Origin of the sequence: Pseudomonas alkylphenolica, from assembly GCF_004025535.1 — a bacterium.
Lineage (GTDB): Bacteria > Pseudomonadota > Gammaproteobacteria > Pseudomonadales > Pseudomonadaceae > Aquipseudomonas > Aquipseudomonas alkylphenolica_A.
This window is the reverse complement of the sequence record NZ_QJRG01000044.1, coordinates 55,320-471,813: the sequence shown is the minus strand read 5'-3', so window position 1 is coordinate 471,813 and position 416,494 is coordinate 55,320. Positions and strand designations below refer to the sequence as shown.

The window sequence follows — 416,494 nt, the reverse complement described above, 5'->3', positions numbered from 1 at the left end:
CTTTCGCTTCAACCGAGGCGCGCATTCTACGCTTTCCTCAGTGTCTGTCAAGCGTTTATTTTGAAGTTTTTCAGAATTTCTCTTTCAACTTCAACCGCTTAACTCGCTGCGATCTCTCGTCAGCGGGAGGCGAATTCTACAGCGTTTCAATCCGCTGTCAACCACCTTTTTCACCGCTACCGATCTTTCGATCGAAGCCCCTCCGGTACTACCTGGAACATCTAACTCATTGAAGCTTAAGGAGTTTTCCGTTCCGACTGCGCCGGAAGTGGGGCGAATTATAGAGAGATCTGCAGGGGCGTCAAGCACTTATTTCAACTTTGTACCTTCCCCCCATATAAACGGTGCAACAGGCAACTAATCGGCCTCGGCACGGCTCTGTAGTAAAGGCACCCCCTGTGAGCCATAACCATGAGCGAATCACAAAGCAGCAAAACCCCAGGCCTGTCAGCGGACGAAGAGCAGGAAGTCAGTCAGAACCAGCCGCCCCGCGCCGCAGTGCTGCACGAGATCATTCGTGCCCAGGGCGACCAGGAGCTGGAGCGCACGCTGGCGGCGCTCTGGTGGTCGGCATTGGCCGCCGGGCTGAGCATGGGTCTGTCGATGATGGCGATGGGGTTGTTCTATGCGCGACTGGAGGGTGACAGCGCTCAGGTGATCGCGAGCCTGGGCTACTCCGCCGGCTTTCTCGCGGTGATCCTCGCTCGCCAGCAACTGTTTACCGAAAACACCCTCACTGCTGTGCTGCCAGTGATGACCGAACCCACGCTGCGCAACCTGGGTCGACTGCTGCGCTTGTGGTCAGTGGTTTTGCTCGGCAATCTGGCCGGTACCGTGCTGGTTTCTTATGTAATGCTCAACCTGCCAATTTTCGACAGCAAGACCGACGAAGCCTTTCTCGATGTTGGCCGCAAGGTCATGGAGAACGACCTGAGCCAGATGTTCGCCAAAGGCATCATCTCGGGCTGGATGATCGCAACCATGGTCTGGATGATTCCCTCCATGGAGCACGCCAAGATCTGGATCATCCTGATGATCACGTACCTGATGGCCTTGGGCGACTTTACCCATATCGTCGTCGGTTCCGTGGAGGTGTCCTACCTGGTATGGGCAGGCGAGGTCAGCTGGCCGGTGTTCTGGATGGACTTCGCCGCGCCTACCCTGATTGGCAACATCATTGGCGGCAGCTTTATCTTTGCCCTGATCAGCCATGCTCAAATTCGAAGTGACAGCGGCAAGCCCCCTGCCCCAGCGCCTGAACAGCACAAGGAGCCACCGCATAACGGCACTTCTTAATAGAAGACGTCGTCACAGGTCTTTCATAGCCATCACCCGCTCGCCCGCGCTATGCAGCTGGCGTGACGGTTTCGGCAGCCACCAGGCCGGGCCGTTGTGGGGCTGCTCAAGGCTGACCCGCTCGCCCATCTGCGGCGTACTCAGCGGCACCTGGGCAGCATTGGCCAAGACCAGAATCCGATCAAAGGGTTCATGCCAGCTATGCACTGAAAGGTCGAACGTACCGTTATGAATGGGTAACAGCCAACGACCGCGCAGATCCTTGTGGGCCTGCAGGCTTTGCTCGGGCTGCATATGGACATTGGGCCACTCAAGGTTGTAGGCACCGGTTTCGATCAGCGTCACATCAAACGGGCCGTACTGCTCGCCAATTTGCTTGAAGCCGTCGAAGTACCCCGTGTCGCCACTGAAGAACAGCCGCAGGTTTTCATCCAGGATCGCCCAGGACGCCCACAGCCTGCTGTTGCTGTCGAACAAGCCACGGCCGGAGAAATGCTGCGCGGGTGTGGCGACAAAGCGTATACCGGCAACCTCGGTCTCTTGCCACCAATCGAGCTGGCGTACCTTGCCCGACGGCACGCCCCACTCGATCAACAGGTCACCCACGCCCTTGGGCGCAAGAAAGTGCTCGGCCTTGTTAACCAGTTGGCGTATTGCCTGTTCATCGAGGTGATCATAATGATCGTGAGAAAGGATCACTGCGGTCAGCGGCGGCAGCTCTTCAAGGTCCAGCGGTGGCTGGTGAAAGCGCTGGGGCCCTGCCCATTGCACCGGCGAGGCGCGTTCGGCGAACACCGGGTCGGTGATGAAAAAGCGCTCGCGCAACTTCAGCAGAACCGTAGAGTGCCCAAGCCGCCACAGGCTACGATCCGGCGCCTCGAGCAACTGCACGCGACTCAGGCGTTGCACCGGGATCTCAACCTCAGGCCGGGTGCCAGGCGGCTTGCCAAGGAACAGGAACTTGAATCCGATGCGCAGCTTCTTCCACACGCTGTCTTGCGGCATCGGGTATTGGTTGTGAAAACGCCCATCCTGAAGCGGAGCCGGTTCGCCGGCCTCTGGGGTTATAGGGGCCATCACTAGAAGCACTCCAAGGATAAGGGCAAGTTTCATGCTACCCCGATGTTTGCATCAACCGTGAAATGGCTTGTAAGGCCATTTTTCAACAGCCTGCGATTGTTCAACAATATTCACACGCTTTATGCGATAAACGGCGACCCGGAACAGACCAGTACGCATGATGGATAACAGCAGCGGCAAGGGACTTTCATTTGTCAGGAGGATATACCCGCCGCGCATTGTCGGCCTGGGTATCGGCATGCTCAGCGTTATGGCCGGCATTTCGACGCTGGACATGGCGCCGTGGGTGTGGGGGCTTTTGTTGTTCAACGGGTTGGTCTGGCCACACATGGCCTTTCTATTGGCCCGTCACGCCAAAACGCCCTATCACGCCGAATACCGCAACCTGCTACTCGATTCGCTGATGGGTGGTTTCTGGACCGCCACGGTACAGTTTAACCCCCTGCCCAGCGTCACCATCCTGGCCATGATGGCGATGAACAACTTTGCCGCCGGTGGTCAGCGCCTGTTTCTGAAGGGGCTGCTGGCACAAGTTGTAGGCGCCGGCCTGTCGATTGCAGTATTCGGTGCCCACCTGCAGTTGCAGGCCACGCCTCTGCAGGTCTACGCCTGTCTGCCGATGCTGACCCTCTACCCTATGGCCTTGGGCTGGGTTTGCTACCGGCTGGCGATGAAACTGTCCGAACACAAACGCCGCCTCAGCGCCCTTAGCCGTACCGACAGCCTGACCGGACTGTTGAATCACGGCTCGTGGAAGGACCTGTTGCAGCTCAAGTTCCAGATCTGTCAGCAACAGCAGTGCCAGGCGGTGATCGCGATTATCGACATCGATCACTTCAAGACCATCAATGACACCTTTGGTCACGTGGTCGGCGACTGTGTATTGAGCCAACTTAGCAGCGAGCTCAAGCATAGCCTGCGTGAAGATGACCTCGCCGGTCGTTACGGTGGCGACGAGTTCTGCCTGATCCTGCCCAATACCAGCCTGGAGCAAGCCCATCTGGTCATGGAACGCCTGCGCGAACGTGTCGGCAGCTACCGAAATCCACAATTGCCGGAACTGCGGGTCAGCCTGAGCATTGGCCTGGCCAGTTGCCGCCAGGACCTGGCTGACGCCGAATCCTGGCTCAAGGAAGCCGACAAAGCACTGTATGGCGCAAAAAACAGTGGGCGCAATCAGGTCAGCTTCGCGCAGATGGATATGCCAGCACTCAACCTGGCCTGAAGCCGCTGCACCACAAGCCTGCGCTTACACCCGCAAGCTCCGCTGCGCAGCTATTTCCGGCAAATCACGCCGACGCAGGTAAACCCGCAATGGCTCGGTGATATTCAGCCGTTCATCAACGTTCTGTAACAGCAGGATGTCGATGAGCCCGCGGCTCAAGGTCATGACGTCGCCCTCCCCCGCTTGCCAGACAAACTCGCTACTGGGGGTGATGCTGTCATCGGCCACGTCCATACCGAAGGAATCTTCGCTAAAACGTACGATATGCTTGCCAAGTTTGCGGTGAAAACCAACGAAGCCCTTGAGCTGGTCGGCGGCGGCACAGATATCCTGTGATGTGATGTGCATGTCAAACCTCACTGAAACATCCAAGGGATGCAGGACGAAAGGGATTGGCACGCTGGGCAAGAGGGTCACTCTCTGGCGGAATGACTCAAGGCTCAGACTAATGGAAAAACATCGCCGCAGGGTACGGATTTGTCACCTGATTGAGGCTGGCTCGCTAGACTTAACCGACACGCCCTTCATACCACCAGCCACCGTGGATGATTCATGATCAAGGCTATTACCTCAGACATCGCCATCATCGGCCGAATCAACGCCGTGCCGGCCATTTTGCAGGTGATCTGTGAATCCACCGGCATGCGCTTTGCCGCCGTGGCGCGGGTCACCGATAACAGCTGGACCACCTGCGCCGTTCTGGACACCCTGGGTTTTGGCCTGGCAGTCGGTGATGAACTGGACTTGAACACGACCCTGTGTCACGAAATTCGCGGCACTCACCAGACCATCGTGATCGACAAAGCCAGCGAAGACGCGCTGTATTGCAACCACCACACTCCGCGCATCTACAAATTTGAAAGCTACATTTCGGTGCCTGTATTTCGCACCGATGGCAGCTTTTTCGGCACCATCTGTGCCCTTGACCCACTGCCTGCCGCCCTCAAGGGCAGCGCCATTCAGCCGATGATGGAGTCGTTCGCACGTTTGCTGTCGATTCAGATCGAGAGTGAGGAAACGGCCCAGGAAACCGAGCAGGCCCTGCAAAAGGAACGGGCCATGGCCGAGTTGCGTGAGCAATTCATTGCCGTGCTGGGTCATGACCTGCGCAATCCGCTGTTTGCAATTACCGCCGGCGCCGAGCTGCTTGCCCAACGCCTGCAGGAGGAAAAAAGCCGCACCATTGCCTTGCATATCCTCACCTGCGGCCGGCGCGCTACCAACCTGGTACGCGATATCCTGGATTTTGCCCGCGGGCGCCTGGGCAATGGCATGACCGTCAACATCCAGCCCTGCCCGGATCTGGGCGATGCCCTCAGGCATGTTGCTTCGGAACTGCAGCGCGTTTACCCGCAACGGCAGATCAACCTGCATATCGGCGACCTTAGCCGGGTACATTGCGACCGCGAGCGGGTCACCCAGTTGCTGTCCAATCTGATTGCCAATGCCCTGACCCACGGTGCCCAGGACCAACCAGTGGATGTCAGCGCCCAGATCCGTGACCAGGCTTTCGTGCTCGGGGTGCATAATTTCGGCGAACCGATTGCACCCCAGGTGCTGGCGCAGCTGTTTCAACCCTTCGCCCACCCCCTCAATGATGCCGTGCGGTCCGGCCTGGGGCTGGGCCTGTACATCGCCAACCAGATTGCCCAGGCCCACGGCGGGCGCATGGAGGTGATTTCCAGCCAGGAGGCCGGGACACTGTTCAGTTTCCGCTTGCCGCTGGATCCAGACGAGGCTCAAGCAAACCCGCCAACCACTCCATGAACGCGCGCAGTCGCGGCGGGATGTGTTGTTGCCTGGCATACAGCAATGACACCGGCAGTGGCGCAGGAACAAACTCGTCCAGCAGGGGCACCAGCTCGCCCCGTTGCAGGTAACCTTGCAACCCTGCCGCTGGCGCCTGAATCAAACCCAGGCCGGCAACGCAGGCACTCTCGTAGGCTTCGGTACTGTTGACGGTAACGGCACCGGCCATCGGTTGAAGCTGCAGCGTCCCCTCCAGCAGGTACTCGAATCCCGGGCTGCGGCTCCCCAGGGTTTTCACATAGTGAATCAATTGGTGCTGATGCAGGTCTGCCAGCGTCTTTGGCACACCATACCGCGCCAGGTAGCGCGGGCTGGCGCAATTGATCTGGCTCAGCGCCCCCAGTGGACGGGCAATCAAGTCCAGGTCGCTGAGGGTGCCGATACGCAGCACGCAGTCAAATCCCTCGCGCAACAGGTCGACCTGACGGTCTGTACAGCTGATTTCCAGCTCGACCTCGGGGTGACGGTCCATGAACTGTGGCAGGTTGGGCAGAATGACGCGCCGCGCCATCAAGGTCGGCAGATCGATGCGCAAGCGCCCCTTGAGCGTAGCTTTCTCGCTGTGGAACAGGCCTTCGATCTCATCCATGCGCGACAACAGGTCTTTGCTACGCTCGTACAAGTGCAAGCCGTCCTGAGTCGCTTGGACCCGCCGCGTAGTGCGATTGAGCAAGCGTGTACCGAGCAAGGTCTCCAAGGCCCGAACCTGTTCGGACACCGTCGAACGCGGCAGCCCCAGGTGCTCCCCGGCCAGGGTAAAACTCGACAGTTCGCTGACCCGGACAAAAGTCCGCAGCAACTCCAGCTTGTTCATGGCAGGCAGGCTCTATTGTTCGTTTACACAGACCAGTATTTCCGATATCCGTGGATTTATCAGCAAACAGCCGACCAATAGACTTTCCTCGACTCTTCTCCCGAGGTACAGCGCATGAACCGGAAAATTGCATTGATCACAGGCGCCAGCCGCGGCCTGGGTAAGAACACCGCCCTGCACCTGGCAGCGCAGGGCGTCGACATCATCGGAACGTTCAACAGCAAGGCCCAGGAAGCTCAGACACTGGTGCAGGAGCTGGAGAAAAGAGGCGTGCGCGCCGCGATGCTGCAACTAGACGTCAGTAACAGTACCCGCTTCGAAGACTTCGCCACGCAGCTACGCCACACCCTGAAGTCGGTGTTTGGCCGTGAGCAACTGAATTTTCTGGTGAACAACGCCGGCATTGGTATTAACGCGCCGTTCAGTGAAACCAGCGAAGTGCAGTTCGATCAACTGTGCAATATCCAGCTCAAGGGCCCGTTCTTTCTGACCCAGCGCTTGCTGCCACTGATTGCCGACCACGGCCGGATCGTCAACATCTCCACCGGCCTGACCCGCTTCGCCCTGCCCGGCTACGCTGCGTATGCCGCCATGAAAGGGGCCATGGAAGTATTGACCCGTTATCAGGCCAAGGAGTTGGGCGCGCGTGGTATTCGCGTCAACATTCTCGCCCCGGGTGCCATCGAAACCGATTTTGGCGGTGGTGTAGTGCGTGACAATGCCGATGTGAACGACTTTATCGCCAGCAACACCGCGCTGGGGCGCGTAGGGCTGCCGGACGACATCGGTGCAGCCGTTGCTTTGCTGCTGAGCGATGGTGGTGACTGGATCACCGGCCAGCGTGTGGAAGTGTCCGGCGGTATGTTCCTTTAATCGGACTGCGCACCGCCGAGGGCATGATGCAATTGTTTGAGGACCGGCAACCCCAGCGCCTGGGCGGCAAAGCACAGGCCCACCCGTCGAGTCAGCATGGAGTCTTGCCAAGGCCGCCAATGGATGCCGGGATGGCGCTCGACCAGCGATTGCGGCAACAACGCGGCGCCCAATCCGGCCGCCACCATCGGTACGGCCTGCTGCAAGGAGCCGGCATGGCCGACTTGCTCGGCGTTGCCGTAAAAGCCGAGCAGGCGCTGATGAGAAAAATGCTGTGGGCAGGTGACCCACTGCTCGACCTGTTGGCTGCCACTGGCCATGGCCAGCACAAAAGGCTCCTCCCACAAGGCCAGAAACAGTTCATCCTCGCAACACAGCGCCTCGACACCCAGCCGGGCATCGCCCACGCAGCCATCGAGCAACGTCAGCTGAATGACAGGAACGGCCTGACGGGCCAGGCGCACAAACGCCTCGACCTGGGCGCAAGCAATATCCGCCTCAACCCCCAGTTGCAGCGGCAACCGGTCCTGCCCCTCGCGAAAGCGCCGGCTCAGGGCCTGTGCCTCTGCCACCATGCGCTGCGCTTGCGGGTACAGCTGCCGGGCCTGCTCGCTGACCTCGACGCCACGCGCCTGGCGCAGAAACAACGCCACGCCCAGTTCGTCTTCAAGCTGGCGGATGGTCACCGACAACGTCGGTTGTGCGACGCACAGGCGTTGCGCTGCCAAGGTGATGTTGCGTTCCTCGAACACGGCGAGAAACGCTTTCAGGTGACGGATATCCATAGGTATTTCCGATGCCATCCAGAGAAATAAGCCGTTTTTCAACGAAAACCCGAGCCAATACACTCAAGCCATTCAAATCGATTATGCCTTGGAGATTAACATGCGCAAACCACTGATCATTATCACCGGTGCCAGTTCAGGGATTGGCGAAGCCACGGCACGTCTGTTCTCGCAAGCAGGCCACCCGTTGTTGCTGCTGGCCCGGCGCCTGGAGCGGATGCAGGCACTGGCGCTGCCCGACTGCATGACACGTGCGGTGGATGTCAGCGACCGCGAAGGTTTCGTTGCGGCGGTGAAAGAAGCCGAAGCGCTCTACGGCCCGGCAGATGCTTTGGTCAACAACGCTGGAGTGATGCTGTTGGGGCAAATGCACGAACAGGACCCCGCCCAGTGGGAGCAGATGCTCGACGTCAACGTCAAAGGACTGCTTAACGGTATTCATGCATTGGTGGGCGGGATGATTGAGCGCCGCCATGGCACGATCATCAACATAAGCTCTGTGGCCGGGCGCAAGACATTCCCCAGCCATGTCGCCTACGTCGGTACCAAATTCGCCGTGCACGGGATTTCCGAAAACCTGCGCGAAGAAGTCGCGCCGCACAATGTGCGGGTGGTGACGATCGCCCCGGGCGCCGTGGAAACCGAATTGTTAGGGCATACCACCGACGCCAGCATCAAAGAAGGCTACCAGGCCTGGAAAGCCGACATGGGTGGCCAGGTGCTCAGCGCCGACGATGTGGCAGCGGCCATTGCCTACGCGTATCAGCAGCCGCAACACGTGTGCATTCGCGAAATCGTTCTGGCCGCGACTCGCCAACAGCAATGATCAGCGTTGCAGGGTGTCTTCGTGCACCTGCACACTGGCGGTCATGCCCGCGCTCAGGGTCATGCCGTCGGGCAACTGGTCCAACTTGATCCGCACCGGAATGCGTTGGGCCAGGCGCACCCAGTTGAAGGTCGGTTCGACTTCGGCAAGCAACTGGCTGTCGGGGTTGGTATTGCTGTCGGTGATGCCGCGGCTGATGCTCTCGACATGGCCCTGCATGGGCTCGCCAGCGCTCATCAACCAGACCTTGACCGAGTCACCGACACGAATGCGTGGCAGCTTGGTTTCTTCGAAATAGGCCTGCACATAAAAGGTCGCGTCATCGATCAGGGCCATGACCGGCTGCCCGGCATTGACATAGTTGCCCTCGGCCAACCGCAGGTTGGTGATGTGACCGTCGCGCGGCGCCTTGACCTGGCTACGGGCCAGGTTAATCGCCGCCACCTTGACCTGCGCCTGGGCCTCGCGCAGTTCACCCCGGGCGACTGCCGCATTGATCTGGGCATTTTCGCGCAGTTCGGCACTGATCGCCTGCGGCCCCAGTGCGGCCCGCCGGGAGGCTTCATGCTCACGCAGGCGCAATTGATGCTGACGGGTTTCAGCCACTGCGCTGGCTTGCTCGAGTGCGGCTTCAAAACGATCCCGATCGATCGACATCAACAGCTCGCCGGCCTTGACCTGCTGATTGTCACGCACCTTGAGTTCTCGCACCCAGCCGGACACGTCTGGAGCAATGATCACCACATCGGCGCGGATTTTCGCATCGCGGGTCCAGGGCGTGAGCATGTAGTACTGCCACAGCTTCCAGCCGGCAAAAATGGCCACTACCACCAGACACAGGGTAACGGCGATACGTACCAGTGCACGCATGATTCAACTCCTTACAAAGGCCCCAGCCAAAGCGTTACCAGGGTCAGTACACAAATGAACAGTGCACAATCGAACAAGGCTTTGTGCCAGATCCATCGACCCAAGGGGGTCAGGTGCAACAACAGGTGCACGGCAGCGGTCAGTCCCAGCGCCAGCACCACATAAACCAGAAACGGGCTGAGCAATACACCGCCCAGCGCCCACTCACGCAAGCCCATGGATTTCCTCCTGCCGACGGCACCACTTACCCCAGCTGCGCTGCAATTGCAGCACCGCCCCGATGGCCAGGCGCAGCGGGTCGCTGGCCGGTTGACGCTGTATAGCCTCGATAAATTGTTCGCTGGCAGCATCCAGGCGATCGCTCCTGCCAGGCGCCGGACCCCGCGCCAATACACTTTCCAGTTGCTGCAGGTAGGCGCGTTCGGCGCTGTCCAGCGGCGCTCGCGCTATTGCCAGGCAGTGACGCAGGTGCAACAGCTCATCGCCGATATCCAGACCATGTACACCGTCGTCCCAGCGCGTGCGCTCCTGCTCGGACAGCGCCGCGTAGTGGCGCGCCAGTTGCAGCAGGCGGTCGGCCATACGACCACCAAACCAGGTGTCGGCACCGCGCAGGTCTCGTCGCGTCAAGCGCACCAGATCACTTTGGGTGGCTGCACGCAGGCGCCGCCCATGCCAGGCGGGGTTACGCAGCACCAACAACTTGAACGCCAGCACCGCCGCGCCCACCCCGATCAGCATGGCCTGAGCGCTATTGAGGAAGGTCGCGACCTGAAAGTGCATGGCGTTCAGCGGTGCCACCAACACAATAAAATGCAGGCAATAGGAAGTCGCCGTAGCGCCGATCCTCGGATTGGCCATGCCCAGTGCCCCGAAGAAAAGCGGTACACCCAAGGCCATGCACAGCATGGGGAAACCGCTCCACTCCGGCAGCAGAATCTGCCCGACAACAAAGGCCACTGGCAGGGCCAGTAAAATGCCGCGCAAAAAACTCAAGCCGATTTGCGCGCCGTTTTCACGACTGGCAAACAGGCTGCAGACCACGCAGGTCAGCACCAGCCCACCGGGGGCCGAAATCCAGCCGGTAGCCAACCAGAAACCGGCCATGGCCAGAAAGGCCAGCGCGCTACGCGAGCCGAACAACAGGGCCAACGGTACGTCTCGGTGCACCGCCAGGCTGTCGGGTACATCGGCCAGTGCAGTGCCCTCCTCCACTGCACGCAAAGCCAGGGTCGCGGCCATGGCGTTATCCAGTAACAAAGTCAGGCGGGCCAGACAGTAGTGTTCGGCCGTACTGATGTGTTCATCGTGCGCCGCATCCCACACCCGCTGGCGCAATAGCAACAGGCTCGCCTGGTCAGGCGTGGCCAGGGCTGCCTGGACCTCATCGAGCCAGGGTTGCAGATGGCGGGTCTGCGCCTCGTCCAGTTGTTGCCACTGACGCCGGACCGAGCGGGCGATACGCAACAGGATCAGCAGCTTCTGGCTCAAACCGCGAATGGCACGAGCCCGCTGGCGACCAAGGCTGCCTTCGAACCAGGCATGTTCGCGTTGTGCGTCTACCGCCACTATGCGCCCAAGGATCTCCAGCAAGCCTTTGCGTGCCTGCTGCTCACCGGTCAGTGTCGCACTGGCGGCCTGCAGGCCACTGCTCCAGGCCTGACGCGCCTGCCCGCCCAACTGTTGCTCGACCCGCATGGGCCAGAGCAAGGCACTGGTTGCCGTGGCGCAGACAATCCCCAGGCAGATCTCGGTACAGCGCGCTACCGCCTGGTCAAACACCAGCAAGGGGTGATCGACGGCCGGCAATGCGATGATTGCAACGGTGTAACCGGCCAGCACGAACGAGTACGCCCAAGCGCTGCGCAACAGTGTCGAGCAGGCGGTACACAACGCCAGCCACAGCGCCAGGGCCAGCAGGAACAGCCAGGGCGTCTGGGCAAACATGCCCATGAACACTACCGACATGACCGTGCCCACCAGGGTCCCGAGCAAACGCGCCAGGCCCTTTTGCAGGACCATGCCGGAAAGCGGTTGAGCCACGATGAATGCCGTCATCAGAGCCCAGGCCGGTTGCTCAAGCCCCCACCGCAATGCCAGCCACAGAGCCAGACCACCGCCCAGCAGGGTCTTGATGGCAAATTGCACGGCGAGCTTGTTCGGCGCAAACAGCGCCTGCAACGTAATGGGCACGGGTCGAACCTTGACGGGCTGTGTTGTAAAGATAGACAGGGCTGTGTGAAAGGATTGGAAACAGATTATTAGCTAGCTAACTAATAAAAGTCCAGTAAGACGAAGGTTTTCTTGCGGACAAAAAAATGGGCGACCGAAGTCGCCCTAAATGCCTTGCGTGCTCATGTACCGGAAGAATCAGCGCTGTTTGCGCTTGTTCGAGTCCTTCCAGATAAAAATTCCGAATCCGACGAAAAACAGCAGCATCAGGCTGACTGTGATGACTCCAGCGATAACCACATTATCGAAGAACATGCCGACCTCCTTTCGCCTGACCCCGTCTGATGTGCTCAAGGTAGCGAAAGGCCGGAGGATAAAAATTGACCGAGATCAATGGCGCCCTGGTCCGGGCGCGCGAGGCGGGTGCAGGGTTGACCTGCATCAAGTTTTCAACGCTTCTTGGGTTTGCCCTTGGGCTTTTTCTTGGCCTTGCCCAGTGGCATGGCTTGCTCGAACGCCTGGCGTACTTCGTTCAGGCGTTTCTCTTTGATGTCATGAATGCGTCGTGCGCGCTCGGCGTCGAAGTCGATCAGGTTGTCATCTTGGCTCATTGTCTGGCTCGGGAAGCGGGCTGCGATCCTGCAATAATGAAGGCAGTTGCGGTCGCTGACCAGTCAGTGGCCCAATGTTCAGACTTCGATGTCCACCAACAGCCCCTGGCGTGGCTGTTCACCCATCAAGGGAGCCACCGGCACGGTGTTGTCAGCGTTGACTTCATCCCCCGGCATGGGCTGGTAGAGGTCGTCACCTTTGTGCGACCGGTTGCGCTGCTGGCGACGCTGTTCTTCGCGCAGCAACAGTGCCGGTTGTTCCGGATCACGGTGTTTCAGGTCGATGGCCCCTTCACTGGACGCCGGCTGCGTCGGCACCACCGGTTTGATGTCGGGTGTCGGCTTGACCGGGTCCAGTTGCGATGTCACGGGGGCAGCACTGAGCGGAATGAGGGGCGGCAGCATGGGGTCGGTCTCCTGTCGCCAGTGTGTCGGCTAGCCAGCGCCAGCCTTTAGCCTGAAACGAATAATAGGTGGGCACCTGGAGTGTAGCCTTCCCTAGGGTTCGTCGCTGTCATCCGGTGCCGGCGCGATCTCGCTCCAAGGCCGGGTGAGGATGCTGTTCCACACCGCGTTGAGGTGATCGCGCAATACCGCGGGCGCCGATGCCAGTGAAGGGTTGTCTTCACGCTCACCACCATAGGGCGACTCTCCCGGCGGGGTAATCAGGGATTGACCGACGATGGCATAGCTGGCCTGCCCCTCACGCACTTCCACACGCAACGCGTGCGGATCGATTCCGCCCCCACAAAAAGCGTGACTGGCGACGGTCAGCTCCGCCACGCCATCGTTGTTCAGATCGCTGGCACCGCTGACATCGGTATAAAAACCAACGTCCAGGTCCAGGCCGGCGCAGTCGGTTTCATCCTCGAATGTCCAGCGCACTTTGAGCGCGTCACTCTCGGCGCTTCGTCCATACAGCGTGGCCGTGAGGATCACCCGGTCGAGGTCCTGACCGGCGTCCTCGTCACGCACCTGATCATCGCCACGGCTGAGCACCAGCAAACCTTCGCCCTCGCGGTCACGAAAGTGCACGGTCTGTACCGCAGTAGCGATTCCCAGGGCATCAAGTTGTGCGGCGGGCAGTGGCGCCAGCAGTTCAAAACCAGGCTTGTCGCACGCCCCCAGCAGCAACACGCTGCCCACGAGCAGCCATCGGGGTAACCACAATGCTTGTAGACGCATGAATGTTCAGGCCCCTCACTGGCGACAGCGGTTTTCTTCGCTGAAATTGCTAGACTCTTTGGTCTGCACAGTCCTATCCGTTAAGATAGTCGGCTTTTCAAGGCGGGAGTCAGGCAGTATGGCGCAGCAGTATCAACCGGGGCAACGCTGGATCAGCGACAGCGAGGCCGAGCTGGGTCTAGGGACCGTTCTGGCACAGGACGGCCGCTTGTTGACCGTGCTCTACCCGGCCACTGGCGACACTCGCCAGTACTCCCTGCGCAATGCGCCCCTGACCCGCGTGCGTTTCTCGCCCGGCGACCAGATCACCCATTTCGAAGGCTGGAAACTGACCGTACGCGAAGTAGACGACGTTGACGGCCTTCTGGTCTATCACGGCCTCGACGGGCAGAACCAGGCCCGTACCCTGCCGGAAACCCAGCTGTCGAACTTTATCCAGTTCCGCCTGGCCAGCGACCGTCTGTTCGCCGGGCAAATCGACCCGCTGCCGTGGTTCTCGCTGCGCTACAACACCCTCGAGCACACCAGCCGCCAGTTGCAGTCCTCGCTGTGGGGCTTGGGCGGCACCCGTGCCCAGCCGATCGCTCACCAGTTGCATATTGCCCGTGAAGTCGCCGACCGTATTGCCCCGCGAGTATTGCTGGCCGACGAAGTGGGCCTGGGCAAGACCATCGAGGCCGGCCTGGTGATTCATCGCCAATTGCTCTCGGGGCGCGCCAGCCGTGTGCTGATCCTGGTGCCGGAAAACCTCCAGCACCAGTGGCTGGTAGAGATGCGCCGGCGCTTCAACCTGCAGGTCGCCCTGTTCGACGCCGAGCGCTTCATTGAAAGCGACGCCAGCAACCCGTTCGAAGATGCCCAGCTGGCGCTGGTCGCCCTGGAATGGCTGACCGAAGACGAGAAAGCCCAGGACGCGCTGTTCGCTGCGGGCTGGGACCTGCTGGTCGTCGACGAAGCCCATCACCTGGTCTGGCACGAAGAGCAGGTCAGCCCCGAGTATGGCCTGGTCGAACAACTGTCTCAGGTGATTCCGGGCGTGCTCTTGCTGACGGCGACGCCTGAGCAACTGGGCCAGGACAGCCACTTCGCGCGCCTGCGCCTGCTCGACCCGAACCGTTTCCATGACCTGGCAGCCTTCCGTGCCGAGAGCGAGCACTATCGCCCTGTGGCCGAAGCGGTCCAGGAGCTGCTTGACGAAGGTCGTCTGTCGGACAAGGCACATGCCACCATCCAGGGTTTCCTCGGTGCCGAAGGCGAGGCACTGCTGGGTGCGATCAACGACGGCGACACCCAGGCAAGCGCACGCTTGATTCGCGAGCTGCTCGACCGTCACGGCACCGGCCGTGTCCTGTTCCGTAATACCCGTGCTGCCGTCCAGGGTTTCCCTGAGCGCAACTTGCACCCCTACCCGCTGCCAAGCCCCGATCAGTACATGGAGCTGCCGCTTGGCGAACACGCCGAGCTGTACCCGGAAGTTGCCTTCCAGTCCCAGGGCGACACCGCCGAAGAGGAACGCTGGTGGCGCTTCGACCCTCGGGTCGACTGGCTGATCGACACCCTGAAGATGCTCAAGCGCGTCAAGGTCCTGGTAATCTGCGCCCACGCCGAAACCGCCATGGACCTCGAGGACGCCCTGCGCGTGCGCTCCGGTATTCCGGCCACGGTGTTCCATGAAGGCATGAGCATCCTGGAGCGCGACCGCGCCGCCGCTTACTTCGCCGACGAAGAATTCGGCGCTCAGGTGCTGATCTGCTCGGAAATCGGTAGCGAAGGCCGCAACTTCCAGTTTGCCCACCACCTGGTGCTGTTCGACCTGCCCGCCCACCCGGACCTGCTCGAGCAACGTATCGGCCGTCTCGACCGGATCGGTCAGAAACACACCATCGAACTGCATGTGCCGTACCTGCAGAACAGCCCGCAAGAGCGTCTGTTCCAGTGGTACAACCAGGCTCTGAACGCCTTCCTGGCTACCTGCCCGACCGGTAACGCCCTGCAGCACCAGTTCGGCCCGCGCCTGCTGCCGATGCTCGAAAGCGGTGACGACGGTGAGTGGCAAGCCCTGGTCGACGAGGCGCGCGCCGAGCGCGAGCGCCTGGAAAGCGAATTGCACACCGGTCGCGACCGTTTGCTGGAGCTCAACTCCGGCGGCGCTGGCGAAGGTGAGGCGCTGGTCGAAGCGATCCTTGAGCAAGATGATCAGTTCACCTTGCCGATCTACATGGAAACCTTGTTCGATGCGTTCGGTATCGACAGCGAAGACCATTCGGAAAACGCACTGATCCTCAAGCCGAGCGAAAAAATGCTCGACGCGAGCTTCCCGCTGGGCGACGACGAAGGCGTGACCATCACTTACGACCGCAACCAGGCACTGTCGCGCGAAGACATGCAGTTCATTACCTGGGAGCACCCGATGGTCCAGGGCGGCATGGACCTGGTGCTGTCCGGTTCGATGGGCAACACCGCGGTGGCGCTGATCAAGAACAAGGCGCTGAAACCTGGCACCGTGCTGCTTGAACTGCTGTATGTCAGCGAAGTGGTCGCACCGCGCGCCCTGCAACTGGGCCGCTACCTGCCGCCGGCGGCCCTGCGCTGCCTGCTCGACACCAACGGCAACGACCTGGCTTCACGCGTCTCGTTCGAAACCCTGAACGACCAACTTGAAAGCGTACCGAAGGCGAGCGCCAACAAGTTCATCCAGGCTCAGCGTGATGTACTGACACCCCGGATCAACAGCGGTGAAGCCAAGATCATGCCGCGTCATGCCGAGCGCGTCGCCGAGGCCCAGCGTCGCCTGGCCGCCGAGACCGACGAAGAGCTGGCGCGCCTGACGGCCTTGCAAGCCGTCAACCCGAGCGTACGCGACAGCGAAATCGAAGCGCTGCGCAAGCAACGCGAGCAAGGCCTGGCGATGCTGGATAAAGCCGCACTGCGCCTGGAGGCCATTCGGGTACTGGTCGCTGGCTGATAACCACTTTCCATCGACGCCATAAAAACGGCCCTGCAGCTTCGCGTTGCAGGGCCGCTTTTTTTTGCGCTTCCAAGATTGCAAGGGTTTTAGAACCCAACGCTATTACCTCAATGTCCAAATCGTAGAAGTCAATGTGCCATTAATCAGGATGGGTTAATGCTCTCTTCCTATACTCCAGCAGAACGGTCTCCAGGCAGGCGTTTGGGGGACGAGTGCGAACTCGATAAAGAGGAATGCTATGGAGTGGCTGGGGCTTCAAATGCTCTCCGAACTTCCGTCTACCGGACAGATCATTCTCGAGTGCAATTACAACCCTTACCTGGTGGTGCTTGCCTTGCTGGTTGCGGGCGCGGGCAGCTTCGCAACCCTGAGCATGGCCGAGCGCCTGAACCATGTGGAAGAACCCGTAGCCCAGCGGCAGTGGCGGCTGCTGGGGGCCTGTTGCCTGGCCGGTAGCGTCTGGGCCCTGCATTTCATCAGCATGCTGGCGTTTCAGGCACCCATTGAAGTCCACTACGACTTTGCCCTGACGGGCCTGTCTCTGGTGATCATGCTGTTCGCCGGCTGGCTGGCGATGAACACCCTCGGGCGTCGTGACCTACGCCCCCGTCACTTTGTTCAGGCCGCCACCTGCATCGGCCTGGGCATTGCTGCCATGCACTACATCGGCATGGCAGCAATGCGCTCCAACGCCCAACAGTTCTATCGCCCGGACATGTTTGTCGCCTCGATTGCCATTGCCATCAGCGCCAGCCTGCTGGCGTTGATACTGGCACGCTACTTTCGCTATGGCAGCGGCACGCTCCATCAGTTGCTCAAGTACGCGGCCAGCCTGTTGATGGCCGGTGGCATCTTTGCTACCCATTTCACCGGCATGTGGGCGATGACCCTGATCATCCCGCCCGAGGCCACCATGGCCTTGCCGGCTGCAGACAACAGCCTGCAACTGAGCCTGACCATCGCTTTGATAACCCTGCTGATCAGCGCCAGTAGCATCAGTGCGGCGATGTCCGACCAGAAGCTGCAAAGCAAGGAACACGACCTGCGCCGGGTCAATGTGTTGCTCAGCCAGCTGGACCAGGCGCGAGTGTCGCTGCAACAGGCGGCGCATTACGACGCCCTGACCAACCTGATCAATCGGCGTGGCTTCAACCAGGTGTTTGCCGAACGCCTGGCCGAACAGGCCACCAGCGAGGGCATGCTGGCGGTGATGTTCCTGGATATCGATCACTTCAAGCGCATCAACGACAGCCTTGGTCATGATGCCGGCGACGAGCTGCTCAAAGTCATTGCCGGCTACATCAAAGCCGCTACCCGCAGCCAGGATGTGGTGTCACGCTTCGGCGGAGATGAATTCTGCATATTGATTGCCCTGAATACGCGGGATGAAGCCCGGCATCTGGCGCAACGCATCATGCAGAAGATGAAAGAGCCCATCGACCTCGCCGGGCGGCGCATGGTCATGACCACCAGCATTGGTATCAGCATCTTTCCCGATGACGGTCGCACCTGCGAAGAACTGCTGAAAAATGCGGACCTAGCGCTGTACCAGTCCAAGGACAGCGGGCGCAACAGCCTGAACTTCTTCAACAGTGGCCTCAAGACCCGCGCCACGCTGGAGTTGCAGCTCGAGGAAGAACTGCGCGTGGCCCTGCTTGAAGAGCGCGGCCTGCGTATCCACTACCAACCCATTTTTGACCTGCATACCGGTCAGGTAGCCAAACTTGAAGCCCTGGTGCGCTGGCAACATCCCCAGCACGGTTTGCTCAGCCCCGATCGCTTTATCGGCATTGCCGAAGCCAATGGCCTGATCACCGACCTTGACCTCTGGGTGCTGCGCCACGCCTGCCAGGACCTGGCTCAACTCAATCGCCACGGTTACGGCGGCCTGAAGGTCACGGTCAATTGCTCGGCGTTGACGCTGGGCTGCGAAGAACTGGCCCGGGATGTTGCCGATGCCCTGCAACAGGCGGGCCTTGCCGCCCACCAGCTTGAACTGGAAGTCACCGAAAACGCACTGATGGGCAACATCCACAGCACCATCAGCCTGCTCAAGGACATTCGCGCCCTGGGCGTGTCGTTGTCGATCGATGACTTTGGCACCGGCTACTCATCGCTGGCCTACCTCAAGCGCCTGCCGTTGGACACCTTGAAGATCGATCGCTCGTTCATTCAGGATGTTCCACGCAGCCGCCAGGACATGGAGATTGTCCAGGCGATCATCATCATGGCCCACACCCTGCACTTGCAGGTGATTACCGAGGGTGTGGAAACCATGGAGCAGTACCAGTTCCTCGCCCAACAGGGGTGCGACTTCGTCCAGGGCTACCTGCTCAGCCGCCCGGTACCACTGGGCGAATTGCGTCCGATCCTCTCCCGACTCGACCAGCGTGACGAGTCGTTTTTGGCCTGCTTCACGCCTTATGTCGATACAAATCAATCAGTGTCGCCGGATCTTTTTGCAAATAACCCTGACTACCATGCAGGCGCATCAGCTGTGCGGCCAGGCCGCTGAGCGGCGTGGCCGAACCCTGCTCGCGAGAGAACTTGACTGCTGTATCGAGGTCCTTGAGCAGGGTGCGCACGTGCCACTTGACCGGTTCGAAGCGGCTTTCGGCCATTTGCGGCGCGAGAATCTGCAGCGGTTTGGAGTCGGCAAAGCCACCGGCCAAGGCCTCGGCAATCAAGCTGGCATCGACGCCTGACTGTTCCGCGAGCGCCACCACCTCGGCAATCACCAGGGCATTGCAGGCCACGATCATCTGATTGCAAGCCTTGGTCACCTGCCCCGCACCTACTGGCCCCATGTGGGTGACACGTTGCCCCAGGTTCAACAGCACCGGGCGCACACGCTCAAGGTCCGCGGCATCACCGCCGACCATGATCGCCAGCGTACCGGCTTCGGCGCCCGGTGTTCCGCCTGAAACAGGCGCATCCAGCCAGCCCATGCCACTGAGGGCAGCAAGCTCAGCAGCCATCTCCCGGGTCGCCGTCGGCTCCAGGCTGGAGAAGTCCACCAGCAACTGCCCGGGCTTGGCACCCTTGGCCACGCCCTCGGCACCGAACACCACCTCACGCACCACGGCGGTATCGGCCAGGCACAACAACACCACATCAGCTTCCGCGCACAGCTCGGCCGGGGTCTGTGCCAGCCGGGCGCCAGCCTTCACCAGCGCGTCGCATTTTTCCGGCGATCGGTTCCAGACGGTCAGCGCATACCCCGCCGCCAGCAAGCGCCGACACATCGGCAATCCCATCAGACCGATTCCGGCAAACCCCAGTGAAGGACGTGCAGTGCTCATGAACAGCTCCAGACAGATTAAAGAAGTTGAAACATTGGACGATTCAGTTTGCAGGCGTGGCAAGGAAAACTCCTACAGCACTAGGGCAATCCCCTATCGCTCACGCCAAATGCGCACTGATACAGTCGCGAAACTTATCCAGTGATGGCTCTATGATATCCACTAGAACAGCCACCCACCTCCAGGCAAATGGCGCAAAATGACCTCCAAGACTACTTCTGCCAACGCGGTTTCCGAGTTGCCGACACCCACTCCCGCGTACAGCGCTGCAGGGCCCAAGGATTTCTATAGCCCGCGAGCGCTCAACCCGCAGCAGTACCTGTATTTCACCGAGCCGGATATCCAGCGCATCCTCGACAACCTCGACGGCCTGCGCGACCTGGTGTTTCCACCCAGTGTGCATGTCGAAGATGAAAGCCAGCTGCGCCTCGATCAACAGTTCCCATCGGTGTGCCTGATCGGCCTCGGCCGTTGCGGCTCGAACATCGCACTGGATGTTGCCGAACTTGTATACAACGCCAGGACCTTCTACCTCAACGAATTCAACAATGAGGACCGTGTCGGCAGCGAGCCCACCTACAGCCCGGCACGCTGGATCCGCAACAACCTGCGCCTGGTCCAGAACAAAGGCAGCAAGCCAGTATTCCTGGTCGAACCGCTGGTGATGCTGGGTGACCTGGACAAGGACATTGCCGGCCGCATCCGCTTCTCGCGCAAAGGAGAAAAGAGCGGTTTCATCCGCGACTACAGCAAAATGAAAATCATGGACCTCTCGGAAGTCCATGCCGGCGGCGCCGGTAACGCGCCGATCCTCGGCCAGTACCTGGCCAAGATCATCCTCAACAAAGAGACGCATCGGTTTTCCAGCGCCGACTGGAAGCTGATTCACTCTTACCTGATTGATTCGTGCGGGATCAAAGCCAACCAGTCGCGGCTGTACTTCTACATTTTCAGTGCCGGCGGCGGTACCGGTTCGGGCATGGCCTCGGAGTTCGGCCTGGCCCAGCAGTACTCGTACATGAACAAGACCTTCGACACCAAGCCTGCCGACGAAAATGACGGCAAGAGCGGGCACTCGTTTGTGTTCGAGCCCATCTTCACCAGTGGCATCTGTGTGCTGCCTAACATTTCCGATCACCGCAGCGAAATGTCCGAAGCATTGCACATCAACGCCGGGCGCCTGCTGTGCAAATACCTGTCGGAAGAGTGGGACTTCTCCTACAACTTCGATAATGAAGACAGCAGCGAAGCCAGCGTCATGGGCCGTATCCGCCCCTGGAATGCAATGATGCTGATCTCCAACGACATCATGCGTTACGCCGAAGAGAATGATGACGGCAACATCCAGAACATTGACGTCAATGCCATGGAGAAGCACGCCAACCAATACATCTCTCAGCAGATCTTCAACATTCTGACTGCCCAGGCGGTGACCACCGACTACGACCAGAACTATTTCCGCCGGGCCGGTATCGACATCGGCGAAACCATCCGCCTGGATGCCAACGACCTGTTCATGAGCCTGGCCGGCCCTGTCGCCATTGCCTATGCGGAATCGGTGGTACCGGAACAGCCGTCACCGAGCTCGGACAAATTCAAAGTGTTCGAGAAAGACCAGCCACGCCTGAACATAGACGACCTGTTCTTCCGCTCCATCGACCTGCCGCACTTCAACAAAGTGACCCAGGCCATCGAAGGGATCAGCCTGCTGCCGATCGAGTCCAAGCGCTACCGCGCAGCGTTGGAGCAATACAAAGCGTCGGGCTATGACGCCGCAGCCCTGCACGACCTGCACTTCTTCAAGAATTGTTCGTCGGTGGTGTCGATCGTCTCGTTGCCAAAGGACTACAAACTCTCGTACATGGACCTGAACCGGCTCAAGACCCACCTCAACAGCCTGTTCCCCAACACCACGCTCAAACGCTATGCCCTGGTAATCGGCGCGTCGGCCAACCTGTCGCTCACCACCCTGATCGCCAAAAGCCCGTGCCTGTCGGATGACTTCCTGACCCTGATCGTGGCGTTCATCAAACGCTGCTTCGCGCGCAACGCCTACCGTTTCGATGACACCCTGGACAACGCCATCCTTGAATTCATCACCAGCGATACCTTCGATGAAGAGCGTATCGATGACTTGCTCAATGAATTCGAAAACCCGGCGAAGATCCTCGACACCAACTGGTATGCGATCAAGCCGATGTACGAGAAGAAGTACCGTGAGCTGATCAACGACAAGAGCAAGTTTGTCTCGATCAACGACATTCGTCTGTCACGGGAATGCGTGAAGAAAGCGGTGAAATACCTGCGCGAAATCTTCCGCCACCGTATCGGTAAAACTCGCGTGATCTCGCTGAACAGTCACACCGGGAAAGTGGACTACTGATCTGCGATGGCTTTCCACCCTGTGGGAGCGAAGAAAACGCTCCCACAGGACTGTTACCGTTAACGTAAAGCACACTCGACTGTTACCAACAGTCACCCTCGCTGAACAATCCCACGCACCAAATCTTCTCGCTGCTTGTTTTTGCGCACCAATCTGGGGCGCACTCAGGCCTTTTTCTTTTCCTGAATCACGATGAACGGCGAAACCACGACCGCCCAGATCTCTGGATCGCGCCTCTGAAGGTCTAGTGCCTGCTCTGCGGACACGGCACCGACAGTGCCAGCATTGCGCCATGCAGCGAAGGTTTCGCTACGGTTCTCGGCCATCGCCTGTGCAACTTCAATCAGGTCCAGGCTCGGGTCGACCCAAATCAGGTCACCCTTGGCCCAAAAACGCTCCAGGGCTTTCCACTCGATTACTGCGGTCTCGCCGAGCAGTTTGGCATAGAGGGTGCTTGGTTGATCAGTCATGGGTTCCTGCCAGAAATAATTCGACTACTGTAAGAAGTCGGTATTTTTGCAGAAAAACCCGGTTTCAAATAAGTAATTGATCGAAAAGGACTTGGAAGCAAAGGATGACCGGGTGAATCCGGGCCAGACCAGGCCGCTTTCTTGTAAGTTTCTGTCAATTAAGCGACACGCGCCGAGTTTGTCCCAGCGGGGCTGCTTTTCAAGCGACAAAGCAGCGCTCTACACTGTACCGGTACAGTTGCCAGGGCAAATTCGGAGCAATCCGGGTCCATGGCGAGGCGTGGCCTCCCACGGAACCTGATCCGGTCCTCAGCTCTGGCCGCAGGACTATAAAAATTACAACAGAATGAGTGGAGCACTATGAGTAAGGCTACTAAGCAGATTTCCAAGCTGTTTGCCGCAATGGTTCTGGCCGGGGTTGCCAGCCATTCGTTTGCAGCCGATACCATCAAGATCGGCATCGCCGGCCCGAAAACCGGCCCGGTAACTCAGTACGGTGACATGCAGTTCATCGGTGCAAAACAGGCCATCAAAGACATCAACGCCAAGGGCGGCGTCGATGGCAAGATGCTTGAAGCCAAGGAATACGACGACGCGTGCGACCCTAAACAGGCCGTAGCCGTAGCCAACAAAGTGGTCAACGATGGCGTTAAATACGTGATCGGCCACCTCTGCTCCAGCTCCACCCAGCCCGCTTCGGACATCTACGAAGACGAAGGCGTGATCATGATCACCCCGGCTGCCACCAGCCCGGAAATCACCGCCCGTGGCTACAAGCTGATCTTCCGCACCATTGGTCTGGACAGCGCCCAGGGCCCAGCGGCCGGCAACTACATCGCCGACCACGTTAAACCGAAAGTGGTTGCTGTTCTGCACGACAAACAGCAATACGGTGAAGGCATCGCCACGGCGGTCAAGCAGACCCTGGAAGGCAAGAACGTCAAGGTTGCCGTCTTCGAAGGCCTGAACGCCGGCGACAAGGACTTCTCCTCGATCATCCAGAAGCTCAAGCAAGCCAACGTCGACTTCGTCTACTACGGCGGCTACCACCCAGAGCTGGGCCTGATCCTGCGCCAAGCCCAGGAAAAAGGCCTGAACGCCAAGTTCATGGGTCCAGAAGGTGTCGGCAACGACTCCATCTCGCAAATCGCCCAGAAAGCCTCCGAAGGCCTGCTGGTCACCCTGCCGAAGTCGTTCGATGCCGAGCCTGCGAACAAGGCCATCGTTGATGCCATCAAAGCCGACGGCAAAGACCCAAGCGGCCCGTTCGTGTTCCCGGCCTACTCCGCTGTCGAGCTGATCGCCGAAGGCATCAAGGCCGCCAAATCCGAAGACACCGACAAAGTGGCTGCCGCCATCCACGCCGGCACCTTCAAGACCCCGACCGGCGACCTGTCGTTCGACGACAAGGGCGACCTGAAGGACTTCAAATTCGTGGTCTACGAATGGCATTTCGGCAAACCTAAAACCGAAGTTTCCCCTCAGTAATCCCGTCTGACTACATGACTACAAGCCCACTGTGCGAGCAGTGGGCTTTGTTTTACGAGGTTCATGGGCCTGATTCCCGCGATCCGGGAGCAGGTTCACCTGAAAATCTTAAAACCGTCACCAGCGGTTCGCTGCCTGTACCTGCGTCGAAGTGGCCCAAGACTACAAGACCGGCACACCAGTGAAATGCATATCGGGTTTTTAGGAGCGCTGTAATGCCTGAGATCTACCACTTCTTCCAACAGCTGGTTAATGGCCTGACCATTGGCAGCACCTATGCCTTGATAGCCATTGGCTACACAATGGTTTACGGCATCATTGGAATGATCAACTTCGCCCATGGCGAGGTTTACATGATTGGTTCCTACGTGGCGTTCATTGCCCTTGCCGGGCTGGCCATGATGGGTATCCATTCTCTGCCGATATTGATGACCGTCGCCTTTGTCGCCACGATCTTCGTAACCAGTGCCTATGGCTACAGTATCGAACGGGTCGCCTACCGCCCCTTGCGTAACAGCAACCGGTTGATCCCGCTGATTTCTGCCATCGGCATGTCGATTTTCCTGCAAAACACCGTATTGCTATCCCAGGACTCCAAGGACAAGTCCATCCCCAACCTGATCCCCGGGAGCATCTCCTTCGGACCAGGCGGCGCAGAGGAAGTGCTGATCTCCTACATGCAGATCCTGGTATTCGTCGTCACGCTCGTGGCCATGACCGGTTTGACCCTGTTCATCTCCCGCTCTCGCCTGGGCCGCGCCTGCCGCGCCTGCGCCGAAGACATCAAGATGGCCAACCTGTTGGGCATCAATACCAACAACATCATCGCCCTGACCTTCGTCATCGGTGCCGCCCTGGCGGCCGTGGCGGCGGTACTGCTGAGCATGCAGTACGGCGTGATCAACCCCAACGCCGGCTTCCTGGTGGGCTTGAAAGCCTTTACCGCGGCGGTGCTGGGCGGCATCGGCAGTATTCCGGGCGCGATGCTCGGCGGGCTGGTGCTGGGGGTGGCTGAAGCCTTTGGCGCCGACATCTTCGGCGACCAGTACAAGGACGTGGTGGCTTTCGGTCTTTTGGTTCTGGTGCTGTTGTTCCGTCCGACCGGCATTCTCGGCCGTCCGGAGGTTGAAAAAGTATGAACAAACATCTCAAACAGGCGTTTTTCGCCGCCTTGCTGGTCTGGGCCGTGGCCTTCCCGGTATTGGGCCTGAAGCTCAGCATCGACGGCATCAACCTGATCGTGCACAGCCAGGGGCCGTTCACCCTTACCGTCATCGCCCTGTGCTCGGTGCTGATGTTCCTGCGGGTACTGTTCGACAAGCAGTGGAGCGCGATGATGAAATCGGCGCCCAAGGGTTCGCTGGTTTCACCCAAGGTCAGCAACTTCCTGACCCTGCCGCGCACCCAGCGCTACATCATCCTCGGCCTGATTGTCGCCGCACTGATCTGGCCGTTCTTCGGCTCGCGCGGCGCAGTCGACATCGCCACCCTGATCCTGATCTACGTACTGCTCGGCCTTGGCCTGAACATCGTGGTCGGTCTGGCGGGCCTGCTCGACCTCGGTTATGTCGGCTTCTATGCCGTCGGCGCCTACAGCTATGCCCTGCTCTCGCACTACTTCGGCCTGAGCTTCTGGATCTGCCTGCCGATTGCCGGGATGATGGCGGCCACTTTCGGCTTCCTGCTCGGCTTCCCGGTATTGCGCCTGCGTGGTGACTACCTGGCGATCGTGACGTTGGGCTTCGGTGAGATCATTCGCCTGTTCCTGCGTAACCTCACCGGCCTCACAGGTGGTCCTAACGGCATCAGCAACATCGAGAAACCGACCTTCTTCGGCCTGACGTTTGAACGCAAGGCCGCCGAAGGCATGCAGACGTTCCACGAGTTCTTCGGTCTGCAATACAACTCGATCAACAAGGTGATCTTCCTCTACCTGGTTGCCTTGCTGCTGGCGCTGCTCGCGCTGTTCGTGATCAACCGCCTGCTGCGCATGCCGATCGGTCGCGCCTGGGAAGCGCTGCGTGAAGACGAGATCGCCTGCCGTGCCCTGGGCCTGAACCCGACGGTCATCAAGCTGTCGGCCTTCACCCTGGGCGCCTGCTTCGCCGGTTTCGCCGGTAGCTTCTTCGCCGCGCGCCAAGGCCTGGTGACGCCGGAGTCGTTCACCTTCATCGAGTCGGCCATCATCCTCGCCATCGTGGTACTGGGCGGCATGGGTTCACAACTGGGCGTGATTCTGGCGGCCATCGTGATGATCCTGCTGCCCGAACTGATGCGAGAGTTCAGCGAATACCGCATGTTGATGTTCGGTGCGCTGATGGTGTTGATGATGATCTGGCGTCCGCAAGGCTTGCTGCCTATGCAACGTCCTCATATGGAGCTGCGTCGATGAGCCGCGAAATTCTGCAAGTCAGCGGCCTGAGCATGCGCTTCGGCGGCTTGTTGGCGGTCAACGGCGTGGCCCTGACCGTCAAGGAAAAACAGGTGGTGGCGTTGATCGGCCCCAACGGTGCCGGTAAAACCACCGTCTTCAACTGCCTGACCGGCTTCTACAAGCCCAGCGGCGGCACCATCCTCCTCGATGGCCAGCCGATCCAGGGCCTGGCCGGTCATGAAATCGCCCGCAAGGGCGTGGTGCGGACGTTCCAGAACGTACGTCTGTTCAAGGAAATGACTGCACTGGAAAACCTGCTGATTGCCCAGCACCGGCACCTGAACACCAACTTCTTTGCCGGCCTGTTCAAGACCCCGGGTTTTCGTCGAAGCGAGCGCGAGGCCATGGAGTACGCGCAGTACTGGCTGGAGAAGGTCAACCTGACCGAGTTCGCCAACCGCACCGCCGGCACCCTGGCCTATGGTCAGCAACGCCGCCTGGAAATCGCCCGCTGCATGATGACCCGTCCACGGATCATCATGCTCGACGAACCGGCAGCGGGTCTCAACCCGAAGGAAACCGAAGACCTCAAGGCACTGATCGGCTACCTGCGCGAAGAACACAGCGTTACCGTGCTGTTGATCGAGCACGACATGAAACTGGTCATGAGCATCTCCGACCATATCGTGGTGATCAACCAGGGCACGCCCCTGGCCGACGGGACGCCAGAACAGATTCGCGACAACCCTGATGTGATCAAAGCTTACCTGGGGGAAGCGTAAATGCTGCAGTTCGAGAACGTTTCCACCTTCTACGGCAAGATCCAGGCACTGCACAGCGTCAACGTCGAGATCCGCCAGGGCGAGATCGTCACCCTGATCGGTGCCAACGGCGCCGGCAAGTCGACCCTGCTGATGACGCTCTGCGGTTCGCCACAGGCCCACAGTGGCAGCATCAAGTACCTGGGCGAAGAACTGGTCGGCCAACCTTCTTCGCACATCATGCGCAAGAGTATTGCCGTGGTGCCGGAAGGCCGCCGGGTGTTCGCGCGCCTTACCGTTGAAGAGAACCTGGCCATGGGCGGGTTTTTCACCAACAAGGGCGACTACCAGGAGCAAATGGACAAGGTCCTGCACCTGTTTCCGCGCCTGAAAGAGCGTTTCACCCAACGCGGCGGCACCATGTCTGGCGGTGAGCAGCAAATGCTCGCCATCGGCCGTGCGCTGATGAGCAAACCCAAGCTGCTGTTGCTCGACGAGCCGTCCCTGGGCCTGGCACCGATCATCATCCAGCAGATCTTCGACATCATCGAGCAACTGCGACGTGATGGCGTAACGGTGTTCCTGGTCGAGCAAAACGCCAACCAGGCCCTGAAGGTCGCCGACCGTGCCTATGTACTGGAAAACGGCCGGGTGGTGATGCAGGGTACCGGTGAAGCGCTGCTGACCGATCCAAAGGTCCGCGACGCCTACCTCGGTGGCTGATCAACCTGCGCAAATGAAAAAAGGCCTTCGGGCCTTTTTTCTTGCCTGCAATTCAAAGGCGCTGCAGCGCCTGACTGCTGCGCTTGAACCAGTCCATCAGGTAATCGGCAAGCACCTGTACCCGTTTGGGCATCTGGCTCTGATACGGGTGAACCAGAAACAACGGCACGCTGCGGGTCTGATATTCACGTAGCAGCCAGTGCAGGCGGCCATCGGCCAGTTCGGCATGCAGCATGTAGGACGGCAAGCGGGCAATCCCCGCACCGAGCAACGCCGCCTTCTTCAGCAAGCTGTAATGGTTGCTGGCAAAACTGCCCGCCACCTGTACCCGCAACAGGTCGTGTTGCTGGTGGTACAACCACTCTTCACGCCCACTGTAATGGCTGTTGAGCAAGCAGCGGTGGCCACTCAGTTGCATCGGCGTCTGCGGCTCGCCGTGACGCGCCAGGTAGAGAGGACTGGCGCAGGTCAGCTCCTGCATGGCCAATACCGGGCGTGCGACCAGGCGCGCATCGTCTTCAACGTCCGTACGAATCGCCAGGTCGAATCCATCGCCGAGCAGATCACGGTAGCCATTGCTCAACTCCAGCTCCACCTGCAAGTCCGGGTAGCGACCGCTGAACTCCAGCAGCAAGCCTTCAAAAAACGTCTCCCCTAACGACACCGGCACGGTGATACGTACCGGCCCGGCCAGTTCGTCCTTGAGCATGGCCAGGGTCTGACGCGCGCCATTCATTTGCCGCACCAGTGCCTGGGCCTGGGGCAACAGCATCGCACCGGCGGCCGTCAGGCTCAGCCGCCGGGTGGTGCGGTGCAACAGCTTTATCGAGTGGCTGGCTTCCAGCGCACTGATGCGCTTGGACAGCTGGCCCTTGCTCCAGCCCAACTGTTGCGCAGCCTGGGTAAAACTGCCGGCATCCATCAATACGGCAAAGGCCGCCAGATCATCCAGGTCGCTCATCGATTGTTTCCATATGAAAACCAAAGGTTGCCTATTAGCACGCTTATCTGCAGAAATTTCCACCCTAGACTGAACTCGTCTCCCAACAAACCAAGAGGACAGGTTCAATGAAAATTCTGCTCATCGGCGCTAACGGCACCATTGGTTCGGCTGTCGCCAAAGAACTGGAACAACGTCATGAAGTGGTGAGGATCGGCCGCAGCTCCGGTGAGCATCAGGTCGATATCAGCGACAGTGCTTCGATTCGTCGTTTGTTCGAACAGACAGGCCGTTTCGATGCGTTGGTTTGCGCTGCCGGTAACGTAACCTTTGCGCCTCTGGACGAGATGACTGGAGAACACTTCGCCTTGGGCCTGAACGACAAGCTCATGGGCCAGGTCAACCTGCTACTGATCGGCCGCGAGTTCATCAACGACGGCGGCTCGTTCACCTTCACCACGGGTATCACCAGCCATGACCCGATTCGCACCGGGGCTTCGGCCAGCCTGGTCAATGGCGCCATCGACGCCTTCGTCAAGGCCGCCGCGATCGAACTGCCGCGCGGCCTGCGGGTCAATTCGATCAGCCCCAATGTACTGGTCGAAGCCATGCCGGCCTATGCCCCTTACTTTCGCGGATTCAAGCCGGTACCCGCTGCCGATGTGGCGCTGGCCTACGCGAAAAGCGTGGAAGGTTTGCAGACCGGCCAGACCTATCATGTCGGTTAAGGCCTTGTGATCGGCATTCAGCCTGCGTAACGTGGCGGCACCTTTCAGTAAAGCCCTGGAGTTTGCTTGATGCGTGCCGCCCCATCGTTGTTGCTTGCCGCCCTGTTGCCGCTGTTTGCCGGCTGCCAGCTGCTGGAGGAAAAACCGCAGAACCCTCAGGCCGGGATGACACGCATGCAGGGTGAACTGAGCGCCAAGGGGGGCCAGTTGCTGTTCAAACCATGCAACGAAAGCCGTCACTTTGCCGTCTTCGACGCCGGCAGCACCGGCCTGTTGCAAGAAGCCGCCGCCCTGGCCAGCCAACCGGGCGCGCTGTTCGCGGACATCAGCGGCAACCTCTCCACCAGTCAACAGGCGGGCAACGACGGCCAGCTGAACGTGCAGCGCCTGTACCGGGTCGAACACTCCAACAATGATTGCAGCGATCCGAACTTCAAGCGCCTGACCGTGCGCGCCCACGGCAACGAACCGGACTGGGACCTCAAAGCCGGCGGCAAGGGCATGGTGCTGACCCGCCCGGGGGTACCGGAGCTGGCAGTACCGTTTCTGGAAGAACAACTGCCTGACGGGCGTTTCAACCTCAGTACCGAAGCCAATGGCCAGCGCGTGGACCTCTGGGTCGCCCCGCAACGCTGCGTCGACAGCATGACCGGTGCCGTCAGCCACCTGAGCGCCGAGCTGCGGGTAAACGGCCAGACCATGCGCGGCTGTGCCTACTATGGTGGCTCGCGTAACGACTGAACGTCGGTAGGCGGCGTTTAAGCTGCCTGCAACGCGCCTGAACAGCTTATACTTGGCGGTTTGAGTAAAGCCGCCGGCCGTTCATGGCCGGGATACTGGACCCTGCCATGTTACGAATCACCGAACTGAAGCTGCCGCTGGATCATCCTGATGAAGCCCTGCGCGAGGCCATTGTGCAACGTCTGGGGATCAGCGACGAACAGTTGCTGGACTTCACCCTGTTCAAGCGCAGCTACGATGCCCGCAAGAAGAACAGCGAAATGCTGTTCATCTACACCATCGACCTGACCGTCAGCAATGAAGCCGAACTGCTGCAGCGCTTCGCCGATGACCACAACGTCAACGCCGCGCCGGATGTCAGCTACAAGGTGGTCGGCCAGGCTCCTGCCAATCTGCAGGAGCGTCCGATCGTCGTTGGTTTCGGCCCGTGCGGCATCTTCGCCGGCCTGCTGCTGGCACAGATGGGCTTCAAGCCGATCATCCTCGAGCGCGGTAAGGAAGTTCGCCAACGTACCAAAGACACCTGGGGCCTGTGGCGTAAAAGCGTGCTCAACCCGGAGTCCAACGTCCAGTTCGGTGAAGGCGGTGCCGGTACATTCTCCGACGGCAAGCTCTACAGCCAGATCAAGGACCCGCAGCACCACGGTCGCAAGGTGCTCCACGAGTTCGTCAAGGCCGGCGCGCCGGAAGAAATCCTCTACGTCAGCAAGCCTCACATCGGTACCTTCCGCCTGACCGGCATGGTCGAAAACATGCGCCACGAGATTCACGCCCTGGGTGGTGAAGTGCGCTTCGAGGAGAAGGTCACCGACCTGCTGATGGACGACGGCCAGCTCAATGGCGTGGTACTGGCCAGCGGCGAGCAATTGCACTCCCGGCATGTGGTTCTGGCTCTGGGCCACAGCGCCCGTGACACGTTCCGCATGCTGCATGCCCGCGGTGTGTTCATGGAAGCCAAACCGTTCTCCATCGGTTTCCGTATCGAGCACCCGCAGTCGCTGATCGACCAGGCACGCCTGGGCAAATACGCCGGGCACCCGAAACTGGGGGCGGCTGACTACAAACTGGTACACCACGCCAAGAACGGCCGTTCGGTCTACAGCTTCTGCATGTGCCCGGGCGGCACCGTGGTTGCGGCCACCAGCGAGCCAGGGCGAGTAGTCACCAATGGCATGAGCCAATACTCGCGCAACGAGCGCAATGCCAACTCCGGCATCGTCGTCGGCATCACCCCCGAGCAGGATTACCCGGGCGGCCCGCTGGCCGGTATCGAGCTGCAGGAAAAACTTGAAGCCCACGCCTATGTGCTTGGCGGTAGCAACTACCAGGCACCGGCACAACTGGTGGGCGACTTTGTCGCCGGCCGGCCATCCACTGCGTTGGGAAGTGTCGAGCCGTCTTACAAGCCCGGCGTCAACCTGGGCGACCTGGCCCCGAGCCTGCCGGACTTTGCCATCGAAGCCATTCGTGAGGCGTTGCCGGCCTTTGATCGCCAGATCAAAGGCTACAACCTGCACGACGCGGTGTTGACCGGTATCGAAACGCGCACCTCTTCGCCCCTGCGCATTACCCGTGACGCGAGCATGCAGAGCCTGAATCTCAAGGGCCTGTTCCCGGCGGGTGAAGGTGCAGGTTATGCCGGCGGGATCCTCTCGGCAGGTGTGGATGGCATCCGCATTGCCGAGGCGGTTGCACGCAGCATGCTGGGCATCAACAGCTGATGATGTGATCGCGGAGCAAGCTGTAGAAGTACAGTTTGCTCCGCAGTTCGCCTCAAATCCCGGCGCGCTCTAGCGTCTCGGGCAACGCCTCGCCCCGCTCGACACAGGCCTTTACGGCCTCGATCACCGGTTGCAGTTGATACCCCTGCCCGTTCAGCCAGTCCTGATCGTAGTAGGTGGTCGCATAACGATCGCCGCCGTCACAGAGAATCGCCACGATCGATCCCGCTTCCCCGGCCGCCTGCATCTGCCGCGCCGCCATCAACGCACCAATCAAGTTGGTACCACTCGAACCGCCCACCCGACGCCCCAGACGCTCGGCCAGGTAATGCATGGCCGCCAGCGACAAGGCGTCCGGCACCTTGATCATCGCATCGATCACCTGTGGCAGAAACGACGCTTCAACGCGTGGCCGGCCGATGCCTTCGATCCGCGATCCACAGTCGAGCAACAACGAACGGTCACCGCTGGTATAGCTGTCGAAGAATACCGAGCGCTCGGCATCGGCACACAGCACACGGGTGACGTGCTGGCGATAGCGCACATAGCGCCCGAGGGTGGCGGTGGTGCCCCCGGTGCCCGGGCTCGAGATCAGCCAGGCCGGTTCCGGATGCCGCTCAAAACGCATCTGGGTAAAGATCGACTCGGCGATGTTGTTGTTGGCCCGCCAGTCGGTGGCGCGCTCGGCATAGGTGAACTGGTCCATGAAGTGGCCACCGGTTTCCCGCGCCAGGCGCTCGGACTCCGCGTACAACTGGGTGGGGTCGCTGACCAGGTGACTCTGGCCCCCATAGAAAGCAATCTGGGCGATTTTCTCTTGCGAAGTGGTTGCCGGTACCACGGCAATGAACGGCAGCCCGAGCAGGCGTGCAAAGTACGCCTCGGAGATCGCCGTGGAACCACTGGATGCCTCGATTACCGGAGCACCCGGCCGCAACCAGCCATTGCACAAGGCATAGAGAAACAGTGAGCGGGCCAGACGATGTTTGAGGCTGCCTGTAGGATGGCTGGACTCATCCTTGAAATACAGCTCGACCTCCGGGAAACCCGGCAACGGCAGCGGAATCAGGTGAGTGTCGGCGCTGCGCTGAAAATCAGCCTCGATGATGCGGATGGCTTCACGTGCCCACCGGCGGTGATCGTTCATGGTCACGTCCCGAAAAGATCGTTGTACAAACGATCATGTTAAGAAAGTCCCTACAGCTACAACAGGTACAGCCAGGCAAAATAATCCCCTGCAACTGCTAGGCTCCTGTAGCCGGGCCGGTCACAGCTTATAACAAAAAAGAATATAATTTTTGTTCTAATGCATATCATCACAAGGTAGGGTGTCCTCCCTATCGGAACCCTCAGGATGGAGAGCGCCCTTGCTGCGTAGCACCTTCACACGTTTCTTTCAGTTGGAAGCTGCCAGCGGTCTACTATTGATTGCTGCAGCCGCCATGGCCCTGATCATCAACAACTCGCCGTTGTCGTACCTGTACAACGGCTTGCTGGATGTTCCCGTGGTCGTCCAGATCGGCGCCCTGAAAATCGCCAAGCCCCTGCTGCTGTGGATCAATGACGGCCTGATGGCCCTGTTCTTCCTGTTGATCGGCCTCGAGGTCAAGCGCGAGGTCATCGACGGTCACCTGTCCAAGCCTTCGCAAATCGTCCTGCCGGGTGCTGCAGCCGTTGGCGGCATGGTGGTGCCTGCGCTGATCTACTGGTTCCTGAACAAGGACAACCCCGCTGCCGTGGCTGGCTGGGCGATCCCCACCGCCACTGACATCGCCTTCGCGCTGGGCGTGCTGGCATTGCTGGGCAAACGTGTACCGGTGTCGCTCAAGCTGTTCCTGATGACCCTGGCAATCATCGATGACCTGGGCGCCATTATCGTCATTGCCCTGTTCTATTCGGGTGAACTGTCGAGCCTGTCGTTGATGCTGGCCGGCGCCTGCCTGGTGGGCCTGATTGCCATGAACCGGCTGGGCGTCGTCAAGCTTGGACCCTACATGGTGGTCGGCCTGATTCTCTGGGTCTGCGTACTCAAGAGCGGCGTGCATGCAACGCTCGCCGGCGTTACCTTGGCCCTGTGTATTCCCTTGCGCACCCGCAACGCCGAAACCTCCCCGGCGCAGAGCCTGGAGCATGCCCTGCATCCCTGGGTAGCGTACGGCATCCTGCCGCTGTTTGCGTTTGCCAACGCCGGGGTATCGCTGGCCGGGGTAACCCTGGAAAGCTTCACCCACTATGTGCCGATGGGCATTGCCATCGGCCTGCTGCTGGGCAAGACCGTCGGCGTATTCGGCCTGACCTGGATTGCCGTCAAACTGGGCGTCGCAGCTCTGCCGGCCGGGGCCAACTGGGGCCAGGTACTGGGTGTGGCGATCCTCTGCGGTATCGGCTTCACCATGAGCCTGTTCGTTGGCTCGCTGGCATTTGTGCCGGGTAGCAGCGAATACGCGGGCATGGACCGTATGGGCATCCTCACCGGCTCCATCCTCGCCGCCGTGATCGGCTACACCATCACCGCACTGGCCAGCCGCAAGGCGTCCCCGGCCTGACCCAGCCAGGGCATTAAAAAACCCCGAGCCGGCACTGCCGGGTCGGGGTTTGTTTTTTCAGTGGGGTATCAGTGAGAAACCCGGCTGGTACCGTCAACCGTCATGATACGAACACGTTCGCCGACGCGAAAAACTTCGTTTTCCTGGACCGCCTGTACATAGGCACGCATGCTGCCGTCATCTTCACGCACGGTAATTTCCACACCCTGGGTGCGCGTCAGGCCTTCTTCAGCGGCAGAACCTGCCAGGCCACCGGCTACGGCACCAATGACGGCAGCAACAATACTGCCACGGCCACCGCCGATCGCACTGCCCGCTACGCCACCGACGACTGCGCCAGCGCCGCCACCGATAGGCGTTTTAGTGCCTTCAATTTTCACCGGGCGCAACGATTCGATGGTGCCCATACGAACAGTCTGTACACGGCGGGCCTCGTCACGCGAATAAGAATCGCCGGTCAGGCTCGAGGCACAACCACCGAGCAGCAAAGACATCGTGGTGAAGCTGGCAACCAGCAAAACAGATTTACGCATTGGATGTTCTCCGTAAGACAGGTGTTCATTAGACTCCGCTCATTGACGACTGTCACGACGCAGGCAGAGTAAAATTGATTCCATTGACCTTATGCACAGGCTGCCGTATCGATGCAGCGTGTCGATTTCTAGCGCAAGGATAGTCATGGATTACTTCATCGTCGTCGTTACGACAGTGGCTGGGCTGTATTTTCACTGGTGGTTGTACGTGCGCATCCGCCGCTGGATGGACCGTGACCTGGCCCTTTCACTCGCCGGGGCGGATGAACGCAAGAAAGCCTACATGCTGGCTTGTCTGGACAAAGCCCGTGCGCAACGGGTCAAACGCGCCGAGCTGGCAGCCTGGCTGGAACGCCAGGCTGCTGCATACCCGCAGGGTTAAGGGGCCAGGCGCTCGCGCAACCAGGCACCTTGCTCCAGACGATAGTTGAGGCGGTCATGCAGACGGCTGGCGCGCCCCTGCCAGAATTCGATACGTTCAGGCAGCAGACGGTACCCCCCCCAATGCTCCGGGCAGTGCGGCTGGGTGTCGCTGAAACGCTGTTCGGTGGCCTTGACCAGCCCTTCCAGCTCGGCACGGTCGGCAATTACCCGGCTCTGCGGTGATGCCCAGGCGCCCAGGCGACTGCCCAGCGGGCGCACCTGGTAATACTCGTCCGATTCTGCCGGCGTAACCTTGACCACTTTGCCTTCGATCCGCACTTGGCGTTCCAGGGCAGGCCAGAAGAAGGTCATGGCAGCCCACGGATTGGCCTGCAACTGCTGGCCCTTGGCACTCTCGTAGTTGGTGAAGAAGGTAAAACCTTGTTCATCCAGCCCCTTGAGCAACAGGATCCGGCAATGCGGACGGCCATCGGCATCCACCGTAGCCACCGTCATGGCGTTGGCTTCCACCGGCGGCTGCTCGGTTTTCACCGCGTCATCGAACCAACGGCGAAACAACGCAAAGGGCTCACCCGGCGCCTGGCCTTCAGCCAGTCCATCACGGGTGTAGTCGCGGCGCATATCAGCCAGGGTTTGGGTCATTGCTGCGTTCCTTGACGATCAGTTGGTCTTCGCAGGGCTTGTGCTGGCAGCCACTTTTTTCGCAGCCGGGGCTGCTTTTTTTGCGGCAGGCTTGGCTGCCGGGGCTTTTTTCTTGGCGGCGACGGTTTTGCTCGCGCTCGCCTTCTTGACGGTGCTGGCTTTTTTCGTGGCAGCCGCTGACGGCTTGACTGCCGCCTTGACCGGTGCCTTGGCATCTTGCACCGCTACCAATTCGGCCGGGCTCGGCGTTGGCTGCTTGTACTTGGCCAGCATGGCAACCATGGTGTTCTGTGGCGTCAGCACCAGTTCAACCCGACGGTTCAGCGAACGTCCCTGCAGGCTGTCGTTGGCGGCGCGCGGCATTACCGAGCCCATGCCACGCAGCATCAGACGGTTACGCTCCAGCCCGCTGAGGCGGAAGATCGCCGCCACCGACTGGGCACGTTCCTGGCTGAGTTTCTGGTTGGCCGCAGCCGCGCCGCTGGAATCGGCATGACCCAGCACCAGAACAGCGGCGTCTTTGTCAGCTTCAACGGCTTTGGCTACGCGGGTGATCGGACCCAGGGTGACCGGCAGCAGCATCGCCGGACGATCCGGGTTGTAGGAGCTGTCGACCGGCACGGTCACGATCAGCACGTCGTCACGGCGTTCCACTTCGAACTTGCTGTCCTTGATGGCTTCACGCAGTTTCGGCTCGTAGTTGTCCAGCCAGGCCTGCGTAGCCTTCTGGTCAATTTTCGGTACCGCAGCAGCCTTGGCCTTGTCGCTGTCGCCAAACGGCCACCACCAGCGGCTGTTGGTTTCGGACTTGGCTTCAGCTTTGGCCACTTTCTCGACCACAACGTCCTTCACTTCCTGGTCGGCAACTTGCTCCGAACCGAACGGCCACCAGTTGATTGCACTGTCGGCTTGGCCTTTCTGGGCGTGCTGGGCACAACCGGTCATGGCCAGGCACAGGGCAAGAGCTAAGGTTTTATGTGAAGACATCAGCGATACACCATGAAAATGAAAGAAATTCAGCCCACTGGCAGTGGGTATTGGAATTCAGAATAGACAAAGGGTTCAGGCCCTACCGGGGTTAACCGATCAAAGGCATTCGGCCAGGACGCGTACCAGCTTTTGCGCCCGAGGGTCCATCAATACATAAGGGCCCAGGGTGTTGGTGACAAAACCAAAGGCGACATCGTACTCCGGATCGGCAAAACCGACAGACCCGCCGGCACCTGGATGACCAAATGCACGACTGCCCAGACCAAAGGTAGCGTTGGCCACGGTCGGCTGATCAAGCATGCAGCCCAGACCGAAACGGGTACGGGTCAACAGCGTCTTGTCCTCGCCCAGGCTGTGTTCACGGGTCAACTCATCGAGCAGCTCGGACTCCAGCAGACTACCGTCGAGCAAACCGGCGTAGAACCCTGCCAGGCTGCGGGCATTGCCGTGGCCGTTGGCCGCCGGCTGCTGCATGCGCCGCCACTCAGGCTTGTTGGTGCTGGTAAGCATGCCGGGCGGGTTGGTAAAAGCACGAGTCGACAACGCCTCGGGCTCGCGCAGGGTGACCTGGAGCAGGCGCTGGGCAGCTTCGTCGCCCATGTTGCCCTTGCCTCTGGCGAGGTGGGCGACGCGGTGAAATTCGTCGTCGGCCAGACCGATATGAAAGTCCAGCCCCAAAGGGCGTGCGGTGCGGGCCACAATCGACTCACCCGGCCCGCGACCATCGGCGCGGCTGATCAGCTCGCCGATCAGCCAGCCGAAGGTGATCGCCGCATAGCCGTGGGCGGTGCCCGGTGTCCACCAGGGAGCTTCAGCGGCCAGGGTGTCGACCATGGTCTGCCAGTCGTAGAACGCCTCAGCCGACATCAGCTGGCGAATGGCCGGCAAACCAGCGCGATGGCTGAGCAACTGACGCAAGGTGATCGCCTGCTTGTCGGCCTGGGCAAACTCGGGCCAATAGCGCGCAACAGGTACGTCCAGGGCCAGTTTGCCCTCCCCCACCAATTGCAAGGCAGTCACGGCAGTGAACATCTTGGTACAGGAGAACAGATTGACGATCGTGTCGCTGTGCCATGCCTCGGCACCGTCCTTGTCGGCGGTACCCGACCAGAGGTCGACGACAGTCTCTCCCCCGACCTGAATACACAGCGCTGCACCACGCTCCTGGGGATCGTCGAACAACGCGGCAAAGGCTTCGCGAACGGCTTCGAATTTAAGCTCGTAATGACCCTGAATCTGCACTCAGCCGTTCTCCCGCACACCAATATCAGAAATGGCGTGCATTGTTTCAGCCTGCGGTGATTTTGGGAACAGACAGAGGCCAGGCGGTTGCACAAAACAGCCCCTTCAAGGGCCTGGTGCGCACAGCGCGCATCAGGCCGCCAAGCCATCGTTAAGGGGCCTTAGCCGCTTTTTCGGCAGCCTGGGAATGAACGAGCTGTTGCTGCGCTTGCAGGTTGCTTTTACGTACCGCGTCGACAAAACCCTGAAACGGGACATCCGTCAGACCGACGAGGCCGAAGTGACCGTTCTCGCCATCAAGCAGACGGCCACTGGCAGGTTGATCCAGGTACTGGAACCAGTGCACGCCAACAATCGATGGCTCTGCCAGCGCGGCCTTGAGAAAGGCGGCATAGGCCGGCCCTCGCCCTTCTTCCTTGGCCACTTCCATCGGGCCCGGCCAGAACGGGCCGCGGTCACGCGAACCAAACTGGAATTCAGAGACCAGCACGGGCTTGTCCAGGGCATTGAGCTGGGCGAAGTCGTAGCCATCCTGAGGTTTTGGCGTATAGAAGTTGAAGCTCAGGACATCGCAAAATTCGGCACAGGCCGCCACCGCTTCCGGCGTGCTGACGGCGAAACGCCCACCCAGCAGCAGATGATTGGGTGCATGCCATTTGAGCGAGTCGGCGATGGTCTTGAAGTATGTTTCGGCGAAGACCTTCTGGAAGTACTGGAAGTCCGCTTCGATCTCGGGGTGTTCCGGGCTCGGTAACGGCGGTTCGAAGCCAGGGTCTTCCATCAATTCCCAAGCAGGCAGGTTGATACCCCAGGCCTTGGAAAGGCCTTCCTGGTTCCGGTACTTGTCACGCAGCTGCTTGAGAAATGCACGCTTGGCCGGCACGTCCGTGGTCAGTCGCAAGGTGCCATAGGCCAATGCGTAACGCGCCTTGGGGTCTTTACCTGGCGCTGCCCAGGCCAGCTCGTTGTCGGCAAAATAACCAATCAGCCAGGGGTCGTCGCGGTGGTCGCGGGCAGCGATGGCCACCGCACGCTCAGTGGCCATGGCAAAGCGCGGGTCAAACGGGTCAGGCATGCTGCCCCACCAGTCCATGCCCGTGCTGATGCTGGTGTAGTCACCAACAATCGACAGCGGCAGGGTGTACGGCAGACGATTGGCGTGGCCCAGGCCAGCATCGCTCCAGTTGCCCAGCGTGTTGAAACCCCAGGCCTGCAGGCGATCGAGACTGTGCCCCTGCCAACGCTGAATATCCAGCACCGGCGCCGGGCATTCCACGGCTGCAGTGGTGGCAGTAGCCGTTACCGGGGTACATGGCTTGCCATAGCTGCGCTCAAGGTTGGCGGCATAGAAGTCGAACCAGCGGCCCTGATTGAACTGGCGACCGCTCGACGAGCCGTTGCCGTCCTTGTTGTTGCCCTCGCCATAAAACTGCGCCAACGGCTCGCCGGCCTGGGGCAAGGCGGTGAACATCGATTCGCGCCCGGCAACGTAGGTGCGGCCACCGTCGGCAGCGACGGTGTTGACGCCCAGCGAGTAGAACGGATGACCTTCAGGGGTGATCAGGTACCAGCGCCCGTCCCGCTTCTCGGTCCTGAAGAAGCCCTTGCCGTCGAAGGCCGGCCCGCCGGTCACACCGCCAAACTGATCGCGCGGCAGTTGGCTGCGCTCGGCCAGCCAGCCCTTGAGCTGCTGTTGCTCACGGTTTGCCGCAACCTTCAATTGATCATCGCTGACGATCTTCTCTGGCCAACGACCCCGGGTTGATTGGCCATAGCCATCAATCAGCTCGCTGTACACGGCCTTTTGCACCTGGTCGTCATCCTGGATGCCGACACGCTCGATCATCAGGCTCTGGGCGACATTCGGCTGGCTCATCGACAGGGTTACCGACACCACTTGCTTGAGGTCCAGCGCCCCGCTGCTGCTGGTCAGCAACCAGCGCTGACCAGCGTGAACCCAGGGCATCGGCGGCCCGGCGCGCATGCCCTGGCTCAGCGGCGAGCTGGCCACCAGCGGCACCAGCACCGTTTGCGCCGGGCCCGCAGGCAGGTCGATGCGACTGGTGAGGGTCTTGCCATCACTGCTCAACACCGTGACATCAACCGTCAGCGGCCAGTCCATGCCGCTTTGCAGGCGCAACGTCATGGCCGTGGCAGCCGACCAGTCCCACGCACCAGCTTGCGGGCTCAGGCGCAGGCTTGGGCGCTGCACCGGATTGAACACGACCCGCCGCAACACCTCGCCCTCGGCCGTCTGCTCTGCGTTGTATTGCGGCAAGCTGGCGTCTTCAGTGGCCACGTTGACCACAGCGGCCGGACGCACGAAGCTGAACAGCGTCTGTTGCCCGGCCAGCAGCGGGGTGCTGAACATCAGGGCGAAGACAGCAGGCAAGGTACGGCGAATCATAGGGCTGGAGCTCTCCTTGAGGGCCCATGCGGGCCTTGAACTGAGTCATAGACAACACCCCGGAGCATAGATCCCCGGGGGTCAGGAAATTTCCCGTCGAAACGGCGGCAGCGCGTTGAGAATAGCCTTGCCATAACGCTGGGTGACCACGCGACGATCGAGCAGCGTGATCGTGCCGCGGTCTTCTTCGGTACGCAGCAAGCGACCACAGGCCTGGATCAGGCGCAGGGACGCGTCCGGCACGGCGATCTCCATGAACGGGTTACCACCACGCGCCTCGATCCACTCGGCCAACGCCGCCTCGACCGGGTCGTCCGGCACGGCGAAGGGGATCTTGGCGATTACCACGTGTTCGCAATAGGCACCTGGCAAGTCGACGCCTTCGGCAAAGCTCGCCAGGCCAAACAGCACACTGGAGTCGCCACCATCCACGCGCGCCTTGTGCTTGTTCAGGGTTTCCTGTTTGGACAGGTTGCCCTGGATGAACACCTGTTTACGCCAATCACGGTCCAGCCCGTCGAATACGTCCTGCATCTGCTTGCGCGAGGAGAACAGCACCAGCGAGCCACGCGATCCCTCGACCAGCTCCGGCAGGTCGCGGATGATTGCCGCCGTATGCGCGGCAGCATCGCGGGGGTCGGCACGCAGGTCCGGTACACGCAGAACACCGGCATCGGTGTGATGGAACGGGCTGGGCACCACGCTGGTGACTGCGTCCTTGGGCAAGCCGGCACGCATTCTGAAACGATCGAACTTACCCAGCGCCGTCAGCGTTGCCGAAGTGACGAGTGCGCCATGAGCCACGTTCCACAGGTTGCGCCGCAGCATCTCGGCAGCCAGGATCGGGCTGGCGTTGACCTCGATGTCGAACAGCGCCCCACTCTCGGCAAGGGTCAGCCAGCGCGCCATGGGCGGGCTGTCTTCCGGGTCTTCGGCGGTAAAGGCCGTCCACAGTTCCCAGTTGCCCTGGGCGCGCATCAACAGGCTGCCGAACAGCGGGTACCACTCTTCAGCCTGATGGCTGGCGATACCGATGTTGACCTCGGCATCCATCCCCTCTTTGAGCAACTCGGTCAAGCGGGTGAACAGGTCGGTCAGGCGCGAGAAGCCCTTCTTCAGTTCAATGCCCATTTCGCGCATGTGCTCGGGCACCACGCCGCCTTCAAAGCGGTGTCGGGGCCGCTCACGGCCTTCCATGTCTTCGCCGGGGCGGAAATCGGCCACCTGCTCGCAAGCGCTGAATATGAACTGCTGCTGCGCCTTGATCTCCCGCGCCAGCTCCGGCACCTGCTCGATCAATTTGCCCAGGTCACCTGGCAAAGGGTGTTGCGCCAGCAGTTTGGTCAGGTTCTTGGCGGTCTGCTCAAGCCAGTCGGCGGTGGAGCGCAGGCGGGTGTAATGGGCGAAATGGCCGATGGCCTTGTCTGGCAGGTGATGGCCTTCGTCAAACACGTAGATGGTGTCACGCGGGTCGGGCAGCACAGCGCCGCCGCCCAGGGCCAGGTCGGCCAGGACCATGTCATGGTTGGTGACAATGACGTCGACCTTGCCCATGCCTTCACGGGCCTTGTAGAACGTGCATTGCCCGAAGTTCGGGCAATGGCGGCCGGTGCACTGGCTATGGTCGGTGGTCAGGCGCGCCCAGTCCTGGTCTTCAAGGGCCTGGGGCCAGCTGTCGCGGTCACCGTCCCAACGGTTGCCAGCGAGCTTTTCGATCATGCTGGTAAACAGCTTCTGGCTGGCCTCATCGACCTCGATCTTGAAGCCTTCCTCCTCGAACAACGAGGCCGTGGCCGATTGCGCATGGCCTTCCTGCAGCAGCAGGTCGAGCTTGGACAGGCACAGATAGCGCCCCCGCCCCTTGGCCAGGGCAAACGTGAAGTTCAGGCCGCTGTTGCGCATGAGGTCGGGCAGGTCTTTAAAGACGATCTGCTCCTGCAGCGCCACCGTCGCCGTGGCGATCACCAGGCGCTTGCCGGCAGCTTTCGCCGCCGGGATCGAGGCCAGGCTGTAGGCAACGGTCTTGCCGGTACCGGTACCGGCTTCGACGGCCACCACGGCGGGGTCGCCCGAGCGTCGACCTTCGTCGTCGCAGGCAATATCGCCAAGCACCTTGGCCACTTCGGCAATCATCAGCCGCTGACCGTAGCGCGGCTTGAGGCTCTTGGCTTCGAGAAAACGCGAATAGGCGCCCTGAATGGTAGTTTTGAGTTCGTTGCTGATCATGGTGTCGGGGCGCCCGGAGGGCTGGATAAATTTTCAGTGTTTCGATCGGGTCGCTATCATACCCCGCTATTGCCCTTTGCGCCGAATGGAGATCCCGATGACCGCCTTTGCCCTTCCTTATAGCCTGCACGTTCTGGCCGCTGTTATCTGGGTCGGGGGAATGTTCTTCGCCTGGCTGATCCTGCGTCCCGCCATGGTTGCAGCCCTTGAAGGCCCCGATCGTCTGCGGCTGTGGGCAGAAGTGTTTCCGCGTTTTTTTCTATGGGTATGGATTGCGATTGCCGTGCTGGCGATCAGTGGTGTGGGCTTGCTGCACGTGCGCTTTGCCGGTTTTGACGGGGCGCCACGCTACGTGCAGGTGATGATGGGCGGCGGCATTGCGATGATTGCGCTGTTCATTCGTGTGCATTCGTTGCTGCTGCCGCAATTGCGCACGGCGGTGCAAGCACAAGACTGGCCGACAGGCGCTGCGGTCCTGGGAAAAATTCGCCGACTGGTCGGGATCAACCTGCTCTTGGGCATGGCGGTGATCGTGGTGGCGAGCACGCGCCTGTTGACTTGAGCGCAACCCGGGTTGATCAGGTCCGCAACGGGACCCTGATCAACCCTGCCCCGCTTTACAGGCGCTGAAGAATCAGTTCGCCCGTGGCACCTGCCAGCCCTGGCTGGCCGGCAACCCCGGGTTTGCCCGGTGCACCCGCTGCGGTGCGATACACCAGGCAGCCTTTACTCGCCCCGCCCGCGCCAGCCTTGCCAGCTGCCCCGGCCATACCGGGCGCCCCTCCATCCAGTTTTACCTGGATGCGCTCGACAGGAAACTCTGCAGGCAGCGTCAGGTGCACCCGACCACCGGCCGCGCCATCATGACCATCGCCACCATTGTCGCCATTGGCACCGCGGCTGGCTTGCCCCCACGTGCATCCGCCGGCCTTGCCGTTGGCGCCGTCAAGCCCGACATACCCCGGCGCACCAGCCCCACCACGGGCATCGATGGCCAGTACCGGCGCCTGCAATGTACGCACATTCAAGTCAAGGTTACGCCCGGCCATCGCTGCACGCTCATAGGTGCCCGGCGCACCACGCGCGGCAATCTGACTACCCTCGCCCAGTTGCGCCCGTGTCACCTCCAGGTGCAGCGTGCTCTCAGACGGGGCAATGGCGATGCGCGCTTCCTGGCCCAGGTGCAGTTCGTCCACCTTCAACTCGACCAGGCTGGCCGGCAACAGCAAAGTGGCGGCATCGGCAACCTCCAGACGCTGCAAATGCACGACACTGGATTTGTTCGGCAAACGCAGCACCGAATGCGGCGCGACACTGATCGACTCCGCCATCGCCAACGGGCTGAACAGTGCGGCTAACAGGACCAACTTACGCATGGGACTTCTCCTGACGGGGGGCCGGGATCGAAAGGACGTGAAAGATACCGACCAGCAGGATTTGCAAGCGGTCAAACCAGCGATGGCTGCGGCCACGCAGCCTGCCATTGAAGAACAGCACTTCCAGCGCGTGCAGACCCAGCAGCGCGAGGCCGGCAATACTGATCAGACGATCGAAAGGAAATACCTGGGGAATCAGCAGATTCACCAGCACCACCCACCAGAACACCACCGTCAAGGCTTTGCCCAGCCCCAGTAAGCCCTTCATTCCCGCCCCCTGCTCTTGTTCTTTTAATAGGCGATGCCAAGGACTTGGCATCGCTTGTAACAGTAACGGCTGGCATCGTCCGCTACCAGTAGCCTGGTTAATTAATGTGCAGCTCCACCCTGCGGTTCTGCGCGCGTCCGGCATCGGTGTCGTTGCCGGCAATGGGTTCGCTCTCGCCACGCCCCTGGCTGGTGACTTTGGCCGGCGCCAGGCCCTGGCTGATCAAGTACTCGGCAACACTGCTGGCGCGCCGCTCGGAAAGTGCCTGGTTGTAGGCATCCTCGCCCTGGCTATCGGTATGACCAATCACTTTGACACTGCGCACGCTGTCGGCATTTAGCTTGCTCATCAGCCCCTGCAACTGGCTTTTGGCATCAGCCGTCAATTCGGCGGAATCGAAGGCAAACATCACCGCGCCTTGATCGTTAAGGGTGATGACCTCGGAGGTGGTGGCTTGCGTCGCAGCTTGCGGATACTGCGGCAGTGGACAACCGTTATGGCTGACCGGGGTGTTGGCCGGAGTATCCGGACAACGGTCGCGCCGGTCGAAGACGCCATCCTCGTCTTCGTCGCCATCCTGGGCGTAACAGATCAAACCGCCGGCGATGGCGCCGGCCACACCGCCACCCGCGGCCCAGGCAGAACTTTCAATTGCCCCCAATCCACCGCCGACCAAACCACCGAGCAGGCTGCAGACTGGCCAAGTCCTTTGATTGAGTGGTGCGCTGCCATCACTGTGGGTGGCGCAACCGGAGAGCAGGCTTGCGGCAACCACAACGGGAATCGCAGCCTTGGAGAAAACACTCATGGGAATTGCTCCTGTGTCACCGGCGTTTGCCGGTCACACAGGAGTAAAGACCTGCCCGCAGTACTTCTCAAGCTGCAGGCCGGTGGTGCATCAACGGTCGATGCGGATTTCCACACGGCGGTTCATGGCCCGGCCTTCCGCAGTCGCGTTGTCAGCTTCCGGACGAGTTTCACCAGCCCCCTGCACCGAGACGAAGCTCGCGCGCGGCACACCATTACTGATCAGGTAGTCGGTCACAGAATGGGCACGTTGCTCCGACAGTTTCTGGTTGTAGGCATCACGACCAACGCTGTCGGTATGACCGGTCACGCTCAATTTCGCGGTTGGCGCTTCGTTTTTCAGACGGGTAGCGATGGTGTTCAAACGCTCTTTGTCGGCAGGCGTCAGCCTGGCAGAGTCAAACTCGAAGGTGACATCGCGAATGACAATGACCTCTTCTTTGACCACGGCAACTTCTTCGACCACGGCAGGTGGTGGGCAACCATCGGCATCGACCTGGACGCCACGCGGCGTACCCGGGCACTTGTCACGGCTGTCCGGCACGCCATCCCCGTCTTCATCGCCATCGCCATGTGCCCAGCAATAGCCAGCCGCCAGGCCGCCACCGAGCAACGCGCCCCAGCCTGCCCAACTCGAACTTTCTATGGCGCCCAGGGCCGCGCCACCTACACCCCCGACGGCTGCACACTTTGGCCAGTCGGTTTTTTGCAAACCTGCGCAACCAGTCAACACGCTGGTTAGCAGAACCAGAGGTAATGCGGTGCGTACTATGCTCATTTGTTGCAATCTCCTAGGGGGAATCAGTTCTTAACCGACGCTCTGGGAGTAAAGACCGCGCACACCATCTCCGCCAGCAATAAGCCATGATGCGGCCGTCAGCCACTATGCCTGGCGGTCCGCGACCGTTAGTCTTGACGCATCTGACCGAGGATTCCCGATGATTGACGGATTTTCCCAGCGCACGCCGCAACAAGCCCTGGCCGCGCTGCTTGAGCGCTACACCCCGCAACGACTATTGCTAGTGGGTACGCGTTTCCCTGCTCTTGAAGCCTTCGCCCAGGCCCATCCACAGGTCGAGATTGCTCAGGCCCAACCAGGGCCTTTGCCGGCTGCACTGGCAGCGCAACGGTTCGACCTGGCATTGCTGGTCGACTGCCTGGAGCACCTGCCCAAACGTGACGGCCTGCATTTACTGGGGGGTATCCGCAACCTCAATGCCAGCCGCGTGGCAGTGTTGGCCGACCTCAATGCCTGCGGCTGGCAAGACACCGACTTCTTTGCCTTGGCCCTGCAGGCCAACGAAAAGTTTCAGCGCGATGAGCAGGTACTGAGTCTGTTCACCTATGATCTACGTGAATACAAACAGGTCCCGGACTGGCTCAATGCCAAGTTCTGGGCCAACCCGCAAAATTTTGGCAAGTACTGGTGGTGAAACAATGAGTGTCTCGGTATGTCCCTGCGGCAGCGGTAATCTGCTCGACGCCTGTTGCGGGCACTATCACGCCGGGCATCCGGCCCCCGATGCCCAGGCACTGATGCGCTCGCGCTACAGCGCCTATGTGCTGGGGTTGCTCGACTATCTGGTGGAAACGACCCTGCCTGCGCAGCAGGCCGGCCTTGATCGAACCGCCATTGCCGCCTGGAGCTCGCAGAGCACCTGGCTGGGCCTTGAGGTGGAAAGTGCCGAGGTCTTCGGCGGCCAGCCCGAGCATGCCTTCGTCACGTTCACCGCCCGCTGGCACGACAGCGCCGGAGAACATAGCCACCGTGAACGTTCGGCGTTTGTACAGAACGCCGGGCGCTGGTACTTCATTGATCCCACCGTGGACCTGAAGGCCGGACGCAATGATGCCTGCCCCTGCGCCAGCGGGCAGAAATTCAAAAAATGTTGCGCCAGTTACCTGAGGAACTGATGCCTATGGCCCGCCTGTTGCTTTTCAGCCTTCTGATTCTGCAACTGACGGGCTGCGCCAGTTGGGGGGAAGACGACTACCGCAATCCCGAGGTCAGCCTGGTTCAGGTCGAAACCGTCAAGGCTCGCCTGATGCAGCAGGAGTTCATCCTCCACGTGCGGGTAAAGAATCTCAACGATGAACGCCTGTTCATTCGCTACCTCAATTATTCCGTGCGTCTGAACGACATGCTCCTGGCCGAGGGCGAAGAAAGCCTGTGGCGCAGCGTTGGTGCCAATACCCAGCGTACGTTCAAGATTCCGGTGCGCACCAACCTCTGGCAAAAGGTCAAACCCCTGGCCAAGATGCTCAAGGACAGCCAGGGCTCTTTGCACTATCGCCTCGATGGCGAACTCATCAGTGGATTAATCTTCGGTCGCAACCTGCACTTGTCGCGCAGTGGTGAGATAATTCCCGGCGATCTTTTACCGGAGTAACCTGCAATGACCCAGCAACCCCATGTTCATGGCCCTGACTGCAACCACGATCATGATCACCACGACCATGACCACGGCCATGTTCACGGTCCGCACTGCAACCACGGCCATCAAGAGCCGGTACGCAACGCCCTGAAGGACGTTGGCCGTAACGACCCGTGCCCATGCGGCAGCAACAAGAAGTTCAAGAAGTGCCACGGGGCCTGATACAGCCCCTGTAACAGCGGTCGTCGCCTGTGGTATCCATAGGCGCGACTGCTGCGCTGTGGCGCAGCTGCCAGTCATTCGACGGAGCGTGCCATGATCGACCTGTATTACTGGACTACCCCCAACGGCCACAAGATCACCCTGTTTCTGGAAGAGTCCGGGCTGCCCTACACCCTGCACCCGATCAACATCGGTAAAGGTGAGCAATTCGCCGCCGACTTCCTGCGCATCGCCCCGAACAACCGCATCCCCGCCATCGTCGACAACCAGCCGCTCGACGGCCAGCCGCCACTGTCATTGTTCGAGTCCGGAGCCATTTTGCTGTACCTGGCCGAGAAAACCGGACAGTTCATTCCCCAGGACCTGCGCGGTCGCCAGCAAGTGCTGCAATGGCTGTTCTGGCAAATGGGCGGGTTGGGCCCGATGGCCGGGCAGAATCACCACTTCAATCGCTTCGCCCCGGACAAGATCCCCTACGCGATCCAACGCTACGTGGACGAAACCGCACGCTTGTATGGCGTACTCGACAAACGCCTGGCTGACCGACCGTTCGTCGCCGGCGACGCGTACAGCATCGCCGACATGGCGATCTACCCATGGATCGTTCCGCACACCTGGCAGCAGCAGAATCTCGACGATTTCCCGGCCCTCAAGGGCTGGTTTGAGCGCATTCAGGCACGTCCGGCCACCCAGCGCGCTTATGCCCTGATCGAACAGGTCAACCCACCGCCACAGTAAGCCGCGCCGACACGCTGCAGAGCACTGAAAATAAAGGCTGTGCTCCGCTTGCATGGCGCGGTCGGGCTCACTAACGTAGCGCCTTTTAGACGCCACGCCCTGCAGGAGCCCGACCATGGCCGCGCCAGCCTTCCCCCCTTTTCTCCCCCGGTTCGGCGTAGCCGCAGCGATGTTCGGCTTGCTTGCCCTGGGGGGCTGCCAGGTCGGCGGCTACCGCGACAGCGTGCCGCCAAGCACCGGCGTGCAACCGCTAAAAGGCCTGGCGCAGAGCGTGTCGGTGCGGCGCAATGCCCTGGGCATGCCGCTGATTGAAAGCAGCAACTTCCACGACGCCCTGTTTGCGCTGGGTTACGTGCATGCCGGTGATCGTATCGGGCAAATGGTCAGCATGCGCTTGCTGGCACAGGGGCGGCTGGCCGAACTGGCCGGGCCCGACGTACTGGAAGTCGACCGTCTGATGCGTGCGGCCCACCTCAAACAGACCGCCAACCAGCTCTATGCGGATGCCTCGCCACGCCTCAAGCGCTTCTTCGAAGTCTACGCCCGGGGCGTCAACGCCTACCTGTTCCGTTACCGCGACCGGTTGCCGGCGCCGTTGGCGCAAAGTGGCTACCGCCCGGAGTACTGGAAGCCCGAAGACTCGGCGCTGATCTTCACTTTGTTCAACTTCAGCCAGTCGGTGAACGTGCAAGAGGAACTGGCAGCACTGACCCTGGCGCAGAAAGTCGGCAGCGACAAGCTGCCGTGGCTGTTGCCCAGCTACCCGGATGAGCCGCTGCCAATGTCCGAGGCCGACAAGCTCAAGGGCCTGAACCTGGGTAGTCAGTTGCCTGGCCTGGCCGCACTGACTGCTGCCAGCGAACAGCTGGCTGCCCTCAATCTGCTGGGCAGTGCCGGCTCCAGCAACTGGGCGATCGCGCCACAGCGAAGCCGCAGCGGCAAGAGCCTGTTGGCCGGCGACACCCTCGGTGCCTGGGCAATGACGCCGGTGCAGCTCAGAACCCCGAAATACCAGGGCGCCGGAGTCAGCATCGCCGGTCTGCCGCTGCTGCTGTCAGGGTACAACGGCAAGCTGGCCTGGAGCGCCAGCGCGGTCATGGCCGACAACCAGGACCTGTACCTAGAACGGCTCAAGCGCGAAGGCAATCGACTGCTGTATCAGGCTGATGGCAAATGGCTGCCTGCCCAGGCCCGCAACGAGACCTTCTTTATCAAGGGCCAGCGTCCGCAACGTGAAACCCTTTACGACACCCGTCACGGCACCCTGCTCGGACAGACGCAAAATGCCGGCCTCGGCCTGGCCCTGCAACTGCCGCAGCTCAGGGGCGACAAGAGCCTGGACGCGTTCTTTGACCTGTCGCGCGCGCAAAACGTCGAACGCGCCTTCGACAACACCCGGGAAATCGGCGCTTCGGCGCTGAATTTCGTCTTTGCCGACGCCAGCAACATCGGCTGGCAAGTCAGCGGGCGCTTCCCCAACCGCCGCGAAGGCCAGGGCCTGCTGCCTTCTCCGGGCTGGGAAGGGCGTTACGACTGGGATGGCTATGCCGACCCGATGCTCCACCCCTACGACCAGGACCCGCCGCAGGGCTGGCTCGGCAATGCCAACCAGCGTAGCGTCCCCAAGGGCTATGGCATGCAGCTTTCCAACAGCTGGTATTACCCTGAGCGTGCCGAACGCCTGGGCCAGCTGGCCGGTAACGGCAAGCACGACAGCCGCAGCCTGATCACCATGCAGAACGACCAGACCACGCTATTTGCCGCCAAGCTCAAGCAAATGTTCGAAGCGCCCGGCATGGCCCAGCCGCTCAAGCAAGCCATCGAGGCCTTGCCTGGCGATCAACGCCCGAAAGCGCGGGAAGCCTACACACGGTTGATGGCCTTCGATGGACGCCTGAGCACCACCTCGGCAGACGCCGCACTGTATGAGCTGTTCCTGCAGGAAAGCGCAAAGCTCACCTTCCTTGACGAGCTGGGCCCGGAATCGTCAGCAACCTGGAAGGCCTTTGTCGGCAACGCCCGCCTTTCTTACTCGGCCCAGGCCGACCACTTGCTGGGCCGCGAAGACAGCCCGTTCTGGGATGACCGGCGCACTGCACAAATCGAGGACAAACCTGCCATCCTCGCCCGCAGCCTGGCGGCCGCAGTCAATGCTGCAGAATCGCAGCTGGGCAACGACCGCAAGGCCTGGCAATGGGGCAAGCTGCACCAGTACCGCTGGCCGGCCGCAACTTTCCATGGCCTGGGTGATGCCGTCAGCCGCAAGCCGCAGGCCACCGGTGGCGACCATAGCACCCTGAACCTGGCGCCTTATGCCTGGGGTGCGGACTTCAATGCAGAGCTGGCTCCATCCCTGCGCATGGTGGTGGATTTCGGCCAGGTTGAACCCCTGCAATTGCTCAGCAGCAGCGGTCAGTCCGGCAACCCGGCCAGCCCGCACTTTGCCGACGGCCTGGACGCCTGGTTCAACGGCCGCTACATGAGCCTGCCGCTGCAACCGCAGAACTTTGATCGTGCCTACGGCAACAAGCGCCTGAGCCTGGTGCCGGGCAAGTAACCCTTCCCTCGCAGCCGGCGCAATGCCGGCTGCGCTGATCCAAATCAACAGCCCCCGCGTACAAATCCTCTACAACCAGCCTGGGACGTACTCACGCCCCAGCGTTGCCTGATGAATCATAAAAACGATTGCACGCCCGCATGAAGGGACCTCCCGGGCCGGGCGAATAAAGGAATATGCAATGGCTTCCGTCCGTTCGCGTCTGGCCCTGTGCGCCATGACCCTGCTACTGATCCCTGTTCTTCATGCCCGTGAGCCGATAGCGGCAACGGATTCTGAGCCGGTCGACACGGCGCTGATCGATCGCGGCAAATATGTTGCCCAACTGGGTGACTGCATCGCTTGTCATACGGCACCGCAGGGCGCGTTGATGGCGGGCGGCCTGCAATTGCAGACGCCGATGGGCACGATCTACTCGAGCAACATCACGCCGGACCCTGACACCGGTATCGGCCGCTACAGCTTCGAGCAGTTCGACCGGGCCATGCGCGAAGGGGTAAATGCCGAGGGCACCCACCTCTACCCCGCCATGCCCTACCCGTCCTACGCGAAGATGACCGAAGCGGACATGCGCGCGCTGTATACCTACCTGATGGAAGACGTCGCGCCGGTCAATCAGGCCGATCTGCCGGCGCAGATGAGCTGGCCGTTCAGCATGCGTTGGGGGCTGGCACTGTGGAACTGGGTGTTCCTCGACGACCAGCCGTTTGAGCCAGACCCCAAACGTCCTGCGTTGATCAACCGTGGCGCCTATCTGGTGCAAGGCCTGGGTCATTGTGGTGCCTGCCATACCCCTCGTGGCATCGCTTTTCAGGAAAAGGCCATGAGCGATGCCGGCAGCAGCGGCAAGCACTTCCTTGCCGGCGAGACTGTAGAGCACTGGCGCGCGCTAAGCTTGCGCAACCTGTGGACGGTGCCGGATACCGTGCAACTGCTGAAAACCGGGCAGAACCGTTTTGCAACGGTCTCCGGCAACATGGTCGATGTGATTCATCACAGCACCCAGCACTTCAGCGACGCCGACCTGACGGCCATAGCCAGTTACCTGAAGTCGCTGCCACCGGGTGAAAACGACCGACCCATGCCGGCGCTGCCTCTTACCCGGGCCTCGGCGCCAGACGACCTGTTCAGCAGCCGTGGCGGGCTGGGTTACACCCAGTTCTGCAGTGATTGCCACCGCGCCGATGGGGCCGGTGTACCAGGCATGTTCCCGCCACTGGCCGGTAACCCGAGCGTTGCCTCACGCGATCCGACGTCACTGCTGCACATCACCCTGACCGGCTGGAAGTCGGCGCAAACCACCACCCATTCGCGGGTTTTCAGCATGCCCGGCTTCGATCGCCTTGCCGATCAGGAGATTGCCGAAATCCTCAGTTTCGTGCGCAGTCGCTGGGGTAACAACAGCACGGCGGTCACTCCGGCCCAGGTGAAAAAACTGCGCGATTCACTCAACCCACAACCTTCAGATTCCACCGCCTTCGACACCCCGCGCCTGGCCAACCTGCTGATGGCCACGAACGCCGATCAAGTGATCCGTGGCATGCGCCTGCACCTGCAAACCAAGGCGCTACTGCCCGACAACGTCGGCAATGCCCTGAATTGCACCAGCTGTCACCTGAACGCCGGCACGGTGGCCGATGGCTCCCCCTTTGTCGGCGTGTCCGCCTTTTTCCCCGGTTATGCACCCCGTGCGGGCAAGGTGATCACTCTGGAAGAACGCATCAATGGGTGTTTCCGCCGCTCAATGAACGGTAAACCGATTCCGGCGCAATCACCGGACATGCAGGCTATGGTGGCTTATTTCGACTGGATGAAGAACAACACCCAACCCGGCGACAAAGTCGCCGGGCGCGGTGTCGGCAAGATCGATCCTGCGATCAAGCCCGACCTTGGCAACGGCCAACAGGTGTACGCCACGCAGTGTGCAGTGTGCCATGGTGTCAGCGGCGAAGGGCTGGCCCACGAGGACGGCAACCTGATATTCCCACCGCTGTGGGGTGATCAATCCTTCAATATCGGTGCAGGAATGGCGCGTACCTATACCGCCGCAGCGTTCGTCAAACGCAACATGCCGATCGGCTTTCACGGGCGCTTTCCGTTGGGTCAGGGTGGTCTGAGCGATCAGGAGGCGGTGGATGTCGCCGCCTGGTTCTCGCAGCAGCCGCGTCCGGACTTCCCGGACAAGGTCAACGACTGGCCCAACGGCGGCAAACCGGTGGATGCCCGTTACTGAAGTGATCGCTCAACGCGCATCAGGGCTGTGGAGAGAAATTTGCTGTCATGGTGAAGTCAGGCATCGAGCGGTAACGCTCGGTGCCATCCCGATGAAGCTCTATGCTTACATCATCATGCCGTCGGCGCTGCGCCGCCCGGTGTCTTTTTCGCCTCGCCGAACGGCGCTGGCCGGAATTCCCAGGACCGACTCACTAGGACTGATATGCATCATTCGACCCACGACATTCTGGCCCCGGTTCCAGGTATCGCCCGCCAGATCCATAGCTTTCATTTCGGCCCCCGTGGCGCCGGCAAGATCTACATCCAGGCGTCACTGCATGCTGACGAACTGCCCGGCATGCTGGTCGCCTGGCACCTCAAGCAGCGCCTGGGCGAACTCGAGGCACAGGGAGCGCTGCGTCGGGAGATCGTGCTGGTGCCGATTGCCAACCCGGTAGGCCTCGAACAGGTATTGATGGATGTGCCGCTTGGCCGCTACGAACTGCAGAGTGGCGAGAACTTCAACCGCAACTTCGTCGACCTCAGCGACAGCATCGGCGACCAGATCGAAGCCCATCTGAACCAGGACCCTGCGCACAACCTCACCCTCATCCGCGAGTGCCTGCGCCGCGCGCTGGATGCCCAGCCCGCCCATACGCCGCTGCAGTCGCAGCGCCTGGCCTTGCAGCGCCTGGCCTGTGATGCCGAGATGGTGCTGGATCTGCACTGCGATTTCGAAGCCGTCGCCCACCTGTACACCACCCCTGAGGCCTGGCCTCAGGTCGAGCCGCTGGCGCGCTACCTTGGCGCCCAGGCCAACCTGCTTGCCACCGACTCAGGCGGACAATCCTTCGACGAATGCTTCACCCTGGTCTGGTGGCAACTGCAGCAGCGCTTCGCCAAGCACTTCCCGATCCCCCAGGGCAGTTTCTCGGTCACTATCGAATTGCGCGGCCAAGGCGACGTCAGCCATCCGCTGGCCGAAAAAGATTGCGCGGCGATCCTGGCCTACCTGACGCAGTACGGTGCCATTGAAGGCAACACCAGCGCACCGCCACCGCTGATGTACCCGGCCACACCGCTGGCCGGCGTAGAACCTGTGGTAACGCCCCTGGGGGGATTGCTGGTGTTTCACGCTGCGCCCGGGCAGTACCTGGAAGCAGATCAATTGATCGCCGAGGTCATCGATCCGCTCAACGATCGCGTTACTCCCGTGCGCAATCTGCAGCCCGGGCTGCTTTACGCCCGCTCGTTGCGACGCATGGCCACCGCTGGCATGGTCATCGCACACGTGGCAGGCCGCCAGGCCTACCGCAGTGGCTACCTGCTGTCGCCTTGAGCCGCCACTCTCAACGCTACACGCATGAGCTTCAGGCCACAGGCGCCGGAGGTGGCTCGTCTGGCAAGGTGGGTTCGCCCGGTTCCATCGGCTGCCCTTCGCCCGGAGGTGGCTGATCAGGGGTATCGGGGTCAGGCTGACCGGGTACACCGCCAGCGTGGATGCTGTGGGGATGCGGATGAGCCAGTAGCGACCAGGCCAGCACCCCGACATGATTGGGCTGCAACACGGCCAGTTTGGCGCTGATGCTCGGGTCGAGTTTCATGGACGACTCCTGGGTGAGGTTCGCCAGGCCTGTTGCCTGGCGAAACGGTTCACTGCATTGGAGTCTACAAGCGGCGAGGAATTCCCGCGTTTTGTCGGCTCACGTGCGAGGCAGGGTGACGCCGCGCTGCCCCTGGTATTTACCACCACGATCCTTGTAGGACACCTCACACTCTTCATCGGATTCGAGGAAGAGCATCTGTGCCACGCCTTCGTTGGCGTAGATTTTCGCCGGCAAGGTGGTGGTGTTGGAGAACTCCAGGGTAACGTGGCCTTCCCACTCTGGCTCAAGCGGGGTCACGTTGACGATGATGCCGCAGCGGGCGTAGGTGCTTTTGCCCAGGCAGATGGTCAGGACGTTGCGCGGAATGCGGAAGTACTCGACGGTGCGGGCCAGGGCGAAGGAGTTGGGCGGAATGATGCAGACGTCGCTTTTGACATCGACAAAGCTGCCCGCGTCGAAGTTTTTCGGATCGACGGTCGCCGAGTTGATATTGGTGAACACCTTGAACTCGTCGGCGCAGCGCACGTCGTAGCCGTAGCTTGATACACCGAAGGAAATCAGCCGGTTATCGCTCTCGCCACGCACCTGGCGTTCGACGAACGGCTCGATCATGCCGTGTTCCTGCGCCATGCGGCGAATCCACTTGTCCGATTTGATGCTCATGGCGGGTGTCCTGAAAGTAGCGAGGTGAAAAATATCTGTGGCGCATCTTACCGGGCCTGGCGCCTGGTTCAAAGTTCCATCCGCCGTCACGCGTCGAATCCACGTATCACGGGGCTTTGCGGCCGACCGGTAGCACCGTCAGTCATGATTTGCGCGAAAGCTCAACAAGACCATTGGCACGTTCTGGAAAAACGGTTATGGTGACGCCACTGTGCTGCACGTGTCACTGAGAATATCTACCTGATGCAAGATTTCGATCAACCCATCTTCATGAATTTTCTGCCTCTTTGCACTCAGTCTCGGCCAGGGCGTTTCCTGAGTCGTAGTTAACTTTGTCCAAGGAGACAGACCATGTCCAATCGCCAAACCGGTACCGTTAAGTGGTTCAACGATGAAAAAGGCTTCGGCTTCATCACCCCACAATCCGGTGACGACCTGTTCGTACACTTCAAAGCCATCAAAGCTGACGGCTTCAAAAGCCTGAAAGAAGGCCAACAGGTTTCTTTCATCGCTACTCGCGGTCAGAAAGGCATGCAGGCTGAGGAAGTAGAAGTTATCTAACTTCTGCTTTACAGCTTGAAGAAAGCCCCGCCCTTAACAGGCGGGGCTTTTTTTTGCCCTGGGAAAACTTCGCGGGTAAACCCGCTCCTACAGGGATGTTGTAGGAGCGGGTTTACCCGCGAATGAGCCCTATCAGTCTTCGCTGATGGTGATATTAGGCATCGCCGGCGTAGCGGCCTCTTGCAACACGATCCGCGCACCCACCTGGCGGGCCAGCTCCTGATAGACCATGGCAATCTGGCTTTCCGGCTCGGCGATGGCTGTCGGCTTACCGCTGTCGGCCTGCTCGCGAATCAGCATCGACAACGGTAGCGAGGCCAGCAGTTCCACCCCGTACTGGGAGGCCAGCTTTTCACCGCCGCCCTCACCAAACAGGTGTTCGGCATGGCCGCAGTTCGAACAGATGTGCACAGCCATGTTCTCGACTACACCCAGTACTGGGATGTTGACCTTGCGGAACATCTCCACGCCTTTCTTGGCGTCAATCAGTGCCAGGTCCTGAGGAGTGGTGACGATCACTGAGCCGGCCACCGGGACTTTTTGCGCCAGGGTCAGCTGGATATCACCCGTTCCCGGCGGCATATCGATCACCAGATAGTCGAGGTTGTCCCAGGCGGTCTGTGTCACCAGCTGCAGCAGGGCACCGGAGACCATCGGCCCACGCCAGACCATCGGCGTGTTGTCATCGGTCAGGAACGCCATGGACATGACTTCCACACCATGCGCCTTGAGCGGCACGAACCATTTCTGATCACGTACCTGTGGTCGGGTGCGCTCGGGGATACCAAACATCACCCCCTGGCTCGGGCCATAGATGTCGGCATCGAGAATGCCCACCCGAGCCCCTTCGCGGGCCAGCGCCAGGGCCAGGTTGGCAGCGGTCGTGGACTTGCCCACGCCGCCCTTGCCTGAGGCCACGGCAATGATGTTCTTGACGTTGGCCATACCCGGGATCTGCGCCTGGGACTTGTGCGCAGCGATCACGCAATCGATCTCGACCCGCGCCGCGTCCACGCCGTCGATACCTTCGATGGCCGTTTGCAGCACCTGGGCCCAGCCATTCTTGAACAGGCCGGCGGCATAACCCAGCTGCAGCTGGACATTGACCCGTGCCCCCTGGATATCAATGGCCTGCACACAGCCGGCACTGACCGGATCCTGGTTCAGGTAAGGATCGGTGTATTGGCGAAGAACGGCTTCGACGGCGGCGCGAGTGACGGCACTCATGGAGACTCCCGTGATAAAGACTGAGCAAAACAGACCACTATGCTAACCCGCAAGACAACCGGAGTTACGTCCATGGGGTGAAATAAATTTCCCGGCGTTTTATAGTGGCCGATCACCGTTTCATCTCTAGTAGCCGAAAAAAGTAGCCGAGCCCCCATGTCCGAGCCACGTCAGATTCTCGTCACCAGCGCCCTGCCCTATGCCAATGGTTCCATTCACCTTGGCCATATGCTCGAGTACGTCCAGACAGACATGTGGGTGCGCTTCCAGAAACTACGCGGCAACCAGTGCGTGTATGTCTGTGCCGACGACGCCCACGGCTCGGCCATCATGCTGCGCGCCGAAAAGGAAGGCATTACCCCCGAGCAGCTGATTGCCGCCGTTCAGGCTGAGCATAGCGGCGACTTCGCCGACTTCCTGGTCGAGTTCGACAACTTCCACTCGACCCACGCCGAAGAAAACCGAGAGTTGTCGAACCAGATCTACCTCAAGCTGCGCGACGCCGGGCACATTGCCACCCGCTCGATCACCCAGTATTTCGACCCGGACAAGAAAATGTTCCTGGCCGACCGCTTCATCAAGGGCACCTGCCCCAAGTGTGCGGCAGAGGATCAATACGGCGACAACTGTGAAAAATGCGGCGCCACCTATGCCCCGACCGAGCTGAAGAACCCCAAGTCGGCGATTTCCGGCGCCACCCCGGTGCTCAAGGATTCCCAACACTTCTTCTTCAAGCTGCCCGACTTCCAGGCCATGCTCCAGCAGTGGACCCGCAGCGGCACCCTGCAGGACGCCGTGGCCAACAAGATCGCCGAGTGGCTGGATGCCGGCCTGCAGGAATGGGACATTTCCCGTGATGCGCCATACTTCGGTTTCGAGATCCCTGATGAGCCGGGCAAGTATTTCTATGTGTGGCTCGATGCGCCAATCGGCTACATGGCCAGCTTCAAGAACCTCTGCGCCCGTCGTCCCGAGCTGGACTTCGACGCGTTCTGGAACAAGGACTCCAAGGCCGAGCTGTACCACTTCATCGGCAAGGACATCGTCAACTTCCACGCCCTGTTCTGGCCTGCCATGCTCGAAGGCGCCGGCTTCCGCAAGCCGACCGGCATCAACGTGCACGGCTACCTGACGGTCAACGGTTCGAAAATGTCCAAGTCACGCGGCACTTTCATCAAGGCCCGCACCTACCTGGACCACCTGGCACCGGAATACCTGCGTTACTACTACGCCTCCAAGCTCGGCCGTGGCGTCGACGACCTCGACCTGAACCTCGAAGACTTCGTGCAGAAGGTCAACTCCGACCTGGTCGGTAAAGTGGTCAACATTGCCAGCCGCTGCGCCGGCTTCATCCACAAAGGCAACGACGGCGTGATGGTTGACGGCGATGCCGCGCCAGAACTGACCGAAGCCTTCCTCGCTGCTGCACCGGGCATCGCTGAAGCCTACGAAGGCCGCGACTTTGCCCGTGCCATGCGTGAAATCATGGGCCTGGCCGACCGCGCCAACGCCTGGATCGCCGACAAGGCGCCGTGGTCGCTGGCCAAGCAGGAAGGCAAGCAGGACGAAGTCCAGGCGATCTGCGCCCAGGGCATCAACCTGTTCCGCCAACTGGTGATTTTCCTCAAGCCGGTACTGCCATTGCTGGCCGCCGACGCCGAGGCATTCCTCAACGTCGCCCCGCTGACCTGGAACGACCACCAGACACGCCTGACCAACCACAAGTTGAACCCGTTCAAGGCGCTGATGAACCGTATCGAGCCTGCCAAGGTCGAGGCCATGGTCGCCGCCAGCAAGGAAGACCTGGCTGCCAGCCAGACTTCCGTGGCCACCGGCAATGGCGAACTGACCAAGGACCCGCTGTCGGCCGAAATCGACTTCGACACCTTTGCCGCCGTCGACCTGCGTGTAGCCCTGATCCTCAAAGCCGAAGCGGTTGAAGGTGCTGACAAGCTGCTGCGCCTGACCCTGGATATCGGTGACGAACAGCGCAACGTGTTCTCCGGCATCAAGTCGGCCTACCCGGACCCGGCCAAGCTCGAAGGTCGCCTGACCATGATGATCGCCAACCTCAAGCCGCGCAAAATGCGCTTTGGCGTATCCGAAGGCATGGTCATGGCCGCCGGCCCTGGCGGTGAAGAAATCTACCTGCTCAGCCCTGACAGCGGCGCCAAGCCAGGTCAGCGCATCAAGTAAGCCTCTCGCCCCGGACAATTGCGTCCGGGGCGTTCTCATCCTCGCGTCATTGCCGGATAATGGCGAACAGCCCTGGCAATGTGCACCTCCATGAGCGAATTCATCCTGGCCCTGATCAGCGCCGCGCTGATCAACAACCTGGTCCTGCACCAGGGACTGGCCATCGACCCGGTCCTGAACGTTTCCAAGGACTGCGACCGCCGTCGACTTCATGCGCTGGGCCTGGCAACGCTCACATTACTGGTGGTGACCTGTAACCTGGGCCGATTGATTTACCTGTACGCCTTGCACCCCTTGCAACTTGAATACCTTCGCCTGTTCGTTTTTCTGCCCTTGTGTGTCGTGCTGATCGAGCCACTGCTTGGCCTGCTCTCGCGCGCAGTTCCCACCCTGCCCTTTAACGGTTTGATGCCCTTGTTGCTGAGTAATGTGGCAGTGCTCGGGCTGACTTTGCAGGTCACTGAAGGCGGTTACGGTGCGCTGCAAACCCTGGCCTGGAGCCTGGGTGCAGGCCTGGGTTTCTGGCTGGCGCTGGGGCTGTTCGCCGACCTGCTTGAACGCAGCGATAATGAAGCTATTGCCGAGAGTTTTCGTGGCTGGCCGATCGCATTGATCGGGGCCGGCGTAATGGCCTTGGCGTTTCTCGGCTTCAACGGATTATTTACATCATGAGTCTGATTCAACGCATCGACGCCCTGCTACCGCAGACCCAGTGCGGCAAGTGTGGCCACCCGGGCTGCAAACCCTATGCTGAGGGTTTGGCCAAGGGCGAGGCGATCAATAAATGTCCTCCCGGTGGCAGCGAGACCATCGCCGCCCTGGCTGCGCTACTGCATGTGCCAATCATCACCTTGGACCCCGAACGCGGCAGCGCACCCCCTCAGGTTGCCTACATCCGCGAAGCCGAATGCATCGGATGTACAAAATGCATTCAGGCCTGCCCGGTGGATGCAATTGTCGGCGCAGCCAAATTGATGCACACGGTGATCCGCGCCGAATGCACAGGCTGCGACCTGTGCGTAGCGCCCTGCCCGGTGGACTGCATCGACCTGCTACCGCTAGGAGCCAATAGCAACATCGTGCCAATTGTCGGTGGCATGGCCACAGACGCAGAGGCCCTGGCGGCACGCAGCCACAAACGCAATCATGCACGGCGCCGCTTCGAGTCACGCAACAACCGCCTGCAGCGCGATGAAACACGTAAACAGGCCGAGCGTGCAATTCGTACCCAACGAACCCCGACCGCCAGCAGCCAGACAACGGTCAGCGATGACCCAATCAAAGCCGCCATCGAGCGGGTCAAGGCCCAGAAAGCAGCCGCCGCAGACGCCGCCTTGAAAAAAGCCAAGATTGCGGCGGCCATGAGTCGAGCACAGCTCAGCAAAGCTAGAAGCGCCTTCGGCGAGACACCCACCGATGCCCAGCGAGTACAACTGGTGGAACTTGAGCAGGAGGCGCAAATCGCCCAGGCGCACCTGCAAGCCTTGCAACCGGTCAGTGCCGATGCCAGCCACTGACCCCCAGGATCGCCTGCGCAGCAGCATGATGCTGGTGCTGCTGGCCTGCCTGCCGGGCGTACTGACACTGCTTTGGCAACATGGCTGGGGGCTGCTGTTCTCGTTGCTGCTCTGTGTGACCACCGCCCTGGCAAGTGAAGCCCTGCTGCTCAAACTTCAGCGCCAGCCGGTTCTCGCCTCGCTCAATGATGGCAGCGCACTGGTCAGCGCCACCCTGCTGGCTGCCGCGCTCCCCGCCTATGCCCCCTGGTGGGTCCCGGTAATCGCTACGGCAAGCGCCATCGCCGTAGGCAAACATCTCTACGGCGGCGTGGGTAAAAACCTGTTCAACCCGGCCATGCTGGGCTATGCCGCAGTCCTGCTGACTTTCCCGCAGCACATGACCCAATGGCCCGGCGCGCAATTGCTCGATCTCGCCACCAGCCTGCAGCACGTCTTTGGCCTGAGCAGCGAGCAACCGGACGCCTGGGCCCAGGCGACCATCCTTGACGGCTTGCGCAACAATCGCAGCCTGACCCTGGACGAACTGTTCGCCAGTCATCCAGGCTTTGGCCACTACGGCGGCAAAGGCGGCGAATGGGTCAACCTGGCTTTTCTATTGGGCGGTCTACTGCTGCTGCAGCGCAAGATCATCAGCTGGCACGCGCCGGTCGGCTTGCTTGCAAGCCTGTTTGTGATCAGCCTTGTATGCTGGAACGGCTCGGGCTCCGACTCCAACGGCTCACCGTTGCTGCACCTGCTCAGCGGCTCAACCATGCTGGCGGCATTTTTTATTGCCACTGAGCCGATCTCCGGACCCAGATTGCCGCAGGCCAAGCTAGTGTTCGGCATTGGCATGGGCTTGCTGATCTACCTGATCCGCACCTGGGGGAACTACCCTGACGGTACCGCCTTCGCGGTACTCCTGATGAACCTCTGTGTACCGGCACTGGAGCGCTGGGCCGGACGTCGGCAAGCGGTGTTCCCATGAACCGCACAACGGTTCGCAGTGGCGCGCTAGTGTTGCTGATCACTCTGTTGACGGTGGGTATCGCTGTAGCCTGGCAGCACGTGTTTGCGCCCACGATCACCCTGGCACAACAAACGCTCAAAGCGCGCACCTGGCTTGGCGTTCTGCCGCCTGTATCCTATGACAACCAGCCCCTGGAGGCGCCCTTGGTGCTGAACGACTCCGCTCTGGCACACAGCCAACTCATAGCGGGTTATCGCGCCACATTGAACGGGCAGGCCACGGCCGTGGTACTCCACAGCAAAGCACAAGGCTACGGAGGACCTCTCGAACTGCTGATTGCCATCGACAACCAGGGACGTGTCATCGGCACCACCGTACTGCGTCAACAGGAAACACCCGGCCTGGGCGCCAGACTGGTGGAAACCGGTAACCATTGGCTGGAGCATTTCAATGGCGCGAGCCGTCAAACCACCCCCGATGCTGGCTGGGCCCTGAAGCGCGACAGCGGCCAGTTCGACCAATTGGCAGGTGCGACTGTTACTTCACGTGCAGCCATTAATGCTGTACACGATGCGTTGCGCTACTTCGACGATCACCGCCAGCGCTTGCTTGGGGAGGCTCACAGTGAATAGACACTGGCTGGCTGCAGTGAGCCTCGCGCTCATGCTGGGGGCAACCCAGACGCTGCTCGGTGCGTGCGCCATTGCCATTTTTGGCGTGTCACTGATTACCCTTCATCATCTGCTCCTGAACCCATTGCAGCGCTGGCTGGAGCCCCGCGCCAGGATGGTGGCCAGCGTGTTGTTGGCCGCCATGCTAGCCACCTGCCTGGACTTGGGGCTGCGTGCCTGGGCCTTGCCGTTGTATCAGTCGCTAAGTCCCTATCCGGCGTTGATCGCCGTACAATGCGTGGTTTTCCAATACGCACAAGGCGAACAACGCCGCTGGCAAAGCGTCGCTCAATGGCTGGGCGCATTCGCCGGCCTGTGCGTCGCACTGGGGGCGTGCCGCGAAGTGTTGGCAGGCTGGGCGAGTATTCGTCTGGTTGCACTGCTCCCCGGTGCGCTGCTTCTGTTGGGCCTGTTGCTGGCCCTGTACAACCGGGTTTGCCTGCGGCACGCCCTCACTCGCCGTCAAGGAAAGCGTTGACCCCATGAATGCTGCCAAACGCCTGGAAATATTTCGCAGGCTGCACGAAGACAACCCTGAGCCGAAGACAGAACTGGCCTATACCTCCCCCTTCGAGCTGCTGATTTCGGTCATTCTTTCGGCCCAGGCTACCGACGTCAGCGTGAACAAGGCGACGGCCAAGCTGTATCCGGTCGCCAACACCCCGGAAGCCATCTACGCACTGGGCGTAGAAGGACTCTCGCAATACATAAAGACCATCGGCTTGTACAACAGCAAGGCCCGCAACGTCATCGAGACCTGCCGGCTACTGATCGAACAACACGGCAGCCAGGTGCCCGAAACCCGCGAGGCACTCGAAGCTCTGCCAGGCGTAGGGCGCAAGACCGCCAACGTGGTGCTCAACACCGCCTTCCGGCAACTGGCAATGGCGGTAGACACGCATATCTTCCGGGTCAGCAATCGCACCGGTATTGCCCCGGGCAAGACAGTGCTGGAAGTGGAAAAGGCGCTATTGAAGTTTGTGCCAAAGGCCTACCTGCTCGACGCTCATCACTGGCTGATCCTCCACGGACGCTACGTGTGCCTCGCGCGCAAACCACGTTGTGGCAGTTGCCGAATCGAAGATTTGTGCGAATACAAGCAGAAAACCTCGGACGATTGAGAAGATAGTTAAAATTGTGCCCGGTCGATTGAAAAAATCTTTTTTACCCGCTCACGGATTCTCGCTATAAGGTGCGCCAATGGCCCTCTCGGCTTGGAGTGACTTATGAGCACCGATAAAGAAGACCTGGATGTAGATGACGAAGTGGTTGCGGAGGATCCGGTTGACGAACCGGTTGAAACAGCGAAGACCAACCTGAGTAAACGCCGCACCATTGACAACCTTCTGGAAGAGCGCCGCTTGAAGAAGCAACTGGCCGACTACGATTTCGATCTCTGAGCGCTCCCTCTCACGCCCATCAGCTACATCTTTCACAAGAAAGCCTCCTTGAAGGAGGCTTTCTTGTTTATTGGCTCGTCACACCAGGCCGTTGCGCTGTGCCAGTTCAATCAGGTCTACCAATGAACGCGCGTTGAGCTTGAGTAACAGCCGCGTCTTGTAGGTACTGACAGTTTTGTTGCTTAGAAACATGCCATCGGCAATTTCCTTGTTGGTCTTACCCCGGGCCAGTTGTTGCAGGACCATCATCTCCCGCCCCGACAAGCGCTCAACCATGTCAGCCTCGCTGATGCCTCCCAGGTTGGAACGCACCGAATGCAGCGCCTGGTTCGGGAAGTAACTGTAGCCGGACAGTACGGCCTTGATTGCACTGAGCAGTTCGGTGAGATCCTGCTGCTTGCAGACATAACCCGCAGCACCCGCCTGCATGCAGCGCATGGAAAAGTGCCCTGGCGCCTGGGAGGTCAATACCAGCACCTTGGCCCCAGGAACTGTACAGGTGAGGCGAGCGATGACTTCAAGGCCATCGAGCTTGGGAATACCGATGTCCAGAATGACAATGTTCGGATCATGTTCACGCGCCAGTTGCAAAGCGTCTACACCATTGTCCGTCTCCGCGATGACTTCATAACCATGCCGTTCCATCAGCATGCGTACCGCCAGGCGAATGACCGGATGATCATCCACGATCAGCACTTTATTCATGGGCAGATCCAATTGTTCGCTGTTCGATTTTTTGAGCCCGCACAATAGCCTAGTCACACGGCTTATTGTATTGCGGCGCCCGCGAGCAAATGCACACAAGGATAAAACCTACACTCACAAAGGATTAGTCCTACAAAAATTGAAATTATTGATGCAGACAGTCGCACCAAATCCACCGCGAAGTGCAGGCCAATCTTCATAATCCAAAGTAACACTAAACCGCAAAAATAACCCAGCTAACAACACCATAAAACACGCAGGAAAAGTCCTATATCACTGTTTGATATTTACCGCTTACTATAAGACCGACGCACTTAAGAGGGTAATTAGTTCCCTAAACAGAAATCTCGCCCACTGCCCATCCAGTCTCTTTTCCCGAATAGTTGCGTGAAGGCTAACTCGACGCGGAGGTTACGGCCATGAGCAATGCAGAGCCGAAAAGCCCTTTGACCATCATTGCGATATTCGCCGGCATTATCGAAGCTTCCGCACTGGCATCGCTTCCTTTTTTAAGCGAGGACAGTCAGAACATCTACACCTGGTTTTTGGTTGGTTTTCCATTTTTTCTGACTGTGCTGTTCTTCCTGACACTTAACTTCAATAACAAGACGCTATTTACACCGCCAACCGCTGACCTGAACAATGCCGTTCTTCCCGCTGCACTCAACACTCTGGAAAAACCGACAGACACTGCCACACATGAAGAGAGGCAACTAACGAATAATAATGAAGCCAACGACACCCCACCCGATAAAAACGCTCTATCGACCCTCGCCCCGAAATCTTTACTGAACAGTACCCAGGTAACTGTGACGATTACGGTGAGTGGCGCTAAAACCGATCAGTTGCTAAAGCACCTTATCAACCTTGCACTGAACCAGACTGAATCACACTGTACTCACTGGATCGTTCACAACCTTGAGACCGGTACGCGCACGACACTGAACATTCAGCCGATGGGCAGGTAAAAAAAAGCCCCGGACCAGGCCGGGGCTTTTCTCAAGAGGTGGTTCAGATCAGCGAACGACCCTTGTTTGCCGCAATACGCATACGCAGCGCATTGAGCTTGATGAAGCCGGCAGCATCGGCCTGGTTGTAAGCACCGCCGTCTTCTTCGAAAGTTGCGATGTTGGCATCGAACAGCGAGTCATCAGACTTGCGGCCGGTGACGATGACGTTGCCTTTGTACAGCTTCAGGCGCACAACGCCGTTCACGTTGACCTGGGAAGCATCGATCATCTGTTGCAGCATCAAGCGCTCAGGGCTCCACCAGTAGCCGGTGTAGATCAGACTGGCGTACTTGGGCATCAGCTCGTCTTTGAGGTGAGCGACTTCGCGGTCCAGGGTAATCGACTCGATGGCGCGGTGAGCGCGCAGCATGATGGTGCCGCCCGGGGTCTCGTAGCAACCACGGGACTTCATGCCGACATAGCGGTTCTCGACGATGTCGAGACGACCGATACCGTTTTCGCCGCCGATGCGGTTCAGGGTGGCCAGTACGGTGGCCGGGGTCATTTCAACGCCGTCCAGGGCAACGATGTCACCGTTGCGGTAGGTCAGTTCCAGGTAGGTAGGAACGTCCGGCGCGGCTTCTGGCGACTTGGTCCATTTCCACATGTCTTCTTCGTGTTCGGTCCAGGTATCCTCCAGTACACCACCCTCGTAGGAGATGTGCAGCAGGTTGGCGTCCATCGAATACGGAGATTTCTTTTTTCCGTGACGCTCGATCGGGATCGCATGCTTCTCGGCATAGTCCATCAGTTTTTCGCGGGACAGCAGGTCCCACTCACGCCATGGCGCGATAACCTTGACGCCTGGCTTGAGCGCATAGGCGCCCAGTTCGAAACGCACCTGGTCGTTGCCTTTACCGGTCGCACCATGGGAAATGGCGTCGGCGCCGGTTTCATTGGCGATTTCGATCAGGCGTTTGGCAATCAACGGACGAGCGATGGAAGTACCCAGCAGGTACTCGCCTTCGTAAACGGTGTTGGCGCGGAACATCGGGAAGACGAAGTCGCGCACGAACTCTTCGCGCAGGTCATCGATATAGATTTCCTTCACGCCCATGGCCTGAGCCTTGGCGCGGGCCGGTTCGACCTCCTCGCCCTGCCCCAGGTCGGCGGTGAAAGTCACCACTTCACAGTTGTAGGTATCCTGCAGCCACTTGAGAATCACCGAAGTATCAAGGCCGCCGGAATACGCCAGTACGACCTTTTTTACGTCCGCCATGCCATCACTCCACGGGGTTTTACGGAAAGCCGTCGATTCTACCGGCCTTGCCGCAAAAATTACAGTGGGGCGACAGCTTGTGACGACAAAGCGACAGGATCTGTCGACGGCGCGACGGACGGTCGCACCTCAGGACTTAGCAGACGACGTGCTGACGTCGTTCTGTACCGCGGGTGTCGAGACCGGGACTGGCGGTTTCTGCGCGGCCTGCTCCACTGGGTTCTCAACCGGCATGACGCGATCAAGCTCTATGTTCACACGCCGATTACGCGCACGATTACTCGCGGAATTGTTGGCCGCCAACGGATAGCGCTCACCATGAAAACGCACGGTGATCTGGTCTTCCGGGATGCCGTTGGCTTTCAGGTACTCCATGACCGCCAGGGCCCGGCGCCGGGACAGGTCACGGTTGGTCAGGCGATTGCCACTGTTGTCAGAGTGGCCATTGAGTTCGACGTGGTTGACCGTAGGATCGGCCTTGAGGAAGGCCAATATGACATCAAGCCGCGCTTTGGCATCGGCGTCCAGGTCTATGCCACCGCCCGGAAAGCCCACCCGGGTCTGGCGTACCTGGTCGTAGTTCATCGGCAACAGTTTGGCGGCGCACAGCTGATAATCGGCGTAGGCCTTGCTGAACTTCACCGGCAGCAAGCGCACTTCCATCGACCGCCCGGCTTCGCCCGCAAAGTTGCGCACCACGGTACTACGGCCGTCGAGCAAGCCGTTGATCAGGCGGCTGGCCTGACCCTGGCTGCTGTTGAACAGCACCCCGTTGCGCGCCATACGCACCGAGCCGAGATTGATGTCCCCGCGACCCGGCTGCCACGGTGCAGCGGCGGCGAGCAAGGTCGCTGACCCCGTACCCAGTACATTGGTGCTCGAGCGCAACTGGAAGGTAGCCTGTTCACCGGCACGCCGAACAAACTCACCGCTGCCGAAATCGGCAACCGGCTGGACCAATCGACACTCGAACTGATCGCCTTCGACCTTCCACTCGATATTCTCCAGACGGGTCTGGAACGTGAGTGCTGTCGCGGGCAGGCAGGCAAACACACTGAGCAGGGCAAGATAACGCTGGCGCACGGGCGGCTCCACAAAATTTCACGGTCTACCCGCAGGCTATCGGTCAGGCCCGGCAAAACTTGATAGCGAGTGCTCGAACCCGGCTTTTCCGGTAGCATTCACCTTGAGTTCGACCCGCCTGGAATCCCCAATGTCCGACCGCCTGACCCTCTTGCGTCCCGATGACTGGCACATCCATCTTCGCGATGGCGCCGTCCTGCCCCACACCGTCGGCGACGTTGCGCGCACCTTTGCACGCGCAATCATCATGCCCAACCTGGTACCGCCCGTGCGCAATGCCGCAGAAGCCGAAGGCTATCGCGAGCGCATCCTGGCCGCGCGCCCGGCTGGCAGCCGCTTTGAACCGCTGATGGTGCTGTACCTCACCGACCGCACCCAGCCCGAGGAAGTCCGCGCGGCCAAGGCTACCGGTTTCGTGCATGCCGCCAAGCTCTACCCTGCCGGCGCCACGACCAACTCCGATTCCGGCGTTACCAGCATCGACAACATTTTCCCGGTGCTCGAGGCCATGGCCGAAGTCGGCATGCCTTTGCTGGTGCACGGTGAAGTGACGCGCAGCGAGATCGACGTGTTCGACCGCGAGAAACTGTTCATCGACGAACACCTGCGTCGCGTCGTCGAGCGCTTCCCGACCCTCAAGGTCGTGTTCGAGCACATCACCACGAGCGAAGCCGTACAGTTCGTCAACGAGGCCCCGGCCAACGTCGGCGCGACCATTACCGCCCAGCACCTGCTGTACAACCGCAACCACATGCTGGTTGGCGGCATTCGCCCGCACTTCTACTGCCTGCCGATCCTCAAGCGCAACACCCACCAAGTGGCGTTGCTGGATGCGGCCACCAGCGGCAGCAGCAAGTTTTTCCTCGGTACCGACTCCGCGCCCCACGCCCGTCATGCCAAGGAAGCGGCCTGTGGCTGCGCCGGCTGCTACACCGCGTATGCAGCCATCGAGCTGTATGCCGAAGCATTCGAACAACGCAACGCCCTCGACAAGCTCGAAGGTTTTGCCAGCAAGCACGGCCCGGACTTCTACGGCCTGCCGCGCAACACCGACACCATTACCCTGGTTCGCGAAAGCTGGACCGCCCCAAGCAGCTTGCCGTTCGGCGAGCAGACTGTCATCCCGCTGCGCGCCGGTGAGCAACTGCGCTGGCGCCTGCTGGAGGAAACTGCGTGAGTGAAGATCTGTACGACGACCAGGACGGTCCGAGTGGTGGCCCCCGCCACCCGATGGCTGAACGCTTTCGTGGTTACCTGCCGGTTGTAGTGGATGTCGAGACCGGTGGTTTCAACAGCGCCACCGACGCCCTGCTGGAAATTGCTGCCGTGACCATCGGCATGGATGAAAAGGGTTTTCTGTTTCCAGAGCACACCTACTTCTTCCGTGTTGAACCGTTCGAGGGTGCCAACATCGAACAGGCGGCGCTGGAGTTCACCGGGATCAAGCTGGATCACCCGCTGCGCATGGCTGTGAGTGAAGAGTCGGCGCTGACCGATATCTTCCGTGGCGTACGCAAGGCGCTGAAGGCCAATGGTTGCAAACGGGCGATTCTGGTCGGGCACAACAGCAGTTTCGACCTAGGCTTTCTCAACGCTGCCGTGGCGCGTAACGACATGAAACGCAATCCGTTTCATCCGTTCTCCAGCTTCGATACCGCCACCCTGGCCGGTCTCGCCTACGGTCAGACCGTATTGGCCCGAGCCTGCCAGAGCGCCGACATCGACTTCGACGGTCGTGAAGCCCACTCGGCGCGCTACGACACCGAGAAGACTGCCGAGCTGTTCTGCGGCATCGTCAACCGCTGGAAAGAAATGGGCGGCTGGCAAGACTTCAACGACTGAGGTTTTGCTGCGCGCATAAAAAAACCGGCCATCAGGCCGGTTTTTTTGTCACTCGCAATTACAGCTTACCGCTGTTCTCGCTCAGGTAAGCAGCTACGCCTTCTGGCGAAGCGGTCATGCCTTTGTCGCCTTTTTTCCAGTTGGCAGGGCAGACTTCGCCGTGCTCTTCGTGGAACTGCAGGGCATCGACCAGACGCAGCAGTTCGTCCATGTTACGGCCCAGCGGCAGGTCGTTGACGATCTGCGAACGGACCACGCCTTTGTCGTCGATCAGGAACGCGCCACGGAAGGCCACGCCGCCTTCGGACTCAACGTCGTAGGCCTTGGCGATTTCGTGCTTCATGTCAGCCGCCATGACGTACTGAACGTGACCAATGCCACCGGCATTGATCGGCGTGTTGCGCCAGGCGTTGTGGGTGAAGTGCGAGTCGATCGACACCGCGATCACTTCAACATTGCGATCACGGAACTCGGACATGCGGTGGTCCAGGGCGATCAGCTCGGACGGGCAGACGAAGGTGAAGTCCAGCGGGTAGAAGAACACCAGGCCGTACTTGCCCTTGATAGCCGAAGCCAGGTTGAAGCTGTCGACGATTTCGCCATTGCCCAGTACGGCTGGGACGGTGAAATCCGGGGCATTTTTGCCAACGAGTACGCTCATTCGATATCTCCTGATGGTTTGAAACACGCTGTGCATGCGGGCAGACGCCCACAGACAGTGCAAAGGGCGGCCATGATACACCGCTGGGCGCTCCTCGCCGAATTTCAGCTTACGTTGCCGGACAGATGCCGTTGGTCGCCCTGACTTGCACCGGGCATGATTGTGCTTTGACAAGCATTCTCATTAACATTAAGCTTCTTCGCATTGAGCCTTAACCCGCGATGGTCTGCCTTATGTATGTGTGTCTTTGTGTTGGTGTAACCGACGGACAGATCCGCGATGCGATCTACGAAGGATGCTGCAGTTACAAGGAAGTCAGAACGGCCACCAACGTGGCCAGCCAGTGCGGCAAATGTGCCTGCCTGGCCAAGCAGGTGGTGCGTGAAACCTTGACCGAACTGCAGGTCAGCCAGGCCGCCCTGCCCTACCCTGTGGAATTTTCCGTAGCGTAAAAACAGCCCATTCCAAGAACCGGACCTCGTGTCCGGTTTTTTTATGCCTGTAATTCAATAAGTTAGGCTTAAAACGCGGAACACAAACATTCTTATTCCGATTAATTTTCACTTATTATTCAATAACTTAGGTTTGACAGTAGTAGTTGCGGGGCTCAGACTTGCGGTTATAGGCACACCTACAGGGCAGGACCCCATCATGAAAGGCGACGTTAGCGTCATCCAGCATCTCAACAAGATCCTCGGAAACGAGCTGGTCGCAATCAACCAATACTTCCTGCATGCACGCATGTACGAAGACTGGGGTCTGGAAAAGCTGGGCAAGCATGAGTACAAAGAATCCATCGACGAGATGAAACACGCTGACAAACTGATCAAGCGTATTCTGTTTCTCGAAGGCATTCCCAACGTCCAGGACCTGGGCAAGCTGCTGATTGGTGAGCACACCAAAGAAATGCTCGAATGCGACCTGAAGATCGAGCAAAAAGGCCTGGTCGACCTCAAGGCCGCCATCGCGCACTGCGAAACCGTTGGCGACTTTGGCAGCCGCGAGATGCTTGAAGACATCCTCGAGTCCGAAGAAGAGCACATCGACTGGCTGGAAACCCAGTTGAGCCTGATCGACAAAGTCGGTCTGGAAAACTACCTGCAGTCGCAGATGGGCGAATAACCTCGTCGATCAGCCAATAAAAAGCCCCGCAATGCGGGGCTTTTTATTGGCAAACCTGTAATCAGGCCTTGGCCGCCTCAGCCTTGGCTGCAGCTTCCTTGATCAGGGTCTGCAGTTCGCCGTTGGCAAACATTTCAGCCATGATGTCGGAACCGCCGACCAGCTCACCTGCCACCCACAGTTGTGGGAAGGTTGGCCAGTTGGCGTATTTTGGCAGGTTGGCGCGGATTTCCGGATTTTGCAGGATGTCCACGTAAGCGAATTTCTCGCCACAACCCATCACGGCTTGCGCCGCCTTGGCCGAAAAACCGCACTGCGGGGCATTCGGCGAGCCTTTCATGTAAAGCAGAATGGTGTTGTTGGCAATCTGCTCTTTGATTGTTTCGATAATATCCATGAAGCACCTCGCGGCTGAACTTTCCGACCTGGTTGTCGGCACGGTGACGCATTGTATCGGAAAGCCGAGCGTGGCGCTCGGCCTTGCCGATATCAGGCGGCAACCACCTGCACTGCCACGCCGTTGAGCGCGGCATTGCCCGATACGGCATCCAGCTGACACTCATCGGTCAGGTCATTGACGCTGGCGCCCGCCTGGCTGCTGGCGATATCCATGCGCACGCCGGCACGCGCATGGCCGAAGCCATGAGGCAGGCTGATCACCCCTGGCATCATGTCCGTACACGCCTGCACCTCGACCTCGATGCTGCCCACCCGTGAGCTGACCTTCACCCGCTGCCCGTCCTGCAACTGCCTTGCCGCCAGGTCATCCGGGTGCATGAGCAACTGATGACGCGGCTTGCCTTTCACCAACCGGTGATAGTTGTGCATCCAGGAGTTGTTGCTGCGCACGTGCCGCCGCCCGATCAGCAGCAATTGATCGCGATCGGCAGGCAACTGCTCGGCGAGTCGTTGCAGGTCATCGAGTATTTGCGAGGGCGCGGCCTGGATACGCTGGCTGGCGGTCTTCAAACGCGTCGCAAGGTTCGGCCGTAACGGCCCAAGGTCAACACCGTGAGGGTGTTGCGCCAGTGTTTCCACGGACAGGTTGAACGCCGAGCCTTCACCATAAGGACCTTGGCGCAAACCGATGTCGATCATCTGGGCCGGTGCCATGGTCGGTTTGAGCGGCTTGTCGCTTAGCGCGGCAAACGCTTTGGCCAGGCCCACGAAGATTTCCCAGTCATGCAGCGCGCCTTGCGGCTTGGGCAGGATCGCCCGGTTGAAGCGGCTGACGTTGCGCACCGCCAACAAATTGAAAGTGGTGTCGTAGTGATCGTTTTCCAGCGCGCTGGTAGACGGCAGGATCAGGTCGGCGTAACGCGTGGTCTCATTGATATACAGGTCGATGCTGAGCATGAACTCCAGACTGCTCAACGCCCGCTCCACCTGCTGCCCGTTTGGCGTGGACAGCACCGGGTTGCCGGCAACGGTGACCAGCGCATGCACCTGCCCTTCGCCTGCAACCAGCATCTCCTGGGCCAAGGCCGCCACCGGTAGCTCGCCGCCATATTCAGGCAACCCGGACACCCGGCTCTGCCAGGCGTTGAAGTGTCCGCCGGCCGTGGTCGCCACCAGATCCACGGCTGGCTGCGTGCACAGCGCGCCGCCGACGCGGTCGAGGTTGCCGCTGACCAGGTTGATCAGCTGGATCAGCCAATGGCAGAGGGTACCGAAGCGTTGCGTCGAAACTCCCATGCGGCCATAGCACACCGCCTTGTCGGCGGCCGCGAAGTCACGTGCCAACTGGCGAATCACCCGCGCATCGATGCCGCACAGCGGTGCCATGGCCTCGGCGGTGAACGGCGCGATGGCCTCACGCACTTGATCCAGCCCATCGACCGGCAGTGACCCTGGACGCTCGAGGCCTTCGCTAAACAGGGTATTGAGCAGAGCACTGAGCAGTGCCGCATCGCCTCCCGGTCGAATGAACACATGCTGGTCGGCAATGGCTGCAGTTTCACTGCGCCGAGGATCGACCACCACCACTTTGCCACTTCGTCCCTGAATAGCCTTCAGGCGTTTTTCCACATCCGGCACGGTCATGATGCTGCCGTTGGACGCCAGGGGATTGCCCCCCAGGATCAGCATGAAATCGGTGTGGTCAATGTCCGGAATCGGCAGCAGCAGCCCGTGGCCATACATCAGGTAGCTGGTGAGGTGCTGGGGCAACTGGTCGACAGAGGTGGCCGAGAACCGGTTGCGGGTTTTGAGCAGGCCGAGAAAGTAATTGCTGTGGGTCATCAAGCCATAATTGTGCACGCTGGGGTTGCCTTGATAGACCGCCACCGCGTTCTGCCCATGGGCCTGCTGGATCGCCCAGAGCTTCTGGGCGGCAAATTCGAAAGCCTCTTCCCAACTGATCGCCTGCCAGTCATCGCCCACCCGTTTATGCGGCACCCGCAGCCGGTCGGGGTCGTTCTGAATGTCTTGCAGGGCCACCGCCTTGGGGCAGATGTGGCCGCGACTGAAGCTGTCCTGAGGATCGCCTTTGATCGAACTGATGCGCAACCCGGCAGCAGGCTCATCGGTAGTTTCGATGGTCAAGCCGCAAATGGCTTCGCACAGGTGACAGGCACGGTAATGCAGGGTCTTGTTCATGGCCACCTCTATCGGGTGTCTGGAAATGCACCTGACTATGGGCCGGAGCTTGCCTGGCGGCCAGCGAGTTTCGCCGTGTGAATCTACCGGCATCAGGCACAGCGATTAGCCGCAGGGTTTGCCAAGGCGCCAGCGGTCAGTGTAAAACCCGGGGGGTGGCAAACAAAAAAGCAGCCGGCCAATGGCTTACGAGGCTGCCCGCACGACAGACCGTGCACACCCCACTTGGTATGACGCGACATTTAATTATAGTATTGCGTCTCCCCTTATTTCGTCGCCCCGTGCGGCTTTCGCCGCAGGTCACTTCCGTTGTTTCTGAAAACCGGCATTGTTGATCTGCGGTCTGTTGCAAAAAGGTAGTCAAACATGAGCGCTAGGCACTTTCTCTCCCTGATGGACTTCACACCCGACGAACTGCTCAGTGTGATCCGTCGAGGCATCGAGCTGAAGGACCTGCGTAACCGCGGCGTACTGTTCGAACCCCTGAAGAACCGTGTACTGGGCATGATCTTCGAGAAATCCTCGACCCGTACCCGACTGTCGTTCGAAGCCGGCATGATCCAGCTTGGCGGCCAGGCGATCTTCCTGTCCCCACGCGACACCCAACTGGGCCGTGGCGAACCGATCGGCGACTGCGCCATCGTCATGTCGCGGATGCTCGATGCGGTGATGATCCGTACCTTTGCCCACAGCACCCTGACCGAGTTCGCGGCCAATTCCCGCGTACCGGTAATCAATGGTCTGTCGGATGACCTGCACCCGTGCCAGCTGCTGGCCGACATGCAAACCTTCCTCGAACATCGCGGTTCGATCCAGGGCAAGACCGTGGCCTGGATCGGTGACGGCAACAACATGTGCAACAGCTATATAGAAGCGGCGATCCAGTTCGACTTCCAGCTGCGCATTGCCTGCCCGGCCGAATTCGAGCCCAACCCGCAGTTCCTGGCCAATGCCGGCGATCGCGTGAAAATCTTCCGCGAGCCCAAGGAGGCGGTGCAAGGCGCACACCTGGTGAGTACCGATGTCTGGACTTCCATGGGTCAAGAAGAGGAAACTGCACGGCGTCTGGCCTTGTTCGCGCCTTATCAGGTAACCCGCGAACTGCTCGACCTGGCAGCACCCGATGCCCTGTTCATGCACTGCCTACCCGCCCACCGTGGCGAGGAAATCAGCCTGGACCTGCTCGACGACCCTCGTTCGGTCGCCTGGGACCAAGCTGAAAACCGTCTGCATGCCCAGAAGGCGCTTCTCGAATACCTTGTTGAACCGGCCTACCACCACGCATGAGTCAACCTTTACTGCTTAACCTGCGCAACCTCGCCTGCGGCTATGGCGAGCAACGCATCGTCCAGAACCTCAACCTGCACCTCAACGCAGGCGACATCGGTTGCCTGCTTGGGTCTTCGGGTTGCGGCAAGACCACCACCCTGCGCGCAATTGCCGGCTTCGAACCGGTGCATGAAGGTGAGATCCAGCTGGCCGGAGAGGTGATCTCCAAGGCCGGTTTCACCCTCGCACCGGAGAAGCGCAAGATCGGCATGGTGTTCCAGGACTATGCGCTGTTCCCGCACCTGACCGTGGCGCAGAACATTGCCTTCGGCATTGGCAAGCACCCCCAGCAACAACAGGTGGTGGCGCAGATGCTCGAGCTGGTCAAGCTCGACGGGCTCGGCAAACGCTACCCCCACGAACTCTCCGGCGGCCAGCAGCAACGTGTGGCGCTGGCCCGTGCCCTGGCACCCGAGCCGCAACTGCTGTTGCTCGACGAGCCGTTTTCCAACCTCGACGTGGAACTGCGCCGACGCCTCAGCCATGAGGTTCGCGACATTCTCAAGAGCCGTGGTACCAGCGCCATCCTGGTCACCCACGATCAGGAAGAAGCCTTTGCCGTGAGTGATCATGTCGGGGTATTCAAAGAAGGTCGCCTGGAGCAGTGGGACACGCCGTACAACCTGTATCACGAGCCGTTGACGCCCTTTGTCGCCAGCTTCATTGGCCAGGGCTACTTCATCCGTGGCCAGCTGACCAGCCCGGAGTCGGTGCAAACCGAACTGGGCGAGCTGCGCGGTAACCGGGCCTACACTTTTACCCCGGGCAGCGCGGTCGACGTATTGTTGCGACCCGACGACATCATCCATGCCCCGCACAGTGCGCTCAAGGCATTGATCGTCGGCAAGAGCTTCCTCGGTGCATCGACTCTGTATCGCCTGCAACTACCAACCGGCAGCCAGCTCGAAGCGATTTTCCCCAGCCATATCGACCATCTGGTCGGCGCTGAAGTCGGGGTCGAGGTCGCTGCTGATCACCTTGTGCTGTTCTCCGTGCCTGGCAGCGTTGCTGCGCAGTTGCCAGTACCGGAAAACGGCGTTCGCCGGTACAGCTCTGCCGTCTGATCGAGGACGGCTTCAGCACCTTTCGCGGGGCGCCGGTAGCGCTCCCGCGATACGGTTACAGCATCAACGTGCCGCTCGCCACTCGCCGGGCATACCCCCCGATCTTCACCCGATCGCCTTCCAGCCGACAGTAAAGCTCTCCACCACGACTAGACCGCTGGAACGCGCGCAGCTCGGTTTTGCCCAGTTGCTGTGCCCAGTAAGGAATCAGACAACAGTGGGTGGAACCGGTCACCGGGTCTTCGGGTATGCCAATGCCCGGGGCAAAATAGCGTGATACGAAATCATGCGCGTCACCCCGCGCGGTGACGATCACCCCCAGGCCGGGCAGTTGTGCAATGGCGGCCATGTCCGGCACACAATCGCGCACAGCCTGCTCCGACTCCAGCACCACCAGCAACTCCTTGGTCTGCAGTACCTCTACGACCGGGCAACCCAGCGCCTCGGCCACCGGCAGGCGTTGTTGCAACGGTTGCGGGTCGATGCGCGGGAAATCCAGCAACAGCCGCCCTTGCTCACGCGTTACGCTCAATGGCCCCGACTGGCTGTGAAACTCCAGGCGCTCGCTGGGCACGTTGTAAACCTCCAGCAGCACGTGGGCGCTGGCCAGGGTGGCGTGGCCGCACAGCGGCACTTCGGTAGTGGGGGTGAACCAGCGTATCTGCCACTGCGATCGGTCTTGCACCACAAACGCGGTTTCAGCCAGGTTGTGCTCCGCAGCAATCTGCTGCATCAACCCGTCGCTGAGCCACTCCTGCAAGCGGTAGACCATGGCCGGGTTCCCGGCGAAGGGACGCTCACTGAAGGCGTCGACCTGATGAAATTCCAAGTGCATGCGGCAACTCTCTCTTGTTCAGAGCCCAGAGCATGCACGTTGGAAGGTGTCGGCCAACAGAGACAGAGTCAGCGGATTTTCAGCATACAGATGTCAGTCGCGAGCAATCTGGGCGAACGTTGCCTGGGTGTGCTCGGCCAACACTGCGGCCGACAACTCGACTTCGAGTCCGCGGCGGCCGGCACTGACAAATATGGTTTCAAAAGACTGCGCCGAGAAGTCTATAAAGGTGCGCAGGCGCTTTTTCTGCCCCAGCGGGCTGATGCCGCCCAGCAGGTAACCCGTTGAGCGTTGGGCTGCAGCCGGGTCCGCCATCTCACACTTCTTTACCTTCGCAGCGTGGGCAAGCCCCTTCAGATCAAGGCTGCCGATCACCGGAACCACCGCAACCAGCAACTCACCCTTTTCGCTGCTGGCAAGCAATGTCTTGAACACGCGAACTGGCTCAAGATCGAGCTTTTCAGCCGCTTCAAGGCCATAAGAGGCTGCCTTGGGATCGTGTTCGTAACTGTGGATACGATGTTCGGCGCGAACCTTTTTCAACAAATCCAGAGCGGGGGTCATGCAGGACTCCATACAAGGGTATCGGTACTCTTTCGCTCGCTACTGTAGGTCAATTACCACCCTGCAACCACTGGTGAGCAGAACACACCTGAACGCAATCGTTTGCGTAAACCCGATACACTTCCCCCCACCAATAGTCAGTTTGTGAACCACCGTTCACTTTCGACCTTTGACATAATCGTTTCTTGTCTATATTTTTTCGATTTTGAATATAGCAGTGCCCTGATAAGGTGCACTTTTTGCACCCTCACCCGACTGAAATGGGGATTTCTGTCGGGTGCTTGTCGAGCGCCCACGCGCCTCACAACAACAAGAACCGAGGTTACGAATGACGACTGCTCTACAACAACCAACGCTCTCGAGCCAATGTATGGCCGAGTTTCTTGGCACTGCGCTACTGATCTTTTTCGGCACCGGTTGCGTCGCTGCGCTCAAGGTCGCCGGTGCCAGCTTCGGTCTATGGGAAATCAGCATCATCTGGGGCGTCGGCGTGAGCATGGCGATCTACCTGACGGCCGGTGTTTCCGGTGCACACCTGAATCCTGCCGTGAGCATCGCCCTGACCCTGTTTGCAGGGTTCGAAAAACACAAACTGCCGTTCTACATCGTTGCCCAGATCGCCGGCGCGTTCTGTGGTGCAGCGCTTGTGTACACGTTGTACAGCAACCTGTTCTTCGATTACGAACAGGCCCATGAAATGATTCGCGGCAGCCAGGCCAGCCTGGAACTGGCCTCGGTGTTTTCCACCTACCCGCATCCGGCGCTGTCCACCGGCCAGGCCTTTCTCGTTGAGGTGATCATCACCGCAATTCTGATGGCCGTGATCATGGCGCTGACTGACGACAACAACGGTTTGCCTCGTGGCGCCATGGCGCCCCTGCTGATCGGCCTGCTGATTGCGGTGATCGGCAGTGCCATGGGGCCACTGACCGGCTTTGCCATGAACCCCGCCCGCGACCTGGGCCCGAAGCTGATGACCTTCCTCGCCGGTTGGGGCGAAGTCGCCTTTACTGGCGGACGTGACATTCCCTATTTCCTGATTCCAGTTTTTGCGCCGATCATAGGAGCGAGCCTTGGTGCCGCCCTGTACCGCGGCGTGATCGCCCGCAACCTGCCTGTTGCCCAGAGCGAGAACGCGCAGACCGACGCCAACCCTCAGGGCAAGACCCAGGCATCCTGATGCCGGAGCGGCGAGCCAGGCTCGCCCTGCCCTGATTCCACCTTATTAAGTGCAAGGCCAACGACATGACAGACACCCAGAACAAGAACTACATCATTGCCCTGGACCAGGGCACGACCAGTTCGCGGGCCATCATTTTCGACCGTGACGCCAACGTGGTGGGCACGTCCCAGCGCGAATTCGCACAGCACTACCCTCAAGCCGGCTGGGTCGAGCACGACCCCATGGAAATTTTCGCCACCCAGAGCGCGACCATGGTCGAGGCGCTGGCGCAGGCCGGCCTGAGCCACGACCAGGTCGCCGCCATCGGCATCACCAACCAGCGTGAAACCACGGTAGTCTGGGATAAGGAAACCGGTCGCCCGGTGTACAACGCGATTGTCTGGCAGTGCCGGCGCAGTACCGAAATCTGCGAACAGCTCAAGCGTGAAGGCCTTCAGGACTACATTCGCGAAACCACGGGTCTGGTCACCGACCCGTACTTTTCCGGGACCAAGCTCAAGTGGATTCTCGACAACGTCGAAGGCGCCCGTGAGCGCGCCGAACGTGGCGAACTGCTGTTCGGTACCGTCGACAGCTGGCTGATCTGGAAATTCTCCGGCGGCAAGGTCCACGTCACCGACTACACCAACGCCTCGCGCACCATGCTCTTCAACATCCACACCCTGCAGTGGGACGAGAAGATGCTGGAGGTACTGAACATTCCCCGGCAGATGCTCCCCGAGGTGCGCAGCTCCTCGGAAGTCTATGGCCATACCAAGAGCGGTATCGCCATTGCCGGTATCGCCGGCGACCAGCAGGCGGCGCTGTTCGGCCAGATGTGCGTGGAGCCGGGCCAGGCCAAGAACACCTACGGCACGGGCTGCTTCCTGCTGATGAACACCGGCAACAAGGCGGTCAAGTCGTCCCACGGCCTGCTCACTACCATCGCCTGCGGCCCACGCGGCGAAGTGGCCTACGCGCTGGAAGGTGCGGTGTTCAATGGCGGTTCGACCGTGCAGTGGCTGCGCGATGAACTGAAAATCGTCAATGACGCGCACGACACCGAGTACTTTGCCAGTAAGGTCAAGGACAGCAATGGTGTCTACCTGGTGCCGGCCTTCACCGGCCTCGGCGCACCCTACTGGGACCCCTATGCCCGCGGCGCGCTGTTCGGCCTGACCCGTGGCGTCAAGGTCGATCACATCATCCGTGCGGCCCTTGAGTCGATCGCCTACCAGACGCGTGATGTTCTGGACGCCATGCAGCAGGACTGCGGCGAGCGCCTTAGCGAACTGCGCGTGGACGGTGGCGCGGTGGCCAACAATTTCCTCATGCAGTTCCAGGCCGACATTCTCGGCACCTGCGTCGAGCGTCCACAAATGCGCGAAACCACGGCCCTTGGCGCCGCCTACCTGGCGGGCCTGGCGTGCGGTTTCTGGAGCGGCCTGGACGAGTTGCGCGGCAAGGCAATCATCGAGCGCGAGTTCACCCCGCAGCTGGATGAAGCGCGCAAGGAGAAACTCTATGCAGGCTGGTTGAAAGCGGTAGACCGTACTCGGGACTGGGAACCGCACGAGGAGTAAGCTGTAGCACAAAGCTGTAAGCCACAAGCGGCAAGCGTGTAGGCGCGAACCATCTTGTAGCTTGCAGCTTGTGGCCTGAGCTGCTTTCATGGCGCAATTTGCCCGGCAGCCCCAAGGACCGCCCATGAATCTGCCCCCCCGCCAACAACAAATCCTCGAACTGGTCCGTGAACGCGGCTATGTCAGTATCGAAGAAATGGCGCAGTTGTTCGTCGTCACCCCGCAAACCATCCGCCGCGATATCAACCAACTGGCGGAAGTCAATCTGCTACGCCGCTACCACGGTGGTGCAGCCTACGACTCGAGCATCGAGAACACCGCCTACGCCATGCGCGCCGATCAGATGCGCGACGAGAAACAGCGCATTGCCGAAGCCATCGCTGCGCAGATTCCCGACCATGCCTCGCTGTTCATCAACATCGGTACCACAACAGAGTCCATTGCCCGCGCCCTGCTCAATCACAACCACCTGAAAATCATCACCAACAACCTGCATGTGGCTTCGATCCTCAGCGCCAAGGACGACTTCGAAGTACTGCTGGCGGGCGGCAATGTGCGCCGTGACGGCGGCGTGGTTGGCCAGGCCAGCGTTGACTTCATCAACCAGTTCAAAGTCGACTTTGCCCTGGTCGGTATCAGTGGCATCGACGAAGACGGCAGCCTGCTGGATTTTGACTATCAGGAAGTGCGCGTTTCCCAGGCCATCATCGCCAATGCCCGGCAGGTCATTCTGGCGGCAGACTCCAGCAAGTTCGGGCGTAATGCCATGGTTCGCCTGGGCTCGATCAGCCTGATCGATTGCCTGGTGACCGACCAGGCCCCGGTGCCTGCCCTTACCCAGTTGCTCAACCAGTACAAGATCCGTCTCGAAGTGGTCTGAGCCAGCAACAGCTGCCACCGCAAGGGTGGCAGCGTAAATGTTCGTTATTTTTCACTTTCTTCTCGTTCGATCAGCACTTTCTATCAGGTGTGACTGGTGGACAGCATCTTCTTGCGCTAATATTTTCGTAAATGAACATTGATGTTCAATTTCGATATTACAAAGATCTTGAGGAAGCCGCCCGTGCAGCAGTCCAGCCAACCGTCGCCCGCCCCCGCCGACATCTATGACCTCGCCGTAATTGGCGGTGGCATCAACGGTGTAGGGATTGCCGCTGATGCAGCCGGACGCGGCCTGTCGGTGTTCCTCTGTGAAAAAGACGACCTTGCCAGCCATACCTCGTCGGCCAGCAGCAAGCTGATCCACGGTGGCCTGCGCTACCTCGAGCACTATGAATTCCGTCTGGTCCGCGAAGCCTTGGCCGAGCGTGAAGTGCTGCTGGCCAAAGCCCCGCATATCGTCAAGCCGATGCGATTCGTACTGCCGCACCGTCCGCACCTGCGCCCGGCCTGGATGATTCGCGCAGGTCTGTTCCTTTACGACAACCTGGGCAAGCGCAAAAAGCTCGGCGCCTCGCGCAGCCTGCGCTTCGGCCCTGGCAATCCCCTCAAACCTGCGATCACCCGCGGTTTCGAATATGCCGACTGTGCGGTAGACGATGCCCGCCTGGTGGTTCTCAACGCGATGGCCGCCCGGGAAAACGGGGCAACAATCCGAACCCGCACTCGCTGCATCAGTGCCGCGCGGGTTGACGGTGTGTGGAAGGTACAACTGCAAAATGCCGACGGCAGCCTGCAAACCATCCAGGCTCGCGCCCTGGTCAACGCTGCCGGCCCGTGGGTTGCCAAGTTCATCCAGGACGACCTCAACCTTGAGGCGCCGTATGGCATTCGCCTGATCCAAGGCAGCCACCTGATCGTCCCCAAGCTGTATGACGGCGAACACGCCTACATTCTGCAGAACGAAGATCAGCGCATCGTGTTCGCCATCCCGTACCTGGAGCGCTTCACCCTCATCGGCACCACCGACCGCGAGTACACCGGTGACCCGGCCAAGGTCGCGATCACCGAAGGCGAGACCGACTACTTGCTCAAGGTGGTCAACGAACACTTCAACCACCAACTGAGCCGCGCCGACATCCTGCACACATACGCCGGGGTGCGCCCACTGTGCAACGACGAATCCGACAATCCATCGGCGGTGACCCGCGACTACACCCTGGCCCTGTCGGCGAGCGCCGGCGAAGCGCCATTGCTGTCTGTATTTGGTGGCAAGCTGACAACCTACCGCAAGCTTGCCGAGTCGGCGATGGCCGAGCTGGCACCGTTTTTCACCCAGATGCGTGGCAGCTGGACTGCGGCTGCACCCCTACCGGGCGGCGAAGACATGACCACCCCGCAAGCGCTGGCCGAGGCAATTCTGGCCCGTTGCAACTGGCTTCCGGCCGAGATCGCCAAGCGTTGGGCGCTGACCTATGGCAGCCGCGTCTGGCGTCTGCTCGAAGGTGTGCAAGGCCCTGCAGACCTGGGCGATGCGATTGGAGGCGGTCTGTTCACCCGCGAGGTGGATTACCTGTGTGGCGAAGAGTGGGCCGTCAGCAGCGACGACATTCTCTGGCGTCGCAGCAAGCTGGGGTTGTTCACCACTTCCGCCGAACAACAGGCACTGCAGGACTACCTGCAGCGACTGGAAGTGAACCGGGCACGCGTTCAGGCAGCCTGACGCCGGGTCATCCCTATCGCCGGCTAAGCCGGCTCCGACAATCAATGGCCGCTCGTCTCTTTGCATTCGGAATCCCGAACAGGCAGACGAGCGGCATTCGGCCGGCCGGACGAATCATCCCGCCACCGAACCTTCAAAAAAGATTAATACCCCGATTTCTCAAGGCCTTGTGATCAAAGTCAGGGCTTGGCACGACTCATGCTCTACACTCAGTACCCGAATGCGCAACGCTTCATTGCAGTGTTCGCTGAACGAAAGAGCCGGCCAACGGCTCCATAAGAAAAACAACGTCGAGGAAATTTTGATGCGTATCGTCCCCCACCTGTTGGGCGCAGCCGTCACGGCTGCTTTGATCAGCATGCCCGTCAGCGCTGCAGAACTGACCGGCACCCTGAAGAAAATCAACGACTCGGGCACCATTACCCTGGGGCACCGCGACGCTTCTATCCCGTTCTCCTACATCGCCGACGCTTCGGGTAAACCCGTCGGTTACTCCCATGACATCCAGCTGGCAATCGTCGAGGCCCTGAAAAAGGACCTGAACAAGCCAGACCTGCAAGTCAAATACAACCTCGTCACCTCCCAGACCCGAATTCCGCTGGTACAGAACGGCACCGTTGATGTCGAGTGCGGCTCGACCACCAACAACGTCGAGCGCCAACAGCAAGTGGCCTTCTCGGTCGGTATCTTCGAAGTGGGTACCCGTCTGCTGACCAAAGCAGAAGACGGCAAGCCGGAAAACGCCAAGTACAAGGACTTCCCTGACCTGGCTGGCAAGAACGTGGTCACCACTGCGGGTACCACCTCCGAACGCATCCTCAAGGCCATGAACGCCGACAAGCAGATGAAGATGAACGTCATCTCTGCCAAGGACCACGGCGAATCCTTCCAGATGCTCGAGTCGGGCCGCGCCGTAGCTTTCATGATGGATGACGCCCTGCTCGCCGGCGAAATGGCCAAGGCCAAGAACCCGAAAGGCTGGGCCATCGTAGGCACGCCGCAGTCGTATGAAATCTACGGCTGCATGGTCCGCAAGGACGACCCGGCATTCAAGAAAGCCGTCGACGATGCCATCGTCGGCCTCTACAAGTCGGGCGAGATCAACAAGATCTACGACAAGTGGTTCAACCAGCCAGTCCCGCCTAAAGGCCTGAACCTGAACTTCCCGATGAGCGACGAGCTCAAGGCGCTGATCGCCACGCCTACCGACAAAGCTGCAGACGACAAGAAGTCCTGATCCCCAGCTAGTTTGTGTCTAACCTTTCATCCGAGGGTGCCTTGCACCCCCGGATGCTCGAAGGTGCCCGTGAAACAACTGATCTGAGGGGAAATCCCGATGAATTACAACTGGGACTGGGGCGTGTTCTTCAAGTCCACTGGCGTTGGCAGCGAAACCTATCTGGACTGGTATATCACCGGCCTGGGCTGGACCATCGCCATTGCCGTCGCCGCCTGGATCATCGCGCTGCTGCTGGGCTCCGTGCTCGGTGTCATGCGTACCGTCCCGAACCGCGTGGTATCGGGTATCGCCACGTGCTACGTGGAACTGTTTCGTAACGTGCCGCTGCTGGTGCAGCTGTTCATCTGGTACTTCCTGGTGCCCGACCTGTTGCCTGAAGGCCTGCAGGAATGGTTCAAGCAAGACCTCAACCCGACCACCTCGGCACTGATCAGCGTGGTCATCTGCCTGGGCCTGTTCACTGCCGCACGTGTCTGCGAACAGGTGCGCACCGGTATCCAGGCGCTGCCGCGCGGCCAGGAAGCCGCTGCCCGTGCCATGGGTTTCAGCCTGCCGCAGATCTACTGGAATGTGCTGCTGCCGCAAGCCTACCGGATCATCATTCCGCCGCTGACTTCGGAGTTCCTCAACGTCTTCAAGAACTCCTCGGTAGCCTCGCTGATCGGCCTGATGGAGTTGCTGGCACAAACCAAACAGACCGCCGAGTTTTCGGCCAACCTGTTCGAAGCCTTCACCCTGGCAACCCTGATCTACTTCACCCTGAACATGGGCCTGATGCTGCTCATGCGCATGGTCGAGAAGAAAGTCGCGGTACCCGGCCTGATTTCCGTGGGGGGTAAATAATGGACTTCAGTGGAATCATTCCTGCCCTGCCGGGCCTGTGGAACGGCATGGTGATGACCCTGCAACTGATGGTCATGGGGGTTGTCGGCGGTATCGTGCTGGGCACCATCCTGGCCTTGATGCGGCTGTCGTCGAGCAAGCTGCTGGCCAATCTCGCCGGCGCCTACGTCAACTACTTCCGTTCCATCCCGCTGCTGCTGGTGATCACCTGGTTCTACCTGGCGGTGCCGTTCGTGCTGCGCTGGATCACCGGCGAAGACACGCCGATCGGTGCCTTCACCTCCTGCGTCGTGGCGTTCATGATGTTCGAGGCGGCGTACTTCTGTGAAATCGTCCGGGCTGGCGTGCAGTCGATATCCAAGGGCCAGATGGGTGCCGCCCAGGCACTGGGCATGACCTACGGCCAGACCATGCGCCTGATCATCCTGCCCCAGGCGTTTCGCAAGATGACCCCGCTGCTGCTGCAGCAGAGCATCATCCTGTTCCAGGACACCTCGCTGGTCTACACCGTCGGCCTGGTCGACTTCCTCAACTCGGCACGTGCCAGTGGCGACATCATCGGACGCTCCAACGAGTTCCTGGTATTCGCCGGTGCTGTGTACTTCGTCATCAGCTTCTCCGCTTCCTGGCTGGTCAAGCGTCTGCAGAAAAGGATAACCGTATGATTTCCATCAAGAACGTCAACAAGTGGTACGGCGACTTCCAGGTTCTGACCGACTGCAACACCGAGGTCAAGAAAGGCGAAGTGGTGGTCGTTTGCGGCCCGTCCGGTTCGGGCAAGTCGACCCTGATCAAGTGCGTAAACGCCCTGGAGCCTTTCCAGAAAGGCGACATCGTTGTCGACGGCACCTCGATCGCCGACCCGAAAACCAACCTGCCCAAACTGCGGTCGCGGGTCGGCATGGTGTTCCAGCACTTCGAACTGTTCCCGCACCTGACCATTACCGAGAACCTGACCATTGCTCAGCGCAAGGTACTGGGCCGCAGTGAAGCGGAAGCGACCAAGAAGGGCCTGGCCCTGCTCGAACGCGTAGGCCTCAGCGCCCACGCCAAGAAGCACCCGGGGCAACTCTCCGGTGGTCAGCAACAGCGTGTGGCCATCGCCCGCGCCCTGTCGATGGACCCGATCGTCATGCTGTTCGACGAACCGACCTCGGCACTGGACCCGGAAATGGTCAACGAAGTACTCGACGTCATGGTCGAGCTGGCACACGAAGGCATGACCATGATGTGTGTGACCCATGAAATGGGCTTTGCCCGCAAGGTCGCCAACCGGGTCATCTTCATGGACCAGGGCAAAATCATCGAGGATTGCCAGAAGGAAGCCTTCTTCGGCGACCCGAGCGCGCGTCATGAGCGCACCCAGCACTTCCTCAGCAAAATCCTGCAACACTGAGGTGACGATCAGCCTCCTCTGTCTGCGCCTGGCCAGACAGAGGAGGCTGGCCGTACCAAGGTCACTGTGATGAAATGCGATCCCACGCTCTTTCGCCCAGCCAAGCCTGCCCTTGCCGTGAAACCCCGTTTGATCCGCCAACTGTTGATACCGCCTCTGATCATTCTGCTGATGGTCGGGCTGGGTGTGGCCGGCTTCATGATCAGCGAACACAACGGCATCCGCACCTTGAGCGAGTCCGGCGAGCGCCAGCTTGAGCTGCACGCGCGCGGCGTCGAGAGTGAAATCAGCAAGTACACCTACCTGCCCAGCCTGCTGGAACTGGAAAACAGCGTTTCCAGCTTGCTGACCGACCCCGACGGCGAGCATCGCCAGACGGTCAACGAATACCTCGAGGGCTTGAATCGCCGCAGCCGTAGCCGCGCGATCTTCGTCCTCGACACCACCGGCCGGGTCCAGGCCACCAGCAACTGGCGCGATGTCGACAGTTTCCTCGGTGAAGACCTGTCGTTCCGCGCCTACTTCCAGCACGCCGTACGCGGTCAGCCGGGCCGTTTCTATGGCATCGGCAGCACCACCGGCGAGCCAGGCTACTACCTGGCCCACGGCCTGGAAGAACACGGCAAGATCATCGGTGTAGCGGTGATCAAGGTGCGCCTGGAGAACATGGAAGAGCGTTGGCAGCGCGCACGCCTGGAAGCCTTTGTCAGCGACGAGAATGGCATCATCATCCTCTCCAGCGACCCGGCGCGCCGGCTCAAGTCCGTGCGCGCACTGACCCCTGAAATAAAGGAGCGCCTGGCGCGCAGCCTGCAATATTACTGGTGGCCGCTCAACGAGCTGCAACCCTTGTCGCGCGAGACGCTGGCTGACGGCATCGAAAAGCTCAGCTTCCCGGCCAATGCCGAGTTGGGCGACGGTCGCAGTGAAGTCGCCTACCTCGCACAGACTCGCCGCCTGGCCGACACCCCGTGGCATTTCACCCTGCTCACCCCGCTGCAGGACCTGCGCCGCGAGTCGATCATCCAGGGTGTACTGGTCGCCGTCGCCTTTGCCCTGCTGACCATCGTGCTGATCGCCTGGAACGAACGGCGCAAGGTCATCGCCACACGGCTGGCCGCCCGCGAAGCGCTGGAAGAAGCCAACAGCCAGCTGGAACGCAAAATTGCCGAGCGTACCGCCGACCTGCGCGCCAGCAACGACCGCCTCAAGGCGCAGATTCGTGAGCGCCGCCACGCCGAGCAAACCTTGCGCCATGCCCAGGACGAACTGGTCCAGGCCGGCAAGCTCGCCGCGATTGGCCAGATGTCCACCAGCATTGCCCATGAATTGAACCAGCCGCTGGCGGCGCTGCGCACCCTGTCGGGCAACACCGTGCGTTTTCTCGAGCGCGGCGCACTGGAAACCGCCAGCACCAACCTGCGCACCATGAACGACCTGATCGACCGTATGGGGCGGATCACCGCCAGCCTGCGTTCCTTTGCCAGGCGCGGTGAGGACAGTGGCCAGGCATCGCTGGCCAAGGCCGTGGAGGCCAGCCTTCAGGTGCTGGGTACGCGGATTGCCGGGTGCCATCTGAAACTCAACCAGCAGTTCGACGATCAACAGTTGGCAATCGACCAGACACGCCTGGAACAGATTCTGGTCAACCTGATCGGCAACGCCCTCGACGCCATGGCCGCGCAACCCTTGCCCGAGCTCTGGCTGGAAGGCGAGCTGCAAGGTGACAAATATCGCCTGCGAGTACGCGATAATGGTCACGGGATTGACGATGAAACGCGCAAGCACCTGTTCGAACCCTTTTTCACCACCAAACCCGGTGAGCATGGCCTGGGCCTGGGCCTGACCTTGTCTGCCAGCCTGGCTGCTGCCGCCAAGGGCAGCCTGAGTGTCGAGCACCCCATCGATGGCGGTACCGCCTTCGTCATTACCCTGCCCCTGGCCAATGCCCCAACAGAAGTTGCCGAGCCCCTATGAACCAAGCGCCCCTTACCGTCCTGATCGTTGAAGACGACCCGCATGTCCTGCTTGGCTGCCAGCAGGCCCTGGCGCTGGAAGACATCGCCAGTGAGGGCGTCGGCAGCGCCGAAGAAGCCTTGCAACGCATCGGTGACGACTTTGCCGGTATCGTGGTCAGCGACATCCGCCTGCCGGGCATCGATGGCCTGGAGCTGCTGAGCCGCCTCAAGGCCCGTGACGGCAGCCTGCCAGTGGTACTGATTACCGGTCACGGCGACATCGACATGGCGGTAGGTGCCATGCGCAACGGTGCCTACGACTTCATGGAAAAACCCTTCGCTCCGGAGCGCCTGGTCGAAGTGGTGCGCCGTGCCCTGGAACAACGCGGACTGTCGCGGGAAGTCTTCGCCTTGCGCCGGCAACTGGCCGAGCAAAGCACCCTTGAAGGCCGGATTATCGGCCGCTCGCCCGCAATGCAGAACCTGCGTGAACTGATCGCCAACGTTGCCGACACGTCGGCCAACGTCCTTATTGAAGGTGAGACCGGTACCGGTAAAGAACTGGTCGCTCGTTGCCTGCATGACTTCAGCCGCCGCCAGAGCCAGCCCTTTGTTGCCCTGAACTGTGGCGGCCTGCCGGAAAACCTGTTTGAAAGTGAAATCTTCGGCCATGAGGCGAATGCCTTTACCGGTGCCGGCAAACGCCGTATTGGCAAGATCGAGCACGCCAACGGCGGCACGCTGTTCCTCGACGAGGTCGAGAGCATGCCGATCAACCTGCAGATCAAACTGCTGCGGGTGTTGCAGGAGCGTACCCTGGAGCGACTGGGTTCGAACCAGAGCATCGCCGTCGACTGCCGGGTAATCGCCGCCACCAAGTCCGACCTCGACGCCCTTGGCCAGAGCGGACAGTTTCGCAGCGACCTTTATTACCGCCTCAACGTCGTTACCCTGGAGCTACCGCCGCTGCGTGAGCGTCGCGAAGACATCCTCCAGCTTTTCGAGCACTTCCTGCAGCTGGCCGCGCTTCGCTTCGATCGCGAAACACCGCAACTGGACAGCCAGACCCTGTCACGCTTGATGGCCCACGACTGGCCAGGCAACGTGCGCGAACTGCGCAACGTTGCCGAACGCTATGCGCTGGGGCTGCCGGCGTTCAAAAAGTCCGGTACCAGCGCCGCTCAGGGGTTGGGGTTTTCCGAAGCGGTCGAAGCCTTCGAACGCAACCTGCTCAGCGATGCCCTGCAGCGTACGGGGGGCAACCTCAGCCAGGCCAGTCAGGAACTGGGCATGGCCAAGACGACCCTGTTCGACAAAGTGAAAAAATACGGCTTGGGTTGACCGACTCATCAATCGAGAACGCACGTGGACCTGATACTCAAAGCCTGCCTGGGCGCCGCCGTGGTGGTGATCCTTGCCGCCCTGGCGAAAACCCGCAACTACTACATCGCCGGGCTGGTCCCGCTGTTTCCGACGTTCGCCCTGATTGCCCACTACATTGTCGGCAAAGAGCGCTCACTGGAAGACCTGAAGACCACCATCCTGTTCGGCATGTGGTCAATCATCCCCTACGTGGTCTACCTGATAGCCTTGTACCTGCTGGTCGATCGCCTGCGCCTGGAAGCGTCGCTCGCCCTGGCGACGCTGGCCTGGCTGGTAGCCGCCGGTGTACTGGTGAGCCTCTGGCTGCGCCTGCACTAGAGCTGCGCCCAATGGCTGAGGTCCTGACGATGGGCCTTCAGATATGGCAGTACGGCCGCCAGTAGCGGCGCCTTGAATTGCTCCTGAAAGCGATGGGCCAACCCTGGGATCAAGCGTAACTGGCTGCCCTGAATATGCGCAGCCAGGTGCACGCCATGCATCACCGGCAGCAACGGATCGGCCGTGCCATGCACCACCAGGGTGGGCACCCGCAGGCGATCCAGCAAGGCCACGCGGCTGGGTTCGGCAAGTATGGCCATGATCTGGCGTTCGACCCCCTCAGGATTGAAGGCACGGTCATAGGACTGCGCCGCCTGGCGCAACAGCTCCTGACGATCATCCTCGACCTGTGGGCTGCCCAATGCCGCCAGCAGGTCGGCCTGCTGCTCGATGGACACTTCGCGGTTCGGCGCTTCGCGGCGTGCCAGCAACTGCACCAGCGCCGGGCTTGGCGTTGGCAGGCCCTGGGCGCCAGAGCTGGACATGATCAAGGTGAGGCTCTCGACCCGCTCGGGAGCCAGCGCCGCCAGGTGCTGGGCGATCATGCCGCCCATGCTCACCCCCAGCACATGAAAGCGTTCAATACGCAGGGCATCCATCAGCCCCAGGCTGTCCTCGGCCATGTCGGTGAGGGTGTAGGGTGCAGTCACCGAGAGCCCCAGTTTGTAACGCAACAACTGATAGGTGAGGCTGGCACTGGCCGGGGCCTGGCTCCAGGAGCTCAGTCCGACATCGCGATTGTCGTAGCGGATCACCCGAAAACCTTGCTGACACAGGGCAACCACGACCTCATCGGGCCAGTGGATCAGCTGGCCGCCCAGGCCCATGATCAATAGCAGCGCCGGGTCCGAGTCGCGGCCGATGCTTTGGTACACCACGCTCAGTTGTGCCAACTCAACCCGTTCATTGGGCACATTGACGTCACAGCGCGAGGCTGCAAACGAAGAAGTAGCACCGATCAGTGCCAGAAAAAACAGAAAAGCCCGCATGACAGAAACACCAGAATGCAAATCCCCAGTAGAGCGCGAGTCTGATGAAACGCGTTCAAGCGCGCTGCCACAGTTGCGTGACAATTTGATGAATGGCGCCCAGCGGTCAGTCCGACTGCCAACCTGTCGCCGATACCAGACGTCGCTCAACTGCTAAATGTCAGTCGACAGCCCGCGCTAACATGAGAGAAACTCAACATATAAAGCTTTTTATCCAGTTTTGCTCATGGAGCCCGTCGTGCTTGAGATCCGCCACCTGAAAACCCTGCATGCCTTGCGCGAGGCCGACAGCCTGGTCGAGGCGGCCGAACGCCTGCACCTGACCCAGTCGGCCCTGTCTCACCAGTTCAAAGAGTTGGAAGAGCGCCTGGGGATGCAGCTGTTCATGCGCAAGACCAAGCCGATCCGCTTCACCAGCGCCGGCCTGCGCCTGCTGCAGCTAGCGGATGCCACCCTGCCGTTATTGCGCGGTGCCGAACGCGACATCGCCCGCCTGGCAGGCGGCACCGCCGGGCGCCTGCATATGGCCATCGAGTGTCACAGCTGCTTTCAGTGGCTGATGCCCACCATCGACCAGTTTCGCGACGCCTGGCCAGAAGTCGAACTGGACCTGGCCTCAGGCTTTGCCTTTGCGCCGCTGCCCGCGCTGGCTCGCGGCGACCTCGACCTGGTGGTGACCTCCGACCCGCTCGAGCTGGCCGGCCTGACGTATGTGCCGTTGTTCACCTATGAAGCCATGCTCGCCGTCGCCAACCAGCACCCCCTGGCCAGCAAGCCGTACATCGTGCCGGATGACCTGATCAGTGAAACGCTGATCACCTACCCGGTGGAACGCGACCGCCTGGATATTTTCACCCGCTTCCTCGAGCCCGCCGACGTTGAGCCTGCACAGGTGCGCACCGCAGAACTGACGGTAATGATGATGCAGCTGGTCGCCAGCGGGCGAGGCGTCTGCGGCATGCCGCACTGGGCTTTGCACGAATACAGCTCACGTGGCTACGTGAAGGGCAAACGCCTGGGCGAGAAAGGTCTGTTTGCCACCCTGTATGCAGCCGTACGCACCGACATGCTCGATGCACCCTACATGCGCGACTTTTTGCTGACCGCCAAAGACACCTCGTTCTCCACCCTCGACGGGGTCAGCGCCGTGCGTTGACGGTCACGCCAGCTTGCGCTGCTCCTGCACCAGTCGCAGCGCCAGGCCGGCAAGGACAAAGCCCATGACATAACGCTGCAGCCTCAGCCACAGCGGATAACGCACGAACCAGGCCGAAAGGCTGGCGGCGAACACGGCGATCAACAGATTCACCGAAAAACTCACGCTGATCTGGGTCAGCCCGAGAATCAGGCTCTGGGCCAGGACCGAGCCGTGCTCGGGGGTAATGAATTGCGGCAGGATCGACAGGTAAAAGATCGCCACCTTGGGATTCAGCACGCTGGTGAGAAAGCCCATCATCACCAGTTTTGCCGGTGCGTCGGGGGCCAGTTCACGGGCCTCGAAGGGGGAGCGTGCCCCCGGCTTGAGCGCTTGCCAGGCCATCCACAGCAAGTAGGCGGCGCCCGCCCAGCGGAGCAGGTCATACCCCAGCGGAACCGCCATGAACAAGGCCGTCAGGCCCACGGCTGCGGCCGTCATGTGCACCAGAAAACCGGCAACCACGCCCACCAGCGAGGTAACGCCAGCCATCCGACCCTGACAGATCGAGCGCGAAATCAGGTAGATCATGTTGGGGCCGGGCGTCAGTACCATCAACAACGCCGCGCCGGAAAACAGCAGCCATTCATGCAGGGGGATCATAAGCAGTCCTTTGCCAATGGAAGGTCAGCCAGCTTACCGCGCCAGCGTGCGGTACAGCGGAAGGATCAGGTCGCGGGTCAGCGGCGCCAGCTCGAGCGACAGCGGCTTGCGTGCCGAGACCCAGACCACCTCTTCGATTTCTGCACCGGGCTCGACGGGCATCGCCGTGTGGACCTGAAACAGCTCGGCCTGAACTTCAAACCCCGGTTCGTTGGCTGCTGGCGCACTGAACTGGCCAAGGTAGTCCGCGTCCTGCGGATCGATCTGCAACCCCAGCTCTTCGAACAGCTCTCGAGCCAGGGCCGACACCGGCTGTTCATCGGCCTCGATCTTGCCGCCGGGCTGCATGAAAGCCTGGGTCCCACGCTTGCGTACCAACAGGGTACGGCCCTGCGGGTCGAGCAGCAGGGCTGCGGCGATGCGGATGGTTTTGCTCATGGGAAACTCGTCGCCAGGAAAGCGCGCTAGGATCACATGTTGCCGGTGACAGCACAATCGCAGCGCCGTCGCTGCATCACCACGCGCTGACGAACGCCCCTTGCAACGTACTAAGCTTGGCCGCATAAACAGTCCATGAACCTGCCCGCGATGAACCACCCGGAACTGGCGGCTTTCCACCCGGCCGTACGTGCCTGGTTCCAGCGTCGCTTCCCGACCGTGACCGCCGCCCAGGCCCGAGCCTGGCCGCTGATTCGTCGCGGCCAGTCATTGCTGGTGGCGGCCCCCACCGGCTCAGGCAAGACGCTCACCGCGTTCCTGGCGATTCTCAACGAGCTGTTCGAGCAAGGCCTGGCCAACGGCGCGTTGCCCGAACAGACCCAGGTGATCTATGTCTCGCCGCTCAAGGCGCTGTCCAACGACATCCAGATCAACCTGCAAACTCCACTGTCCGGCATTAACCAGGCGCTGATCGAACAAGGCGCGGAGCCGCTGGCGATTCGCACCGCCGTGCGCAGCGGCGATACCCCGCAAAAGGATCGCAACGCGATGCGCCGCCAGGCGCCGCATATTCTGGTCACCACCCCCGAGTCACTGTATGTGCTGCTGGGCTCCGAATCCGGGCGCCAAGGCCTCGCCAGCGTGCACACGGTAATCGTCGACGAGATTCATGCCCTGGCGGGCAACAAGCGCGGCAGTCACCTGGCCTTGAGCCTGGAGCGCCTGCAAGCAATGTGCGCGCAGCCCCTGCGGCGCATCGGGCTGTCGGCCACCCAGCGTCCGATTGAACGCGTTGCCGAGTTCCTGACCGGCCAGGGTCGCACTTGCGCAATTGTCGATATCGGCCACGCCCGCGCCCGTGACCTGGCCCTGGAAGTCCCGCCCGTGCCGCTGGATGCGGTGATGGCCACCGATGTCTGGGGTTTGCTGTACGACCGCCTGGCAGCCCTGGCGCGCGAACACCGCACGACCTTGGTGTTCGTCAACACCCGGCGCCTGGCCGAACGCTTGACCCGCCACCTGAGCGAGCGCCTTGGCCCGGAGGCGGTCGCCGCGCATCACGGCAGCCTCGCCAAAGAACACCGTCTGGCGGCCGAGCAGCGCCTCAAGCGTGGCGAGCTGCAGGTGCTGGTGGCCACCGCGTCACTGGAACTGGGGATCGATATCGGTGAGGTCGAACTGGTGTGCCAGATCGGCTCGCCAGGCTCCATCTCGGCCTTTGTGCAACGGGTCGGGCGCTCCGGCCACCAGGTTGAGGGCACCCCCAAAGGGCGGCTGTTTCCACTCTCCCGCGATGACCTGATCGAATGCGCGGCCCTGCTCGACTGCGTGCGCCGTGGCGAACTGGACAGGCTGCACATTCCCGAGGCGCCACTGGATGTGCTGGCCCAGCAGATCGTTGCCGAGGTCAGCTGCCAGCCCTGGCAGGAGCAAGCGCTGTTCGACTGCCTACGCCAGGCCAAGCCCTACGCCAGGCTCGACCAGGGCCACTATCAAGCCCTGCTGACGATGCTCGCCGAGGGCTTCAATGGCCGCCAGGGCGTACGCAGCGCCTACCTGCACCGCGATGCCGTGACGGCCAGCCTGCGCGGACGACGCGGCAGCCGCCTGACTGCCCTGACCAGCGGCGGCACTATCCCCGACAACGCTGACTACGCGGTACTGCTGGAGCCTCAAGGGCTGAACATCGGCAGCGTCAATGAAGACTTTGCAGTGGAAAGCATCGCCGGCGACATCTTTCAGCTGGGCAATATCTCATACCGCATCCTGCGGGTGGAAAGCGGCAAGGTGCGGGTCGAGGATGCCAAGGGCCTGCCGCCGAGCATCCCGTTCTGGCTGGGTGAGGCACCGGGGCGCAGCGATGAGCTGTCATTCGCCGTTGCACGCCTGCAAGGCGAGATCGACCGGCGCCTGGCCACGCCCTCCGACCCGCAGCAAACGGCGCTCGACTACCTGCAGAGCGAGGTTGGCCTGGCGCCGGACAGCGCCGAACAACTGCTCGACTACCTGGCCCTGACGCGCCGGGTGCTGGGCGCGCTGCCGTCGCAAGACACCCTGATCATGGAACGCTTCTTCGACGAATCCGGTGGCACCCAACTGATCATCCACTCGCCCTTCGGCAGCCGGATCAACCGTGCCTGGGGCCTGGCCCTGCGCAAGCGCTTCTGCCGCACGTTCAATTTTGAATTGCAGGCGGCGGCCAGCGAAGACGCCATTGTGCTGTCGCTGTCGACCAGCCACAGTTTTGCTCTGGAGGAGGTGTGGCAGTACCTGTCGAGCAACACCGCCGAATCCATTCTGGTTCAGGCGCTGCTCGATGCACCGCTGTTTGGCGTACGCTGGCGCTGGAACGCCGGCGTTGCCCTGGCCTTGCCGCGCTTTGTCGGTGGCCGCAAGGTGGCCCCGCAGATCCAGCGCATGAAAAGCGAAGACCTGATCGCCGCCGTGTTCCCCGACCAGATTGCCTGCCTGGAGAACATCGTCGGCGAACGGCAGATCCCCGACCATCCGCTTGTCGAGCAAACGCTCTATGACTGCCTGCATGAGGCCATGGACTGCGCAGGCTGGCTGGCCTTGCTCAAACGCATCGAGCACGGCCAGATCACTCTGGTGTGTCGGGACCTGCCCGCGCCCTCGCCGCTTGCGGCAGCCATTCTCAATGCGCGGCCCTACACCTTTCTGGATGATGCGCCGCTTGAAGAGCGACGGACTCAGGCAGTGCAACGTCGGCGCTTCACGGATGTACAAAGCAACGACGACCTCGGCGCCCTCGACCCCGAGGCCATCTGCGCGGTGCAAGCCGAAGCCTGGCCAACACCTGACCGCAGCGATGAAATGCACGAGGCGCTAATGAGCCTTGGGTGCATCAGCCTGGAGGAGGTAACGGCCAACCCCGAATGGCACGCGTGGCTTGAAGCACTCGCCAGCGCCGGCCGGGCCTGCTACCTGCAAGTGGACGCAGGTCATGGTTTGTGGCTGCCCCGTGAGCGCCTGATGCTGCTGCGCAGTCTCTATCCAGATGCGACCTTGACCCCAGCCCTCGCGCCACTGCCCGGGTTTGACCGGCCCATCGAACCCGAAGCGGCGCTGGTGGAAGTGTTGCGTGCACGCCTGAGCGGTTTCGGGCCCCTCACCCTGGAACAGATCGCTGCACCGCTGCAACTGTCCAGCAACGTGCTGGAACAGGCGCTGGCCGTGCTCGAGGCGCAAGGCTATGTCATGCGCGGCTACTTCTGCCCCGAGCAAGTGGCGCTGCAATGGTGTGAACGCCACTTGCTCGCGCGCATTCATCGTTACACGGTCAAACGCCTGCGGCGAGAGATCGAGCCGGTCAGCCTGCAGGATTTCATGCGCTTTCTGTTCGACTGGCAGCACCTGTCAGCCATCACCCGCTTGCAAGGGCCGGCAGCGCTGACCGAGGTGCTCGCGCAAATGGAGGGCTATTCGGCCGCCGCCGGAGCCTGGGAAAGCGACCTGCTACCCAGCCGGATCAAAGACTACAGCCCGCGCTGGCTGGATGAGAGCTGCCGTGCCGGCAAGCATGTCTGGGCACGCCTGGCGCCCGGTGCGGCAAGCAACACCCTGCGCAGCACGCCTCTGGTGTTGTTACCCCGCCCGCAACTGAACCTCTGGCGTGCACTCGTCCCCGGCGCAGACAATAACCAATTGAGCCCACGTGCACAGCGGGTTCACACCGTGTTGAACGAGCACGGTGCGCTGTTTTTCGACGAACTGGTGCATGACGCGCACCTGCTACCCAGTGAACTGGAAACTGTTTTGCAGGAGCTGGTCGCCGCCGGCCTGGTCAGCGCCGACAGCTTTGCCGGCCTGCGCGCGCTCATTACCCCCGCCAACAAGCGTCAGGGCCGAAGCCACCGGCGTGGCCGCGGCCCGCTGTTCGGTGGTATGGAAGACGCCGGGCGCTGGTCCCTGCTGCGCAAAGCCACCGCCCCGGACAATCGCGAAGCTGGCCTGGAACACATTGCCCGTACCTTGTTGCGTCGTTACGGCGTGATCTGCTGGCGCCTGCTGGAGCGCGAGGCCGACTGGTTACCCAGCTGGCGCGAACTGCTGCGTTGCTACCATCGCCTCGAAGCCCGTGGCGAGATTCGTGGCGGGCGCTTTATCAGCGGCCTGGCAGGCGAACAGTTCGCCTTGCCCGAAGCCGTGGCACTGCTACGCGAAGTGCGCAGGCGTCCCGTGGACGACAGCCTGATTGCCATCAGTGCCAGCGACCCATTGAATCTGCTCGGCACGCTGCTGCCGGGCAACAAGGTGCCTGCGCTGAGCGGCAACCGCGTGCTCTACCGTGATGGCCTGCCGGTCGCCACCCTGGTTGCCGGAAGCCTTCATTACCTGGTTGAAATCGAACCGAACCAGCAGGGCCTGTTGCGCGACCGCTTGATCCGCGAGGGCAGTCTTGCGACGTAACCGGCAGTGCGCGAATGATTTTTACTCAATCGGTGCGCCTGCAAACCTTCATCTACCCAGGCTGGCGCTATCGCGCCCAACCGGGCTATGGTCGAGGATTGTCCAGGCCCTGAGCCTGACCGTGCCATCGCAAGGAACCCGTATGAGCCTGTCACTTCTCAGCCGCTACGCCTTTTTCGCCGCCTGTGTCCTGTTCACCCTGGCGAGCCTGCCGTTTCTGCACCATGAATGGCTGTGGCCCTTCACCCTGGGCACCGCAGTGCTCAGCCTGATCGGTATCGTCGACCTGCTGCAGAGCCGCCATGCGGTGCGGCGCAACTACCCGATACTGGGCAATATCCGTTACCTGGTAGAAGGCATTCGCCCGGAAATCCGCCAATACCTCCTGGAGGCCGACAGTGATGCCCTGCCCTTCTCCCGAGCGCAACGCTCACTGGTGTATGCGCGGGCGAAAAACGAAGCCTCCGACAAACCCTTCGGCACCTTGATCGATGTCTATCAGGCCGGGTTCGAGTTCATCGGCCATTCCATGCGCCCGGCCCCCTTGAGCGATCCGTCGAGTTTTCGCGTGATCGTCGGCGGGCCGCAGTGCACCCAGCCTTATTCGGCGTCGGTGTTCAACATCTCGGCCATGAGCTTCGGCTCGCTCAGCGCCAATGCCATCCGGGCGCTCAACCAGGGTGCCAAGCTGGGTAATTTCGCCCATGACACCGGCGAAGGCAGTATCAGCCCCTATCACCGCGAACACGGCGGTGACCTGACCTGGGAACTGGGCAGCGGCTATTTCGGCTGCCGCACCTCGGACGGCCGTTTCGATCCCGAGCGCTTTGCCGAGCAAGCGCGCAGCCCGCAAGTGCGCATGATCGAAATCAAGATGAGCCAAGGCGCCAAGCCCGGCCATGGCGGCATCCTGCCCAAGCACAAGGTCACCCGGGAAATTGCCGACACCCGTGGGGTGATGATGGGCGAAGACTGCATTTCCCCGTCGCGCCATAGCGCCTTCTCGACACCGATCGAGATGATGCAGTTCATTGCCCAGCTGCGTGAGCTGTCGGGCGGCAAGCCGGTCGGCTTCAAGTTCTGCCTGGGCCATCCGTGGGAATTCATGGGCATTGCCAAAGCCATGTTGCACACCGGCATCCTCCCGGACTTCATCGTCGTTGACGGCAAAGAAGGCGGCACCGGCGCCGCACCGGTGGAGTTCACCGACCATATCGGCGTACCCCTGCGTGAGGGCCTGTTGTTCGTGCACAACACCCTGGTCGGCCTGAATTTGCGCGACAAGATCAAACTCGGCGCCAGCGGCAAGATTGTCAGTGCCTTCGACATCGCCAGCGTGCTGGCCATCGGTGCCGACTGGGCCAACTCGGCGCGTGGCTTCATGTTCGCCATTGGCTGTATCCAGTCGCAAAGTTGCCACACCAACAAATGCCCCACCGGCGTCGCTACCCAGGATGCCTTGCGCCAGCGTGCCCTGGTGGTGCCGGACAAAGCCCAGCGAGTGTTCAACTTTCACCACAGCACGCTCAAAGCCCTGGCCGAAATGCTCGCCGCCGCCGGCCTGGATCACCCGTCACAGTTGGAGGCCAAACACCTGGTACGCCGTGTCTCGGCCACCGAGATCAAACTGTTCTCGCAGATGCATGTGTTCCTCAAGCCGGGCGAATTGCTCAGCGGCGAAATCAGCGGCGAGTTCTACTCACGGATGTGGCAGATGGCCCAGGCTGAGAGCTTCGAACCACGCACTATCGCGGCGGCATAAACCGGTAGCCCGTCGATCACGAAGTGAGACTGAGACATCCGGTAATACCCTCTCTTTGCAATCGTCGACAAAACTTGCAACCCTCCCGCCGCCGATCGGCCTGTCCCTGCAGCACGGAACCACTGCTGCAGGGCACCTATCCTTTACTGAAACACCCTCGCCAAGGCTTTCATCATGAACAACGGTCGCGACCATCGCATCGACTTCTATCGCGGACTGGCGCTGATCTTCATCTTCTGGGATCACATTCCCGGCAACCCGCTGGCCAACCTTACGGTGCGTAACGTTGGTTTCAGCGATGCCGCCGAAATATTCGTCTTCCTGGCCGGCTACGCGGCGGCGCTGGCCTACGGCAAGATTGCCCTGCGCGATGGCTGGCTGATCGCCAGCGTGCGTATTCTGCGCCGTGCCTGGGTGCTGTATGTGGTGCACATCTTCCTGTTGGTGCTGTTGATGGGAATCGTCTTCGTCGCCAACAACCATGTCGAAACCCGTGACATGATCCAGGAAATGGGCCTCTACTATTTCCTCAGCAACCCGCAACAAGCGCTGGTGGACGAACTGCTGCTGCGCTTCAAGCCCAACCTGATGGACCCGTTGCCGCTGTACATCCTGCTGCTGCTCGGCCTGCCGCTGGTGCTGCCGGCGATGCTACGCAAGGTCGAGTATGTAGTGGGTTTATCGGTCGCCCTGTACCTGCTGGCGCCGATGTTCCAGTGGAACCTCGCGGCCCAGGAAGGTGGCGTGTGGTTCTTTAATCCACTGGCCTGGCAACTGCTGTTTATCCTCGGCGGCGCCGTGGCGATACATGCCCAGCGTGAAAAGCCGCCGCAAACCCGAGCCCCCTGGCGTCAACCGCTGTTCGTGATGGCCACGATTTACCTGCTGGTGTGCGCCGTCATAGCCCTGTCCTGGCGCTGGCCTGCCGTGCATGACGCCTGGATGCCCAAGCTGCTCGCCGAATGGCTGTACCCGATCAGCAAGACCAACCTGTCGCCCGCGCGCTTGCTGCACTTCCTCGCCCTGGCCTATGTCACCGCCAAGCTGTTGCCGAGCGGGCGCTGGGTTGAAGGCTGGCTGGTGCAGCAAAGCTGCCGCATGGGGCGCTATTCGCTTGAGGTGTTCTGTTTTGGTGTACTGCTGGCACCGTTGGCCGACATGGCCAATGCGCTGGGTGGCGATACCTGGCCGGTGCAGGTAGTGACCGCGCTGGTCGGGGTGGGCTTGATGGTGTTGCTGGCGCTCTGGCTTGACCTGAACAAGCGCCTGGGGCGGCCGGTGCAAGTGCCGGCTTGAGCCTTTCTATAGAGTGGGCGCCGACCTGTCGGCGCCCACTTATTTGCGGTGTGCGTTCAGATCAGGACGCCGCGCGTGCCAGCTGAACGTCGTCAGCCTTGGGCGACAGCTTGAACACGAAGTACAGCGCCGTCAGCATGACCAGGAACGCCGGGCCGACGTACAGCGCCACACGGGTTTCCTCGAAGTAGGCCATCAAGCCGACCACCAGGATCAGGAACGCCAGTGCCAGGTAGGAGCTCAGCGGCCACAACCACATGCGGTACTTGAGCGCATCACGCTCGGCATTGGAGAGACCAGCGCGGAACTTGAGCTGGGCCAGCAGGATCATCACCCAGGTCCAGATCGCACCGAACGTGGCAATGGCCGTTACCCAGACGAAGACTTTCCCCGGTACCAGGTAGTTGGCCAGCACGCCCAGCAGCAGCGCCGCGATCGACAACAACAGGGCATTACGCGGCACACCACCTTTCGAGGTGCGGGCGAAAACCGCAGGTGCCTGGCCGTTCTGCGCCAGGCTGTAGAGCATGCGCCCGGTGCTGAAGATGCCGCCGTTGCACGACGACAGCGCCGCAGTGATCACCACGAAGTTGATGATGCCGGCGGCGGTCTTGATACCCAGGCGCTCGAAGGTCATCACGAACGGGCTGCCCTGGCTGCCGATTTCATTCCATGGGTAGATCGACAGGATCACGAACAGGGCACCCACATAGAACAGCAGGATGCGCCAGAACACCGAGCCGATGGCCTGGGGAATGGTCTTTTGCGGGTTGCGGGCTTCACCGGCAGTGAGGCCGATCATTTCTACGCCCAGGTAGGCGAACATCACCATCTGCAACGACATCAGCACACCGGTGACGCCGTTGGGCATGAAACCACCGTTGCTCCAGAGGTTGGAAATGCCCATCGCCACGCCGTCGTTACCGAAGCCAAAGGCAATGATGCCGATGCCGCCCAATACCATGGCAATGATGGTGACGACCTTGATCAGGGCAAACCAGAACTCGAACTCACCAAAGGCCTTGACCGCGATAAGGTTGATCGCACCCATGCTGCCCAGGGCAGCCAGGGCCCAGATCCAGCGGGGTACCTCGGGGAACCAGATGCCCATGTAGATGGCCACTGCAGTAATTTCCGCGACGCAGGTTACCAGCCACAGGAACCAATAGTTCCAGCCGGTGAGAAAGCCCGCCAATGGGCCGAGGTAGTCTTGGGCATAGCGGCTGAAGGAGCCTGCGACCGGGTTGTGCACGGCCATTTCGCCGAGTGCGCGCATGATCACCAGGATTGCCAGGCCACCGATGATGTAAGACAGCATGATTGCCGGACCGGCCATTTCAATGGCCTTGGCCGAGCCCAGGAACAGGCCGACACCGATACAGGCGCCCAGCGCCATCAGGCGAATATGTCGCTCGCCGAGTTCTCGTTTGAGTGGACCGCCCTGGGCGTTCTCACCAGGAGAAGGATGGTTGCCGACTGGCATAGAAATACAACCTCATTTTGTTATTGGATATAGACCGTTCGTGCAGGCCTGGTACCGCCGATAGGCGGGATACGCTGCCTTGCCGGGAGCCACCTCGTGAGCGGTCCCGTCTGCCGGCACGCAACATGCCGGCAAAGCGAAAGGGGCGAGCAGTATAGGAAGCCCTCTGCAGGGTATTTCACTATAAAGAGCAGGATATTTGGCGAGAAGTCTCGGCAAAAACCCTATTCACGGAGGGGCATTCCCCGTGATTTCTCCATTCCTACTTTCAGGGCGGCTAACATAGCACCAAAACAGGGCATTACAACCTCAACCAAAGGCGGACAAACCTCTAGGCTTTTAGGAAGTGCCTTACAACGCCTACAAATTTTTCACCAAATCCGCTCACCGTCTAAGCTTCAGACAAGCAAGACGAAAATACGAAGCCGGGCTGATAAATATGGGCGCATTGTGGCAATCGGAACCAACGAGTAAGGAAGCTCCCCCTGAATCCCTTGAAGAATCACCCTTGCCGAAAAGCCCCCGCCAGCGTCATCTGTGGTGGCGGCTGGTCTGGCTGGTGCTGCTGCTCGCCCTGATCGCACTGGGAATTGCCATCGCCAACGAAATGCACACCTCGCGCCTGCAATCGCGTGAGCTGAGCCAATACGCCTCGACACTCACCTACTCGCTGCAGCCAGGGCCCAGCGACGCCATCATTTATCCGGGTGAAGGCCCCTTCGACAAACGCCTGGGCTACAGCGCCCTGGGCGAGTTTTTGCCACGCCTGCTCAAACGCGATTACGTGGTCAGCGAACAGGTGCATTTCTCCCCGGCGCTGATGACCTACACCGAGCGTGGCTTCTTTGTGCCGTACAAAGAGAAGATCCAGGCAGGACTGTCGATCACCGACTGCAAGGGCGATGTGCTCTACCAGTACCACTACCCGCAGTTTCTCTACCCGGATTTCGATTCGATCCCCCCGGTCATCGTCAACAGCCTGCTGTTCATCGAGAACCGCGACCTGCTCGACCCCAACGACCCGAGTGCCAACCCGGCTGTGGACTGGCCTCGGTTTGCCAAGGCGGCCTACAGCCAGGTGGCGAAATACCTGGCCCTGCCCGGCCAGTCCGCTGGCGGCAGTACCTTGGCTACCCAGCTGGAAAAGTACCGCCACTCGCCGGATGGCCTGACGGTTTCCGGCGGCGAGAAAATCCGCCAGATGATTTCCGCCAGCGTAAGGGCCTACCAAGGTGGACCGCAGACGTTGGAAGCGCGCCAACGCATCGTGCGTGACTACCTCAACAGCGTGCCGCTGTCGGCAGTGCCTGGGCACGGCGAGGTGCACGGCATGGCCGAAGGCTTGCGGGTCTGGTACGGCGCCGACTTTGCGCAAGTCAACCAGGCCCTGGCGTCGACTGCCACCGACCCGCAAAGCATGGCGGCTCGCGGGTTAGCGTTGCGTCAGGTGCTGTCGTTGATGATCGCCCAGCGCCGCCCTTCGCATTTTCTGTCCAAAGGACGCAACGAACTGGCCGACCTGACCGACAGCCACATCCGCGTCCTCGCCGCCAGCAACATCGTCGACCAGCCACTGGCCGATGCAGCCCTGGCCAGCAAAGCGACCTTCCGCGACTGGGTGGCCCAGCCGACGATCCAGCCGATCGTCACCAACAAGGGCATCAGCGTTGCCCGCAGCCGCTTGTCCCTGGCACTGGCACGACCACTTTACGACCTCGACCGCCTGGACCTGTCGGCCACCAGCACCTTGCAGTCCGACCTGCAGGGCCAGGTCAGCCAGTACCTCAAAGACCTCGCCGACCCGGCGATTGCGGAAAAGCTCGGCTTGTTCGGTGAACGCCTGCTGACGCCGACCAGCACCACCCAGGTGCGCTACAGCTTCACCTTGCTGGAACGCACCGCCAACGGTTCACGGGTACGGGTACAGACCGACAGCACCGACCAGCCATTCGACATCAACGAAGGCAGCAAGCTGGAACTGGGATCCACCGCCAAATTGCGGGTGCTGACCAGTTACCTGGAGATCATTGCCGAGCTGCATGACAAGTATGCCGAGACTCCGGCCGCCGACCTCAAGAAGGTCCCGGTTGCCGAGCTCGACTTCATCACCCGCTGGTCTATCGACTACCTGATCCAGAACAAGGATCGCAACATCACCGCGATGCTCGATGCAGCGCTCAATCGCAAATATTCGGCCAGCCCCGGCGAAGCGTTCTTCACTGGCGGCGGCATGCATGTGTTCAACAACTTCCGCAAAGAAGACAACAACCGCATCCCGACACTCAAGGACGCCCTGCGCGAGTCGATCAACCTGCCCTTCATCCGCCTGATGCGCGACCTGGTGCGCTACAGCACCTATCAGGCGCCGGGTAACAGCGCCAGCCTGCTCAAAGACGATGCCGAGCCCCGTCGGCAGGAATACCTGGCACGCTTTGCCGACAAGGAAGGGACCGACTACCTGCGCAGGTTCTGGAAAAAGTACCAGCGCAAATCATCGCAACAACGCCTGGATACCTTCCTTGACGGCTTGCGGGTCACCCCGATGCGTCTGGCGGCCGTGCACCGTTACCTGTTTCCCGAAGCCGACCAGGCCACCTTCAATGCTTTCGTTCGCGCCCACATGAAAAAGGAGCTGCAGGAAACCAAGCGTGCCCCGACCAAACAGGACGCGGTGACCGACAAGCGCCTGGATGACATGTACTTTGCCTATGGTCCGGGCAACTACGACTTGCCCGATCAGGGTTATATCGCCAAGGTCCACCCGCTGGACTTGTGGCTACTGGGTTATCTGCTGAAAAATCCCACGGCCAGTTTCCAGGATGCGACCCAGGCCAGCGAGTTCGAACGCCAGGAAGTCTACAGCTGGCTGTTCAAGAGCCGGCACAAAGGCGCCCGCGACAGTCGCATCCGTACCCTGGTGGAAATCGAAGCCTTCCTGGATATTCACCGGCGCTGGAAGCGCGTCGGCTACCCGTTCGATCACCTGGTGCCTTCACTGGCCACCGCCATCGGCAGCTCGGGCGATCGCCCGGCAGCCCTGGCCGAGCTGATCGGCATCATTCAGAACGATGGTATTCGCCTGCCCGTATTGCGTATCGACACTCTGCACTTTGCCGCCGACACACCGTATGAAACGCGCCTGGCGGGTGACCCCGACCTGGGCCAACGGGTATTGTCGGTGGAAGTTGCGCGGGCGCTGCGTGGTGCACTTTCGCAGGTAGTCGATGCCGGGACGGCGCGGCGCGTGTCCGGCAGTTTCAAACTCAACGACGGCACCCCGATGGTCATGGGCGGCAAAACCGGTACCGGTGACAACCGCATTGAAAGCTTCGGCGCCGGTGGCCGGCTGATCGGCTCGCGGGCGCTCAACCGTACCGCGACGTTCGTGTTCTTCCTGGGCGACAACCACTTCGGCACCCTCACCGCCTTCGTACCGGGACGCGCCGCCGAAGCCTTCAAGTTCACCTCGGCGTTGCCGGTGCAAGTGCTCAAAGGCATGGCACCGATCCTCACACCGTACTTGCAACCAGGCACCCATACCCTGTGCAAGGCACCGCAAGTGGCGCAAAAGTAGCCATTTCAGCAGGCAGGTTCAGGCGGATAAGCAACGCCTGAACCTGCGTATTTGCTACTACCACTCATCACCTGCCTGTGATTAATGAGAATAATTCTCACGACCACGCTTGCTTTAAGATATATCTTGAGTACTATCTGAAGATACATCTAACGCAACGGGAGACTTCCATGCGTGAACATCACCCCCACCACCCTCATCGTGACCCTGGCGAACGCCACGACGGTTTCGAACGCCGCCACAGCCGCGAACGTGGCGACCGCGGCCCACGGGTCTTTGCCCCCGGCGACCTGAAACTGCTGCTGCTGTCGATGCTGGCCGAGCAGCCGTGTCATGGCTACGACCTTATCCGCCAGATCGAAGGCCTGTTTGGCGGCCACTACAGCCCAAGCCCTGGCGTGATTTATCCGACGTTGACCTTCTTAGAAGAGAGCGACTTGATCGTCAGCCAGCCGCACGGCAGCAAGAAACTCTACAGCGTCACCCCGGCCGGCCTTGAGTCACTGGCCGAGCAAGCCGTCGCCCTGGATGGCGTGCGCATGCGCATTGAAGTGAGCAAGCGCTCGCTGGTCGGCCACGATCGCCCGCAAGAAATCCACGAAGCGATCCACAACCTGCGCCATGCCTTGCAAATGCACAGCGGTCGCTGGAACCCGCAAGAGATCGAACGCGTCCGTACCCTGATCAACAACACCGCCAAAGCCATCGTTGCCGGCCCCACTGCAACCCCCTCGGAGCATGCCGAATGAGTGTCAACGACAACGCCACGATTCACCGCGTCAACCACGAGATCAAACGCCGCCGCCTGCAAGTGCTGCGCGTCACCGACCTGACCCCACGCATGCGCCGCATCACCCTCGGCGGTGAGCAACTCGAGGGGTTCATCAGCCTCGGCAGCGATGACCACATCAAACTGCTGTTCGCCTGCTCGCCTGAAGAACAGGCCGCACTGGATGGTTTTGACATGGGCAACGAGGGCGTGCGCCCGACCATGCGCGAATACACCCCACGCCGTATTGACCTGGCGGCCGGTGAACTGGACATCGACTTTGTCTTGCACGGCGATGGCCCTGCTTCGACCTGGGCCGCTCAGGCGCAAGCCGGACAGCTCCTCAACATCGCCGGCCCGCGTAGCTCGATGGTGGTACCGGATATTTTCGACAGCTACCTGCTGATCGGCGATGAAACGGCGATCCCGGCCATCGCCCGGCGCCTGGAAGAACTGCCGGCCACCCGCAAGGTGCTGGCGGTGATCGAAATTGAAGATGCCCAAGAGCAACAGCCACTGCTGACTCAGGCGCAACTGGAAGTGATCTGGGTACAGCGTCATCAGCAAGATCTGCTGGAGGTGGTGAAGAACCTGACCCTGCCTGAAGGTCAGCTGTACACCTGGGTCGCCCTGGAAAAAGCCCTGACGCGTAAAACCAAACGTCTGTTGATCGACGACAAAGGCGTCAACGAAGACCTGATCAAGGCCGCCGCCTACTGGCACCTCGACCCGCACGATGACGAGTGAACCGGCACTTCAGGGTTGCGTCCTGGCCTTGGCCAGGCGCCCGCCCTGCCAATGGTCCAGCGCCAGTATCACTCCACCGATGGCAATGAAGCCGAACAGGATCGACAAGGCGTTAAAGACCACCTGCGCATACCCCAGTTTGCTCACGTCTATGAACGGATAGGGATAGACCCCGATCGAATGCCCGCGCAGCAGCGCAAAGGCAAAATACCCCAGCGGATACAGCAACCACAGCGCCAGATGCTTCAGGCGCAGGCTGCCTTTATCCACGCAGCACCACCAATAGGCGACGAACAATAGCGGCATCACATCATGCAGCAACTCATCGGCCAGCCACTGCCAACCTTGCGGATGCCACAAGTGACGTAACAAAAGGCTGTAGGCCAGGCCAACCAGAATGATGCTGGCAGCGATCCCCGAACTGACGGCCGGGGCGAGGAAAAAGCGCCGCGCTGCAGACGCCTTGCCGAAAGCTGCCTGGCTGAGCACTACCGCCACCAGGGTATTAGTCAACACCGTGAAGTAGCTGAAGAAATTGATCAGGCCACCAATCAGGCTCGCCTGCTCCTGCCAACGCGCGAAAAATACCAGATACATCTGGATGGCCAGCGCACTCCAGCCCAGACAGGCCGCCAGGCCGATCACGACCTCGCGCCGGGCCATGGGCTTAACGACCGCGCTGTAGCTTCAGGTACAAACGCTCGACCTTCTCCCGTGCCCAGGGCGTGCGGCGCAAAAAGGTCAGGCTGGACTTGATACTGGGGTCAGCTTTGAAACAGCGGATGTCGATACGCTCGGCCAGCCCTTCCCATTGGTAGTGCGCTACCAGGGCGGTGAGGATCTGCTCCAGGGTCACGCCATGCAGCGGATTGGGGTTGGCGGTGGTCATGCCTGTGCTCCAGCGAATCAAAGGTGCGCACCTTAGCCCAGGGTCGGGTTGCAAGTCTTCAGACATTTCAACTTTCAAGGCGCTTTCAGCTGACAGTCTAGTGCGCGCAAAGGCTCTGGTCAGCGCAAGGGCGTTTAAATCGAATTAGCAATGTTATATTGTATCAATACTATGACACTGCCAAGGACCCTCGTTGCCCATGCGTCACTTCCCCCTTCGACTTTCGCCGCTCGCCGCCGCACTGTATTTCACTTCACCGCTAGGCCAGGCGGTGGAGCTTGAACCTCAGGTCATCACCGCCAACCCGCTCGGCAACAGCCAACTGGCCGCACCGACGACCGTACTTGCAGGCGATACCCTTGCCCTGCAACAAAAAGGCAGCCTCGGGCAAACCCTGAACAACCAGCCAGGCGTTGCCTCAACCTGGTTCGGTCCCGGCGCCAGCCGCCCGGTGATCCGGGGCCTGGATGGCGATCGCATCCGCATTCTGCGCAATGGCGTCGGCGCCCTGGATGCCTCGTCCCTGTCTTACGACCACGCAGTGCCTTTGGACCCGGCGACCGTGGAGCGCATCGAGATCGTCCGCGGCCCGGCCGCCCTGCTCTACGGTGGTAATGCCGTCGGCGGCGTGGTCAACAGCTTTGACAACCGCATCCCGACTGCCCCCATCGACGGTATCCACGGCGCTGGCGAACTGCGTTACGGAGGCGCCGACACCACCCGCAGCAGTGCGGGCAAACTCGAGGCGGGTGATGGTCGCTTTGCCTTGCACCTGGATGCCAACAGCCGCCAGTTCAACGACCTGCGCATTCCCGGTTACGCCCGCAGTGGCAACGTGCGTAACGCTGACGAACCGGGCTCGCGCCACCGCCTGGAGAACAGCGACGGCCGCCAGGACGGTGGCGCACTGGGCGGTGCCTATCACTGGGACCACGGCTACGCGGGGCTGTCCTATAGCCGTTACGACGCCAACTACGGTTCGGTCGCAGAGCCCGGTGTGCGCCTGGACATGCAACAGGATCACTATGGCTTCGCCTCGGAACTGCGCGATCTGGACGGCCCGTTCAGTGCGCTGAAATTCGACGTCGGCTACACCGATTACCAGCACCGTGAGCTCGAGGGCGGCGAGGTACACACCACGTTCAAGAACAAGGGCTACGAGGCACGGGTAGAAGCCCGGCATCAACCTTTCGGGCCCGTCGAGGGTATGGTTGGCGCGCAAGTAACCCGCAGCGAGTTCTCGGCATTAGGCGAAGAGGCATTCGTCCCGCAGACCGATACCGACAGCCTGGCGCTGTTCATGCTCGAACAGTGGCAAGCCACTGAACGCCTGAACCTGAGCCTGGGCGGACGCCTGGAACATACCCGGGTCGACCCCGACAGCCTGGGCAGTGAGCGCTTTGCCCACGCTGACAGCACCAGCAGCTTCACCGCTGCCAGCCTGTCGTCCGGCGCGGTGTACGAGCTGACGCCAGTCTGGTCGCTGGCGGCAACCTTGGGTTACACCGAGCGAGCCCCGACCTTCTACGAGTTGTATGCCAATGGTGCCCACGTCGCCACCGGCACTTATGAAGTCGGCGATCCGGACCTGGGTAAGGAAAAAGCCATTTCCAGCGACCTGGCACTGCGCTTCGACAACGGCGTGCACAAAGGCAGTGTCGGCGTGTTCTACAGCCATTTCCGCAACTACATCGGCCTGCTGGCCAGTGGCGAAATGCGTGAAGGGCACGAGCATGATCACGGTGACGAGGACCACGACCATGACCACGGCGGTGACATGCCCGAGTACCTGTACAAGGGGGTGCGTGCGCGCTTCTACGGTATTGAAGCCCAGGACCGCTGGCAGTTGACGCAAAACCGGCTGGGGAGTTTCGCCCTGGAGTTGTCGGGCGACTACACGCGGGCCAAAAATCTGGACAGCGGTGAGGACTTGCCCCGTATCGCGCCCCTGCGATTGAACAGTGGCCTGCTGTGGGAACTGGAACGTTGGCAGGCGCGTGTCGATGTTCAGCATGCCAGCGCCCAGCATCGCAAACCGGACAATGAAACCAGCACCGATGGCTACACCACCCTCGGTGCCAGCGTCGGTTACCGGTTCGATATCGGTCAGAGTGAGTGGTTGGCGTTTGTGCGCGGTGAGAACCTCACGGACCAGACGGTGCGCTATGCCAGCTCCATTTTGCGTGACATCGCACCGGCGCCGGGGCGCAGTATCGAGGTAGGTCTGCGTACATCCTTCTAAGCCAACTGTCTGTGTGGGAGCACGCTCCCACCTGGACTGTTACCAATCCGGCAACGATCCCTCTTGTTGAATTGACTTTTTTTCTTACAAATTCAGCTATATCCTCTCCGCCGCAAGCTGAACCGCTTCAGTCAAATCCCCTGACCGCCTTATCGCCGAAGATCCTCAGGACCCGGCGCCCTTGCCGTTTACTCAACAATCAAAAGATAGCGCTATCTCATGCCTCAGATTCATCGTTTCCGCCTTTCTCCCGCCACCCGGACACTGCTTTCGGGTCTGGCCATCGCCAGCCTTGCCCCCTGTACCCAGGCTGATGCGATGTTCGCCAGCGACTCGCCATGGATGCTCGGCGATTGGGGCGGCACCCGCACGGAGCTGGCTGAACGCGGCTACGACTTCACTCTCGGCTACACCGGCGAAATGGGCGCCAACCTGCACGGCGGCTACGACGACAACCAAACCGCGCGCTACAGTGGCCAGTTCGCCCTCGGTACACACCTGGACCTGCAGAAAATCCTCGGTTGGCATGACACCGAGTTCCAGTTGACCGTCACCCAGCGCCATGGCGACAACATCAGCAACGACCGTATCAACGACCCGCGCGTGGGTGGGTTCACTTCGGCCCAGGAAGTCTGGGGGCGCGGCCAGACCTGGCGCCTGACCCAAATGTGGATCAAGCAGAAATACTTCGATGGTGCACTGGATGTGAAGTTTGGCCGCTTCGGCCAGGGCGAAGACTTCAACAGCTTCCCCTGCGACTTCCAGAACCTCGCCTTCTGCGGCTCGCAGGTCGGCAACTGGGCCGGTGACATCTGGTACAACTGGCCGGTCAGCCAGTGGGCGCTGCGGGTCAAATACAACCTCTCTCCCGAGCTCTACGCGCAGATCGGTGCCTACGAGCAAAACCCCTCGAACCTCGACCGAGGCAACGGCTTCAAGCTCAGCGGCAGTGGCACCCAGGGTGCAGTAATGCCGATCGAACTGGTGTGGACGCCGACACTTGATGGCCTGAAAGGGGAATATCGCGCCGGTTACTACTACAGTAATGCCAAGGCAACTGATGTCTATAAAGACAGCAACGACCAACCGGCAGCGCTGAGTGGCCAGGCATATCGCAGCAGTTCGAGCAAACACGGCTTCTGGCTCGGCGCCCAGCAGCAGGTGACGTCGATAGCTTCCGACCACTCCCGTGGCCTGAGCGTATTCGCCAACGCCACCCTGCACGACAAGAAGACCAATGCCATCGACAACTATGTTCAGGCAGGTGTGGTGTACAAGGGGCCTTTCGACGCCCGCGCCAAGGACGATATCGGCTTCGCCCTGGCCCGCGTGCACGTCAACCCTGCCTACCGCAAGAACGCCAAGGCACTCAATGAAGCCAACGGCGTCAGCGACTACAACGATCCCCTGTTCCGTCCGATCCAGGACACCGAGTACAGCGCCGAGCTGTATTACGGCATACACCTGGCCGACTGGCTGACGGTGCGCCCGAACCTGCAGTACATCCGCCACCCCGGTGGGGTGCACCAGGTCGACGACGCATTGATCGGCGGGCTCAAGATTCAAAGCAGTTTTTAATCAACCTTTTGACCTAACGGAGAACACACGATGAGCACTGATGGTGCCTTGAGTAGAACCCGCTGGCTGCCACGCCTGCTGGGCGTGCTGCTGCTACTGATGGGCCTGGCCCTGTTCGCGGGCGGCATCAAGCTGAGCCAGCTTGGCGGGTCGCTGTACTACCTGATCGCCGGTATTGGCTTTGCCCTGTCGGGCATTCTCTTGCTGGCACTGCAGCGCACTGCCCTGGGCCTGTACGGCCTGGTCCTGCTGGGCAGCACCCTGTGGGCTCTATGGGAAGTCGGCCTGGACTGGTGGCAACTGGTGCCACGCCTGGCCCTGTGGTTCGCCTTGGGCGTGGTGTTGCTGCTGCCATGGGCGCGTCGTCCGCTTAAGGGTAACCCCACCAAGATCAACCCGGCTCTACTCAGCCTGGCCGTAGTGCTCTCCGGTGCCACCGCCGTTGCCAGCCAGTTCACCCATCCCGGTGAAATCAAGGGCAAGCTCGGTCGCGACAGCACCGGCCTGACCAGCACCGCCCCGCAAATGCCCGATGGCGAATGGCAGGCGTATGGCCGCACCGAGTTTGGTGACCGCTATTCGCCGCTGCGCCAGATCACCCCGGACAACGTGCACAAGCTACAAGAAGCCTGGCGTATTCGCACCGGTGACCTGCCGACCGAAAACGACCCGGTGGAGCTGACCAACCAGAACACCCCGCTCAAGGTCAACGGCATGCTCTATGCCTGCACCGCCCACAGCAAAGTGCTGGCCCTGGATCCGGACACCGGCGCTGAAATCTGGCGTTTCGACCCGCAGATCAAGAGCCCGGTCGGCTTCAAAGGCTTTGCCCACATGACCTGCCGCGGTGTCTCGTATTACGACGAGAACAGCTACGTCAACGTTGATGGCAGCCCGGCGCCGAAGATCTCCGACGCAGGCAAAGCCGTAGCCCTGTCTTGCCCGCGCCGCCTGTACCTGCCCACCGCCGATGCACGCCTGATCGCCCTGAACGCCGACACCGGCAAGGTCTGCGAAGGCTTCGGCAACCAGGGTGTGATCGACCTGACCACCGGTATTGGCCCGTTCACCGCAGGTGGCTACTACTCCACCTCGCCGGCAGCCATCACCCGTGAACTGGTGATCATTGGCGGCCATGTCACCGACAACGAATCGACCAACGAGCCGTCGGGCGTCATCCGCGCCTACGATGTGCATGATGGCCGACTGGTGTGGAACTGGGACAGCAACAACCCGGACGACACCGCACCGCTGGCACCCGGCAAGACCTACAGCCGTAACTCGGCGAACATGTGGTCGCTGGCCAGTGTCGACGAAAAACTCGGCATGGTGTTCCTGCCGCTCGGTAATCAGACCCCTGACCAATGGGGCGCCGACCGTACCCCGGGCGCGGAAAAGTTCAGCGCCGGCATCGTCGCGCTGGACCTGGCCAACGGTAAAGTCCGCTGGAACTACCAGTTCACCCACCACGACCTGTGGGACATGGACGTCGGCAGCCAACCTACCCTGCTTGACCTGAAGACCGCCGACGGCGTCAAACCTGCACTGATCGCCCCGACCAAACAGGGCAGCCTGTATGTTCTGGACCGTCGTGACGGCACGCCAATCGTACCGATTCGCGAAATTCCGGCGCCGCAAGGCGCTGTAGAAGGCGATCACACTGCGCCGACCCAGGCCCGTTCGGACCTCAACCTGCTTGGCCCGGACCTGACCGAACAAGCCATGTGGGGTGCCAGCCCGTTCGACCAGATGCTTTGCCGCATCCAGTTCCGCGAGCTGCGCTACGAAGGCCAGTACACCCCGCCGTCGACGCAGGGCAGCCTGGTCTACCCCGGCAACGTTGGCGTGTTCAACTGGGGCAGCGTCTCGGTCGACCCGGTGCGTCAACTGCTGTTCACCTCGCCAAACTACATGGCTTTCGTCTCGAAGATGGTACCGCGTGAGCAAGTGGCTGCCGGCAGCAAGCGCGAGAGCGAGACCAGCGGCGTACAGCCGAATACCGGCGCACCGTATGCAGTCATCATGCACCCGTTCATGTCGCCGCTTGGCGTACCGTGCCAGGCGCCAGCCTGGGGCTATGTCGCCGGTATCGACCTGACCACCAACCAGGTGGTGTGGAAGCACAAGAACGGTACCAGCCGTGACAGCTCACCGATCCCGATCGGCCTGCCGATTGGCGTACCGAGCATGGGCGGCTCCATCGTCACCGCTGGCGGCCTGGGCTTCCTCAGCGGCACCCTGGATCAGTACCTGCGGGCCTACAACACCAACACCGGCAAGGAGCTGTGGAAAGCGCGCCTGCCGGCCGGTGGCCAGGCCACGCCGATGACCTACACGGGCAAGGACGGCAAGCAGTACGTGCTGGTGACTGCCGGCGGTCACGGATCGCTGGGCACCAAGATGGGTGACTATGTCATCGCTTATAAGCTGGCGGAATAGGCCTTAGCGCCACGTTACAGGCTACAGGCTGCAAGCCCCGCAATCCCCACTTGCGGCTTGTAGCTTGAAGCCTGAAGCTTAAGTCCCCATCTAAGCACCATAGCCATTTACGCAGGTGCCCCATGAGCGATCAGCAGGATCTACCCGAACATCCCGAGGACCACGCCGAAGTCGAGCACCCTGAAGCCTCCCGACACACCGGCCATCACCTCGCCCTGCCCGGCCAGCAACTGCCGGACAAAGTCTATGTAATCCCGATTCACAACCGCCCGTTCTTCCCGGCGCAAGTCCTGCCGGTGATCGTCAACGAAGAACCCTGGGCGGAAACCCTCGATCTGGTCGCCAAGACCCCGCACCACGCCCTGGCCCTGTTCTTCATGGACACCCCGCCAGAAGACCACCGCCATTTCGACACCTCGGCCCTGCCGCTTTACGGCACCCTGGTCAAGGTTCACCATGCCAGCCGCGAAAACGGCAAACTGCAATTCGTCGCCCAGGGGCTGACCCGGGTGCGCATCCGTACCTGGCTCAAACACCATCGTCCGCCCTACCTGGTCGAGGTTGAATACCCCCACCAGCCGAGCGAACCCACCGACGAGGTCAAGGCTTACGGCATGGCCCTGATCAATGCGATCAAAGAGTTGCTGCCGCTCAATCCGCTGTACAGCGAAGAACTGAAAAACTACCTCAACCGCTTCAGCCCCAACGACCCTTCGCCACTGACCGACTTTGCCGCTGCGCTGACCTCCGCCACCGGCAATCAGCTGCAGGAAGTTCTCGACTGCGTGCCCATGCTCAAGCGCATGGAGAAAGTCCTGCCGATGCTGCGCAAGGAAGTCGAGGTCGCGCACCTGCAAAACGAGATTTCCGCCGAAGTGAACCGGCAGATCGGCGAACACCAGCGCGAGTTTTTCCTCAAGGAACAGCTCAAGGTCATCCAGCAGGAACTGGGCCTCACCAAAGACGACCGCAGCGCCGACCTGGAACAGTTCGAACAGCGCCTGCAGGGCAAGACCCTGCCTGCCCCTGCGCAAAAGCGCATCGATGACGAAATGGGCAAGCTGGCGATCCTTGAAACCGGCTCGCCCGAATACGCCGTCACCCGCAATTACCTGGACTGGGCCACCGCACTGCCGTGGGGTGTCTACGGCAAGGACAAACTCAACCTCAAGCACGCCCGCAAGGTCCTCGACCAACACCATGCCGGGCTCGACGACATCAAGGACCGGATCCTCGAATTTCTCGCCATCGGTGCCTGGAAAGGTGAAATCAGTGGTTCCATCGTTCTGTTGGTCGGGCCGCCTGGTGTCGGCAAAACCAGCATCGGCAAATCCATCGCCGAATCCCTGGGCCGGCCGTTCTATCGCTTCAGCGTCGGCGGCATGCGCGACGAGGCAGAAATCAAAGGCCACCGCCGCACCTACATCGGCGCCCAGCCCGGCAAACTGGTGCAGGCGCTCAAGGATGTGGAGGTGATGAACCCGGTGATCATGCTCGATGAGATCGACAAGATGGGCCAGAGCTACCAGGGCGACCCGGCCTCGGCATTACTCGAGACCCTCGACCCCGAGCAGAACATCGACTTCCTCGATCATTACCTGGACCTGCGCCTGGACCTGTCCAAGGTGCTGTTCGTGTGTACCGCCAACACCCTGGACTCGATCCCCGGACCGTTGCTCGACCGCATGGAAGTGATTCGCCTGTCGGGCTACATCACCGAAGAGAAGCTGGCCATTGCCAAGCGTCACCTTTGGCCCAAGCAACTGGAAAAGGCCGGCGTGGCCAAGACCAGCCTGAGCATCACCGATGGCGCGCTGCGAACCGTGATCGAGGGCTATGCCCGCGAGGCCGGTGTGCGTCAGCTGGAAAAACAGCTGGGCAAACTGGTGCGCAAGGCGGTGATGCAACTGCTGGAAAACCCGGACGCGACGATCAAGATCACCCCCAAAGACCTCGAATCGTCGCTGGGCATGCCGGTGTTCCGTAGCGAACAGGTGCTGTCGGGCAAAGGCGTCATCACCGGCCTTGCCTGGACCAGTATGGGCGGCGCCACCCTGCCCATCGAAGCAACCCGTATCCATACCCTTAACCGCGGCTTCAAGCTTACCGGCCAGTTGGGTGAGGTGATGAAAGAGTCGGCCGAAATTGCTTACAGCTATGTCAGCGCCAACCTCAAAAAGTACGGCGGCGAACCGGCCTATTTCAACGAAGCCTTCATCCACCTGCACGTGCCCGAAGGCGCCACCCCCAAAGACGGGCCTAGCGCCGGTGTCACCATGGCCAGCGCCCTGTTGTCCCTGGCCCGCGACCAGGCGCCGAAAAAGGGTGTGGCCATGACCGGTGAACTGACCTTGACTGGGCAGGTGCTGCCCATTGGCGGGGTACGAGAAAAAGTGATTGCTGCGCGGCGCCAGAAAATCTTCGAGTTGATCCTGCCAGAGGCCAACCGTGGCGACTTCGCAGAGCTGCCCGATTACCTCAAGGAAGGCTTGACCGTGCACTTTGCCAAACGCTTCAGTGACGTTGCCAAGGTGCTGTTCAACTGAGGGTTAACCCAGATGCGGGCCAGATAGGCCCGCATTACTGACAGGCGCTCAGCGAGCTACTCCACTGTGCTCACCCTTGAAACTGCGTCAGTTTGTGCTTCATCTCACGGGCACTTTGCTCAATGGCGCCCCACAGCCCGAGGAACTGACCAAAGTAGATTGCGAATCTGGCCAATTGCTGGCCCGTGGTGATTTGCTGCAGCTTTTCATTCGACATATCAATGTAGCTGGATAAGCTTTGCCAGGCTGAATGAAAATGTGAAGAAGCGGTCAGTGTTTCTCGCAACAGCCTCTCCAGCGTCTGAAGATGATCTAACTGGGACGTGGTGCGCTGATGCAGTGTTGAGAGTACCGGCATGTCCAGCCTCGCGATTTTTGTGGATGGCCGCAGGTGCCTCGCAAGCTCCTTCAATTTACTCAGGGTTACAGGAATGAGCTGCGTTCGGGCTTCATCACAAAAGCGGGAGGCATCGGCACGCACACGTTCAACCTGCAGAGAATACGTCGTGATGTATTGTTTGATTGAGTTCACATGCGCGGGCAAAGAAGAAATGATTTCTCTATCCGCAGGGCTGAGCAGGGCTAATTCTCCACCTTGCAGCGAGTCCCAGGCGTCTCGTCGTTTACCCAACGCGTCGGTGCGTGCACAGGCTTCAAGTATGTCTGATCCGGTACGCGCGATTTGGGAGGCCGCTGCTATTAAATCGCTGGTCAGCCGCAAATTTGTAGCGAACAACACCTCCCAGCTGTCAGCGTGCTCTTTGAACTGACGATAGAATATAAGCAAGCTGCTTGGGTCAAGCCCGGGAGCCCCGGTCAAAGCGCTGTAAACAGATGCTTTATCAGCAAGCATCCCCGATACACTGAGGCAGCGTATCAAATCGTTCGGCGAACTCGGCAAGCTTCTGACATACCGCACATATTGCTGAACAGTAAGTACATGCGCTTGTGACAATGTCAGAGCACCGGTATCCATCTCCGAATTCATTATTTTCAATAAATTTTCCGGCAACCACTTCGCCTGTCGCTGCCACTCCAGATCCTTATCCGTATCCATCTGTTTCTCACCGCCAAAGATGTGACTACCTGTCCTCTCACCCTAATATCAAGGGTGTCAGGCGGAAACCTGACCCCCTCATCAACTAAAATGATTTTTTGAACTCAGCTACAATGTGGCGCACATAGATAAGCAGTTCTGCCAACAGCTTGTTCACACCTTCAACACTCTCAGCACCTTTCAAGTCATTATTGCGTAACTGATTACGAACAGTCGTGAGATGCGCACGAATCTGATTTTTCTCAGCCAGCCACTCCAGGCGCTTTTCAACCAGCGGGCTGTATTCCGAAAGCGCATTCAAATAAGACTCAATTTGCGCTCCCCGTTTTTCCTGCTCACGTTGCTCAGCAACCAATTCATTCACTTCAGTTTGCAAGGCACGACGGCGCCCTTGAAGCTGCGAGTACTGCTTCACTTCCTGAACGCCACTCAACAGTTTGTTCAACGCCTCCACGGCCTGCTCGACCGCTAATGCTGCGCCGGCCGGAGTAGCGCCAGAGGCAGCCAGCGCCTGGACCTGCTCCACCGTTGGCAGCTTGCCCTCAAACGCCTTTTCTACGCCATTGGCCTCAAAGACTCCAATTACCCTCTCCAGCTCTGCAAGCTCTGCGCGCTTGTCAGTCAGTGCAGTGGAGATCGCCTGCAAGCGGTCAGCCAATTGCGTCCGAGTAGCCTGGTAATTCGTATGATCGCGGCTGGCGTCGTAAACTGGCAGGCTGGATATTGACTTGGTGGCAGTCTCCACCCCTGACAGCAGCACATCGAGTTTATTGCCAATATTAGCCAGCGAGCGCTGAATCTCCTCCAGCAGAAACTCTTCTTCCTCGGCATCACCAGCACTCGCCTTAAGGTCATTAAGCAAGAGCTCGATATTTTCTGATTTTATACTTACCGCAAGAACTTCAGAGTTCTTGGCAAAATATTCTACACACCTCAAAATGCCCTTGTAGTGCCGCTCCACCGATGCATGCAACAACGGTAGAAAATCGAAAGTACGCTTCTCCCAGTAACCTGAATACGCAGAGGCAACGCTCAATATCTTAGTCATTTCCGGCGTGCGCAGACGGGTGTGAAGACTGACAACATTATCTTTCATAACAGGGCGTCCTTATTTGGCAGCTGCGGCGTCATCAAACACACGATTCATATGTTTTGCAGAGTCTTCGATACCTTTCCATTGACCAATAAAGCGCTTGAAAAACATCGCAAATCTGTAAAGTGCCTGATTGGATTCGATTCGTTCCAGTTGCGCAATCGACTCATCGATGTAAGTAGCAATGAGCTGCCAGGCCGAATGCAGGTGTTTAGAGGCGGTCTGAACATCATCAAGCCGAGTCCTCATCTGGCCCATGTGAGTACCCAGTTCCTCCACAAGCCCTTCCAGCCGGATGGCAGACTTGAGCTTCCGGCTCACTTCACCACGTAGGGCCTGACGCTTGTTGCGCTCCTTACGTACTTTTTCCGCCTTACTGCCATATATAGAGCCGGTAATGACGGCGCCTAAAGGCCCTGCGGCCAAACCTGAAAGCGCCGCTTTGACATACTGGTCATACTCAGCTCCGAGGCGCGTGATCTCTTTATCGAGCTCGACCAGTTCCTTACGCAGCTGTTCCACTACTCCACTGGTTTTCTGGCGCTTGATTGCTACGGACTTCTCCTCAACCAAGGGAATCAGCTTTACTACCGCCTCATCTCGAAACTGCTTGGCTTCCTCTCCTACTGCCGTCACGCGTCGAGCAAACAGATTCACGTCTTCACGCAGGACTTCCATGTAGTCCACCAGATCCAGAACCCGGCGTTTGTCATCGCTGTCAAGGCTGACCGGCGTATCGAAGCGAAGGCTGTCCCATGCATCCCTGCGCTTGCCCAGGGCATCGGTTCTTTCGAGTATCACCAACACTTCGTCACCCGTTGTGTTGATGCCATTGGCACTGGCAGCCAGTTCGAAGCCGAGTTTTTTGCTGTTGTCTGCAAGGGTCGTCCAACTACGCCCATGCTTCTGCAACTGCTTGTGCATCTCGCCCATCCTGGCGGGCATCAGCGCGGGTTCGGCGATGGTGGTGTAGCCCAGCCAGCGAACCACAGCGTCATTGGCGGTCGGCAGGCTGAAAACATGGTTGGCGTACTGATTGAGGGTAACAATGTGTTCACGTGTCAGGGTCAGTCCGCCTTCCTCGGGACCGTCTCGCTCCGCCATCGCCTGAATAAGGTTACCGGGCAGGAGTTCAGCCTCTTTCTGCAATGTGTCAAAATCTGTTTGTATGCTGCTCATATCCATGTCCCTTTTCATAGGCCGCTCCGGCCTGGGACCCTCAAACTATTACGGCTGAGTGCTGCCCGGCAGAGGGCAGGCTTTCCTGAAAGCCACCGGCCTGAATGAATGGATTGTCAATGAAGACCCACTGCAAATTGCTAGTCCTTGGCCTTCCCCTGCTTCTGGCGGCTTGCGCTCATACGCCGGGCGAACACAGCAACGTGGAGCTGGAAAAGGTCAGCCAGTGCCCCGTTCACCTGGAGATAAAGCAAACGCTGACGTTGACGCTGCCCAGCAACCCCAGCACGGGCTATCGTTGGTTGGTGCAAAACCCCGCCAGCGGGATCCTGCGCAGCCTGGGGCCTGAGGTGTACAGCCATCCGGAAGATGCCGGCGTTGTAGGCAGCGCCGGCCAATCGGTATGGCGCTTCCAGGCCCAGGCCGCCGGAGAGGGCCATCTGCTATTGGTTTATCAGCAGCCCTGGGCCCCGGAAGTACGCCCGGTGCAGACCTTCGACTGTGTCATTACGGTGAAGTGACCGCGCTGGTCAGTCAGGCCATGCATCTGGCGGCCAGTTTGGCTAAAATGCCCGCCTTTTACCGCCCAATGCCTGGATTGCCCCCGTGAGCAAAGAACCTGACCGCCTATTCGCCCAGCCTCTTGGCCAGGTGCCCGACTTTGCCTTCAACGAAGACGTGGTGCGGGTGTTCCCGGACATGATCAAGCGTTCGGTGCCGGGGTACCCGACCATTGTCGAGAACCTCGGCGTGCTGGCGGCGCAATTTGCACAACCGAACACCGCCCTGTACGACCTGGGCAGCTCGCTGGGCGCCGTAACCCAGGCGCTGCGCCGCCACGTGCGCAGCGAAGGTTGCCGGGTCATCGCGGTCGACAACTCCGCGGCCATGGTCGAGCGTTGCCGGCAATACCTCAATGCCCAGGACTCGATGTTCCAGGAATTGCTACCGGTCGAAGTGATCGAAGGGGATATTCTCGCCCTGGACTTCACGCCCGCCTCTGTGGTGGCGATGAACTTCACCTTGCAATTCATCGCCCCGGAGCAACGCCTGGAACTGCTTGCCAGAATCCGTGCATCGCTGTTGCCGGGCGGTGCGCTGATCCTCTCGGAAAAGCTGCGTTTCAATGACCCGCAAGAACACGCCCTGCTCACCGACCTGCATGTCGCCTTCAAACGCGCCAATGGCTACAGCGAGCTGGAAATTGCCCAGAAGCGCAGTGCCATCGAGAACGTGATGAAACCCGACAGCCTTGAAGAGCACCGCGAACGCTTGCTGGCGGCCGGTTTTTCCAGCGTCGTGCCCTGGTTCCAATGCCTTAACTTTGCCTCGTTGATTGCCCTGCCATGATTGATCTTTCCCCTCTGGTCCGCCGCTTGGCGGGCACTCCCCTGGCGCAATGGTCGCAAGGCCTGCAAGCGCAACTCGACGCCAAGATGGAGAAAGGTCACGGCGACCTGGAACGTTGGCAAAACGCGCTGGACGCCTTGCCGGCGCTGGTCCCCAGCCAGGTTGAGCTGGTCAACGGCCTGAACCTGGACTGCGACTGCGACGCCGATACCCGTGAACGCATGCGCCAGGCCCTGATGGGGCTGTCGCCATGGCGCAAGGGCCCGTTCGATTTGTTCGGCGTGCACGTCGATACCGAATGGCGATCGGACTGGAAATGGTCGCGGGTCGCCCCGCACCTGGACCTCAAGGGCAAACGCGTGCTGGATGTCGGCTGCGGTAATGGCTACTACCAATGGCGCATGCTCGGCGCCGGTGCCGACAGCGTGATCGGTGTCGACCCCAACTGGTTGTTCTTCTGTCAGTTCCAGGCGGTTCAGCGCTACCTGCCGGAACTGCCGGCCTGGCACCTGCCGTTCGCCCTGGAAGACTTGCCAGCCAACCTCGAAGGCTTCGACACGGTGTTTTCCATGGGCGTGTTCTACCACCGTCGCTCGCCCATCGAGCACTTGCTGGCGCTCAAGGACTGCCTGGTAAAAGGCGGTGAACTGGTACTGGAAACCCTGGTGGTCGAAGGCGACGAACATCAGGTACTGGTCCCGGAAGATCGCTACGCGCAAATGCGCAACGTCTGGTTCCTGCCTTCGGTACCGGCCCTTGAGCGTTGGCTGCGCCGTGCCGGGTTCACCGACGTGCGTTGCGTCGACGTCAGTGTCACCAGTATCGAAGAACAGCGCAGCACGGAGTGGATGCGCTACCAGTCACTCAGCGACTTCCTCGACCCCGCCGACCACAGCCGTACCGTCGAAGGCTTGCCTGCGCCACGTCGTGCGGTGCTGGTAGCACGCAAGTAAGGGCAGAACACCCTTTTGCCGGCATAAAAAAAGGCGCCTGTTAGGGGCGCCTGAAAATTCACCTTTACCAAAGGAGCAGGGGAGCTTCCAAGGTGAATGGAGCTACTCTTTGGCGACCTGCTGCCGGGCGTTGTCGCGCTTGGGCTTGTCGGCGGCGACCAACGCCTGATCCTTCTTGCCATGGAGCTGCTCCTGGCTCAGACGGAATTTCTCCCAGAACTGTTTTGAACGTTCCGCGCCGCCTTCGGCCAACGCGGAACCGCTACCCAGGGCCAGTGCGCCCATCAGCACATATTTGATCAGGCTCATGTTGCTCACCTCGTGATTGAATGTCGGTACGCTTCAATCTTAAGGAGGGCAAGCTAACGGCAAGGTGAGCCGGACATTACAGTGTTGCAAGAAAGGCCCTGCAACACCCCCGGGATTCGTCATTCAACGCCTTGCGTTTCATCCTTGCGGTGCGCCCAGTAGTACAACGCCGGCAGCACCAACAAGGTCAATGCGGTAGACGACAGAATGCCGCCGATTACCACAGTTGCCAGCGGCCGCTGCACCTCGGCACCAGTGCCTGTCGCCAGCGCCATCGGGATGAAGCCCAGCGACGCTACCAGGGCAGTCATCAGCACCGGACGCAAGCGGGTCAACGCGCCTTCATCGATGGCGATACGCAACGGCCGTCCCTGTTCGCGCAAGCCGCGGATAAAGGCGATCATCACCAGACCGTTGAGCACTGCCACGCCGGACAAGGCAATGAAGCCCACCCCGGCCGATATCGACAACGGAATATCGCGCAGCCACAGCGCCACCACCCCACCGGTCAAGGCGAAGGGAATACCGGTAAACACCAGCAACCCGTCCTTGAGGTTGTTGAACATCATGAAGAGCAGGCCAAACACCAGCAGCAAGGCCACCGGCACCACCACCTGCAGGCGTTGTGCGGCCGACTGCAACTGCTCGAACTGCCCGCCCCAGCGTATCCAGTAGCCCGCCGGAATACTGACCTGACCGGTGATGCGCGCGCCCGCCTCGTCAACAAAAGAGCCGATATCACGGCCGCGCACGTTGGCACTGACCACGACCAGGCGTTTGCCGTCTTCGCGGCTGATCTGGTTAGGGCCCTGGACCAGTTGCAGGCGGGCGACATCGGCGAGGGTGATAAAGCCGATCTGGCCATTGCCAGCACTGCCCGCCGGCACCGGAATCAACAGCTGCGCGAGGCCATCGATGTCGGTACGCAGGTTATCGGAAAGACGCACCACCATGTCGAATCGACGGTCGCCCTGGTACAGGGCGCCGGCCTGGCGGCCGCCAACAGCCACGGCGATGGTGTCCTGCACATCGCCGACATTGAGCCCGTAGCGAGCGGCCTTGTCGCGGTCGACTTCAATGGTCAGAACCGGCAGTCCCGACGTCTGTTCGACCTTGACCTCCGAGGCGCCCGGTACCGCCTGCAACGTTGCGGCAATCTGCGCGGCAGTGCGATTGAGCTGGTCCATGTCATCGCCGAAGACCTTGACCGCGACATCGCTGCGCACCCCGGAAATCAGCTCGTTGAAACGCAACTGAATCGGTTGCGACAGCTCATAGTTGCTGCCCGGCACGCGGGCACTGGCGCGCTGAATGTCGGCGATCAACTGCTCGCGCGACTTGCCCGGATCGGGCCATTGCTCCCGTGGTTTGAGCATCACATAGCTGTCGGAAATGTTCGGTGGCATCGGGTCCGAGGCGATCTCGGCAGTCCCGGTCCGTGCAAACACCCGCTCGACCTCAGGCACCTGGCTCAACACACTCTGTTCCAGTTGCTGCTGCATCGCCACCGACTGGCTCAGGCTGGTGCCGGGAACGCGCAACGCCTGCAGGGCAAAATCACCTTCGCTCAGGCTCGGCACAAATTCGCTGCCCATGCGACTGGCGAGCACCCCCGACAGCAGCACCATCACTGCGGCCAGGCTGAAGGCGAAGCGCCGCTGCCCCATGACCCACTGCAGCAGCGGTGCATAGCCTCGCTTGGCACTGCGCATCAGCAGGTTCTCGTCTTCCTTGACCTTGCCCGTGACAAACAGGGCAATGGCCGCCGGCACGAAAGTCACCGACAGCAGCATGGCGCCGAGCAGGGCAATCACCACGGTGAACGCCATCGGATGGAACATCTTGCCCTCGACCCCACTCAGGGCAAAGATCGGCAGGTACACCACCATGATGATCAGCTGACCATAAATCAGTGGCCGACGTGCTTCGCGGGCGGCGTTGAAGACTTCATGAAAGCGCTCGGAGCGGGTCAGCAAGCGACCATGGTGCTGCTGAGCGTGAGCCAGTCGACGGATCGCGTTTTCGACGATCACCACTGCCCCATCGACGATGATGCCGAAATCCAGCGCCCCCAGGCTCATCAGGTTGGCGCTGACCTTGTTGCTGAACATGCCGGTGAAGGTAAACAGCATCGACAGCGGAATGATCATCGCGGTGATCAGCGCGGCGCGAATGTTGCCAAGGAACAGGAACAGAATCACGATGACCAGGATCGCGCCTTCGATCAGGTTTTTCTTCACCGTGGCGATGGCCTTGTCGACCAGGTTGGTACGGTCATAGACCGTCACGGCACTGACCCCGACCGGCAACGAGCGGTTGATCTCCACCAGCTTTTGCGCCACTGCCTGGGAGACTGTGCGGCTGTTCTCACCGATCAGCATGAACACGGTGCCCAGCACCACTTCCCGACCATTCTCAGTCGCTGCACCACTGCGCAGTTCTTTACCGATGCCCACCTCTGCGACATTGCGCACACGGATGGGCGTGCCGTCGATGTTGGCCAGGACGATATTGGCAATATCGTCGATCCCCGCCAGTTGCCCCGGCGCGCGGATGAGCAATTGCTCGCCACGACGCTCGATGTAGCCGGCACCGACGTTGGCATTGTTGCGTTCCAGCGCAGTAAGCAGATCACCCAGGGTCAGCTTGTAGGACGCCAGGCGCTTGGGATCAGGGGCAATCTGATACTCCTTGGCAAAACCGCCAATGGTGTTGATTTCTGCAACACCGCGAACGTTGCGCAATTGCGGCTTGATGATCCAGTCCTGGATTTCTCGCAGGTCTGTCGGGGTGTACGGCGTACCGTCTTCTTTGCGTGCATCCTCGGCGGCTTCCACCGTCCACAGGAATATCTCGCCAAGACCGGTGGAGATCGGTCCCATGGCCGTTTCCACGCCGTCCGGCAATTGTCCTCGAGCCTGTTGCAGCCGCTCGTTGACCAGTTGCCGGGCAAAGAACAGGTCGGTGCCCTCTTCAAAAATAACTGTCACCTGCGATAGCCCGGAGCGCGATAGCGAACGGGTCTGTTCAAGGCCGGGCAAACCGGCCATGGCGGTCTCGATGGCAAAGGTAATGCGCTGCTCGGTTTCCAGCGGCGAAAAGCCCGCCGCCTGGGTGTTGATCTGCACCTGGACGTTGGTAATGTCCGGGACCGCATCGATCGGCAACTTCTGATAGCTGGCCACCCCCAGCCCGGCCATCAGCAGCACGGCCAGCAGCACCATCAGGCGCTGCTCGATGGCAAATTGAATCAAGCGTTCGAACATGACGGGTACTCGCGCGGGTCAGTGGACGTGCTCGGCGCTGGCCTTGCCCAGCTCCGACTTGAGGACGAAGCTGCCCAGCGCGGCCACTTGCTGGCCGGCTTGCAGGCCCTTGCGAATTTCGATGTAACCATTGGCACTGGCGCCCAGTTCGACCGGCTGGGCACTGAAGCCCTCGGCGGTTCGCACGAACACGGTGGGCTTTTCTTCGAGGGTCTGGATGGCCTGGTCGGGTACCGCCAATACGGCGGCAACGGCGTCGCTCGGTACCTGCACCGCTACGAACAGCCCTGGGCGCCACGCGCCACGCGGGTTATCGAGAGTGACACGGACGCTGGCGGTTCGCGTTTGCTCACCCAGCAGGCTGCCGACATGGCTGATTCGCCCTTCAACCTGCTCGCCCAGTTCGGTGGCGACAATGGTCACCGCCATCCCCGCGCGGACCTTGCCCAGATCACGTGGCGCCACGCCAAAGGTTGCCCACACGCGAGACAGATCGGACAGGGTGAAAGCGGCACTGGTTTCGTTGACCACTTCGCCCGGCACCAGGTGCTTCTCGACGATCTGCCCGGCAAACGGCGCCCGCAGTTCATAACGGTTACCGCCCGCCAATACCGTGGTGCCGCTCAGGGCGCTGATTTTCTGCCGGGCATTGGCCTGGGCAATTTCTGCCTCCTGCAGGGCCTGACGGGCTTGCAAGTAGTCCTGCTCGGCGGAGATGCCCTCCTGCCACAGGTCCTTTTCCCGCTGATAGGTGCTGCGTGCCAGTTCCAGCCGACGCTGACTGGCTGCCAGTTCACTGCGCTGTTCGGAAATCTGCGGGCTGGCGATCACCGCCAGCACATCACCGGCCTTGACCTGCTGGCCAAGCACTACCGCCACCGACTCCACCACCCCGGCAGCGCGCGGCACCATATGTGCGGTGCGGTCTTCATCGAAGCGGATCTCGCCCGGTAACGACAGATTATTCTGCAGTTGCCGTGGTGCGGCCGATGCCAGCTCGATGCCAGCCAGATCAATCTGCTCCTGGCTAAGCACAATGGCGCCCTCATCTTCTTCATGCCCCGATTCAGCGTCGGCATGCCCATGCTCGCCGTGCCCCTCCTCTTCGTGATCAGCTTCTTCAGCATGATCATGTGCGGCGGCTGCCATCGGCGCTTGAGGAGCGGCCTGACGTGCCATTAGCACGCCGAGTCCCACGCCCAGCAACAAGGCTGCGATCAGCAGGGTTATGGACTTCTTGTTCATGCAGTCTCCTTGGCACGCGCCGCGGTGTGCGGCGTCGATCAAAGCGGGGGAATGTCGATCAGGCTCAACGACTGGCCAGGCTCAGATCGCCGAAAATTCGCTCCAGACGCACCCGTGCTTCACTGCGCTGGGCCTGGGCCTGGAGGTACTGCAGACGAGCCGCAACCAGGGTTCGCTGAGCGTCGAGCACATCGAGAAAGGCGAATTTGCCGCGCTCGAAACCACGGGTAGCAGCATCCACAGCCTGTTGCGCGGACGGCAGGATCGAGCGGTCGAAGTCCTCGACCTCCTGGGCGGCGGTGCGCCACTGGGCCAGGGCCTGTATGACTTCACTGCGCAGTCGCAACTCGGCACCGTTGCGCTGGTCACGCGCCTGATCGGCACGGCGTGCAGCAGCCAGGACGTTGCCCTGGTTGCGGTCAAACAACGGAATGGGCAACGACACGCCAACGACATTGACGCGCTCACGCTCGGTCTCGCTGTACTGGCTGCCAACACTCACGGTCAGGTCGGGAATCCGCTGCGTACGGGCCAGGTCCAGGGCGGCATCGCGTTGATCGATCTGCACGCGGGCCAGGCGCATGTCCGGTGTCTGCTCCAGGCGCTGCATCAGTTGGGTGCGGCTCGGCAGGTCCGGGTCTTCACTGCCGACACCGTCGACCCGGCTGAACGTTGCTGTCGGCGCACCGGTTGCTGCGGCCAACTGCTGATAGGTCACGGTCAGTGCCTGTTCGGCCCGCCCCAGCTCCAGGCGCACCTCAGACAGCTGCACTTGCGCCCGGGTCGCTTCCACGGGCGACGCACTGCCGGCTTTTACCCGCCCTTGCACCACGCGCAAGGCGCGCTCGCTCAGGTCCAGTGACTGTCGAGCCAGTTGCAGACCGTCCTGGGCCTGTACCGCGGCCTGATAGGCGCCAATCACTTCGGCCCGCAATGCATAGCGCTGGCGCTCAAGTTCAAGCCCGGCCAATTGCGCATCCTGCCCCGCCACGCTGAGGCGCGCCCCGCGCTTGCCGCCCAGCTCGAACATCTGGCTCACGCTGACCGTGGTGGTCTGCGAGCCATTGCGGGTGTCTTCCACCTCCCAGCTCAACTCGGGATTGGGCAGCACGCCGGCCTGGCGCCGGTCGCCTTCGGCAATATCAATACCCCACCGCGCAGCCGCCAGCTCGGGGTTATTGGCCTGGGCGCTTTGCAAAGCGTTGTCGAGGGTCAGTACGGGGCCTTGGGCCAACGCCAGCGAAGGTGCGGCGAGCATCAGCAGCGTCAGCAGAACGCGGCCGGTGCCAGGCCTGTCCAGGGTGCGAAACATGGCGGACTCCTGCGCCTGTTGGGAGCCCGCACTGTAGTAACCGGGGTTTATCCTCAAGATGACTCGAGGATTACAAATCTGTAATCCAGCCGCAGCGGCAGCAAAGATGCCTTAGTATCCGCCGCTCGATGCCCTGCCGCCCTTGACCCTGCAGTTACTTCAGGGTCGAGAATCACCGCTTTTTACACCACCGAGTCATTGCATGCGCTTACTGATTATCGAGGACGAGCTCCGCACCGCCGACTACCTGCACCAGGGCTTGAGCGAAAACGGCTACATAGTCGATTGTGCCCACAGCGGAGCCGACGGCTTGCACCTCGCCCGCCAGCAGCCTTACGACCTGATCATTCTCGACGTCAACCTGCCCGAGCTTGACGGCTGGACGGTACTGCAACGCCTGCGTGACGAGTCCAGCACACGCATCATGATGCTCACCGCTCACGGACGCCTCTCGGACCGGGTCAAGGGCCTGGACCTGGGCGCCGACGACTACTTGCTCAAACCTTTCGAATTCCCGGAACTGCTCGCACGTATTCGCAGCCTGCTGCGCCGCAACGACCAGAACCTGCAGCCGAGCACCTTGAAAGTCGCCGATCTGGAGCTGGACCCGGGTCGCCACCGTGCCTACCGCGGTGGCCAGCGCATCGACCTGACGGCCAAGGAGTTTGCCCTGCTGCACCTGCTGATGCGACAGAGCGGCGAGGTGCTGTCGCGCACACAGATCATTTCGCTGGTCTGGGACATGAACTTCGATTGCGACACCAATGTGGTTGAAGTCTCCATCCGTCGCTTGCGGGCCAAAATCGATGATCCCTTCGACGACAAGCTGATCCACACCCTGCGCGGCGTTGGCTACGTGCTCGAGCGCCGCGAATGAAACCGGGCAGGCTTTCCCTGCGCCTGGGCCTGAGCGTCACCTTGATGGGCGCCACGCTGGTGTTGCTGTTGGCGTGCCTGGCAGTGCTGGCCCTGGACCATGAACTGGACAGTCGCGCCCGCAAGAGCCTGGGCGCGAAGATGACGCAGATTGAACACGGGCTGCGCATCGACCTCAAATCGGCTGACCTGCAAACCTCCGCCCACCCGTTGCTGGACGTGGTGATGGGGCATGACAACATGAGCCTGAGCGTCATCGCCCTGACCGGCCGCCATTCGGCCCTGCTGACCCTTGGACCGGGGCTGGATGCGCAGGCGTTGATGCAGATCCCCGGGACCGCGCAGCTGGCATTCAGCTCGTGGCGCGACAGCGATGGCAACCATCTGCTGACCGCCTCGCGGCTGATGCGCTTGCAGGACGGCAGCGAAGTGCGTGTGCTGCTCACGGTCAACCGCGCCGATGACCACAGCTTGCTCCAGGCCTACCTGCGTTCGACCCTGGTGGCCCTGCCGCTGTTGCTACTGCTGATAGGTGTCGGTGCCTGGAAGCTGGTGCAACGCGGCCTGAAGCCGCTGCGCCGGTTTCGCCAGATTGCCGAGCAAGTGAGCGCCCAGCAACTGGCGCTGCGCCTTCCCGTGGATGGCCTGCCCCTGGAACTCAGTGACCTGGCCAAGGCCATCAACATCATGCTCGACCGCCTGGACAGCGGCGTGCAGCAACTCTCGCAGTTTTCCGACGACCTCGCCCATGAGCTGCGCACGCCCATTGGCAACCTGATGGGCAAGGCGCAAGTGACCCTGTCCCGGGAACGCCCGGTGGAGCAATACCGCGACGTACTGGAGGCCAGCATCGAAGAGCTGACCCGGCTCAACCGGATCATCAATGACATGCTGTTTCTGGCCCAGGTCAGTCAGCCGCAGACTCAGGTGCCGCTCAAATCAGTGGCACTCGCCGATGAGGTAGCGCGCGTCAGCGAACTGTTCGAGTTCAGTGCCGAACAGAAAGACATAACCCTGCGCCAGCAAGGCTGGGGTATGGTCCAGGCGGATCGCTTGATGGTGCAGCGGGCGTTGTCCAACATGCTCAGCAATGCCATTCGCCACAGCCCTGAGGGGCAACCGATCGATATTGTCATCGAGCGCCGGGGCGACGAACTGTGCCTGTGGGTCGAGAACCACGGGCCAGGTATCGAGCCGGAACATCTACCTTACCTGTTCGACCGTTTCTATCGGGCAGGCTCGGGGCGTTCTCGACTGGAAGGCGGTACAGGATTGGGGTTGGCGATCGTGAAATCGATCATGGACGTGCATGGCGGGCGGGTTGAGGTGAGCAGCCAATTGAATGGTCTGACCCGATTCAGCCTGGTATTTGCAAAGATTTGATGCCTGCAGGAGCGGATATTTCCGCTCCTGCAACAGCCCGATCAATGACGGCTGGCGGCCATGATCAGTGCCTTCATTTCCGCCACAGCCGACTTGAAGCCGACGAACAGCGCATGGGCCACCAAGGCGTGGCCGATGTTCAGCTCGTTGATACCCTTGATCGCGGCAACGGCTTCAACGTTGTGGTAGTGCAGGCCATGACCAGCGTTGACGATCAGCCCCTGGGCCAGGCCAAACGCCACACCATCGGCGACCCGCTTGAGCTCCTCAGCTACCTCTGTAGGGGTTTCGGCATCCGCATAACGGCCGGTGTGCAGCTCGATGGCCGGCGCACCGACGCGGCGCGACGCTTCGATCTGGCGCTCGTCGGCATCGATGAACAGCGAGACTTCCGAGCCCATACGCGACAAGCGTTCAACAGCCGCCTTGATCCGCTCTTCCTGGCCGGCGACGTCCAGGCCACCCTCGGTGGTCAGTTCCTGACGGGTTTCCGGCACCAGGCAGATGTGCGCCGGACGAATACGCTCGGCGAACGCCATCATTTCTTCGGTGACGCCCATTTCGAAGTTCATGCGCGTTTGCAGCACGTCCTTGAGTACCAGCACGTCGCGCTCCTGGATGTGCCTGCGGTCTTCACGCAAGTGCACGGTAATGCCGTCGGCGCCCGCCTCTTCGGCGTCCAGTGCGGCCTTGACCGGATCGGGGTAACGCGTGCCGCGCGCCTGGCGCAAGGTCGCTACGTGGTCGATGTTCACGCCAAGCAGCATGCGGTTGCTTTGAGTCACGAAAAGGCTCTCCAGAAGATTTAGCCTGACAGCATACGACGAGCTCAGCGCTTGCGAAACAGTTCCCGACTGACCAGTGGCCGTCCACCGAGGTGAACGGCCAGGGCTTGACGCATCAGGCGCTTGGCCGCACTCAGGGCGCCCGGCACGCTCCAGTCGGCCTCCGCCATGGCAATCAGCTCGGCGCCCCGGAACAAACCGGGTTGCAGCAAGAACACCTGTTCGAGTCCGGCATCCACCTGCAAACGATACAGGCCATCGACGAGCAACGGCTCGCCATTGATGTCCTGGTCCAGAGCAAAGGCATACCCCAGCTCGTCCAGCAAACGCCACTCGAACGCTCGTAGCAACGGTTCCAGCGCGCGCCCGGCGGCCAGCGCCTGCAAGGTGGCAGCGTAATGCTCGAACAGCACCGGTTGCGGATCTTCGGCCGGCAGCAAACGGATCAACAGTTCATTGAGGTACAGACCGCTGAACAGGGCATCACCATGCAACCAGGCCGCTACCCCGACGCTGTCCAGACGGCCAACCGTTTTCAGCTCGCCGCGACCACGGAATTCCACTTCAAGCGGAACAAACGGCCGCGCCTGGCTGCCACCTTTGCCCCGCGCACGGCGTAACACGGCGCGCAGGCGCCCTTGCGGGGTGAGGAAGTCAACCAGCGCACTGGTTTCACGGTAGGCCCGGCTATGCAGCACGTAGGCCGGCAGGCCTTCTGGGATGTCCATGAGCGCGCGTCAGCAAAGAGTTGACCCGACAGCGGACGCTGTCGGGTCTGAGACGATCAGAGGTCGCCGTAGCCCAGCGAACGCAGGGCGCGTTCGTCGTCGGACCAGCCACCCTTGACCTTGACCCACAGGTTGAGCATGACCTTGGCGTCGAAGAGTACTTCCATGTCCTTGCGCGCTTCAGAGCCGATACGCTTGATGCGCTCACCCTTGTCGCCAATGATGATCTTCTTCTGACCGTCACGTTCGACGAGGATCAACGCATGAATATGCAGGATTTTCCCCTGCTGCTTGAACTCTTCGATTTCCACGGTGATCTGGTACGGCAGCTCTGCACCGAGCTGGCGCATGATCTTTTCACGTACCAGTTCGGCGGCAAGGAAACGGCTGCTGCGGTCGGTGATCTGGTCTTCCGGGAAGAAGTGATCGTTTTCCGGCAGGTGCTTGGCGATCAGGCTTTCCAGCGCTTCGAGGTTGTGCCCCTGCTGTGCGGAGATCGGCACGATCTCGGCGTTCGGCAGTTGCTCCTGCAGCCATTGCAGGTGCGGGATCAGGTCGGCTTTCTCTTCAATCCGGTCGGTCTTGTTGATCGCCAGGATCACCGGCCCCTGCACGTACTGCACACGCTCCAGAACCAGCTGGTCTTCGTCGGTCCATTTGGTGCGGTCGACCACGAAGATCACCACATCGACGTCCTTGAGGGCGGCCGAGGCGGTTTTGTTCATGTAGCGGTTGAGCGCCTTTTCGTTGCTCTTGTGCATACCGGGCGTGTCAACGTAGATCGCCTGTACATCACCCTCGGTCTTGATCCCGAGCATGTTGTGGCGGGTGGTCTGCGGCTTGCGCGAGGTGATCGCCAGCTTCTGGCCGAGGATGTGGTTGAGCAAGGTCGACTTGCCAACGTTTGGACGGCCGACAATGGCGACGTAGCCGCAGCGGGTGGTATTCGTATCAGTCATTGCCATTCTCCACGCCCAGGGCGATCAGTGCTGCGGCGGCTGCGACTTGCTCGGCGATACGCCGGCTGACGCCTTGCCCTCGGCTTTTTTCAGTCAAAAGGGTCACTTCACATTCGACGAAAAACGTCCGGCAATGGGGTTCACCTTGAATATCCACCACTTCGTAGCGCGGCAGATCGCAGGCCCGCGACTGTAGGAATTCCTGCAGACGGGTTTTCGGGTCCTTGTTGGTATCGACCAGCGTCAGGCTCTCGAACTCACCGGTCAGCCAGGCCAGCACGCGCTCGCGGGCGGTCTGCATGTCCGAGTCCAGGTAGATCGCGCCGATCAGCGCCTCGAGGGCGTCAGCCAGGATCGACTCGCGGCGAAAGCCACCGCTTTTCAGCTCACCGGAACCCAAACGCAGGTACTCGCCCAGGTCGAAACCACGCGCCAGTACGGCCAGGGTCTCGCCCTTGACCAGACGCGCGCGCAAGCGTGACAGCTGGCCTTCGCGGGCCTGGGGGAAGCGCTCGAACAGCGCTTCGCCGGCGACGAAGTTGAGGATCGCATCGCCGAGAAACTCGAGGCGTTCGTTATTGCGCCCGGCAAAACTGCGGTGCGTCAGGGCCAGCAGCATCAGCTCCTGGTTCTTGAAGGTGTAACCGAGCTGGCGCTCGAGGCGGTTCAAGGAAACGCTCACAGTGTACCCACGCGCAGTTCGTGGCCGGTATTCAACACTTTGTTCAAATCAACATCCTGAAAGACTATTTGGCTCATGCTCACCGGTGTCGGCGGTCCAGGCGGATCATCGATCCCCTGCACACAGCCTATGCCAGAAATGCATTCGGCGCTGTCCCAGGACAGCGCCGTTGTGGTGTTACTTGATCAGGCCAACCCGCGAAAGGTTCGGGAAGTGGCTGAGTTTTGGCTCTGGCCAGCTCATCCAGACCGCGAAGGCCTTGCCGACTATGTTCTGGTCCGGAACCATGCCATGCAGCGCCTTGGGAATATTGGGATCATCCCAGAAACGGCTGTCATTGGAGTTGTCACGGTTGTCACCCATCATGAAGTAATGGCCGGCCGGCACTGTCCATTGCTGGTCAGGCGGCATGCGGTAACGGCTCATTTCCTTGCGGATCAGGTGTTCGGCTTCGCCCAGCTTTTCTTTGTACAGCTGCGCACTACCCAAGGTACCCGGCTCGCTGCCCACCAGTTGCTCGGCAATCGGCTGACCGTTGACGAACAGCTTCTTGTCGTTGGTGTAGCGAATCTGGTCGCCCGGCAAGCCGACTACACGTTTGATGTAGTTGACGTTCGGGTCGCTCGGATAGCGGAACACCATGACATCGCCACGCTGTGGGTCACCGACTTCGATGACTTTCTTGTCGATCACTGGCAGGCGGATGCCATAGGAGAACTTGTTCACCAGGATGAAATCGCCCACTTCCAGGGTCGGCTTCATCGATCCCGAGGGGATCTGGAAAGGCTCGATCAGGAACGAACGCAATACCAGCACGATGAACAGCACCGGAAAGAACGACTTGCCGTACTCAACCAGCAACGGCTCCTTGTTCAACCGCTCGACCACAGCCATTTCTGGCTGGCTGACGCTGCCCTGATAGTTGGCGATTGCCGTACGCCGGCGCGGTGCCAGGAACAGCAGATCGACCAGGGCCAACAGACCGCAGACGGCTACGGCGATGACTAGCAACAGCGGGAAATTTAGCGACATAGGATCTAATTATTCCAACCTGAGCACGGCGAGGAAGGCTTCTTGTGGGATTTCCACGTTGCCGACCTGTTTCATGCGTTTCTTACCGGCCTTCTGCTTCTCCAACAGCTTGCGCTTACGGCTCACGTCACCACCGTAGCATTTGGCCAGTACGTTCTTTCTGAGCGCCTTGACAGTCGTACGCGCAACAATCTGCCCGCCGATGGCGGCCTGGATTGCAACGTCGAACATCTGCCGAGGAATCAGTTCCTTCATCTTCTCGGTCAATGCGCGGCCCTTGTAGTGCGCATTGTCGCGGTGCACGATCAGCGCCAGGGCGTCGACCTTGTCACCGTTGATCAGTACATCGAGCTTGACCAGGTTGGCCGACTGGTAGCGGTCGAAATGGTAGTCGAGCGACGCGTAGCCACGGCTGGTGGACTTGAGGCGGTCGAAGAAGTCGAGTACCACTTCGTTCATCGGCAGGTCGTAGCGCACTTGCACCTGCGAGCCGAGGAACTGCATGTCGCGCTGGACGCCACGCTTCTCGATGCACAGGGTAATGACGTTACCCAGGTGCTCCTGAGGCACAAGGATGGTCGCGGCGACGATCGGTTCGCGGAAGTCTTCAACCGAGGACACATCCGGCAGCTTCGACGGGTTGTCGACGTAGATGGTCTCGCCGGTCTTGAGTTTGACCTCGAAGATTACGCTTGGCGCGGTGGTGATCAGGTCCAGGTCGTATTCGCGCTCCAGGCGCTCCTGGATGATCTCCATGTGCAGCATGCCGAGGAAACCGCAACGGAAGCCGAAGCCCAGTGCGTCGGAGCTCTCGGGCAGGTACTGCAGCGACGAATCGTTCAGGGTCAGTTTCTGCAACGCATCACGAAAATCTTCGAAATCGTCGGAACTGACAGGGAACAGACCGGCATAAACTTGTGGCTGAATGCGTTTGAAACCAGGCAGCACGTCAACTTCAGGGGTGCTGCTCAGGGTCAGGGTGTCACCGACCGGTGCACCGTGAATGTCCTTGATGCTGGCAATGATAAAGCCTACTTCACCGGCTTTCAGATCAGCGGTTTGCGTGTGTTTCGGGGTGAACACACCAACGCTGTCGACCAGGTGGACTTTACCGGTGGACTTGACCAGGATCTTGTCGCCCTTCTTCACGCGGCCATGACGCACGCGCACCAGGGAGACAACGCCCAGGTAGTTGTCGAACCAGGAGTCAATGATCAACGCCTGCAGTGGCGCCTCGATGTCGCCGGTTGGCGCAGGAATGGTGTGCACCAGGCGCTCGAGCACCTCGTCCACGCCCATGCCGCTCTTGGCGCTACAGGCCACGGCGTCGGTCGCATCGATACCGATGATCTTCTCGATCTCGTCTTTGACCTTGTCCGGATCGGCTTGAGGCAGGTCCATCTTGTTAAGGACCGGCATAACCTCCAGGCCCTGCTCGATGGCGGTGTAGCAGTTGGCAACCGACTGGGCTTCAACGCCCTGGCCGGCGTCTACCACCAGCAGCGCGCCTTCACACGCCGCCAGCGAACGGCTGACTTCGTAGGTGAAGTCAACATGGCCCGGGGTGTCAATGAAGTTCAGCTGATAGGTGACGCCATCGTTTGCCTTGTAATGCAAGGTGACACTGTGGGCCTTGATGGTGATACCGCGCTCACGCTCCAGGTCCATGGAGTCGAGTACCTGGGCCTCCATCTCGCGGGCAGACAGGCCGCCACACATCTGGATGAAACGGTCCGCCAGGGTCGACTTGCCATGGTCAATGTGGGCGATGATGGAGAAATTGCGGATATGACTCAAATCACTCACGGGTCAACACTCAAAAAGGCTGCGGGCCGGACGCCCACCGAAAAATAGCCGGGAATTGTACCTGAAGCCTGACCTTGGCGTCACGTGAACTGTGGTGACAAGGAATGCCAGCGTCCAACCCCGGGTGACCGTTCAGGCACAAAAAAGGGCAGCTTGCGCTGCCCTCCCCTGTACCGCGCTGCTTACTCAGCCAGCTTGAAGGTAATGAAGCTTGCGCGCCCCTGACGCAGCACGCGCATCGACACCGAACGGTTTTTCGGCAGTTCCTTGGCGATTTCGGTGAACTCTTTCGCCGAGGCAATCGCCTGGTTGTTCAGGTGGCTGATGACATCGCCCGGACGCAGGCCAATAAGCGCCGCAGGACCGTCCTGGACTTCCTTGATGACCACGCCGCCCTTGAGCTCCAGGGTTTTCTTCTGCTCGGCGGTCAGGTCGGACACCGACACCCCCAGACGGTTGCTGCTGCGCTCGACGCCACCGCTGGCGGCATCGGCGAGTTCGGCATTGTCATCCGGCAAGGCGCCGACCGTAACATCAAGGTTCTGGCGCTTGCCGTTGCGGATGATCTCCAGCTTGGCCTTGGCGCCGTCTTTCAGGCTGCCAACCAGGTGCGGCAGGTCGGCAGACATGACAATCGGCTGACCGTTCATGCTCAGAATCACGTCACCCACTTGCAGGCCGCCCTTCGCCGCCGGGCCGTCTTCCAGGACCTGGGCCACCAGGGCGCCAGCCGGCTTGTCGAGACCGAAGGATTCAGCCAGGTCCTTGTTGACCTCCTGAATCACCACACCCAGCCAGCCGCGGCTGACCTTGCCGTCTTTCTTCAGCTGGTTGGAAACATCCAGGGCGACGTCGATCGGGATGGCGAACGACAGCCCCATGAAGCCGCCGGAGCGGGTAAAGATCTGCGAGTTGATCCCCACCACTTCACCGTTCATGTTGAACAGCGGGCCGCCCGAGTTACCCGGGTTGATGGCCACGTCGGTCTGGATGAACGGCACATAGGTGTCGTTCGGCAAGGTACGACCCTTGGCGCTGACGATACCTTTGGTCACCGAATGGTCGAAACCGAACGGCGAACCAATGGCCAGCACCCACTCTCCGACCTTGAGCTTCTCGGAGTCGCCCAGCTTGACGGTCGGCAGGTTCTTGCCGTCAACCTTGAGCAACGCAACGTCAGTGCGAGGATCAGTGCCGACCAGCTTGGCCTGCAGTTCGCTGCGATCGGACAGACGGACGATGATTTCGTCGGCATCGGCGACCACGTGGTTATTGGTCAGCACATAGCCGTCACTGGAGATGATGAAGCCCGATCCCAGCGACTGCGCTTCACGCTGGCGGTCACCGCGCGGCGAACGCGGCGCTTGCGGCATATTGCGTTCGAAGAATTCGCGAAACATCGGCGGCAGGCCTTCCAGATCAGGCATCTGACCGGCGGCGTACTTGCGGTCCGGCAGCTTCTGCTTGGTACTGATGTTCACCACGGCAGGCGAGGCCTGCTCGACCAGGGTGGTGAAGTCCGGCAGGGCTTCAGCCTGGGCGGTGACCACCTGACCGAGCATGAGCACGGCGGCGAACAACGATAGGTAGGTTTTCAAGCGTGGTATTGACATACGGCTCCCGTCACATCGAGCGTGGTTAGCAGTAGGGCCCTGCAAACGCAGGAAAGGCCAGTCCCCGAAAGGACTGACCTATAGAAAAAATCTGAAGTTTTTGCAAACTGCAAAGCTTGCCAATCATGTCAGCCAAGGCACCCTCGACCGATAAACAGGATAGTTACCCGTCATTTTTGTGCCTGGGCATCCTGGGATCGCATGGACAAGGCAATCCGCTCCGCGGTGCCGATCGGAATTTCGCCGACTACGGTGACCATCACTTCACCTTTGGGTGTGGTCAAGCGCCGGGAGACCGCTACGGTCGGCCCCAGCTGCGTGCGAATATCGACCGCCGAGCCACCGTCCAGGGCTTCGACAAATACCGAGAACCGTGCCAGGCCATCGTCAAACATCAAACTGCTGACAACGTTCTTGCCTTGAGGGTCCTTGCGCACCGAGCTGTCGACCAGTTCAAAACCTGCAGGCAACCACTCTGAGCGCCAGGCTGTCACCGGCTGCTTGGCCTGGGACGCGACCAGGGTGACCGGCTTGCACAGTTCACTTGCCTTGAGCTCGTCATCGGTCGGCGCTTGCGCGGTGTTCAGCCGGGTGAACTGAAAGCGCTCCAGCAACCGCCCCTTGTCGTCGAGCATCAATGACTTCAGCGGCAGCCCGGTCTTGCGGTCCAGGTGCAACTCGAAGGCATAGCGGTGCTGGTCACGGGGACTGAGGGTGACGATAACCGCTTCACGGTCCGCCACCCGCGACCTGCCGGCAATGCCGAGGTCGTACCAACTCATCAGCTTGAGGGGATCAAGCACTCGCGCCGTGGACTCTGGTGGATTGGTCACACCAGACACCAAGGCTCCGCTTACGCACTGGGTATGCCCGTCGACACGCACGACTTCCTGGGCCGAGCCATCGAGCTGCAAAAGCCGCTCGCTGACCTTGCCATCCTGGACGCGATGCCAGATATCGTGGGTGGAGAAGCTGCCGTTACGCTCGTAAACGAAAGTACCCTGATAGCTCTGCTGTTGCTCGGCCTGCGCCAGCTTCTTCAGCCAGTCGCCCGCCTCCGGTGAGGAGTTGGCCGCATGGGCCGGCAGTATCAGCCAGCCTCCCAGCAACAGCGGTATAAGAGGTAGCGCGCGCATGATCCTCCTTACTTAACGGTTTTCCAGGCTGGCCGCGCGGGCATAAGGCAGAGCGCTCTCGGTACCCTTGAGTGCTGCTTCCTGAGCATGCTGGCGCAGATAGCCGGGCAGACGCTGGTCGTGCCAGCCGGATTGCCCTTGCAGCACGCCATTGGCCATTGGCCCTGGCTGCTCTGCACTCTCACTATAGCCTGCCAACACAGCGGGGCCTTGAACCTGTGGCACACTCAGTCCCTGCTGGGCAGGTTGCTGGGCAGCCAACTGCACGCCGCTGATTTCGTCCTGGTTGTACAGGCGCACACCCGCCAGCACCGCAACGGTTACCGAAGCCGCCACGGCCAGACGACCCAGGCTACGCCACGGACCACGGTTGACCTTGACCGGCGCTGCTTCATCAGCCAGCGCGGCAGACACCGCAGAGGCGATATCCAGTTTTGGCAGCACCAGTTCCTTGTGCATGGCCGCACGGGCAATCTGGTAACGAGACCAGGTAGCACGGGTTTCGGCATCATCGACGGCGTTCAACACCCGACGTAATTCCAGTTCGTCCGCTTCGTTATCCATCACCGCGGACAGCGATTCCTGCAAAGCTTCACGACTCATGGCGGTTCCTCTCTTGGCTGTCGCCGCTGTCTCAGGTTTCCTGCAACAACGGCTGCAGGGCTTTGTCTATGGCCTCCCGAGCGCGGAAAATTCGAGAGCGCACGGTACCCACCGGACACTGCATGACGCTCGCAATGTCCTCGTAACTCAGACCGTCAAATTCACGTAAAGTTAACGCCGTACGTAAATCTTCTGGCAGTTGCTGAATGGTCCGATGGACGGTGCCTTCGATCTCATCTCGCAACAACGCACGCTCGGGGGACTCCAGATCCTTGAGGCCATGATCGCCGTCGTAAAATTCCGCATCCTCGGAACTTACATCGCTGTCCGGTGGCCGCCGTCCGCGGGACACCAGATAGTTCTTTGCCGTGTTGATGGCAATGCGGTACAGCCAGGTATAGAAGGCACTGTCTCCGCGAAAATTACCCAGCGCACGATAAGCTTTGATGAAAGCTTCCTGCGCAACATCCTGGGCTTCATGGGTGTCGTGTACGAAACGCACGATCAACCCGAGAATCTTGTGCTGATACTTCAGCACCAACAGATCAAACGCTCGCCTGTCGCCACGCTGCACGCGCTCGACAAGCTGCTGATCCTCTTCCTGGGTTAGCATGAACACTCCTCAGTGAACTCGAAGGAGCCGTACGAGAAGCATCGTTCAGGCTTGCAACCATAGACTCGGGCTTTTCGCAAAAGTTCTCCCCTTCAAGCAAGTTTCCTGCGGCCCTTGGTCGGCTCGCACGAAAAACGCAGCGCGGTCACGGCCGGCTGCGTCGATAATCGGGTCTCGAATACGCCGGCAAGGCCCTGTTACGGGTCACTGCCCTGCGTCGCCGCGGTATTGTGGCGGGCGGTCAGCCTACTATGGATATCCACACAGCATGGAAAGTTCCCACAGCAGCGCCTGCCCCGCATAAGCGCCATTGGAAATCAGGGCCTTGAGACTGCTATAAAGGCAGCCGGTCCAGATTCACGATAGTTTCACAATGCCATCTGCGCCTGACTATTGTGCCGATCCCCCCCTTCAGATACTAGTGTCCTGACATGAGCCAACAACTCCAACATGATGTCCTCGTGATCGGCAGCGGTGCCGCCGGTCTGAGCCTGGCGCTGAACCTTCCGAGTCACCTGCGCATTGCCGTGCTCAGCAAGGGCGATCTTGCCAACGGTTCGACTTACTGGGCCCAGGGCGGCGTCGCTGCGGTGCTCGACGACACCGACACGGTGCAATCCCACGTCGACGACACCCTCAACGCCGGTGGCGGCCTGTGCCACGAAGACGCCGTGCGCTTCACCGTAGAACACAGCCGCGAAGCGATCCAGTGGCTGATTGACCAGGGCGTACCCTTCACCCGCGATGAACACGCCCGTGTCGACGACGGTGGCTTCGAATTCCATCTGACCCGCGAAGGCGGCCACAGCCATCGGCGCATCATTCATGCTGCCGACGCCACGGGGGCGGCGATCTTCACTACGCTGCTGGCCCAGGCACGCCAACGTCCGAACATCGAACTGCTGGAACAGCGCGTCGCCGTTGACCTGATCACCGAGCGGCGCCTGGGCCAGGACGGCGACCGCTGCCTGGGCGCCTACGTGTTGAATCGCAATACCGGCGAAGTCGATACCTATGGCGCACGCTTCACCGTGCTCGCCACCGGCGGGGCCGCCAAGGTCTACCTGTATACCAGCAACCCCGACGGCGCCTGCGGCGACGGCATTGCCATGGCCTGGCGGGCCGGCTGCCGGGTGGCCAACCTGGAATTCAACCAGTTTCATCCCACCTGCCTGTACCACCCGCAAGCCAAGAGTTTTCTGATTACCGAAGCACTGCGCGGTGAAGGGGCCTTGTTGCGCCTGCCCAACGGCGAGCGCTTCATGCCGCGCTTTGACCCGCGCGAAGAACTGGCGCCGCGCGATATCGTCGCCCGGGCCATCGACCACGAGATGAAACGACTCGGCGTGGACTGCGTCTACCTGGACATCAGCCACAAGTCTGACGATTTCATCAAGACTCACTTCCCGACCGTCTATGAACGCTGCCTGGCTTACGGCATCGACATCACGCGCCAGCCGATCCCGGTAGTGCCAGCGGCGCACTACACCTGCGGCGGGGTGATGGTGGACGACAGCGGTCACACCGACGTGCCTGGGCTCTATGCCATTGGTGAAACCAGTTTCACCGGCCTGCACGGCGCCAACCGCATGGCCAGCAACTCGCTGCTGGAGTGCTTCGTCTACGGCCGTGCTGCTGCTGCCGACATCGAGGCGCACCTTGACCAGATCAGCATGCCACGCGCCCTGCCCTGCTGGGATGCCAGCCAGGTCACCGACTCGGACGAAGACGTGATCATTGCGCACAACTGGGACGAACTGCGGCGCTTCATGTGGGACTATGTCGGGATCGTGCGCACCAGCAAACGCCTGCAACGCGCCGAACACCGCGTGCGTCTGCTGCTGGATGAAATCGATGAGTTCTACAGTAACTACAAGGTCAGCCGTGACCTGATCGAACTGCGCAACCTGGCCCAGGTTGCCGAATTGATGATTCGCTCAGCCATGCAGCGCAAGGAAAGCCGCGGCCTGCACTACACCCTGGACTACCCGGGGATGCTCGCCGAGGCACGCGACACTATCCTGCAGCCGCCCACCTACGCCGACTGAACTTCAGGCGCACGCGCAGGCGCCGGTGCTGCACCGGCTCCAGCGCGTCAGCGGCAACGCACAACCCTTGCGTCCAATAGCTGCCCTTGCGGCGGTAACGCAGCACGATCAGGCCCGGCAAAGCCAGGCTGTCGGGGCGCAGCTGCACCGCTTGCCAGCCCTTGGCAGGGCTGAACAGGTGCCAGCCGTCAGGGGCACGTCGCAAGCCACTGATAGCCTGGGGATGGCTGAGCAGAATGCGCCGGGGAATCATCCAGCCAGCGTGCACCAGACACATGAGAATGCCTGCTACCTGCAGCCACCCGGCAAGCGGCAGCACGCACAGCCCCAGCATCGCCAGCAACTGGCACGCCAGGTAGGCCGCCAGCAGGCTTGAAGAGCCATGCCAGCGGCACTCGAAGCGATCACTTGGGCTGGACACGATCCAGAATGATGCGAACCATGCGTTGCAGCTCGGGGTCTGGCGACTCGCTGCGCTCCATGAACCAGCCAAACATGTCCTGGTCTTCGCAACTGAGCAAGCGCCAGTAGAGCTCGCGGTCTTCCGGGCTCAGGGTTGGGTAGACATCCTGGCTGAAAGGGACCAGCAACACGTCCAGCTCCAGCATGCCGCGGCGGCTATGCCAAAAGAGCCGGTTGAGTTCAATTTGTTCGACCATGGAGCCCTCCTAAAATAGGCCGACAGTATACAGAGCCCGCGCCCGGGGAACACGCGACGTTGGTCCGTAGTTCGGCGCAAAAAATGACAGAGGGGCCAGCTCAACTACCTATTTTTACGACAGCGCTCTATCATGGTCCCCAGTCTTATCTACCCTGCGATGTCCCATGGCCGAATCCGCTTTTTTCTGCACCCTTTCCCACGAAGGCGTCCTCGCCGTCCGCGGCTCGGACGCTGGCAAGTTCCTGCAAGGCCAACTGACCTGCAACATCAGCTACCTGGGCGACAGCACCAGCAGCCTTGGCGCGCGCTGCATGGTCAAGGGCCGCATGCAGTCGAGCTTTCGCATCCTGCCGGAAGGCGACGGCTACTTGCTGGCGATGGCCCGCGAACTGCTGGAACCGCAACTGGCGGACCTGAAGAAATATGCAGTGTTCTCCAAAGCCAAGCTGACCGACGAGAGCAACGCCTGGGTGCGCTTTGGCGTGCACGGCGGTGAAGCCGCGCTGCAGACCCTGGGCCTTGAGGTGCCGGCACAAACCGACGCGATGACGCGCCATGCCGGGTTGATCGCAATTGCCGTGTCGCCTGGGCGGATCGAACTCTGGGTGGCTGCCGATCAGGCAGAACAGATAAAGGCACAACTGGCTGAACAGTTGCCACAGGCTGACCTCAACGACTGGTTGCTCGGGCAGATCCGCGCCGGCATTGGCCAGGTCATGGCGCAAACCCGCGAGCTGTTCATCCCGCAGATGATCAACCTGCAGGCAGTGGGCGGTGTCAGTTTCAAGAAAGGCTGCTACACCGGTCAGGAAATTGTCGCGCGCATGCAGTACCTGGGCAAACTCAAACGTCGTCAGTACCGCGCAGCCCTGGCAGGACAAGAGCTGCCCGCACCGGGCACCGAAATTTTCTCGCCAACCCACAACTCCTCGGTAGGTGAAGTGGTGCTGTCGGCACGCAACGCCGAGGGCAGCGAACTACTGGCCGTATTGACCGCCGATGCCGTTGCAGATAACAACCTGCACGTGGGCAGCCCCGATGGCCCGCGCCTGGAGCTGCTGTCGTTGCCTTACGAACTGGATCGCGACCGCGAGATCCAGCGCTGAGCCAGCCCTGCCCCGGTGCCTGGAAGGCCGGGGCTCTCAATGAATAACGCTAGAGAATCACGATGAACAATCTGGCCGAGATGGTCCAGACCCAGTTGCTGGCTGCCATCAACAACGATGACCTGGTGCTGCCGACCTTGCCCGAGGTGGCACTGAGCATCCGCGAGGCCGCCGAGAACAGCGAAATCAGCGTCAGCGCCCTGAGTAAAGTCATCGGCCGCGACGCTGCCCTGTCGGCTCGCCTGATCAAAGTGGTGAACAGCCCGTTGCTGCGCGCCACAGTCGAAGTCACCGACCTGCAGACCGCCATTACCCGCCTGGGCATCAACTACAGCTGCAACCTGGCCATTGGCCTGGTGATCGAGCAGATCTTCCATGCCCGCTCCGACGTCGTTGAGAAGAAAATGCGCGAAGTCTGGGCTTCCAGCCTGGAAGTCGCGGGTATCAGCTATGAACTGTGCCGGCGCTACACCCAGCTCAAACCCGATCAGGGCGCCCTTGCCGGCCTGGTTCACCAGATCGGCGTGCTGCCGATCCTGATCTACGCCGAAGAGCACAACGAACTGCTCTCCGATCCGGTTTGCCTGAACTATGTGATCGACCAGATTCACCCGGTGTTGGGCGACAAGATCCTCAGCACCTGGGAATTCCCCGAACAACTGGTCAAACTGCCCGGACAGGTCCTTGACCTTCACCGCGGCAGCAACCAGGTCGACTATGTCGACGTCGTCCAGATCGCCCGGGCCCTGAGCCATGCCACTGGCAAGCTGCAACCACTGGCGACCCTTCCCGCCTACCAGCACCTGGGCTTGCCGGCCGGTACCGAGCTCGAGGCGTGCGACCTGCTCAACGCCCGCGCCTTGTTCCGCTAATTAACGTTCCGCTCGTCCACCGAAAAGCTTACCCGTACTTTGAGGCCGCCGCGCTCACCATCGTGCAGGCTGATCTGTGCCAGATGGGCGCGGCAGATTTCGCCGACAATCGCCAGCCCCAGGCCTGTGCCCTGCGCACTGCGCCGATAAAAGCGCTCGAACACCCGCTCGCGTTCCGCTTCGGGAATACCCGGGCCATCATCTTCGACCTCCAGCACGCAAGGTGCGTAGACCCGTAAAATCACGTTGCCGCCTTTGGGTGTATGCGCCAGGGCGTTATCCACCAGGTTGCTGAGCAACTCGTTGAGCAAGGTCGGTTCGCCGCGCACATGCACCGGCGCTTCGGCTTCCAGTGCCAGCGCCACGCCTCGGGCGTAGGCCAACGGCGCCATCGCCATGCCCAGTTCACGGGCCAGCTGGCTCAGGTCGAGCGACTGCGCCCCACCCTCGGCAATCGCCCGTGCACCGTTCTCCACCCGCGCCAGTGACAACAGCTGGTTGGCCAGGTGGGTCAGGCGGTCGGTGCCCTGCGCAGCAGACTCCAGAGTGTCACGCCAGACCTGCGGTTCGCTGGAACGCAAGCCCAGCTCGACCCGGGCCTTGAGCGCAGCCAGAGGCGTGCGCAACTCATGCGCGGCCTCGGCGATGAATTGCGCCTGGCGCTCGAACTGCACACGCAGGCGTTCAGTGAAGTGGTTCAAGGCTCGCACCAGCGGGCTCAGTTCGCGCTGCACCTCGATCAGCGGCAAGGCCCGCAAATCGTCAAGCTGGCGCTCCTCCACCGCGCTACGCAAGCGCTCCAGCGGGCGCAAGGCGGCGCTGACGGCAAACCACACCAGCATCAGTGCACCGAGCGCCAGCATGCCCAGGCGCAACAGGGTATCGGCCATCAGGCCACGCGCCATGCGCACCCGCGCCTCTTCGGTTTCGGCTACGCGGATTTCGGCCATGCCGTTCATGTTCGGTTCGGTGACCGCTTTGAGCAGGCTCACCACGCGTACGTCCTGCCCCAGGTAACGGGCGTTGTAAAAGCGCGCCAGCGCCGGATAATCATCAGTGCGCGGGGTGCCAGGCGGCGGTGCGGGGAGGTTTTCGTAGCCCGAGATCAGGCGCTGATGAATGTCATTGACCTGGTAATAGATGCGCCCGGCACTGTCATAGGCAAAGGTATCCAGCGCGACATAAGGCACATCGGCGCTGAGGCTGCCGTCACGCTGGGACAAACCCGCGGCAATGGTACGCGCCGATGCCAGCAAGGTACGATCATAGGCAGTGTCAGCCGCTTCACGACCGTTCCAGTAGGCACTCAAGCCACTGGCCAGCATCAACACCACCAGCAGCAACGCCAGGTTCCACAGCAGCCGCCCGCGCAGGCTGCCGCTGTCACGCATCGCGGTGCTCAAGCAGGTACCCGAGCCCCCTGAAGGTAACAATGGCCACGGCATGCCCATCCAGTTTCTTGCGCAGACGATGGACGTATATCTCGATGGCGTCGGCGCTGGCTTCTTCATCCAGGCCAAAGACCTGGGCGGCCAGTTGCTCTTTGCTCATCACCCGCCCGGGCCGCGCTACCAGGGCTTCGAGCACCGCCTGTTCGCGGGAGGTCAGGGTCAGCAGTTCGTCACCGAGGGTAAAGCGCCGGGTGTCGAGGTCGTACACCAGCGGCCCGCAGCGCTGCTGGCGTTCACCGCCCAGTACGGTACGACGCAACAGGGCTTTGACCCGTGCCTCGAGTTCGGTGAGTTCAAAGGGTTTGGCCAGGTAATCATCAGCGCCCAGATTCAGGCCATGGACCCGGTCCTTGACGTCGCTGCGCGCGGTCAGCATCAGCACCGGCAGGGTCTTGCCCCGGGCGCGCAGGCGCGCCAGCACCTCGAAGCCATCCATGCGCGGCAGGCCCACATCGAGCACCGCCACGGCATATTCCTCGGTGGACAAGGCCAGATCGGCAGCCACGCCATCGTGCAGTACATCCACGGTCAGGCCGGTGCTTTTCAGGGCCTGGGCCACGCTTTCAGCCAGCTGCAGATGGTCTTCGACGAGCAGCACACGCATCGATTTCTCCCGGTCACGTCGCAGTCAATGGCGCGGAGTGTACAGCTGACAGATCAGCTGTGAAGCCCTGGTAACAATGAAAAGCTGCTGAAAGGTTAGCGAAAGGTTCAGCCCCTAGCATCGCCTGACGGCTCACTCTGCTTGCCGTACAACCGAACCTCGACGTTCGAACTAATAAGAACAATAACGGAGTTTCAACACGATGCTGTCCATGCAGCCACAGGCCTGTGTGCCTACCCGCCGTTTACCTTCCCGCCAGACCGCAGTTGCCAGTGCCCTTGCGCTTGCCGGCGTCGCCCCGCTTAGCCAGGCCGCCTTCTTCGATGACAGCAAGGCCGGCTTCGAAACCCGTAACATGTACTTCAACCGCGACTTTCGCGACGGTACCAGCGCACAGCAATCCAAGCGTGACGAATGGGCTCAGGGCTTCATGCTCAATTTCGAGTCGGGTTATACCGACGGCCCGGTCGGCTTTGGCCTCGATGCCCTGGGAATGCTCGGCATCAAGCTCGACTCCAGCCCCGACCGCACCGGGACCGGCCTGCTGCCCACCCACGACGATGGCCGCGCCGCCGACGAGTACTCCAAGCTCGGCCTGACCGGCAAGGTGAAGATCTCCGCCACTGAACTGAAAGTCGGCACCCTGATTCCCGAATTGCCCACCCTGCAGCCCAACGACGGCCGCATCCTGCCGCAGACCTTCGAAGGCGGCCTGCTGACTTCCGGCGAAATCAAGAACCTGACCTTTACCGGCGGGCGCCTGGAAAAAGCCAAGGACCGCGACGACACCAACAAGGAAGACATTGCCCTTAACAACAAGAACGGCCGTTTTCTCGGCACCGTTGCCGGCAATCACTTCGACCTCGCAGGCCTGGACTACAAGTTCACCGACAAAATCACCGGCAGCTACCACTGGGCACAACTGGACGATGTCTATCGCCAGCACTTTGTCGGCATGATCGCCAGCCAGCCCTGGGGCCCGGGCACCTTCGGCGCCGACCTGCGCATGGCGTTCAGCGACGACCAGGGCCAGGCACGCGGCGGCAAGATCGATAACACCGCGCTCAACGGCATGCTCAGCTACGGCCTCAAGGGCCACAAGCTCAGCGCCGGTTACCAGCACATGTCGGGCGACAGCGCTTTCCCTTACGTCGACGGCTCCGACCCGTACCTGGTCAACTTCGTGCAGATCAACGACTTCGCCGGTAAAGACGAACGTTCCTGGCAAACCCGCTACGACTTTGACTTCGTCACGCTGGGCATTCCCGGCCTGACCTTCATGACCCGCTACATCAGCGGCGATAATGTCAGCCTGGCCAATGGTGGTGAAGGCAAAGAGTGGGAACGCAACACCGAGTTCAAATATGTGGTGCAAAGTGGCGCCCTGAAAAACGTCGCCGTGCGCCTGCGCAACGCCACTTTCCGCTCCAACTTCACCCGCGATGCGGACGAAGTGCGGCTGCTGGTGAGTTACAGCCTTGCGCTGTGGTAATCCCCGATAACAATAATGCTCACGGAGATAGACGATGACCTTTTCACTGCGCCGCATTGCCCTTGCCACCAGTTGCCTGCTGCTTGCCGGCAACGTCCTGGCGAGCGAACCCAAACGCCCTGAGTGCATTGCCCCGGCCTCCCCCGGTGGCGGCTTCGACCTGACCTGCAAACTGGTGCAAAGCGCCCTGGTCAACGAGAAGATCCTCAGCAAGCCCATGCGCGTGACCTACATGCCTGGTGGTGTTGGCGCCGTCGCCTACAACGCCGTGGTGGCTCAGCGCCCGGCCGATGCCGGGACCCTGGTGGCCTGGTCCAGCGGCTCGTTGCTCAACCTCGCCCAAGGCAAGTTCGGTCGCTTCGACGAAAACGCCGTACGCTGGCTGGCGGCAGTCGGCACCAGCTATGGCGCCATCGCAGTGAAAAACGATTCGCCCTACAAAACCCTCGATGATCTGGTTGCCGCGCTGAAAAAGGACCCGAGCAAAGTGGTGATCGGCTCCGGCGGTACCGTCGGCAGCCAGGACTGGATGCAAACCGCTCTGATCGCCAAAGCCGCCGGTATCAATCCGCGCGACCTGCGGTATGTCGCCCTCGAAGGTGGTGGTGAAATTGCCACGGCGTTGCTGGGTGGCCATATCCAGGTGGGCAGTACCGACATCTCCGACTCCATGCCGCACATCCAGAGCGGTGACATGCGCTTGCTGGCGGTGTTCGCCGAAAACCGTCTGGACGAGCCGGAAATGAAGAACATTCCGACCGCAAAGGAACAGGGTTACGACATTGTCTGGCCGGTGGTACGCGGCTTCTATCTGGGGCCGAAGGTCACCGATGAGGAGTACGACTGGTGGAAAGCCTCGTTCGACAAACTGCTGGCCTCGGAAGAGTTCGCCAAGCTGCGTGACCAGCGCGAGCTGTTCCCGTTTGCCATGACCGGCGTCGAGCTGGATACCTATGTGAAGAAACAGGTGGCCGACTACAAGGCCCTGGCCAAGGAATTCGGGCTGATTCAGTAAGCCCTGCGTTTCTCCCAGCGATCCCGTAGAAGCGGACTCTCCGGCACCCCGGTGAATTCGCGCCTACAAGGTCGGCGACCAATGTTTGTGAACCTCACAGAGGACACGCGCGATGATCCTGCAACGCGTCTTTGCCCTGTTTTTGCTGGCGCTCTGCGCCGCCCTGGCCGTCATGGCCTGGCCTTACCAGGCTGCATTTTCCTACGAACCGGTTGGCCCTCGCGCCTACCCCTTGCTGATGCTCGGCCTGATGGGCCTTGGCCTGCTTTACCTGGCATTTCGTCCTACGCCCATCGTGCACAAAGAGGACGAGCCGGAACTGGACCGCGAAACCCTGAACAAGATTGCCATGTGCATCGGCTTGCTGCTGGTATTCGCCGCCACCTTCGAGACCCTCGGGTTCATTGTCAGCAGCATCTTGATCGGCGTGCCCATGGCACGGCTCTACGGCGGGCGCTGGCTGCCCAGTGTGATGATCATCGGGTTGATGAGCATTGCCCTGTACTGGCTGTTCGACCGCGTCATGGATGTCCCCCTGCCCCTCGGCCTGCTCGACGTTCTGGAGAATTGACATGGATACCCTCAGCTACCTGGGCCAGGGCTTCGGCGTCGCCCTCAGTCCTTACAACCTGGTCACGGCCCTGGCCGGCACCCTGATCGGTACCGTGGTCGGCCTGCTACCCGGCCTCGGCCCGATCAACGGCGTGGCCCTGCTGATTCCGATTGCCTTTGCCCTCGGCCTGCCACCGGAGTCGGCGCTGATCCTGCTGGCAGCGGTGTACCTGGGCTGCGAGTACGGTGGCCGGATCAGTTCGATTCTGCTCAACATCCCCGGCGAAGCGTCCACCGTCATGACCACCCTCGACGGCTACCCCATGGCCCGCCAGGGCCTGGCTGGCGTCGCGCTGTCGCTGTCGGCCTGGAGCTCGTTCATCGGTGCCTTCATCGCCACCTGCGGCATGGTGTTGTTCGCGCCTTTGCTGGCGAAATGGGCGATCGCCTTCGGGCCGGCGGAATACTTCGTGCTGATGGTGTTCGCCATCGTCTGCCTGGGCGGCATGGCAGGCGACCGGCCGCTGAAAACCTTTATTGCCGCTTTGATCGGTCTGTTTCTGTCCAGCGTCGGTATCGACGCCAACAGTGGTGTGTACCGCTTTACCGGTGACAGCGTGCACCTGGCCGACGGCATCCAGTTCGTAGTGCTGGTGCTGGGCCTGTTCTCCATCAGCGAGATTCTGTTGCTGCTGGAAAAGACCCACCACGGCCACGAAGCGGTAAAAGCCACCGGCCGCATGCTGTTCAACTTCAAGGAGGCCGCCTCGGTTTTCGTGGTGAACATCCGCTGCGGTCTGCTCGGTTTCATCATGGGCGTGCTGCCTGGTGCCGGAGCAACCCTGGCCAGTGCCGTGGCCTACATGACCGAGAAGCGCATCGCCGGCGCCAAGGGCACCTTCGGCAAGGGTGACAAACGTGGTCTGGCCGCGCCTGAAACCGCCATCGGTGCCTCCTGCTGTGGCGCCCTGGTGCCGATGCTGACCCTCGGCGTCCCGGGCTCGGGTACCACTGCGGTGATGATCGGTGCACTGACCCTGTACAACATCACCCCGGGGCCGATGCTGTTCGAACAGCAACCGGACATTGTCTGGGGCCTGATCGCCTCGCTGTTCATCGCCAACATCATGCTGGTGATCCTCAACATCCCGATGATCCGTATCTTCACCCGCATTCTGGCCGTGCCGAACTGGGCCCTGGTGCCGGTGATCGCGATCATTACCGCGATCGGCGTGTATGCCGTGCATGCGACGACCTTCGACCTGTTCCTGATGATTGGCATCGGCATCTTCGGCTACATCCTGCGCAAGCTGGATTTCCCGCTGTCACCGATTCTTCTCGGGTTCATTCTCGGCGGGTTGATGGAACAGAACCTGCGCCGTGCGCTATCGATCTCCAATGGTGCCCTGGATATCCTCTGGTCCAGCCCGATCACCCTGAGCGTGTGGGGCCTGACCATCGCCATGATGCTGTTGCCGTTGCTGCGGATCTGGCGTAAACGCAGTGTTCAGCGGCGCGCACTGGCCGATGTCTGACCGGTTGCTGAAGTTGTATTGGGCCACGGGGCTGGTCGGTCTGGCAGGCGGGTATCTCGCCAGCCAGGTCGGCTGGCCTTTGCCGTGGATGGTCGGCTCGTTGCTGGCGATCATCCTCGTGCGCTGCCTGACGCCCTGGCAACTGAGCGAAATACCCGGCGGGCGAAAGTGCGGGCAGTGGATTATCGGCATCGGTATTGGCCTGCACTTCACCCCTGCGGTGGTCGAGCAGGTGGCGAGCAATTTCGGCCTGATTTTCTGCGGTGCGTTGATCACCAGTGTGTCCAGCGTGGTCGGCATCTGGTTATTGCGCCGCACCGGCGAAGACCGCGCCACGGCATTCTTTTCCAGCATGCCGGGGGGATCGGGAGAGATGGTCAACCTCGGTGCGCGCAATGGTGCCAACCTCAGCCAGGTTGCCGCCGCGCAGAGCCTGCGGGTACTGGCCGTGGTGCTGTGTGTGCCGGCGCTGTTCAAGTATCTGCTGGGCGATGGCGTGCCGATCACCCATGCCGGGAGTGTCAGCTGGGCCTGGCTGGCGCTGATCTGTCCGCTGGGGCTGGTCATGGCCTTGCTGTGGCAGCGCTTGAAACAACCCAACCCCTGGCTGTTCGGCCCGTTGCTGATCGCCGCCATTGCCAGTGTCGGTGCCGACCTGCAGATCGCCCTGCCCGACGGCGCCAGCCAGGTGGGCCAGTGGTTGATCGGCAGCGGCCTGGGCTGTCATTTCAACCGCGCCTTCTTTCGCCGGGCGCCGTCGTTCCTCGGCCGCACTCTGATTGCCACGGCCCTGAGCATGCTCATCGCCGCTGCCGCGGCCTGGACCTTGAGCCACCTGACTCAACTGGACCTGCGTTCCCTGACCCTGGGCATGATGCCGGGCGGCATCGCCGAAATGAGCCTGACCGCCGAAACCCTGCAACTGTCGGTACCGCTGGTGACGGCTCTGCAGGTGATGCGTCTGCTGTTTGTGCTGTTTCTCGCCGAACCGCTGTTCCGCCACTGGATCAGCGAACGCGCAACACCCGGGTCAGACAGCAACAACGGCAATTGAGGGGCGACGTCAATGGGGCTGCCCTGCAGCCCCGTCTCCTAGAGCGGCGGTAATGCCCACTGCACAGGCGTCAGGCCATGCTGCTCGAGGAACTTGTTGGTGCGGCTGAAATGCCCGCAACCCAAAAATCCGCGGTAGGCGGACAACGGCGACGGGTGCACGGACTTGAGCACCAGGTGCTTGGTGCTGTCGATCAGCTTCTGCTTGCTCTGCGCATGTGCGCCCCACAGCAGGAACACCGTATTGGGCTGATGCTCGCTGACCAGCTGGATGATGCGGTCGGTAAAGAACTCCCAGCCCTTCTTGGCGTGGGAGGCAGCATTGGCGCGCTCTACGGTCATGGTGGTGTTGAGCAGCAACACGCCCTGGTCCGCCCAGTGCTGCAGGCAACCGTGCGCAGGAATCTCGATATTGAGGTCGCGGTGCAGTTCCTTGTAGATGTTGACCAGCGACGGCGGCGTCGGGATGCCCGGTTGTACCGAAAAGCACAAACCATGGGCCTGACCCGGACCGTGGTACGGGTCCTGGCCGAGGATCACCACTTTGACCTGATCCAGCGGCGTGGAGTTGAGTGCATTGAAGATCAGCGGGCCCGGCGGGTAGATCTCTTTGCCCGCGGCGTGTTCCTGGCGCAGGAATTCACGCAGCTGCTGCATGTAAGGTTGCTCGAACTCAGCGCGCAGCGCTTCTTTCCAGCTTGCTTCGAGTTTGATGCGATCGTCGTCAGTCATGGGGTCATCCGTAAACAATGGCGCGACACTAGGAAAGCTGCCCGGACTTGTCAATCGATCCGACCGGCGACCGGCGTATTCGTCAGCAGCGACCATACTTGTGCGGATAAACGTGAAGAGGTCGCCCATGGTTGCCGTACTGCATGAGGAACTCACGGGTGTCGATGGCGCCCGCATTGGCGTCATTACCCTGAACGCCCCGCAGGCGCTCAACGCGCTGTCGCTGCCGATGATTGAGGTCATCGATGAACAGCTCAAGGCTTGGGCCGAAGACAGCGACATCGTCTGTGTGTTGCTACGCGGCAATGGCAGCAAGGCCTTTTGCGCCGGTGGCGAGGTACGCAGCCTGGCCCAGGCGTGCCGTGACCACCCTGGCGAAGTGCCGCACCTGGCGACGCTGTTCTTCGCCAGCGAATACCGCCTCGACTACCGCCTGCACACCTACCCCAAGCCGCTGATCTGCTGGGCACACGGCCATGTACTGGGCGGTGGCATGGGGCTGATGCAAGGCTCGGCCATTCGCATTGTCACCCCGGGCAGCCGCCTCGCCATGCCGGAGATCAGCATCGGGCTGTACCCGGATGTCGGTGCCAGTTGGTTCCTTTCGCGCCTGCCCGGCAAGCTCGGGCTGTTTCTCGGCATGACCGGTGCGCCGATCAACGCCTGCGATGCGCTGGACCTGGGGCTGGCCGATCGCCTGCTGGGTGAGAACCAGCAGGAAGCGCTACTCGATGACCTGCTGCAACTGAACTGGCAAGAGCAAACCGCCCTGCAACTCAACAGCCTGCTCAAGGCCCATCAGCATCAGGCAGCTACTGACCGGCCTGCTGCCCAGTGGCTGCCACGGCGCATACAGATCGATAGCTTGCTCGATGTGGCGGATCCGGTCTGCGCCTGGCGGGCGATCGCGGCGCTGCGCAACAGTGACGACCTGCTGCTGGCCAAGGCCGCCCAGACCATGCTCGAAGGCAGCCCGCTGACCGCCCACCTGGTCTGGGAACAGATCCAGCGCGCCAGGTACCTGTCATTGGCTCAGGTGTTCCAGATGGAATACGCCATGAGCCTCAACTGTTGCCGGCATCCGGAGTTCAGCGAAGGGGTGCGTGCGCGCCTGATCGACAAGGATCAGAAGCCGCACTGGCACTGGGCGAACATTGCCCAGGTGCCGAAAGCGGTGATCGACGCGCACTTTGCCAAAGTCTGGGAAGGCCGCCATCCCCTGGCCGACCTTGCCTGAGACGATCAGCGGTGCCAGTTGCGGTCCGGCCAGCCATTGCGGTCGCGGTTCTGCCCCGAGGGCTGCGCCCGGTAACGGTCGTTACCCCGGCCGGGATGCGGTTGGTAATAGTGGCCCGGGGCCGGGCGGTAATACTGCGGTGATGACCGGTAGTACTGGGGAGAAGGACGGTAATAGTGCGGTGCCGGTCGGTAGTGGTTGGGCGGCGGCGCGTAATAGCGAGGCGGTGGCACCACATAATAGCCACGGCTGTAGGGGTAGGCAGGCCGGTAATAACCTGGATAACCATAGCGGTCGGCGGTGTAGACCTCGGTGCGATAGTAACCGTTACCTCCGTAAGGGACACAAGCGGTTGTCAGCAAACCCAGCACTGCAACAAGCAAAAGTCGGCGATACATGGCGGCCTCCCGGACCGCGGAACTGCCCATCCCAGCGACGCTGGTCGGCGCCGACAGACAAGCGCCCGTCGACATTAACTAAGACCACGAAATGCCCCGCCGGTGCCGATCTTGCAATAATTTGAAACAACGCCAATACCCATTATATTTGTCCAGTTATTTATCGGCTCAGCCACTAGAATGAACGGCATTGGCCTATACCAAGGGAATGACCAATTGCCTCGATCCGCGGTGTTTTCGCAGCGCTCACTCATCCTGACCTTGCTGCTGTTGTTGGGCTGCGGATTCCTCGCAACGTCCCTGATCAGTTACTTTGCCTCGCGCAGCGCGATTCGCGACAGCATCATCAACACCGAACTGCCGCTGACCTCCGACACGGTCTATTCGGAAATCCAGAAGGACCTGGTGCGGCCGATCCTGATTTCCTCGATGATGGCCCACGACACCTTCCTGCGCGACTGGGTGCTGGGCGGTGAGCGCGACACGGCGCAGATCTCCCGTTACCTCAACGAGGTCATGGGCCAGTACCGCGCCTACACCGCCTTTTTCGTCTCCAGCGCCAGCAACAACTATTACCAGGCGCAAAAAGGCGTGCTCAAACAGGTCAACCCGCAGGAGCCGCGCGACACCTGGTATTACCGGGTGCGAGACATGACCGCCCCCTACGAGATCAACGTCGACCTGGACATGGCCAACCAGGACAAGCTCACCGTCTTCATCAACTACCGGGTATTCGACTACAACGGCAATTTCATCGGCGTCACCGGCATCGGCCTGACCGTTGAAGCCGTGGTCCATCTGATCGATGACTACCAGAAACGCTACCAGCGCCAGGTATTCTTCGTAGACCCGAAAGGCGACGTGGTACTGACCGGTTCCAATGGCGGAGCCGACGCGATCCGCGTCGGCCAGTCGCTGCACGAGCTGGGTGGACTGCAGGATGTGCTCAAGCAGATGCCCGGCTCGGTCACCGGCAGCCATGAATACCGTGGCACGGACGGCCATAGCCATTTTCTCAACGTACGCCTGGTACCGGAGTTGAACTGGTACCTGTTCGTCGACAAACGCGAAGGGGCGGCGCTGGACAAGATCCGCCAGTCGCTTTACCTGAACCTGGCGATCTGCGCCATGATCGGCCTGGTGGTGCTGTCGTTGCTCAATGCCATGGTCAAGCGCCACCAGGACAATATCGAGACCCTGGCCACCCGCGACAGCCTCACCGGCCTGCCCAACCGCCGTGGCTTCGACCTGCTGGCTGCCCAGGCGCTGCTCGAAGCCCAGCGCGAACCCAAGCCGCTGGTCGCGCTATTGATCGACCTCGATCACTTCAAGGTGCTTAATGATACCCATGGCCACCTGGCCGGCGACGAGGTCTTGCGCCAGTTCGCCCAGGTCCTGGAAAACTGCCTGCGCCTGTCGGACATCATCTGCCGCTGGGGTGGCGAAGAGTTCATCGTGCTGCTCAAGGACACCGACGGTGCACAAGCGCGAGAAGTCGCCGAGAAAATCCGCCTGCGTACCGAACAACTGAAGTTCACCTTCGCCGACCGCCCGATTACCCTGACCACCAGCATCGGCTTGAGCTGCCTGCAGCCTGAAGATACCCTGCACAGCCTGATCGCCCGTGCCGATCATGCGCTCTACCGTGCCAAACAAAGCGGACGCAACCGCGTTTGCGTAGAAATGCTCAGGTCCGACTATGCATGACCCTCAACACTGCCCTGCCTGCGGCGCCAGCAACCGCTGCAGCCTTGCCGACCCGCGCACGGCAACCAAGGCCTGCTGGTGCTACAGCGTCAGCATTGCCCCCGAGGTCATTGCGGCGCTGCCCGCCGAGCAGCGCAACAAGGCATGCCTGTGCCCCGCCTGCGCCCAGGTACTTGAGCAACTTGAGGCGGTAAAATCGCTGCCCGGCAGTTAAACTGCAACGCCCTGCCCCGAACCTGTATGCGCCTCGATCGATTCCTCAGCAACCTGCCCTGCTTTAACCGTCAGCAAGTACGCCTGCTGCTGGCCGAGCGACGGGTCCGTGTCGACGGCCAGTGCGTCAGCGACCCGCACCTGGAGGTGCGCGAGTTCAGCCGCATCGAGGTCGACGAGCAACTACTGCAAGCCGGGCATCCTGCGCGCTACCTGATGCTGCACAAGCCCCAGGGCTGCGTCAGCGCTACCCACGACCCCGAGCACCGCACCGTGCTCGACCTGATTGATGAAACCGACAAACACGAGTTGCACCTTGCCGGGCGCCTGGACTTCAACACCACCGGCCTGATGCTGCTGACCAATGACGGCCAGTGGTCACGGCGCCTGACCCAGCCACAAACCAAACTGGCGAAAATCTACTACGTCGAAACCGAACAGGTCATCGAGCCGCACTACATCGAAAAATTTCGCCAGGGCTTCTACTTCGCCTTCGAAGACCTCACCACCCTGCCCGCCGAGCTGACCCTGCTCGGCCCGCACTCGGCCCGCCTGAGCATCGTCGAGGGCCGCTATCACCAGGTCAAACGCATGTTCGGCCACTTCGACAACAAGGTACTGCGCCTGCACCGCGAACGAATGGGGCCGCTGCAGCTGGACCCGGGCCTGCGCCCCGGCGAGTACCGCGCCCTTTACCCCGAAGAAATCCTGGCAATCTGAGGCGAAGACCGCCTGGCGGAAAATTTTCCTCAATCGTCCCAAAGGCACTTGCGGGTTACCCGCCTGCCTGCTTGAATCCAATCGTCGGTCTGCATGTGACTCACCAGTCACAGTCGTAGTCCAAGACACCTTTTTGCTGGCTACCTGTGCCTCGAAGCACCGGAGTCCGGCAGATTGCCCACCTAGAACAATACCGGTCGACCGCAGTCTCCAGGATCGACAAGGGCCCTCAGCTTCTCTTCAAGGCGTATGCCTACCTGTCATAAAGAACGCACATTCTTACATGTGCGAACACCCTTTCTTGCGCCAGGAGTCGACGACATGAGGCCAGAAATTGCTGTGCTTGATATACAAGGTCAGTATCGGGTTTACACGGAGTTCTATCGCGCAGACGCCGCTGAGAAGACGATCATCCTGATCAATGGTTCACTGGCCACGACGGCATCATTTGCCCAGACTGTGCGTAACCTGCACCCGCAATTCAACGTGGTGCTTTACGATCAGCCCTATGCCGGCAAATCCAAGCCGCACAATCGCAACGAGCACTTGCTGACCAAGGAAGCCGAAGGGCAGATCCTGCTGGAACTGATCGACCACTTTGCCGCTGACCATGTGATGTCGTTTTCCTGGGGTGGCGCCTGCACATTGCTGGCCCTGGCGCACAAGCCACGGCGCGTGGAAAAGGCGGTGATCAGTTCATTCTCGCCGGTGATCAACGAGCCGATGCGCGACTACCTCGAACGCGGCTGCCAGTTCCTCAGCACCTGCGACCGCTATCAGGTCGGAAACCTGGTCAACGACACCATCGGCAAGCACCTGCCGTCGCTGTTCAAGCGCTTCAACTACCGGCACGTCAGCAGCCTCGATAACCACGAGTACGCGCAGATGCACTTCCACATCAACCAGGTGCTCGACCACGACCTCGACAATGCCCTGCGTTCGGCCCGGGTCATCGACATTCCGGTGCTGTTCATGAATGGCGAGTGGGACGAATACACCACCATCGATGATGCCCGGCAGTTCAGCCATCACGTGCGCAACAGTCACTTCAGCGAAATCCGTGCGACGGGGCATTTCCTCGACATGGAACACAAGGCGGCTTGCAACGCTACACGTGACGCCCTGCTGGGCTTCCTCAAACCCGCCGCCCGGGAGTCCCGCGTACGCAACGCGTACGTCCAGGAGCATCATGCACTGGCGATCTGAGCACCCTGGTTGGCGGTAGCGCAGCCTCCTGCATCAGCGGCCCGAAAGGGCAGAAGGAAGATGCATGACCTTGCGCTACCGGCCACCGCCCCAGGCTTTTTTGTACGTCAAGGCTTCAAATCGCAGAGCGCTTCTGGTACAACGTCAGCCCTGCAAGCGGGTGTCGTATAATGGCATTACTCCAGCTTCCCAAGCTGATAACGAGGGTTCGATTCCCTTCACCCGCTCCAGTTCTTCCAAGGTACGCAAGCTAAGCGCTTCTACCTGCTGCCTGTCAGCTTCCCCTCAAAGCTTTGCCTCAACGCTTCCTTGCGCTGCTTTTCACGCGCACCTTACGTATCGCCAACTTACGTCCCGCTCAACACACGCGTCCACAAGCGGGTGCTCAAGCGCATGCCTGCCGGTGACAAGGTCTTGATCGGGAACAATGTGTCGAGCACAGCTGCCGGTGGATAGATCGCCGGGTTGTCGCGCAGCTCCGGGGTGATGAATTCCAGTGCCGCAGCGTTGCCGTTGGGGTACTTCACCGCGTTGCTGATGTTGGCGATCACCTGCGGCTCAAGCAGGTAATCGAGATAGGCATAGGCATTTTCCAGGTGCGGCGCGCCTTTGGGAATCACCACCATGTCGACCGCTACGGTGGAGCCTTCGCGCGGGATGCTGTAGCCGATGTTCACCCCGTTGCCCGCCTGCTGCGCGCTGGTCATGGCCTGTTGTACATCGCCGCTGAAGCCGATGGCGACACATATGTTGCCGTTGGCCAGATCGCTGACGTATTTCGACTGGTGGAAGTAGCTGATGTAGGGACGGATTGTCAGCAATGCCGCTTCGGCCTTCTTCAGGTCGGCCGGGTCCTGGCTGTGCGGGTCCAGGCCCAAGGTCTTGAGGGTGATGGAGATGATCTGGGTCGGGTTGTCGAGAAACGCCACGCCGCATTGACTGAGTTTCTTGATGTTCTCCGGCTTGAACAGCATGTCCCAGGACTGGGTCACCTCGGTGCTTCCGAAGATGGCCTTGACCTTATCAGCGTTGTAACCGATGCCGGTTGTCACCCACATGTAGGGAATCGCGTAGCGGTTGCCCGGATCGCTGGCTTCAAGGATTTTCATCAACTTGGGATCAAGGTTGCTCCAGTTGGGCAACTTGCTACGATCCAGCTCCTGAATCGCACCGGCCTTGATCAGTCGCGGCAAAAAATGGTTGGACGGGCTGGCCAGGTCATAGCCACTGTTGCCGGTCATCAACTTGGCTTCGGTGGTTTCGTTGCTGTCGATCAGGTCGTAAGTGGTCTTGATGCCGCTGCGACGGGTGAACTCGCTCAGGGTGTCATCGGCGATGTAGCCGCTCCAGTTGGCAATGTTGATGGCGTCGGCGGCATGGGCCGTAGCGGTCAGCAATGTCATCGACAACAGGGTCATGCAGGTGCGCTTGAACATGGGGTGCCTCTCTTGTTTTTGTTGCGGCGTGTTCGCCGAAAATTTCAACGTTCGTTGCGGGCGCGCCAGACTTCCCAGGCCATGCGGGCCTTGGCGCCCACATCAAAAAACGGCTTGGGTGGCAGGTAACCCGGCCTGGCCTGACTGAGCACATCACTGAGCAAGGACGAATCGGCGCCGGTCGCCATCTCGACCAGCAAACGTCCCCACAAGGTGCCGCGAGCGACACCTGAACCATTACAACCAGCGACCGTGTGCAGGCCGTCGTCGAGCCTGGTGAAGAACGGCTCGCCCGAACGGGTTCCGCTCAGATGACCGGTCCAGGTGTACTCAAGGTCCTGCGCGGTGATGCCCGGGAAGCGTTTTTGCAACCCCAGCAGGTGCTCGCGTTGGCGTACCGCAAGGCCTTGGGCGTCAATATCGCGCTGGCGGTACTCGACCGTGTTGCGGATCAACAGGCGCCGCCCCGGTAGCAGGCGCAGCGTGCAACCGCCTGGCAACGTCGACAGCACGCCCCAGCCCTGTTCGTCGAACAGGTGTTGCCAGCGGCCATCGGTCAGCGGCCGGGTGATGCTGGCACTGAGTTCCAACGGGAACGTACCGCTACGCTGCACCCCTACCCTTGGCAGGAAGGCGCCAACGCAGATCAGCACCCGTTTTGCGTGCACCTCGCCAGCGTCAGTCCGGACTGCCCAGCCCTTGCCCGGCGCCCGCTGCAAATCGGTCACCGCACTGTTTTCATAGACATCCACCTGCGCTGGCAAGCTGTCGGCCAAGCCTTTGACATAGCGCGCCGGCTGCAACAGCCCATTGCCACCGCCGCAGTGAATGGCTCGGCTGTAGAAGGCTGTACCCAGACGCCGTTCAAGGTCGCCTGCCTGAAAAAAGCGCGCCTGCGCGCCAACGGCCTTCAGCGTTTCCAGCGTCTGTTCAACGGCATCAAGGTGAGCGGGCTCATGCACGGCAAAGTGGTAGCCGTCATCGCTCAGTTCGCAGTCGATATCCAGTTCAGCGATGCGCTGGCGAACCTCAAGGCCCGCAGCAACACCAATGCGGGAGGCGAGCTGATAGCCCGAAAACCCTGGGGTGCCGAGCAATTCACCGGCGCCCGGAAGCTCGTGGCTGACCACGAAGCCCGAGTTGCGCGCAGAAGCGCCTTGCGCCACACGCTGGCGGTCAAGCAATGCAATGCGCTGAGAAGGAAAGCGGCTGGCCAGTGTGTGCGCAGCCGACAAGCCGGTGATGCCACCGCCGATGATCAGCCAATCGACATTCTGTTTGCCTACAAGCCGCGGTCGCACCGCAGATTCGCCCGCCAGGGCGATCCAGCCACAGTGGTTGTTCATTGTCTGTCACTCCTCCACAATCAATGCGCAGGAGTTATTGGCAATAACCCGCTGATGCGCCCTCTTGATCTCTAATTTAAGGGCTCACGGGCATTGACTCTAACGTTAAAAAATCATCCATCCATTCGGAATTTGCATGGATAAAAACTTCCGTGTGCCGTCCTTGCAGGCGCTGCAAACCCTGGTCCGGGTGGCCGACACCAGTAACTTCACCGAGGCCGCCCGGCAGTTGCACCTGACTCAAAGTGCGATCAGCCGACAGGTGCAGCAACTCGAAGAGCACTACCAGACGGTGCTGTTCGAGCGCACCAGCCGCAAGGTGGCGCTGACCGCTCAAGGGCGTGAGGTGTACGAGGTTGCTCGCGAAATGTTGGCGTCGCTACGGACACTGGAACAGCGCCTGGCACCTGCAGCGCTGGACCGGCCTTTTCGTATCCGCGTCTTCGTCTCCCTGGCGGTGCGCTGGCTATTGCCCAGGTTGAGCGCGTTCTATGCCATCAACCCCGGCCTATGCTTGTCCATCGAGACCGTCAGCGGCGAAATGGTGGATACCAGCGGCGACTGCGACGCCTATGTGCTGTACCTGCCCGACGGGCTCGACGAGCGGCCGATGACGTTGTTGTTCGAAGAGTACCTGGTGCCGGTATGCGCGCCAGGGTTCAACGATGGGCGCATGCCGCCGCGCGCACTCGATCAACTCGAGCAACACGCGCTGATACACGGTTCGACCCGTCAGCATGAATGGACAGTATGGCTACAGGCCCAACATGATCAGACCGAACGCAGCTTCAAACATCTGATGTTCAACCTCGACGACCTGGCGCTGGATGCCGCCAGCCGCGGTCTGGGCGTCGCCATGACAGACAGGACGCTGGCCCACGACGCTTTGGTGCGCGGCGACCTGGTCATCCCCTTCGGCGAGCCGCTCAAGACCGGAGCTGTGTATGCCCTGTGGTTGCGTGACAGCGGTGCAGCGCACCCTGCCTGCCGTGCGGTTCTCAGCTGGTTTGAAACGCAGATCGAACAAACGGTCGTCGGTTGATCTGCCACCCGGCTCAGGCCGGGTAAGCCGCACTGCTTACAATCGAGCTTGATAACAATTCTCAGTTGCATATAATTCGCCGATTGATATCCCGGTATTCGTCGTCGTGTCCAGCCCCAGCGACCAGCTCGATTTCTACATGTCCCATCGCACTGCGCTGGTGGACTACTCGACACCTATCGTTGGCTGCCGTGCGCAGGCCGAGGACGTGGTGCAGGAAGCCTGGCTCCGCTTCAGCCGCACGCTGGAAGAAGAAAAAGCCATCGCCCAGCCGGCCGGTTACCTCTACCGCATCGTGCGCAACCTGTCGCTGGATGTCAGCCGCCGCAGCACCCTGGAAAACCGTGTACCGGACGCCGCCGAGTACCTTGACGAGCTTGCCTCGCCGCAGCCGTCCCCTGAGCACGAAGCGCTCTACGTCGATGAACTGCGTGTTCTGCAGGAGGCCCTCGCACGTCTGCCGGCGCGTACGCGTGAGGCTTTTCGCCTGCATCGCCTGGAGGGGCAGACCTTTCAGCAGATCGCCGTACAGCTGGGCATTTCCGTCAGCCTCGCCCATCAACTGGTGCGTGACGCGCTGACTTACTGTGCGGAGCAGCTCGACGATGACTGACGCCCGCATTCCGAACCTTCCGCCCGCTACCCGACTGAGGAATAATGGGGTGCCTCACGCCATGGAGGCACCCCAGTTGCCAGACGAACGCGCCACCGAAACTCCGCGCCCCTCCTTGCGTGACGACCCGATCTGGGCAGAGGCCCTGGACTGGCTGTTGAAAACCCGCGCAGCGCCCACCGATGAAGCGCTGCAGCAGGCACTGGCGAATTGGCTGGGCAGCTCACCTGAGCATGCGCGCGCCTATCGCAAGGCAGAACGCGTCTGGCTGCTCAGTGGCGATCTCTCATTTGCGCGACCTGCTCAGTGTCCGGAACCGCCCCCCATAGCCCCGCCCAGACGCATTAACCGCTGGCGCCGGGCATTGGTCGCCGGTGCCCTGGCGGCCAGCATCACGTTACTGGCTTTGCCAACCTGGCAGGGGCTGAGTTCCGACGAAGCCACGGCGGTCGGCGAGCACCGCAGCCTTGTGCTCGAAGACGGCAGCCGCGTCGAACTGGACAGCGACAGTGCCATCGACGTGCATTTCAGCAACGGCGGGCGTCAGGTCACGCTGCGTCGCGGGCAGGCATTCTTCCAGGTCACGCCCGACAGCCAGCGCCCGTTCCAGGTACGAGCGGGCGAGGTTGAGGTGACGGTTACCGGTACCGCCTTCGACGTCAGCCTGGCACTGCACCAGGTTGCCGTGGCGGTCGATCATGGCAGCGTGCAGGTCAGCAACGGCGCTGCCGGCGTACCGCTGGCACGACTCGCGGCCGGTGACCGCCTGCGCCTTCCCGAGCACGGTGCTCCGCTGCTCGACCGAGTCCCCCGCGATCAGATCGCGGCCTGGCGCAATTGGCGCCTGCTGGTCAATGACCGACCACTGAGTGAAGTCGTCGATGAACTGCGTCGCTATCAACCGGGGTTGATCCTGCTCCAGGACAACGCCCTGGCCGAACGACGCATTACCGCTGCCCTTGATCTGCGCTCCCCCAAGTTGGCGTTGCAGGCCGCACTGGCGCCGCTGGGCGGGCAGGTCAGCAGTTGGTCACCCTTGCTGCTGGTGATCGACCGCCACTGATTTTCACGCTTTAGCATTATTTTCTGGAAATTCACTTCGCCCGTTCGTCTTTCCCCCGCCAATAGGATCGATATCGATTCTCATTACTTGCGCCGTTGCGCTCTTGGGGGAACATCCGGATGTCCACAACCGCTCTCGCACCTCGCTACCTGCTGGGTGCTACCGGGCTGATGCTCGCGCTCATTGCCCTGCCGTCCGGCGCTGAGCCGGCAACCGCCGAGCCCAGCCCCGACACCCGCGAGAGCCGACGCCATTTCGATATCCCGCGACAGCCGCTGGCCAGCGCCCTGCTCAGCTTCGGCAGCCAGTCCGGATTACAGGTCAGCGTCGACAGCCGCTTGCTGGATGAGCGCCTGAGCGCCGGTATCCAGGGCACCATGAGCAGCGAAGAAGCGCTGCAGCGCCTGCTCGATGGCAGCGGCCTCGGCTGGCGCTACAGCGGGCCATCGGCGCTGGTGTTGACGCCCCTGACGCAGAGCGCACTGAACCTGGCCAACACCGTCGTCAGCACCCGCACATCGCCGCACCAGGGCGAAACCACCCTCGACCGCAAGACCATCGACGCCCTGCCCGGCGGCAACGGCGACATCACCAGCCTGCTCAAGATCCACCCCAACGTGCAGTTCGACAACAACCAGTTGAGCAGCAAAAGCCCGGGGGAAATCGCCCCGGCCAACATCAGCATCAACGGCGCCAAGTACTACCAGAACGCCTTTCTGGTAGACGGCATGAGCATGAACAACGACATCAACCCCGGCGACAGCCAGCACAACCTGGTGAATTCGGTCCCCGGACGTAGCCAGGGGCTGGCGCTGGACACCGAACTGCTCGAAGACATCAAGGTTTACGACAGCAACATCAGCGCCAGGTACGGCGGCTTCAACGGTGGCGTGGTGGCTGCCGAAACGCGCCAGCCGACCAAGGACCTGCACGGTAAGGTTTCCTATCAGACCACCCGTTCATCCTGGACCCGCTACCACGTTGACGAAGACGAGCAAGCCAAGTTCGACGCGGCAAGCTCGGGCAGCAGCTATGCCTACCAGCCCGATTTCGTGAAGCACTTCGTACGCGCCACACTCGAAGGCCACCTGACCGAAAACCTCGGCCTGCTTGCCAACATCACACAGAAAACCTCGACCATCCCGGTCAATGTGTTCAGCAGCAACAACGACGGCAAGGCCGGCTATACCGCCCAGCAGGAAGACCAGGAACGCAAATCCCAGAGTGTGTTCCTCAAGGCAGTGTACAAGGCAAGCGAGCGCCTCGACCTGGAAAGCAGCTTCACCTCTACGCCCGAAGAGGCCACCTACTTTCGCGACAACGCGCTGGACACCGGCTACACCATCAAGTCGGGCGGCACCCTGCTCAGCTTCAAAGCCGACTATCAGGCCGACAACGCCAAGATCACCCAGCAGTTTGCCTGGAGCCGGATGGAAAACTCGCGCGACAGTGACGCCGACGACTGGAACAACTGGGTGAAGAATGACGTGAAAAACTGGGGGGTTTCCACCCCGCAAGAAGGTGGCTACGGTGACATCGACCAGACCCAGGACAGCTATGAGTACAAGCTTGAAGCGGCCTGGGACGCCATGGACTTCTACGGTAGCCGCCACAGCCTGACCACCGGCATGGAGCTCAAGCATCAGGCGTTCAGCTATGAACGCCTGACCGCCAGTGACGTCAACGTGTATGGCGCACTCACTGGCACCGCCAGCTGCGCCAGCGCCAGCAGCCTTGGTGGTGACCGTTACTGCGACAGCGACGCCCGTCAGTATGTTCGCCAGCTCACCCGCTACGCCGCCGGCGACTTCGACTTCAACGTCAACAGCACCGCCCTGTACGTCCAGGACGAGATCGAGATCGGCCGTGTCACGCTGCGCCCGGGCGTGCGCATCGACTCCGACGACTACATGCAGCAGACCACCGTCGCGCCCCGCCTGGCGCTGGAGTGGGATGTATTCGGCGACCAGAGCACGCGTTTCAGTGCCGGGCGCAACCGCTACTACGGCCGCAACTCCGCGTACTGGGCACTGCGTGAAGGCGTCAACAGCCTGCAGACCCGCTACGCCCGCACCGCCGCTGGCGGTGCCTGGACCAAGACTTCGTTCGCCAACGATGCCCAGTTCAACAAGCTAGACATTCCCTACGACGACGAGTGGACCCTGGGTATCACCCAACAGGTGCGCGACCTGGAGGTTGCGCTGAAGTGGGTACGTCGCGAGGGCCGCGACCAGGTCATGCAGAAAGTCGTCGACAACAGCGGTGACCCGAGCCTGACCAGCAGCTATGACGTGTACACCAACGACGGCAAATCCAACACCGAAGTGGTGACGCTCACCCTCACACCGCTGCTCAGCTACGACGTCTGGGGTACCCGCAACTCCGGCCAGCTGGCCGCCGACTGGACCCACTTCAACACCACCCACACCGACTACAGCGAAGCGTTCGAAGACGACGACTACGTGCGCTACAACGGCCAGATCATGCACATCAGTGAGCTGCCGCCGAGCAACTACAACCACGACTGGACCTATCGACTCACCACCACTACCGAGATTCCTGCCTGGAACCTGGGCTGGACCAACTTCTTCCGTTACCGCGCCGGTATCGACACGCTCAAGACCCGGGTCGGCAAGGTGGACGGCTACACCGAGTACTTCGACAAGAGCTACGGCAACGCACTCACCTGGGACATGCGCCTGGCCTGGGAAATCCCCACCGGCCGCGAGCAGGCCGCGTTCGTCAACATCGATGTGTACAACGTCACCGACCGCGTGATTGCCAGTGGCGATACCTCGGCCACCGCCGCCATCAATTCGGCCATCTACGAGACCGGGCGCCAGTTCTGGCTGGAAGTTGGCTACCGCTTTTGAGCCGACCTGACCCGATGCCGACCAGAAGAATAACCATGAAAAGCCTGATAACCGCCTTCATCGCCAGCCTGCTCTGGCTGAGCGCTGCCCACGCCGACGACTGCCTGCAACAGCTGGCCGCCGGCACGTTCAGCGACGCCGACGCCGCCTGCCTGCGAAAACTCTATAGCGGCCCCAGCCAGCAATGGCCGAAACCGGCGGTGGATGCCGATATCGCCTGGCAGGAACTGGCGCCGCTGCCGCAGCGGGCCCCCTCGCCCGCAAGTAACCCGTTCAGCAGCGAGAAAGCCCGACTCGGCGAAAAGCTGTTCTTTGACCCGCGTTTGTCGCGGTCCGGGCAGATTGCCTGTGCCTCCTGTCACGAGCCGGACCTGGCATTCGCCGATGGCCGCAAGGTGTCCTTCGGCCACAACCGCGCGGCGGGACGGCGCAATGCGCCGAGCATCGTCACCAGCGGCCTGGTTACACCGCTGTTCTGGGACGGGCGCGCGGCGACGCTGGAAGATCAGGCCCTGATGCCGGTGGTCGACCCGCTGGAAATGGCCTTTACCCGCGAGGAACTGGTCACCCGCCTGCGTGGCCTGGCGGAATACCCGCCGCTGTTCACCAGTGCGTTTGCGCAGGGGCCGCTTGACGCCGGGCAAATCGCCGCAGCGCTCGGCACTTACCAGCGCACCCTGGTACAGAAAGCCCGAAACACTCCGTTCGAGCGCTTTCTACGGGGGCGGCACGATCAGCTCAATGACCAGCAACTGCATGGCCTGCACCTGTACCGCACCAAGGCGCGCTGTCTCAATTGCCACTTCGGCCCAGCAATGAGCGATGGCCAGTTCCACAACGCCGGCATGACCTATTACGGCCGCAAGTACCAGGACCTCGGCCGTTATGAGCAAACCGGCCTGAGCGAGGATTCGGGACGCTTTCGCACACCGTCACTGCGCCTGGTTGGCCGCACCGGGCCGTGGATTCACAACGGCCTGATTCCAGACCTGATGGGCGTACTGAATTTCTACAACGTCGGCATGCCACGGCCCAAGCCGCAACCCGGTCAGGAAAACGACCCACTGTTCCCCCGCACCTCGGAACGCCTCAAGCCGCTGGCTTTGAACCGTTCGGAGTTACTGGCGCTACGGGCGTTCCTCGACACTTTGTAGCACCCGGACGGAGTTTGCCCATCCGGCCGTTGACTTGAGTCGGTGAAAACATCGCACGGCCTGCCTATGCTGATGCCCTATGGGCGTACGCTTGCCGGTCTGTGCTTTGGCCGCAACACTGAGCGAGCAGCCTTGCTCAAACAACTGCGTCCGCCCTGAACTACGCGAAAGGATCGATTCATGCTGCTCGCTCGCTGGCTACCCGGCCTGTCCAATCTGCTGCATTACCGCCGCGAATGGTTTCATGCCGACCTGCAGGCCGGGTTGTCGGTGGCCGCCATCCAGATTCCGATTGCCATTGCCTATGCCCAGATTGTCGGCCTGCCGCCGCAGTACGGGCTGTACGCATGTATTTTGCCGATGATGGTCTACGCCCTGATCGGCAGTTCACGGCAACTGATGGTCGGCCCGGACGCCGCCACCTGCGCCATGGTGGCCGGGGCCATTGCACCGCTGGCAATGGGCGATCCGGCACGGCTGGCGCAACTGTCGGTGATCATCACCATCCTGGTCGGCCTGATGCTGATCGGGGCCGGGGTGGCGCGCGCCGGTTTCATTGCCAGCTTTTTCTCCCGGCCCATTCTCATCGGCTACCTCAACGGCATCGGCCTGAGTTTGCTGGCCGGGCAACTGGGCAAAGTGATCGGCTTCAAGATCGAAGGCAACGGTTTCATTCTCAGCCTGATCAACCTGATGCAGCGCCTGAATGAAATCCACTGGCTGACCCTGACCATCGGCCTTGCCGGCCTGGCCCTGCTCATCTGGCTGCCGCGCCGTTACCCGCGCCTGCCGGCGGCACTGGTCACGGTGATCATCGCCACGGCCGTGGTCGGCGTCTTTGGCCTGGACCGCTTCGGCGTGGCAGTCCTCGGCCCGGTACCTTCGGGCATACCGGAGCTGGCCTGGCCGAAAACCAACCTTGAAGAAATGAAGAGCCTGATGCGAGACGCCCTGGGTATTGCCACGGTGAGCTTCTGCAGTGCCATGCTCACCGCCCGCAGTTTTGCCGCCCGACACGGTTATGCCATCAACGCCAACCACGAGTTTCTCGCCCTGGGGGTTACCAACATTGCCGCCGGTGTATCCCAGGGCTTTGCCATCAGCGGCGCCGATTCACGCACCGCCGTCAACGACATGGTCGGCGGCAAAAGCCAGCTGGTCGGGATCATCGCCGCCCTGGTGATCGCCCTGATCCTGTTGTTCTTCACCGCACCCATGGCCTGGATTCCCCAGGCAGCGTTGGGCGCTGTGCTGCTGATGGCCGGCTGGGGCCTGATCGATGTGAAATCGCTGGGCAAGATCTACAAGCTCAGCCGTTTCGAGTTCTGGCTGTGCGTGCTCACCACCGTGGGTGTGCTGGGTGTTGGCGTGTTGCCGGGCATCATCATCGCCGTGACCCTGGCGATCCTGCGCTTGCTCTACAGCATCTACCAGCCCACCGACGCGGTGCTGGGCTGGGTACCCGGGATTGAAGGCCAGGTCGATATCGAGGGGCACAAGGATGCGCGCACGGTCAAAGGCCTGGTGGTGTACCGCTTCGACGACGCGATCCTGTTCTTCAATGCCGACTACTTCAAGATGCGCCTGCTAGAAGCGGTGCAACGCGAGCCTGAACCACGGGCGGTGCTGTTCGACGCAGAAGCCGTGACGTCCATTGATGTCAGCGGCATTGCGGCGCTACGCGAAGTGTGTGAAACCCTCAACGCGCGTGGCATCCACTTCGGTATTGCCCGGGCCCGCGGACGCTTTTTGCGCATGCTGGTGCGATCGGGGATCGCCCGGGAGATGGAGAACGGCATGCTCTTCGGTTCGGTACGCTCGGGCATCCGCGCGTACCGCTTGTGGCGTAACCGCATGCGCAAGGAGACGGCAGCAGCACCAACTGCTCCGCCGCAACTGCCGTAACGCGATCGGTCGGCTCAGGAACGCGGCATCAACCCCGGCAAGGCATGCATCAGGGCGTTGACGGCGAAGCCGATGAACATCACCCCGCAGGCACGGGTGATCCACAGCTCGTAGCGGGTATACAGGGTGCGCACCTGACGCGCGCCCACTACCCCGATCAGAATCACGTAGGCCAGCAGCCCACCGAGAAAGCTCAGCGCAATCAGCGCAGGCAGCATCGACCAGTCCAGCGCCTCAGCGCGGCTGGAGAGCAACGCGGTGAAGGTGGCCACGGCCACGGGGTATGCCTTGGGGTTGGTCAGGCCGAAGACGATGCCGTGCCAGAACGGCTTGCGCACCGGGCCGCCGTCGCCGTTTCCATTGCCAGGTTTGCTGCGTAGAGCCCGCCAGCCCAGCCAGAACAGGTACAGGCCACTCAGCAGGCCGAGGATGTCGAACACGGAACTGCCGATCTGGCGGGCACCGACAATGGCGACCAGCGCCGTGCTGCACCAGAGCACATCACCCAGCAGATGGCCACAGAGAAACCCCGCCCCCGCCCGACGCCCGCGCGTCGCGCCGATGCCCAGCACCGCCAGCACGCCGGGCCCCGGGGTAATGCCATAGATAAATCCGGAAGCCATCACGGCAAACAATAGCGAAAGGGTCATTGGGGCCTGGCTCCTCGGTGCATCGGAAAAGAGGCGAAGTCTACGGTAGCCACCGGCTTGCGGCCAACACCTCAGTAGTCGTAGGCCTCAAGCAGCTGTGCCTCGCTGCGCTGCGGTGGACGCCCCAGGTAGCGCAACAACTGGCCGCTGCGGTTGGTGAAGATGCCATCGACACCGGCGTCCAGGACCTGGGCAAAGTCCACGGGTTCATCGACGGTGTACACATGCACCAGCAAGCCCTTGTCATGGGTCATGCGGTTCATCCGCGGCTGCACCAGGTCGGCATAGCTTTGCGCCCCACCGGCGCTCAGGGCAGCCGACGGCCCGGTGCCGATGGCTCCGGCCGCTTTGGCGTAATCGAGCCAACGCTCGAATTCGGCGTGACTCCTGGGTTGCTGGCGCGCATAAAACGCCGCCTTGTCGGTCTCGCCCGATTCGGCAAAGCTCTGCGCCGCCGCAGGCTCGATGCTGCCCTTGCCGACCCACAGCAACAGTACCTTGGGCACCTCGGGCATGGCCTTGTGCAGCAGGGCCAGGCTGCCGCGATCAAAGCTCTGCAGCACCACCTGTCCCGGATGATCGAGCCAGCCGCGCGCTTGCAGGCGTGCTTTGAGGTCAGCCTCGATACCGGGGAACAGCTTCGGTACCTTGGTCTCTATGTACAAGCCGGGGCGTTTGCCCTTTTGGCCTTCGGCAATGTCCATGACCTCGTCGAGGGTCAGGATCTGCAGGCCCTTGAAGCGCTCCCGCGCCCGCTCGGGATAGGCCGTGTTGAACCAGCTGCCGGCATCCAGTGACTTGAGCTCGGCCAGGGTAAAGGCACTGACCGGGCTGTCCTTGCGCTCGGGAAAGCGCTGGCCCACATCACTGGTGCGCAACAGGTTGTCATCATGCACTGCCACCAACACCCCGTCGCTGGAGCGCTGCAAATCCAGTTCCAGGTAGTCGGCGCCCAGCTCCCGGGCCAGCAGGTAAGCGGGCGCTGTTGATTCCGGGGCGTCAAACGACGCTCCCCGATGGGCAATGACCGCCGGGTACGGGATCCCCTGCCTGGCTGCCAGTTCCTTGCCGGTATCAGCCGTCGCCCACCCGGTCAGGGGCAACAGCAGCAGGCAGCCGAGCCAGCGAAATCCTGATACGCGCATGCGCCATCCTCCTGATTGATTGCGACCCCAGCATAGTCGCCGGCACTGATGACAGCCCGATGGCATGCTAAAGTCGCGCCGATCGAACGACCTTGCCAAGAGAACACCATGTCCCATGCCGACCTCGACGCCAGCCTTCACAGCTGGCCGCAACTGAATGCCGACCACCCCTGCAGCGGTTTGCTGCTGGGCAATGGCGCCAGTCGTGCGGTGTGGCGGCCGTTCACTTATTTCTCATTGTTCGAAGAAGCGCAGCGGGTACGTCACAAACCCCTGAGCCTGACCGACCAGGCTTTGTTCAAGTCGCTGGGCAGCGAACTGTTCGAGCCGGTCCTCAGCGCCCTGAACACCACGGTGCGCATCAACGCCGCGCTGGCAATCAGCTCATCGGCGCCGCTGAACCGCTATTACGCGATCAAGGAAGCCCTGATCCATGCGGTGCGCAGCGTACACATCCCGTGGCGCCTGCTGCCAGGCAGCACCTTGCAGCGCATCAACAGCGCGCTGTGCAGCTACCAGAGCGTTTACTCCAGCAACTACGACCTGCTCTGCCACTGGGCGGTCAGCCACGCCCCGGACCGTTTTCAGGCCTTGTTCGATGAGGAAGGCGCCTTCGATATCCGACGCACCCACAGCAGCGGTACCCGTCTGCTGTACATGCATGGTGGCCTGCACCTGCTCAAGCAACAGGACGGCAGCACCCGTCAGCGCAGTGCCAGCGGCAGTCAGTTGCTCGATGGTTTTGCGGTGAACACACCTGGCGATGTACCGCTGTTCGTCAACGAAAGCAGCAGCGACGATAAGCTCAAAGCGATACGCAGCTCCGACTACCTGAGCTGGTGCCTGGGTGAGTTGGCCACCCATCAAGACGGCCTGTGCCTGTTTGGCCAACATCTGGACAGCAGCGACGGTCACCTGTTGCAGGCCATCAAGCAGGCCCGCCCGGTGCACCTGGCCATTGCCATCCGGCCCTTGAGCGAAGCCTCGATCATCAGCCAGAAGCAGCATTTCGCCCAGCGATTTGCCGACACCCCGGACATCCCCCTGTATTTTTTCGACGCTAGCAGTCATCCCCTCGGCGCTGTCGAACTGGAAGTCCCGGTGCCCGCCGTGGTGCGCAAGCGGCGCTGAGGCAATACAATTTCGCATTGGCAAATAACAATTATTATCGATAACATCCGCGACTTTCTACGCAGGCCCCCTGGAAAGTTTGCATGCAACGCCCCAAACCCGATCCACTGCCCCCTGACACATGCCGCGGGTTTTATGCCGACATCCTGCATTTCCTGCGCAAGCGCCTGGACAATGCCAGTGATGCGGCCGACATCACCCAGGACGTGTTTGCTCAGTGGCTGGGGTACCGGGACCGCGCGCGGGTCGAGCAACCCCGGGCCTTTCTGTTTCAGGTCGCACGTAATCTGCTCAGTGATCACTGGCGCCGCCAACGGGTGCGGCACGCCGTGCTCGACGAGCAGGTCAACAGCGGCGAAGACACCCCGCTCGACACCCAGGCCGACCCGCTGAACCATGCCCAACAACAGCAACGCCTGGAACAATTGAAGCGTGTGCTCGCCGAGCTCTCGCCGCGCCGACGCGAAGCCCTTATGCTGCACCGCTTCGAAGGTTTGACGCAGGCACAGATCGGCGAGCGAATGGGCATTTCCGTGAGCATGGTGGAAAAGCACATTGCTGCCGCGCTGCTGCATTGCAAGCAGCGCCTGGACAGTGACAATGGCACGGAGCAAGGACAATGACCCCGATTCCCGAAATCGATAAGCGCGCCATCGATGCCCAGGCAGCCAGCTGGTTCAGCCAGAACCGCAACGCCCCCTCGCGTGAAGCGCGCAAAGCTTTTGCCGTGTGGCTGCAGACACCCGAGCACGCCCGCGCATACAGCCAGTTCGAACAGCTCTGGGATGACCTCGCAGCCCTCAAGCGCCTCAATCAGCCCGTGGCCTTGCCGGCGCGCAAAGCCCGCAACTGGCGCCCGGCACTGGCCGTCGCCGCCACGCTGGTATGTGCCCTGCTGGCGCGTAACGTCGGACTGCCCGGCACACATTACGCCGACGCGTTTGCAGTTGATGACCAACACCCGCGCACCTTTGAGCTACCCGATGGCAGCCAGCTGACCGTCAATGCCCACACGCGTCTGCGGGTGGACTTCGATGCCGAGCGCCGCCTGATTCACCTGGATCAGGGCCAGCTTTTCATTAACGTCGCTGCCAACAAGGAACGCCCTCTGTTTATCGATGCCGGCGCTGCCCGGGTTCGGGTGGTCGGCACGGCCTTCGACCTGCGCCGCGGCCAGCAGGAGCTGGTGGTGAGCGTGGCCCACGGCCAGGTGGCCCTGGAAACACCGGGCGAAGATCGCCAGCCGGCGTTGCTCGGCGCTCGCCAGCGCGCCAGCTATGACCTTGCAGGGGGCAGCTTGCGTTGGCAAACCCTGAGCGATCAGGAAGTAGGCGACTGGCGTAGCGGTCATGTGACCTTTCGCGACCGCGAGCTGAGCAGCCTGGTCGACGAGATTTCACTCTACCGCCAGGCGCCGGTGGTACTCGCCGACCCGGTGCTGGGGCGCTACAGGGTTTCCGGCAACCTCGATGTCGACGACCCTGACGCTTTGCTCAAGGCCCTGCCAGCCCTGCTGCCGGTCAGCACCGTGACGCTTGCCGATGGCCGCCTGCGAATCGAGCCGAAATAAAAATCTGAGAATATTTTTCATTCGCATATGAGGGTTTCCCGCTGCAACGCGTCTTCCTCCCGTCTGCGTCGTCATTGCAGGCCTTCTGGCCATTGTTGCCGTATTGGGGGATTTCATGTTGCGTGCGTTTCGTCCTTTTACACCTTTGTCTGCCCGTCCATCGCTGCTGGCGGCCTGTCTGACCTTGAGCCTGATGGCCGAGGCCGCACCGGTAGAGCTGAACTTGCCGGCGCAATCACTGGCGCTGTCGCTGAGCCAGCTGGCCCAGCAGACCAAGGTGCAATTACTGTTCGACGAAGCCTTGCTGCGTGGCGTGCAGGCCCCGGCCCTGCAAGGTCCCTACGAAGCCGAGCAGGCGATCCGGCAGTTGCTGTTCAATAGCCGCTTCGCCCTGGTCAAGGTCGGCAGTACCTACGTGGTGCGCCTGCGCGAAGATGACCCGACCGCCGATAACGGCATCCAGCTCAGCGCCGTGAGCATCGTCGGTGACGGCCAGCAGGTAGACCCCAGTACCGTCGGCCGCTCGACCCTGACCCAGGACGACATCGACCGTTATCAACCAAGCAACATCCCCAGCGTGTTGTCGACCCTGCCCGGGGTGAACATGGGCGGTTCGGTAAAACCCGGTGGCCAGACCATCAACATCTGGGGCCTGAGCGATGCCGAAGACGTGCCGATGACCGTCGATGGCGCGACCAAGAGCGGCTTTGAGCGGTACCAGCAGGGCACTATTTTCATCGAGCCCGAGCTGATCAAGAACATCGAAGTCGAAAAAGGCCCGCACTCGGTCTACACCGGCAACGGCGGCTTTGGCGGCAGCGTCAACATGACCACCAAAGACGCCCCGGACCTGCTGCAAGACGGCCGCAACAGTGGCGCCATGCTCAAGTACGGCTACGCCAGCAATGACCACCAGCAGGTTTACAGCTCGGCCCTGTTCGGCCGCACCGACGATGGCCGCATGGATGCTCTGGTGTACCTGACCAAGCGTGACGGCGACGACATGAAACTGGCCGGCACCCTGCCCGACCCGGACAACGACTACCCGATCAACCCCCAGCGCCTGCCCAACAGCGCCCTTGACCTGGACGGGGCATTGTTCAAATTCAACCTGCAACTGACCGAAGAGCAGCGCCTGGGCTTCTCTTGGTCGCGCTCGCAAAGTGAGCGCTGGGCACCGTTTTCCTCCACCGCCTACCCGACTCCGCCGACCCAGGCCGATATCAACAAGTACGGCTACGACAACGCGCTCAAGCGCTTCCTGGCCAACCGCACCACCACCGACACCACCTGGTCGGGGACGTACAACTACCAGCCGATCAACAACCCGTGGGTGGACCTGCAGGTGAAGTTCTCGGTCTCCGATACCGACCAGACCGACGAGCGCGATGCCACCGCGTTCTTCCAGCCGGCCACGGGCGGGCGCAAGATGGACACCGAGTACACCGACCAGATGCTCGACGTGCGTAACACCAGCCTGTTTGCCACCGGCCCGCTGGAGCACGCGATGACCGCTGGTTTCCAGGTTCGCCGCCACGAACGCGACACGCAGATGTGGATGCCCGGCAGCAAATATGAAACGCCGCTGTACAACAACGGCAATTACCAGCCGAACTTCATGCCCAGCGGTAGCGTCGACAGCCAGGGCTACTTCCTCCAGGACGCCATCACCCTGGGTGAAGTGACCCTGACCCCGTCACTGCGCTATGACCATGTTGCCAACAACGGCAAAGAAAACGATGCGCCGTTCTACAACGACCCGGCGCTGGGGCATGACTACAGCGAGAAAACCTACAGTGGATGGTCGCCGCGCCTGTCGGTGTTCTGGAAGACCAATGAGCACACGGCGTTCTTTGCCGATTACAGCAAGACCTGGCGCGCGCCGGTGCTCGACGAGCAGTATGAGGTCCAGGGCCTTGGCTCTCGCACTGCCAGCAGCCGCAACCTCGACCCGGAGCGCATTACGGCATTGCGCGCCGGTAACATCACCACCCTGTCGGATGTCTTCACCGACCACGACAACGTACTGATCCGCACCACCCTATTCCGCAACGAGATCGAAGATGAAATCTTCAAGGCCACCGGCATCGGCTGTCCGGAGCAACTGGTCAGCGGCCAGAGTATTGCCAAGGCGTGTGGCAAGGGCCTGATGTCCAACTACCGCAACATCGACAGCGTCACCATCAAGGGCTTTGAGGTCGAGAGCTTCTACGACTCCACCTACCTGTTCGGCGCCGTTTCGTACTCATGGATCACCGGCCGCCATGAAGGCGCCTATACCAATCCCTGGGGCCCGGACGTCTGGGCCAAGGACATCCCGGCACCGAAGTGGATCACCACCCTGGGTGTGAAGATCCCCAGTTGGGACGCCAGGGTGGGTTGGCAGGCGCAGTTCGTGCGCAAGACCGACCGCCTACCGAGCGACAACTACCGCGAAGGCCCGGCCAGTTCGCTGGGTGACCGCTACTACGACCACTACGCCAACGACGACTACCAGGTCCACGGCCTGTTCGCCAACTGGAAGCCGCAGCAGCCGTACCTCAAGGGCACCGAAGTCAACCTGACCATCGATAACCTGTTCAACAACGACTACCGCTCCGAACTCAGCGGCGCCTATGCCTACAGCCAGGGCCGCAACGCCAAGGTCAGCATCACGCGCTTCTTCTGAAGCGCCGGCAAACTGTACGGATGAACTTGTGAGCAACTGTAACAAGATCATCCGTGGCTGCTGTGGCTCAATGGTCAGACTTATCTGCCACAGGCGTTCGTTATGTCCAGCCGCGAAAACACCGGGATGGCCCTTGGCTTGCTCGGTGTCGTGATTTTCAGCCTGACCCTGCCCATGACGCGTATCGTCGTACAGGAACTGCACCCGCTGCTCAATGGCCTGGGGCGCGCCTTGCTGGCAGCCATCCCGGCGGCGGCCTTGCTGCTGTGGCGCCGCGAAAAGTGGCCGACCTGGCAGCAGATCAAAGGCCTGAGCCTGGTCGCACTAGGGGTGATTCTCGGCTTTCCGGTGTTTTCGGCCTGGGCCATGCAGACGGTGCCGGCGTCCCACGGGGCCCTGGTCAATGGCCTGCAACCCTTGTGCGTCGCCTTCTATGCCGCCTGGTTGTCGCATGAGCGTCCGTCAAAGGCCTTCTGGGCCTGCGCTGCCCTGGGCAGTGCGCTGGTGCTGGTGTACGCGATGATCATGGGCGCCGGGCAGATTCAGGCCGGTGACCTGTTGATGCTGGCTGCGATTGCCGTCGGTGGCCTGGGGTATGCCGAGGGTGGGCGACTGGCGCGGGAAATGGGCGGCTGGCAAGTGATCTGCTGGGCGCTGGTGCTCGCCAGCCCGTTGTTGATCGGCCCGGTGGTGTACCTGGCGCTGCAGCACCAGGGACCGGTCAGCGCCCAGGCGTGGTGGGCCTTCGGGTATGTGGCGCTGTTCTCGCAGTTCATCGGCTTTTTTGCCTGGTATGCCGGGCTTGCGCTGGGCGGCATCGCCCGGGTCAGTCAGATCCAGTTGCTGCAGATCTTCTTCACCATCGCCTTCTCAGCGCTTTTCTTTGGTGAGCAGGTCGAGCCGATTACCTGGGTGTTTGCCGCAGGCGTGATCGGTACCGTGGTGCTGGGGCGCAAGACCCGTGTGCACCCGGCGCCCGCCAGGGCCTAAAGGGTGTGCTTTTGTAGGAGCGGATTCATTCGCGAGCCTTTCGCGGATAAATCCGCTCCTGCAGGTTTTGCTTCAAGCGGCGATCAGTCCATCCGCGCGCAACAGGGTCTCCAGGCAATGTTCCTTGACCCCATAAAAGTCCTTCAGCTGCTGGATTTTCTCCAGCAGCGCCGTTGAATCTCCCGGCGCCTGTCGCTTCACCGCCAGGATCATCTTGTTCTTGTTGGTGTGCTCAAGCGAAATGAACTCGAACACCTTGGTCTCGTAGCCACAGGCTTCCAGGTACAACGCGCGCAAGCTGTCGGTGAGCATCTCGGCCTGCTGGCCCAGGTGCAATCCATACTGCAGCATCGGCTTGAGCAGGCCCGGGCTGTGCAATTGCGGGCGAATCTGTTTGTGACAGCACGGCGAGCACATGATGATCGCCGCACCGCAACGGATACCGGTATGAATGGCATAGTCGGTGGCGATGTCGCAGGCATGCAGGGCAATCATCACGTCAATGGCGCTGGGCACCACGCTGCGCACATCACCACACTCGAACACCAGCCCCGGATGCTCCAGGCGCGCGGCAGCGGCATTGCACAGCTCGACCATGTCCGGACGCAACTCGACACCGGTCACCTGCGCGTCGCGCTGCAAGGTGTTGCGCAGGTAGTCATGGATGGCAAAAGTCAGGTAACCCTTGCCCGAACCAAAGTCCGCCACGCGCAAGGCTTGATCAGCCGCCAGCGGCGCGGAACTCAAGGCATGGGAAAACACTTCGATGAACTTGTTGATCTGCTTCCACTTGCGCGACATCGCCGGGATCAGCGCATGTTGCTTGTCGGTCACACCCAGGTCATGCAAGAACGGCCGGCTCAGCTCCAGGTAACGCTTTTTCTCCCGGTCATGCTCGCCGTCCGCTGCCTTGCGTGCCTGCTGCACGGCACTACTGTGCAACATCGGTTTGCCCTTTTTGCTGAACTCCAGCTGCGCCTCATTATTGAGGCTCAACAGGTGAGCGTTGCGAAACGAGCCCGGCAGCAATTCGGCCACCAGCGCCAGCGCCTGGTCATTGGGCAGGTTACGGGTGATGTCACGGGTCTGGTAGCGATACACCAGCGACAGGCAGGCCTGGCCCTTGACGGTCAACGGTTTGGCGATGATCCGCTGCAAGGCTTCTTCAGTACCGACATGGCGCGCCAGCACCAGCTTGATCAGGGCGTTCTGTTCAAGGCTGGTGGCGAGCAGGCTCAGAAACTGCGCACGCGCATCCGGCGCGGTCTGGGCGGAGGGGGAATCGGACATCGGGAGTGGGTGCCTCGGGTTACGAAGGGGGCGACTGGGCGCAATGCCGGGCATTTTACGTGGATGACCGGCCTGCGCACAGTTTTTGTCGATCAGCGTTTGCCGCTTACCCCAGTACCACCAGGCGGTTGGGCAGTTCGTTGCGCGCCTGGGTCACCGGCACGTGCTGGCGCAAGACCTCGCCACAGGCCTCGACGCAGGAGACGAACCCCTGCAGCGTCTGGCCTTTGCCTACCTGGTCGGTGAAACGCTGGACGATGCCGTCCCAGACTTTGTTGTCGAGGTGCCGGGAGATGCCTTCATCCACCAGGATCTCGACATAGCGCTCGGCTTCGCTGACGAAAATCAGCACACCGGTACTGCCCATGGTGTGGTGAAGGTTCTGCTCCAGAAACTGCCGCCGGGCCAGGTTCGACGCACGCCAATGGCGTACCGAGCGCGGTATCAGCCGGGTTGTCAGGCGCGGGATGCGAAACACCAGGCTGCAGACGATGAAGGTCAGCCACTGGCTGATCAACAGCGTGCTGACGCTTGACCAGCCGCTGAGGTAATGCACGATGCCCGGCACCAGCAAGGCCAGCAAACTGGCCCAGAGCAAGGGAATGTAGGCGTAATCGTCGGCGCGCCGGGCCAGTACCGTGACCAGCTCCGCATCGGTGTGCTGTTCAACCCGGGCGATGGCCTCGGCGACCTGGCGCTGTTCATGTTCACTGAGCAATGTCATGCACTGGAAATCCCGTTGAGTGTTGTTTACCAGCCACCAGAGGAACCGCCGCCGCCGAAGCCGCCACCGCCGCCACTGAATCCGCCGCCTCCGCCACCGCCAAAACCACCGCCGTAGCCGCCACCGAAACCACCGCCCATGCCGCCGCGGCCACCACGGCCGCCGCCACCCAGGCCCATGCCCTGCAAGGCAAAGACGACGATGACCAGCAGAATGAACAGTCCGATAGACCAGCCCGGTGCCTGCGCTTGCCCACCGCCACCTTGGGCGCGCGATGGCTCGGCCAGCGGATTGCCACCCAGCACCTGGAGGATGGCTGCGGTGCCCTGGACGATGCCCTGGCTGAACTCGCCACGGCGAAACGCCGGAGTAATGATGCTGTTGATGATCACCGACGACTGCGCATCGGTCAGGCGCTCTTCAAGGCCATAGCCCACTTCGATGCGCAACCGGCGTTGCTTGGGGGCGATGATCAACAGCGCGCCGTTGTCCTTGCCCTTCTGGCCGATCCCCCACTGTCGACCGAGCTGGTAGCCGAAATCCTCGATTTCCAGCCCTTGCAGGTCATTCAGGGTGACCACCACAACCTGCTCGCCGGTGGCCTGTTCATGTGCCGTGAGCATGCGTTCGAGCTGGCCGCGGCTATTGCTGTCGAGCAACCCGGCATCATCCACTACCCGGCCGGTCAGGGCCGGGAAGGTAACCTCTGCGCGTAGCGGTGCGACCATCAGCAACGCCAGCATCAGCCCCCATACCAGCCGGCGCATCAGAATTTCACTTCAGGGGCTTTGTCGGCATCGGTGGCGGTGGCCTCGAAGTTCTCCCGAATCGGCAGGTTGCTGTACATCACCATGTGCCAGAGGCGGCCGGGGAACGTACGAATCTCGGTGTTGTAGCGCTGAACGGCGGCAATGAAATCCTTGCGAGCCACGGCAATACGGTTTTCCGTGCCCTCAAGCTGGGACTGCAACGCCAGGAAGTTCTGGTTCGATTTCAGGTCCGGGTAGCGCTCCGATACCACCATCAGGCGGCTGAGCGCACCGGTGAGTTGCGCTTGCGCTTGCTGGAACTGCTGGAGTTTCTGCGGATCGTCCAGGGTGCTGGCATCGACCTGGATCGACGTTGCCTTGGCACGCGCTTCGATGACTGCGGTCAAGGTTTCCTGTTCTTGCTTGGCATAGCCTTTGACCGTTTCGACCAGGTTGGGAATCAGGTCGGCACGGCGCTGGTACTGGTTCTGCACCTGGGCCCAGGCTGCTTTTACCTGTTCATCGTAGTTGGGAATGTTGTTGATCCCGCAACCGGCCAGCAGGCTGCCGAGCATCAATATCAGCCACAGCTTTGCGCCCTTGTAGTGGATTACCTGCATAGTTGCTCTTCTCCTAGATCTGCGTTAACCGCTGCACTTGAGGCATAATCCGACACCGCCGCTGGATCGTGACGGCCCAATCGGCTAGAAGATGCCCCAGCAAACTACAACAATAGCCGCTTCCCCAACTTCGGCTGGGCAGTATCACCGTGAATACTGCCGTAAGCCTTGAGAACTCACTTAATGAACAAGCTGTGTTTGCTGGGCCTCCTCGTTAGCCTGGCCAGTCAATCGGCCTTTGCCGACACCTCATCCGCACCGCTGCAGAACAAGCAGGCCTTTATCGCCGACCTCATGGGGCAGATGACCCTGGATGAGAAGATCGGCCAGTTGCGCCTGATCAGTATCGGCCCGGAAATGCCCCGCGAGATGATCCGCAAGGAAATCGCCGCAGGGCGCATCGGTGGCACGTTCAACTCGATCACCCGCGCCGAGAACCGGCCGATGCAGGACGCTGCGGGCCGCAGTCGCCTGAAGATTCCGATGTTCTTCGCCTACGACGTGATCCACGGTCACCGCACCATTTTCCCGATCAGCCTGGCCCTGGCCTCAAGCTGGGACATGGACGCAATCGCCAAGGTCGGCCGGGTTTCGGCACTTGAAGCCTCTGCCGACGGCATCGACATGACCTTCGCACCGATGGTCGACATCGCCCGTGATCCACGCTGGGGCCGTACCAGCGAAGGTTTTGGCGAAGACACTTACCTGGTGTCGCGCATCTCCAGGGTCATGGTCGAGTCGTTCCAAGGCAAGAGCCCGGCAGAAGCCACCAGCCTCATGGCCGCGGTCAAGCACTTCGCCCTGTATGGCGCAGTGGAAGGCGGGCGCGACTACAACACCGTCGACATGAGCCCGAGCAAGATGTTCAACGACTACCTGCCGCCCTACCGCGCCGCTATTGATGCAGGCGCCGGTGGCGTGATGGTCGCGTTGAATTCGATCAATGGCGTGCCGGCCACCTCCAACACCTGGCTGATGCAAGACCTGCTGCGCAAGGACTGGGGCTTCAAGGGCGTGACCGTCAGCGACCACGGTGCGATCACCGAGCTGGTTCGCCACGGCGTCGCCCGCGATGGCCGCGAAGCGGCAAAACTGGCGATCAAGGCCGGCATCGACCTGAGCATGAACGACTCGCTGTACGGCGAAGAACTGGCCAGCTTGCTCAAGGCAGGTGAAATCAACCAGGCCGACATCGACAACGCCGTGCGTGAAGTGCTCGGCGCCAAATACGACATGGGCCTGTTCGCCGACCCGTACCGGCGCATCGGCAAGGCCAGCGAAGACCCTGCCGACACCTACGCCGACAACCGCCTGCACCGTGCCGAAGCCCGCGACGTGGCACGCCGCAGCATGGTGCTGCTGGAGAACCGCGAGCAGACCCTGCCGCTGAAAAAAGCCGGCACGATTGCCCTGGTCGGGCCGTTGGCCGATGCCCCGATCGACATGATGGGCAGCTGGGCCGCCGCTGGCCGTCCGCATCAATCAATCACCGTGCGCGAAGGCATGCGCCAGGTGCTCGGTGACAAGGCCAAGGTGATCTACGCCAAAGGCTCCAACGTCACCCACGACAAGGCCATTCTCGATTACCTGAACTTCCTCAACTTCGATGCCCCGGAAATCATCGACGATCCGCGTCCGGCCGCGGTATTGATCGACGAAGCGGTCAAGGCCGCCAGGCAGTCGGATGTCGTGGTTGCGGTGGTGGGTGAATCGCGTGGCATGTCCCACGAATCGTCGAGCCGCACCACCCTGGAAATCCCTGCCGCCCAGCGCGAGCTGATCAAGGCCCTGAAGGCCACCGGCAAGCCGCTGGTGCTGGTACTGATGAACGGCCGGCCGCTGTCGCTGGCCTGGGAGCGGGAACAGGCCGATGCCATCCTCGAAACCTGGTTCAGCGGTACTGAAGGGGGCAACGCGATTGCCGATGTGCTGTTCGGCGATTACAACCCGTCGGGCAAGCTGGCCATCACCTTCCCGCGCTCGGTCGGGCAGATTCCGATGTACTACAACCACCTGAGCATCGGTCGGCCGTTTACCCCGGGCAAGCCTGGCAACTACACCTCGCAGTACTTCGAGGAGCCAAACGGCCCGCTGTACCCCTTCGGTTATGGCCTGAGCTACAGCGACTTCAGCCTCTCGGCGCTGACCCTGTCGAGCAAGACCCTGAAAAAAGGCCAGACGCTGGAAGCCAGCATCCACGTGAAAAACACCGGATCGCGTGACGGTGAAACCGTGGTGCAGCTGTATGTGCAGGATGTTGCCGCGTCGATGAGCCGCCCGGTGAAAGAGCTGAAGAACTTCCAGAAAGTCATGCTCAAGGCCGGTGAGGAGCGCACCCTGACCTTCACCCTCAGTGAAGACGACCTCAAGTTCTACAATAACCAGCTGCAATGGGCGGCGGAACCGGGTGAGTTCAATGTCCAGGTCGGGCTGGACTCCCAGGCCGTGCAGCAACAGCGCTTCGAACTGCTGTAAACCTCGCCAAGCACCCAGGGAAGGCCAGGAGGCCTTCCCGATCTGCCGGGATCTGCACCATGCCGCTTTCCTTCCGAGCCCTGCGTCTGGGACTGTTTGTTTTCTTCATACTGGCCGGCATGTTGTTCACTGCCGGCTGGGCCATGCACCACGCCAAACGTCAGGCGATGATTGAAGACGCCGGCCGCGCCAGCCAGCAGCTGGGCCTGTACGCCAATTCGCTGCATACCCTGATCGACCGCTACCGCGCCCTGCCAGCCGTGCTGGCTCTGGACCCGGAACTGATCAAGGCCCTGAGCAGCCCGGTCGACAAGCCGGTGCAGGACGCCCTGAATCACAAGCTCGAACGCATCAACAGCACCGCCAACTCCTCGACCCTGGAGCTGCTGGACAGCACCGGCCTCGCCGTGGCGGCCAGCAACTGGCGCCTGCCCAGCACCTATGTGGGCTCCAACTACGCCTTTCGCCCCTACTTCAAGCAGACCCAGAGCCAGGGCACCGGGCGCTTTTATGCCGTGGGCGTGACCAGCGGTGTGCCCGGTTACTTTCTCTCCAGCGCGGTACAGGGTGAGAACCAGCGCTTTCTCGGGGCCATGGTGGTCAAGCTGGAGTTCCCGGAACTTGAGCGCGAATGGCGTCAGGGCAGCGATATCCTGCTGGTCAGCGATGCCCGCGGGATCATCTTCATCGCCAACCAGGACGGCTGGCGTTACCGCGAGCTCAAGCCCCTGAGCCGCGAAGACCGGGCCGAACTGGCAGTCACCCGCCAGTACGACAAGCAACCGCTGGTGCCACTGCAGCACCAGGTCCTCAACCGCTTCGGTGACAACAGCCACCTGACCCGTGTACAGGGCCCGGAAGGCAGCACCGAGTACCTGTGGGAAAGCTTGCCACTGGAAGCCGAAGGCTGGACCCTGCACCTGCTGCGAAAACCGCAGGTCAGCAACGCCGGGCGCAATGCAGCCCTCGCCGCTGCGGCGGTATGGCTGAGCCTGGTGTTTGCCCTGTTGTTCATCAGCCAGCGCCTGCGCCTGGCCCGCTTGCGCCAGCGCAGCCGTGAAGAGCTCAAGCAGCTGGTCGAAGAGCGCACCCGCGACCTGCGCACCGCGCAGGAAGGTCTGGTGCAATCGGCCAAGCTGGCAGCCCTGGGGCAGATGTCTGCCGCCCTCGCTCATGAAATCAATCAGCCGTTGACGACCCAGCGCATGCAACTGGCAACCTTGCGCCTGCTGCTCGACAACCAGCGCTATGACGAAGCGCGTCAGGCACTGGAACCGCTGGAGCAGATGCTGACACGCATGGCGGCCCTCACCGGCCACCTGAAAACCTTTGCCCGCAACAGCCCCAGCGGCCTGCGCGAACGCCTGGACCTGGCCACGGTGGTTGACCAGGCCTTGCAACTGCTCGATACACGCATCCGCGCCGAGCAGGTAGAAGTTGCCCTGTACCTGGCCCGCCCGGCTTGGGTGCGCGGTGATGCCATCCGCCTCGAACAGGTACTCATCAACCTGCTGCGCAATGCCCTCGATGCGATGGCCGGCAAAAGCTACAAGCGCCTGGAAATTCGTATAGAACTGGCAGCGGATCACTGGCGCCTCAGTGTGTTCGACAGCGGTGGTGGCATCCCTGTCGAGCACCTGGGCAATGTCTTCGACCCCTTCTTCACCACCAAGCCCGTCGGCGAAGGCCTGGGGCTTGGACTGGCAATTTCCTATGGCATCATTCATGAAGCCGGTGGGCGCCTGACCGTCGAGAACCAACCCGGAGGCGCCTGCTTCGCCTTCACCCTGCCCAGAGACCCGGAGCCCTAATGTTGAACTCGGTAATGGTCGTCGACGACGAAGCCAGCATCCGCACGGCGGTGGAACAATGGCTGAGCCTGTCCGGCTTCAACGTGCAACTGTTCAGCCGCGCCAGCGACTGCCTGGAGCAATTGCCCGAGCACTTCCCCGGGGTAATCCTCAGCGATGTGCGCATGCCGGGCATGGACGGCCTGCAGTTACTCGAGCAGCTGCAGGCCCGCGATGCCGACCTGCCGGTGATTCTGCTGACCGGGCACGGCGATGTACCCATGGCCGTCGATGCCATGCGCAACGGCGCCTATGATTTTCTCGAGAAACCCTTCAGCCCGGAGAGCCTGCTGGGCAGCCTGCGCCGTGCGCTGGAGAAACGCCGACTGGTGCTGGAGAACCGGCGCCTGCATGAGCAGGCCGACCTCAAGGCGCGCCTGGACCAGACCCTGCTGGGCATGTCGCAAGGCATGCAGCAACTGCGCAAGCAGGTACTGGACCTGGCCGACCTGCCGGTCAATGTCCTGATCCGTGGCGAAACCGGCAGCGGCAAGGAGCAGGTCGCCCGCTGCCTGCACGACTTCGGTCCACGGGCCGACAAACCCTTCGTTGCGCTCAATTGCGCGGCGATACCCGAAGCCTTGTTCGAGGCCGAGCTGTTTGGCCATGAAAGCGGGGCCTTTACCGGCGCCCAGGGCAAACGCATCGGCAAACTGGAATACGCCAACGGCGGCACAGTGTTTCTCGATGAGATCGAGAGCATGCCCCTGGCCCAGCAGGCCAAGCTGCTGCGGGTGTTGCAGGAGCAGAAGCTGGAGCGCCTGGGAGCCAACCAGAGTATCCGCGTCGATTTGCGCATCATCGCTGCGACCAAGCCCGACCTGCTGGAAGAAGCCCGCGCCGGACGCTTTCGTGAAGACCTCGCCTACCGCCTGAACGTCGCCGAACTGCGCCTGTCGCCATTGCGCGAACGGCGTGAAGACATCCCCTTGCTGTTTGCCCATTTTGCCCGCCAGGCCGCCGAGCGCGTGGGGCGTACTGCACCGCAACTCAGTGGCGCACAGCTGGGTCACCTGCTCAGCCACGACTGGCCGGGCAACGTCCGCGAACTGGCCAACGCGGCCGAACGCCATGCCTTGGGCCTCGGCGAACCGGCCGTTGCCTCGGTCGAGTCCGGACAGTCGCTGGCCGCCCAGCAGGAAGCCTTTGAAGCTCACTGCCTGCGTGCAGCTCTGAGCCGTCACAAAGGCGAAATCAAGGCGGTGATGGAAGAACTGCAACTGCCGCGCCGCACCCTCAACGAGAAGATGCAGCGCCACGGATTGCTGCGCGAAGACTTCCTGCAATAAGCGGAATCTTGCCGATCACTCACCGCAGCATGAGCGGGTTTCCGCTCATCAACCGGACGAACCCCTTGTAATCCGGGCCCTCAGCACCTGGCACAGCTCCTGCTATAGCCCTCGCAGGCTGCGTTTCGGCGCGCTCCACAAAAACAACTATGAAGGTCCCTTCGATGGATAACTCCAGCACCCTGCCCGCCGGGGCGGCCATTGCGCCCGCCGCGGACAAAACCACCCGAAGCCGGCTCAAGTCGATTTTCAGCGGTTCGATCGGCAACATGGTCGAATGGTACGACTGGTACGTTTACGCCGCATTCTCCCTGTACTTCGCCAAAGCATTCTTCCCTGCCGGCGACACTACCGCACAACTGCTGAACACCGCCGCAATCTTCGCAGTGGGCTTTCTGATGCGCCCGATCGGTGGCTGGCTGATGGGCCTGTATGCCGACCGCAAAGGCCGCAAGGCCGCATTGATGGCGTCGGTTCTACTGATGTGCGCAGGCTCGCTGGTCATCGCCCTGACGCCAGGCTACGAGACCATCGGTGTTGCCGCCCCCATCCTGCTGGTGATCGCCCGTTTGATGCAGGGCCTGTCCGTCGGTGGCGAATACGGCACCTCGGCCACCTACCTCAGCGAAATGGCCACCAAGGAACGTCGCGGCTTCTTCTCCAGCTTCCAGTACGTGACCCTGATCTCTGGCCAGCTCATCGCCCTGGCGGTGCTGATCATCCTTCAGCAAACCCTGACTACCGAGCAGCTGTACGCGTGGGGCTGGCGTGTACCGTTCGTGATCGGCGCCCTGTGTGCGGTCGTGGCCCTGTACCTGCGCCGTGGCATGGAAGAAACCGCGTCGTTCACCAAAAAGGAAAAGTCCAAGGAAAGCCTGATGCGCACCCTGATGCGCCATCCCAAGGAACTGGCAACCGTGGTCGGCCTGACCATGGGCGGCACCCTGGCCTTCTACACCTACACCACCTACATGCAGAAGTACCTGGTGAACACGGTCGGCATGAGCATCAGCGACTCGACGACCATTTCGGCGGCGACGCTGTTCCTGTTCATGTGCCTGCAACCGGTGATCGGCAGCCTTTCCGACAAAATCGGCCGGCGCCCGATCCTGATCGCCTTCGGTGTACTGGGCACCATCTGCACCGTGCCGATCCTGACCACCCTGCACACCATCCAGACCTGGTGGGGCGCGTTCTTCCTGATCATGGCGGCGCTGATCATCGTCAGCGGCTACACCTCGATCAACGCCGTGGTCAAAGCCGAACTGTTCCCCACCGAAATCCGTGCTCTGGGCGTCGGCCTGCCGTATGCACTGACCGTGTCGATCTTCGGCGGTACTGCTGAATACGTGGCCCTGTGGTTCAAGAGCATCGGCATGGAAACCGGCTACTACTGGTACGTGACCGCCTGTATTGCCTGCTCGTTGCTGGTGTATGTGTTCATGAAAGACACCCGCAAGCATTCGCGCATTACCACCGACTGATCGACTCTGCGGGGTTGATAAAAAAGGGGCCTCCAGCACTGGAGGCCCCTTTTTTCATGCCGGAGAATCAGGACAGTTCAGAGACCGTCTGGCGCTGATTGCGGTTGTTGTAGTAGTAGGCCATGCCGATCAGCACCAGCAGCACGGCGCCGAGCACTGCGGACGAGCCCACGGTGCCAAAGTCCAGGCCACCCTTCTCATGCGGTTTGGTCAGGAAGTCGCCCAGGGTCGCGCCAAAGGGCCGGGTCAGCACGAACGCAATCCAGAACAGTACAACGGTCGATATCCGCGTCCAGTAGCGCGCCACCACCACCAGCGCGATGGCCGATCCGATCAACAGCGCACCGCCGGCAAAGCCCAGCCCGGAGTCATCCGCCAGGTAGTCGCCCAATGCCGTGCCCAGGGTGTTGGAGAACAGGATGGCGACCCAGTAGAACAACTCCCCCTTGCGCGAGGTGATGCGATTCACGTCCAGCGGGTTGCCGCTCAGGCGCCACAAGGCAAATGTCAACATCAGGATGCCAATCAGAATCGCCGAGCCGGTGGCGTAACCCAGGCCGAGGGTACGGTCCATGAAATCGGACATGGTGGTGCCCGCCGTACTGGTCGAAAGGATCACCAGCCAATAGAGCACCGGGTGATAGGTCCTCGACAACAACTGGGTCACCAGAGTGACCAGAAACACGCTGATCAGCATCACCGAACTCAGGGCATAGCCCACGTTCAATGTCATCGAGAGCAGGTCGCCCGCCGTCTCGCCCAGGGTGGTTGCACAGATTTTCATGACCCAGAAGGCCAGTGTGATCTGGGGAAGTTTGTTCATGCAGTGCAGCTCCATAGTCAGGTGCGGCACAGACTGCTGAGCGGCCGATGAAAAAACGGTAGTGGACTAATGAAAAAAGCGTTGGCCTTGAGAATTATTCGCTTAACACCTCATTAATCCTCGCGGCTTAGTCTTTGGCTACTGACAAACCACTTACCTGAATCAACGGTGTGTTCCGTGAAGCAGTAATTCTCGCCGCCAAACACATCTAATTAATCGATTTATATACGCTATTTTTTGCGCTTTTTAATCAAATTAATCGGCGTAGCATTAAACCCATAGAAAGAAACAACCCCACACCACCTCGGAGCAACGACCATGAAAACCAAACTGATCCTGACCCTCGCCTTCTCGGTACTGGCTGCCAACGCTTTTGCTGAAGACGGCTTCGATCGCACCAACGCCCACAGCTTCAGCGCCATCCAGACTCAGTCGGCAACTTTTGCAGAAGACGGTTTTGATCGCACCGGTGGCGCCAAATTCGCCGAAGACGGCTTCGATCGCACTGGTGGCGCCAAATTCGCCGAAGACGGCTTCGATCGTACTGGCGGCGCCAAATTCGCCGAAGACGGCTTCGATCGTACTGGCGGCGCCAAATTCGCCGAAGACGGCTTCGATCGTACTGGCGGCGCCAAATTCGCCGAAGACGGCTTCGATCGCACCCAGGCCCACCGCATCAGCTAAGCGCTGATGCGACGCACACAGCCCGGCCTCGGCCGGGCTTAATCGTTTTCAGCCGGGCAAAGCCTTGGCACACTAGGCACTTACTCATCGGTAAGGCTTCAAGGCAGATGTACTACTACGAACCCAGCAAAGGCCACGGCCTGCCCCACGATCCCTTCAACGCAATCGTCGGCCCACGCCCCATTGGCTGGATTTCCTCCCAGGATGACGAAGGTCGTTTGAACCTCGCGCCTTACAGTTTCTTCAACGCCTTCAATTACATTCCACCGATCATCGGTTTCTCCAGCGTCGGGCGTAAAGACAGCCTGAACAATATCGAGAAAACCGGCGAATTCGCCTGGAACCTGGCCACCCTGCCCCTGGCCAACGTCATGAACCAGAGCTGCGCAGCCGTGCCGGCAGACGTCGACGAGTTCGCGCTGAGCGGCCTGACGCCGGTAGCGTCCAGGGTCATCGCAGTGCCTCGGGTGCAGGAAAGCCCGGTGTCGTTCGAATGCAAGGTGACCCAGATTATCCAGCTGCAGCGCGCCGACCAGGTGCTGGTACCGAGCTGGTTGATTCTGGGTGAAGTGGTGGCGGTGCACATCGCCGAGCACCTGCTCAAAGACGGCATCTATGACACCGCAGCCGCGCAACCGATTCTGCGCGGAGGTGGCCCTGCGGACTACTTCGAGCTGGGCAATCTGTTCAAAATGGCCCGCCCGCAGGTCAACGGCTGAGTTACCAGACCAGCTCGGCGTCGTCACTGACGCCCTGCAAGCGTTCCAGTTCAGCGCAGGCCGCTTCGTCGGCGGCCAGGGCAGTCTTGAAGGTCTGCCCTTCAAGTACTTTGTGAAAACGCGGCGCGCCGGTGGCACCCAGGCCTTTCACCGCGATTGCCGCGTTGTAGCCCTCTTCACCGCGTACCGCTGCCGATACCGCTTCAAACTGCGAAAACTCTTTACGTGCCATGTGCTGTAAATCCACATCGGTTGTCGAAAACCGTCATTCTAACTCGCCGTGGGCTCGCCGAACGTATGCAGATCGAGACTGGCGACCACCTGGGCCTGAACCAGCTCGCCGAACAGGTCCAGCGTGGGTGAGGCAAAGTAACCGCTCATCGCCTGCTGATCGCACCAGAAACCACTGAGCAACCACAGGTCCGCGTCAGCCTGGGACTGCTGCAAGTTGAACTGCAGGCAGCCCGGCGCTTGCCGCGACGGTTCGAGCAACTGGCGCAAGCGTTGGCCCAGTTCCACGGAGCGACCGCTACTGGCCCGGATAAAAGCAAGGTGAGTGACCGAGTGGGACGAGGTCATGCGCATTTCTCCTAGAGCAGCCAGATCGTAGTACCAGGCTGCCAAGGTTAGGCGACACCCCGCGCGTGCCGTTAGGCCATTCCTGTCACACGCTTGCCTGATCCTGCGTGCGGCAGGATCAGGCAAGCGCTCGACAGCATTTGGCTAGCGCCGTAGCTTGCACAAACCTATGCTGCTTCAGTCCCTTTCTGGAAGTAATCGTGATGTCTACGCTCGACCCTGAACGCCAGGTTCTCGACCCGACCCTGGAACAGCAACGTCAGGAGCTGGCCGACCTGGTGCGTCGCCATGCACCGGGAACCACGACGGCAGAATCGGCCATCGCGAACCTGTACCTGGTGCGTTACGAAGAAAGCGTGCGGTCGGTGCCTACCCTGGCACAACCAGCGTTGTGCATCATGGCCCATGGCAGCAAGGAAATCAGTCTGGGCGATGAACGCTACGCCTACGACCCGTTGCACTACATGGTGTTGTCGGTGGCGCTGCCGCTCAGTGGCGTGCTGCTCGAAGCCAGCCCGGAGAACCCGAGCCTCGGCGTGCGCCTCAACATCGACCCGGCGCAGATCAACAGCCTGCTTGCCGAAGCCGGTCCGATGGGAGTTCCTGCGCTGCCATCGGGGCGTGGACTGTATGTCGAACGTACCGATCCATTGCTGCTCGACGCCTTGTTGCGCTTGATCCGCTTGCTGGATACGCCCAAGGACATCGCCGTCCTGGCGCCGTTGATCCGCAGGGAAATCATGTACCGCTTGCTACGCGGGCCGCAGGGCTACCGCCTGTATGAAATTGCCATGTCGAGCAGCCAGACCCATCGCGTCTGCCAGGCGATCACCTGGCTCAATCAGCACTTTCATCGCCCGCTGCGCATCGAGGATCTGGCCCGCGAAGTGAACCTGAGCAGCTCCACCCTGCACCATCGCTTCAAGGCAGTGACCTCGATGAGCCCGCTGCAGTACCAGAAGCAATTGCGCCTGCAGGAAGCGCGGCGGCTGATGCTCAACGATGGCCTGGAGGCAGCCGTGGCCGGCTACCGGGTGGGTTACGAAAGCCCTTCGCAATTCAGCCGTGAATACAGCCGGCTTTACGGTGCGCCGCCCGCACGGGATCTGGCCCGGTTGCGCAGCGCACTGTAAAGCAGTGCGCAAGGCCGCTTAGGCCGGTACTGCCTGCTGCCACTGGTTCTGGTCGATCTCGATCAGGCTCGGCCCCTTGCGATCGCAGGCCTGACGCAGTGCCTGGCGCAACCCGTCGACATCGCAGACTGCCTGGGCAGCACAGCCCAGCGCCTTGGCCACGCCGATGAAGTCCGGGGTGTGGATGTCGACGCCCACCGGCTCGATGGCGCGGTTGACCATGTATTTCTTGATTTCCTCGTAGCCTTGGTTGTTCCACAACATAACAATCAACGGCACCTGGGCTTCGGTCGCGCTGGCCAGTTCCGGCAAGGTGAACTGCAGGCCGCCGTCGCCGATCAAGCAGATCACCGGTGCCCGCTCTTCAATGGCCTCGGCACTGCCGAGCCAGGCGCCCATGGCCGCCGGCAAGGCGTAACCGAGGGTGCCGTAACCGGTGGAGGCGTTGAACCAGCGGCGCGGCTGATCCATGTCCAGGGTCAGGTTGCCGGTATACACCGGTTGAGTCGAGTCACCCACCAGAATGGCATTCGGCAACGTGTCGAGCAGGGTCTTGAGCATGCGCGTCTGGCTGTGCATCGGCAGGTCCCAATCGGCCAGCAGCGTTTCGCGCAGGCGTGCCGCACGACTGGCGCCCCACTCAGTGCCGCGTACCGGTGCAGGTTGCTCGGCCAGCGCCACCAACAGCGCCTGCGTCGCGACCGTCGCGTCGGCCACCAGAGCGATTTCCGGTGGGTAGTTGCGTACGGTCTGGTCCGGGTCGATGTCGATGCGCAGCAGGCGGCCAGGGATTTCGAAGCCACCCTTGAAGGTCACGTCGTAGTCGGTTTCGGCAAGCTCGGTTCCGATGGCCAGCACCACGTCCGCTTCGGCCACCAGGGCGCGAGTCGCCACCAGCGACTGGGTGGAGCCGATCTGCAAGGGATGACTCGATGGCAGCACGCCTTTGGCATTGATGGTCAGTGCCACCGGCGCCTGCAGGTATTCAGCCAGGCGCGTCAGCGCTGCACTGGCGTCGATGGCACCGCCACCGGCAAGAATCAGCGGTCGACGGGCGCTGGCCAGCAGGGCTGCCATCTGCGCCACCGGGGCCGGCGCCGCGCCGGCGCGGGCAATGCGCACCGGCGTGCTATTGAGCAAGTGATCGGCGTCTTCGACCAGCACATCCAGGGGAATCTCGATGTGCACCGGACGTGGACGGGCACCATCGAACACGGCAAAGGCGCGGGCCAGCACCATCGGCAGGTCGTCGGCACTCATCAGGGTGTGGGAAAACGCCGCCACACCGGCGACCAGGTTGCCCTGTGCCGGCAGCTCATGCAGCTTGCCGCGACCGCCGCCCAACTGGTTGCGCGACTGAACGCTGGAGATCACCAGCATCGGGATGGAATCGGCATAGGCCTGCCCCATCGCGGTGGTGATGTTGGTCATCCCGGGGCCGGTGATGATGAAGCAGACGCCGGGTTTGCCACGGGTACGCGAGTAGCCGTCAGCCATGAAGCCTGCGCCTTGCTCATGACGCGGGGTAATGTGCCGGATAGATGATTGTGCCAACCCGCGGTAAAGCTCGACGGTGTGCACGCCGGGAATTCCGAAGACATGGTCAACGCCATAGCCTTCAAGGAGTTTGACCAGTACTTCGCCGCAAGTTGCCATGTTCGCCTGCCTGTTGTTGTGCTGAAAACAGGCTCTATTGGACTGCCGCCACGCTAACGGCACAATGCAAAAAAGCGCATACTAGCCATGTCTACAGATCATGGCTTGACGATGATGAAACGCCTGCCCCCCTTGCCCGCCCTGCATACATTTCTGGTCACGGCCCAGTGCTGCAACTTCACCCGGGCTGCACAACAGTTGCACATCACCCAGGGTGCGGTCAGCCGGCAGATTGCCGGGCTCGAGGAGCACCTGGGGTACGCCCTGTTCCTGCGCCAGGCCCGAGGCCTGAGCCTGACCCGTGAAGGCCAGGACTGGCTCCCGCGGGTACAGCAGGTGTTCGCCTTGATCGAGGAAGGTGTGCAACATGTCGGCGCGCGCAGTACCACGCTGCAGCTCAAGGCGCCGACCTGTGTGATGCGCTGGCTGCTACCACGCTTGATGGAGTGGCAGGCACTGCGCCCGGACGTACCGGTCGAGCTGACCACTACAGTGCAACACGGTGTGGACTTTCGCCGCGAGGTGTTCGATGCCGCGGTGGTATATGGTGCGGCGCCGAATCACGGATTACACACCCTCAAACTGTTCGATGAACAACTGACGCCGGTGTGTGCTCCGCACCTGTTGTCCGGTGAGCTGCCCATCACGCAACTGGCCGACCTCGACCAGCACATGCTGCTGCATCCTACCCGCGATCACCATGACTGGAACGTCTGGCTCAACGCTGCAGGCGCCAACCTGCCACGTCACAGCAAAGGCCAGCATTTCGAAACCCTGGACATGGCGATGTCGATGGCCTCTCAGGGAACCGGCGTCGCCATTGGCGATTGGTCGCTGATCGGCGACGACCTCAAGAGCGGGCGTCTTGTGACGCCCTTTCCTTTGAAGGTCAGGACGGGTCAGGCCTATTACCTGGTCCGCCCTCAGGGGTCGAACGCCCCGACCCTGCTCGAACTGTTCGACTGGTTGGGCGTGCAGGCGCAGGGCCGGCGCGATCAGTAACCGACAGTGAAGCGCTGACGCGAGTGCGCAGGCTTTTCCACTTCATCGAGCATGGCGATGGCGTAGTCGGCAAAGGTGATCCAGCTTTTGCCGTCGGCACCGATCAGCAGGTGATCCTTGCCCGTCTGATAGTGGCCGGTGCGCGCCCCTTCGACAAACTCCGCCGAGGGAGACAGAAAGGTCCAGTCCAGTTCCTTTTCCTGACGCAAGGTGTCGAGGTAGTGCCCACCGGCAGTGGCCTCGGCCTTGTAGGCCTCAGGAAAATCAGGGCTGTCGATGACCTTGTGCCCCGACGGCAGCAACAGGCTACCCGCCCCTCCGACAACCAGCAGGCGTTTCACCCCGGCTTTCTTCACCGGCTCGATAATCGCCTGCGGCTTGATGCCGGAAAAATGCGCGGCGCTGAGCACCACGTCGTGCCCCACCAGGGCCTGCTCCAGTGCAGCCGCGTCAGTGACATCCAGCGCCACCGTCGTCACGCCTTCACGCCCCTGCAGTTTGGCCGGGTTGCGGGCAATGGCCGTAACGCGGTGACCACGGCGCAGCGCTTCTTCCAGTAACTGGCTGCCGGCACGTCCGGTAGCTCCGATGATTGCGATCTTGCTCATGGATACGCTCCTGTCAGGATTAACGAGTTCTTACCACTTCATTTCGCCCGTAGCGACCTTGGCACTGAGTTCCAGGGAGCTCTGTTCGCCCAGGTCCGGGAAACGTTTTTTCATCGCTGCAACCAACGCATCGGCATTGCTGGCCCGGGCGGTTTCGACATCGAAGGCTTTGATGTAACTGGCGGTAAAACGCACAGCCTCAAGGCCTTCGCCCGGCTGGCTCAGGTAATGACCGGGTACCACTGTTTGCGGCTTGAGCTGTTCGATACGCTCGAGGGTCGCTAGCCAGTCACGATGCGATCGCGCGGTTTGCGTGTCGGCCATCCACACATGCAGGTGGTTCGCCACCACCACGCCGCCGACCACGGCCTTGATTGAAGGAATCCACACAAAGCTGCGCTCCGGCTGCGAGCCATCCAGGCCGATCACCTCAAGGTGCTGGCCTTCCAGGGTCAGCCGGTTGCCCGGCAATACCTGCGGAACGACCAGTCTGGCCGGTTTGTCTGCGCCCATCTGTGGCCCCCAGTACGCCAGTTTGGCATCCATGGACTGTTTGATATGAGCAACCGTAGCCGCCGAGGCGACAACCTTGGCCTCGGGGTAAGCCTCGGTCAGGGTCTGCAGGCCGAAGTAATAATCCGGATCCCCGTGACTGATATAGATGGTGGTCAAGTGTTTGCCGCTGGCGCGCAGATTCGCCAGCACCTGCTCGGCCTGCGCCTTGCCGAACTGGGCATCAACCAGAATGGCATCGTGCCTGCCGCTGACAATCACTGAGCTCACCGGGAACAACGCCTCGCTCCCCGGGTTATAGACAGTCAAGTGCAACGGCTGCTCAGCCGCTTGAACCTGGGCCAGCGCCCCCAGAGTAACCAATGCCAGCAACAAACCGCGCAAGGAGAACGAACGACGCATCAAGGAAATTCCTGAAAGTGGAAGCATGGGCACCAGCTTAGTTGCGCGATCCGTCGCAAAAAATGCGATTATCAGGACTAGTTTGTTTCTGAAATCGGGCAAATCATGGACCGTCTGACTGCAATGCGGGTGTTCGTCTCTGTGGTCGACCTGGGCAGCCAATCTGCTGCCGCCGACCATCTGGACCTTTCTCGCCCGGTGGTTTCGCGTTACCTGGCCGAGCTCGAAGACTGGGTCGGCGCGCGCTTGATGCAGCGCACCACGCGGCGCCTGAGCCTGACCGCCGCCGGCCAGGAAACCCTGTCACGCTGTCGGCAAATGCTGGAACTGGCTGGCGACCTGCAAGCCGCTGTGCGCGCCCCCGACGAGGCGCCTCGTGGCGAACTGCGCATCAGCGTCAGCACCTCGTTTGGCCAGGCGCAGCTGGTGGATGCTGTCGCCGCGTACGTCAAACGCTATCCGGGGGTGACCATCGACCTGCAAATGCTCGATCGCACCGTGAACCTGGTGGATGAGCGCATTGACCTGGCCATCCGCACCAGCAACGAACTGGACCCCAACCTGATTGCCCGCCGCCTGAGTGTCTGCCGCTCGGTAGTCTGTGCCGCCCCCGCCTACCTGCGCGAGCATTCCACCCCCTTGCAGGTGGAGGACCTGGCCCGGCACAACTGTCTGACCCACTCCTACTTTGGCCGCCACCTGTGGCACTTCGAGGTGAACGGCGAAAGCGTTTCGGTGCCGGTGCAAGGCAACATCAGCGCCAATGAAGCCATGACCTTGCAACGTGCAGCACTGGCCGGCAGTGGTATCGCCATGCTGCCGACCTACCAGGCAGCGGCCGCCTTGCGCAGCGGTGAACTGATCCGCTTGTTGCCGCAGGCCAAGCCCCGGGAGCTCAACCTCAACGCCGTCTACACCTCGCGCAAACACATGCCGGCCACGCTGCGCAGCATGCTCGACTTTCTCGCCGAACGTTTCACCGCCGAGCCGCAATGGGACCGTGACCTGCAATAACCGCGGCACTCGGGGCAATGCTGACCTATGCTTTAAGTAGCACGTATGTGCTGGTTGAAAGAGGTGAGCATCATGGGCCTCAAATCCAGAAGATGCGCGGTGGTCTGCGCCATTGCCGCAGTGCTCGGGCTTTATGGCACTGCTGCTTACCGGGTCGAACAGGCTCGCCATCAGCCGTATTCGGCAGCCAGTTGCAGCCTGGCCCATTGCGTACCGCACACGGCAACCCTCAGCGCCCTCAAATAGGCCAATGTCAGCGTTCGATGAACACGCCGTGTTGATCGCAGCAGACGCTTAGCAAGCTATCTAGTACACTGGTCGGCACCTGCTCGTGCAGCGCATCGCTGCGCGACAAACCTGCCTTTTCGAGCTGGCCTGTGACCCAACTCAACACACCTCAACCGGTGCTGCGTAGCGTGCTGATGGCGCTGATGCTGGCTATTTTCCTGGGTGCCCTCGACCAGACGATCGTCGCCGTGTCGATGCCGGCGATTTCCGCGCAGTTCAATGACGTCGGCCTGCTGGCCTGGGTGATCTCCGGCTACATGGTGGCCATGACCGTGGCCGTGCCGATCTACGGCAAACTGGGCGACCTGTATGGCCGCCGGCGGATGATCCTCACCGGCACCGCGCTGTTCACCCTCGCCTCGCTGTTCTGCGCCGTGGCACAGAACATGGAGCAATTGATCCTCGCCCGGGTGCTGCAGGGTATCGGCGCCGGCGGCATGGTGTCGGTCAGTCAGGCGATCATCGGCGACTTCGTGCCACCGCGCGAACGCGGTCGCTACCAGGGCTACTTCAGCAGCATGTACGCCCTGGCCAGTGTGCTCGGCCCGGTGTTGGGCGGCTACCTCACCGAGTACCTGTCCTGGCGCTGGGTGTTCTGGCTGAACCTGCCCCTGGGTTTGACAGCCTGGTGGGTAACCCGCCGCGCACTGCACACCCTGGTGGTCCCACAACGCCAGGCTCAGGTGGATTACCTGGGCGCGGCGCTGCTGATCTTCGGCCTGGGCAGCCTGATGCTGAGCATTACCCTGGTCGGCCAGGGCCATGCCTGGCATGCACCAGAGGTCGGTGCGCTGGTGCTGTGCGCGCTGGTCGGGCTATGGGTGTTTGTGCGCCATGAGCGTCAGGTCGCCGAACCCTTGCTGCCTCTCAAGCTGTTCTCCAACCGGGTTGCCACGCTGTGCTGGTGCACGCTGTTCTTTACCAGCTTCCAGGCCATCTCCCTGACCATGCTGATGCCCCTGCGCTACCAGAGCATTACCGGCGCGGGTGCCGACAGCGCCGCCTTGCATATTTTGCCGCTGGCCATCGGTTTGCCGATCGGCGCCTATTGCGGCGGTCGCCTGACCAGCTTCACCGGACGTTTCAAGCCACAGATTCTTGGCGGCGCGCTATTAATGCCGTTTGCCATCGCCGGCATGGCCTTCACCGCGCCGCAAGCGGCCTGGCTCAGTGGCCTGTTCATGGTGTTGACCGGGATTGCCTCGGGCCTGCAGTTCCCGACGTCGCTGGTGGCGGCCCAGAGTGCGGTACAGGCACGGGATATCGGCGTGGCCACCAGCACCAGCAACCTGTTCCGTTCGCTGGGCGGTGCCATGGGCGTGGCCTGCATGTCAGCGTTGCTGCTGGCGATGCTGCAGAGCACGGGCCTGAGCCTGGCCGGCGATGCCTTGCTCGGCAGCCTCAAGGCGGGCATGCCTGATGAGCAGATGCAGCTGCAGTTGCTGACAACCTTCCGCCATTTATTACTGGGCAGTGCTATGGTGTCCCTGTTCGGACTGACGGCCGCGCTGGCGTTGCCTGACACGCAATTGCGCGGCCACGGGTAGGACGGCGGACAAATTCCATCACAAACCTTCACAAAGTCCTATTTGCGCAAAGCGGGACTCAAGCGCAGCATATCCAGCCCGGTATCGACCCATTGCTCTGCATCGCCGAGCAGGTCGAAGCTTTCCGGCAAGAGCAGCCAGCGTCGGATCAGACCGTCGATGTAGGCATACATCGCCAGCGCTGCACGTTCCGGATTCACATCAGCGGGCAATTGCCCGCGCTTGATTGCATTGCCCAGCGACAACGCGATATGGGCATGACATTCATCAGTGGAGGTTTGCCGTTGCTGGCGAATTTCGCACATATCATCGGTGAACTCGCACTTGTGATGCAGAATTTCATTGATACGGCGGGTTTTCGGGTCAAGCACCAACTGGTGCATCAACTGGACCAGCAGCTTGCGCATGCAGCCGAGCGGATCCAGCTCGTCTTCGCTTTCGCTGGCCCGGGCCAGCGCGTCCAGCGGCTCATGCAGGCTGTCGAGCATCGCCTCGACCAGCTCGGCCTTGTCGTTGAAATGCCAATAGATAGCGCCACGGGTAACCCCGGCCAGTTTGGCGATATCGGCGAGCGTGGTTCGCGCCACCCCGCGCTTGTAGAAGGCCTTTTCTGCTGCCTCAAGAATCTGGGCGCGGGTTTCCTGGGCTTCCTCTTTGGTTCTACGGACCATGGCAGTACAACCTCATCAAGGCCCAGACGTGCCTGTGGCCATCCGGGAGCTGGGCCGGGCCAACCTTTTGAAGATTGTGGCCGGCATATGAAATTCAAGGCTTGCAGCGGCCTGAGGCATCGTCAGCAAGGTATTTACAAACAACCATGAATGTAAGTATATTCCTTAGCAAGCTATTTATCCACTCGACAGAATTTTTTCTTAAACACCCTTTCCACTATTCTTGAGCGTCTTCAGCTCTTGCGACCCGAGGATCTTCATGCAATTCAAGCCAGCTGTTACCGCTCTGGTATCCGCCGTCGCCCTGGCAACACTGCTCAGTGGCTGTAAAAAGGAAGAGGCTGCGCCCGTTGCGCAAGCGCCTCAGGTCGGCGTCGTAACCCTGAAAACTCAAGCCTATACCCTCACCTCCGACCTGCCGGGGCGGACCACGGCCTACCGCATTGCTGAAGTTCGCCCACAGGTCAACGGCATCATTCTCAAGCGTCTGTTCAAGGAAGGTACCGAGGTCAAGGAAGGCCAGCAGCTGTACCAGATCGACCCGTCGGTGTACGAGGCGACCCTGGCCAGCGCCCAGGCCAACCTGCAATCGACCCGTTCGCTATCCGAACGCTACAAGCAGCTGGTTGCCGAACAGGCTGTAAGCCGTCAGGAATACGACGACGCGCAAGCCAAACGTTTGCAGGCTGAAGCCGCGCTGCGCAGCGCCCAGATCGACCTGCGCTACACCAAGGTGCTGGCCCCGCTGAGCGGCCGTATCGGTCGTTCCGCGGTCACCGAAGGCGCCCTGGTCAACAATGGCCAGGCCGACGCCATGGCCGTCATCCAGCAACTGGACCCGATCTACGTCGACGTCACCCAGTCTTCGGCCGAGCTGCTCAAGCTGCGCCGTGAACTGGAAAGCGGCCAGCTGCAGAAGGTCGGTGACAACGCCGCCAAGGTCACCCTGACCCTGGAAGACGGCAGCACCTACCGCCAGGAAGGTCGCCTGGAATTCTCCGAAGTGTCGGTTGACCCGACCACAGGTTCGGTGACCCTGCGCGCTGTGTTCCCCAACCCCGAACACAACCTGCTGCCGGGCATGTTCGTCCACGCGCGCCTGAAGGCCGGCGTCAACGACCAGGCCATCCTGGTGCCGCAGCAAGGCGTGACCCGCGACCTCAAGGGTCAGCCGACTGCACTGATCGTCAACCAGGAAAACAAGGTCGAGCTGCGCCAGCTCAAGGCCAGCCGGACCGTTGGCAGCGAGTGGCTGATCCAGGAAGGCCTCAACGCCGGTGACCGCGTGATCACCGAAGGCCTGCAGTACGTCAAACCGGGTGTCGAGGTGAAGGTCAGCGAAGCCACCAACGTCAAGCCTGCCCAGACCACCCAGGCCAATGCAACGAATGCAGGGGCCAAAGGGGAGTAAACCATGTCGAGATTTTTTATCGATCGCCCGATTTTTGCCTGGGTGATCGCCTTGGTGATCATGTTGGTCGGCGCGTTGTCGATCCTCAAGTTGCCAATCAACCAGTACCCGAGCATTGCGCCACCGGCCATCGCCATCGCCGTAACCTATCCGGGCGCCTCGGCGCAGACCGTACAGGACACTGTGGTTCAGGTGATCGAGCAACAGCTCAACGGTATCGATAACCTGCGTTATGTCTCGTCGGAAAGTAACTCCGACGGCACCATGACCATTACCGCGACCTTCGAGCAGGGCACCAACCCCGATACCGCACAGGTCCAGGTCCAGAACAAGCTGAACCTGGCGACCCCGTTGCTGCCGCAAGAAGTACAGCAACAGGGTATTCGCGTTACCAAGGCGGTGAAGAACTTCCTGCTGGTAATCGGCCTGGTGTCTGAAGACGGCAGCATGACCAAGGACGACCTGGCCAACTACATCGTCTCCAACATGCAGGACCCGATCTCGCGGACAGCCGGTGTCGGTGACTTCCAGGTGTTCGGTGCCCAGTATGCGATGCGTATCTGGCTCGACCCGGCCAAGCTCAACAAGTACCAGCTGACCCCCGTCGACGTGCGCACTGCCGTGGCCGCACAGAACGTGCAGATTTCCTCTGGCCAGCTCGGCGGCCTGCCGGCCCTGCCTGGCACGCAGCTGAACGCCACGATCATCGGCAAGACCCGCCTGCAGACCGCCGAGCAGTTCGAGAAGATCCTGCTCAAGGTCAACCGCGATGGCTCGCAGGTACGCCTGAGCGATGTCGCCAAGGTCAGCCTGGGCGGTGAAAACTATGCCGTCAGCGCGCAGTTCAACGGCAAGCCGGCTTCGGGTCTGGCGGTCAAGCTGGCGACCGGTGCCAACGCCCTGGACACTGCCAAGGCACTGCGCAAGACCATCAGCGACCTCGAGCCGTTCTTCCCGGAAGGCATGAAGGCGGTGTTCCCGTATGACACCACGCCAGTGGTGACCGAATCGATCAGCGGGGTAATCCACACCCTGATCGAAGCGATCGTGCTGGTGTTCCTGGTGATGTACCTGTTCCTGCAAAACTTCCGCGCAACCATCATCACCACGATGACGGTACCGGTGGTATTGCTCGGTACCTTCGGCATCCTCGCCGCCGCCGGCTTCAGCATCAACACCCTGACCATGTTCGGCATGGTACTGGCCATCGGTCTATTGGTGGACGATGCCATCGTCGTGGTGGAGAACGTCGAGCGGGTAATGGCCGAAGAAGGCCTGTCACCCAAGGAAGCCACCAAGAAGTCCATGGGCCAGATCCAGGGCGCACTGGTGGGTATCGCCATGGTGCTCTCGGCAGTACTGCTGCCAATGGCATTCTTCAGCGGCTCGACCGGGGTGATCTACAAGCAGTTCTCGATCACCATCGTTTCGGCCATGGCACTGTCGGTACTGGTCGCGCTGATCTTCACCCCGGCCCTGTGCGCAACCATGCTCAAGGCAATTCCAAAGGGTGAACATCACGTTCCCAAACGCGGTTTCTTCGGCTGGTTCAACCGTAACTTCGATCGCAGCGTACAGAGCTACGAGCGCGGTGTGGGCAACATGTTGCGGCACAAGGCGCCGTACCTGCTGGCCTACCTGTTGATCGTGGTCGGCATGATCTGGCTGTTCACCCGCATCCCTACCGCGTTCCTCCCGGAAGAAGACCAGGGCGTACTGTTTGCCCAGGTACAGACACCGGCCGGCTCCAGTGCCGAGCGGACCCAGGTGGTGATCGACGAGATGCGCAGCTACCTGCTGGACAAGGAAGCCGACACCGTCGCTTCGGTGTTCACCGTTAACGGCTTCAACTTCGCCGGTCGCGGCCAGAGCTCGGGTATGGCCTTCATCATGCTCAAGCCATGGGAAGAGCGTTCTGCCGAGAACAACGTGTTCAACCTGGCCGCCCGCGCCCAGCAGCACTTCTTCACCTTCCGTGACGCGATGGTGTTCGCCTTCGCCCCGCCTGCGGTACTGGAGCTGGGTAACGCCACCGGTTTCGACGTGTTCCTGCAAGACCGTTCCGGTGTCGGTCACGACAAGCTGATGGAAGCGCGCAACCAGTTCCTTGGTATGGCCGCGCAGAGCAAGATCCTCTCGGCGGTGCGTCCGAACGGCCTGAACGATGAACCGCAATACCAGCTGACCGTCGACGACGAGCGCGCCAGTGCCTTGGGCGTGACCATTGCCGACATCAACAACACCCTGTCGATTGCCCTGGGTGCCAGCTACGTCAACGACTTCATCGACCGCGGTCGGGTGAAGAAGGTCTACATCCAGGGTGAGTCCGCTTCGCGCATGAGCCCTGAAGACCTGCAGAAGTGGTACGTGCGCAACGCCGCTGGCGAGATGGTGCCGTTCTCCTCCTTCGCCAAAGGCGAGTGGATCTACGGTGCACCGAAGCTTGCGCGTTACAACGGTGTGGAAGCCATGGAGATCCTCGGTGCGCCAGCCCCTGGCTACAGTACCGGTGAGGCCATGCTCGAGGTTGAACGTATCGCGGCGCAACTGCCCAAGGGTATCGGTTACTCCTGGACCGGTCTGTCGTACGAGGAGCGCCTGTCGGGCTCCCAGGCCCCTGCCCTGTACGCGCTGTCGCTATTGATGGTGTTCCTGTGCCTGGCGGCGCTGTATGAAAGCTGGTCGATTCCGATCGCGGTCATGCTCGTGGTGCCGCTCGGGATCATCGGTGCGCTGTTGGCCACCAGCCTGCGCGGCCTGTCCAACGACGTGTACTTCCAGGTCGGTCTGTTGACCACCATCGGCTTGGCGGCGAAGAACGCGATCCTGATCGTTGAATTCGCCAAGGAACTGCACGAGCAGGGCCGCAGCCTGGTCGATGCGGCCATCGAAGCCTGCCGGATGCGCTTGCGGCCGATCATCATGACCTCGCTGGCGTTCATCCTCGGCGTGGTACCGTTGGCTACCTCTACCGGTGCAGGCTCGGGCAGCCAGCACGCCATCGGTACCGGGGTAATCGGCGGGATGTTGACTGCCACCGTACTGGCGATTTTCTGGGTACCCCTGTTCTTCGTTACCGTGTCGTCGATGTTCACCGGCAAAAAAGCCGAAGAAGAAGACGCCACCCCTGCCACTCCACGCAATGAGGCTGGGCAATGAGTAAGTCCCTGTTGTCCCTGGCGATCACCGCTTTCATGTTGGGCGGTTGCTCGCTGATCCCTGACTACCAGACCCCGGAATCGCCGGTGGCCGCGCAGTGGCCGCAAGGCCCTGCCTACTCGCCGACCGAGTCGGCGCAAGTGGCCGCTGCCGAACAAGGCTGGCGTCAGTTTTTCCATGACCCGGCGCTGCAGCAACTGATCCAGACCTCGCTGGTCAACAACCGCGACCTGAAGGTCGCGGCGCTGAACATCGATGCCTACCGGGCGCAGTACCGCATCCAGCGGGCCGATCTGTTCCCGGCGGTCAGCGCCACCGGTAGCGGCAATCGTCAGCGTTTGCCGGCGGACATGTCGCAGTCCGGTGAAGCGGGTATCACCAGCACCTACTCGGCCACCCTTGGCGTGAGTGCCTACGAACTCGACCTGTTCGGTCGTGTGCGCAGCCTCACCGAGCAGCAACTGGAAATCTACCTGTCCAGTGAAGAAGCGCGGCGCTCGACCCAGATCGCCCTGGTGGCCAGCGTGGCCAACGCCTACTTCACCTGGCAGGCCGATCAGGACCTGCTCAAGCTCACCGAAGACACCCTCAAGACCTACGAGCAGAGCTACGCATTGACCTTGCGCAGCAATGAAGTGGGAGTGGCTTCGGCCCTGGACCTGAGCCAGGCGCGCACATCGGTAGAAGGTGCGCGGGTCAAGTTGGCCCAGTACCAGCGCCTGGTTGCCCAGGACCAGAACAGCCTGGCTGTGCTGCTCGGCACCGGCATTCCGGCCAACCTGCCGGCGGCCAAGGACCTCGACAGCGACCTGCTCGCCGAGGTACCGGCAGGCCTGCCGTCCGACGTGCTGCATCGCCGTCCGGACATCCAGGAAGCCGAGCACCTGCTCAAAGCTGCCAACGCCAACATCGGCGCCGCCCGGGCTGCGTTCTTCCCGAGCATCAGCCTGACCGCCAACGCCGGCACCATCAGCCCGGACATGAGCGGGCTGTTCAACGGCGGTTCCGGTACCTGGTTGTTCCAGCCGCAGATCAACCTGCCGATCTTCAACGCCGGAGCGCTGCGCGCCAGCCTCGACTACTCGAAGATCCAGAAGGACATCAACGTCGCCAAGTACGAGAAAACCATCCAGACCGCCTTCCAGGAAGTCTCCGATGGCCTCGCGGCGCGCAAGACCTTCAACGAGCAGTTGCAAGCCCAGCGTGATCTGGTGTCTGCCAACCAGGACTACTACCGCCTGGCCGAGCGTCGCTACCGCATCGGTGTCGACAGCAACCTGACGTTCCTGGATGCCCAGCGTCAGCTGTTCAACAGCCAGCAGTCGCTGATCACCGACCGGCTGTCGCAGCTGGTGAGTGAGGTCAACCTGTACAAAGCCCTCGGTGGCGGCTGGTACGAACAGACTGGTCAGGCCCAGCAGCAGGCGGCGGTTGAGTCGCCAAAAAGCTGAGTAGCCGTTGAGTGACCAGAGCCCACCCTTGCGGTGGGCTTTTTATTCGCCATGCACACACGCTGTAGGAGCGGATTTATCCGCGATGGACTTCACCGCAGTTCATCGCGGATAAATCCGCTCCTACAAAATCAAAAGTAACTAACCAGTTAGTGTTCGGTTATCGCCCAGTACCGCTTGTAACGAATTGATTCCCCCTCCCCGCCACCGCACCATCCTTTCGCAGCTTCTTCATGCCGCACCCAAAGATCGCTACCCGGCCTGTGACCTCAACACGTCACAGCGGACGGTTTCGGCTTACATAAAAACAAGAGACATAGCGAAGATGACCACACCTCCCACCGCACGACACCTGCTTCCCGGCCTGCTGGCCATGGCTTGCGCCTTGCCCGCCGTAGCAACTGAAGGCGGCTTTATCGAAGACGCCAAAGCCAGCCTCAACCTGCGCAACTTCTACATCAACCGTAACTTCGTCGACCCGGCCTACCCGCAAAGCAAAGGCGAAGAATGGACCCAAAGCTTCATTCTCGATGCACGCTCGGGGTTCACTCAGGGCGTTGTCGGTTTCGGCGTCGATGTACTGGGGCTGTATTCGGTCAAGCTGGATGGCGGCAAAGGCACCGCCGGCACCCACCTGTTGCCGGTGCATGACGATGGCCGCCCTGCCGATGACTTTGGTCGCCTGGGTGTGGCCCTCAAGGCCAAGGTCTCCAACACCGAACTGAAAATGGGCGAGTGGATGCCGGTACTGCCGATCCTGCGCTCGGACGATGGCCGCTCGTTGCCGCAAACGTTCCGCGGCGGGCAGATCACTTCCCAGGAAATCGCCGGCCTGACCCTGTACGCCGGCCAGTTCCGTGGCAACAGCCCGCGCAACGACGCGAGCATGGAAGACATGTCGATGAACGGCAAGGCGGCCTTTACCTCCGACCGTTTCAATTTTGTCGGTGGCGAGTACAGCTTCAACGACAAACGTACGCTGATCGGCCTGTGGAATGCCGAGCTCAAAGACATCTACAGCCAGCAGTACATCAACCTGGTACACAGCCAGCCTCTGGGCGACTGGACCCTGGGCGCCAACCTCGGCTACTTTTTCGGCAAGGAAGATGGCGCCGAACGGGCCGGTGAGCTGGACAACCGCACCGCGTCTGCCCTGCTGTCGGCCAAGTACGGGAGCAACACCTTCTACGTCGGCCTGCAGAAAGTCAGTGGTGACGATGCCTGGATGCGGGTCAACGGCACCAGTGGCGGCTCGCTGGCCAACGACAGCTACAACTCCAGCTTCGACAATGCCAAGGAACGCTCCTGGCAAGTGCGCCACGACTTCAACTTTGCCGGTGTCGGTATCCCCGGCCTGACCCTGATGAACCGCTACATCAGCGGTGACAATGTGCACACCGCAACGGTCAGCGATGGCGAAGAATGGGCACGTGAATCGGAGCTGGCCTACGTGATCCAGTCCGGCACGCTGAAGAACCTGTCGGTGAAATGGCGCAACTCGACCATGCGCCGCGACTACAGTACCAACGCCTTCGATGAGAACCGTCTGATCATCAGTTACCCGATCAGCATTCTCTGAGCCCGGGCGGCGACCCAGGGTCGCCGCCCTGCCGTTTATGCCCCGCGGGTGGTGCGGCTGCGCTGGCCGTTGATGCCGACCGGCACATCGCCCTGCAAGGTTACCCGACGCACAACCCGGTTCTGCGTGCCGTAATCATCGACGGCATAGTGCTGGGTGCCACGGTTGTCCCAGATCGCCACGTCACCCGCCTGCCAGCGCCAGCGCACGGTATTTTCCAGGCGCGTGACATGGCTCTGCAGCAGGTTGAACAGGTGGCTGGAGTCAAACTGCGAATAGCCCTTGAGGCGTTTGACGAAGTGGCCGAGCAACAGGTGCTTTTCGCCGCTGACCGGGTGTACGCGCACCACCGGATGCTCGGTTTCATACACTGTCGAGGTGAAGATACGACGGTAGCTTTCCTGCTGCTCGGCGGTGACATTCGGCTTGGCGGCCGCATAGTCGTATTCGTTGCTGTGGACTGCCCAGAGCTTGTCGGCCAGGGCCTGCAGTTCGGCCGGGAGGTCCTGGTAGGCCGTCGCCGTGTTGGCCCAGACCGTGTCGCCACCCGACGCCGGCGCGACCACCGAGCGCAGGATCGATGCCTTCGGGTAAGCCTCGACGAAGGTCACATCGGTATGCCAGGAGTTGGCCCGACGCTCGCCATCCAGTTCCAGCAGAAAGCGCGTGCCTTCGCGAACCGGCACTGTGGGGTGGGCAATCGGCTCACCCAGCAGGTGCGCAAATGCTTCCTGGCCCTGGTCGTCGAGGTGATGCTGGGCGCGGAAGAAGATCACCTTGTGCTCCACCAGCGCGGCCTGGATGGCCTCGATCACGGCAGGCTCAAGGTCGGCACTCAACTGGACCCCGCGAATCTCGGCACCGATGCGTCCGGCCACCGGATGGATGTCCAGCACGTGGTTGCTCGGTGCTACGGCGTGTGCGGCATTGCTCATGTGACGACCCTCATCTGGCTGCTCTGGGAAAATGCCGATAAAACACTGGCGCTATCTATATGCAAATAAGCTCTAACAGATATTCAAGTGCTTCATTGACGGAATAAGAGCTTGCATTTAAAACCTGAGGCTTCGTGGCGGCAAATACCTTCGCCGTATTTTTGGAATGCCGGGAAAGCATATGGATCTTCGCCAACTGCGTTACTTCATCGCCCTTACTGAACACCGCAGTTTTGTCCGCGCGGCAGACGCCATGGGCATTACCCAACCGGCTTTCAGCCGGAGTATCCAGGGCCTGGAACAGGAGTTCGGGTGCGTGCTGGTCGACCGTGGCAACAAGGAGTTGCGCCCCACCCCGGAAGGCCAGGTGGTGCTACAGCACGCCTTGCGCCTAGTGCAAGGCGCCGCGCAGTTGAGTAGCGAAGTGCTGCAGATGACCAAGCTCGATGCCGGCGAGCTGCATTTCGGCTGCGGGCCGGCGCCGGCAGTGCAGTTGGTGCCGCGGGCGCTGGCGCAATTCCTTCAGGCTTACCCCAAGGTACACACCCGCCTCGAAGTGGATAACTGGGAGAAACTCAGTCGGGCCTTGAACCGCGAAGAGATCGAGTTCTTCATCGCCGACATCCGTCAGTTCGAAGCAGACCCGAACTTTCACACTGTGCCCCTGAACCAGCGTCGCGGTCTGTTTTTCTGCCGTCCGGGGCATCCGTTGCTGGCCAAGGAAAGCCTGTCGACAAACGACATGTTCGACTACCCGCTGGCGACCACACTGATTCCACCGGGCGTACGCAAACTGCTGGCCAACCTCAGCGGCAAAACCGACTTCACCCCGCAGTTGCTCACTGAGCACCTGCCGACGCTGCTGCACCGAGTGCTGGCCAGCGATGCCATTGGCATCGGCACCGAAGAAGCCTTTGCCGAGGATATTCGCCAAGGGCGCCTGGTACGGCTGCACTGGCGCAACCTGCCGGCTAACCTCGACAGCCTCAATGCCCGCTGCGGCATCGTCAGCCGCAGCGGGTTTCGCCTGTCACCGGCGGCGCGGGCGATGATCGATACCCTGATCAGCCTCGATCAGCAGCCAGCGCTGCAGGTGCTGGCCGGGTAGCCTGAGGCGCCAGCCACTGGCTGACCTTGAACGGCTTGCGGATCAGCCGTTGCTCGGCAGCCAGGTCCACCGAGGCCTGGAGCTGATCGAGGAACGGCTGGTCGAGGCTTGAGCGAAACGTCTGCCCCAGTACCTCGTCCTGCAAGTCACGCTGGAGGATCACCGGTGGGTAGCTGGCCAGTTCCGAGACCAGTTCGATATAGGCCGTTTTGTTGTTTTCATCGCTCAACCACTGCACCGCCTGCTGCTGCGTCTCGAGCAGACGTTGCACCAGCTCGGGGTGAGCATCGACAAACGCACCCGCGCCCACCAGCACCGCCTGAATACTGCCCACGCCGCCCAGGTCACGGGTGTTCAGCGGCAACTCGGCCAAACCGCGTTCCTGCAGCGCATTCAGGCCCGACAGGCCCCAGGTGGCATCGATCTGCCGGGCGGCCAGCGCGGCCACGGCGGCACTGAAGTCGAGGTTGATCACTTTCAGGTCTTTCTCGCTCAGCCCCTGGCTGGCCAGGGCTGCGTCAAACGACAACTGGCTGGCGGTGCCGCGAAAGATCGCCACGCGTTTGCCTTTCAGGTCTTGCAAGGTCTTGATGCCGCTACCAGGGACCACACCGAGGTAATGCTTGATGCCGCGCCCCGTGGCCGCCAGCAAGCGCGTGTCCACGCCATTGGCCTTGCCGATGATGGCAGCCAGATCACCCAGGTACGCGAAGTCGACCTGGCCGTTGGCAAAAGCTTCGTTGATCACCGGGCCTGCGCCCTTGAAGTAGTTCCACTGGATCTTGATGCCGTCGGCCGCAAAGGCTTTTTCCAGTAGCTGCTGGTTACGCAGTACATCGCTGACGCCGCCACCGGAGTTCTTCGTGCCCGCGCTCAGGTCGGGCACGGCGATACGAATCTCACGGACCTCGACCGCCTGGGCCAGCGGCGGCAGCCAGCCCACCACAGCGGCCAGGGCGGGGGCGGCAAACAGGCTGAAAACACGATTGATCGACAGGTTCATGGCGCGACTCCTTGTAATGGTGCCGCCACGCTAACCACATCGCTTACCAGCAAATAAATACTATTAAATTACATTTTAATAATCAAAAGGAATAAACGAGGCAGTACGGGCCTTTGCGAAGCTCATGCAGACGACACAAGAAAAATATGCTTCGAATGCATTGGATACACGGCCCCATGCCTGTTTTAAATGCGCTCTCTTATGAGCTATTCGAATTTATTTTCAGTTAAATAGACTCAAAAGGAATATATAAATACCCATTCACGGAGCTTCGCCATGGCCCGAGCCTCACTTTCCAGCCCGTCCCTGGCCCCGCCCGGTCAACGCCTGCGCCCCTTCATCAGCGCCTATCGAGGGCACCTGAGTGCCTGGTACCTGCCCTTCGGCCTGGCGCTGTTGTGGTGGCTGGCCAGTCGCAACCTGTGGATGAGCGAACAGATCCTGCCGGCGCCCGTCGTGGTCTGGCAAAGCGCACAGGAGCTGGCCGGGGGCGAACTGTGGTCACACCTGGCGATCAGCCTGCAACGCTTGCTGATCGGCCTGCTGGTCGGTGTTGGCAGCGGCGCCGTGCTGGGTGCCTGGCTGGGCGTCAGCCGGCGCGCCGAACGCCTGGTGCTACCCACCTTCAATGCGCTGGCGCAAATCCCGACGCTGGCCTGGGTGCCGTTGTTCATGGTGCTGTTCGGTATCGGCGAAGTGCTCAAGCTGGTGGTATTGGTCAAAGCCATCATTGTTCCGGTCACCCTGCACACCCTGGTCGGCGTGCGGGATGCGCAACCGCGCCTGCGTGAAGCGGCGGCAGTGCTCAAGCTGCCGCGACACCTGTTGATCACCCGGCTGATCCTGCCCGCTGCCCTGCCCGCCTTCATGGCCGGTGTGCGCCTGGCGCTGGCCACGGGATGGTCTTCACTGCTGGCGGTCGAGTTGCTCGCCTCCAGTGAGGGCATTGGCTACCTGATGGTCTGGGCCCGCCAGCTGTTCATGCTCGATATCGTGTTTGTCTGCATCGCCGTCATCGGCCTGCTCGGTTTTGCCATGGACCGCGGCCTGGGCTGGCTGGAGCGGCGCCTGGTGCACTGGCCGCATCCAGCCGGCGCCGAATTGCGGGTTCAGCGCCTGCAGGGTGTCGAGTACCTGCAGGCCTTGCTGTTGCCGCTGGCCCTGGTGATCGTCTGGCAACTGGCGAACCAGTTGCAGTGGGTCGACGCAACCATCCTCGTGGCCCCCAGGCAGGTGCTGGTCACCGCCTGGGATGGCCTGCTCGACGGCTCACTGACCTCGGCGCTGGCCGTCAGTGTCGGTCGGGCGCTGGGCGGCCTGTTGCTGGGCGGCGGCCTGGGCTTTGCGCTGGGGTTGTGGCTAGGCCTGTCGCGCCCGGCCGAACGTCTACTTGGACCGACTCTTGCCGGCCTGCGCCAGATCGCCATCTTCGCCTGGGTACCGCTGCTTACGGCCTGGTTCGGCCTGGGCGAGTTGACCAAATGGGTATTTGTCGGGCTGGCCGCGTTCTTCCCGCTGTTCATTGCCACGCAGCGCAGCGTCGCCAACCGCTCCGCACAACTGGAAGAAGCCGCTCGGGTCCTGCACCTGAATCTGCTCCAGCGTCTGCTGCGCCTGGTGCTTCCCGGCGCAGCACCGGGGATATTCGCCGGGCTGCGCATCGGCCTCATCTATGCCTGGCTCGGCACCATCGGCGCCGAGTACTTCATGCCCTCCGGTGGTGGCATCGGCAGCTTGATGATCGGCGCCCAGCAACTGCTGCGCATGGACCTGATCATGGCCGCGATGCTCCTGGTCGGCCTCACCGGCGCACTGCTGGGCGCCCTCGGACAATACATCGAAGCGCGTGCCACGCGCTGGAGACGAGCATGAACGCAATCGCCCATCCTTTGGTCAGCTTCAACCAGATCAGCAAGCACTTTGCGGTGGCCGGCGGTGAGCTGGAAGCCATTCGCGACTTCAACCTGCAAATCGCCGATGGCGAGTTCGTTGCCATTGTCGGCGCCAGTGGATGTGGTAAATCCACCCTGCTGCGCCTGCTGATCGGCCTCGACAACGATTACCAGGGACAGATCCTGATCGACGGCAAGCCGCTGACCGGCATCGGCAGTGAGCGCGGCATCGTGTTTCAGGAACACCGCCTGTTCCCCTGGCTGACGGTTCACGACAACATCGCCCTGGGCCTGGTCAACGAGCCCTTGTCGGCGCAGCAACGCGAACAGCGCATCGCCGACTACATCGCCCTGGTCGGCTTGCAGGACTTCAGCCAGGCCTACCCGCATCAGCTTTCCGGTGGCATGGCGCAGCGCGTGGCGATTGCCCGCGGCCTGGTGTCGAGCCCGCGCATCCTGTTGCTCGACGAGCCGTTCGGCGCCCTCGACGCCCTGACCCGCCAGCAGATGCAGGACGAACTGCTGGCGATCCGCGCGCGTGCACGCATCACCACCTTGCTGGTGACCCACGACGTCGAAGAGGCGCTGTTTCTTGCTGACCGCGTGGTGGTCCTGGAGCCACGCCCCGGGCGTATCAAACGCATCCAGCGCATCGACCTGGCGCACCCGCGCCAGCGTGCCAGCCACAGTTTCCACCGCTTGCGCGAGGCCTTGCTGCACGAGCTGACCGCCGACGACCGTTACCTGCCGGCGGCCCCCGAACAGATCCATAACCTGCCCTTGTCCTACCTTGCCTATTGAGAGCTGACCATGAGCCAACGCCCCAACTTTCTGGTCATCGTTGCCGATGACCTGGGATTCTCTGACCTCGGCGCCTTCGGCGGCGAAATCAGCACGCCAAACCTGGATGCCCTGGCCACTGCCGGCCTGCGCCTGACCGACTTTCACACCGCACCCACCTGCTCGCCGACGCGTTCGATGCTGCTGACCGGCACCGACCACCACATTGCCGGTATCGGCACCATGGCCGAAGCGCTGACTCCAGACCTCATCGGCAAACCCGGTTACGAGGGCTACCTCAACGACCGCGTGGTAGCGCTGCCGGAACTGCTGCGCGAGGCGGGTTACCAAACGCTGATGAGCGGCAAATGGCACCTGGGCCTGAAAGCCGAACTGGCACCCCATGCCCGCGGTTTCGAGCGCTCGTTCGCCCTGTTGCCCGGCGCGGCCAACCATTACGGTTTCGAGCCGACCTATGACGAGCAGACCCCGCGCCTGCTCAAGTCGACGCCGGCGCTGTACATCGAAGACCAGACCTTTGTCGAGGAACTGCCTGAGGGCTTCTACTCCTCCGACGCCTTTGGCGACAAGTTGCTGCAGTACCTCAAAGAACGCGACCAGAGCCGCCCGTTCTTCGCCTACCTGCCCTTCTCTGCCCCGCACTGGCCGTTGCAGGCGCCGGCCGAAGTGGTCGCACGTTACAAGGGCCGTTACGACGCAGGCCCGGAAGTGTTGCGTCAGGAGCGCCTGGAAAAACTGCGCGCACTTGGCCTGATCGCCGCCGACACCCGTGCCCACCCGGTCGACAACCACTGGGCCAGCCTCAGCGACGAGCAGCGCCAGCGCTCGGCACGGTCCATGGAGGTTTACGCCGCTATGGTCGAGCGCATGGACTGGAACATCGGGCGCGTGCTGGACTACCTGCGCAACCAGGGGCAACTGGACAACACCCTGGTGCTGTTCATGTCCGACAACGGCGCCGAAGGTGCACTACTCGAAGCCTTCCCCAAGTTCGGCCCACACCTGGCCAGTTACCTGGACCAGCACTACGACAACAGCTTGGACAACATCGGCCGAGCCAACTCCTACGTCTGGTATGGCCCGCAGTGGGCCCAGGCGGCCACCGCACCGTCGCGCCTGTTCAAGGCCTTTACCAGCGAAGGCGGCATTCGCGTGCCGGCACTGGTGCACTACCCGGCGCTCAGCCGCCAGGGGCAGATCAGCCATCAGTTCAGCACGGTGATGGACATCACCCCGACCCTGCTCGACCTTGCCGGTGTGCGCCATCCCGGCACCCGCTGGCGCGGGCGCGACGTCGCCGCCCTGCGTGGCAAGTCGTGGCTGGGTTACCTGTCGGGCGAAACCGAGCAGGTGCACGATGAAAACACCGTGACCGGCTGGGAGCTGTTCGGCCGCCGGGCAATTCGCCAGGGGCAATGGAAAGCCGTGTACATCCCCGGCCCGGTGGGCCCGGCAACCTGGCAGCTGTACGACCTGGCCAACGATCCCGGCGAGATCGACGACCTGGCCCTGGCACAACCGGCCAAGCTCACTGCATTGCTTGGTGAATGGCAGAAGTACGTTGAGGAAACCGGGGTGATCCTCAGCGAGTCACCGTTTCAGCCGGACTAGTCAACGCCTGCAGTCGGGCGGGATCGAGAATCTCGATCTCGCCATAGCCCAGGCGCAGCGCCCCTTCCTGCTGCAGCGACTTGAGGATCTGGTTGGTGGTCTGCCGAGACAGCGACAGCATCAGCGCCAGTTGCTCCTGCGACAGCTGCAACACCCACCGGCTGCCGTCCACTTCGCCGTAGCCGGCGGCGATCTGCAGCAGCCGGTGGGCGACCCGCGGGGCCGCTGCCAACAGGCTTTGCTGTTCCAGTTCGATGAACACCCAGCGCAGTTTCTGACTCATCAGCAAAGCAAAGTCTCGCCAATGCTCAGGGTGTTGCCTCAGCAATGCCAACAGCGCTGCCTGGGGCACCCAGATCAAACTGACGGAACCTTCTGCCTGGGCATCGTGGGTGCGTGGCTGGCCGTCGAACAGGCTGATCTCGCCAAACCATTGCGGCGCCTGCACCAATGTCAGCAGCGCCTCTTTGCCGTCCCGGCTGACCGCACCGACGCGCATGGCTCCGCTCACTACCGCATACAGACCGCACGGCGCATCGCCGCGCTGGAACAGGTACTGCCCGGATGCCAGCTCACGCAGCCGGGCAACGTCCAGCAGACTATCCTGAAGCGATAACGGTAACTGCTTGAACCAGTGGCCCTGGAGCAACGTCTCGCGCCAGATGGGATCACGCTTCATAACGCCTCTGAGGTCAACTCTGTCGCCTAGCCGACAGACAGCCAAAATGTCTGCAGGGCATGCTCAGGCCACCCTACAGGAGGAACAATAATGAAAAACCTGGTCGAACACCTGAGTCAATACGCAGCCTACCACCGTGACCCGCGCAACATTGCCACCCACTTCGTCGGCATCCCGATGATCGTGGTCGCGGTCACCGTGTTGCTGTCCCGCCCGGGGCTGGAACTGGCCGGAGTGTGGTTGTCACCGGCATTGCTGGCGGCGTTGGTATCGGCCTGGTTCTACCTGCGCCTGGATCTGCGCTTCGGCTTGATCATGGGGCTGCTACTGGGCATGTGCCTGTGGCTCGGCCAGGTGCTGGCGCTGCAGAGCACGATGGTCTGGTTGAGTGCCGGTCTGGGCTTGTTCGTGGTCGGCTGGGTGATCCAGTTTGTCGGTCACCACTATGAAGGGCGCAAACCGGCGTTTGTCGACGATATCAGCGGTTTGATCATCGGACCGCTGTTTGTGGTGGCGGAACTGGCGTTCCTGTTGGGCCTGTGCCCGGAATTGAAACTGGCCATCGAGCGCAATGCCGGACCCGTAGCGATCCGGCAGAAGAATGCGGCTATCTGAGTGGCTCGCGCCTACGCCCGCGATTCGACGCCCAGCTCGTCCCAGACCGACTCGGCCAGATGGAACGTCGCATTGGCCGCCGGAATACCGCAGTAGATCGCACTCTGCATCAGCACTTCCTTGATCTCCTCGCGCGTCACGCCATTGTTGGCGGCGGCGCGCAAGTGCAGCTTGAGTTCTTCATTGCGGTTCATGCCGATCAGCATGGCGATGGTGATCAGGCTGCGGGTGTGCCGCGGCAGGCCCGGACGGGTCCAGATATCACCCCAGGCGTGACGGGTGATCATTTCCTGAAACTCGCTGTTGAACGCGGTCAGGTTGCTCAGGCTGCGGTCGACATGGGTATCGCCGAGCACCGCCCGGCGCACCTTCATGCCCTCTTCGTAACGTTGCTTTTCGTCCACGACAGGTTCCTCAGCGAGCCAGCAGAAAATCGATGACGCGGCGGCTGAACGGCTCGCCGACTTCAACGTTGGACAAATGCGCCGCATGGAACTCGGCGTATTCGGCACCGACCACATGCTCCTGGATGAACAGGCTGCCCGAAGGTGGCGTCACGGCATCTTCGGTGCCGGCAATGGCCAGCAGCGGTACACGGATTTCACCCAGCTGATCACGGAAGTCGGCATCGCGCACGGCGCCGCAGTTAGCGGCATAGCCTTCAGGCGAGGTGGCGGCGAGCATGTCGGTGATGCGCTTGGCCTGCTCCGGATGCGCTGCGGCGTAAGCCGGGGTGAACCAGCGGGCGATGGACGCATCGCGCAGGCCGGTCATGGCTTGCTGGCGATCACGCAGGACCATTTCGATACGCGGGTTCCACACCTCGGGGTTGCCGATCTTGGCTGCGGTGTTGCAGACGATCAGGCGGTTCAGGCGCTCACCGGCATTGATGCCCAGCCACTGGCCGATCAGGCCACCCATGGACAGACCGCAAAAATGTGCGCGTTCGATGTTCAGGGCATCCAGCAGCGCCAGCACGTCCTGGCCCAGTTGCTCGATGCTGTATGGGCCTTCGGTTACCAGCGAACCGCCATGACCACGGGTGTCGTAGCGCAATACCCGAAAGTGCGCGGCAAAGGCCGGTACCTGGGTATCCCACATGTGCAGGTCGGTACCCAGGGAGTTGGACAGCACCAGCACTGGCGCATGCTCAGGCCCGTCGAGTTGATAGTTCAGTGCGCCATCGGCGAGTTGTACCTGTGCCACAGCAGCCTCCTCAGGCATTGAATTGGTGGTGTTCTGCCAGCGCACGCTCGACCCAGACACGTGCCTGGCCGAGGTAATGCGCGGGATCAAGCAGACGATCGAGTTCGTCTGCCGAAAGTTCGGCGCTCACTTGCGGGTCATCGCCGAGTACGGCGCGCAAGTGGCGTTGTTCAGCCACTGCCCGTTTGCAGCAGGTTTCCAGCAAATGATGGGCGGTGTCGCGGCCCAGGCGCTGCGCAAGGACGATGCTCACCGCCTCGGCCAGCACCAGGCCCTGGGTCAGGTCGAGGTTGTAGCGCATGCGCGCTGCGTCTATCTGCAGGCCATCGGCGATGATCCGCGCCTGGTGCAAGGCACCCGAGACCAGGCAGCAGATCTCCGGCAGGGTTTCCCACTCGGCGTGCCACAGCCCGAGGCTGCGTTCATGCTCCTGCGGCATGGCGGCAAACAGTGTCGATACCAGCCCCGGCACCCGCGTTGCCGCACCGATCAATACCGCCGCCCCCACCGGGTTACGCTTGTGCGGCATGGTCGACGAACCACCCTTGCCCGGCGCTGCGGGCTCGAACACTTCGCCCGCCTCGGTCTGCATCAGCAGGCTGATATCACGCCCCATCTTGCCGAGGCTGCCGGCGATCAGGCCAAGCACCGCGGCAAACTCCACCAGGCGATCGCGCTGGGTGTGCCAGGGTTGCTCCGGCAGTTGCAGGTCCAGTTGCCGGGCCAGCGCTTCGGCGACCGGCAAAGCCTTGTCGCCGAGTGCGGCCAGGGTGCCGGAAGCACCGCCAAATTGCAGGGTCAGCAAGCGTGGCTTGAGTTCTTGCAGGCGCTGGCGATGGCGGGTCAAAGCACCGAGCCAACCCGCGATCTTCATGCCCAGGGTGACCGGCGTTGCATGCTGCAGCCAGGTGCGCCCGGCCAGCGGCGTGTCGGCATGGGCACGGGCCTGAACGGCCAGGGATTCGGCCAGTTGCTGCAGATCGGCTTCGATCAGGTTCAAGGCCGCGCGCAGTTGCAGGACCAGGCCGGTGTCCATCGCATCCTGGCTGGTAGCCCCCAGGTGCACGTAACGCTCGGCCTCGGGTACGCCGCTGGCGATCACCTTGCCCAGCGCCTTGACCAGTGGAATCGCCGAATTGCCGGCAATGCCGATGGCCTCGGCCAATGCCGCAAAGTCGTAGCGCTCGGCCTGGCAAGCCAGCTCGATAGGTGCCACGGCGACCTGAGGAATCACCCCAACAGCCGCCTCGGCACGGGCCAGGGCCGCTTCGAAATCAAGCATGCCCTGGATCCGGCCACGGTCGGAAAACACTTCACGCATGGCTTGCGCGGTGAAGTAGGCATCGAACAACTGATTGCCCGGTCGCGGGTTCATCTACACGTCCTTCAACAGGTCAATGATCGTGGTGCAGGTAAGCGGCCTGCTTGGGCAGGCGCAAGCTGAACAGGAAGGCAATCGCCATCATGGCGGTAACGTACCAGTAAAAGGTGCTTTCCATGCCCATGGATTTCAGCCCCAGCGCCACGTACTCGGCCGAACCGCCAAAGATCGCGTTGGCCACGGCGTAGGCCAGGCCCACACCCAGCGCACGCACCTGCGGCGGGAACATCTCGGCTTTGACCAGGCCGCTGATCGAGGTATAGAAACTGACGATGCACAAGGCCAGGGTAATCAGCACGAAGGCCAAGAACGGGCTGGTGACCGTTTTCAGTGCCATCAGGATCGGCACGGTGAATACGGTACCCAGGGCGCCGAACAACAGCATCGAATTACGCCGGCCAATGCGGTCGGAGAGCATGCCGAACAGCGGCTGCATGCACATGTACAGGAACAGCGCGCCGGTCATGATGAAGCTCGCCGTCTTGGCACTCATGCCTGCCGTGTTGACCAGGTACTTCTGCATGTAGGTGGTGAAGGTGTAGAAAATCAGCGAGCCGCCGGCGGTGTACCCCAGCACGGTGATAAAAGCTGCCGTATGGTGGCGGAACAAACCGGCGATGCTGCCAGCCTCTTTGTCGTTACGGGTTTCGGCACTGCTGGTTTCCTCCAGCGAACGACGCAGGAACAGCGAAATCAACGCTGCAATCGCACCCACCACAAAAGGAATACGCCAGCCCCAGGCGCGCAGTTCATCTTCTGTCAGGATCTGCTGCAGAATCACCACCACCAGCACGGCCAGCAACTGGCCGCCGATCAGGGTCACGTACTGGAAAGAGGCGAAGAAGCCGCGTTGACCACGCAGCGCCACTTCACTCATGTAGGTCGCGGTGGTGCCGTATTCGCCACCCACCGACAGGCCCTGGAACAGGCGCGCCAGCAACAGCAGTGCCGGGGCCCAGGCGCCAATCGTGGCGTAGGTGGGCAGGCAGGCGATCACCAGCGATCCGGCGCACATCATCAGCACCGAGATCATCATTGAATTCTTGCGGCCATGACGGTCGGCAACCCGGCCAAACAGCCAGCCACCGATCGGACGCATCAAAAAGCCAGCCGCGAACACCCCGGCAGTGTTGAGCAATTGCACCGTGGGGTCGTCGGAGGGGAAAAACGCCGGAGCAAAGTAGATGGCGCAGAAGGCATAGACGTAAAAGTCGAACCATTCGACCAGGTTGCCCGAGGAGGCGCCGACGATGGCGAAAATGCGCTTACTGCGCTCCTCACCGGTGTAATAGGCTGATGTCATGACAGTTCACTCTTGGAGGGTAGTTGAAGTCTAGACACATCTAGTAACACCCTCGTTCCACACAACAATCACCCCGGTGTACGACCCTGCGTGGGAGCCGTACAGCCGGGGTCATTGGTTTTACACGCGCTCGATGGCCAGGGCCAGGCCCTGCCCGACGCCGACACACATGGTCGCCAGGCCTTTGCGGCCGCCGGATTTCTCCAGCTGATGGAGCGCCGTGAGGATCAGGCGTGCTCCACTCATGCCCAGCGGGTGCCCCAGGGCAATGGCGCCACCGTTGGGATTGACCTGCGCGGCATCGTCGGCCAGGCCCAGTTCACGCAGCACTGCCAGGCCTTGGCTGGCGAAGGCTTCATTGAGCTCGATGACATCGAAATCGCTGACAGCCACACCCAGACGCTCGGCCAGCTTGCGCACTGCCGGCACCGGGCCGATACCCATGACCCGTGGTGCAACACCGGCACTGGCCATACCCAGGACGCGGGCACGTGGGGTCAGGCCGTGTTTTTTCACCGCCTCGGCCGAAGCCAGGATCAGTGCCGCGGCGCCGTCGTTGACGCCCGAGGCATTGCCAGCGGTGACGGTTTTGTCAGGACCGTTGACCGGCTTCAGTCGTGTCAGGGCTTCCAGCGTGGTGTCGGCCCGCGGGTGCTCGTCCTGATCGACGATGATCTCGCCTTTCTTGTGAGCGATGCGCACCGGCACGATTTCTTCCGCGAAGAAACCGGCAGCCTGCGCGGCGGCGGCACGTTGCTGGCTACGCAGGGCAAAGGCGTCCTGATCGGCACGCGAGATCTGGTAATCGTCAGCGACGTTGTCAGCCGTCTGCGGCATGGCATCGACGCCGTACTGGGCTTTCATCAACGGGTTGATGAAGCGCCAGCCAATCGTGGTGTCTTCCAGCTTCATGTTGCGCGAGTAGGCACTGTCGGCCTTGCCCATCACAAACGGCGCACGCGACATCGACTCGACGCCGCCGGCAATCGCCAGCTCCATCTCGCCGCTGGCAATGGCACGAAAGGCGGTACCCACGGCGTCCATGCCCGAGGCACAGAGGCGGTTCAGGGTTACGCCTGGAACGCTGTCTGGCAGACCGGCCAGCAACAGTGCCATACGGGCGACGTTACGGTTGTCTTCACCGGCCTGGTTGGCGCAGCCAAGGAACACTTCGTCCAGCTGATCCCAGTGCACCTGCGGATTACGCTCGATCAGCGCCTTGATCGGCACGGCGGCCAGGTCATCGGCACGCACCCCGGCCAGCGCGCCGCCAAAGCGGCCGATGGGCGTACGGATGGCATCGCAGATAAATACGTCACGCATCAGGCTTCTCCTGGCGCTTGGCCGTGAGCGGCAGCGGTGCGCGCTTCGAGGTCACGCAGGGCGGTCAGCTCGACCTCATTGGGCTCAGCCGTGGTCGCGACGTTGTCGGCGAAACGAATGGCCCAACCGGTAGCGTCGATGATCTGCTCGCGGGTCACGCCCGGGTGGATCGACGTCACGACAAACTCGTTGGTGCCGGCTTCCGGCTCCATGATGCACAGGTCGGTGATGATGCCCACCGGCCCTTCACCTGGCAGGCCCAGGCGTTTACGCGAATCGCCGCCTTCGCCATGCCCCACCGAGGTAATGAAGTCGAGCTTGTCGACAAAGGCGCGGTTCGACTGTTTGAGGATGATCAGCACCTGCTTGGCGGAACCGGCAATCTCCGGCGCGCCACCGGCGCCAGGCAGGCGCACTTTCGGCTGATGGTAATCACCGACCACGGTGGTGTTGATGTTGCCGAAGCGGTCAACCTGGGCGGCACCGAGGAAACCCACGTCAATACGGCCGCCCTGCAGCCAGTAGCGGAAAATCTCGCCGGTCGGCACTACGGTGTCGGCCGTTTCGGCCAGTTCGCCGTCGCCGATGGACAGCGGCAGCACGCTTGGCTTGGCACCGATCGGGCCGGATTCGTAGATCAGCACCACGTCAGGCGACGAGGTCAGGCGCGCCAGGTTGGCGGCCTTGGACGGCAGGCCGATGCCGACGAAGCAGACTGCACCATTGCGCAGACGACGGGCTGCGGCGACGGTCATCATTTCATTGGTGGAGTAGCTCATTGTGCAGCCTCCGAAGCGCGGGCCAGTTTTGCCTTGAAATCGTTGAAGTCAGTGGTGCCGCGAATGTATTCGTCAATCCAGGCTGTGAAGGCTTCGCGATTGCGCGCAATCGGGTCCCAAGCCTGGTAGAAACGGTTGTCGCGCTCGTAGTAACCATGTGCGTAAGACGGGTGCGCGCCGCCTGGCACCAGGCACACCGCCGACAGTGCCCAGGTAGGCAACACGCAGGCGTTCATCGGGGCGTTGAGGTCATCAACGATTTCTTCGACGGTGACGATGCAACGCTTGGCTGCCAGGGCGGCTTCTTTCTGGACGCCAAGAATGCCCCAGAGCAACACGTTGCCCTTGCGGTCGGCTTTCTGTGCGTGGATTACGGTGACATCCGGACGTACCGATGGCACGGCGGCCAGTACTTCACCGGTGAACGGGCAGGTAACGCTCTTGATCAGCGGGTTGACCTTGGGCAGATCGGAGCCGGCGTAGGCGCGCAGTACTGCGAACGGCAGGCCCGAAGCCCCGGCAACATAGGCGTTGGCCAGGTCCGCGTGGCTGTGCTCTTCGATCTCCATCGGCTGTGGCCATTGTTTTTCAACGGCATCGCGCAGACGGTGCAGAGAACCCACGCCAGGGTTGCCACCCCAGGAGAAAATCAGTTTGCGGGCACAACCGGCGCCGATCAGCTGATCGTAGATCAGGTCAGGCGTCATGCGTACCAGGGTCAGCTCTTTCTTGCCCTGACGAATGATTTCATGCCCGGCGGCGGTCGGAATCAAGTGCGTGAAGCCTTCGAGGGCGACGCTGTCACCGTCGTGGACAAACTGCTTCACGGCGTCGTGGAGCGAGAGGATTTCAGCCATTGCAGACTCCTGGATATGCTGAGTCGAGGTCGGTGTGCATGGCGCCGTGGACGGCGCCGGTATGGGGTCAGATTAAGACGGGGCATTTCCCCATTCAATCCGATAATCGACTATCTGTTCGATTATCGAACATATTGTTACCTAGCTAAGCATGGCCTTCAGGTAGCATCGGCATGGCTGACCACGCCTTTGACGATCACCGCCACCGTGGCCAATCCGGCCGGGATCACCAGCGCCGTCAGCACCTGCTCGAAGTTCCAGCCCAGACCCAGCAAGGTGGCCCCCATCCAGGCACCGAGAATGGCGCCAAAGCGACCGATACCGAGCATCCACGAAACGCCGGTGGCACGACCCTGGGTCGGGTAGAAGCGTGCCGCCAGGGACGGCATGGCCGACTGCGCGCCGTTGACGCACATACCGGCAATCAGCACCAGGGTAGCCAGCAAGGTGATGTTGCCCAGGCTCTGCCCTACGGCGTAGGCAAATACCCCGGCAAGCAGATAGAACGTGCCGATGACTTTGTGTGGGTTGTAACGGTCCATAGCCCAACCGACGACCACCGCACTCAATACCCCACCGAACTGGAACAAGGCACCAATAAAGGCGGCCTGCTCCATGCTTGCGCCACTGTCGCGCATCAGGGTCGGCAACCAGCTGGTCAGCAGATAGACGATCACCAGGCCCATGAAGTAAGTCAGCCACAGCAACAGCGTGCCGACGCTGTAGGTACCGGAAAAGATCACCGCGAAGACGTTGCGGGCCTTGACGGTCTTCTGTTCCGGCACACTGAAGCTCGCTGCCTGGGCAACGATGGACGGCTCGATCGGCGCCAGGGTCTTGCGCACTTTGTCGGCACCGCGGTTACGCACCACCAGGTAGCGCGCCGATTCCGGCAGCCAGACCAGCAGCACGACCGCCAGCAGCAGCGGCAGCACGCCGCCGATCAGCAGCAAGCTGTGCCAGCCGAACATCGGGATCAGCTTGGCCGAAATGAAACCGCCACCCGCCATGCCCAGGTTGAAGCCGCAGAACATGCTGGTCACCAACAGCGACTTGTGCCGCTCGGGGGTGTACTCGGACAGCAAGGTCGTGGCGTTAGGCATGCCGGCACCCAGGCCCAGGCCCGTCAGAAAGCGCAGTACCAGCAACTGGTCAACGTTGGTGCTGTAGGCGGACGCCAGGCTGAAGGCACCGAACAGCACCACCGCCCCGACCAGCACTACTTTACGCCCGAAGCGGTCAGCCAGCGGCCCCGAACCCAGCGCACCGAACACCATGCCGATCAGTGCGGCGCTCATCACCGGGCCCAGGCTGGCACGGTCGATCCCCCAGTCCTGAGACAACGCCGGGGCGATAAAGCCCATCGCCGCAGTGTCCAGGCCATCAAGGAAAACAATCAGGAAACACAGGATGACCACGCGCCACTGATAACGTGACAACGGCTGGTTATTAATGAAGGACTGCACATCAAGGCATTTGCCAACAGCAGCTTGGGGACTGTTCATTGTTTTTATCCAGATAAAGCGCGCGGGTGTGCGGGTGCGCGCGAAAACGGCACAGACGGTAAGCGTCAGGAGATATCGAAACGTCAGCTAGCGCGTCGTCTCAGCGTCGACAGGCAGGTACGGGGCTTTGAAGGGAAGTGGGTCATGGGGCATGCGCCTCTCGCTCATTATTATGTTCGGTCAGGGGCAGTTGACCGTTGCGAGGGACATTAATAAGACGCTGAAACCTGCGCAATTCGATAAACGCAACTCTGTGCGTTTATCGAACAGGAATGCGCTATATCAGATAAACAACTGGGCACTCAGGTCGCGGCTGGCGGCGAGCATGATCGGCAAAAAGCGTTGTTCCAGTTCGGTGCGGCTGACCCGGCCGGCATGGGTACTGACGTTCAAGGCAGCCAGCACCTGCCCGGACGCGTCGTAGACCGGCACGGCAATTGAACGCAGGCCCTGCTCCAGTTCCTGGTCGACCACACACCAGCCTTGCTGACGCACTTGCTGCAGGCATTCGAGCAGCGCCACCGGGTCGTGGATGGTGCGGCTGGTCTTGGCCTGCAGGTCGGCATGCTCGAGGTATTCGTGCAAGGTCGCATCGTCCAGCGCGGCCAGCAGAATCCGGCCCATGGACGTGCAGTAGGCCGGCAGCCGGCCGCCTACCGAGAGGTCCACGGAGATCAGGCGCTGGACGGTAGCCGAGCGGGCTATATAAAGGATGTCGTCGCCCTCGAGGGTGGCCATGTTGCAGGCTTCGTGCAACTGATCGCTCATACGGTCCAGGTAGGGCTGGGCCGACACCGCCAGAGGGGTCGACGACAGGTAGGCATGGCCCAGGGTCAGGACCTTGGGCAGCAGCGAATAGGTGCGCCCGTCAGTGGTGGCATACCCCAGCTTGATCAAGGTATGCAGGCAACGACGAACGGCCGCACGGGGAATTTCCGTGCGGTGGCTGATCTGGGCAATGGTCAGATGCCGCTTGCGCTCCTGAAAGGCCTGGACCACTGCCAGGCCACGGGCCAGCGAGGTCATGAAATCGGGATCACCGGTAAACGCCTGGATACGCCTGGCCGGTGATGCGACGATGGGCGGCGCCAGCGACGCAAACGACGTGCGCACCTGATCGTTCAATCCGGGCCCTTTGGGCGTTGTATCTTCTGTCATGGCTTACCTCGGCACACAGTCTCTGGGGCGATTATCGAACCAACGACCGATAATCGCAATTGACCGCTACCCTCAATTGCTTATACCTTTCCACCGCCACTATGTGGCTTCTTGGAGAGACTGGTCAGGTACCCACCGTAGAAGTCCCAGGCACGGCCTTGCCCCCGAAGCGAGGCCGTTTTTTCCTCCTCCGGCTTTATTGCCTGGCGCCTGACAACGCTGCATGGCCGACACATGCGCCACGCACCTGTTCACCAGCATTAACAGTCGTGTAACAAAAGCCAACCTTTGTTGTCATTTAGCAAACAATATTGATTGGCACAGTGATTAAACTTGCTTGCTATAATAAAGTTCAGTACCCAATGCCTTGCAGGCCGTTGTAGGATCCAACCTGCACTTGCCTGAAGTGTTTTCGGGAACTGACCCACTGCAAGTCTGGTCACATAGAGTGCTCAGTCACTCGTAATGACTTGCCTATTAAGAACCTACTGTTGCTGCGACAGTCATGCCGCTCTGGCAGCGTAGCCACGTGTAACTTGTGCCGGTGCACAGCGTCCTCACGTGTTAACGCCGGAGTTTATTCACAACCAACAGGTAGCACTGTGACGAAAGACGAACTGCGCGCGGAACTTGAGCGCCAGGAACAACGTTACAAGGAAGTTTACGGCGGGGAAGTCACCACCTACGCCGCCCAACCGGACCCGGAGCGTAAGCCTTGGCGCAAGCGCGCCACTATTCATGACCAGGCGTTCGCCCAGGAACTGCAAAAGATCGAGAAAGAACTCAAAGCCGACGAGTCCTGACCGTCGTCCGCACCGCCTGCCTCTGGCAGGCGGATGGCTGGTACTTGAAAAAAGTCCTGCCGGATGATCGTTACAGTGCTTACAGCAGATCGTAACGGATTCTCACAAATTTCATACGATCGTTTGAATCTTTAATCTGCGACCATTTCTGTCGTATAGCTTTGTATTTTCTCGATTTTTCCAGATTTTAGCCGACATTTCCCTAATCATTCCCGACACTCCGCTGTGCCAAAAAGCGCCGAACGGACGCTAACCAGTCAGCGGCAGATGCATCGATTAGCAGGGATTTCTGGCATAATCGCGCCCCCTTATGACCGGGTCAGAAAACCTTCATGATCGATTTATTCAGCGGACTTGATGCCTGGGTACTGGTGAGCCTGCTGCTCGCTTTGACCTTCGTACTCGCCTTCGAGTTCATCAATGGCTTTCATGACACCGCAAACGCGGTAGCTACAGTCATTTATACCAAAGCCATGCCTCCGCACCTGGCGGTGTTCTTCTCCGGGGTGTTCAACTTCCTCGGCGTGCTGCTCGGCGGTGTCGGGGTGGCCTACGCCATCGTGCATCTATTGCCAGTAGAACTGCTGATCAATGTGAACACCGGTCATGGATTGGCCATGGTCTTCTCCTTGCTGGCCGCAGCCATCGCCTGGAACCTGGGGACCTGGTACTTCGGTATCCCGGCGTCCAGCTCCCACACCCTGATCGGTTCGATCCTCGGTGTAGGCCTGGCCAACGCCCTGATCAGCGACATTCCATTGGGTGACGGAGTCAACTGGCAGAAGGCAATCGACATCGGCGTTTCCCTGCTGCTTTCGCCAATGGCCGGTTTCGCCGTAGCAGCCCTGGTATTGCTGGGCCTCAAATGGTGGCGCCCGTTGTCGAAGATGCACAAGACCCCCGAACAGCGCCGCAAGCTCGACGACAAGAAGCACCCGCCGTTCTGGAACCGCCTGGTACTGGTGATTTCGGCCATGGGCGTGAGCTTCGTGCACGGCTCCAACGATGGTCAAAAAGGCATCGGCCTGATCATGCTGGTATTGATCGGTATCGTTCCGGCGCAGTTCGTTCTCGACCTGAACAGCACCACCTACCAGATCGAGCGTACCCGTGACGCCACTTTGCACCTGAGCCAGTTCTATCAGCGTAACGAAGCCACGCTGGGCGAATTCCTGGCGCTGGGCAAAGCCAAGACTGGCGACCTGCCAGAGCAGTTCAGCTGCAACCCGCAACAAACCGAACCGACCATCGATGCCCTGCTCAACTCGCTCAAAGGCGTGACTGAGTACCGTTCGCTGAGCCCGGAAAAACGCGTTGAAGTACGTCGTTACCTGCTCTGCCTGGACGATACCGCGAAGAAAGTCGGCAAGCTGCCAGGCCTGCAGGCCCGTGAGAAAGCGGACCTCGACAAGCTGCGCAAAGACCTGACCGCCACCACCGAGTACGCACCGTTCTGGGTCATCCTCGCAGTTGCCCTGGCCCTGGGCCTGGGTACCATGGTCGGCTGGAAACGTGTCGTACTGACCATCGGTGAGAAAATCGGCAAGCAGGGCATGACCTATGCCCAGGGCATGTCGGCGCAGATCACCGCAGCGTGCGCAATCGGCATGGCCAACATCTTCAGCCTGCCGGTATCGACCACCCACGTTTTGTCTTCGGGTGTAGCCGGTACCATGGTCGCGAACAAAAGCGGCCTGCAAGGTGGCACCGTCAAGACCATCCTGCTGGCCTGGGTCCTGACCCTGCCGGCAACCGTGGGCCTGTCGGCGGCGTTGTTCTGGTTTGCAACCAAGTTCATCGTTTGAACTGAACTGCATTGAAAAAGGCGCCTTCGGGCGCCTTTTTCGTGCCTGCGGGCTGACTGCTACCGGCGCTTGCTGCCGCCAAGCAGCGAACCCATCAAGCCGCGCACCAACTGACGCCCGAACTGGTTGGCCGCCTGGCGCACCGCCGATTTGATCGCCTGCCCGGCCGCGCTCTGCAGAAACTCCCCCGCCTGGTCGGCGAAGCTCTCTTGCGCGGGTGCTGCCTTCGGCGCTTGCTCAGGCGCCGCCTCGCCACCTTTGCGCGCGGTGAGCATTTCGTAGGCAGACTCACGGTCCACCGGCTTGTCGTAACGACCGGCCAGGGGCGAAGCGGCAATCAAGGCTGCCCGTTCGGCTTCAGTCAAAGGCCCGATACGCGACTGCGGTGGCGCGATCAACACCCTCTGGACCATGCCAGGCGTGCCTTTTTCCTGCAGGATACCGACCAGCGCTTCACCAATGCCCAGCTCCGTCAGCACGCTCAAAGTGTCAAAATCGGGGTTCGGACGAAAGCCGTCAGCTACCGCCTTCAAGGACTTTTGTTCCTTGGCGGTGAAGGCACGCAGCCCATGCTGGATTCGCAGCCCCAGTTGCGCCAGCACGTCATCCGGCAGATCGCTGGGTGACTGGGTCACGAAGTACACACCGACGCCTTTGGAACGGATCAGCCGGACCACTTGCTCCAGACGGTCCTGTAACGCCTTTGGCGTGCCGTTGAACAACAGGTGGGCCTCATCGAAGAACAAGGCCAGCAGCGGTTTGTCGGCATCACCGCGCTCAGGCAGTTGTTCAAACAACTCCGCAAGCAGCCACAGCAGGAAGGTGGCATAAACCTTTGGTGCTTCATGCACCAGGCGGCTGGCGTCGAGCAGATGAATACGCCCACGGCCATCAGCATCCGGGCGCAACAGGTCCTCCAGTTGTAAGGCAGGCTCCCCGAACAAGGCTTCGGCGCCCTGCTGCTCCAGCGTTGCCAAACGCCGCAACAACGCCTGGCTGGAGCCGGTCGTCATCAGGGCACTGTCGTCGCCGAGCAATTGCGGGTTGTCCTTGAGGTGCGCCAACAGCGCCTTGAGGTCTTTGATGTCCAGCAGCAGCAAGCCTTCGCGGTCAGCTACCTTGAACGCCGCATACAACGCCGCTTGCTGGCTATCCGTCAGCTCCAGCAAATTACCCAGCAACAGCGGGCCCATTTCGCTGAGGGTGGTGCGCAACGGGTGACCGGACTGTCCGTGGATATCCCACAAACTCACCGGGTACGCCTGTGGCCGGTGCCCGAGCCAGGGCATGCCGGCAATCCGCTCGGCAACCTTGCCCTGTGGAGTGCCGACGGCCCCCAGCCCGCACAGATCACCTTTGACATCGGCGGCAAATACCGCCACCCCAGCATCACTGAACGCCTCGGCCATATGCTGCAGCGTGACGGTCTTGCCGGTACCGGTAGCACCGGCCACCAGGCCATGTCGGTTGGCCAGGCGCATGGCCTGCGCCACGGGTTGTCCGGCTGGATCGGCGCCAAGAATAAACTGCGAAGTGTCAGGCATGTTTTTTCACCCTCTGTTTAAGCTTTGGCTCGAATCGGCCGATATCTGAATAAGCGATAGACCACCAGAAAGACAGGAAAAGCCCGACAAGGAAAGGGGACCTGCACTGCTTTCAAACTGTTCTTTGTGCGAACGACCCGGATAACAAAACCTTAGCGGACCGACACGTTATGAACAAAAGCCTCCGATTCAGCCACAAGATCCTTCTGGCCGCTTCCTTGATCGTCATGATCGCCTTCACACTCTTTACGTTATACAACGACTTCCTGCAGCGTAATGCCATTCGCGAAGATCTGGAAAGTTATCTCGCCGAGATGGGCGATAGCACCTCCACCAATATCAAAAACCTGTTTGATGGCCGCATCCAACTGGTGCAAAACGTGGCGCAGAATATTGCCGCGTTCCCGGGTGCCGATAACCCTGGCACATTGCTTGGCCAACAAGCACTGGTATCAAGTTTCCTGACGGTTTACCTGGGTGATGTCAACGGCGGCTTTACCATTCGCCCGCAGATGAAGATGCCTGATGGCTATGACCCGCGCGTGCGCCCCTGGTACAAAGACGGCATGGCCGCCAACGGCCCGATCCTGACCGAACCCTATATTGATGTCAGCACCGGCAAGATGGTGATTTCGGTAGTGGCCACTGCCGCACGCAACGTCGGTGTGGTGGGCGGTGACCTGGCTCTGGACGGTTTGAGCGAGATCATCAACTCGCTGAACTTCGGCGGCATGGGCTATGCGTTCCTGGTCAATGACCAGGGCAAAATCCTCGTTCACCCGGACAAGAACCTGGTGATGAAGTCGCTCTCGGACCTGTTCCCACAGAACACCCCGCGCCTGAGCAAACAACTCAGCGAAATAGAACTCAACGGCGTAACCCGGCTGCTGACCTTCGCCCCGGTCAAAGGCCTGCCTTCGGCCAACTGGTACATCGGTCTGTCCATCGACAAGGACAAAGCCTACTCGATGCTCAGCAAGTTCCGTACCTCGGCAGTGATTGCAACCCTGGTAGCCGTGGTGATCATCATCGCCCTGCTTGGCCTGTTGATCCGCGTGTTGCTGCAACCGCTGCACACCATGACCCGCGCCATGGAAGACATTGCCGAAGGTGAAGGCGATCTGACCAAACGCCTGAGCATCCATAGCCAGGACGAGTTCGGCACCCTGGGCAAGGCCTTCAACCGTTTCGTGGAACGCATCCATACCTCGATCCGCGAAGTATCGTCGGCCACCGAGCAGGTCAACGAAGTGGCCCTGCGAGTGGTCAGCGCCTCCAACTCATCGATGGTCAACTCCGACGAGCAGTCCAACCGCACCAACAGTGTTGCCGCTGCAATCAACCAGCTTGGCGCAGCGGCCCAGGAAATCGCCCATAACGCCGCCCAGGCTTCGCAACAGGCCAGCTCGGCACGCCACCTGGCAGAAGAAGGCCAGCAAGTGGTCGACCGCAGCATTGCCGCCATGAACCGCCTGTCTGACCTGATCTGCACCTCCAGCTCGCACATCGAAACGCTCAACAGCAAGACGGTGAACATCGGCCAGATCCTTGAAGTGATCACCAGCATTTCCCAGCAAACCAACCTGCTGGCGCTGAACGCCGCCATCGAAGCCGCCCGTGCTGGCGAAGCCGGTCGTGGCTTTGCGGTAGTCGCCGATGAAGTGCGCAACCTGGCTCACCGCACCCAGGAGTCGGCGCAGCAGGTACAGAACATGATCGAAGAACTGCAAGTCGGTGCCCGCGAGTCGGTCGACACCATGGGCCAGAGCCAGCGCCACAGCCAGGACAGCGTGGAAATCGCCAACCAGGCCGGTGAACGCCTGGGCAGCGTGACCCTGCGCATCGGCGAGATCGACGGCATGAACCAGTCGGTTGCCACCGCCACCGAAGAGCAGACCGCCGTGGTCGACTCGATCAACATGGACATCAACGAAATCAATATGCTCAACCAGGAAGGCGTCGAGAACCTGCAATCGACCCTGCGTGCCTGCGCAGACCTCGAGCAGCAAGCCAGCCGCCTGAAACAGCTGGTCGGCAGCTTCCGTATCTGAGCCCTTCGGGCAGCGGCGCCCGCCGCTGCCCTCCCTCGCACCGCGATCGAACAAACTATCCTTTATAGAGGTCAACCCAAGGGCGCCTCATCCGCTTCTATTGAATGCCTGATGAGACACCCTGAAGACGATCTCGGAGGGATGCTGATCGTGCACATTGCTGACATCACCATGTTCTACGCCCCCGCCAGCGGTGGCGTACGCACCTATCTTGATGCCAAACATCGTCGCCTTGGACGCCTCCCCGATGTCCGCCACAGCCTGCTGATCCCGGGCGCCAGCGCCCATCACGCCAACGGCCTGTACCACGTGCCAGCCCCTGCCCTGCCGTTTGGCAACGGCTACCGCTTCCCCTTGCGCCTGGCGCCCTGGTGCGCCGTGCTGCAAGACCTTCAACCGGACCTGATCGAAGTCGCCGATCCTTACCTGACGGCCTGGGCAGCCCTGGATGCCAGCCGCCAGCTCGATGTACCGGTGATCGGTTTCTACCATTCCGACCTGCCGTTGCTGGTCAGCAACCGCATGGGCAACTGGTTCACTCCCAATGTCGAAGCCTATGTCAGCAAGCTTTATGGCAATTTTGACCGGGTGCTGGCCCCCAGCCTGGTCATGGCCAACAAGCTGCGTGCGCTGGGTATCGACAATGTGCATGTACAACGCCTGGGCGTGGACCTTGCCGCCTTCCACCCACAGCACTATGACAGCGATCTGCGCAGGCAACTGCACCTGGCAGACAGCACACATCTGCTGGTGTTTGCCGGCCGCGGCTCACGCGAGAAAAAGCTGCCGGTACTGCTCGACTGCATGCAGCGCCTGGGCAAGCACTACCACCTGGTACTGGTCGGCTCGCACATGCCCAGCAACGTGCCGGCCAATGTCACGGTCATCGACCACTTCTGCCCGGTCAGCGAAGTCGCGCGCCTGCTGGCCAGTGCAGATATGCTGCTGCATGCGGGTGATCAGGAAACCTTCGGCTTGGTAGTGCTGGAGGCCATGGCCAGCGCCACCCCCGTGGTAGCGGTGGCCGCAGGCGCATTCTGCGAGCTCGTCGACGAGCGCTTCGGGCGCCTGTGCCAGCCCAATGACGGTCATGCCATGGCCCGGGCCGTGCACGAAGTACTGGAAGAAGGCGCAGCACGCCTTGGCCATCAGGCGCGGTTACACGTCGAGCAACACTATGCCTGGGACGGCGTGATCAAGGATCTGCTGGCGCATTACCGCGCCGTGCTGGGCCATGAACTGGCGGCGCGCGCGCATGCCTGATCCTCTCATCTGCGGCGGCCAGAGCGTGCTGCTGGTCCTGCATGACGTTGCCCCGCCCACCTGGCCGGACTATCAACGGTTCGTCGACGCCGTTGACGCCCTGGGCAACATCCCCATCACCTGGCTGGTGGTACCCAACTTCCACAAGCAGGCACCGCTGGCCCGGGCAGATCAGTTCCGGCGCCTGCTGGACCGACGCCTGGCCCGTGGTGACGAGCTGGTGCTGCATGGTTACTACCATGCCGATGATGGCCCACCACCACGCTCGCCCCGCGATTACTTCATGCGTCGACTCTACACCACCGAGGGCGAGTTCTATGACCTCGACCATGCCACTGCCCAGCAGCGTCTGGGAGCCGGAATCGCGGCGTTTCAACAGTTTGACTGGCCGCTGACCGGCTTTGTCGCACCGGCCTGGTTGATGAGCGAAGGTACGCGCCAGGCATTGAGCAACCTGCCGCTGCACTACACCAGCGATTCGAAGCACCTGTACCGGTTACCCGATTTTGTTCCCGTCGCTGCTCCAGGCCTGGTATGGAGTGCCCGCAGCGCCTGGCGGCGGGGGCTGTCGAACATCGCCTGCCAGTTGTACGCCGCACACCTGAAGCAGGCATCGGTGATACGGCTTGGCCTCCACCCGGTGGATATGCGCCATGCCGTCGCACGCCGCTACTGGTTAGACACCTTGCAGCAGTTGTTGGAGCAAGGACGCACGCCACTGACCAAGGCGGCCTGGCTGGCGCAGCAGCAGCAGCAGCAGCAGCAGCAGCAGCAGCAGCAGGTTTGAGTCAATCAGGCTCAACAGGTGGGTGCAACTGCTCCCAGAGCTCGGCGGCACCGGGAAACTCGGTGCCATCCTCGCTGTCCAGCGCCTCTGGGTCGTAACGGCTCAGGCAGCCTTCGCCAAGGGTTGGCGGGGCTTTGGAGGTTGCCTTGTCGAGGGGATCGGCCACGGTTCAACCTCCTTGTGCGCGTTAGTTGAAGACCACCGTCTTGTTGCCATGAACCAGCACGCGGTCTTCCAGGTGATAGCGCAAGCCACGCGCCAGTACCATCTTCTCGACGTCACGGCCGAAACGGACCATGTCTTCAATGCTGTCGCTGTGGCTGACACGCACCACGTCCTGCTCGATGATCGGCCCGGCGTCGAGCTCTTCGGTGACATAGTGGCAGGTTGCACCAATCAGCTTCACACCGCGCAACGACGCCTGGTGGTAAGGCTTGGCGCCGACAAACGATGGCAGGAAGCTGTGGTGAATGTTGATCACCTGCTGAGCGTACTCCTGACAGAGTTGCGGTGGCAGGATCTGCATGTAGCGCGCCAGCACCACGACGTCGGCACCGTGTTCCTTGACCAGGCGCGACACTTCGGCAAACGCTGGCTGCTTGTCCTGCGGGTGGACCGGGACGTGGAAGAACGGAATGCCATGCCACTCGACCATGCTGCGCAGGTCATTGTGGTTGGAGATCACGCAAGGAATGTCGCAATCGAGCTCCTTGGCGTGCCAGCGGTGCAGCAAGTCAGCCAGGCAGTGGGACTCACGGCTGGCCATCAGCACCACTCGTTTTTTCTGGTCGGTGTCGGTGATGCGCCAGACCATGGAGAACTCTTCGGCAATCGGCGCGAAGGCTTCACGGAAGGCCTCGATACCAAATGGCAGCGTGTTCGCGCGAATTTCGTGACGCATGAAGAACCAACCGCTCTGCTCATCGGAATGATGGTTCGCTTCGTTGATCCAGCCGTTATAGGACGCCAGGAAATTACTGACTTTGGCGACGATGCCAACGCGGTCGGGGCAAGCAATCACCAGCCGGTAGGTGCGCATGAATGAGACTCCAGATACTTCGCAAAGGCGCTCATTCTAACGAGTGCCCGGGAAAACTGCAGTAGGGAATGCACGCGTTCATCGCTGGCAACGCCGCTGTCTGAATGCAGTCCGAGGCCACAGCACATAACGCATTGCGGAAAATTAACAGTTATGCGCAAGTCTTAGTTTGTAAATTTTTCTTAATCAAATCGATCAAAGCGATTTAAGCCATTACCGGTTAATTGCCCAGTTTAATGTTTACTTGACTGGAAGCTCTGACTATTATTGCCCCACTGTCTCCCTGATTCCCCCCATTCCCAAGGATCACTCAATGTCCCTGATCAACGAATATCGCGCTACCGAAGAAGCTATCAAAGAACTGCAGGCCCGCCTGGCCAACCTGTCGAACGACGACAAGCTGAAGAAAGAACTGGAATTCGAAGGCAAATTGCGCAATCTGATGGGCGAATATCAGAAGTCGCTGCGCGATATCATTGCCCTGCTGGATCCGGAATCGAAATCGGGCAAAGCGTCACGTGGCGCGGTTAAAACCACCGGCACCAAGCGCGCACGCAAGGTCAAGCAATACAAAAACCCGCACAACGGTGAAGTCATCGAAACCAAAGGCGGCAACCACAAAACCCTGAAAGAGTGGAAAGCCAAGTGGGGTGGCGATGTGGTTGAAGGTTGGGCAACCCTGCTGGGTTAATCACCGACCATTGCAACCCGATGTTGCACTGATGAAAAACGCCAGCTTGCTGGCGTTTTTTGTTTGCGGCGCTTGCTTAAATAGTGCTTAAAGGCCCAGTTGCAACTTCAACGCCTGAGCATGCACTTGCCACTGCCCGAGTATCTCCCGCTGCGCCGCGCTGGCTTGCGCCCAGCACCCCTGCAGGGCCTGCTCGAAATCCCCGAGGGTGTTAGGCGCGCCCATCTGCGGATTGCTCAGGCGCTGCTGGCAAAACTGGCGCCAGCGCTGCAGCTCTTGCGCGTTCAAGGTTTCAATAAAATTTCGCGCGCGGTAGCGAAAGAGTAATTCAGGTAAACGCTCGTCATCGAACATCCAGTGCCCCTGGCCTAATTGCTCAGGTTCAACAGTGCGCACTTGCTCGCACAAACGTCGATCTCGATCACCGATAAATCCGTCATACAACTGCTGCTCGGGATCCTCGCAAGGGGCAAACTCTTCCTCTGCGTAGAGATTTTCCAACTTGGGCTGCCAAAGCGCCTGATCTTGTGTAAGGCGTGATGCCCGCGCTTGATATAAGGACATATCCAGACCCAAGCGTTGCTGATCCTGCGCACGCACTACAGTCAGCGGTGCAACAACCGGGCAGCGATTGATGTGCAGCAACTTCAACGGCACCGGTAATTGCCCTTCAGGCATGTCTTCACGTCGCGTGTACAAACGCTGGCGTAACGACTCGCCGTCTTCGTGTAATAAAGGTTCAGGGTCCATGCCCAAGTCACAGACAATCAGGGCGTTACGGTTACGCGGGTGCCAGGCAAGCGGCAGGACCACCCCCAGATAATTACGTGCCGCAGCGAAGCGCCCGGAAATATGCACCAGTGGTTTTAACAGGCGAATTTGATCCAGCACTTTCTGTTTGCTGCGTAATTGAAACAACCAGTCATAAAGCTTCGGCTGTTTCTCTCGAATCAGTCGCGCCAGGGCAATCGTCGCCCGCACATCACTGAGCGCCTCGTGGGCCTGGCCGTGGCTGATGCCATTGGCCGCCGTGAGCAACTCCAGGCGCAAACTGACGCGCCCGTCCTGCTCGGGCCAGACCATACCTTCCGGGCGCAAGGCATAGGCTGCGCGCACCACATCGATCAGGTCCCAGCGGCTGTTGCCGCCCTGCCACTCGCGCGCATAGGGGTCGAAGAAGTTGCGGTAGAGGCTGTAGCGCGTGACTTCATCGTCAAACCGCACGCTGTTGTAGCCGGCACCGCAAGTACCCGGGCGGGCCAGTTCTGCGTGCACGCGGGTCATGAACTCGGCTTCGCGCAGGCCGTCGCGAACCAATTGATCCGGGGTGATACCGGTGACCAGACACGCGGCCGGGTGCGGCAGGATGTCGTCGCTGGGCTGGCAGTACAGGTTGATCGGCGCCTCGATCTCATTGAGGTCGAGGTCGGTGCGCACACCGGCGACCTGCAAAGGCCGGTCGCTGCGCGGATTGATGCCGGTGGTTTCGTAGTCGTGCCAGAAAATGCTGGTGCTCACGGGGTCGTCCTGAACGTAAGATCGACCAGAGTCTAGGGCTACTCGCCGGCCACGGCCAGCTTCAGACCGAAGCACCCAGCGGGTAGAAGCTGAAATAGTTGCGCAGGGCCCTGACCAGCTGACTGTATTCGCGCGGCGCCTGCAGCAGCATGAACCCGGCGTCATAGTGACCGGGCGTCGCATCTTCGTGGCACCACAGGCAACTGGCGGTCAGGTTGATCAGGTGCACCCCGCCGCCACGGCCGATCACTTTCAGTTGCAACTCGTAATCCGGGCCGACCAGCATGGGCAACTGGCTGATCAGCATCAGGCCGTCTTCAGAAACGTTACCCAGGTAGCCAATGGGCTGATCGGTATAGCGGTTGAAGACTTTGAGGAAGTAAGGGAGCTGATGACGCTCGATGTGACGCTCGTTAAGCATGATCGGGATCGCTGTCGGAGACCCTTTAGCAGGGCCGCGCTAGTGCTGCATTGTCGCCTGTGTTACAGCAATAAGATTAGCCCAACCTGACCCCGGCGTCACAATCGCACGCGAACACTTTAGTATTAACGCCAAGGCGTGGTGCTGCTGGGCCGGGCCAGGGCCGCTTCGCCGCGCAGGTGTCCGAGCTGTTCGAGGGTCTGCAGGCGGGCACGGGCACGGTAGGCGTACTCGTTCTGCGGGTATTGTGCGATGAGGTACTGGTAGGTCTGCGCGGCATCGACGTAGAGCTTCTGACGCTCCAGGCACTGCCCCCGCAGCATCGACACTTCAGGATGCACAAACGGCCGGGCACGGCTGGTGCGGTCGACCTGCGACAGCTCGAGCATGACCTTCTCGCAGTCACCGCGATCGTAGGCGCGGTAGGCATTGTTCAAATGGTGGTCCATCGACCAGCGGGTGCAGCCGACGACACTGGTCGCCAGGGCTAGAACGATCAAGGCTCGCATGGGGGTATCTCCTGTATTGAGCAGTTTATCGGCATTGCCCGGGAAATCTGTAGACGGCACCTCGCCCCGTTCAAACGCCACCCGCCCGACGGGCAAGGTAGTGCAAAGGAACAATGACTACAGCGAATTTCCAGAGTAGCCTTTCGCTGCGCTTCACTATAGGAGTCTGTGCATGACCATCCGCCGTACCAAAATCGTCGCCACCCTTGGCCCAGCCAGCAACTCGCCGGAAGTTATCGAACAACTGATTCTTGCCGGCCTGGATGTCGCTCGCCTGAACTTCTCCCACGGCACGCCCGATGAGCACAAGGCCCGCGCTCGCCTGATCCGCGACATCGCTGCACGCCTGGGTCGCCACGTAGCCCTGCTCGGCGACCTGCAAGGCCCGAAGATTCGTATCGCCAAATTCACCAACAAGCGCATCGAACTGAAAGTCGGTGATCGCTTCACGTTCTCCACCGCTCACCCGCTGACCGATGGCAACCAGGATATCGTCGGCATCGACTATCCGGACCTGGTCAAGGACTGCGGCGTCGGTGACGAGCTGCTGCTCGACGACGGCCGTGTGGTCATGCGCGTGGAAACCGCCACCAGCGATGCCCTGCACTGCTCGGTACTGATCGGCGGCCCGCTGTCCGACCACAAAGGCATCAACCGCAAAGGTGGCGGCCTGACCGCTCCGGCCCTGACCGAAAAAGACAAGGCCGACATCAAGCTGGCTGCCGAGATGGACCTGGACTACCTGGCCGTATCCTTCCCGCGTGACGCCAGCGACATGGAATACGCCCGTCGCCTGCGCGACGAAGCCGGCGGCAGCGCCTGGCTGGTGGCCAAGATCGAGCGCGCCGAAGCTGTTGCCGACGACGAAACCCTCGATGGCCTGATCGCTGCCAGTGACGCGGTGATGGTTGCGCGTGGTGACCTGGGCGTGGAAATCGGTGATGCCGAGCTGATCGCGATCCAGAAAAAGATCATCCAGCACGCCCGTCGCAACAACAAGGCCGTGATCGTCGCCACGCAGATGATGGAGTCGATGATCCAGAATCCGATGCCGACCCGCGCTGAAGTGTCCGACGTGGCCAACGCCGTGCTCGACAACACCGACGCGGTCATGCTGTCGGCCGAGAGCGCTGCGGGTGCCTACCCGATCGAAGCGGTCCAGGCCATGGCGCGCATCTGCCAGGGCGCTGAAAAGCACCCGACCAGCCAGAAGTCCAGCCATCGCCTGCACACCACCTTCGAGCGCTGCGACGAAAGCATCGCCCTGGCGGCCATGTACACCGCCAACCACTTCCCGGGCGTCAAGGCGATCATCGCCCTCACCGAAAGTGGCTACACCCCGCTGATCATGTCGCGCCTGCGTTCCTCGGTACCGATCTTCGCCCTGTCTCCGCACCGCGCCACCCAGGCTCGCGCCTCGATGTTCCGCGGCGTCTACCCGATTGCCTTTGACCCGGCTGCCTTGCCGGCGGAAAAAGTCAGCCAGGCGGCGGTCGACGAGTTGCTCAAGCGCGGCCTGGTCGAACCCGGTGACTGGGTGATCCTGACCAAGGGCGACAGCTACCACAACGTGGGTGGCACCAACGGCATGAAGATCCTGCATGTCGGTGATTCGCTGGTCTGATTACACCCCGTAATGAAAAAACCGCAGCCTGTGCTGCGGTTTTTTTATGCGTGGCCGACGAAAGTATCGGCAAACAGCTGATTGCGCGGTAAACCAGCGAGGAACATGCGCCGGGAAAACTGCTCGACACTGGCGGGTGATCCACAGGCCAGGGTAATCGTCTGGCGGGCCTGCAAGCGCAATGCAGCAAGGCTTTGTGGCAGCGTCTGCGGCGTCAACAGCTCAACCTGCAATTGCGGGTGGCCCTCAGCCAGTGTCATCAGCGCCTTCGCCAGGTAGTGCTCGGTGTCGTCATGGGCCAGGTGCAGCAGACGAATCGGACCGTGGTGCTCCTGGCGCAACGCCTCACGCAAAATGCCCCACAAGGGCGCCAGCCCGGTGCCTGCCGCCAGCAACCAGAGCGGACGTTCCTGCCAGTCGGCATCGTAGTGCAGGGCGCCCCCGCGCAGCTCACCCAAACGCAGCATGTCACCGACTCGCAACTGGCGCGCAGCCTCGCAAAAGGCCCCTGGCTGGCGGCAATCGAGGTGAAACTCCAGGCAGCGATCCTCACCGGGGACGCTCGCCAGCGAATAAGGCCGGGCTACACCGTTCACACTCCACAGCACCAGATGCTGACCCGCCTGGTACCGCAGCAACCGCTCAGGCTCCAGACGCAGGCGAAGCACCGTCTGGCTCAGCCAGTCAACACCAACCACGCTTGCCCCCGCGCCATCCTGCATCGGGTCGAACAGCGCTACCTGCACATCGCTTTCAACCCGACACTGGCAGGACAAGCGCCAGCCCTGCTGGCGTCTGGCAGATTCCAGCGCCTCTGGCCGGGCGTCCTGCAACTGGCCGTCCAGGCACCGGACCATGCAGGCATGGCAACTCCCCGCCCGGCAACTGTAAGGTACGGTCAGGCCAGCCTCGTTCAAGGCATCCAGCAAATTGCTGCCGGCCGCTACCGACCAGCAGCGCTCGCCCACCCGGATATCAGGCATCGATGGTCTCCCAGGCGCCCAGGCAACGGTTGCGACCGCTGCGCTTGGCGCAATACAGCGCCTGATCGGCGCGGTGCAAGGCGTCATCCAGGTCGTCGCCAGCGCCGAGCAGGGTCATGCCGACCGACAGGCTCAACGCGTCCACACGCAGGCCCACCGCTGGCGGCTGGCTCAGTGAGAAGGCATGGCGCACGCGCTCGCAACACGCTGCGAGTTGCGCCTCGGTGCAGTCGGGCATGAGCAAGACGAACTCCTCCCCGCCATAACGCGCCAGTACGTCGGTGTTGCGCAGGCAACTGCTGGCCACACGGGCGAATGTCTGCAGCACCTGGTCGCCCGCGGCATGACCGTAGACATCATTGATGCGCTTGAAATGGTCCAGGTCGATCAGCGCCAGGCCATGGCGGGAACCGCTGTGCATCACATCTACCGCCTGCCCCGCGAGGTTGAGAAAGTGGCGTCGATTGAACAGTCCGGTCAGTTCATCGGTTGCCACCAGTTCTTCCAGTTGGCTCATCATCGCCCGCAAGGTGTCCTGGTGGGTCTGCAAGGCATAGCGCTGTTTGCGCATGCGCTGGCGCGAGCCCTGCACGTAGCGGGCATACAGGCACAACCAGCAGAGCACGACCAGCAAGGTTGTCGCTTGCAGGGCGACCAACGGCCCATCCAGCCACTCGCCCTTGTACGCCTCCCAGACGCACAGCCCGACAAAGCTGGCGAAGATCAGCACCGCGCAGCGCAGGAACACCGGCCCGCTGAGGTGGAACAGGCCGAACATGAGGATAAGGGGATACACCACCAGAAAGGTGCCCCGAGCCTGGTCCAGGTGACTGAGCAACCAGGTCTGCCAGGCCAGGGCAAGCAACACCTGAAACTCGCTCAGGCTGGGGTCGGCGAAGCGCAGGTTGCGCCCACTGACAAACACCCAGCCCAGCAGCAGTTGGCAGAGCAGCGCCAGGCCAGCGCCCGTGAGCAGCACACCGGCCGGAGCCTGGAAGTGTCCGCTGATAAACGCCGTCCACCCCAGGCCCAGCACCAGCAGGTAGGTACCGGCGGCCAGAAGAAAACGTTTGAGGAGTAGCTGCTGCAGCGCTGTTTCAGTCACAGGGGAATCACCGTGCTGCGGGCCCGTGCAGAGAAGAAAGGGCATGGCAAACCGCCACTTTATGGCGTGTGAAGAATAATTGCCACTTTGCAGCCTGTATCGAGCACCTTGCCACGCAAAAGCAATGCCTGACCAGGGCAGACCTTCGTCAGACCACTGATACGTGTACCAAAGTGCGATGCACGCTATACTGCCGCGCCTTTTTGCGCCGCAGGCCCAGCCGCCGGTGCGCCGTGAAAGGTCGTTTCGACACCTCGGCCTGTCCGCGTCGGAATACCTTATTGAATGTTCCCGTCTTTAAGAGGAGCGCGCTGCATGACCGTGATCAAGCAAGACGACCTGATTCAGAGCGTTGCCGACGCCCTGCAGTTCATTTCGTACTACCACCCCGTTGACTTCATCCAGGCCATGCATGAGGCCTATCTGCGTGAAGAGTCGCCCGCTGCACGGGACTCCATCGCCCAGATCCTGATCAACTCGCGCATGTGCGCCACCGGCCATCGCCCGATCTGCCAGGACACCGGTATCGTCACCGTGTTCGTGCGCGTCGGTATGGATGTGCGCTGGGATGGCGCCACCATGAGCCTGGACGACATGATCAACGAAGGCGTGCGTCGCGCCTACAACCTGCCGGAAAACGTCCTGCGTGCCTCGATCCTGGCCGACCCGGCTGGTGCTCGCAAAAACACCAAGGACAACACCCCGGCGGTCATCCACTACTCCATCGTTCCGGGTAACACCGTGGAAGTGGATGTGGCGGCCAAAGGCGGCGGTTCCGAGAACAAGTCGAAAATGGCCATGCTCAACCCGTCCGACTCGATCGTTGACTGGGTGCTGAAAACCGTTCCGACCATGGGCGCTGGCTGGTGCCCGCCTGGCATGCTCGGCATCGGTATCGGCGGCACCGCTGAAAAAGCCGCGGTCATGGCCAAAGAAGTGTTGATGGAATCGATCGACATTCACGAGCTCAAGGCCCGCGGACCGCAGAACCGTATCGAAGAGATCCGCCTGGAGCTGTTCGAGAAGGTCAACCAGCTGGGCATCGGTGCCCAGGGCCTGGGCGGTCTGACCACCGTGCTCGACGTCAAGATCATGGACTACCCGACCCACGCAGCGTCCCTGCCGGTCTGCATGATCCCCAACTGCGCCGCTACCCGTCACGCCCACTTCGTGCTCGACGGTTCCGGCCCTGCCGACCTCGAAGCGCCGTCGCTGGACGCCTACCCGGAAATCGTCTGGGAAGCCGGTCCATCGGCCCGCCGTGTCGACCTCGACACCCTGACCCCGGAAGACGTGCAAAGCTGGAAGCCGGGCGAAACCATCCTGCTCAACGGCAAGATGCTCACCGGTCGCGACGCTGCGCACAAGCGCATGGTCGAAATGCTCAACCGTGGCGAAGAGCTGCCGGTCGACCTCAAGGGCCGCTTCATCTACTACGTCGGCCCGGTTGATCCGGTGCGCGAAGAAGTGGTTGGCCCGGCCGGCCCGACCACCGCAACGCGGATGGACAAGTTCACCCGTCAGATCCTTGAGCAAACCGGCCTGTTGGGCATGATCGGCAAGTCCGAGCGTGGCCCGACCGCGATCGAAGCGATCAAGGACAACAAGGCCGTGTACCTGATGGCTGTGGGTGGCGCTGCCTACCTGGTGGCCCAGGCGATCAAGAAGTCCAAGGTCCTGGCCTTTGCCGAACTGGGCATGGAAGCGATCTACGAGTTCGAGGTCAAGGACATGCCGGTCACTGTCGCCGTCGACAGCAACGGTGAGTCGGTGCACATCACCGGTCCCGCCCTGTGGCAGAGCAAGATCGCTGAAAGCCTGGCGGTCGAAGTGAAGTAAACCTCAGGGTTTGCTGATAAAAAAGCGGCAAGGGATCATTCCCCTGCCGCTTTTTTTTGCCTGCTACAGCGTCACAGGGTAATGCGCGTGCCCAGCAACTGCAGGAACCCCGCCAACCACGCCGGGTGCGCTGGCCAGGCCGGAGCGGTGGCCAGGTTGCCCTGTACATGGGCCTTGTCCACGGCGATATCGACGAACTGCCCGCCCGCCAGGCGTACTTCTGGCGCACACGCCGGATACGCACTGCATTCACGGCCTTCCAGCACGCCGGCGGCCGCCAGCAACTGGGCACCATGGCACACTGCGGCAATGGGTTTACCGGCCTGATCCATAGCCTTGACCAATGCCAGCACCTGCTCGTTCAGACGCAAGTACTCCGGCGACCGCCCACCTGGTATCACCAGCGCGTCATAGTCGTCAGCCTTGACCTGGGCAAAGTCGAAGTTCAGGGCAAAGTTGTGCCCGGGCTTTTCGCTATAGGTCTGGTCACCCTCGAAGTCATGGATCGCCGTGCGCACCGATTGCCCGGCGCCTTTGCCCGGGCACACGGCGTGTACCTGATGGCCAACCATCTGCAGGGCCTGGAACGGCACCATTACCTCGTAGTCTTCAACGTAGTCGCCCACCACCATCAGAATCTTCTTCGCAGCCATCTCAGCAACTCCCTCATGTGCGTCAGAAAGGTACAAGACACCATAGACCGTCCTGTCGCCAGGGCTAGCCGCGACGGTCAAGCAGGTTGACCACCAGCCGGTCGAGCCAGCCCCATACGCGTTGCTGCACACGCTTCCACAGTGGCCGCGCATGCCAGTGGGCAAGGTCGATGCACAGGCTCTGGGCAAAATCGCGCTCGAAGCTGGCGGCCACGGCAGCGGTCAGTGGCGGGTCGAAGGCTTCGACATTGGCCTCGAGATTGAAGCGCAGGTTCCAATGGTCGAAGTTGCACGAACCAATGCTCACCCAGTCGTCCACCAGCACCATTTTCAGGTGCAGGAAGCACGGCTGGTATTCAAATATTTTCACCCCAGCGCGCAGCAAGCGCGGGTAGTAGCGATGCCCGGCATAGCGCACTGACGGGTGATCGGTTCGCGGGCCAGTCAACAGCAGACGCACGTCGATACCGTGCGCAGCGGCGCGCCGTAGCGAGCGGCGAACTTTCCAGGTCGGCAAAAAATAGGGTGTGGCCAGCCAGATGCGGCGCTGGCCGCTGTTCAAGGCACGCACCAGCGATTGCAGGATGTCCCGGTGCTGGCGGGCATCGGCATAGGCCACCCGGCCCATGCCCCGGCCGCTGTCCGGCACATGTGGCAGGTGCGTCAAACCAAAGTGTGTAGGCGGCCGCCAGGCGGTACGCCGCAGGTTGGCGCGCCATTGGCGGTCGAAGAGCATCTGCCAGTCGGCCACCAAAGGCCCCTGCATCTGCACCATCACCTCGTGCCACTCACTGACGGCTTCACCTGGCATCCAGAACTGGTCCGTCACGCCCGTGCCACCTACTACCGCCCAGCTTTGATCAACCACGAGCAATTTGCGGTGATCGCGGTACAGGTTACGAAAGCCCCGGCGCCAGCGCAGGCGGTTATACCAGCGCAGCTCGACACCCGCCGACAGCAAACGTTGACGCAGGCTCAAGGTGAACGCCAGGGCGCCATAGTCATCGAACAGGCAACGCACCTGCAGGCCGCGTTCGGCAGCCAGTACCAGCGCCTGCACCATGGCTTCGGCGCAGGCGCCAGCCTCCACCAGGTACAGTTCCAGATCCACCTGCTGCTGCGCCCCTTCGATAGCGGCGAGCATGCGCGGGAAAAAAACAGGACCGTCGATCAATAACTCGAACCGGTTGTTCTCTCGCCAGGGGAAAACCGGTCCGGCCATATCAGCGCGCTGTGAAGATCAGTACCGCGGCCACTGGCACCGACGGACTGATGGATTTAAGCCCGGCCAGTTTGCGCAACGTCTCCAGGCCCGGAGCCAGGTCAAAGTCTTCAGCGCGCAGCATCAACGGCTCCAGGGTCACGACTTGAAAGCGCCGCTCATCCAGGCGCGTGGCCAGCAGCAGGGCGTTGTAGCTGTGCTCCTTGCCATGCAGTTCAACGGTCAGCGGCAAGCGCAGCTCGACCTGGGCACCGTTGGCCAGGTCGTTGATCGGCCGCAGGTCTATCTGGGCACTGACTTTAGCCTCCGGGAAGCGGGCAAACTCGAACAACGACTGGCGCATGCGTTCATCACGCAGTGGTACGCCGCTGCTGTTGGAGTCCATCTCGATCTGCAGCTGGGCCGCGCCTTTGCGGTCGACCTTGCCGTGCAGCACGAGGAAACGATGGACTTCGGCGGTATCGCCATTTTTGCTGGTGACAAACGACAGGCGCGACGATTCGCCATCGAGGTGCCAGTTGGCGTGGGCCGAGAAGCTCAGCAGGGCGAGCAGGGCCAGTAAAAGACGGGACACAGAGAACATGAGAAATCCTGAAACACAGAGGCCGTCAACCTTACCCGGCTGCCTTCACGGCAGCAAGCCGCAGCCCGCATGCTCGCTGTGCCAGCGGGCGTGGCGCTCGACACCCAATCCCCTAGCCGTGACCTCTCGGGTTTGCGTGTGTTCTTCAAGTCCACTCAGCGGCAGGTATTGACGCACATAGGCCTGGCAGTAAGCGGCATCGAAGCCCATCACGAAACGGCAGGAACAGTATTCCTTGGCCGAGTAAGCACTGAGGATAGCGGTAAAGTCCGCCAGCGCCTGACGCTCGTACCACACCCAGCCCCCCGCCAGTAGCAACAGCAGCAGTAACACACGCTTCATGGCTGCCTCCCGGCCTGTGCGGCCAGCACGCGCCTGAGCAGTTCGTCATGCTCAAAGCGCCTATCGCGATCGTCGGCAAAGCGCACGATCACCACATTCTCACTGGGCAGTACATAGAGTGCCTGGCCCCAATGGCCCAAGGCAGCAAAGGTTTCGGCCGGCGCGCTTGGCCAGGGCCGCCCTGCCCCAGGCAATGGCTGATTGAGCCACCACTGACCGCCGGGATTAGCTTCCCCCGGTTGCGCAACCGCCTTGGCAAAGAGGGTGCGGTTGAACGCAACCCAATCTTTTGCCAGCACCTGCTGCGATTGCCAGCGCCCCTCGCGCAGCATCAACAAGCCGATTCGCGCCAGATCGCGGGCACTCATGTACAGGTAGGAGGAGCCAACTAACGTGCCGCTGGCATCGCGCTCCCACACCGCCGAGGTAATGCCAAGTGGGGTGAATAACGCATCCCAGGGGTACTGCCCATAGCGCTCGGCTCCCACCATGCTGCGCAAGGCCGCCGCCAGCAGATTGCTGTCGCCACTGGAATAGAGAAAACGCTGCCCCGGTGCGACCGCTGCAGGCCGCGCAGCGGTATAAGCGGCCATATCCGCGTGTCCCCGGGTGTAGAGCATGGCGACCACCGAGGAATGCAGCGGTGCGTATTCGTAATCCTCCTGCCACTCTAGACCGCTGGCCCAATGCAGCAAATCCTCGATACGCACTTCGGGATGGGCCTGCATGGGCGGGTAAAAACGCGCGACCGGATCATCCAGCGCAAAGCGGCCTTCTCTGCACGCCACCCCCAGCAATGTAGCCAGCACACTCTTGCTGATCGACCAGGTCAGGTGGGGAGTATGCCGGGTGGTAGGTGCGGCGTAGTGTTCATAGACAATCCGCCCGTCCTTGATAACCAGCAGCGCATCGGTCCGCACTCCGTCACGCTGATGTTCATCGCGCCTGGCGAAGGCATAGGCCTGAACATCGCGCCAGTCAGCGCTGTTGGCCGCTGGCGCTACTGACCACTCCGGCACTGGCCAGGTCTCCTGGCCAAGGGCGCAGGCACTGCTGAGCACTAGGCTGAGCACCAGCCCCGACAACGTTTTGACCATGCCGCAGCACCCAAGACCGACGTGAGACCAGCCTAGCGGTGCTTCATGACAATCCTGCGCTGGCCCAGGCTTTGGCCAGGCGCTTGGCCCGTGCTGCGCTGGCAATTTCCAGCAAACCCTGGTCGCGTTGCCACAGCATCGCCCATTCGCCCGGAGTGTTTTGCAGTGCCTGGCTGATCTCTTCCTTGAGCGCAGCGAACTGCGCGAAAAGGCCGCCCAGCAGCAGGTGGCAAGCCATGGAATCGGCGCATAGCCGAGTACCTTCGGCGCAGCCTCCGAGCAGGCCGATCAACCGCAATTGCATGCCTTGCGGCCAGCCGTTGTCTTGGCCGACCCCATACAACCACGCGCACAGCGCGCTCAGCACATACAGGTCTTCAAGCGTGCGGAACGGCTTGACGTAAGCATCCCAGCCGTCCCCCGCCAGGCGCTCGCACTGGGCCTGGTCCAGGTGGAGCCTGGCGTGGCCAACCTCCGGCATCAGCGGCAAGGCCGGCAATGGCTCAAGGCTCACGCCGGGCTCGCCGGGATAGACCACTGCCAGGCTCACTTGCGGCGAATCACCCGGCGCCTCGCTGCGCGCCGCCACCAGCAGCCAGTCGGCATCCAGCCCCGCAGTGACGAAGTCTTTACTGCCGCTCAGGCGCAGATCATTCAGGCGCACCTGCATATCGGCCGGCCGCACGCTGCGCCGTTCACTGGCGCACAACGCACCAAGGCTGGCCGGGGCACTGGGCCACAGCACCCGCAATGCCGCCTGGTAACCCATCAGAAAGGCCAGCCCGGGCGTCGGCATCGCCCGGGCGCCAAGCACCGCCAACTCGAATGCGCTGACCGCGCCCAAGCGGGTCAGCAGGCTGCTGTAGGTGTCGGCAAGGTCGGCCGACAGCGTGTGTCGCTCGGGATCGTTGAGTCGTTGCAACCAGACCATTTCATCACTCCTTGGGGGCTGTCATCCAAGCATCACCAAAGGTTCACAGGGGTGACACCGCGTCTACCTAGGCTGAGCTTGCACAACAAAGTTGACCGGCCGCAACCCCATGGCTGGCTTACGGAGACTCGCAATGACTCGGATCGCTCGCTCTGGCGACAACAGCACTGAACGCCGTCTGCAAGCCGAACGCCTGGTCGGCCCCGCCGCCCTGCAGGAAGCGCAAGCCCTGCGCTTCAGCGTATTCAGCGGTGAGTTCAAGGCCAAACTCAAAGGCGCCGAGCTGGGCCTGGATATGGACGACTACGACATTCATTGCCGGCATATCGGCGTACGTGATCTGAACAGCGGCCGCCTGGTCGCTACCACCCGCTTGCTCGACCACCAGGCCGCCAACAGCCTGGGCCGTTTCTACAGCGAAGAAGAATTCAGCCTGCACGGCCTCGGTCACCTGCAAGGACCGATCCTGGAATTGGGTCGTACCTGCGTTGACCCGGCCTACCGCAACGGCGGCACCATTTCCGTGCTCTGGGGCGAACTGGCCGAGGTGCTCAACGAAGGCCGTTACAGTTACTTGATGGGCTGCGCGAGCATTCCCATGCAGGATGGCGGTGTGCAGGCCCATGCGATCATGCAGCGCCTGCGCGAACGCTACCTGTGCACCGAACACCTGCGCGCCGAACCGAAAAAGCCACTACCGAACCTGGCACTGCCGGGCAACGTCATCGCTGAAATGCCGCCGCTGCTCAAGGCCTACATGCGCCTGGGGGCGAAAATCTGCGGCGAGCCGTGCTGGGACGAAGACTTCCAGGTCGCGGACGTCTTCATCCTGCTCAAGCGCGACGAGCTCTGCCCTCGCTACGCCCGCCACTTCAAGGCGGCCGTCTGATGCTGCGCCTGCGCGTCATGGCACGCGTCCTGCGGGTGCTGCTGGTGGTTCTGTTCGGGTTGGCCATGGCGACGCTATTCACGCTCTATGAGCGCTTGCAGGTTCCGGCCTCGGCCGACCGCCGCCAACGCTGGTCGCAACTGTTCATGCGCAAACTCAGCAGCGCCCTGCCCTTCAAGGTCCGGGTCATCGGTCAGCTGCCGCAACAGCCGATGCTCTGGGTCAGCAACCATGTGTCCTGGACCGACATCCCCCTGCTGGGCATGCTTGCGCCATTGTCGTTTCTGTCCAAAGCTGAAGTGCGGAGCTGGCCGGTGGCGGGCTGGCTGGCCCTCAAGGCCGGTACCCTGTTCATTCGTCGCGGTGGCAGTGACAGCCAGCTGCTGCGTCAACAGATCAGCCAGCACCTGCAGCAGGCCTGCGCGTTATTGATCTTCCCCGAAGGCACCACCACCGATGGTCGCAGCCTGCGCACCTTTCACGGGCGCCTGCTGGCCAGTGCCATCGACTGCCAGGTGCCTCTGCAGCCGGTCGCCCTTCGCTACCTGCGCGACGGCAAAGCCGATCTGATCGCGCCGTTCATCGGCGATGACGACCTGCTCTCACACCTGATGCGCTTGTTTGCCCATGACTGTGGCGAGGTGGAAATCCAGCTGCTGACGCCCATTGCGAGCGCCGGCGAAGAGCGCGCGGCCCTGGCCTACAAGGCTCAACAAGCGGTGCAAGTGGCGTTGTTCGGTGTTCAAGCATCGGCTACCGCGCCGCAACGCCGGGCCAGAGCCGCTTAACCCTGAGCCAAGGCCTTCCCGGCGAAGGCCTGTAGCTCAGGATAGAAGGCGCGGAAATCTTCGCTCAAGGGCGTGTACAACGCCTCGACTTCTTCCAGCGCGCCCTCCATGCCCTCGGGGCGCGACAGGCGTCGGGCGATGCCGCGAAACACCTGACCCAACACCGCAAACTCGCGGTAAGAGCCCAGCCAGTCATCGGCGGCCATGTGCGGCGCGATCTGCGCCAGTCGCCCGGGCAGATCGGGTTGCGTGGTCAGCACCTGATAGAACCTGCCGGTGAACTGCTCCAGGGGTTGCTCGTTGTAGTCCTGCCAGTGCACGGCCAGGCAGTGATCGAAGAACACATCGAGGATGATCCCGGCATAACGCCGACGCGATGCGGGAAACCGGCCCAGCGCCTCATGGACCAGCGGATGGCTGTCGGTGAACACATCGATCTGCCGATGCAGGCGGATCGCGGCTTCCAACGGCAAGGGAAAGCGGCCCTGTAGCGGCCCTTTGACGAAGTCGCCATAGAGACTGCCGAGCAATTGCTCGGGTTGCTGGCCGCCCAGGTGAAGGTGTGCGAGGTAGTTCATGCGCCCAGTCTAGCACTAGCGCGGTCTATATCGTTATAACCCGATATAGCGATTTACGCTGAGCTCAGAACCTCTTCATATTTGTATATCGCGAAATACCGATTTATATTTCGCCTCATCGCGATATAACGCTACACAACCATGAGCCCAACCATGCCTCTCGATCTCGACGAAATAATAAAAGCCCTGGCCCACCCAGTACGGCGAGAAATCCTCAACTGGCTGAAAGACCCGGACGTGCAATTCCCTGACCAGCACCACAGCACCGAACACGGTGTCTGCGCCGGCCAGATCGATCAACGCTGCGGCCTGTCGCAGTCTACGGTCTCGGCCCACCTGGCCACCTTGCAACGTGCGGGTCTGATCAGTAGCCAGAAGATCGGGCAATGGCACTTTTTCAAACGCAATGAGGAAACCATCCAGGCCTTCCTCATGCAGATGAGCCACGAGCTCTGACAAGGACCTTGCAATGCCCCTTTCCCTGTTGATCCTGGCGCTCAGCGCCTTCGCCATCGGCACGACCGAGTTCGTGATCATGGGCCTGCTGCCTGATGTAGCGGCAGACCTCGGCGTGTCGATTCCCGGCGCCGGCTGGCTGGTCACCGGCTACGCCCTGGGCGTCGCCATCGGTGCGCCGTTCATGGCCCTGGCCACCTCACGGCTGCCACGCAAGGCGGCACTGATCGCGCTGATGGGCGTGTTCATCGTCGGCAACCTGTTGTGTGCAGTGGCCAGCGATTACAACCTGCTGATGTTCGCCCGCGTGGTGACCGCCCTGTGTCACGGCGCCTTCTTCGGTATCGGCTCGGTAGTGGCTGCCAGCCTGGTGCCGGCTAACCGCCGCGCCTCGGCGGTCGCCCTGATGTTCACCGGCCTGACCCTGGCCAACGTACTCGGCGTGCCACTGGGCACGGCCCTGGGCCAGGTTTATGGCTGGCGCTCGACCTTCTGGGCAGTCACGGTGATCGGCGTGATTGCCTTGATCGGCCTGATCCGCTTCCTGCCGTTTCGCCATGACGAGGAAAAACTCGACATGCGCGCCGAACTGGCTGCCCTCAAGGGCGCGGGCATCTGGCTGTCGCTGTCGATGACCGTGCTGTTCTCGGCATCGATGTTCGCACTGTTCACTTACGTGGCGCCCTTGCTCGGCGATGTCACCGGTGTTTCACCCACCGGCGTCACCTGGACCCTGTTGCTGATCGGCCTGGGCCTGACGTTAGGCAACATTGTCGGCGGCAAGCTGGCAGATCGCCGCCTGAGCGCCACCCTCATCGGTGTGTTCATCAGCATGGCCGTGGTCTCCACTGCGCTGAGCTGGACCAGCGTTGCCCTGATCCCGGCAGAAATCACCCTGTTCCTCTGGGCCACGGCTGCCTTTGCCGCCGTACCGGCCTTGCAGGTCAACGTGGTGACCTTCGGCAAGGCTGCCCCGAACCTGGTTTCGACCCTGAACATTGGCGCATTCAACCTGGGCAATGCCCTGGGCGCCTGGGTCGGTGGCACGGTAATCGCTCAAGGACTGGGCCTGACCCGCGTGCCGCTGGCCGCCGCCGCCCTGGCGGTGCTGGCCCTGATCGTCACCCTGATCACCTTCAACCAGCGCGGCGACAAGGCCGAACTGGCTCCTGCGACTCACTGATAAGCCTGAGGTATTTATGACGACTATTTTCGATCCCATCACCCTCGGCGATCTGCAACTGCCGAACCGCATCATCATGGCCCCGCTGACCCGCTGCCGCGCCGACGAAGGCCGGGTTCCCAATGCGCTGATGGCCGAGTACTACGTACAACGCGCCAGCGCCGGGCTGATCCTCAGCGAGGCCACCTCGGTGACGCCGATGGGCGTCGGTTACCCGGACACCCCAGGCATCTGGTCCAACGACCAGGTGCGCGGCTGGACCAGCGTGACCAAATCCGTGCACGCCGCGGGCGGACGGATTTTCCTCCAGCTGTGGCATGTCGGGCGGATTTCGCACCCGATCTACCTGAATGGCGAAACCCCGGTGGCGCCTAGCGCAATCCAGCCCAAAGGCCACGTCAGCCTGGTGCGTCCGCTGGCGGACTACCCGACGCCACGCGCGCTGGAGACCGCAGAAATCGCCGACATCGTCGAGGCTTACCGTACCGGTGCCGAGAACGCCAAGGCAGCCGGGTTTGACGGCGTCGAAGTGCATGCCGCGAACGGCTACCTGCTTGACCAGTTTCTGCAAAGCAGCACCAACCAGCGCTCCGATCAGTACGGTGGCTCGCTGGAAAACCGTGCACGCCTGCTGCTGGAAGTGACCGATGCGGTCATCGACGTGTGGGGCGCGCAACGCGTCGGCGTGCACCTGGCACCACGCGCCGACTCGCACGATATGGGCGATGCCAATCGCGCCGAAACCTTCACCTATGTGGCTCGTGAGCTGGGCAAGCGCGGGATTGCCTTCATCTGCTCGCGCGAGAAAGAAGGCGACGACAGCATCGGCACCTTGATCAAGGACGCCTTTGGCGGCCCCTACATCGTCAACGAGCGCTTCACCAAGGACACCGCCAACGCCTCACTGGCCAGCGGTCGCGCCGATGCCGTGGCCTTCGGTGTGCCGTTCATTGCCAACCCGGACCTGCCGGCCCGGCTGGCAGCCGATGCACCGCTGAACCAGGCCCATCCGGAAACCTTCTACGCCAAGGGCCCGGTTGGTTACATCGATTATCCACGGATGTAAATTTGGCCGGTCAGGTGCAAATCTCAACCGTTGCACCTGACCTGTGGGAGCGGGCTCACCCGCGAAGAGCCCCACGCACATCAATCAGGGCCGGGCGTTGATCTGCTGTTGCAGGTTCTGCACCTGGCTTTGCAGGGTGTTGATGTTGCGCGTCATCTGCGCGCGAAAGGCATCGAACTCGGCAACCGAGGCGCCTGAGGCTGCTGGCGTCGCCGGACGGTTCTCCTGCTCGCTCTTGAGCACAATCAGGTCCTGCTCCAGACGCTGAATGGCTGCACTGGGGTTGCCTTGCTTCTTCAGCGCAGCCACATCGCCGGTAAGGCTGCTGATCTGTGCATCCAGTTTGCCGCCGTCCACCTGGGCAGCTTTCAACGCCGCCAACTCACCGTTCACAGCCTTGAGTTGCGCCTGCAACTCGGTTTGCAGTCTGGCCGTCGTCGCCTGTTGCTCGTTGGCCTGGGCCAACACCTGCTCCAGTCGTTTACCCAGATCACCCGCCTGCCCGGCCACCCCTTGCTGCTGCTTGCCCTGCTCGGCAAGACTTGCCTGCAGCTGTTTGATTTGCAACTTGAGCGCTTCACTGCCGGTATTGACGTTGCTTTCGCTGGCATCGACTTTACCGCTGATGGCCTGCAGGCGCCCCGCCGCGTCCTCACTGATGCGGGCAAAGCTTTCCTGGGTAGCGACCAGTTGCTGCTCCATCAGCGACACCTGCTGAAAACTCCACCAACCCAGCCCCGCCAGCGCGATGAAGGACGCGCCCAGCAGTGCCCACAAAGGCCCGGTACTGGTGGCACGTGGTGCCTTGCGCGCACCAGCCTTTACCGGGCCATGCCCGGCAGGCAACGGATCAAAGTCATCGTCGTCGCGGGTAACCGCCCGCAGGGTCGGGACATTGTCGAAATCGTCTTGAGCATCGTTACGCATGGGAGCCTTCAACCGCCGTAATAGCAAATGGACACTAGTATAAACCGCTTACACGGCGCACTCATCGACCGCAAAGCATTCCCCGGGTTCACTTCGCCGGGTGCTGGGCGCCCCACCAGCCGCAGAACTCGTCCAGCGCCGTCCACAGGCTGACGGTGGGCCGGTAGTTCAACAGTTGCCGGGCGCGGCTGATGTCCAGGGTGAAATCTTTGCTCATCACCTGCATGCCCAAACGCGACAGGGTGGGCTGCGGGCGCCCCGGCCAGAGCATGCAGGCGCCTTCGTTCAGTGCCGCCGCCGTGTAGGCCAGGCCATAGGAGCGGTAGCGGTTCACCTGCGGCAAGTGCATCTGGCGCATCACATAGTTGACCACATCCCACAACGGCAGTGGATGACCGTTGCTGATGTTGAAGGCCTGGCCCAAGGCATCCTCATCGGCGAACAGGGCACTGAGCAGCGCTTCGTTGAGGTTCTGCACGCTGGTGAAATCGACCTTGTTCAAGCCATTGCCGATAATGGCCAGGCGACGCTTGCGCTGCATCTGCAACAGCCGCGGGAAAATGCTGACGTCCCCAGCCCCGGTGACAAACCGCGGACGCAACGCCAGTACCTCGAGACCAAACTCCTGGGCACCGAAGACTTTCTGCTCGGCGAGGTACTTGGTGGCCCCGTAGTGGTCATGAAAGCGCCGGGGCACCTGTTCTTCGCGGATATTCAGCTGCGAGCGACCATTGAAGTAGATCGACGGCGAAGACAGGTGCACCAAACGCCGCACATGTTCCTTGAGGCACGCCTCGACCACGTTCTCGGTCACCACCACGTTACCTTGGTAGAAATCCTGGTAGCGTCCCCAGTTACCCACCGCCCCGGCGCAATGCACCACGGCATCCACCCCCTGGCACAGGCGGCGCGCCAGTTCCGGGTCGCTCAAGTCACCGGGGATGAATTGCGCCCCGCGCCGCACCAGATGCTCGACGCCTTCGGCACGCCGGCCGTTGACCCGGACGTCCAGGCCCTGCTCAAGGGCAAAACGCGCAAAGCGCCCGCCAATGAAGCCGCTTGCGCCGGTGACCAGAATTCGCATGTACCACTCCGCCTAACCAATATTCAGAAGCTGCTGACGCTGCCGGGCCTTACAAGGGCACCAGCCAATGCCGGGCCGTCTGTCGTAAATGCTCGGTCAATTGACTGAGCAATTGCCCGCCATTGCGCCAATGATGCCAGTACAACGGCACATCGATGGGTTTATCCACCGAAATTTCTACCAGACGCCCGTCCGCCAGCTGTTCGCGCACCTGCAGTTCCGGCACAAGGCCCCAGCCCAGCCCCGCTTCGGTCATGCGCAAAAAACCTTCGGAGGAAGGACACAGGTGATGCAGGAAACCGTCCTGTATGCCCAGTGTGGCGAGGTAGCGGTGCTGAAGGAAATCATCCGGGCCGTACACCAGTGCCGGGGTACGTGGTAACCGCGCCGCATCAAAGCCGCCCGGAAAGTAGCGCGCCATGAAGGCCGGACTGGCCAGGGCACGGTAACGCATGGCACCCAGCAACAGGCTGCGCGCACCGGCCACCGGGCGCTCGCTGCCGCACAGGCAGGCTGCCACCTCGCCGGCCCGCATGCGCTTGAGGCCTACCTCCTGATCTTCGACCACCAGATCCAGCAGCACTTGCTGGTCGGCACAGAATGCCCCCACCGCACCGGCCCACCAGGTGGCCAGGCTGTCGGCATTGAGGGCGATGCGCAAACGCTCGGGCAGCCCCTCTTCATCCAGCGCCGGCACCTGGCTTTGCAGGTCGCGCTCAAGCAAGCGTACCTGCTGCACATGGTTGAGCAGGCGTCGCCCGACATCGGTAGGGCTCGGTGGATTGGCCCGAATCAACACCGGCTGGCCGACCCGTGCCTCAAGCAATTTGATGCGCTGAGAGATCGCCGACTGCGACAACCCCAGCACCTGCGCCGCACGCTCGAAACCGGCCTGTTCAATGACAGCGGCCAGTGCCGAAAGCAGTTTGTAATCGAACATTATTTTCCCTAATGCCAGATCAGCTTTATTTGTTTTTCTTATACAAGGCTTGCCCCCAGAATAGCCAGCATCCTGTTTGATTTTCTGCGCCGGTACCCTGCCGGTGTTTGTGGAGTGTTCCCTATGTGGCAAAGCTATCTGAACGGCCTGCTGGTCGCCTTCGGCCTGATCATGGCGATCGGCACCCAGAACGCATTCGTCCTGGCCCAGAGCCTGCGCCGCGAACATCACCTGCCGGTGGCGGCGCTGTGCGTGTTCTGTGATGCCCTGCTGGTGGCCGCCGGGGTGTTCGGCCTGGCAACGGTGCTGGCACAAAACCCGACCCTGCTCGCCGTCGCCCGTTGGGGCGGTGCGGTATTCCTGATCTGGTACGGCAGCAAAGCCCTGATGCGCGCCTGCTCACAACAAAGCCTGCAACAAAGCGAAGGCCAGGGCATCCGTTCACGCCGGGCCGTGCTGCTCAGCGCCCTGGCCGTCACCCTGCTCAACCCCCATGTGTACCTGGATACCGTGTTGCTGATCGGCTCGCTCGGTGCCCAGCAAACAGTGCCCGGCGCTTACGTGGCCGGCGCCGCCAGCGCCTCGCTGCTGTGGTTCTTCACCCTCGCCCTGGGCGCCGCCTGGCTGGCACCCTGGCTGGCACGCCCGGGCACTTGGCGCCTGCTGGACTTGATGGTGGCGGTCATGATGTTCGCCGTGGCTGCTCAGCTGATCTTCACCTGAGTCCACTGGTCTGCGGCCTGCAAAGGCTCTGGAACCTCTTTCCCGTACAGTTGTTGCGTGGTTAAGCACAGGGCCCGGTGCTATGATCCAGCCCTTGCGTCGCAAAGAGTACAAACTCCCCGACGCACATTCGGCCGCCCGTGATCGGCCTTGCGCTCACCGCAACAGACCTGATTAGGAGAATCACCATGGCTTTTGAATTGCCGCCGCTGCCTTACGCCCACGACGCCCTGCAGCCGCACATTTCCAAGGAAACCCTGGAATACCACCACGACAAGCACCACAACACCTATGTCGTGAACCTGAACAACCTGGTGCCAGGCACCGAGTTTGAAGGCAAGACCCTGGAAGAGATCGTCAAGTCCTCCTCCGGTGGCATCTTCAACAACGCCGCTCAGGTCTGGAACCACACCTTCTACTGGAACTGCCTGGCACCAAACGCCGGCGGCCAGCCTACCGGCGCCCTGGCTGATGCCATCAACGCTGCGTTCGGCTCGTTCGACAAGTTCAAGGAAGAGTTCACCAAGACTTCCGTCGGCACCTTCGGCTCCGGCTGGGGCTGGCTGGTGAAGAAAGCTGACGGTTCCCTGGCCCTGGCCAGCACCATCGGCGCCGGCTGCCCGCTGACCAGCGGCGACACCCCGCTGCTGACCTGCGACGTCTGGGAACACGCTTACTACATCGACTACCGCAACCTGCGTCCAAAATACGTCGAGGCGTTCTGGAACCTGGTTAACTGGAAGTTCGTCGCCGAGCAGTTCGAAGGCAAGACCTTCACTGCCTAAGCGAATGCTGTGAGAAAAAAACCCGGCTTGTCCGGGTTTTTTTTCATCTGCGTACTGGCCTCTGGCTCTTGCTCCGGGCTGATACCACGCTAACATCAAACGTTGGGAAGATTGCTTTCGCAATTAAAGTCGCAAGGCCGGGCAACCGATACAGTGACAGCAGGCGCACGCACAACTATGGGTGGTGGTGTCCTGCCAACGGCCGATAGTGGATTGCCAAATTTGATGGCAAAATGATGTCATGCGCATGGATTAAGGAAACCCCATTGAAGCTGGAACTCAAGAACAGCTTATCGGTCAAGTTGCTCAGGGTCGTACTGCTCTCGGCACTGGCAGTCGGTGTCGTTCTCAGTTGCGCGCAAATCGTCTTCGATGCCTACAAGACCCGTCAGGCAGTGGCCAATGACGCCCAGCGAATCCTCGACATGTTCCGTGACCCCTCTACCCAGGCGGTCTACAGCCTGGACAAGGAAATGGGCATGCAGGTCATGGAAGGCCTGTTCCAGGACGAGTCCGTGCGCATGGCCTCGATCGGCCACCCCAACGAAACCATGCTGGCAGAAAAAGCCCGGCCGTTGCAGGAGACGCCAACGCGCTGGCTTACCGACCTGATTCTTGGCCAGGAACGCACATTTTCCACGCAACTGGTCGGCCGCGGCCCCTACAGCGAATACTACGGCGACCTGAACATCACCCTCGACACGGCGGCCTATGGTGCGGGGTTTCTGGTCAGCTCGGTGATCATTTTCATCTCCGGTGTACTGCGCGCCCTGGCCATGGGCCTGGTGTTGTATCTGGTCTACCACTGGATGCTGACCAAGCCGCTGTCGAAGATCATCGAACACCTCACCCAGATCAATCCCGACCGCCCCAGCCAGCACCAGCTGCCGCTGCTCAAAGGCCACGAGCGCAATGAACTGGGTGTGTGGGTCAACACCGCCAACCAGCTGCTCGCCTCTATCGAGCGCAACACTCATTTGCGCCACGAGGCCGAGAACAGCCTGCTGCGCATGGCCCAGTACGACTTCCTCACCGGACTGCCCAATCGCCAGCAACTGCAACAGCAACTGGACAAGATCCTGGTCGACGCCGGTCGCCTGCAGCGTCGGGTTGCCGTGCTGTGTGTAGGCCTCGACGACTTCAAAGGCATCAACGAGCAGTTCAGCTACCAGACCGGCGACCAGCTGCTGCTGGCGCTAGCAGATCGCCTGCGTGCCCACAGTGGCCGCCTCGGTGCCCTGGCACGCCTGGGTGGCGACCAGTTCGCCCTGGTCCAGGCCGATATCGAACAGCCCTATGAGGCAGCCGAACTGGCACAAAGCATTCTGGATGACCTGGAAGCGCCCTTCGCCCTCGACCACCAGGAAATTCGCCTGCGCGCCACCATCGGCATCACCCTGTTCCCGGAAGATGGCGACAGCACGGAAAAGCTGCTGCAAAAAGCCGAGCAGACCATGACCCTGGCCAAGACCCGCTCGCGCAACCGCTACCAGTTCTACATCGCCAGCGTCGACAGCGAAATGCGCCGCCGCCGCGAGCTGGAAAAAGACCTGCGCGAAGCCCTGCCGCGCAATCAGCTGTTTCTGGTCTACCAGCCGCAAATCAGCTACCGCGATCACCGCGTGGTCGGGGTCGAGGCCCTGCTGCGCTGGCAGCACCCGGAGCTGGGCATGGTCCCGCCTGACCAGTTCATTCCCCTGGCCGAACAGAACGGCAACATCATCACCATCGGTGAATGGGTGCTCGACCAGGCTTGCAGGCAACTGCGCGAATGGCACGACCAGGGCTTCAGCGAATTGCGCATGGCGGTCAACCTGTCCACCGTGCAATTGCACCACAACGAACTGCCGCGAGTGGTCAACAACCTGCTGCAGATTTACCGCCTGCCGCCGCGCAGCCTGGAGCTTGAGGTCACTGAAACCGGCCTGATGGAAGACATCAGCACGGCAGCCCAGCACTTGCTCAGCCTGCGCCGCTCCGGGGCGATGATCGCCATCGACGACTTCGGTACAGGCTACTCTTCGCTCAGTTACCTCAAGTCACTGCCGCTGGACAAGATCAAGATCGACAAGAGTTTCGTTCAGGACCTGCTCGATGATGACGACGATGCCACCATCGTTCGCGCCATTATCCAGCTGGGCAAGAGCCTGGGCATGCAAGTGATCGCCGAAGGCGTGGAAACCGCGGACCAGGAAGCCTACATCATTGCCCAGGGCTGCCATGAAGGTCAGGGTTATCACTACAGCAAGCCCCTGCCGGCCCGCGAGCTCACGGTGTTTCTGAAACAGGCGCAACGCAACCAGGTTTCGATTCTGTAACCCCCGTCAGCATTGAACTTCAGGGCGCAAACACGCAATTGAATATTTACGTGCTTCCCCCTTTACACAAAATGCAAATCTTTCGCATTATGTTGCAGTTTTGCGTACCCCCGTACGCCTGTCCAACCTCTCGACGCAGGAATTCGCCATGAATCGTATGCCTCTGGCCACCGCCAGTTTGTTGGCCATTGCCATCTCCCTCGCCGGTTGCGGCGACAGCAAGGACAAGGCCGCAGCACCGCAAGCCCAGGCCCCGGCAGCCACCGCGGCGGCCCCTGCTGCGGCAGGCGCGGTCGACGAAGCTGCCGCCAAGGCAGTGGTCAAGCATTACGCCGACATGGTCCACGCCGTCTACAGCGACTCGCTGAGCACCGCGAAAACCCTGCAAACCGCCATCGACGCCTTCCTCGCGACGCCGAACGACGACACCCTGAAGGCTGCCAAGGCCGCCTGGTTCGCCGCACGCGTGCCGTACCTGCAGAGTGAAGTGTTCCGCTTCGGCAACACCATCATCGACGACTGGGAAGGTCAGGTGAATGCCTGGCCGCTTGACGAAGGCCTGATCGACTACGTCGATGCCAGCTACGAACACGCTCTGGGTAACCCGGGTGCAGCAGCCAACATCATCGCCAACACCGAGATCCAGGTGGGTGAAGACAAGGTCGACGTCAAAGACATCACGCCGGAAAAACTGGCCAGCCTCAACGAGCTGGGCGGCTCCGAAGCCAACGTCGCCACTGGCTACCACGCGATTGAATTCCTGCTCTGGGGCCAGGACCTCAACGGCACCGGCCCAGGTGCGGGAGCCCGTCCAGCCTCCGACTACCTCGAAGGCAAAGGCGCCACCGGCGGCCACAACGAGCGTCGCCGCGCTTACCTGAAGGCTGTGACCCAACTGCTGGTCAGCGACCTGGAAGAAATGGTCGGCAACTGGAAGCCGAACGTGGCCGACAACTACCGCGCCACGCTGGAAGCCGAACCTGTCACCGACGGCCTGCGCAAAATGCTGTTCGGCATGGGCAGCCTGTCGCTGGGCGAACTGGCGGGCGAGCGCATGAAGGTTTCCCTGGAAGCCAACTCTCCTGAAGACGAGCAGGATTGCTTCAGCGACAACACCCACAACTCGCACTTCTACGATGCCAAGGGTATCCGCAACGTCTACCTGGGCGAGTACACCCGTGCCGACGGTACCAAGCTGACCGGCCCAAGCCTGTCGTCGCTGGTTGCCAAGGTAGATCCTGCGACCGACACCACGCTCAAGGCTGACCTGGAAGCCACCGAGGCGAAGATCCAGGTCATGGTTGACCACGCTGCCAAAGGCGAACACTACGACCAACTGATCGCTGCCGACAATGCTGCCGGCAACCAGATCGTGCGTGACGCCATCGCAGCGCTGGTCAAGCAGACCGGCGCTATCGAGCAAGCCGCAGGCAAGCTGGGTATCGCCAACCTGAACCCGGACACCGCCGATCACGAGTTCTGATCGATCGCGCAGAGAAAGGCGGCCTTCGAGTCGCCTTTTTTTTGCCCGATGGCCGCCGCTGATGAACGATTTCATCTGGCAAACGCAAATCCCTCTTATTCGAGGTTCCTGAGCCTGCTAAGCTTGCACGCCGGTTTTTTGCTCAAGTTCAGGATCCTGGATGTCTTCGTTGCTGCTCCGTATCAGCCCCCTGCTTCTGGCCACGACCCTGGTCGCCTGTGATGACGCCCCGCGTTTCACGCAGGCCGAACCGGGCGAAGCCCTGGGCGGCGGCAAGGCAACCGTGAACAAGCGCGACCAGAACGCCTACTCCATGCCATCGGCCAACCTCGCGCCGAGCCGGCGCCTGGACTTCAGCGTCGGCAACAGTTTTTTCCGCAACCCCTGGGTGATCGCTCCCTCGACCACCACGGCACGCGACGGCCTGGGGCCGCTGTTCAACACCAACGCCTGCCAGAACTGCCATATCAAGGACGGCCGCGGTCATCCACCCGGCCCCAGTGCCAGCAACGCCGTGTCGATGCTGGTGCGCCTGTCTGTCCCTGACCAGCCGCAGTACGCCAAGGTCATCGAACAGCTGGGCATCGTTCCCGAGCCGGTGTATGGCGGCCAGTTGCAGGACATGGCCGTGCCCGGTGTTGCCCCTGAGGGCAAGGTACGCGTCGACTACACCCCGGTGCCTGTCACCTTCAAGGACGGCACGCAGGTCGAGTTGCGCCAGCCACAACTGCAAATCACTCAACTGGGTTACGGCCCGATGCATGCCGACACGCGGTTTTCCGCCCGCATCGCCCCGCCGATGATCGGCCTGGGCCTGCTCGAAGCCATTCCCGAGGCCACCCTGCTGGCCAATGCCGACCCCGACGACCGTAACGGCGATGGCATTCGCGGCCGTGCCAACCAGGTCTGGGACGACGCCCAGGGCAAGACCGTCATGGGCCGTTTCGGCTGGAAAGCCGGGCAACCGAACCTCAACCAGCAGAATGTGCACGCCTTCTCCGGCGACATGGGCCTGACGACCAGCCTGCGGCCGATGGACGACTGCACCCCGTCACAGGTCGATTGCCTGAACGCGCCCAACGGCAACGGCGCCAATGGCGAACAGGAAGTCAGCGACAACCTGCTGCGCCTGGTGCTGTTCTACACCCGCAACCTGGCAGTACCGATCCGCCAGGATGTCGACTCGCCCCACGTGCTGGCCGGTAAAAACCTGTTCCACCAAGCCGGCTGCCAAGGCTGCCACACCCCAAGTTTTACCACCGCTGCCGATGCCGCCGAACCGGAACTCGCCAACCAGCTCATTCGCCCCTACAGCGACCTGTTGCTGCATGACATGGGCCCGGGCCTGGCAGACAACCGCAGCGAATTCGCCGCCTCGGGCCAGGACTGGCGCACCCCGCCACTGTGGGGCATCGGCCTGAACGAGACGGTCAGCGGCCACACCCAGTTTCTTCACGATGGCCGCGCCCGCAATCTGCTCGAAGCTGTGCTGTGGCACGGCGGTGAAGCGGAGGCGGCCAAGCAGCACGTATTGACCTTCAATGCCGAGCAGCGCGCCGCGTTGCTGGCGTTCCTGAATTCACTTTAAGCAAGGAGCCGGGCATGTTCCGACCCAAACTGTTGTTCACCAGCCTCGCCGCCCTCGCCCTCGGCGCCTGTTCGCCTCAGGACCCGCAGGCCGTGACCTCTGCGGCGATCGCCAAGCAGGTGATCCTGCCGACCTACAGCCGCTGGGTTGAAGCCGACCGCCAATTGGCTGTCAGCGCTCTGGCGTTCTGCGAAGGCAAGGCCGACCTGGCCACCGCTCGCGCCGATTTCCTGCATGCACAAAAAGCCTGGGCCGAACTGCAGCCGCTGTTGATCGGCCCGCTGGCCGAAGGCAACCGCGCCTGGCAGGTGCAGTTCTGGCCCGACAAGAAAAACCTGGTCGGCCGTCAGGTCGAACAACTGGTCAATGGCGACAAACCGATCGATGCCGCCAGCCTGAGCAAGTCCAGTGTGGTGGTACGGGGCCTTTCCGCCTACGAGTACATCCTCTTCGACAGCAAGCCGGACGCCGCCAACGCCGAACAGAAAGCCCGCTACTGCCCGCTGCTGGTGGCCATCGGCGAGCATCAGAAAGCACTGGCCGAAGAAATCCTCAAAGACTGGAACAACACCGACGGCATGCTGTCGCAGATGACCAAGTTCCCCAACCAGCGCTATGCCGACTCCCACGAGGCCATCGCTGATGTGCTGCGTGCCCAGGTCACCGCGCTGGACACCCTGAAGAAAAAACTCGGCGCGCCCATGGGTCGCCTGAGCAAGGGCATCCCTCAGCCGCTGCAAGCCGAAGCCTGGCGCAGCCACGCCTCGCTGAAAAGCCTGGAAGCCAGCCTGAGCGCCGCGCAAACCGTCTGGGTCGGTGTCGACAACCAGGGCCTGCGCGGGCTGCTGAGCAAAGACCAGAAAGCCCTGGCCGACAAGATCGACGCGGCTTACGCTGACGCCCTGAAGTTGCTCTCGAGCAATCAGAAGTCGCTGACCGAACTGCTCGACGACGACGCCGGCCGCCAGCAGCTCAATGCCATCTACGACAGCCTCAACGCCGTCCACCGCCTGCACGAAGGCGAGCTGGCCAAGGCGCTCGGCATTCAACTGGGCTTCAACGCCAACGACGGTGACTGATCATGCTGCGACGCCAGGCTCTGAAACTCGGTAGCGTTCTGCTCAGCGCCCTCACACTGGGCGGCTGGACCCTGTTCCGCGGCAAGAGCGGCAGCCCGCTGCTGCTCTCGGCGCGCGACGACATCGACGGCAAGCACTACGCCGTCGGCTACCGCCTGGACGGCACCCAGGTGTTTGCCACCGAGGTGGCCCAGCGTTGCCATGACATCATCAATCACCCCGAACAGCCGATTGCGCTGTTCGTCGCCCGCCGTCCAGGTACCGAAAGCTACCTGGTGGACCTGCGCGATGGCCGTCTGCTGCAGACCATTCGTTCCCAGCCGAACCGACACTTCTATGGCCATGCAGTGATCCATAAAAGCGGCGAATGGCTGTATGCCACCGAAAACGACACCACCGACCCCGGCCGTGGTGTACTCGGTGTCTACCGTTTCGATGGCGAGCGCCTGCAGCACAGCGGCGAGATCTCTACCCACGGCATCGGCCCGCACCAGGTGTCGTGGATGCCCGATGGCGAGACGCTGGTGGTGGCCAATGGCGGTATCCGCACCGAGGCCGAAAGCCGCGTGGAGATGAACCTCAACGCCATGGAGCCGAGCCTGGTGCTGATGCAACGTGACGGCACCCTGCTGAGCAAGGAACTGCTGCCACAGCAAATGAACAGCGTGCGCCACCTGGCAATTGCTGCTGACGGCACGATTGTCGCCGGCCAGCAGTACATGGGCGCCAGCGACGACACCGCCGAGCTGATTGCCATCAAGCGTCCCGGGCTGCCCTTTGCGGCTTTCCCGGTGGCCGAGCAGCAACTGCAGGCAATGGCTCACTACACCGCGAGCGTGGCGATTCACAGTGAGCTGCGCCTGGTCGCCCTCACTGCGCCGCGGGCCAACCGTCTGTTTATCTGGGACCTGGACACCGCCCAGGTTCGCCTCGAAGCGCCCATGCCCGACTGCGCCGGCGTCGGCGCGGTAGCGGACGGCTTCGTCGTAACCTCGGGCCAGGGCCGTTGCCGGCTCTACGACTGTCGCAAAAGCGAACTGATCGGCCAGCCCCTGCAACTGCCCTCCGGGCTGTGGGACAACCACCTGCACCTGACCTGAGCTTAAATAGCCGGGAACACAGGCTTCTCAGGCCCGGTCAAACGAGTAATATTCGGCTACAGCGCACGTGGGCAGGATCGCCCGTAGTCGTGCCAAACGAACAATAATTCGTATCCAAGGAACTGGACTATGCTCCGCCGCCGCATGCTGATCATGTTAGGTGTTGTTGTGCTGCTCGTGCTGATCCTGGGGGGCTACAAGGCGTTCTCCATCTATCAGCAGGTCCAGATGTTCTCGGCACCCAAGCCGCCCATCAGCGTGGCGGGCACCGCGTCCAGCGAGCGCGCCTGGCAAAACCGCCTGCCCGCAGTCGGTAGCCTCACCGCCCTGCAAGGGGTCGACCTGAGCCTGGAAATTGCCGGCACGGTGAAGGCGTTGCAGTTCGAGTCCGGGCAGCAGGTCCGCAAGGGCCAGCCCCTGCTGCAACTGGACAGCGATGTTGAGACCGCCTTGCTGGGTACCGCCCTGGCTGACCTCGGGCTCGCCCAGGTGGACTTCAATCGCGGCAGCCAGCTGGTGGGCAGCGAGGCCATTTCCCGTGGCGAGTACGATCGCCTCAACGCGCAGTACAAACGCAACAAGGCCGTCGTCGATCAGCTCAAGGCCTCCCTGGCGAAAAAAAGCATCAACGCGCCCTTCAGCGGCACCATCGGTATCCGCCAGGTCGATGTCGGCGAATACCTCGCCAGCGGTACAGTCATCGCCACCCTGCAGGATTTGAGCAGCCTGTATGTCGACTTCTTCGTGGCCGAACAGGCCATTCCCCAGTTGAGCATCGGCCAGCAGGTGCTGGTGAGTGTCGCAGCCTACCCGCAGCAGACCTTCCCCGGCAGCATCAGCGCCATCAACCCGAAAGTCGAAGACAGCACTCGCAACGTGCAGGTACGCGCCACCCTGGCCAACCCGGACGGCAAGCTCCTGCCCGGCATGTTCAGCAGCCTGCAGGTGTTGCTGCCGGATCCCAAGCCCGCAGTAGTCGTTCCGGAAAGCGCAGTGACCTACACCCTGTACGGCAACTCGGTGTACGTGGCGGTGGCGAAAAAAGCCGATGACGGCCAGGTAGAGAAAGACGCCGACGGCCAACCGCAACTGATTGCCGAGCGGCGTTTTGTCGATACCGGCGAGCGCCGCGACGGCCTGGTGGTCATCAGCAAAGGGTTGCAGGCCGGCGAACAGGTGGTGACGGCAGGCCAGCTGAAACTGACCCAGGGCGCGGCCATCCGCATCACCCCGGACAAAACCCTGCAAGCTCAGCCCAAACCCGCCGACTGATCGAGGATGCGTCATGGCTTTTACCGATCCGTTCATTCGTCGTCCGGTGCTGGCCTGTGTGGTCAGCCTGCTGATCGTGCTGCTGGGGTTTCACGCCTGGGGCACGATGTCGATCCGTCAGTATCCGCAGATGGAAAACGCCCTGATCACCGTCACCACCGCTTACCCCGGGGCCAACGCTGAAACCATCCAGGGTTACATTACCCAGCCCATGCAGCAAAGCCTCGCGAGTGCCGAAGGCATTGATTACATGACCTCGGTGAGCCGGCAGAACTTCTCGGTGATTTCGATTTATGCGCGGATCGGCGCCGATACCGACCGCCTTTTCACCGAATTGCTGGCCAAAGCCAACGAGGTCAAGAACAAGCTGCCGCAAGATGCTGAAGACCCGGTGCTGAACAAGGAAGCGGCCGATGCCTCGGCGCTGATGTACATCAGTTTCTACAGCAGCGAACTGAGCAACCCGCAGATCACCGACTATCTGTCGCGGGTGATCCAGCCCAAGCTGGCCACCCTGCCAGGCATGGCCGAAGCGGAGATTCTCGGCAACCAGCTGTTCGCCATGCGTATCTGGATCGATCCGGTGAAACTGGCCGGTTATGGCTTGAGCGCAAACGAAGTCACCGATGCCGTCAGGCGCTACAACTTTCTCTCTGCCGCCGGCGAAGTGAAAGGCGAGTACATCGTCACCAGCATCAACGCCACCACCGACCTGAAATCCGCCGAAGCCTTCGCCAGGATCCCGCTCAAAGTCAGTGGTGACAGCCGAGTGCTGCTCGGTGATGTCGCACGGGTCGAGATGGGGGCGGAAAACTACGACACCGTCAGCTCCTTCGATGGCACGCCATCGGTGTACATCGGCATCAAGGCGGCCCCCAGCGCCAACCCGCTGGAGGTGATCAAGGAGGTGCGCAAGCTGGTTCCGGAACTGGAAAGCCAGTTGCCGCCCAACCTCAAGGCGTCCATCGCCTATGACGCCACCCTGTTCATCCAGGCCTCCATCGACGAAGTGATCAAGACCCTGTTCGAAGCGGTGCTGATCGTCATTGTCGTGGTGTTTCTGTTCCTCGGCGCCCTGCGCTCGGTGCTGATCCCGGTGATCACCATTCCGCTGTCGATGATCGGGGTTCTGTTTTTCATGCAACTGATGGGCTATTCGCTCAACTTGCTGACCCTGCTGGCCATGGTGCTGGCCATCGGCCTGGTCGTCGACGATGCCATCGTCGTCGTGGAAAACATCCACCGCCACATCGAAGAAGGTAAAACACCGTACGAGGCGGCCCTTGAAGGCGCCAGGGAGATCGCCATGCCGGTGGTCTCGATGACCATCACCCTGGCAGCCGTCTACGCCCCCATCGGCTTTCTGCAGGGGCTTACCGGCGCCCTGTTCAAGGAGTTCGCCCTGACGTTGGCCGGTGCAGTGGTCATTTCCGGCATCGTGGCCCTGACCCTGTCGCCGATGATGTGTTCGGTACTGCTGCGCCACGACCAGAACCCCAGCGGCCTGGCGCATCGCCTCGACGTGCTGTTCGAAGGCCTCAAGGTGCGCTACCAGAAGCTCCTGCATGCGACCCTCAATACCCGGCCGGTGGTCCTGGTGTTTGCCGTCATCGTCCTGTGCCTGATCCCGGTGTTCATGATGTTCAGCAAGAATGAACTGGCACCCGATGAAGACCAGGGCATCATTTTCATGATGGCCACCGCCCCGCAGCCTACCAACCTCGATTACCTGAACACCTACACCGACGAATTCATCAGCATCTTCAAGGCCTTCCCAGAGTACTACTCCTCGTTCCAGATCAACGGCTTCAACGGCGTGCAATCCGGTATCGGCGGCTTTCTGCTCAAGCCGTGGAACGAGCGCGACCGGACGCAAATGGAACTGCTGCCGCTGGTACAAAGCAAACTCGAAGGCATCAGCGGCCTGCAGATATTCGGCTTCAACCTGCCGTCGTTACCCGGTACGGGTGAAGGTCTGCCTTTCCAGTTCGTGATCAACACACCCAATGACTACGAACTGTTGCTGGGGATCGCCGAGCGGGTCAAGGAACGCGCCCTGGCGTCGGGCAAGTTCGCCTTTCTCGACATCGACCTGGCCTTCGACAAACCAGAAGTGGTGGTCGACATCGACCGGGCCAAAGCAGCGCAGATGGGCGTCTCCATGGATGCTTTGGGGGGCACCTTGGCGACCTTGCTCGGTGAGGCGGAAATCAACCGGTTCACCATTGATGGCCGCAGTTACAAAGTCATCGCCCAGGTTGAACGCCCCTACCGGGACAACCCGGCCTGGCTGAGCAACTACTACGTGAAAAACCAGCAGGGCGAGATGCTGCCGCTGTCGACCCTGATCACCGTCAGCGACCGGGCCAGGCCGCGTCAGCTCAATCAGTTCCAGCAGTTGAACTCGGCCCTGATTCAGGGGGTGCCAATGGTCAGCATGGGCGAGGCACTGGATACCATCCGCGCCATTGCCCGTGAAGAAGCACCGCAAGGCTATGCCTTCGACTATGCCGGTGCTGCACGCCAGTACGTTCAGGAGGGCAGTTCGTTATGGGTGACCTTTGGCCTGGCCCTGGCGATCATCTTTCTGGTGCTGGCCGCTCAGTTCGAAAGCTTCCGCGACCCGCTGGTGATCCTGGTGACCGTGCCGCTGTCGATTTGCGGCGCACTGATTCCGTTGTTCCTGGGTATTTCCAGCATGAACATCTACACCCAGGTGGGCCTGGTGACGCTGATCGGGCTGATCAGTAAACATGGCATCCTCATCGTCGAGTTCGCCAACCAGCTGCGCGAGCACAAAGGTTTGAGTGCCCGTGAGGCCGTGGAAGAAGCCGCGTCGATTCGCCTGCGTCCGGTGCTGATGACCACCGCGGCCATGGTCTTCGGCATGGTGCCGCTGATTCTGGCGACCGGCGCCGGCGCGGTCAGCCGGTTCGACATCGGAACGGTAATCGCCACCGGCATGTCGGTCGGCACCCTGTTCACCCTGTTCGTCCTGCCCTGCGTGTATACCTTGCTGGCACAATCTCATGTGCCGCAGGCGCAGACACAACCGAGCTGAGCCGGCACACGCAAAAAGGCCTCGTCACTGACGAGGCCTTGGCTGGGACATCATGTCGCGTCAACTCTGCCCGCGTGTACCCTGGCTGAGGCCAAACAGCAGCAACAACAGGTCATGGTCAGGCTTGGCATCGACCTGGGGTTTCACCAGCCTGGGCAACGGGCATTGCAATGCCTGGTCGGCGTGGCTGAACACCACCGGTCCTGGTTCTTCCCACGCGGCGACGGCAACGGTAGCCACCGCTAACGCCGTCACCAGAAACAAACCTCGAGCTATTTCTAGTTTCATTACCCTAAACCTTTGACAGCGCTGCCAAACGCCATCTGGTAAAAGTAGAGCAGCTTGCGCCATTCCGCGTCGTTGAATGACGAATGGCGCTTCAGTTGCTTCAGGTCGCGCGCGGCTGCACGTTGCCGGCTGATGCGCCGACGGCACTTTTCCAGGTCCAGCAGCGCCACTTCGGCGCGGGCTTCCTCGCCCTCACCAATCACCTTGATGAAGATGTGCTTGCCGTACAGGCAGCCATGCTGCCAGTGACCACGGTGCATACGCGCCAGGTTCTGGGCCAGGTCCTGCAGCATGCGCTCATGCAGGGCTTCGCTGTAACGTTCACGCGCGCCATTGGCGTACCAGTTGTCGGCGTCTACGAAACCGTCGAGCGCCTCACTGACCAGCAGCGCCCGCCATTGGCGGTCGGCATCGCGCTCGACCCCGCAATAGACGATGTGCGGGACGCGCACGCCGAGCGCTTCAAAGCTGTTGATTGCCTCATACTCGCGCAACACCGTCGGACGGCCGAAGGGGTGCAAAAAACTGCGGTAGATATGGCCAATCTGACGCTTGGAATACAGCACCTGACCGTTTTCATCGTTCAGACGCTGAACGCCACTTTCCCCACCCCGACGCTGGTTGGGCTCTTCCACCCACTCCCCTTGCTGTTGCCAGAAATGGTCAAAACGGCTGTTTCCCGTCGTTGTTGCCAAGCGCTCTACCGCCATCCACTACTACCCCTTACGCAATACGTACACTCGCCACATGGCATAGAACGGCAAAAAGTCCAAACGTTCCTGAATCCGGAAACCGGCTTCCTGAAATTCCTTCTCAACCGTGGCAACCGGTAACACAAAACGGTTCTGATAACTGACTTCACCGGTTTTGGCAAAGCGACGTTCTTCGAGTTTCTTCCGACGCCAGGCTTTGAAATTGCCGTCGACCCACAGCGACAAAATTACACTGTCACGGCTAACTCGCTGAAACTCCGAGAGAATTGTCTTCCGATGCGCTGCCTCACCGATGTGGTGCATCAGCCGCATGCAGAAAATGCTGTCGACCGAATTGTCTGGCAAATCGATCGCGAACGCTGAGGTCTGCAAAGTCCGTACCCGCTCGACGATATGCGCCGGTTGGGATTTGCTGGCAGTTTCCAGCATGGCTTCGGAATTATCCGCACCAATGATCACGCGATTGGGCTTTTCTGCCAATAGTGGCCAGAAACGACCGGCACCGCACGGCAGGTCGAGTACAAGCCCCGGCTCGCCAACCAGCGCCAGGGCACGCCGGGCCAATTGTTCGTCACGCTGATGCGACAGGCGCCGAGCCAGGCCATCCTGATGCTTGAGAAAGTATTCCTGAGCGTGCTGCTGGTCGTACTTTTCGGAAAACTCGAGTTTGATGGGGCTACGCATGGTGCATCTCCTGACTCCAATTCGCCCAATTTAGGGGGGCAAGCGTTGTCGTCAGGTCATGCGAATGTGAAAAATTCGTTAGGAAACGGGAGATAAGTTACAGGAAGTAACCAGAAAAGCGGTACCCGTGGTCACTCCGTTTCCAACAGGCTTTTCGCGCCATAGCGCAAGTCCACATGAAAACGGCAACCATTGGGTGTCATCGACGACAGGCTGACCGCCCACCCCTGATCGTCACAGATACGCTGCACCAGCGACAATCCCAGGCCAAGGCCTTCACCACGACGCTCATCACCACGAACGAATGGCCTGAACATGGCTTCCTGCTGTTCTTCCGGGATGCCCACGCCACTGTCTTCTACGCGAAAACCCAAAGGCTCGAGGGTCAGGCGGATGAACCCATAATCAGTGTAGTGCGCCGCGTTACGCAGCAGATTGCCCATTACCGCCTGCAGGAAGGTGGCGTTATACAGCGTCGGCGAAGTAATCGAGGCATCGTATTCCAGCACCAGGCCTTTCTGCTCGATTGCGTCACGCCATACGCCGACCAGGTCGTCAGCCACCTCTTTGATCGTCGCCCGGGACGCCACCGCGCCTTCATCACGCTGGGCCCGGGCGAGCATCAGGAAGGTCTTGACCAATTCCTGCATCTCTTCGGTAGCCCTGGCGATACGTTCAATCTGCGAGCGCACACGCGGCTCGATGTTCGGATTGACCAGCAACAACTCACAGGAACTGGCGAGCACCATCAGCGGCGTACGCAATTCATGGCTCACATCGCTGGTGAACAGCCGCTCGCGACTCAAGGCATCACGCAAACGTCCCAACGTGTCGTCAAAGGCCACCGCCAGCTGACCAACCTCGTCGGCGGCATAATCCGGGGCCAGTGGCGGCGCCAGGCCCAGCAACTGGTCACGATGGCGCACCTGACGCGCCAGGCGGATCACCGGTGCCATCACCCTGCGCGCCAACACCCAGCCGAGAAACACCGCCAGTGCCAGGCTGAGCACGAAGCCCACCACGACAATGGCGAACAGCACCCGTTCACGTTCCTCGAAATCGCTTTGGTCTTGCAGCAACACATAGCGCCGCCCGTCGACCACCTCGACCATGGCGTGATAGGACAACTGCTCGCGGAAAACTTCATGAAAACCCGGTGACAAATGACGCAAGTCCTTGGGCAACTCGAACTCGTCACGCCCGCCACTGTAATAGAACAGCTGATCAGGACGGGGCCTGTGGCTCCAGTCGTTGACACTGTCCATGCGCAGCAGGCGCTGCAGGTCGCCACCCAACACAGCGGAGATCAGACGTTCTTCCACCAGGTGCACGGTGGCAACGATACCGAATGCGAACGCACCGGCCACCAGTGCACTCATCAGGGCAAAGGCAATAATGATGCGCTGGGCAAGGCTCTGCTTAAACTCCATCACGGCCCTCGGCCAGGCGATAGCCGACGCCGTGGACGGTATGCAGCAAGGGCTTTTCAAACGGCTTGTCGATCACCTGCCGCAGCTGGTGGACATGGCTGCGCAAGCTGTCGCTGTCCGGGCAGTCATCGCCCCAGAGCGCTTCTTCAAGCACTTCGCGGCGCAATACATGAGGGCTTTTCTGCATCAGCACCGCCAACAGCTTCAGGCCCACCGGGTTGAGCTTGAGCAGTTTGCCGCTACGCGTGACCTCAAGAGTGTCGAGGTCATAGGTCAGGTCGCTGACCTGCAAGGTGCGTCGTCCACCGCCTTGGGCCCGGCGCAATACCGCCTCGATGCGGGCTGCCAGTTCCGAGAGGGCAAATGGCTTGAGCAGGTAGTCGTCGGCGCCCGAACGAAACCCCTGAAGGCGGTCATCAAGCTGGTCGCGGGCCGTCAGCATGATCACCGGGGTATCCCTGCGCGCATCTTCGCGAAGACGTTTGCACAGTGTGTAGCCATCGATACCCGGCAGCATGATATCGAGCACAATCAGGTCATAGTGTTCAGTGGCTGCCAGGTGCAGACCCGACAGTCCATCCTGGGCGCAGTCGACGGTGTAACCTTTAAGGCCCAGGTAGTCGGCCAGGTTGGCAAGGATATCGCGGTTGTCTTCAACCAGTAGAATTCGCATGGAGTCTCCCGTCCAGGGCTTTTGCCTGCTTGGCAGGCGCAGCTTACGACCATCGGCAGTGCGAGGCTAGGCCGCACAAACTTTATTGCCTGTTAACGTTTTTTTCACCGAGCCTTCACGGACAAGCAATGGCGGCTGACGCAGAATCGCCGGTCGTTGCCTCTCGCCGCTACCCGGTACGGCTTGCCGGTCGGGTCCGTCCTTTCGACCCACCTGGATATGCCATGCCCAGACCTGAGTTTTCGCGCCCGCTCAATCCCTGGATTACCCTGGGAATTCCTCTGGCGACTGCCCTGACCCTGATCCTGCTGGAGCTCACCTCCCTGGACATGGACCTGGCCAAACTGGCCTTCGACCCCGCTGCCGGCGAGTTTATTGGCCGGCACAGCTATTTCCTCGAAGACATCCTCCACGATCGCGCCAAACAGGCAGTGATCGTCCTCAGCCTGGGAGCGATTGTAGCGTTCATTTCCAGCTTCTTCTGGCACCGGCTCAAAGGCTGGCGCCGCGAACTGGGCTACCTGGTGCTGGCCATGGCGTTGTCGACCAGCTTTGTTACGCCGGTCAAGGCCGTGACTGCGGTGCAGTGCCCGTGGAGCCTGAAGGAGTTCGGTGGCAAGGAAACCTACAGTGAACTGCTGAGCGCTCGCCCTGATACGGATAAACCAGGCCGTTGCTGGCCCGGCGGTCACGCGGCCACGGGGTTTACCCTGTTTGCGCTGTTCTTTGCGTTGCGTGACCGGCGCCCTCGCCTGGCGCGGGCCGCGTTGCTGTTTGCCTTTACCCTGGGGGCCGTGTTCTCTATTGGGCGCATGTTGCAGGGTGCGCACTTCTTTTCGCACAACGTGTGGACAGCGGTGTTCTGCTGGTTGATCAGCCTGGGTTGTTACCACTGGGTGCTGTATCGCAAGCCTGTGCCGGTTTCGGCCGAGTCGGCGCAAACGCTGCAGCAGGTTTCGTGATCCGGTCCTGGGTCGCTGGTTCTTGAGTTGGGTGATTGACTCTATGCCCTCCCCAAACCCAAACGTTAAGCCAAAAAAAAGCCCCGCATCAGCGGGGCTTTTTCTCAAGCGGTGAGGCTGGCTTACATCATGCCGCCCATGCCGCCCATACCACCCATGCCGCCCATGTCTGGCATGCCGCCACCAGCAGAAGCTTCTACTGGCGCGTCAGCAATCATGGCCTCGGTGGTGATCATCAGACCACCGATCGAAGCTGCAGCCTGCAGCGCGGAACGGGTAACTTTGGCTGGATCCAGGATACCCATTTCGATCATGTCGCCGTACTCACCGGTAGCAGCGTTGTAACCGAAGTTGCCCGAACCTTGCTTGACCTTGTCGGCCACAACGCTTGGCTCGTCGCCAGCGTTGGAAACGATCTGGCGCAGCGGCGCTTCAACAGCGCGACGCAGCAGGGCGATACCGACGTTCTGCTCTTCGTTGTCGCCTTTCAGATCCTTGATGGCTTGCAGGGCGCGAACCAGTGCAACACCACCGCCAGGCACCACGCCTTCTTCAACGGCTGCACGGGTAGCGTGCAGGGCGTCTTCAACGCGGGCTTTCTTCTCTTTCATTTCAACTTCGGTGCCAGCACCGACCTTGATCACGGCAACACCGCCAGCCAGTTTGGCCAGACGCTCTTGCAGTTTTTCACGGTCGTAGTCCGACGAAGTCTCTTCGATCTGGGCACGAATCTGCTTGACGCGTGCTTCGATGTCGGCTTCAACACCAGCACCGTCGATGATGGTGGTGTTTTCCTTGGACAGGGTGACGCGCTTGGCGTTACCCAGGTGCTCCAGGGTAGCGGACTCCAGGCTCAGACCGATTTCCTCGGAGATCACGGTACCGCCGGTCAGGACGGCGATGTCCTGCAGCATGGCCTTGCGGCGGTCGCCGAAGCCAGGTGCCTTGACCGCTGCAACCTTGACGATGCCGCGCATGTTGTTGACTACCAGGGTAGCCAGCGCTTCGCCTTCAACGTCTTCAGCCACGATCAGCAGTGGACGGCCGGCTTTGGCAACGGCTTCCAGAACTGGCAGCAGTTCGCGGATGTTGGAGATCTTCTTGTCAACCAGCAACAGCAGTGGGCCATCCAGCTCGGCAACCATGGTGTCTGGCTTGTTGACGAAGTAAGGGGACAGGTAGCCACGGTCGAACTGCATGCCTTCTACAACCGACAGTTCGTTTTCCAGGCCCGAGCCTTCTTCAACGGTGATCACGCCTTCTTTACCGACTTTTTCCATGGCTTCGGCAATGATGTCGCCGATGGAGTTGTCGGAGTTGGCAGAGATGGTACCTACCTGGGCAATGGCCTTGGAGTCGGCGCATGGCTTGGACAGGGACTTCAGTTCGGCAACGATGGCAGCAGTGGCCTTGTCGATACCGCGCTTGAGGTCCATCGGGTTCATGCCGGCAGCAACGGATTTCAGACCTTCGCTAACGATGGCCTGAGCCAGAACGGTAGCAGTGGTGGTGCCGTCACCGGCAGCATCGTTGGCCTTGGAAGCAACTTCCTTGACCAGCTGGGCCCCCATGTTTTCGAACGCGTCTTTGAGTTCGATTTCTTTGGCAACCGATACACCGTCTTTGGTGATGGTCGGAGCGCCGAAGCTCTTGGCGATCACTACGTTACGGCCTTTCGGGCCCAGGGTCGCTTTTACCGCGTCAGCCAGAACGTTGACACCAACGAGCATTTTTTTGCGGGCGGAATCGCCGAATTTTACGTCTTTAGCAGCCATGATCGTTTAATCCTTGAATACTTTGGAGTAACGGGAAACCAGCAGAATCAGCCTTCGATAACAGCGAGAATCTCGTTCTCAGCCATTACCAGCAGGTCTTCGCCGTCAACTTTCACAGTGTTGCTGCCCGAGTAAGGGCCGAAAACCACCTTGTCACCCACTTTCACGGCCAGCGCACGCACTTCACCGTTGTCCAGAACGCGGCCGGTACCTACAGCGACGACTTCGCCACGGTTAGGTTTTTCAGCGGCCGAACCTGGCAGAACGATACCGCCAGCGGTTTTCGATTCTTCTTCGCTGCGACGGATGACGACGCGGTCATGCAGAGGACGAAGCTTCATTGTCGATCTCTCCTAATTGTGGTTTTCATCGGCCGGTATCGACACCGGCGGGTTGATGCTTGCGGCGTAGCCGCTCGTAGCTCGCTGTGCGAACTACCCATGTAATGTCCAGGGCAAACCCCTGGAAACCTTGCGGTAACCCCTACATGAGGTCGCCAAGTTCAATTACAAGGCTTGCCGGTTAAATTTTTTAGCGATGGTTCATACAAAACACAACGGCCCCGTCAGGGGCCGTTGGCAAAAAGCGCTGGATCAGATGTCGTGGGGGTTGCGCGGCACGCGCGGGTCCGGCCCGTCGCGGTGTTCGTACTCGCCTTCGATGACGTTTGGCTGGCGTGGCTGACCACCCGGGTTACCCGGGCGGGCCATGAACGGGTCATCGCCAAAGGCACGCTGGCGCATGGCCTGGGCCTCGGCACGTTCGCGCATCTTGCGCCCCAGCAGGCGGCGGGTGAACGGCAACAGGCAGATCAGGCCGATCACGTCGCTGATAAAGCCAGGAAGCAGCAACAGGCCACCACCCAGCGCCAGCATCAAGCCCTGGAACATGTCTTCGGCAGGCAGTTCGCCGCGTTGCAGGCTCTCACGGGCGCGCAGTGCAGTGGCCAGGCCGGCAATCCGTACCACCAGCACACCGAGGGCGGAGCCGGCGATAATCAGCAGCAGCGCCGGAAAGAAGCCGATCGCGGTGCTGACCTTGAAAAACACATACAGCTCCAGCACCGGGAAAATCAGAAACAGCAATAGAAAAGCACGCATCAAGGGTTCCTCTGCGCAAGAATGACTTGCAGTAGACCTTTAATGGATGCGATCCACCGCTATTTCAAGCCTGGGCGTTTTCACGATCCGGCCACTGATCGGCGCGAGCCAGAAAAACCAGGGCTTCGCGCACTTGTATCGGCGTATTGCAAGGTACTGCAAACGGCAACCAGTGTACGCCCTGGCCGATACGCAGGTGCATGCCTTCACTGTCGATACCGACCATCTGCGCCGGCGCACTTTGCGGCAGGCCGCTGAGCTGGACGTAGTGTTCGATGGCCGAGGCATGGTCGCTGTTCATGTGCTCGATCATGCTCAATTCGGCCTTGCCGGCAAAGGGGTTGGCCAGGCTCAGATGATCGACCCAGTGGATGGCGCCGAAACCGCCGATGTAACGGTGACGAACCGGCTTGAGCACCCAGAAATCGAAGTCATGCGCCTTGTGGTAGCTGCTCGACTCGGGGAAGTACCGGTAGTAACGCTCGGCAGCCGCTTCAATGGCAGCCGGATCATCGAGCTTGTGCGCCTCGGCCAGCACGGTAAGCCGACCGACGGCCTGCACATCTTCGGCTTCACGCTCGCCGACCAGCAACGAGCATTTGGGGTCTTTTTGCAGGTTGTGGGTGTGCTGGGCAATGCGACTGATCAGGATCAGCGGGTTACCCTCAGCATCCAGGCAATACGGCACCACCGAACCGAACGGAAAGCCAGGCATCGACTTGGAATGCGTCGACAAGACTCCACGGTACTCCTTGAGCAACAGCTCACGGGCCTGTTGTGCGACTTTTGCGCTCACGGTGTAACTCCCGACTCGATAATGTTGCGAAGGTCGGCCGGACGTGAAGTCCGGCACGTGCTAAACCGTCAAAATAATCATTATCGCCGGCGCTTGCCAGAAGACTTACCAGGTTACGCCGAAGCCTGCGGTGTAACGGGTCTTGTCCAGGTCGCTGTCACGGGTGCCGCTGATCACGTCCTTCTCGGCCTTGAGGTTGAGCGAGGCCCATTCGGTGACCTTGTAACGCAGGCCGACTTCGGCATCCAGCGCATAGTTGGCAACACCGTCCAGCGGCTTGCCGAGCTCACCGTTGGTGAAGAATTCGACACGTTTGCCAATCAGGTAGCGGTTGTAATCCCACTTCATGGCCAGGGCGTAGAAGTTGTCCTTGCCGCCGTCGGCGTATTCATAGTCGGTGCGGTTGATGAGCGAGCCCAGTGAGAACGCGCCCAGTTCATCATCCCAGAACTGGTAACCCGGGCCGGTACCCACGGTGCGCTGGCGGGCCAGGTCTTCGATATGGTCACGCTTGTACTCAAGGCGCCCCTGCCAGAACCACTTCTCGGTAAGGAAGCGGTCCAGGGCATACTCGGCGCTCCAGTTGTTGGTGGTGGTGACGTCGTCCTTGGATTCGCGGTTGTACTCCCCCTCAGCCTGATGACGCCAGCGGCCATGGCGGGCGGTGGTCTTGAAGTCGACATCGTAATCGTCGCTGTCAGTGTCCGCGCGCTTGTAGTCCATCGCCACATCGACGTTACCTTTCCACGAAAGGTCTTCGATCACCGGCTTGGGTTTCATGATCTGCTGGATACTGGCCAGTTCAACCGTCTTGGGCGCATCGCCGTTGGCCAGAGTGACTTTGCCATCATCTGCCGCGTGCAGGGACTTGGCTTTCTCGCCAGTGTAAGCATCCTGTTTGACCAGCAACTCCTGGTCGCTCTCCAGGGTCTTGACCTGTTTCCAGTCGAGGGCGATGGAGCCACCGTACTCGGTCTTGATCAGCAGCTTGCCACCGTCAAAGACAGTGATCTTGCCACTGAGCCGGTCACCGTTCTTCATCCAGACGGTATCTGCCATCGCCGCAGAACACAGGCCAAGGAGGGTGAGGCACAGCAAGACTCTAGAAAACATAAGCAGGTACGGACTCGGGTTCACAAAAAAAGTCGGGCATTATCCAGATACCAGCCCGCAGAGCAAGGACTGACCCACCCCATGCCGATGAGTTCCATGCCTGTTACGGCAAACGACTCCTGCTTTTACCCGCCCACGCCCGCGAGGCCGCGATGAAACCGACACCTGGCGATCCAACTGAAAATGCAGAAGCCCGACGAATGGCGCTCTACCTGGTACTCGGCCAAGTGCCCCCCGGCAAGGTCGTCAGCTATGGACAACTGGCCGAACTGGCCGGTTTGGGCCGCGCAGCACGCTGGGTTGGCCGCACCCTCAGTCAGCTGCCCGTCGACACCCAGTTGCCCTGGCATCGGGTGCTGGGGGCAGGTGGGCGCCTGAGCCTGGCCCTGGGTACGCCATCAGGCGACGAGCAGCGTGCACGATTACGAGCGGAAGGCATCACCCTGCACAATAATCGTGTGGATATGTTGTGCCATGGCTGGCGCCCGATAGAGCACAGCGGTTAGAGTGCGCGCTTTGTTTTCGTAATATTGAGGCAGATGTTGGCCCATGCCCCGTAAAACCTGGCGCGCTGCGCTTGCTGCCTATGCCAGCCCGTCGACCCTGGTGCTGCTGCTGCTCGGCTTTGCCGCCGGCCTGCCCTATATGCTGGTGTTTTCGACCTTGTCGGTATGGTTGCGCGAAGCCGGTGTAGCGCGCGAAACCATCGGCTATGCGAGCCTGATCGGCCTGGCCTACGCCTTCAAATGGGTCTGGTCGCCGCTGCTCGACCAATGGCGCCTGCCCTTGCTTGGTAAACTCGGTCGACGCCGGTCCTGGCTGGTGTTGTCCCAGGTGCTGGTGGTGATCGGGCTGGTCGGCATGGGCTTCTGTGACCCGCAAAAACATCTGTCCTGGCTGATTGCCCTGGCCGTGCTGGTGGCCTTCGCCTCCGCCACCCAGGATATCGCCGTTGATGCCTACCGCCTGGAAATCGCCGACGATCAGCGCCAGGCTGCGCTGGCTGCCAGCTACATGGCGGGCTACCGGGTGGCTGCACTGCTGGCCACCGCAGGCGCACTGTTTTTCGCCGAAGGCTTCGGCTCTACCGGCTTCAGTTACCTGCACAAGGCCTGGACCGGCACCTACGTGCTGTTTGGCGTGCTGATGCTGCCTGCGGTCATCACCACCCTGCTGATGCGAGAGCCGCCGGTCCCCCTGCGTACGCAGTTGTCGGCCGCCCGCTACGGCCTGGTGCACCAGCTGGTTTCCGTGTTCGTCCTGATCGTTCTGCTGGTCTCGGTACCGGCCACCTTCACCCAGCTGTACAACACCGATTTCGCCAGTGTGCTGTTCGACGGCGTAAGCCTGCTTGACCTGCTGCTGCAAGACCGTGCGTTCCTGCGCGCCATCCTCTACATCACCCTGACCGCCCTGTGCCTGTCGTCCATGGGTCGACGCGGCCTGGCGCCAGTGCTCACCCCGGTCAATGACTTCATCCTGCGCTATCGCTGGCAGGCGCTGTTGCTGCTCGGGCTGATTGCCACCTACCGGATGTCCGACACGGTGATGGGCGTGATGGCCAACGTGTTCTATATCGACCAGGGCTTCACCAAAGACCAGATCGCCAGTGTCAGCAAGATTTTCGGCCTGATCATGACCCTGGTCGGCGCCGGCATGGGCGGTTTGCTGATCGTACGCTTCGGCATCCTGCCGATCCTGTTCATCGGCGGTGCGGCTTCGGCCGCCACCAACATCCTGTTCCTGATGCTGGCCGACATGGGCCCGAACCTGCAAATGCTGGTGGTGACCATTTCCCTCGACAACTTCAGCTCGGGCCTGGCGACCTCGGCATTCGTGGCTTACCTGTCGAGCCTGACCAACCTGAAGTTCTCGGCGACCCAATATGCGCTGCTGAGCTCGATCATGCTGCTGCTGCCGCGCCTGATCGGCGGCTACTCCGGTGTCATGGTGGAGAAGTTCGGTTACCACGACTTCTTCCTGATCACCGCTCTACTGGGTGTGCCGACCCTGATCCTGATCGCCCTGCAGTGGCGTCAGGAACAGAATCGCGCCAAACAGCTACCCACCGACAACCCGGTTGCCGAGCAGCGCCCCTGAGCCCGAATGAGGCGCTTACGGGTTTTATTCCGGTAGCGCCTGCACCTCTACGCTGGAAGCCCTCAGAACGACCCTCAGCGGCCACAGCGCAAGGATGCCGGCGACACCGGCAGCCAGAGCAAAGCTCAGCAGGCTGGCACCCGCGCCCAACATGGCCAGCAAAGCACCTCCCAGGCCCAGCAGGGCAATGGTGATCATCCCCAGCATTGCCGACACCAGCCCTTTGCTCTGCTCACTGGCGAACAGGGTCATGCGGTACAGCACGGCGTTGGCGATCCCCAGCCCCAGGGCGTAGACCGACAGGCCGGCCACCAGACTAGGTACGGTCGGGTGCAGCCAGGTCGCCAGCATCATGCCCAGCAGCCCGGCCAGATACGGCCACAGCGCGCGACGTACCAGGCTGGTCAGCGGGTAACGGTCGGCAATACGGTTGATGATCAGGTTGCCGAGGATCAGGCCGCCAAACACCGGCAACTGCCACAGCGCATAGTCAAAAGTGCTCAGGCCTTCATCGTGAATCAGCAGCACCGGCGACAAGCCGATCCAGCCGATCAACGGCAAGCCCACCAGGCCCAGTGCGGCACTGCCGGCCACAAAGCGGCGATTGGCAAGCAACTGGCCGTAGCCAGCCAGCAGCGGCAGCAGGTGAATGGGCTGAAACGCCAGCCGTGAGCCGTCTCGGCGCTCAACACCAAGGGTTTCCGGCATGAAGCGATACAGGGCCAGCCACGACAGCACGGCACAGGCGCCGAAGATCACGAACAGCCAGCGCCACGACACCCATTCAAGCAGCAGCGTGCCCACCAACGGCCCGAGCAGCGGCGACAGCAGCGCAATGTTGGCCAGCAAGGCCATCATGCGCACCGCATCCGCTTCACTGAAGGCTTCGTTCAAGGCCGGGTAGCTGACCGTCACCACAAAGCCCAGGCCGATGCCCTGCAGCAGACGCAGCAGGTTGAACAGTTCAATGCCCTTGACCCAGAACGTCGCCAGACAGGCCGCGCAGAAGAACGCACAGCCCACCAGCAGTAACGGCCGGCGCCCATAGCGGTCGGCCAGCGGACCGATCAGCCACTGCAGCAGCACACCGCCGAGCAGGTACAGGTTGAGGGCATGCGGTATGAATTCGGGGCTGGCATTGAGATCGCCGACCACCACAGGCATGGCGGGCATGACCACATCGCTGGCGAGGTAGGTCAGCAACTCGAAAAGCGCCAGGGTCATGGCAAAGCAGAACGCGCGAAAGGGCGTGATGTTGATCAGCGGAGTCAGCATGGTAAGGCCGGGCAAACAAAGGTAAGCCAGCCTATATGCCAGAAACACCAGGGCGCAGGTAGCGCGAAGACGTGAACAAGTGTAATGCAGTCTGTAGGAGCGGATGAATCCGCTCCTACACCGAGGGTTATTGCACCGCCGTCTCCTGCACCACACGGATTACCCGCTGTGGAAACGGAATGTCGATGCCCTCTTGCTTCAGACGATCACGGGCGTGTTCGTTGAGCATGAACATCACGTCCCAGTAATCGGCGGTGTTCACCCACACCCGCAACGACAGGGTGATCGAGCTGTCGCCCAGCAGCGAAACCACAGCCTGTGGCGCCGGGCTCTGGTGGATACGCGGGTCATCGGCCAGCTCCAGCAGCACCTGCCGCGCCTTTTGCAGGTCGGCTTCGTAATCAACCCCCACATCAAACACAACCTTGCGGGTCGGCTGACGGTTGGTGTTGGTGATGATGCCGTTGGACAGGCTGCCGTTGGGCAGGATCACGGTCTTGTTGTCACCCGTGCGCAATACGGTGTGAAAGATCTGGATACTGTCCACGGTGCCGGAAACGCCTTGTGCTTCGATCCAGTCGCCCAGACGGAACGGACGGAACAGCAGGATCAGCACGCCGCCCGCGAAGTTGGCCAGGCTGCCCTGCAAGGCCAGACCGATGGCCAGGCCCGCAGCACCGATGGCGGCGACGAACGAGGTGGTCTCGATACCGATCATCGAGGCAACGCTGACCACCAGCAGAATCTTCAGGATGATGTTGGCCAGGCTGCTGATAAAGCCCTGCAAGGCCAGGTCGACTTTACGCAGGGCAAGCAGCTTGCCCAGGCGGTCGGCCACTTTGTTGATCAGCCACCAGCCGATGGCCAGGGTCAGCAGCGCCAGCAACAGGCGGCTGCCGTACTCCATGATCATCGGGACCCAGGTTTGCGACGTTTTAACCAGCTGATCGACTTCAGCACTTAAATCCATAATCCATTCCTCATGCCGAAGGGCAAAAGCTGTGAAAACACGCCGCAATGGTTTCAGCGGCAGCACAAACCTCGGACGCCAATTCGGCGCCAAGGTTCCAAAGCGCCATGATCAGTCGCGGAAGTTGTTGAACTGCAGCGGCATGCCGAATTCCTTGGCGCGCAGGGCCGCAATGGCTTCCTGCAGGTCATCGCGTTTTTTACCGGTGACACGTACCTGCTCACCCTGGATGGCAGCCTGTACCTTGAGTTTGGCGTCTTTGATATGGGCGACGATCTTCTTCGCCAGCTCCTTGTCGATGCCTTCCTTGAGGGTGGCATCCTGCTTCATCACTTTGCCCGACGCGTAGGCGTCCTTCACTTCCAGGCACTGCACATCGATCTTGCGCTTGACCAGGGCCAGCTTGAGGATTTCGATCATCGCCTCGAGCTGGAATTCGGCTTCGGCCGTCAGGGTGACAGTCAGATCCTTTTCCTTGAACTCGAAGCTGCCCTTGCCCTTGAGGTCATAGCGACGGTCCAGGTCCTTGACCGCGTTTTCCACGGCGTTGGTGACTTCGTGCTTGTCCAGTTCCGATACCACGTCGAACGACGGCATACCTTCTCTCCAAAAAATAAACGCACGCTCGCCGCTCTGATGAAAGAGCGCGATGGAGCCTGCTGGGTTTGACGGTTAAAATACCGGCTCATTATAACGGTTGCGAAACGCTGATGAGCAGCACCTGGCATATTCTCGGCGCCGGCAGTCTGGGCAGCCTCTGGGCCTGCCGACTGGCACGCGCAGGCAAAGCGGTTCGGCTGATCCTGCGCGATGAGGCACGCGTGCAGGCCTACGAGGCCAGCGGCGGCCTGACCCTGATCGAGCATGGCGAAGCGCAATTGCACGCCATTCCGGCGCAAACCGCGCACGACACCACGCCCATTCATCGCCTGCTGGTGGCCTGCAAGGCCTATGACGCCGAACACGCCGTCGCGCAACTGGCACCGCGCCTGAGCCACGGCGCCGAGCTCATCCTGTTGCAGAACGGTCTGGGCAGCCAGGATGCCGTTGCGGCACTGGTCCCCCATGCCCGGTGCATCTTCGCCTCCAGCACCGAAGGCGCATTTCGCCAGGCCGATTGGCAGGTCAACTTCGCCGGGCACGGCTTCAACTGGCTGGGAGATCCGGCCAACCCCACACCGGCAGAGTGGCTGGATGATCTGGTTGACGCCGGCATCCCCCACCAATGGACGCCCGACATCCTCACCCGCCTGTGGCGCAAACTGGCGCTCAACTGCGCCATCAATCCCCTGACAGTGTTGTACGACTGCCGTAACGGCGGCCTGCAGGAGCACCACTGCGAAGTGGCCACCCTGTGCGCCGAACTTGCCGAACTGCTGCAGTGCTGTGGCCAACCGGAAGCCGCCGAAGGCCTGGACGAGGAAGTGGAGCGGGTGATCAAGGCCACCGCCGCCAACTACTCTTCCATGTATCAGGATGTTCGTCAGGGCCGGCGCACCGAGATCCATTACCTGCTTGGTCATGCCTGCCGGGTAGCAAGTCGCCATGGTCGTGAACTGCCGCACCTGGAACGCCTGTACCGGCGCCTGATCGAACACCTGAACGCACGCCGATTGCCCAGCGACTAAGCGCAGCGGTACCCTGCCCTTTCACCTACCGACCAGGATCTGGCTTTCACATGACGCTGCGCGAACGCCTGGAGAACCTGCCGGTCGGCCAGAAACTGCTGGCCGCCCTGCTGGTGTTGTTGATCACCATTTTGCTGGTGGCCAACGTCACCTTTATCAGCGCCGCCTACTGGATCTCCCAGGAAAGCATGGCCCCGCAGGCCTTGCAGACCATTGGCCGGCTGGTAGCCAACCCGCAACTGTCGGCCCAGGCCGCCGATTCGCCCGAAGCGGCGAATGAGCTGCTCAAGGAACTCGACAGCTATACGCCGCTGCGTGCGGCCGCGGTGTACGGCGGCGACGGCAAACTGCTTGCGCAATTGCAGCACGGCGAACAACTGCCCCTTCCCAAGCGATACCGCAACATCGAGAACTGGCGCCTGACCGAGTTTCGCAGTACGCAGCTGACGACGATTCCGCGACCAGGTGGGCCTCCCGGTCACCTGCTGATGGTCGCCAGCAGTGAACTGCCGATGGCGTTCTATACCGGCATCCTCACCGCGAGCCTGGGCATCCTGGTGTTCAGTATTTTGCTGTGGATGGTCATTGCCCGGCAGATCAAACGCCTGATCACTCAACCGATCGATCAACTCGAACAGCTGTCGCGCCAGGTGACCCGCGAGGAGAACTACGCGCTGCGCGCTCGCCGCGGCAACGACGACGAAATCGGCAGCCTGGCCGAAGCGTTCAACACCATGCTCTCGCGCATCGAGGCCCGCGAGCAACAGCTCAAGCGCACCCGTGACGAGTTCCAGCAAGCCTACGACCAGGCCCAAGGCCTGGCCGAGGAAACCCGTCACACCAATCGCAAGCTGGAGCTGGAAGTTCAGGTACGCAGCAAGATCGAGAAAAAGCTCACCGGCTTTCAGAACTACCTCAACAGCATCATCGACTCCATGCCCTCGGCATTGATCGCCCTCGACGAGCAACTCTACGTCACCCAGTGGAATCAGGAAGCCAGCGCGCTGTCCGGCACACCACTGGACGAAGCGCTGAACCAGCCGATTTTCCTCGCCTTCGAACCACTCAAGCCGTTCCTGCCGCAGCTCAAGGAAAGCGTCGAGAAGCACCGGGTGGCGAAGATCGAACGGGTGACCTGGACCAAGGGTGACGATAGCCGCTACTACGCCCTGACCTTCTATCCGTTGATGGGGGGCGGCGGCCGCGGTGTGGTGATCCGGATCGACGACATCACCCAACGCCTGTCGCTGGAAGAAATGATGGTGCAGTCGGAAAAAATGCTGTCGGTGGGCGGCCTGGCTGCCGGCATGGCTCATGAAATCAACAATCCACTGGGAGCAATCCTGCACAACGTACAGAACGTACGCCGACGCCTGTCGCCGGACCTGGTGAAAAACCAGGAGCAGGCTGGCGAACTGGGCATCGACCTGGCTACCGTCAACCGCTACCTGGAAAGCCGTGAGGTCCCGCAACTGCTCGATGGCATCGCCCAGGCCGGCGCGCGCGCAGCCAAGATCGTCACCCACATGCTCAGTTTCAGTCGGCGCAGCAATCGCCAACTGGCGCCTTGCGATTTGCCGGCGTTGATTGATCAAGCTGTGGAAATTGCCGGCAACGACTTCGACCTCACCATCGGCTTCGACTTCAAGGGCCAGGCCATCATCCGCCAGTTCGACCCGAACCTGGGCCCGGTGCCCTGCACGGCCAACGAACTGGAGCAAGTGCTGCTGAACCTGTTGAAGAACGCCGCCCAGGCCATTCACCTGCGCGAAGACGACAGCGAGCCTGGGCGCATCATCCTGCGTACCCGACTCAATCCGCCCTGGGCCGAAATCCAGGTGGAAGACAACGGCGTCGGCATGCCCGAGGCCGTGCGCAAGCGCACGTTCGAGCCTTTCTTCACCACCAAGGAAATAGGCCAGGGCACAGGTCTGGGCCTGTCCGTCTCGTACTTCATCATCACCAACAACCACAAGGGCCAGATGGAGGTGCAATCGGCACCGGGGCAAGGCACCTGCTTTACCTTGCGCCTGCCACTGGCCAGCAGCTCACCCAGCGTGGTCGAGCCCCACTCAATGGAGTCATGAACATGGGTTTTCGGTTGTCGAAGATCTACACCCGCACCGGCGACAAAGGCGAAACCGGCCTGGGGGACGGCCGTCGGGTACCCAAGGATCATCCACGCATCGAGGCCATCGGCGAGGTCGACAGCCTCAACAGCCAGCTCGGGCTGCTGCTGGCGGGGCTGGCCGAACACCAGCTGGATGAACTGACCGAGGTGCTGGCGCCTTGCCAACACCGTCTGTTCGATCTGGGCGGTGAGCTGGCGATGCCCAGTTACCAGGCACTGAGCGCCGCCGAAGTGGAGCGCCTGGAAGCGGCCATCGACCGCTGGAACGAGGAACTGGGGCCGCTAGAAAACTTCATTCTGCCCAGTGGTTCGGCGCTGATTGCCCAGGCCCATGTGTGCCGAAGCCTGGCGCGCAGTGCCGAACGGCGCTGTCAGCAACTGAACAGTGTCGAGCCATTGGCTGGGGTGGGGTTGGCGTACATCAACCGGTTGTCGGATCTGCTGTTTGTAGCAGCGCGGTTGATCGGGCGGCGTCAGGGGGTGGCAGAGGTGCTTTGGCAGGCAGCGGCGAAACCTCTTCGCGGGTGAACCCGCTCCCACAGGACCAGCTCAACCTGTGGGGGCGGGCTCGCTAAAGACTCAGCTCTCAGGCCAGAACGCGCGGATTCCCGCCACCCCCTGAGCGCCGTGCTGCCAGGCCTTTTCGCGTTCGCCAGCACCGACACCACCCAGCAGATACACCGGCTTGCTGAAGCCCTCGATCAGCTGGCGAGCCCGCTCCCAACCCAACGGCTGGGCATCCGGGTGTGTCTGGGTCGCTTGCACCGGCGACAGGGTGACAAAATCCACGTCCATCTGCTCGGCCAGGCTCAGCTCTTCGGCACTGTGGCACGACGCCGCCAACCAGCGCTCTTTCGGGAACGGCCGACCCTTGCTGGCGTACTTGCGCAACTGCTCGGAGGTCAGGTGCCAACCGGCCGCAGGAAAATCACCCAGCCACTCCAGCGGCCCCTTCAGCATCAATTGCGCCTTGCCGGCACACAGGCCCACCGCATCGACGGCAACGTCGCGATACTTGGGGTCATACATGTTCGGTGCACGCAGCTGAACCAGTTTGATCCCGCCGGCGATAGCCTTTTGAATGCCACGCAGCATCTGCGGAACTTCCAGGCCTTCCGGGGTAATCATGTACTCGCCCGGCAGGCGCGCTGCCGCCACGATCGGCTGGTTGGCTTCAGGGAAGTCGTACTGTGGCAACTCACGGGCGGTTACCCAGGCCAGTGGCTGGCCTTCGGCGCCATGCGGCTCGCCGGTGAATGCACTGACCTCCCAGACATCCAGCAGCACCTGTTTGTCCGGGTAGTCGTGGTGAACCTTGATCAACGGCCGCGCGGCCGTGACGACAATGCCCAGCTCTTCATTCAGTTCACGGGCCAGGGCGACTTCCACCGCTTCGCCGTCTTCGACTTTGCCACCAGGGAACTCCCACAGACCACCCTGGTGCTGGGTATCGGCGCGCCGGGCAATCAGGATTCGGCCGTCAGCACCGCGAATGACGGCGGCGGCTACATGTATGCGTTTCACCCTTCACGCTCCGCCAGCCCAGCCTTTTGCCATGCCTGGAAGGCCGGCCACTGGTAGATGGTCTCGATGTAGGCAGCTGCTTCAGCAGGCACTTCCACCCGGTAGGTGCGCAGGCGTACTGCCACCGGAGCGAAGAATGCATCCGCCAGGCTTGGTGTACCGAACAGGAACGGGCCGGCTTCTTTGGCCGCCAGACGGCATTCAGACCAAAGCGCGACGATGCGGTCGACATCGACCTGCACTTCCAGTGGCATGTTCTCCAAGGCTTCGTCGCGGGACAGGTCGAACGGCATGGTGCCACGCAGGGCGAAGAAGCCGCTGTGCATTTGCGCGCAGGCCGAACGGGCCTGGGCACGCGCGGCGACGTCGGTTGGCCACAGGTTGGCCTCGGGATGACGCTCGGCAAGGTATTCGGCGATGGCCAGGGAATCGGCAATGATCCCGTGCTCGCACTTGAGCAGCGGCACCTTGGCGGTAGGCGAGAACTCCAGCAGGCGCGCACGGGTGTCGGCCTGGTTGAGTTTGATCAGGGTTTCCTCATAGTCGGCGCCGGCCAGCTCAAGGGCCAGGGCGCCACGCAGCGACCAGGAGGAGTAAAGCTTGTCGCCGATGATCAGGTGGTAACTCATGGTTCGGCTCCATCAGGGGAACTATCGCGGGGCCAGTCGAAGCGACTGACCCCGCGATGTGATCAGGTACGGTACTCAGCGTTGATTTTTACGTACTCGTGGGACAGGTCGGTGGTCCAGATGGTTTCGCTGCACTGGCCACGGCCCAACTCGATACGGATGGTGATTTCCTCTTCGGCCATCACCGCCGAGCCCTGAGCTTCAGTGTAGGTGGCACTGCGGCCGCCTTTGCTGGCAATGCAGACATCACCCAGGTACACGTCGATCAGGCTGACATCCAGATCAGGCACGCCAGCGCGGCCTACGGCTGCCAGGATGCGGCCCCAGTTCGGGTCGGAGGCAAACAGCGCGGTCTTGATCAGCGGCGAGTGGGCCACCGCGTAACCGACATCCAGGCATTCCTGATGGTTGCCGCCGCCGTTGACTTCAACGGTGACAAACTTGGTCGCGCCCTCACCGTCACGGACAATGGCCTGGGCCACTTCCATGCACACCTCGAACACGGCTTTTTTCAACGCGTCGAACAGCACGCCCTTGGCTTCCGTGACTTCGGCGACGTTCGCCTTGCCGGTGGCAATCAGCATGCAGCAATCGTTGGTCGAGGTATCGCCATCGATGGTGATGCGGTTGAACGACTTGTTGGCGCCGTCGAGCATCAGGTCCTTGAGCACCGCCGGTGCAACCTTGGCGTCGGTGGCGATATAGCCAAGCATGGTGGCCATGTTCGGACGGATCATCCCGGCGCCCTTGCTGATACCGGTAACGGTGATCGTCACGCCTTCGTGCTGGAACTGACGGCTGGCGCCCTTTGGCAGGGTGTCGGTGGTCATGATGCCGGTAGCGGCAGCCGCCCAGTTGTTTTCCGACAGGTCATCCAGTGCGGCCTGCAGCGCGCCTTCGATTTTCTCGACCGGCAGCGGCTCACCGATCACACCGGTTGAGAATGGCAGAACCGCGCTGGCGTCGACGCCAGTCAGCTCGGCCAGCTTGGCGCAGGTGCGCTCGGCAGCGGCCAGGCCTGGCGCGCCGGTGCCGGCATTGGCGTTACCGGTGTTGGTCAGCAGGTAGCGCACGGTGCCCTGTACGCGCTGCTTGGCGAGGATTACCGGCGCTGCACAAAAGGCATTGAGGGTGAACACGCCGGCCACGCTGGAACCTTCGGCACAGCGCATGACGACGACGTCCTTGCGCCCCGGGCGCTTGATACCCGCAGAGGCGATGCCGAGTTCAAAACCTGGAACCGGGTGCAACGTTGGCAAAGGACCAAGACCAACAGCCATGAAAGCGCTCCTAGAAAAAATACACCGGCTCGAATATACCGGTGCTTGAGATGGAACAACGCCGCGAGGGTACGGGACCGGTCGCGGCGTGGTGTTCGTGAATCAGCAGATTGCCGGGTCGATTACTTTAGTTGATCTGACCGTGGCAGTGCTTGAACTTCTTGCCCGAACCACACCAGCACAGTTCGTTGCGGCCCAGCTTCTGGTCGTTGCGCACAGGGGCGGCGGCGACGGCGACTTCAGCGCCCTCCTCCTGCTCCTGAACCTGCTCAAGACCTGGAGCAGCGGCGTGCTGGAACTGCATGCGAGCGGCCAGTTCCTCGGCTTCGCGGCGCAGGCGTGCTTCTTCTTCGGCAGGGTCTTCGCGGCGAACCTGAACGTGCGAGAGCACACGGATGGTGTCGCGTTTGATCGAGTCGAGCAGTTCCTGGAACAGGTTGAACGACTCGCGCTTGTACTCCTGCTTCGGGTTCTTCTGGGCATAGCCGCGCAGATGGATACCGTGACGCAGGTGGTCCATGGTCGACAGGTGGTCTTTCCACAGGTCGTCCAGTACGCGCAGCAGAATCTGCTTCTCGAAGGTGCGCAGGGCTTCGGCGCTGGCCTGCTCTTCCTTCTCGTTGTAGGCCGCCATCAGCTCGGCCATGAGTTTCTCGCGCAGGGTCTCTTCGTACAGGTGATCGTCTTCGTCGAGCCACTGCTGAACCGGCAGCTTGACGCCGAAATCGCTCGCCAGGGCAGCCTCGAGGCCGGCCACATCCCACTGCTCGGGCAGCGACTGCGGCGGAATGTGCTGGGCAACAGTGGCGTCGAGCACTTCCTGACGGAAATCGGCAATGGTGTCGCCAATGTTGTCAGCTGCCAGCAGGCTGTTACGCATGTGGTAGATGACTTTACGCTGTTCGTTGGCAACGTCGTCGAATTCGAGCAGTTGCTTACGAATGTCGAAGTTGCGCCCTTCAACCTTGCGCTGGGCCTTTTCGATCGCGTTGGTCACCATGCGGTGCTCGATCGCTTCACCGGACTGCATGCCCAGTGCCTTCATGAAGTTCTTCACCCGGTCAGAGGCAAAGATACGCATCAGGCTGTCTTCCAGCGACAGGTAAAAACGGCTGGAACCCGGATCCCCCTGACGACCGGCACGGCCGCGCAGCTGGTTGTCGATACGACGGGACTCGTGGCGCTCGGAAGCGATTACATGCAGGCCACCGGACTCGATCACTTGCTGGTGACGCTTCTGCCAGTCTGCCTTGATCTGGGCGATCTGCTCAGGCGTCGGGCTCTCCATCGCCGCGACTTCCACTTCCCAGTTACCGCCCAGGAGAATGTCGGTACCACGACCGGCCATGTTGGTCGCGATGGTCAGCGCCCCCGGACGACCGGCCTGGGCAATGATCTCGGCTTCCTTTTCGTGGTACTTGGCGTTCAGTACCTTGTGATCGATGCCTTCCTGCTGGAGCAGGTTGGACATGTGCTCGGAGGTCTCGATGGTGGCTGTACCCACCAGCACCGGACGGCCCTGGGCCATGCTTTCCTTAATATCGGCAATGATCGCCGCGTACTTCTCTTCGGCGGTCAGGTAGACCAGGTCGTTGAAGTCTTTACGGGCCAGCGGCTTGTTCGGCGGGATGACCATAACGTTGAGGTTATAGATCTGGGCAAACTCGAAGGCTTCGGTGTCAGCGGTACCGGTCATGCCGGACAGCTTGTTGTACAGACGGAAGTAGTTCTGGAACGTGGTCGATGCCAGGGTCTGGCTTTCGGCCTGGATGTTCAGGTTTTCCTTCGCTTCGATCGCCTGGTGCAGGCCTTCGGACAAGCGACGGCCCGGCATGGTACGGCCGGTGTGCTCGTCGATCAGCAGGATCTGACCGTCCTGGACGATGTACTCGACATTGCGATGGAACAGCTTGTGCGCACGCAGACCGGCATAGACGTGGGTCAGCAGGCCCAGGTTGTGCGCCGAGTAGAGGCTCTCGCCCTCGGCCAGCAGGCCGACCTGGGCAAGCATCTCTTCGATGAACTGGTGACCGGCCTCGTTGAGCTCGACCTGACGGGTCTTCTCGTCGATCTTGTAGTGGCCTTCCTGGGTAACTTCGCCTTCGACTTCCTCGATGTGCTGCTTGAGGCGCGGGATCAGCTTGTTGATCTCGATGTACAGCTTGGAGCTGTCTTCGGCCTGGCCGGAGATGATCAGCGGGGTCCGCGCTTCGTCGATCAGGATGGAGTCGACTTCGTCGATCACGGCGAAATTCAGCTCGCGCTGGAATTTCTCGTCCATGCTGAACGCCATGTTGTCGCGCAGGTAGTCGAAACCGAATTCGTTGTTGGTGCCGTAGGTGATGTCAGCGGCATAAGCAATGCGCTTCTCTTCCGGCGGCTGGAACGGCGTAACGACGCCAACGCTCAGGCCGAGGAATTCATACAGTGGACGCATCCAGTTGGCGTCACGGCGGGCCAGGTAGTCGTTGACCGTAACCACGTGCACACCCTTGCCCGACAAGGCATTGAGGTATACCGCCAAGGTTGCGACCAAAGTCTTGCCTTCACCGGTACGCATTTCTGCGATAGTGCCTTCGTGCAAGGCCATGCCACCGATCAGCTGGACATCGAAGTGGCGCATGCCCATGACCCGCTTGCCAGCCTCGCGGGCAACGGCGAAGGCCTCCGGCAGCAATTGGTCGAGGGTCTCGCCTTTGGCCAGGCGCTCTTTGAACTCTGCGGTTTTGGCGCGCAGCTGTTCGTCCGAGAGGGCCACCATCTTCTCTTCGAAGGCATTAACGGACTGCACCGCCTTGAGCAGGCGTTTCACCTCACGCTCGTTCTTGCTTCCAAAAAGTTTTTTTAACAAAGGCGCAAACATATCGGCAGGATCTTCCACACATAGGGATGGAGGGCGGCCCCGTGAGTCGCCCGTGCAGCCCTTATGGCCGCATGCGAACGAGCATTCTACCCGGAAACGACGGTGAGGAAAGTGGCGGATTTCCACGATGCTGGCACAGCGCTTTGACGGGGCTTTTTTACAATAAGGGCTTTTTTCACAACTTCAACCCACCGGCAACATGAAGTTTTTCCACAGGCACCCGCGCAAGGCGTGCGCCGGGGGATCTGATAAGATGCCGGTACTGTAACTTCAGGTGTCCCTTCATGGCTTTTCGCCCCTTGCCGGCCCGCGCGCCCGCCGTACTCCTGCGCGAAGCCCGACCACTCAAAGCCCTGTTCAGTCAGGCCCAGCGTCTGGCGCAGCTGCAAAAGCTGCTCGACAGCCAGCTGCAGCCGGCCGCCCGCGAACATTGTCATATTGCCTCCTGGCGCGAAGGTACCCTGCTGCTGATCGTCACCGACGGCCACTGGGCTACCCGCCTGCGCTACCAGCAAAAGCGCCTGCAACGCCAGCTGCAGACCCTGGAGGTGTTCGCCAGCCTGACCCGCATCCTGTTCAAGGTGCAACCCACCGCCGGGACGCCGCCTGTCGCCGGCCACCCCATGGATATTTCCACCGAGTCGGCGCAGAACATCCAGTCGACCGCCGAAGGCATCAGCGATCCCAACCTGCGTGCTGCCCTTGAGCGCCTGGCCAGCCACGGCAAAAAGTGACCGCGCATAAAAAAGGCCACCCGAAGGTGGCCTTAATCACTAGAGAGAGTGTTCGAACTTACACTGCCGCAACGGGACGCATGTAAGAGATCGGTGCCGTACTGGCATCTTCGAAGGTCACCACTTCCCAGGCATCTTTCTCCTCGATCAGCTTGCGCAGCAGCTGGTTGTTCAGCGCGTGTCCGGACTTGTAGCCCTTGAACTCGCCGATCAGGCTGTTGCCCAGCAGGTAGAGGTCGCCGATGGCGTCGAGGATCTTGTGCTTGACGAATTCGTCTTCGTAACGAAGGCCGTCTTCATTGAGCACGCCGTCCTTGTCGACCACGATGGCGTTTTCCACACTGCCGCCGAGCGCGAGGTTATGCTTGCGCAGGTACTCGATATCGCTCATGAACCCGAAGGTCCGGGCGCGACTGACTTCCTTCACGAACGAGGTGCTGGAAAAGTCCACGCTGGCACTTTGGGTCCGGTTGCGGAACACCGGGTGATCGAAATCGATCTCGAAGCTCACCTTGAACCCGTCGAATGGCAGGAAAGTGGCGCGCTTGTCGCCGTCTTCCACTGTTACTTCGCGCAGGATGCGGATGAACTTCTTGGCTGCGTCCTGTTCTTCCAGGCCAGCCGATTGAATCAGGAATACAAAGGGCCCTGCGCTACCGTCCATGATCGGCACTTCGGACGCGGAGAGCTCGACGTAGGCGTTATCGATGCCCAGGCCAGCCATGGCCGAAAGCAGGTGCTCTACCGTGTCTACCTTGGTATCGCCGTTGATTAATGTCGTCGACATGGTGGTCTCGCCGACATTCGCCGCGCGAGCAGGAATTTCCACCACGGGGTCGAGGTCGGCTCGGCGAAATACAATGCCGGTATCCACAGGTGCAGGTTTGAGGGTCAGGTAAACCTTTTCCCCGGAGTGCAGGCCGACACCTGTGGCACGGATAATATTCTTCAGGGTGCGTTGTTTAATCATGGCATTGGCCGCTTCAGCGCAAATTGCGAACTGGTATCAACAAAGGTTGAGGATAATACCAGACCCGACCTTTGCTGAATACCAATCACCCTTATACCCCTGATAAATTTCATTAATCGGCCTGACGACGCAGGAAAGCTGGGATGTCCAGATAATCCAGATCGTCTTGCGGATTAAGTTTGGCTGCGGCGGCTGCACCGGCGTGAGCCTGGTTACGCATCACGGTAGGACGCTCCAGATCACGGTAGTTCACCGACGATTGCTCCTGACGAACCGGGGCAGGCGCAGGGGTCTGCATGGCAGCGGTCTGCATGGTGTTGTCGATGATCTTCACCGGTTTCTCGATCTTCGCACCCAGACCGGTGGCGACGACAGTCACGTGCAGCTCGTCGCGCATGTCCGGATCGATAACGGTACCGACCTTGACCATGGCGTGATCGGAAGCGAAGGCCTCGATGATGCTACCCACGTCCGAGTACTCGCCCAGCGACAGGTCCGGACCGGCGGTGATGTTGACCAGGATACCGCGGGCACCCTGCAGGTTGACGTCTTCGAGCAGCGGGTTACGGATGGCCGCTTCAGTCGCTTCACGCGCACGGTTAGGGCCGCTGGCGCAGCCAGTACCCATCATGGCCATGCCCATTTCGCTCATCACGGTACGCACGTCGGCAAAGTCGACGTTGATCATGCCCGGGCGCTTGATGATGTCGGAGATACCGCGAACGGCACCGGCCAGTACGTCGTCGGCCTTGGCGAAGGCGGACAGCAGGCTCGCATCCTTGCCCAGGATGGTCAGCAGCTTCTCGTTCGGGATGGTGATCAGCGAGTCGACGCTGTCTGCCAGTGCACGGATGCCTTCATCGGCGATCTGCATGCGCTTGCGGCCTTCGAACGGGAACGGACGGGTCACCACCGCAACGGTGAGGATGCCCAGCTCCTTGGCGACTTCGGCGATGATCGGTGCAGCACCGGTACCGGTACCACCACCCATGCCGGTGGTGATGAACACCATGTTGGTGCCCTGCAGTACCTCGGCAATGCGCTCACGGTCTTCCAGCGCGGCCTGACGGCCGACTTCCGGATTGGCACCGGCGCCCAGGCCCTTGGTCACACCGGTACCCAGTTGCAGAATGGTACGTGCACCGATGTTTTTCAGCGCTTGAGCATCCGTGTTGGCGCAGATGAACTCAACGCCTTCGATGTTGCTCTTGACCATGTGATTGACGGCGTTGCCACCGCCGCCACCGACGCCGATCACTTTGATGACCGGGCTTTGCGGGACGTTGTCTACGAGCTCGAACATTTTCCCTCTCCTTACAGTTCTCTAGTTTTTTGCGCCTACTACTACTGCTTTGAAACTTTAAAAGTTGCCCTGGACCCAGCGTTTGAAACGCTCGAACGCTGGAGCCTTCGGTTCATCGCCATAGCTGTTGCTGCTGTTACCGGTCAGGGACACGCCGTCGGACTGCTTCTGCAAGCCGTAGGTCAGCAGGCCCACACCGGTGGAATAAATCGGGTTGCGCACGACGTCACTCAGACCCCGAACGCTATGCGGCACGCCCAGGCGCACCGGCATGTGGAAAATCTCTTCGGCGAGCTCGACCGCACCTTCCATCTTCGCGGTACCGCCGGTGAGGACGATGCCTGCCGGCACCAGGTCCTCGTAACCGCTGCGACGCAGCTCGGCCTGGATCAGGGTGAACAGCTCGTCGTAACGCGGCTCGACCACCTCGGCCAATGCCTGGCGCGACAGTTCGCGCGGTGGACGGTCGCCGACGCTTGGCACTTTGATGGTTTCGCCGGCACCGGCCAGCTTGGCCAGGGCGCAGGCGTAACGGATCTTGATCTCTTCGGCGTACTGGGTCGGCGTGCGCAGGGCCATGGCGATATCGTTGGTCACCTGGTCGCCGGCAATCGGGATCACCGCGGTGTGACGGATCGCGCCTTCAGTGAAGATGGCGATATCGGTGGTGCCGCCACCGATGTCCACCAGGCACACGCCCAGCTCTTTCTCGTCGTCGGTCAGCACCGAGTAGGCCGAGGCCAGTTGCTCGAGGATGATGTCGTCGATTTCCAGACCGCAGCGGCGCACGCACTTTTCAATGTTCTGTGCGGCGTTAACGGCGCAGGTGACCACGTGAACCTTGGCCTCCAGACGCACGCCGGACATGCCCAGCGGCTCGCGCACGCCTTCCTGGTTATCGATCACGTAGTCCTGAGGCAGGGTATGCAGGACCCGCTGATCGGCCGGAATGGCAACAGCCTGGGCGGCGTCGAGCACGCGCTCAAGGTCGGCCGAGCTGACTTCACGGTCGCGAATTGCAACGATGCCGTGCGAGTTCAGGCTGCGGATGTGATTGCCGGCCACACCGACAAACGCCGAGTGGATACGGCAGCCGGCCATCAGCTGGGCTTCTTCCACCGCCCGCTGGATCGACTGCACGGTCGACTCGATATTGACCACGACGCCCTTCTTCAACCCGCGCGAAGGGTGCGTGCCAATACCGACGATTTCCAGGGTACCGTCTGCCGCGACTTCGCCTACCAGCGCCACCACCTTGGAGGTACCGATATCCAGCCCGACGATCATTTTGCCGCTATGCGCATTTGCCATGGTCCTGCCTCTCTCTAATTCTTCGCAACGGCGGGTTGGGCCGTCGTCGGTGCAATCGGTTCCCGCCAGCCAACAGCCAGGCCGTTGGCGTAACGCAGATCGATGCGGGCGATGTTCGTGATCTGTTCTTTGAGTGTCTTGTCGTAAATGGCAATGAAACGGCGCATTTTTTCCACCAGATGGTCGCGCCCAAGCAGCAGTTCGATACCCGCCCCCGCACTCCCGGCGCCGGTGGTCAGGAACCAGCTGCCGCGTTCGCGCAATTCCAGCCGGGCAATCGAAAAGCCCATCGGCCGCAACATCTGGCTCAGTACCTGATATTGCTGCATCACTTGTTGCTGCGCCCGCTGCGGCCCGAACAGCTGCGGCAGGTGCTCGTAGTTAGCCAGTTCGCGTGGCGTGAAGGCCTGGCCCTGGTTATTGAGCAAGGCTTCTTCTCCCCAACGCGCCACCGGCAATTGTTCTTCCAGGCGGATCACCACCTCGTCCGGCCACACCCGACGCACTTCGGCATGGGCGATCCAGGGCATCTTTTCCAGTTCCGCGCGCATGCTGGCGAGGTCAACGGTGAAGAAGCTGGCGGCTACGTACGGGGCGATCCGCTGCTGCACGGCTTGCTGGCTGATGTAGCTGAGGTCGCCCTGCACCGCGATCTTGGTGATCGGGCGGTCGGCATACGGCATCAGCCGCTGCGCGCCCTCGTACGCACCAAACGCTGCGGCGACCAGCAACACCGGCCAGAGCAGGCGTTTGAAGATGCTGAAGTTAGCCTTGGGCAGGCGCGCCGACAGTGGCTCCTTGGCCACCATCCGGCTGGCACCACGCGGCACCGGCTTGCTACGGCCGGTGGCGGGTTGCTGATGACGTAACATCGCGCCTTGCATGGGCTTAACCTCGCGCCTCGACGCTGGCCGCCAGGATCGCCAGCACCAACTGCTGGAAGTCCAGACCGGCCGCGCGTGCCGCCATAGGGACCAGGCTATGATCCGTCATGCCTGGTGCGGTGTTGACTTCGAGCAGCCAGAAACGGCCCTGCTCGTCCTGCATGACGTCCAGACGACCCCAGCCAGCGATGCCAATGGCGTCGCAGGCACGGGCGGTCAGGTCGATCAGTTCCTGTTCTTTCTCCGGGCTCAAGCCACACGGAATCCGGTACTGGGTATCGGAGGCCAGGTACTTGGCGTCGTAGTCGTAGAACGAATGGGGGGTGCCCAGCGCAATCGGTGGCAATACCTGGCCACGCAGGGTCGCGATAGTGAACTCCGGACCTTGAATCCATTGTTCGACCAACACTTGCGAATCGTAGGTGGCGGCGTCTTTCCAGGCAGCGATCAATGCGTCAACGCTGCTCACTTTCGCCATACCGATACTGGAACCTTCATGGGCCGGTTTGACGATCAAAGGGAAGCCCAGTTCCGTGCCCGCAGAAATACAGTCAGCTTCGCTGCTCAGCACGGCATGACGCGGGGTCGGAATACCCAGGCTCTGCCACACTTGCTTGGTGCGCAGCTTGTCCATCGCCAGGGCCGAAGCCAGGATGCCGCTACCGGTGTAAGGGATGCCCAGGCACTCGAGCAGGCCCTGCATGCTGCCGTCTTCACCGCCACGGCCGTGGAGGATGATGAAGGCACGATCAATTTTTTCGCTCTGCAGGCGCGCCAGCAGGTCGTCGCCGACATCGATGCCGACAACGTCGACACCAGCACTGGTCAGCGCGTCGATTACTGCCGCGCCAGATTTCAACGACACGGCACGTTCAGCACTCTTGCCACCGTAAAGCACGGCAACGCGGCCGAAGGCTTTCGGGTCGAGGGTCGAGTGCAACGAGGCAAATGCGTTAACAGTCATTTCGACTTCTCCTGACTGGCAACGGCACCAGCGAACAACGGACTCTTCAACAGTTGTGGGGCCAGGCCACCAATGTCACCGGCGCCCTGACAGAGCAGGATGTCGCCGGCACGCAGCAATGGCTTGACCAGCGGCGCCAGCTCAACGCCACGCTCGATGTAGATCGGATCGAGCTGGCCGCGCTGACGAATGCTGTGGCACAGCTGACGGCTGTCGGCGCCGGGAATCGGCTCTTCGCCGGCCGGGTAGACCTCCATCAACAGCAGCACGTTGGCGTCAGCCAGGACCTGGACGAAGTCGTCGTACAGGTCACGGGTACGGCTATACCGGTGCGGCTGATACACCATCACCAGGCGGCGCTCAGGCCAGCCCCCGCGCACGGCCTTGATCACAGCAGCCACTTCGGTCGGATGGTGACCGTAGTCGTCGACCAGCATCACGCTGCCACCGTCGACCGGCAGCTCGCCATAGACCTGGAAGCGGCGACCGACGCCCTGGAACCCGGACAGGCCCTGCACGATGGCTTCATCGCTGATGCCCTCGTCGGTGGCAATGGCGATGGTCGCCAAGGCATTCAGGACGTTGTGGTTACCCGGCATGTTGACCGACACATCGAGCGGCTCGCGGTCACGGCGCAGCACGGTGAAGTGGGTCTGCATGCCCGACTGGCGAACGTTGATCGCACGCACGTCGGCTTCTTCGCTGAAACCGTAGGTGACGGCAGGACGCTTGACCAACGGCAGGATCTCACGCACCACCGGGTCGTCCAGGCACATCACCGCCAAGCCGTAGAACGGCAGGTTGTGGAGGAACTCGACGAAGGTCTTCTTCAGTTTGTTGAAGTCACCTTCGTAGGTCGCCATGTGGTCGGCGTCGATGTTGGTGACCACGGCCACCAGCGGCTGCAGGTGCAGGAAACTGGCGTCGCTCTCATCGGCTTCGGCGATCAGGTAGCGGCTGGTGCCAAGCTGGGCATTGGTACCCGCTGCATTCAGACGGCCACCGATAACGAAGGTCGGATCCAGGCCGCCAGCGGCGAACACCGAGGCCAGCAGGCTGGTCGTGGTGGTCTTGCCGTGGGTACCGGCGACGGCAATGCCATGGCGGTAGCGCATCAGTTCGGCGAGCATTTCCGCACGCGGCACCACCGGAATGCGTCGCTCAAGGGCGGTGGCAACTTCCGGGTTGGCAGGGTTGATGGCACTGGACACCACCAGCACGTCGGCGCTGGCAGCGTTCTCGGCGCGGTGACCGATGAAGATTTCAGCACCGAACGAGGTCAGACGCTCGGTGACCGGCGAGGTCTTGAGGTCGGAACCCGAGACCTGGTAACCCAGGTTCAGCAGTACTTCGGCAATACCGCACATGCCCACGCCGCCGATACCGACGAAGTGGATACGGCGGATACGGCGCATTTCCGGTTGCGGGATGGCTTTCTGATTTTCAACCATGCGCCACCTCCAGGCAGATATCGACCACGGTGCTTGTGGCAGCGGGTTTGGCCAGGCGCCGGGCAGTGGCGGCCATGGTGTTGAGTTTTTCCGGTTGCATCAGCACCTCGTTCAGGCGTTCAGCGAGCTGCGCTGCGCCAGTTGTCGCTTGTGGCATCAGGAAGGCAGCGCCTTCGCGGGCCAGATAATGGGCGTTGTGGGTCTGGTGATCGTCGATGGCGTGGGGCAATGGCACCAGCATCGATGGCAGGCCGGCCGCAGCCAGCTCACTGACAGTGAGTGCGCCGGCGCGGCAGACCACCAGATCGGCCCAGGCATAGGCCTTGGCCATGTCTTTGATAAAGGGCTCTACCTGAGCCTCGACTCCGGCCTCGCGATAACGCTCGGCGGTAATCTGGTCATGCTTTTTACCTGCCTGGTGGAACACCTCGGGACGCACGTCCGCAGGCACCTGGGCCAGGGCTTGGGGCAGTAATTTGTTCAACGGTTCGGCGCCCAGGCTTCCGCCCAGCACCAGCAAGCGCGGCCGTCGTGCGCCCAGTGGCTCACGCGGCGTCTGGATGAACAACTCGCTACGCACCGGGTTGCCGGTGGTGCGCAGCTTTTCCGACACACTGAACGTGCCAGGGAAAGCTTCGCAGACTCGGCCAGCCAACGGCACCAGCAGCCGATTGGCGGTACCGGCACGGGCATTCTGTTCGTGAACCACGACGGGCACGCCGCACAATCTGGCAGCCACACCGCCTGGCCCGGTCACATAACCACCAAAGCCGACCACACAGACCGGCTTGAGCTGACGAATGATGCGCCGCGCCTGGAACACCGCCTTGACCAACGTAAACGGCGCCTTGAGCAGCGAAAGCTTGCCTTTGCCGCGCAGGCCGCTGACCTGGATCAGGTGCAACGGCAAGCCCGCTTGCGGTACCAGTTCATTCTCGATACCACGCGGGGTGCCCAACCAGTGCACGCTGTAGCCACGCGCCTGGAACTCCCGGGCACAGGCCAGTGCCGGGAACACATGGCCCCCGGTGCCGCCTGCCATGATCAGTACGTTCTTGCCGTCAGCGGCCATGATTCGGCTCCTCGGCAAAATCGCTTTCATCGAATTCATGTTCTTCGCTGCCCAGGTGGGTACGACTCTCCCACTCGATCCGCAGCAACAACCCGACACAGGCGCAGCAGATCACCAGCGAGCTACCACCGTAGCTGAGGAACGGCAGAGTCAGGCCCTTGGTTGGCAGCAGGCCGACGTTCACACCGATGTTGATCAGGAACTGACCAATCCACAGGAAAGCCAGGCCGAAGGCCATGTAGGCCGCAAAGAACTGCTTGGCTTTCTCGGCCCACAGACCGATGTACAGCGCGCGCACGGTGACGAACACGAACAGCGCCACGGTAACCAGCGAGCCGACCACACCCAGCTCTTCGGCCAGTACCGAAAACACGAAGTCGGTATGCGCTTCCGGCAGGTAGAACTGCTTTTGCACGCTGTTACCCAGGCCGACGCCGAGCCACTCGCCGCGGCCGAAGGCGATCAGTGCCTGGGTCAGCTGATAACCGGAACCGAACTGGTCGGACCAAGGGTCGGTAAAGGTGATCAGACGCGCCATCCGGTAGGGCTGGGCCTGTACCAGCACGAACACCGCTCCTACCGCCAGCACCACCATCAAGCTGAAGCGGAACAGCCCCACCCCGCCGAGGAACAGCATGGCCGCAGCCGCGCCCATCATTACTACCGTGGCACCGAAGTCCGGTTCCATCAGCAGCAGACCCGCCATCGGCAGCAGCACAATGAACGGCTTGAAGAAGCCCATCCAGCTTTCACGCACTTCGGTCTGCCGACGAACCAGGTAGCCCGCCAGGTAGATGACGACGAAAACCTTGGCGATTTCCGAGGGCTGCACGTTGAAGAAGCTGAAACCGATCCAGCGCATCGAGCCGTTTACTTCCCGGCCAATGCCTGGCACCAGTACCAATACCAGTAAGCCGAAGGCACCGACGAGCATGGTGAAGCCCATCTTCTGCCAGGTCGCGATCGGCACCATCATGGTGACGATGCAGGCGAAAATGCCGATGGCCACGTACACCAGGTGGCGGAACATGTGGTACAGCGGGTTACCCGACTGCGCGGCGGCCACTTCCGAGGACGCCGACGTGATCATTACCAGGCCAAGGCCAAGCAACGCCAGGCAGCCGGCGAGCATCGCAAAGTCGAGATCGATACCACGACCGCTGATCAGCGGCGACGGAAAGGGCTTGATGATGCCGAAGATCATGCCAGCCCTCCTACGGCCTGGGCGAACAGACGCCCACGCTCTTCAAAGTTCTTGAACATGTCGAGGCTGGCGCACGCCGGCGACAGCAGCACCGCATCGCCTGGTTGCGCCTGCTCGGCACATTGCGCGACAGCCTCGTCGAGGGTCTTGACCCGGATCAGCGGCACACGGTCGCCCAGTGCTTCAGCCAGGCGTTCGGCATCACGGCCGAGCAGCACCACCGCACGGCAATGGGCCGCTACCGGCTCACGCAACGCGCTGAAGTCGGCCCCTTTGCCATCGCCTCCGGCGATCAGCACCAGCTTGCCGTCGATGTCGGCGCCCAGGCCTTCAATCGCCGCCAGGGCTGCGCCGACATTGGTCGCCTTGGAATCGTCGTACCAGTTCACGCCGTTGCGCTCGCGCACCCATTGGCAACGGTGCGCCAGGCCCGCGAAGGTACGCAGGCTGGAAAGCATGGCGTCCATCGGCAAACCGACGGCATGGCCCAGCGCCAATGCCGCCAGGGCGTTGGACTGGTTGTGCGAACCGCGAATCTTCAACTCACGCACCGGCATCAGGTTCTGGAACTCGAACGCCAGGTATTTTTCGCCGTTCTCTTCACGCAGACCAAAGGCCTTGAAGTCAGGCGCATTCAAACCAAAGGTCCAGACCGGCTGGCCTTCAGCCAGGAGCGGTCGGCTCAGGGCATCCTGGCGGTTGACCACCACTTGCCGAGCACCGCGGAAGATCCGGTGCTTGGCCAGGTGATAGGCCGGCAGGCCGCTGTAACGGTCCATATGGTCTTCGCTGACGTTGAGCACGGTGGCCACTTCAGCATTGAGCTGGTCGGTGGTTTCCAGCTGGAAGCTGGACAGCTCCATCACGTACAGCTCGACATCGTCACTGAGCAGATCCAGCGCCGGCGTGCCAAGGTTGCCGCCCACTGCCACACGTTTGCCTGCCGCCGCGGCCATCTCGCCGACCAGGGTGGTCACGGTGCTTTTCGCATTGGAGCCGCTGATCGCAATGATCGGCGCCTTGGCATTGCGCGCAAACAGTTCGATATCACCGGACAGCTTCACGCCGCGGGCTGCCGCCTGCTGCAAAGCCGGCGTCGCCAGGGCCAGGCCAGGGCTGACATAGAGTTCGTCGGCACGGCACAGAAATTCAACGTCGAGGTCACCACAACGCACTTCTACCTGCGGGTAATCGCGGCGCAGGGTTTCCAGTTCCGGGGGGTTCTCACGGGTGTCGGCGACCGCAAAGGCAACGCCCCGGTTCGCCAGAAAGCGAACCAGGGACATGCCGCTCTTGCCGAGGCCGACAACGATGCGGAAGTGGTCAGAAGCGATCAGTGACACGCGTTTCTACCTCAGTTTCAGGGTGGCAAGACCGATCAGCACCAGAATCACGGTGATAATCCAGAAACGGACAATCACCCGCGGCTCGGGCCAACCCTTGAGTTCAAAGTGGTGATGAATCGGCGCCATGCGGAACACGCGCTTGCCGGTCAACTTGAAGGAAGCGACCTGGATCACCACCGACAAGGTCTCCATGACGAACACGCCGCCCATGATGAACAGGACGATTTCCTGGCGAACGATGACCGCGATGGTGCCCAGTGCAGCGCCCAGCGCCAGGGCACCGACATCACCCATGAAGACCTGGGCCGGATAAGTGTTGAACCACAGGAAGCCCAGGCCGGCACCGATCAGCGCGCCGCAGAATACGATCAGCTCACCGGCACCCGGTACGTATGGAATCAGCAGGTATTCGGCAAACTTCACGTTGCCCGACAGGTAGCAGAAGATGCCCAGGGCACCGCCGACCATTACGGTAGGCATGATGGCCAGGCCATCGAGGCCGTCGGTCAGGTTGACGGCGTTGCTCGAGCCTACGATCACAAAATACGTCAGCACGACAAAACCGATACCCAGCGGGATGGTGACATCCTTGAGCATCGGTATCAGCAAGGTGGTTTCGACGCTGCTCGGTGCGGTCATGTAGAGGAAGATTGCCGCGCCCAGGCCGAACACCGACTGCCAGAAATACTTCCAGCGACTTGGCAGGCCACGGGAGTTTTTCTCGATCACCTTGCGGTAGTCGTCCACCCAGCCGATGGCACCGAACAGCAAGGTAACGATCAGCACGACCCACACGTAACGGTTGGCCAGGTCGGCCCAGAGCAAAGTGCTGACACCGATTGCCGAAAGAATCAGGGCACCACCCATGGTCGGGGTCCCGGACTTGGACAGGTGCGATTGCGGGCCGTCGTTACGAACCGCTTGACCGATCTGGCGGATCTGCAGGGTACGAATCATCCATGGCCCCAACCACAGGGCCAGCGACAACGCGGTCAGTACACCGAGAATCCCGCGCAGGGACAGGTACTGGAAGACCGCGAAGCCTTTGTAGAACTGTTGCAGATACTCAGCCAACAGCAGCAGCATTAATGTTTCTCCCCGCTGGAACCGCACAAGGCCGCCACGACGTTTTCCATCGCAGCGCTGCGCGAACCCTTGATCAAAATAGTGGTATTGGTGGCCTGCTCGCCGCGAACCGCGTCGATCAGATCAGCTTGAGTAGCGAAATGACGGGCATTGGCGCCAAACGCTGCCACGGCGTGAGCCATGTTCGGGCCCACCGCATACAGCGCCGAAACCTTGTCTTTGGCGTAATCGCCTACCTGCCGATGACCTTCCTCAGCCCACTGGCCCAATTCGCCGATGTCCCCGAGCACCAGAACGGTGCGCCCGGAAAAGCCGGCGAGTATATCAACGGCAGCGCACATGGAGGTGGGGTTTGCGTTGTAGGTGTCATCGATTACCCGCACACCGTTGGCGGCCATCTGCACCACAGTGCGGCCCTTGACCGGCTGCACATTATTCAAGCCCTCGGCGATGCCGTTCAGCGGCAGACCAAAGGCATGAGCCGCAGCAGCCGCGGCGAGGGCGTTGGCAACGTTGTGCGTACCCAGCAGGTTGAGCTGAACCCGCGCTACACCCTGCGGGGCGCGCAGGTCGAAGGCCGGGCAACCGCGCTCATCATGGGCAATGTTGCCGGCGTGGAAGTCCGCGTCGGCATTGTTCAGGGCGAAGGTCAGCACCTGGCGCTTGCCAGCGCGCTGTTTCCAGATGCCGAACGCCTTGTCATCAAGATTCAATACAGCGACGCCATCCTGATTCAACCCCTCGAGGATTTCGCCCTTGGCTTCGACAATCTTCTCCGGCCCGCCGAATTCGCCGACATGCGCCGTACCGGCGTTATTGATCAACGCCACGTGAGGCTTGGTCAAACCTACGGTGTAGGCAATCTCGCCAATGCGCGAAGCGCCCAGCTCGATGACCGCCGCAGTATGTTCCGGAGCAATCTCAAGCAGGGTCAGCGGCGCGCCCAAGTCGTTGTTCAGGTTGCCACGGGTGGCCAGGACCGGGCCTTGCCTACGCAAAATGCTGGCGAGCATTTCCTTGACCGTGGTTTTGCCACTGGAGCCGGTGATGGCTGCAACCGGCTTGTTGAACGCTGCACGGTTGAGGGCGCCGAGCTGCCCCAGGGCCACACGGCTATCGGCAACTACAAGCTGTGGCAGATCGGTACCCGGCACTTCACGCTCGACCAACGCGGCAACTGCACCCTTGGCCTGAACCTCGTTCAGGTAGTCATGGCCGTCGAAACGCGGCCCGGCCAGCGCCACGAACAGCTGCCCGGCAACGATTGCGCGACTGTCGATGCTGACACCGGTAAAGATCGCATCGGCACCTGACAGCTGCGCTTGCAGTGGCGCGGCCAACTGGGAAAGGGTCATCGGCTTAAGCATGGGGAGCCTCCCAGACTGCGAGGGCTTTTTCAGCCTCGACCAAATCGGAAAAATCGTGACGCTGGCCGTTGATTTCCTGGTAGTCCTCGTGGCCCTTGCCGGCCAGGACGATGACATCGTCACCGCCAGCGCTGGCAATCAGCTGGGCAATCGCAGGACCACGACCGGCCACGAACTCAACCGCATCGGCCCGGGCGAAACCCGGGCGAATGTCTGCAAAAATCTGCTGCGGGTCTTCGCTGCGTGGGTTGTCGTCAGTCACCACGACCCGGTCAGCCAGGCGCTCGGCCACTTCGGCCATCAACGGGCGCTTGCCGCGATCACGATCGCCGCCGCAACCGAACAGGCACACCAGTTGCCCCTTGGCGTGCGGACGCAGGGCTTGCAGCACCTGCTCCAGCGCATCAGGGGTATGGGCGTAATCGACCACCACCAACGGTTTGCTGCCGCCACCCAGACGCTGCATACGGCCGATCGGCCCTTCCAGCTTGGGGGTAACCTGCAGAATTTCATCCAGCGCGTAGTCGAGCGCCAGCAAGGTACCGACTGCCGCCAGCATGTTGCTCAGGTTGAAGCGGCCCAGCAGGCGACTGCGCAGCGTGCGCTCGCCCTGGGCGGTAACGATCACGGCGCGCACGCCGTCATCGTCGAAGTGTGCTTCGCGGCAATACAGCGACGCAGAACTGTCCTTGAGGCTGTAGCTGATCAGGCGCGACTCGGCATGCTCGGCGGCCAACCGACGGCCGAAGTCGTCATCCAGATTGACCACCCGGCAACGCAGGTTCGGCCAGGCGAACAAGCGCGCCTTGGCGTCTTCGTAGGCCTGCATGCTGCCGTGGTAATCGAGGTGATCACGGGACAGGTTGGTCATCACCGCGATATCGAATTCCAGGGCGGCAACCCGCCCCTGATCCAGGGCATGGGAGGAAACCTCCATCGCCACGGCCTTGGCGCCGCCTTTCTTCAGGTCATTGAGGGTGGCCTGCACCGCGATCGGGTCCGGCGTGGTCAGGCGACCGCTTTGCAGCTCCCCATAGAACCCGGTACCCAGGGTGCCGATCAGGCCACAGCGCTGACCGAGCTTGTCCAGGGCCTGAGCCACCAGCTGCGTCACACTGGTCTTGCCGTTGGTACCGGTGACACCCACGAGGTCCAACTGACGGCTCGGCTCACCATAGAAGCGCCCGGCAATATCCGACAGCTGGGCGATCAGCCCCCGCACCGGAATCAGCGGTACTTCGGTAATTGGCAGCACGGTGGCGCCTGCAGCCTCATAGGCCACGGCAGCAGCGCCACGCCTGAGCGCATCGGCAATATGATCACGGCCGTCGACCTTCGCCCCGGGCACCGCCAGGAACAGGTCACCGGGACGGATGTTACGGCTGTCGAGCGTCAGCTCGCGAATCAACGGATCACGGCTGGCCTGGGCGAACAGTTTGCTCAGTGGCATCGTCATCAACCGCGCCCTCCTTTGGCGGGCGCAGCATTGACCTGCTGCTGTGGAGTCGCCGGCGGCAGGTTATCCGGCGGAATGTTCATCAGGCGTAACGTGCCCGACATGACTTTGCTGAATACCGGTGCCGAGACCAGGCCACCGAAGTAGCCGCCTTTGCTCGGTTCGTCGATGACCACCACCACCGCATAGCGCGGATCGCTCATCGGGCCGAAGCCGGCGAACAGCGAGCGGTAGGAATTCTCGGTGTAGCCTTTGGAACCAATCGTGGCTTTACGCGCCGTACCACTCTTGCCACCCACGTGATAGAACGGCACCTGGGCACGGAACACACCGCGCGGCGCTTCAATTACCTGCTGCACCATGCCCTGGATGGTCTTGGCGACTTCCACCGGAACCACCTGGGTGGATTCCGGCGCCTTGTCGACCTTGAGAATGCTCAACGGCACCATCTTGCCGTCGTTGGCCAGCGCGGCGTAGGCATGCACCAACTGCAAGGCGGTTACCGACAAGCCGTAGCCATACGACAGGGTGGCGGTTTCGGCCTTGCGCCACTCACGGTGGTTCGGCAGGTTACCGACGCGCTCACCCGGGAAGCCCAGGCCGGTGTACTGACCCAGACCGAGCTGGGACATCACGCGATAGATCGACTCACCCCCGATATCGAAGGCAATCTTGCTCATGCCGACGTTACTGGAGTTGATGAGGATGCCGGTCAGGTCAAGGATCGGGCCTTCGCTCTTGGACACGTCACGAATGGTGTAGCGCCCAAGCTGCAGGGTGCCCGGGTAGACTTCGACCTTGTCGGTCGGCTTCCAGCGCCCGCTCTGCAGCGCAGCACTCATGGACAGCGGCTTGACCGTGGAACCGGGCTCGAACACGTCGATGATCGCGCGGTTACGCATGGCCGCCGGGAACATGCTGCGGCGGTTGTTCGGGTTATAGGTGGGCTGGTTGACCATGGCCAGCACTTCACCGGTCTTCACGTCGAGAATCACCAGGCTGCCGGCCTTGGCTTCCTGCTCGGCAATGGCGTTACGCAGTTCACGGGTCGCCAGGTATTGCAGACGCAGGTCGATGGACAACGCCAAGGTCTTACCGGCCTTGGCGTTTTTGGTTACCTGGATGTCTTTGATCAGCCGCCCGCGCCGATCCTTGATCACCTGTCGCTTGCCGGGCACCCCGGCAAGCCATTCGTCATACGCCAGCTCTACACCTTCGCGACCATGGTCATCGAGGTCGGTAAAACCGACCATGTGTGCGGCGACATCACCTGCCGGGTAGAAACGACGAAATTCCTCGATGCCATAGACACCAGGAACCTTAAGATCGAGCACCACCTGTCCCTGTTCCGGGGTCAGGCCGCGAACCAGGTAGATGAACTCCTTGCTGGCCTGCTGCTCGAGACGCTGGGTCAGCTGTTGCGGATTCTGCTTGAGAGCGGCAGCCAGTGCCGGCCAGCGATCCTTGTAGGCCTGCATTTCCTTGGGGTTGGCCCACAGGGTGGTGACCGGGGTACTGACCGCCAGCGGTTCACCGTTACGGTCGGTGATCAGGCCACGGTGCGCAGGAATCGGGATATGACGCAGGCTGCGGGCATCGCCCTGGCCCTTGAGGAAGTCACGGTCTACCACTTGCAGGTCGATAATGCGCCAGGCAATGGCACCCACCATCACCGCCAGCAAGGCAATGACCACGCGGAACCGCCAGGGGTAGAGTGCGCCTTCAAGTTTCATCATGGCGCCACCATCCGTACTTCGTCGGCGGCAGGGATACGCATCTGCAATTGTTCGCTGGCCAGGTTTTCGATACGGCTGTGCGCAGTCCAGGTGCTCTGCTCAAGAATCAGCCGGCCCCACTCGGCCTGCGCCTTGTCACGTTCGCTGAGTTCGCCATAGAGCGTGTTGAGCAACTGACGGTTCCAGTGCGCGCTGTACGACACCGCCACCGAAGAAACGAGCACGGCAACAAACAGCAGAAGCATCAGGAAGCTTCCGCCTGGCAAAGGCTTGGCGAACAGGCGGCTCACCGCAGCTTCTCGGCAACGCGCATAACCGCGCTGCGTGAACGTGGGTTGGCCTTGAGTTCGGCTTCGGAGGCGAATTGCGCCTTGCCGATCAGCTTGATCTTCGGCTCGAAATGCTTGTGCTGCACCGGCAGGTTGCGCGGCAGGTTGTCGCCCTCGCCCTTGACCAGCTTGCGCATGAACAGCTTGACGATGCGGTCTTCCAGGGAGTGGAAGCTGATCACCACCAGACGCCCACCGACCTCCAGTGCGTCAAGGGCCGCCTCGAGGCCGACCTCCAGATCGCCCAGTTCGTTGTTAACGTGAATACGCAGGCCCTGGAACGCGCGAGTCGCGGGGTTCTTGCCCTTTTCCCAGGCCGGATTGGCAACCTTGAGTACTTCGGCCAGATCGGCGGTGCGTTCGAACGGCTGGGTTTCGCGGCGCGCAACCACAGCGTTGGCCATGCGCTTGGCAAAACGCTCTTCACCATACTCCTTGAATACGCGTGCGATTTCTTCGGCAGACGCCGTGGCAATAAACTGCGCAGCGCTGACGCCACGGCTCGGGTCCATGCGCATGTCCAGCGGACCATCGTTCATGAAGCTGAAGCCGCGCTCAGGATCGTCCAGCTGTGGCGAAGAAACGCCCAGATCGAGGAGGATGCCGTTGACTTTGCCATTGATGCCGCGTTCAAGCGCTTCGGCACCCAGTTCGGCAAAACTGCGCTGCACAATGACAAAGCGGCCGTCTTCGGCCGCCAGCGCTTGCCCGGTAGCAATCGCTTGAGGATCTTTGTCAAAGCCCAGCAGCCGCCCTTGCGGCCCGAGCTTGCTGAGGATCAAGCGGCTGTGCCCGCCGCGTCCGAAGGTGCCATCCAGATAGCGACCATCGGCGCGTACGGCGAGAGCCTCGACGGCTTCGTCAAGCAGTACGGTGATGTGGTTAAAGCCGCTATCTATAGTCACAGGATCAAATCACGCAGTTCATCAGGCATGGCGCCCGGTTGTTGAATAGCTGCAAGGTCGGCTGCCGAAACTGCGTTCCAGGCATCCTCGTCCCACAGCTGAAATTTGTTCAGTTGCCCCACCAGCATCGCCTTCTTGTCGAGCTTGGCGTATTCGCGCAAACGCGGAGGCACCAGGAAACGTCCACTGCCATCAAGCTCCAGATCCACCGCATTGCCGATCAGCAAACGCTGAAGGCGACGGTTCTCCTCACGCAATGACGGCAACGCGCGTAACTTGGCTTCAATCAGTTCCCACTCGTCGAGCGGGTACACACACAAGCAAGGGTCGACAGCGTCGATGGTCACGATCAACTGCCCGGAACTACGCGATTCGAGCTCGTCACGGTACCGGCTCGGCATTGCGAGACGGCCCTTTGCGTCGAGGTTGATGGCGTTTGCTCCGCGGAACACGGCTGCGATTCCCCACTTGTTAGCTTTTTTGTGATCAGAAAACCCACTTCATGCCACTTTCTGCCACTGGCGCACACTATAGGAATCCGCCCACCACACCGTCAAGGCGCGCTTATAAGGAAATCCCTTACAGATCGGAGATTTAGCGTATGGAGGGAAGATATTCGGAGAATTCGAAGAGGCTTTTGACGGAAAAAACCAAACTCATTCAGACAAATAGAGTCCGAAGTTAAAGTAATTTATTAAGAGTAAGATTTTTTTGGTATTACCGGGACACATCTGCTATCGAATCAAGCAGGGGAGGAAGAGGTGGAGAGTCGATCTGTAAGCCGGGTTCTGTCGAGGACAGTCATTCCTCTACGACGGCCATCACTGGACGCCTTTAGCAACCTACCCGGTTCCAACGCGGGCCGCGCCATATGGAACCCTATTTGGTCTTGCTCCGAGTGGGGTTTACCTAGCCACGAACTGTTGCCAGTCGTGCGGTGCGCTCTTACCGCACCTTTTCACCCTTACCGGCACCGAAGTGCTTAGGCGGTTATTTTCTGTGGCACTTTCCGTAGGCTCACGCCCCCCAGGTGTTACCTGGCACTCTGCCCTATGGAGCCCGGACTTTCCTCCCCCCTCTTTTGCGGAACAAAAGAAGGCAGCGACTGTCCGATCGACTCTCCGCCGCAAAGGTTAACGGCAGAGACGCCCAAGAACAAGCAATAAAACAGATTGTAGCAACGCGTTAGCCGTTGTCTTTCTGTTTTTCCAGCGCTGCCTGGTACAGCACATTCTTGCGCACACCGGTAATTTCTGCGGCCAGGGCCGCGGCCCGCTTGAGCGGCATCTCCGCCAGCAGCAGGTCGAGCACCCGCATTGCCTCACTGCTGACGGCCTGATCATCCTCAGGTGCGGTCCAGCCTGCCACCAGCACAACACACTCGCCGCGCTGCTGATTGCTGTCTGCCTCGACAAACGCGCGCAGCTCACCGAGCGGCAGGCCCTTGAGGGTTTCGAAGGTTTTGGTCAGTTCGCGCGCCAGCAAGGCAGGACGCTCCGCGCCAAACACCGCTTCCATGTCCTGCAGGCATTCAAGGATACGGTGCGGCGCTTCGTAGAAGATCAAGGTCCGTGGCTCTTCCTTGACCTGACTCAGGCGCGCACGCCGCCCAACTGCCTTGGCCGGCAGAAATCCCTCGAAAATAAAGCGGTCCGACGGCAGGCCCGCCGCCGACAGTGCGGCAATCAGCGCACACGCACCCGGCACCGGCACCACTTTGACACCGGCCGCACGTGCCTGGCGCACCAGGTGGTAGCCAGGATCGGAAATCAGCGGCGTACCGGCATCGGAAATCAGCGCCACATTGTCACCCGCCAGCAGGCGCGTCAAAAAGCGGCTGCCTTCATCGCGCTCGTTGTGTTCGTGGCAGGCCGCCAACGGTGTGTTGATTCCAAAATGCTGCAACAAACGAATGGAATGGCGCGTGTCTTCAGCGGCGATCAACGCCACGTCGCCAAGCACCTTAAGGGCCCGTGCACTCATGTCGTCGAGGTTGCCAATGGGCGTGGCCACCACGTAGAGCGTGCCGATCGTGGAATGGGAAGCCCCTGGAACATCTGTCACAGCACACACCTTTGAAAGTGAACAAAGCGCCATTGTAGCCCGACTGACGGCAACAATGCGTAACGCGCACAGCCTGCAGGGCGCGCCCCAGCACCTATATTGAAGGATTAACGCCAGCAACATCGCGCCCCGGCCAGTGCTTGGGTACAATTGCCAGTTAATTTGATCGAGTAACAGGACCTTTACATGATCGCTTGCCTGCGGCTGTTCACAGCCCTTTGCTTCGCCGCCCTGCTGGCAGCCTGCGCCAGCTCGCCCTCGTCGAGCCTCGGCGAGCTGCCGCGCACTCCGGACGCCAGCATCGAGCAACTGCTTGAACAAGCCAACACCAGCAAGACACCGGAACAAGCCGCCCTGCTGCGCCTGAGCGCCGCCGACCTGGCGCATCAGCAAAAAGACAACGTGCGCGCCGCACGCATCCTCGAACAGGTGCCGATGGAGCAGCTCAAACCTGCCCAGCAGATCTTCGCCAGCACCCTGAGTGCCGAGCTGGCCATGAGCCGCAACCAACCCAAGGCCGCCCTGAGCACCCTGAACCACCCAAGCCTGGCACGCCTGAACGAATTGCCGGATGAGCAACAGCGCCGCACCCGCAGCGTGCAGGCCAGCGCCCTGGAAGCCGATGGCCAGACCCTGGCCGCGGCGAAAACCCGCGTAGACCTCGCTCCGCTGCTCACCGGCAATGCCGCCAGCGCCAACCAGGATGCCATCTGGAACCTGGTTGCCGCCCTGCCCGCCGACCAACTGCAAGCAGCCAGCGCCGGCGACGACACCTTTGCCGGCTGGGCCAGCCTGGCCCTGGCGGTGAAAAGCGCCGGCACCCTGGAGCAACAACAGGCCGCCATCGACACCTGGAAAAGCCAGCACCCCAAGCACCCGGCCGCTCTGCAACTGCCGCTGCCACTGGTGAAACTCAAGGAACTGGCCAGCCAGCCGCTGACCAAGATTGCCTTGCTGCTGCCTCAGGAAGGCCAGCTGGCCGGTGTTGCCCGCGCCCTGCGTGATGGCTTCATGGCCGCACACTTCCAGGCGCAACAAGCCGGACAGAAGCCACCTGCCGTCGAAGTTTTCGACAGCTCGCGCATGACCTCCCTGGATGACTTCTATCGCCAGGCCCAGGCAGCCGGCGTCCAGCTGGTCGTAGGGCCACTGGAAAAACCCCTGGTCAAACAGCTCGCCTCGCGCCCGCAACTGCCTATCACCACCTTGGCGTTGAACTACAGCGACGTCGGTCAGAACGGCCCGGCACAACTGTTCCAGTTCGGCCTTGCTGCCGAAGACGAAGCCCGTGAAGTGTCGCGCCGCGCCCACGCCGACGGCATGGTGCGCGCCGTTGCCCTGGTGCCACGTGGCGACTGGGGCGACCGCGTGCTCAAGGCCTTCCGCCAGGACTGGGAAGCCAAGGGCGGCACCCTGCTCGCCGCCGAACACATCGACCAACCTGTTGCCCTGGCCCAGCAAATCGCCGATCTGTTCCAGCTGCGCCAAAGCGAAGGCCGCGCCAAGAGCCTGCAAGACACTGTAGGTGGCAGCGTTTCGGCACAGCCATCGCGCCGCCAGGACATCGATTTCATCTTCCTCGCTGCCACCCCGCAGCAAGGCCAGCAGATCAAGCCGACCCTGAACTTCCAGTACGCGGGCGATGTTCCGGTCTACGCCACCTCACACCTGTACAGCGCCAGCGGTGACGTAAACCAGTACAACGACATGAACGGCATTCGCTTCTGTGAAACCCCATGGCTGCTCGACACCAACAACAGCCTGCGCCAGCAAGTCGTCAGCCAGTGGCCACAAGCCGCCGGCAGCCTCGGTCGCCTGTATGCCATGGGTATCGACGCCTACAGCCTGGCGCCACGCCTGACGCAGCTCAAGGCCTTGCCAGACAACCGCATCGAAGGCTTCTCCGGCAGCCTGAGCATGAACCCGAAGCAGCGCATCGAGCGTCAACTGCCCTGGGCAGAGTTCTCCGGCGGCCAGATCAAGCGCCTGCCTGACACCCCGCGCTGATGCCACAAGGTTCGCGACAGCAGGCCGGCCAGGCCGCCGAACGGCACGCCCTTGAGCACCTTCAGGGGCATGGCCTGCAACTGCTGGCGCAGAACTGGCGATGCAAAGGTGGCGAGCTTGATCTGGTCATGCTCGACAGCGATACAGTAGTATTCGTCGAAGTTCGCTATCGGTTGCATGCGGACTTTGGCGGTGCGCTCGGCAGTATCGACGGGCGCAAGCAGGACAAACTGGTGCTAGCCGCCGAGTCTTTTCTGCACAAGGAAACACGCTGGGCCAATTACCCCTGCCGTTTCGATGTGATCGCCGTGCAAGGCAGAGGCCACCAGGGCCAAGCGCTTCAATGGCTGAAAAACGCCTTCGAATGCTGAGCCCGCCCTGACCCTGCACCTATACCCCATTAACTTTTTTGCTCTTTGCTTCGCGGGCTGCACAGTCATGTGCCGGGACCTTTTCTGTACACTCCCGACACGCCCGGCCAGCCGCCCTACTTAAGGTCTCACTGATGGACATGCAATCCCGAATTCGCCAGCTTTTTCAGGCCAGCATCAACACCAAGCAACAGGCGATGGAAGTCCTTGCACCCCACATCGAGCAAGCCAGTCAGGTCATGGTCAATGCACTGCTCAACGAGGGCAAGATGCTCGCCTGCGGCAATGGCGGCTCGGCCGGCGATGCCCAGCACTTTTCCTCCGAGCTGCTCAACCGCTTCGAACGTGAACGCCCAAGCCTGCCGGCCATCGCCCTGACCACCGACAGCTCGACCATCACCTCGATCGCCAACGACTACAGCTACAACGAAATCTTCTCCAAGCAGATCCGCGCCCTGGGCCAACCAGGCGATGTGTTGCTGGCGATTTCGACCAGCGGTAACTCGGCAAACATAATTCAGGCGATCCAGGCCGCACATGATCGCGAAATGATTGTCGTAGCTCTGACCGGACGCGATGGTGGCGGCATGGCCTCGCTGCTGCTGCCCGAAGACGTCGAGATTCGCGTACCGGCCAACGTCACCGCACGTATCCAGGAAGTCCACCTGCTGGCGATCCACTGCCTTTGCGATCTGATCGACAGCCAATTGTTCGGGAGTGAAGAATGACCCCTAACCGCCTCGGCCTGATGGCCCTGACCCTGTGCCTGAGCCTGACCGGCTGCAGCTCGGTGCTCACCGCCACACGTGACACGCCGATCGAAGACGATCGCGGCACCCGCACCTTCGGCAGCAAGATCGATGACTCGCTGATCGAAACCAAGGTGTCGGTCAACGTCGCCAAGGCCAGCCCAGACCTGGACAAGAACTCGCACATCGTTGTCAGCAGCTTCAACGGCATCGTTCTACTGGCCGGCCAGACCCCGCGCGCCGACCTCAAGACCCTCGCCGAGCAGGCTGCAGGCCAGGTGCAGCGCGTTAAAAAGGTCCATAACGAGCTACAGGTACTGCCGCCTTCGTCGATCCTGGCGCGTAACAACGACGCCTGGCTGACCACCAAGATCAAAGCCCAGATGCTGACCGACAACAACATTCCCGGCTCACGCATCAAAGTGATCACCGAGAACGGTATCGTCTACATGCTCGGCCTGTTGACCCAGCAGGAAGCCACCCGCGCCACCAACCTGGTGCAGGGCGTGTCGGGCGTACAGAAGATCGTCAAGCTGTTCGAATACATCGACTGAACACCCCTTCACTACATTTAGCCTAGGAAGTCCCCATGAAAAACGGCCTGCTGTCCACCTTGCTGATCGGCGCTTTCGCCACCCTGGCCGGCTGCTCCACCCCAAGCCTGATCACCCTCAACGACGGCCGCGAATTCCAGGCCGTCGATGCCCCGCACTTCGAACGCAGCACCGGCTTCTACGAGTTCGAGCAACTGGACGGCAAAGTGACCCGCGTCAACAAGGATCAGGTCCGCACCATCAGCGACCTGTAATTCTTTCGCGCAAAGAAAAAGGCGATCCAACCGGATCGCCTTTTTTATTACTTCACAACCTTCAGGCTCGGGCGCCCGCTTGGCCGTGGTGGCTGACCACCCGCCGGCGGACCGTCGTCATCCGGCTCGACACCTTCATCTTCGTATTCTTCATCTTCTTCGAATACCGGCGGCTCGAGCTCAAAGACCATGCCCTGACCGTTCTCACGGGCATAGATACCGAGAATCGCACCGGCAGGCACGAACAAGGTATGGGCAACACCGCCAAAGCGCCCCTCAAAGCTCACTGCGTCGTTATCCATGTGCAGATGACGTACGGCATTGGGCGAGATGTTCAGGACGATCTGGCCGTCGCTGGCAAAGCCCTGGGGCACCTGTACCTTGGGGTACTCGGCATTCACCAGCATGTGGGGGGTGCAGTCGTTATCCACGATCCACTCATAGAGTGCACGTACCAAATAGGGGCGACTGGAGTTCATCGACAGCTCCTTAAAACCTAGCGCATTTCACGTTCAGCAGCGGACAGGCTTGCCTGGAAAGCTTCGCGGGCAAACTGTCGCTCCATGTAATCGAGCAACGGCTTGGCCGGCCGCGGCAGTTCAATTCCCAACACTGGCAAACGCCAGAGTATGGGCAGTAGACAACAATCAACCAGACTTTGCTCCTCACTGAGGAAACAGGGCTTGTCGGCAAACAACGGCGACACGCCGGTCAGGCTCTCGCGCAGCTCCTTGCGGGCTTGGACGCGGACGGAATCCTTGGTACGCGGATCAAGAATCTGATCGACCAGGGCACACCAGTCACGCTGGATGCGATGGATCAGCAGCCGGCTGTTGGCCCGCGCCACCGGGTACACAGGCAGCAAGGGAGGATGCGGGTAACGCTCATCGAGGTATTCCATCACCACGGTCGACTCGTACAGTGCCAAGTCGCGATCGACCAGGGTCGGCACGCTGCCATAGGGGTTCACTTCGACCAGCTTGGGCGGCAGGCGTCCGGGATCGACATTGATGATCTCGACGCTGACACCTTTCTCGGCGAGAACGATGCGCACCCGATGAGAATAATGGTCAGCGGGGTCGGAGTAGCAGGCCAACCGGTTGGTCACGCCCATAGTGGTCCTCCTCGCAGATGAAATTATAGAAGCTACAAATGCAAACGCGCCCTGCAGGCACCTCCGTCATCCGGAGGCACCTCAGGGCGCGTTCAACTACCAGAAACTACTGCGTGATCAGTGCACGTCCTTCCAGTATTCGCGCTTGAGCAGGTAAGCGAATATGAAGAAGAAGGCCAGGTACAGCAGCACGTAAGTGCCGATGCGCTGACTTTCCAGTTTGACCGGGTTGGCCGAGTAGGCCAGGAAGGTCACCAGATTCTTGACCTTCTCGTCGAACTGCTCTTCGTTCAGGGTACCGGATTTCGGCTCCACGGTCAGCTGGTCACATGCTTCATGGGTCAATGGCGAGCCGGTCAGCGGGTCAAACTGCTTCTTGCCGTCGACCACGGTCTGCACCTGTTTGCAGCCGATGACCTGATTGCCCTGCAGGCCAACCAGCACGTTAGGCATGCCAACGTTCGGGAAAACCTTGTTGTTCACGCCGTACGGACGCGAACTGTCTGCATAGAAACTGCGCAGGTAAGTGTACAACCAGTCGGTACCACGCACCCGGGCAACCAGGGTCAGGTCCGGCGGCGCAGCACCGAACCAGGTCTTGGCGTCTTCAGGCTTCATGCCGATCTTCATGTGGTCGCCAATTTTGGCGCCGGTGAATACCAGCTTCTCGAGCATCAGCTCGTGAGGAATGCCCAGGTCGTCGGCAACGCGCTCGTACCGCTGGAACTTGGCGCTGTGGCAACCCATGCAATAGTTGGCAAAGGTACGCGCACCGTCCTGCATGGCCGCCTTGTCGCTCAGATCGATATCGACCTTGTCCAGCTCCAGACCGTGTTCGGCCGCGAAGGTCAACGAGGGCATCACTGCCAGAATCAATACTGCAAATAGCTTTTTCATCAGCCAGTCACCCTTTCCGGAACCGGTTTGGTCTTCTCGAGCCGGGTGTAGAACGGCATCAGAAGGAAGTAGGCGAAATACAGGAAGGTGCATACCTGCGACAGCAACGTACGGCCCGGGGTAGGCGCCAGCACGCCGAGTACGCCGAGGATCACGAACGAGATGCAGAACACCACCAGCCAGATCTTGCTCATCCAGCCCTTGTAGCGCATGGACTTGACCGGGCTACGGTCGAGCCACGGCAGCACGAACAGCACGGCAATCGCGGCGCCCATGGCGATCACGCCAAGGAGCTTGTCCGGCACCGCCCGCAAGATTGCGTAGAACGGTGTGAAGTACCAGACCGGGGCAATGTGCTCTGGGGTCTTGAAGGCGTTCGCCTGCTCAAAGTTCGGTTTTTCCAGGAAGTAGCCACCCATTTCCGGGAAGAAGAACACAATGGCGCAGAACACGAAGAGGAACACGACGACACCGACAATGTCCTTCACGGTGTAGTACGGGTGGAACGCGATACCGTCCAGCGGCACACCGTTTTCGTCTTTGTGCTTCTTGATATCGACGCCATCCGGGTTGTTCGAACCCACTTCGTGCAGGGCCAGGATGTGCAGCACCACCAGGCCAAGGATCACAATGGGCAACGCAACGACGTGCAAGGCGAAGAAGCGGTTCAGGGTAATGCCGGAGATCAGGTAGTCACCACGAATCCACTGGGTCAGGTCATCGCCGATCACCGGAATCGCACCGAACAGCGAGATGATCACCTGGGCGCCCCAGTAAGACATCTGACCCCATGGCAGCAGATAGCCCATGAAGGCCTCGGCCATCAGCGCCAGGTAGATCAGCATGCCGAACACCCAGACCAGTTCGCGAGGCTTCTGGTACGAGCCGTACAGCAGGCCGCGGAACATGTGCAGGTAGACGACGATGAAGAACGCCGAGGCGCCGGTGGAGTGCAGGTAACGCAGGATCCAGCCGTATTCGACATCACGCATGATGTATTCGACCGAGGCAAACGCCTCTTCGGCCGAAGGGGTAAAGCTCATGGTCAGCCAGACACCGGTAACGATCTGGTTAACCAGCACCAACAGCGCCAGGGAGCCGAAAAAGTAGAAGAAGTTGAAGTTCTTTGGTGCGTAGTACTTGCTGAGGTGGTCTTCCCACATCTTGGTGGCGGGGAAGCGGGCGTCAACCCAGTCCATGAACTTACTCATCACGCGTTCTCCTGATCGACGCCGACGACAATGATGTCGTCCGACTCATAAGAGTGCGGCGGCACTGGCAGATTGAGCGGCGCCGGCTGGGATTTGTAAACGCGGCCTGCCAGATCGTAGTGAGAACCGTGGCATGGGCAGAAGTAACCACCGACCCACTTCGGACCGAGGTCGACCGGAGCCACTTCAGGACGGAAGGTTGGCGAGCAGCCCAGGTGGGTGCACAGGCCGACCAGCACCAGGATTTCCGGCTTGATCGCACGGTTTTCCGGGTTGACGTAAGTGGGCTGGACCGATGCTTTGGATTCAGGATCGGAGAGGTCACCGGTGATCTTCTTGAGGTTGCCAAGGATCTCTTCGGTACGGCGGACGATGAAGACTGGCTGGCCACGCCATTCAGCAATCATTTGCTGACCCGGCTCAATCTTGGCGATGTTGACCTTCACCGGTGCACCTGCGGCTTTCGCCTTGGCACTGGGGAACCATGACCCCACGAACGGGACCGCAGCCCCCACCGCTCCTGCAGCACCCACCACGGACGTGGCTGCTACGAGGAAGCGACGCCGGCCTGCATTGACGCCGTCATTGCTCATTCAGTCCTCTCCCATCAGCTTTATGGCCTGTTACAACAGGCATCTACTTAAGTAATTTCTGAACTGCTTAAAATTTGCCGCATGGTAATGAAAAGACCCTGCTATTACAAGGTGATTACCCATGGCAAAAGGCTGCATCCCTTATAGCACTTGACTTGCGTCTATGCGGCAAGTTGTCACGGCACAGGCTAAGTAAAGGCCAATATGTTTATTCAAGACATAAAAAAAGCCCGGTTCCACTGGAACCGGGCTTTTTTTGAACGCCGAAGCGAAAATTAACGCTTGGAGTACTGAGGACGCTTACGTGCTTTACGCAGACCCACTTTCTTACGCTCGACTTCACGAGCGTCGCGGGTGACGAAGCCAGCACGACGCAGAGCGCCACGCAGAGTCTCGTCGTAGTCCATCAGTGCACGGGTGATACCGTGACGGATCGCACCAGCCTGGCCGCTGACACCACCACCGATAACGGTGACGTAGATGTCAAACTTCTCGGTGGTTTCAGTGAGTTCCAGCGGCTGGCGAACTACCATGCGCGCGGTTTCACGACCGAAGAAGGTGTCCAGTGGACGGTTGTTGATGGAGATGTTACCGGTACCTGGACGCAGGAAAACGCGAGCGGTTGCGGTCTTGCGACGGCCAGTGCCGTAATTTTGAGTCGCCGACATAATGAACTATTCCGTTAAATCTTCAGTTCTTGGGGCTGCTGAGCAGTATGAGGGTGAGCAGCGCCCGCATAGACTTTCAGCTTACGGTACATGTCGCGACCCAGTGGGTTTTTAGGCAGCATGCCTTTAACCGCGGTCTCGATCACGCGCTCTGGGGCCTTGGCGATCAACTTCTCGAAGTTGATTTCCTTGATACCGCCCGGGAAGCCGGAGTGGGAGTAGTACATTTTGTCCGAAGCTTTGGCACCAGTAACACGTACCTGCTCGGCGTTGATTACGACGATGTAGTCGCCGGTGTCAACGTGAGGGGTGTATTCTGGCTTGTGCTTGCCACGCAGACGGGTAGCGATTTCGGTAGCCAGACGACCCAGGGTCTGACCAGCGGCGTCAACTACGAACCAGTCGCGCTTTACTGTTTCCGGTTTAGCAGTAAAAGTTTTCATTCTTTATAGCCTCAGGGGCCGCCCAGCGAAAATAAGACGGCGGATCTTACTGGATAGTGCGCACCTTGACAAGTCAAGGACACAGCCGCACACGGACGCTATCGGGGGCTCGGGTCAGCGCGTCCAATATTCGGCAGGGTTCTTCTATGAAGCGGGGCATCACTCCCACAACACGGAGAGGGGCTGAATTATCCAGATTGCGAAAAAAAATTCAACCTGCTTTTATGCTTCTTTTACCAGGGAGACGCCAATGGACTATCGCCAACTGGGCCGTACCGACCTCAACGTCAGCGCCCTGTGCCTGGGCACCATGACCTGGGGCGAGCAGAACGAGCAGGATCAGGCCTTCAGCCAGATCGAACGCGCCAAGGCCGCCGGAATCAATTTCATCGACACCGCCGAGATGTACCCGGTGCCGCCCCGCCCTGAAACCTATGCCAGCACCGAGCGTATTATCGGCAACTGGTTCAAGGCCCGCGGCGACCGTGCCGACTGGATTCTCGCCAGCAAGGTAGCCGGACCGGGCAACGGCATCAGCCATATCCGAGATGGCCAGCTCAAGCACAACCGCCAGCACATCGTTGCGGCGCTGGACGACAGCCTCAAGCGCCTGCAGACCGACTGGATCGACCTGTACCAGCTGCACTGGCCGGAACGCAGCACCAACTTCTTCGGCAAGCTGGGCTACCAGCACCTGCCCGAGGATCATTTCACCCCGCTGGAAGAAACTCTGGAAGTGCTCGACGAGCAGGTCAAGGCCGGCAAGATCCGTCACATCGGCCTGTCCAACGAAACACCGTGGGGCACCATGAAGTTCCTTCAGTTGGCCGAGACTCGTGGCTGGAGCCGTGCCGTGTCGATCCAGAACCCCTACAACCTGCTCAACCGCAGCTTCGAGGTGGGCCTGGCGGAAATCGCGATCCGCGAACAGTGCGGCCTGCTCGCCTACTCGCCGCTGGCCTTTGGCATGCTCTCGGGGAAATACGAAAACGGCGCGCGCCCCGCTCAAGGTCGCCTGACCCTGTTCAGCCGTTTCTCACGCTACTCCAGCCCGCAAACGGTAGCGGCCTGCAGTCGCTACGTGAAGCTGGCCCGCGACCACGGCCTGGACCCGGCGCAGATGGCCCTGGCCTTCGTCACCCAGCAGCAGTTCGTGACCAGCAACATCATCGGTGCCACCAGCCTGGAGCAACTGGACAGCAACCTCGCCAGCATTGATCTCACGCTCTCTCAGGAGCTGTTGGCAGGTATCGAAGCCATTCATCAGGACCAGCCCAACCCGGCCCCCTGAAGCGCGATAGCAGATCCCGCGCACGGCGCGGGATTCGAGGGTAGACACAACGGCCAAAAAATAAGACGATCCAGCCGGTGATTGACCACTCTCCCCTATAAGAATAAAGAAAATGATGTTTACCCAACCGAGCGCGTCCTTGCGGCGCGTCAGTATCCTGGCCATCGATAACGTCTTTGCGTCGACCCTGATGCAGGCCAAGGATTTCTTCTACCTGGCCAGCCTGCGCTACGGCAAGCAACTGGGGCTGGGCCTGAAGCCGATGTTCGAGACTCGCCTGGTGAGCCCCGACGGGCAGCCGGTGCGCAGCTTCAGCGAAGTCATGCTCCCCGTGGACAGCGGGCTGGAACAGGCCGACGTGATCATCCTGCCGGCCTTCTGGGACGACTTCGACGCGCTCTGCCAGCGCTACCCGCAGGTGTTGCCGTGGCTGCGTGAGCAGCATGCACGCGGCGCCGTGCTGTGTGGCGAAGCCAGTGGCGTGTTCTGGCTGGCCGAGGCCGGCCTGCTCGACGGCAAGGAGGCGACCACCTACTGGCGCTTCTTCAACCAGTTTGCCGAGCGCTTCCCCAACGTCAGCCTGAATCAGGACAAGCACCTGACCGACGCCGACAATCTCTATTGCGCCGGCGGCACCACCTCGGCCTGCGACCTGTACATCTACCTGATCGAACGCTTCTGCGGCGCCAACGTCGCCCAGGCGGTAGCCCGCGACACGCTCTACGAGGTGCAGCGCAACTACACCCCGGGTCGCATGGGCTTTGGCGGGCAGAAGCTGCACCAGGACCTGACCATCCTGCAGATCCAGCAGTGGCTTGAAGAGCACTTTGCCGACAAGTTCCGCTTCGAAGATGTGGCACGCAACCATGGCATGAGCATCCGCAACTTCATGCGTCGCTTCCAGGGTGCCACCGGTGACAAGCCGTTGCACTACCTGCAGCGACTGCGGATTGAAACGGCCAAGGGCCTGCTCTCCGGCACACGCAAGAGCATCAAGACCATCAGCTATGAAGTGGGCTATGACGATGCCAGCTTCTTTGCACGCCTGTTCCGGCAGCACACGGAGTTGTCGCCGAACCAGTATCGCCAGCAGTTTGTGCAGGAAGCGTGAGAAGAATGAGGTAGGCGCCCGATTTCCCGGCCGCCTACCCGTAACGCGTTAAGGCTTGTGTGCCCGCGAGAGGAACTCGTGGGACTGCATTTCCAGCAAACGGCTCAGGGTGCGCTGGAACTCGAAGGTCAGGCGACCACCGGTGTACAGGTCCTTGAGCTCAACTTCGGCCGAGATGATCAGTTTGACGTTGCGGTCATAGAACTCGTCGACCATGTTGATGAACCGGCGAGCGATGTCATCGGTGGCCACGCTCATCTGTTCAACGCCGCTGAGCAGCACGGCGTGGAAGATCTTGCCCAGCTCGATGTAGTCGTTCTGGCTACGCGGCCCATCACACAGCTCGCGGAAGTCGAACCAGGCCACATCGTCACAGGTACGCAGCGCGCGGATCTCGCGGTTTTCGATGATCAGTACGTCGTTTTCCACCGCCAGAGTGCACTCAGGCGTCAACGCCCGGAAGCTTTTGCGCAGGCTTTCGTGGGCGGCTTCGTCCAGCGGGAAGTGGAACAGTTCGGCCTGCTCCAGATGACGCAAGCGATAGTCGACGCCACTGTCGACGTTGACGATGTCGGTGTTCTGCTTGATCAGGGCGATGGCCGGCAGGAAGCGCGCACGCTGCAAGCCGTCCTTGTACAGGCCGTCCGGGACGATGTTGGACGTCGCCACCAGGGTCACGCCGTTCTTGAACAGCTCTTCCATCAGCGTGCCAAGAATCATCGCATCGGTAATGTCCGAAACAAAGAACTCGTCAAAGCAGATCACCCGCGCTTCTTCGGAGAAACGCTTGGCAATGATGGTCAGCGGGTTCTTCTCGCCCTTGAGGGTTTTCATTTCCTCGTGCACACGCTTCATGAAGCGGTGGAAGTGCGTACGCACCTTCTGCTTGAACGGCAGCGCCTCGAAGAAGGTATCGACCAGGTAGGTCTTGCCGCGCCCTACCCCACCCCAGAAGTACAAGCCCTTGACCGGTGCCTGCTCCTTCTTGCCGAACAACTTGCCGAACACGCCGGGCTTGTTGTTCTGCGCCGCGATCAGATCGTCGTACAGGCGCTGCAAATGACGCACCGCAGTTTCCTGCGCCGCATCATGAAAGAATTCGGGACGTTTCAGATCTGCTTGATATCGTTCTAGGGGCGTCATAATTCGTTAGCAAGGTAACAAAAACGGGCCGTCACTGTAGCGACGGCCCCGGATAATGGCAATCAGACTTGCGTCTGGCCGTTCAGTCCTGCTGTGGCTGCAAGGCGACGCGCAGGCTCTCGATAGCGGCATCACGCGCGGCTTCGTCAGCCAGCTGCGGGCCGTCGGCAACGCATTCGCCTTCCAGCCACAGGCTGAAGCCCAGGCCTTCGGTACGCACGTCCAGCTCACCGCCTTGTTGCAGTTGCTTGCTCACCGCACCAGCTGTTTTACCATCGGCAAAGTTGCGCGACAGCAGCAGTTGCTCGCCATCGGCCGCCAGCAGACGGAAGCGGAAGCTGCCGTCGTCTTCCCGGAAGCTGACAAAGCGCGCGGCCTTGGCGGCTTTCTTTTTGACCTGGGCAGTACCCTGTTCAATGCTGCGGAACGAACGCAGACCCACCGCTTCGCGCAGTTGCTCGAGGAACGGCGTGGCAACCTTGCGTGCTTTCTGCGCACCGGCCAGGAGGATGTCTTCCAGGTCGGCCGGACGGCTGATCAGTTGGTGATAGCGCTCACGCGGCTCACTCAGCTGCCCATCGAGCAGCTGGAACAGGCGCTGCTTGGCTTCGCCCCAGCCCAGCCCTTGTAGCAGTTCGCTGCGGAATTCCTCGGCCTGAGCCGACGTGGCGAAGGCCTGGAACAGGGTGAACAGGTGCGAATTGTCCGGGTCTTTCGCTTCGCCCGGGGCACGCGAGTCGGTGACGATGCGCGAGATCGCGTCCTTCATGTCCTTGGCGCTGGTGAACAACGGAATGGTGTTGTCGTAGCTCTTGGACATCTTGCGGCCGTCCAGACCCGGCAAGGTCGCCACGCTTTCTTCGATCAGCGCTTCGGGCATGGCAAAGAATTCCTTGCCCTGGCCGAACAGGTGGTTGAAACGCTGGCCGATATCTCGGGCCATTTCCACGTGCTGGATCTGGTCGCGACCGACCGGCACCTTGTTGGCGTTGAACATCAGGATGTCGGCCGCCATCAGTACCGGGTAGCTGTACAGGCCCATGCTGATACCCGCATCCGGGTCTTCACCGTTTTCCAGGTTCTTGTCCACCGAGGCCTTGTAGGCGTGAGCCCGGTTGAGCAGGCCCTTGGCCGCCACACAGGTCAGCAGCCAGGTCAGTTCGGGAATCTCGGGGATATCGGACTGGCGGTAGAAGGTCACTCGCTCCGGGTCCAGGCCACCGGCCAGCCAGGTCGCGGCGATTTCCAGACGCGAGCGCTGGATGCGCTGCGGGTCATCGCATTTGATCAGGGCGTGGTAGTCGGCCAGGAAGTAGAACGAGTCGACACCCGGCTCACGGCTGGCGAGGATCGCCGGGCGAATGGCACCGGCGTAGTTGCCCAGGTGAGGCGTGCCCGTGGTGGTGATACCGGTAAGGATGCGCGTAGTCATGGGTAATCGCTTATCAGGCTTGTATCAGTTCGAAAGGCGTGGCAGCACCAGATCCTTGAGGTCGGTGAGCTTGCCGTGAAAAAAGTGTCCGCATTCTGCCACTTTCAGCAGCTCATGGGGGCGCGAGAGTGCTTCGGACCAGTCGTAGACGAGCTGTGGATCGATCACTTCGTCGGTTTCCGGCTGGATCACGCTCAGCGCGCACGCTTGCGGCACGGCATCGTTGCCGCCCAGGCGCATCACCGCCGGGGCGACCATGAACAGATGCTTGATGGCCACCTGCTCAGCCTCCAGGCGTCCGCCCAGGCTGGCAGCGACAAAACCACCGAAGGAAAAGCCCATCAAGGTCAGCGGCAATTGCGGGTGTTTTTCGCGCAACCAGGCAGCAGCGGCCTGGGCATCGTCAACTTCGCCGCTGCCCATGTCATGGCTACCGGCACTGGCGCCGACGCCACGGTAATTGAATCGCAGGGTGATGTAGCCCGCGTCACGTGCGGTACGCTGCAGCATCGACACCACCTTGTTGGTCATGGTGCCACCTTGTACCGGGTTGGGGTGACACAGCAGTACCACGCCACGGGCGTCGGCCACATCAAGATACAAGGCTTCCAGTTGGCCGACCGGGCCATCAATGAATACGGGGGTTTCGCGGATAAGCAAGGATAAACTCCGTGACCTCGGAAAGGGTCGACACGTCTAGCTGAATGATTCTGTCTGAGATATTTGCGATCGTTCGCGGTATACAGCGCAGGTCCGAGCCGTTAACGTAAAGCAAAGCCGTTTATAGAGGAAGGACTCGTGGAACTCTCGCTCTTAGTTTGGTTGTTGCCGACCCTGGCCCTCGTCGTGGGTGTGGTCGTTGGTTTCCTGGTTGCCCGCCTGCTGCCCAATGCCGCACCGAGCAGCACCCAGCGGCAGCTGGACGATATCCAGGAACGCTTCGACAGCTACCAGAATGAGGTGGTTACTCACTTCAACAGTACGGCTGCGCTGGTCAAGAAACTGACCCAAAGTTACCAGGAAGTGCAGGACCATCTGGCTGATGGCGCCAACCGCCTGGCCCTGGACGACCTGACCCGCCAGCGTCTGCTGGCCGCCCTGCATTCGGAGGCCGCACAGGCGCCGCGTGATCGCCTGACCCCGCCAAAGGACGCCGAAGTGCCACGCGACTATGCACCCAAAGCGCCCAATGCACCGGGCATGCTCGATGAGCACTACGGGCTCAAGCGTAACTGACAAAAAAGCCCCGCCATCCGGCGGGGCTTTTTATTGACCCGGCGGCGCAGCCGCCTCATCCATACCAGGGCGCCTGCCCTGTGTTGTGACCATAGCGCTCCAGCGCCTGATCCAGCACCCGCCGCTCCATGCCGCCCTGAACCACCAGGCTGTGCAAACTGGCCAGCACGATACTGAAGCGGTCCACTTCGAAGAAGCGCCGCAGTTGCTGGCGGGTATCGCTGCGACCGAATCCGTCGGTGCCCAACGTGACGTAAGGCGCCTGCACGTACTCAGCGATCAGCTGCGGCCAGGCACGCACGTAATCCGTGGCGGCAATGACCGGTTCGTTACCGGTCAGACAACGCTGTACATGGCTGAGCGTGCCATTGTCCATGCCCAGACGAGCGGCCCGCTGACCGTCCCGCGCCTCACGCGCAAGCTCGCTGAAACTGGTGACGCTGAACACTTCGCTATCGATCTGCCAATCAGTTGCCAGCAGTTCGCTGGCAGCAATGACTTCACGCAAGATCGCCCCCGAACCCAACAGGCGCACCCGCCCTCGTGCGTCGACCACCTGCTGTTGCACATAGCAGTACATACCGCGTAACACCTCTTCATGGACCTGCGCAGGCAGGGACGGCTGTGGATAGTTTTCGTTCATCAGCACCACGTAGTGGAACTCGTCATGCTGTTCGGTAAGCATGCGCCGGGCTGCATGCTCGAGAATCACCGCCAGCTCGCCGGCAAAGCACGGCTCCCAGGCGCGGCAGTTGGGAACCATGGCAGCCATCACCAGGCTCGAACCATCCTGGTGCTGCAACCCTTCGCCACCCAGGGTGGTACGCCCGGCGGTGGCACCCAGCAACAAACCGCGGGCACGCTGGTCGGCGGCGGCCCAGATCAGGTCGCCGACGCGCTGAAAACCAAACATCGAGTAATAGATGTACACCGGCAGCATTGGCTCGCCGTGTACGGCGTAAGATGTCGCTGCGGCGACCCAGGAAGAAATCGCCCCCGCTTCGGTTATGCCCTCTTCGAGCAATTGCCCGTCTTGCGCTTCCTTGTACGACAGTAGCGAACCGGCATCTTCCGGCTCATAGCACTGCCCCTGAGGTGAATAGATGCCAATCTGACGGAACAGGCTGGCCATGCCGAAAGTGCGCGCCTCGTCCGCCACAATCGGCACCACACGCGGGCCCAACTGCGGCGCTTTGAGCCAGGCACTGAGCATGCGCACCGCCGCCATGGTGGTGGACATTTCCTTGCCCTCGGCCTGCAAGGCAAAACGCCCCATGTCGTCCAGGCCCGGTACCGGGATCGGGCGCACGTCGACACGCCGCGCCGGCAACGGCCCACCCAGCGCAGCGCGACGCTCGCGCAAATAGCGCAGTTCGGGACTGTCCTCCGCCGGCCGATAGAACTGCAGCTGTTCGACCTGAGTGTCGCTCAGTGGCAGATGAAAGCGATCACGAAATGCCAGCAATGCCTGGACATCAAGTTTCTTCGCCTGGTGCGCGGTCATTCGCGATTCGCCGGCGGCGCTCATGCCGTAGCCTTTTTTGGTCTTGGCCAATATCACCGTCGGCCGCCCGCTACAGGCCTTGGCCGCCGCAAAGGCAGCGTAGAGCTTGCGAAAGTCGTGGCCGCCACGCTTGAGCGCGTTGATCTCCGTCGAGCTCATGTGCTCCACAAGCTTCTGCAACGCGGGGTGCTGGTTGAAGAAGTGTTCCAGGTTGTAGGTGCCATCCTTGGCGCCGAGGTTCTGAAACTGCCCATCCGGTGTGGCCGCCAGCTGGCGCAACAGCACGTGCTCGGTGTCGCGGGCGAACAACGCATCCCATTCCGAGCCCCACAGCACCTTGATCACGTTCCAGCCGGCGCCGCTGAACAGGGCCTCGAGTTCCTGAATGATCTGACCGTTGCCACGCACTGGCCCGTCCAGCCGCTGCAGGTTGCAGTTGACGACAAAGGTGAGGTTATCCAGTTGCTCGCGAGCGGCCAGGGTCAACCCGGCGATCGACTCCGGCTCATCCATCTCGCCGTCGCCAAACACGCCCCACACATGCCGCGCGCCAGTGTCAAGCAACTGCCGGTGGTGCAGGTAACGCATGAACCGCGCCTGGTAAATCGCGTTGAGCGGGCCGATCCCCATGGAACCGGTCGGGAACTGCCAGAAATCAGGCATCAGCCAAGGGTGTGGATACGAGCTCAGGCCGTTGCCCGACACCTCCTGACGGTAATTGGCGAGCTGCTCTTCACTCAGCCGGCCTTCAAGAAAAGCCCGCGCATAAACCCCTGGCGCCGAGTGCGGCTGGAAGAACACCAGGTCGGCCGTTCGCTGTTCGCCCCCGGACTCGCCACGAAAGAAATGCTGGAAACCGACCTCGAAGATTTCTGCTGCCGAGGCGTAGCTGGCAATGTGTCCGCCCAGGTCGCCGTAGGCATGATTAGCCCGTACCACCATGGCCAAGGCATTCCATCGCAACAGGCTGGTGATCCGCTCTTCCAGCTCCAGATCGCCCGGATAGGCGCCCTGCTGTTCCACCGACAAGGTGTTGCGGTATGCCGAAAAAGGCTGCGCACCGCGCTCCACGCCCAACTCCCGGGCGTGTGCCTCAAGCTGTTCGAGGAGAAACCGCGCGCGCTGTGGGCCACAGTGCTGCAGGGTCGACTCCAGCGCCTCCAGCCACTCGGCGGTCTCCCCCGGGTCGCTATCGACCTCGGGTGCATCTCCCGGGCGTCGTGGTACGCCCTCTCCCGACACAAGGCTCATCGTTGCCACCATTGCGTTGACCTCTTCCGTGAGCAGTTCAGGCGCAGGCGTTCAGGGCCTGCTCGATATCGGCCAGCAGGTCGTCGATATCCTCCAGCCCCACCGACAGCCTCACCAACCCTTCAGAAATGCCGTACTGGGCGCGCTCCTGCGGGGAATAGCTGGAGTGGGTCATGCTCGCCGGGTGCTGGGCCAGGGATTCGGCATCGCCTAGGCTCACTGCCCGGCTGAACAGTTGCAGGGCATTCATGAAGCGCCGTCCGGCACCGATACCGCCCTTGAGCTCGAAAGCGATCATGCCGCCGGGCAAGCGCATCTGCCGCCGGGCCAGTTCGAACTGGGCGAAGCCAGGCAGGCCGGGATAGTTGATCAATTCCACGGCCGGGTGCTGCTGCAGATACTCGGCAATCGCCTGGGCGTTGCTGCAATGGCGGTCCATGCGCAGGTTCAGGGTTTTCATCCCGCGCATCAGCAGCGCAGCATCCTGCGGTGACATCACCGCGCCGGTCATGTCCTTGAGCCCTTCAAGCCTCACCCGATCCACCAGCGCCTGGCGCCCCACCACCAGCCCGGCAGTGATATCGCCGTGTCCGCTCAGGTACTTGGTTGCCGAATGCACCACCAGGTCGGCGCCAAGCTCCAGCGGGCGTTGCAGGTAAGGCGTGCAGTAGGTGTTGTCGACCACCACAGTAATATCGCGCTGATGGGCAATCTTCGCCACTGCGGCGATGTCGGCCATCTGCATGTTGGGGTTGGCCGGGGTTTCGAAGTAGATCACCTTGGTCTGCGCGCTGATTGCAGCTTCCAGGGCCTGCAGGTCGCTCATGTCGACATGCCGGACCTTGACCCCGAACTCGCCGATGCCGTGATGCAGAAAAGCGAAGGTACAGCCGTACAGCGTTCGGCCGACCAGCACTTCGTCGCCCGGCCGCAGCAGCGTCCACAAGGTAGCCGTAATCGCCCCCATCCCGGAGGCCAGTGCCAATCCCGCTTCAGCACCCTCAAGTGACGCTATGCGGGTTTCCAGCAACGCCAGCGTGGGGTTGGAAATGCGCGTATAGAAATGCCCTCCTGCTTCACCGGCAAAGCAGGCGGCACCGTATTCAACCGTAGGAAACGCGAAGGTGGCGGTTTGATAGACCGGTGGAACCAGCGAGCCCTGATGGCTCAACGGGTCGTAGCCGTAGTGGATGGCACGGGTAGCAAAACCTGAATCCTTGGTGGAGCCGCTCATGACAACAGCCTCTTGTGGTTTGTTATAAGCTTATGCCACTGAGGTACTGATTTTTTTCCAAATGTAACCACTGCCTTTAATGGTTATTGACATAAAAACAATTAATTCAAGCCACGGAGGGCAAACTATGCCTGCCGCCATCGACCGCACCGACCGCGCCCTGCTGGGTGCCCTGCAGAACAACGCCCGACTGACCGTTTCCGAGCTGGCCGACAGCGTCGCCCTGACCACCTCGCCGTGTTGGCGGCGGGTCAAGTTGCTCGAAGAGAACGGCTATATCACCGGCTACCAGGCCATCCTTTCGCCCAAGGCCTTGGGCTTTGGTGTGACCGCCTTCGTCAGCATCATGATGGACTCCCACTCCAAGGACATGGCCCGCGCTTTCGAACAGCGGCTGATGGAAATCCCCGAGATTGTTGCTTGCCACAACATCTCCGGACGTTACGACTTCCTGCTGGAGGTACTGGCGAGGGATCTGGAGTCGTTTGGCGAATTCGCCCGCGAGGTGTTGCAGACGTTGCCGGGGGTGAAGGAAATCTATTCGAGTTTTTCGTTCAAGGCGGTGAAGGAGAAGCGGGTGATTCCGGTGTCGGAGAAGCATAACTAGGGATCGTCTTTCCCTTACATAGGCCCAGTCCTACCTTTTAACCAGCGCCAGGCGGCATACCCGCACGGCCCATCCCATCACCCTTGCCATGTAGCGACCAGGAGGAGACCTACATGGCACAGAACACGTTCTATTTGACCGAAGCGCTTTACATAAGCGACGCCCCCATTGACCGGCCACTGCTACAGCCACTGCCTTCAGGCGGTGGTGGTTTCGGGTCCGGCGGTTGGGGGTTGAGCGAGGGGCGCGCTCGCGGCACTGGCGGGCCGGGCCGTTTCAGCTCTCACGAGCCGGCGGTCAGGCGCGTGCTGGACGACGAACGTCGTGGTACCGACGACTATGCGCTGCAGACCTACCAGCCGCTCATTGCTCAACTACCGGCCGTGCAGCAAGCCGAGCGCGATGCACTCAGACAACGCGCAGCGTCGAGCGGCGGCACTCCCTTAGCACAACTGACAACGGAGCAAGCTGCTCTTACCGCGTTAATCGATGACAAGCGGCAGAGCTACCTTGCTCTGCTGCCAACCGCCCACAGCTTCTATGGGGCGATGCCCTTCTATAAGCGTACGGACTCACTGGTCACTCGGATCTACGATCCTGGCGCCTTCAACGATGCCACTACGCTATTCGACATTCTGTTCGCATCTGTCGATGCGGCTTACCGCGCGCATCTGGAAAGCGAGTCGATCCGTCTGTTCAGTAACGACCTGGCGGCCCTCGCCGCCCAGCTCGACGAGGCCGAACTGCAGACTGTACCGGTGGACCTGCAGCAAGCAGCAGCACGGCGTGAAGCACAGATTCGTGAAGAAAAACGCATCTGCTTCGAATGTTTACCAGCCTTTCTCCAGCATGAACTTATCGAGCTAACCCCCAACCAGGACAACGTCACCCTGGCGCAAGCACTGCGCGCCTACCGGGAAAGCGCCAATCAGCTGGCCAACCTCAAGCGCCAGCAAGTGCCGGGGTACAGCGCCAGCAACCCGGAGATCAACGGCCCGCTGTCCAAACCCCAACTCGAAGCCTTGCACCATCTCGTCGACGAGCAGACCAAGCGGCGAGCCGGGCCGTTATGGGCGGAGTATCACCATGCGCTGGCTCTGAACGAATCCATTCGTTACCTGGACCTGTTTGCGGTTGCCATGACGGGCTTGCAGGAACGTGCCGAGCAGGTTGATACCTTGTTGGCGCGCCATATGGCCGAACAGGCAGCTGCCCGCCTGGCCATCGAAGCAGAGCGCAGGGCCAGGGAAACTGAACGCCTGCGTATCAGCTATGCAGGCCTGGGCAGCGCCGCCACGGCGGCACCTCTAATCATCCCCTTGGGCGGCGCCGCTTTCGATCTGACAGCGGGCACTTATACAGCCTTGCAACATGCAATCCGCATCGCGGTCGTAGCGATGGCCGCGCGCGTTGCTCCTCTTGCGCCACTTGTTGTCGGCATAGTGGCAATGTCCTGGTCCCCTAGCCTTGGCGATGGAGAACGACAATTTGCCGCCAGCGTGCCACTGGCAGACCTTTCACCTCCCAACAACCTTGACCTCACCACCATTGCTGCAGCCGGCGGCACACTCACGCTGCCATACGCTCTTGCCAGCCGCGAAGAAGATGACCGTCTGCATCTGCTGGTGAGCCAGGACAGCGGTCCGATACCCGTGCGCGCGGCGGTGTTCGACAACGAGCGTCAGGTCTACAGCCTGGCTCTCGACACCCCGTCACGAATCCTCACCTGGACTCCGCTCAACGCTCCCGGCACCGAACTGGGCAGCTCTACCAGCCTGCCGGTTGCGCCGACAGGCGCAACAATTTACACCGGCAGTGAGCTCATCCCGCAGACAGGCCTGGTCGAAAGCTACCCGGCTCTAGACCCGCTTGAACTGGACCGCATCATCGTCACCTTCCCGGCTGATTCCGGGCTGGCGCCGATTCTGGTTATGTTCAGGGATCGGCGGTTGGAACCTGGGGCCGCCACAGGATCAGGGCAAGACATTACGGGGGTTTGGCTTGGCGATTCAACACGTAATTCAGGTGCACCGATACCCAGTCAAATTGCTGGGATGCTGGCCGGTCAGGAATTCAAAAGCTTCAATAAGCTCAGGCAGGCTATGTGGACACTTGTTGCCCGAGACGCCATCCTCGCGCAGCAGTTTTCGCCGCAGAACATCGCACGAATGACACGAGGGCTAGCACCTAAAGTAACAAAATCCGAGCGTCATCAATCACTGGATACTTTTATAATTCACCATGTCATTCCGATTGCCGCTGGCGGTGCAGTTTACGATATTGAAAATTTGAGAATTGTTACACCTCTAGCACACCAACACATCCATTACGGAAGAAAGCCATGAACCTCAAGCCATCAATATCAGACTATACAGAAACGGAGTTCATGGATTTCATCAAGCACATTTACTTCGTCAATGGAAGTTTTGATGACGACGTACTAAATCCACTACTTCATCATTTCGAAGCAATCATCGAACACCCTGCAGGCACTGATTTGATCTATTGGCCTGAGGTTAAAGGTCTTGACGCCCCGGAACAAGTTGTTCGAATTATCAAGGAATGGCGAGAAGCCAATGGAAAGCCCGGATTCAAGGCTGAATAATAGTAGCTAAAATCCAAACCGACGCTTCGAATACTAACCCGCTTCTACACTACAGCAGCGTAGCCTGTAAGAAGCGGGCCTCTTGCTTCTCAGAGCATTCCCACAACTGTAGCTCTTCAGCAGGACAGACGCGCGACCGCCAAATCAGCATGATGAAAGCAAGATTTCCTAGTGACTCCATCACCAAGCATTCATACGTATTCACCAATGAGGCATCTCAGAATATGGCTGATCCATTTTCAAGCGCGAACCTTGCCCGGATGAGTAAAGGCTTCGCTCCCAGGGCGCCGTTCGCGGAAACTGTTACTGGCCGGCGATCTTATGAAGCACGCCACCTGGTTCCGACTGCCGAGGGCGGAGAGCTCTATGACATGAACAACATAAGAATAATGACACCCAAACAATGCATTAGTCCTTATGGAGATCAATAGCATTGAAACTAAAAGCATCTATCAGCGACTACACACCCACCGAATTCAAACTGGTTATCAGAGAAATAATCAATGCAACGGGGTCTGAGTCGTATCAGGACGAACTGCTGGAACACTTCATAGATATCACGGAGCATCCAGATGGCTCCGACCTTATTTTTTACCCAGCCAATGGCAAAGCCGGGACTCCAGAGCAAATTCTTGAACATATAGTCCAATGGCGAGCAGCTAACGATAAACTCGGCTTCAAATAACTCGGGAAGTGCCCAGGATACCGAAATTAAGGCAACAAAAAACCCCACCGAGGTGGGGCTTTTTGTTCATCGCCAACGCTTAGATCGCGCCACGCTTGCGCAGCAGATCCAGCACCTGCTTGACGCCATCTTCCAGGCTGACGTTCTGGGTATCCACCACCAGATCGGCATCCAGCGGGACGTCATACGGGAAGCTTTCGCCCGGGATGTTGTCGCCACCGGCAGCGTACAGGCCCTGTGGATCACGCTCGCGGCAGGCCATTGGCGAAGCCTGGACGTAAACGGTGAGCAAGCGCTCCTTGCCGATCAGCGCCTTGGCCTGTTCACGGCCTTCGGCATCCGGGGCAACAAACGCGGCCAGGGTCAGCAGGCCGGCTTCGTTGAACTGACGGGCAACGTGCGCGGCACGACGCCAGTTCTCGGTGCGACCGGCACGGTCCTGTGGCAGACCTTTGTTCAGGTCGTGACGCAGGTTCTGGCCATCCAGCACATAGACCGCACGGCCCATGTCGAACAGCTTGCGCTCCACGGCATAGGCCAGGGTGCTCTTGCCGGCGCCCGACAGGCCGCTGAACAGCACTGTGGCTGGTTGCTGGCCGAAGCGCAGGGCGCGCTCTTCGGTGGCCACGTGGGCCAGTTTGCCGTGCTGGCCGACGGTGCCGTGCGGCACCACCGGTGGCGCGATGATCATGCCGGCGCCTACGGTGCCGTTGGTCAGGCGGTCGATGACGATGAACGCACCGGTGGTGCGGTTGCTGTCATAGCCGTCCAGCGCGATCGGGGCGTCGAGGCTGACCTTGACCTTGCCGATTTCGTTCAGTTGCAGGGCACTGGCAGCGCCTTGCTCCAGGGTGTTCACATCGACCTTGTGGGCGATGCTGGCAATCGAACCCGGCACGTAGCTGGTCGCGCGCTTGATGTCGTACTTCTTGCCCGGCAGCATCGGCTCTTCAGCCATCCACACCAGCATGGCATCAAACTGGTCGGTCACCGGCGGAACGTTGTCGGCATGCACCAGCAGGTCGCCACGGGAGATGTCGATCTCGTCTTCCATGGTCAGGGTCACTGCCTGGCCAGGGCCGGCGTTCTCCAGCTCACCTTCGAAGGTGACGATGGACTTGACCCGGCTGCTCTTGCCCGACGGCAGCACAACGATTTCGTCACCCTTGTGCACCACGCCGCTGGCCAGGGTGCCGGCGAAACCGCGGAAGTTCAGGTTCGGACGGTTGACGTACTGCACCGGGAAGCGCAGGTCGGTGAAGTTGCGGTCGGCCGCCACTTCCACGGTCTCGAGGATTTCCATCAGCGCAGGGCCGGTGTACCACGGCGAACGCTCGCTGCGGTTGACCACGTTGTCGCCCTTGAGGGCCGACATCGGCACGAAGTGCAGGCTGCTCGGCGCCATGTTGATGGCTTCGGCAAACTTCAGGTAGTCGGCCTTGATGCTCTCGAACACGCCTTCGTCAAACCCTTTGAGGTCCATCTTGTTGACGGCGACGACGATGTGCTTGATGCCCAGCAGCGAAGCGATGTAGCTGTGGCGACGGGTCTGGGTCTGCACGCCATAACGGGCGTCGACAAGGATGATCGCCAGGTCGCAGGTCGACGCACCGGTCGCCATGTTGCGGGTGTACTGCTCATGGCCCGGGGTGTCGGCGATGATGAACTTGCGCTTGGCGGTGGAAAAATAGCGGTACGCGACATCGATGGTGATGCCCTGCTCGCGCTCGGCCTGCAGGCCGTCTACCAGCAACGCCAGGTCGATGTCGTCACCGGTGGTGCCGACTTTCTTCGAATCGCGGGTGATGGCTTCCAGATGGTCTTCATAGATCATCTTCGAGTCATGCAGCAGGCGCCCGATCAGGGTGCTCTTGCCGTCATCGACGTTACCGCAGGTCAGGAAGCGCAGCAGTTCCTTGCGCTCGTGCTGGGCCAGGTAAGCGAGGATGTCCTCGCTGATCAGATCAGATTGGTGCGACATGGAGTAACCCTGAAATTAGAAGTAGCCTTGGCGTTTCTTGTCTTCCATGGAACCGGCGCCATCGTGGTCGATGACTCGGCCCTGGCGTTCGGACGTCCGGGTCAGGAGCATTTCCTGAATGATGTCCGTGAGGCTCTCGGCCTCTGATTCCACCGCACCCGTCAACGGGTAGCAGCCAAGGGTACGGAAGCGCACTTTCTTTTTGACGATGCGGGCTTTTTCTTCATCCGAGAGGTGCTCGAGGATGCGCTCGTCGTCAATCATGATCAGGGTGCCGTTCTTCTCGATCACTTCCCGCTCGGCGGCGAAGTACAGCGGCACGATCGGGATGCCTTCGAGGTAGATGTACTGCCAGATGTCCAGCTCGGTCCAGTTCGACAGCGGGAACACGCGAATCGATTCGCCCTTGTTGACCTTGCCGTTATAGACGTTCCACAGCTCTGGACGCTGGTTCTTCGGGTCCCAGCGGTGTTTGCTGTCACGGAACGAATAGACGCGTTCCTTGGCCCGCGACTTTTCTTCATCGCGACGCGCACCACCAAAGGCGGCATCGAAGCCGTACTTGTCGAGCGCCTGCTTGAGGCCCTCGGTCTTCATGATGTCGGTGTGCTTGGCACTGCCGTGGGTGAACGGGTTGATGCCCTGGGCGACGCCGTCCGGGTTCACGTGAGTGATCAGCTCCAGGCCCATTTCCTCGACCATCTTGTCGCGGAAGCTGTACATCTCCTGGAATTTCCACTGGGTGTCGACGTGCATCACCGGGAACGGCAGCTTGCCCGGGAAGAAGGCCTTGCGCGCCAGGTGCAGCATCACGGCCGAATCCTTGCCGATCGAGTACAGCATCACCGGGTTATCGAACTCGGCGGCCACCTCACGAATGATGTGGATGCTCTCCGCCTCCAACTGTTTCAAATGCGTCAGTTTGTCGACCATGGCTACTCACGGAAATACGATCTTATGGACGGCCAGCGGGCCGTGTTCGAGCGGGCCACTTTATCACAGCACTCGATTCTATTTAGGCGGCCAACTAGAACGAAACAGTATAAGAATATGCCCTGTCGTTTTAGCTCAGATCGGGTTCGGGCAATCGATGAACAGGTGCTCCAGGGCAAAGCGCCGGGCCAGGTAGTCGCCCAGGGCCTGGACGCCGTAACGTTCAGTGGCGTGGTGACCGGCGGCAATGAAACTGATGCCGTTTTCCCGGGCGCTGTGGAACGTCTGCTCGGAGGCCTCGCCACTGAGGAACAGGTCAACCCCGGCGGCAATGGCCTGGTCGATGTAACCCTGGCCGCCGCCTGTGCACCAGCCGACACGGCGAATGATCTGCTCGCCTTCGATCAGCAACGGCTCGCGGCCCATGGTTTCCTGTACCTTGCGGGCGAAGTCGCGTGCCGACATCGGCTCGGCCAGCGACCCGACCAGGCCGACCACCCGCAGGTTGTCCGGGTCCAGCGGGCCTTCGACGGTAATATCGAGCTGGCGCGCCAGCTGCACGTTGTTGCCGACCTCCGGGTGCAGGTCCAGCGGCAGGTGGAAGGCCAGCAGGCTCATGTCGTTTTTCAGCAGCGTCTTCAGCCGGCGCTGCTTCATGCCGGTGATGCAGGGGTTTTCACCTTTCCAGAAATAACCGTGGTGGACCAGCACCAGATCGGCGTTTGCCTCTACCGCCGCATCCAGCAGCGCCTGGCTGGCGGTCACGCCGCTAACGATCCGGGTGACCTGCGGGCGGCCCTCGACCTGCAGGCCGTTGGGGCAGTAATCCTGGATTTTTGCGCTGCCGAGGTAGCGTTCGGCTTCCTCGACCAGGGTGCTCAGGGCAACAGCCATGAAAAGACTCCTCAAAACAGCAGTTCAGTGCGGCGCAAGGCCCCGTATAATGACCGCCATTATGGGCCGTCGCCGGGTTTGGGGAAACCGACGGCAGTTGCCTGGGGGCTGGGTCGCTATTTGTTTAGCCTGCGTAACGATTTAACTGTTTGTGCACATCCAGTGCCGCAGTATGATCGCGCGCGCTCTACTGCTCCCACGCACCCGACGGCCCTCTGCCCACTCCCAGGACTCGTTCAATGTTCAAGGCTTTGCGTTACTTTGGCTGGCCGCTGCTGGTCGGCGTGCTGATCGCCCTGTTGATCATCCAGCGCTTTCCACAATGGGTCGGCCTGCCCAGCCAGGACGTCAACCTGCAGCAAGCACCGCAAACCACGCGGATCATGCAGGGCCCGGTGTCGTACGCCGACGCCGTGACCATCGCCGCCCCGGCAGTGGCCAACCTGTACACCACCAAAGTGGTCAACAAAGCCGCGCATCCGTTGTTTGAAGACCCGCAGTTCCGCCGATTCTTTGGCGACAACCTGCCCAAGCAGCGGCGCTGGGAGTCGAGCCTGGGCTCGGCGGTGATCATGAGCCCGGAAGGCTACCTGCTGACCAACAACCACGTGACCTCTGGTGCCGACCAGATCGTGGTGGCGCTCAAGGACGGTCGTGAAACCCTCGCGCGGGTCATCGGCAGCGACCCGGAAACCGACCTCGCGGTACTCAAGATCGATCTGAAGAACCTGCCATCGATCACCATTGGCCGCTCCGACAACATTCATATCGGTGACGTTGCGCTGGCCATCGGCAACCCCTTCGGTGTCGGTCAGACCGTGACCATGGGCATCATCAGCGCCACCGGCCGCAACCAGCTGGGCCTGAACAACTACGAAGACTTCATTCAGACCGACGCGGCGATCAACCCGGGCAACTCCGGCGGCGCACTGGTCGACGCGAACGGCAACCTGACCGGCATCAACACCGCGATCTTCTCCAAGTCCGGCGGCTCGCAGGGCATCGGTTTCGCCATTCCGACCAAGCTGGCCCTGGAGGTGATGAAGTCGATCATCGAACACGGCCAGGTGATTCGTGGCTGGCTGGGGATCGAAGTGCAGGCACTGGGCCAGGAACTGGCCGACTCGTTCGGCATGCAGGGTCGCCCTGGGATCGTCGTTTCGGGCGTGTTCCGTGACGGCCCGGCGCAAAAGGCCGGCCTGCAGCTGGGCGACATCATCCTCAGCATCAATGGCGAGCTGGCCGGCGATGCCCGCCGCTCGATGAACCAGGTGGCGCGGATCAAGCCCAACGACAAGGTGGCGATTCAGGTAATGCGCAATGGCAAGGAGTTGAAGCTGATGGCCGAAGTCGGATTGCGTCCGCCACCTGCGCCAGCCCCCAAAGAAGAAGAATGACCCCTGCCCCAACACACCGCGGCTTACGGACAGCGTGAGTCGCGGTGTGCTTAGTCTTCGTCGACCTCTCCCACAGTAAATCACCAGATCCAACAGCACTCTCCGAGAGTTGCGTGGGATATCTCTCCATCTCCATGGCTGACGTTTTTTCCTGAAAAGGCCGTGCTAGGTTCCGGGCTCCACTTGCTCAGGAAATCAGTGCATGGTCTTTCGCATCAACATCAATGGTCGCGGCGTCGGCCAGCATGGCGACTCGACCACCAGCGGCGCTGTGTGCCTCAGCAGTCAGACCTTCATCGACGGAACGATGTCCCCAGCCTGCGCCTGGGGGACACCACCACGCCTTGTCCTGAGTGCGGCGAGGAAGGGCGCGGCGGTCAGCGCGATGCAGCCGGTCAGCAGGTTTTCCGAATCGGCCCAGCACGCGGCCGCTTCACCCTCGACGTCATCCACTTCCGCCTTTACCGAGTTTGCCGTTTTCGATCGCTCGATGCCCGCCATGTCTGCCATAGCCGGGACTCGCGAACCCGGCTTCTACGTGGTACCGCGCAGCATGTCCGTTCAGCAGGTGCTGGCCGAGCTGGGGCTTGATACCCGCTACCTGTCGACCCCGCTGCAGCGGCTCAACCCGACCTTCGCCCAAGGCTTCAAAGCGGGCGAGATCTTCGTGATCGACGATCCGGACAACGGCACAACCTGCACCCGCGAGGAGGCCCAGTTGACGCTGCCGCCACGCAGGTGCGTGAGGCGCTGGATCAGCTCGACGAGGACGAGACCAACTTCATGGAGTGCTTCCAGGGCGAGATCACCGAGGTGCTCGGTGGTGCCAGCCAAGCGATGGGAGTGGGCAAGGACAGGCTGAGCCAAGGGCTGAAGCAGGTTGAAGGCAGCTTGCGCGCGCTTGAACAGCTGTACCAACGGAAGTACGGCGGATACCTCAGGATTGCTCTTGGCGGCGGGGCTTCGGTGCCTAAGGTGCAGGAAGTGTGTCGTGCTGGAGAGACTGGGAGTTTCTCAGGTGGGTAAGTGGTGGTTTGGCTGGCGCTTATTTGGGGTAGAGCGGCTGCGCCCGTATGTGGTTACGCCAGCGTGACAGGTGGAGTAGGCATAACACACCAAGGGGTTTTTCGCAAAAACGAGTAAAGCAGGACTTTAATTTCAAACTAAAATCCGAGACAAGCCAGTTATTTTTTGTGCAGGCCAATTTCTGGATATGGTTCCGAAAATCATTGCAACAACCTCGCACGAACTACGATAAATACATCGTGATAATGTTAAAGAAAAAGAAAACGTTAAATTTTCTTTGCATATAAAACTCGTTTCACACGAGACAGCTTTTCGTTTCTGGGCTGGGACAAATATCAACCTAAAAACGCAACTCAAACGCAGAATCACTTTGGCTAACCTTGAGAAAATTGCGCTGAAGCCGGATGGCTGCAGCCTCTCTTATCCATACCTATAGCATATACAAGGTGCTCAATGGCGCAAGCCCTGAATAGAAATACAAACTATCATAGAAAACCACTAAAACATCAAAACCCCTACACCTTTTGGAGATTAAATTGAACGCATTGACAATACTGTGTCAGGAATTCAGCCAGCTGACCGGGGTAAAGCTTGATCTAAGTATCGGGCCTGTGCGCCTGGACATTGGACAATTCGGTCCATGGTGGCTGGAGGCCGACAGCAGCCAGCGAGTATTGACCTTTTACCATACGGTCGGCCAAGCCAAACCGAGTGAATTTGCCCACTGGCTAGATATTAATTGCCAATTTTCTCTCTTGGGAGGTGCTTGGCTTGCCTACCATCAGCCAACCGAGACCATCAGATTATGCCTGCTGCAAGAAGTAGTTCGGCTGGATGGAAATGTGTTGGCTAACTTACTCGATAACTTGCAACAGGTTCGTACCGATCTACCTATGCCCCTCTATGCGCATCAATAGCTCGACCTCTAACTGCCCTGTTTATAGATAAGAGATTACGTTCCCCATGGTTATCTCCACTTCAGCATTATTCAATCCACTTGCTACAACACTGCAAGAATCCAAGAGCACATCTGACATTGAACCTTCTCACTCGACCTCCATCACACCACTAACTAATTCCGCGCCGCAAAAAATCGAGTGGCAGAATAATAGCATTGCAGATAATAAGCAGATAGAAGCCAACCTCGCTCGCTTGGCCAGTGAAAATCCGGCAGCCCTAAAAACTGCCGACGCACTACTGGCCACATTGGCCAAACTCTTTATCCTGATTGAGGAAAATGAACTTAAAGCCACTACCAAAATGCTGGCGAGTTATGCATCGGACACCCCCAACTTCGGTGTTGTCGGACAGCTTGGCGCCGGTGGATTTAGTCGTGTCATGGATGAGGCTCGTCACGGAAGCGCACGCGCCCTTTGTGATGGACAGGAACCACTAACCCTTAGAGAGAAAGCGACCGCCTTTTTCAATTTGACCAATTCGACCTATTTTCGCGAAACCATGGAGAAGATCCACAGCTCTCCCGAGCTGAAAAAAATGGCTGCTGATATTGTTGACATCAGCTATCTGGAGTCCAAGCAATTTGCGCCAGCTCGCGGGAACAGCAAGGAACGGCCATCAGGTGATCAGCTAGCGCTCTACACGTTTAAAAACGAAAACAAGAATGATGCCTCGGAAAATGTACACCTCTATGAACAGCTAAAAGAGGTCGCGGGTCAAAAAACCAGCAGCAATCCGGCTAAAGCGGGCAGCAGCCTGACCAAGGTGCAAAATGACTTTCGTCAAAAGCCTGAGCATGCCGAAATGGTCTGGGCATCGGCTGCCGACCTTGCAGCAGATCAACGACTAACGGGGCGCGAACTTGTATTTGCTCACTACAATCCTCGTAATCGAGTGGATCGTGACGAAAGTCAGTTTGGCAATCAAGGTCCAATCAAGGCATTCGCGTCACTCTCGCTCGAGCAGACTGTAGTTGTTCGAGGAAATGGTTTTGCCGTCTGGCAAGTCAAAGAAGGGACCGGCTTTTTCCAAGATGCTCAGTTACAACATAAGCCAACTGTTGCTGGTCCGTCTGGTACGACGGATCGCTTTATGACCGCTGCTCGGCTATTGGGAAATGGCCTGATGAACGAACTTGGCCTTAACCAACCTAAGGGCGCTGAAACTCAGGAGCAAAATAATGTGAGGGCTGAAAGAGAAATGAAAGAATTGGTTCGCTGGATGGCAACCGGCTACCTGGTCGATGACAATCACCACTCCATGATTGAAGTCAACCTTGGGGCAGCAAACCACGGCCTTCCTGCACAATGGGGGACCGCCCTATACAGTGAGCCCTTCAGTGCCCCGATAAAAACTGAGCACTTCACTGTTTCCAGTGAGGAAGTGATGAGAGTGGCAGAGCAACAGTCTACGGTGAAGACACACTACGAAAACTTTCGGTACGATCTTCAAGGAGGGAGGCGAGCCAAGTTCACACCTGATGGACGTATAGCCTGACGTACGGCCGCCGACGCCCTCCGGGGCTGCGAAGCGCCTCGTAGAAGGTACAGCGCCACAACCCAAACGTCACTTAGGTTCTGTCTGAAAGGCGACCTCGCAAGCGCTGCCGCTGGCTTTTGGCCGACAAGGGCTACGACGCTGACGCACGCTTTGACAAGCTCGCAAAAAGCTATGGTGCGATGGTCTCACTGGCTTGTGTCATTCGGTGTCTGAGACACCTTTTTTCAGACAGAGCCTAGTTGGAGGTGGGTCGCTTGCAGAAGCTGTCGGCGTTGGTTCGATAGGTGAGTGGTTTGGAGATTACCTCTACGGAGTGACTAGTGATTGATATAACTAGCTGGCCTCCAATTATTGTGATCCCCTTCGTTCTGCTCCCCTTTGTGATCACCTTTTCAGGCATTTTCATGGAGGTCTGGATGGCCCGCAGCCGCGACTTTGACCTCATCATTGCAAGCCAGCCAAACAGTGGCTGGTTCCAGCAGCAGGTATTGTTCTGGGGGACGACGCGCTTGAAATCACGTTGTATCGTGCTCAGTACCTTTAGCGGGGCGGTGCTCTATCCAAAGTTATGTGTTCGGTTAGGGATGGTGGATGCAGAAGATATGCTTAACTTTCCGCCGCACCTGCGACGTCGACTATTGTTATCTTCCTGGCTAATAATCATTGGCTGTGCCTGGTTTGCGATAGTCCTCGCGTTAATCAAACTCTCTCCAACCCGATGACTTCCCACCAATAAAAAAGGCGAGCCCCCTGGGCTCGCCTTTTTTTACGTCCACATTCCAACCCGCATCGAGTGCACGTAATCAGTGCAAAATCTGACTCAAGAACAGCTTGGTCCGCTCATTCTGCGGCCGGTCGAAGAAGTCGTCCGGCGCTGCCTGCTCAACGATCTCCCCTTTGTCCATGAATATCACCCGGTTCGCCACGGTACGGGCGAAGCCCATTTCGTGGGTCACGCAGAGCATGGTCATGCCGTCTTCTGCCAGGCTGACCATGGTGTCGAGCACTTCCTTGACCATTTCCGGATCGAGCGCCGAGGTCGGTTCGTCGAACAGCATGATCTTCGGCTTCATGCACAGCGCTCGGGCAATCGCCACGCGCTGCTGCTGACCACCGGACAGTTGCCCCGGGTACTTGTGTGCCTGCTCCGGAATCCGCACCCGCTCCAGGTAGTGCATGGCGATTTCCTCGGCCTTGCGCTTGGGCAGCTTGCGCACCCACATCGGCGCCAGGGTGCAGTTCTGCAGAATGGTCAGGTGCGGGAACAGGTTGAAGTGCTGGAACACCATGCCGACTTCACGACGGATCGCTTCGATCTGCTTGAGGTCGTTGGTCAACTCCACACCATCGACCACGATGCGGCCCTGCTGGTGCTCTTCCAGACGGTTGAGGCAGCGGATGGTGGTGGACTTGCCCGAGCCCGAGGGCCCGCACAGGACGATACGCTCGCCCTGGCGCACATTGAGGTTGATGTCCTTGAGCACGTGGAACTGGCCGTACCACTTGTTCACGCCCTGCATCTGAATAATGCCTTCAGGGCTCACAGGCTGTTTGATCGCTTCACTCATGAAATTGCTCCTAACGCTTGTGGCCTGTGTCCAGCTTGCGCTCCAGATGCATGGAGTAGCGGGACATACCGAAACAGAAAATCCAGAAAACCAGGGCGGCGAACACATAGCCCTCGGTCGCCATACCCAGCCAGGTGGGGTCGGCCGCGGCTTGCTTGACGCTGTTGAGCAGGTCGAACAGGCCGATGATGATCACCAGGCTGGTGTCCTTGAACAGGGCGATGAAGGTGTTGACGATGCCCGGGATCACCAGCTTCAGGGCCTGCGGCAGAATCACCAGGCCCATCGAGCGCCAGTAACCCAGCCCCATCGCCGAAGCCGCTTCGTACTGGCCTTTGGGAATGGCCTGCAAACCGCCGCGCACCACTTCGGCGATGTACGCCGACTGGAACAGGATCACCCCGATCATCGCCCGCAACAGTTTGTCGAAGCTCATGCCTTCGGGCAGGAACAACGGCAGCATCACCGACGACATGAACAACACCGTGATCAACGGCACGCCGCGCCAGAACTCGATGAACGTAACGCAGACGACCTTCACCGCCGGCATCTTCGAGCGCCGTCCCAGCGCCAGCAGAATGCCCAGCGGCAAGGCCCCGACAATGCCGACGGTGGCAATCACCAGGGTCAGCATCAAGCCGCCCCACTTGTTGGTCGGCACCGTGGTCAGGCCCAGGTAACCGCCGTGCAGCAAGATGAAGGCAATGATCGGGTACAGCACCAGGAAGCACAGGCCGTAAGTTGCCTTGCGCGGAAAGCGCGCGATGAACAGTGGCGCGGCACCAATCACCGCCAACCATACCGTCAAGTCCACGCGCCAGCGCAGTTCGCTGGGGTAGTAGCCGTACATGAACTGCCCGAAGCGTTGCTGGATAAACACCCAGCAAGCGCCTTCCTTGGTGCAATCGGCGCGGGTGGTGCCGACCCAGTTGGCGTCGAAGATCGACCACTGCAACAGCGGCGGCACGATCAGCCACACCAGGTACAGGGCAAACAGCGTGAGTAAGGTGTTAAGCCAGCTGGAGAACAGGTTGGCGCGCATCCAGGCCAGCACGCCGACGGTTTTCACCGGTGGCGGCATATCAGGTTTGAAAACATGGGTAGTCATGCGCGTGTCCTCACCGCTCGATCAGCGCAATGCGCTTGTTGTACCAGTTCATCAACAGGGAAATGCTGATGCTGATAGCCAGATAGACACTCATGGTGATGGCGATCACCTCGATAGCCTGGCCGGTCTGGTTGAGTACGGTTCCCGCGAACAACGACACCATCTCCGGATAGCCGATACCGGCGGCCAGCGAAGAGTTCTTCGCCAGGTTCAGGTACTGGCTGGTCAACGGCGGAATGATCACCCGCAGCGCCTGGGGAATGATCACCTTGCGCAAGGTCGGGCCTTCACGCAGCCCCAGGGAGCGGGCCGCCTCGGTCTGGCCGTAGCTCACCGAACGAATGCCCGAACGCACGATCTCGGCGATGAACGCCGCGGTGTAGATGGTCAGCGCCAGGGTCAGCGCGAGCAGTTCCGGGATCAATACCCAGCCGCCGACGAAGTTGAAACCCTTGAGCTGTGGCATCTCCCAGTGCAGCGGGCTACCCGCCAGCAGCACGCTGAGGGCGGGAATGCCGAGGAACAGGAACAAACCGACCCAGAACTTGTGAAACGGCTCGCCAGTGGCTTCGAAACGGCGGTTGGCCAGGCGCACCATCACCACAATGGCGACAATGGCCAGCACCAGGCTGACGACAAATGGCCAGAATCCTTCGGCCACGGAAGCACCAGGCATGTTCAAGCCCCGGTTGCTGATAAAGAAGGCGTCGTTGATGTTGATACTGCCCCGCGGTCCCGGCAGGGTCAGGAACACCGCGAAGTACCAGAACAGGATCTGCAGCAGCGGTGGAATGTTACGGAAAGTCTCGACATACACCGTGGCCAGCTTGTTGATCATCCAGTTCGGTGACAACCGCGCCACACCGATGATGAACCCCAGCAGGGTCGCCAGGACGATACCGATAAAGGTCACCAGCAGCGTATTGAGCAGGCCGATGACGAATACCCGGGCATAACTGTCTTGTTCGGTGTAGGGAATCAGGTGTTGAGCGATACCGAAACCGGCACTGCGCTCGAGAAAATCGAAGCCCGAGGTGATGCCCCGGTGTTGCAGGTTGGTCTGGGTGTTGTGGAACAGGTACCAGCCCAGAGCGACCACCGCGACCACGGTGATGATCTGGAACAGCCACGCACGCACACGTGGATCGTTAAGGGATGGCCCCTTGGGTGCGCCGATTTGATTTTGCATGTAATGCCCCGAAAGGAAGGGAAGCGAACAGCCTGCGACGGCCAGGGGCCGCCGCAGGCCGCAACCGTCAGCGCACCGGTGGCGCGTACTGGATGCCGCCGTTGTTCCACAGGGCGTTCAGGCCGCGGTCGATCTGCAGCGGGGTGCTCTTGCCCAGGTTCTTCTCGAAGACTTCACCGTAGTTGCCGACCTGTTTGACGATCTGCACGACCCAGTCCTTCGGCAGTTTCAGGTCCTTGCCGTACTCACCGTCGGCACCGAGCATGCGCGCCACGTCCGGGTTCTTGGTGGACTTGGCTTCAGCTTCGACGTTTTTGGAGGTAATGCCCATTTCTTCGGCATTGAGCATGGCGAACAGGGTCCACTTGACGATGCTGAACCACTCCTCATCGCCTTTGCGTACCACCGGGCCCAGTGGCTCTTTGGAAATGGTTTCCGGCAGAACGACGTAGTCGGTTGGCGCAGCCAGCTTGGAGCGCTGTGCGTACAGTTGCGACTTGTCGGACGTCAGTACGTCGCAACGGCCGGACTCCAGCGACTTGGCGCTTTCATCGGAGGTGTCGAAGGTGATCGGGGTGTACTTCAGGCCGTTGGCGCGGAAGTAGTCGGAGACGTTGAGTTCGGTGGTGGTACCGGCCTGGATGCAGATGGTTGCGCCGTCCAGCTCTTTGGCGCTGGAAACGCCCAGTTTTTTGTTCACCAAAAAGCCGATGCCGTCGTAATAGGTAACACCCGCGAACACCAGGCCCATGCCGGCGTCACGGGAACTGGTCCAGGTGGTGTTACGCGACAGCACGTCGACTTCGCCGGACTGCAGCGCGGTGAAGCGCTCCTTGGCATTGAGCTGGCTGAACTTGACCTTGGTGGCATCGCCGAATACAGCCGCGGCTACTGCGCGGCAGACGTCTGCGTCGATACCGACGATATTGCCCTTGGCATCCGGAACCGAGAAACCCGGCAAGCCGTCACTGACGCCACACTGAACGAAACCCTTCTTCTGCACGGCGTCCAGGGTCGCACCTGCCTGTGCGATACCACTGATACCGAGTACGGTAGCAGCGGTAACCACTGCCAGGGTGGATTTCAACATCTTCATTCAAACCTCCAGTTTTGCTCTTATTGTGTTGAGCCGGGATTGCACCGCACCCTTATGAGGCGCATCCGACCCGTGTTGGCTTGTTTTTGGGTCAATTGGCGCAATGCGCTGTTCTGTGACAGCCTTGGGGACCGCTAACGGGTGTTACCGTCCAAAACGTGTAACCTCGCATCTGGATTTTCATAGCAAAGCGCGTACCAAACTGAATGGCTAAAGCGTTTCAGTTAACGTCAACAGGAAAACTTGCACCGTTGCGACAGGTTCTTCCCGGTTTCACACCACGCGCCTTCATTTCATGCACGCAAACAAGCGCGCGCGCACATTTTCGGAGCAGTCATGAGCCACCCGCTGATTCTTGAGCCACAAAAAAAAGCAGACGCCTGTGTGATCTGGTTGCACGGCCTGGGGGCCGATCGTTACGACTTCATGCCGGTGGCCGAAGCCCTGCAGGAAGTGCTGCTGTCCACCCGCTTCGTCATGCCCCAGGCGCCGACCCGGCCAGTGACCATCAATGGCGGCTACGAGATGCCCAGCTGGTACGACATCAAGGCCATGACCCCGGCGCGCGCCATCGACGAGGATCAGTTGCAGGCGTCCGCCGAGCAGGTGATCGAACTGATCAAGGCCGAGCAGGCCAAAGGCATCGACCTGGCCCGTATCGTCCTCGCAGGTTTCTCCCAGGGCGGCGCGGTGGTGCTGCACACTGCTTATATAAAGTGGCAAGAAGCCCTGGGTGGCGTCCTGGCCCTTTCGACCTACGCACCGACGTTCAACGACAAGGTCGAGTTGACCGCCTGCCAGCAGCGCACCCCGGCCCTGTGCCTGCATGGTGTGTACGATCCGGTGGTTCTGCCGGCCATGGGTCGCGCGGCCTTTGAACACCTGAAAAACTGGGGTGTCAGCACGCAATGGGCTGAATACCCGATGGAACACGAAGTTGTGCAGGAAGAAATCAGCGATATCGCCGCCTGGCTGGGCGCACGCCTGCGTTAAAACCGGCCTTCCCTGTAGTTGTCAGTGCAATCCACTACGCCGCGCCCGATTCTTGCATTACACTGGCCGGCGTACATTCCTTAACCAATTGATGAGATGACCGTGCTCAAAGCACTCAAGAAGATGTTCGGCAAGAGCGAGGTTGAGCAACTCGCCACCGAAAGCGCTGCGCCTGTGAAGCAGCCACCCGCAGCCCCCAAGGCCCCTGCCCCGGCTGCCCCGCTCAACACCGAGACCAAGGCTGAAGCCGCCAAACCGGCACGCGCCGAAAAGCCGGCCGAAGCCAAACCGCGCCGTGAGCGCAAGCCAAAACCTGCAGCCTCCACCTGGAAGCTGGAAGATTTTGTGGTTGAGCCGCAAGAAGGCAAAACCCGTTTTCATGACTTCAAGCTCTCGCCCGAGCTGATGCATGCCATCCATGACCTGGGCTTCCCGTATTGCACGCCGATCCAGGCGCAAGTGCTGGGCCACACCCTGCGCGGCAAAGACGCGATTGGCCGCGCCCAGACCGGCACCGGCAAGACTGCAGCCTTCCTGATCTCGATCATCTCCCAGCTGCAGCAGACCCCGCCGCCCAAAGAGCGTTACATGGGCGAGCCACGGGCGCTGATCATCGCCCCGACCCGCGAACTGGTGGTACAGATCGCCAAGGACGCTGCCGCGCTGACCAAGTACACCGGCCTGAACGTGATGACCTTCGTCGGCGGCATGGACTTCGACAAGCAACTCAAGGCCCTCGAAGCGCGCCATTGCGACATCCTCGTCGCTACCCCGGGCCGTCTGCTCGACTTCAACCAGCGCGGCGAAGCCCACCTGGACATGGTCGAGGTGCTGGTACTGGACGAAGCCGACCGCATGCTCGACATGGGCTTTATCCCGCAGGTCCGTCAGATCATTCGCCAGACCCCGCCCAAGAGCGAGCGCCAGACCCTGCTGTTTTCCGCGACCTTCACCGAAGACGTGATGAACCTGGCCAAGCAGTGGACTACCGAGCCGTCCATCGTCGAGATCGAGCCGGAGAACGTTGCCAGCGAAACCGTCGAGCAGCATGTCTACGCCGTTGCCGGCAGCGACAAGTACAAGCTGCTGTACAACCTGGTGACCGAGAACAAGTGGGAACGGGTAATGGTCTTTGCCAACCGCAAGGACGAGGTGCGCCGCATCGAAGAGCGCCTGGTGCGCGATGGCGTCAACGCCGCCCAGTTGTCGGGTGACGTGCCTCAGCACAAACGCATCAAGACCCTGGAAAATTTCCGCGAAGGCCGCATCACCGTGCTGGTTGCGACCGATGTCGCTGGTCGCGGCATCCACATCGACGGCATCAGCCATGTGATCAACTTCACCCTGCCCGAAGATCCGGACGACTACGTGCACCGTATCGGCCGTACCGGTCGGGCGGGCACCAGCGGTGTGTCGATCAGCTTCGCCGGTGAGGACGACTCCTACCAGCTACCGGCTATCGAAGAACTGCTGGGCCGCAAGATCAGCTGCGAAATGCCGCCGACCGAACTGCTCAAGCCGGTGCCGCGCAAACATCACTGATTGTTGCGACGTTGCCAGAAAACGCAGCCCTCCTCGGCTGCGTTTTTTTATGCCGCTGATATTGTCCAAATAAACAAAGAGTCCATAATAGACAAAATAGTTTAATTGGAGCCTCGTATGTCCGCGCCTCTCGTCATCGATAAACCGCTCGCTCGCCAGCTGCTGGCACAGGTGGATGTGCCACAGATCCTGCGCAACCTGTTTCGTGACCTGGCGGCCGGGCAAGCGGTGCAGCCGCCTCAGCAACTGGTCGAGTTTCCGCACGGCCAAGGCGACTTCATCAATTACGGCGGCGTGCTGGCCGGGGAGCGTGTGTATGGCGTCAAGACCTCGCCCTATATCGTCCGCGAGCAAGGCCCGCTGGTTACCGCCTGGACCCTGCTGATGTCGATGGACAGCGGACAGCCATTGCTGCTGTGCGATGCCGGCGAGCTGACCACGGCGCGCACGGCGGCCACTACCGCCGTTGCTGTCGATGCCCTGGCCCCGGCGACCACCAAGCGCCTGACTTTGATTGGCAGCGGCCCGATTGCCCGCGCGCACCTGCACTATGTGCGCGGCTTGCGTGACTGGCAGGACATCCGCCTGTACTCCCCGAGCCTGGCCCGGCAAAGCGCCGAACAACGCCAGACCCTGAGCGACCTCGACCCGCGTCTGACCCTGAGCGACAGCCTCGATCAGGCGCTGACTGATGCCGATGTGATCCTGCTGTGCACATCCTCGGCCACACCGGTCATCGACCCGGCCACCTTGAGCAAGCCAGCGCTGATCACCTCGATCAGCACCAACGCCGTACGCGCTCACGAAGTTCCGCCTGCGAGCCTGGGCGACATGGACGTGTACTGTGATTACCGGGTAACCACCCCGGGCAGCGCTGGTGAGATGCGCATCGCCGCCGAGCAACACGGCTGGAGCCCCGAGGCCATCGTCGGTGACCTGGCGCAATTGATGAGCCAGCAGGCGCCCGCGCCGAGCTACCAGCGCCATGCCTTCTTCCGCTCCATCGGCCTGGGCCTGGAAGACATCGCCCTGGCCAATGCCCTGTACCACCTGCAGCGCGCCGTCTGAGGACTTCTTCATGCAACAGGCAGACTTCATCATCATCGGTGCCGGCATTGCCGGTGCCTCGACCGGCTACTGGCTCGCCGGCCATGGCCGGGTGCTGCTGCTGGAACGCGAGCCGCAGCCGGGTTATCACTCGACAGGCCGCTCCGCAGCGCTGTACACCGCCGCCTACGGCACCCCGCAGGTGCGTGCCCTGACCCTGGCCAGCCGTGCGTTCTTCGACCAGCCGCCGGCAGGCTTTGCCGAGCACCCGCTGCTCAGCCCGCGCGGCGAGATGACCGTCGACCTGACCGGCGACCCCGCAGAGCTGCAACGCCAGTACCTGAGCGCCAAGGCCTGCGTGCCGGAGGTCGAGTTGCTCGATGCCGAGCAAGCTTGCGCCCGCGTGCCGGTGCTGCGCCGCGACAAGGTACATGGCGCCCTGTATGACCCGAGCGCCAGCGATATCGACACCGATGCCCTGCACCAGGGCTACCTGCGCGGTATCCGCCGCCAGCAGGGCGAAGTGCACAGCGACTGCGAAGTCTTGCAATTGAGCCGCGATGCCGACGGCCTCTGGCAGGTACAGACCAGCCGCGGCACCTTCAGTGCACCGGTGCTGATCAATGCTGCCGGCGCCTGGGCCGACCAGATCGGCACGCTGGCCGGTGCCCAGCCACTTGGCCTGCAACCCAAGCGCCGCGCCGCCTTCATCTTTGCCGCGCCCGAAGGTATCGACAGCCACGCCTGGCCGATGCTGGTCAGCCTGGACGAGTCGTTCTACATGAAGCCTGACGCCGGCATGCTGCTCGGCTCCCCGGCCAACGCCGACCCGGTCGAGCCGCATGATGTGCAGCCCGAAGAACTGGATATCGCCTTGGGCATCTATCAGATCGAGGAAGCCACTACCTTGAGCATCCGCCGGCCAACCCGCACCTGGGCCGGTTTGCGCAGCTTCGTCGCGGACGGCGATCTGGTCGCCGGCTTCGACCCCGAGGTACCCGGACTGTTCTGGGTTGCCGCCCAAGGCGGCTACGGCATTCAGACCTCGCCGGCCATGGGCCAGGCCAGCGCTGCCCTGGTACGCGGCGAAGACCTGCCGCAGTCGCTCAAGGCCTTCGGCCTGAACGAGGCCATGCTCTCCCCGCGCCGCCTGCAGGGATGACGCGCCGCCGCGATTGCGGCACACTCGCAGCGCCCTTGCCCCAAGGGCGCTGACACCGCCTGGAGCCTGCCTGAATGTCGACCCCCAGCCGCGATCCTGTCCTGGACAATTACCGGGCCATCGCCGATGCCATCGCCACCCTGTTCTTCCCGCATGCCGAGGTGGTGCTGCACGACCTGCGCAGCCAGAAAATCGACTACATCGCCAACAACCTGTCCAAACGCGAGATTGGCGACGATGCGGCACTGGAAGACATGCTCGAGGCAGGTACCGACGAGACCAACATCGGCCCCTACGAGAAACTCAACTGGGACGGACAGAAAATCCGCTCGCTGAGCACCGTGCTGCGCACCGAGTCAGGCACGCCGCTGGCGGTGCTGTGCATCAACCTGAACATCTCGTTGTTCGAAAACGCCAAGGCGGCGCTGGACCTGTTCCTCTCGCCCAGCCGGTTGATTCCGCAACCGGATGCGTTGTTTCGCGACGACTGGCAGGAACGTATCAACACCTTCCTCAACAACTGGCTGCGCCAGCGTCAGTTGAGCCTCAACCTGCTGACCCGCGACCACAAGCGCGAACTGGTGCTGGCCCTGCACGCCGAAGGCGCGTTCAAGGGCAAGAGTGCGGCCAACTATGTGGCCAATGTACTGGGGATGGGGCGCGCGACGGTGTACAAACACCTGAAGGAACTCAAGGCCTGAAGGGCTTCAGGCCTTGAGGCGGGCCATCAGTCGCCGTAGATATCGGACTTGAAGTACTTGGCTTGAATCTTCTGGTACTCGCCGTTGGCGCGAATCGCGTCAATGGCATTGTTGAACTGGGAGACCAGCTCACTGTTGCCCTTGCGAATGGCGATCCCGGCGCCCTCACCGACGTATTTCGGGTCTTTGAGCTCAGGGCCGGTAAAAGCGTAGTCAGCACCACGTGGCATCGACAGGAAGTCATCCAGAGGAATGGTGTCGGCGAAAATCGCATCTACGCGCCCGGATGCCAGGTCCATGTAGATTTCTTCGTTGTTGCTGTAGCGCTTGATCGTGATGCCCTTGGGCTCCAGCACTTCAGTGGCGTAGCGATCCGTGGTGGTGGCGCGCTGCACACCCACGGTCTTGCCCTTGAGGCTTTCATACTGGTCGTCAACCGTCGCGCCCTTCTTCATCACCAGGCGGGACGAGGTGAAGTAGTACTTGTGGGTGAAATCCACGGATTTCTTACGTTCATCGGTGATGGTCATCGACGACAGGGCCGCATCGATCTTCTTCACCTTCAGCGAAGGGATCAGCCCGTCGAATTCCACCTCATTCCACTCACACTTGACCTTCATCTGCGCGCACAAGGCGTTGCCGATGTCGTAGTCGAAACCGACGATTTCGCCTTTGTCGTTCTTCGAGGCAAAGGGTGGATAAGCGGCCTCGATGCCGATGCGCAAGGTGTTCTCGGCGGCGAACAGGCTGCTGGCCAACAGGCTCAGGGCCAGACCGCTGATCAGGGTGAAGGTCTTCATGATGGGTCTCTCTCGCTCGTTGTTGGAGGTGTGTTGCAAGACAGAGGAAAGGGAGCAGGCGTACGTCGGCCTGGAATTATTTTGTACTTATAATTCCATACTGGACTTTATTGTATAAAAACTCAACAGACGCCCTACACGTTTTTTGTAGGAGCGCGCCTTGGGCAGTCAGAGAACCGACCTATAGGAGCTGGCGAAGCCTGCGATCGGCCGCGAAGCGGTCGCAGATTCGCACAGCCACCCTCGCCAGTACTACCAGCGCCCGGCCGCGTCTTCGTCGCTCTGCTTGCCCTCAACCCAACGCGGGCCATTACCGGTCTGCTCTTTCTTCCAGAACGGTGCACGGGTCTTGAGGTAGTCCATGATGAAGTTGCAGGCATCGAACGCTGCCTGGCGGTGGGCGCTGGCCACGCCGACAAAAACGATCGGCTCACCCGGATCAAGCGCGCCGATACGATGCAGTACCTCGACCTTGAGCAGTGGCCAGCGCTGCTGCGCCTCGACGACAATCTTCGCCAGGGCTTTTTCGGTCATGCCCGGATAGTGCTCCAGAAACATGCCCGCGACTTCCTGACCGTCATTGAAGTCGCGCACATAACCGACAAACGCAACCACCGCCCCGACGCCGACGTTGGCCGCGTGCATGGCATTGGTTTCAGCCCCCGGATCAAAGACCTCGGCCTGAACGCGTATGCTCATCTCAGCCTCCGGTTACAGGAGGAAAGAAGGCCACTTCGTCACCCTCGACAAGCGGCTCGTCAAGCTTGCACAGGTCCTGGTTGCGCGCGCACATCAGGTTCTGTTCGGCCAGCACCTCATACTTGCCGCCTCGGGCGAGCAGCGCCTGGCGCACCTGTTCCAGCGTGGCAAACGCACCTTCCAGTGCCTCGCCATCCCTACCCAGGGCTTCGCGGTAACGGGCGAAGTACACCACGTTGATGCTCATTTTGTTTCATCCGCCTGATAATGACCGCTCTTGCCACCGGTTTTTTCCAGCACCCGCACGCTATCAATGATCATGCCGCGATCAACTGCCTTGCACATGTCATAGAGGGTCAGCGCAGCGACGCTGGCCGCTGTCAGTGCCTCCATCTCCACGCCGGTCTGCCCGGCCAGCTTGCAACGGGCGACGATATGCACCGTGTCGTTGCCTTCGGCGCTGAGTTCGACCTTGACGCTGGTCAGCATCAGCGGGTGGCACAGCGGGATCAGGTCACTGGTTTTCTTTGCCGCCTGGATACCGGCAATGCGCGCCACGGCGAACACATCCCCTTTGGGGTGTTCGCCATCAACGATCATCTGCAGGGTTTGCGGGAGCATGCGCACCCGCGCTTCGGCCACCGCCTCACGCGAGGTCACGGCTTTGTCGGTGACGTCGACCATATTGGCCCGACCTTGGGAATCGAGATGAGTCAGCACTGCCTTCCTCCTGTTCAGGAGCAACGAGTGTAAACCCAGGAGTCAGGAATTCGCAGCGAAAAAAACCGGGCGGTCAGACCGCCCGGCACGGAGGGGATTACAGGTGCGATTCGGCGTATTCGGCCAGGATCGAACGCGGCACACCCTGCAGGGTGATGTGCACGCCGTTGGGGAAGTCCTTGAAGCGCTCGGTCAGGTAGGTGAGGCCCGAGCTGGTGGCGGACAGGTAAGGGGTATCGATTTGCGCCAGGTTGCCCAGGCAGATCACCTTGGAACCGGCCCCGGCACGGGTGATGATGGTTTTCATCTGGTGCGGCGTGAGGTTCTGGCACTCATCGATGAGGATCAGGCTCTGCTGGAAACTGCGACCGCGAATGTAGTTCAGCGATTTGAACTGCAGCGGCACCCGCTCAAGGATGTAATCGACGCTGCCATGGGTGTTCTCGTCATCCATGTGCAGAGCTTCGAGGTTGTCGGTGATCGCCCCGAGCCAAGGTTCCATTTTTTCCGCCTCGGTACCTGGCAGAAAGCCGATCTCCTGGTCCAGCCCCTGCACGCTGCGGGTGGCGATGATGCGCCGGTAGCGCTTGCTGACCATGGTCTGCTCAATCGCGGCAGCCAGGGCCAGGATGGTTTTACCGGAACCGGCGGCACCGGTCAGGTTGACCAGATGGATGTCCGGATCAAGCAGGGCGAACAGCGCCAGGCTCTGGTGGATGTCGCGGGGTTTCAGGCCCCAGGCTTCCTGGTGCAGCAACGGTTCCTGATGGAGATCGAGCAGGAGCAGCTCGTCGTCCTTGATGCCTTTGATCCAGCCGACAAAACCCTGCTCATCGATGATGAACTCATTGATATGCACGGCCGGCAGGTTGTCGACCATTTGCACCCGGTGCCAGGTGCGACCACGCTCCTGGCGCGTTTCGACCTTGCTCACGCGGTCCCAGAACGAGCCGGTGACGCTGTGATAGCCCTTGGAAAGCAGGGAAACGTCGTCAACCAGCTGGTCGGTGCTGTAGTCCTCGGCCGCGATACCGCAGGCGCGGGCCTTCAGGCGCATGTTGATGTCTTTGGTCACCAGCACCACGTCCAGGTCTTTGCGCCGACTGCGCAGCTCCAGCAACTGGTTGATGATGATGTTGTCGTTGAGGTTTTCCGGTAGCAGGCGGTTAGGCTCGTTGCGTGGGCTCATCAGGATCGACAGCAAGCCCTTGGGCCCGCTCTTGCCACGCTGGATCGGCACGCCCTGTTCCACATCAGCTGGCGAGGCATCGCCCAGGGTCTGGTCAATCAGGCGGATGGCCTGGCGGCATTCGGCGGCGATGGTGTGTTTGCCAGTCTTGAGCTTGTCGAGCTCCTCCAGCACCGTCATCGGTATGGCGACGTGGTGCTCCTCGAAGTTGAGCAATGCGTTTGGATCGTGGATCAGTACATTGGTATCGAGCACATAAAGGATTGGCTGGGTGGAGGAAGTGCTGCGTCCTTGATCATCCATACTCGGTCACCTTTGTGGGAGCCAGACGACGCAATACCTGGTCGGTGCTGCGCCGAGAAGTGGCCGCCGGTTCTCCCCTGATCCGCGTCGTTACGGTCGGGAAACTACAAACAGCTGAGGTGCCCAGTGACGCCACCTGTGCTGCAGGGTTCGGCGGTCTGTCTTCTTGATACCGCAAAACCCATGACTGGAAAAAGCACTTTTACGTATTTTTGAAGTTTATTTTTCTACGGGGCATTTTGCCCTTGGCGTGGTGTCAAAGCACCGCTACAGTCATAAATCCAGGTCAGTTAAAAACACATCGAAAATCTTGCCTGCCTCGCCCTTCCCCGCCGGTTTTCAGCTTTTCCCGGCAAAATGCCGACAATCTTCCCAACCGATCCCGCTCTGCGCCGTCTGTTCCAGCAGCCAGGCCACCGCTTCCTGCGCCTTGGGCTGGGTGTCGTGAAACTGGATGAGTCCGCGGCGCCAGAGCAGCATCAGGGTCAGCACCCGTTGCGCTGACTGCTCGCTGCTCAATGCCCCCTGATCCTGGGCATCGATGTTCCACAACGCCACCTGCAGGCCCTGGCTGGCAAAGAACGCCTGGCTGTCAGCACGGCGCTGACCATAGGGCGGCCTGAACAACGCCACGTACTGATCCGGCAGGTCAGCCTGGACCCGCGCCTGGCTGCGCAGCACCGAGCGCTGCCAGTCCTGCCACTGCCCATGGGAGCGATATTCCCAACCCTGAATCCCCACGCACTGGCCTTTGTAAAGCGCCCGCAGGTCCGCCAGCGAGGTTTTGTCACGGCGCATCTGCACGCTGTTGCCGAGCACGAAGAAGGTTGCCCCGAGCTTTTGCCGGCGCAGAAAGTCGGTCAATGCGTCGGTGCTGCCGCCGACAGCACCCGGCCCTGAATCGAAGGTGAGCATGAACAGGCGATCGTTGAGCTCATCGCCGGTACGCTCAAGGTCCGCGTAGCGCTCGACTTCGCTGGCGGTTTGCGGAAACAGCGCCGCCTTGCGCAGCAGTTCGTCGAGGTAGCGCTGATGAAACTCGCGACTGGGAGCCGCCCAGCTGGCGTAGAACGAATCGCTGGCCACTTCGAACCGGGCCGCCTGCTTGCGCAGTTCAGCCTGGCTGTCGATGACATAACAGAACGAGGCATCCTGTTCGCAGCTTTGCTGGGCCAGGTCGTAGTTGCGCCACAGCTGTTGCCACAGCCGCGCACGCACCTGGTTGATAGACACCAGGTTGATCTGCTTGAGCCCCAGACGAGTCGCAAGGCTTGGCTCGTCAAGCGCCTCACTGGCCTCCAGAACCTGGGCGAACGCGAGGATTTCGGCGCGCGAGGCGACATCGAACAGTGCCGGGCTGTTCAATTGCTCCGGCCAGTGGCTGCGCTCGAATGTCGCCACCGGCAACGGCGCCGCCTGCGCCGCCACACTCAACAACCCACCCAGCAATAGAAAAGCAATGCGCACGATCAACTCTCCGATTTCCTCGCCGCGCACTATAGCGTCAAGCGTCGGGATGGTCTGTGGCTATTGGCGTCATAGCTGGAGATCAGCGCCCCCGCCCCGTAGAATCGGCGCCACGATTCAAGGAGCCCGACCCATGCTGACGGTGATTTCCCCCGCCAAGACCCTCGATTACGACACCCCGCCGGTAACCCAGCGCTACACCCAGCCGCAGTACCTGGATGATTCCCAGGTACTGATCGAGCAACTGCGCGAGCTGTCGCCGGCGCAGATCAGCGAGCTGATGCACCTCTCCGACAAACTCGCCGGCCTCAACGCCGCCCGTTTCGGCAGCTGGACCCCGGCGTTCACACCGGACAACGCCAAGCAGGCCCTGCTGGCATTCAAGGGTGACGTGTACACCGGGCTGGACGCCGAAAGCCTGAGCGAGGACGACTTCAGCTACGCCCAGGACCACCTGCGCATGCTCTCCGGCCTGTACGGCCTGCTGCGCCCCCTCGACCTGATGCAACCTTACCGCCTGGAAATGGGCACCAAGCTGGCCAACGCCCGCGGCAAGGACCTGTATGCCTTCTGGGGCACCCGTATCAGCGAGTGGTTGAACCAGGCCCTGGCGGATCAGGGCGACGACGTGCTGTTGAACCTGGCCAGCAACGAATACTTCAGCGCAGTCAAACGCAGTGCCTTGAACGCGCGGATCATCAATACCGAGTTCCGTGACTTCAAGAACGGCCAGTACAAAATCATCAGCTTTTACGCCAAGAAAGCCCGCGGGATGATGAGCCGCTTCGTGATTGAGGAACGCATCAACGATCCCGAGCAGCTCAAGCAGTTCGATGTACAGGGTTACTACTACAGTGCCGAACAGTCCAAGCCGGACAACCTGGTGTTCCTGCGCGACCATCCGGACGCATAAGTCGAACCGATTGCAGGAGCGGATTCACCGGGACCTCGGACCGGTAAATCCGCACCTGCTGTTTTGCCTCACAATCGACGTAAATCTGACGTCAACAAAACATCACCCCCTCTTTTATCGCCAATCGTCATAAGCCCGTTCGTAATTTTTTGACGAATTTCGTAAAAATTTTTTCGATACTGGCACAAAAACATCCCTCCCCGAGTTCGTCCTTTATATACAGGGGTGAAACTACCCAGTGCCATCAAAGTGGAAGTAATGGCACTTGAAAAAATATTTAAAAATCTTTCACGTTGCATGAACCGCCCTCGGAACTTATCCCCTCAGCCATCGCTCATACCACCCGTAACGATTCTCGAGCCCCGTGTGAGAGATGACCTACAACACAGTTGGCAATGCACAAGCTGTGTGCAGAACAACCCATACAACGAGAGCGCCATATATTGACGCCCCGTTAAACTCAGGAGATCCGCGCCCTAATAAATCGTCCTAGTGGTTGATTTCAAAGGATTTTTATCCAGTTGAAAGAGCAAGCACTGCAGTATCGGCGAACCGTTCTGCAATAAAGACGGCTGCATTTAAGGGCACGTCCATAATTTTTGGCCATTGGCTGCCAACTTTGAGTGCAGATTATTTTGCACTCCATATTTATATGCCTGCGCACGGTGAAGTGACATCTTTTTGCCACAACTCCGTTCGCCCGAAAATTGCTGGTTAATCAATCCGGTCTGGCTCTGCTAGTTGAGCCGGCATGATAAACACATGAGGTGATAGCGATGCGTATCAGCATCTTTGGTTTGGGTTATGTGGGTGCAGTCTGTGCTGGCTGCCTGTCCGCACGGGGTCATGAAGTGATTGGCGTGGATGTTTCCAAGACCAAGATCGACCTGATCAACCAGGGCAAATCGCCAATTGTCGAACCCGGGCTTGAAGCACTCTTGCAACAGGGCATCGACAACGGCCGCCTGCGTGGCACCACCGACTTTGCCGCCGCCATTCGCGACAGCGACCTGTCGATGATCTGCGTCGGTACGCCGAGCAAGAAGAACGGCGACCTGGGCCTGGAATACATCGAATCGGTGTGCCGCGAAATCGGTTTTGTCCTGCGCGAAAAAGCCAGCCGCCACACCATCGTGGTACGCAGTACCGTACTGCCAGGTACCGTCAAGAACGTGGTGATCCCGATCCTGGAAGACTGCTCGGGGAAAAAAGCCGGCGTCGACTTCGGCGTTGCAGTCAACCCGGAATTCCTGCGTGAAAGTACCGCGATCAAGGACTACGACCAGCCACCCATGACGGTGATTGGCGAACTGGATTCGGCCAGTGGCGATGTCCTGCAGTCGCTGTACGAAGAACTCGATGCGCCGATCATCCGCAAGGACATCGAAGTCGCCGAGATGATCAAGTACACCTGCAACGTCTGGCACGCGGCCAAGGTCACCTTCGCTAACGAGATCGGCAACATCGCCAAGGCCGTCGGCGTCGATGGCCGCGAAGTGATGGACGTGGTCTGCCAGGACAAGACCCTGAACCTGTCGCAGTACTACATGCGCCCGGGCTTTGCCTTCGGCGGCTCGTGCCTGCCCAAGGACGTGCGTGCCCTTACCTACCGCGCCAGCAGCCTCGATGTGAAGGCCCCGCTGCTCAACTCGCTGATGACCAGTAACGAGTCCCAGGTTCAGAACGCCTTTGACATCATCGAGAGCCACGACAAACGCAAGGTCGCCCTGCTCGGTCTGAGTTTCAAGGCCGGTACCGACGACCTGCGTGAAAGCCCGCTGGTCGAACTGGCCGAACGCCTGATCGGCAAAGGCTACGACCTGAACATCTACGACAGCAACGTCGAGTACGCCCGTGTCCACGGTGCGAACAAAGACTACATCGAGTCGAAGATCCCTCACGTGTCGTCGCTGCTCAACGCCGACTTCGAGCAGGTCATCAACCAGGCCGACGTGATCGTACTGGGTAACCGTGACGAGAAGTTCCGCGCCCTGGCGCAACAGGCGCCAGAAGGCAAACAGGTCATCGACCTGGTCGGCTTCATGAGCAAATCCACCTCCCCCACCAGCCGCACCGAAGGCATCTGCTGGTAATCCCGGCAGGCTGCCCGGGGCCCCAGGGCCCCGGGCAACACCCTTCTTCCCTCACTGGATACGGATGCAGAACATGCAAAGGCTCAAGCACGGCCTGCTACAGGTCGCCGGTTGGCTGTTCTACGTGAGCCTGCTCATGTTGATCGCCCTGGCCTTGCCCAACTCCATTTTCGACCCCGAATCGAAGGACTTCATCTTCCTCGTCGGTGCCGTCGGTATCTGGCGCTATTCCATGGGTGCCACGCACTTTGTGCGCGGCATGCTGTTTCTCTACGTGGTCTACCCGATGCTGCGGCGCAAAGTGCGCAAGCTGGGCAGCGCCGCAGATCCCTCGCACGTCTACCTGATGGTGACCAGCTTTCGCATCGATGCCCTGACCACAGCCCAGGTCTACAGCTCGGTGATCCGCGAGGCGATTGCCTGCGGCTACCCGACCACTGTGGTCTGCTCGCTGGTGGAAATGTCCGACGAGCTGCTGGTGAAAAGCCTTTGGGAAAAATTCAATCCGCCTGATCGCGTCACCCTGGATTTCGTGCGGATCGCCGGTACCGGCAAACGTGATGGCTTGGCGTATGGTTTCCGCGCCATCTCCCGCCACCTGCCGGATGAAAACGCGGTGGTGGCCGTGATCGACGGCGACACCGTGCTCGGCGACGGTGTGGTACGCAAGACCGTGCCCTGGTTCAAGCTGTTCGGCAATGTCGGCGGCCTGACCACCAACGAGTTCTGCGAAGTGCGCGGCGGCTACATCATGAGCGAGTGGCACAAGCTGCGTTTCGCCCAGCGCCACATCAACATGTGCTCCATGGCCCTGTCCAAACGCGTGCTGACCATGACCGGGCGTATGTCGGTGTTTCGCGCCGCAGTAGTGACCAACCCCGAGTTCATCGCCGACGTCGAGAACGACTCGCTGCAACACTGGCGCCTGGGGCGCTTCAAGTTCCTCACCGGTGATGACAAGTCCAGCTGGTTCAGCCTCATGCGCCTGGGCTATGACACGTTCTACGTGCCGGATGCGGCGATCAACACGGTCGAACACCCGCCGGAAAAAAGCTTTATCAAGGCCAGTCGCAAGTTGATGTACCGCTGGTACGGCAACAACCTGCGCCAGAACTCCCGCGCACTGGGCCTGGGTATCCGTCGCCTGGGGCTGTTCACCAGCGTGGTGCTGTTCGACCAGCGCGTGTCGATGTGGACCAGCCTGCTGGGCCTGACTGTTGCCGTCATCGCCAGCCTCAAGTTCGGCCCGGCGTTCCTGCTGGTGTACCTGCTGTGGATCGGCATCACCCGCCTGATCCTGACCATCATGCTGCTGTGTTCGGGCCACGCCATCGGCCCGGCCTACCCGCTGATTCTTTATTACAACCAGATCGTCGGCGCAATCATGAAGATCTACGTGTTCTTCCGCCTCGACAAGCAGTCCTGGACCCGCCAGCCCACTGCACTCAAACGCGACCTCGCCAGCTTTCAACAATGGTTCAACACCTGGTCCTCCCGGACCATGACCTTCTCGGCAGCCAGCATCTTCATTGCTGTGCTGTTCATGGTCGTGTGAGCCGGAACCCGATCGGATTAAACAGGAACAAATCGCCATGAATACCGCCGTGAACGTCAATGTCGTGCATGAGTCCGAAGCCCAGCGCCAGCACGCCCGGGTGCGCATCCCGGCCAAGCTGCGCTACCTGGGTGGCAATCGGGAAACCCTGGAAGTAAAGGTCGACGACCTGTCTGCCGGCGGCCTGAGTTTCCATGCCAAGCACCCGCTCAAAGTCGGCGAGGTGCTGCGCGGACGCCTGCAGTTCAACGTCGACAAACTCGGCCTGGCCATGGACATCGAGTTCCAGGTGCGTTCCTTCGACCCGTCCAGTGGCCGTACCGGCGTGCAGTTCCAGAACCTTGAACCGCGTGACATCGCCACCCTGCGTCACATCATCACCTCGCACCTGTCAGGCGAGCTGATTACCGTGGGCGACGTGCTCAGCACTCTGCAACGCGACAACTTCACCAAGGCGCGCAAGCAGAAAGACACAAACGGCGGCATGAGCGCCTTTGGCCGCCTGCGTGCGGTGACCTTCAGCCTTGGCGTGTTCGTCGTCGGCGTCGCCGCTTTCGGCTTTATCGCCAAATCGGTGTACGGCCTGTATTTCGTCAGCCATGCCCAGGCCGGCGTGGTCAGTGTGCCCACCACCAACGTCACCATGCCGCGCGACGGCACCGTGCAGAGCCTGGTCGAAAGCGGCGGGCAAATCGTCAAAGGCGCGCCGCTGGCCTCGTTCAGCACCAGCATGCTGGACATGCTCAAAGGCCATCTGGATGACCAGCAACTGGAACCGGCCAAAGTCGAAGAGCTGTTCGGCAAACAACTGAGCGGCACCCTGACCAGCCCTTGCGATTGCGTGGTTGCCCGCCAGTTGGTGGATGACGGCCAATACGCGAGCAAAGGCCAGGTGATTTTCCAGCTGATTCCGCGCACCACCAGCCCGACCATCGAAGCCCGCTTCAGCTATCGCCAGTTCGACGACGTCCAGCCCGGCGCCCGCGTGCACTTCACCGTGGCCGGCGAAGACCAGGCGCGCAGCGGCCAGATCGTCAACAGCGCCAGCCTGAACAGCGACGACCTGTCCTCGGACATCCGCGTGCAGATCAAACCCGACGAGTCGCTGCCAAGCGAACTGGCCGGTCGCCCCGTCGCGGTCGACAGCAACCGTGGCCCGTCGCTGGACTGGCTGATCGACAAAGCCGTGGCCCGTGGGCTCTAAGGGAGAGATGCCGGTGAACGTCCAAATCCCCAATCGACAGTTCCCAGGCCTGACACTGTGCGGCCTGGCCCTGGCAATCGGCTTGGCCGGTTGTGCCGGCCTGCCTGACCAGCGCCTGGCCAACGAAGCGCTCAAACGCGGCGACACCGCCTTGGCCGAACAGAACTACCGTCAGCTCGCCGACCTCGGTTACAGCGAAGCCCAGGTCGGGCTGGCCGATATCCAGGTGGAAACCCGCGACCCGGCCAAACTCAAGGAGGCGGAAGCCACCTACCGCGCCGCCGCCGATATTTCGCCCCGGGCCCAAGCCCGCCTGGGTCGCCTGCTGGCGGCAAAACCGGACGCCAGCGAAGCCGAACGTCAGGAAGCCGAGACCCTGCTCAAGAAAGCCTTCGCCAATGGCGAGGGCAATACCCTGATTCCACTGGCGATGCTCTACCTGCAATACCCGCAGAGCTTCCCGAACACCAACGCCCAGCAGCAGATTGACCAGTGGCGCGCCGCCGGCTACCCGGAAGCAGGCCTGGCCCAGGTGCTGCTGTACCGCACCCAGAACACCTACGACCAGCACCTGGCCGAGGTCGAGCGCATCTGCAAGGCGGCGCTCAATACCACCGACATCTGCTACGTCGAACTGGCCACCGTCTACCAGAAGCGCGGTCAGGCCGAACAGCAGGCGGCGTTGATCGAGCAAGTGAAAAACGCCTATCAACGCGGCGCGATTCCGGCTACCCGCGTCGACAGCGTGGCGCGCGTACTGGCCGACCGTACCCTGGGCCAGACTGACGAAAAAACCGCACAGGTCCTGCTTGAGCAGGTCGCACCGGTGAACCCGGGGTCCTGGGTGAGCCTGGCGCAACTGCTCTACGACTTCCCCGAGCTGGGCGATACCGACACCTTGATGGCCTATATCGACAAGGGCCGCGCCGCCGAACAGCCGCGCGCCGAATTGTTGCTCGGCCGCCTGTACTACGAAGGCAAGACCGTACCGGCTGATGCCCAGCAAGCCGAAACCCATTTGCTCAGCGCCGCCAATGCTGGCGAGATCAGCGCCCACTATTACCTTGGGCAACTGTACCGCCGCGGTTACCTGGGCAAGGTCGACCCGCAAAAAGCTGTCGACCACCTGCTCACTGCCGCTCGCGGTGGCCAGCTCAGCGCCGACTACGCCCTCGCCCAGCTGTTCAGCGAAGGCCATGGCATCCGCCAGGACCCGGTCAACGCCTGGGTCTTCAGCCAGCTGGCACAAGCCAACCCGAGCGATCAATCGCAGGCCCTGGCGACCCAGCTCGATCAGCAACTCACCCCCGCACAACGGCCACAGGCCCAGCGTCTGCTGCAACAGGAGCGCCAGGCCCGTGGCGCCATCGGCCAGGGTGTTGGCGCCCTGGCCCTGCAGGCCGTGCAAGAACCCGTAGAAGGCGAGGATTCCCTATGACTCTTAACCCGTGGATGAAAGCAGGCATAGGCCTGGGCTTCGCCCTGCTCTGGTCGTGCCCGACCCTGGCGGCCATGACCGCAGAGAAGAACTTTGGCCTGGACGTGAAGATCACCGGCCAGTCCGAAGACGACCGCGACCTCGGTACCCGCTCCGGCGGCGACGTCAACGGCGTGGGTCTGGACCTGCGCCCCTGGGTCTACGGTGAGCGTGGCAACTGGAGCGCCTTTGCCATGGGCCAGGCGGTAGCCGCCACCGACATCATCGAAACCGATACCCTGCGCCAGTCCGGCGATGAAGCCGAAGCCGAGAACCGCAGCGACGATGGCCGCGAAGCCGATAAAAGCTACCTGGCCCTGCGCGAATTCTGGGTCGGCTACAGCGGCCTGACCGCCTACCCGGGCGAGCAGCTGCGTTTCGGCCGTCAGCGCCTGCGCAACGACGACGGCATGTGGCGCGACACCAACATCGAAGCGCTGAACTGGACCTTCGACACCACCCTGCTGCGCGCCAACCTCGGTGTGGCCGAGCGTTTCAGCGAATACCGCACCGACCTCACCGAACTGGCACCGGAAGACAAAGACCGCCTGCACATCTACGGTGATGTCGCCACACAATGGACGCCGGGCCACTGGGTTGGCCTGCGCGCCCACCACACCCATGACGACGGAAACCTGAAAAGCCCCGGCGAAACCGTCGACGCACTGGACAAGACCCGCACCGGCGATCTCACCTGGCTGGGCATCGAAGCCAACAGCGACGCCTACAACTGGCGCAACCAGAACCGCGTCAACTACTGGGGCAGCGTGACCTGGCTCACCGGTGACCGCGACAGCCTCAACACCACCACGGTCAACGGCGAACAGGTTGCCACCGGCAAGCAGAGTGGCGACGTCAACGCCTGGGCCACCGACCTTGGCATTCGCCTGCGCCTTGACCCCAACTGGCAGGTCGGTGCTGCGTATGCCCGTGGCAGTGGCGGCGGTGGCAGCGACGGTTCAAGCAACTACGAGCAGACCGGTCTTGAGAGCAACCGCTCCAACTTCACCGGCACCCGCTCGCGGGTACACCGCTTTGGCGAAGCCTTCCGTGGCGAACTGGGCAACGTCCAGGCCGCCACTCTGTTCACCTCCTGGCAACTGCGCGACGACTACGACGCCAGCCTGATCTACCACAAGTTCTGGCGTGTAGACGGTGACCAGAACATCGGCAGCAGCGGCATCAACGCCGTCGTCGAGGACAACGGCATCAACCGGCCGCTGATCCAGGGTGAAAAAGACCTTGGCCAGGAAATGGATCTGGTGGTCACCAAGTACTTCAAGCAGGGCCTGCTGCCTGCCGCGTTAAGCCAGTCGATCGACGAACCTTCGGCGCTGGTGCGCTTTCGCGGTGGCGTGTTCAAGCCCGGCGATGCCTATGGCAAGGAAGCGGACTCGTACATGCACCGCGCCTTTGTCGACGTGATCTGGCGCTTCTGATGCCTGGAGTGCACTGATATGAGCCTTCAATCCAACACCCTGCAGCACCTGCTGGCCGGCACCCTGCTGCTGGCCAGCAGCATCGCCCTGGCCAACGGCCAGGCGCCGGTGCCTGTCGCCAAGGGGCTGCAACAGGCCAAGACCTATACGGTCAGCAGCGCACCGATCGAACCGCTGCAGATTCCGGCGCCGACCTTACCGGACCTGACCGGCTACACCGCAGACGCGGTGCAGAAGAAGATCGAGCGCCAGCACAAGGGCAAAGTCTCGGTACGGCGCATGCTGCAGGAAGATGCACTCAAGGAGTTCATCGGCGGCGACAACAAAATGGCCGAGTGGGTGGCACGTCAGCACGGCATCCCGCAAGCGATCTTCATCGATGACGGTCATGTCGACTTCACCGAACTGAGCAAGCACGTGCCCAAGCAGTACCTGAGCGAAACCGCACCGGGCGTGTTCCTCGCGCGGCTGCCAATCGTGGTCGGGAAAAAAGGCGTGCTGGAGATCGACGCCAAGGTCAAGCAACTGCGCCTGTCCCAAGAGGGCGGCGCGTTCATCGTCAACGACGGCAAGCTATTCGTCACCGACACCCAGGTGACCGGCTGGCGCGAAAAAGACAACGGCCCGGCGACCTTCCGCTCGCCCAAGGAATTTCGTCCGTTCCTGCTGTCCTGGGGCGGCACCGAGACCTACATCGTCAACAGCAAGATGGCCAGCTTCGGCTATGCCAAGAGTAAGTCCTATGGCGTGAGCATTTCCCAGTACACGCCGAACATGGCCAAGCAGATGGGCCGCGCCGAACCTACCGGCTGGATCATCGGCTCCGAGTTCAGCGACATGTGGTACGGCTTCTACTGCTACGAAACCAGCGACTTCGTGGTCAAGGACAGCGTCTACCGCGACAACATCGTCTACGGCATCGACCCCCACGACCGTTCGCACCGCCTGATCATTGCCGGCAACACCGTGTACGGCACAAAAAAGAAGCACGGCATCATCGTTTCCCGTGAGGTCAACGACAGCTGGATCATCAACAACAAGAGCTACGACAACAAGCTCTCGGGGGTAGTGATCGACCGTAACAGCGTCAACAACCTGATTGCCTACAACGAGATCTACCGCAACCACACCGACGGCATCACCCTGTACGAGAGCGGCGACAATCTGATCTGGGGCAACAAGCTGATCAACAACCGTCGCCATGGCATTCGCGTGCGCAACAGCGTCAACATCCGCCTGTACGAGAACGTCGCCATGGCCAACGGCCTGGTGGGCGTCTACGGGCACATCAAAGATCTCTCCGACACCGACCGCGACATCGCCCTCGACCCGTTCGACACCAAGGTCTCGTTGATCGTGGTCGGCGGCGAACTGGCGGCCAATGGCAGCGGCCCGTTGTCGATTGACTCGCCCCTGAGCGTGGAGCTGTACCGCGTCTCGATGCTGGCACCGAGCAAGGCCAACGGCATCAGCTTTTCCGGTGTGCTGGGCGACCGTCAGGACGAAATCCTCGACCTGATGGTACGCCAGGGCAAAGCGGTGCTGATCGACCCGGTCGAACGCCAGACCGAAATGCTGGACTGAGGAAGCCAATCCCATGCAACCACAACTGACCAAGCTGCTGTCCCTTTCCGGCCTTGCCGCTGCCCTGCTGGCGATCAGCACCGGTGCCTCGGCCGATACCGTGCAGGCGCCCAGCTTCAGTGCCGAGCCGTGCTGCCAGCTGTGCCCCGAAGCGCACGATGCCAGCCGCTACACCACGCGCTACCAGCAGAACTTCACCACCCTGGTGCAAGCCCAGGGCGACTGGCTGTTCCGTACCCGCGAAGACCTGCGCACCGAGTTCGATACCACCCCGAGCGGCTACCGCCGCCTGCAGCAGATTCACGACGCCTTCAAGGCCCGTGGCGTCGAGCTGGTGGTGGTCTACCAGCCGACCCGTGGCCTGGTGAACCGCAACATGCTCAACCCGGCGGACAAGGCCGCATTCAATTACGAGAAGGCCCTGCACAATTATAAGGCGATGCTCCAGCGCTTCGGCAAGATGGGCTACAACGTGCCCGACCTGTCGCCGCTGACCAACGAACAACTGGCCGCCGCCGACCAGGGCAAGGATTTCTATTTCCGCGGTGACCAGCACTGGACGCCTTACGGCGCCGAGCGTGCGGCGAAAATCGTCGCCGACACCGTGCACAACATGCCAGCTTTCGCCGACGTCCCCAAGCGCGAATTCGAAAGCCACAAGTCCGGGCGCATGGGCAAGACCGGCACCCTGCACAACGTCGCCGGCCAGCTCTGCGGCACCAGCTACGCCGTGCAGTACATGGACCAGTTCACCACCGAGCCCAAGGGTGAAAGTGGCAGCGACGACCTGTTCGGCGACTCCGGCAACCCGCAGATCACCCTGGTCGGCACCAGCCACAGCGGCAAGAACTACAACTTCTCCGGCTTCCTGGAGCAGTACATCGGTGCCGACGTGTTGAACGTTGCCTTCCCCGGCGGCGGCCTCGAAGGCTCGATGATCCAGTACCTGGGCAGCGAAGACTTCCAGCAGCACCCGCCGAAGATCCTTATCTGGGAATTCTCGCCGCTGTACCGCCTGGACCAGGAAACCATCTGGCGGCAGATGCTGGCCCTGCTCGACAACGGTTGCGAAGGCAAGCCGGCGCTGATGAAAGCCAATGCCACGCTGAAACCCGGCAAAAACGAACTGATGGTCAACGGCAAGGGCGGCGTGATCAAAGACATCGTCAACGGCCGTCATCAGCTGGACATCAAGTTCGAAGACACCTCGGTCAAGGTTTTGCAGGCCACCTTGTGGTACCTCAATGGCCGTCACGAAGACGTGAAGATCGAGAAACCGGAAACCTCCGACACCGACGGCCGTTTTGCCTTCCAGCTGCGCGAAGACGAGGACTGGGCTAGCCAAACCCTGCTCGCACTGGAGGTTCAGGGACCGCAAAGCGGTACCCAGAGGGTCGAGGCCACGCTCTGCAAACGCAACAACTTCGCCACTGCGCAACGTACCGCGCAAGTCGGCCAGTGAGGCGCTTATGAACAGTTTCTGCAAGATCGCCGCTCCCGGCCTGCTCGCCCTGGCCCTGTTCGGCCCGGCCGCGCAGGCCGCGGGGCTGGTCCCGCCGCAGGGGTATTACGCCGGGATCGAAAAGCTCAAGAGCGGCCCGGGCGACTTCAAGTGCGAAGCCGTGCCGACGCCGTACACCGGCTCGTTGCAGTTTCGCAGCAAATACGAAGGTTCGGACAAGGCCCGGGCAACACTGAACAAGGCCTCGGAAAAAGCCTTTCGCGATTCCACCGCCGACATCACCAGCCTTGAGCGCGGCGTGAGCAAGCAGGTGATGCAGTACATGCGTGACGGCCGCCCGCAACAGCTCGATTGCACCCTGAAGTTGCTGGGCACCTGGGCCCAGGCCGATGCACTGATGTCCAAGGACTTCAACCACACCGGCAAATCGATGCGCAAATGGGCGCTGGGCAGCATGAGTTCGGCGTACCTGCGCCTGAAGTTCTCCAACTCGCAGCCGCTGGCCGCGCACCAGGCCCAGGCCGAGCAGATCGAGAAATGGTTCGGGCGCCTCGCCGACCAGGTGGTCAGCGACTGGAGCGACCTGCCGCTGGCAAAGATCAACAACCACTCGTACTGGGCGGCCTGGTCGGTGATGGCCACTGCCGTGGCGACGGACCGGCGTGACCTGTTCGACTGGGCGGTGAAGGAATACAAGGTCGGCGCCAACCAGGTGGATGCGCAGGGCTTCCTGCCCAACGAACTGCACCGCAAGCAGCGCGCACTGGCTTATCACAACTACGCCCTGCCGCCCCTGGCGATGATCGCCAGCTTCGCTCAGGCCAATGGCGTCGACGTGCGGGCCGAGAACAACAACGCGCTCAAGCGCCTGGGTGACCGGGTGCTGTCAGGGGCCGATGACCCCAGTGCGTTCAAGGCGAAGAACGGCGACAAGCAGGACATGACCGACCTGAAGATCGACAGCAAGTACGCCTGGCTGGAACCGTGGTGCAGCCTCTATTCGTGCAGCGCGAGCGCACTGAAGAAAAAGCACGACATGCAGCCGTTCAAAAGTTTCCGCCTCGGCGGTGATGTGACACGGGTGTACGAGAAGCAATAACGCAGTACCTGTGGGAGCGGGTAAACCCGCTCCCACAGTGTTTCGGTCCCCCTCATTTTTTGTGGGGGGTTTGGGGGGCTGCTGCCCCGATTGTGAATAACGACAAGGAGAGATCGGGATGGTGTTCTCGTCCAATGTGTTCCTATTCCTGTTCCTGCCGATCTTTCTCGGCTTGTACTACTTGAGCGGGCAACGCTATCGCAACGCACTGTTGCTGCTGGCCAGCTACATCTTCTACGCCTGGTGGCGGGTGGACTTCCTCGCGCTGTTCGCCGGGGTCACCCTGTGGAACTACTGGATCGGCCTGAAAGTCGGCACCGCCGGCGTGCGCAGCAAACCGGCCCAGCGCTGGCTGCTGCTCGGCGTGGCCGTCGACCTGGGCATCCTCGGCTACTTCAAGTACGCCAACTTCGGTGTCGACAGCATCAATGCGATCATGACCTCGTTCGGGCTTGAACCGTTCATCCTCACCCACGTGCTGCTGCCGATCGGTATCTCGTTCTATATCTTCGAGTCGATCAGCTACATCATCGACGTGTACCGCGGCGACACCCCGGCCACACGCAACCTGATCGACTTTGCCGCGTTCGTGGCGATCTTCCCGCACCTGATCGCCGGCCCCGTGCTGCGCTTCAAGGACCTCGCCGACCAGTTCAACCACCGCACCCACACCCTGGATAAATTCTCCGAGGGCTGCACGCGGTTCATGCAGGGCTTCATCAAGAAAGTCTTCATCGCCGACACCCTGGCGGTGGTCGCCGACCATTGCTTTGCCCTGCAGAACCCGACCACCGGCGATGCCTGGCTGGGTGCGCTGGCCTATACCGCGCAGCTGTACTTCGACTTCTCCGGCTACAGCGACATGGCCATCGGCCTGGGCCTGATGATGGGCTTTCGCTTCATGGAGAACTTCAAGCAGCCCTACATCAGCCAGTCGATCACCGAGTTCTGGCGGCGCTGGCACATCAGCCTGTCGACCTGGCTGCGCGACTACCTGTACATCACCCTGGGCGGCAACCGCGGCGGCACCGTCGCCACCTACCGCAACCTGTTCCTGACCATGCTGCTGGGCGGCCTGTGGCACGGCGCCAACTTCACTTACATCATCTGGGGTGCCTGGCACGGCATGTGGCTGGCCATCGAGCGGGCCCTGGGCCTGGACACCAACCCGCAGCGTTTCAACCCGATCAAGTGGGCGTTCACCTTTCTGCTGGTGGTGGTCGGCTGGGTGATCTTCCGCGCCGAAAACCTCGACGTCGCCGCCCGCATGTACGGCGCCATGTTCAGCTTCGCCGACTGGCAGCTGTCGGAACTCAACCGCGCCAACCTCACCAGCCTGCAAGTGGCAACCCTGGCGGTGGCCTACGTCACGCTGGCGTTCTTTGGCCTGCGCGACTTCTACCGCAACGCCAAGCCCAGCGCCAAAGCCAGCCCGGTGGCCGTGCATGCCGACGGTAGCCTGAGCCTGGACTGGGGCCTGTATGTCACCCGCGCGCTGGTGCTGCTGCTGTTTGTCGCCTCGATCCTCAAACTTTCGGCGCAAAGCTACTCGCCGTTTCTCTACTTCCAGTTCTGAGTGAGCCGACCATGACCCGATCATTACGCAAACTCTACTCCGTGTTGTTCCTCGCCCTGCTGCTGGGCCTGGGGGTGTGGTCGCTGGGGGGCTTGAACGGCTTCCAGCGCACCGCGCAAATGAGCGTGCTCGACGGCAAGCTGGCCAAGGCCGCCGAGACCCACTACGACGAACAGTTCCCGCTCAAGCGCATCGGTACCAACCTCTGGGCCGCGCTGGACTTCAAGGTCTTCAACGAAGGCCGTCCGGGCGTAGTGCTAGGCCGCGAGCAGTGGCTGTTCAGCGACGAAGAGTTCAAGCCGGTCGCCAACAGCGACCAGTACGAACAGGAAAACCTCGCGCTGATCCGCGGCGTACGCGACACCCTGCAGCAACATGGCGTGCAACTGGTGCTGGCGATCGTCCCGGCCAAGGCGCGCCTGTACAGCGAATACCTGGGCGAGCAAACCCCGGCCAGCCTGCATGACGACCTGTACAACGAGTTCCATGCCCAGGCCCGTCAGGCCGGCGTCTTTGCGCCCGACCTGCTGGCACCGCTGACCACCGCCAAGACCCGTGGCCAGGTGTTCCTGCGCACCGACACGCACTGGACGCCGATGGGCGCAGAAGTGGTCGCCCAGCACCTGGCCGAAGCGGTCAACCGCCAGGACCTGCTCAGCGGCGAGCCACAGCTGTTCGTCACCGAGCAGCAGGCCGGTGCGCCATACAAGGGCGACCTGACCAACTTCCTGCCGCTCGACCCGTTGTTCAGCAACCTGCTGCCGCCACCCGACACCCTGCAGCAACGCAGCACCCGCCCGGCAGCCACCAACGCCGACAGCGGCGATGCGTTGTTCGCCGACACAGAAATCCCGGTGGCGCTGGTCGGCACCAGCTACAGCGCCAACCCGCACTGGAACTTCCTTGGCGCCCTGCAACAGGCGCTGCGCAGCGACGTGGTCAATTACGCCGAAGACGGCCATGGCCCGTTGCTGCCGATGCTCAAGTACCTGCAAAGCGATGCCTTCAAGGCCAGCGCCCCGCAAGTGCTGATCTGGGAGTTCCCGGAACGTTATCTGCCAATGAAAAGCGACCTCAGCGACTTCGATCCGCAGTGGATCGCACAGCTGAAAAAAACCCGAAATGCCAATCAAGACCTGGCCCTGTCGTCCAATCGGACGGAACACTGAGAGGAAACGCACATGACCACCAAGCACCGTATTGCCAAAGCTTTTGCCCTGACCGCCGGTATGAGCCTGCTCTCGCTGCAGGCCTTCGCTGGCGCCGATGCCGCCCTGTACGGCCCCAGCGCACCGAAAGGCTCGACCTTCGTGCGCATCTACAACGCCGGTAACCAGGCGGTCAGCGCCAGTGTCGGCAACACCCGCATCGACAACGTCGCCGCCCAGGCCAGCAGCGATTTCAGCTTCATGCCGCAAGGCGACTACAGCGCCACGCTCGGTAGCCAGAGCGTGCCGGTGAAGCTTGCCTCCGATCACTACTACACCCTGGTCAACCACGCTTCGGGCAAGCCGCAGCTGGTTGAGGAGCCACCCTTCAAGAACAAACAGAAATCCCTGGTACGCGTGCAGAACCTCAGTGACCAGGCCCTGACCCTGAAAACCGCCGACGGCAAGACCGAAGTGGTCAAGCCGGTTGCCGCCAAAGCCCGTGGCGAACGCGAGATCAACCCGGTCAAGGTCAGCCTGGCCCTGTATGAAGGCGATAAAAAAGTCAGCGACCTGAAGCCTGTGGCTTTGGAGCGCGGCGAAGCAGCGGTGCTGTACGTCACCGGCTCCGGCAGCAACCTGTCGCCGGTCTGGGTCAAGCGCCCGGTATCGACCCGTTAATCACCTGCCTATTTTCTAATTTCGGAGAACACTCATGATTCCAGTCATTCTTTCCGGTGGTAGCGGCTCGCGTCTGTGGCCTTTGTCGCGCAAGCAGTTCCCCAAGCAGTTCCTGGCCCTGACCGGTGAGCACACACTGTTCCAGCAAACCCTGTCGCGCCTGGTGTTCGAGGGCATGGACGCGCCCATCGTGGTCTGCAACAAAGATCACCGCTTCATCGTCAACGAGCAGTTGCAAACGCTCAAACTCGAAACCCAGGGCATCCTCATGGAACCCTTCGGCCGCAACACCGCACCGGCCGTGGCGCTGAGCGCGATGAAGCTGGTCAACGAAGGCCGTGACGAACTGATGCTGGTGTTGCCGGCCGACCACGTGATCGACGACCAGAAAGCCCTGCAACGTGCCCTGGCCCTGGCCACGGTGGCGGCCGAGCGTGGCGAGATGGTGCTGTTCGGAGTGCCGGCGACCAAGCCGGAAACCGGTTACGGTTACATCCGCTCGAGCCAGGATGCGCTGCTGCCCGAAGGAGTCAGCCGCGTTGCCCAGTTCGTCGAGAAGCCGGATGAAAAACGTGCCAACGAGTTTGTTCAGGCCGGTGGTTACTTCTGGAACAGCGGCATGTTCCTGTTCCGCGCCAGCCGCTTCCTCGAAGAGCTGAAAAAACATGATCCGGACATCTACGACACCTGCGTGCTGACACTTGAGCGCAGCGAGGAAGACGGCGACAACCTGAGCATCGACGAAGCCACCTTCGCCTGTTGCCCGGACAACTCCATCGACTACGCGGTGATGGAAAAGACCCAACGCGCCTGCGTGGTGCCGCTCAGCGCCGGCTGGAGCGACGTCGGTTGCTGGTCATCGCTTTGGGAAGTGAACGAGAAGGACAGCAACGGCAACGTCACCAAAGGCGACGTCGTGGTGCAAGACAGCCGCAACTGCATGATCCACGGCAACGGCAAGCTCGTGTCAGTGATCGGCCTTGAGAACATCGTGGTGGTCGAGACCAAGGACGCCATGATGATTGCCCACAAGGACAAGGTCCAGGGCGTCAAACAGCTGGTCAACACCCTCAATGAACAGGGCCGCAGCGAAACCCAGAACCATTGCGAAGTGTACCGGCCGTGGGGTTCCTACGACTCGGTGGACATGGGCGGGCGCTTCCAGGTCAAGCACATCACCGTCAAGCCGGGCGCCTGCCTGTCGCTGCAGATGCACCATCACCGCGCCGAGCACTGGATCGTGGTGTCCGGCACTGCCGAGGTGACCTGCGACGAGAACGTTTTCCTGCTCACCGAAAACCAGTCCACCTACATTCCGATTGCCTCGGTGCACCGCCTGCGCAACCCGGGCAAGATCCCGCTGGAGATCATTGAAGTGCAGTCGGGCAGCTACCTGGGTGAGGACGACATCGAACGCTTCGAAGACATCTACGGGCGCTCGACGCCGCTCGAACGCGGTATCTCGATCAAGACCATCGCGCAGTAAAACTTCGCTTCTACAGGCACCGCAATCGCCTGTAGGAGCGGATTCATCCGCGAAAGACTGGCCGCGTTGCAGTCTTTCGCGGATGAATCCGCTCCTGCAGGTCATCCCACCAGACGTTTTTTACGGTTAGGATGAAAGCACACCCGCACACAAGGCGTGCTCCATGTTTATCGGTGCCCTGCTCATCCTCACCTGGCTGGTCCTGTTGCTGCGCTATCCGGCAAAGGCTCTGCCCATCTCCCTCTCGGCCCTGTTCGGCCTGGGCCTGGTGGCGTTGTGGGTGGTCTGGCTCGACAACCGTGAAGCCAGCCAGCTGGCGCGCCTGGAACTGCGCCTGTCCTATGCCCCGCAAGACTGCCCCGCCGACCGCCCGCTGCGTGTGCAGATGAACAACGGCAATGATGTACCGCTGGTGGAACTGAACTGGCGCATCGCCGCCTATGCCCCCGGCGACACCGTCAACCTGGCTGAAAATACCTATTCCGCTCCGCGCTACCGCGGCCCCGGCGAACTGCAAGCAGGTGCCACCTGGCAGGAATGCCTGCCCCTCCCACCGCTGCGCGCCGGCTACCGCCCGCAAACCCTGGAGTTTCGTGCCGAGCGCATGCAAGGCAGCTTCGCCAACTAGCCATTCGCAGGATCTGGCACAAATGCACCAGGCGACTTGTCGTATGATCGGTGCATCTTTCCCGATCAGCAGGCCTGTTCATGTCCATCGTGCTTATCACCGGTTGCTCCAGCGGTATCGGCCGCGCCCTGGCCGACACGTTCAAGAATGCCGGCCACACCGTCTGGGCCACGGCACGCAAACCCGAAGACGTGGCCCAGCTGCAAGCAGCCGGTTTCGTTGGCCGCCAGCTGGATGTCAACGACGCCAGCGCCCTAGAGTCGCTGGCCGAAGCCATTGAAAGCACCCACGGCGGCCTCGATGTGCTGATCAACAACGCCGGCTACGGCGCCATGGGCCCGTTGCTCGATGGCGGCGTCGACGCCATGCAGCGCCAGTTTGAAACCAACGTGTTTGCCTTGGTCGGCGTCACCCGTGCACTGTTTCCGGCCCTGCGTCGCAACAAGGGCCTGGTGGTGAACATCGGCAGCGTCTCCGGCGTGCTGGTGACGCCGTTTGCCGGCGCCTACTGCGCCTCCAAGGCGGCGGTGCATGCGCTGTGTGACGCCCTGCGCCTTGAGCTTTCGCCCATGGGCATCCGCGTCATGGAAGTTCAGCCGGGGGCGATTGCCACGCAGTTTGCCGATAATGCGCAAGCCCAGGCCGAGCAGATCCTGGCGGCCAACTCACCCTGGTGGCCGTTGCGTGAACAGATTCACGCCCGCGCCCGCGCCTCCCAGGACCGCCCGACCTCCGCCGTTGTTTTCGCCCAGGGCCTGCTGGCGGCGGTGGAAAAGCGCCCGACCCCGCCGCTGGTTCGCTTGGGCAACGGCAGCCGCGCACTGCCGCTGCTGGCGCGCTGGTTGCCCCGGGGGTTACTGGACAGCGTACTGAAAAAGCGTTTCGGCCTTAGCCGTCCGCTGTAGCGACGGCATGCTTGGCGGGTCGAATGCCTGCCAGCCACCGCCCAGTGCCTTGTACAAACCCACCAGGGCCTGGGACACCGCCGCCGAGCTGTCGACCCACTGTTCCTCGCTGGCCAGCAACGCGCCCTGCACGCTCAGTACATTGAGAAAGTCCACGGCGCCTTCGATGTACTGCTGCTGGGCAGTGTGCAAGGCAATGCGGTTCTGCCGCACGGCTTCTGCCAACAGCTCGCGACGCAATTGGCCGGCGTTGTAGCGGCGCAGCACATCGTCGATTTCATGCCAGGCGCCCAGCACCACCTGCTGGTAGCGCAAGGCGGCCTCCTGCTGCTGGGCTTCGCGCAACTTGAGCACGCCCTTCAGGCGCCCGCCTTCGAAAATCGGCAGGCTCAGCTGTGGGCCGATGCCGAAGCGGCGCGAATCCCACCCGGCAAAATCCGACAACTGCAGCGACTGAAACCCCATGGAACCCGACAGGCGAATGCTCGGATAGAAATCGGCTTTGGCCACGCCAATGCTGGCGGTGGCTGCATGCAGCCGGGCCTCGGCCTGGAGAATGTCCGGCCGCCGTTGCGCCAGTTCCGAAGGGACACCAATGGCAAAAGTTTGCTCGGGTGCCGGCATGGCACCCGGCACCAGCAATTCGGCCTGCAAGCTGCGTGGGGGTTCGGCCAGCAACAGGCTCAAGGCATTGATCAACTGTGCCTGACGCTCTTCCAGCGTTGGCAAGCGTGCTTCGAGCGAGGCGACCTGAGCGCTGGCCTGGGCCACGTCCAGGTCGGTGGCGACGCCGTCACGCAAACGCATTTGCGACAGCTGCAGGCTGTGGCGCGAGACCTCGAGGTTTTCCCGGGTCACCTTCAAGGTGCCCTGAACCGCCCGCAACTGGATGTAGTTGCCTGCGGTTTCCGCCAGCAACGACAGCAACACGCCACGCCGGTCATTCTCGGCCACTTCGACCACCGCATCGGCGGCTTCCACCTGGCGGCGCACGCGGCCCCAGAGGTCCAGTTCCCAACTGGCGGTCAGGTCGCCCTGCCAGAGGTTGAAGGCGGATTTGCCGCCGTTGCCGGAAGGGTCGTTGAGACCTTCAGCGCTGTTGCGTGCGCGGTTGTAGCCGGCGCCAAGATCGACTGCCGGGGTTTGTTCGGCAGCAACGCTGGTGCGCAACGCGCGGCTTTGCAGCACCCGCGCACTGGCGATCTGCAGGTCGAGGTTGTGCTGGCTGGCACGCTCGATCAAGGCGCTGAGCATGGGGTCATGGAAAGTCTCCCACCAGCGCTGCTCAATCGGCTCGGCCAGCGGCTGACTCGCTGCCGGCGTTTCCTGCAAGGCGGCCCAGTTCGCCGGCGCCTGGCTGGCAGGCGGATGAAAATCCGGGCCCAGGGTACAGCCAGCCAGCAAGCTCAGTAACAACAGGCTCAACGTACGCACAGCGTTCATCGGGCGCTGACCTTTTTACCCGTGGCGAGGGTGGCGCCTGTGTCGATTTTTGCCACCACCGACATGCCCACCCGCAAGCGCTGCAACATCGCCTGATCAGCATCAAAGACGATTTTCACCGGAATGCGCTGCACCACCTTGGTGAAGTTACCGGTGGCGTTGTCCGGCTTGACCGCCGCGAAGGTAACGCCGGTGGCCGGGGCAATACTCTCGACGTGACCGTGCAACGGCTCGCCGGCAAAAGTATCGACCTCGATAAGCACCGGCTGCCCGGGCTGCACGTGGGTCAGCTGGGTTTCCTGAAAGTTGCCGACCACATAGGCCTGCGCAAGCGGCACCACCGACAGCAGGCGTGCCCCCGGATTGACGTAGGCGCCCACGCGCAGCGCGCGCTCACCGACCATCCCGTCGATAGGCGCAACGATCCGCGTGTAGGACAGATCGAGCTCGGCGCGTTCAAGACTCGCTTGAGCATGCTTGAGGCCCCCTTCGGCGCTGTCGACTTCGGCGCTAAGAATGTCCACCTGCTTGCGGGCAGCGGCCAGCGCCGCCTGGGCGTTGGCCAACCGGGCGCGGGCCTGGTCCACCCTGCTGCGGGCCTGTTGGGCATTCTGCACGGTACCGGCGCCCTGCTCGGCCAGGCGGCTATGGCGCGTCAGCTCGTGGTCGGCAAACGCCGTCTCGGCCTGGGCAGCGCTGACCGCAGCTTGCGCCTGGTCGATCAACGAGGCCTGGCGCTCCAGCGTGGCCCGGGCGTTGTGGCGCTGGGCGGTCGACACCAGCAGTTGCGCCTGCGCCGCCGCCAGTGCGGCCTGGTAGTCGCGGTCGTCGATCAGGGCCAATACCTGACCGGCGCTGACCTGCTGGTTGTCTTCGACCAGCACCTGCTTGATAAAACCCGGCACTTTCGGCGCGATGACGGTGTAGTCAGCGTAGACATAGGCGTCGTTGGTGCTTTGCTCATCAGCGCTGCCCAGCAACAACGGGCCGGCAATCCCGAGCACGCCGGCAACGGCTAGCGCGGCGACGATCAAGGCGGTTTTTCTATGGGTCGTTACAGTCGTCATGAAAGGCTCTCGAAGCAGTGCACTAGGCCACCGCACGCGGTGGGTAGATCCGTGTAGGGACAAAAGGAATCAGCATGATCAGCGCCGCAGCCAGCAGCGCCATGCACAGGTAGAGGTCCGCCGAAGTCAGTACCAGCGCCTGCTCGTGAATGCGTGACGCCAGCCCCGGCGCCGTGCCGTCGGCCAGTGGCGAGTTGCCCAGATTGTCGACCAGCATGTTCGAGTGAAAATGCCGGCGCAGGGTGGTGAGCGCCTCCAGCAACCCGGTTGCCACTACCGAAGCCAGGCCCTTGACCGTGTTGAACCAGGCCGATGCGAACGGGCCGTCCTGCGGGGTCATGCCACCGGTGGCGAGCATCAGCAGCGGCAACACCGCCATCGGCTGACCGAAAATGTGCAGCATCTGCAGCAGGTAGAAATTGTCGCGAATCCATACGCTGGTCAGTTGCGTGCCCAGCGCGCACGACAGCGCCAGCATGCCCAGCCCGGCGGCCAGCACCCAGCGGCAGTCGACCGCGCGGATATTGCACAGTGCTGCAGTCAGCGGCAGGGCCAGCAGTTGCGGCACGGCCACCAGCAACAACAAGGGCGCGGTTTGTGCCGGCCGGTAGCCCTGAATCTGTGCCAGGTAGCTGGAAGGAATGAGGATCACCGCGGTCAGCACGATCAGCACGCCGAACAAGGTCACCAGGGCGTGGGTGAGGTTGCGCGTCTTGAGCATCTGCAGCTTGAAGAACGGCAACGGCTCCGACCACTCGTTGTACAGGAACAGCACCAGCAACAGCACCCCACCGCCGAGCAGCCAGCAGATCATTCGCGAGTCGAACCAGCCCAAGCGGTCACCCAGGGTCAGGCCGATGACCAGCGAACAGATCGCCGGCAGGCCGAGCAACAGCCCGCGCCAGTCGAACTGCTTGAAGCGCTCAAGGCGCAGCGGGTCCTGCGGCAGGCCCCAGGCCACACAGACCATGGCCAGCATCGACGGGGCAATGATCTGCCAGAACGCCCACTGCCAGCCGACGTATTCAGTCCACAACCCCGCCAGCGGCGTGCCCAGGTTCGGCCCGAAGGTGGCGGTCAGGGCATAGCCGGCGAGGCCGTAGACCTTGATGCCAGGCGGCAGGAAACGCAGGGCGACGCTCATCAACATCGGCGGCAATGCGCCAGACGCCAGGCCCTGCAGAATGCGCAGCAGCATCAGGCTCGACAGGTTCGGCGCATAGGGTTGCAACAGCCCCAGCAGTGCAAAGGCGCTGATCGCGCAGAGCGTGTAGCGGCGCAGGGAAAAGGTCACCGCCAACCAGGGCGAAAAGGCCATGGCCGACACCGAAGCCGCCGCGTACACCGCGATCAGCCAGGCGCCTTCGTCGGCGCCGATGAACATCGCGCCACGGATATCGGCCAGCGATGCCTTGGTGACCATTTCGTTGAGGCCGGCACACAACACCGCCAGCAACACGCCGAGCAGCCCGACCACAATGCGCAGGCCAAAACCGGTCGTTGCTGCAGGTGCGGCCACAGGCGCGGGGGCGGCAGCAACAGGCTGCGCAGTCAACGAACTCATCAAGGGCCTCTGGAACGGGAATAACCACCGCCAGAAGTCTATGAAGCGTTAATGCTGACGAAAACTGACATATTGGCAGTTTACTAGTGCAGCAAACGCAATCCGTCCGTTACGCGCTGTCGCTACAGCACGCCCTCAGGGTCTGGCGCAGCCAGCGATGGGCCGGGTCGTTGTCGAAACGTGGGTGCCAGGCCTGCATCACGGTGACACGCTCCATCGGCAGCGGAATGCGGAACGAGCGCAACGGCAAGCCCAGCTTGGTGACACTGCTGAGAATATTCGCCGGCATCGGCAGCAGCAGGTCGGAATCCGGCAGGGAGAACATCGCCGAGTGGAAACTCGGGGTGATCAGCGCCACACGCCGTTGCACCTTGTAGTTGCCCAGTTCGATATCGATCGGGCCATTGGCCCGGCCCCGGCGCGACACACTGATCTGCGGGTAGGCGGCGAAACGCTCGGGGGTGATTTCGCCATCGAAGATCGGGTGATCCTGACGTGCCAGGCCAACGTAGATGGTGTTGAACAGGCTCTGCACCTTGATTTCCGGGCCCAGGTCGATGGTCGAACTGACGATCAGGTCGGTGCGCCCGTCGCGCAACACCGCGTCGTCGTCCGTACCGCCTTCGGGCACGAAGCGCAGCACCGTATGCGGCGCCTGCTCATGCATCATGTGCAGCAACTGGGCACCGTACAGCGCAATGAACAAGTCGTTGGTGCGGATATTGAAGGCGCGGTCGAGGGTGCTCAGATCGACTTCCTCGCGGCTGCGAAACACCAGCCCGGCCTGCTCGACCAGCGCCCGCACCTGCTCGTGCAGGGCCAGCGCCCGGGGTGTGGGCACCAGGCCGCGACCGGCGCGCACCAGGATCGGGTCGCCAATCGCATCGCGGATTCGCCCCAGGGTCCGGCTCATGGCTGCAGGGCTCAGATTCATGCGCCGCGCGGCCCCCACCACACTGCCTTCGTCGAGCAGGGCGTCAAGGGCAACCAACAGGTTCATATCCGGGATCTGCATGGCCAGGTATCCATCAGCAAGGGGTGAACAAGCAATGATGTTAACAGCTTGGCAGCGCCTTCCGGGTTGCGTCAGACGCAACTACACAGTGCAGCCCAAGGGCTTTATCCGCGCCAGTGCATGGCCAACAATGGGCGGTTCGTCCCTTGCCCAGTGGAGCCCTGCATGACCCGTACCGTGTTGATCGCCATCGATGGCTCGAGTGCCTGCCACGGCTTGCTGGAACTTGCCCGGCAGTACTGCCGGGCCGAGGTTCACCCCCTGCAGGTGGTGCTGGCGATTGACAGCGCCTTTGCCTTGAGCGAGATCGGAGCGTACGAGCAACAGGAATTTCCGGCGGCCAGCGATGAGCAGCGGCATGCCGAACAGGCGCTGCACAGCGCGGTGCAGCAGCTTCGCGCATTGGGCTTCGACGCTGAAGGGCGACTGGTTCAGGGTGACCCGGTGACGGCGATCGTCAGTGAAGCCAGGCGCCTCGACTGCACCCTGATCATCATGGGCCACCGCCACCTGAACCGCCTGGGGCGACTGCTGGATCCGTCGATCAGCAGCAAGGTCATCGATCAGGTCAGCTGCCCGGTGCTGGTGGATTCGCGCCAGCCGGAGCGTCTTTCACCGGCTTGACCACCACCGTGCAGGTCGTCCCCGCCGCCAGCAAAAAGCCTTCCGGCACTTCGTCGATGTGAATCCGCACCGGCACCCGCTGGGCCAGGCGCACCCAGTTGAAGGTCGGGTTGACGTCGGCGATCAGCTCGCGGCTCTCCGGGTTGTCACGGTCATAGATGCCCCGCGAAATGCTCTCCACGTGGCCCTTGAGCCGCTCACCGCTCATCATCTGCAGTTCGGCCTGGTCGCCAACCTTCACATGCGGCAGCTTGGTTTCCTCGAAGAAGCCGTAGACCCAGAACGAATCTTTGTCGACCACCGCCATCTTCGGGTCACCGGTACGCGCATAATCGCCACGGTGCACGTTGAGGTTGGTCACGTAGCCGTCGACGGTGGCCAGGATGCGGGTGCGCTTGAGATCCAGCTCGGCCGCGGCCAGTTGCGCCTGGGCCTGCTGGTAATCGGCCAGGGCCGAATTGGCGATGTTGCTGGCGTCATCGCGGTTCTCCCGCGAGATCACCAGGTTGTCCATGTCGGCACGCCGGTGAGCGTTGACCTTGCGCATCTCCCAGGTGGCCTTGCGCGATGCCACCAGCGCCTGCGCCTGCTTGACCGCAACTTCGTAGTGCTCCGGGTCGATCTGCATCAGCAGTTCACCCTTCTTCACCAGCTGGTTGTCGCGCACCGGTACATCGACCACATAGCCCGGTACGTCGGCGGCGACGTTGATGATGTCGGCACGCACCCGCCCGTCCCGGGTCCAGGGCGTGTTCATGTAATGCTCCCAGAGCTGCCGGCCGATCACCACGGCAGCAGCCAGCACGAGCAAGGTGGCGATCAGGCTGAAAAACTTTTTCATCAACAGGGTCTCAACGGTAGAGAGTCAGGGCCATGGAACCGAACAAGCAGATAAACAGGCACAGGCGCAGCAGCGCCGGGTGCCAGAAGAAGCGGTAGCCATCGACGCTGGCGATAAAGCGGTCCAGGCCCCATGCAAGCCCGGCGGCAAACAGGAACATCAGGGTCATGGTCGGCATGTAGACGCCATGGAAGGCGATTTCACGGGGCATGGGGCAGTCCTTGGGCCGGGGCCAGGGCGGCAAGCGGCGACTGGGGGTCGAGCAGTGAAGTACGGATGAAGTGCAGGTAACTCTGCACCCGGCGCAGCGCCGAGGTGTCGAAGTGCCGGGCAAAGGGTTCGTCGGTGGCCTGCACCCGGCTGATGGCGTGATCCACCGCCACCAGCGCACGCTCGTGATTGCTCGCGCTCGGTTGCAGGAACAGCCGGGTCAACGCCCGGCCCATGACGCGGATCGCCTGGCGCCAGGGTTGCGACTCGGCGTAGCAGGGGTGAACCGGCAGAATCGCCTGCTCCTTGCGCAGCTCGATGATCGCGTGGCCCACCTCCAGCACCAGGAACATCCAGCGCAGCAAACTGCTCTGCACCATCGGCTTGCCCGCCGCCAGGCCATAGGCCTGGTGCAGCAAGTCGCGGGTACGGCTTTCGAATGCCGAACCCAGCCCGCGCAGACGACCGCTGATGGCAAACAGCACCTGGCTGCGCAGGTCGTGCTCGAGGCGACGCCACAACCAGCGGCTGTTGGGCGGCAGGATGATTGCCCCGGCGGCGGCGCAGACCAGCATGCCGATGACCATGGCGATGTAGTCGTTGATGAAGTTGTAGGGGTTGTAGACGGTCAGGTTGTCCGGTACCGAACCTGTGCCGAAGAAAATCAGCAACCCCAGGCCATAGCCGGCATACGCCGGGCGCGATGCGAGAAAGGCACCGAACACGAACACCGGCGCCAGCACCAGGCAGAGCAAGGGGAAGCCGTCGATCCAGGGAAACACAAAGAAGGTTTCGAAGAAGCCGACAAAGGCACCCAGCAAGGTGCCGCAGGCCATCTGGAACGACATGCGCTTGGGGTTGGGCGTGGCCGCCGAGAGCCCCACCGTGGCGGCGGCGATCAGGGTCATCATCGCCCCGCTGGGCCAGGCCGTGAGAATCCAGAAGCTGCCGAGCACCAGCAGGATGAACGAGGCGCGAACACCCGCAGCCAACGACACCATCCAGTTGGTTTGCGCCACGTAAGGCTCGTCCCACTGCTCACGGGCATGGTTGTGGTCGGCCAGCGAGGCGTGCGTCAACGCATAGTTGTGCAGGTCATCGACGAAGCGGTAGAGCAGTTCGTAGGCGGTATGAAAGTCCAGCAGGTCAGCGTCGGTCGGGCCGGTTTCGACATACGCGGCGCGCAAACTGCGCACCCGCTCCGGCAAGCCTTCCTTGTAGGCAGCCAGCTGCCCGGCCAGGCGTGCCGCATCGGGGCTGGTCAAGGCCCGCCCGGCGTAGCCATCGAGCAATTCGGCCAAGGCGTTGAGGCCCGGTTCGATGGCAGTGACGATTTGCAGCGGGCCGCGTAAACGCAGGCGTTCTAGTAGCTGGTGCAAAGCATTGAAGCGCGTAGTGATGGCCATGAACTCGCTGTTCATGCGCCCTAGCCGCCCATTGCGCCGACGCATGTGCGGGTCTTCGAAGGCAGTCACGTTGCGCAGGCTTTCCAGGCCCACCGCTTCGGCGATAAAGCGCACGTTGCTGCTTTCGAAGCGGTCACGCTGGCTATCACCGCGCAGCCCTTCAGTCACGAAGCCGGCGAATACGCCAAAGCGCTGGTACAAGGCGTTGCGCATGGCCGCACCGGCCGACTGCGGAAGAATCGCAGCGCTGACCAGTGTCGAGACCAGAATGCCCAGGGAGATTTCCAGCACCCGCCACACTGCCGCCATGAACGCCCCGTCCGGGTGTTGCAGGGCCGGCAGGCCGACCATCGCCGCGGTGTAGCCGGCCAGCACGAAGCCATAGGCCTGGAAGGTCCGGTAGCGCATGGCGCCGGCCGAACACAGGCCCACCCAGATCGCCAGGCTTGGCAGGAACAGTTCAGTGTTCTGCGGAAAGATGGCGATCAGCGCAACCATCATCGAGGAACCGGCCAAGGTCCCCAGCAGCCGCCAGAAGCTCTTGGCAAACACATGCCCGCTTTGCGGCTGCATGACGATGAACACGGAGATCATCGCCGTACGCGGTTGCGGCAACTCCAGGCGCATGGCCAGCCACAGGGTGAGAAACGCCGCGCTGAGGACCTTGAAGATATACACCCAGGTCACGCCATCGGTACGTGCCCACTCAAAGAACCCCCGGCGCCACTCAAGGCTGGCCAACCAGCGAAACGGCAGGGTCAAGGCACTCATTCGGCGTGACCCGGCTTGTCGAAGATGGCCAGGGTCGCCGGGGTTTTCGGCGCTTGCTGTTTATCTTCGCTCGGCACATCGGTGCCTGCGCCCACCCCGCCACCGAGGGCGGTGACCAGTTCGGCATGCGCGGTCAGGCGGGCAGCCTGGACCTGTTGCTGGATCTGCTGCTGGCGGAACAGCAGGGTCTGGGCGTTGAGCACATTCAGGTAGTCGGTCAGGCCTCGCTGAAAGGCGATCATGGCGATGTCGTAGGTTTTCTGCGCCGAGGCCACCGACTCGGCGGCAAAGTGCTGCTGCTCGTTCATCGACTCGCGGCGGATCAACTGGTCGGAAATGCCCTTGAGCGCTTCGACCACGGTCTGGTTGTAGTGCGCCACGGCAATGTCATAACCGGCTGAGGCGACGCCCAACTCCGAGCGCAAACGGCCGCCGTCGAACACCGGCAAGCTGATGGCCGGGCCCACGTTATAGTTGAACTTGCGCCCGGTCAGGAACTCCAGCGCGCCGCCACCGGTGGCCATGAAGCCCAGCCCGCCGACCAGGTCGACATTGGGGAAAAAGCCGGCGTGGGCGACATCGATACCGCGCGCCTGGGCGGCCACCTGCCAGCGGCTGGCAACCACATCCGGACGCTGGCCGACCAGCTCGGCAGGCAGCGCCGACGGCAGCTTCAAGGCGGCACCGAGGGTCAATTGCGGGCGCTGCAATTGTGCGCCCTCCCCCGGGCCTTTGCCCGCCAGGGCCGCCAGCTGGTTACGCGCCAGGGCAATTTCTTCATTCAGCGCGTCCAGCTGACGGTGGGTTTCCGGCAGCGGGGTTTGCGCCTGGCTGACTTCGAAATGGGTGCCGATGCCGCCGGCCAGGCGCCGTTCGGCCAGCGCCAGGATCTGCTCCTGCTGTTCGAGCTCGGCCTTGACGATGTCGCGCTGGGCAAAGTGCAGAGACAGCTGGATGTACACCTTGACGATGTTGTTCTGCAGTTCCAGCTGGGCCTGGCGCAGTTGCGCTGGGCTCATGTGGGCCATGTCCACGGCCTGCTCACTGGCATTGCGCTCACGGCCCCAGAGGTCCAGGTCGTAGCTGAAGCCCAGCGCGGCGTTGTTGTCCCAGGTATTGGCCCCGGACAACGCACCCGGCCCGTAGAACTGGTCTTCCGGCCAGTTGTGGCGCTTTATCGCCGACTGGCCATTGACCTGCAGTTTCTCCGCAGACTCGACCACGCCGGCCATGGCTTTGGCTTCACGCACCCGTGCAGCGGCCATGGCCATGCTCGGGCTGTCGTTGACGGCCAGGGCGATCCAGCGGTCGAGTTGTGGATCGCCATAGGCGCGCCACCACTGCTGGGCTGGCCAGTGGGCATCACGGGCGGCCTCGCGGATCGCCTCGTCGGTGGTCAGGGTATTGGCTTGCAGCGTCTTGCTTTGCGGGGCAATGCCCCAGGTTCCGATACAGCCGCTCAAGGTCAAGCTAAAGGCACAGACACTGAGCGCATTGAGCGCTCTGATGATGCGACGCGGCACAGCTGCAAATTCCCGACGTAAAAGGTGGATGACGCTTGGAGACGCAATTCTAGGGGGCGGTTGCACTGGCGATAAGCGTGTATTACTGCGAATCTTTGTTACGAAAACGGCGATAATCCGGCTTTAGTCTGAAGACCGGCCCGGTTACTTCATGTCACAATTTGTCGTCTACTTTGAGAGCGACCCATGGACACCCTGCAAAACATGCGTGCTTTTAGTTGCGTAGCCCAGGTCGGCAGTTTTACTGCCGCGGCTGTGCACCTGGATACGACCACCGCGAACGTTTCGCGGGCGGTTTCCAACCTTGAAGCCCATCTGCAAACCCGCCTGCTCAACCGCACCACCCGCCGCATCGCGCTGACCGAAGCGGGCAAGCGCTACCTGATGCGCTGCGAACAGATCCTCACCTATGTCGAGGAAGCGGAAGCGGAAGCCAGCGACGCCCATGCGCGGCCGGCCGGGCAGTTGAAAGTGCATTCGATGACCGGCGTCGGTCAGCATTTCGTCATCGATGCCATCGCCCGCTACCGTGAAACACACCCGGACGTCACCTTCGACCTGACCATGGCCAACCGCGTGCCGGACCTGCTAGACGAAGGCTATGACGTGTCCATCGTGCTGGCCAGCGAGCTGCCGGACTCGGGCTTCGTCTCCCAGCGCCTGGGCATCACCTACAGCATCGTCTGCGCCTCGCCCGACTACGTGAGGCAACACGGCATCGCGCAAAAGCCGGTCGACCTGCTCAAGCACGCCTGCCTGCGCATGGTCAGCCCGGTGATCCCGCTGGAAAAATGGCTGTTCGACGGCCCGGAGGGCCAGGAACTGGTCAACATCACCCACGCGCCCTTCCAGGTGAACTCGGCGGATGCGATGAAAGCCGCGATCCGTAGCGGCATGGGCGTTGGCGTGCTGCCGATCTATTCGGCGATCGACGGCCTGCGTGACGGCTCGCTGGTGCGGGTGATGCCCGAGTACCGCCTGCAGGAGCTGAACCTGTACGCGATCTACCCGTCGCGTCAGTACCTGGATGCCAAGATCAAGACCTGGGTGGAGTACCTGCGCAACTCGTTGCCGGAAATCCTCGCGGCGCATGAAGCAGACCTCAAGACCCACGAGCTGCGGATCGCCAACTGAAATCTTGCTGCACAGAGGCGGCGTAGAATGATAGCGTGCTACCCATTCTCCACCGCCCGCAGAGATTTCGCCGATGAAAAAGACTGTCCTTGCCTTCAGCCGCATCACCCCGGCGATGGTCGAGCGCTTGCAGCAAGATTTCAACGTGATTGTGCCGAACCCCAAGCTCGGCGACATCAGCGCCCAGTTCAACGAAGCCTTGCCCGAGGCCCATGGGCTGATCGGCGTGGGCCGCAAGCTCGGTGAAGCGCAGCTGGCCACGGCCAGCAAGCTGGAAGTGGTGTCGAGCGTGTCGGTGGGCTACGACAACTACGACCTGAACTACTTCAACGCGCGTGGCATTGCCCTGACCAACACCCCGGACGTGCTGACCGAAAGCACCGCGGACCTGGGCTTTGCCCTGCTCATGGGCAGCGCCCGGCGCGTGGCCGAACTGGATGCCTGGACCAAGGCCGGGCAATGGCAAGCCACCGTCGGCCCGGCGCAGTTCGGCAGCGACGTACACGGCAAGACCCTGGGCATCGTTGGCCTGGGCAACATCGGTGCAGCAATTGCCCGACGTGGCCGTTTCGGTTTCAACATGTCGGTCATCTACAGCGGCAACTCGCGCAAGACCGCGCTGGAACAGGAACTCGGCGCCCAGTTCCGCAGCCTCGACGAACTGCTGGCCGAAGCGGATTTCGTCTGCCTGGTGGTGCCGCTTGGCGCGCAGACCAAGCACCTGATCAGCAGCCGCGAACTGCAATTGATGAAACCGAGCGCGTTCCTGATCAACGTGTCCCGCGGGCCGGTGGTGGATGAGGCCGCGCTGGTGGAAGCACTGCGCAACAACACCATTCGCGGTGCCGGGCTGGACGTGTATGAGAAGGAACCGCTGGCTGAATCCCCGCTGTTCCAGCTGCCCAACGCCCTGACCCTGCCCCACGTCGGTTCGGCCACCGCCGAAACCCGTGAAGCCATGGCCAACCGCGCGATCGACAACCTGCGCAGCGCCCTGCTCGGTGATCGCCCGCAGGACCTGGTCAATCCGCAGGTGTGGAAGTAGCCGTCACACTGCGAAACGCATTGCTCACAGTGCACGTCGAGCGGCTGTCATAGGCTGTTCGACCGCAACTGGAGTGCAATGACATGGATAATCTTTCGACCGGCGGACTGGTCCGCTCAAGCAAAATTCTGATGATATTTTTCACTGGCATCTTCGGCACCCTGGTGGTGTTCGGCAATCTCAGTGACTACGCCTCAAACTTTTCCTTCGTGCAACACACGCTGAGCATGGATACCACCTTCCCGGGTAATGCCTTGCTCTATCGCGCAATTCACTCGCCCGCCCTTCAGCACCTGTTCTATGGCCTGATCATTACCACCCAAACGCTGTTCGCCCTGTCCTGCCTGCTCGGTGCCTATCAGCTCTATCGTCATCGACGGGCTGAGGCAGCACTGTTTCACCAGGCCAAGCGCTTTGCCGTGCTCGGCTGCCTGCTAGGTATTCTGATCTGGTATCTGTTTTTTCAGGTCGTGGGCGGGGAATGGTTTGCCATGTGGCAATCGACCCAATGGAATGCTTTAAGTACTTCGGGGCGTATTGTCGACTTTATCGTGGCAGTCCTGATTTTCATCGTGCTGAAAATTGACGATTGAGCAGAATCGCATGAAGTCCCTTCAGGCATGATCGTCGCCCGGCAGCAGCGGCTACGGGTGTGCCGCTGCTGCTCAGGGTTATCTCAAGGCTGCGACAGGAGCTTCGACCTTGGCCTTGGGCTTCCTGAACACCAGCACATTCCCCAGCATCACCAGCACCAGGCCAAACAGCGCCGGTGCCGTCCACTGATAGCCCTCGTAGAACGCCGACACATTCAACGCCACCAGCGGGAACAGCACCGTGCAATACGCCGCGCGTTCCGGCCCCATGCGCCCGACCAAGGTCAGGTACGCGGTAAAGCCGATCACCGAACCCGGAATCACCAGGTACAACAGCGAACCGATGTAGCGCGTGTTCCATTCCATATCAAACGGTATACCGCTGAACACGCAATACACAGCCAGCATCCCCGCACCATAAAGCATGCCCCAGGCGTTAGTCGTCATCGGCCGCAAGCCGGCCTTCTGCTGCAGGCTGGAGAGCATGTTGCCCGCCGAGAAGCACAGGGTGCCAAGCAGGGCCAGCGCCAGGCCGATCAAGGTTTCGCGGCTCGCCGCGTGCCCAGACAGTTCGGGCCAGAACAGCAAGCCCAATCCACCCAGACCCAGCGCACCCCCGCCCAGCACATTGGCCGCAATCTTCTGCCCAAAAAATAACCGCGCATTGAGCGCATTCCACAAGGTCGCAGTCGAAAACACCACGGCGATCAAACCACTGGGAATCCACTGGCTGGCCGTCAGAAAACACATGAAGTTGACACAGAACAGGCACAGCCCCTGCGCCAGGCAGATGCCGTGGCCACGCCGGCTCATCGGCTGCAGACGACGGCTGAGCAGCAGGATCGCGAACAGGATCAGCCCCGCCAGGGCAAAGCGATAGACAATCGACACCGGAATAGCGACCACACCCAACTGCAGTTTCAGGGCAATCCAGGTGGTGCCCCAGATCAATACAGTCAACAGGTACAACGACAGGTTCATGGCAGCACTCCTCGCATCCAGGCTTTCAGTCTGTGGCCCCCGGTGCGATGCCCGCTTGCACATTCTTGCGCTTTTGCGCGCACAGCTGCTGCCGGTACGCGCGCGCCGGAGTAGGATGGGCTTCAGAGGGAGTTCAGATGACGCCGTTGAACCAGCTGCAAGTCTTCAAATCCATGCACGACTCACCCCATGCCCGTCTGGAACACAGCGCGCATCTGGGGGACGGCCTGGCAGCAGCCTTGTGGAACAACCGCCACGACGCCCGTGACTACGAAGCCACCACCCACCACACCCTGTCCTGCTACATCGCCGACGGCACCGGCACCTTTCGCCGCGACCAGCCCGCCCGCAAAGGCTCACCCGACAAGTTGTGCATCATGCCGGCCGGCGCCCCGTCACACTGGGTGGTCAATGGCTCGATTCGCCTGGCACACCTGTACATCAGCGAGGAACAGTTCGCCCTCGGCTGCGTGCGCCTGCTTGATCGCGAGCCCCGCGAGTTGCAACTGCAGGAAGCGACCTTTCTTGACGATCCCGAACAGGCCCAGCGTTTTCGCCAGCTGATCACGCTGAACTGGGACGAGCCGGGTGAGCGGCTGCTGACCAGCACCCTGGCCCACGCCATTTTCGATCATGCGGTGCTCAGCCAGGTCGGCCTGCGCAAGGGGCTGCGCCTGAAGGGCGGCCTGGCCGCGCATCAGCGTCGGCAACTGAGTGAATACATCGAAAGCCACCTGGACCAGGCGTTGAGCCTGGGTGAGCTGGCAGCGCTGTGCAATTTGTCCGAGTACCACTTTGCGCGGATGTTTCGCGAAAGCTTCGGCCTGCCGCCGCACCAGTACCTGCTGGCCCGGCGCCTGGCCACGGCCTGCCAGTTGTTGCGAAGTGGCAACCTGCCACTGGGCGACGTTGCACTGCACTGCGGATTTGCCAGCGCCAGCCACTTCAGCAACCGCTTCCGCCAGGCGCTGGGCGCCACGCCCGGCGCCTATCGGGCGGCGTTCCGGCGTTAGCAGGATCGCTGAATCTACCCCTCAAAGGGCTCGTTATATCTGCTTACCCGGGCAACAGCGCCAGCACCGGCCCGAGGACCAGGCTGAGTGCCGCAAGCCCCAACAGCAGGCGCGGCTGATACGGCAGCAGGAATACCCACAGGGTCACGCCTGCCATCAGTACCGCAACGAGCTCAACCAGGCCCATCGCCCAGCCACTGTGGTCGACGGCCAGCCACAGCGCCACCAGCAGCAACGACCAGCCACCTATCTGCAAGGTACGCAAGCGGCCCGCCGTCGGCGCGCGGCCGAGGAGCTCCTTGTAGTGTTTTTCCATACACAGGCACAGGCCGGCAAAGCCGGCAAATCCGAACAGGGCAACCGCGAGCATCAGCCCACCTCGCTTTCGATCAAGGTGCTGCAGGCTCTTTTTGCCGGCTTCGCCGCACGCTTGCTCACCACCGGCGTACGCCACATCTTGCCCGCCGCCCAGGCCAGGAACAGGCCACTGCCCAGCGCGGTCAGGTCGAAGCCGGCCATGGCCCAGTCGCCTGCCGGGATCGACTGCAGCAGGCCCTGGCCGGTGGTGAGCTGATTGAGCAGCGGCAAACCGGCCCACAGCACCGCCGCCAGGCTCAACTGCTCGGCCCAGGCACGCCGCCCGGGGCGCAGCATGGCGTGCAGCAACGACAACGCCCAGAGCAGGAAGAACCACCTGATCTCCCAGTCGGCACGCCCCGCCAGCGCCACCGGCAACAGCCGGTTGGCCCAGAAGAATGCCGCAACGCCCAGCACCAGACCGCTCATGCTGGCGATGTTCAGCACCTCGACCAAACGCAGTTCGAACGGCTGGGCGTCACGCTTGGCATGCTTGAGCTGACGCTTGCCCAGCCACATCACCAGGCCCGTGCCGATCACCGCCGTACCGGCCAGGCCAAAGAAGAAATACAACCAGCGCAGCCAGGGGCCGGCAAACTCGCCCATGTGCAGGCCGTACATGCCGCCAGAGATCAGCATCGGTGTGGCCTCGAGGCTGCTTTGTGCCTGCAGCGTGCCGTTGACCCCATCAAACAGCCAGCCACCACCGCGCTGATGGGCAATGCGCTCGCCCGCATGGCGGCTAAAGCGTACGCGAGCATTCTGGTCACCCGGGGTCTGCACCTCGATCCAGCCAACACGGCTGCCCGGTGATTGCGCCTGCACCTGGGCATACAGCGTCGGCAGTGGCATCAGGGGCGCGCTCACTCCGGCCGCCCTGACCTCGGCGGGTGCGCCAAACAGGTCATTGAAAAAGCCCCGGGTGTCGTCGCCATAGCTGGCGATGATGCTCGCCGGCATGACCATCGCCATGAATATCACCAGGCTGCTGTAGCTGATCATCAGGTGAAACGGCAGCACCAGCACGCCAATGGCGTTGTGGCCGTCGAGCCAGGAGCGCTGGCCCTTGCCGGGGCGAAAGGTAAAGAACTCCTTGAAGATCTTCTTGTGCGTGATGATCCCGGTCACCAACCCCACCAGCATGATGAAGGCGGCAAAGGTGGCCAGCCAGCGCCCCCACGGATGGGGCATTTCCAGCTGGAAGTGAAACCGGTAGAAGAACTCGCCGCCGCGTGTGTCGCGGGCCTGGATTTCGGCACCGGTGGCGGGGTCGAGGGTCTTGTCGATGAAATCCCGGCGCCCGCCACCGTGTTCACGCCAGCTGACACTCAACCCGGGCTCACGGGCATCCGGCAGGCGGATGAACCAGCTCGCCGCCTGCGGGGCATGCAGCTGCAGGTAATCCTGCGCCAGGGCCAGGCTCGCCGGCGCATCCAGCGCGCGCACCGGGACTTCGGGCTGGGTCCAGTGGCTGATCTCTTCCTTGAAGTAGGACAGCGTACCGGTCAGAAAAATCGCAAACAGCAGCCAGCCGAAGATCAGCCCGGTCCAGGTGTGCAGCCAGGCCATTGCCTGGCGAAAACCCTCTTTCATCAGTTGCCTGCCCAGTAAGCGAGGCCGTTGATCGCACCCAGCACCAGGCTCGGTAGCAGCACACCCCACCAGGCATGCCAGGCGCTGCGGCAAGCAAAGCACCAGAGAAACGCCACCAGGTAGAAAAGGAACGACAGCATCATGCCGCTGATTACCGCCTCGGCTTTGGGCATGGGCGCCAATAAGGTCACGCAGACACTGGCCATGGCCGCCAACACATAGCCACCCAACACTGCAGCCAGGCAACGCGATGTCACGGCCAGGCGATAACTCAAGGGCAGTGCGGCGACTTTAAGGTTCATGGCGTCCATCCATAACGAAGAGGCGCCAATAATAATGATTAATATTCTCATAAGCAAAGTTCAAAGCGCTGGCCTGTGTCGACATGACCTCCAGTCACCAAACGTTTGCTGATCCATTCAAAAAAAACCTACAATGCGAACAATTCTTATTCTGTTGCGCATTGTGGCGCCGGAGTGTTCACGGTGCCCAGCGCCCCTTCTTCCTCGCTTGAAGGCCTTTACCACGCCCATCACAACTGGCTCACCGGCTGGTTGCGACAACGCCTGGGCTGCCCGGACAACGCCGCCGACCTGGCGCACGACACCTTCATGCGCCTGCTGCAGGCGCGGGAAACGCCGGTACTCAACGAACCACGGGCGTTCCTCACCACAGTCGCCAAGCGGGTACTGTTCAACCATTACCGGCGTCAGGATGTCGAACGCGCCTACTACCAGGCGCTGGCCCAGTTACCCGAAGCACTGGCACCCTCGGAAGAACACCGGGCAATCATCTTCGAAACCCTGCTGGAACTGGACCGTTTGCTCGACGGCCTGGCACCACGGGTCAAGCGCGCTTTCCTGATGGCCCAGGTCGACGGCCTGAGCTATGGCGAAATCGCTGCGCAACTGAACATCTCGCTGGCCACCGTCAAACGCGACCTGAACAAGGCGGCCATGCGCTGTTACTTCGCCCTATGAACAGCCCCCACGCGGAATTTTCCACGCAGGTGGCCGAGCAGGCCGTGCACTGGCTGATCGAACTGCAGGGTGGCGCACTCGACCCGCGCCAACAGCAGGCCATGCAACAGTGGCTGCAGGCCCACGAAGAGCATCGTCGTGCCTGGGAGCATATTCAGCGGGTCAACCAGCGCTTGCGAGGCCTGTCCTCGCCGCTGGCCCATGCAGCCTTGCAGGCACCACACTCCGCCAGCCGCCGTCGGGCGCTCAAGGCCTTGCTGATACTGGGGGTTGGCGGCGTGGCCGGTTTGACCCTGCAACAGCACAACCCGGTGCCAAACCTGCTCGCCGACTACCGCAGCCCGGTGGGCGAACGCCGCCACCAGCAACTCGACGATGGCAGCCAGTTGCACTTGAACACCCGCAGCGCCGTCGATGTCCGCTTTGACAGCCAGCAGCGCCTGATACATCTGCTGGAAGGCGAAATTCAGCTGAGCGTTGCCGAAGATGCCCGCCCGCTGCACCTGCTCACCGACTTTGGTTTGCTGCAGCTGGGCACGGGCCGCTACAACCTGCGCCAGTTCGAGCGCTACAGCCAGCTCGGGATCTACCAGGGCACCGCCCAGCTCGCCGGCAACCCGCTGTCGGCAGGCTATCAGGCGCGCTTCAACGGTCCGCAGTGGCAGGCCCGGCAAGCGCTCGACAGCAATGTCGGGGCCTGGGTCGACGGCATGCTGGTCGCCTCGCACAGGCGCCTTGACGACTTTCTGGCCGACCTCGGCCGCTACCGTCGCGGCCAGCTCAATTGTGCCCCCGAGGTGGCCGAGCTGCTGATCTCCGGCAGTTATCCACTGGCCGACAGCGAACGCATTCTCGACCTGCTGCAGATTGCCCTGCCCGTGCGGGTGCGGCGCTTTACCCGCTACTGGGTGACGGTCGAAGCCAGGGTCTGAAATTTTTCAAATCTTCTGAGCCGATTTTTCATCTCGCGTGACAGAGAAGGCAGAACCCTTTGCGTTGACCTTCTCAAGGATCCCTTGCATGCCCCTTCGCCCGAGTCCACTTGCCCAGTCCCTTCGTGCCGTGCTGTTTGGTGCCGGCCTGAGCTTCGCCGCCGTTACGGCCCACGCCGACGACAGCGCTGCGCGCAGCTACCAGATCGCACCGATGTCGCTGGAAGCCGCCCTGAACCAGTTCGGACGCGAAAGCGGCGTGCTGATCTCGTTCGGCTCGCAGGTTACCCAAGGCCTGCAGAGTCCGGGTTTGCACGGCCAGTACAGCGCGCAGCAAGCCCTCGACATTCTGCTTGAAGGCAGCGGCTTGCAAGCCCGTGCTGAAGGCGACAACGCCTACAGCCTGCAAGCGGCGACGCCTGCCACTGCGCCGGTAGAGCTGGGTGTGTCGTCGGTGGTTGGCGACTGGCTTGGCGCGGCCCAGCAGGACAATGTGTTCGAACACGCCGGTGCCCGCGATGTGGTGCGCCGTGAAGAGTTCGAGCGCAGCGGCGCCACCACCGCCCGTGAAGTCCTCAACCGCATTCCTGGCGTCAACGCCCCGGAAAACAACGGCACCGGCAGCCACGACATGGCGCTGAATTTCGGCATTCGTGGTCTCAACCCGCGCCTGGCGTCGCGCTCCACGGTACTGATGGACGGCATTCCGGTGCCTTTCGCCCCGTACGGCCAGCCGCAGCTGTCGTTTGCGCCGATCAGCATGGGCAACATGGATGCCGTGGATGTCGTGCGCGGCGGTGGTGCCGTGCGCTACGGCCCGCAAAACGTCGGCGGCATCGTCAACTTCGTGACCCGGGCGATTCCCGACGAGCCAACCGTCAAAGCCGGGTTTCAGACCCAGACCAGCCCGTCTTCCAGCCATGACGGCTTCAAGACCAGCGCCAACCTGCTGGCCGGCGGCACCAACGACAATGGTCTGGGCGGCGCCCTGCTCTACTCCGGCACCCGCGGTGGCGACTGGCGTGAGCACAGCGACACACAAATCGACGACCTGATCCTCAAGGGCAAACTGCAGCTCGACGAAGCCAACAGCTTGCACGCCATGGCTCAGTATTACGAAGGCGAGGCACAGATGCCCGGTGGCCTGAGCGTCGCCGACTACGATGCCGACCCGTACCAGTCGACCCGCCTGCAGGACAAGTTCTGGGGCCGCCGAACGATGTTCAATCTCGGTTATGACTACAAGGAAGACGCCCGCCAGTTCAGCGTCAACAGCTTCTTCACCAAGACCCTGCGCAGCGGCTACCTGGACCAGGGCAACTTTATCTCGCTGTCACCCCGCGAATACTGGGTACGCGGCATCGAAACCCGCCTGTCGCAGGGCTTTGCCATGGGCGAAAGCTGGCATGAAGTCGGCGTGGGCTACCGCTACATCAACGAGGCCAGTCACGAACTGCGCTACCGCGAACCGCTCAGCGCCGACCAGTTGCCCACCACTGCCAGTCGCAAAGACCGCGACACCCGTGGCAGCACCGACGCCCATGCGATTTTCCTCGATGACCGCATCGACATCGGCCAGTGGACCATCACCCCGGGTGTCCGTTACGAGATGATCGACTCGGAGCAGACCAACAAGATCAACGGTGTGCGCTACCAGGGGGATTACAACACCGCGTTGCCGGCCCTGAACGTCATGTACCACCTGACTGACAGCTGGAACCTGTATGCCAACACCGAAGGCTCCTTCGGCAGCGTGCAGTACAGCCAGATGCCCAACCGGGTCAGCAGCGGCGAAGTCAAACCGGAAAAGGCACGTACCTGGGAACTGGGTACGCGCTACGACGATGGCTTGCTACAGGCCGAAATCGGCGCGTTCCTGATCAACTTCGACAACCAGTACGAAAGCAACCAGACCAACGACTCGGTGATTGCCCGCGGCGAAACCCGTCACCAGGGCATCGAGACCAGCGTCAAGTACGCCCTCGAAGGCCTGAACCCTGCCCTGGCCGGTTTCGACGTCTACGCCACCTACGCCTTTGTTGACGCTAAAATCCGCGAAGACGGGCCGAACAAAGGCAATCGCGTGCCCTTCTCCTCGCGCCACAAAGGCACCTTGGGTGTCGGTTACACAGAGGGCCCGTGGCAGCTCAACCTGGACAGCACCTACCAGAGCGACCAGTTCGCCGACAACGCCAATACCAGCAGCGAAAGCGCCGACGGCAGCACCGGCCGCATCCCTGGCTACATGCTGTTCAGCAGCCGTGCTGCCTATGATTTCGGCCCGCAGCTGTCCAACCTGAACGTCGCTGTCGGGGTGAAAAACCTCTTCAATCACCAGTACTACACCCGCTCGTTTGACGACAACAACAAGGGCAAGTACGTGGGTGAACCTCGTACGGTATACCTGCAGACCTCGGTCGCGTTCTGACCCAGCGCATGCAAAAGCCCGGCCGCCGCCGGGCTTTTTGCTACAAGATATTTTTCTTCTTCAAGGGGTTGAAATGTTGCGCCAAGTGCCTGACCTTGTAGTCAAGAGGCGATGAGTTCCACCGGCCGCAACGGCCCCATCGATTCTCTTGCGAGCTAGCTGAATAAGGGATTGAACTATGCAAATCCAAGTCAATAGCGACAACCATATTCAAGGCAACATTCGACTGGAAGAGTGGGTCCGCAGCACACTGGAAAGCACGCTCGAACGATTTGAAGAAGACCTCACCCGCGTTGAGGTCCACCTGCGCGACGAGAACGGCGACAAGCCCGGTCCGCATGACAAACGCTGCCAGATGGAGGCACGCCCAAAAGGCCATCAACCGATTTCCGTGAGCCATAAATCCGCATCGCTCGACCAGGCTGTCGAAGGTGCCGCAATCAAGCTCAACCATGCCCTGGAGCACTTCTACGGCAAGCTACGCAGCAAACGCGCGGTCGCCCAGCAAAGCGTCGACGGCGCCCAGAATGACGGCCTGCTGCAGGAAGAATTCCTGGAGAACGAGCAAGCTCGCAGCATCAGCTGATAAATAAGCAGAACGCAGACGGTAAAAAGGCGAGCCCAGTGGGCTCGCCTTTTTTTGTTAGCAAGTGTCATCGAATTGAGAACAGCTTGATATAGGCGAAACCCAGCGCAAGCCAGGCACAGCCAGTAATCATCATCCAGGAAGACACTAATAACAGGCGCCGCAGTTTCTGTGGAAAGTTACGCAGGTCTTCTGCATCCATCATCCCCATTCGAATGCATAACTTCGGATAGAGCATCGCGCCGCAAATTGTGCTGAGCAGATAGCAACGCGACTTCAACCTGGTCGTCCCCCAGAAAGGTAACTGCATCTTGAGCCAGAGGCTGTTCGGCAGGCTTGCAATGATGATGTCGAAGTTACGACTACGGGCGATATAGGTCTCCATTACCACGCCGGACATTACGATCACGAATGGAGTAAATAGAAAGGCGAACCGCAGTCCCGGATGCCAGGAAAAGTAGAAATCAGGCGTCATTGCTCATCCCAGTTGTAAAGTTCTTCAGCCATACTTGGAACATTTCTACGGCAGGCTGCGCAGCAAACGCGCCGTCGCTCAGCAAAGCGTCGATGGCGCCCAGAATGACGGCCTGCTGCAGGAAGAGTTCCTGGAGAACGAGCCAGCTCGCAGCATTAGCTGATAAATAAGCAGAACGCAGACGGTAAATAAAGCGAGCCCAGTGGGCTAATGCCAGTCAGTTAAGCCCAAGCGCCTGTAGTTAGGGCTGCTATGCAGCCCATCGCAGGCAACGTCTGCCCCACCCGTAGGAGCGAGGCTTGCCCGCGAAGAACGATGACGCGGTGTAGCAGCTCAATCGCAGCGCCTGGTTCGCCGGCAAGCCTGGCTCCTACAGGTGGGGCGCGCGCGCCCTTGGGCCTAACTGATCGGCATTAGCCCAGTGGGCTCGCTTTTTTTTTGCGAACAATTCACCTTGTTGGTGACAGCTGGATCAAGGCAAGCCCTATCGCAAACCAGGCAGAACCAATCATTACCAACCAGCAGATCAGCTGTATTCGGCGCCGCAATCGCTGAGGAAAGTTACGTAAATCCTCCGCATCCATCATTCCCAAACGGATGCAGAATTTCGGATAAAGCATTGCACCGCTGATTGAACTGAGCAGGTAGCAACGCGACTTCAGGCTACTCGTCCCCCAAAAAGGTATCTGCTGTTTGAGCCAAAGGCTGTTCGGGAGACTCGCAATAATGAGGTCGAAGTCACGACTGCGAGCGGTGTATGCATTCAGCGCGATACCAGATAAAACAATTACGAAGGGCGCTAGACCAAAAGGAATCACAATAATTGGCGGCCAAGTGTTTATATCAATCACTTTGTGCCTCGTAGATATTGTCCCCCATCCACTCTCCGAATTTTCCAACCCCGATTCCACCAGCAATTGATCCACCTCCAACCAGAACAATTGCGCACACAGCCCCACCGACGCCAAATGAAACCGCGACCATTGATGTTGATGCGAAAGACCATGCACTGATTCCCTGAGCAAGTGGAGCCCGGAACCTAGCATGGTGTTAGCGCGATTCTGCGCGGGTGAACACGATAGAGAACTGTCCTACATCGCTCTCGGAAACAGCATCGAGGAACCAACCCACCCTCACCCGGTCAATCACTGCATGTCTTTAGCAGGTGAAGCCCCATGATCAATCCTTTCGAGCAGATCAACGACGCTTTCGCACCGCACTATCGCGTCAACCTGAGCATCGAGCGGCTGGACGGCAGCATCATGCTGACCCTGTCCAACGAACAGGGGGTGGTAGCCAAACGGCTGATCAGCCCGGCCCAGCGCAACGACCCCAAACGCCTGCAGCACCTGATCGAAAGCATCCAGTTCGGCATCGCCATCGAGCAGGGCCACAACGCCATGGAGGTACTCGCCGCCATGCAGGCTACTTCGACTCTTCGATCTCTTTGCCGCTCGCATCAATAGCCTTGGTCGACGGGTACTGGTACGAGGCATAGCGCACCACCAGGATGGCGAATGCCAGCAGCAAAATGCCGCCGCACACGTACAGCAGGCCGACATCCGGCGCTTTGTGGTGCGAGACGTCGCCGATCAGCAAACGGGTCAGTGCCGTGATCGCGACATAGAGCAGGAAGCGGATCGGCATGTGGTTGGTCTTGAAATAGATCCCCACCATCGCCCCGAGCTCGAGGTAGATGAACAGCAACAGGATGTCATCGACGCTGACACCGCCCTTGCCGAGCATGTCGATGAAGGTCGCTACCGCCGCATAGGCGGTGATCGCACCAATCCCGAACAACGCCAGATAGTGAAACGCTTCGACGCAAAGGTTGCCCAGCGAGTCGGCTGAGCCATGCAGGCCTTTGCGCAGTTTGTCAGCCCAATTGATGTTCACGATTTCGGTTTCCTTGATACGGCGAGAAGGATGATGCGGCACGCACATGACGCTTTATCTGCATGCAGTAAAAAGGCCAGGCACCCTGTTTGAGAAGGCGACCAAATGCCGCAAGGCACAGCCATTGCTGGCTGTGCCTTGTCCGTTCACGCGTAGGTGGGAAAAACCGGGTTATTCCAGGGCGCTGGCCGGGCCGAAAAACTCGTAGCGGCTCTGCTGCTCAGGCACACCCAGGCCTTTGAGCTGGCGCTTGATGCTGGCCATGAAGCCTTTGGGGCCAAGGAAGTAGGCATCCAGGTCACGGTCTTGCGGCAGCCACTGGCCAAGCTGGTCGGCCGTCAACAGGCCGAGGGCATCGCCAGGCTCACTGACGCCGTCGTCTTCGGCGTAGCAGTAGAAACGCTTGAGTTGCGGATGACGCGCAGCCAGTTCATCCACCCAGTCACGGAAAGCGTGCACCGCACCGTTGCGTGCGCAGTGGATAAAGTGCACCAGACGGCCGCTGTCGAGCGCGGCTTCGAGCATTGGCAAGGTCGGGGTAATGCCCACGCCGCCACTGATCAGCACCAGCGGCTTGTCGCTGGCACTCAAGGTGAATTCACCCGATGGCGGGAACAGGTTGATGGTGTCGCCTTCCTTCATCTGCTCGTGCAGGTAGTTGGAGACCTTGCCGCCGTCTTCGCGCTTGACGCTGATGCGGTACTGGCCGGCATTGCTCAGGGCCGACAGGGAATAGTTGCGGCGCTGCTCCTGCTCATCGATGAACAGCTGCAAACCGATGTACTGGCCCGGCTCGGCCTTGAGAATCGCGCCGCCATCCACCGGGGCGAAGTAGAAGGAAACGATCTCGCTGCTTTCCTCTACGCGCTTGACCAGGGTGAACTGACGCGCACCGCGCCAGCCACCCGGGGCCGCCGCTTTCTGTGCATAGATGTCGCCTTCGGCGCCGATCAGGATATCGGCCAGTTGCTGGTACGCCGCGCCCCAGGCTGCAATCACTTCGGGGGTAGCGATTTCCTTGCCCAGCACCTCTTCGATGGCGCGCAGCAGGCAGCTACCGACGATCGGGTAATGTTCCGGAAGGATCTGCAAGGCCACATGCTTGTTGATAATCTGGCCGACCAGGCCACCCAGCTGTTCGAGCTGGTCAATGTGCCGGGCATACATCAGCACGCCGTTGGCCAAAGCCCGTGGCTGGTCGCCACTGGCCTGGTGGGCCTGATTGAACAGCGGACGCACTTCGGGGTACTCGCTGAGCATCATTTTGTAGAAGTGGGTGGTCAACGCTTCACCGCCGCTTTCCAGCAGAGGGACGGTGGCTTTGACGATTGCACGATCCTGGGCATTGAGCATGTATGACTCCTGAGCCTGTGGCTGCTTTATGAATACTGGTGTTATTACAGGTTTCGTGCCAACTATTTAATCGTTATAAATCAACGGTTTATAAATTTATTAGTCAAAAAGACCACAAGAGGAATATAGTCATTAAGACCAACAGGAGTCTTTATGACCGCAAAATCCCTGCTCACCGCCTTGCTGCCGCTGGTCAGCGACCTGTCCCGCGACCTGCCCGAGCGCGAACGCTACCGTCGCCTGCTCGAAGCCATGCGCGCCCTGTTGCCCTGCGACGCCGCCGCGCTGCTGCGCCTGGACGGTGAATGGCTAGTGCCGCTGGCCGTCGACGGCCTGAGCACCGACACCCTGGGCCGACGCTTCAAGGTCAGCGAGCACCCGCGCTTCGAGGCAATTCTCAGCAGCAGTGAACCCACCCGCTTTGCCAGCGACAGCGAACTGCCCGACCCCTACGACGGGTTGGTCGAGGGTCTGCACCAGCACCTGGAAGTTCACGACTGCATGGGCTGCCCGCTGTTTGTCGATGAGCAGCCCTGGGGCCTGCTGACCCTTGATGCCCTGGACCCGGAGCAGTTCCAACAGGTCGAGCTCGATGCCTTGCAGGCCTTTGCCAGCCTGGCGGCCGCCACGGTGAATGTCGCCGAGCGCATCGAGCGCCTGGCTTTGCGCGCCGAGGATGAACACGAACGGGCCGAGGTTTACCGCCAGGCCAGCGGCCAGCAACACAAAGAGCTGATCGGTCAGAGTAAAGCCCACAAGCGCCTGCTGGAGGAAATCCAGCTGGTGGGCAGCAGCGACCTGACCGTGCTGATCACCGGTGAAACCGGGGTCGGCAAAGAGCTGGTCGCGCAAGCGATCCACCAGGCCTCCAGCCGCGCCCAGCAACCCTTGATCAGCCTCAACTGCGCGGCCCTGCCCGACACTCTGGTGGAGAGCGAACTGTTCGGTCATGTACGTGGCGCGTTTACCGGTGCCGTCGGCGAGCGTCGGGGCAAGTTCGAGCTGGCCAATGGCGGCACGCTGTTTCTCGACGAGGTCGGCGAGCTGTCGCTGACCGTCCAGGCCAAGCTGTTGCGCGTGCTGCAGAGCGGTCAGCTGCAACGCCTGGGTTCCGACCAGGAGCACCGCGTCGACGTGCGCCTGATCGCCGCGACCAACCGCGACCTCGCCGAAGAAGTCCGCGCCGGCCGCTACCGCGCCGACTTCTATCATCGCCTGAGCGTGTACCCATTGTGGGTCCCGCCCCTGCGCGAACGCGGCCGCGACGTGCTGTTGCTCAGCGGCTACTTTCTCGAACAGAACCGTTCGCGCATGGGCCTGGGCAGCCTGCGGCTGAGTGCAGAAGCCCAGGCGGCCCTGCTGGCCTACGACTGGCCGGGCAATGTGCGTGAGCTGGAACACCTGATCGGGCGCTCGGCGCTCAAGGCCCTGGGGCAGCACCGCCAGCGCCCGAAGATCCTCACCCTGGATGCCAGCGACCTCGACCTGCGTCCCGTCGAACCTGCGCCCGAGCAGCAAGCGGCCTTGCCACCCGCAGCCACTGCGCTGCCCGGCGGCGACCTGCGCCAGGCCCTCGATGACTATCAGCGCCAGTTGATCCAGGCCAGCCTCGAGCGTCATGAGTACAACTGGGCCAGCACCGCCCGCGAGCTGGGCCTGGACCGGGCCAACCTCAGCCGCCTGGCAAAACGCCTGGGGCTACGCTGATTTGCCTGAGTGATTAAAGCCCGGGGCTGTCGGGTCGATAACCCGGCATCTCCCCATTCAATCTGTCCTGAAGGTGCCTATGGCCTCGCACAATGCCCGCGCCGACTCGCTGTCGCTGCTGCTGTTCACCCTGCGCAGCGGCAAGCTGATGGCCATCAACCTGCTCAAGGTCAGTGAAATCATCCCTTGCCCACCGCTGACCAAGCTGCCGGAGTCGCACCCGCACGTCAAAGGCGTGGCCACGCTGCGCGGCAATTCGCTGTCGGTGATCGACCTGTCGCGTGCCATTGGCGAGCGGCCGCTTGAAGACCCGCTGGGCGGCTGCCTGATCGTTACCGACATCAGCCGCTCCAAACAGGGCCTGCATGTGCAGGCGGTGAGCAAAATCGTTCACTGCCTGAGCACCGACATCAAGCCGCCGCCGTTCGGTTCGGGCAACAAGTCGTTCATCACCGGTGTCACTCGCGTCGACAACACCCTGGTGCAGGTACTGGATATCGAAAAGGTCATCCATGGCATCGCGCCGCCAGCGCATGAGCCGGTCATCAGCGAATTGAACCCGGACGACGCTGCAGTCCTGGCCGCCACCAACATCCTCGTCGTCGATGACAGCCAGGTGGCCCTGCAGCAGTCGGTGCATACCCTGCGCAGCCTCGGCATCGAATGCCACACCGCGCGCAGCGCCAAGGATGCGATCAACACCCTGCTGGACCTGCAAGGCACCGATCAGGAAATCAACGTGGTGGTCTCGGACATCGAAATGTCCGAGATGGACGGCTTTGCTTTCACCCGCACCCTGCGCGAAACGCCGGATTTCAAACACCTCTACGTGCTGCTGCATACCTCGCTGGACAGTGCGATGAACAGCGAAAAAGCCCGCCTTGCCGGGGCCAACGCGGTGCTCACCAAATTCTCCTCGCCAGAACTCACCGACTGCCTGATCGTCGCGGCGCGGGCCGTGGCCTACAGCGAGAGCTGAGCCCAGCGGCTCAGTGACAGCGCCGCCAGAACTCGGCGGCGAGGCGACGCAGGTCTTCGGCCAGGGCCGCGACATCGCTGGCACTGAGGTGACTCTGCTGGCCAACCTGCACCGTGGACTCGCTGGCCTGGCGAATGCTGATGATGTTGCGGTTGATACTCTCGCTGACCTGGCTTTGCTGCTCTACCGCTGCCGCGATCTGCACGCTCATCTCGCTGATCTGGTTGACCCGCAGGCTGATGCCGTCCAGCGCACTGGCGGCGCGCAGCGCCTGCTCGACACTGTGCCCGGCATGCTCGCTGCTTTGCTGCATGACCTGCACTGCGTCGCGCGCACCGTTCTGCAGCACACTGATCATGCGCTGAATCTCGTGGGTCGACTGCGCCGTGCGCTGGGCCAGGCCGCGCACCTCATCGGCCACCACGGCAAAACCACGGCCCTGATCGCCGGCCCGGGCCGCCTCGATGGCGGCGTTGAGCGCCAGCAGGTTGGTCTGCTCGGCAATCGCGCGAATCACCTCGACCACCCCGGTGATCTCGCTGCTGTGATGCTGCAGGGTGTGGATAACTTCCGTGGCCGTCCCCAACGAGCTGGCCAGTTCCTGAATCGCACTGCGGTTGAGGTCGACCAGTTGATGCCCCGCACGGGTTTCACCTTCGGCCTGGTCGGCAGCCTGTGACGCTTGCTGGGCATTGCTGGCGACCTGGGCGACGCTGGCAGCCATCTGGTTGATCGCCGTAGCGATCTGATCCGCTTCGCCCTGCTGCTCAAGGTTGCTGCTGTGGCTGCTTTGCAGCGACTGCGCCAGCGAGCCGCTGTGTCCGGCCAGGCGCCTTGAGGTGTCGCCGATGCGCCCGACCACCGCGCCGAGCTGGCCTTTGAGCATGCGCAGGGCGAAGTCGATCTGGCCGATGCCGTCACGCCGGCCGGTATACAAGTGCTGGCTCAGCGGGTTGTCGGCAATACTTTTTGCTTCGGCACACAAGCGCCGAAAGGGCTTGAGCACCGCCATAATCGCCACCGCGCTCAAGCCACTGGCGAGCAACAATTCGACGATTTCTGGCCAGGGCAGCAGTGGCGCGAGCAAGCGGCTCAGTGCCAACGCCAGCACCACCCCCAAGGTCACACCGACCCAAAGTTGCGCGCCCAGCCCAAGCACGGGCAAACGCTGCCACCACGGCGTTCTGCCGCTGCGCAGCTGTGCATAACAACGCTCGGCCGCCTCGATCTGATCGGCTGTAGGCTTGGTCCTGACCGACTGGTACTCCACTGTTTGCCCCTGACTGGCAATCGGTGAAACGAACGCGCTGACCCAATAGTGATCGCCATTCTTGCAGCGGTTCTTCACCAGCCCCATCCACGACCGGCCACTTTTGAGGGTCTGCCACATTTGCGCGAATGCCTGCGGCGGCATATCCGGATGGCGCACGATATGGTGCGCGCTGCCCATCAGTTCTTCACGGCTGAACCCGCTGACCGTGACAAAATCATCATTGGCGTAGGTGATCGTGCTGGAAAGGTCAGTGGTGGAAAGGATGTTGGCGTCACCGGGATAATCCACATTGCGACCGGTCACAGGCATATTGCTCTTCATCGGAGGCACTCGTTGTTATTGGGGAGAATCGGCAGGGCATACGATGCTAGTGGCAAATTGACCTGATTCATTGATCCAGCGCAGGATATTGGCAATTTGCCAGTAGCCGATCCCGGAGCAGTCCACTGCCCTTCACACCCACCCGGCAACCTGTCAGCGCTGTCAGTTAGGCGTCACGTTGCTGACCCGGTCGGGCCGCTATAACTGACTTAAACTCACGCTCCTTTTCTGTCGGCGGTGTCCAGCACCTATGCGTATCCCCACCCGTTCCCTCGTGATCTGCGCTGTTCTCCTGGCCCTGGCAGGCACTGCCGCGTGGCTGTTCGAGCGCTCAGGCGAGGAAAAAGCCGTGCACCTCAGTGCCATCCCGATCCGGGTCGTGGCGGTCAAGCAACAAGACGTGCCGCGCTTTGCCAGCGCTATCGGCTCGGTGCTGTCGCTGCACAGCGTGGTGATCCGCCCGCAAGTCGAAGGCGTACTGACGCAACTGCTGGTCAAGGAAGGCCAGTGGGTGAAAGAAGGTGACCTGCTGGCAACCATCGACGACCGCGCCATCCGCGCCAGCCTTGAGCAAGCCAAGGCCCAGCTCGGCCAGAGCCAGGCGCAGCTGAGCGTGGCGGGCGTCGACCTCAAGCGCTATCGGGAGCTGAGTATCGACAACGGCGTATCGCGCCAGACCCTCGACCAGCAACAGGCCCTGTTCAATCAACTGCAAGCCACGGTGCAGGGCAATCAGGCGGCCATTGCAGCCGCCCAGGTGCAGTTGTCGTACACAAGGATTCTGTCGCCGGTGACCGGCCGGGTCGGCATCCGCAATGTCGATGAAGGCAACTTCCTGCGCGTGGCCGACACCCAGGGGCTGTTCAGCGTTACCCAGATCGACCCGATCGGCGTCGAGTTCTCCTTGCCGCAGAACATGCTGCCGACCCTGCAGGGCCTGCTCAAGGCACAGCCTGCCGCGGTGGTGCAGGCCTACCTGGAAGGTGACGGCGACAGCGGCGGCACCTTGCTCGCCGAAGGCCACCTGACCCTGATCGACAACCAGGTCGCGGCCAACACCGGCACCATCCGGGTCAAGGCCGAGTTCGCCAACTCCGGTGCGCGCCTGTGGCCGGGGCAACTGGTAACCCTGAAGCTGCAGACCGCCCTCGACCAGCAGGCGCTGGTAGTCCCACCGCAAGTTGTGCAACGCGGCATCGACGGCCATTACGTTTACCGCCTGGTCGGCGACAAGGTCGAGAGCGTGCCGGTCAAGGTGCTGTACCAGGACAGCGCGCTGAACATCGTTGCCGGTGTGAGCAAGGACGACAAGCTGGTCTCCGACGGCCAGTCGCGGCTCAAGCCCGGTGCCACAGTGGAGGTCGCCGCAGAAACTGCCGCGCCTGAAGACGTTGCCGACCGCCAGGTGCAGCCATGAACGCGCGCGGCTCGATCTCGGCCTGGTGCATCGACCGCCCGGTTGCCACCCTGCTGCTGACCTTCGCCCTGGTGCTGCTTGGCGTTATCGCCTTTCCGCGCCTGCCGGTGGCGCCGCTGCCCGAAGCCGATTTCCCGACCATTCAGGTGACCGCGCAACTGCCCGGTGCCAGCCCCGAGACCATGGCCTCCTCGGTGGCGACGCCCCTGGAGGTGCAGTTCAGCGCCATCCCCGGCATGACCCAGATGACCTCGAGCAGTGCCTTGGGCTCGACCAACCTGATCTTGCAGTTCACCCTGGAAAAAAGCATCGACACCGCCGCCCAGGAAGTCCAGGCGGCGATCAACACCGCCACCGCCCGCCTGCCCCAGGACATGCCCAGCCCGCCGACCTGGCGCAAGGTCAACCCGGCCGACAGCCCGGTGCTGATCCTGACCGTCAGCTCGGCACAGATGCCGGCCAACGAACTGAGTGACTACGCCGAAACCCTGCTGGCCCGGCAACTGAGCCAGATCGAAGGCGTCGGCCTGATCAACATCACCGGCCAGTTGCGCCCGGCGATCCGCGTGCAGGCGCAGCCGGAAAAACTTGCTGCCCTGGGCCTGACCCTGGCCGACCTGCGCCAGTCGATCCAGCAAACCAGCCTGAACCTGGCCAAGGGCGCCCTGTATGGCGAGAACAGCGTCTCGACCCTGGCAACCAACGACCAGCTGTTTCATCCCGATGAATATGCGCAACTGATCGTCTCTTACCGCGACGGCGCCCCCGTGCACCTGAAGGATGTTGCCAAGGTCATCTACGGTGCAGAGAACGCCTACGTCAAAGCCTGGTCGGGTGAACAACAGGGCCTGAACCTGGTGATCTTCCGCCAGCCCGGGGCGAATATCGTCGACACCGTCGACCAGGTCATGGAGGCCTTGCCGCGCCTTGAGCAGATGCTCCCGGCCTCGGTCGAGGTGTCAGTGCTCAACGACCGCACGCAAACCATCCGCGCCTCGCTGCACGAGGTCGAGATCACCCTGATGATCGCCGTCATCCTGGTGATCGGAGTGATGGCGCTGTTTCTGCGCCAGTGGTCGGCGACGCTGATTGTTTCGGCGGTGCTGGGCGTGTCGCTGGTCGCCAGCTTCGCCCTAATGTACCTGTTCGGCTTCAGCCTGAACAACCTCACCCTGGTGGCTATCGTCATTGCCGTGGGCTTCGTGGTCGACGACGCGATCGTGGTGGTGGAGAACATTCACCGTCACCTGGAAGCCGGCGACGGCAAACGCGAGGCCGCGATCAAGGGCGCCGGGGAAATCGGCTTTACCGTGGTCTCCATCAGTTTTTCGCTGGTGGCTGCGTTCATTCCGCTGCTGTTCATGGGCGGTGTTGTCGGCCGCCTGTTCAAGGAGTTCGCCCTCACCGCGACCTCGACCATCCTGATTTCGGTAGTGGTTTCGCTGACCCTGGCGCCGACCCTCTGCGCCTTGTTCATGGGCCGCCCGGCACACGCCGACGCGCACAAGGTGACTTTCGGTGAGCGCTTGCTGGCCGGCTACGAACGCGTGCTGGTCAAGGCCCTGGCGCATCAGCGAATGATGATGGGGATTTTCGGCGTCACCCTGGCCCTGGCCGTGGTCGGCTACGTGGCGATCCCCAAAGGGTTCTTTCCGGTGCAGGACACCGGCTTTATCCTCGGCACTTCAGAAGGCGCGGCCGACATCTCCTACCCGGACATGATCAAAAAGCACCAGGCGCTGGCCAAGGTCATCGAGGCCGATCCGGCGGTCAAGGCGTTCTCCCACGCGGTGGGCGTCACCGGCAGCAACCAGACCATCGCCAACGGCCGGTTCTGGATCACCCTCAAGGACCGCGCCGACCGCGATGTCTCGGCCAGCGAGTTCATCGATCGCCTGCGCCCGAAACTGGCCAAGGTACCGGGCGTGGTCCTCTACCTGCGTGCCGGGCAAGACATCAACCTGAGTTCCGGTCCCAGCCGCAGCCAGTACCAGTACGTGCTCAAGAGTAACGATGGCGCGGCGCTTAACCTGTGGACCCAGCGCCTGACCGAACGCCTGAAGGCCAACCCGGCGTTTCGCGACCTGTCCAACGACCTGCAGCTGGGCGCCAGCGTCACCCGCATCGAGATCGACCGCAAAGCGGCCGCGCGCTTTGGCCTGACCACCAACGATGTCGACCAGGCGCTTTACGATGCCTTCGGCCAGCGCCAGATCAGCGAGTTCCAGACC

The 416,494-nt window shown here is 61.2% G+C and carries 380 protein-coding genes, 1 tRNA gene, 1 other RNA gene and 3 pseudogenes (1 of these 385 running past the window's edge); 197 read left to right on the top strand and 188 right to left on the bottom strand.

All coding sequences use genetic code 11. The features are described from left to right. The first annotated feature begins 411 nt into the window (after positions 1-411). Positions 412-1,296: a formate/nitrite transporter family protein gene (locus DM813_RS14910; RefSeq protein WP_128324155.1), complete on the top strand. Its 885-nt coding sequence runs from the start codon at positions 412-414 to the stop codon at positions 1,294-1,296. Positions 1,297-1,308: 12 nt separating this feature from the next. On the opposite strand, the gene DM813_RS14905 is transcribed toward DM813_RS14910, so the two are convergent. After that, positions 1,309-2,409, bottom strand: coding sequence for an MBL fold metallo-hydrolase (locus tag DM813_RS14905; protein ID WP_128324154.1), 1,101 nt, complete (start codon positions 2,407-2,409; stop codon positions 1,309-1,311). A 124-nt stretch (positions 2,410-2,533) separates the two neighbouring features. Between DM813_RS14905 and DM813_RS14900 the strand changes: the two genes are divergently transcribed. After that, the gene (locus DM813_RS14900; protein WP_206617392.1) at positions 2,534-3,601 is read left to right on the top strand and encodes a diguanylate cyclase; all 1,068 of its coding nucleotides are present in this window, start codon (positions 2,534-2,536) and stop codon (positions 3,599-3,601) included. Between the two features lie 24 nt (positions 3,602-3,625). Here the strand turns inward: DM813_RS14900 and DM813_RS14895 are convergent, their stop codons facing one another. Next, a complete protein-coding gene (locus tag DM813_RS14895; protein WP_128324153.1) occupies positions 3,626-3,949 on the bottom strand; it encodes a DUF2025 family protein in 324 nt (107 codons plus the stop codon). 204 nt (positions 3,950-4,153) lie between these two features. Here DM813_RS14895 and DM813_RS14890 point away from each other — a divergent pair, with 204 nt between their 5' ends. Further along, positions 4,154-5,368, top strand: a complete 1,215-nt coding sequence (locus DM813_RS14890; RefSeq protein WP_128324152.1) for a GAF domain-containing sensor histidine kinase — start codon at positions 4,154-4,156, stop codon at positions 5,366-5,368. Here the strand turns inward: DM813_RS14890 and DM813_RS14885 are convergent. After that, positions 5,307-6,224: a LysR family transcriptional regulator gene (locus DM813_RS14885; RefSeq protein WP_128324151.1), complete on the bottom strand. Its 918-nt coding sequence runs from the start codon at positions 6,222-6,224 to the stop codon at positions 5,307-5,309. The two genes, DM813_RS14890 and DM813_RS14885, sit on opposite strands and share 62 nt — an antisense overlap. Before the next feature lie 114 nt (positions 6,225-6,338). Between DM813_RS14885 and DM813_RS14880 the strand changes: the two genes are divergently transcribed. After that, the gene (locus DM813_RS14880) at positions 6,339-7,097 is read left to right on the top strand and encodes an SDR family NAD(P)-dependent oxidoreductase (protein ID WP_128324150.1); all 759 of its coding nucleotides are present in this window, start codon (positions 6,339-6,341) and stop codon (positions 7,095-7,097) included. Here DM813_RS14880 and DM813_RS14875 read toward each other — a convergent pair. Further along, on the bottom strand, positions 7,094-7,882 hold the full coding sequence (locus DM813_RS14875; RefSeq protein WP_128324149.1) for a LysR family transcriptional regulator: 789 nt from the start codon (positions 7,880-7,882) through the stop codon (positions 7,094-7,096). The genes DM813_RS14880 and DM813_RS14875 overlap by 4 nt on opposite strands. Positions 7,883-7,982: 100 nt before the next feature. Between DM813_RS14875 and DM813_RS14870 the strand changes: the two genes are divergently transcribed. Then, complete coding sequence (locus tag DM813_RS14870) at positions 7,983-8,708, top strand: SDR family oxidoreductase (RefSeq protein WP_128324148.1); 726 nt, start codon at positions 7,983-7,985, stop codon at positions 8,706-8,708. Here the strand turns inward: DM813_RS14870 and DM813_RS14865 are convergent, their stop codons facing one another. The 7 genes from DM813_RS14865 to DM813_RS14845 form a co-directional block, all read right to left on the bottom strand. Next, a complete protein-coding gene (locus DM813_RS14865) occupies positions 8,709-9,578 on the bottom strand; it encodes an efflux RND transporter periplasmic adaptor subunit (RefSeq protein WP_128324147.1) in 870 nt (289 codons plus the stop codon). 11 nt (positions 9,579-9,589) lie between these two features. Further along, complete coding sequence (locus DM813_RS14860) at positions 9,590-9,796, bottom strand: DUF1656 domain-containing protein (protein ID WP_128324146.1); 207 nt, start codon at positions 9,794-9,796, stop codon at positions 9,590-9,592. Beyond that, a complete protein-coding gene (locus tag DM813_RS14855) occupies positions 9,783-11,771 on the bottom strand; it encodes an FUSC family protein (protein WP_128324145.1) in 1,989 nt (662 codons plus the stop codon). Before DM813_RS14855 ends, DM813_RS14860 begins: the two co-directional genes overlap by 14 nt. Before the next feature lie 177 nt (positions 11,772-11,948). Continuing rightward, positions 11,949-12,065, bottom strand: a complete 117-nt coding sequence (gene ccoM / locus DM813_RS28790; protein ID WP_277750108.1) for a cytochrome c oxidase subunit CcoM — start codon at positions 12,063-12,065, stop codon at positions 11,949-11,951. Between the two features lie 134 nt (positions 12,066-12,199). Beyond that, positions 12,200-12,361 (bottom strand): hypothetical protein, encoded by a 162-nt coding sequence (locus DM813_RS28460; protein ID WP_164897251.1) that lies wholly within the window; start codon positions 12,359-12,361, stop codon positions 12,200-12,202. A 78-nt stretch (positions 12,362-12,439) separates the two neighbouring features. Further along, positions 12,440-12,766 carry an aspartate-semialdehyde dehydrogenase gene (locus DM813_RS14850; RefSeq protein ID WP_128324144.1) on the bottom strand — a complete coding sequence of 109 codons (327 nt, stop codon included), beginning with the start codon at positions 12,764-12,766 and terminating at the stop codon, positions 12,440-12,442. Positions 12,767-12,859: 93 nt separating this feature from the next. Further along, positions 12,860-13,546, bottom strand: coding sequence for a M949_RS01915 family surface polysaccharide biosynthesis protein (locus DM813_RS14845; protein WP_128324143.1), 687 nt, complete (start codon positions 13,544-13,546; stop codon positions 12,860-12,862). Positions 13,547-13,664: 118 nt separating this feature from the next. Between DM813_RS14845 and rapA the strand changes: the two genes are divergently transcribed. Together rapA and DM813_RS14835 are read left to right on the top strand one after the other, a co-directional pair. After that, entirely contained in the window at positions 13,665-16,511 is a 2,847-nt protein-coding gene (gene rapA / locus DM813_RS14840; RefSeq protein WP_128324142.1) for an RNA polymerase-associated protein RapA, read from the top strand. A 241-nt stretch (positions 16,512-16,752) separates the two neighbouring features. Beyond that, on the top strand, positions 16,753-19,029 hold the full coding sequence (locus DM813_RS14835) for a putative bifunctional diguanylate cyclase/phosphodiesterase (protein WP_128324141.1): 2,277 nt from the start codon (positions 16,753-16,755) through the stop codon (positions 19,027-19,029). Here DM813_RS14835 and DM813_RS14830 read toward each other — a convergent pair. Further along, positions 18,929-19,816, bottom strand: coding sequence for an NAD(P)-dependent oxidoreductase (locus DM813_RS14830; RefSeq protein WP_128324140.1), 888 nt, complete (start codon positions 19,814-19,816; stop codon positions 18,929-18,931). The two genes, DM813_RS14835 and DM813_RS14830, sit on opposite strands and share 101 nt — an antisense overlap. Before the next feature lie 199 nt (positions 19,817-20,015). Here DM813_RS14830 and DM813_RS14825 point away from each other — a divergent pair, with 199 nt between their 5' ends. Continuing rightward, positions 20,016-22,199, top strand: a complete 2,184-nt coding sequence (locus DM813_RS14825; RefSeq protein WP_128324139.1) for a hypothetical protein — start codon at positions 20,016-20,018, stop codon at positions 22,197-22,199. A gap of 164 nt (positions 22,200-22,363) precedes the next feature. Here DM813_RS14825 and DM813_RS14820 read toward each other — a convergent pair whose 3' ends face one another. Next, the gene (locus DM813_RS14820) at positions 22,364-22,669 is read right to left on the bottom strand and encodes a DUF2288 domain-containing protein (protein ID WP_128324138.1); all 306 of its coding nucleotides are present in this window, start codon (positions 22,667-22,669) and stop codon (positions 22,364-22,366) included. A 360-nt stretch (positions 22,670-23,029) separates the two neighbouring features. On the opposite strand from DM813_RS14820, the gene DM813_RS14815 reads away from it, so the two are divergent. From DM813_RS14815 to DM813_RS14795, 5 genes are all read left to right on the top strand, one after another. Continuing rightward, positions 23,030-24,157 carry a branched-chain amino acid ABC transporter substrate-binding protein gene (locus DM813_RS14815; RefSeq protein ID WP_128324137.1) on the top strand — a complete coding sequence of 376 codons (1,128 nt, stop codon included), beginning with the start codon at positions 23,030-23,032 and terminating at the stop codon, positions 24,155-24,157. A 215-nt stretch (positions 24,158-24,372) separates the two neighbouring features. Next, the gene (gene livH, locus DM813_RS14810; protein ID WP_128324136.1) at positions 24,373-25,296 is read left to right on the top strand and encodes a high-affinity branched-chain amino acid ABC transporter permease LivH; all 924 of its coding nucleotides are present in this window, start codon (positions 24,373-24,375) and stop codon (positions 25,294-25,296) included. Further along, on the top strand, positions 25,293-26,549 hold the full coding sequence (locus tag DM813_RS14805; protein WP_128324135.1) for a high-affinity branched-chain amino acid ABC transporter permease LivM: 1,257 nt from the start codon (positions 25,293-25,295) through the stop codon (positions 26,547-26,549). Before livH ends, DM813_RS14805 begins: the two co-directional genes overlap by 4 nt. Continuing rightward, positions 26,546-27,313: a high-affinity branched-chain amino acid ABC transporter ATP-binding protein LivG gene (gene livG / locus DM813_RS14800; RefSeq protein WP_128324134.1), complete on the top strand. Its 768-nt coding sequence runs from the start codon at positions 26,546-26,548 to the stop codon at positions 27,311-27,313. The genes DM813_RS14805 and livG overlap by 4 nt, the downstream gene beginning before the upstream one ends. After that, a complete protein-coding gene (locus tag DM813_RS14795) occupies positions 27,314-28,015 on the top strand; it encodes an ABC transporter ATP-binding protein (protein ID WP_128324133.1) in 702 nt (233 codons plus the stop codon). A gap of 52 nt (positions 28,016-28,067) precedes the next feature. On the opposite strand, the gene DM813_RS14790 is transcribed toward DM813_RS14795, so the two are convergent. Beyond that, positions 28,068-28,976, bottom strand: a complete 909-nt coding sequence (locus DM813_RS14790; RefSeq protein ID WP_128324132.1) for a LysR family transcriptional regulator — start codon at positions 28,974-28,976, stop codon at positions 28,068-28,070. Positions 28,977-29,083: 107 nt separating this feature from the next. On the opposite strand from DM813_RS14790, the gene DM813_RS14785 reads away from it, so the two are divergent. The 3 genes from DM813_RS14785 to DM813_RS14775 all read left to right on the top strand — a co-directional run bounded on the left by DM813_RS14785 (position 29,084) and on the right by DM813_RS14775 (position 32,145). Beyond that, positions 29,084-29,683: a short chain dehydrogenase gene (locus tag DM813_RS14785; protein WP_128324131.1), complete on the top strand. Its 600-nt coding sequence runs from the start codon at positions 29,084-29,086 to the stop codon at positions 29,681-29,683. A 69-nt stretch (positions 29,684-29,752) separates the two neighbouring features. Further along, a complete protein-coding gene (locus tag DM813_RS14780; RefSeq protein ID WP_128324130.1) occupies positions 29,753-30,424 on the top strand; it encodes a COG3650 family protein in 672 nt (223 codons plus the stop codon). Between the two features lie 107 nt (positions 30,425-30,531). Beyond that, entirely contained in the window at positions 30,532-32,145 is a 1,614-nt protein-coding gene (locus DM813_RS14775) for an NAD(P)/FAD-dependent oxidoreductase (RefSeq protein ID WP_128324129.1), read from the top strand. Between the two features lie 52 nt (positions 32,146-32,197). On the opposite strand, the gene DM813_RS14770 is transcribed toward DM813_RS14775, so the two are convergent. Then, complete coding sequence (locus DM813_RS14770) at positions 32,198-33,292, bottom strand: PLP-dependent cysteine synthase family protein (RefSeq protein ID WP_128324128.1); 1,095 nt, start codon at positions 33,290-33,292, stop codon at positions 32,198-32,200. A gap of 223 nt (positions 33,293-33,515) precedes the next feature. Here DM813_RS14770 and nhaA point away from each other — a divergent pair, with 223 nt between their 5' ends. Next, positions 33,516-34,691, top strand: a complete 1,176-nt coding sequence (gene nhaA, locus DM813_RS14765) for a Na+/H+ antiporter NhaA (protein WP_128324168.1) — start codon at positions 33,516-33,518, stop codon at positions 34,689-34,691. A 68-nt stretch (positions 34,692-34,759) separates the two neighbouring features. Here nhaA and DM813_RS14760 read toward each other — a convergent pair whose 3' ends face one another. Next, on the bottom strand, positions 34,760-35,224 hold the full coding sequence (locus tag DM813_RS14760; protein ID WP_128324127.1) for a glycine zipper 2TM domain-containing protein: 465 nt from the start codon (positions 35,222-35,224) through the stop codon (positions 34,760-34,762). A 145-nt stretch (positions 35,225-35,369) separates the two neighbouring features. On the opposite strand from DM813_RS14760, the gene DM813_RS14755 reads away from it, so the two are divergent. Further along, positions 35,370-35,606, top strand: a complete 237-nt coding sequence (locus DM813_RS14755; RefSeq protein WP_128324126.1) for a hypothetical protein — start codon at positions 35,370-35,372, stop codon at positions 35,604-35,606. On the opposite strand, the gene pdxH is transcribed toward DM813_RS14755, so the two are convergent. The 5 genes from pdxH to dinG all read right to left on the bottom strand — a co-directional run bounded on the left by pdxH (position 35,603) and on the right by dinG (position 43,115). Beyond that, positions 35,603-36,250 (bottom strand): pyridoxamine 5'-phosphate oxidase, encoded by a 648-nt coding sequence (pdxH, locus tag DM813_RS14750; protein WP_128324125.1) that lies wholly within the window; start codon positions 36,248-36,250, stop codon positions 35,603-35,605. The two genes, DM813_RS14755 and pdxH, sit on opposite strands and share 4 nt — an antisense overlap. An 18-nt stretch (positions 36,251-36,268) precedes the next feature. Beyond that, complete coding sequence (locus tag DM813_RS14745) at positions 36,269-37,237, bottom strand: OmpA family protein (protein WP_128324124.1); 969 nt, start codon at positions 37,235-37,237, stop codon at positions 36,269-36,271. Positions 37,238-37,336: 99 nt separating this feature from the next. Beyond that, positions 37,337-38,482 (bottom strand): serine hydrolase domain-containing protein, encoded by a 1,146-nt coding sequence (locus tag DM813_RS14740; protein WP_128324123.1) that lies wholly within the window; start codon positions 38,480-38,482, stop codon positions 37,337-37,339. A gap of 151 nt (positions 38,483-38,633) precedes the next feature. Beyond that, positions 38,634-40,889 (bottom strand): beta-agarase, encoded by a 2,256-nt coding sequence (locus DM813_RS14735; protein WP_128324122.1) that lies wholly within the window; start codon positions 40,887-40,889, stop codon positions 38,634-38,636. 81 nt (positions 40,890-40,970) lie between these two features. Further along, complete coding sequence (dinG, locus tag DM813_RS14730) at positions 40,971-43,115, bottom strand: ATP-dependent DNA helicase DinG (RefSeq protein ID WP_128324121.1); 2,145 nt, start codon at positions 43,113-43,115, stop codon at positions 40,971-40,973. 97 nt (positions 43,116-43,212) lie between these two features. On the opposite strand from dinG, the gene DM813_RS14725 reads away from it, so the two are divergent. Further along, positions 43,213-43,677, top strand: a complete 465-nt coding sequence (locus DM813_RS14725; protein ID WP_128324120.1) for a CopD family protein — start codon at positions 43,213-43,215, stop codon at positions 43,675-43,677. A 55-nt stretch (positions 43,678-43,732) separates the two neighbouring features. Here DM813_RS14725 and DM813_RS14720 read toward each other — a convergent pair whose 3' ends face one another. The 4 genes from DM813_RS14720 to DM813_RS14705 all read right to left on the bottom strand — a co-directional run bounded on the left by DM813_RS14720 (position 43,733) and on the right by DM813_RS14705 (position 46,344). Then, positions 43,733-44,491, bottom strand: a complete 759-nt coding sequence (locus DM813_RS14720) for a collagen-like protein (protein WP_128324119.1) — start codon at positions 44,489-44,491, stop codon at positions 43,733-43,735. Next, a complete protein-coding gene (locus DM813_RS14715; RefSeq protein WP_128324118.1) occupies positions 44,484-44,759 on the bottom strand; it encodes a DUF1145 domain-containing protein in 276 nt (91 codons plus the stop codon). The genes DM813_RS14720 and DM813_RS14715 overlap by 8 nt, the downstream gene beginning before the upstream one ends. A 97-nt stretch (positions 44,760-44,856) precedes the next feature. Further along, positions 44,857-45,567: an OmpA family protein gene (locus DM813_RS14710; protein WP_128324117.1), complete on the bottom strand. Its 711-nt coding sequence runs from the start codon at positions 45,565-45,567 to the stop codon at positions 44,857-44,859. A 90-nt stretch (positions 45,568-45,657) separates the two neighbouring features. Next, complete coding sequence (locus tag DM813_RS14705) at positions 45,658-46,344, bottom strand: OmpA family protein (RefSeq protein WP_128324116.1); 687 nt, start codon at positions 46,342-46,344, stop codon at positions 45,658-45,660. Between the two features lie 160 nt (positions 46,345-46,504). On the opposite strand from DM813_RS14705, the gene DM813_RS14700 reads away from it, so the two are divergent. From DM813_RS14700 to DM813_RS14665, 8 genes are all read left to right on the top strand, one after another. Further along, positions 46,505-46,999 carry a DUF6231 family protein gene (locus DM813_RS14700; protein ID WP_128324115.1) on the top strand — a complete coding sequence of 165 codons (495 nt, stop codon included), beginning with the start codon at positions 46,505-46,507 and terminating at the stop codon, positions 46,997-46,999. 4 nt (positions 47,000-47,003) lie between these two features. Continuing rightward, entirely contained in the window at positions 47,004-47,480 is a 477-nt protein-coding gene (locus DM813_RS14695; protein ID WP_128324114.1) for a YchJ family protein, read from the top strand. 5 nt (positions 47,481-47,485) lie between these two features. Further along, complete coding sequence (locus tag DM813_RS14690; protein ID WP_241653178.1) at positions 47,486-47,956, top strand: LEA type 2 family protein; 471 nt, start codon at positions 47,486-47,488, stop codon at positions 47,954-47,956. A 6-nt stretch (positions 47,957-47,962) separates the two neighbouring features. Further along, positions 47,963-48,163 carry an SEC-C metal-binding domain-containing protein gene (locus tag DM813_RS14685; RefSeq protein WP_038607838.1) on the top strand — a complete coding sequence of 67 codons (201 nt, stop codon included), beginning with the start codon at positions 47,963-47,965 and terminating at the stop codon, positions 48,161-48,163. A gap of 93 nt (positions 48,164-48,256) precedes the next feature. Beyond that, positions 48,257-48,901, top strand: a complete 645-nt coding sequence (locus DM813_RS14680) for a glutathione binding-like protein (protein WP_128324112.1) — start codon at positions 48,257-48,259, stop codon at positions 48,899-48,901. A gap of 115 nt (positions 48,902-49,016) precedes the next feature. Continuing rightward, positions 49,017-51,458, top strand: coding sequence for a penicillin acylase family protein (locus DM813_RS14675; RefSeq protein WP_128324111.1), 2,442 nt, complete (start codon positions 49,017-49,019; stop codon positions 51,456-51,458). Between the two features lie 181 nt (positions 51,459-51,639). Further along, entirely contained in the window at positions 51,640-53,691 is a 2,052-nt protein-coding gene (locus DM813_RS14670; RefSeq protein WP_128324110.1) for a c-type cytochrome, read from the top strand. Positions 53,692-53,895: 204 nt separating this feature from the next. Next, positions 53,896-55,011 carry a succinylglutamate desuccinylase/aspartoacylase family protein gene (locus DM813_RS14665; RefSeq protein ID WP_128324109.1) on the top strand — a complete coding sequence of 372 codons (1,116 nt, stop codon included), beginning with the start codon at positions 53,896-53,898 and terminating at the stop codon, positions 55,009-55,011. A 31-nt stretch (positions 55,012-55,042) separates the two neighbouring features. Here DM813_RS14665 and DM813_RS14660 read toward each other — a convergent pair whose 3' ends face one another. Together DM813_RS14660 and dcd are read right to left on the bottom strand one after the other, a co-directional pair. Further along, a complete protein-coding gene (locus DM813_RS14660; protein ID WP_128324108.1) occupies positions 55,043-55,276 on the bottom strand; it encodes a hypothetical protein in 234 nt (77 codons plus the stop codon). Between the two features lie 99 nt (positions 55,277-55,375). After that, complete coding sequence (dcd, locus tag DM813_RS14655) at positions 55,376-55,942, bottom strand: dCTP deaminase (protein ID WP_028943496.1); 567 nt, start codon at positions 55,940-55,942, stop codon at positions 55,376-55,378. 351 nt (positions 55,943-56,293) lie between these two features. Here dcd and DM813_RS14650 point away from each other — a divergent pair, with 351 nt between their 5' ends. Then, the gene (locus DM813_RS14650; RefSeq protein WP_028943495.1) at positions 56,294-56,503 is read left to right on the top strand and encodes a cold-shock protein; all 210 of its coding nucleotides are present in this window, start codon (positions 56,294-56,296) and stop codon (positions 56,501-56,503) included. Positions 56,504-56,635: 132 nt separating this feature from the next. Here the strand turns inward: DM813_RS14650 and apbC are convergent, their stop codons facing one another. Then, positions 56,636-57,730 (bottom strand): iron-sulfur cluster carrier protein ApbC, encoded by a 1,095-nt coding sequence (gene apbC, locus DM813_RS14645; protein ID WP_128324107.1) that lies wholly within the window; start codon positions 57,728-57,730, stop codon positions 56,636-56,638. 156 nt (positions 57,731-57,886) lie between these two features. On the opposite strand from apbC, the gene metG reads away from it, so the two are divergent. From metG to DM813_RS28455, 8 genes and pseudogenes are all read left to right on the top strand, one after another. After that, positions 57,887-59,926: a methionine--tRNA ligase gene (gene metG, locus DM813_RS14640; RefSeq protein ID WP_128324106.1), complete on the top strand. Its 2,040-nt coding sequence runs from the start codon at positions 57,887-57,889 to the stop codon at positions 59,924-59,926. 90 nt (positions 59,927-60,016) lie between these two features. After that, a complete protein-coding gene (locus DM813_RS14635) occupies positions 60,017-60,598 on the top strand; it encodes an Rnf-Nqr domain containing protein (RefSeq protein ID WP_128324105.1) in 582 nt (193 codons plus the stop codon). Next, positions 60,595-61,434, top strand: a pseudogene (gene rsxB, locus DM813_RS14630) (electron transport complex subunit RsxB); the annotation flags it as partial. The gene DM813_RS14635 and the pseudogene rsxB, both read left to right, overlap by 4 nt. Continuing rightward, positions 61,430-62,413, top strand: coding sequence for an RnfABCDGE type electron transport complex subunit D (locus DM813_RS14625; protein WP_128324103.1), 984 nt, complete (start codon positions 61,430-61,432; stop codon positions 62,411-62,413). The pseudogene rsxB and the gene DM813_RS14625, both read left to right, overlap by 5 nt. Beyond that, positions 62,410-63,027: an RnfABCDGE type electron transport complex subunit G gene (locus tag DM813_RS14620; protein ID WP_128324102.1), complete on the top strand. Its 618-nt coding sequence runs from the start codon at positions 62,410-62,412 to the stop codon at positions 63,025-63,027. The genes DM813_RS14625 and DM813_RS14620 overlap by 4 nt, the downstream gene beginning before the upstream one ends. Beyond that, on the top strand, positions 63,020-63,544 hold the full coding sequence (locus DM813_RS14615; protein ID WP_128324101.1) for an Rnf-Nqr domain containing protein: 525 nt from the start codon (positions 63,020-63,022) through the stop codon (positions 63,542-63,544). The genes DM813_RS14620 and DM813_RS14615 overlap by 8 nt, the downstream gene beginning before the upstream one ends. Positions 63,545-63,548: 4 nt before the next feature. Next, entirely contained in the window at positions 63,549-64,187 is a 639-nt protein-coding gene (nth, locus tag DM813_RS14610; RefSeq protein ID WP_128324100.1) for an endonuclease III, read from the top strand. Positions 64,188-64,292: 105 nt separating this feature from the next. Continuing rightward, complete coding sequence (locus tag DM813_RS28455) at positions 64,293-64,466, top strand: PA3496 family putative envelope integrity protein (RefSeq protein WP_164897250.1); 174 nt, start codon at positions 64,293-64,295, stop codon at positions 64,464-64,466. Positions 64,467-64,544: 78 nt separating this feature from the next. Here the strand turns inward: DM813_RS28455 and DM813_RS14605 are convergent, their stop codons facing one another. Next, positions 64,545-65,171, bottom strand: coding sequence for a response regulator transcription factor (locus tag DM813_RS14605; protein ID WP_128324099.1), 627 nt, complete (start codon positions 65,169-65,171; stop codon positions 64,545-64,547). A gap of 419 nt (positions 65,172-65,590) precedes the next feature. Between DM813_RS14605 and DM813_RS28650 the strand changes: the two genes are divergently transcribed. Next, on the top strand, positions 65,591-66,139 hold the full coding sequence (locus tag DM813_RS28650) for a hypothetical protein (protein ID WP_241653177.1): 549 nt from the start codon (positions 65,591-65,593) through the stop codon (positions 66,137-66,139). Between the two features lie 43 nt (positions 66,140-66,182). On the opposite strand, the gene DM813_RS14595 is transcribed toward DM813_RS28650, so the two are convergent. Next, positions 66,183-67,400 carry an argininosuccinate synthase gene (locus tag DM813_RS14595; protein WP_128324098.1) on the bottom strand — a complete coding sequence of 406 codons (1,218 nt, stop codon included), beginning with the start codon at positions 67,398-67,400 and terminating at the stop codon, positions 66,183-66,185. Between the two features lie 129 nt (positions 67,401-67,529). Beyond that, entirely contained in the window at positions 67,530-68,483 is a 954-nt protein-coding gene (locus tag DM813_RS14590) for a flagellar protein MotY (protein ID WP_128324097.1), read from the bottom strand. 130 nt (positions 68,484-68,613) lie between these two features. On the opposite strand from DM813_RS14590, the gene pyrC reads away from it, so the two are divergent. Both pyrC and rnt read left to right on the top strand, forming a co-directional pair. Then, a complete protein-coding gene (gene pyrC, locus DM813_RS14585) occupies positions 68,614-69,660 on the top strand; it encodes a dihydroorotase (protein WP_128324096.1) in 1,047 nt (348 codons plus the stop codon). After that, on the top strand, positions 69,657-70,325 hold the full coding sequence (gene rnt, locus DM813_RS14580) for a ribonuclease T (RefSeq protein WP_128324095.1): 669 nt from the start codon (positions 69,657-69,659) through the stop codon (positions 70,323-70,325). Before pyrC ends, rnt begins: the two co-directional genes overlap by 4 nt. A gap of 58 nt (positions 70,326-70,383) precedes the next feature. Here the strand turns inward: rnt and DM813_RS14575 are convergent, their stop codons facing one another. Next, positions 70,384-70,986 (bottom strand): peroxiredoxin, encoded by a 603-nt coding sequence (locus DM813_RS14575; protein WP_128324094.1) that lies wholly within the window; start codon positions 70,984-70,986, stop codon positions 70,384-70,386. 233 nt (positions 70,987-71,219) lie between these two features. On the opposite strand from DM813_RS14575, the gene DM813_RS14570 reads away from it, so the two are divergent. After that, positions 71,220-71,438, top strand: coding sequence for a bacterioferritin-associated ferredoxin (locus tag DM813_RS14570; RefSeq protein ID WP_128324093.1), 219 nt, complete (start codon positions 71,220-71,222; stop codon positions 71,436-71,438). A gap of 199 nt (positions 71,439-71,637) precedes the next feature. After that, positions 71,638-72,108, top strand: coding sequence for a bacterioferritin (gene bfr, locus DM813_RS14565; protein WP_028943478.1), 471 nt, complete (start codon positions 71,638-71,640; stop codon positions 72,106-72,108). A gap of 61 nt (positions 72,109-72,169) precedes the next feature. On the opposite strand, the gene grxD is transcribed toward bfr, so the two are convergent. Next, positions 72,170-72,505 carry a Grx4 family monothiol glutaredoxin gene (gene grxD / locus DM813_RS14560; RefSeq protein WP_028943477.1) on the bottom strand — a complete coding sequence of 112 codons (336 nt, stop codon included), beginning with the start codon at positions 72,503-72,505 and terminating at the stop codon, positions 72,170-72,172. A 92-nt stretch (positions 72,506-72,597) separates the two neighbouring features. Further along, positions 72,598-74,706, bottom strand: a complete 2,109-nt coding sequence (locus DM813_RS14555; protein WP_128324092.1) for a molybdopterin oxidoreductase family protein — start codon at positions 74,704-74,706, stop codon at positions 72,598-72,600. Positions 74,707-75,072: 366 nt separating this feature from the next. Between DM813_RS14555 and argF the strand changes: the two genes are divergently transcribed. Together argF and DM813_RS14545 are read left to right on the top strand one after the other, a co-directional pair. Then, complete coding sequence (gene argF, locus DM813_RS14550; RefSeq protein WP_128324091.1) at positions 75,073-75,993, top strand: ornithine carbamoyltransferase; 921 nt, start codon at positions 75,073-75,075, stop codon at positions 75,991-75,993. After that, entirely contained in the window at positions 75,990-77,099 is a 1,110-nt protein-coding gene (locus tag DM813_RS14545) for an ABC transporter ATP-binding protein (protein WP_128324090.1), read from the top strand. The genes argF and DM813_RS14545 overlap by 4 nt, the downstream gene beginning before the upstream one ends. Before the next feature lie 55 nt (positions 77,100-77,154). Here DM813_RS14545 and DM813_RS14540 read toward each other — a convergent pair whose 3' ends face one another. Together DM813_RS14540 and ybaK are read right to left on the bottom strand one after the other, a co-directional pair. Beyond that, the gene (locus tag DM813_RS14540) at positions 77,155-77,934 is read right to left on the bottom strand and encodes a PhzF family phenazine biosynthesis protein (protein WP_128324089.1); all 780 of its coding nucleotides are present in this window, start codon (positions 77,932-77,934) and stop codon (positions 77,155-77,157) included. Positions 77,935-78,027: 93 nt separating this feature from the next. Next, on the bottom strand, positions 78,028-78,498 hold the full coding sequence (gene ybaK, locus DM813_RS14535; RefSeq protein ID WP_128324088.1) for a Cys-tRNA(Pro) deacylase: 471 nt from the start codon (positions 78,496-78,498) through the stop codon (positions 78,028-78,030). Between the two features lie 328 nt (positions 78,499-78,826). Between ybaK and DM813_RS14530 the strand changes: the two genes are divergently transcribed. The 11 genes from DM813_RS14530 (at position 78,827) to DM813_RS14480 (ending at position 90,983) form a co-directional block, all read left to right on the top strand. Beyond that, a complete protein-coding gene (locus DM813_RS14530; protein WP_128324087.1) occupies positions 78,827-79,678 on the top strand; it encodes an MIP/aquaporin family protein in 852 nt (283 codons plus the stop codon). 65 nt (positions 79,679-79,743) lie between these two features. After that, complete coding sequence (gene glpK / locus DM813_RS14525) at positions 79,744-81,243, top strand: glycerol kinase GlpK (RefSeq protein WP_128324086.1); 1,500 nt, start codon at positions 79,744-79,746, stop codon at positions 81,241-81,243. Positions 81,244-81,367: 124 nt separating this feature from the next. Further along, a complete protein-coding gene (locus tag DM813_RS14520) occupies positions 81,368-82,123 on the top strand; it encodes a DeoR/GlpR family transcriptional regulator (RefSeq protein WP_010221027.1) in 756 nt (251 codons plus the stop codon). Positions 82,124-82,306: 183 nt separating this feature from the next. Continuing rightward, positions 82,307-83,845, top strand: coding sequence for a glycerol-3-phosphate dehydrogenase (gene glpD / locus DM813_RS14515; RefSeq protein ID WP_128324085.1), 1,539 nt, complete (start codon positions 82,307-82,309; stop codon positions 83,843-83,845). A 304-nt stretch (positions 83,846-84,149) separates the two neighbouring features. Continuing rightward, complete coding sequence (locus tag DM813_RS14510; protein ID WP_128324084.1) at positions 84,150-85,082, top strand: glutamate/aspartate ABC transporter substrate-binding protein; 933 nt, start codon at positions 84,150-84,152, stop codon at positions 85,080-85,082. A gap of 99 nt (positions 85,083-85,181) precedes the next feature. Next, positions 85,182-85,928, top strand: a complete 747-nt coding sequence (locus DM813_RS14505) for an amino acid ABC transporter permease (RefSeq protein ID WP_038607737.1) — start codon at positions 85,182-85,184, stop codon at positions 85,926-85,928. Then, a complete protein-coding gene (locus DM813_RS14500; RefSeq protein WP_164897256.1) occupies positions 85,925-86,593 on the top strand; it encodes an amino acid ABC transporter permease in 669 nt (222 codons plus the stop codon). The genes DM813_RS14505 and DM813_RS14500 overlap by 4 nt, the downstream gene beginning before the upstream one ends. Then, positions 86,590-87,324 (top strand): amino acid ABC transporter ATP-binding protein, encoded by a 735-nt coding sequence (locus DM813_RS14495; protein WP_128324082.1) that lies wholly within the window; start codon positions 86,590-86,592, stop codon positions 87,322-87,324. The genes DM813_RS14500 and DM813_RS14495 overlap by 4 nt, the downstream gene beginning before the upstream one ends. Before the next feature lie 69 nt (positions 87,325-87,393). Continuing rightward, positions 87,394-89,301: a sensor histidine kinase gene (locus DM813_RS14490; protein ID WP_128324081.1), complete on the top strand. Its 1,908-nt coding sequence runs from the start codon at positions 87,394-87,396 to the stop codon at positions 89,299-89,301. After that, complete coding sequence (locus DM813_RS14485) at positions 89,298-90,623, top strand: sigma-54-dependent transcriptional regulator (RefSeq protein WP_128324080.1); 1,326 nt, start codon at positions 89,298-89,300, stop codon at positions 90,621-90,623. Before DM813_RS14490 ends, DM813_RS14485 begins: the two co-directional genes overlap by 4 nt. A 33-nt stretch (positions 90,624-90,656) precedes the next feature. Further along, positions 90,657-90,983 carry a GlpM family protein gene (locus DM813_RS14480; RefSeq protein WP_164897255.1) on the top strand — a complete coding sequence of 109 codons (327 nt, stop codon included), beginning with the start codon at positions 90,657-90,659 and terminating at the stop codon, positions 90,981-90,983. Here DM813_RS14480 and DM813_RS14475 read toward each other — a convergent pair. Next, positions 90,980-91,972: an alpha/beta fold hydrolase gene (locus DM813_RS14475; RefSeq protein WP_128324078.1), complete on the bottom strand. Its 993-nt coding sequence runs from the start codon at positions 91,970-91,972 to the stop codon at positions 90,980-90,982. The two genes, DM813_RS14480 and DM813_RS14475, sit on opposite strands and share 4 nt — an antisense overlap. Positions 91,973-92,210: 238 nt before the next feature. Between DM813_RS14475 and metR the strand changes: the two genes are divergently transcribed. After that, entirely contained in the window at positions 92,211-93,128 is a 918-nt protein-coding gene (gene metR / locus DM813_RS14470; protein WP_128324077.1) for a transcriptional regulator MetR, read from the top strand. A 3-nt stretch (positions 93,129-93,131) separates the two neighbouring features. Here metR and DM813_RS14465 read toward each other — a convergent pair whose 3' ends face one another. Together DM813_RS14465 and DM813_RS14460 are read right to left on the bottom strand one after the other, a co-directional pair. Continuing rightward, positions 93,132-93,770: a LysE family translocator gene (locus DM813_RS14465; RefSeq protein ID WP_128324076.1), complete on the bottom strand. Its 639-nt coding sequence runs from the start codon at positions 93,768-93,770 to the stop codon at positions 93,132-93,134. A gap of 33 nt (positions 93,771-93,803) precedes the next feature. Then, positions 93,804-94,208, bottom strand: a complete 405-nt coding sequence (locus tag DM813_RS14460; RefSeq protein WP_128324075.1) for an NUDIX hydrolase — start codon at positions 94,206-94,208, stop codon at positions 93,804-93,806. Positions 94,209-94,343: 135 nt separating this feature from the next. Between DM813_RS14460 and DM813_RS14455 the strand changes: the two genes are divergently transcribed. The 3 genes from DM813_RS14455 to DM813_RS14445 all read left to right on the top strand — a co-directional run bounded on the left by DM813_RS14455 (position 94,344) and on the right by DM813_RS14445 (position 101,697). Continuing rightward, positions 94,344-98,639 carry a DEAD/DEAH box helicase gene (locus DM813_RS14455; protein WP_128324074.1) on the top strand — a complete coding sequence of 1,432 codons (4,296 nt, stop codon included), beginning with the start codon at positions 94,344-94,346 and terminating at the stop codon, positions 98,637-98,639. Between the two features lie 142 nt (positions 98,640-98,781). After that, positions 98,782-100,401 carry an FMN-binding glutamate synthase family protein gene (locus DM813_RS14450; RefSeq protein WP_128324073.1) on the top strand — a complete coding sequence of 540 codons (1,620 nt, stop codon included), beginning with the start codon at positions 98,782-98,784 and terminating at the stop codon, positions 100,399-100,401. A gap of 174 nt (positions 100,402-100,575) precedes the next feature. Further along, on the top strand, positions 100,576-101,697 hold the full coding sequence (locus DM813_RS14445) for an OpgC domain-containing protein (RefSeq protein WP_128324072.1): 1,122 nt from the start codon (positions 100,576-100,578) through the stop codon (positions 101,695-101,697). Between the two features lie 61 nt (positions 101,698-101,758). On the opposite strand, the gene DM813_RS14440 is transcribed toward DM813_RS14445, so the two are convergent. Beyond that, entirely contained in the window at positions 101,759-103,180 is a 1,422-nt protein-coding gene (locus DM813_RS14440) for an amino acid permease (protein WP_128324071.1), read from the bottom strand. A 439-nt stretch (positions 103,181-103,619) separates the two neighbouring features. Here DM813_RS14440 and DM813_RS14435 point away from each other — a divergent pair, with 439 nt between their 5' ends. From DM813_RS14435 to DM813_RS14425, 3 genes are all read left to right on the top strand, one after another. Next, a complete protein-coding gene (locus DM813_RS14435) occupies positions 103,620-106,754 on the top strand; it encodes a biosynthetic peptidoglycan transglycosylase (protein WP_128324070.1) in 3,135 nt (1,044 codons plus the stop codon). Positions 106,755-106,924: 170 nt separating this feature from the next. Further along, the gene (locus tag DM813_RS14430; RefSeq protein WP_128324069.1) at positions 106,925-107,503 is read left to right on the top strand and encodes a PadR family transcriptional regulator; all 579 of its coding nucleotides are present in this window, start codon (positions 106,925-106,927) and stop codon (positions 107,501-107,503) included. Next, on the top strand, positions 107,500-108,270 hold the full coding sequence (locus tag DM813_RS14425; protein WP_128324068.1) for a siderophore-interacting protein: 771 nt from the start codon (positions 107,500-107,502) through the stop codon (positions 108,268-108,270). Before DM813_RS14430 ends, DM813_RS14425 begins: the two co-directional genes overlap by 4 nt. Positions 108,271-108,279: 9 nt before the next feature. On the opposite strand, the gene DM813_RS14420 is transcribed toward DM813_RS14425, so the two are convergent. Continuing rightward, positions 108,280-108,933, bottom strand: coding sequence for a Pr6Pr family membrane protein (locus DM813_RS14420; protein ID WP_128324067.1), 654 nt, complete (start codon positions 108,931-108,933; stop codon positions 108,280-108,282). A 4-nt stretch (positions 108,934-108,937) separates the two neighbouring features. Next, complete coding sequence (locus DM813_RS14415; RefSeq protein ID WP_128324066.1) at positions 108,938-109,159, bottom strand: VF530 family DNA-binding protein; 222 nt, start codon at positions 109,157-109,159, stop codon at positions 108,938-108,940. 199 nt (positions 109,160-109,358) lie between these two features. On the opposite strand from DM813_RS14415, the gene DM813_RS14410 reads away from it, so the two are divergent. The 4 genes from DM813_RS14410 to lon all read left to right on the top strand — a co-directional run bounded on the left by DM813_RS14410 (position 109,359) and on the right by lon (position 117,964). After that, on the top strand, positions 109,359-111,401 hold the full coding sequence (locus DM813_RS14410) for a TonB-dependent receptor (RefSeq protein ID WP_128324065.1): 2,043 nt from the start codon (positions 109,359-109,361) through the stop codon (positions 111,399-111,401). 219 nt (positions 111,402-111,620) lie between these two features. Beyond that, on the top strand, positions 111,621-112,979 hold the full coding sequence (locus tag DM813_RS14405; protein ID WP_128324064.1) for a carbohydrate porin: 1,359 nt from the start codon (positions 111,621-111,623) through the stop codon (positions 112,977-112,979). 30 nt (positions 112,980-113,009) lie between these two features. Further along, the gene (locus tag DM813_RS14400) at positions 113,010-115,418 is read left to right on the top strand and encodes a glucose/quinate/shikimate family membrane-bound PQQ-dependent dehydrogenase (RefSeq protein WP_128324063.1); all 2,409 of its coding nucleotides are present in this window, start codon (positions 113,010-113,012) and stop codon (positions 115,416-115,418) included. A gap of 122 nt (positions 115,419-115,540) precedes the next feature. Beyond that, complete coding sequence (gene lon / locus DM813_RS14395; RefSeq protein WP_128324062.1) at positions 115,541-117,964, top strand: endopeptidase La; 2,424 nt, start codon at positions 115,541-115,543, stop codon at positions 117,962-117,964. A gap of 70 nt (positions 117,965-118,034) precedes the next feature. On the opposite strand, the gene DM813_RS14390 is transcribed toward lon, so the two are convergent. The 3 genes from DM813_RS14390 to DM813_RS14380 all read right to left on the bottom strand — a co-directional run bounded on the left by DM813_RS14390 (position 118,035) and on the right by DM813_RS14380 (position 121,293). Further along, positions 118,035-119,021: a hypothetical protein gene (locus DM813_RS14390; protein WP_128324061.1), complete on the bottom strand. Its 987-nt coding sequence runs from the start codon at positions 119,019-119,021 to the stop codon at positions 118,035-118,037. A gap of 85 nt (positions 119,022-119,106) precedes the next feature. Continuing rightward, positions 119,107-120,117 (bottom strand): alpha-xenorhabdolysin family binary toxin subunit B, encoded by a 1,011-nt coding sequence (locus DM813_RS14385; protein WP_128324060.1) that lies wholly within the window; start codon positions 120,115-120,117, stop codon positions 119,107-119,109. Positions 120,118-120,129: 12 nt separating this feature from the next. After that, on the bottom strand, positions 120,130-121,293 hold the full coding sequence (locus DM813_RS14380) for an alpha-xenorhabdolysin family binary toxin subunit A (RefSeq protein WP_128324059.1): 1,164 nt from the start codon (positions 121,291-121,293) through the stop codon (positions 120,130-120,132). Between the two features lie 119 nt (positions 121,294-121,412). On the opposite strand from DM813_RS14380, the gene DM813_RS14375 reads away from it, so the two are divergent. From DM813_RS14375 to cmoB, 3 genes are all read left to right on the top strand, one after another. Further along, positions 121,413-121,814 (top strand): protease inhibitor I42 family protein, encoded by a 402-nt coding sequence (locus tag DM813_RS14375; protein ID WP_128324058.1) that lies wholly within the window; start codon positions 121,413-121,415, stop codon positions 121,812-121,814. Positions 121,815-121,899: 85 nt separating this feature from the next. After that, complete coding sequence (cmoA, locus tag DM813_RS14370) at positions 121,900-122,643, top strand: carboxy-S-adenosyl-L-methionine synthase CmoA (protein WP_128324057.1); 744 nt, start codon at positions 121,900-121,902, stop codon at positions 122,641-122,643. After that, positions 122,640-123,596, top strand: a complete 957-nt coding sequence (gene cmoB, locus DM813_RS14365; protein ID WP_128324056.1) for a tRNA 5-methoxyuridine(34)/uridine 5-oxyacetic acid(34) synthase CmoB — start codon at positions 122,640-122,642, stop codon at positions 123,594-123,596. Before cmoA ends, cmoB begins: the two co-directional genes overlap by 4 nt. Before the next feature lie 102 nt (positions 123,597-123,698). Here cmoB and DM813_RS14360 read toward each other — a convergent pair whose 3' ends face one another. The 4 genes from DM813_RS14360 to DM813_RS14345 all read right to left on the bottom strand — a co-directional run bounded on the left by DM813_RS14360 (position 123,699) and on the right by DM813_RS14345 (position 129,728). Next, complete coding sequence (locus DM813_RS14360) at positions 123,699-123,905, bottom strand: hypothetical protein (protein ID WP_128324055.1); 207 nt, start codon at positions 123,903-123,905, stop codon at positions 123,699-123,701. Between the two features lie 119 nt (positions 123,906-124,024). After that, the gene (locus tag DM813_RS14355) at positions 124,025-127,171 is read right to left on the bottom strand and encodes a CusA/CzcA family heavy metal efflux RND transporter (RefSeq protein WP_128324054.1); all 3,147 of its coding nucleotides are present in this window, start codon (positions 127,169-127,171) and stop codon (positions 124,025-124,027) included. Between the two features lie 18 nt (positions 127,172-127,189). Beyond that, positions 127,190-128,416 (bottom strand): efflux RND transporter periplasmic adaptor subunit, encoded by a 1,227-nt coding sequence (locus DM813_RS14350; protein WP_128324053.1) that lies wholly within the window; start codon positions 128,414-128,416, stop codon positions 127,190-127,192. Between the two features lie 64 nt (positions 128,417-128,480). Beyond that, positions 128,481-129,728 (bottom strand): TolC family protein, encoded by a 1,248-nt coding sequence (locus DM813_RS14345; protein WP_128324052.1) that lies wholly within the window; start codon positions 129,726-129,728, stop codon positions 128,481-128,483. A 202-nt stretch (positions 129,729-129,930) separates the two neighbouring features. On the opposite strand from DM813_RS14345, the gene DM813_RS14340 reads away from it, so the two are divergent. Beyond that, positions 129,931-130,605, top strand: a complete 675-nt coding sequence (locus DM813_RS14340) for a heavy metal response regulator transcription factor (RefSeq protein ID WP_128324051.1) — start codon at positions 129,931-129,933, stop codon at positions 130,603-130,605. Further along, a complete protein-coding gene (locus DM813_RS14335; protein ID WP_128324050.1) occupies positions 130,602-131,987 on the top strand; it encodes a heavy metal sensor histidine kinase in 1,386 nt (461 codons plus the stop codon). The genes DM813_RS14340 and DM813_RS14335 overlap by 4 nt, the downstream gene beginning before the upstream one ends. A gap of 41 nt (positions 131,988-132,028) precedes the next feature. Here the strand turns inward: DM813_RS14335 and pdxJ are convergent, their stop codons facing one another. From pdxJ to rpoE, 10 genes are all read right to left on the bottom strand, one after another. Continuing rightward, on the bottom strand, positions 132,029-132,754 hold the full coding sequence (gene pdxJ, locus DM813_RS14330; protein ID WP_431311973.1) for a pyridoxine 5'-phosphate synthase: 726 nt from the start codon (positions 132,752-132,754) through the stop codon (positions 132,029-132,031). Between the two features lie 62 nt (positions 132,755-132,816). Further along, positions 132,817-133,500, bottom strand: coding sequence for a DNA repair protein RecO (gene recO / locus DM813_RS14325; protein ID WP_128324048.1), 684 nt, complete (start codon positions 133,498-133,500; stop codon positions 132,817-132,819). Between the two features lie 56 nt (positions 133,501-133,556). Next, a complete protein-coding gene (gene era / locus DM813_RS14320; protein ID WP_128324047.1) occupies positions 133,557-134,459 on the bottom strand; it encodes a GTPase Era in 903 nt (300 codons plus the stop codon). Then, positions 134,452-135,141 (bottom strand): ribonuclease III, encoded by a 690-nt coding sequence (gene rnc, locus DM813_RS14315; RefSeq protein WP_128324046.1) that lies wholly within the window; start codon positions 135,139-135,141, stop codon positions 134,452-134,454. Before rnc ends, era begins: the two co-directional genes overlap by 8 nt. A 177-nt stretch (positions 135,142-135,318) precedes the next feature. Continuing rightward, positions 135,319-136,173, bottom strand: a complete 855-nt coding sequence (lepB, locus tag DM813_RS14310; RefSeq protein WP_128324045.1) for a signal peptidase I — start codon at positions 136,171-136,173, stop codon at positions 135,319-135,321. A gap of 9 nt (positions 136,174-136,182) precedes the next feature. Next, positions 136,183-137,979, bottom strand: coding sequence for a translation elongation factor 4 (gene lepA / locus DM813_RS14305; RefSeq protein ID WP_128324044.1), 1,797 nt, complete (start codon positions 137,977-137,979; stop codon positions 136,183-136,185). 182 nt (positions 137,980-138,161) lie between these two features. Beyond that, positions 138,162-139,541, bottom strand: coding sequence for a DegQ family serine endoprotease (locus tag DM813_RS14300; RefSeq protein WP_431311972.1), 1,380 nt, complete (start codon positions 139,539-139,541; stop codon positions 138,162-138,164). A gap of 221 nt (positions 139,542-139,762) precedes the next feature. Beyond that, positions 139,763-140,728 carry a MucB/RseB C-terminal domain-containing protein gene (locus DM813_RS14295; RefSeq protein WP_128324042.1) on the bottom strand — a complete coding sequence of 322 codons (966 nt, stop codon included), beginning with the start codon at positions 140,726-140,728 and terminating at the stop codon, positions 139,763-139,765. Between the two features lie 12 nt (positions 140,729-140,740). Beyond that, the gene (locus tag DM813_RS14290) at positions 140,741-141,331 is read right to left on the bottom strand and encodes a sigma-E factor negative regulatory protein (protein WP_128324041.1); all 591 of its coding nucleotides are present in this window, start codon (positions 141,329-141,331) and stop codon (positions 140,741-140,743) included. A gap of 31 nt (positions 141,332-141,362) precedes the next feature. Further along, positions 141,363-141,944, bottom strand: a complete 582-nt coding sequence (rpoE, locus tag DM813_RS14285) for an RNA polymerase sigma factor RpoE (protein WP_010220971.1) — start codon at positions 141,942-141,944, stop codon at positions 141,363-141,365. 431 nt (positions 141,945-142,375) lie between these two features. Here rpoE and nadB point away from each other — a divergent pair, with 431 nt between their 5' ends. Then, entirely contained in the window at positions 142,376-143,992 is a 1,617-nt protein-coding gene (nadB, locus tag DM813_RS14280) for an L-aspartate oxidase (protein WP_128324040.1), read from the top strand. Here nadB and DM813_RS14275 read toward each other — a convergent pair. Both DM813_RS14275 and DM813_RS14270 read right to left on the bottom strand, forming a co-directional pair. Next, positions 143,961-144,413: a protein YgfX gene (locus DM813_RS14275; RefSeq protein WP_128324039.1), complete on the bottom strand. Its 453-nt coding sequence runs from the start codon at positions 144,411-144,413 to the stop codon at positions 143,961-143,963. The genes nadB and DM813_RS14275 overlap by 32 nt on opposite strands. Then, on the bottom strand, positions 144,397-144,651 hold the full coding sequence (locus tag DM813_RS14270) for a succinate dehydrogenase assembly factor 2 (protein WP_128324038.1): 255 nt from the start codon (positions 144,649-144,651) through the stop codon (positions 144,397-144,399). Before DM813_RS14270 ends, DM813_RS14275 begins: the two co-directional genes overlap by 17 nt. A gap of 166 nt (positions 144,652-144,817) precedes the next feature. Here DM813_RS14270 and DM813_RS14265 point away from each other — a divergent pair, with 166 nt between their 5' ends. Then, positions 144,818-145,759, top strand: a complete 942-nt coding sequence (locus tag DM813_RS14265) for a YgfZ/GcvT domain-containing protein (protein ID WP_128324037.1) — start codon at positions 144,818-144,820, stop codon at positions 145,757-145,759. 62 nt (positions 145,760-145,821) lie between these two features. Then, on the top strand, positions 145,822-146,631 hold the full coding sequence (locus tag DM813_RS14260; protein ID WP_128324036.1) for an HDOD domain-containing protein: 810 nt from the start codon (positions 145,822-145,824) through the stop codon (positions 146,629-146,631). Here DM813_RS14260 and DM813_RS14255 read toward each other — a convergent pair. Next, entirely contained in the window at positions 146,628-148,022 is a 1,395-nt protein-coding gene (locus DM813_RS14255; protein ID WP_128324035.1) for a sensor histidine kinase, read from the bottom strand. The two genes, DM813_RS14260 and DM813_RS14255, sit on opposite strands and share 4 nt — an antisense overlap. Then, a complete protein-coding gene (locus tag DM813_RS14250; RefSeq protein WP_128324034.1) occupies positions 148,015-148,686 on the bottom strand; it encodes a response regulator in 672 nt (223 codons plus the stop codon). Before DM813_RS14250 ends, DM813_RS14255 begins: the two co-directional genes overlap by 8 nt. A 202-nt stretch (positions 148,687-148,888) precedes the next feature. Here DM813_RS14250 and DM813_RS14245 point away from each other — a divergent pair, with 202 nt between their 5' ends. The 5 genes from DM813_RS14245 to DM813_RS14225 all read left to right on the top strand — a co-directional run bounded on the left by DM813_RS14245 (position 148,889) and on the right by DM813_RS14225 (position 154,334). Then, a complete protein-coding gene (locus DM813_RS14245; RefSeq protein WP_128324033.1) occupies positions 148,889-150,178 on the top strand; it encodes an OprD family porin in 1,290 nt (429 codons plus the stop codon). Between the two features lie 34 nt (positions 150,179-150,212). After that, on the top strand, positions 150,213-151,193 hold the full coding sequence (locus DM813_RS14240; protein ID WP_128324032.1) for a Bug family tripartite tricarboxylate transporter substrate binding protein: 981 nt from the start codon (positions 150,213-150,215) through the stop codon (positions 151,191-151,193). Between the two features lie 112 nt (positions 151,194-151,305). Continuing rightward, positions 151,306-151,764, top strand: a complete 459-nt coding sequence (locus tag DM813_RS14235) for a tripartite tricarboxylate transporter TctB family protein (protein ID WP_128324031.1) — start codon at positions 151,306-151,308, stop codon at positions 151,762-151,764. Position 151,765: 1 nt separating this feature from the next. Continuing rightward, on the top strand, positions 151,766-153,280 hold the full coding sequence (locus DM813_RS14230) for a tripartite tricarboxylate transporter permease (protein ID WP_128324030.1): 1,515 nt from the start codon (positions 151,766-151,768) through the stop codon (positions 153,278-153,280). Next, positions 153,273-154,334 carry an AbrB family transcriptional regulator gene (locus tag DM813_RS14225; RefSeq protein ID WP_128324029.1) on the top strand — a complete coding sequence of 354 codons (1,062 nt, stop codon included), beginning with the start codon at positions 153,273-153,275 and terminating at the stop codon, positions 154,332-154,334. The genes DM813_RS14230 and DM813_RS14225 overlap by 8 nt, the downstream gene beginning before the upstream one ends. A 38-nt stretch (positions 154,335-154,372) precedes the next feature. On the opposite strand, the gene ung is transcribed toward DM813_RS14225, so the two are convergent. After that, the gene (ung, locus tag DM813_RS14220) at positions 154,373-155,065 is read right to left on the bottom strand and encodes a uracil-DNA glycosylase (protein WP_128324028.1); all 693 of its coding nucleotides are present in this window, start codon (positions 155,063-155,065) and stop codon (positions 154,373-154,375) included. 127 nt (positions 155,066-155,192) lie between these two features. Between ung and DM813_RS14215 the strand changes: the two genes are divergently transcribed. Continuing rightward, complete coding sequence (locus DM813_RS14215; protein ID WP_128324027.1) at positions 155,193-156,302, top strand: enoyl-CoA hydratase/isomerase family protein; 1,110 nt, start codon at positions 155,193-155,195, stop codon at positions 156,300-156,302. Between the two features lie 5 nt (positions 156,303-156,307). Here the strand turns inward: DM813_RS14215 and DM813_RS14210 are convergent, their stop codons facing one another. Continuing rightward, positions 156,308-156,700, bottom strand: coding sequence for a hypothetical protein (locus tag DM813_RS14210; protein ID WP_128324026.1), 393 nt, complete (start codon positions 156,698-156,700; stop codon positions 156,308-156,310). Positions 156,701-156,916: 216 nt separating this feature from the next. On the opposite strand from DM813_RS14210, the gene DM813_RS14205 reads away from it, so the two are divergent. The 5 genes from DM813_RS14205 (at position 156,917) to DM813_RS14185 (ending at position 160,776) form a co-directional block, all read left to right on the top strand. Continuing rightward, the gene (locus DM813_RS14205; RefSeq protein WP_128324025.1) at positions 156,917-158,407 is read left to right on the top strand and encodes a sensor domain-containing diguanylate cyclase; all 1,491 of its coding nucleotides are present in this window, start codon (positions 156,917-156,919) and stop codon (positions 158,405-158,407) included. Then, positions 158,400-158,621, top strand: coding sequence for a cysteine-rich CWC family protein (locus DM813_RS14200; RefSeq protein WP_128324024.1), 222 nt, complete (start codon positions 158,400-158,402; stop codon positions 158,619-158,621). Before DM813_RS14205 ends, DM813_RS14200 begins: the two co-directional genes overlap by 8 nt. 26 nt (positions 158,622-158,647) lie before the next feature. Next, positions 158,648-159,340 carry a pseudouridine synthase gene (locus DM813_RS14195; RefSeq protein WP_128324023.1) on the top strand — a complete coding sequence of 231 codons (693 nt, stop codon included), beginning with the start codon at positions 158,648-158,650 and terminating at the stop codon, positions 159,338-159,340. A gap of 321 nt (positions 159,341-159,661) precedes the next feature. Further along, complete coding sequence (locus DM813_RS14190; RefSeq protein ID WP_128324022.1) at positions 159,662-160,546, top strand: alpha/beta fold hydrolase; 885 nt, start codon at positions 159,662-159,664, stop codon at positions 160,544-160,546. 156 nt (positions 160,547-160,702) lie between these two features. Then, positions 160,703-160,776 (top strand) — tRNA-Gly (locus tag DM813_RS14185). A gap of 117 nt (positions 160,777-160,893) precedes the next feature. On the opposite strand, the gene DM813_RS14180 is transcribed toward DM813_RS14185, so the two are convergent. Next, complete coding sequence (locus tag DM813_RS14180; protein ID WP_431311971.1) at positions 160,894-161,964, bottom strand: polyamine ABC transporter substrate-binding protein; 1,071 nt, start codon at positions 161,962-161,964, stop codon at positions 160,894-160,896. 62 nt (positions 161,965-162,026) lie between these two features. Further along, positions 162,027-163,328: an NAD(P)/FAD-dependent oxidoreductase gene (locus DM813_RS14175; RefSeq protein ID WP_128324020.1), complete on the bottom strand. Its 1,302-nt coding sequence runs from the start codon at positions 163,326-163,328 to the stop codon at positions 162,027-162,029. A 136-nt stretch (positions 163,329-163,464) separates the two neighbouring features. Between DM813_RS14175 and DM813_RS14170 the strand changes: the two genes are divergently transcribed. The 6 genes from DM813_RS14170 (at position 163,465) to DM813_RS14145 (ending at position 171,978) form a co-directional block, all read left to right on the top strand. Beyond that, on the top strand, positions 163,465-164,370 hold the full coding sequence (locus DM813_RS14170) for a LysR substrate-binding domain-containing protein (protein ID WP_128324019.1): 906 nt from the start codon (positions 163,465-163,467) through the stop codon (positions 164,368-164,370). A 106-nt stretch (positions 164,371-164,476) separates the two neighbouring features. After that, positions 164,477-164,983: a sigma-70 family RNA polymerase sigma factor gene (locus DM813_RS14165; RefSeq protein ID WP_128324018.1), complete on the top strand. Its 507-nt coding sequence runs from the start codon at positions 164,477-164,479 to the stop codon at positions 164,981-164,983. A 49-nt stretch (positions 164,984-165,032) separates the two neighbouring features. Next, the gene (locus DM813_RS14160) at positions 165,033-166,046 is read left to right on the top strand and encodes a FecR family protein (RefSeq protein WP_241653176.1); all 1,014 of its coding nucleotides are present in this window, start codon (positions 165,033-165,035) and stop codon (positions 166,044-166,046) included. A gap of 119 nt (positions 166,047-166,165) precedes the next feature. Beyond that, positions 166,166-168,919: a TonB-dependent receptor gene (locus tag DM813_RS14155; RefSeq protein ID WP_206617390.1), complete on the top strand. Its 2,754-nt coding sequence runs from the start codon at positions 166,166-166,168 to the stop codon at positions 168,917-168,919. 35 nt (positions 168,920-168,954) lie between these two features. Continuing rightward, complete coding sequence (locus DM813_RS14150) at positions 168,955-170,073, top strand: cytochrome-c peroxidase (RefSeq protein ID WP_128324017.1); 1,119 nt, start codon at positions 168,955-168,957, stop codon at positions 170,071-170,073. 180 nt (positions 170,074-170,253) lie between these two features. Next, the gene (locus tag DM813_RS14145) at positions 170,254-171,978 is read left to right on the top strand and encodes a SulP family inorganic anion transporter (protein ID WP_128324016.1); all 1,725 of its coding nucleotides are present in this window, start codon (positions 170,254-170,256) and stop codon (positions 171,976-171,978) included. Positions 171,979-171,992: 14 nt separating this feature from the next. Here DM813_RS14145 and DM813_RS14140 read toward each other — a convergent pair whose 3' ends face one another. Together DM813_RS14140 and DM813_RS14135 are read right to left on the bottom strand one after the other, a co-directional pair. After that, the gene (locus DM813_RS14140) at positions 171,993-172,628 is read right to left on the bottom strand and encodes a LysE family translocator (RefSeq protein WP_128324015.1); all 636 of its coding nucleotides are present in this window, start codon (positions 172,626-172,628) and stop codon (positions 171,993-171,995) included. A gap of 71 nt (positions 172,629-172,699) precedes the next feature. Further along, on the bottom strand, positions 172,700-173,773 hold the full coding sequence (locus DM813_RS14135; protein ID WP_128324014.1) for a glycerophosphodiester phosphodiesterase: 1,074 nt from the start codon (positions 173,771-173,773) through the stop codon (positions 172,700-172,702). A gap of 108 nt (positions 173,774-173,881) precedes the next feature. Between DM813_RS14135 and DM813_RS14130 the strand changes: the two genes are divergently transcribed. The 5 genes from DM813_RS14130 (at position 173,882) to DM813_RS14110 (ending at position 180,132) form a co-directional block, all read left to right on the top strand. Further along, complete coding sequence (locus DM813_RS14130) at positions 173,882-174,904, top strand: DUF4917 family protein (protein WP_128324013.1); 1,023 nt, start codon at positions 173,882-173,884, stop codon at positions 174,902-174,904. A gap of 83 nt (positions 174,905-174,987) precedes the next feature. Then, complete coding sequence (locus DM813_RS14125; protein ID WP_128324012.1) at positions 174,988-175,527, top strand: RNA polymerase sigma factor; 540 nt, start codon at positions 174,988-174,990, stop codon at positions 175,525-175,527. Next, positions 175,524-176,474, top strand: a complete 951-nt coding sequence (locus DM813_RS14120) for a FecR family protein (protein WP_128324011.1) — start codon at positions 175,524-175,526, stop codon at positions 176,472-176,474. Before DM813_RS14125 ends, DM813_RS14120 begins: the two co-directional genes overlap by 4 nt. 115 nt (positions 176,475-176,589) lie before the next feature. Continuing rightward, positions 176,590-179,142, top strand: coding sequence for a TonB-dependent receptor (locus DM813_RS14115; RefSeq protein WP_128324010.1), 2,553 nt, complete (start codon positions 176,590-176,592; stop codon positions 179,140-179,142). Positions 179,143-179,244: 102 nt separating this feature from the next. Beyond that, positions 179,245-180,132, top strand: a complete 888-nt coding sequence (locus DM813_RS14110; RefSeq protein ID WP_128324009.1) for a DMT family transporter — start codon at positions 179,245-179,247, stop codon at positions 180,130-180,132. A gap of 72 nt (positions 180,133-180,204) precedes the next feature. On the opposite strand, the gene DM813_RS14105 is transcribed toward DM813_RS14110, so the two are convergent. From DM813_RS14105 to DM813_RS14090, 4 genes are all read right to left on the bottom strand, one after another. Continuing rightward, positions 180,205-181,422, bottom strand: a complete 1,218-nt coding sequence (locus DM813_RS14105) for a class I SAM-dependent methyltransferase (protein ID WP_128324008.1) — start codon at positions 181,420-181,422, stop codon at positions 180,205-180,207. 106 nt (positions 181,423-181,528) lie between these two features. Beyond that, positions 181,529-182,146: a TPM domain-containing protein gene (locus tag DM813_RS14100; protein WP_128324007.1), complete on the bottom strand. Its 618-nt coding sequence runs from the start codon at positions 182,144-182,146 to the stop codon at positions 181,529-181,531. Positions 182,147-182,172: 26 nt separating this feature from the next. Next, positions 182,173-182,913 (bottom strand): TPM domain-containing protein, encoded by a 741-nt coding sequence (locus DM813_RS14095; RefSeq protein WP_128324006.1) that lies wholly within the window; start codon positions 182,911-182,913, stop codon positions 182,173-182,175. Beyond that, complete coding sequence (locus DM813_RS14090) at positions 182,913-183,515, bottom strand: LemA family protein (RefSeq protein ID WP_128324005.1); 603 nt, start codon at positions 183,513-183,515, stop codon at positions 182,913-182,915. The genes DM813_RS14095 and DM813_RS14090 overlap by 1 nt, the downstream gene beginning before the upstream one ends. Positions 183,516-183,698: 183 nt before the next feature. Between DM813_RS14090 and bglX the strand changes: the two genes are divergently transcribed. The 4 genes from bglX (at position 183,699) to DM813_RS14070 (ending at position 190,613) form a co-directional block, all read left to right on the top strand. Beyond that, positions 183,699-185,990 carry a beta-glucosidase BglX gene (bglX, locus tag DM813_RS14085; RefSeq protein WP_128324004.1) on the top strand — a complete coding sequence of 764 codons (2,292 nt, stop codon included), beginning with the start codon at positions 183,699-183,701 and terminating at the stop codon, positions 185,988-185,990. A gap of 59 nt (positions 185,991-186,049) precedes the next feature. Next, positions 186,050-187,801: an ATP-binding protein gene (locus DM813_RS14080; protein ID WP_128324003.1), complete on the top strand. Its 1,752-nt coding sequence runs from the start codon at positions 186,050-186,052 to the stop codon at positions 187,799-187,801. After that, positions 187,801-189,129 carry a sigma-54-dependent transcriptional regulator gene (locus DM813_RS14075; protein WP_128324002.1) on the top strand — a complete coding sequence of 443 codons (1,329 nt, stop codon included), beginning with the start codon at positions 187,801-187,803 and terminating at the stop codon, positions 189,127-189,129. Before DM813_RS14080 ends, DM813_RS14075 begins: the two co-directional genes overlap by 1 nt. Before the next feature lie 164 nt (positions 189,130-189,293). Beyond that, positions 189,294-190,613: an MFS transporter gene (locus DM813_RS14070; protein WP_128324001.1), complete on the top strand. Its 1,320-nt coding sequence runs from the start codon at positions 189,294-189,296 to the stop codon at positions 190,611-190,613. Between the two features lie 67 nt (positions 190,614-190,680). Here the strand turns inward: DM813_RS14070 and DM813_RS14065 are convergent, their stop codons facing one another. Then, a complete protein-coding gene (locus tag DM813_RS14065; protein ID WP_128324000.1) occupies positions 190,681-191,436 on the bottom strand; it encodes a COG4705 family protein in 756 nt (251 codons plus the stop codon). 318 nt (positions 191,437-191,754) lie between these two features. On the opposite strand from DM813_RS14065, the gene DM813_RS14060 reads away from it, so the two are divergent. Further along, on the top strand, positions 191,755-192,120 hold the full coding sequence (locus DM813_RS14060) for a heme utilization protein (RefSeq protein WP_128323999.1): 366 nt from the start codon (positions 191,755-191,757) through the stop codon (positions 192,118-192,120). Between the two features lie 107 nt (positions 192,121-192,227). Next, the gene (locus DM813_RS14055) at positions 192,228-192,839 is read left to right on the top strand and encodes a flavin reductase family protein (protein WP_128323998.1); all 612 of its coding nucleotides are present in this window, start codon (positions 192,228-192,230) and stop codon (positions 192,837-192,839) included. Position 192,840: 1 nt separating this feature from the next. On the opposite strand, the gene DM813_RS14050 is transcribed toward DM813_RS14055, so the two are convergent. Together DM813_RS14050 and DM813_RS14045 are read right to left on the bottom strand one after the other, a co-directional pair. Then, positions 192,841-193,071 (bottom strand): hypothetical protein, encoded by a 231-nt coding sequence (locus DM813_RS14050; RefSeq protein WP_128323997.1) that lies wholly within the window; start codon positions 193,069-193,071, stop codon positions 192,841-192,843. 38 nt (positions 193,072-193,109) lie between these two features. Further along, positions 193,110-193,418: an antibiotic biosynthesis monooxygenase family protein gene (locus DM813_RS14045; RefSeq protein WP_128323996.1), complete on the bottom strand. Its 309-nt coding sequence runs from the start codon at positions 193,416-193,418 to the stop codon at positions 193,110-193,112. Positions 193,419-193,621: 203 nt separating this feature from the next. Between DM813_RS14045 and DM813_RS14040 the strand changes: the two genes are divergently transcribed. Next, positions 193,622-194,551: an AraC family transcriptional regulator gene (locus DM813_RS14040; RefSeq protein WP_128323995.1), complete on the top strand. Its 930-nt coding sequence runs from the start codon at positions 193,622-193,624 to the stop codon at positions 194,549-194,551. A gap of 18 nt (positions 194,552-194,569) precedes the next feature. Here the strand turns inward: DM813_RS14040 and DM813_RS14035 are convergent, their stop codons facing one another. After that, positions 194,570-196,207: a 5-guanidino-2-oxopentanoate decarboxylase gene (locus DM813_RS14035; RefSeq protein ID WP_128323994.1), complete on the bottom strand. Its 1,638-nt coding sequence runs from the start codon at positions 196,205-196,207 to the stop codon at positions 194,570-194,572. Between the two features lie 114 nt (positions 196,208-196,321). Here DM813_RS14035 and DM813_RS14030 point away from each other — a divergent pair, with 114 nt between their 5' ends. Further along, complete coding sequence (locus DM813_RS14030) at positions 196,322-197,209, top strand: LysR substrate-binding domain-containing protein (RefSeq protein ID WP_128323993.1); 888 nt, start codon at positions 196,322-196,324, stop codon at positions 197,207-197,209. On the opposite strand, the gene DM813_RS14025 is transcribed toward DM813_RS14030, so the two are convergent. Beyond that, positions 197,203-197,817, bottom strand: a complete 615-nt coding sequence (locus DM813_RS14025; protein ID WP_128323992.1) for an NAD(P)-dependent oxidoreductase — start codon at positions 197,815-197,817, stop codon at positions 197,203-197,205. The genes DM813_RS14030 and DM813_RS14025 overlap by 7 nt on opposite strands. 30 nt (positions 197,818-197,847) lie before the next feature. Beyond that, entirely contained in the window at positions 197,848-198,732 is an 885-nt protein-coding gene (locus tag DM813_RS14020; protein WP_128323991.1) for an MBL fold metallo-hydrolase, read from the bottom strand. 105 nt (positions 198,733-198,837) lie between these two features. Between DM813_RS14020 and DM813_RS14015 the strand changes: the two genes are divergently transcribed. The 3 genes from DM813_RS14015 (at position 198,838) to DM813_RS14010 (ending at position 201,581) form a co-directional block, all read left to right on the top strand. Next, positions 198,838-199,746 (top strand): LysR family transcriptional regulator, encoded by a 909-nt coding sequence (locus DM813_RS14015; RefSeq protein WP_128323990.1) that lies wholly within the window; start codon positions 198,838-198,840, stop codon positions 199,744-199,746. A gap of 72 nt (positions 199,747-199,818) precedes the next feature. Beyond that, positions 199,819-199,992, top strand: a complete 174-nt coding sequence (locus tag DM813_RS28450; RefSeq protein ID WP_164897249.1) for a hypothetical protein — start codon at positions 199,819-199,821, stop codon at positions 199,990-199,992. Between the two features lie 176 nt (positions 199,993-200,168). Beyond that, the gene (locus DM813_RS14010) at positions 200,169-201,581 is read left to right on the top strand and encodes an MDR family MFS transporter (protein ID WP_277750109.1); all 1,413 of its coding nucleotides are present in this window, start codon (positions 200,169-200,171) and stop codon (positions 201,579-201,581) included. A 38-nt stretch (positions 201,582-201,619) separates the two neighbouring features. Here DM813_RS14010 and DM813_RS14005 read toward each other — a convergent pair whose 3' ends face one another. Then, positions 201,620-202,252, bottom strand: a complete 633-nt coding sequence (locus tag DM813_RS14005; protein ID WP_128323989.1) for a TetR family transcriptional regulator — start codon at positions 202,250-202,252, stop codon at positions 201,620-201,622. Positions 202,253-202,511: 259 nt separating this feature from the next. Between DM813_RS14005 and DM813_RS14000 the strand changes: the two genes are divergently transcribed. The 4 genes from DM813_RS14000 to DM813_RS13985 all read left to right on the top strand — a co-directional run bounded on the left by DM813_RS14000 (position 202,512) and on the right by DM813_RS13985 (position 209,852). Then, positions 202,512-203,663 carry an efflux RND transporter periplasmic adaptor subunit gene (locus tag DM813_RS14000; protein WP_128323988.1) on the top strand — a complete coding sequence of 384 codons (1,152 nt, stop codon included), beginning with the start codon at positions 202,512-202,514 and terminating at the stop codon, positions 203,661-203,663. A 3-nt stretch (positions 203,664-203,666) separates the two neighbouring features. Beyond that, complete coding sequence (locus tag DM813_RS13995; RefSeq protein ID WP_128323987.1) at positions 203,667-206,822, top strand: efflux RND transporter permease subunit; 3,156 nt, start codon at positions 203,667-203,669, stop codon at positions 206,820-206,822. Further along, positions 206,819-208,273 (top strand): AdeC/AdeK/OprM family multidrug efflux complex outer membrane factor, encoded by a 1,455-nt coding sequence (locus tag DM813_RS13990; protein ID WP_128323986.1) that lies wholly within the window; start codon positions 206,819-206,821, stop codon positions 208,271-208,273. Before DM813_RS13995 ends, DM813_RS13990 begins: the two co-directional genes overlap by 4 nt. Before the next feature lie 325 nt (positions 208,274-208,598). Continuing rightward, positions 208,599-209,852 (top strand): OprD family porin, encoded by a 1,254-nt coding sequence (locus DM813_RS13985; protein ID WP_128323985.1) that lies wholly within the window; start codon positions 208,599-208,601, stop codon positions 209,850-209,852. A 35-nt stretch (positions 209,853-209,887) separates the two neighbouring features. Here DM813_RS13985 and DM813_RS13980 read toward each other — a convergent pair whose 3' ends face one another. Further along, positions 209,888-210,787: a TauD/TfdA dioxygenase family protein gene (locus DM813_RS13980; RefSeq protein WP_128323984.1), complete on the bottom strand. Its 900-nt coding sequence runs from the start codon at positions 210,785-210,787 to the stop codon at positions 209,888-209,890. 181 nt (positions 210,788-210,968) lie between these two features. Here DM813_RS13980 and DM813_RS13975 point away from each other — a divergent pair, with 181 nt between their 5' ends. Next, on the top strand, positions 210,969-211,895 hold the full coding sequence (locus DM813_RS13975; protein ID WP_128323983.1) for a LysR family transcriptional regulator: 927 nt from the start codon (positions 210,969-210,971) through the stop codon (positions 211,893-211,895). Here DM813_RS13975 and DM813_RS13970 read toward each other — a convergent pair. After that, on the bottom strand, positions 211,852-212,898 hold the full coding sequence (locus tag DM813_RS13970; protein WP_128323982.1) for an ABC transporter substrate-binding protein: 1,047 nt from the start codon (positions 212,896-212,898) through the stop codon (positions 211,852-211,854). The genes DM813_RS13975 and DM813_RS13970 overlap by 44 nt on opposite strands. Before the next feature lie 276 nt (positions 212,899-213,174). Here DM813_RS13970 and DM813_RS13965 point away from each other — a divergent pair, with 276 nt between their 5' ends. Genes DM813_RS13965 through DM813_RS13955 form a run of 3 tightly spaced genes read left to right on the top strand, consistent with a single transcriptional unit; the run spans position 213,175 to position 217,202 of the window. Beyond that, entirely contained in the window at positions 213,175-214,770 is a 1,596-nt protein-coding gene (locus tag DM813_RS13965) for an ABC transporter permease (RefSeq protein WP_128323981.1), read from the top strand. Then, positions 214,767-215,591, top strand: coding sequence for an ABC transporter ATP-binding protein (locus DM813_RS13960; protein ID WP_128323980.1), 825 nt, complete (start codon positions 214,767-214,769; stop codon positions 215,589-215,591). The genes DM813_RS13965 and DM813_RS13960 overlap by 4 nt, the downstream gene beginning before the upstream one ends. Before the next feature lie 9 nt (positions 215,592-215,600). Then, positions 215,601-217,202, top strand: coding sequence for an arylsulfatase (locus DM813_RS13955; RefSeq protein ID WP_128323979.1), 1,602 nt, complete (start codon positions 215,601-215,603; stop codon positions 217,200-217,202). Here the strand turns inward: DM813_RS13955 and DM813_RS13950 are convergent. Continuing rightward, the gene (locus DM813_RS13950; RefSeq protein WP_128323978.1) at positions 217,174-217,881 is read right to left on the bottom strand and encodes a Crp/Fnr family transcriptional regulator; all 708 of its coding nucleotides are present in this window, start codon (positions 217,879-217,881) and stop codon (positions 217,174-217,176) included. The two genes, DM813_RS13955 and DM813_RS13950, sit on opposite strands and share 29 nt — an antisense overlap. A 90-nt stretch (positions 217,882-217,971) precedes the next feature. Here DM813_RS13950 and DM813_RS13945 point away from each other — a divergent pair, with 90 nt between their 5' ends. Beyond that, positions 217,972-218,496 carry a DUF962 domain-containing protein gene (locus DM813_RS13945; RefSeq protein ID WP_128323977.1) on the top strand — a complete coding sequence of 175 codons (525 nt, stop codon included), beginning with the start codon at positions 217,972-217,974 and terminating at the stop codon, positions 218,494-218,496. 11 nt (positions 218,497-218,507) lie between these two features. Here the strand turns inward: DM813_RS13945 and pcaC are convergent, their stop codons facing one another. The 9 genes from pcaC to pcaR all read right to left on the bottom strand — a co-directional run bounded on the left by pcaC (position 218,508) and on the right by pcaR (position 228,008). Then, positions 218,508-218,900, bottom strand: coding sequence for a 4-carboxymuconolactone decarboxylase (pcaC, locus tag DM813_RS13940; protein WP_128323976.1), 393 nt, complete (start codon positions 218,898-218,900; stop codon positions 218,508-218,510). 10 nt (positions 218,901-218,910) lie between these two features. Beyond that, complete coding sequence (gene pcaD, locus DM813_RS13935) at positions 218,911-219,702, bottom strand: 3-oxoadipate enol-lactonase (RefSeq protein WP_128323975.1); 792 nt, start codon at positions 219,700-219,702, stop codon at positions 218,911-218,913. Positions 219,703-219,712: 10 nt separating this feature from the next. Further along, complete coding sequence (locus DM813_RS13930; RefSeq protein ID WP_128323974.1) at positions 219,713-221,077, bottom strand: 3-carboxy-cis,cis-muconate cycloisomerase; 1,365 nt, start codon at positions 221,075-221,077, stop codon at positions 219,713-219,715. Between the two features lie 19 nt (positions 221,078-221,096). Continuing rightward, positions 221,097-222,386, bottom strand: a complete 1,290-nt coding sequence (locus DM813_RS13925) for an MFS family transporter (RefSeq protein ID WP_128323973.1) — start codon at positions 222,384-222,386, stop codon at positions 221,097-221,099. A 120-nt stretch (positions 222,387-222,506) separates the two neighbouring features. Next, the gene (pcaF, locus tag DM813_RS13920) at positions 222,507-223,712 is read right to left on the bottom strand and encodes a 3-oxoadipyl-CoA thiolase (protein WP_206617394.1); all 1,206 of its coding nucleotides are present in this window, start codon (positions 223,710-223,712) and stop codon (positions 222,507-222,509) included. After that, a complete protein-coding gene (locus DM813_RS13915; protein ID WP_128323971.1) occupies positions 223,709-224,488 on the bottom strand; it encodes a CoA-transferase subunit beta in 780 nt (259 codons plus the stop codon). The genes pcaF and DM813_RS13915 overlap by 4 nt, the downstream gene beginning before the upstream one ends. Further along, positions 224,485-225,345 (bottom strand): CoA transferase subunit A, encoded by an 861-nt coding sequence (locus DM813_RS13910; protein ID WP_128323970.1) that lies wholly within the window; start codon positions 225,343-225,345, stop codon positions 224,485-224,487. The genes DM813_RS13915 and DM813_RS13910 overlap by 4 nt, the downstream gene beginning before the upstream one ends. 158 nt (positions 225,346-225,503) lie before the next feature. After that, entirely contained in the window at positions 225,504-226,850 is a 1,347-nt protein-coding gene (locus DM813_RS13905) for an MFS transporter (RefSeq protein ID WP_128323969.1), read from the bottom strand. A gap of 282 nt (positions 226,851-227,132) precedes the next feature. Then, positions 227,133-228,008 carry a pca regulon transcriptional regulator PcaR gene (gene pcaR / locus DM813_RS13900; RefSeq protein ID WP_206617389.1) on the bottom strand — a complete coding sequence of 292 codons (876 nt, stop codon included), beginning with the start codon at positions 228,006-228,008 and terminating at the stop codon, positions 227,133-227,135. Between the two features lie 602 nt (positions 228,009-228,610). Between pcaR and DM813_RS13895 the strand changes: the two genes are divergently transcribed. Next, positions 228,611-228,811, top strand: a complete 201-nt coding sequence (locus tag DM813_RS13895; protein WP_128323968.1) for a hypothetical protein — start codon at positions 228,611-228,613, stop codon at positions 228,809-228,811. A 332-nt stretch (positions 228,812-229,143) separates the two neighbouring features. Then, positions 229,144-230,616 (top strand): inorganic phosphate transporter, encoded by a 1,473-nt coding sequence (locus tag DM813_RS13890; RefSeq protein WP_128323967.1) that lies wholly within the window; start codon positions 229,144-229,146, stop codon positions 230,614-230,616. Between the two features lie 59 nt (positions 230,617-230,675). On the opposite strand, the gene DM813_RS13885 is transcribed toward DM813_RS13890, so the two are convergent. After that, entirely contained in the window at positions 230,676-232,160 is a 1,485-nt protein-coding gene (locus DM813_RS13885) for a helicase HerA-like domain-containing protein (RefSeq protein ID WP_128323966.1), read from the bottom strand. A 170-nt stretch (positions 232,161-232,330) separates the two neighbouring features. Between DM813_RS13885 and DM813_RS29030 the strand changes: the two are divergent. From DM813_RS29030 to DM813_RS13870, 4 genes and pseudogenes are all read left to right on the top strand, one after another. Then, positions 232,331-233,353 (top strand): annotated as a pseudogene (locus DM813_RS29030) (HAMP domain-containing protein); the annotation flags it as partial. A gap of 93 nt (positions 233,354-233,446) precedes the next feature. Then, positions 233,447-234,211 carry a methyl-accepting chemotaxis protein gene (locus tag DM813_RS29025; RefSeq protein ID WP_371261989.1) on the top strand — a complete coding sequence of 255 codons (765 nt, stop codon included), beginning with the start codon at positions 233,447-233,449 and terminating at the stop codon, positions 234,209-234,211. 141 nt (positions 234,212-234,352) lie between these two features. Then, the gene (locus tag DM813_RS13875; protein WP_128324163.1) at positions 234,353-235,474 is read left to right on the top strand and encodes a glycosyltransferase family 4 protein; all 1,122 of its coding nucleotides are present in this window, start codon (positions 234,353-234,355) and stop codon (positions 235,472-235,474) included. Further along, on the top strand, positions 235,467-236,261 hold the full coding sequence (locus tag DM813_RS13870) for a DUF2334 domain-containing protein (RefSeq protein WP_128323964.1): 795 nt from the start codon (positions 235,467-235,469) through the stop codon (positions 236,259-236,261). Before DM813_RS13875 ends, DM813_RS13870 begins: the two co-directional genes overlap by 8 nt. A 1-nt stretch (position 236,262) precedes the next feature. Here the strand turns inward: DM813_RS13870 and DM813_RS28445 are convergent, their stop codons facing one another. Further along, entirely contained in the window at positions 236,263-236,427 is a 165-nt protein-coding gene (locus DM813_RS28445; protein ID WP_164897248.1) for a hypothetical protein, read from the bottom strand. A 21-nt stretch (positions 236,428-236,448) separates the two neighbouring features. Beyond that, positions 236,449-237,300 (bottom strand): formyltetrahydrofolate deformylase, encoded by an 852-nt coding sequence (purU, locus tag DM813_RS13865; protein WP_128323963.1) that lies wholly within the window; start codon positions 237,298-237,300, stop codon positions 236,449-236,451. Between the two features lie 313 nt (positions 237,301-237,613). Between purU and mvaT the strand changes: the two genes are divergently transcribed. Continuing rightward, complete coding sequence (gene mvaT, locus DM813_RS13860; protein WP_128323962.1) at positions 237,614-237,991, top strand: histone-like nucleoid-structuring protein MvaT; 378 nt, start codon at positions 237,614-237,616, stop codon at positions 237,989-237,991. Between the two features lie 87 nt (positions 237,992-238,078). Here the strand turns inward: mvaT and sbcB are convergent, their stop codons facing one another. The 3 genes from sbcB to DM813_RS13845 form a co-directional block, all read right to left on the bottom strand. Next, positions 238,079-239,509, bottom strand: a complete 1,431-nt coding sequence (gene sbcB, locus DM813_RS13855; protein WP_128323961.1) for an exodeoxyribonuclease I — start codon at positions 239,507-239,509, stop codon at positions 238,079-238,081. A 61-nt stretch (positions 239,510-239,570) separates the two neighbouring features. After that, the gene (locus DM813_RS13850; RefSeq protein ID WP_128323960.1) at positions 239,571-239,930 is read right to left on the bottom strand and encodes a PilZ domain-containing protein; all 360 of its coding nucleotides are present in this window, start codon (positions 239,928-239,930) and stop codon (positions 239,571-239,573) included. A gap of 125 nt (positions 239,931-240,055) precedes the next feature. Then, complete coding sequence (locus tag DM813_RS13845) at positions 240,056-240,439, bottom strand: tetratricopeptide repeat protein (RefSeq protein ID WP_128323959.1); 384 nt, start codon at positions 240,437-240,439, stop codon at positions 240,056-240,058. A 172-nt stretch (positions 240,440-240,611) separates the two neighbouring features. Between DM813_RS13845 and pyk the strand changes: the two genes are divergently transcribed. Next, positions 240,612-242,063, top strand: coding sequence for a pyruvate kinase (pyk, locus tag DM813_RS13840; protein WP_128323958.1), 1,452 nt, complete (start codon positions 240,612-240,614; stop codon positions 242,061-242,063). 44 nt (positions 242,064-242,107) lie between these two features. On the opposite strand, the gene DM813_RS13835 is transcribed toward pyk, so the two are convergent. Together DM813_RS13835 and DM813_RS13830 are read right to left on the bottom strand one after the other, a co-directional pair. Beyond that, positions 242,108-243,046: an iron-sulfur-binding ferredoxin reductase gene (locus DM813_RS13835; RefSeq protein WP_128323957.1), complete on the bottom strand. Its 939-nt coding sequence runs from the start codon at positions 243,044-243,046 to the stop codon at positions 242,108-242,110. Next, the gene (locus tag DM813_RS13830; RefSeq protein WP_128323956.1) at positions 243,039-244,151 is read right to left on the bottom strand and encodes a GGDEF domain-containing protein; all 1,113 of its coding nucleotides are present in this window, start codon (positions 244,149-244,151) and stop codon (positions 243,039-243,041) included. The genes DM813_RS13835 and DM813_RS13830 overlap by 8 nt, the downstream gene beginning before the upstream one ends. 315 nt (positions 244,152-244,466) lie before the next feature. On the opposite strand from DM813_RS13830, the gene DM813_RS13825 reads away from it, so the two are divergent. After that, complete coding sequence (locus tag DM813_RS13825; protein WP_128323955.1) at positions 244,467-245,990, top strand: fumarate hydratase; 1,524 nt, start codon at positions 244,467-244,469, stop codon at positions 245,988-245,990. A 71-nt stretch (positions 245,991-246,061) separates the two neighbouring features. Here the strand turns inward: DM813_RS13825 and DM813_RS13820 are convergent, their stop codons facing one another. The 6 genes from DM813_RS13820 to DM813_RS13795 form a co-directional block, all read right to left on the bottom strand. Then, positions 246,062-246,643, bottom strand: coding sequence for a DJ-1/PfpI family protein (locus tag DM813_RS13820; RefSeq protein ID WP_128323954.1), 582 nt, complete (start codon positions 246,641-246,643; stop codon positions 246,062-246,064). A gap of 64 nt (positions 246,644-246,707) precedes the next feature. After that, entirely contained in the window at positions 246,708-247,865 is a 1,158-nt protein-coding gene (locus tag DM813_RS13815) for a phospholipase D-like domain-containing protein (RefSeq protein ID WP_128323953.1), read from the bottom strand. A gap of 1 nt (position 247,866) precedes the next feature. After that, on the bottom strand, positions 247,867-248,448 hold the full coding sequence (locus DM813_RS13810; protein WP_128323952.1) for a YceI family protein: 582 nt from the start codon (positions 248,446-248,448) through the stop codon (positions 247,867-247,869). Positions 248,449-248,493: 45 nt separating this feature from the next. Continuing rightward, positions 248,494-248,790, bottom strand: a complete 297-nt coding sequence (locus DM813_RS13805) for an amidase (protein WP_128323951.1) — start codon at positions 248,788-248,790, stop codon at positions 248,494-248,496. Continuing rightward, positions 248,787-249,887, bottom strand: a complete 1,101-nt coding sequence (locus DM813_RS13800) for a serine hydrolase domain-containing protein (RefSeq protein ID WP_128323950.1) — start codon at positions 249,885-249,887, stop codon at positions 248,787-248,789. Before DM813_RS13800 ends, DM813_RS13805 begins: the two co-directional genes overlap by 4 nt. Before the next feature lie 43 nt (positions 249,888-249,930). Further along, positions 249,931-250,818 carry an acyl-CoA dehydrogenase gene (locus DM813_RS13795; RefSeq protein ID WP_128323949.1) on the bottom strand — a complete coding sequence of 296 codons (888 nt, stop codon included), beginning with the start codon at positions 250,816-250,818 and terminating at the stop codon, positions 249,931-249,933. Between the two features lie 133 nt (positions 250,819-250,951). Between DM813_RS13795 and olsB the strand changes: the two genes are divergently transcribed. Beyond that, the gene (gene olsB, locus DM813_RS13790; RefSeq protein WP_128323948.1) at positions 250,952-251,707 is read left to right on the top strand and encodes an L-ornithine N(alpha)-acyltransferase; all 756 of its coding nucleotides are present in this window, start codon (positions 250,952-250,954) and stop codon (positions 251,705-251,707) included. Continuing rightward, positions 251,707-252,495, top strand: a complete 789-nt coding sequence (locus tag DM813_RS13785; RefSeq protein WP_128323947.1) for a lysophospholipid acyltransferase family protein — start codon at positions 251,707-251,709, stop codon at positions 252,493-252,495. The genes olsB and DM813_RS13785 overlap by 1 nt, the downstream gene beginning before the upstream one ends. Here DM813_RS13785 and DM813_RS13780 read toward each other — a convergent pair. Beyond that, a complete protein-coding gene (locus DM813_RS13780; RefSeq protein ID WP_128323946.1) occupies positions 252,492-253,073 on the bottom strand; it encodes an ACP phosphodiesterase in 582 nt (193 codons plus the stop codon). The two genes, DM813_RS13785 and DM813_RS13780, sit on opposite strands and share 4 nt — an antisense overlap. A 153-nt stretch (positions 253,074-253,226) precedes the next feature. Between DM813_RS13780 and DM813_RS13775 the strand changes: the two genes are divergently transcribed. Genes DM813_RS13775 through DM813_RS13765 form a run of 3 tightly spaced genes read left to right on the top strand, consistent with a single transcriptional unit; the run spans position 253,227 to position 255,778 of the window. After that, positions 253,227-253,529, top strand: a complete 303-nt coding sequence (locus DM813_RS13775; RefSeq protein ID WP_128323945.1) for an ArsR/SmtB family transcription factor — start codon at positions 253,227-253,229, stop codon at positions 253,527-253,529. Between the two features lie 13 nt (positions 253,530-253,542). Then, positions 253,543-254,712 (top strand): MFS transporter, encoded by a 1,170-nt coding sequence (locus tag DM813_RS13770; protein ID WP_128323944.1) that lies wholly within the window; start codon positions 253,543-253,545, stop codon positions 254,710-254,712. Positions 254,713-254,728: 16 nt separating this feature from the next. Beyond that, positions 254,729-255,778, top strand: coding sequence for an alkene reductase (locus tag DM813_RS13765; protein ID WP_128323943.1), 1,050 nt, complete (start codon positions 254,729-254,731; stop codon positions 255,776-255,778). Between the two features lie 84 nt (positions 255,779-255,862). Here the strand turns inward: DM813_RS13765 and DM813_RS13760 are convergent, their stop codons facing one another. From DM813_RS13760 to DM813_RS13750, 3 genes are all read right to left on the bottom strand, one after another. After that, positions 255,863-256,705 carry an ATPase gene (locus DM813_RS13760; RefSeq protein ID WP_128323942.1) on the bottom strand — a complete coding sequence of 281 codons (843 nt, stop codon included), beginning with the start codon at positions 256,703-256,705 and terminating at the stop codon, positions 255,863-255,865. A gap of 88 nt (positions 256,706-256,793) precedes the next feature. Continuing rightward, entirely contained in the window at positions 256,794-257,789 is a 996-nt protein-coding gene (locus DM813_RS13755) for an NAD-dependent epimerase/dehydratase family protein (protein WP_128323941.1), read from the bottom strand. Between the two features lie 49 nt (positions 257,790-257,838). Beyond that, positions 257,839-258,729, bottom strand: a complete 891-nt coding sequence (locus DM813_RS13750) for a LysR family transcriptional regulator ArgP (protein WP_128323940.1) — start codon at positions 258,727-258,729, stop codon at positions 257,839-257,841. A 123-nt stretch (positions 258,730-258,852) separates the two neighbouring features. On the opposite strand from DM813_RS13750, the gene DM813_RS13745 reads away from it, so the two are divergent. From DM813_RS13745 to DM813_RS13705, 9 genes are all read left to right on the top strand, one after another. Next, a complete protein-coding gene (locus DM813_RS13745; protein WP_128323939.1) occupies positions 258,853-259,452 on the top strand; it encodes a LysE/ArgO family amino acid transporter in 600 nt (199 codons plus the stop codon). Between the two features lie 188 nt (positions 259,453-259,640). Further along, entirely contained in the window at positions 259,641-260,237 is a 597-nt protein-coding gene (locus tag DM813_RS13740; RefSeq protein ID WP_107026376.1) for a superoxide dismutase, read from the top strand. 266 nt (positions 260,238-260,503) lie between these two features. Continuing rightward, complete coding sequence (locus tag DM813_RS13735; protein WP_128323938.1) at positions 260,504-262,555, top strand: putative bifunctional diguanylate cyclase/phosphodiesterase; 2,052 nt, start codon at positions 260,504-260,506, stop codon at positions 262,553-262,555. Positions 262,556-262,703: 148 nt separating this feature from the next. Further along, positions 262,704-264,038 carry an imelysin family protein gene (locus DM813_RS13730; RefSeq protein WP_128323937.1) on the top strand — a complete coding sequence of 445 codons (1,335 nt, stop codon included), beginning with the start codon at positions 262,704-262,706 and terminating at the stop codon, positions 264,036-264,038. Between the two features lie 160 nt (positions 264,039-264,198). Next, the gene (locus DM813_RS13725; RefSeq protein WP_128323936.1) at positions 264,199-265,626 is read left to right on the top strand and encodes a di-heme oxidoredictase family protein; all 1,428 of its coding nucleotides are present in this window, start codon (positions 264,199-264,201) and stop codon (positions 265,624-265,626) included. A gap of 14 nt (positions 265,627-265,640) precedes the next feature. Then, positions 265,641-266,705, top strand: a complete 1,065-nt coding sequence (locus DM813_RS13720) for an imelysin family protein (protein WP_128323935.1) — start codon at positions 265,641-265,643, stop codon at positions 266,703-266,705. Positions 266,706-266,707: 2 nt separating this feature from the next. Continuing rightward, complete coding sequence (locus DM813_RS13715) at positions 266,708-267,805, top strand: DUF1513 domain-containing protein (RefSeq protein WP_128323934.1); 1,098 nt, start codon at positions 266,708-266,710, stop codon at positions 267,803-267,805. A gap of 129 nt (positions 267,806-267,934) precedes the next feature. Next, positions 267,935-269,077, top strand: a complete 1,143-nt coding sequence (locus DM813_RS13710) for an efflux RND transporter periplasmic adaptor subunit (RefSeq protein WP_128323933.1) — start codon at positions 267,935-267,937, stop codon at positions 269,075-269,077. A gap of 13 nt (positions 269,078-269,090) precedes the next feature. Next, positions 269,091-272,138, top strand: coding sequence for a multidrug efflux RND transporter permease subunit (locus DM813_RS13705; protein ID WP_128323932.1), 3,048 nt, complete (start codon positions 269,091-269,093; stop codon positions 272,136-272,138). Positions 272,139-272,198: 60 nt separating this feature from the next. Here the strand turns inward: DM813_RS13705 and DM813_RS13700 are convergent, their stop codons facing one another. The 5 genes from DM813_RS13700 to colR all read right to left on the bottom strand — a co-directional run bounded on the left by DM813_RS13700 (position 272,199) and on the right by colR (position 275,926). Beyond that, positions 272,199-272,426: a hypothetical protein gene (locus DM813_RS13700; RefSeq protein ID WP_128323931.1), complete on the bottom strand. Its 228-nt coding sequence runs from the start codon at positions 272,424-272,426 to the stop codon at positions 272,199-272,201. Beyond that, on the bottom strand, positions 272,426-273,136 hold the full coding sequence (locus DM813_RS13695) for a lipopolysaccharide kinase InaA family protein (RefSeq protein ID WP_128323930.1): 711 nt from the start codon (positions 273,134-273,136) through the stop codon (positions 272,426-272,428). The genes DM813_RS13700 and DM813_RS13695 overlap by 1 nt, the downstream gene beginning before the upstream one ends. Before the next feature lie 6 nt (positions 273,137-273,142). Beyond that, on the bottom strand, positions 273,143-273,823 hold the full coding sequence (locus tag DM813_RS13690) for a class I SAM-dependent methyltransferase (RefSeq protein ID WP_128323929.1): 681 nt from the start codon (positions 273,821-273,823) through the stop codon (positions 273,143-273,145). Between the two features lie 131 nt (positions 273,824-273,954). Continuing rightward, the gene (locus DM813_RS13685) at positions 273,955-275,253 is read right to left on the bottom strand and encodes a sensor histidine kinase (protein ID WP_128323928.1); all 1,299 of its coding nucleotides are present in this window, start codon (positions 275,251-275,253) and stop codon (positions 273,955-273,957) included. Next, entirely contained in the window at positions 275,243-275,926 is a 684-nt protein-coding gene (gene colR, locus DM813_RS13680) for a two-component system response regulator ColR (RefSeq protein WP_128323927.1), read from the bottom strand. The genes DM813_RS13685 and colR overlap by 11 nt, the downstream gene beginning before the upstream one ends. Before the next feature lie 224 nt (positions 275,927-276,150). On the opposite strand from colR, the gene DM813_RS13675 reads away from it, so the two are divergent. After that, entirely contained in the window at positions 276,151-276,888 is a 738-nt protein-coding gene (locus tag DM813_RS13675; RefSeq protein ID WP_128323926.1) for a phosphatase PAP2 family protein, read from the top strand. 122 nt (positions 276,889-277,010) lie between these two features. On the opposite strand, the gene groL is transcribed toward DM813_RS13675, so the two are convergent. The 5 genes from groL to DM813_RS13650 form a co-directional block, all read right to left on the bottom strand. Then, entirely contained in the window at positions 277,011-278,663 is a 1,653-nt protein-coding gene (gene groL / locus DM813_RS13670; RefSeq protein ID WP_128323925.1) for a chaperonin GroEL, read from the bottom strand. Between the two features lie 47 nt (positions 278,664-278,710). Then, entirely contained in the window at positions 278,711-279,004 is a 294-nt protein-coding gene (locus DM813_RS13665) for a co-chaperone GroES (protein WP_029614823.1), read from the bottom strand. A 252-nt stretch (positions 279,005-279,256) separates the two neighbouring features. Then, entirely contained in the window at positions 279,257-279,763 is a 507-nt protein-coding gene (locus DM813_RS13660; protein WP_128323924.1) for an FxsA family protein, read from the bottom strand. 64 nt (positions 279,764-279,827) lie between these two features. Next, positions 279,828-280,559 (bottom strand): HugZ family protein, encoded by a 732-nt coding sequence (locus tag DM813_RS13655; protein ID WP_128323923.1) that lies wholly within the window; start codon positions 280,557-280,559, stop codon positions 279,828-279,830. Between the two features lie 105 nt (positions 280,560-280,664). Further along, positions 280,665-281,672, bottom strand: coding sequence for a DUF481 domain-containing protein (locus DM813_RS13650; protein WP_128323922.1), 1,008 nt, complete (start codon positions 281,670-281,672; stop codon positions 280,665-280,667). A 152-nt stretch (positions 281,673-281,824) separates the two neighbouring features. Between DM813_RS13650 and DM813_RS13645 the strand changes: the two genes are divergently transcribed. Both DM813_RS13645 and DM813_RS13640 read left to right on the top strand, forming a co-directional pair. After that, the gene (locus DM813_RS13645) at positions 281,825-282,178 is read left to right on the top strand and encodes an MGMT family protein (RefSeq protein WP_128323921.1); all 354 of its coding nucleotides are present in this window, start codon (positions 281,825-281,827) and stop codon (positions 282,176-282,178) included. A 43-nt stretch (positions 282,179-282,221) separates the two neighbouring features. Further along, positions 282,222-283,772: an AmpG family muropeptide MFS transporter gene (locus DM813_RS13640; RefSeq protein WP_128323920.1), complete on the top strand. Its 1,551-nt coding sequence runs from the start codon at positions 282,222-282,224 to the stop codon at positions 283,770-283,772. 24 nt (positions 283,773-283,796) lie between these two features. Here the strand turns inward: DM813_RS13640 and DM813_RS13635 are convergent, their stop codons facing one another. The 3 genes from DM813_RS13635 to DM813_RS13625 form a co-directional block, all read right to left on the bottom strand. Next, positions 283,797-285,044, bottom strand: a complete 1,248-nt coding sequence (locus tag DM813_RS13635; protein ID WP_128324162.1) for an MFS transporter — start codon at positions 285,042-285,044, stop codon at positions 283,797-283,799. Between the two features lie 130 nt (positions 285,045-285,174). Beyond that, positions 285,175-286,017 carry a mechanosensitive ion channel family protein gene (locus DM813_RS13630; protein WP_128323919.1) on the bottom strand — a complete coding sequence of 281 codons (843 nt, stop codon included), beginning with the start codon at positions 286,015-286,017 and terminating at the stop codon, positions 285,175-285,177. A gap of 111 nt (positions 286,018-286,128) precedes the next feature. Next, positions 286,129-286,614 carry a YajQ family cyclic di-GMP-binding protein gene (locus DM813_RS13625; RefSeq protein WP_128323918.1) on the bottom strand — a complete coding sequence of 162 codons (486 nt, stop codon included), beginning with the start codon at positions 286,612-286,614 and terminating at the stop codon, positions 286,129-286,131. Between the two features lie 113 nt (positions 286,615-286,727). Here DM813_RS13625 and DM813_RS13620 point away from each other — a divergent pair, with 113 nt between their 5' ends. Genes DM813_RS13620 through DM813_RS13610 form a run of 3 tightly spaced genes read left to right on the top strand, consistent with a single transcriptional unit; the run spans position 286,728 to position 290,304 of the window. Beyond that, positions 286,728-287,645 (top strand): putative 2-dehydropantoate 2-reductase, encoded by a 918-nt coding sequence (locus DM813_RS13620; RefSeq protein WP_128323917.1) that lies wholly within the window; start codon positions 286,728-286,730, stop codon positions 287,643-287,645. A 50-nt stretch (positions 287,646-287,695) separates the two neighbouring features. Then, positions 287,696-289,732 carry an ATP-binding protein gene (locus DM813_RS13615; RefSeq protein WP_128323916.1) on the top strand — a complete coding sequence of 679 codons (2,037 nt, stop codon included), beginning with the start codon at positions 287,696-287,698 and terminating at the stop codon, positions 289,730-289,732. Between the two features lie 2 nt (positions 289,733-289,734). Next, positions 289,735-290,304, top strand: a complete 570-nt coding sequence (locus DM813_RS13610) for a cob(I)yrinic acid a,c-diamide adenosyltransferase (RefSeq protein ID WP_128323915.1) — start codon at positions 289,735-289,737, stop codon at positions 290,302-290,304. Between the two features lie 51 nt (positions 290,305-290,355). On the opposite strand, the gene DM813_RS13605 is transcribed toward DM813_RS13610, so the two are convergent. The 4 genes from DM813_RS13605 to secA form a co-directional block, all read right to left on the bottom strand. Next, the gene (locus DM813_RS13605; RefSeq protein WP_128323914.1) at positions 290,356-291,300 is read right to left on the bottom strand and encodes a Nudix family hydrolase; all 945 of its coding nucleotides are present in this window, start codon (positions 291,298-291,300) and stop codon (positions 290,356-290,358) included. Then, positions 291,297-291,929, bottom strand: coding sequence for a glutathione S-transferase family protein (locus tag DM813_RS13600; protein WP_128323913.1), 633 nt, complete (start codon positions 291,927-291,929; stop codon positions 291,297-291,299). The genes DM813_RS13605 and DM813_RS13600 overlap by 4 nt, the downstream gene beginning before the upstream one ends. A 62-nt stretch (positions 291,930-291,991) precedes the next feature. Next, on the bottom strand, positions 291,992-293,209 hold the full coding sequence (gene argJ, locus DM813_RS13595) for a bifunctional glutamate N-acetyltransferase/amino-acid acetyltransferase ArgJ (RefSeq protein ID WP_128323912.1): 1,218 nt from the start codon (positions 293,207-293,209) through the stop codon (positions 291,992-291,994). 127 nt (positions 293,210-293,336) lie between these two features. After that, a complete protein-coding gene (secA, locus tag DM813_RS13590) occupies positions 293,337-296,072 on the bottom strand; it encodes a preprotein translocase subunit SecA (RefSeq protein ID WP_128323911.1) in 2,736 nt (911 codons plus the stop codon). Positions 296,073-296,356: 284 nt separating this feature from the next. Between secA and DM813_RS13585 the strand changes: the two genes are divergently transcribed. Further along, positions 296,357-296,806 (top strand): DUF721 domain-containing protein, encoded by a 450-nt coding sequence (locus tag DM813_RS13585; protein ID WP_128323910.1) that lies wholly within the window; start codon positions 296,357-296,359, stop codon positions 296,804-296,806. Positions 296,807-296,864: 58 nt separating this feature from the next. Here DM813_RS13585 and lpxC read toward each other — a convergent pair whose 3' ends face one another. From lpxC to rsmI, 18 genes are all read right to left on the bottom strand, one after another. Beyond that, positions 296,865-297,776: a UDP-3-O-acyl-N-acetylglucosamine deacetylase gene (gene lpxC / locus DM813_RS13580; protein WP_128323909.1), complete on the bottom strand. Its 912-nt coding sequence runs from the start codon at positions 297,774-297,776 to the stop codon at positions 296,865-296,867. Between the two features lie 112 nt (positions 297,777-297,888). After that, positions 297,889-299,079, bottom strand: coding sequence for a cell division protein FtsZ (gene ftsZ / locus DM813_RS13575; RefSeq protein ID WP_128323908.1), 1,191 nt, complete (start codon positions 299,077-299,079; stop codon positions 297,889-297,891). Positions 299,080-299,136: 57 nt separating this feature from the next. Next, positions 299,137-300,390 carry a cell division protein FtsA gene (gene ftsA, locus DM813_RS13570; RefSeq protein ID WP_128323907.1) on the bottom strand — a complete coding sequence of 418 codons (1,254 nt, stop codon included), beginning with the start codon at positions 300,388-300,390 and terminating at the stop codon, positions 299,137-299,139. A 14-nt stretch (positions 300,391-300,404) separates the two neighbouring features. Beyond that, a complete protein-coding gene (locus tag DM813_RS13565) occupies positions 300,405-301,274 on the bottom strand; it encodes a cell division protein FtsQ/DivIB (protein WP_128323906.1) in 870 nt (289 codons plus the stop codon). 4 nt (positions 301,275-301,278) lie between these two features. Beyond that, a complete protein-coding gene (locus DM813_RS13560; RefSeq protein WP_128323905.1) occupies positions 301,279-302,238 on the bottom strand; it encodes a D-alanine--D-alanine ligase in 960 nt (319 codons plus the stop codon). Continuing rightward, positions 302,235-303,689, bottom strand: a complete 1,455-nt coding sequence (gene murC / locus DM813_RS13555; protein WP_128323904.1) for a UDP-N-acetylmuramate--L-alanine ligase — start codon at positions 303,687-303,689, stop codon at positions 302,235-302,237. The genes DM813_RS13560 and murC overlap by 4 nt, the downstream gene beginning before the upstream one ends. Beyond that, positions 303,682-304,761, bottom strand: a complete 1,080-nt coding sequence (murG, locus tag DM813_RS13550) for an undecaprenyldiphospho-muramoylpentapeptide beta-N-acetylglucosaminyltransferase (RefSeq protein WP_128323903.1) — start codon at positions 304,759-304,761, stop codon at positions 303,682-303,684. Before murG ends, murC begins: the two co-directional genes overlap by 8 nt. Then, positions 304,751-305,965: a putative lipid II flippase FtsW gene (gene ftsW / locus DM813_RS13545; protein ID WP_128323902.1), complete on the bottom strand. Its 1,215-nt coding sequence runs from the start codon at positions 305,963-305,965 to the stop codon at positions 304,751-304,753. The genes murG and ftsW overlap by 11 nt, the downstream gene beginning before the upstream one ends. Continuing rightward, positions 305,962-307,308 carry a UDP-N-acetylmuramoyl-L-alanine--D-glutamate ligase gene (murD, locus tag DM813_RS13540; protein WP_128323901.1) on the bottom strand — a complete coding sequence of 449 codons (1,347 nt, stop codon included), beginning with the start codon at positions 307,306-307,308 and terminating at the stop codon, positions 305,962-305,964. Before murD ends, ftsW begins: the two co-directional genes overlap by 4 nt. Positions 307,309-307,314: 6 nt before the next feature. Beyond that, positions 307,315-308,397 carry a phospho-N-acetylmuramoyl-pentapeptide-transferase gene (gene mraY / locus DM813_RS13535; protein WP_128323900.1) on the bottom strand — a complete coding sequence of 361 codons (1,083 nt, stop codon included), beginning with the start codon at positions 308,395-308,397 and terminating at the stop codon, positions 307,315-307,317. Beyond that, positions 308,397-309,764: a UDP-N-acetylmuramoyl-tripeptide--D-alanyl-D-alanine ligase gene (locus DM813_RS13530; protein WP_128323899.1), complete on the bottom strand. Its 1,368-nt coding sequence runs from the start codon at positions 309,762-309,764 to the stop codon at positions 308,397-308,399. Before DM813_RS13530 ends, mraY begins: the two co-directional genes overlap by 1 nt. Beyond that, on the bottom strand, positions 309,757-311,220 hold the full coding sequence (locus tag DM813_RS13525) for a UDP-N-acetylmuramoyl-L-alanyl-D-glutamate--2,6-diaminopimelate ligase (RefSeq protein WP_128323898.1): 1,464 nt from the start codon (positions 311,218-311,220) through the stop codon (positions 309,757-309,759). The genes DM813_RS13530 and DM813_RS13525 overlap by 8 nt, the downstream gene beginning before the upstream one ends. Continuing rightward, positions 311,220-312,953 (bottom strand): peptidoglycan D,D-transpeptidase FtsI family protein, encoded by a 1,734-nt coding sequence (locus tag DM813_RS13520; RefSeq protein ID WP_164897253.1) that lies wholly within the window; start codon positions 312,951-312,953, stop codon positions 311,220-311,222. Before DM813_RS13520 ends, DM813_RS13525 begins: the two co-directional genes overlap by 1 nt. After that, complete coding sequence (ftsL, locus tag DM813_RS13515; protein ID WP_128323896.1) at positions 312,953-313,246, bottom strand: cell division protein FtsL; 294 nt, start codon at positions 313,244-313,246, stop codon at positions 312,953-312,955. Before ftsL ends, DM813_RS13520 begins: the two co-directional genes overlap by 1 nt. Further along, positions 313,243-314,190 carry a 16S rRNA (cytosine(1402)-N(4))-methyltransferase RsmH gene (gene rsmH / locus DM813_RS13510; protein ID WP_164897247.1) on the bottom strand — a complete coding sequence of 316 codons (948 nt, stop codon included), beginning with the start codon at positions 314,188-314,190 and terminating at the stop codon, positions 313,243-313,245. The genes ftsL and rsmH overlap by 4 nt, the downstream gene beginning before the upstream one ends. Further along, entirely contained in the window at positions 314,187-314,642 is a 456-nt protein-coding gene (mraZ, locus tag DM813_RS13505; protein ID WP_128323895.1) for a division/cell wall cluster transcriptional repressor MraZ, read from the bottom strand. The genes rsmH and mraZ overlap by 4 nt, the downstream gene beginning before the upstream one ends. A 309-nt stretch (positions 314,643-314,951) precedes the next feature. Next, positions 314,952-315,311: RNase P RNA component class A (rnpB, locus tag DM813_RS13500), an RNA gene on the bottom strand. A gap of 64 nt (positions 315,312-315,375) precedes the next feature. Next, on the bottom strand, positions 315,376-316,254 hold the full coding sequence (gene rsmI / locus DM813_RS13495; RefSeq protein ID WP_128323894.1) for a 16S rRNA (cytidine(1402)-2'-O)-methyltransferase: 879 nt from the start codon (positions 316,252-316,254) through the stop codon (positions 315,376-315,378). A gap of 186 nt (positions 316,255-316,440) precedes the next feature. Between rsmI and DM813_RS13490 the strand changes: the two genes are divergently transcribed. From DM813_RS13490 to DM813_RS13470, 5 genes are all read left to right on the top strand, one after another. After that, on the top strand, positions 316,441-318,261 hold the full coding sequence (locus DM813_RS13490; protein WP_128323893.1) for a penicillin-binding protein activator: 1,821 nt from the start codon (positions 316,441-316,443) through the stop codon (positions 318,259-318,261). Then, a complete protein-coding gene (locus DM813_RS13485) occupies positions 318,261-318,632 on the top strand; it encodes a YraN family protein (RefSeq protein ID WP_128323892.1) in 372 nt (123 codons plus the stop codon). The genes DM813_RS13490 and DM813_RS13485 overlap by 1 nt, the downstream gene beginning before the upstream one ends. A 134-nt stretch (positions 318,633-318,766) precedes the next feature. Continuing rightward, a complete protein-coding gene (locus tag DM813_RS13480) occupies positions 318,767-319,360 on the top strand; it encodes a phosphoheptose isomerase (RefSeq protein WP_026001179.1) in 594 nt (197 codons plus the stop codon). Next, a complete protein-coding gene (locus DM813_RS13475) occupies positions 319,357-319,935 on the top strand; it encodes a BON domain-containing protein (protein WP_128323891.1) in 579 nt (192 codons plus the stop codon). Before DM813_RS13480 ends, DM813_RS13475 begins: the two co-directional genes overlap by 4 nt. A gap of 35 nt (positions 319,936-319,970) precedes the next feature. Further along, positions 319,971-320,189, top strand: coding sequence for a YgdI/YgdR family lipoprotein (locus tag DM813_RS13470; RefSeq protein ID WP_128323890.1), 219 nt, complete (start codon positions 319,971-319,973; stop codon positions 320,187-320,189). Positions 320,190-320,236: 47 nt separating this feature from the next. Here DM813_RS13470 and DM813_RS13465 read toward each other — a convergent pair whose 3' ends face one another. The 7 genes from DM813_RS13465 to rplM form a co-directional block, all read right to left on the bottom strand. Next, positions 320,237-320,668, bottom strand: a complete 432-nt coding sequence (locus tag DM813_RS13465; protein WP_128323889.1) for a ClpXP protease specificity-enhancing factor — start codon at positions 320,666-320,668, stop codon at positions 320,237-320,239. A gap of 17 nt (positions 320,669-320,685) precedes the next feature. Next, complete coding sequence (locus DM813_RS13460) at positions 320,686-321,303, bottom strand: glutathione S-transferase N-terminal domain-containing protein (RefSeq protein WP_128323888.1); 618 nt, start codon at positions 321,301-321,303, stop codon at positions 320,686-320,688. A 117-nt stretch (positions 321,304-321,420) separates the two neighbouring features. Further along, positions 321,421-322,200 carry a cytochrome c1 gene (locus DM813_RS13455; protein ID WP_128323887.1) on the bottom strand — a complete coding sequence of 260 codons (780 nt, stop codon included), beginning with the start codon at positions 322,198-322,200 and terminating at the stop codon, positions 321,421-321,423. Then, complete coding sequence (locus tag DM813_RS13450) at positions 322,200-323,411, bottom strand: cytochrome b (protein ID WP_128323886.1); 1,212 nt, start codon at positions 323,409-323,411, stop codon at positions 322,200-322,202. The genes DM813_RS13455 and DM813_RS13450 overlap by 1 nt, the downstream gene beginning before the upstream one ends. Then, a complete protein-coding gene (gene petA, locus DM813_RS13445) occupies positions 323,411-324,004 on the bottom strand; it encodes a ubiquinol-cytochrome c reductase iron-sulfur subunit (RefSeq protein WP_128323885.1) in 594 nt (197 codons plus the stop codon). Before petA ends, DM813_RS13450 begins: the two co-directional genes overlap by 1 nt. Before the next feature lie 275 nt (positions 324,005-324,279). Then, the gene (rpsI, locus tag DM813_RS13440; RefSeq protein ID WP_128323884.1) at positions 324,280-324,672 is read right to left on the bottom strand and encodes a 30S ribosomal protein S9; all 393 of its coding nucleotides are present in this window, start codon (positions 324,670-324,672) and stop codon (positions 324,280-324,282) included. Between the two features lie 14 nt (positions 324,673-324,686). Continuing rightward, on the bottom strand, positions 324,687-325,115 hold the full coding sequence (gene rplM / locus DM813_RS13435; RefSeq protein WP_128323883.1) for a 50S ribosomal protein L13: 429 nt from the start codon (positions 325,113-325,115) through the stop codon (positions 324,687-324,689). 250 nt (positions 325,116-325,365) lie between these two features. Between rplM and DM813_RS13430 the strand changes: the two genes are divergently transcribed. Both DM813_RS13430 and DM813_RS13425 read left to right on the top strand, forming a co-directional pair. Further along, a complete protein-coding gene (locus DM813_RS13430; RefSeq protein WP_128323882.1) occupies positions 325,366-326,406 on the top strand; it encodes an NADP(H)-dependent aldo-keto reductase in 1,041 nt (346 codons plus the stop codon). Between the two features lie 214 nt (positions 326,407-326,620). Then, positions 326,621-327,517 carry a GlxA family transcriptional regulator gene (locus tag DM813_RS13425; RefSeq protein WP_164897252.1) on the top strand — a complete coding sequence of 299 codons (897 nt, stop codon included), beginning with the start codon at positions 326,621-326,623 and terminating at the stop codon, positions 327,515-327,517. A 48-nt stretch (positions 327,518-327,565) separates the two neighbouring features. Here the strand turns inward: DM813_RS13425 and zapE are convergent, their stop codons facing one another. From zapE to DM813_RS13410, 3 genes are all read right to left on the bottom strand, one after another. Continuing rightward, positions 327,566-328,660: a cell division protein ZapE gene (gene zapE, locus DM813_RS13420; protein ID WP_128323881.1), complete on the bottom strand. Its 1,095-nt coding sequence runs from the start codon at positions 328,658-328,660 to the stop codon at positions 327,566-327,568. 82 nt (positions 328,661-328,742) lie between these two features. Then, the gene (locus DM813_RS13415; protein ID WP_128323880.1) at positions 328,743-330,092 is read right to left on the bottom strand and encodes a tryptophan--tRNA ligase; all 1,350 of its coding nucleotides are present in this window, start codon (positions 330,090-330,092) and stop codon (positions 328,743-328,745) included. Positions 330,093-330,116: 24 nt separating this feature from the next. Beyond that, positions 330,117-330,752 carry an alpha/beta hydrolase gene (locus DM813_RS13410; RefSeq protein ID WP_128323879.1) on the bottom strand — a complete coding sequence of 212 codons (636 nt, stop codon included), beginning with the start codon at positions 330,750-330,752 and terminating at the stop codon, positions 330,117-330,119. A gap of 138 nt (positions 330,753-330,890) precedes the next feature. Between DM813_RS13410 and DM813_RS13405 the strand changes: the two genes are divergently transcribed. After that, positions 330,891-331,328, top strand: coding sequence for a YhcB family protein (locus DM813_RS13405; RefSeq protein ID WP_128323878.1), 438 nt, complete (start codon positions 330,891-330,893; stop codon positions 331,326-331,328). A 55-nt stretch (positions 331,329-331,383) separates the two neighbouring features. Here DM813_RS13405 and mdeB read toward each other — a convergent pair whose 3' ends face one another. Together mdeB and DM813_RS13395 are read right to left on the bottom strand one after the other, a co-directional pair. Next, positions 331,384-334,083 carry an alpha-ketoglutarate dehydrogenase gene (gene mdeB, locus DM813_RS13400; protein WP_128323877.1) on the bottom strand — a complete coding sequence of 900 codons (2,700 nt, stop codon included), beginning with the start codon at positions 334,081-334,083 and terminating at the stop codon, positions 331,384-331,386. 37 nt (positions 334,084-334,120) lie between these two features. Further along, positions 334,121-335,317: a methionine gamma-lyase gene (locus tag DM813_RS13395; RefSeq protein ID WP_128323876.1), complete on the bottom strand. Its 1,197-nt coding sequence runs from the start codon at positions 335,315-335,317 to the stop codon at positions 334,121-334,123. A 127-nt stretch (positions 335,318-335,444) separates the two neighbouring features. On the opposite strand from DM813_RS13395, the gene DM813_RS13390 reads away from it, so the two are divergent. The 5 genes from DM813_RS13390 (at position 335,445) to DM813_RS13375 (ending at position 339,214) form a co-directional block, all read left to right on the top strand. Beyond that, on the top strand, positions 335,445-335,924 hold the full coding sequence (locus DM813_RS13390) for an Lrp/AsnC family transcriptional regulator (protein ID WP_128323875.1): 480 nt from the start codon (positions 335,445-335,447) through the stop codon (positions 335,922-335,924). Positions 335,925-336,037: 113 nt separating this feature from the next. After that, positions 336,038-338,269 (top strand): S-type pyocin domain-containing protein, encoded by a 2,232-nt coding sequence (locus DM813_RS13385; protein ID WP_128323874.1) that lies wholly within the window; start codon positions 336,038-336,040, stop codon positions 338,267-338,269. Continuing rightward, the gene (locus DM813_RS13380; RefSeq protein WP_128323873.1) at positions 338,266-338,529 is read left to right on the top strand and encodes a bacteriocin immunity protein; all 264 of its coding nucleotides are present in this window, start codon (positions 338,266-338,268) and stop codon (positions 338,527-338,529) included. Before DM813_RS13385 ends, DM813_RS13380 begins: the two co-directional genes overlap by 4 nt. A gap of 149 nt (positions 338,530-338,678) precedes the next feature. Then, a complete protein-coding gene (locus tag DM813_RS29020; RefSeq protein WP_431311964.1) occupies positions 338,679-338,960 on the top strand; it encodes a hypothetical protein in 282 nt (93 codons plus the stop codon). A gap of 2 nt (positions 338,961-338,962) precedes the next feature. After that, entirely contained in the window at positions 338,963-339,214 is a 252-nt protein-coding gene (locus DM813_RS13375) for a bacteriocin immunity protein (RefSeq protein ID WP_128323872.1), read from the top strand. A gap of 79 nt (positions 339,215-339,293) precedes the next feature. Here the strand turns inward: DM813_RS13375 and cysN are convergent, their stop codons facing one another. The 3 genes from cysN to DM813_RS13360 all read right to left on the bottom strand — a co-directional run bounded on the left by cysN (position 339,294) and on the right by DM813_RS13360 (position 343,022). Continuing rightward, the gene (gene cysN, locus DM813_RS13370; RefSeq protein ID WP_128323871.1) at positions 339,294-341,195 is read right to left on the bottom strand and encodes a sulfate adenylyltransferase subunit CysN; all 1,902 of its coding nucleotides are present in this window, start codon (positions 341,193-341,195) and stop codon (positions 339,294-339,296) included. Positions 341,196-341,210: 15 nt separating this feature from the next. Continuing rightward, positions 341,211-342,128, bottom strand: coding sequence for a sulfate adenylyltransferase subunit CysD (cysD, locus tag DM813_RS13365; protein ID WP_028943259.1), 918 nt, complete (start codon positions 342,126-342,128; stop codon positions 341,211-341,213). A gap of 135 nt (positions 342,129-342,263) precedes the next feature. Further along, a complete protein-coding gene (locus tag DM813_RS13360; protein ID WP_128323870.1) occupies positions 342,264-343,022 on the bottom strand; it encodes a Nif3-like dinuclear metal center hexameric protein in 759 nt (252 codons plus the stop codon). A gap of 239 nt (positions 343,023-343,261) precedes the next feature. On the opposite strand from DM813_RS13360, the gene algW reads away from it, so the two are divergent. From algW to DM813_RS13330, 5 genes are all read left to right on the top strand, one after another. Continuing rightward, a complete protein-coding gene (gene algW, locus DM813_RS13355) occupies positions 343,262-344,419 on the top strand; it encodes a Do family serine endopeptidase AlgW (protein WP_128323869.1) in 1,158 nt (385 codons plus the stop codon). Between the two features lie 202 nt (positions 344,420-344,621). Continuing rightward, positions 344,622-345,281: a hypothetical protein gene (locus DM813_RS13350; protein WP_128323868.1), complete on the top strand. Its 660-nt coding sequence runs from the start codon at positions 344,622-344,624 to the stop codon at positions 345,279-345,281. Positions 345,282-345,981: 700 nt separating this feature from the next. After that, positions 345,982-346,362, top strand: coding sequence for a CesT family type III secretion system chaperone (locus DM813_RS13345; protein ID WP_164897246.1), 381 nt, complete (start codon positions 345,982-345,984; stop codon positions 346,360-346,362). Between the two features lie 46 nt (positions 346,363-346,408). Further along, positions 346,409-347,899 (top strand): type III effector, encoded by a 1,491-nt coding sequence (locus DM813_RS13340; RefSeq protein ID WP_128323866.1) that lies wholly within the window; start codon positions 346,409-346,411, stop codon positions 347,897-347,899. Between the two features lie 323 nt (positions 347,900-348,222). Beyond that, a complete protein-coding gene (locus DM813_RS13330; RefSeq protein ID WP_128323865.1) occupies positions 348,223-348,624 on the top strand; it encodes a hypothetical protein in 402 nt (133 codons plus the stop codon). Between the two features lie 81 nt (positions 348,625-348,705). Here the strand turns inward: DM813_RS13330 and DM813_RS13325 are convergent, their stop codons facing one another. The 4 genes from DM813_RS13325 to DM813_RS13310 all read right to left on the bottom strand — a co-directional run bounded on the left by DM813_RS13325 (position 348,706) and on the right by DM813_RS13310 (position 352,863). After that, on the bottom strand, positions 348,706-349,470 hold the full coding sequence (locus tag DM813_RS13325) for an amino acid ABC transporter ATP-binding protein (protein WP_128323864.1): 765 nt from the start codon (positions 349,468-349,470) through the stop codon (positions 348,706-348,708). 10 nt (positions 349,471-349,480) lie between these two features. Continuing rightward, complete coding sequence (locus DM813_RS13320; protein WP_128323863.1) at positions 349,481-350,578, bottom strand: amino acid ABC transporter permease; 1,098 nt, start codon at positions 350,576-350,578, stop codon at positions 349,481-349,483. A 10-nt stretch (positions 350,579-350,588) separates the two neighbouring features. Then, positions 350,589-351,767, bottom strand: a complete 1,179-nt coding sequence (locus tag DM813_RS13315) for an amino acid ABC transporter permease (protein WP_128323862.1) — start codon at positions 351,765-351,767, stop codon at positions 350,589-350,591. 67 nt (positions 351,768-351,834) lie between these two features. Next, positions 351,835-352,863, bottom strand: a complete 1,029-nt coding sequence (locus tag DM813_RS13310) for an amino acid ABC transporter substrate-binding protein (protein ID WP_128323861.1) — start codon at positions 352,861-352,863, stop codon at positions 351,835-351,837. 336 nt (positions 352,864-353,199) lie between these two features. Between DM813_RS13310 and DM813_RS13305 the strand changes: the two genes are divergently transcribed. The 5 genes from DM813_RS13305 (at position 353,200) to DM813_RS13285 (ending at position 358,308) form a co-directional block, all read left to right on the top strand. Continuing rightward, positions 353,200-353,856 (top strand): alpha/beta hydrolase, encoded by a 657-nt coding sequence (locus tag DM813_RS13305; RefSeq protein ID WP_128323860.1) that lies wholly within the window; start codon positions 353,200-353,202, stop codon positions 353,854-353,856. A 102-nt stretch (positions 353,857-353,958) separates the two neighbouring features. Continuing rightward, positions 353,959-355,398 carry an ATP-dependent RNA helicase RhlB gene (gene rhlB, locus DM813_RS13300; RefSeq protein WP_206617386.1) on the top strand — a complete coding sequence of 480 codons (1,440 nt, stop codon included), beginning with the start codon at positions 353,959-353,961 and terminating at the stop codon, positions 355,396-355,398. 117 nt (positions 355,399-355,515) lie between these two features. Further along, a complete protein-coding gene (locus DM813_RS13295) occupies positions 355,516-356,466 on the top strand; it encodes an ornithine cyclodeaminase family protein (protein ID WP_128323858.1) in 951 nt (316 codons plus the stop codon). A gap of 10 nt (positions 356,467-356,476) precedes the next feature. Then, the gene (locus tag DM813_RS13290) at positions 356,477-357,607 is read left to right on the top strand and encodes an NAD(P)/FAD-dependent oxidoreductase (RefSeq protein WP_128323857.1); all 1,131 of its coding nucleotides are present in this window, start codon (positions 356,477-356,479) and stop codon (positions 357,605-357,607) included. Between the two features lie 74 nt (positions 357,608-357,681). Next, positions 357,682-358,308, top strand: coding sequence for a helix-turn-helix transcriptional regulator (locus DM813_RS13285; protein WP_128323856.1), 627 nt, complete (start codon positions 357,682-357,684; stop codon positions 358,306-358,308). 26 nt (positions 358,309-358,334) lie between these two features. On the opposite strand, the gene DM813_RS13280 is transcribed toward DM813_RS13285, so the two are convergent. From DM813_RS13280 to DM813_RS13255, 6 genes are all read right to left on the bottom strand, one after another. Continuing rightward, positions 358,335-359,108, bottom strand: a complete 774-nt coding sequence (locus DM813_RS13280) for an ABC transporter substrate-binding protein (protein WP_128323855.1) — start codon at positions 359,106-359,108, stop codon at positions 358,335-358,337. A gap of 252 nt (positions 359,109-359,360) precedes the next feature. Next, positions 359,361-359,807: a molybdopterin synthase catalytic subunit MoaE gene (gene moaE, locus DM813_RS13275; protein ID WP_128323854.1), complete on the bottom strand. Its 447-nt coding sequence runs from the start codon at positions 359,805-359,807 to the stop codon at positions 359,361-359,363. Between the two features lies 1 nt (position 359,808). Next, positions 359,809-360,054, bottom strand: coding sequence for a MoaD/ThiS family protein (locus DM813_RS13270; RefSeq protein WP_128323853.1), 246 nt, complete (start codon positions 360,052-360,054; stop codon positions 359,809-359,811). Further along, positions 360,051-360,527, bottom strand: a complete 477-nt coding sequence (gene moaC, locus DM813_RS13265) for a cyclic pyranopterin monophosphate synthase MoaC (protein ID WP_128323852.1) — start codon at positions 360,525-360,527, stop codon at positions 360,051-360,053. The genes DM813_RS13270 and moaC overlap by 4 nt, the downstream gene beginning before the upstream one ends. 97 nt (positions 360,528-360,624) lie before the next feature. After that, complete coding sequence (locus tag DM813_RS13260) at positions 360,625-362,019, bottom strand: PhoH family protein (RefSeq protein ID WP_128323851.1); 1,395 nt, start codon at positions 362,017-362,019, stop codon at positions 360,625-360,627. Positions 362,020-362,358: 339 nt separating this feature from the next. Continuing rightward, a complete protein-coding gene (locus DM813_RS13255) occupies positions 362,359-363,486 on the bottom strand; it encodes a polysaccharide deacetylase family protein (protein ID WP_128323850.1) in 1,128 nt (375 codons plus the stop codon). 133 nt (positions 363,487-363,619) lie between these two features. Between DM813_RS13255 and yaaA the strand changes: the two genes are divergently transcribed. From yaaA to DM813_RS13180, 15 genes are all read left to right on the top strand, one after another. Continuing rightward, positions 363,620-364,399, top strand: coding sequence for a peroxide stress protein YaaA (gene yaaA, locus DM813_RS13250; protein ID WP_128323849.1), 780 nt, complete (start codon positions 363,620-363,622; stop codon positions 364,397-364,399). A gap of 776 nt (positions 364,400-365,175) precedes the next feature. Next, positions 365,176-366,492, top strand: coding sequence for a nucleotide sugar dehydrogenase (locus DM813_RS13245; protein ID WP_128323848.1), 1,317 nt, complete (start codon positions 365,176-365,178; stop codon positions 366,490-366,492). Positions 366,493-366,556: 64 nt separating this feature from the next. Next, positions 366,557-368,047 carry a mannuronan synthase gene (alg8, locus tag DM813_RS13240; protein WP_206617385.1) on the top strand — a complete coding sequence of 497 codons (1,491 nt, stop codon included), beginning with the start codon at positions 366,557-366,559 and terminating at the stop codon, positions 368,045-368,047. 37 nt (positions 368,048-368,084) lie between these two features. Further along, positions 368,085-369,251: an alginate biosynthesis protein Alg44 gene (locus DM813_RS13235; RefSeq protein WP_128323846.1), complete on the top strand. Its 1,167-nt coding sequence runs from the start codon at positions 368,085-368,087 to the stop codon at positions 369,249-369,251. Between the two features lie 7 nt (positions 369,252-369,258). After that, positions 369,259-370,689: an alginate biosynthesis TPR repeat lipoprotein AlgK gene (gene algK / locus DM813_RS13230; protein ID WP_128323845.1), complete on the top strand. Its 1,431-nt coding sequence runs from the start codon at positions 369,259-369,261 to the stop codon at positions 370,687-370,689. Further along, a complete protein-coding gene (locus DM813_RS13225; RefSeq protein ID WP_128323844.1) occupies positions 370,686-372,167 on the top strand; it encodes an alginate export family protein in 1,482 nt (493 codons plus the stop codon). Before algK ends, DM813_RS13225 begins: the two co-directional genes overlap by 4 nt. Positions 372,168-372,185: 18 nt before the next feature. After that, positions 372,186-373,751, top strand: coding sequence for a mannuronan 5-epimerase AlgG (algG, locus tag DM813_RS13220; RefSeq protein WP_128323843.1), 1,566 nt, complete (start codon positions 372,186-372,188; stop codon positions 373,749-373,751). A gap of 13 nt (positions 373,752-373,764) precedes the next feature. After that, positions 373,765-375,213: an alginate O-acetyltransferase gene (locus tag DM813_RS13215; RefSeq protein ID WP_128323842.1), complete on the top strand. Its 1,449-nt coding sequence runs from the start codon at positions 373,765-373,767 to the stop codon at positions 375,211-375,213. Between the two features lie 7 nt (positions 375,214-375,220). Further along, complete coding sequence (locus tag DM813_RS13210) at positions 375,221-376,312, top strand: mannuronate-specific alginate lyase (RefSeq protein ID WP_128323841.1); 1,092 nt, start codon at positions 375,221-375,223, stop codon at positions 376,310-376,312. 118 nt (positions 376,313-376,430) lie between these two features. Further along, the gene (locus DM813_RS13205; protein ID WP_128323840.1) at positions 376,431-377,888 is read left to right on the top strand and encodes an MBOAT family O-acyltransferase; all 1,458 of its coding nucleotides are present in this window, start codon (positions 376,431-376,433) and stop codon (positions 377,886-377,888) included. A gap of 11 nt (positions 377,889-377,899) precedes the next feature. Then, complete coding sequence (locus DM813_RS13200; protein WP_128323839.1) at positions 377,900-379,057, top strand: alginate O-acetyltransferase; 1,158 nt, start codon at positions 377,900-377,902, stop codon at positions 379,055-379,057. Between the two features lie 12 nt (positions 379,058-379,069). Next, positions 379,070-379,717, top strand: a complete 648-nt coding sequence (locus DM813_RS13195; RefSeq protein WP_128323838.1) for an alginate O-acetyltransferase AlgF — start codon at positions 379,070-379,072, stop codon at positions 379,715-379,717. A 34-nt stretch (positions 379,718-379,751) separates the two neighbouring features. Beyond that, positions 379,752-381,203: a mannose-1-phosphate guanylyltransferase/mannose-6-phosphate isomerase gene (locus tag DM813_RS13190; RefSeq protein ID WP_128323837.1), complete on the top strand. Its 1,452-nt coding sequence runs from the start codon at positions 379,752-379,754 to the stop codon at positions 381,201-381,203. Positions 381,204-381,366: 163 nt separating this feature from the next. Beyond that, the gene (locus tag DM813_RS13185) at positions 381,367-381,831 is read left to right on the top strand and encodes a multidrug transporter (protein ID WP_128323836.1); all 465 of its coding nucleotides are present in this window, start codon (positions 381,367-381,369) and stop codon (positions 381,829-381,831) included. 80 nt (positions 381,832-381,911) lie between these two features. After that, complete coding sequence (locus tag DM813_RS13180; protein ID WP_128323835.1) at positions 381,912-382,736, top strand: SDR family oxidoreductase; 825 nt, start codon at positions 381,912-381,914, stop codon at positions 382,734-382,736. Here the strand turns inward: DM813_RS13180 and DM813_RS13175 are convergent. The 4 genes from DM813_RS13175 to DM813_RS13160 form a co-directional block, all read right to left on the bottom strand. Then, complete coding sequence (locus tag DM813_RS13175) at positions 382,686-384,179, bottom strand: efflux transporter outer membrane subunit (RefSeq protein WP_128323834.1); 1,494 nt, start codon at positions 384,177-384,179, stop codon at positions 382,686-382,688. The genes DM813_RS13180 and DM813_RS13175 overlap by 51 nt on opposite strands. Continuing rightward, on the bottom strand, positions 384,176-385,246 hold the full coding sequence (locus tag DM813_RS13170; RefSeq protein ID WP_128323833.1) for an HlyD family secretion protein: 1,071 nt from the start codon (positions 385,244-385,246) through the stop codon (positions 384,176-384,178). Before DM813_RS13170 ends, DM813_RS13175 begins: the two co-directional genes overlap by 4 nt. 22 nt (positions 385,247-385,268) lie before the next feature. After that, the gene (locus DM813_RS13165) at positions 385,269-386,810 is read right to left on the bottom strand and encodes an MFS transporter (RefSeq protein ID WP_128323832.1); all 1,542 of its coding nucleotides are present in this window, start codon (positions 386,808-386,810) and stop codon (positions 385,269-385,271) included. 109 nt (positions 386,811-386,919) lie between these two features. Further along, the gene (locus DM813_RS13160) at positions 386,920-387,825 is read right to left on the bottom strand and encodes a LysR family transcriptional regulator (RefSeq protein WP_128323831.1); all 906 of its coding nucleotides are present in this window, start codon (positions 387,823-387,825) and stop codon (positions 386,920-386,922) included. Positions 387,826-387,990: 165 nt separating this feature from the next. On the opposite strand from DM813_RS13160, the gene DM813_RS13155 reads away from it, so the two are divergent. Continuing rightward, positions 387,991-388,449, top strand: a complete 459-nt coding sequence (locus DM813_RS13155) for a universal stress protein (RefSeq protein ID WP_128323830.1) — start codon at positions 387,991-387,993, stop codon at positions 388,447-388,449. On the opposite strand, the gene DM813_RS13150 is transcribed toward DM813_RS13155, so the two are convergent. From DM813_RS13150 to DM813_RS13135, 4 genes are read right to left on the bottom strand one after another with little or no spacing between them, the layout of a single operon-like run. Beyond that, the gene (locus DM813_RS13150) at positions 388,394-389,290 is read right to left on the bottom strand and encodes an efflux RND transporter periplasmic adaptor subunit (RefSeq protein WP_128323829.1); all 897 of its coding nucleotides are present in this window, start codon (positions 389,288-389,290) and stop codon (positions 388,394-388,396) included. The genes DM813_RS13155 and DM813_RS13150 overlap by 56 nt on opposite strands. Before the next feature lie 10 nt (positions 389,291-389,300). After that, positions 389,301-389,501, bottom strand: coding sequence for a DUF1656 domain-containing protein (locus DM813_RS13145; protein WP_128323828.1), 201 nt, complete (start codon positions 389,499-389,501; stop codon positions 389,301-389,303). Beyond that, positions 389,491-391,677 (bottom strand): FUSC family protein, encoded by a 2,187-nt coding sequence (locus DM813_RS13140; protein ID WP_128323827.1) that lies wholly within the window; start codon positions 391,675-391,677, stop codon positions 389,491-389,493. The genes DM813_RS13145 and DM813_RS13140 overlap by 11 nt, the downstream gene beginning before the upstream one ends. Then, on the bottom strand, positions 391,674-393,200 hold the full coding sequence (locus tag DM813_RS13135) for an efflux transporter outer membrane subunit (RefSeq protein WP_128323826.1): 1,527 nt from the start codon (positions 393,198-393,200) through the stop codon (positions 391,674-391,676). Before DM813_RS13135 ends, DM813_RS13140 begins: the two co-directional genes overlap by 4 nt. 186 nt (positions 393,201-393,386) lie before the next feature. Here DM813_RS13135 and DM813_RS13130 point away from each other — a divergent pair, with 186 nt between their 5' ends. From DM813_RS13130 to DM813_RS13120, 3 genes are all read left to right on the top strand, one after another. Further along, positions 393,387-394,334, top strand: coding sequence for a LysR family transcriptional regulator (locus DM813_RS13130; RefSeq protein WP_128323825.1), 948 nt, complete (start codon positions 393,387-393,389; stop codon positions 394,332-394,334). A 73-nt stretch (positions 394,335-394,407) separates the two neighbouring features. Further along, positions 394,408-395,379, top strand: coding sequence for a 2-hydroxyacid dehydrogenase (locus DM813_RS13125; protein WP_128323824.1), 972 nt, complete (start codon positions 394,408-394,410; stop codon positions 395,377-395,379). Positions 395,380-395,462: 83 nt separating this feature from the next. Then, on the top strand, positions 395,463-395,972 hold the full coding sequence (locus DM813_RS13120) for a DUF2165 family protein (protein ID WP_128323823.1): 510 nt from the start codon (positions 395,463-395,465) through the stop codon (positions 395,970-395,972). A 78-nt stretch (positions 395,973-396,050) separates the two neighbouring features. On the opposite strand, the gene DM813_RS13115 is transcribed toward DM813_RS13120, so the two are convergent. Next, the gene (locus DM813_RS13115; protein ID WP_128323822.1) at positions 396,051-396,953 is read right to left on the bottom strand and encodes a DMT family transporter; all 903 of its coding nucleotides are present in this window, start codon (positions 396,951-396,953) and stop codon (positions 396,051-396,053) included. Positions 396,954-397,090: 137 nt separating this feature from the next. On the opposite strand from DM813_RS13115, the gene DM813_RS13110 reads away from it, so the two are divergent. Next, positions 397,091-397,966 (top strand): helix-turn-helix domain-containing protein, encoded by an 876-nt coding sequence (locus tag DM813_RS13110; protein ID WP_128323821.1) that lies wholly within the window; start codon positions 397,091-397,093, stop codon positions 397,964-397,966. A gap of 43 nt (positions 397,967-398,009) precedes the next feature. Here the strand turns inward: DM813_RS13110 and DM813_RS13105 are convergent, their stop codons facing one another. Genes DM813_RS13105 through DM813_RS13095 form a run of 3 tightly spaced genes read right to left on the bottom strand, consistent with a single transcriptional unit; the run spans position 398,010 to position 400,218 of the window. After that, the gene (locus DM813_RS13105) at positions 398,010-398,336 is read right to left on the bottom strand and encodes a DUF3325 domain-containing protein (protein WP_128323820.1); all 327 of its coding nucleotides are present in this window, start codon (positions 398,334-398,336) and stop codon (positions 398,010-398,012) included. After that, complete coding sequence (locus DM813_RS13100; protein ID WP_128323819.1) at positions 398,336-399,916, bottom strand: PepSY-associated TM helix domain-containing protein; 1,581 nt, start codon at positions 399,914-399,916, stop codon at positions 398,336-398,338. Before DM813_RS13100 ends, DM813_RS13105 begins: the two co-directional genes overlap by 1 nt. Beyond that, complete coding sequence (locus DM813_RS13095) at positions 399,916-400,218, bottom strand: DUF3649 domain-containing protein (RefSeq protein ID WP_128323818.1); 303 nt, start codon at positions 400,216-400,218, stop codon at positions 399,916-399,918. Before DM813_RS13095 ends, DM813_RS13100 begins: the two co-directional genes overlap by 1 nt. A gap of 183 nt (positions 400,219-400,401) precedes the next feature. On the opposite strand from DM813_RS13095, the gene DM813_RS13090 reads away from it, so the two are divergent. From DM813_RS13090 to DM813_RS13075, 4 genes are all read left to right on the top strand, one after another. Continuing rightward, positions 400,402-400,896: a sigma-70 family RNA polymerase sigma factor gene (locus DM813_RS13090; protein WP_128323817.1), complete on the top strand. Its 495-nt coding sequence runs from the start codon at positions 400,402-400,404 to the stop codon at positions 400,894-400,896. Further along, positions 400,893-401,828 carry a DUF4880 domain-containing protein gene (locus DM813_RS13085; protein ID WP_128323816.1) on the top strand — a complete coding sequence of 312 codons (936 nt, stop codon included), beginning with the start codon at positions 400,893-400,895 and terminating at the stop codon, positions 401,826-401,828. The genes DM813_RS13090 and DM813_RS13085 overlap by 4 nt, the downstream gene beginning before the upstream one ends. An 88-nt stretch (positions 401,829-401,916) precedes the next feature. Next, positions 401,917-404,256 (top strand): TonB-dependent Fe(3+) dicitrate receptor FecA, encoded by a 2,340-nt coding sequence (gene fecA / locus DM813_RS13080; protein ID WP_164897245.1) that lies wholly within the window; start codon positions 401,917-401,919, stop codon positions 404,254-404,256. Between the two features lie 178 nt (positions 404,257-404,434). After that, a complete protein-coding gene (locus DM813_RS13075; protein ID WP_128323815.1) occupies positions 404,435-404,842 on the top strand; it encodes an HPF/RaiA family ribosome-associated protein in 408 nt (135 codons plus the stop codon). 67 nt (positions 404,843-404,909) lie between these two features. On the opposite strand, the gene DM813_RS13070 is transcribed toward DM813_RS13075, so the two are convergent. Both DM813_RS13070 and DM813_RS13055 read right to left on the bottom strand, forming a co-directional pair. Beyond that, positions 404,910-405,317 (bottom strand): hypothetical protein, encoded by a 408-nt coding sequence (locus DM813_RS13070; protein ID WP_128323814.1) that lies wholly within the window; start codon positions 405,315-405,317, stop codon positions 404,910-404,912. A 449-nt stretch (positions 405,318-405,766) separates the two neighbouring features. Continuing rightward, positions 405,767-406,168 carry a hypothetical protein gene (locus DM813_RS13055; protein WP_128323813.1) on the bottom strand — a complete coding sequence of 134 codons (402 nt, stop codon included), beginning with the start codon at positions 406,166-406,168 and terminating at the stop codon, positions 405,767-405,769. Between the two features lie 324 nt (positions 406,169-406,492). Between DM813_RS13055 and DM813_RS13050 the strand changes: the two genes are divergently transcribed. Further along, on the top strand, positions 406,493-406,783 hold the full coding sequence (locus DM813_RS13050) for a DUF3509 domain-containing protein (protein ID WP_128323812.1): 291 nt from the start codon (positions 406,493-406,495) through the stop codon (positions 406,781-406,783). Here DM813_RS13050 and DM813_RS13045 read toward each other — a convergent pair. Next, positions 406,743-407,213: a phosphate-starvation-inducible protein PsiE gene (locus tag DM813_RS13045; RefSeq protein ID WP_128323811.1), complete on the bottom strand. Its 471-nt coding sequence runs from the start codon at positions 407,211-407,213 to the stop codon at positions 406,743-406,745. The two genes, DM813_RS13050 and DM813_RS13045, sit on opposite strands and share 41 nt — an antisense overlap. Before the next feature lie 171 nt (positions 407,214-407,384). Then, complete coding sequence (hmpA, locus tag DM813_RS13040) at positions 407,385-408,566, bottom strand: NO-inducible flavohemoprotein (protein ID WP_128323810.1); 1,182 nt, start codon at positions 408,564-408,566, stop codon at positions 407,385-407,387. 153 nt (positions 408,567-408,719) lie between these two features. Between hmpA and norR the strand changes: the two genes are divergently transcribed. Beyond that, entirely contained in the window at positions 408,720-410,273 is a 1,554-nt protein-coding gene (gene norR, locus DM813_RS13035) for a nitric oxide reductase transcriptional regulator NorR (RefSeq protein WP_128323809.1), read from the top strand. Positions 410,274-410,352: 79 nt separating this feature from the next. Next, entirely contained in the window at positions 410,353-411,252 is a 900-nt protein-coding gene (locus DM813_RS13030; protein ID WP_128323808.1) for a chemotaxis protein, read from the top strand. Positions 411,253-411,262: 10 nt separating this feature from the next. Here DM813_RS13030 and DM813_RS13025 read toward each other — a convergent pair whose 3' ends face one another. After that, complete coding sequence (locus tag DM813_RS13025; protein ID WP_431311970.1) at positions 411,263-412,327, bottom strand: methyl-accepting chemotaxis protein; 1,065 nt, start codon at positions 412,325-412,327, stop codon at positions 411,263-411,265. Positions 412,328-412,564: 237 nt separating this feature from the next. Further along, positions 412,565-412,834: pseudogene (locus DM813_RS29015) on the bottom strand (PAS domain-containing protein); the annotation flags it as partial. 262 nt (positions 412,835-413,096) lie between these two features. Between DM813_RS29015 and DM813_RS13020 the strand changes: the two are divergent. Together DM813_RS13020 and DM813_RS13015 are read left to right on the top strand one after the other, a co-directional pair. Next, positions 413,097-414,263: an efflux RND transporter periplasmic adaptor subunit gene (locus DM813_RS13020; RefSeq protein WP_128323806.1), complete on the top strand. Its 1,167-nt coding sequence runs from the start codon at positions 413,097-413,099 to the stop codon at positions 414,261-414,263. Next, positions 414,260-416,494, top strand: partial view of a multidrug efflux RND transporter permease subunit gene (locus DM813_RS13015; RefSeq protein WP_128323805.1) — the 5' portion only. The gene runs 867 nt beyond the window's last position; 2,235 of the gene's 3,102 nt are visible here — the first part of the coding sequence; the start codon lies at positions 414,260-414,262; the stop codon falls past the right edge of the window. The genes DM813_RS13020 and DM813_RS13015 overlap by 4 nt, the downstream gene beginning before the upstream one ends.

Excerpts from the sequence above, each read along its gene's own strand:
- DM813_RS14910 (WP_128324155.1), top strand. The coding sequence starts at position 412 with ATGAGCGAATCACAAAGCAGCAAAACCCCAGGCCTGTCAGCGGACGAA.
- DM813_RS14905 (WP_128324154.1), bottom strand. The coding sequence starts at position 2,409 with ATGAAACTTGCCCTTATCCTTGGAGTGCTTCTAGTGATGGCCCCTATA.
- DM813_RS14900 (WP_206617392.1), top strand. The coding sequence starts at position 2,534 with ATGATGGATAACAGCAGCGGCAAGGGACTTTCATTTGTCAGGAGGATA.
- DM813_RS14895 (WP_128324153.1), bottom strand. The coding sequence starts at position 3,949 with ATGCACATCACATCACAGGATATCTGTGCCGCCGCCGACCAGCTCAAG.
- DM813_RS14890 (WP_128324152.1), top strand. The coding sequence starts at position 4,154 with ATGATCAAGGCTATTACCTCAGACATCGCCATCATCGGCCGAATCAAC.
- DM813_RS14885 (WP_128324151.1), bottom strand. The coding sequence starts at position 6,224 with ATGAACAAGCTGGAGTTGCTGCGGACTTTTGTCCGGGTCAGCGAACTG.
- DM813_RS14880 (WP_128324150.1), top strand. The coding sequence starts at position 6,339 with ATGAACCGGAAAATTGCATTGATCACAGGCGCCAGCCGCGGCCTGGGT.
- DM813_RS14875 (WP_128324149.1), bottom strand. The coding sequence starts at position 7,882 with ATGGATATCCGTCACCTGAAAGCGTTTCTCGCCGTGTTCGAGGAACGC.
- DM813_RS14870 (WP_128324148.1), top strand. The coding sequence starts at position 7,983 with ATGCGCAAACCACTGATCATTATCACCGGTGCCAGTTCAGGGATTGGC.
- DM813_RS14865 (WP_128324147.1), bottom strand. The coding sequence starts at position 9,578 with ATGCGTGCACTGGTACGTATCGCCGTTACCCTGTGTCTGGTGGTAGTG.
- DM813_RS14860 (WP_128324146.1), bottom strand. The coding sequence starts at position 9,796 with ATGGGCTTGCGTGAGTGGGCGCTGGGCGGTGTATTGCTCAGCCCGTTT.
- ccoM (WP_277750108.1), bottom strand. The coding sequence starts at position 12,065 with ATGTTCTTCGATAATGTGGTTATCGCTGGAGTCATCACAGTCAGCCTG.
- DM813_RS28460 (WP_164897251.1), bottom strand. The coding sequence starts at position 12,361 with ATGAGCCAAGATGACAACCTGATCGACTTCGACGCCGAGCGCGCACGA.
- DM813_RS14850 (WP_128324144.1), bottom strand. The coding sequence starts at position 12,766 with ATGCTGCCGCCCCTCATTCCGCTCAGTGCTGCCCCCGTGACATCGCAA.
- DM813_RS14845 (WP_128324143.1), bottom strand. The coding sequence starts at position 13,546 with ATGCGTCTACAAGCATTGTGGTTACCCCGATGGCTGCTCGTGGGCAGC.
- rapA (WP_128324142.1), top strand. The coding sequence starts at position 13,665 with ATGGCGCAGCAGTATCAACCGGGGCAACGCTGGATCAGCGACAGCGAG.
- DM813_RS14835 (WP_128324141.1), top strand. The coding sequence starts at position 16,753 with ATGGAGTGGCTGGGGCTTCAAATGCTCTCCGAACTTCCGTCTACCGGA.
- DM813_RS14830 (WP_128324140.1), bottom strand. The coding sequence starts at position 19,816 with ATGAGCACTGCACGTCCTTCACTGGGGTTTGCCGGAATCGGTCTGATG.
- DM813_RS14825 (WP_128324139.1), top strand. The coding sequence starts at position 20,016 with ATGACCTCCAAGACTACTTCTGCCAACGCGGTTTCCGAGTTGCCGACA.
- DM813_RS14820 (WP_128324138.1), bottom strand. The coding sequence starts at position 22,669 with ATGACTGATCAACCAAGCACCCTCTATGCCAAACTGCTCGGCGAGACC.
- DM813_RS14815 (WP_128324137.1), top strand. The coding sequence starts at position 23,030 with ATGAGTAAGGCTACTAAGCAGATTTCCAAGCTGTTTGCCGCAATGGTT.
- livH (WP_128324136.1), top strand. The coding sequence starts at position 24,373 with ATGCCTGAGATCTACCACTTCTTCCAACAGCTGGTTAATGGCCTGACC.
- DM813_RS14805 (WP_128324135.1), top strand. The coding sequence starts at position 25,293 with ATGAACAAACATCTCAAACAGGCGTTTTTCGCCGCCTTGCTGGTCTGG.
- livG (WP_128324134.1), top strand. The coding sequence starts at position 26,546 with ATGAGCCGCGAAATTCTGCAAGTCAGCGGCCTGAGCATGCGCTTCGGC.
- DM813_RS14795 (WP_128324133.1), top strand. The coding sequence starts at position 27,314 with ATGCTGCAGTTCGAGAACGTTTCCACCTTCTACGGCAAGATCCAGGCA.
- DM813_RS14790 (WP_128324132.1), bottom strand. The coding sequence starts at position 28,976 with ATGAGCGACCTGGATGATCTGGCGGCCTTTGCCGTATTGATGGATGCC.
- DM813_RS14785 (WP_128324131.1), top strand. The coding sequence starts at position 29,084 with ATGAAAATTCTGCTCATCGGCGCTAACGGCACCATTGGTTCGGCTGTC.
- DM813_RS14780 (WP_128324130.1), top strand. The coding sequence starts at position 29,753 with ATGCGTGCCGCCCCATCGTTGTTGCTTGCCGCCCTGTTGCCGCTGTTT.
- DM813_RS14775 (WP_128324129.1), top strand. The coding sequence starts at position 30,532 with ATGTTACGAATCACCGAACTGAAGCTGCCGCTGGATCATCCTGATGAA.
- DM813_RS14770 (WP_128324128.1), bottom strand. The coding sequence starts at position 33,292 with ATGAACGATCACCGCCGGTGGGCACGTGAAGCCATCCGCATCATCGAG.
- DM813_RS14760 (WP_128324127.1), bottom strand. The coding sequence starts at position 35,224 with ATGCGTAAATCTGTTTTGCTGGTTGCCAGCTTCACCACGATGTCTTTG.
- DM813_RS14755 (WP_128324126.1), top strand. The coding sequence starts at position 35,370 with ATGGATTACTTCATCGTCGTCGTTACGACAGTGGCTGGGCTGTATTTT.
- pdxH (WP_128324125.1), bottom strand. The coding sequence starts at position 36,250 with ATGACCCAAACCCTGGCTGATATGCGCCGCGACTACACCCGTGATGGA.
- DM813_RS14745 (WP_128324124.1), bottom strand. The coding sequence starts at position 37,237 with ATGTCTTCACATAAAACCTTAGCTCTTGCCCTGTGCCTGGCCATGACC.
- DM813_RS14735 (WP_128324122.1), bottom strand. The coding sequence starts at position 40,889 with ATGATTCGCCGTACCTTGCCTGCTGTCTTCGCCCTGATGTTCAGCACC.
- dinG (WP_128324121.1), bottom strand. The coding sequence starts at position 43,115 with ATGATCAGCAACGAACTCAAAACTACCATTCAGGGCGCCTATTCGCGT.
- DM813_RS14725 (WP_128324120.1), top strand. The coding sequence starts at position 43,213 with ATGACCGCCTTTGCCCTTCCTTATAGCCTGCACGTTCTGGCCGCTGTT.
- DM813_RS14720 (WP_128324119.1), bottom strand. The coding sequence starts at position 44,491 with ATGCGTAAGTTGGTCCTGTTAGCCGCACTGTTCAGCCCGTTGGCGATG.
- DM813_RS14715 (WP_128324118.1), bottom strand. The coding sequence starts at position 44,759 with ATGAAGGGCTTACTGGGGCTGGGCAAAGCCTTGACGGTGGTGTTCTGG.
- DM813_RS14710 (WP_128324117.1), bottom strand. The coding sequence starts at position 45,567 with ATGAGTGTTTTCTCCAAGGCTGCGATTCCCGTTGTGGTTGCCGCAAGC.
- DM813_RS14705 (WP_128324116.1), bottom strand. The coding sequence starts at position 46,344 with ATGAGCATAGTACGCACCGCATTACCTCTGGTTCTGCTAACCAGCGTG.
- DM813_RS14700 (WP_128324115.1), top strand. The coding sequence starts at position 46,505 with ATGATTGACGGATTTTCCCAGCGCACGCCGCAACAAGCCCTGGCCGCG.
- DM813_RS14695 (WP_128324114.1), top strand. The coding sequence starts at position 47,004 with ATGAGTGTCTCGGTATGTCCCTGCGGCAGCGGTAATCTGCTCGACGCC.
- DM813_RS14690 (WP_241653178.1), top strand. The coding sequence starts at position 47,486 with ATGGCCCGCCTGTTGCTTTTCAGCCTTCTGATTCTGCAACTGACGGGC.
- DM813_RS14685 (WP_038607838.1), top strand. The coding sequence starts at position 47,963 with ATGACCCAGCAACCCCATGTTCATGGCCCTGACTGCAACCACGATCAT.
- DM813_RS14680 (WP_128324112.1), top strand. The coding sequence starts at position 48,257 with ATGATCGACCTGTATTACTGGACTACCCCCAACGGCCACAAGATCACC.
- DM813_RS14675 (WP_128324111.1), top strand. The coding sequence starts at position 49,017 with ATGGCCGCGCCAGCCTTCCCCCCTTTTCTCCCCCGGTTCGGCGTAGCC.
- DM813_RS14670 (WP_128324110.1), top strand. The coding sequence starts at position 51,640 with ATGGCTTCCGTCCGTTCGCGTCTGGCCCTGTGCGCCATGACCCTGCTA.
- DM813_RS14665 (WP_128324109.1), top strand. The coding sequence starts at position 53,896 with ATGCATCATTCGACCCACGACATTCTGGCCCCGGTTCCAGGTATCGCC.
- DM813_RS14660 (WP_128324108.1), bottom strand. The coding sequence starts at position 55,276 with ATGAAACTCGACCCGAGCATCAGCGCCAAACTGGCCGTGTTGCAGCCC.
- dcd (WP_028943496.1), bottom strand. The coding sequence starts at position 55,942 with ATGAGCATCAAATCGGACAAGTGGATTCGCCGCATGGCGCAGGAACAC.
- DM813_RS14650 (WP_028943495.1), top strand. The coding sequence starts at position 56,294 with ATGTCCAATCGCCAAACCGGTACCGTTAAGTGGTTCAACGATGAAAAA.
- apbC (WP_128324107.1), bottom strand. The coding sequence starts at position 57,730 with ATGAGTGCCGTCACTCGCGCCGCCGTCGAAGCCGTTCTTCGCCAATAC.
- metG (WP_128324106.1), top strand. The coding sequence starts at position 57,887 with ATGTCCGAGCCACGTCAGATTCTCGTCACCAGCGCCCTGCCCTATGCC.
- DM813_RS14635 (WP_128324105.1), top strand. The coding sequence starts at position 60,017 with ATGAGCGAATTCATCCTGGCCCTGATCAGCGCCGCGCTGATCAACAAC.
- DM813_RS14625 (WP_128324103.1), top strand. The coding sequence starts at position 61,430 with ATGCCAGCCACTGACCCCCAGGATCGCCTGCGCAGCAGCATGATGCTG.
- DM813_RS14620 (WP_128324102.1), top strand. The coding sequence starts at position 62,410 with ATGAACCGCACAACGGTTCGCAGTGGCGCGCTAGTGTTGCTGATCACT.
- nth (WP_128324100.1), top strand. The coding sequence starts at position 63,549 with ATGAATGCTGCCAAACGCCTGGAAATATTTCGCAGGCTGCACGAAGAC.
- DM813_RS28455 (WP_164897250.1), top strand. The coding sequence starts at position 64,293 with ATGAGCACCGATAAAGAAGACCTGGATGTAGATGACGAAGTGGTTGCG.
- DM813_RS14605 (WP_128324099.1), bottom strand. The coding sequence starts at position 65,171 with ATGAATAAAGTGCTGATCGTGGATGATCATCCGGTCATTCGCCTGGCG.
- DM813_RS28650 (WP_241653177.1), top strand. The coding sequence starts at position 65,591 with ATGAGCAATGCAGAGCCGAAAAGCCCTTTGACCATCATTGCGATATTC.
- DM813_RS14595 (WP_128324098.1), bottom strand. The coding sequence starts at position 67,400 with ATGGCGGACGTAAAAAAGGTCGTACTGGCGTATTCCGGCGGCCTTGAT.
- pyrC (WP_128324096.1), top strand. The coding sequence starts at position 68,614 with ATGTCCGACCGCCTGACCCTCTTGCGTCCCGATGACTGGCACATCCAT.
- DM813_RS14575 (WP_128324094.1), bottom strand. The coding sequence starts at position 70,986 with ATGAGCGTACTCGTTGGCAAAAATGCCCCGGATTTCACCGTCCCAGCC.
- DM813_RS14570 (WP_128324093.1), top strand. The coding sequence starts at position 71,220 with ATGTATGTGTGTCTTTGTGTTGGTGTAACCGACGGACAGATCCGCGAT.
- bfr (WP_028943478.1), top strand. The coding sequence starts at position 71,638 with ATGAAAGGCGACGTTAGCGTCATCCAGCATCTCAACAAGATCCTCGGA.
- grxD (WP_028943477.1), bottom strand. The coding sequence starts at position 72,505 with ATGGATATTATCGAAACAATCAAAGAGCAGATTGCCAACAACACCATT.
- DM813_RS14555 (WP_128324092.1), bottom strand. The coding sequence starts at position 74,706 with ATGAACAAGACCCTGCATTACCGTGCCTGTCACCTGTGCGAAGCCATT.
- argF (WP_128324091.1), top strand. The coding sequence starts at position 75,073 with ATGAGCGCTAGGCACTTTCTCTCCCTGATGGACTTCACACCCGACGAA.
- DM813_RS14545 (WP_128324090.1), top strand. The coding sequence starts at position 75,990 with ATGAGTCAACCTTTACTGCTTAACCTGCGCAACCTCGCCTGCGGCTAT.
- DM813_RS14540 (WP_128324089.1), bottom strand. The coding sequence starts at position 77,934 with ATGCACTTGGAATTTCATCAGGTCGACGCCTTCAGTGAGCGTCCCTTC.
- ybaK (WP_128324088.1), bottom strand. The coding sequence starts at position 78,498 with ATGACCCCCGCTCTGGATTTGTTGAAAAAGGTTCGCGCCGAACATCGT.
- DM813_RS14530 (WP_128324087.1), top strand. The coding sequence starts at position 78,827 with ATGACGACTGCTCTACAACAACCAACGCTCTCGAGCCAATGTATGGCC.
- glpK (WP_128324086.1), top strand. The coding sequence starts at position 79,744 with ATGACAGACACCCAGAACAAGAACTACATCATTGCCCTGGACCAGGGC.
- DM813_RS14520 (WP_010221027.1), top strand. The coding sequence starts at position 81,368 with ATGAATCTGCCCCCCCGCCAACAACAAATCCTCGAACTGGTCCGTGAA.
- DM813_RS14510 (WP_128324084.1), top strand. The coding sequence starts at position 84,150 with ATGCGTATCGTCCCCCACCTGTTGGGCGCAGCCGTCACGGCTGCTTTG.
- DM813_RS14505 (WP_038607737.1), top strand. The coding sequence starts at position 85,182 with ATGAATTACAACTGGGACTGGGGCGTGTTCTTCAAGTCCACTGGCGTT.
- DM813_RS14495 (WP_128324082.1), top strand. The coding sequence starts at position 86,590 with ATGATTTCCATCAAGAACGTCAACAAGTGGTACGGCGACTTCCAGGTT.
- DM813_RS14490 (WP_128324081.1), top strand. The coding sequence starts at position 87,394 with ATGAAATGCGATCCCACGCTCTTTCGCCCAGCCAAGCCTGCCCTTGCC.
- DM813_RS14485 (WP_128324080.1), top strand. The coding sequence starts at position 89,298 with ATGAACCAAGCGCCCCTTACCGTCCTGATCGTTGAAGACGACCCGCAT.
- DM813_RS14475 (WP_128324078.1), bottom strand. The coding sequence starts at position 91,972 with ATGCGGGCTTTTCTGTTTTTTCTGGCACTGATCGGTGCTACTTCTTCG.
- DM813_RS14465 (WP_128324076.1), bottom strand. The coding sequence starts at position 93,770 with ATGATCCCCCTGCATGAATGGCTGCTGTTTTCCGGCGCGGCGTTGTTG.
- DM813_RS14460 (WP_128324075.1), bottom strand. The coding sequence starts at position 94,208 with ATGAGCAAAACCATCCGCATCGCCGCAGCCCTGCTGCTCGACCCGCAG.
- DM813_RS14455 (WP_128324074.1), top strand. The coding sequence starts at position 94,344 with ATGAACCTGCCCGCGATGAACCACCCGGAACTGGCGGCTTTCCACCCG.
- DM813_RS14450 (WP_128324073.1), top strand. The coding sequence starts at position 98,782 with ATGAGCCTGTCACTTCTCAGCCGCTACGCCTTTTTCGCCGCCTGTGTC.
- DM813_RS14445 (WP_128324072.1), top strand. The coding sequence starts at position 100,576 with ATGAACAACGGTCGCGACCATCGCATCGACTTCTATCGCGGACTGGCG.
- DM813_RS14440 (WP_128324071.1), bottom strand. The coding sequence starts at position 103,180 with ATGCCAGTCGGCAACCATCCTTCTCCTGGTGAGAACGCCCAGGGCGGT.
- DM813_RS14435 (WP_128324070.1), top strand. The coding sequence starts at position 103,620 with ATGGGCGCATTGTGGCAATCGGAACCAACGAGTAAGGAAGCTCCCCCT.
- DM813_RS14430 (WP_128324069.1), top strand. The coding sequence starts at position 106,925 with ATGCGTGAACATCACCCCCACCACCCTCATCGTGACCCTGGCGAACGC.
- DM813_RS14425 (WP_128324068.1), top strand. The coding sequence starts at position 107,500 with ATGAGTGTCAACGACAACGCCACGATTCACCGCGTCAACCACGAGATC.
- DM813_RS14420 (WP_128324067.1), bottom strand. The coding sequence starts at position 108,933 with ATGGCCCGGCGCGAGGTCGTGATCGGCCTGGCGGCCTGTCTGGGCTGG.
- DM813_RS14415 (WP_128324066.1), bottom strand. The coding sequence starts at position 109,159 with ATGACCACCGCCAACCCCAATCCGCTGCATGGCGTGACCCTGGAGCAG.
- DM813_RS14410 (WP_128324065.1), top strand. The coding sequence starts at position 109,359 with ATGCGTCACTTCCCCCTTCGACTTTCGCCGCTCGCCGCCGCACTGTAT.
- DM813_RS14405 (WP_128324064.1), top strand. The coding sequence starts at position 111,621 with ATGCCTCAGATTCATCGTTTCCGCCTTTCTCCCGCCACCCGGACACTG.
- DM813_RS14400 (WP_128324063.1), top strand. The coding sequence starts at position 113,010 with ATGAGCACTGATGGTGCCTTGAGTAGAACCCGCTGGCTGCCACGCCTG.
- lon (WP_128324062.1), top strand. The coding sequence starts at position 115,541 with ATGAGCGATCAGCAGGATCTACCCGAACATCCCGAGGACCACGCCGAA.
- DM813_RS14390 (WP_128324061.1), bottom strand. The coding sequence starts at position 119,021 with ATGGATACGGATAAGGATCTGGAGTGGCAGCGACAGGCGAAGTGGTTG.
- DM813_RS14385 (WP_128324060.1), bottom strand. The coding sequence starts at position 120,117 with ATGAAAGATAATGTTGTCAGTCTTCACACCCGTCTGCGCACGCCGGAA.
- DM813_RS14380 (WP_128324059.1), bottom strand. The coding sequence starts at position 121,293 with ATGAGCAGCATACAAACAGATTTTGACACATTGCAGAAAGAGGCTGAA.
- DM813_RS14375 (WP_128324058.1), top strand. The coding sequence starts at position 121,413 with ATGAAGACCCACTGCAAATTGCTAGTCCTTGGCCTTCCCCTGCTTCTG.
- cmoB (WP_128324056.1), top strand. The coding sequence starts at position 122,640 with ATGATTGATCTTTCCCCTCTGGTCCGCCGCTTGGCGGGCACTCCCCTG.
- DM813_RS14360 (WP_128324055.1), bottom strand. The coding sequence starts at position 123,905 with ATGAGCCTGATCAAATATGTGCTGATGGGCGCACTGGCCCTGGGTAGC.
- DM813_RS14355 (WP_128324054.1), bottom strand. The coding sequence starts at position 127,171 with ATGTTCGAACGCTTGATTCAATTTGCCATCGAGCAGCGCCTGATGGTG.
- DM813_RS14350 (WP_128324053.1), bottom strand. The coding sequence starts at position 128,416 with ATGAACAAGAAGTCCATAACCCTGCTGATCGCAGCCTTGTTGCTGGGC.
- DM813_RS14345 (WP_128324052.1), bottom strand. The coding sequence starts at position 129,728 with ATGTTTCGCACCCTGGACAGGCCTGGCACCGGCCGCGTTCTGCTGACG.
- DM813_RS14340 (WP_128324051.1), top strand. The coding sequence starts at position 129,931 with ATGCGCTTACTGATTATCGAGGACGAGCTCCGCACCGCCGACTACCTG.
- DM813_RS14335 (WP_128324050.1), top strand. The coding sequence starts at position 130,602 with ATGAAACCGGGCAGGCTTTCCCTGCGCCTGGGCCTGAGCGTCACCTTG.
- pdxJ (WP_431311973.1), bottom strand. The coding sequence starts at position 132,754 with ATGCTGCTTGGCGTGAACATCGACCACGTAGCGACCTTGCGCCAGGCG.
- recO (WP_128324048.1), bottom strand. The coding sequence starts at position 133,500 with ATGGACATCCCAGAAGGCCTGCCGGCCTACGTGCTGCATAGCCGGGCC.
- era (WP_128324047.1), bottom strand. The coding sequence starts at position 134,459 with ATGACTGATACGAATACCACCCGCTGCGGCTACGTCGCCATTGTCGGC.
- lepB (WP_128324045.1), bottom strand. The coding sequence starts at position 136,173 with ATGTCGCTAAATTTCCCGCTGTTGCTAGTCATCGCCGTAGCCGTCTGC.
- DM813_RS14300 (WP_431311972.1), bottom strand. The coding sequence starts at position 139,541 with ATGCTCGGTCAGGTGGTCACCGCCCAGGCTGAAGCCCTGCCGGACTTC.
- DM813_RS14295 (WP_128324042.1), bottom strand. The coding sequence starts at position 140,728 with ATGCGCGCGCTACCTCTTATACCGCTGTTGCTGGGAGGCTGGCTGATA.
- DM813_RS14290 (WP_128324041.1), bottom strand. The coding sequence starts at position 141,331 with ATGAGTCGTGAAGCTTTGCAGGAATCGCTGTCCGCGGTGATGGATAAC.
- rpoE (WP_010220971.1), bottom strand. The coding sequence starts at position 141,944 with ATGCTAACCCAGGAAGAGGATCAGCAGCTTGTCGAGCGCGTGCAGCGT.
- nadB (WP_128324040.1), top strand. The coding sequence starts at position 142,376 with ATGAGCCAACAACTCCAACATGATGTCCTCGTGATCGGCAGCGGTGCC.
- DM813_RS14270 (WP_128324038.1), bottom strand. The coding sequence starts at position 144,651 with ATGGTCGAACAAATTGAACTCAACCGGCTCTTTTGGCATAGCCGCCGC.
- DM813_RS14265 (WP_128324037.1), top strand. The coding sequence starts at position 144,818 with ATGGCCGAATCCGCTTTTTTCTGCACCCTTTCCCACGAAGGCGTCCTC.
- DM813_RS14260 (WP_128324036.1), top strand. The coding sequence starts at position 145,822 with ATGAACAATCTGGCCGAGATGGTCCAGACCCAGTTGCTGGCTGCCATC.
- DM813_RS14255 (WP_128324035.1), bottom strand. The coding sequence starts at position 148,022 with ATGCGTGACAGCGGCAGCCTGCGCGGGCGGCTGCTGTGGAACCTGGCG.
- DM813_RS14250 (WP_128324034.1), bottom strand. The coding sequence starts at position 148,686 with ATGCGTGTGCTGCTCGTCGAAGACCATCTGCAGCTGGCTGAAAGCGTG.
- DM813_RS14245 (WP_128324033.1), top strand. The coding sequence starts at position 148,889 with ATGCTGTCCATGCAGCCACAGGCCTGTGTGCCTACCCGCCGTTTACCT.
- DM813_RS14240 (WP_128324032.1), top strand. The coding sequence starts at position 150,213 with ATGACCTTTTCACTGCGCCGCATTGCCCTTGCCACCAGTTGCCTGCTG.
- DM813_RS14235 (WP_128324031.1), top strand. The coding sequence starts at position 151,306 with ATGATCCTGCAACGCGTCTTTGCCCTGTTTTTGCTGGCGCTCTGCGCC.
- DM813_RS14230 (WP_128324030.1), top strand. The coding sequence starts at position 151,766 with ATGGATACCCTCAGCTACCTGGGCCAGGGCTTCGGCGTCGCCCTCAGT.
- DM813_RS14225 (WP_128324029.1), top strand. The coding sequence starts at position 153,273 with ATGTCTGACCGGTTGCTGAAGTTGTATTGGGCCACGGGGCTGGTCGGT.
- ung (WP_128324028.1), bottom strand. The coding sequence starts at position 155,065 with ATGACTGACGACGATCGCATCAAACTCGAAGCAAGCTGGAAAGAAGCG.
- DM813_RS14215 (WP_128324027.1), top strand. The coding sequence starts at position 155,193 with ATGGTTGCCGTACTGCATGAGGAACTCACGGGTGTCGATGGCGCCCGC.
- DM813_RS14210 (WP_128324026.1), bottom strand. The coding sequence starts at position 156,700 with ATGTATCGCCGACTTTTGCTTGTTGCAGTGCTGGGTTTGCTGACAACC.
- DM813_RS14200 (WP_128324024.1), top strand. The coding sequence starts at position 158,400 with ATGCATGACCCTCAACACTGCCCTGCCTGCGGCGCCAGCAACCGCTGC.
- DM813_RS14195 (WP_128324023.1), top strand. The coding sequence starts at position 158,648 with ATGCGCCTCGATCGATTCCTCAGCAACCTGCCCTGCTTTAACCGTCAG.
- DM813_RS14190 (WP_128324022.1), top strand. The coding sequence starts at position 159,662 with ATGAGGCCAGAAATTGCTGTGCTTGATATACAAGGTCAGTATCGGGTT.
- DM813_RS14180 (WP_431311971.1), bottom strand. The coding sequence starts at position 161,964 with ATGACCCTGTTGTCGATGACATTGCTGACCGCTACGGCCCATGCCGCC.
- DM813_RS14175 (WP_128324020.1), bottom strand. The coding sequence starts at position 163,328 with ATGAACAACCACTGTGGCTGGATCGCCCTGGCGGGCGAATCTGCGGTG.
- DM813_RS14170 (WP_128324019.1), top strand. The coding sequence starts at position 163,465 with ATGGATAAAAACTTCCGTGTGCCGTCCTTGCAGGCGCTGCAAACCCTG.
- DM813_RS14155 (WP_206617390.1), top strand. The coding sequence starts at position 166,166 with ATGTCCACAACCGCTCTCGCACCTCGCTACCTGCTGGGTGCTACCGGG.
- DM813_RS14150 (WP_128324017.1), top strand. The coding sequence starts at position 168,955 with ATGAAAAGCCTGATAACCGCCTTCATCGCCAGCCTGCTCTGGCTGAGC.
- DM813_RS14145 (WP_128324016.1), top strand. The coding sequence starts at position 170,254 with ATGCTGCTCGCTCGCTGGCTACCCGGCCTGTCCAATCTGCTGCATTAC.
- DM813_RS14140 (WP_128324015.1), bottom strand. The coding sequence starts at position 172,628 with ATGACCCTTTCGCTATTGTTTGCCGTGATGGCTTCCGGATTTATCTAT.
- DM813_RS14135 (WP_128324014.1), bottom strand. The coding sequence starts at position 173,773 with ATGCGCGTATCAGGATTTCGCTGGCTCGGCTGCCTGCTGCTGTTGCCC.
- DM813_RS14130 (WP_128324013.1), top strand. The coding sequence starts at position 173,882 with ATGTCCCATGCCGACCTCGACGCCAGCCTTCACAGCTGGCCGCAACTG.
- DM813_RS14125 (WP_128324012.1), top strand. The coding sequence starts at position 174,988 with ATGCAACGCCCCAAACCCGATCCACTGCCCCCTGACACATGCCGCGGG.
- DM813_RS14120 (WP_128324011.1), top strand. The coding sequence starts at position 175,524 with ATGACCCCGATTCCCGAAATCGATAAGCGCGCCATCGATGCCCAGGCA.
- DM813_RS14115 (WP_128324010.1), top strand. The coding sequence starts at position 176,590 with ATGTTGCGTGCGTTTCGTCCTTTTACACCTTTGTCTGCCCGTCCATCG.
- DM813_RS14110 (WP_128324009.1), top strand. The coding sequence starts at position 179,245 with ATGTCCAGCCGCGAAAACACCGGGATGGCCCTTGGCTTGCTCGGTGTC.
- DM813_RS14105 (WP_128324008.1), bottom strand. The coding sequence starts at position 181,422 with ATGTCCGATTCCCCCTCCGCCCAGACCGCGCCGGATGCGCGTGCGCAG.
- DM813_RS14100 (WP_128324007.1), bottom strand. The coding sequence starts at position 182,146 with ATGACATTGCTCAGTGAACATGAACAGCGCCAGGTCGCCGAGGCCATC.
- DM813_RS14095 (WP_128324006.1), bottom strand. The coding sequence starts at position 182,913 with ATGCGCCGGCTGGTATGGGGGCTGATGCTGGCGTTGCTGATGGTCGCA.
- DM813_RS14090 (WP_128324005.1), bottom strand. The coding sequence starts at position 183,515 with ATGCAGGTAATCCACTACAAGGGCGCAAAGCTGTGGCTGATATTGATG.
- bglX (WP_128324004.1), top strand. The coding sequence starts at position 183,699 with ATGAACAAGCTGTGTTTGCTGGGCCTCCTCGTTAGCCTGGCCAGTCAA.
- DM813_RS14080 (WP_128324003.1), top strand. The coding sequence starts at position 186,050 with ATGCCGCTTTCCTTCCGAGCCCTGCGTCTGGGACTGTTTGTTTTCTTC.
- DM813_RS14075 (WP_128324002.1), top strand. The coding sequence starts at position 187,801 with ATGTTGAACTCGGTAATGGTCGTCGACGACGAAGCCAGCATCCGCACG.
- DM813_RS14070 (WP_128324001.1), top strand. The coding sequence starts at position 189,294 with ATGGATAACTCCAGCACCCTGCCCGCCGGGGCGGCCATTGCGCCCGCC.
- DM813_RS14065 (WP_128324000.1), bottom strand. The coding sequence starts at position 191,436 with ATGAACAAACTTCCCCAGATCACACTGGCCTTCTGGGTCATGAAAATC.
- DM813_RS14060 (WP_128323999.1), top strand. The coding sequence starts at position 191,755 with ATGAAAACCAAACTGATCCTGACCCTCGCCTTCTCGGTACTGGCTGCC.
- DM813_RS14055 (WP_128323998.1), top strand. The coding sequence starts at position 192,228 with ATGTACTACTACGAACCCAGCAAAGGCCACGGCCTGCCCCACGATCCC.
- DM813_RS14050 (WP_128323997.1), bottom strand. The coding sequence starts at position 193,071 with ATGGCACGTAAAGAGTTTTCGCAGTTTGAAGCGGTATCGGCAGCGGTA.
- DM813_RS14045 (WP_128323996.1), bottom strand. The coding sequence starts at position 193,418 with ATGACCTCGTCCCACTCGGTCACTCACCTTGCTTTTATCCGGGCCAGT.
- DM813_RS14040 (WP_128323995.1), top strand. The coding sequence starts at position 193,622 with ATGTCTACGCTCGACCCTGAACGCCAGGTTCTCGACCCGACCCTGGAA.
- DM813_RS14035 (WP_128323994.1), bottom strand. The coding sequence starts at position 196,207 with ATGGCAACTTGCGGCGAAGTACTGGTCAAACTCCTTGAAGGCTATGGC.
- DM813_RS14030 (WP_128323993.1), top strand. The coding sequence starts at position 196,322 with ATGAAACGCCTGCCCCCCTTGCCCGCCCTGCATACATTTCTGGTCACG.
- DM813_RS14025 (WP_128323992.1), bottom strand. The coding sequence starts at position 197,817 with ATGAGCAAGATCGCAATCATCGGAGCTACCGGACGTGCCGGCAGCCAG.
- DM813_RS14020 (WP_128323991.1), bottom strand. The coding sequence starts at position 198,732 with ATGCGTCGTTCGTTCTCCTTGCGCGGTTTGTTGCTGGCATTGGTTACT.
- DM813_RS14015 (WP_128323990.1), top strand. The coding sequence starts at position 198,838 with ATGGACCGTCTGACTGCAATGCGGGTGTTCGTCTCTGTGGTCGACCTG.
- DM813_RS28450 (WP_164897249.1), top strand. The coding sequence starts at position 199,819 with ATGGGCCTCAAATCCAGAAGATGCGCGGTGGTCTGCGCCATTGCCGCA.
- DM813_RS14010 (WP_277750109.1), top strand. The coding sequence starts at position 200,169 with ATGGCGCTGATGCTGGCTATTTTCCTGGGTGCCCTCGACCAGACGATC.
- DM813_RS14005 (WP_128323989.1), bottom strand. The coding sequence starts at position 202,252 with ATGGTCCGTAGAACCAAAGAGGAAGCCCAGGAAACCCGCGCCCAGATT.
- DM813_RS14000 (WP_128323988.1), top strand. The coding sequence starts at position 202,512 with ATGCAATTCAAGCCAGCTGTTACCGCTCTGGTATCCGCCGTCGCCCTG.
- DM813_RS13995 (WP_128323987.1), top strand. The coding sequence starts at position 203,667 with ATGTCGAGATTTTTTATCGATCGCCCGATTTTTGCCTGGGTGATCGCC.
- DM813_RS13990 (WP_128323986.1), top strand. The coding sequence starts at position 206,819 with ATGAGTAAGTCCCTGTTGTCCCTGGCGATCACCGCTTTCATGTTGGGC.
- DM813_RS13985 (WP_128323985.1), top strand. The coding sequence starts at position 208,599 with ATGACCACACCTCCCACCGCACGACACCTGCTTCCCGGCCTGCTGGCC.
- DM813_RS13980 (WP_128323984.1), bottom strand. The coding sequence starts at position 210,787 with ATGAGCAATGCCGCACACGCCGTAGCACCGAGCAACCACGTGCTGGAC.
- DM813_RS13975 (WP_128323983.1), top strand. The coding sequence starts at position 210,969 with ATGGATCTTCGCCAACTGCGTTACTTCATCGCCCTTACTGAACACCGC.
- DM813_RS13970 (WP_128323982.1), bottom strand. The coding sequence starts at position 212,898 with ATGAACCTGTCGATCAATCGTGTTTTCAGCCTGTTTGCCGCCCCCGCC.
- DM813_RS13965 (WP_128323981.1), top strand. The coding sequence starts at position 213,175 with ATGGCCCGAGCCTCACTTTCCAGCCCGTCCCTGGCCCCGCCCGGTCAA.
- DM813_RS13960 (WP_128323980.1), top strand. The coding sequence starts at position 214,767 with ATGAACGCAATCGCCCATCCTTTGGTCAGCTTCAACCAGATCAGCAAG.
- DM813_RS13955 (WP_128323979.1), top strand. The coding sequence starts at position 215,601 with ATGAGCCAACGCCCCAACTTTCTGGTCATCGTTGCCGATGACCTGGGA.
- DM813_RS13950 (WP_128323978.1), bottom strand. The coding sequence starts at position 217,881 with ATGAAGCGTGATCCCATCTGGCGCGAGACGTTGCTCCAGGGCCACTGG.
- DM813_RS13945 (WP_128323977.1), top strand. The coding sequence starts at position 217,972 with ATGAAAAACCTGGTCGAACACCTGAGTCAATACGCAGCCTACCACCGT.
- DM813_RS13930 (WP_128323974.1), bottom strand. The coding sequence starts at position 221,077 with ATGAACCCGCGACCGGGCAATCAGTTGTTCGATGCCTACTTCACCGCG.
- DM813_RS13925 (WP_128323973.1), bottom strand. The coding sequence starts at position 222,386 with ATGACATCAGCCTATTACACCGGTGAGGAGCGCAGTAAGCGCATTTTC.
- DM813_RS13915 (WP_128323971.1), bottom strand. The coding sequence starts at position 224,488 with ATGAGCTACTCCACCAATGAAATGATGACCGTCGCCGCAGCCCGTCGT.
- DM813_RS13910 (WP_128323970.1), bottom strand. The coding sequence starts at position 225,345 with ATGGCTGAAATCCTCTCGCTCCACGACGCCGTGAAGCAGTTTGTCCAC.
- DM813_RS13905 (WP_128323969.1), bottom strand. The coding sequence starts at position 226,850 with ATGAACAGTCCCCAAGCTGCTGTTGGCAAATGCCTTGATGTGCAGTCC.
- pcaR (WP_206617389.1), bottom strand. The coding sequence starts at position 228,008 with ATGACAGAAGATACAACGCCCAAAGGGCCCGGATTGAACGATCAGGTG.
- DM813_RS13890 (WP_128323967.1), top strand. The coding sequence starts at position 229,144 with ATGATCGATTTATTCAGCGGACTTGATGCCTGGGTACTGGTGAGCCTG.
- DM813_RS13885 (WP_128323966.1), bottom strand. The coding sequence starts at position 232,160 with ATGCCTGACACTTCGCAGTTTATTCTTGGCGCCGATCCAGCCGGACAA.
- DM813_RS29025 (WP_371261989.1), top strand. The coding sequence starts at position 233,447 with ATGGTCAACTCCGACGAGCAGTCCAACCGCACCAACAGTGTTGCCGCT.
- DM813_RS13875 (WP_128324163.1), top strand. The coding sequence starts at position 234,353 with ATGCTGATCGTGCACATTGCTGACATCACCATGTTCTACGCCCCCGCC.
- DM813_RS13870 (WP_128323964.1), top strand. The coding sequence starts at position 235,467 with ATGCCTGATCCTCTCATCTGCGGCGGCCAGAGCGTGCTGCTGGTCCTG.
- purU (WP_128323963.1), bottom strand. The coding sequence starts at position 237,300 with ATGCGCACCTACCGGCTGGTGATTGCTTGCCCCGACCGCGTTGGCATC.
- mvaT (WP_128323962.1), top strand. The coding sequence starts at position 237,614 with ATGTCCCTGATCAACGAATATCGCGCTACCGAAGAAGCTATCAAAGAA.
- DM813_RS13850 (WP_128323960.1), bottom strand. The coding sequence starts at position 239,930 with ATGCTTAACGAGCGTCACATCGAGCGTCATCAGCTCCCTTACTTCCTC.
- DM813_RS13845 (WP_128323959.1), bottom strand. The coding sequence starts at position 240,439 with ATGCGAGCCTTGATCGTTCTAGCCCTGGCGACCAGTGTCGTCGGCTGC.
- pyk (WP_128323958.1), top strand. The coding sequence starts at position 240,612 with ATGACCATCCGCCGTACCAAAATCGTCGCCACCCTTGGCCCAGCCAGC.
- DM813_RS13835 (WP_128323957.1), bottom strand. The coding sequence starts at position 243,046 with ATGCCTGATATCCGGGTGGGCGAGCGCTGCTGGTCGGTAGCGGCCGGC.
- DM813_RS13825 (WP_128323955.1), top strand. The coding sequence starts at position 244,467 with ATGACCGTGATCAAGCAAGACGACCTGATTCAGAGCGTTGCCGACGCC.
- DM813_RS13820 (WP_128323954.1), bottom strand. The coding sequence starts at position 246,643 with ATGGCTGCGAAGAAGATTCTGATGGTGGTGGGCGACTACGTTGAAGAC.
- DM813_RS13815 (WP_128323953.1), bottom strand. The coding sequence starts at position 247,865 with ATGGCCGGACCGGTTTTCCCCTGGCGAGAGAACAACCGGTTCGAGTTA.
- DM813_RS13810 (WP_128323952.1), bottom strand. The coding sequence starts at position 248,448 with ATGTTCTCTGTGTCCCGTCTTTTACTGGCCCTGCTCGCCCTGCTGAGC.
- DM813_RS13805 (WP_128323951.1), bottom strand. The coding sequence starts at position 248,790 with ATGAAGCGTGTGTTACTGCTGCTGTTGCTACTGGCGGGGGGCTGGGTG.
- DM813_RS13800 (WP_128323950.1), bottom strand. The coding sequence starts at position 249,887 with ATGGTCAAAACGTTGTCGGGGCTGGTGCTCAGCCTAGTGCTCAGCAGT.
- DM813_RS13795 (WP_128323949.1), bottom strand. The coding sequence starts at position 250,818 with ATGGTCTGGTTGCAACGACTCAACGATCCCGAGCGACACACGCTGTCG.
- olsB (WP_128323948.1), top strand. The coding sequence starts at position 250,952 with ATGACTCGGATCGCTCGCTCTGGCGACAACAGCACTGAACGCCGTCTG.
- DM813_RS13785 (WP_128323947.1), top strand. The coding sequence starts at position 251,707 with ATGCTGCGCCTGCGCGTCATGGCACGCGTCCTGCGGGTGCTGCTGGTG.
- DM813_RS13780 (WP_128323946.1), bottom strand. The coding sequence starts at position 253,073 with ATGAACTACCTCGCACACCTTCACCTGGGCGGCCAGCAACCCGAGCAA.
- DM813_RS13775 (WP_128323945.1), top strand. The coding sequence starts at position 253,227 with ATGCCTCTCGATCTCGACGAAATAATAAAAGCCCTGGCCCACCCAGTA.
- DM813_RS13770 (WP_128323944.1), top strand. The coding sequence starts at position 253,543 with ATGCCCCTTTCCCTGTTGATCCTGGCGCTCAGCGCCTTCGCCATCGGC.
- DM813_RS13765 (WP_128323943.1), top strand. The coding sequence starts at position 254,729 with ATGACGACTATTTTCGATCCCATCACCCTCGGCGATCTGCAACTGCCG.
- DM813_RS13760 (WP_128323942.1), bottom strand. The coding sequence starts at position 256,705 with ATGCGTAACGATGCTCAAGACGATTTCGACAATGTCCCGACCCTGCGG.
- DM813_RS13755 (WP_128323941.1), bottom strand. The coding sequence starts at position 257,789 with ATGCGAATTCTGGTCACCGGCGCAAGCGGCTTCATTGGCGGGCGCTTT.
- DM813_RS13750 (WP_128323940.1), bottom strand. The coding sequence starts at position 258,729 with ATGTTCGATTACAAACTGCTTTCGGCACTGGCCGCTGTCATTGAACAG.
- DM813_RS13745 (WP_128323939.1), top strand. The coding sequence starts at position 258,853 with ATGTGGCAAAGCTATCTGAACGGCCTGCTGGTCGCCTTCGGCCTGATC.
- DM813_RS13740 (WP_107026376.1), top strand. The coding sequence starts at position 259,641 with ATGGCTTTTGAATTGCCGCCGCTGCCTTACGCCCACGACGCCCTGCAG.
- DM813_RS13730 (WP_128323937.1), top strand. The coding sequence starts at position 262,704 with ATGAATCGTATGCCTCTGGCCACCGCCAGTTTGTTGGCCATTGCCATC.
- DM813_RS13725 (WP_128323936.1), top strand. The coding sequence starts at position 264,199 with ATGTCTTCGTTGCTGCTCCGTATCAGCCCCCTGCTTCTGGCCACGACC.
- DM813_RS13720 (WP_128323935.1), top strand. The coding sequence starts at position 265,641 with ATGTTCCGACCCAAACTGTTGTTCACCAGCCTCGCCGCCCTCGCCCTC.
- DM813_RS13715 (WP_128323934.1), top strand. The coding sequence starts at position 266,708 with ATGCTGCGACGCCAGGCTCTGAAACTCGGTAGCGTTCTGCTCAGCGCC.
- DM813_RS13710 (WP_128323933.1), top strand. The coding sequence starts at position 267,935 with ATGCTCCGCCGCCGCATGCTGATCATGTTAGGTGTTGTTGTGCTGCTC.
- DM813_RS13705 (WP_128323932.1), top strand. The coding sequence starts at position 269,091 with ATGGCTTTTACCGATCCGTTCATTCGTCGTCCGGTGCTGGCCTGTGTG.
- DM813_RS13700 (WP_128323931.1), bottom strand. The coding sequence starts at position 272,426 with ATGAAACTAGAAATAGCTCGAGGTTTGTTTCTGGTGACGGCGTTAGCG.
- DM813_RS13695 (WP_128323930.1), bottom strand. The coding sequence starts at position 273,136 with ATGGCGGTAGAGCGCTTGGCAACAACGACGGGAAACAGCCGTTTTGAC.
- DM813_RS13690 (WP_128323929.1), bottom strand. The coding sequence starts at position 273,823 with ATGCGTAGCCCCATCAAACTCGAGTTTTCCGAAAAGTACGACCAGCAG.
- DM813_RS13685 (WP_128323928.1), bottom strand. The coding sequence starts at position 275,253 with ATGGAGTTTAAGCAGAGCCTTGCCCAGCGCATCATTATTGCCTTTGCC.
- colR (WP_128323927.1), bottom strand. The coding sequence starts at position 275,926 with ATGCGAATTCTACTGGTTGAAGACAACCGCGATATCCTTGCCAACCTG.
- DM813_RS13675 (WP_128323926.1), top strand. The coding sequence starts at position 276,151 with ATGCCCAGACCTGAGTTTTCGCGCCCGCTCAATCCCTGGATTACCCTG.
- groL (WP_128323925.1), bottom strand. The coding sequence starts at position 278,663 with ATGGCTGCTAAAGACGTAAAATTCGGCGATTCCGCCCGCAAAAAAATG.
- DM813_RS13665 (WP_029614823.1), bottom strand. The coding sequence starts at position 279,004 with ATGAAGCTTCGTCCTCTGCATGACCGCGTCGTCATCCGTCGCAGCGAA.
- DM813_RS13660 (WP_128323924.1), bottom strand. The coding sequence starts at position 279,763 with ATGCGTGCTTTTCTATTGCTGTTTCTGATTTTCCCGGTGCTGGAGCTG.
- DM813_RS13650 (WP_128323922.1), bottom strand. The coding sequence starts at position 281,672 with ATGTTTTCTAGAGTCTTGCTGTGCCTCACCCTCCTTGGCCTGTGTTCT.
- DM813_RS13645 (WP_128323921.1), top strand. The coding sequence starts at position 281,825 with ATGAAACCGACACCTGGCGATCCAACTGAAAATGCAGAAGCCCGACGA.
- DM813_RS13640 (WP_128323920.1), top strand. The coding sequence starts at position 282,222 with ATGCCCCGTAAAACCTGGCGCGCTGCGCTTGCTGCCTATGCCAGCCCG.
- DM813_RS13630 (WP_128323919.1), bottom strand. The coding sequence starts at position 286,017 with ATGGATTTAAGTGCTGAAGTCGATCAGCTGGTTAAAACGTCGCAAACC.
- DM813_RS13625 (WP_128323918.1), bottom strand. The coding sequence starts at position 286,614 with ATGCCGTCGTTCGACGTGGTATCGGAACTGGACAAGCACGAAGTCACC.
- DM813_RS13620 (WP_128323917.1), top strand. The coding sequence starts at position 286,728 with ATGAGCAGCACCTGGCATATTCTCGGCGCCGGCAGTCTGGGCAGCCTC.
- DM813_RS13615 (WP_128323916.1), top strand. The coding sequence starts at position 287,696 with ATGACGCTGCGCGAACGCCTGGAGAACCTGCCGGTCGGCCAGAAACTG.
- DM813_RS13610 (WP_128323915.1), top strand. The coding sequence starts at position 289,735 with ATGGGTTTTCGGTTGTCGAAGATCTACACCCGCACCGGCGACAAAGGC.
- DM813_RS13600 (WP_128323913.1), bottom strand. The coding sequence starts at position 291,929 with ATGAGTTACCACCTGATCATCGGCGACAAGCTTTACTCCTCCTGGTCG.
- argJ (WP_128323912.1), bottom strand. The coding sequence starts at position 293,209 with ATGGCTGTTGGTCTTGGTCCTTTGCCAACGTTGCACCCGGTTCCAGGT.
- secA (WP_128323911.1), bottom strand. The coding sequence starts at position 296,072 with ATGTTTGCGCCTTTGTTAAAAAAACTTTTTGGAAGCAAGAACGAGCGT.
- DM813_RS13585 (WP_128323910.1), top strand. The coding sequence starts at position 296,357 with ATGGCTTTTCGCCCCTTGCCGGCCCGCGCGCCCGCCGTACTCCTGCGC.
- lpxC (WP_128323909.1), bottom strand. The coding sequence starts at position 297,776 with ATGATTAAACAACGCACCCTGAAGAATATTATCCGTGCCACAGGTGTC.
- ftsZ (WP_128323908.1), bottom strand. The coding sequence starts at position 299,079 with ATGTTCGAGCTCGTAGACAACGTCCCGCAAAGCCCGGTCATCAAAGTG.
- ftsA (WP_128323907.1), bottom strand. The coding sequence starts at position 300,390 with ATGGCAAATGCGCATAGCGGCAAAATGATCGTCGGGCTGGATATCGGT.
- DM813_RS13565 (WP_128323906.1), bottom strand. The coding sequence starts at position 301,274 with ATGCAAGGCGCGATGTTACGTCATCAGCAACCCGCCACCGGCCGTAGC.
- DM813_RS13560 (WP_128323905.1), bottom strand. The coding sequence starts at position 302,238 with ATGACTGTTAACGCATTTGCCTCGTTGCACTCGACCCTCGACCCGAAA.
- murC (WP_128323904.1), bottom strand. The coding sequence starts at position 303,689 with ATGGTTGAAAATCAGAAAGCCATCCCGCAACCGGAAATGCGCCGTATC.
- murG (WP_128323903.1), bottom strand. The coding sequence starts at position 304,761 with ATGGCCGCTGACGGCAAGAACGTACTGATCATGGCAGGCGGCACCGGG.
- ftsW (WP_128323902.1), bottom strand. The coding sequence starts at position 305,965 with ATGATCTTCGGCATCATCAAGCCCTTTCCGTCGCCGCTGATCAGCGGT.
- mraY (WP_128323900.1), bottom strand. The coding sequence starts at position 308,397 with ATGCTGCTGCTGTTGGCTGAGTATCTGCAACAGTTCTACAAAGGCTTC.
- DM813_RS13530 (WP_128323899.1), bottom strand. The coding sequence starts at position 309,764 with ATGCTTAAGCCGATGACCCTTTCCCAGTTGGCCGCGCCACTGCAAGCG.
- DM813_RS13525 (WP_128323898.1), bottom strand. The coding sequence starts at position 311,220 with ATGACGATGCCACTGAGCAAACTGTTCGCCCAGGCCAGCCGTGATCCG.
- DM813_RS13520 (WP_164897253.1), bottom strand. The coding sequence starts at position 312,953 with ATGAAACTTGAAGGCGCACTCTACCCCTGGCGGTTCCGCGTGGTCATT.
- DM813_RS13490 (WP_128323893.1), top strand. The coding sequence starts at position 316,441 with ATGATCGCTTGCCTGCGGCTGTTCACAGCCCTTTGCTTCGCCGCCCTG.
- DM813_RS13485 (WP_128323892.1), top strand. The coding sequence starts at position 318,261 with ATGCCACAAGGTTCGCGACAGCAGGCCGGCCAGGCCGCCGAACGGCAC.
- DM813_RS13480 (WP_026001179.1), top strand. The coding sequence starts at position 318,767 with ATGGACATGCAATCCCGAATTCGCCAGCTTTTTCAGGCCAGCATCAAC.
- DM813_RS13475 (WP_128323891.1), top strand. The coding sequence starts at position 319,357 with ATGACCCCTAACCGCCTCGGCCTGATGGCCCTGACCCTGTGCCTGAGC.
- DM813_RS13470 (WP_128323890.1), top strand. The coding sequence starts at position 319,971 with ATGAAAAACGGCCTGCTGTCCACCTTGCTGATCGGCGCTTTCGCCACC.
- DM813_RS13465 (WP_128323889.1), bottom strand. The coding sequence starts at position 320,668 with ATGAACTCCAGTCGCCCCTATTTGGTACGTGCACTCTATGAGTGGATC.
- DM813_RS13460 (WP_128323888.1), bottom strand. The coding sequence starts at position 321,303 with ATGGGCGTGACCAACCGGTTGGCCTGCTACTCCGACCCCGCTGACCAT.
- DM813_RS13455 (WP_128323887.1), bottom strand. The coding sequence starts at position 322,200 with ATGAAAAAGCTATTTGCAGTATTGATTCTGGCAGTGATGCCCTCGTTG.
- DM813_RS13450 (WP_128323886.1), bottom strand. The coding sequence starts at position 323,411 with ATGAGTAAGTTCATGGACTGGGTTGACGCCCGCTTCCCCGCCACCAAG.
- petA (WP_128323885.1), bottom strand. The coding sequence starts at position 324,004 with ATGAGCAATGACGGCGTCAATGCAGGCCGGCGTCGCTTCCTCGTAGCA.
- rpsI (WP_128323884.1), bottom strand. The coding sequence starts at position 324,672 with ATGTCGGCGACTCAAAATTACGGCACTGGCCGTCGCAAGACCGCAACC.
- rplM (WP_128323883.1), bottom strand. The coding sequence starts at position 325,115 with ATGAAAACTTTTACTGCTAAACCGGAAACAGTAAAGCGCGACTGGTTC.
- DM813_RS13430 (WP_128323882.1), top strand. The coding sequence starts at position 325,366 with ATGGACTATCGCCAACTGGGCCGTACCGACCTCAACGTCAGCGCCCTG.
- zapE (WP_128323881.1), bottom strand. The coding sequence starts at position 328,660 with ATGACGCCCCTAGAACGATATCAAGCAGATCTGAAACGTCCCGAATTC.
- DM813_RS13415 (WP_128323880.1), bottom strand. The coding sequence starts at position 330,092 with ATGACTACGCGCATCCTTACCGGTATCACCACCACGGGCACGCCTCAC.
- mdeB (WP_128323877.1), bottom strand. The coding sequence starts at position 334,083 with ATGAGCCTTGTGTCGGGAGAGGGCGTACCACGACGCCCGGGAGATGCA.
- DM813_RS13395 (WP_128323876.1), bottom strand. The coding sequence starts at position 335,317 with ATGAGCGGCTCCACCAAGGATTCAGGTTTTGCTACCCGTGCCATCCAC.
- DM813_RS13390 (WP_128323875.1), top strand. The coding sequence starts at position 335,445 with ATGCCTGCCGCCATCGACCGCACCGACCGCGCCCTGCTGGGTGCCCTG.
- DM813_RS13385 (WP_128323874.1), top strand. The coding sequence starts at position 336,038 with ATGGCACAGAACACGTTCTATTTGACCGAAGCGCTTTACATAAGCGAC.
- DM813_RS13380 (WP_128323873.1), top strand. The coding sequence starts at position 338,266 with ATGAACCTCAAGCCATCAATATCAGACTATACAGAAACGGAGTTCATG.
- DM813_RS29020 (WP_431311964.1), top strand. The coding sequence starts at position 338,679 with ATGATGAAAGCAAGATTTCCTAGTGACTCCATCACCAAGCATTCATAC.
- cysN (WP_128323871.1), bottom strand. The coding sequence starts at position 341,195 with ATGTCGCACCAATCTGATCTGATCAGCGAGGACATCCTCGCTTACCTG.
- cysD (WP_028943259.1), bottom strand. The coding sequence starts at position 342,128 with ATGGTCGACAAACTGACGCATTTGAAACAGTTGGAGGCGGAGAGCATC.
- DM813_RS13360 (WP_128323870.1), bottom strand. The coding sequence starts at position 343,022 with ATGGCTGTTGCCCTGAGCACCCTGGTCGAGGAAGCCGAACGCTACCTC.
- algW (WP_128323869.1), top strand. The coding sequence starts at position 343,262 with ATGTTCAAGGCTTTGCGTTACTTTGGCTGGCCGCTGCTGGTCGGCGTG.
- DM813_RS13350 (WP_128323868.1), top strand. The coding sequence starts at position 344,622 with ATGGTCTTTCGCATCAACATCAATGGTCGCGGCGTCGGCCAGCATGGC.
- DM813_RS13340 (WP_128323866.1), top strand. The coding sequence starts at position 346,409 with ATGGTTATCTCCACTTCAGCATTATTCAATCCACTTGCTACAACACTG.
- DM813_RS13325 (WP_128323864.1), bottom strand. The coding sequence starts at position 349,470 with ATGAGTGAAGCGATCAAACAGCCTGTGAGCCCTGAAGGCATTATTCAG.
- DM813_RS13320 (WP_128323863.1), bottom strand. The coding sequence starts at position 350,578 with ATGACTACCCATGTTTTCAAACCTGATATGCCGCCACCGGTGAAAACC.
- DM813_RS13315 (WP_128323862.1), bottom strand. The coding sequence starts at position 351,767 with ATGCAAAATCAAATCGGCGCACCCAAGGGGCCATCCCTTAACGATCCA.
- DM813_RS13310 (WP_128323861.1), bottom strand. The coding sequence starts at position 352,863 with ATGAAGATGTTGAAATCCACCCTGGCAGTGGTTACCGCTGCTACCGTA.
- DM813_RS13305 (WP_128323860.1), top strand. The coding sequence starts at position 353,200 with ATGAGCCACCCGCTGATTCTTGAGCCACAAAAAAAAGCAGACGCCTGT.
- DM813_RS13295 (WP_128323858.1), top strand. The coding sequence starts at position 355,516 with ATGTCCGCGCCTCTCGTCATCGATAAACCGCTCGCTCGCCAGCTGCTG.
- DM813_RS13290 (WP_128323857.1), top strand. The coding sequence starts at position 356,477 with ATGCAACAGGCAGACTTCATCATCATCGGTGCCGGCATTGCCGGTGCC.
- DM813_RS13285 (WP_128323856.1), top strand. The coding sequence starts at position 357,682 with ATGTCGACCCCCAGCCGCGATCCTGTCCTGGACAATTACCGGGCCATC.
- DM813_RS13280 (WP_128323855.1), bottom strand. The coding sequence starts at position 359,108 with ATGAAGACCTTCACCCTGATCAGCGGTCTGGCCCTGAGCCTGTTGGCC.
- moaE (WP_128323854.1), bottom strand. The coding sequence starts at position 359,807 with ATGAGCATACGCGTTCAGGCCGAGGTCTTTGATCCGGGGGCTGAAACC.
- DM813_RS13270 (WP_128323853.1), bottom strand. The coding sequence starts at position 360,054 with ATGAGCATCAACGTGGTGTACTTCGCCCGTTACCGCGAAGCCCTGGGT.
- DM813_RS13260 (WP_128323851.1), bottom strand. The coding sequence starts at position 362,019 with ATGGATGATCAAGGACGCAGCACTTCCTCCACCCAGCCAATCCTTTAT.
- yaaA (WP_128323849.1), top strand. The coding sequence starts at position 363,620 with ATGCTGACGGTGATTTCCCCCGCCAAGACCCTCGATTACGACACCCCG.
- DM813_RS13245 (WP_128323848.1), top strand. The coding sequence starts at position 365,176 with ATGCGTATCAGCATCTTTGGTTTGGGTTATGTGGGTGCAGTCTGTGCT.
- alg8 (WP_206617385.1), top strand. The coding sequence starts at position 366,557 with ATGCAGAACATGCAAAGGCTCAAGCACGGCCTGCTACAGGTCGCCGGT.
- DM813_RS13235 (WP_128323846.1), top strand. The coding sequence starts at position 368,085 with ATGAATACCGCCGTGAACGTCAATGTCGTGCATGAGTCCGAAGCCCAG.
- algK (WP_128323845.1), top strand. The coding sequence starts at position 369,259 with ATGCCGGTGAACGTCCAAATCCCCAATCGACAGTTCCCAGGCCTGACA.
- DM813_RS13225 (WP_128323844.1), top strand. The coding sequence starts at position 370,686 with ATGACTCTTAACCCGTGGATGAAAGCAGGCATAGGCCTGGGCTTCGCC.
- algG (WP_128323843.1), top strand. The coding sequence starts at position 372,186 with ATGAGCCTTCAATCCAACACCCTGCAGCACCTGCTGGCCGGCACCCTG.
- DM813_RS13215 (WP_128323842.1), top strand. The coding sequence starts at position 373,765 with ATGCAACCACAACTGACCAAGCTGCTGTCCCTTTCCGGCCTTGCCGCT.
- DM813_RS13210 (WP_128323841.1), top strand. The coding sequence starts at position 375,221 with ATGAACAGTTTCTGCAAGATCGCCGCTCCCGGCCTGCTCGCCCTGGCC.
- DM813_RS13205 (WP_128323840.1), top strand. The coding sequence starts at position 376,431 with ATGGTGTTCTCGTCCAATGTGTTCCTATTCCTGTTCCTGCCGATCTTT.
- DM813_RS13200 (WP_128323839.1), top strand. The coding sequence starts at position 377,900 with ATGACCCGATCATTACGCAAACTCTACTCCGTGTTGTTCCTCGCCCTG.
- DM813_RS13195 (WP_128323838.1), top strand. The coding sequence starts at position 379,070 with ATGACCACCAAGCACCGTATTGCCAAAGCTTTTGCCCTGACCGCCGGT.
- DM813_RS13190 (WP_128323837.1), top strand. The coding sequence starts at position 379,752 with ATGATTCCAGTCATTCTTTCCGGTGGTAGCGGCTCGCGTCTGTGGCCT.
- DM813_RS13185 (WP_128323836.1), top strand. The coding sequence starts at position 381,367 with ATGTTTATCGGTGCCCTGCTCATCCTCACCTGGCTGGTCCTGTTGCTG.
- DM813_RS13180 (WP_128323835.1), top strand. The coding sequence starts at position 381,912 with ATGTCCATCGTGCTTATCACCGGTTGCTCCAGCGGTATCGGCCGCGCC.
- DM813_RS13175 (WP_128323834.1), bottom strand. The coding sequence starts at position 384,179 with ATGAACGCTGTGCGTACGTTGAGCCTGTTGTTACTGAGCTTGCTGGCT.
- DM813_RS13170 (WP_128323833.1), bottom strand. The coding sequence starts at position 385,246 with ATGACGACTGTAACGACCCATAGAAAAACCGCCTTGATCGTCGCCGCG.
- DM813_RS13165 (WP_128323832.1), bottom strand. The coding sequence starts at position 386,810 with ATGAGTTCGTTGACTGCGCAGCCTGTTGCTGCCGCCCCCGCGCCTGTG.
- DM813_RS13160 (WP_128323831.1), bottom strand. The coding sequence starts at position 387,825 with ATGCAGATCCCGGATATGAACCTGTTGGTTGCCCTTGACGCCCTGCTC.
- DM813_RS13155 (WP_128323830.1), top strand. The coding sequence starts at position 387,991 with ATGACCCGTACCGTGTTGATCGCCATCGATGGCTCGAGTGCCTGCCAC.
- DM813_RS13150 (WP_128323829.1), bottom strand. The coding sequence starts at position 389,290 with ATGAAAAAGTTTTTCAGCCTGATCGCCACCTTGCTCGTGCTGGCTGCT.
- DM813_RS13145 (WP_128323828.1), bottom strand. The coding sequence starts at position 389,501 with ATGCCCCGTGAAATCGCCTTCCATGGCGTCTACATGCCGACCATGACC.
- DM813_RS13140 (WP_128323827.1), bottom strand. The coding sequence starts at position 391,677 with ATGAGTGCCTTGACCCTGCCGTTTCGCTGGTTGGCCAGCCTTGAGTGG.
- DM813_RS13130 (WP_128323825.1), top strand. The coding sequence starts at position 393,387 with ATGGACACCCTGCAAAACATGCGTGCTTTTAGTTGCGTAGCCCAGGTC.
- DM813_RS13125 (WP_128323824.1), top strand. The coding sequence starts at position 394,408 with ATGAAAAAGACTGTCCTTGCCTTCAGCCGCATCACCCCGGCGATGGTC.
- DM813_RS13120 (WP_128323823.1), top strand. The coding sequence starts at position 395,463 with ATGGATAATCTTTCGACCGGCGGACTGGTCCGCTCAAGCAAAATTCTG.
- DM813_RS13115 (WP_128323822.1), bottom strand. The coding sequence starts at position 396,953 with ATGAACCTGTCGTTGTACCTGTTGACTGTATTGATCTGGGGCACCACC.
- DM813_RS13110 (WP_128323821.1), top strand. The coding sequence starts at position 397,091 with ATGACGCCGTTGAACCAGCTGCAAGTCTTCAAATCCATGCACGACTCA.
- DM813_RS13105 (WP_128323820.1), bottom strand. The coding sequence starts at position 398,336 with ATGCTCGCGGTTGCCCTGTTCGGATTTGCCGGCTTTGCCGGCCTGTGC.
- DM813_RS13100 (WP_128323819.1), bottom strand. The coding sequence starts at position 399,916 with ATGAAAGAGGGTTTTCGCCAGGCAATGGCCTGGCTGCACACCTGGACC.
- DM813_RS13095 (WP_128323818.1), bottom strand. The coding sequence starts at position 400,218 with ATGAACCTTAAAGTCGCCGCACTGCCCTTGAGTTATCGCCTGGCCGTG.
- DM813_RS13085 (WP_128323816.1), top strand. The coding sequence starts at position 400,893 with ATGAACAGCCCCCACGCGGAATTTTCCACGCAGGTGGCCGAGCAGGCC.
- fecA (WP_164897245.1), top strand. The coding sequence starts at position 401,917 with ATGCCCCTTCGCCCGAGTCCACTTGCCCAGTCCCTTCGTGCCGTGCTG.
- DM813_RS13075 (WP_128323815.1), top strand. The coding sequence starts at position 404,435 with ATGCAAATCCAAGTCAATAGCGACAACCATATTCAAGGCAACATTCGA.
- DM813_RS13070 (WP_128323814.1), bottom strand. The coding sequence starts at position 405,317 with ATGACGCCTGATTTCTACTTTTCCTGGCATCCGGGACTGCGGTTCGCC.
- DM813_RS13050 (WP_128323812.1), top strand. The coding sequence starts at position 406,493 with ATGATCAATCCTTTCGAGCAGATCAACGACGCTTTCGCACCGCACTAT.
- hmpA (WP_128323810.1), bottom strand. The coding sequence starts at position 408,566 with ATGCTCAATGCCCAGGATCGTGCAATCGTCAAAGCCACCGTCCCTCTG.
- norR (WP_128323809.1), top strand. The coding sequence starts at position 408,720 with ATGACCGCAAAATCCCTGCTCACCGCCTTGCTGCCGCTGGTCAGCGAC.
- DM813_RS13030 (WP_128323808.1), top strand. The coding sequence starts at position 410,353 with ATGGCCTCGCACAATGCCCGCGCCGACTCGCTGTCGCTGCTGCTGTTC.
- DM813_RS13020 (WP_128323806.1), top strand. The coding sequence starts at position 413,097 with ATGCGTATCCCCACCCGTTCCCTCGTGATCTGCGCTGTTCTCCTGGCC.